Origin of the sequence: Novosphingobium sp. PhB57, from assembly GCF_004342985.1 — a bacterium.
Taxonomy (GTDB): Bacteria; Pseudomonadota; Alphaproteobacteria; order Sphingomonadales; family Sphingomonadaceae; genus Novosphingobium.
Map to the genome: position 1 here is coordinate 1 of NZ_SMBO01000006.1, position 445,851 is coordinate 445,851.

The window sequence follows — 445,851 nt, forward strand, 5'->3', positions numbered from 1 at the left end:
TGCTTGCGGCAAACCTCCGCCGTCGGAAGTCCAGCCTCCTGTTCCTTGATCATCCCGATGATCTGCGCCTCGGTGAAACGGCTTTTCCTCATGCGTGTGCTCCTTCATCGTGGACAGACTCTACATCAGAATGAGGGACCTTTCGGGGGGGCAGGTCAACCGGCGTGGCAACTGCCATGACAACGCGGTGGCCGAGAGTTTCTTTTCCTCGCTCAAACGTCAGTGCATTCGGCGCCGGACCTACAAAACATGCGATGAAGCCCGGCAGGACGTGTTCGATTACATCGAGATGTTCTAAAACCCGGTGCGCAAGCAGATCAGGAACGGGACGTTGTCACCCGCACAGTTCGAACGACAGCAGATTTTGAAGCAGAAGGCGTCTAGAAAACTAGGGGCTACTCAAAAGCGTTCATCGCATCAGTTCAGAGGGCCGTTGCCCCGCAGCTCAACGAACGACCAAGGAAAACGCTCGAATGCAAACGCCCGCCAAGCGCTTGAAAGCTTGGGTTGCGACCACTTGTTGATTCCACCGGAGATCAAAGACTTTCGTCTGCGACTACGATCTTGTCTACAATGATAACGCCAGAAATGGGCAGAAGTTTAATTTCAAAAGGACCAGGAATATTGGGCAGTGGTAGCGTTAGGGAGTTTGGATAGTCAGAGGCGATTTTAAGCTCTCTGCAAATTTCGTAACCGGTAATACTTACTATGCCATCACCGTGAGTGGCAAGGAAATGAATTTCTAACTTGCGGTTGGGAAGCCCTGACCAATAAAATCGGATAGTGGCATCATCACCGTCGATTCGGCATCCCTTGAGACCCGGCAGCATCCAAGCAAAACCATGGCGAAGTGCTTCAGCATTTTTTGGAGGTGTCTTACGATCGAAGCTGTCTGTTTGCTGTGGGAGAGCAAAGCTCCATGTGGCTGAGCCAGCAAGGCGGACAAGCGTGTCTTTTTCACGAGACCCGACGTTCCTTGCCTTGGCAATCGCGTCCGCCGCGATCTGTTGCCAAGATCGCGGCAGGTAAGAGTCGCGGATCTTCGATTCAATGTCGAGGCGGGTGTCGCTGTCTAGGAGCGCAAGGACCGTTGAAGCTATGTCCGTTGCATTAGTTGGATCGAAATAGCAGGCGTAAGGGCCTCCGGCTTCCGGAAGTGATGAAACTGTAGATACCGCAGGAACTTTTCCATAAGAAAGCGCCTCAGAAACAGGAAGTCCCCAACCTTCATAAAAGCTTGGATAAATAACGAATAAGCAGTACTCGTATAACGCGGCTAGTACATCATCAGGGATGCCGTGTAGTATAACGACCATACGCCGCAGGGATGGGTGCTTACGCAACATTTGATGCAGTTCTTCATTAAGCCAACCGCGGCCGCCGACACAAACAAGGCGCGGCATAGCCGCTTCGCCGAGTTTTTCTGCGAGCATCAGCCAAGCGTTAAAGGCGCCTCGATGGTTCTTCCGAGGTTCAAGTGTTGATACAAACAGAACATAGCGTTCAGGAGAAAGGCTGTAGTTGCTCAAACAATCTTTGCCCGCCGAGGGTTGGCGGAAATCTCCATTGAGTCGCACAACTGGAACAGACAGCATTTGCATGGGCGCATTCCATTCAGTTGATTTCAGCAGGAGGTCGTTACGGGTCGCCTCCGAAATTGCTAAGCATCCATCAGCGGAATGGAGTAACGAACCAAACCAGGCGCAATAATCATGCACCAGCGATTGGATGAACCATTGCGGTGAAATCGTTGGAATAAGGTCGAATACTAGAGGCACGTAAATCACGCCCTTCTGTATGCGAATCGTGCGTACATCCAGTAGAAAATTTCGATCTGACCACGAAGTTCCTAGGTTTATAAGTAAAGTGTTACGGCGAAAATCAACGTTTTTAGAAAGAGCAATTTCTCGATAAGTCTCTTTCAATTGGCTTATCCAGCTCGATTCCTTGTTATCATCGCTTATCTTAGAGAGTCGGCAAAGCTTCTCAAAGCCGTCGTGTGAGAGTTTGATCCAACCGCGCCGTCCGCTAGCATAAACGCAGAAAGTCGTTAGAGATCTATCGCTCTGTTCAAGGCACGCTAGAGCAATTTCGATTTGAACGCGTTGAATTCCGGTGGGTAACCGACGTTGCCCAAAAAATGATATCAGGTCAGTGACATCAAAAACTATCGCTCCGGATTTTAAAAATCTTGATCCTTGTGAAGAAGATTCGGCTGAATCGAAGCCAAGTACTGTAATGGCTTTGTTCCAAAGTCCAGATTTCGCTTTATCACGGTCAGGTAATAGGCGTACGAGCTCGGAAATTGCCTGTATATTTTCTGGGGCACGTTGCAGTGCTGCCACGAAATGCTCTGCAGCTGTCGTCGAATCACTCCATGTTTTCGCCATGTGTCCCAGCTGCAGAAACGGTTCCGCGTCATCTGATAGGCGAGCAGCTTCTTGATAAGCAGATGTCGCACGATCAATTTCGCCCGCTTCTTTTTCCATGTGGCCGAGTTGGATCCAAATGTGCTGCAGCGACGGCTCACGGGCTAGCGCTTCGCGGTAAGCATTAGCTGCGCTGTGCCAATCTTGATTGCCGCGAGCAATATTGCCGGCACGGACATGGGCGGCTGTGAGCCGGCGAATGGGCACGCCGTTCGAACGGGGGCTGAGCGGCAACTGCGCAAATAAATTTTTCCAAAAGCCATTAATTGATCTCATACTCCCGCTCCTAATGCCCCCGGCCGTTCACTTGCAACGATTTTGCGGCGCGGATTGCCAACCTGCAGCCCGTGGGCGTCGAAACTGAGTAGCCTCTAGATTTCTGGACGCCTTCCATCCTAATTTTGAGGACAGGAGGCGACGATGAGAAAGCCTAATTTCAGCGATGATTTCAAGCGTGATGCGGTGGCGCAGATCACGGAGCGCAGGTATCCGGTGGCAGAGGTTTCGCAGCGGCTCGGCGTCAGTCAGCACTCGTTGTACGTTTGGAAGCGGCAACTGACGAAGGTGGTGTCAGGCGATGCCAACAAGGATGCCGAGATCCGCCAGTTAAAGCGCGAGCTGGCAAGGGTGACCGAGGAGCGCGACATTTTAAAATAAAGCCACCGCGTATTTCGCCAGGGATGCAAAGTGAGATGCGCATTTGTCGCCGAGCATCGTGACCAGTTCCGGGTTCGGTCGATGTGTCGGTGTCTGCGCATCCAGCCCAGTGGCTACTATGCATGGCAGAGGAGCCCACTGAGCCCGCGGTCCCGGGAGGATGCTCGGCAGACTGAGTTGCTTCGGCAAGCATGGAAAGACAGCGGCAAGGTCTATGGCTACCGAAAGCTACACGATGACCTGCTGGATCAGGGCGAGACCTGCTGCCCGAACCGCGTTGCCCGGTTGACCAGACTGGCAGGTATGAAGGCTGGCAGGTATCAAGGCGCAGATCGGCTACAAGCGCTGGCTGGGGAGCTATGGCGGCAAGCCGTCCCTGGCGGTCGATAACACTCTGGATCGCCAGTTCGATGTTGCTGCCCCAGGCCGGGCCTGGGTGACGGACATCACCTACATCCGCACCCTGGAGGGCCTTGCCTATCTGGCTGTCGTAATCGACCTCTATTCCCGTCGTGTGGTGGGTTGGTCGATGCAGAGCAGGCAAACCACCGTTGCGGTGCTGCAGGCGCTGTACATGGCAGTATGGCGGCGCAAACCGAAGCAGCGGGTGCTGATACAGTCGGATCAGGGCTCGCAATTCACAAGCATGGATTGGGCGGCCTTCATCCGAGCTCACAATCTTGAGCACTCGATGAGCCGGCGTGGCAACTGCCATGACAACGCGGTGGCCGAGAGCTTCTTTTCCTCGCTCAAACGTCAGTGCATTCGGCGCCGGATCCAAAAAAACGCGATGAAGCCCGGCAGGACGTGTTCGATTACATCGAGATGTTCTACAACCCGGTGCGCAAGCAGATCAGGAACGGGATGTTGTCACCCGCACAGTTTGAACGACAGCAGATTTTGAAGCAGAAGGCGTCTAGAAAACTAGGGGCTACTCAAAAGCAAATTTTGCGGGCATGTTCCCAAGGCCACAAATTGAGTAAGAGCAGGGGCATAAAAACGAAAATCAAAAGCGCTTACAGGGGCAAGCGGCAACGGTTAAAACGTTATTTATTACCCGAGGTTTGCGATTTGAACGTAGAGGCTATTTGGAAAACCGGTGCCGGAGCTGTCGAGAGACACTGCGTCTGATTCAGCCCCTGCATGTGGACCCGGCGGGGCCGAGGACGAATGGCCAAGGTTGCCGAGAAGACGAATCTCCATCCTAGTGATCTCACCGATGAGGAATGGGGCGCGTCCTTGGTGCCGAGGTCGGCGCGCCTGGGCCGTCCACGCGAGGTGGATTTCCGAGAGGTGATAAACGCTGTGCGCTGCCTTGTTCTTTCGGGCTGTGGCTGGCGGATGCTGCCGATTCATTTCGAAGTATAGCAGTCAATTTATGGCTGGCTCCGGGAATTGGCTCGCAGGTTTTTGTTCCAGACAATCCACGACATCGAAATGATGCTCGATCGCGTGCGTCAAGGGTGGGAGGCTCGGTCCGAGCACAGCAATGATCGACGGCCAGTCGGTCAAAGGCACCATCGCCAGACAAGCGTGGGTTCGACGGAGGCTGGAAGGCTGTCGGGCGCAAACGACACATAGCCGTCGATATCGATGAACGGCTCCTGATGGCCAATCTGACCACGGCGAACATTTCGGACAGCGCGGGCGCCCAGACTATTCACGATGGATGCCGCAAACGTTGGCCTTGAATCAAACATCGCTTCGCGGATGGCGGCGGCGACCGCCCAGAGCCCATGGACAGGGCCAGTTATCTGGATTCGTTGAGGTCATCCGACGGAGCGATCAGTAGTAGAGCTTCAAGGTTCTGTCCCGAAGATAGGTCGTCGAGCGGACCTTTGGCTAGATGATCCGATGGCGCCGATTTGACCGTGATTACGGGAAGCGCATCGACGTCTCGCAGGCTATGATCCTCATCGCCATAGGCGGCATTCTTCTAGGCCACAACGCTCACCCCCTGATTCTCCGAAGAGACCCTTGGTTCATTCGATAAACCAAGGGTCTACCCGGATCAGCTTCGAATTGTTTGCGAGGTTAGGCGCGGGTTACGCCAACCCTGAACGCCGTCAACGCGCGTAACTGGCGCATCTGTTACGTCCATAATAGCTGGACGCTCAACTTCAAGCTGCCACCCTGCGTCGAGCAATTCTTGACATAGCCGGCCCTCGATTACCCGAGAATGAGTCCCTATCATCATATATGCGACATGTTCATTTAGAAAATCTAATGAACTCGATACAAGATTTGCTTCACCTCCCTGAATATCGATGTGCAGTAAGTCGACCCGGTTAATCCCCTCTATAAGATCTGAAAAGCCAACGGCGGGTATTTCATGATAAAGGCCGCTGTTGGCTGCTTGTATTTGTTCTTCCGCCGTCCCATTGATAATCGGATCTAGCCCGCTTCCTTCTGGTGGGAAGAAAGCAGTTCCTGATTGAGGAGCTACGACGCCGTGGTGAATCCGCACTTCATCCAGTTTGAAGCCATTTGTGGCGGTGGATTCGAGCGCAAAGGCTGCGTGATTTGGCTCCCCCTCGATTCCGATTGCCCTAACTTTTTTTCCAGAACGACGTGCCGCAACACCGGTAATATTAATCCAACATCCCCAGTGGCACCCCAGCTCTACTACAGTGAAGGTATCTCCCGATAAGTCGATTGCGCGTAACGCCGCGCCAAACTCAGCCATATCGGCATGCCAATTAGCTGGAATAACATCAACTTCTACTGTACCGGCTAATTTTTGAAGCTGCTCTGGGAAGAATTTTGGATCGATCACTACGCCAAAGTAATTTAGTGCATAGTTCTCCTTGGCTTCTTGCGGGCCTGCCGCATACCGTCGGATTATACCTGGAACATCAAACCGAGCTTGATAATGCCAAAAAGGACTGTCCACCGTTACCTCTCCTTAAGTGCCGGTATTTGAGGATTGGCGGGAGATCAACGTTTCGTCAATGATTGTGTAGATAAATATATAAATCAGCCACAAAAAAATTATGAAAAATTAAAAATTTTTTGCTATGGCAGAATTTTTTCATTTAGATAAATGAATAAGATTATTGCGATAATAAATCATATATAAATAAAATTCCTTTGAGCAATTGATCGATTTTTAACGCGAGATAATTTTCTTTTCTACTTGTGGTATAGTTTGATGAAATATTGTGGTGTCATATTTTTGAAAATTTCTTACTTCCATTTTCTATTCTGAAATATCGATATCTGTTGTCCGTTGGCGGTGGCGTTCGGTCGCGTGATAACGCTTCTTAGCGCGTGTGAGCGTGCGATTTAACCGTGGCATCGGTTGATGCCCCACAGGTGATAACTTTACCGTGGCGGGCAAATCTGTAACTGATGGCCCCATGACAGGCCAATTGGACGACATCAGGCGCGAGAGCGCTATCCTGCCGCTCCAGATTGGCGATCAGGCGCCGCGGTTTCTGGCGCGGAGTACTTTGGGGTCTTTCGATCTCGACGACTATCGGGGGGGCTGGTTGGTCCTGTTTTCCCATCCGGCGGATTTCACGCCGGTCTGCACGAGCGAGGTCATTGCTCTGGCGCGGGCGGCGGATGAGTTTGCGGGGTTGGGGTGCCGGCTGGTCGGGCTCTCGGTGGACAGTCTCTATTCGCATCTCGCGTGGATAAGGCTGATTCGCGATGCGACCGGGGTGACCGTTTCCTTTCCCATCATCGAGGACCCGACGATGGAGATCGCGCGGGGCTATGGCATGGTCGGCAGCGATGCGCGGGATAGCGGCACGGTGCGGATGACCTATTTCATCGATCCCGAGGGCGTGATCCAGGCGACCAGCGCTTATCCGCTCACGGTCGGGCGCTCGATCCCCGAGATGTTGAGGGTGCTGAAAGCGCTTCAGGCGGTGCGGGCGCAGGCCGGACTGGCGCCGGCGGACTGGCAGCCGGGCGCGCCGCTGCTGCGGCTGCCGGGCGAAACGGCCGAGGCGGCGCTGGGGTCGGAAGATGCGGCTGGATGGTTCCATGCGCCGCTGGGCGACGGAGCCTGAGATGATGGACCCGGATATCGCCGCCGAACTCGATGGGACCGCGGAATTGCTGCGTGCGCTTGCCCATCCGGTGCGGCTGCAGATCCTCCATGCCGTGAGGGCCGGGCCATTGGCAGTCGGCGAGATCGAGGAGGCGACCGGCATCGGCCAGCCGGGTCTGTCGCAGCAGCTCTCGATCCTCCGCAAGGCGGAGCTGGTGCGTTCGGAGCGGAGCGGGAAGCAGGTTTTCTATCAGGTCGATGGCGAGCGGATGGCCGAAGTGGCCGAGGCGCTCGCGGCCTTGAGCGGTACGGGTGCGGGGGAGGCCGCGTCTCGGCACGCCTCCACGGCAGCAGCCGCGCTGGGCGCAGCAGGCGGCACGAGGGGCGCCGGCCCGACGCCGCCGGGCGGCGCGGCCCGGTTCGCACGCGTGTTTCGCTGAGCGGATCAGGCCAGGTCGGTCACGTCGATCGTTTCGCCGCATAGCGTCAGCGGCGCCTTGCGGTGAGAGACCAGCACCAGGCCGGTGCCGGTGCGATCCAGCCAGCGGCGCAAGCTTTCCACCAGGGCCGCTTCGGTGGCTGCGTCCAGACCTTCGCTCGGCTCATCCAGGAGCAGCCAGGGTCGCTCGGCCAGCAAAGCACGGGCCAGCGAGAGGCGCTTGCGTTCGCCGCCCGACAGCACGCCGCCGCCCTCGGAGACGGGCGTGTCGAGCCCCGCTTCGCTGCGCGCGATTCGCTGGTCGAGCTGGGCGACCTTCAGGGCCTCCCACATTTGCGCCTCGGTCACGCCGGATCGGGCAAGCCGCAAGTTGTCCGCGACGGTGCCGATCAGCATGGGCGCGTCCTGGGGAGACAGCGCGAACTGGCTGTTCAGGCGCCATGCCGGAAGCGAGGCGAGCGGCGTCGCGTCCATGCTCAGATCCGCGACAGGTTGCTGCATGCCGGCAAGGGCCAGCAGCACGCGGGTCTTGCCCGAGCCCGAGGGGCCCGTGATCGCAAGACGGGCGCCGGTCGGGACGTGGTGAGTGCCGAATGCCAGGGGCGCGGCTGCGGCGGAGACGGGCTCCTGAAGAGCGGCGTCCAGGGCATTGAGCGAGGCGATGCGGCGCAGCCCGGCCTCCAGCGCGGCGCGGCGCAGCAAGCTGCGCGAAAGGCCGCCCATGGCTTCGACCGCCGATGCCGTCGCCAGCATGGCCAGGGCGACCATCGGCGCCGATTCGCGGGCGAGCAGCAGGACTCCGGCGACACAAAGGCCGCCGTAGATGGAGAGCAGGGCGCCTTGCAGCGCCTCGGCACGGAACAGGTCGGCGCGGGCCTTGTCGAAGGCGCTGGCGGACGGCTCCAGTTGGGCGATGGCTTGGTCGGCCAGGCTGTAGGCGGCGATTTCCGCGCGCGCGCTGGCCAGTTCGACATAGCCCTTGCGCAAATCCCCCAGCGCGGCGGCGGCGGCTTCGGCCGGCGTGCGGGTAAGGCGCTCGGAAATGCGGCGGAACAGGAAGGGCAGGCCGGCCATCATCGCGGCCAGGAAGAGCAGCGCGCGCCATCCGCCGAAAGCGACGAGCACCAGGCTCACCAATGCCGAGACCGCCGCGGCGTGGCGTGCGGGTTGGCGGATGACGAGGTCTTCCAGCGCCTCGACATCGTCGATCAGCCGGTTGCTGGCCTCTCCGGGCGAGGTATCGGGTGCGGTGCGGCTGTCCTGCGCCGCCAGCTTGTCGAACAGCGAGCCGCGCAAGTCCGCCATGCCTTCCAGCGCGACTTTGTGGGAAAGCAGGCGTTCGCCATAGCGGGACAAGGTGCGGACGATGGCGAGCAGGCGGATGGCCGCGCTCGGGATCAGGTAGTTGAAGCCCATGGCGGTGGCGACACCGGCCGAGCCTGCCAGCGCGGCAGCCGTGAGGAACCAGCCGGAGAGCGCCAGCAGCCCGATTGCGGCGATGGCGGCAAGGCCAGCGCAGAGGCTGGCGTAGGCCAGGCGGCGGCGGGCGAGGCCGGCCGTGGCGAGAAGCGCGGGCCGGGCGGTGGTGGGGAGCGTGGCGGCGTGGGTCGGAATCACAGCGCGATCTCCTGGCGGGCGGCGCGAATCAGCGCAGGGTCGTGGGTGGCGACGAGGATGCAGCGCTCGGACGCGAGTTCGCGCAGCAGGGCGATGATGCCGGTGGCGGAGTCTTCGTCGAGGTCCGCGGTGGGCTCGTCGCAGAGGATGAGCGGGCGCGCGGAGAGAATCGCGCGGGCCAGGCTGATGCGCCGACGTTCGCCGCCGGAAAGGCCGGAACCCGCATGGTCGATGGGCATGGCGAGCCCGCCGCGCCGCGCGAGCACGGGGCCGAGGCCGACTCGCTGCGCGACGGCGAGAATCTCGGCTTCGGTGGCCTGGGGTGCGGCGAGCGCCAGATTGTGGCCGAGGGTGCCCGTCATCAACAGTGGGCGCTGCGCCGCCCAGGCGGCGGCGTCTCCGGCGAGCGGTGTGCCCGCGCGGCTGGAGATGCTGCCGGAAGAGGGGGCAAGCTGTCCGGCAATGGCGGCCAGGGTGCTCGTCTTGCCGATGCCGGTGGGGCCGGACAGGGCGGCCAGGTCGCTGGATTCGAGATCGAAATCGAGCGGGCCCACGGCGAGGCCGGGGAAGGCGAGCACGAGGCGCTCGACATGGAGGCCGTCGAATGGCGCAGGGCCGGCGTTGTCGCTGACGGCGCTGCCACCGGCGGCGCCATCGGGGTCGCCATCTTGGCCATAGGTTTCAGGCTCCGCTGCGAAGGGGGCAAGGGCCTGCTCTGCCGCTTCGCCCAGCTGCTTCTCGTGATAGGCCGCGGCCAGGCGGCGCATCGGCAGGTAGAATTCCGGGGCCATCGCAAGAACGAAGAAGGCGGGGACCAGCGTCAGCTTCTCGGGCGCCGGGAAGGGCAGGAGGCCGAGCAGCGAGAAGCCGCAATAGACCGCGACCAGCGCGATCGACAGGGCCGAGAAGAACTCCAGCACAGCGTTCGAAAGGAAGGCCGTGCGCAGGACCGCGACCGTGCGGTGGGCCACTTCGCCGGTGGCGGCGCGGACTTGCCGGCCGATCCGGGTTTCCGCGCCGAAATGGCGGATCAGCGGCAGGTGAGTCACGCGGTCCACGAAAAGGCCCGAGAGCGCTCCCAGCGCCGCGAGCTGGCGCTCCGCGGCGCGGCGCGATGCGGTGCCTGCCAGGATCATGCCGAGCGTGAAGGGTACCAGGGTGCCCAGCATGATTGCCGCCGCCACCCAGCTTGCGGGGGCGACGACCAAGGCGACCACGAGGGGGCCGACTACGGCGTTGATCCTTATAGGGGAAAACCGCTGGTCCCGATTCTCGATCGCGGTGCTATGATCGAGGGCAAGGTTTGCGCTTTCGCCTGAGGAGATCAGTCTCGCCAGTCGTCCGCCCAGAAGTCTGTGCCACAGGTCGGCCCGCCTTGTGCGGCTTGCGGCCTGTGCCGACGCCACTGCGATCCGGTCGACCGTGCAGGTCGCCACCGCGCGCAACATCACCCCGCACAGGATCCATGCCGCAGGCAGCGCGAGCGCCGCATGGCTGGCAACCGCGCCCACACCGCTCGCTACGCCCCACGCAAAGAGCACGGCGCCCGCAATATCGACAAGCCAGGCTCCGGGTATCAAGGCCCGGGCAAATTTGACATAGATCAAATTAAGTAAACCATGTAAGTAAAGTTTGACAGCTTTCAGATGCAAGCCTAACGCGACCCTACGAAACCAACCAGCTTGAGGCAATTGCTTTCTCTCCGCCTCAAGCCGCTAAAAACAGCGGGATTCGACATGATCGACATGGCAGTGGTGGAACTATCGCGGCTGCAGTTCGCCTTGACGGCGCTGTACCATTTTCTCTTCGTGCCCCTGACGTTGGGGCTTTCTTTCATTCTAGTAATTACCGAAAGTGTATATGTCATAACCGACCGTCCCATCTGGCGGGACGTCACGCGGTTCTGGGGCAAGCTGTTCGGCATCAACTTCGTGCTGGGCGTGGCCACCGGCCTCACCATGGAGTTCGAGTTCGGCACCAACTGGGCCTATTACTCGCACTACGTGGGGGACATTTTCGGCGCCCCGCTGGCGATCGAGGGCCTGATGGCCTTCTTCCTCGAAGCGACGTTCGTGGGCCTGATGTTCTTCGGCTGGGACCGGCTGTCCAAGCGCGGCCACTTGCTGACGACGATCATGGTCGCGGTCGGCTCGAACCTTTCGGCGCTGTGGATTCTCATCGCCAACGGCTGGATGCAGCACCCCACGGGCGCGGTATTCAATCCCGAGACGATGCGCATGGAAGTCTCGAACTTCAAGGACGTGATCTTCAACCCGGTGGCGCAGGCGAAGTTCGTCCACACCGTCAGCGCCGGCTATGTCTGCGCCAGCGTCTTCGTGCTGGGCGTGTCCTGCTACTACCTGTTGCGCGGTCGCCATATCGAACTGGCCAAGCGCAGCTTCACGGTGGCGGCGGCCTTCGGCCTGGCGTCCTCGCTCTCGGTCGTCGTGCTGGGTGACGAGAGCGGTTACGCGCTTACCGACAACCAGCAAATGAAGCTGGCGGCGATGGAAGCCATGTGGGAAACCGACAAGGCGCCCGCCGGGCTGGCCCTGTTCGGCATCCCTTCCAATTCGGCGCACGAGACCGCTTACGAGATCAAGATCCCCTACGTTCTGGGCCTGATCGCGACGCGCAGCCTTTCGGGCGAAGTCACCGGCATCATCCCGCTGGTGGAACGGGCGGACCATCGCATCCGCACCGGCATCCTGGCCTATGACGCGGTGGAAAAGCTCAAGGTGAACCCGCGGGACCTGGTCGCGCGCGAAGCCTGGGAGCGGAACAAGAACGACCTCGGCTATGCCCTGCTGCTCAAGCGCTTCGTGGCCGATCCGCGCCTGGCGGACGATGCGACCATCGACAAGGCCGCCTGGAGCACCGTGCCCAACGTACCGGCGCTGTTCTTCATGTTCCGCATCATGGCGGGGCTGGGCTTCTTCCTGATCGTGTTCTTCGCCACCGCCTTCGCCTTTTCGGTCCGCCGCCGGTTCGACCGCAAGTGGTTCCTGCGCCTGGCCGTGATCGCCATGCCCGCGCCGTGGATCGCTATCGAAGTGGGTTGGGCCGTGGCGGAGTTCGGCCGCCAGCCCTGGGCGGTGGAAGGGGTTCTGCCCACGTTCCTGGGCGCATCCAGCCTGACGACCACCCAGATCTGGGCGACGATCTTCGGCTTCACCGCGCTCTACAGCATCATGGCGGTGATCGAAGTGAAGCTCATGTTCTCGGCGATCCGCCACGGCCCCGACCGTTACGAGCCCTACGAAGGCGGGCCTGCGCTCGAACACGCAAGCCGGCAATCTTCGTCCAGCACTTTCACCGCCATCCCGGCCGAGTAAGACGGAGGCAACAATGTCCATTCCCTTCGACTACGAAACGATGCGGCTGATCTGGTGGGCGCTCATGGGCGTCCTGCTCATCGGCTTCGCCCTGACCGACGGTTTCGACCTCGGCTCGGCCGCCCTCCTGCCCTTCGTCGGTCGCACCGACGCCGAGCGCCGCATGGTCATCAACGCCATCGGCCCGACCTGGGAAGGCAACCAGGTGTGGTTCATCCTGGGCGGCGGCGCGATCTTCGCGGCCTGGCCTTTCGTCTACGCCGTGAGCTTCTCGGGCTTCTACCTCGCGATGTTCCTGGTGCTCTGCGCCTTCATCCTGCGCCCGGTCGGCTTCAAGTACCGGTCCAAGCGCCCCGATCCCGCCTGGCGCGCGCGCTGGGACTGGGCGCTCTTCGTCGGCGGCTTCGTGCCGGCGCTGGTCTTCGGCGTGGCGGTGGGCAATGTCCTCCAGGGCGTTCCCTTCCGGCTCGATAGCGACTTGCGCAGTTTCTACGAAGGTTCGCTGCTCGGCCTGTTCAGCCCCTTCGCGCTCCTGGCGGGCCTCGTCTCCGTGGCGATGCTGGTCCTGCACGGTGCGGGCTGGCTGACGCTCAAGCTGGAAGACGGCCCGGTTCGCGACCGCGCCCAGCGCTATGGGCAAGTGGCGGCACTGGCGGCTTTCGTGCTCTATGCCCTCGGCGGCGTCTGGCTGGCGATGGGAGATATCGGCTACCGGGTGGCCGGCGTGGCCGAGGCGGGCGGTCCTTCCAACCCGCGCATGACCGAGACGGTCCATGCCGCCGGTGCCTGGCTGGCCAACTACGGCGCGCATCCCTGGATGATCCTGGCCCCGCTGCTTGGCCTGGCCGGTCCGCTGGTGGCGCTCGTGGGCATTCGCGGGCGCAAGGACGCGGTGGTTTTCGCGGGATCCTCGATGGCGAACCTGGGCATCATCGCCTCGGTAGGCCTGTCGATGTTCCCCTTCATCCTGCCCAGCTCGATCGATGCCCGCTCCAGCCTGCTGGCCTGGAACGCCTCGTCCAGCCACACCACGCTCTTCATCATGCTGCTGGTGACCGCGGTGCTGCTGCCGATCGTCCTTGCCTACACCGCCTGGGCCTACAAGGTCATGTTCGGCCGGATCACCGAGCGGGAAGTGAACCTCAACCCCGATTTCTACTGAGGAAACGACGATGTGGTATTTTTCCTGGGTCCTCGGCGTCGGCCTGGCTGTCGGCTTCGGCATCATCAACGGCGTGTGGCATGAGTTCCACACAGACCCGTCGGATGAGAAGACGGTGCTCGACTGACCGAACGGACCGAGCATGAAAAAGGGCAGGGGGCCGATGGCCTCCTGCCCTTTTCGTTGTTTCAGTCTGCGTCTCAGGCCGGCTTGATGCCCATGCAGAGGTACTTCACCTCCATGTAGTCATCGAGGCCGTAGTGCGAGCCTTCGCGGCCCAGGCCGGACTGCTTCACACCGCCGAACGGCGCCACTTCGGTGGAGATCAGCCCGGTGTTGATGCCCACCATGCCGGCCTCCAGCGCCTCGGCCACGCGCCAGACGCGGCTGATGTCCGATGCGTAGAAATAGCTGGCGAGGCCGAACTCGGTGTCGTTGGCCATGCGGATCGCCTCGGCCTCGTCGGTGAAGCGGATCACGCCGGCCAGCGGCCCGAAGGTCTCCTCCTTCGCCAGTTTCATGCCGGGCTTCACCCCGGCGACGACGGTGGGGTTGAAGAACGAACCGCCGCGTTCGTTGCGCTGCCCGCCGGCGAGGACTTTCGCGCCGCCGTCCACCGCATCCTTGAGGTGTTCCTCGACCTTCTCGACCGCCTTCTCGTCTATCAGCGGGCCGACTTCGGTGCCGGCATCCATGCCGTAGCCCACTTTCATCCCCGAGACGCGCTTGGCCAGCTTCTCGACGAATTCGTCATAGACGCCGTCCTGCACGTAGAACCTGTTGGTGCAGACGCAGGTTTGCCCGCCGTTGCGGAACTTGGAGATCATCGCGCCGTCGATCGCGGCATCGACATCGGCATCGTCGAACACCAGGAACGGCGCATTGCCGCCCAGTTCCATCGAGGTTTTCTTGATCGTCTCGGCACATTCGCGCAGCAGGTCGCGGCCGATCTCGGTGGAGCCGGTGAAGGTCAGCTTGGCGACCTTGGGGCTGGCGGTCAGCGTGCCGCCGATCTGCCCGGCGCTGCCGGTGACGACATTGACCACCCCCGCCGGAATGCCCGCCATCTCGCAAAGCTGCGCGATGGCCAGCGCCGAGAACGGGGTGGCCGAGGCCGGCTTGATGACCACGGTGCAGCCGGCTGCCAGCGCCGGGCCGAGCTTGCGGGTGATCATCGCATTGGGGAAGTTCCAGGGCGTGATCGCCGCAACCACGCCCACGCCCTGCTTGATGCAGACGATGCGGCGATCCGGTGCATGGCCGGGGATCACGTCGCCATAGGCGCGCTTGCCCTCTTCGGCGAACCACTCGATGAAGCTGGCGCCATAGGCGATCTCGCCGCGCCCCTCGGCCAGCGGCTTGCCCTGTTCACGGGTGAGCAGCTCGCCCAGGTCGTCCTGGTGCTGAAGCATCAGTTCGAACAGCTTGCGCATCAGCTTCGCGCGCTCGCCCGCCGTCTTGGCGCGCCAGGCGGGGAGGGCCTTGTCGGCAGCATCGATGGCGCGCGAAGTCTCGTCGGCGCCCATCTTCGGCACGGTGCCCAGGGTTTCGCCGGTGCCTGGGTCGGTCACGTCCAGCGTGGCGCCGCTGTCGGCGTCGCACCATTTGCCATCGATGTAACACTGCTGCCGGAGGAAGTCGGTGAAAGCCATTTCGTGCTGATCCTCGCTCGTTGCGGCCATGCCGTGCGCATCGCCTCGCTTTGCGGGCATGAAATAGGGTCAGCCCGAAGGAGAGGCAACTGTGACAGGTGATCGGAGAGCGGGCACCGCGCCTGCGATTGACGGGAGCAGATTGCTTCGATAGTCTCATTTGCGAACATAAGTTCACAATAACGAATTAATCGGGAGAGAGTCGCTGGATCAGGCTGGCTATGTCGATGGCGCTTTCGTGGCCGGGGCGGGCGCTTCATTCACGGTGCTCGATCCCTCGGACGAGAGCGTGGTGGCGCAGCTTTCCGGGCTGTCGGGCGCGCAAGTGGAGGCGGCGATTGCGGCGGCGCGGCGGTCTTTCGACACCGGTATGTGGCCCGGCCTTTCCATGCACGAGCGCGGCGCGGCGATGCTGCGCTTCGCCGATGCCATGGCTGCCCGTGCGGACCGGCTGAAGGACCTGGCCGTGCGCGAGGCAGGCTGTCCGGTTTCCTCCACGGTCATGGGCGCGCAAGTCGCCTCGCCGCTGCGCATGGCGCGCGAGATCGTCGAGATGTTCCTGCGCCTCCCGGAAATTGAGGACAACGCGCTGCCTCTGCACGAAAGGGTCAACGCTCATTTCGCAGTGCAGAGCGTCAAGCGCTGGTCGCCGATCGGGGTGGTGACGGCGATCTCCGCCTACAACGTGCCTTTCTACACCGCGCTCTGGAAAGTCGTGCCGGCGCTGATGGCGGGCAATACGGTGATCCTGCGGCCCAATCCGCTGACGCCGCTGTCTTCGCTGGTCTTCGCCGAAGCGGCCGAGGAAGCAGGGCTGCCCAAGGGCGTGTTCAACCTCGTGATCGAGGCGGGCGTCGAGGGCGCGCAGGCGCTGACCAGCGACCGCCGTGTGGACATGGTGAGCTTCACCGGATCCTCCTCCGTGGGCGTGGAAGTTGCGAAGCAGGCCGCGCCCACGCTCAAACGGCTGGTGCTCGAACTCGGCGGCAAGTCGGCGCAGATCTATCTGCCGGACTCGGTGGAGCGCGCGGCCATGGCGGCGCTGTCGGTCTGCACGTCGCACGCGGGGCAGGGCTGCGTGCTCGGCACCCGCGTCTTCGTGCCGCAGGAAAGCAAGGCCGAGGTGCTGGAGGCGATGGCGAAGCTGCTGGCCGGCGTGAAGATCGGCCTCGCGCGCGATCCGGCAACGCAGCTTGGTCCCGTGGTCAGCGCCGCCCAGCGCGCGCGTTGCGAGCATTTCGTTGCCGCCGCCGTGGAAGCAGGCGGCCGCGTCGTCTGCGGGGGCAAGCGGCCCGACAGCCTCGACAAGGGCTACTTCTTCGAACCCACCGTGCTCGACCTGCCCGACAATGCGAACCCTGCCGCGCAGGAGGAGATCTTCGGCCCGGTCGTTTCGGTAATCGGCTACCGCGATCTCGATCACGCGGTGGACATGGCCAATGACAGCCGCTTCGGCCTCTCCGGCTGGGTGCACGGCAAGGACAAGGTCAAGGCGCTGGAAGTGGGCCTGAAAATCCGCAGCGGCGCGGTGAACGTCAACGGCGCGCTGGCCTCCAGCCACGCCAGCGGCGGCGGCATCAAGATGAGCGGCCTCGGCCGCGAGCGCGGCGTCGAAGGCCTGCGCGAATTCCAGATCATGACCACGCTCAATATCGGCGGGTAGGGGGAGGACCGGGATGAAAGGACTGCTCGAAGGCAAAGTCGCATTGATAACTGGGGCCGGATCGGGAGTCGGCCGCGCGGCCTGCCTGCTCTTTGCCGAACACGGCGCGAAAGTGATCGCGGCGGATGTGAATGGTGACAATGCGGCGGAAACGGCGGAGTTGGTCCGCGCCCAGAACGGTGAGGCCATCGCCGCCGCGTGCGACGTTGCCGATCCGGCCTCCGTCGATGCTGCCGTGGCGGCGGGCGTCGAAGCCTACGGCCGGCTCGACTGCATCTACAACAACGCCGGCGTGACCATCAGCCCGATCCCCGGCAAGGGCTTGCGCACCCTCACCGAATGCGATGGGGAGGACATGCGCCGCGTGGCCGACGTCAACGTGATGGGCGTCGTCCACGGCTGCCAGTCGGCGATCCGGCAGTTCGAGAAGCAAGGCGGCGGCGGCGCCATCGTCTCCACCGCCTCGGTTGCCGGGCTGATCGGCTATGGCGGCGTGTTCTACGGCGCCACCAAGGGCGCGGTGGTCCAACTTACCCGCGCACTCGCCATCGAGGTGGCAGACAAGGGCATCCGCGTGAACGCGGTCTGCCCGGCGGGCATGCTCACCCATTATGCCGGGATGGACCCCGACAGCGAACACCGGGGCCGCATCCTCGAAGGCATGGGCCGCGTCCACCCGCTCGGCCGGGCGATCGATCCGCGCGACACCGCTTCGGCGGCGCTGTTCCTCTGTTCCGATCTCGCAAGCAACGTGACCGGCGTGAACCTTCCCGTGGACGGGGGGCTTTCGGCCGGACGAAAGGTAGGAGGCTGACCATGGCGACTTGTCCCTATTCCGGAAGCGATTCGCGCTCGAACGCGCTGGCATCGCTGCTCTCGGACAATCCGCGCTATGCCGAGATGTTCGATGTCGACAAAGTGGACGCCAATTCCGGCGTCGATCCCAGCCGCGATTATACCGAGGACATGAATGCCTTGCGCGATGCGGGCGCGGTCCACAAAGGCACCTTGCGCGAACTGCTGGGCGTGCCCGAGATGGTCCCGATGCTGGGCGCGCCGCGAGAGAACATGACGTTCTTCTCCTACCGCGCCTGCGAGATCGGCTTTCGCGAGAACCAGCTCTATTCCTCGGAAGGCTATAACGAGAGCGCGGGTGTGCGGACGCTGGGCACCACGATCCTCTCGATGGTCGGCAAGCCGCATAAGCGCCTCCGCTCCGCCGCGCAGCCGCTGTTCAAGCGGCCCAAGGTGCTGGACTGGTGGAACAAGCGCTGGATCGAGGAGACGGTGGACGTTCTGCTAGATCAGCTGCTCGACCGTGAGACCGCCGATCTCAATACCGAACTTTGCGCCCGCCTGCCGATGGCCACCGTCACCCGCGCCATCGGGCTGGAGGGCGAGGACGTGATCGAGTTCCGCTACCAGCTCAACCGCGCAACCTTCGGCGCCCGATACTTGAGACCGGAGGAAGCCGCCGAGGCGCGCGCCTGGGTGGACGGCACGCTGCGCCGCTTGATCGCGGAGAACCAGCGCGAGCCGGGCGACAACCTGATCGCCGGGCTGATCGGCTGCGAGATCACCCACGAGGACGGCTCCAAGCGGCCGCTGACCGAGGACGAGCTGTTCGGCTACTGCAAGCTTGCGATCTTCGCGGGCGGCGGCACCACATGGCGGCAGCTGGGCATCACCATCGACGCGCTGATGAACCACCGCCACTTCTGGGAAGCCTGTCGCGCCGACCGCAGCGTGATCGACCTCGCCGTGGAAGAGGGTCTGCGCTGGCGCGCGACCGACCCGGTGTTCATGCGCCTCTGCATGGAGGACACCGAGATGGAGGGCGTGAAAGTCCCCGCCGGAACCCGCATCCACTTGTGCCTCGGCGCCGCCAACCACGATCCAGACGTGTTCGACAAGCCGGAGGAATACGACATCTTCCGCCGCAAGGAGCATCACATGGGCTTCGGCTTCGGACCGCATCGGTGCCTTGGCATGGATGTCGCCCGGCAGGAGATGGTGGTGGCGATCAATGGCTTGCTCGACCGCTTCCCGAACATGACGCTCGATCCGGGCAAGCCGAAGCCGGAATATCGGGGCCTCGACCATCGCGGCATGTCGGCGGTGACGGTGAAACTGCGGTGAGCGACACGATGAAGCAGGTCGTGCTGGCCAGCTACGCCAGCGGCAATCCGAAGCCCTCGGACTTCCGCGTGGAAGATGCGCCGATCCCGCAGCCGGGCGAGGGCGAGGTGCTGCTGCGAACGCTGTGGCTCGGGCTGGACCCGCTGATCCGCTTCGCCATCGACGAGAAGCGGCTCTCCGGTGTCACCCAGGTCCATCCGGGCGAGGTCATGTACGGGCCGACCGTCAGCGCGGTGGTCGCCTCCAACCACCCCGGTTACGCGGTGGGCGACGTGGTGGAGGACCGCACCGGCTGGCGCGAATATGCCGTGGTCGCGCCGGACAAGGCCGACTGGCGCGGGCCGCCGAGAAAGCTCGACCCCGCGCTGGCACCGGTTTCCACTGCGCTGGGCGCGTTGGGCATGCCGGGGCAGACCGCGCACGCCTGCGTGATCGGCATCGGCCGCGTGGCGGCGGGCGAGACGGTGGTGATCTCGGCCGCGGCAGGCGCCGTGGGCAGCCTTGCCGGGCAGATCGCCCGGATTCGCGGTGCGCGCGTCGTCGGCATCGCCGGTGGTCCGGACAAGTGCCGGGGCCTGCTCGGTCTCGGCTTCGATGCCGCTGCCGACTACAAGGCCCCCGACTTCGCCGAACAACTCGCCAAGGCGCTGCCCGAGGGTGCGGACGTCTTCATCGACAATGTCGGCGGCGAGGTGATGCTCGCCGTCCTGCCGCACCTGAAGCGCGGCGCGCGCATGCCGGTCTGCGGATTCATTGCCTATTACGGCATGGGCATGGAGGGTCCGGGCCCCGACAAGCTGCCCGGTTTCTTCCGCGCGATCATGTCCAAGGGGCTGGAAATCAAAGGCTTCGGCGGCTTCCTTGTCGGCGGCCAGCAGGCGCTCGACGACATCGCCGGCTGGATCGCCGAGGGGCGGATCCGCTGCCCTGAATCGGTGGTCGAGGGATTGGAAGCCGCACCCGAAGCCTTCGCCGGGGTGTTTTCTGGCAACAGCCATCTAGGCAAGTTGCTGGTGAAGGTGTCAGGCTGACTCGCGATAACGATAAAATCGCAGGATGCCGCCATGACCATGCATACCCCTTCCGCGTCCTACCCGCCGCCGCCGCGCAAAACGGCGAACCCGGCGCCGCAGCGCCCGGCGAATTCGCTGCGCCGCACGTCCAGTATCGACGTGGCCTGGCCCGAGGGTGTCGATGGCGAGCGCCTCTTCGTTGGCCGCGCGCGCGATTTCCTCACCGGCGCGGACGGACAGGGCCGCACGCTTGCCGAGGGCGAATTCACCCTGCGGATGAGCGAGGACAAGACGATCACCCGGATCGCCGCCGATCCCGCCCCCGCGGAAATCGGCCGGCTTGTCGGCGCCCGCGCGGGCGGCCACTTGCGCATGCTGCTGCGCGAGGTCGTGCCCGAACTGATCGCGCGCGCGGACCCGCTCTATCTCGTGCTCGACGACTTGTCCGGCACCGCGCTGGTCTCCGCTTTTGCGTGGGGGCAGTGGTTTCCAGAGCGCATGGAGGTGCTGCGCAAACGGCTGAGCGGCGGGAACGAGGACGGCTCGGTGCTGGCCCAGCGCGCCAACGTCTGCTGGGGCCTGCAGGACGGCAACAGCGGCGTTACCGGCGGCGCCGCGCTGGAGAACGTCGCCGATGCCGATGCAGGCCACTTGCGCAATCCGGCGGACCCGGCGGGCTGGCACGCGTTCCTCGATCACGATGGCCCGGGCTTCCGCCGTGCTCGCCGGATCGACGTGACGTACGGCGCCGATCGCGGGACCATCCATATCGATTCCGCGTTCCAGGACAGCGCCAGGCTGCGCGAGGGCGGACGTGTCGCCATTCACGAATATAGCCTGGGCGCGACGGTGGACGCTGGCACGCTCGAAGTGATCGCCCTCGAACCGAAGGCGCACATCCTGCCGTTTCGCGAGTGTCCGGGGGCCGTGCACAATGTGACGCGGCTGGTCGGTCGCAATCTGGGCCAGGTGCGGGAGGACGTGCTGGAGATGCTGCGCGGGCCGGAAGGCTGCACCCATCTCAACGATGCGCTGCGCGCGCTGGCCGATGTGCCGCGGCTGGTCGAGCAATTGCGTCAGCCGGCGTGAGTGGGACAAGGTGACCGGGCGCAGCGGCCGGTTCGCAGGCAGACCGCCCCGGCGGTATCTCCCGCGGCGGATTTGCGGCGGACAACCGATTGGCGCACCACCCGGGCAGGTTTGCCGCAGGGGAGTGAGGCCGTGAACAATATCCGCATCAATGTCTCGTTCGACATGCGCTCGCCGGATTGGGCGACGCCGACGCCGCAGCTCTACCGGGCAGCGATCGAGATGGCGGCTTTCGTGGACGGTATCGGCGCCGACCAGATCGGGCTGATGCAGCACCACGGGTCGGACGACGGCTATCTGCCGCAGCCTTTCACCCTGGCCGGGGGTATGGCCGCGGTCACCAGCCGGATCCGGTTCATGCTGGGCGCGGTGGTGCTGCCGCTGCACGATCCGGTGGAACTGGCCGAGCAGATCGCCATCGTGGACCAGATGTCCAACGGGCGGCTCAACGTCATTTTCGGCGCCGGCTACGTCCCGTTCGAATTCGCCATGTTCCGCAAATCGCTCAAGGACCGTGCGCGGCTGATGGACGAGGGGCTGGAGATCATCCTGCGCGCGCTGAAGGGTGAGAAGTTCGAGTTCGACGGCCGCCCGATCTTCGTGCGCCCGCTGCCGGTCCAGGCAGCCGAGGACATCGTCATGGTCGGCGGCGGCGTACCTGCCTCGGCGCGGCGCGCGGCCAAATTCGGCGTGGGCTTCGGGCCGATGAAGCCGGAGCTGATCGATCTCTACCTGTCCGAATGCGAGCGGCTCGGCCATGCGCCCCGGACCTATTTCCGCCCGGTTCCGGGCATGCCGCTGGCCGTGCATCTATGCGAGGATCCGGAGGCGGGCTGGGAAGCCATCGCGCCTCACGCCGTCCACGTCATCACCGAATATGCCAAATGGGCCGAGCAGGAGGGCGATGGCTCTAACTCGCCTTTCAAGGGCCTGACCGATCCTGCCGCGCTGCGCCATGCCGGCATGTTCGCGGCCTGGACGCCGGACCAGCTGGTGGAAAGAGTGCGGGCGCTGGGGCCGGGCGGGCAAGTCGGCTTCCAGCCTCTGCTCGGCGGATTGTCGCCGGAAGAAGGCTGGAAGAGCCTCAGGTTGCTGGAGCGGACGATGCCGCGTCTGAAGGAAGCGGTGGCGGCCTGAGCCGCCTCTGCAAAATTCGTCTACCGCGAGTTTTCAGCGGGCTTTCAGGCGTCCTTCTTTTTCAACAGCACCGAACGCAGGCAGGACAGCGCCACTTCGCCGCGCTGGTTGGTCAGCTCGTGCTTGAACACGACGATGCCCTGCGTGGGCCGCGACTTGCTTTCGCGCATCTCCATGACTTCGCTCGTGCAGGTCAGCGTATCGCCGATGAAGGTCGGCTTGGGCGTCACCACTTTGTCGAAGCCGAGATTGGCGACGAGCGTGCCCACGGTGGTATCCGCGATCGACAGACCTACCGCCAGGCTGAAGGTGAAAGTCGAATTGACGAGAATCTGGCCGAATTCGCTTTTCTTTGCGAATTCCGCATCGAGGTGCAGCGGCTGCATATTGTGCGTCATGGCCGAGAACATCAGGTTGTCGGTCTCGGTGACCGTACGGCTCGGCTGGTGAGTGATCCGGTCACCCACGGTCCATTCGTCGAAAAAGCGCCCCGGCACGATCCTCTCTCCTTTTCATGATGTCCGGCCGGACCGCGGCAGCGCTCCGGCCGGAAACAGTGTTCAGCGTCCGACCACCCGGATTTGCGGAGCGCGTGTACCGCGCGGGATCGGTTGGTAGGCCAGGTCCACGCGGTCGATCCGGCGCGGGGGATTGGTCAGGTTGATGGCCCGGCTGCAGCCGCCGGTGTTGATGCGGGAATTCACGCGCACGCTCTGCTGGCGGCCGTTGTCGAAACGGAAGGTGTAGTTCGACAGGCGGATCGGGGCATTGCGCGTGCAGAGCTGGATCTGCCGATAGCGATTGCTGCCGGGAATGCGGATAGTGGTGCGGCTGCTGCCGGTGGCCACGGTCTGCGAGGCCAGCACCCGCCAGTTCGAGGGCGGCGCGGCATCGGCAGGGGCGAGGGAAAAGGCAAAGGTGCCAACAAGCGCGGCTGCGAAACAGGCAAATGAGCAGGCAGGAAGATACGAAAATTTCACGGGAAGTCTCCTCGTATCGAGTCCGCGCGAAGGTGCGGATGCAAGAGGGCTAGGCCGATCCGGAGGAACTGAAAATGCGGATTCTTCGGCCCAGCCCGTAACCTGCCTCAAGCCTCCGTCGGTTCGACCCGCGCGAGAAGCGCATCCACCTGGATCTGTGCGCCCGTTACGGCATTCAGCTCCGCCACCACGCCATCGAACGGCGCGGTGAGCGTGTGCTCCATCTTCATCGCTTCCAGGGTCAGCAGCTTCTGTCCCTTGGTGACGGCCTGCCCTTCGGCAACGGCTACTGCGATCACCTTGCCCGGCATCGGCGCCAGGATCGCGCCGGAGCCATCGGCCCCGCCATGCACGCCGTCGCGCCGCCAGGGGGTAAGCAGCCAGGCCTGCCCCTGCTCGGTCACCAGAACGGCGTCGTCCGGCTCCTCGCTGCCTTCTCCGGTCAGCGCGATCTCGACTTTCTCGCCGTCGAGCGAGAACCATGCCGACTGCGCAGGCGCGGCATTGAGGCGGAAGCCGGGAAGCGCGCGCACCGGAACCAGCGAATTGGCGGCCGCCTCCAGCACTTCGTCCGAAGGCCGGGGCGCCTCTGCCATGGCCTCGCCGTCGCGGCCGATCAGGCCGGTGTCGACCTTGCCCGCCGCGAAGTCGGGATGCTGCAGCGCTTTCACGAGGAAGGAGGCATTGGTGCGCACCGGCCAGACGGCGCTGTCTTCCAGCATTTCGCCCAGTCGCTCGCGCGCCTCTTCGCGGTCCTCGCCCCAGGCGATGACCTTGGCGATCATCGGGTCGTAGAACGGGGAGACTTCGGCGCCCTGATAGACGCCGGTATCGATACGGCCCCCTTCAGCCTCGCCGAATTCCAGCAGTTCCAGCTTGCCGATGCTGGGGAGGAAGCCCTTCGCCGGGTCTTCGGCATAGAGGCGCGCTTCCATCGCCCAGCCGTCGATAGTGAGATCTTCCTGCGACATCGGCAGCGCTTCGCCGCTGGCAACGCGAAGCTGCCATTCGACCAGATCGACACCGGTGATTTCCTCGGTCACCGGATGCTCGACCTGCAGGCGCGTGTTCATTTCCATGAACCAGATGCGATCGGCGGAAAGCTTGCCCGAACCGTCGGCAATGAACTCGATGGTGCCGGCGCCGACATAGTCGACCGCCCTGGCCGCACGCACCGCCGCCGCGCAGAGCGCCTCGCGCGTTGCCGAATCCATGCCCGGCGCGGGGGCTTCCTCGATCACCTTCTGGTGACGGCGCTGGAGCGAGCAATCGCGCTCGAACAAGTGGACGACGTTGCCGTGGCTGTCACCGAACACTTGTACTTCGATATGGCGCGGGCTGGCGATGTACTTCTCGATCAGCACATGGTCGTTGCCGAACGAGGACGCCGCCTCGCGCTTGCACGATGCCAGGGCGTCGACGAAATCCGCTGGCGCCTCGACCAGCCGCATGCCCTTGCCGCCGCCGCCGGCGACGGCCTTGATGAGCACCGGATAGCCGATCTTGGCGGCCTCTTCGGCCAGGAAAGCCGGCTCCTGGTTGGCGCCCATGTAGCCGGGCGTCACCGGCACTCCGGCCGCGGCCATCAGCGTCTTGGCTGCATCCTTGAGGCCCATCGCAGTGATCGAGGACGGGTTCGGGCCGACCCAGATCAGCCCCGCGTCCTTCACCGCCTGTGCGAACGCGGCGTTCTCCGAGAGGAAGCCGTAGCCGGGGTGGATCGCCTCGGCCCCGGTCTGCTTCGCGGCGGCGATGATCTTCTCACCGACAAGGTAGGATTCGCGCACGGCCGAGGGGCCGATATGCACTGCCTCGTCCGCCTCGCGCACATGCAGCGCATCGGCATCGGCGTCGGAATAGACCGCGACGGTTCGGATGCCGAGTTCCCGCGCGGTGCGGATGACGCGGCAGGCGATTTCGCCGCGATTGGCGATCAGCAGCGACTGGATCATGGGTGACGCTCCGGGAAACCGTGACGGGTGTGCAGCGCCGCAAGGACGCCCTCGATATCGTTGGCGAAGCCGCCCTCGGCAAAGGCCAGCGCTGGAAGGTTCTGGTTTTCCTCACCCAGCGCCGCGACCACCGCCGCACGCGGGCGCGGCCAGCCGACGCGGACGACCTCGATATTGCCCGCGCGATCGGGGAACAGCGCCAGCAGGCCTTCCACCGTCACGCAATCCTTGCAGTAGAAGCGCCGCTCGCCGCCGAACGCCGGATCGGCGTAGTCGGTGTCGAGGACGAAGAGAGTATCCTTGCCCATCGCCATCACATCCTGAACACGCCGAACTGCGGCTTTTCGGGGATCGGCGCTTCAAGGCAGGCGGCCAGCGCCAGCCCCAGCACATCGCGGGTCTGTGCCGGATCGATCACGCCATCATCCCACAGGCGCGCGGTCGCGTAGTAGGGATTGCCCTCATCCTCGTACTTCTGGCGGATCGGGGCCTTGAACGCCTCGGCCTCCTCGGGCGACCACTTGGCCGCGTCGCGGTGGACGGTGGCCAGCACCGAAGCAGCCTGCTCGCCGCCCATCACCGAGATGCGGGCATTGGGCCAGGTGAACAGGAAGCGCGGATCGTAAGCGCGCCCGCACATGCCGTAGTTGCCCGCACCGAACGAGCCACCGATCAGCACCGTGATCTTCGGCACCGTAGCGGTGGCGACGGCGGTGACCAGCTTGGCGCCGTGCTTGGCGATGCCCTCGGCCTCGTACTTGCCGCCGACCATGAAGCCCGAGATGTTCTGCAGGAACAGCAGCGGAATGCGGCGCTGGCAGGCGAGTTCGATGAAGTGCGCGCCCTTCTGCGCGGATTCGGAGAACAGCACGCCGTTGTTGGCGAGGATGGCCACCGGCTGGCCATGGATATGCGCGAAACCGCAGACCAGCGTGCTGCCGTAGAGCGCCTTGAACTCGTGGAATTCGCTGCCGTCGACAATGCGGGCGATCACTTCGTGCACGTCATAGGGCGCGCGCACGTCTTCCGGCACGATCGCGTAGAGTTCCTCGGGGTCGTACTTGGGCGGGCGCGGGGCACGCAGCGGCTGGTCGTGGTGATGCAGCGGGCCAAGGTGGCTGACGATATCGCGCACGATGGTCAGCGCATGTTCGTCGCTGTCGGCCAAATGATCGGTCACACCCGACTTGCGGCTGTGCAGATCGCCGCCGCCAAGGTCTTCGGCAGAAATCACCTCGCCCGTCGCCGCCTGCACCAGCGGCGGACCGGCCAGGAAGATCGTGCCCTGCTCCTTCACGATCACCGATTCGTCGCTCATCGCCGGCACATAGGCACCGCCGGCAGTGCAGCTGCCCATCACGCAGGCGACTTGCGGAATGCCCTTTGCGGACATCTGCGCCTGGTTGAAGAAGATGCGGCCGAAATGGTCGCGGTCCGGGAAGACTTCCGCCTGGTGCGGCAGGTTGGCGCCGCCGCTGTCGACCAGGTAGATGCACGGCAGGTTGTTTTCCTGGGCGATCTCCTGCGCGCGGACGTGCTTCTTCACGGTGATCGGGTAATAGGTGCCGCCTTTCACGGTGGCATCGTTGCACACGATCATGCACTGGCGCCCGGAAACGGTGCCGATGGCGGTAATCAGCCCCGCGCCGGGAATATCGTCCTCGTAGAGACCCTCGGCCGCGAGCTGGCCCAGCTCCAGCAGCGGAGAGCCGGGGTCGAGCAAGCGCTCCACCCGTTCGCGCGGCAGCAGCTTGCCGCGCGCGACATGGCGTTCCCGCGATTTTGCGTTTCCGCCCAGCGCTGCCGCGGCGACCTTGGCTCGCAATTCGTCAACCAGCGCGCGGTTGTGGGAATCGCGCGCCTGCGCCTCGGGACTGTCGAGATTCAGGCTTGTCTGGAGCACCGGTGCGCTCATGCTTGTTTCTCCGGTCCGGCCATTTCAGCCTCTTCCCAAGTTCGGATGATTTGTCTCACCTATGTAGACAAGGCAAAGCCCCAGCGGAAATTGAAAGTTTCCGTGCTTCGTAATAGATCGTGTCTATGATCGACCAATATCTCCTGCGCTATTTCCTCGCTGTGGCGGAAACCGGCAATTTCAGCCGCGCGGCGCGGGCGGTCAGCGTTACCCAGCCGACGCTTTCGGCGGGAATCGCCAAGCTGGAACGCGAACTGGGCGCGCGCCTGTTCGACAGGGATCGCCAGCGCGTTGCCCTGACCCCGGCGGGCAGCCGCTTCCTCATCCGCGCGCGCCGCATCGCCGCCGAATACGAGCACGCCCTGGTCGAACTGGCCGAGCCTGCCGAGCCCAGCCTGCTGCGCGTGGGCGTGCTGAACACCATCCCCACCCCCCTGATCGGCCGTGCCCTGGCCGCGCATCACGCGCGTTCGGGCGAAGCGCTGGAACTGCTCGACGGCAGTGAGCGCGATCTTGCCGAGCGCCTCGAACGCGGCCGGATCGACGTGGCGCTGACCGCCGTGCGGCCGCACCACGCCCGTTACCAGCCCGAAGTCCTGTCCCGCGAACGCTACATGATGGTGCTTCCGCCCGATCATCCCCTGGCCGGTGAGCGCGAGGTGCTTGCCGAACAACTCGCGCAGGATCGCATGGCCCTGCGCCGCCACTGCGAGGCGCTGCCCGAGATCAACCGCTTCTTCACCCAGCGCGGCGTGCGCCCGCGCTTCGTGCTCAAGACCATCAGCGACGAACGCGTCCTCTCGGTAATTCGCAGCGGTGCCGGGATCGGAATGATGCCGGAAGGTTTCGCCGATGGTTCGCTGCGCTTCGTTCCGGTGCGCGATTTCGAATTGGTGCGCGAAGTGGGGTTGCTCCATGCCGCGGCTCCGCGGGAAAGCGCATTCCTGGACAGCCTGCGCCGGCAACTTGGCCGGGCGACGGAGCGAGCAGAGACAGCCTAGGTTGCGAGTTGCTCGCTCAGCGATCGGGCGGAAGTGGCGAGCGCGGTTTTCAGGCTTGTCAGATCGCTGCGCAGGGCCGCGCCGATGCCGATGGCGACGAGGGCGTGGCTGGGCGCGACTCGCCGTTCTTGCCCCGTCTTCCAGACCGGGGCGGCGATGACCGTGACCCCGGCGATATAGTGCCCGGCATCGACGGCCACGCCGCTCTCCCGCGCCTCGGCCACCTGGGCGCACCAGTCCTCCCATGACGGCGCCTCATCCCAGCGCAGGGCCTCGAAACGGGGCTTGAGGTCTGCAATCTCATGATCGCCGAAAGCGGCGATGCAGCGCCCCGTGGCGGAAACCAGCGCGGGGAAGCGGCTGCCGACTTGCGTCGAGAGCTGAAAGTTCTGGCCGGACTGCGACATCGCGGTGACGATGATGTGGTCCAGCCCGAAGATCTGGACGCCGAGCGTGGTCAGCCCGAATTCGCGCGCCACCCGGTCGAGAACCGGCTGGGCAAGGTCGTTGAACTGGTCCCGCCGCAGCCAGGCACGGGCGAGCGTCAGCACGCCGGCATCGAGAGCATAGCGCTTGGTATCGGCATCGAAAGCCACGAGATCCTCGGTCACGAGCGCCCGCAAGACATAGAGGCAGGTGCTGGGCACGAGGTTCAGCTCGCGGGCGATGGCCTGCACCCCCATCGGCGTGCCGCGCTTGCCGAGCAGACGCAGTACCGCTGCCGCCCGGGCGATGGCAGGGGCCTTGCTGGCGCGCACGGCGTCTTCGAGAGGGTCTGGTCTGCTCATCGTTCAATATACAGAATAACATTCAATATTTACAAAACAAGCCTGCTTCCTCACATTTGTTGAACACAAGGACAAATGACCGGCCGCTGAGTCGTGTCGGTGCGGAGTGGGATGAGCGATGGTTAGGCTGACCGAACTGACAAGCTATGCCGATGCGCAGGCGCAGGCCTCGTCGGCCGCGCTGTGGGACCTGTTCGACGGCGACCGCGACGTGCTCAACATCGCTCACGAATGCATCACCCGTCATGCCGATGGTTCGGGCCGTCCCGCGGTGCGCATCGCGCATGCAGATGGTCGTGACGAGATCCTGAGTTTCGACAAGATCGCTGCCGGTGCCGCGCGGTTCGCGCATTGGCTGGACGCGGAGGGCGTGAAGCCGGGCGAGCGCATCGCCTTTATGCTCGAACCCTCGCTGCCGTTCTACGTCTGCCTGTTCGGCGCGATGCAGACCGGCGCGATCTCGGTGCCGCTGTTCACACTGTTCGGGCCGGACGCGCTGAAGCTGCGCATCGACGACTGCAAGCCCGCCATCCTCATCACCAATGCCGAGAAAGCCGACCTCGCGCGCGGCGCGGTGACGGCCGAGAATGGGCTGCGCGTGATCGTCGCCGACGATGGCCTGCTGGACGAGATCGCGAAGTTCCCGGCGACTTACGAGCCGAAGACCAAGGCCGGCGACCTCGCCGTGTTCCAATATACCAGCGGCACCACGCGTGAGCTTCCGGAGGCGGTGAAGCATACGCACAAGGCGCTCGTCACCCTCATGTTCGCGGCGCTCTACGGCACGGGAATCCGTCCGGGGGACGAGTTCTTCTGCCCGTCCTCGCCCGCATGGGGACACGGCCTGTGGCACGGCACGCTGGCGCCGCTGGGGCTTGGCGTCACCACCGGGACGTTCGCCGGGCGCTTCGATCCGGTGCGGCTGATGCAGGCGCTGGACGATTACGGCATTACCAATATGTCGGCGGCGGCAACGCACTACCGGATGATGAAGAACAGCGGCGCGGCGGGGAACTTCGCGTTCCACTTCCGCAAGCTGTCCTACACCGGCGAGCCGATTGACCCGGCGACGCTGGAATTCATCGACGAGGCTTTCAAGGTGCCCGTCTGCTCGATGTATGGCACCACCGAGATCGGTGTGGTGCTGGTGAACTATCCCGGTGCGAACGACTTTACGGTGAAGCCCGGCTCGCTGGGCAAGGCGGTTCCCGGGCAGAAGCTGGAAGTGCAGCGCCCCGATGGTACGCCCACCGCGCCCGGTGAGATCGGTGAGCTGATGCTCTGGCGGGGCGGCTCCTGGATGACCACCAAGGACCGCGCGAAGATCGACGAGGACGGCTACTTCTACCACTGCGGCCGCGCCGATGACGTGATCATCTCGGCGGGCTGGACGATGTCTGCCGTCGAGATCGAGAACACCATGCTGCGGCATGAGAACGTCCTCGAATGCGGCGTGATCGGCGTGCCGGACGAACAGCGCGGGCAAGTGGTGAAGGCCTTCGTCGTCGCCAATCGTGCCGGCGACGATGTCTTCGTCAAGGAGCTTCAGGACTTCACCCGCGAGCGTCTGGCCCAGCACGAATTCCCGCGCGTGGTGGAGTTCGTGGATGAGCTTCCCAAGAACCCGGCCGGCAAGGTCCACCGCAAGATGCTGCGCGATCGGGAGGCGGCGAAGGCCGCTGAAGCGGTCGGCTGAAGACCAATCTCGAGAATTTAGGAGAGTACCGAAATGGCAACCACAGCAGAGCCCCAATCCAAGTTCCCCAAGATCACCGAGGCCGGCCTCGACGATCTGCGTGCCCGCATCGGCGTGAAGATCGAGAACACCGTCGAGCCGTGGAACTATGAAGCCACCCGCGACGCGATCCGCCACTATGCCCACGGCATTGGCGACGACAATCCGCTGTGGTGCGATCCGGAATATGCCGCGAAGACCAAGTACGGCTCGATCGTTGCGCTGCCTTCGTTCCTGTTCACCACCAGCCGCATCGTCTCGGGCTACTGCGGCGGTCTTTCGGGCGTGCACGCCATGTGGGCGGGTGCGGACTGGACCTGGCACAAGCCGGTGCTGCGCAACGACACGATCACCACGGTCGCCTATCTGAAGGATCTGGTCGAGCATCAGACCAAGTTCGCGGGCCGCTCTTTCCAGCAGATCTACCACGTAGACTTCTTCAACCAGAACGGCGAGCAGGTTGCCGGCGCGGACAGCTGGGTGTTCCGCACCGACCGTGACGAGGCGCGCGAGCGTGGCACCAAGTACACCGAAGCACGCGGCCGCGTGGAGCCGTTCACGCAGGAACAGCTGGACGAATTCTACGACATCTACGACCAGGAAGAGATCCGCGGTGCCACCCCGCGTTACTTCGAGGATGTGAACGTCGGCGACAAGCTGCCGCCGATGATGAAGGGGCCGATGACGGTCACCGGCTTCATCTGCTACGCGCAGGGCTGGGGCGGCCTTTACATCCGCGCCAACAAGCTGGCCTACAAGATGCAGAAGGCGCACCCGGGCCTGGGCATCCGCAACCGCTTCAACGTGCCGGACTGCCCCGAGCGCGTGCACTGGGACGAAGCTTTCGCCCTCGAAGTGGGCGCGCCGGGCGCATACGATTACGGCCCGGAGCGCTGCTCGTGGCTGACGCACCACATGACCAACTGGATCGGCGACGACGGCTTCCTCACCAAGTCCGACTGCCAGATCCGCCGCCACAACCCGGACGGCGATGCCATCATCATCACCGGCGAAGTGACGCGCAAGTTCGAGGAAGGCGGCAAGAAGTTCGTCGAAGTGGCGCAGAAGGCCACCACCCATCGCGGTGAGCTTTCGGCCTTCGGCACCGCCGTCGCGGAACTGCCCAGCAAGGCATGATCGCCGCATAACGGGGGAGCGATTTCGGCCCGGACCTTTGCGAAAGGTTCGGGCCGTGTCGTATGCTGGCCTGAATAATAACGGAGAGCTTATGGGACAGGATCAGGCCGCGCCGCAGTTCGAAGCCAGTGGCGATGTGCGGGTGCCTGCCTTCGTCCTACCGGTTTCCGACCTGCTGAGTGAGGAAGCGGCGGCCTTCCAGCGAGCCAGGGCGACCACACCGGCGTTCGATGCGGCGGGCGAACAGGAAGCGGACGTCGCGGTGCGGCGTGAGCAGATCAACGCTTATGCCGCCGCCGGCGTGGCGCGGCTGCGAGAGAACTTCGCGGTCGAAATCGTGCCCAAGGTGATCGGCGGCGTCGAAGTGCTCGACGTCACCCCCGCCGATGGCAGCCACGATCCGCAGCGCGTGCTTATCAACCTGCACGGCGGGGCCTTCACCGTGGGGTGGGATGGAATCGCGCTGATGGAGGCGATCCCTATCGCCGCGCTCGGCAAGTTCCGCGTCGTCAGCGTCAACTATCGCATGGCGCCCGAGCATCGCCATCCGGCAGGGGTGGAGGATGTCGCGGCGGTCTATGCCGCGTTGCTGACGGACTATGCCCCGGGCCGGATCGGCATCTACGGCGGATCGGCAGGCGGCGCTCTTACCGCGCAGGCGGCGGCTTGGCTTCCGGCACATGGACTGCCGCAGGCGGGCGCGGTCGGCATTTTCGGCGCGGGCGGCGTGCCGTTCGGGGCCGGAGAGTCGGCCTACGTCGCAGGCTATATCGACGGCTCGTTCCCACCGCCGCCCGCTGACGGCAGCACGGCCATCGACATAACCCGCGGCTATTTCGACGGCTGCGACCCGCGCGATCCCAGCGCCTGGCCGGGCTATCATCTCGATGTGCTGGCCACGTTCCCGCCCACGCTCGTCATCACCGGCACGCGCGCCATGGACCTCAGCCCGGCGATCTTCACCAACTCGCAATTGCTCAAGGCAGGCGTGCGCTCGACGCTGATCGTGGGTGAGGGAATGGGCCACTGCTACCACTACAATATCGGCATTCCCGAGGGGCGTGATGCCGTGGCGGCGATCCTCTCTTTCTTTCGCGAGAACCTGGCCTGATGTCTGCAAAAGAACCTTGGGCCGGCCCGCTCGCCGGGGTGCGGGTGATCGATTTCACCCGCGTGCTCGCAGGCCCCGCCGCCTCGCTGGCGCTGGCCGACATGGGCGCCGAAGTGTTCAAGATCGAACCGCCCGGCACTGGCGATGAGACGCGCACTTTCCCGCCGGTCCGCGATGGCGAGAGCCACTATTACCTCGCGGTCAATCGCGGGAAGAAGTCCATCGTCGTCGACCTCAAGAGTGAGGAAGGGCTGGCGCTCGTCCGCGATCTGGCGGCCAAGTGCGACGTGCTGGTGGAGAACTACCGCCCCGGTGTGATGGACCGACTGGGCCTTGGCTACGAAGCCATGAAGGCGATCAATCCGCGCCTGATCTATTGCTCGATCTCCGGCTATGGCCAGACCGGGCCGCTGAAGGACCGGCCGAGTTTCGATATCGTACTCCAGGCCATGTCCGGCGCGCTGTCGATGAACGGCGAGCCGGACGGACTGCCGACCAAGCTGGGCATTCCGCTGGGCGATCTGGTCGGCGGGATCAACGGCCCGATCGGCATCCTCTCGGCGCTCTACGAGCGTGAGCGGACGGGCGTGGGGCGGCATATCGACGTCAGCCTGATGGACGGGCTGATCGGCATGCTCGGCTACATCGCGCAGCTTGCCTTCTTCAACGGCACCGATCCGAGCCGGGTGGGGTCGCAGCATCCCAACCTCGTGCCCTACGGGATCTTCCCGGCGCGGGAGGGTTCGATCGTCGTCGCCTGCCTGACTCCGGGGTTCTGGAGCCGCATCTGCCGCTCCATCGAGCGGCCCGAACTGATCGAGGATCGGCGCTACGACACGCTGGAAAAGCGCCGCGATGCAAGGGCGGAAGTGAACGCCATCGTTAGCGCCTTTACCGAGCGGTACAGCGTGGACGAACTGGTCGCGATTTTCACCGCGCACGAAGTGCCGCATGCGCCGATCCTGGGCGTCTCGGAAGCGTTGGCGCAGCCGCAGGCGGTTGAGCGCGAAATGGTGGTGGAAACGCAGCACAAGACCTTGGGACCGATCCCCATCGTGGGCCGCCCGATCCGCTTTACTGACGCGCCGCAGCCGGTGCCCACCGCGCCGCCGGTGCTGGGCGAGCACACCGATTTCATTCTGGAAGACGTGCTCGATCTATCGCCCGAGCGGATCGCGGCGCTCAGGGCGTCGGGCATCGTTGCGTGAGGCCCGAACCTTCGTCATTGCGAACGCAGTGAAGCAATCCAGGGCGGTTGGGGCGGCCCTGGATTGCCGCGCGGCTTTGCCGCTCGCAATGACGATGAGTGGAGATGACTATGCCAGACCTGCGCTTCGACAATAGAGTCGCCGTGATCACCGGCGGCGGGCGCGGGCTGGGCCGGGCCCATGCGCTGCTGCTGGCAAGCCGGGGCTGCAAGATCGTGGTCAACGACCCCGGCGTGTCGATGGCGGGCGACGCCACCGAAGAAGGCCCCGCCGAAGCGCTCGCCGCCGAGATTCGCGCCTTGGGCGGAGAGGCCGTGGCAAACACCGACAGCGTCGCCACGCCGGAGGGCGGGAAGGCGATCGTCCAGTCGGCGCTCGATGCTTTCGGGCGGATCGATATTCTGATCCACTCGGCCGGCAATGTGCGGCGCGGCAGCCTCAGCGAACTTGGCTACGAGGATTTCACCGCCGTCCTCGATGTCCACCTGAAGGGGGCTTATCATGTGGTGCGCGAGGCTTTCCCACATATGATGGCGCAGGGCTACGGCCGCATCGTGCTGACCAGTTCGATCAACGGCCTCTACGGCAAGTCGGACAATGTGACTTACGCGATGTGCAAGGCCGGTTTCATGGGCCTGTCCAACACCGCGGCGATCGAGGGGCAGCACGCCAATGTGAAGTCCAACCTGATCGTCCCGGCCGCCGTCACCCGCATGTCGGAAGGGATCGACACCAGCCAGTTCCCGCCGATGGAGCCTGAGCAGGTGGCGCCGATGGTCGGCTACCTTTGCCATGAGGACTGCGAGGCTTCAGGCGAGATGTTCGTCGCCATGGGCGGCCGTCTGGCGCGCGCCAAGATCGTCGAGAACGAGGGCGCCTTCCGCAAGGACTGGAGCCTGGAACAAGTCGCCGCCGAGATCGGCGCGATCCGCGACGGCGGCGAGACGCTGGCATTTCCGCCAGTGCCGGACGGGCAGCTCGAACATCTGCTCTATGGCTTCGGCATGATCCGCGCCGCCACGGCCTGACCGCCAGAACGGAAAAGCCCGCCCGGTCTCGCGACCGGACGGGCTTTCCTGAAAAACGACCCCCGGGTGGGTGGAAGGGGTCGCTGTTCCTCCTGGATCAGAAGTTGGCCGTGAAGCCGACGAAGATCGTACGGCCCAAGGCGTCGTAGACACCGGGGTAGGTATTGCCGTTGCCGAAGTTCTGCAGCAGGCCCGAGTCGAGAGCCGGCGGATCCTTGTCGAACATGTTGTTCACGCCTGCGCGCAGGGTGAAGCGCTTGTCGATCGCCTGGGTCAGCGACAGGTCGAAGTAGTTGTAGGCGCTGATCTTGCGGTTCACGACGGTCTTGTCTGCCGAAAGCAGCGGATTGTCGGTCAGGCTCGACAGCTTGGTGCCGCCGATGTGGCGCCAGGACAGCGAGACGGTCGTGTCGGTGGGCGTCATCCACGAAAGACGCGCGACATGGCGCCATTCGGGGGTGGGCTGGCCGCAAGTATAGCCGAACAGGCCCTTGCAGTCGTAGGAGCCACCATCGGGCACCGGCTGCGAAACCTGCTCGATGAGGTAGGTGCCCACGAGACCCAGATTTACGCTGCCCAGATTGCCGACGTCGAAGGTGTAATCCGCATTCACGTCGAGACCGGAGGTCTTGAGGTAGCCCGTGTTCATCGTGGTGGAGATGATGTAGCCCGAATTCTGGCCGAAGACCTGGCCCGAGCGCGGATCGCGAACGAACAGGCCGCAGAAGTACGGATCACCCGTGGCGGCGCACTGACCCATGATCAGCGACGGCGCGATCGAACCGATGTAGTCCTTCACCTTGATGTTGTAGTAGTCGATCGACAGCGAGAAGCGGCGCAGCGCCTGCGGTGTGATGACGACGCCAAGGGTATAGGTGTCCGCGGTTTCGGGCTTGAGTGCGACGTTGCCGCCGCCAAGACCGGAGCACTGGTCGGACGGGCATCCGGGGATGCTGCCGTACATGGCCTGGGTCACGCCGGTAGCCTGGCAGATTTCGAACGAGGCGCTCGGATTGGCACCGGCGCAAGGGTCGGTGCCGTTGACGTTGCCAACCGCCTGCGAGGCGAAGAGTTCAGCCACGTTCGGCGCGCGGATGGCGCGGTTGTAGCTGGCGCGCACGCGCAAGTCGTCGACCGGCGCCCACGAGATTTCGCCCTTGTAGGTCCAGACGTTGTAACCCGACTTGATGCCGGTCGAGTTCTGCTTGTTGTCGTAAGACGAGTAACGCAGGCCGCCGTTGATCGTGAGCGAGCGGAAGAACGGCTTGTTCTCGATCAGCGGGATTTCGATTTCGCCGAAGGCCTCGGTCACGGCGATGATACCGTCGGAGGGCAATACGCCGTTCTGCTGCGCCACTTCGTCGGCCGTGAAGTTCAGCGTTTCGCGGCGGCGTTCGACGCCAAGCGCAATGCCGACGCCCGATTCCGCCCAGGGCAGGGTCACGCCCATCTGGCCGAGGTCGCCGCTCAGCGATCCGGAGATCACACCCAGCGAATTGCGCGAGGCGGTGTTGCTTTCGCCGAAGATGTAGGCCGCCTGGTCTGCCGTCACGCCGCTGGGCGTGAAGACGTTGATCGGGATGCAGTTCGGGTCGGTACCGTCGATGACCGAGCGGCAGGTCGGTACGCCATTGACGCTGACGGCGTTGAGGGCGAGGCCCGCCTTCGCCTGGTTCACGTCGTTCAGGTACGTTTCCTTGAACTTCACCAGCGAGTACATGTAGTTGACGTCGTAGCTGAAGCCGCTGCCGATGTCGCCGCGCAGGCCCGCCGAATAGCGGTAGTCGTTGAAGCGCAGGTTGTCGCGGCGCGGCTGGCCGACGACGCGGTAGCCCACGTTGGTCGGAGCGGTCGCGTCGGTGCCGGCAGCCGAACCGCAGATGGCGGCAAGCTGGGATGCGTTGGCGTAAGGGTTGTTGCAGGATACGTCGAACGCCGTCCCGAACCAGACCGCCGAAGGCGCGACCTGAGAGAACGTCTGGTCGTTCATGTACATGAAGCTGCCGTAGACTTCGGCCGCCTTGCTGAATTCGTACCGTGCGAAGCCGCCCGCCGTGATGCGCTCGTCAGAGCGCTGGAAGTAGTTGTCCGGCGAGGTGTTGTAGGCATACGAAGGATCGTAGGGCACCAGCGTGCCGCTGCCGTCGCGGTTGTTGATGAGGGTCTGGCCCTTGTACGGGCTCAGGTCCGAGAGTGGAATGAACGAGCCGTAAGGCGTGTTGCTGGAACCGCCGCAGAACAGCTGGTCGAAGCTGCCGGAGCCGGCAACAGATTCACGGTCCTGCAGGGCGCAGGCGGAGACGTCGCGGCTCGACTGGCGGACCGGGCTGAACTTGCGGTAGCCGCCATAGACGGTGATGTTGCCGCGGCCATCGGCGAAGTTCTTGCCCGCCGCGATGGTGACATCCTGCTTGCCGCCATCGATGACCGAGGACGGGGCCGTGTCGTAGCCCGAGCCGCTCTGCAGCGCGCGGAGCGAACTGTTGTTGTTATTGTGCTGCGAGAAGCCCGTCTGCGCGTCGATGCGAACGCCGTCGAGGTCCTTCTTGAGGACGAAGTTGACCACGCCCGACAGCGCGTCCGAACCGTAGACCGCCGAGGCGCCGCCCGACATCACGTCGACGCGCTCGACGAGGGCGCTGGGGATGAAGGAGAGGTTGATGGCCTGCGAAGGCATCAGGCGCTGACCGTCGAGCAGCGTAAGCACGCGGTTCGAGCCGAGGTTGCGCAAGTTGATCTTGGAAGTGCCGTCCGAACCGTTCGAGACGTTCTCGTTGGCGTCGGCGGTGAACTGCGGCAGGCGGTTCAGCACCTGCTCTACCGTGGTTGCGCCCTGGTAGCGGAACTCGTCGGCGCCCACGACGGTCTGCGGGCTGTTGCTCTCAAGGTCGGCGCGCTTGATGCGGGTGCCGGTGACGACGATGTCGTTGGCAACGCCGGCATCGGCCGGTGCCGCTTCCTGGGCCTGGGCCGTGCCAGCGATAATCGCTGTCAGTGCGGCCGCGCAATAAAGTTTCCTTCTGTGACCCCTCATGGTCGTAACTCCCTTTTGATTGCGCCAACCTTGCGTCACAAATCCGACATTGTCAAATATCGTATACGAAATATCGTATCGCGGTGAAATTGGGTTAATTCATGCGCAACAAGCGGGTGAACGTGCCTGCGGGACGCCCGAATCGAGGCCGCGCCGAAACGACGATGCAGGGAGCTTGGAAGGGGAAGGGTGCGCTTGCCGAATCGATGGCAGAGCGGTCAGCGTGCCAACGCGATGCGCCGCATCGGACCGGAAATCCGGTCTGAGACGCATTGCCAGCGATGTGGAATGGTGGGCGGTGAGGGGCTCGAACCCCCGACCCTCTCGGTGTAAACGAGATGCTCTACCAACTGAGCTAACCGCCCGAAGCGACCCGCGTGGGGTGGCTCGATGGAGGCCGCTTTACGAGAAATCCTCACCGGGTCAACTGGGAGCTGGGCAGTTTTCGTCGTTTCCGCAGGTTTCCGGGGAAGGACTGTCCCACAGGGTGTGATCGCGCGGGCGCACGCGCCGCGGAAAAACGCGGTTTTCGATGGTTTCAGGCAGAGGATCGCCTTCCCGTCCCACCAGATGAGCGGGACGGGAATGCGATTCGGTCTTCGTGGAGCGGCTTACCAGTCGAACCAGCGGCGATGGCGGGCGCGGACTTCGGGGATGCCGTCGTGGTTGTAGTCGGTCACGACGGTGCGCGGGGTGGTTTCCACGTAAGTCGGTGCGGTCTGGTTTTCGGCGATGGCGTCGGCGCGGGCTTCGGCGCGGGCGGCGCGCAGCTCGGCGTCGCGAATGCGATCCTCGGCGCTGCGGGCCGCCAGTTCACCGTGACGCTCGCGGGCGATGGCGTAGTAGTGGCTCCACATCTGGCTATGTGCGAAGGCCAGGGCGAGGCCGCCGATGATGGCCACGTTCTTCAAGGCCATGACCTGCTGCATGGGGTCGGTGAACTTGTTGTGGAAGAACAGGATCGTCGCGGCGACGAACACCGCCAGCAGGACGGATACCAGGCGCACCATGAACCCCGCGGCAAGGCACAGCCCGGCCAGAAGTTCGAACAGGCCGACCGGAACGGCGAGCCCTCCCGGCAGGCCGGCGGCAACGATCATGGTCTCGGTAGAGCTGATGTCCATCAGCTTGGAGGCACCGGAAATCACGAAGATCAGGGCGATCAGGAAGCGCCCGATTATGGCAGCGATCTTGGACATGTCTTCTCTCCCGACATGGCGTTCATGCCGGGAGAAGCGGACGTATCGGGGGATTGTTCCCTGGCGCCCGGGCCTAGAGCTTGGGAAGGGTTACGCCGAGCTGGCCCATGTACTTGCCGGCGCGGTCGGCATAGCTCGTCTCGCAGGGTTCGTTGCCCTTGAGGAAGAGGAACTGGCAGGCGCCTTCGTTGGCATAGATCTTCGCGGGCAGCGGTGTCGTGTTCGAGAATTCCAGCGTGACGTGGCCTTCCCAGCCCGGTTCCAGCGGGGTGACGTTCACGATGATGCCGCAGCGGGCATAAGTGCTCTTGCCCAGGCAGATGACCAGGACGTCACGCGGTACGCGGAAATATTCGACCGTGCGGGCCAGCGCGAAGGAATTCGGCGGGATCACGCAGACGTCGGTTTCGCGGTTCACGAAGGAATTGTTGTCGAAGTTCTTGGGATCGACCACCGCCGAATCGACATTGGTGAAGATCTTGAACTCCGGCGCGACGCGGGCGTCGTAGCCGTAGGAGGACAAGCCGTAGGAGATGCAGCCGTCGCGGCGCTGGGCCTCGACGAAAGGCTCGATCATGCCGTTTTCCAGCGCTTGGCTGCGGATCCATTTGTCGCTCAGGATAGACATGGCAGAGTGATTGCCGATGGGCGGGGCCGGGGCAAGCCCCCCGGCCACCTTGTCCACGCCCGGAAATGGAGCGGCGTTCGGTCTTTTAACTTCACCCTTACCCCTCCGCTGCTATGTCCGCCGCATGACCGCCCAGACCCGCATGACCCCGGCCCGTATCCTCGTCGTCTTCGGCACGCGCCCGGAAGCGATCAAGCTGTTTCCCGTGATCCACGCGCTCAAGGCCGATCCGCGTTTCGAATGCGTAGTCTGCGTCTCGGCGCAGCATCGCCAGATGCTGGACCAGGTGCTGGAGATTGCCGGGATCGTACCCGATCACGATCTCGACGTGATGCAGCCGGACCAGACGCTGGATGCGCTCACGGCGAACCTGCTGACGGGGCTGGGCAAAGTGATGGACGCGGCCAGGCCGGACCGCGTCATCGTGCAGGGCGATACGGCCACGGCGATGGCGGGGGCGCTGGCGGCCTATTACCGCAAGCTGCCGGTCGACCATGTCGAGGCGGGGCTGCGCTCGGGCAATATCTACCATCCCTGGCCCGAGGAGGTGAACCGCAAGATCATCGGCGGCATGGCCAGCCTGCACTTCGCGCCCACGGAAACGTCGCGGAACGCCCTGGTCAACGAGAACGTCGATCCCTCGCGCGTCCATGTCACGGGCAATACCGTGATCGATGCGCTGGAATGGGTGACAGCCGAAATCGCGCGCGAACCGGCGCTGGCCGCGGGGCTGGCCGATCTTGAGACGCGCTTTGCGGGCAAACGGATCATCGGCGTCACCAGCCATCGGCGCGAGAATTTCGGAGAGGGCATGGAGCAGATCGCCCAGGCCATTCGCCGCATCGCCGAGCGGAGCGATACGGCCGTGATCTTCCCGGTCCACCTCAACCCCAATGTGCGCAAGGTCATGAACGAGCGGCTTTCCGGGCTGGACAACGTCGCCCTGATCGAGCCGCTGGACTATCCGCACTTTGCACGGCTGCTGGCGATCTCCGAGATCATGCTGACCGATTCGGGCGGCGTGCAGGAAGAAGCGCCGGCGCTGGGCAAGCCGGTGCTGGTCATGCGCGAAACCACCGAACGGCCGGAAGGCGTCGCGGCCGGCACCGCGAAGCTGGTGGGAACCTCGGCCGAGACGATCGTTACCGAAATATCAACCTTGTTGGATGATAGGGGAGCCTACGAGACCATGGCGCGCGCTCACAATCCCTTCGGAGATGGGCAGACTTCGCGCCGAATCGTGGAGCTGCTTGCGCATGAAATCGGATTCGAAGCCTGACGTCTGTGTCGTGGGTCTTGGCTATATCGGCCTTCCCACCGCTGCCGTGATCGCCCGCGCCGGGTGCAAGGTGCTTGGCCTCGACGTCTCGCAGAACGTCGTGGACACCATCAACCGCGGCGAGATTCATATCGAGGAAGTCGATCTCGACGGCCTTGTGCAAGGCGTCGTGTCGCGCGGGCTGCTTTCGGCCGCCACCGAGATCGCGCCTGCCGATGTCTTCGTGATTGCGGTGCCCACGCCGTTCGACAAGGACCACGCGCCGGACATCTCCTATGTCCTCGCCGCCGGTCGCTCGGTCGCCGCGGTGCTCAAGGCGGGGGACGTGGTGATTCTCGAATCGACGTCGCCGGTCGGCACGACCGATCAGCTGCGCGATCTGATCGCCGAGCTGCGGCCGGACCTGAAGATCCCCGGCAAGACGCGCGACATCCCGGATGTCTCGATCGCCTATTGCCCCGAGCGGGTGCTGCCCGGCCGCATCCTTGAGGAACTGACCAACAACGATCGCTCGATCGGCGGCATCACCCCGCGCTGCGCGCGCAAGGCGCTGGCGTTCTACAAGCGCTTCGTGCGCGGCGAGTGCGTGACCACCGATGCCCGATCGGCCGAGATGACCAAGCTGGTCGAGAACGCCTATCGCGACGTCAACATTGCTTTCGCCAACGAGCTGTCGATGGTGGCGGACCGCATGGGGCTGGACGTGTGGGAAGTCATCCGCCTCGCCAACCGCCATCCGCGCGTCAACATCCTGACGCCGGGACCGGGCGTGGGCGGGCACTGCATCGCCGTCGATCCCTGGTTCATCGTCCACGGTGCGCCCGAGGAAACGCCGCTGATCCGCACTGCGCGCGGCGTCAACGACCACAAGATGAGCCATGTCATCGCCAAGGCCGAAGCCCTGGTAGAGGCCAATCCCGAGGCGAAGGTCGCCTGCCTGGGGCTCGCCTTCAAGGCCAATATCGACGATTTCCGCGAGAGCCCGGCTCGCTTCGTCACGAGCCGTCTGGCCCGCAAGTTCGGCAGCCGCATCCATGTGGTGGAACCTTACGCGGCGCAGTTGCCCATCGAGTTCACCGATACGGGCGCTGTCCAGATCGACATCGACGATGCGCTGGAGACTTGCGAAATCCTGATCGTCCTGGTCGACCATGACGTGTTCCGCGTGGTGCCGCTGGCCGAGCGTGCGGAAAAGCTAGTCTACGATACGCGCGGCATCTGGCCGGACCAGCCCCGCGTCGTGCGCGAGGAAGAGGCGCGGCTGGCGCTGACGGCCTGAGGCCAGCGCCCTTCCATCACGTCCGGCCCCCGCGGGAACGAGGGCCGGGAAGGCGTCAGCGGCAGACCTTTACCTTGCGGCCGTGCTGCACGACGTAGCGGCAGGTGACCTTCTTGTGCACGGGCTTGCGGACGGCGGTTTTCTTCACCGTCGTCTTCTTCACCACGGTCTGGTGATGCGGCGTGGGATGACGCTCAGGCTGGGCCATGGCGGCACCGGCAGGAACGAGCGCGCCCAGTGCGAGGGCGGCAAGGAGAGTGGCGCCGGTCTTCGTCATTGTTGGTATCCTTCTGAAATTCAAACGTTCGCCTGACTTTTCTGGCGATCGCAGCGTCGCACCCGCCGCGCGGGAGGTGCAAAGCACGAGAGTGCCTGAAGTTGCGGTGAACATCGGAAAGGATGGGGCGTGGGAACGGGCCGGCTCGCCCCTGATGCGCGGCCCCGTGCGAGGTCCTGAGTGAAGCCGCGCGCGAGGCTTGCCGTCAGCAGGCCACCACGTTGATCGCCAGCCCGCCCTGGCTGGTTTCCTTGTACTTGCTGGACATGTCGAGCCCGGTCTGGCGCATCGTCTCGATCACCTGGTCAAGCGACACCCGCGGGGTCTCGCCCGCATGAAGCGCGAGCTTGGCAGCATTGACCGCCTTGACCGAGGCGATCGCATTGCGTTCGATGCAGGGGATCTGCACCAGACCGCCGACGGGATCGCAGGTGAGGCCGAGGTTGTGCTCCATGCCGATCTCGGCCGCCGCACAGACCTGTTCGGGCGTGCCGCCCCAGACCGCCGCCAGCCCCGCTGCCGCCATAGAGCAGGCGACGCCCACTTCGCCCTGGCAACCCATTTCGGCCCCCGAGATCGAGGCGCGCTGCTTGTAGAGCAGGCCGATCCCGGCAGCGGTGAGCAGGTAGCGGCGCGCCTTGCCGGGCACGGCCTTGCGTCCTTCGCTGCAATATTGCCGCAGAAGCGAGGGGATGATGCCGGCCGCGCCGTTGGTGGGGGCTGTGACGACCCGGCCGCCGCTGGCATTTTCCTCGTTCACCGCCATGGCATAGAGGTTCAGCCAGTCCATCAGCGTCTCGGCCTGGTTGTCCTGTGGGCGCGAGATCAGGTTCTGGTGGATCGCGCGGGCGCGGCGGCGGACCTTGAGCGCGCCGGGCAGCAGGCCCTCGCGTTCGAGGCCGCGGTCTATGCAGGCATTCATGGCATCGGCGATGGCATCCAGCCCGGCGAGGGTCTCCGCCTCGTCACGGCGCGCGGCCTCGTTGGCCAGCATGACGCCCGCGATGTCGAGCCCGCTGGTCTCGCAGACTTCCAGAAGCTGCGCGCCCGAGCCGAAGGGCCAGGCGACCGGCGGGCCGTGCGTCACCTGATCGTCCGGCGCGGGTTGTTCCAGCTGGTGGCGGCTGGAAAAGAAGCCGCCGCCCGTCGAGAAATAATCGTGCCGGGCGAGTTCCGCGCCGGTTTCGTCGAAGGCGGTCAGCACCATGCCATTGGGATGAAGGTCGGGAATGTGCTCGAAATCGAGCACGAGATCGGTGGCAGGATCGAAGGCGATCTCGCGCCGGCCGAGCAGCGCGATCCGGTGTGTCTCGCGCACGGCGGCGGCGGCGGCCTGGGCTTCCTCGGGTTCGGCGGTCTCGGGCTGGAAGCCGATCAGCCCCATCAGGCAGGCGTCCGGCGTGCCGTGGCCTTCGCCCGTCAGCGCCAGCGAGCCCTGCAATTCCACCAGCACCCGCGCGATCGCGGCGAATTGTCCGGCGTCATCCAGCGTCTGGAGGAACCGGGCGGCGATTCGCATCGGGCCGACCGTGTGCGAACTGGAAGGGCCAAGACCGATGCGGAAAAGGTCGAGTGCCGAGATCAAGAGAGAGACTCATGCAGGAAAAGGGGGAAGAACACGGCACAGTCTCCGAAATCCAGGTAGCCAGCGTGGATAGGCATCGCGGGGGCGGATGCAAGAGCCGCGAGCGCGATCCGGGCGGAACAGTCCGCCCGGCCGCCGGGAGGGGGCATGGATCAGGTTCCGATCAGGTGCAGCGCCAGTTCCCGCCGATGCGGCCTGCGTCGATGCTCGGCGAGGTAGATCCCCTGCCAGGTGCCCAGCGCCAGCCGGCCGCCGATCACCGGAACCGCGAGATTCACGCCGGTGAGCACGGCCTTGAGGTGCGCGGGCATGTCGTCCGGTCCCTCGTCGTCATGGGCGTAGTGCCCGCCTTCGGGCGCGACCCGGTCGAGCCATGCCATCAGGTCACCGCGCACTTCCGGCGCCGCGTTCTCCTGGATCAGCAGCGAGGCCGAGGTGTGGCGGCAGAGCATGGTCAGCAGCCCTTCGCCGATGCCGCTCTCCTGCTGCCATCGGGCTATCGTGCGGGTGATATCGGTGAGGCCCCGGCCGGGTGTCTCGAACGCGAGGATCTTGGTCGCCTGTTTCATCGCGCGCCACCCTGAACCGCTCCGCGCGCAGCATCAATCGCGTGCTGCCCGGCCGGCGCGGGGAGGGGGCGAAATGGCCAAGCCGTGTTCGAAAGGTCACGCATTTGCCGCTTGACCTATTGGTAAAGGGGTGAAAAAACCCTGTTCTCGCCGTTTCCATGGATCTTTTGAGGGGGTGCCCGATGGCCTGCCGGATTCGCGGATTTCTGCGCCTTTCACCCTCCCTTCGGCAGGGCGTGCGGCACTTTTTGCGCATACCGACGCGTTCTGGCGATTGATCAACCCATTGTCCCCGCGTATTGCCGCGCTCGGCGGCGGGCCCGACAGGCCAGCGCGGAGCACGTCGCACATAGAGATCGTTCGGTCGCAAGGGGCGCAGGAATACCAGCCCCAGGCATTGCGCCCGGTCGATCCAGCAGGCGAGCCCGGACTCACCGGGCCGCATGAGATTCACGCAAGGGTTCGTCATGAGTTGGCTTAGCAAGGTACGCAATTCCCTCGGGAGCCTGAAGAAGCGGGATACGCCCGACAACCTGTGGACCAAGTGTCGCGGGTGTGGCGAGATGCTCTTCACCAAGGAGTTCGAGGACAATCTGTCGGTCTGCCCGCGTTGCCAGTTCCATGGCCGCATCGGTGCGCAGACCCGCTTCGACCAGCTGCTCGATGCCGGTTATTCCGTGCTGCCCGCGGCCCGGGTCCCCGAGAACCCGCTGAACTTCCGCGACAGCAAGAAGTATTCCGACCGTCTCAAGGCCGCTCGCGCCGCCAATCCGTTCCCCGATGCGCTCACCAATGCGCTCGGCGCGATCGATGGGCGCAAGGTCGTGCTCGGCGTGCAGGACTTCGCCTTCATGGGCGGGTCGATGGGCATGGCCGTGGGCGAGGCCTTCGTCGAGGCCGTCGAACGCGCCATTGCCGAAGATTGCGGCTACGTGATCTGCACGGCAGCGGGCGGCGCCCGCATGCAGGAGGGCATCCTCTCGCTCATGCAGATGCCCAAGGCCACCGTGGCCATCCGCCGCCTGGCGCGGGCCGGGCTTCCCTATATCGTCGTCCTGACGGATCCCACCACCGGCGGCGTCACTGCCAGCTACGCGATGCTGGGCGACGTCCAGATCGCCGAGCCGGGCGCGCTCATCGGCTTTGCCGGCCAGCGCGTGATCCAGGACACCATCCGCGAAAAACTCCCCGACGGCTTCCAGCGCGCCGAGTACCTCCATGCCCACGGCATGGTGGACATGGTGGTCCAACGCAAGGACCTCAAAGACACGCTGGCCTCGCTGCTCGAATATCTTGAACGAAAGGAAGTTGCGTGAACATCGACAGCGCGCTGGTACGCGAGCTCGCCGAGCTCCTTGCTGAAACCGGCCTGACCGAAATCGAGGTCGAGGACGGCGAACGCAAGATCAAGGTCGTGCGTCAGGTCGCACAGCAGATCGTTGCCGCTGCCGCCCCGGCCCTGGCCGCCGCGCCGGTTGCCGCTGCTGCCGCGCCGGTCGCCGAAGCGGCTCCGGCCGCTCCGGTCGATGCGGTCAAGTCGCCCATGGTCGGCACCGTCTACCTCGCGCCCGAGCCCAGCGCGCCGAACTTCATCAGCGTCGGCCAGCAGGTCAAGGCGGGTGACGTGCTGCTGATCGTCGAGGCCATGAAGGTCATGAACCAGATCAACGCTCCCAAGAGCGGCACGATCCAGGCCATCCTCGTCGACAACCAGCAGCCGGTCGAATTCGACCAGCCGCTCGTCGTTATCGCCTGAGGACCGGACGCTTCATGAGTATCAAGCGCCTCCTGATTGCCAACCGCGGCGAGATCGCGCTGCGCATCCACCGCGCGGCGCGCGAGATGGGCATCGAGACCGTGGCGGTCCACTCGACCGCCGACGCTGACGCCATGCATGTGCGGCTGGCCGACCATGCCGTCTGCATCGGCCCGCCGGCGGCCAAGGACTCGTATCTGAACGTCGCGGCGATCATCGCCGCGGCCGAGATCACCCAGGCCGACGCGATCCACCCCGGCTATGGCTTCCTTTCCGAGAACGCCCAGTTCGCGGAGATCGTCGAGGCGCATGGTCTGGTCTGGGTCGGCCCCAAGCCCGAGCACATCCGCACGATGGGCGACAAGGTGGAAGCCAAGCGCACCGCCGGGGCGCTCGGCCTGCCGCTGGTTCCGGGCTCCGATGGTGCGATCGAGGACTTCGACGAGGCGCGCGCACTGGCCGAGACCATCGGCTATCCGGTCATCATCAAGGCCGCTTCCGGCGGCGGTGGCCGCGGCATGAAGGTCGTGAATTCGGCCGAGGAACTGGAAAGCCAGATGGGCCAGGCCCGCTCGGAGGCCAAGGCGGCCTTCGGCGACGCCACGGTCTACATGGAAAAGTACCTTGGCAACCCGCGCCACATCGAGTTTCAGGTGTTCGGCGACGGCAACGGTGCGGCCGTACACCTTGGCGAGCGTGACTGCTCGCTCCAGCGCCGCCACCAGAAGGTGCTGGAAGAAGCGCCTTCGCCGGTCATCACCCCCGAAGAGCGCGACCGCATGGGCGGCATCGTCTCCAAGGCGATGGCCGACATGGCCTATCGCGGCGCCGGCACCATCGAGTTCCTCTGGGAAAACGGTGAGTTCTACTTCATCGAGATGAACACCCGCCTGCAGGTGGAGCATCCGGTGACCGAGGCCATCACCGGCGTCGATCTCGTGCGCGAACAGATCCGCGTTGCCGACGGCAAGCCGCTGACCTTCACGCAGGACGCCATCGAGTTCAAGGGCCACGCCATCGAGTGCCGCATCAATGCGGAAGACCCGTGGAACTTCACGCCCTCGCCCGGCCAGGTCACCAACTACCACGCGGCCGGCGGCATGAACGTGCGCGTCGATTCGGGGCTTTATTCGGGCTACCGGATTCCGCCGTACTACGATTCGATGATCGGCAAGCTGATCGTCTCCGGCCGTACCCGCCAGGGTGCGATCATGCGCCTGAAGCGCGCGCTGGAGGAAATGGTGATCGACGGGGTGAAGACCTCGATCCCGATGCACCAGGCCCTGCTCGAGGACCCCGAGTTCCAGAGCGGCGAATATACGATCAAGTGGCTGGAAGAATGGCTGGCCAAGCGCGCCGGTTGAGGCGCGCTGGACCAGGCAGGTAGACGGAAAAGAGCATGATCTCGTTCCTTGAATTCGAAAAGCCGATCGCCGCGCTCGAGGCGCGCATCGCGGAGCTGCGCACGACCGCCAGCGACAGCGACCTCGACATCGCGGGCGAGATCGCCCGGCTGGAGAAGAAGAGCGCCGGCATGCTGGCGGCGACTTACGGCAAGCTGACGCCCTGGCAGAAGACGCAAGTGGCCCGCCATCCGCAGCGGCCCCACTTCCTCGACTACCTGCGCCTCGGCTTCACCGACTTCGTTCCGCTCGCGGGCGACCGCGTCTATGGCGAGGATGCGGCGATCATCGGCGGCCTGGCCCGGCTCAATGGCCGCAAGGTCATGGTGCTCGGCCATGAAAAGGGCCACGACACGCCCAGCCGCATCAAGCACAACTTCGGCTCCGCCAAGCCCGAGGGCTATCGCAAGGCGATCCGCCTGATGGAAATGGCGGGCAAGTTCGGCCTGCCGGTCGTCACGCTGGTCGATACGGCCGGTGCATTCCCGGGCATCGAAGCCGAGGAGCGCGGCCAGGCCGAAGCGATCGCACGTTCGATCGAAGCCTGCCTTGCCGTGCCGGTGCCGATCGTCTCGGCAATCGTGGGCGAGGGCGGTTCGGGCGGCGCCGTGGCGCTGGCCGCGGCCGACCGCGTGCTCATGCTGGAACACTCGATCTACTCGGTGATCTCGCCGGAAGGTGCCTCCTCGATCCTGTGGCGCACGCCCGACAAGGCTCCCGACGCAGCGGAGGCCATGAAAGTCACCGCCCAGGATCTGCTGTCGCTGAACGTGATCGAGCGCGTCGTTTCCGAACCCGTCGGCGGCGCTCACCGCGATGCCCCGGCCACCGCCCGGTCGCTGTTCGCCGCGATCGAAGAGGAACTGGACACGCTGGACGCACTTCCGGCCAGCGACTTGCTCGCCCGCCGCGAGGAACGCTTCCTGGCCATCGGCCGCGCGTGATTTCCAGGAAGAGGCGCCGGCCGGTGGGTCGGTGCCTCTTCCGGTCGCTCTTCCTGCAGGAAAAGGGCGGCGCCATCCCCATTGACCGTCCCGGCCCGCTGTGTCAGAGCGCGGGCTTACCGATCGCCGATGCGCTGCATCGCCGCCGATCCGCGGGTGTAGCTCAATGGTAGAGCAGCAGCTTCCCAAGCTGAATACGAGGGTTCGATTCCCTTCACCCGCTCCAAACTTCTCATTAGATTCGATCTCGCTGCCGGATTCTGGCGTCCCGGCTGGACAAATCCGGGCGCATGGTGTGTCTGGACGGGCCTTGGGGCTATGAGGGATGCGAAATGACGCCTGTCGAACGGGGAATGCGGGCTCTGGCGGAGACGCTGGGCTACGGCGATTGGGATGCAGTGGACGCGCTTTCGCGCGACAAGCTGAAGGCCGCAGCGCGGGCGGTGCTCGAGGCGATCCGCGAGCCGGACCTGTACATGACGGAATCGGGCGCGGAAATCGTGCGTCATGTCGGCAGCAACGAGAGCGAGGAGGCCTATCGTAACGACGCTGCGAACACCTGGCGCTTCATGATCGCGGGCGCCCTGGGACAGGATTGAGCGCCGGGGGCCGGGCATGAAAAAAGGGGCCGCAGCGACGCGGCCCCTTTTTTCGTTTCCTTGGGACTCCGTGCTTAGCTGGCGCCGCCGAACAGGTCGGCCAGCTTGACCCGGGCGCCCAGGAACACATAGCGGCCCACCGCGCTGATCGGCGTGTTCAGGCTGCCGAGGTCGGGCTTCTGGTTGAACAGGTTGGTCACGCCGCCATAGAGCGTGAACTGATCGCCCACATCGTAAGTCAGGCTCAGGTCGTGCGAGAAGCGCGCCTTGAACTTGAGATATTCGGGCGCGACGATGTCCGGATTGGCGGCGATCGTCTGGCGGTCGTAGCGATAGACGGCCGAAGCGTAGTTGATCTGCCAGTCGAGGCCGAAGGCGCCGCTCTGCCAGGTGAGGTCGGCCGTGACCTGGTACTTCGGTGCGCCGGCCACATAGGCGTTGTTCACCGTGGCCGCGCCGGGGATCGGCACCGAATCCAGGCGGTGCAGGTAATTGGCCATGACCCGCGCGCCGAAGGTGCCGGCGCGCGCCGTCGGGATCGCATAGGCGAGCGCCAAGTCGAGCCCGGAAGTGCGGATCTGCGCCACGTTGAACGGGGTCAGCTGGAAGCCGGTGATGTTGCCCGCGCCGGTGCCGCCGTTCTGCCGCGTGACCACGCCGCAATAGGGATTGTCGAGGCTGGCCTGATCCACGCAGAGATCGGCCAGGTTCTGGGCGGTGGTGACATTGATCGCATTGCGGATGCGGATGTCGTACCAGTCGGCCGAGAGCGTCAGGCGCGGCAGGAAGGTGGGCTGGAGCACCACTCCTGCGGTCCAGGTCTTCGCGGTTTCCTCCTTCAGGTCGGGATTGCCGGCGCCGTAGCCGGGAATGACCTGCCCGGTTACGCCGTTGAAGCCGGAAGGGTCGGCGCCCAGCGAGGTGAGCAGGGCGCTGCAGTTCGCTGCACGGTACTGCGTACCGTTCTGCAGATAGGCGGAGCCGCAGGGATCGTTGATCGCCTGATAGGTCTGCGTGGCGCCGGTGTAGAGTTCGCTGATGTTCGGCGCGCGGACCGACTTCGAGTAGGAGCCGCGGAACGTCACGTCCTGCACCGGGGCCCACTCGCCGCCCAGCTTCCAGGCGCCGGTCGAACCGACGGTGGAATAGTCCGAATAGCGGACGGCGCCGTTGGCGGACAGGCGATGGGCGAAGGGCATGTCCGCCAGGATCGGCAGGTTCACTTCGCCGAAGACCTCCCACACGTCGAACGCGCCGCGGGTGTCGCCCAGGGCGCTGGTTAAGGTCAGGCCCTGCGAGACGAGTTCGTCGGCCACGAACCGGCTGGTTTCCTTGCGATATTCGCCGCCCAGCGCGAAGGAGATCGGTCCGCCGGGAAGCTCCAGCATGCCCTGGCTGTCGCCGGTCAGGGTGCCGCTGACGACATGCTGGGTCATCGTCGTGCGGTCGGTCGTATCGGCCATGATCCAGTCCCGCGCGGCCTGGTTCGCGGCGTTGTTCTCACCGAAGAGGTTGAGCGGCAGGCAGTCGCCCGGCGCGAAAGTCACGGGCGGGATCGGCGCGCGGTTGCGGTTGTAGGGCTGGAACGGCGTCCATCCGGCCTGGGTGTTGACGCGGCAGGTCACGCCGCCGTTACCGTCGCTCACCGCGTCGATCGCGGCGAGGTAGCGGTCGGTCAGCATGTTGTTGACGTAGCGCGATTTCACCTTGGTCTGGCCGAAGACGTAGGACAAATCGTAGCGCAAGTTGGGGCTGATCTGCCCGCGCGCGCCGACGACGCTGCGGATCGTCTCGCGCGTCACGTCCTCGCCTCGGCGGCCGAAATCGAAGTTGTCGCGGTTGACGAGCACGCCGCCCATCGCCGGATCGATATAGGGCTGGACGGCCGCGGGGATGTACGGATTGTCCTGGGGGATGAAGAGGTAATAGTCGAAAGTCGGCTGCCCCAGCGAGAAGGAGCGGCTGCTGGCATACTTGCCCTCGGCGTAGAGCGTCAGCGCACTGCTGACGTCGAAATGGGCCGAGGCGCTCACCACGTCGCGCTTGATCTGCGGCAGAAGGTCGTTTCCATAGTCGGAAACGAGCGTGCCCGAGCCGCCTTGCTGGTAGGCCGGGGCCACGAGGGTACCGTGATCGAAGGGCTGGCCGTCGGCGCCGACGAAATCGGGCACACCGTCGAAATTGACGTCGATTCCGCCCGCGCGCGAGGTGTCGAAATAGCGGATATTCCGCATCGGCACGTAGTCGGGGATACCGTCGTCATTGGTCAGCCCGGCCTCGGTATCGGCAGGGTTGAGGTAGAAGTCGACCTTGTTCTCGCCGTCGAGATAGCGGCGCGAATGGGCGCTGAGGCGGTCTTCCTCGCCGTGCTCCCAGGCCAGGGCGAAGTTGCCGCGGCCGCCGGCGAAATTGTGACCTGCGGTGAGGGCGATCAGGCGCTGGCCCGCATCGCCGTGGCCGGAAATGCCCGTCTGGACACGGGCGGTCAGGCCTTCGAAGTCCTGCTTCTGGATGAAGTTGACGACGCCGGATACCCCGTCCGCACCGTAGACCGCCGATGCGCCGCCGGTGAGCACTTCGACGCGCTCGACCAGATCGAGCGGGATGGTGTTGATATCCACCGACTGCACGCCGGGGACCGAGGCGACCTGGCGGCGGCCGTCGATCAGCACCAGAGTGCGCTGGGTGCCGAGATTGCGCAAGTTCAGCAGGTTGAGCCCGGTGAAGCCGATGCCCGCGCGGCTCCCGCTGGTGTCATAGGACCCGACGGAGTTCTGCAAGGCCGGAATGGTCTTGAGAAAGTCGGTCAGGTTGGTCGTGCCTGATTCGAGCACGTCCTTCGCCGTTACCACGGTCACCGGATTGGGCGCCTCGGACGAGGCCTGCGCGATCCGCGATCCGGTGACGACGATCGCTTCGCCTGCGGCATCACCGGCTTCCTGCGCCAGAATGGGCTGCGGGAAGAGCAAGGCGAGGGTCGGCACAAGCGTTCCGCCGAGAAGGACCTTGTCCTTGCGGGTCATCATTTTTCGCGTTCCTTAGACAGTCGCATCGGCCCGTCGGACCGAGAAGTGGTCAGAAGGGAACACGGCGGCGGTACGCGAAGAGATTTACGTAGCGATTAACAAGAAATGTAACGACGCATTGGCGGAATTATCACGGATGTCCGTTGTAGGATTGCAACAGTTTAATGCGGGGGCGAGTCGGAGGGCACTGCCAGGTGCCGCTCAGATCCCCCGCCGCAATCAGGCCTGGTTCCAGCCAACTACCGATTTTGTTTCGAGATATTCGGCAAATCCGTGCTCGCCCCATTCGCGTCCGTTGCCGGAACGCTTGTAGCCCCCGAAGGGCGCGTGGAAGTCGAACCCGCCGTTGACCCAGATCGCCCCGGTGCGCATCCGGCGCGAAACCGCCCGCGCCGCATCGAGATCCTCGCCCGAAACGTAGCCGCCCAGGCCGAAGTTGGAATCGTTGGCGATTTCCACCGCGTGATCGACGTCGTCGTAGCCGATGATGACCAGCACCGGGCCGAAGATTTCCTCGCGCGCGATCACCATGTGATTGGTGCCGACGAATACGGTGGGCTTCACATAGTAGCCCTTGTCGAGCCCATCGGGCTTGCCGAGACCGCCGGCGATCAGCTTGGCGCCTTCCTCCAGGCCCTTCTCGATATAGCCCTGGATGATCTCGTACTGGCTCTTGGAGACGACCGGGCCCATCGCGAAGTTGCCCTTGGGGTCGCCCACGGTGACGCCGTTCGCGGCTTCGGTAGCGGCGGCGATAGCATCGTCCATGCGCGCGTTCGGCACCAGCAGGCGCGAACCGGCCGAGCAGGTTTGGCCGGAATTGCCCATCATCCCGCCGGTGGCGGCGGCGACATTGGTGGCGAGCGAAGCGTCGTCGAGCACTATCCACGCAGACTTGCCGCCGAGTTCGAGGCCGACGCGCTTCACGGTATCGGCCGCGTCCTTCTGGATCTGCACGCCCACCGGCTCCGATCCGGTGAAGGAGATCATGTCCACGTCCTCATGCGTGGACAGCGCGGTGCCGATCTCGCTGCCCTTGCCCTGCACCATGTTGAACACGCCCGCCGGAACGCCCGCATCATGCAGGATTTCGGCGAGGATCTGGGCCGAGTACGGCGCCAGTTGCGGGGGCTTCAGGATCATCGTGCAGCCGGCGGCGAGAGCCGGGAAGATCTTCACGCAGGTCTGGTTCATCGGCCAGTTCCATGGCGTGATGAGGCCGCAAACGCCGATCGGCTCCTTGCGGATCATGGTGACGCCGCGCTGTTCCTCGAACTTGAAGTCCTTCAGCACTTCGATCGCGGTGGAGAGGTGGCCCTTGCCCAGCAGCGTATGGAACCCGCAGGCGAGCGACATCGGCGCGCCCATTTCCTCGCTGACGGCCTCGCCCAGTTCGGTTTCGCGCTTCAGGTATTCGGCCAGGATCGCTTCGAGCAGATCGAGGCGCTCCTTCGCGCTCGTCTCGCCGAAGGTGGCGAAGGCGCGGCGGGCGGCGGCCACAGCCTTGTCGACATCGACAGCCGAACCCAGCGAGATCGTGCCGGAGACTTCCTCGGTGGCCGGATTGACGACTTGTGCGGTGCGCGGCGCGATGGGATCGACCCACTGCCCGTCGATGTAGAACTGGGTGTAATTGCGCATCGTTCTCTCCCGTTCCTAAAGCAAAACCGCCCCGCACTCGGATCGAGAGGGAGCGGCTTCGCTTCAGGTCTGCATTGGTTTTCCGGTGTCCGGCTTACTGGGTGCCCTCGGCATACCAGGTGCGGAATTCCGAATAGTTCGGCATTTCTTCCGAGTTCGCGGCCGGGTCGATCGGGACGTGGATCACGGTGCAGCCGCCACGCTCATAAGCGCGCTGGATGGCCGGGCCGATGTCTTCCGCCTTCTCGACGTATTCGCCTGCCGCGCCGAAGCCTTCGGCGATCTTGTCGAAGCGGACCTTGTCGGACCAGTGCACGCCGGTTTCCTTGGTGCCCTTGCCGAAGGTGCGCTTGTAGACGCCCACTTCGAGGCCCCACTGGAAGTCGACGCCGACGATCACCACCAGCGGCAGGTTCTTGCGCACCGCCACTTCCAGTTCGCCCACGTGGAACAGGAACGAGGAGTCGGACGTGAGCAGCATGCCCGGACGGACTTTGCCCGTCTCTGCCTGATCAGCCAGCATGGCGCCGGTGGCATAGGGCAGGCCGGTGCCGATGTGGCCGTAGTTCTGGTTCCAGATCACGTCGTGCGGCTTGGCCTGCGAGTAGGTCCACTGGAAGATCACCGTGGCGCCGCCGTCGCGGATCAGGATGCCGTCCTTCGGGAAGGCCTTTGTCGCTTCGGTGACGAACTGGCTGGTGTGCATCTTCGCGGTGGAGCCATCGGGCTTGGTCGCGGCTTCCTCTGCCAGTTCGACCAGCTGGTCTGCATCGCGCTGGATATATTCGGCCAGCGACGATGCAGCCTTGCGCGGCGTGTCCTTGAGAGCGCGGACAAGCTGCGGCACCACGGCGCGCACATCGCCCACCAGCGGCACGTCGATCGGGCGGTTGACGCCGATCGCAGTGGGGTCCTGCTGGACGTAGATCCACTTGCGATTGGCTTCGTTGTCCACCCAGTGGCGCCAGCGGCCATAGTGGCTGGGCTCGCCCAGTTCGGTGGCGAGTGCAACGCAGCAATCGCTTTCGACCACGGCGTCGATCGACGCTTCCGAGAAGCCATAGGGGAAGGTGCGGTCCTCAAGCCCCTCGATGAACGAGGTTCCGCCCGAGGTCTGGATGACCGGGCACTGCATCAGCTCGGCCAGTTCCTTCACCGAGGCGCCGGCCTTGGCGGTGTAGACGCCGTGGCCCACCAGCAGCACCGGGTTCTTGGCGTTGCGGATGATCTCGGCCGCTTCGGCAATGCGGTCGCCGTCGGCGCCCTGCATGGTCAGGCGATAGCGGTGCGGCGGCAGCACCGGCGGCAGGTCCAGCTCTTCCAGAATGACGTGCGCGGGATACTCGATATAGGCCGGCCCCGGCGTGCCCGACATGGCGACGCGGATGGCTTCGCGCACGATCTCGTCGGTCTGGTCGGCATATTCGATCGAGCTGGAGAACTTCACCGAATCCTCGATCATCGGCTCCTGGCGGACGAACTGGATGCGACCGCGGCGCACGCGGCGCTCGGTGATGCGGGCGCGCTGGCCGCCCATGAAGATCACCGGATCGTTCTCAACCTTGGCGCACTGAATCGCGGGCATCATGTTCGCCATGCCCGGCCCGAGGGTGCCGATGCAGAGTGCGGGCTTGCCGGTGATGCGGGCGGCGGCGGCGGCCATGTGGCCGGCAGATGCTTCGTGGTGCGGCGAAACGACGGTCCAGCCGCGCGATTCGGCTTCGAGGAACAAGTGGACGAAGTTGGGATCGGGTATGCCGAACAGGGTCTTGATGCCCTCAGCCTCGAACAGGTCGAGAATGCGCTTGAAAACCGGGGTGCCCTTGCGTGCCGAAACAGGCGCTTCGGCCTGGGGTTGATCGTCGTACATCGTCTTGCCTTCCTCTCGATCCGTTTTCTGCCCGCGATGCGGGGGGAATCAGGTTGCCGTTCTTTTTCCCAAGGCACGGCTTGAACATGTGGTTAGCCCAAGCCTCGGGACACTGTCAGGTGAAATCAACAGTACTGTTCACTTGGAATCGACTGCTATCGCCGGGGCGACGCTGGGGGCCTCTTCGGCCAGTTCTGCGAGCACCGCTTCGTTGTCCTGCCCGAGCGTCGGCGCTGGCCCGCGTACCCGGCCCGGCGTGGCGGAAAACCACGTGGGCACGCCGGGGAATCGCACCGGGCCCTGCTCGGTCTCGACCTCTTCGAAGAAGCCGATGGCGTTCAGGTGCGCGTTGTCGAACAATTCGTCGGTGGAGCGCAGCGGCGCGCAGGGGATGTGCAGGCCGCGCAAGGTATCGAGCCATTCCTGCGTGGTGCGCGTCAGGAACGTCTCCCCCAGCAGACCATAGACCCGGCCGATCTGGCGGGCGCGCTTTTCCAGCGTGGAGAACTCGTCAGTTGCCCATTCCGGCTGCACCGATTCGACGAAGGCGTTCCAGTGCTTATCGTTGTAGACCAGCGCCGCGACGTAGCCGTCCTGCGTCTTGTATGGCCGCCGGTTCGGCTCGACCGCGCGGTGATAATGCGCGGGGCTCGTCGGCGGCGTGAACATCGCGCCGTTGGCGTGCTCCACCAGCATGAACGAGGTCATCGCCTCGAACATGGTGACTTCGACTTCCTGGCCCTCTCCCGTGCGCTCGCGGTGATAGAGCGCCATCATCGTCGCGTAGAGCGCGTGGAGGCCGGCCACCTTGTCCGCCATGATCGTGGCGACATAGCCGGGCTCGCCGTTCATCAGGCCCTGCACATGCGGGATGCCGCATTCGGCCTGGATCGTATCGTCATAGGCGGGCTTGTCGCCCTCCGGCCCGCGCCGCGAATAGCCGTAGCAATTGGTGTAGACGATGTCCGGCCGGATCGCGCGCACCGCCTCGTAATCGAAGCCCAGCTTGCGGATCGCGCTGCCGCGCATCGAATGGATGAAGACGTCCGCCGTGGCGATCAGCGCGCGCAGGCTCTCGCGGTCCTGCTCGGCGCGCAAGTCCAGCACGATCCCGCGCTTGCCGCGATTCACGTTGACGTAGATGCCGCCCATGCCCGGCACCGGGCCCTGGGTGATCCAGCGCGTGTTGTCGCCCTCCGGCGGCTCCACCTTGATAACTTCCGCGCCCATGTCCGCCATGATCTGCGTGGCATAGGGGCCGAAGACCACGCTGGTGAGGTCCACCACGCGCAGGCCTTTCAATGGTCCATCTTGGGGTCCGCCACCTTTCGAATCCTTGCTCGCGGTCAAGGCCCTCTCCTTCTCGTTGGCCTATGGGTAACGCAACGCCCGAGCGAAAACCATTCGTATTTGCGTTTGATGGACGCATATCGGCACGATGATGGTTGTGAGGCAAAAGGCCGGCTGCTAGTTCGGGGAGCGGGAAGACAAGAGGAACGCCATGGATTTCGCCCTGACCGACGACCAGCAGAACATCCGCGAGGCCGTTCTCAAGCACTGTTCGCAGTTCTCTGACGAGTACTGGCTGGAAAAGGATCGCAGCGGCGAATTCCCGTGCGAGTTCCACAAGTCGATGGCCGACGCCGGCTGGCTGGGCGTGGCCATGCCCGAAAGCGTGGGCGGCGCAGGTCTGGGCATTACCGAGGCGGCCGTGATGATGCAGGCCGTGGCCGAAAGCGGCGGCGGCATGACGGCGGCATCCTCCATCCACTTGCCCGTCTTCGGGCTGGAGCCGGTGATGCTTTTCGGCACCGAGGAACAGCAGCAGCGGATGATCCCGCCGATCCTGTCGGGCGAGGAGAAGATGTGTTTCGCCGTGACCGAGCCGAACACCGGGCTGGACACCACCAGCCTCAAGACCCGCGCTGAGAAGGTGCCGGGCGGCTACCGCGTCAATGGCGAGAAGGTGTGGATCACGCAGGCGCACATCGCCGACCGGATGCTGATCATCGCCCGTACCACGCCGCTGGAACAGGTGAAGAAGAAGACCGACGGCCTCAGTCTTTTCTATACGAAGCTCGACCGCGAACACATCGAGACGCGGATCATCCCGAAGATGGGCCGCCACGCCGTCGGCTCCAACATGATGTTCATCACCGACCTGTTCATCCCAGACGAGGATCTGATCGGTGAGGAAGGCCAGGGTTTTCGCATCCTGCTCAAGGGCCTCAATCCCGAACGTGTGCTGCTGGGCGCGGAGGCGACCGGGTTGGGCCGCGTCGCGATCCAGCGGGCCTCGCGCTATGCGCGGGAACGCGTGGTGTTCGGGCGGCCGATCGGCCAGAATCAGGGCATCCAGCACCCGCTCGCCAAGGCATGGATGCAGGTGGAGGCAGCCAGCCTGATGGTCTTCAAGGCCGCGACCCTGTTCGACAAGGGGCTGGACTGCGGCGTGGAGGCGAACTCCGCCAAGTACCTGGCCGCCGAAGCCGGGTTCGAGGCGTGCCAGACCGCCGTGATGTCGATGGGCGGCATGGGCTATGCGCAGGAATACCACGTCGAGCGCTACCTGCGCGAAGTGATGATCCCGCGCATCGCGCCGGTTAGCCCGCACCAGATCATGAACTTCATCGCCGAGAGGGTTTTGGAACTGCCCAAGAGTTATTGAGGCGGCTCCCCTTGAGAAAGCCCGTCATCCCGGCGAAAGCTGGGGCCGTAATCGGAAGCGCGGGGTCTGGCTGCCCGCGATCCCGGCTTCCGCTGGGATGACGACTGGAGAGAACATGCCCAAGCACGAAGCAATCGCCGCCCGCTCCTGGCTTTTCGCGCCGGGCGACAGCGAGAAGAAGATGACCAAGGCGATGGAGGGCGAGGCCGACATCGTGCTGATCGACCTGGAAGACGCCGTCGCGCCCGATTCCAAGGCCGCCGCGCGCCCGATGGTGCATGACTTCATTGCCGCCAACCCCGATCAGCGCGGCCGCCTCTGGGTGCGGATCAACCCGCTCGACGGCCCGCACACGCTGGACGACCTCGTAGCGATCATGCCCGCGCGTCCCGGCGGGATCATGCTGCCCAAGGTCTATGGCCGGCAGGACGTGGAAACGCTGGACCGCTACCTCGAAGCGCTGGAAGTGGCGAACGGCATCGAGCAGGGATCGACCCCGGTGATCGTGCTGATCACCGAGACGGCCGAAGCGATGTTCCACACCGGCAACTACAAGGGCGCACCGCGCGTGGTGGCGCTGACCTGGGGCGCGGAAGACCTGGCCGACTCCATCGGCGCTTCGTCCAACAAGAATGCGGACGGCTCGTATTCCTTCACCTACGAACTGGCGCGCAGCTTGACCGTGCTGGGCGCGGCGACGGCGGGCGTGACCGCGATCGAGACGATCAGCGCCGACTTCAAGGACCTCGAAGCGCTCAAGGCCCGCGCCGAGAAGGTGCGCCGTGACGGCTATCGCGGGATGATGGCGATCCACCCGGCGCAAATCCCGGTGATCAACGAAGCCTTCACCCCCACCGAGGCCGAAATCGCCGAAGCGCAGGAGATCGTCGACGTGTTCGCCGCCAACCCCGGCGTCGGCGCCATCGGCTGGAAGGGCGGCATGCTCGACCGTCCGTACCTCGCCCGTGCCGAACGTCTGCTGCGGCAGGCCGGCAAGCTGTGACCACCAAGCTCGCCGCATCCGAACTCGATCTCTCCCGGTTCTTGAAACCGGGCGACCGTGTGGTCTTCGGTCAGGCCTGCGGCGAGCCGACTACTTTGGTGGAAGCCTTGATCGAACAGGGGGAGGCCATCGGCGGCCTCCACGCCTTCATCGCCACCAGCTTCTCCGGCCTGTTCACGCCCGAAAGCGCGCGATCCTTCCGCCTCTCCAGCATGGGCGCGATCGGCGCGCTGCGCAGCATGACGAAGGCGAATGCGCTGGACGTCATCCCCGTCCACGTCAGCCAGGTCGCCTGCCTGATCGAAGCGGGCATCATGCCCTGCGACGTGGCGATGATTCAGGTCAGCCAGGCCGACGCGCAAGGCAACCACAGCTGCGGCCTGATCTCCGACTACGTGCGCGCGGCGTTGGACAAGGCCCGCCTCGTTATCGCCGAAGTCAACGAGCAAGTGCCCTACGTTCCCGGCGAGACGATCCCCGGCGCGTTGATCGACGTCGCCGTCCACGTCAGCCGCGCGCCGGTGGAAGTGGCCCCGGCCAAGATCGGGCCTACGGACGAGGCCATCGCCCGCCACTGCGCCGAATTCATCGGGAACGGCGCCGTGCTGCAAACCGGCGTCGGCGCGGTGCCGGACGCGATCTTGCGCCTGCTGCATGACCGCAAGGACCTGGGCGTCCATTCCGGGATGCTGGGCGACGGTCTGGTCGACCTTGCCGAAGCCGGTGTGCTGACCAATGCCCGCAAGGAGATCGACAAGGGCGTCTCGATCAACGGCGCGCTGATCGGCACGCGGCGGCTTTACGACTGGGCCGCGAACAATCCGGCGATCCGCATGACGCCCACCAGCTACACCCACGACGCGGGCACGCTTTCGCGGTTATCCCGCCTCGTCACGATCAATTCGGCGCTGGAAGTGGACCTCACCGGGCAGGTCAATGCCGAACAGTCCGGTGCCAGCTACCTGGGGGGCACCGGAGGGCAGGTCGATTTCGTGCGCGCCGGCGCGCGCTCGCCGGGCGGGGCTTCGCTGATGGTGCTGGGCTCGACCGCCAAGGGCGGCAGCCTTTCCAAGATCGTGACCGCACTCTCCGGCCCGGTCACCACCGCGAGGACCGAGGTGGACGTGATCGTCACCGAATACGGCGCGGCCCGGCTCAAGGGGCAGTCGCTGGCCGAACGCGCGAAGCGGCTGGTCGCCATCGCCCATCCCGACTTCCGCGAAGACCTGTCGCGCACCGCCCATGAGATCGAAAAAAGGGGCTTCTGAAGTGTCGAGTTCGCAAGAAAGTCGGGCCGTCCTCTACGATGCCCATGACGACGGCATCGCGGTCATCACCATCAACCGCCCCGAACAGCGCAATTGCCTGAGCCGCGAAGTGCGCGAGGGGCTGCGCGAGGCCTGGGCGACTTTCGAGAACGACGCCTCCGCCCGCATCGCCATCCTCACCGGCAGCGGCGACAAGGCCTTCTGCGCCGGCGGCGACCTGAAGGAGATGGTGGAAACCGGCATGGCCGTGCCGCCGCGCGACCTTTACGCGCTGCCCTACGACACCATCGAACTGACCAAGCCCACCATCGCCGCCGTCAACGGCCATGCCTTCGCGGGCGGCTGGATGATCGCGCAGGCCTGCGATCTCTGCGTCGCCAGTACCCATGCGAAGTTCGCCATTACCGAGGTGAAAGTTGGGCGCGGCAGCCCTTGGGCCTCGCCGCTGATCCACATGATCCCGCAGCGGATCATGATGGAGATCATGCTCACCGGAAAGCCGATCACCGCCCAGCGCGCTTACGAGATCGGCCTCGTCAACCGCCTAGCCGAGCCCGGTGCGGTGCTGGACGCGGCGATCGAACTGGCGCTGGAAGTGCTGGAAGGCGCGCCCCTATCGGTAAAGGCCGCGCGCGAGACCGTGATGCTCTCGACCGAGATGGGCCGCTCCGCCGCGCTACAGGCGGCGCGGGCGGCGCATGAGGCCACCTACAACAGCGCGGATGCACAGGAAGGCCCGCGCGCCTTTGCCGAGAAGCGCAAGCCGGAGTGGAAGGGGCGCTAGGCGAACTTACCTCTCCCGGCCGACATGCCGGGAGAGGTTTGGTCCACCGTGTGACGCCTCAGCGCTCTTCCACCAGGCTTTCCGCGGTTGCTCTCGCCTCGTCGGGTGAAGCGTCCTCGAACTTCACGCCAGGATGCCCGTCGCTCTTGCGCCAGTCGCCCAGCATGTCGCGGAAGGCGTCCCAACCGGGCAGATAGCCGCGGAACAGCGCCCACTTCAGTTCCTTGTCGCCCTCGTTATTGAAGTAGCTGGGCGTGCAATCGTTCTGGAAGCCGGACATGTCGACTTCGTTTTCCTTGCAGTGCGCGCAGTAGCCTTCGACGCCTTCCGTGGTGGCGGAAACCGTGCTGGCGCCCCGACGCTTGGTCTCGCCGATCATGAAGGCGATGTGCTCCGCCTGGCGCCCGAACTGCTCGGTGGTGGAGGAGTTCGTCGCGCCCTGGATGTAGCCCATGTAGAACATCGCCGGGAACTCGTCGGTGATCACGCCGTGGAACGTGCTCGCGCCATTGGTCCAGTGGTCGTAGATCGACTTGCCGCCGCGCCCTTCCACGGTGTCGATGCCCCAGCGGCGCTTGAGGTCGCTGGTCACTTCGAAACCGCTGGCGAAGATCACCAGGTCGACTTCATGCTCCACACCGTCGGCCACGAAGCCCTTCTCGGTCATCCGCTCCACGCCCTGCGTCGTCGAAACGTCGATCAGCGTGACGTTGGGCTGGTTGAACGCGGGGTAGTAGTCGTTGTTGGACAGCGGCCGCTTGCACATGAAGCGGAAGTAGGGCTTCAGCTTTTCCGCCGTGGCCTTGTCCTCGACGATCGAATCCACGCGGCGGCGCAGGCGTTCCATCACCTGGAAGTCCACCACTTCGCGGCGGTCCATGAACTCCAGCGGTTCCAGCGCGGGCCAGCCCTCTTCGCCCAGTTCGATGGCAAGGTTGCGGCTGATCTCGGTCCAGATATCGCAGATCAGATCGGGCTCGCCGGGGATGAAGAACTGCTGCGCGGCGCGGTGGAAATTCGCCATGCGCTCCTGCTGCCAGCCGGGCTGTAGCGAGGCGGCCCATTCGGGATTCGTCGGCGGATTGGGCCGCTCGTCGATGTTCGAAGGCGTGCGCTGCAGCACGTAGAGGTGCTTGGCATACTTGGCGAGGTGCGGCACCGCCTGGACCGAGGTTGCCCCGGTGCCGATGATGGCGACGCGCTTGTCGCGCAGCTTTTCCAGTTCCGGCGCGGTCCACGAACCGCCGGTGTAGTCATGCTCCCACCGGCTGGTGTGGAACATCTTGCCCTTGAAATCGTGGATGCCGGGGATGCCGGGCAGCTTGGGCATGTTCATCACGCCGCCCGCCATGACCACGAAACGCGCGCGGATGTCGTCGCCGCGATTGGTGGTCACATGCCAGCGCTTGATGCTTTCGTCCCAGCGGATGCCGGTGACCAGCGTGTGGAACAGCGCCTTGTCGGCCAGGTCGAAGCGCTCGGCCATGTCCTGGCAGTACTGCTGGATTTCCCAGCCGTCGGAGAACTTCTTGCTGGGCATGAAGCCCGTTTCTTCGAGTAGCGGCAGGTAGCAGTAGGCGTCGTTGTCACATTGCACGCCGGGATAGCGGTTCCAGTACCAGACGCCGCCGAAACCGCCGGCATGGTCGATGTTGCGAACGTTGGAAACGCCCTGCTTGTGCAGGTGGTAGCCGGCCAGGATGCCCGAGAATCCGGCGCCCAGGATGGCAACGTCGATATCCTCCACCAGCGCTTCGCGCTCAGCCACTGGCGTGAACGGATCGTGGGCGTAGTTGTCGGAAAAGTCGTCGGTCGGCCGCACGTACTGCTCGCCGCCCTCACGGCGCAGGCGCTTGTCACGCTCCTGAAGATACTTGGCCTTGAGCGCCGGGATATCGAGTTCCTCGGGCGAAGGCACGTCGGACTTGAGGCAGGTCATTTCCATCGCGTGGCATCCTCTTCGCGGCGACTCTGCTTAGGCCGCCCTTTGATTCCAGAGTTGCGAATTGCAGTGCTAGTTGTCAACACTGTTGTTTATTAAGCGTGTCAGGCATCCGCACCCGCCGTGGCCATCCTGAACGAATAGCCGATATGATCGACGTGCCCGTGCAGGCCGAAATCGAGCACTTCGGCCTTGTCATGGAACGCATCCGAAGCCGCGGCGACATCCTCGATCGTCCATTCCGGCAGATAGACTCCGCGCGTTTCCGCCACGAACATCCGCGCCACGCGGCCCGCCATGGAGGCGAACATTTCGCCGGTGACGGGGCAGCTCTCATGCGCCAGCCAGCCGACCACCGGGGCGACCAGTTCGGGCTCCATCGGCGGATATTGCGAGATGTCGATGCCTTCGGCCATGCGCGTCACCGCGCCGGGCACGATGACGTTGCACTTCACGTCGTGCGCCTCACCCTCCAGCGCGGCGATATTGTTCAGGCCCAGCATGGCCGACTTCGACATGCCGTAGTTCACGCAGTTGAGATTGCCGTAGAGCCCGCCGACCGAGCTGGTCAGCACGATGCGGCCATATCCCGCGTCGCACATCGGCCCGAATGCGGCCTGCACCACATGGAACGCGCCCAGCAGATGCACGTCGAGCACGGAATGGAGGTCGGCACCGGAAAGATCGCGGATCGATCCGTAGCGGACGTTGCCGGCGTTGTGGACAAGCACGTCGATCCGGCCCCATTGGTCGAGCGCGGCCTGGATGATCGCCTTGCCGCCTTCGGGCGTGCCGACGGAATCGGTGTTGGCGATCGCCTCGCCGCCGGCCGCGACGATCTCGTCGACGACCTGCTGGGCGACGCTGACGTCCGCGCCCGGCGCATCGAGATCGCCCCGGATCGCGCCGCCGAGATCGTTGACCACCACTTTGGCGCCGCGTTCGGCCAGCAGCAGGGCATAAGCCCGTCCCAGTCCGCGGCCGGCCCCGGTAATCACGGCCACCCGGCCGTCAAAGCGCAACGGGGCAAAGCGCAAGGGGGCAAAGCGCATCTCTTCCATGGTAAGCTCTCCGGGTTGCCCGTTCTCGGCCGGGCAGTCTCTTTTCCGTCTGACGGTCGAATATGCGCACGGGGCGAGCGGGGGCAATCGAACAAAGCCCTGCGAACGTCGCCGGGGCGATAGTGCGTCGCGGCAAGGTCTTCGTCCCGGTCCTCACGTTGCCTGCCCCCGACACGCTGGATAGGCTCGGCGGGAAAAGAACGGCCGCAAGAGCGCCGGACGAGAGGACAATTTCACCGATGCTCGAACCCGCAGGACGTAATCACGGCGTCGTTTCCGCCCGCGCTTCCGAAGGCTGGATGCTGCACCGGCTGACCCCGCCCACGCGCCTTTACAGCGCCAACGGCCTGCGCACCGGCGCGGACGGGCGCATCTATGTGGCGCAAGTGGGCGGCAGCCAGATCAGCGCGGTCGATCCCGATACCGGCGCGGTGGAGATCATCAGTCCGATGGGCGGCGCGATCACTGCGCCGGACGATCTGGCCTTTGACGAGGCAGGCAACCTCTACGCCACCGAGATTACCGAAGGCCGCGTTACCATGCTGCGCCCGGACGGCAGCAGCGAAGTGGTCTGCGGCGACCTGCCGGTGGCCAACCCGATCACGTATTCGCAAGGCCGCCTGATCGCGGCGGGTTGCCACATGGGGTCGCAGATCCTCGAACTGGACCGCCACGGCGGTGCGCCGCGTGTGATCGCGGGCGACGTGCCGATGCCGAACGCCTTCGAAGTCGGCCCAGACGGCAAACTCTACATCCCGGTGATGGGCGCCAACGCGATCTGGCGCATCGATCTGGACGGCAGCGGTGAACCCGAAGTGGTCTGCGGCGACCTTGGCGTGCCGGACTCGGTGAAGTTCGATAGCGAGGGGATGATCGTCTCCACGCAGGTCGCCAGCGGGCAAGTGCTGCGCATTGATCCGCGCACCGGCGCGAAGACGGTGCTGGCCGACATCGGCGCCGGCCTCGACAACTGCACCTTCGTGGGTGACCGCCTGTTCATCTCGCACATCCTCGGTTCGATTCACGAGATCACCACGCCCAAGGCGGCGGGCGGTGTGGTGAAGCCGCTGATCGAGAAGGGCCTGCAATGGCCGCTGGACGTCGCCATGGGCGAGGACGGGGTGCTGTGGATCGCCGATGGCGGCTTCGTGTTTTCGCTTCGCGCCGGGGAGGCGGTGAAGCTGGAAGGCATGTTGTTCAGTCCCAGCTTCCCCGGTTACTCGCGCGGCGTCGCGGCGGCGGGTGCGGGGACGATGATCGTCACGACGGCCAACGGCGAAGTCGCGAAATTCCATCCTGCCGGGCCTTCCAGTGAGGTGTTGGCGAGCGGCTACGACCAGTTGATGGGCGTGGCGCTGGCTCCCTCCGGTGCGGTGGTCTTCGCGGAATATGGCACCGGCAAGGTTCACTCGGTGCACAATGGCAAAGTAGAGGAACTGGCCTCCGGGCTGGACCGGCCCAAGGGCGTGGCGGTGGCCGGGGACGGCACCGTCTACGTGGCCGAAAGCGGCGCGGGCCGGGTGGTGAAGCTGGTCGGCGGGCGTACCGAGACGGTGCTGGACGATCTCGTCCGCCCCGAAGGTCTCGCGATCCGCAATGGCACCGTGACCGTGCTCGACGTGAAGCGCCGCGAAGCGATCCAGTGCGACTTGTCCGGCGGCGCGCGCGAAGTGATCGCGGCTGGCCTGCCGGTCGGCGCGCCCGAGGGCACCGATCCCAAGCCGCTGGGCGGCGTGGGCGACATGTGCGGGCCGATGGGCAACATGACCGGGCTCGACGTGGGGCCGGACGGCACGGTCTGGATCTGCGGTGACCTGGAAGGCACCGTTCTCGCACTCAGGAAGGCGTAACATGCTCAAGCAGATATGTTTTTTCCGGAAGCGCCCGGATATGACCATGGACGAGTTCATGGACTATTACGAGAACCAGCACTCGCAGCTGTCCAAGAAGATGGGCGCGCAGCCGGCGATCCCGGGGGCGGTGCGGTACGTCCGGCGCTATCTGGTGCCGGAAAAGAACCCGATCACCGGCGAAGTCCACGATCCCGGCTTCGATTGCGTGATGGAAATCTGGTGGAACAGCCGCGCCGACTTCGAACGCTCGCAGGCGATCATCAGCGATCCCGCGCGCCTGCCGATGACGCGGGCGGATGAGGAAAAGCTGTTCGCCAGCCACGCCAACCCGGTCTGCACCTGCATCGAATACGATTCGCCGATGGGGCCCAATGGCGAAGCGACGCAAGTTGAGCTGCGCTACGGTGACTGAACTGACGGCCCGGCCAAACGCCCGGGAAGAATGGCGGCAGTTCGGGCTGGTGCCCGTGGCGGCGGGCCTCGGCTATGCCACCAGCGTGATCCATATCTACGGCATCGGCCCCTATATCGGCCCGGTGGCCGAAGCCATGGGCTGGAGCCGCACCGAAGTGACCTTCGGCCTCACCATCGCGACTCTCGTACAGGCCATCGGCGGCGTGTTCATCGGCCTTGCGGTCGACCGCTTCGGCCCGCGCCGGTTCGGGGTGATCGGCATCGTATTGCTGACCTTGGCCTTCGCGCTGCTCGGCACGACCGGGGCCAGCCTGTCGCAATGGTACTTGCTCTGGGGGCTGATCGCGATGGTTTCGCTGCCGGTGCAGGCCTCGGTCTGGACGAGCGCGGTGGCGTCCCGGTTCGAGCTTTCGCGGGGGATGGCGCTGGCGGTTACGCTCTGCGGCGCCTCGATCGCGGCGGGGCTGTTCCCGATCATGGGCACCTGGGCGATCAAGACCTTCGGCTGGCGGCTGGCTTTCGCGGTGCACGGCGGGCTGTGGTTCGTGATCGCGGCGCCGGTGATCTTCCTGTTCTTTCGCGGCGCGCATGACCGGGGTCGGGTGAAAGCGGAAGCCCCGGTGCGGCGCGACCTGCCTGGTGTTTCACTGGGGGAAGGGCTGCGCTCCAGCGTCTACCACCGGCTTTTCGCGGCGAGCCTGCTGTTCACTTTCACGATCATCGCCGTGGTCGTTCACTTCGTCTCGATCCTCGGCGACCGCGGCGCGGATCCGATGACGGCGGCGGCGATCGCCTCGTTCGTCGGTTGGTTCTCGCTCGCCGGGCGGCTGGGGACGGGCGTGCTGCTGGACCGATTCCCGGCTTCGCTGGTCGGCGCGGCGGTGTTCATGCTGCCGGTGATGGGCTGCCTGCTGCTGCTGGGATCGGGCACGTCGCTCGCCGCGCTGGCGCTCGCCTCGGGGCTGATCGGGCTGACCCTTGGGGCGGAGATCGATGTGGTGGTCTACCTGATCACCCGGCATTTCGGCCTCAGGAACTTCGGCGGGCTCTACGGCGGCGTGCTGGCGGCGCTGTCGATCGGCACGGCGGTCGGCCCGCTGGTCGCCGCGCTGATTCACGACCGGACGGGCAGCTACGAAATGTTCCTCTATCTGGCGATTGGCACGATGGCGGCCAGCAGCCTCGCGATCGGCTCGCTACCGCGTGGCCGCCTCAAATTTGCGCCGGCGTAACCGATGTAGCGCCTCAGCGATTGGCCTCGCGTGCGAATAATGGGATAACGGCCGCAAATCGGCGCGATACGAAATTGGGAAGAGAGCAATGGGTGAGCAGGGCAAGATCGTACAGGCTCCCGAGGATCTGACCGTCCCGGTCCGCGTCCCGGCGGAAGCCTACATCTCCCCGGAATACGCCAAGGCAGAGCGCGACAAGCTCTGGCGCAAGGTCTGGCTCCAGGCCGGGCGGCTGGAAGACATTCCGGAAGTGGGCGATTTCATCACGTTCGACATCATCGACGATTCGGTGATCGTGGTCCGCGCCTCCGAAACCGAGATTCACGCTTTCCACAACGTCTGCCCCCATCGCGGCCGCAAGCTGGTCGATACCCCGGCCGGAAAACGCAATGCGCGCGGCACACGTCGCAGCTTCATCTGCGGCTATCACGGCTGGACCTTCGGACTGGACGGCGCGAACACCTATCTGGAGCATCCGGAGGACTGGCAGGGCCATCTCTGTGCCGGCAAGGCCGACCTGGGTGTCGTCAAGGTCGATACTTGGGGCGGCTGGATTTGGGTCAATCTGGACCCCGAAGCAATGCCGCTGGCGGACTATCTGCACCCGGCGGCGGGCATGCTCGATCCCTATGGCCTCCAGAACATGCGCCCGCGCTGGCGCAAGTGGGTGGTGTTCGAATGCAACTGGAAGGTCGCGATGGAGGCTTTCTGCGAGACTTACCACGTCTCCACCACGCACCCGGAATTCATGGAATTCGGCCAGTTTCGCGGATGGGCGCGCAACCAGGGTCTCCACTCCAACATCGGCTACGACGCGCCGAAGGGGCAGGAGGAAGACTCGGGCAAGCTGCGCCTCGGCGCCGGTGAAGACCCGCGCCTGACCACGGCGGACATGCAGAACTTCACCTGGGCCAACGCCAATACCAACACGACGATGACACTGGTCGGCGTGGCCAACCGCCTGAAGGACGAACTCCCCGAAGGCACCCCGGCGGCGGAAGTCTCGGCCTACTGGATCGGCACCGCGCGCAAGGAAGATGCGGAACGCGGCGTGGTCTGGGCGCAAGTCGATCCGCAGCACACCGCGCAGGCGGGCACGGCCTGGCAGATCTTCCCGAACTTCCAGATCGGCCACGCTGTCAACAACATGCTCTGCTACCAGGCGCGGCCTTACGGCACCGATCCGGACAAGTGCATTTTCGAAGCCGCCGTCTACGAACTCTGGCCCGAGGGTGAGGCGCCGGAGACGGAGTGGGAATATACCGCCCCCACTGACTGGCCGCCGGTGCTCCAGCAGGACTTCGCCAATATGGCCGCCGTCCAGCAGGGCATGAAGAACGTCGGCTTCCGGGGCGCCCAGCCCAATCCCTACATGGAGCGCTCGGTAGCGTCGTTGCACATGAACCTCGCCCGGTTCATGGGCTCGGGCGCGCCCGAAACCTACTGAGGTCTCCGCCTTGGATCCGATGCCCCTGGTGCATGTCAGCTGGGCGCTGGCCGACAACGCCGCGCGCCCGGCGTGCGATGCCTTCTTTCGCGAGGTGTTCGGCGCGCGAACCGCGCACGAGATCCTGATTACGCCGGAAACCGAGAAGCTGGGGCTCGACCGCGAGGAAAGTCTGCTCATGATCGGCGACACCATGGTGATCCCGATCGCTCCGGCCGGTTGCGGTGCGCAGGAGGGCAATGCGCTGGGCGACATGCTGCGCCGCTCGGCGGCACCAAATCGCTGGATCGGCATTGCCCTCAAGGTCGGCGATCTGACCGTGGCCGACGCCTGGTTCGGCCAGCGCGGGTTCAAACGACACTACGATCCCGGCATGGAAGCCTTCTACTTCCTCGTTCCACGCGGACAGGCGATGGGGCTGCGGCTGGAAATCGTGAAGCAGGACATGCCGGGCGATCCGCGCCGCGATTCGGCCTGGCGCCCGGACTGCGAGGATCCGCTGGGCATCGAGGGCCTTCAGGCCATCGGCATTTCCGCGCCGTCGTTGGCAGAGGCGCGCGAATTGTTCCACGGGAAACTTGACTGGCCCGAACTCGGCACCCGCGCCTTGCCGGAGGCCGACTGCGCCGCCTTCGCGATGGCCGACACCGTGCTGGAAGCGCTGGAGGGTAGAGAACAGGGCGATGCCGTTGCCGTCCACGCGCGCGAGGTGAAGGGCATCTTCCACCTCGTCTTCAAGGTTCGCGATGCCGACCGCGCGGCGCAATATCTTCGCGGCAGGGGCCTGCCGCTGATCGGCCAGGTCGCGGACCGCTTCGCCATCGCCCCGGAAGCGGCGCAGGGTCGGTTGATCTGGCTGACCGAAGCGACGCCGCAGGGCTACCCCGTGCCGGGATCGCGGCTCCATCGAACCACGGTTCCCGGCTGAACGAGCAGCCCGGCATGCATGGCGAAAGCCTTCGGGGGAGAGGCGCCAGGCCCCTGCCCCCTGAGGATTACTTCGCTTCCGCCAGCAGCTTGGCGGCTTCCGGCGAGGACCAGTCGTTGCCGCCGGTATAGCGCCAGACTTCGCGGCCCTGGCTGTCGAACAGGACGGTGACCGGCAGGTTGCCGCCGTACTGGAAGCCCAGGTCGCCGTTCTCGTCGACCCAGGGCTGGATGTTGTCGAGCTTGCGGCGGCGAAGGATCTCCACGACCTTGTAGGTATCGCCGGTGTCCTCGGAGATCGGCAGGATCTGCACGCGTCCGTTGGGATCCTTGGCCAGGGCCTCCAGGGTGGGCATCTCGGCGATGCAGGGCGCGCACCAGGTGGCCCAGAGATTGATCAGCAGCGGCTTGCCCTTGAGCGACATGAGATCGAGGCTCTCGCCGGTGTTGTCGACCAGCGTCACGTCGGGCAGCGGATCGCCCTTGTGCGAACGGTCGACCTTGCCGGTCGCGGCGGGCTGGGCCGTCGGTGCGGGGCTTTGCGAAGCCTCTTGTTGCGCGTCCTTCTTGCTTTGCCTATCGCAGCCCGCGGCCAGGAGGGCGCCGGCCCCCGCGATGGAACACAGGACGAGCGACTTGAGCGATTTCGAAGACAGCAAGGGTGGAAGCTCCAACCAGATGTGGGGTGGACGGTTCGAAGGTGGACCGTCTGCGATCATGCGCGAGATAAATGCCTCGATCCCCTTCGACAAGGCGCTGTGGAGACAGGATATCGCGGCCAGCAAGGCGCACGTCGCTATGCTGGGTGCCTGCGGGGTCGTTTCGGGCGAGGACGCGATCACCATTCGCGACGGCCTGGACCAGGTCGCGGCCGAGTACGAAGTCTCGGGAGTCCCGGAAAACTGGGACCTTGAGGACATTCACATGACCACCGAGGGCCGCCTTGCCGAACTGATCGGCCCCGTCGCCGGCCGTCTGCACACCGCGCGTTCGCGCAACGATCAGGTCGCGACCGATTTTCGTCTCTGGGTGCGCGATGCCGTCGATCAGGCCGACGCCGGCCTTGAAGCGCTGCAGAAGGCGCTCGTTTCCCGCGCCGGCGAGCATGCCGATTCGATCATGCCCGGCTTCACCCATCTCCAGACCGCGCAGCCGGTGACGCTGGGCCATCACCTGATGGCCTATTACGAGATGATCGGCCGCGACCGTTCGCGTTTCGCCGACGCCCGCAAGCGCATGAACCGCAGCCCGCTGGGCGCGGCGGCGCTGGCCGGCACCGGCTTCCCGATCGATCGCAAGATGACGGCGCAGGCGCTCGGTTTCGATGCGCCGACCGACAACAGCCTCGATTCGGTGTCGGACCGCGACTTCGCGCTCGATTACCTGATGGCCGCCGCGCAGTGCTCGCTGCACCTTTCGCGGCTGGCGGAAGAATTCATCATCTGGGCCAGCCAGCCCTTCGGCTTCGTGGCGCTGCCCGATTCGCTGTCCACAGGCAGCTCGATCATGCCGCAGAAGAAGAACCCCGACGCGGCCGAGCTGGTGCGCGGCCATTCGGGCCGGATCGTCGGCTGCCTCACCAGCCTGATGATCACGATGAAGGGCCTGCCGCTGGCCTATTCGAAGGACATGCAGGACGACAAGCCGCCGGTGTTTGAGGCCGCCAGCCTGCTGGCGCTGTCGATCGCGGCGATGACCGGCATGGTCGCCGAAACCCGCTTCCGCACCGATCGCATGCGCGGCGCGGCCGAACTGGGCTTCGCCACCGCCACCGATCTGGCCGACTGGCTGGTGCGCGAAGGCAACATTCCCTTCCGCGAGGCGCACCACATCACCGGTTCTGCGGTGAAGCTGGCCGAGCAGCGCGGCGTCGCGCTCGATCAATTGCCGCTGGAAGACCTCAAGGCCATCGACAGCCGCATCGACGAGCGCGTATTCAAGGCGCTCTCGGTCGAGGCATCGGTCGCCGCGCGTCGGTCGCACGGCGGCACCGCGCCTGAGCAAGTACGCCTGCGCGTGGCCGAAGCCCGGCTCGCGCTCGGTCTGGAGTGAGCCTGATGCGCAAGACTGCCGCCCTGATCCTGCTTCTCGCGCTCTCGGCCTGCGGCCAGAGGGCGGCGCTGGCATTGAAACCGGGGCAGCAGCTTCCGCCCGCACCATACGGCCGCGAGCAGAAACCGGGCAGCGCCGAGCTGCTCCAGACGCCGACGCTGGCGATCCCCGAACGCAGCGTCGAACTGCGCACCCGCTCGGAACCACGGGACGACGATCCCTTCGATCTCCCGCCGCCCGAGTAGTTTTCAGGCAAATCGCTTTAGGCCGGATACACTTCCAGGCCGATCAGGCCTTCCAGATACCGAGACATCCATGGACCATTTTGCCCTGACCAACGGCGAGCTTTTCGCCGAAGACGTGCCGCTGGCCGTCATCGCCCGCGAAGTCGGCACGCCCGTCTACGTCTATTCCCGCGCGACCCTGAGCCGCCACGCCCGCGTGTTCCGCGAGGCGCTGGCCGAATTGCCCAGCGTCCACATCGCCTTTGCCGTGAAGTCCAACCCCAACCTTGCCGTGCTGCGCTTGCTGGCGAGCGAGGGCTACGGTGCCGACGTCGTCTCGGAAGGCGAGATGAACCGCGCGCTGGCCGCCGGTATCCCGGCCGGTGACATCGTCTTCTCGGGCGTCGGCAAGACCCGCCGCGAACTGACCGCGGCCGTCAAGGCAGGGATCGGCCAGTTCAACCTCGAAAGCGAGGAAGAGGGCGTCGAACTGGCGGAAATCGCCGCTGAACTCGGCTTGCGCGCCGCTTGCGCGCTTCGCGTCAATCCCGACGTGGACGCCCGCACCCATGCGAAGATCTCCACTGGCAAGGCGGACAACAAGTTCGGCGTCGCCTACGACCGCGCGGGCGGGATCTACGCCCGTCTCTCGGCTCTGCCCGGGCTGGAGATGAAGGGCCTTGCCGTCCATATCGGCAGCCAGATTTCCGACCTCGAACCCTCGCGCCTCGCCTTCCTCAAGATGGGCGAGCTGATGGAGGCGATTCGCGCCGAAGGTCATTCGGTGACTCACATGGATCTCGGCGGCGGCCTTGGCGTGCCTTACAAGGCCAGCGATTCGCTGCCGACCCCGCAGGACTACGGCGCGATGGTCGCCTCGGTGGCGAAGGACTGGGGCGTTACCCTGATGTTCGAACCGGGCCGCGTGATTACCGGCAATTCCGGCGTGCTCGTCACCGAAGTGGTGCGCGTGAAGGAGGGCGTGGTGAATCCCTTCGTCGTCGTCGATGCGGCGATGAACGACCTTGCCCGCCCGGCCATGTACGACGCCTGGCACGACTTTGCGGCCGTGAAGCCCAACGGCGCCACGATGACCGCGAACATCGTCGGCCCGATCTGCGAAAGCTCGGACACCTTCGCCATGGGCCGCGAGATCGACGAAGTCGCCGCGGGCGATCTGGCGATCTTCCGCACGGCCGGTGCTTATGGCGCGACGATGGCGAACACCTACAACAGCCGCGCGCTGGTGCCGGAAGTCATGGTGGACGGCGAAAAGTGGGCGGTGGTGGCCGCCCGGATCGAGCCGGAGACGATCCTGGCGGCCGAAACCGTGCCCGACTGGCTCACCTGAGCGCCGGCTTCGACAAGCGCCGATCGAACGGATAGGAACGGCACGGTTTGCCGTTCCTTTTCGTTTCGAGGCCCTGTTTCCATGATCGAAAGCCTGCCCCTGTTTCACCGCCTTTCGGGGCGTCCGGTTGTGGTCACCGGGGATGGCGAGGCGGCCGATGCCAAGCGGCGCCTGGTGGAGCGCGCGGGCGGCCGGGTGGTTCGTGACCTGGCCGAGGGTATGGCGGCGGGCGCCCGCATCGCCTTCATCGCCCAGGAGGACGAGGCGGCCGCCCAGGCCGATGTCGGGCGCGCGCGCGAGGCCGGGATGCTGGTCAACGCCCCGGATCGCCCCGCGCTCTGCGATTTCACCGTCCCCTCGATTCTCGACCGCACGCCGGTGCTGCTGGCGATCGGCACGGGCGGGGCTTCCGCGGGGCTGGCCAAGCAGCTGCGCCTGCGGCTTGAGGCGCTGTTGCCGCAGTCACTGGGCGTTCTGGCCAGCGCCTTGCTGGCGGCGCGTCCGGCGCTGCGCGCACGCTTTCCCGACGCAGGGGAGCGCCGGCGGGCGCTGGATGCGGCGCTGGGGCAGGGCGGCGCGCTGGACCCTCTGGAGGACGCGGACGCGGAGCGGGTGGCCGAGTGGCTGGCCCATGCCCCGCAGGCGCCGCGCGCGCCGGTGGAAATCACCCTGCGCAGCGCCGATCCCGAAGACCTGACCTTGCGGGAAGCGCGCCTGCTCGGTTCGGCCGATCTGATCGTGCACGAGGCGGAAGTGCCCCCGGCCATTCTAGACCGCGCGCGCGCCGATGCCGCCCGGCAGCTGGCCGGGGCCGGCCAGCAATCTTTCGAAATGCATCGCGGGCTGGTCGTAACCCTCCGCTTCCCCGCTGCGAACCGGGATTGATCGCGGTGACAGCTCTTGTTCGACAATAGTGTCGAACAATTTGCGCGGTTAAAAACAAGTTTACAATTTCAAGGAATTAACTCATTCAAAGGCGCGGTGTGCGGCAGACTTTGCCCAGTGTGACTTGAGACTACTGCGGCGCAGGAATGGCCGAAGGAACCGGTTTTGCAAATATCCGATGTGACGACTATCAAATTGCCGCAGATCGACTTTGCCAGCCTTCCCGATCTCGCCAGTTTTTCCGACTGCGATCGTCCCACCGCGCTGCACGGCGCGCTGACGGACCGACCCCGCCTGCAAAGCCTGGACGACAACCGCGCCCTGCTGCTCCCCTGCCTGTACGAACTGCATCCGGGAACGTGAACCGGGATGCAGGTGCATGACGACCTGAAGGCGCTTTCGCGCGACGCTGCCGCTTGGGAACAGGGCCAACGGACGCTCGCCCGGACGACCGCGGCGTGGCGGACTGCGCCGGAGGCCGCGTCGGTACTGGCCGCCCTCGACAGGTTCGGGCGGAAGGAACCGCTCGATTCCTGCGCTGCGCTGGCGGCACTCTTCGCGAAAATCGGCGACGTTGCCCCCGATTCGGCCCCCGATACGCCCTCCGATCCTGCACGCGAGCTGGTGAGTGGGCTGATGCGCCGGGGATTGGCGGCGCTGGCGGTCCATCCGCTTGGCCAGATGCCGTTTCGCCATGCGCACAGGCAGACGGCCGATACGCTGCTCCTGGCCCATTCGGGCACTGCCACGCTGGGGCTCGCGGTGTTCGACGGTGCGGCGCTCGCGCGGCAGCCCGCGCCCAGAACAGCGGAATTCGCGCCTGTCGAGACGTGGTTTCGCGTGCTGGCGGGAAGCGGGCGGGGCGACCTCACCACGCGCGATCCGGAAAGCGCCGCCTTGCGCACCGAAGCGCTCGATCTGGTGCCCGGCATGACATTCCACCGGCATGGCGCGCGGCAGGCCCTGCAATTGCGGGAGGTTTCAGGCAGTCTCGTCGTCTTGCGGCTGCAACGGTTCACTTCGCTCCACGATCCCGTGCGCGAGGTGGCACTGGGAGACGGCGACTTGCGGTCGCAAGCGGCGCTGACGGCGGAATATAGCCGAATGGATATGGCCATGGCCGCTCTGGCGGCGCTCGGGCGGCAGGACGCGGTTCCGGCGCTCTCGCGCCTGGTCCATGGGCAGGGCCCAGCCGCCCTGCGCTGGCAGGCGCTGCGGGCGATCCTGGCGCTCGATACCCGCGCCGGGCTGGTGCTCCTGAGAACGGTTGCGTCAAGCGATGATCCGGTCTTGTCCGGGCCCGCGCGCGACTTGCACCGCACTTTGGTCGCCCAATGGCCGGAGCTGGAGAAAGTGGCGCAATGGCGCGGATGATGACCATGCGCGACCCGACGAGCGCCTCGCTCGCGGAGTTCGTCGATGCACTGTCGAGCTGGGGCTTCGATCCGCGCGATGACGTGAGCCTGTCCCACGCGGCGAACTGGTTGCAGCGGCTCGGCAATGACCGGACGTTCCTGGGCGACATGCTGATCGACCTGATCTCCGGTCTGGCACCTGTGCCGGACGGGGCGGACGCGCTGGAAGGGATCGGCGCGCATTCGATCATGCTGGTGACGCCGGGCCAGGGCAATTTCTTCCTCAACGCCCGCATCTGGCCGGCCGAGCAGGACGCGCTCTACCGCGCCAGCGGCCCCGAGGCGCTAGGCTACGGTCAGGCGCACGACCACAACTTCGACATGCTGGCGCTGGGCTATTTCGGGCCGGGCTACGCGGCGGACGAGTTCGAATACGACTATGGGGCGGTGGTGGGATACGAAGGCGAGCCGGTGGCGCTGCGCCCGGCCGGCCGGTTCGTGCTGGCACCGGGCAGCATGGTCCATTACCGCGCGCACCGCGACGTTCATGTCCAGCATCCCCCGGCCTCGCTGTCGGTGGCGCTGAACCTCGTGCATACGCAGGCCGTGCAAGGCTGGATGGACAGCTACGATTTCGATGCGGCGCGCGGCACCGTCACGCGGCTCCATGGCCATGGGCCGAGCGAGAGCTTCCTGCGGATCGCCGTCGCGCTCGGCGGCGGGGAGGCGCAGGATCTTGCGAGCCGGTTCGGCCAGTCCCATCCCAGCGACCGCATGCGCTTGGCCGCTTGGGAAGCGCTGGCTGGCGCAGCCGCGGGCGCCGAGGCGCGCGACGCCGTCTGGCGAGAGGCGGAAGGCTGCGGAAGCCGCCTAGTTGCCGCCGAGGCGCTGCGGCGACGGGGAGACGACGGCTAGGGCGACGCCTGTCGCGGACCGTCGGCAGGCCCCGCCCTGGCGCCGGCTGTCGTCAGGCGCCGACGTTCCGGAATGGCGGCCTTGTCAGAACATCCCGCCGACCAGGGCGTCGACGGCGCCTTGCAGGATCACTGCGGCGGCCGCGGAATCGATCCGCGTGGCGCGCTTGGCGCGGCTCATGTCCTGGTCGATCAGGCCGCGCTCGGCGCTGGTGGTGGACCAGCGCTCGTCCCAGAGCAGGATCGGCAGGCCCACCACCGAGAGATTGCGGGCATAGGCGCGGCTCGATTGCGCGCGGGGGCCTTCGGAGCCGTCCATGTTGAGCGGCAGGCCGATGACGATTCCCTTGATGCCGCGTTCGCGGATCAGTTCCTCCATCAGGGCCTTGTCCGCGCCGAACTTGCTGCGCTTCAGCGTCTTGCCGGGGGAGGCGATGCGCCAGCCGGCATCGCAGAAGGCCGTGCCGATGGTCTGGGTGCCCAGGTCGAGGCCCATCAGCGCGCCCCGGTTTTCCGCCAGTACGGCGCGGTAGTCCAGCGCGTTGGTGGTGATCAATGTGCCTTCTGCCATGCCGCGACGCGTCCTTCGAAATCCGCGCGAAGGTTCGCCCAGAACAGCGTCACGTCATAGAGGTGGTAGTTGTTTCCGGGAAGCACGTAAGGCCCCAGATCCAGCGCCGGCGGCGGTCCGATGTGGAGAAAATGGTCGGATCCGCAGCTGGCCGGGACGGTCGCCTTGGCCAGAGTGCCGGTCCCGGTGCGGAAATCGGGCACCAGCGTGCCGAGATTGGCGGCAGCATCGGCGCTTCCGCCTTCGGTGCCGGTCAGCGGATTGGTGCAGAGGAATGGGCTGGCGGCCACGCTCTGCCCGTCGAGGCCGGTGCGGCGGGCGTAGGCGTTTGTCAGCATCTGCGTCTCGGCGGGATCGGCCACCGAAAGCCAGCTTATCACGCAGCCGGTCTGGTCGGAGCGCAGGCACGCGGGCAGGCCCATCCGGGGCAGGTCATGCGCCAGCGAGACCGGCCAGCCGATCACGTAGGCGGCGACGATGCGCTTGCCGAGCGGCTTCCCGGCTGCCCGGTCGCGCAGCACGCGGCGCAGCAGGAAGGCACCCTGGCTATGTCCGGCCACGACGATCGGGCGGCCCGCAGGTACGCTCTTCACGAACTGGTCGAAGGCGGCGAGCACGTCGGAATAGGCCAGGTCGATGGCGCGGTTGGCCTGGGGCGCGGCGGTAAGGAAGGCGCCGATGGCCGCCTGGCGGTAGCGCGGCGCCCAGATCTCGGCGCGATTGAAGGGGCTCGCCATGCCTTTCACGAAAAGCTCTGCGCGGCCCTGCGAGAAGTCATCCGCGAGATCGCCGTTCCAGGCGCTGCGCACGACGAGGCTGGTGGGGTGCACGAAGAACACCGCGACCGGCAGGGGGCTGGCTGGCTTCTCCACGCCCGGCGGCAGCCAGCGCGCGGGATCGTCCTTCATGTCGGGCCGGGCGATCCACATCTTCGGATCGCGCCAGGCTTCCGGCCCGAGGGCGTCCTTGGGAGCGTAATCCACCGTGGGCACGAAGGCGATTTCGGTCAGGTCTTCCGACCAGAGCCGCATGGCCGCCAGCAGGCCGATGGCGAGGATGACCAGAATGGCGATGACGTAGAGGAACTTGCGGGCCATGGTTCAGGATCTCGCCCGAGTGTGGCGGCGGGTCAAGCCGAAGCCTCCAGGCCGGCGGCAGTCTTGCCCCCGCCGTTGCGATCGGCCTCCCGTTCGAGCCAGATCTTGATCATCGCCACCAGCGGATCGGCCAGTGCCAGCCCGAGCAGGCCGAACAGGACGCCCATGATGAGCTGGGTCGCCAAGACCAGCGCGGGCGGCAGGTCCACGGTCTTGCGGGCGATCATCGGCACGATCAGGTAACCGTCGATCAGGTGGATCAGCAAGTAGACGACGATGGTGTAGAGCCCCATCTCGTACCCGCCCGAGAAGCCGACCAATATCATGATCATGCCGGAAATCGGCGCACCGATATTGGGCAGGAAGGCGAGCATGCCGGTGATGAGCCCAAGCAGGACCGCCATCGGCACGCCGTAGAATTGCAGCATCGCCCAGGTGAACAGGCCCTCCACGGTCATGCCAATCAGACGGCCGAACATCAGGCGGCGCAGGGCCTGGCCCATCATCTCCACCGTCGTTTCGAAATGATCGCGCCTGTCTATGGGCAGCATCCAGCCGACGCCGCGCTGGTAGAGCCGGGGCTCCAGGGCAAAGTAGATGCCCAGCACCAGGATCAGGAACAGGGTCGTGACCACCCCGATCAGCCCGCCGACCACGCGCGTCACTTGCCCGATCCCGCCAAGCGCCTCTTGTGCCATGCCGCGCAGTTCGGTGATGCGCGGCTGGATGCCATGGGCGTGAAGCCAGGTGAGGCCGTGGCGGAACTGGCTTTCGATCGTTGCCGGCAGCTCGGCCGCCTGCATGGCGATCTGACTGCCGGCAAAGCGCCCGACCCAGAGCAGGAACAGCAGGGCCAGGAGCAGAACCATGCCCACGCGCAGTCCGCGCGGGATCTTCAGCACTTTGCCGATCAGGCGGGCGCCGCCGTCGATGAGGGCGCCGAAGACGATGCCGCCGAAGATGACGAGCAGCGATTGCGCCAGAAATACGGTGAGCGCCAGAAGCGCTGCCATCCCGATCCACACGAAGGCCTTGCGGGCTTCGGTGCGGATCAGCGGATCGGAAATGTCGGTCGGACCGGCACGCTCGGCAAGATCGGCTCCTGCCTCCCGTTCCGGCCCCGTCGCCATCAGTTCGCGGCTCCGGAGGCCATGCGCGGCTGGTCGGCGCCGGACGGCCAGGTCTTGGAGGGATCCACGGGCGGACGCAGGCTGGTGAAGGCGCGGCCGGGGCGCAGCGCGCTCCACCAGGTCAGCGGGTTCCAGCTCTGGGTGCCGTCGAGAGAGAACGTGATGAATTCGGCCCTTCCGCCCACGTCGGACAGCGGCACGGGACCGCCGAGGCCGCCGCCGGGCTGGCCGAACATGTCGGTTTCGAACGGCGCCCGGCTGTCGGCCGAACGGTCGCGATCGTCGCCCATCAGGAAGACGTGACCTTCAGGCACCCTGACCTCCCCGTAATTGTCCAGTTCCTGGTTCAGATAGTCGATCACCTGATAACTGGCACCGTTGGGCAATGTTTCACGGTAGGTCGGCATTTCGTAGACGCTCCGGCCGCTCGGCAGGCGGGTGCGGAACTGTTCGAAGCCCTCGTAGCAATGGCCGGGCTCGGCATCGCCCTCGCAGGTCAGCGAATCGTCGGCGGCGATGCGGACGGGCGGCACCATTTCACGCGGCACGAAGCGGCCGTTGAGGCGGATGCGGCCGTCGATCACGGCGATGCGGTCTCCCGGCAGGGCGACCACACGCTTGATCAGATCGGCCTTGCGGTTGCCGGGCACGACGATGACGATGTCCCCGTATTCCGGCGTCCGGCCCAGCAGGCGCCAGGTGCTGCGCGGCAGCAGGTGGAAGCTGATCGAGGACCAGTTCCAGCCATAGGGATATTTGGAAACGACCAGCCGGTCGCCCACCAAGAGCCCGGGCATCATCGAGATCGAAGGGATGTAGAACGGCTTGGCGATGAAGGAATGGAATGCCAGCACGCCCAGCAGCATGAGCACGAGGCCGCGCAGCTCCTGGAACCAATTGACCTTCTCCGCGACCGGCGGGGCCTGAAGGGGCGCCGGGTTCACGGTCGGCTTGGGCTGTTGGATCATGTCCCGGGGATACTCGGCGTCAGGATTGGGGGAGGGGGCGTGCTTCGATGACCACGAAGGCCTGTGCCCATGGATGATCGTCCGTGAGCGTGAGGTGAACCACGGCCTCGTGTCCGGCCGGAGTCAGGCTGTCCAGCCGCAGTTTCGCGCCGCCGGTCAGCGCCAGCGTCGGTGCGCCCGAGGGGGCGTTGACGACGCCGATGTCCTTCATGAACACGCCTGCCTTGAAGCCAGTGCCGACGGCCTTGGAGAAGGCCTCCTTGGCGGCGAAGCGCTTGGCGAGCGTGCCGGCAACGGTGTGGGGACGGCGCGCCGCCTTGGCACGCTCCACATCGGTGAAGACGCGCTGGAGGAAACGATCGCCGAATCGGTCGAGCGAGTTCTGGATCCGCTCGATGTTGCAGAGGTCGGAGCCGAGGCCGATCATCATGAAATTCCGGTCCTTTTCACCGAACCTCGTCCATCAACTGGCGCATTTTCCGCACGCTGGTTTCCAGCCCGCAGAAGATCGCCTCGCCGATAAGGTAATGGCCGATGTTGAGTTCCGCCAGTTGCGGAATGGCGGCCACTGGCTGGACGTTGTCATAGGTGAGGCCATGGCCGGCGTGAGGCTCGATGCCGTTCTTCGCGGCCAGAGCGGCCATGTCGACGATGCGGCGCAGTTCCACCGCGACCTGCTCGCCTTCGGCATGGGCATATTCGCCGGTGTGGAACTCCACCACCGGGGCGCCCAGCTTCATCGCCGCTTCGATCTGCCGCGGCTCGGGCGCGATGAACAGGCTGACGCGGATGCCGGCGTCCGACAGGCGGGCGACGATCGGGGCGAGCCGGTTGTGCTGGCCGGCCGCATCCAGTCCGCCCTCGGTCGTGCGTTCCTCGCGGCGCTCCGGCACGATGCAGGCGGCATGCGGCCGGTGGCGCAGCGCGATCTCGAGCATCTCGTCGGTGGCGGCCATTTCCAGGTTGATCGGCAGGCCGGTGGCCTCGAACACCCGCTGAAGGTCTTCGTCGCGAATGTGGCGGCGATCCTCGCGCAGATGGACGGTAATGCCGTCACCCCCCGCCTGGGCCACGATCTGCGCGGCGCGCGCCGGATCGGGATGCTCGCCGCCGCGCGCGTTGCGGATGGTAGCGACGTGGTCGATATTGACACCGAGACGCAGACGGGAAGGGGTGAGGACGTTCATTCGCTCATCCTGAACGGGATAGGGGGCGGGCGGAAGATCGGCGGGGATCAGGGCTGGGCGCGGCTACCCGGCTTGATCGCGGGGGTTGCGGCCAGTTCGGCCGGCAGCTCGTCCGCGGCGTACGTCGGGAAGTTCAGCGCCACCAGCGGGAAGAAGGGCACGCCGAGGTCCACCGCGCCCGCCGAACGGTCGATCAGCGATGCGGCCGCAACCACTTCGCCGCCGGCTTCCTCGATGGCCTTGATCGCCTCGCGGCTGGAAAGACCGGTGGTGACCACGTCCTCCACCATCAGCACTTTGTCACCCGCTTCCAGCGAAAAGCCGCGGCGCAGTTCGAAAGTGCCGGTCGGGCGTTCCACGAACATGGCGTCGACCTGGAGGGCGCGGCCCATTTCCTGGCCGATGATGACCCCGCCCATGGCCGGCGAGACGACCTTGGTGATGGACTTGCGAATATCGTGGGGGAGTTTTGCAGCCAGGGCGACGGCGAGTCTCCCGGCGCGGTCCGGGTTCATCAGAACGCGGGCGCACTGGAGGTAGAAAGCGCTGTGTCGACCCGAGGAAAGCAGGAAATGCCCCTCAAGCAAGGCCTTGCTGGCGCGGAACTCGGCGAGGACTTCTTCTTCCTGCATCGACGGGTAATCCTTTGGTGCAATTTGCAATGTTCTGGCAGGGCGTCATGGACGCTTGCGTCAAAAATCCCCTAGAGGCGCTTGAGACAGGCGGCAAGGCCGCGTATAGCCCCCGGTGAAGGGGGGCACCAAGCCTCCGCAATAGGGGTGCGCGCTTGGGAGGCGACTCACTTGGGCGTTCATAAAGAAAACGGAAGCGCTATAACCATGATATTGGGCAAAACCGTTCGTACTTTGGGCGAGGCTGCAAGAGCTCTCGGTCTATATTCCGTCGCGGCCATGGCGTTCTCGTCGACTTTGGCAGTTTCTTCCGCAATCGCGGCGCCGGCTGCTTCGGCTGTCGTTCCGGCACCCGTCGCCAGCTATACGCCGCTGAAGCCGACCCCCGGCATCGGCATGCCGGTAGAGGGCGGAATCGGCCTCCAGCAGCAGTTTTCCAAGCTCGGCGAATATGGCGAGTGGATCCACGACGGCGTGCTGATGCCGATCATCACGGTCATCACGCTCTTCGTGCTGCTGCTCATCGTCATCATCGCGGTGCGCTACAACCGCCGCGCCAATCCGGTGGCCTCCAAGACCAGCCACAACACCATCCTCGAAGTGGTGTGGACGCTGGTTCCGGTGCTGGTCCTGATCGGCATCGCGGTTCCTTCGATCGACCTCATCGCCAAGCAGTACAAGCCGGCTCCCAAGGGCGCGCTGACCATCAAGGTCACGGGCAACCAGTGGTTCTGGACTTACGGCTACCCCGACAATGGCGACTTCGAGGTCGTCTCCAACATGCTCAACCTGCCCGGCCAGCCGATCATCAACAACGGCGTGCGCGAAGTGGGCTCCAAGCCCTGGGACGGCCCCTCGCATCTTGAGGTGGACAACCGCATGGTCGTGCCGGTGGGCGAACCGATCCGTCTGCAGATCACCGCGGCGGACGTGATTCACTCGTTTGCCGTGCCTTCGCTCTGGTTCAAGCTCGACGCCGTGCCCGGCCGCATCAACGAAAAGGTGCTGCTGGTCGAAAAGCCCGGCGTCTATTACGGCCAGTGCTCGGAACTGTGCGGCGCCAAGCACGGCTACATGCCGATCGCGGTCGAGGCGCTGCCGCGCGCCCAGTACGATGCCTGGGTCCTGACGCACGCCGGCGGCGTGATCGACGGACAGGCCAAGCCCGCCGCTGCCGCAGCAGCAGCGGCACCCGCAATGAGCCCTGGCGCCGTCGCCACGGCCGAAGCGACGGAGGCCTCGGCCTCCGAAGCCACCGCCGCAGCAGAATAAGCGCGAATCGAAGGACAGGGCTCCACCATGGCAACCACCGTTCCAGAACATTTCCAAGGGCATGCCGATCATCACGGCCATGCCGACCACGACCACAAGCCGAGCTTCTTCGCGCGCTGGTTCATGTCCACCAACCACAAGGACATCGGCACGATGTACCTGATCTTCGCGATCTTCGCGGGGATCATCGGCGGTGCCTTCTCCGGCATGATGCGCATCGAGCTGGCCGAACCAGGCATCCAGTACCTCGATATCTTCGCGCGCTGGTTCGGCGCGACGAACCCTGATTTCAACTCGACGCTGCATGTCTGGAACGTGCTCATCACCGCCCACGGCCTGATCATGGTGTTCTTCATGGTCATGCCGGCGATGATCGGCGGCTTCGGCAACTGGTTCGTGCCGCTCATGATCGGCGCGCCGGACATGGCCTTCCCGCGCATGAACAACATCTCGTTCTGGCTGACCGTGGCGGGCTTCATCTCGCTGCTGTGCTCCGCCTTCGTGCCCGGCGGCACGGGTCTCGGCGCGGGTACCGGCTGGACGGTCTATGCGCCGCTCTCGACCACCGGCTCGCCCGGTCCCGCGGTCGATTTCGGCATCTTCGCGCTGCACCTTGCCGGTGCCGGCTCGATCATGGGCGCGATCAACTTCATCACCACGATCTTCAACATGCGTGCTCCCGGCATGACCATGCACAAGATGCCGCTGTTCGTGTGGTCGGTGCTGGTCACCGCCTTCCTGCTGCTGCTCTCGCTGCCGGTCCTGGCCGCCGCGATCACCATGCTGCTGACCGACCGCAACTTCGGCACCACCTTCTTCGATCCTTCGGGCGGCGGCGATCCGGTGCTTTACCAGCACCTGTTCTGGTTCTTCGGCCACCCCGAAGTCTACATCATGATCCTGCCCGGCTTCGGCATCATCTCGCAGATCGTCTCGACCTTCTCGAAGAAGCCGGTGTTCGGCTACCTCGGCATGGCCTACGCCATGGTCGCCATCGGCGTGGTCGGCTTCATCGTCTGGGCGCACCACATGTACGCCACCGGCATGTCGGTGAACACCAAGATGTACTTCACCGCCGCCACCATGGTCATCGCGGTGCCCACGGGCATCAAGATCTTCTCGTGGATCGCGACGATGTGGGGCGGTTCGGTCGAGTTCAAGAGCCCGATGGTCTGGGCCATCGGCTTCATCTTCCTCTTCACCGTCGGCGGCGTGACCGGCGTGGTGCTGGCGAACGGCGGCGTCGACGACGTGCTGCACGACACCTACTATGTCGTGGCGCACTTCCACTACGTGCTGTCGCTGGGTGCCGTCACCGCGCTCTTCGCCGGGTTCTACTACTGGTTCCCGAAGATGAGCGGCCGGATGCATTCCGAGTTCCTCGCCCACGTCCACTTCTGGATCTTCTTCATCGGCGTGAACATGATCTTCTTCCCGATGCACTTCCTCGGGCTGCAGGGCATGCCGCGTCGCTATCCGGACTATGCCGAGGCGTACCAGCACTGGAACCACGTCGCGACGATCGGCTACATGGTCATGGCGACCAGCCTGGTGGTCTGGCTGATCAACATGCTCTACGCCTTCACGGCCGGTCGCAAGGCCGAGGACAGCTACTGGGGCGAAGGCGCCACCACGCTGGAATGGACGCTGACCAGCCCGCCGCCGTTCCACCAGTTCGAGACGCTTCCCGTGATCGAGGAAGCTGCTCACCACTGATCGAAGCGTCGTCCCGGGGCTGACCCGGGACGACGCCCGATTCGCAAGGAACTCGCTTTTCGCGACTTTGCGGGTGTATGGGGCCAACCACCATGACGACAACGAGTCCCTCTCCCGCCGCAACGCTCCCCGCCGATTGGCGCGACCTTTTCGCGCTGACCAAGCCGCGGGTGATGAGCCTGGTGATCTTCACCGGCCTCTGCGGCCTGCTTGCCGCGCCGGAACGGATCCATCCGGTCCTCGCCTTCACCGCTATCCTCTGCATCGCCATGGGCGCCGGCGGTGCCGCCGCGCTGAACCAGTGGTGGGAGGCCGATCTCGACGCCGGGATGAAGCGCACGGCGAAGCGCCCCCTGCCGCAAGGCCGGCTGGACCGCACGACCGCGCGCGACTTCGCGGGCGTGCTCTGCGCCGTCTCGGTCTTCCTGATGGGCTTTGCAGTCGGCTGGTTGCCCGCCGCGATCCTGGCGATCTCGATCGTCTACTATGCCGTCATCTACACGATCTGGCTCAAGCCGCGCACACCGCAGAACATCGTGATCGGCGGCGGCGCCGGGGCCTTCCCGCCGCTGATCGGCTGGGTGGCCGTCACCGGCGAGATCACGCTGATGCCGGTGCTGCTCTTCGCCATCATCTTCTTCTGGACCCCGCCGCACTTCTGGGCGCTCGCGCTTTTCGTGAAGAGCGACTACGCCAAAGTCGGCATCCCGATGATGCCGGTGGTCGCGGGCGAGAAGGCGACGCGGCACCAGATCCTGCTCTACGCCGTCCTCCTGCTGCCACTTTCGGCGCTGCCCTGGTGGTTCGGCGCCCATGCGATCTACGGCGTTTCCGCCCTGGTCCTCTCCACGCTGTTCCTGGCGCTTTCCATCCGTGTCGGCCTGCGCGAACGCAGCGGGCCGGACGATGACATGAAGCCGGAAAAGCAGCTTTTCGCCTATTCGGTGCTCTACCTCTTCGCCCTGTTCGCGGCGCTGGTGGTGGATCGCTTCATCGTCCTTTGAAAGATCGAAGCATGAACGACGTCCAGCAGCCCGATCCCCGCACGCCGCAGCAGATTCGCCGGAGCCGCAACCGCGTGCTGGCGCTCAGCCTGGCGGGCTTCGTGGTACTGGTGTTCTTCATCTCGATCGCGAAGATGAGCTGATGGCAGGCGCAGCCGCTCCTTCCACCGACGGCAAGACGCGCAGCAACCGGCGTGTCGCTTTCATCGCCCTGTCGATGGCTCTCGGCATGCTGGGGCTGGGCTATGCCTCGGTCCCGCTCTACCGGATCTTCTGCCAGGTGACCGGCTATAACGGCACCACCCGCCGGGCGGACGAGGCGCAGGCGGCAGCCGTGCAGGTGACCGACAAGACCGTGTCGATTCGCTTCGACGCCAATGTCGAGCGCGGCATGCCCTGGCAGTTCAAACCGCTCCAGCGCACTGACACGGTGACCATCGGCGAGCGCGACATGGCGCTTTTCTGGGCCAAAAACGATTCGGACAAAGTGATCACCGGCACGGCGAGCTTCAATGTGGAGCCCGAGCAGGCAGCGCGCTACTTCAACAAGATCCAGTGTTTCTGCTTCACCGAACAGACGCTCCAGCCGGGCGAAGCGGTGAAGATGCCGGTGATCTACTACGTCGATCCGGCGTTCCTGAACGACCCGGATAACAAGGACGTGGAGCAGATCACGCTGAGCTATACCTTCCATGTCACCAGCACCTCGGATGCAAAGACACTGGACCACAGCCAAACGGGCGGTTAAGTCCCGGTACGGGAAACAAATCACGGGGGGAGCATTACCCCACCGGAAGAATCGAACACTGAAGTTTCGAGAACGGGGACGAAGGCACCATGGCCGGTACCAAGAATCACGATTACCATATTCTGCCGCCGGACATTGCGCCGCTGGCGACCACCATCGGTGCGCTCACGTTCACTTCGGGCATGGTCCTGTTCATGCACGACATGGCGGGCGGCAAGTTCGTGCCCTGGCTGGGCCTCGCGATCCTGCTGGCCTCGATGTTCATGTGGTTCTCCAAGATCGTCAATGAAGCTCATGCCGGCGATCACACGCCGGTCGTGCAGCTTCACCAGCGCTATGGCATGATCCTGTTCATCGCTTCGGAAGTGATGTTCTTCGTCGGCTGGTTCTGGGCCTTCTTCGACTTCTCGCTGTTCCCTTCGACGCTTGCCGAAGTGGTCGGTGGCCAGTGGCCGCCCAAGGCGATCGAAGCCGTCATGGACCCGTTCGACCTGCCGCTGCTCAACACGCTGATCCTGCTCTGCTCGGGCACGACCGTCACCTGGGCGCACCATTCGCTGATCCACGGTGACCGCGAAGGGCTGAAGAAGGGGCTCTGGGCCACGATCCTGCTCGGCCTGCTGTTCTCCAGCATCCAGGCTTACGAATATATCCATGCGCCCTTCCCCTTCGGGAAGAACACCTATGGCTCGGCCTTCTACATGGCCACGGGCTTCCACGGCTTCCACGTCATCGTCGGCACCATCATGCTGATCGTTTGCCTGAAGCGCACCTACAACGGCGATTTCACGCCGCGCCAGCACTTCGGCTTCGAAGCCGCGGCCTGGTACTGGCACTTCGTGGACGTGGTCTGGCTGTTCCTTTTCATCGCCATCTACGTCTGGGGCGGCTGGGGCTATCCCACGCACTGACCGGCCGGCCTGCCGGTCAACGGCAGTCCCATCGTTCGAACAGGAGGGCAGCCGCGCACCGCGTCTGCCCTCTTTCGGTTGAATGACCCAAGGAACGTCCATGCGCCCGATCCCCCTGATCCCCACGTTCCTGGTGCTGGTGGCGGTGGCCGTCATGGTCTCGCTCGGCTTCTGGCAGTTGCGCCGCCTTCACGAGAAGGAGGCTTTGCTGGCGCACTACGCCAGCGCCAGAGGCGCAGCGCAGGAAGTGGCATGGCCGCGCGATCGGGCCGGGCAGGAAGACCTGCTGTACCGCCGCGCCCGGCTCGACTGCGCGACCGTGACCGGCCATTCGAGCATCGCCGGCCGCAACGACAAGGACGAATCGGGCGCGGCGCAAACGGCGGATTGCACCCTCGCGGATGGAACCCGTGCCCTGGTCGTGCTTGGATGGTCGCGCTTGCCGATGGCGGCGGGCGGGTGGGAAGGCGGCCCGGTTCACGGCATCGTGGCGCCGGGCCCTCGGCTCGTGGCGACTCCTCCGCTTGCAGGGCTGGAGGCGAACGCCATTCCCGATCCCTCGGAGATTCCCAACAACCACTTCGCTTATGCGATCCAGTGGTTCCTCTTCGCGGCGACCGCGCTGGTGATCTACACGCTGGCGTTGATGAAGCGGTGGCAGAAGTAAGCTCGCACGCCATTCGCAGGCGGCCGGCGCGGCGCGCCGCGAGACGATGATGCGCGGCGTCGAGAGTGGCCGTGAGCTGCCCGCACTCTGGCCGCGCCTTAGTTACCCGCCTCGATCGGTCCCGATCTACGCCCCCTTTAGGAATTGTTCGCGCGCCAGCCCAACGACAGGCTTTTCATTTCGCGCCCCTGCGGCTAACCGCGCCACCATGGATTACATCAGCACCCGCGGCAGCGCACCGGCGCTCGATTTCGAAGGCGCCACGCTCGCCGGCCTCGCATCGGACGGCGGCCTTTATGTGCCGCGTGAGTGGCCGCGCTTCTCCGGCGAAGAGATCGCCGCGATGGCGGGCCTGCCTTATGCCGAGCTGGCGGCGAAAATCATGTTCCCCTTCGTTGAGGGCAGCCTGACCTACGACCGTCTGCTGGAACTGACCACCCAGGCCTATGGCCGCTTCGCGCACAAGGCGGTGACGCCGCTGAAGCAGCTCGACGAGCAGCAGTGGGTGCTGGAACTGTTCCACGGCCCGACGCTGGCTTTCAAGGACGTGGCCTTGCAATTGCTCGGCTTGCTGTTCGAGGAATTCCTCGGCCGTTCGGAGCGTAACCTGACGATCGTCGGCGCCACTTCGGGCGATACCGGATCGGCCGCGATCGACGCGGTGGCCGGCCGCGCCAAGGTCGACATCTTCATGCTGCACCCCAAGGGCCGCGTGTCCGACGTGCAGCGCCGCCAGATGACGACGGTGCTGGCGCCCAACGTCCACAATATCGCCATCGACGGCTCGTTCGACGACGCGCAGGCGACCGTGAAGCGCATGTTCAACGACAAGGCGATGACCGATCGCTTCGCCATCGGCGCGGTGAACTCGATCAACTGGGCGCGCCTGATGGCCCAGGTGGTCTACTACTTCGCGGCCGGTCTCCAGCTGGGCGCGCCGCACCGCAAGGTCGCGTTCTCGGTGCCGACCGGCAACTTCGGCGACGTGTTCGCCGGCTATGTCGCCGCGCAGATGGGTCTTCCGGTCGAGAAGCTGATCGTCGCCACCAATGTGAACGACATTCTCCACCGCGCGCTGGCAGACGGCGACTATTCGCAAGGCACCGTCACGCCCACCGCCGCCCCGTCGATGGACATCCAGGTCTCGTCGAACTTCGAACGCCTGCTGTTCGACCTCGGCGGCCGCGACGGCCAAGCACTGGCCGCGCAGATGGCCGGGTTCGAATCGACCAAGGCCATGCAGCTCACCAATGCGCAGCGCGAAGGCGCCGCCGCACTGTTCACGTCCGCGCGGACCGATGCCGACGAGATGGCCTCCACCATCCGCTGGGCCTGGGAAAACTGCGGCGAACTCATCGATCCGCACACCGCCTGCGGCCTGTTCGCCGCCCGCAATGCTGGCATTGACGCCAGCGTCCCGGTCGTCACGCTGGCGACCGCGCATCCCGCCAAGTTCCCGGACGCCGTCGAGCGTGCCACCGGCCAGCGCTCGGGCCTGCCCGCGCGCGTCGGCGACTTGTTCGAGCGCGAGGAAAAGTGCGTCGAACTCACCGGCGACTACGATTCGATCGCCGATTTCGTGGCCGAGCACGCGAGCCCGAAGGTCTGATGGCACGCCTCGAAACCCAACCCGTCATCCTCGCCGGAGAGGGCTGGGACGATTACGGCCTTGTCGATTCGGGCCACGGCCGCAAGCTGGAGCGCTATGGCGACTACCGCTTCGTGCGCCCCGAACCGCAGGCGATGTGGACTCCGCGCCTTGAAAACTGGGATGCGCACGGCGAATTCGTGCCCGGTTCGGACGAGGACGGCGGCGGCCGCTGGCAGTTCGACAAGGCCGTGCCGCGCGACGGATGGCCGCTTGCCTGGAACGAAGTCAGCTTCACCGCGCAGTGCACGCCGTTCCGCCATCTCGGCTTCTTCCCGGACATGGCGCCGGTGTGGGACTGGATGCGCGAGATGCTGGCCGGTCGCGACGATGCCAATACGCTGAACCTGTTCGGCTACACGGGCGTCGGCACCCTGGCGCTTTCGCCGCACGGCCCCGTCACCCATGTCGATGCGTCGAAGAAGTCGGTCGGCCAGGCGCGCGAGAATGCGGCGCTGGCCGGGCTTCAGGATCGTCCGGTTCGCTGGATGATCGACGATGCCGCCAAATTTGCCGCGCGCGAAGTGCGCCGGGGCAAGCGGTACGACGGCATCATTCTCGATCCGCCGAAGTTCGGCCGCGGCCCGACCGGCGAGACGTGGCGCCTGGAAGAGAACCTCCCCGGCCTGCTCGCCGATTGCCGCCAATTGCTCGACGCGGACAGCAAGTTCCTGTTCCTCACCGTCTATGCCGTGCGCATGTCCTCGCTGGCGCTGGCCGGGCTGATGGAAGAACTGTTCCGCGACCTGCCGGGCACCATCGAGCACGGCGACCTTTCCGTTCGCGAGGACGGCGTCTCTGAAAAGGACGGGGGCCGCCTGCTGCCGACGGCAATCTTCGCGCGCTGGCGCAATAACGGCTAAAGGCCCCCGCCATGCACCTCACCGCCATACCCGATTCGCTCATTCTGGAAGTCGCCGATTTCGAACACGATGTCCTTACCGGCATCTATTCGGAAGAGACCGGCAAGCCGCAGCCGCTGCGCTTCACGATCTCCGTGCAGCTGAAGCCCATCGATCGCTACGCGCCCGATACCCCGCTCACGGCCAGCAAGAACTACATGGACCTCAAGTTCGCGGCCAGCGAAGCGCTGCCGCAGGGCGTCCACTTCAAGCTGATCGAAGCCGTGGCCGATCACGTCTGCGAAACGCTGTTCCTCCAGGACGAGCGGGTCGAGGCCGTGACGGTGAAGATCGTCAAGCTCGCCATCGCCGAAGCGGGCGAGAAGATCGGCATGACGCTCACCCGGCATCGCCGCTGAGCCGTGATCCTGCGCGTCGGACCTCTGGCGGAAGACCCGCTCGATGCCGCCGCGCAGTTCCATGCCGATATCCTGCCGCAGGTCCGCGCCGCGCTGGTGGCGGAGGCTGACCTCACGCTGGTCTTCGCCCCGGCCGGGCACGAGCATCGCGGCTGGCGGCTGTCCGTGATCCAGGCGCTGGCCCGCAGCCACGCGCCGCGGCGCGTAAACGCCCTGACCGGAGACGGCGAGGCGGCCATTGCCGCCGCCGCTGCCTGGCTGGCCGAGGCTCCGGGCGTGACCGGGCAATACCTCCCCCTCGACGGCTCCCATTCTTTCGCTTGATGGGAATGGCGCACGGGGCCTACTATATGGGCTTCCATGAGCACTGCTGCGCCTCTCATTGACCAGTTCCAGCGCCGAATCACCTATCTGCGGCTTTCGGTGACGGATCGGTGCGACTTGCGCTGCGCCTATTGCATGCCGGAACGCATGACCTTCCTGCCCAGGAAGGACGTGCTCACGCTGGACGAACTGCACGAGCTGTCGCTGGGGTTCATTGCGCGCGGCGTGACCAAGCTGCGGCTAACCGGCGGTGAGCCGCTGGTGCGGCGGGACATGATCGAACTGGTCCGCGCGCTCGGCCGCAAGCTGGGCCACGGCCTTGAAGAGCTGACGCTCACCACCAACGGCACGCGCCTGCCCGAATTCGCGGACGACCTGTTCGCGGCGGGTGTGCGGCGAATCAACGTCTCGCTCGACACGCTGGACCGCGCGGCGTTCGAGAAGCTGACCCGGCGCGATTCGCTGCCGCAAGTGCTGGAAGGCCTGAAAGCCGCCAAGGCGGCTGGCTTGCGGGTGAAGATCAACACGGTCGCGCTCAAGGACGTGAACGAGCGGGAAATTCCCCGGATCGTCGCTTGGGCTCACGGCCAGGGATTCGAATCCACGCTGATCGAGGTCATGCCGCTGGGCGAAGTGGAGGAAGACCGCTTCGACCACTACCTGCCTTTGTCTGAAGTTCGCGCCGATCTCGAGAGGCGCTGGACGCTGCATCCCAGTCTCCACCGCACCGGCGGCCCCGCCCGCTACTTCGACGTGGCGGAAACCGGCGGCCGCTTGGGCCTCATCACGCCGCTTACCCAGAATTTCTGCGAGGGCTGCAACCGCCTGCGCGTCACGGCGACCGGGCAGCTATATGCCTGCCTCGGTGGTAACGAGCAGGTGGACTTGCGCGCGGCGCTGCGCAGCGCCGATCCGCAGGCAGGACTGGACGCCGCTCTCGACACGGCGATGCGGATCAAGCCGGAGCGTCACCACTTCGCCATCGACCGGCGCGGCGCGGCGCCGGCGCTGGCACGGCACATGTCGATGACCGGCGGCTGACATGGCGCTTGAACTCGTGTTTCTCGGCCGGCTGGAAGATCTGGCCGGCAGTTCAGGCCGCGCGGTACCCTTCGCGCCTTCGTTGGCGGCGGTGATCGCAGCCTTGGAGCCGGACCTCTCCGCCGCCGTCAAGGAACCGCGCATCCGCTACGCCGTGAACGGCACGCTCGTGCAGGGCGACGTGGAACTGCGCGAGGGGGACGAAGTGGCTTTTCTTCCCCCGGTTTCCGGCGGCTGAGGTGAGCAGCACCGTTCGCCTGTCCACCGATCCCTTCGATCCCGCCGAAGCGCTGCGCCAGTTCGCCGCGGGGGTGCCGCAGGCGGGCGGTATCGTCAGCTTCCTGGGGCAGGTTCGGGAGGGCGGCGGCGTGGAAGCGCTCGAACTGCGGCACTATGCGCCGCTGACCCTGCCCGCGATGGAAGCGCTTGCCGCGCGAGTGCGTGAGCGCTGGTCGCTGGACGGCCTGCTGGTCATCCATCGCAGCGGTACCATGCAGCCGGGTGAACCGATCGTCCTGGTCGCCGCTGCCGCGCGCCACCGCCGCGATGCTTTCGCTGCGGCCGATTTCGCGATGGACCATCTCAAGAGCGAATCGTGGTTCTGGAAGCGCGAAAAAGTCGCGGGCGAATGGCGCTGGATCGAACCGCGCCCGCAGGACATCGAAGACCTTGCGCGCTGGGCCTGATCGCGGGGCGTCCGATAGCCTGAGGCGGATCCCGTTTCGTAACTTTTCCGCGGTTTGACCGGCATCAATTCCTCCGGCGCGTAAACGGCCCATGGTGCTCCACAAGGAGATCACGCCATGACGCAACGTCTCGACAAGCAACAACTTCGCGAACTGGCCATCGCGGTCAGCTTACCCGCAGGCGCCAACCCGTCGCCTGCGACCGTCGATCGCGGTTTCGGCCTGCCGACGGGCCTCTACCTCGCGACCGTCGCGCTCTATCTCGGCTTCATCGGCGTCATGGCCGCCTCGTTCCTCAATCCGGAACTGGCGATCCCGATGGTGATCTTTGCGGGCTTCGTCGTCTTCGCCTTCGCCCTGGCCGGCTACTGGCCGCGCATGAAGCCCGCAAACGATACCGCGCCGCCCGATTGGGCGCAGTTCCGCGCGCGCGGCATCGAAACTTCGAGCGGAAGGCTGACTGCGGGCGAGGCGACCGTTCAGGTCCTCCTGCTTCCCGTGCTGATCCTGGGCTGGGGACTGGCCGTCGCGGTCATAGTCGCCCTGAGGTGATCCTGCCTCCCGTTTCCCGACCTGAGCCGGGGGGCTTCCGGTCGGGAGCGGTCCGTTCGGACGACCCCTCCCTCGCAAGGGGGAGGGGTTTTTCGTGTCTCGACGCCTTGGGAAGCGGGGCGAGGTTCAGGTCTTGAGGCGGGCGTCGAGGCCGGTGATGACGTCGTTCTGCGTGTTCACGAGGCCCTGGACCTGGCTGCGCGCGGTATCGATGGCGAGGGCGCTGGGCGATTCGTCCACCGGCTCGGCCTGCCGGGCATCGGCATAAAGCGAATCGAGATCCGCCAGGGCGGCAACGGCACTGTCGCGGCTGGACTGAAGGGCCGCCACGGCCACTTGCGCCGAAATCCACGCATCGCTCGTGCGAGAGGACCGGGCCGCGGCCGCCACGGCGCGATCGGCGGCGGGGCGCTTGGCCGCGAACTGCTTGTCCGCGTCGCGCGCGGCGGCAACCAGTCCGTCGATTCGGGTGGTGAGGTCGGCCGTGGGCGGGGGCAACTGCACGGGCGGCGGCGTGGGCTCGGCCGCGGCGGGCATGGCGGAGCGTTCCACCGCGCGATAGGACAGGGAGGGATAGCTCCCCGCCGTCGAGCAGGCGCTCAGGCCAAGGGCCAGCATGCCGAGGGCCAGCGCCCCCAGGGGCTGCATGGGCGCCAGCGTTCGCGCGGCTATGGGGGAAGCCTTCCGATTCGCGGGGCAGGGCGGGATCAGCGGCTGGAAACGGGCTGGTACGCGGGTCATGGTGCTGCCATAGCATGGTCATGGCCGATCGCGAGGGCCAATCCATGGCCAACCAAGCGGATGTCCGGGTTGAATCGCGTTTCGCGGCCTGTGCCGGGCGACTCCTTGGTTGACACGAATCGGGTGGTGGACTAACGGCACCCTTCTTTCCGGTACCCCATGCAAATGGGGACGCCGGTGCGTCGCCCGCAAGGCTCCACGGTTCCTTCCTGGACCAGAGCGGCCGGGGCAGAGTTGTTTCGGCCTGTTTAGGGCTCATTGATATTAGGTAAGGGCACCATGTTCGCAGTTGTGCGCACGGGCGGCAAGCAGTATCGGGTTGCCGCCGGAGACAAGATCGCGGTTGAAAAGCTGGCTGGTGAAGCCGGTGAGACCATCACGCTGGGCGACGTTCTGCTCGCCGGCAACGACGGCGAAGTCGCTGACGCCTCGAAGATCACGGTTTCGGCCGAGATCATCGCTCAGGCCAAGAGCGAAAAGGTCGTGGTGTTCAAGAAGCGCCGCCGCCACAACTATCGTCGCAAGAACGGCCACCGCCAGCAGATGACCCTGCTGCGCATCGTGTCCGTCGCCTGAGCCAAAGATCGGAAGGACTGAGCAATGGCACATAAGAAAGCAGGCGGTTCGTCGCGCAACGGTCGCGACTCTGCGGGCCGCCGCCTTGGCGTTAAGAAGTTCGGCGGTCAGGAAGTGATCGGCGGCAACATCATCATCCGTCAGCGCGGCACCCGCGTGTACCCGGGCGTGAACGTCGGCATGGGCAAGGATCACACCCTGTTCGCACTCGCCGAAGGTCGCGTGCGTTTCCACGACGGTAAACTCGGCCGTAAGTACGTCTCGGTAGACGCTATGGCAGAAGCCGCCGAATAATCGGATGGTCGATCAAAGGGCCATCCTGACGGGATGGCCCCGCCGATCTTCTTGAGATCGGCTGAACGAGGGAGAGGGGCCTGCCCGTCTCCCTCTTTTCGTGTCTCCCTCTCGCACGGCGCAACTGTCTTACAGAGCGACTAAGTCGTACATTTTCTTACGAATTTGCACGGATATTTCAGGCTCTCCGGACGTTGTGCGTAATCGCAATGTCACGCGCAAACCTTAGGAAAGGCGCGGGGCGGATGAGTGGAGATACTCTATGTTCGTTCGCAGCGAACGGCTGTTTCTGCGGCCCGGCTGGCCCGAGGACCAGGACGAATTCCTGGCCTTGATCGACGACGAAAGCGTCGTGCGCAATCTGACGCGCGCGCCCTGGCCCTATACCGGCGAAGACGCCCGGCGTTTTCTGGATGCCGCGCCGGACATGCTGCTGCCGCGTTTCCTGATCACCCAGCCCGGCTCGCACGGCACGCGCATCATCGGCTGCATCGGCTTGTCCCTGCTCGATGGCGAAGCGAACCTGGGCTATTGGATCGCCCGCGACCATTGGGGGCAGGGATTTGCGAGCGAAGCCGCGCGCGCCGTGCTCTCGCTGGCCCATGCCATCGGCCACAAGCGTATCGTCGGCAGCCACTTCGTCGACAACCCGGCCTCGGGCCGCGTGCTTGAAAAGGTCGGATTCCGGCCCACCGGGCGCGTGCTCGAACGCTACAGCGAAGGGCGCGCTGCAAGCTGCCTCTCGCGCGAATATGCCGTCGAGTTCGATTCGCCCAGCGATTGCGGCGACGATTGCGACAATTCCGGCCTCGGCAGCGCCCAGGCCATGGCGCCCAAGCGCGCCGCCTGACCTTTGTCGCGTCCCCGGCCCTGCCCGGCCGGGGACGACGATTCTTCCAAATCCCTGAAAAGAAAGGACTGCCGGATCGCGGCTCACCGGCGCGCGATCGCCGGTCGACTTCTCGCGTCCGGCCGCAGCAAAAGCCGTGCATTGCAACTGGCTTTGTGCATAGTGTGTCCTGCGGACAAAATAGAAAAACGGAGAACCGTCACATGTTCATCCGCACGGAGAGATTGTTCCTGAGGCCCGGCTGGCCGGAAGACTTCGACGAACTGGTGAACGCCATTTCGGAGGAGACGGCCCAGCGCAACCCCGGCGTAGGCGAATTGCCGCGCTCGACGCGCGCCATGCGCGACTATCTGGCCAAGCCGCGAGATCCGCGCCTGCCTCACCTCGTCATGTATCTGCGCGCGCCCGGCGGCCCCAAGCTGGTGGGCGGCATCGGTCTCGGCCGGATCGAGAACGAAGTGGAACTGGGCTACTGGATTGCACCGGCCCATCGCGGGCGGGGCTTCGCGCGGGAAGCCGTGCGCGCCGTGCTCGCCCAGGCGCGAACGCTGGGGCATCGGCGCGTGGTCGCCAGCCATTTTGCAGACAATCCGGCCACGCTGGATGTGCTGCAGGAGGCCGGTTTCGCGGATTCCGGGCAGGAGCGGGAGCGTTTCGCCCAAGGCAGGGCCATGCCGATCCGCGCGCGGATCTATGTTGCCAACCTTGGGGAGCGGCCGTTCCTGCGGGCGCCGATGCCGACGAACGTGCTTTCGGCCTGATCGATCCGGTCAGGCCGCAGCCTCAAGCCCCGAAATTCAGACCTGCAGTTCGAGCCACTTCGGCGCGATCAGCGGATCGATGTCCTCCACGCGCAAGTGGTCCACCGCCAGCCCCAGTTCGGGATAGGCGGCGCGGCGGCGCTTCTCGTCCGAGCGGGCCAGCGGAACCACGATCAGCCGGCGATTGACCTTCTGCCGCCAGTTCATGCGTGCGGTGTTCTCCTGGCCCACGTAGCAGCCCTTGGTGAAGCTGACGCCGTGCAGTTCGACTGCGTTGCATTCCAGCCAGAGCGTCTCACCGTCGCCGAGTTCGGCGCGGCCTTCGGGTACGCCCATGGCGAGCCGGTGCGCGCGCCATGCCGCATCGGCGCCTTCGAATTCCGAGGGATCGGTGGGGTCGACCGGAGCGATCCAGCGTTCGCCCAGGCCATGGTGGCGGGGGTCCGGGGCGGCGCCGTCGCCCGTATGCGGGCGCCAGTGGACGGCAAGGGTATCGTCGCGGGCGATGTCGATGGCCCGGCGCAGGCGGTACATCGACAAGCGCTTGACCAGAGCCTCGGCCGCTTCCGCCTCGCAATCGATCAGCAGGCCGTGCCCGCCCGGCCAGACCAGGAAGTCGAACAGCGCCTTGCCTTGCGGGGAGAGCAGCGCGGCCCAGGTGGGCAGCACGCCCTTCACGTCAGCGGTGACGAGCCCTTGCAGGAACTCGGCAACGTCTTCGTTCGAATCGGGGCGGGGGGAGAGCCGGATAACGGCGCGGTCGAACAGGCGGCTGGCGGTCATGGCCGATAAGTGGGGCAGGGCGGCGGACTGCGCAAGTGTCCGAATGACAGGCCGGAAAAGCTTGGGTGACGGCGTGGCCGGGAGGTGTGGTCAGGGACAGCCGGCAAGGCGTTCGCGGATTTCATCGAGAACCCAGACGGCGGCGGGGCCCGGCGGGCTGTCCTTGCGCCAGAGCGCGACAAGAGCATAGTCCATCGTCGGCCGCTCGGGCAGGTGAAGCTCGACCAGCTCGCCGCTCGCCAGGTCCGCGGCGATGCGGTGGCGCGGCATGGAGCCCCAGCCGATTCCCTCCTTGAGCAGCGCATGCTTGGCGCCGAGATCGGCCAGCCGCCACGAACGCGGGCTGAATACCGAGAAATCGCGGCCCTCCGTCAGCGGGGAGCGGTCGGTCAGCACCAGCTGGAGGTGCTTGCGCGCCGCGCCGGGCGGAATCGGGCCCGGGTTCGCCAGGGGGTGACCGGGCGCGGCGACCGGCACCATTTCCACGGCGCCCACCGTCTCGCGCTGGATTTCCGGCAGGTCGAGAATATCGGGCCCGGCGATGGCCAGGGTGGCGCGCCGATCCATCACCAGCGCGGCGACGGCGCCCAGAGCCTCGACATGAAGGCGCAGTGGCACGCTGGGGAACATCACCTGAAAGTCGCGCAGCAGCTTGGCGAGGACATTGCCGGGCACCATCACGTCCACCGCCAGCGAGAGTTCGGCCTCCAGCCCCTGTCGCAGGCTGCGGACTTTGGCGAGCAGGGCATCGACGTCGTCGGCAATGGCATGGGCCTCGCTCAGCAGCGCCCGGCCCGATTCGGTGAGCCGGGGCTTCCGCGACCCCTCTCGCTCGAACAGGCGGACATCGAGCTGGGCCTCAAGCTGGGCGATGGCATAGCTCACCACCGAGATCGCCCGGCCCAGCTTGCGGGCCGCACCGCCGAAGCTGCCCTCCTCGACGACGAGCAGGAATGTGCGCAAGTGATCCAGACTGGGCGGGGCAATGTCGACCACGATGCGAAGCCTTCAGCTTAGTTGAACATCTCGATCGATTTTATCCCAATTATCCGATGACCCTGCAAGGGCTACCTGATGAGCAGGCAGACCGCATATCCGCGGCAGACTAACCCCCTTCAGGAGGGCCACATGATCGAAGTCCGTCCCTTCGCAAGCCTCGGCGCCGCCGACCACGGCTGGCTCGATGCCCATCACCACTTCTCCTTCGCCGACTATCACGATCCTGCGCGCACCAATTGGGGCCGTCTGCGGGTCTGGAACGACGACACCATCGGTCCGCGCGCCGGATTTCCGCCGCATCCACACCGCGACATGGAGATCATCACGTATGTCCGCACCGGCGCGATCACGCACAAGGACAGCCTGGGCAACGAAGGCCGCACGGGCGCCGGCGACGTCCAGGTGATGAGCGCGGGCACCGGCATCGTCCACTCCGAGTTCAATCTCGAGGATGAGGCCACCACCCTGTTCCAGATCTGGATCCTGCCCGACGAACGCGGCGAGTCTCCGGGCTGGGGCGCGCGTCCTTTCCCCCGCGGCGATCGTGCCGGCCACTTCGTCACGCTCGCCAGCGGCATCGCCGGAGACGGGGATGCCCTGCCGATCCGCGCCGATGCCCGGGTTCTGGGCGCCACCGTCAAGGCGGGCGACAGCGTGACTTACCCGACCGAACCGGGCCGCCATCTCTATCTCGTTTCTGCAAGAGGCCGGATCCTGGTGGACGACGTCGAAGCGCAGCCGCGCGACGGCGTGGCGATCACCGGTCTCGACTCCATCACCGTGACCGCGATCGAGGACGCCGAACTCGTCCTTGTCGACGCGGCCTGAACTCTCTCCCGACACTCTCAACACCAAGGAAATCGACATGACCGGACGTATTGCCCATCCCAAGGTTGAAAAGCTGATCGTCAATCGCTGGTCGCCCCGCGCGTTCGATGGCAGCGAGATCCCGCAGGAAGACCTCGACGTGATCTTCGAAGCCGCCGGCTGGGCGCCTTCGGCCTATAACGTGCAGCCCTGGACCTTTCTCTATGCCCGCAAGGGCGACGCCAACTGGGACCTGCTGCTCTCGCAGCTGATCGAGTTCAACCAGGGCTGGGCCAAGGACGCTTCGGCGATCGTCTACGTCGTGTCCGACAGCCAGATGCGTTCGGACAAGGGCAATTCGGACAACCACAGCCACAGCTTCGATGCCGGTGCGGCCTGGGCGCTGGCTGCCCTTCAGGCGCAGGCCCTGGGCTATCACACGCATGGCATGACCGGCCTGAAGTTCGGTGAGGCCGAAAAGGCGCTTGGCATTCCCGCCGACCACCGCCTCGAAGCCGCTTTCGCCATCGGCAAGATGGGCGACAAGAGCCAGCTTCCCGAGTTTCTGCAGGAGCGCGAAGTCGCCTCGGGCCGCAAGCCGGTGGCGGAAATCGCCAAGGCCGGCACTTTCGCCTGATCCAACCGGGCGTTCCGGCGCTTTCCTCTCCCTTTAGCCGGCGCTTCCTCTGCCGGCCTCGAGGCCCGATCCGCCACTCCCTTGGGCGGATCGGGCTTTTTCGTTCAGAACTTCCGCTTCACGCCGACCATGACCCGCTGGCTCTTGCTGCCGTCCGGCATCGAGGCGGAATCGAGGTGAACGTCGATCGAGGTGCCGTCGCCGATGTCCAGTCGGGCGCGGGGCGGTCCATCGGGAATGCTGTAGTCCGTCGAGAGCGGCGGCAGCCGTTCCTGTTCGGGATCGGGCGCGCAGACGACGATCTCGCCGGGCTTGCCCTCGGGGCAGCGGGGGCGGATGACGCTGAAACCCGCGGAGGGCGGCGCGCGCATCTGCCGAAGGTCGAAAGCATCTACGGTCTGCTCGGTAACGGTGGGAGCGGAAGGTGCGGCGTCGATCGCTGGCATGGGAAGCTCCGGAGGGAACACGCAGGCAAACATTCGAAGATGGCCGATTTGCGGCAGGCCTGCGGTTTCCGGGCACCCGGCGATGACCAGACCCGTTACAATTCGTCTATCCGGGCCCCAAGCACGAGTCGCCTCGCCACGATGGTGGACATGGTTCATAGGGCGCCGCGACGGAAACCAAGTTCAGGAGAAGGGCCGGGTGGTGGCTCGAACGACAGCACGGTGGCGGGACGGATGGGGCAATAGCCGGATCGGCGGCCTGGTTGCAGGCGCGATCGGCCATCTCGGCTGGGTGCGCGGGGCCCTTGGCGGCATGCTGGGCATTGCCATTGCCGGCGGCGTGACGCTCCTGCTCGAAATGAAGGGACTGGAACAGGCGGGGCTTGCGGCGCTGCCGTTCCTTCTGGCGCCGCTCGGCGCTTCGGCGGTCCTGGTATTCTGCGTGCCTGCCAGTCCGCTGGCGCAGCCCTGGTCAGTGGTCGGCGGAAACATGGTCTCGGCCATCGTCGGGCTGACCGCGGGGCACTTGCTGGGGACGCCCTGGCTCGCGGCGTCTGTGGGCGTGGGACTGGCGATCGTGGCCATGTCGCTGACGCGCAGCCTGCATCCGCCAGGCGGCGCCTGCGCGCTGCTCTATGCGCTGGGGGCCACGGGCGACCAGTCCTGGGGCATCGGCCATCTCGTGCCGCTGGCGCTGAACCTGATATTCCTGTTCCAGTTCGGCTGGCTCTACAACAACCTGACCGGCCACCCCTGGCCGCACCGCGCGCCCAAAGTGCAGCACAAGACACCCGAGCCTTATACGCGCGCGGATATCGAAGCCTTGCTGGCGGAATGGGACGAAGTGCTCGATGTCGAAGTCGACGATCTCGACGCCTTCGTCCAGGCGCTGCTGCGCAAGGGGAAGCAGGCCTGACCTGGCAGGCCTGCGCTCAGGCGGCGGCCTTGCGCTTGCGGGACAGCAGGTCCCAGCAGAACACCGCGATGGCCGTCCAGATGAACAGGAAGCAGAAAATCTGGACCGGCCGCAGCGGCTCTCCGAACACGAAGAGGCCGAGCAGGAATATGCCCGTCGGCGTCACGAACTGGATGAAGCCCAGCACCGAGAAGTCCAGCTTGCGAGCCGCGCCGGCGAAAAGCAGCAGCGGAATCCCGGTGACGATCCCGGCGCAGGCGAGCAGGAGGCTGATGTTCAGCGACTGTCCCATGGCCAGCCCCGCCGGGCCGGAAGCCTGCCAGCCCAGCAGGCCCAGCGCGGGAATCAGCAGCACCAGCGTCTCCACCGTCAGCCCCGGCAGTGATTCGACGGGGGCCAGTTTTCGCACCAGGCCGTAGCCGGCAAAGCTGAGGGCGATGCCCATGCTGATCCACAGCGTGTCCAGCGCGCCGCCCGCCAGCATGGCCACGCCGATGGCAGCGAGGCCGACCGCGGTCCATTGCAGGCGCGATAGCCGCTCGCGCAGGAAGATGGTGCCTGCCAGCACGTTGACCAGCGGATTGATGTAGTAGCCCAGGCTCGCCGCGATGACGTGGCCTTCCATCACCGCCAGGACGTAGATCAGCCAGTTGGTGCCGATCAGCAGGCCGCTGACGGCCAGCGTGCCGAGCAGGCGCGGATTGCCGAGCGCGGCCCGAAGCTGCGCACCCTGGCGCAGCACGGCGACCATGATGAGGCAGAAGGGCAGGGTGAACAGCAGCCGCCAGGCCACGACCTCGAACGGGGAAACCGCGTGGAGCATCGCGAAATAGAGCGGGAACAGGCACCAGATCAGATAGGCGCCGAAAGCCTGCGCAAGGCCGCCGCTACGGCGAGTGGTTTGGTGCTGCATCGAAAACCCCGTGGATCGTCCGGTGCGATAAGTGCCGAAAGGTCCGTCCGCAAGCAGTTCGTCGCAAGACGTTCCTCGCCTCGTCGATATCGCCAATTCTGACAGCCGCGTTGCGGATCGTTCAGGTTCGATGCCTTAAAGCTGAATGCGTACCGCGGATCGAGCCTCGAAAGGCCCCCTCCCCGGCAATGACGAGGAGATTTTGAGATGAACGCATTTTTCAAGGCAACCGCCCTCGCTGCCGCAACGGCCAGCCTGGCGACCGCTCTTCCCGCTTCGGCTGCCGTCAGCTACGCGCCGACCCACGAATTCCAGGCCCCCGGCGAACAGGAATACGGCCACGGCCGTGAGCGCTATTCGCGCGAAGACTATCGCCGCGGCTACGGCAACCGCGACCGCTACTATCGCGGCGACCGCCATTACCGCGGCAACGACCGTCGCTACGACTGCCGCCGCTCGAGCGGCACCACCGGCCTGCTGGTCGGCGGTGCGGCGGGCGCCCTGGCCGGTCGTGCCATCGACACCCGCGGCGACCGCGCCACCGGCACCGTCCTCGGCGCCGCCGCCGGCGCCCTGCTCGGCCGCGAAGTCGACCGCGGCGGTTCGCGCTGCCGCTGATAGAACCGGGCGCGGCTTGCGCCTGACAGGAACTGGCTTCCCCGTGAGGACGGCGACTTACGGGGGAGACCTCCCGAACTCCATCTGATGGGGGCGGGTGGGAGAGGGCGCTCGTGGCTTCGGCTGCGGGCGCCCTCGACCTGTTTCGGGGCTTCGCGCGCACCGGCGCTGTATGTCGATGCTCCATTCCCTGACCGCAAACCTTTGCCTGCGGGCCTTCCCGAATTGGGACGTGCGCGGGAATTCCAGCGGAGAGGCCTTGAATTTCCGCCATTTACCGGGAAGTCTTGGCCGATGAACTGGATGTCGGGAAGACGCATGCGATCTTCCGGGGACAAGGACGCGACGAGGATGGCCATTATGACGAAGGTTCCGGCGCAGCACTCCGCCGCCCCGCACTTCATGCTCCTGGCTCTGGCCGGATCGCTGGCGCTGGCGGGCTGTAACGCCAAGACGAAGAAGCCCGATGCGGCCGGGAGCGAGGCCGCTGCGTCCGGTGCCCTGGGCGATCAGATCGTGGTCGATCCCGAAATGTCCGGAGAGAGCGGCGGAACCGCGGGCAAGGACGGCCCGGTCACGCTGAAGGCGGCCGATCGCACGCCGGCGGCTATCTCGGCTGCCCGGAAATCTGCCGCGGATGCTGCGGGCGGCAAGCTCCTGCCCGCGCCGGTTCCCCAGAAAGCCAGCGCCTCGGCGCTCGCCCAGAACGCCGCGACTGCCGCGCAAGTCAGCGACAGCGCGCGCGCGGCCAAGACCGATTGCTCCGCCAAAGTCCAGTATTCCGCCGCTTGGGCCGCCAAGCTGCCCGCCGCCATCCCCGTCTATCCGCGCGGCGCCGTGAAGGAAGCCGCGGGCACTGACGCTGACGGCTGCGCGCTTCGCGTCGTCAATTACGGCACGGCGGTCTCGCCCGAGGATGTCGTCAGCTTCTACTATTCGATGGCGCAGCGCGGCGGCTATACCGCCGAATACCGCATCGACGGCGGCGATCATGTGATCGGCGGCCGCAAGGCAGGGCAAGCCTACGTGGCTTTCGTGCGCAAACTGGAAGGCGGCGTGACCGAGGTCGATCTGGTCACCAGCGGGAAGTGACGGCCCCCGGGTTCGGAGCGACAGGGCTGACGCCCCGGGCCGTTACCGCAGTCCCACCCCGATCGCCGCGCGGGGCTGCTCCATCTCCCCGGACGCCACGGGATAGGCGCAGTAGTCCGCCGCGTAGTAGCCGGTGGGGTGGTGGTTGCCGGATAGGCCGATGCCGCCCATCGGCGCGGCATGGCTTGGCCCGGTGGTGGTGCGGTTCCAGTTGACGATGCCGGCGCGGATATTGGCCCAGAAGCGGTTGTAGTCCTGGGGACTGCCGCCCACCAGCGAGGCGGCCAGGCCGAACCGGGTATTGTTGGCCTCGGCAATCGCCTCATCGAAATCGTCGACGCGAATCACCTGCAGGATCGGGCCGAACAGTTCGACATCGGGCCGTTCCTTCATGGCTGTGGTGTCGATGATCGCCGGGCTGAGGAACGGCAGGGCGTCGTCGGTCCGCACCAGGTGCTTGATCGCCCGTCCGCCGTTGCTCAGCAGGTAGAGGAAGCTCTCGGTCAGGCCGTCGGCCGCCGGATTGTCGATCACCGGGCCCATGAAAGGTGCCGGTTCGTCGAACGGCGCGCCCACGATCACCCGGTCTGCCAGTGCCTTCACTTCCGCGATGGCCTCGTCATAGAGCGCGCTCTTCACGATCAGCCGGCGCGCCGCAGTGCAGCGCTGTCCGGCGGAGGAGAAGGCGGACTGGACGATCAGCGCTGCGGCGTCGGTCAGCTTGGGCGTGTCCCAGAGGACGATGGGGTTGTTTCCGCCCATCTCCAGCGCCACCAGCCGGTCGGGCCGGGCGGCGAGGCGGCGGTTGATCGAGATGCCGGTATTGGCCGATCCGGTGAAGAGAACGCCGTCGATCCCCTCGTGCGCCACGAAATCCTGGCCCTCCAGCGGCCCGCCCACGGCAAGCTGCATGACGGCGGCGGAAATGCCCGCGCGGTGGAAGCAGCGCGCCAGCATCTCGCCCGTGGCGGGGGCCTTCTCGCTCGGCTTGAAGATCACCGCATTGCCTGCGAGCAGGGCGGGGACAATGTGGGCGTTCGGCAAGTGCGCGGGGAAGTTGAAGGGTCCGAGCACGACCAGGACGCCGTGCGGCTTGTGGCGCACCGCCATCGTGCCCTGCAGTGCCGAATCGAACTTCCGCTGGCTGGTGCGCTCGGCATAGGCGCGGATCGAGACTTCGACCTTGGCGACCACGGTTTCGACTTCGGCGCGCGCTTCCCACAAGGGCTTGCCGACTTCGCGGGCGATGGTCGTGGCCAGGCGGTCGGCTTCCTTGCGCACTTCGTTGGCGAAGCGGCGCAGCAGTTCGATGCGCGTGGCCAGCGGCTGGGCGGCCCAGGTCGGCCAGGCGCGCCGGGCACGGCTCACCACATCGTCGACATCGCAAGGCTTGCCGCGCCAGATCTCCGCACCCGTGGCGGGTTCGTAGGAGATGATGTCCGTCACGTTCCTTGCCCGTTCCTGTCCGGCAGATCCCCGATCGCTGGCGACCGTTGCTGGCGGGGTGCTGTATGCGCTCGCTGTCGCGCCCATGAAGATTGATGGTCCGTTGGCTGGATAACTCGCTGTAGGACATGCTGTTGCACAGCGATCCCTACCGGGAAGCTAACGCGGCCTTTAATCCTTTGTATCAGGATGCCCCGGAGCCTTGGCTAGCAGCCTGCCCGGCGGGCGCCGGCGCCGCGCCGAGTTGCCGACCGAGTTCGCGGATTTCCGCGACCCGGGCATGGAGCGCCGACCAGTCGTCATGCCGGTCGATCCCATCCCAGATGCGCTCGACCTCGTCGATGAGCAGGCCGGGCGGGACGGGTTGCTGCCAGAAGGGATCGGACGTTTCCGCCGCCGGGGCGTAAGTGCCCAGGACTTCGCCGAAGCGATCGGCGCCTGCATTTCTTCCGCCGCGATGATGGAAGAAGAACTGCTCCGGCGCTTCCCCGCTTGCCAGCATGGCCTGTTCCGCAGCCTGGATCAGCGCATTGTCGCGCTCCAGGCCCTGCGGGGTCACGCCAAGGCGCCAGGCGAAGCGCCGGCTCATCGCCTGCTGGTAGAGCGGGGCGAAGCGGTCCAGCGCGGCCACCAGCGGCGTGGTTTCGGTCAACTGGCGCAAGGCAACGGCAAGCTGGCCGCAGTTCCACAGCACCGCCTCGGGCTGCCGGCCGAAGGCGTAGAGGCCCGAATGGTCGAAATAGGCGGCAGTGAAGCGCGGGTCCCACTGCGGCAGCCAGCGCCAGGGACCATAGTCGAAGCTCTCGCCCGAGATGTTCATGTTATCGGTATTGAGAACGCCGTGGACGAAGCCGGCCACCATCCAGCTCGCGGCGAGATCGGCCATGCGTTCCACCACCTGATGGAGCAGGATCACCGCAGGTTCGTCCCGGCCGGGCGCATCCTCGGGCGGGAGATTGCCGGGATACGTTGCGAGGCAATAGGCCACGAGCTGTTCCATGTGCGCGCTTTCTTCCAGCGCGAGCAGGCGCTGGAAGGTGCCGATGCGGATATGGCCGTGGCTGAGGCGGACCATGGCTGCCGAGCGCGTGGGCGAAGGCTCGTCGCCGCGCCAGAGCGCCTCGCCGGTTTCGATCACGGAGAAGGTCTTGCTGGTGTTGACGCCCAGCGCCTCCAGCATTTCCGTGGCGAGGATCTCGCGAACCGCGCCCTTCAGTGTCAGCCTGCCGTCGCCGTCGCGGCTATAGGGCGTCTGGCCGGACCCTTTCGTGCCAAGGTCGAGCACGCGGTCCTGGCCATCCAGCATCTGCGCCTGGAGGAAGCCGCGTCCGTCGCCGATGTTGGGGTTGTAAACGCGGAACTGGTGCCCGTGATAGCGCAGCGCCAGCGGCTGGGGCAGGTTGTCCGGCAGCGGCTCGAAGCGTCCGAAATGGGCGATCCAGCCGGCATCGTCGAGCCCGTCCAGCCCCACGGTGCGGGCCCAGCGGTCGTTGCGGAAGCGCAGGATATGTTTCGGAAAATCGGCAGCCGTCACCGGACTGGCGATCCAGTCGGCAATGGCCTCGATACGCGGGGCAGGACGATAGGCACTTGCTTGCGGTTCGCTTCGCATCAGGCGATAGTGGCGATCCGATGCCCGTCGATCAAGCCGGGCGGCAAGATGAGGTCGCAGCTTCGGCATGACGGTATTCGAAGATCGGTTCTGGTCGAGCCGGGATGGACTGAAGCTGCACTTTCGCGATTATCCGGGCTCGTTGCCTGATCGGGCGGGGCCGGATGGCGAGGGGCCGGAACAGGCGCAGCTTCCCCCCATCGTCTGCCTCCATGGACTGACCCGCAATGCCCGCGATTTCGACGTCCTGGCCGAGCGCCTCTCGCCGGGCTGGCGCGTCATCTGCCCCGACATGCGCGGGCGCGGAGACAGCGAATATGCGCGCGATTCGGCCAGCTACAATCCGGTCCAGTATGGCGAGGACCTGCTGGAGCTGCTGGCGCAGGAGAAGATCGATCGCTTCGTGGCCATCGGCACCTCGCTGGGCGGGCTGATGACCATGGGACTGGCGACGATGATGCCAGACCGGATCGCCGCGGCCGTCATCAACGACGTGGGCCCGTTCCTCGAGCCGGAAGGGGTGGAGCGGATCAAGGACTATGTCGGGCAGGGGCGCAGCTATCCCACCTGGGTTCACGCCGCGCGCGCGATCGAATCGTCGCAGGGCGATGCCCATCCCGGCCAGCCGCTGGACTTCTGGATCGGGCGGGCCAAGCGCCTGATGACCGTATCCAACGCCGGGCGGGTGGTCTTCGACTACGACATGAAGATCGCCGAGCCTTTCCTGGGCTATGACGTGGACGACCAGCCCGATCTCTGGCCCGCCTGGGAAGCGCTGGCCGGCCGGCCGGTGCTGGTGCTGCGCGGCGCGTTGTCCGACCTGCTGTCCGCCGCCACGCTGGAGAAGATGCTGCGCCGCCTGCCGGGCGCCGAGGCGGTGACGCTGGACAATGTCGGCCACGCTCCCACTCTGGACGAGCCCGAATCCGTTGCCGCCATCGAGCGGCTGCTGGCGCAAGTCGCCTGATCGGCCGGGCCGGAACCGCCTTGCGCATTCTCCACCTTCATTCCAGCTTCGCGGCCGGCGGCAAGGAACTGCGCGCCGTGCGGCTGATGAACCTGTTCGGGCCGGGCATCGCTCATACCGTGGTCTCGGCCCAGCCTGAGGCCTACGGCGCCGCTGCGCTGCTCGATCCGGCGGTGCCGGTGGCGTTTCCCCAGGACTTTCCCGCCCTTCAAGGCCGCCCCACCCCGCGGCGGCTCTGGCGGATCGCCCAGGTCATGGCAGACTACGACCTCGTGCTCACTTACAATTGGGGCGCGATGGACGGGGTGATGGCCCATGGCCTGTTCGGCGGCCTGCTGTCGCTGCCTCCGCTCGTCCATCATGAGGACGGCTTCAACGAGGACGAGGCTGGCGGCCTCAAGCCCGCGCGCAACCGGTTCCGGCGCTTCGCACTGCGCCGTGCCTCGGCGCTGGTGGTGCCGTCGCGGCGGCTGGAGGAGATTGCGCTCACGGCATGGCGCCAGCCGCGCGAGCGGGTGCGGCTGATCGGTAATGGCATCGATTGCGGCGCCTATCTCGACCGGCCCCGGCCCGACATGCTGCCCGGCCTGATCAAGCAACCCGGGGAGCGCTGGGTCGGCACGCTCGCGGGCCTCAGGCCGGTAAAGAATCTGCCCCGGCTGGTCCGCGCCTTCGCCGGGCTGCCCCCTTCATGGCGCCTCGTGATCCTGGGCGAAGGGCCCGAGCGCGGCGCGATCGCGGAGGCGGCGGCGCGCAGCGGCGCGGCTGACCGGGTGCACATGCCGGGCTTCGTCGCCGATCCGTCCCACGCGGTCGGTCTTTTCGATATCTTCGCGCTCTCGTCCGACAGCGAGCAGTTTCCGATCTCGGTGGTGGAAGCAATGGCCGCGGGACTGCCGGTGGCCTCGCCCGCCGTGGGGGACGTGGCGCAGATGGTATCCGGGGGAAACCGCGCCCTGATAACGCCGCCCGGAGACGAGGCCGCGCTGGCCGCCACCCTTGCGCTGCTGGCGGGTGACGATGCCCTGCGGGCCCGCCTCGGCGCCGCAAACCGCGTCCATGCCCGCAGCCACTATGATGAAGCCACCATGCTGGCCGCCTATAGCCGCACATATGGCGAAGCGCTGGGGCAAGACCGCCTGATTTGACACGCCGACATCATTCAGCAAGGCTTCACCGCGAACGGTGCAGCGATCATCACCGTTGAAAAGCCGTGGTCATTCGCTAAACAGCCCGGCAACCATCCTGATTTTTCCGCAGAAAGCGCCCGAAACTTGGCCCTGCCTCCTTCCAACAGCACCCCGACCAACCCCAAGTCTGCCGAGCGACTCGCCGCGCAGCAGGACGTTTTCCTGCGCGAGGTCGACGATGCCCTGCGGCAGGACCAGATGGAAGGCTTCTTCACCCGCTACGGAAAGCCCGTGATCGCGGCCGTGGTCCTGGCGCTCGCGGCGTTCGGCGGCTGGCTCTACTGGAACCACCGGCAGAACGAGCAGCGCGACGCCAATGCCGAGGCTTACGTCCAGGCGATCGACAGCATGAAGTCCGGCAATCTGGATGCCGCCAAGGGCAAGCTGGAGGCCATCGCCAAGGGTTCGGGCGGCAGCCCGACGTCGGCCAAGCTGATGCTTGCGGGCATCGCTGCCGAGCAGAAGCGCCTGCCCGACGCCGTGAAGCTCTATGACGAAGTGGCCGCCGATGCCAAGGCACCGCAGCCGCTGCGGGACCTTGCCGCCGTGCGCAGCGTGGCCGCCAATTTCGATGCCATGAAGCCCGAAGACGTGGTCGCCCGCCTCAAGCCTTACGCTGCCCCGGGCAATCCGTGGTTCGGCGTTGCCGGCGAGATGGTCGGCATGGCCTATATCAAGATGAACAAGCAGGACCAGGCAGGCCCGCTGTTCGCCGCCATCGCCAAGGACGAGCAGGTCGAATCCGGCCTGCGCAGCCGCGCACGCCAGCTTGCGGCCGTGCTCGGCGTCGACGCGATCGACGATGTGGTGGACGAACGCGGAGAGCCGCTGGGCAAAGCGCGAGACCAAGGGGCCAGCGCGCAGACCGCGCCTGCCGCCGGAGAATGAACATGGTTGAGATGACGCGCATGAAGGCAATGCCTTCCAAAATGGGCCGCGCGGGGGTCGTATCGCTGATCGCCCTGGCGCTCGTCGCCGGTCTGTCGGGCTGCAAGTCCAACAGCAAGGGCCCGAAGACTCCCACCGTGGGCGAACGCGTGCCGATCCTGTCGCGCATCGAAAGCGGCGCCAAGGTCGATCCCTCGATGGAAGCGATCTCGGTGATCCTGCCGCCGCAGCAGGCGAACGAGGCCTGGTCGCAGGCGGGCGGCAATGCCGCCAAGTCCTACGGGCACCTGGCCCTGGCCGACAATCCCAGCCGCGTGTGGACCGCCCAGATCGCCGGTTCCACCAACCGCGCCCGCCTGGCCGCCGCGCCTGTCGTGGCCGAGGACAAGCTCTTCGTCATGGACACCGAAGGCGTCGTCCATGCGTTCGACGCGAAGACCGGCAGCTCGCTCTGGACCAAGAACTTCTCGGTTTCGGGCAAGAACGAAAGCTCGATCTTCGGCGGCGGCGTCAGCTACGACGCGGGCAACCTCTACGTCACCACCGGCCTCGGCGAAGTGGCGGCGCTCAAGGCGGCCGACGGCAGCCAGCTCTGGACGAAGAAGCCCGGCGGCCCGCTGCGCGGCTCGCCCACGATCAGCTTCAATGCCGTCTACGTGATGACGCAGGACAACCAGATCTTCGCGCTCAACGCGGCGGACGGCAATGTCCTGTGGAACGAATCGGCCTCGCTCTCGCAAGCCGGCGTCTTCGGCGTGGCCGCTCCGGCGGCCGGCCAGGGCACCGTGATCGCGGGCTATTCCTCGGGCGAACTCGTGGCCTATCGCTATGAGAACGGCCGCCAGGTGTGGTCCGACGCGCTCGCCCGCACTTCGATCTCCACCGAAGTGGGCAGCCTCACCGACGTCGACGCCGATCCGATCATCGACCAGGGCCGCGTCTACGCGCTGGGCCAGGGCGGTCGCATGGCCGCTTACGAACTGGTGACCGGCCAGCGCATCTGGGAACTCAACCTTGCCGGCATCTCGACGCCGATGGTGGTGGGCGACTGGGTCTTCACGCTGGACGACCACGCCGAAATCCTCGCCATCGCGCGCGGCACCGGCAAAGTGCGCTGGCTGACCCAGCTGGCGCGCTACGACAACGAGAAGAAGCGCAAGGGTCCGATCTTCTGGGTCGGCCCGGTCCTGGCCGGCAACAAGCTGTGGGTGGCCAATTCCCGCGGCCAGCTCGGCACCGTGGATCCGACCACGGGCAAGCTCACGCCCTTCGTCGAGCTGGGCGATCCGATCTCGCTGGCCCCGGTCGTGGCCAACCAGACGCTCTACCTTCTCGACGATTCGGGCCGTATCACGGCTTACCGTTGATCATGTCGCCGTCGCTCCGGGCCGCGCCCGGGGCGACGCGGCTGTTCGGCATTTCGCACCTCTTAACCAATTCGCGCTAGTCCGGGCGCCATGATCAGCGCCCCGAATCCCGCGAAAAGCCCGCCCGCCAGCGACGTCTCGGCCGGCGTGGGCCTGTCCGGACTGGCGGCGCTTCTCGTCTGGCTGCTGGTCTGCCGCAACTGGGCCGTGATAGCCGACGCCCTTGCACTGCCCGGTCCCCATGCGCCGATGAGCGGCCCTTACGCCTCGGTCGCCACGCTCTTCGTCACCGGCTCCGCCATGGCGCTGTGGTCGGTGCTGGTCGACAAGGTGCACCGCCGCCCCTCCACCGGCATCGACTGGAACCTGCGCCGGCCTTTGTCCGAATCGGCGGAGCTGTCGATCACCAAGCTTGCGGGGCTCTGGGCCACATGGGCGCTGATCGGGGCGTTCTACTGCATCGGCCGGTGGTACTGGGACGGGCAATATCTCTTCGCCATGGAAGTGATCGGCGCGGCGGCGCTGCCGGTCTTCCTGCTGTCGGTCCCTTACGTGCTCTGGCTGGACCGCAAGCTGATCGAGCCGCGTGACCAGGCCTGGCATTTCGGTGCCCTGCTGATCGGCCGCGAGGCCTGGGACGTGGAGGCGGTGAAGAAGCACGGCCGCGCCTGGGCCATCAAGGCGTTCTTCGGCGCCTTCATGATCTCGATCCTGCCCGGCGGTTTCGCGCAAGTGGTGGAGGCGAACTTCGCAGCCATGGCCCATGATCCGGTGCCGCTGGCCTCCACTGTAATCGCGCTGCTCTTCCTGATCGACGTACAGATCGGCACCGTGGGCTATATCTTCACGTTCCGCCCGCTCGACGCCCATATCCGCAGCGGCAATCCCCTACTGGCCGGCTGGGTGGCCGCGCTCATGTGCTATCCGCCCTTCGTCTGGGGCACGATGGGGCGGGCCGACGTGATGGGCTATGAGGTCAACACCGGCGGCTGGTCCTACTGGCTGGCGGGACACACGGCGCTGCTCTGGCTCTGGGCGGCGCTCATGGTCACGCTCACGGCCGTCTATGCCTGGGCGACGTTCGCCTTCGGGCTGCGTTTCTCCAACCTCACTTACCGCGGTGTGCTGACGAACGGCCCTTACCGTTTCACGCGGCACCCGGCCTACCTGTCGAAGAACCTGTTCTGGTGGACGTCGACGCTGCCCTTCCTCGTCACCAGCCACGCGCTGACCGACATGGTGCGCAATACGGTGCTGCTGGGCGTCGTCAGCGGCATCTACTATTGGCGCGCGCGGACCGAGGAAGCGCATCTTCTGGCCGAGGACGCCAAGTACCGGGAATACCATGCCTGGATGGCGCAGAACGCGCCGATCACCCGCTCGCTCGCGCGGATGGGCGCCTGGTTGCGGCCGCGGAACGGCGCGCTGCAGGCCGCGGAATAGCAGAGGGTATTTCGCGGGGATGATCCCACGGCTGGCGGCCAGTGGCGCCGCTGGGCATTGGGCGCCACCTTGACGGCAGGGGAGCGATGCTCACCCTGCCTGTCATGTGTTTGCCGTCAGAAGCTCTTTACCGCGTAGACCTTCGACAGGTCGCCGCCCCATTCGCCGTTGTAGAGGTCGAGCAGGCGTTCGGCCGGAACCTTGCCGCTGGCGACGATCTGCGCGAGCGGTTCCAGGTAGCCGGTCTCGTTGTCGCCGCCTGCGTTGAGGCAATTGCGCGCCGCAAGTCCCGAGCGGGAGATGTCGATCACTTCCGCGGCGATCTTGCGCAGGGTCCCGCCGCCGGGTAGCGGCGCGTCGAGGCCCAGCTTCGGTACCGCGGTGCGCAGCGCCTCGCGGCCTTCCATGTCCCAGTCCTTGACCAGGTCCCAGGCCGCATCGAGCGCGCCCTGGTCGTAGAGCAGGCCGACCCAGAGCGCCGGCAGCGCGCAGATGCGGCTCCACGGGCCGCCGTCGGCGCCGCGCATTTCGAGGAAGGACTTGAGGCGCACTTCGGGGAAGGCGGTGGAGAGATGGTCCGTCCAGTCCGACAGGCGCGGCCGCTCGCCGGGAAGCACCGAAAGCTCGCCCTTGAGGAAGTCGCGGAAGGAATGGCCGGCCGCATCGATGTACTTGCCGTCGCGGAACACGAAATACATCGGCACGTCGAGCATGTAGTCGACATAGCGCTCGTAGCCGAAGCCGTCTTCGAACACGAAGGGCAGCATGCCGGTGCGTGCCGGGTCGGTGTCCGACCAGATGTGGCTGCGGTACGAGAGGAAGCCGTTGGGCTTGCCCTCGGTGAAGGGAGAATTGGCGAAGAGCGCCGTGGCCAGCGGTTGCAGCGCCAGTGAAGTGCGGAACTTCTTCACCATGTCCGCCTCGCTCGAATAGTCGAGGTTGACCTGGATGGTGCAGGTCCGCAGCATCATGTCGAGGCCCATAGTGCCCACGCGCGGCATGTGCCGCAGCATGATGTCGTAGCGGCCCTTGGGCATGATCGGCAGTTCGGCGCGGGTCTTGTCGGGCCACATGCCAAGGCCGAGGAAGGCCTTGCCGATGCGGTCGCCGATGGCCTTCACCTGGCTGAGGTGGCGCCCGGTCTCGGCGCAAGTCTGGTGCAGGTTTTCCAGCGGCGCGCCGGACAGTTCGAGTTGGCCGGCCGGCTCCAGGCTGACGGTGCCGTCGTCACCCTTCATGGCGATGACGTTGCCGCCCTCGATGATCGGCTCCCAGCCGAATTCGGTCAGGGCCATCAGCAAGTCGCGGATGCCGCCGGGTTCGGCATAGGACGGCGCGTGGTGATCGCCCGTGTCGTAGACGAACTTTTCGTGCTCGGTACCGATCCGCCACGCCTCGCGCGGCTTTTCGCCCGCAGCCATCGGCGCGGCGAGTTGGTCCAGGCTTTCGATCACCGGATCTTCGCGATCCGAAACCTCACGGGTGCTCATGCGGCGGGAGGTAGTGCGGCCCGCGCCCGGACGCTAGAACTTTTTGTACCGAGCGGTTTGTTTCGTTTTTTCCGGGAGGTTTTTGTCGGATTTCAGGACAAGTCAGGCGCCGCGCCAATCCCCGGAAACCGCCATCCACAGGGCCGTCGCACCGATGCTCGCGGTCTCGCCGCGCAGGATTCGCGGACCCAGGGTAATCGCCCGCGCCATCGGATGTGCGCGGATGAGGGCGCGCTCCTCTTCGTCGAAACCGCCTTCCGGCCCGACCAGCAGTGCCGCCGGCCCGTCGTGCGCGGCGAAGGTGGCCGCTGCCGGCGCTCCCCCGGTCTCGTCCGCAAAATAGAGCACTCGCCCCTCCGGCCAGTCGCGGAGCAGGGCATCCAGCTTCACCGGCTCGGCGACATCGGGAAGCGCGGTGCGCGCGCATTGTTCGGCCGCTTCGGTAACGATCGTCGCCGCCCGCTCGGCATTGAGCTTGTCGGCCACGCAGCGGCGGGTGACGAGCGGCTGGATGCGCGCGACGCCCAGCTCGGTCGCCTTTTCCAGGACGAGGTCGAAATTCGGCTTCTTGAGCAGGGCCGCGCAGAGCCAAAAATCGGGCACCTCCTCGCGCGGGCGCAGTTGCTCGCGCACTTCCAGTGCGACATCCCGCTTGCCCGCGGATGTCACGGCGCAGGCCCATTCGCCGGTCTCGTCGTCGCAGAGGATGACGGCGTCGCCCGGGGCGACTCGCATGACCTTGGAGAGGTAGTGCGCCTGCCCGCCTTCGATCACGAGGGTGCCGCCCAGGCCCAGCGGCCCGGTAACGAAAAGACGCGGCGCGCTGCGCGGCGGCCAGGCGGGGGTGGCGGCCATGATCTGGATGAATCTCCGGTGAAAGTTGCGGCCGCCTTTTCGCGCGAAGCCCGCCTGCATGCAACTGGCGTGCAGGCGGGACGTGTGCACCAGGAACCTTGGGGCATGACAGTTTCGCCATGATAGGCTACTCGTCCTGGCGTGAACGACTCTCTACTCGTCCCCGATACGCAGCATCGCGGGCTTGTCGCTGCCCTGCCGAGGACGCCGCGCGCCTATGCCATGCTGGCCCGTTTCGATCGCCCGATCGGCTGGTGGCTGCTGTTCTGGCCTTGTGCCTGGGGCGTGCTGCTGGCGGGCGGAGAAGCGCGCTGGGGCCTGATCCTCTGGCTGCTGCTCGGCTCGATCGCGATGCGCGGCGCTGGCTGCGTGCTCAACGACATCGTCGATGCCGATCTCGACCGCAAGGTGGCCCGTACGGCCTCCCGCCCCGTGGCCAGCGGCCAGGTCAGCCGCAAGGCAGCGGCGATCTGGCTGCTTTCGCTCTGCGCGGTGGGCCTCGTGGTGCTGCTCCAGCTGCGCTGGCAGGCGCAGCTCGTGGCGCTGGGCAGCGTGGCGCTGGTTGCCGCCTATCCTTTCATGAAGCGGATCACCTGGTGGCCGCAGGCCTGGCTGGGCCTGGTCTTCACCTGGGGCGTGCTGGTCGGCTGGGTCGAGATCCGGGGCGACCAGCTGGCGGTGATGGCCGCGCTCTATGCCGGCTCGATCTTCTGGTGCATCGGCTACGACACGATCTACGCCCTGCAGGACCGCGAGGACGACGCCGTCGTCGGGATCCGCTCCTCGGCGCTGCGCCTTGGCAGCCACGTCCGCGGCGGCGTGGCCGGTTTCTACGCGCTGGCGACGGCGTTCTGGGCGTTGGGGTTCTGGACGCTGCGGCATGACTGGGTGGCGTTGGTCGCGCTCGTGCCGGTGGCGCTTCATCTCGGCTTCCAGATCGTGACGCTCGATACCGAGGATGGCGAGAACGCCCTGACGCGGTTCCGTTCGAATCGCGATCTTGGCCTGGTGATGGCGCTGGCCTGCTGGGTCGTCGGCAACGCCGGGATCATCTGATCGACCGGACGGGCCATGTGCAACCTCTACCGCATGCGCAAGGCCACGGACGAGATTGCAGGACTGTTCCGGGCCTCGGCGGAACCGGCCGCGAACCTGGGCGAGGAGGTCTATCCGGGCTATCCGGGGCTGGTCGTTGCGGAACATCGGATCGAGGCCATGACCTGGGGCTTCCCGCTCGCCCAGACCGGCAAGCGCGGGCAGGCCATCAAGCCGAAACCGATCAACCAGGCGCGGGGCGACAAGCTCGGCACCGCGTTCTGGCGCTCCAGCTTCCAGACGCGCCGCTGCCTCGTGCCTTTCAGCGCCTGGGCCGAGCCGGAAGGCGACAAAGGCGCGATGACGCGCACCTGGTGTTCGCTGGAGCAGGAAGATCCCTTCGCCGTCGCGGGAATCTGGCGGCCGACGGTGGAATGGGGCAAGGCCTTCGCCGTGGTCATGGTCGACCGACCCGAACCCATCGTGGCCAACCACGGACGGGTGCCGCTCATCCTCGCCCGTGAAGACTGGGCGCTATGGGCCGGGGGCGACGCGGATGCAGCGCTTGGATTGTGCCGCCCCGACACGCATCGGCTGGTGATCGACCGCACCGATGCGCCCTGGAACGCGGGCCGGATCGCGGTCAGTCGTAGCTGACCAGTTCGAATTCGATTCCGTCCCAATCGAAGAAATAGAACCGCCGGCCCGGTTCGTAGTCGGCATGGTTGAACGGCTCCAGCCCGGCCGCCACCACGGCCCTTTCCGCAGCGTCCAGATCGCTCACCACCAGTCCGACATGGTTGAGCGGACTGCCCTTGGGAAAGCGATCGTGCTGCTTCCGGTCGGTATAGACGGCGATGTAGCTGAAATCCCCGCCGACATGGATCGTCTCCCCGCCGTTCAGCGCGGGCCCGCGCCAGCGTTCGTGCCAGCCCAGCAGGTTCTGGAGCAGGGCGGAGCTGCGATCGATGTCGCTGACGGTGATATTGGCGTGTTCGAGGCGGCCCTGGGCCATCTGGCATCTCCTGTGCGTCGCCGGGCAACTTGCCGGCTTGGCTTTGATGCATCCTCAAGTTAACTTGAGATCAAGCGCTTTTTGCAGAAGGACGGCGTGATTTGCAGAAGGACGGGAGGGTCGAGGACCGATTCATCACCATCGGCTATCTGGCGCGGCGCACGGGCGTCGCGGTTTCGGCCATTCGTTTCTACGAGGAGCGGGGCCTGCTGACCTCGCTGCGGACCGCGGGAAACCAGCGCCGCTTCCTGCGCTCCGATATCCGGCGGGTCAGCTTCGTACTGATCGCCCAGAAGCTGGGACTGGCCCTTGCCGAGATCGAGCGCGAACTTTCGGCCCTGCCGCAAGGCCGCACGCCCACCCTGGCGGACTGGGAAACGATCAGTCTGTCGATGCGGCAGGCGATCGACGCCAGGATCGCCCTGCTGGAACTGACACGGCGCAAGCTGGACGAGTGCATCGGCTGCGGCTGTCTCAGCCTGGCGAAATGCCGCCTCTACAACCGCGAAGACGAGGCCGCCGCGCTGGGACCGGGGCCGCGCTTCGTGCTCAAGTAGTCTCTGCGGTCTTGCGGATGGAAGCGAGGATGCGGCTGCGAATGAGGCCGCTCACCGGCCGGATCAGCAACCAGTAGAAGCGAAACTTTCGGCGCGAGACCGCGTCGGGGCAGAACACGCGGGTCTCGGTGGTGAGGCGGTGTGCGCCGCCCGGCTGGGATGCGACTTCGAAGCTCAGGGCGAGGCGCGGAACGCCTGGCTCCTGGAAGTCCCGAAAGGCGGAGCCGTCCGTGATCGGGCGAAGCCCATAATCGGGGCGCCAGAATTGCCCGGCGAGACCGTAGACCAAGGCCCGGTCGGTCCGCTCCAGCAGCGTGAAGTTCTGCATCCCGAACGGCTTGCTGCCACGCCGCCCAAGCAGGCGAGCCGGCATTTCGCGCAAGCCGATCATGGCGCGAAAGAAAAGACCGTCCTCGGGCTTGTAGCGCCCTGCCGCGTCCAGGATCGGCGCCGCATCGGCCGCGATCCGGCAGGAATGGGTTTCCGAGAACTGATAAAGCGGCAGGTAACTGTCAATCAGGGGCATGGGCGCAGCCGGGCTATTCCGCCGCCAGCAGTTCCTCGGCGCCGACCAGATCGACGCTGACGAGGCGGGAGATGCCCTTTTCCACCATGGTCACGCCGAACAGGCGGTGCATGCGGCTCATCGTCACGGCATTGTGCGTGACGATCAGGTAGCGCGTGTCGGTTTCCTGCGTCATCGCTTCGAGAAGATCGCAGAAACGCTCGATATTGGCATCGTCGAGCGGCGCGTCGACTTCGTCCAGCACGCAGATCGGCGCGGGATTGGTCAGGAACAGCGCGAAGATCAGGGCGACGGCGGTGAGGGCCTGCTCGCCGCCCGAAAGCAGGGTGAGCGACTGGAGGCGCTTGCCCGGTGGCTGGGCGAAGATTTCCAGCCCGGCCTCCAGCGGATCGTCCGAATCGACGAGCGCGAGATGGGCCTGCCCGCCCTGGAACAGGCGCGTGAAAAGGCGGCGGAAATGGCCGTCGACGGCCTCGAAGGCGGCGCGCAGGCGTTCGCGGCCCTCGCGGTTGAGGTTGCCGATCGAGCCGCGCAGGCGGTTGACGGCTTCGGCCAGTTCGGCCTTTTCGTTGATGCTGGTGCCGAGCTGGGCTTCGGCCTCGGCGAGTTCGGTTGCGGCGACGAGGTTGACCGGCCCGATCCGTTCGCGCTCGGAGACGAGCCGCTCCATGGCGACCACTTCGTCCTGCGCCTCGCGCACGTCGCCCGGGGCGAAAGCGAAGCGTTTGGGCAGGACCGGCGGCGGGCACTGGAAGCGTTCGCCCGAGACGCGGGTCATCTCGACGCGGCGGGCATCCTCGTTCTCGGCGCGGGCGGCGGCACCGGCGCGGTTCTCGCGGGCACTGGCCAGCGCTTCCTGCGCGGCGGCGAGCGCGGCGTCGGCCTTGCGCGCGGCATCGGTGACGAAGGCAACGGCGGCTTCGGCCTTGCCCAGTTCCTCGGCAATGCGGTTGCGCACCGTCTCGCCCTGTTCGATCTGGGCCATGAGCGACGCGGGCTTGGCGGCGACGACGGCGCGCTCTGTCTCGATTTCATCGAGCCGGCCGGCCATCTGGGCAAGGCGGTTGGCGGCATCGCCGGCGCGCGATTGCCAATTGCGGATGTCGCCGCGCTGCGAGGCGGTACGCTCGCGCGCGACGGCCAGAGCCTGGTCGTGCGAGGCGAGCGTGGCGGTGGAAATCTGAAGCGTGGCGCGCGTGGCCTCGTTCTTTTCGCGCGCGACGACGAGCCCGGCCCGGCCCTTTTCCGGATCGGGCAGGACGGACCGTTTGCCTTCGGCGCCGGCGATGTCCCGTTCCGCGACCTGGCGCTGCTCGGCCAGATCGGCCTGGGCGCGGCCTATTTCGGCGCGGCGCGTTTCGTGGCGGATGCGGGCATCCTCGGCCTGGTCCACCGCGCGCAGGGCGGCGCGTTCGGCATTGGCGGCATCGGCAATGGTCCGCTCGGCGGCGACCACGGCGGCGGCATGGGCGGAGAGTTCCTGCTGCACCGCGTTCTGGCTTGCTTCGGCGGCGGAGACGGCCGCGCGCAGCGGTGGAAGCTGGGCATCGAGCTGGGCGAAGCGGTTCTCGGCCTCAAGCCGAGCGGCTTCGGCGGCGCCTTCGCCGCGCGCGACGAAGCCGTCCCAGCGGCGCAGCGCGCCGGTGCGCGTGACCAGCCATTCGCCTTTGCCGAGCGGCCGGGCATCGTCTTCCTCGACCACATGGACGAGCGCCAGGCGGGCCGCGAGTTCCGGCGGACATTGGGTGACATGGGCGGCCAGGCTGTCGGCTACCGGAGCAGGGGCCTGGGAGCCGGTCCAGAACCGGCCGTCGGCCCTGGCGACTTCGCCCAGGGGGGCCTTGGCATCGCGGCCGAGCACGGCAGCGACGGCGCGTTCGTATCCCGGAGCGGCCCGCACGGCGTCGATCGCGACGGGCAGGCCATGCGCGGCCTTGGCGCCTTTGGCGCGGGCCTCGCGGTCGCGGGTGAGGGCAGTGTGCTCGCGCTCGACGCCGGTAAGGTCGGCGCGGGCGGCGGCGAGGGCCGAGGCCGCGGCGTCGCGCTCGGCCTGGAGTTCGGTCTTGCGGGCCTGCTGCGCCTCCAGCCCGGCGCGGGCGGCGGCCAGAGCGGCCGTACCGGCTTCGGCCCTGGCCTTGGCTTCGGTAACCGCCGCTTCGAGATCCCCGGCAGCGGCCAGCGCTTCGACCTGGGCTGCGAGGCGGGCTTCTTCGGCGGCCAGCCGGCCCAGACGGGCGCGGGCCTGCGAGAGTTCGGCTTCGGCAATGCGCCATTCGGCCTCGACCCCGGCCTGCGCGGCAGTGGCCTGCGCCAGGTCGAGTTCGGCGGCGCGAGCCGAGCGTTCCGCGCCTTCGAGGGCATTGGCCAGGCGCGGACGCTGGGCTTCGTCCTGCTCCAGCTGCTTTGCGCCTTCGGCCAGATCGCGCTCCAGACGGGCGAGGGCCTCGGCCGCGTCGCGGGTCATGCGGTCGGCATCGCCGCGGTCCTCGTCGAGGCGCGTCTTCTGGCGGTCGAGATCCTTGAGCCGCTGTTCGGCGGCTTCGAGCTGGCTGGTGAGCGTCGCCATGCGGTGACCCTGCGCGCTGGCATCGTCACGGCGGTCGGCCAGTTCGTCGCGGGCTTCCACGAGGGCCTCGGCCGCCTTGGCCTGCGCGTCCTGCGCCTGTTTCGCCGCGTCCTGCGCGGTGCTCACGCCTGCTTCGGCGCCTTGCGCTTCCTTGCGGGCGGCATCGGCGGCCTCTGCCGCGTCGCGCCAGCGGGCGAAGACCAGCCGCGCTTCGGCCAGCCTGATCTGGTCCGACAGGGCGGTATAGCGCTCGGCCGCCTTGGCCTGGCGGCGCAGGCCGGCGACCTGCTTGTCGAGCCCGGCCATGAGGTCTTCGAGGCGCGAGAGATTGGCTTCGGTGGCGCGCAGTTTCTGCTCGGCGTCCTTGCGGCGGACGTGAAGCCCGGCAATGCCGGCCGCTTCTTCCAGCATGGCGCGGCGTTCGGCCGGCTTGGCGGCGATGACGGCGGCGATGCGGCCCTGGCTGACGAGCGCGGGGCTATGCGCGCCGGTGGCGGCATCGGCAAAGACCAGCGAGACGTCCTTGGCGCGCACGTCGCGGCCATTGATGCGGTAGGCGCTGCCGGCGCCGCGCTCGATGCGGCGGACCACTTCGAGTTCCTCGCGCACCCCGTTTCCGTCAGGCGCGGCATCGGCCTGGAGCACCACTTCGGCGAAGGCGCGGGGCGGGCGCGTGGCCGTGCCCGCGAAGATCACGTCCTCCATGCCGCCGCCGCGCATCGACTTGGCCGAGCTTTCGCCCATGACCCAGCGGATCGCTTCGAGCAGGTTGGACTTGCCGCAGCCGTTAGGGCCGACCACGCCGGTCAGCCCTGGCTCGATGCGCAATTCCGCCGGCTCTACGAAACTCTTGAAACCGCTGAGCTTGAGCCGTTTTATGCGCATCTTCGTATCGTTCGATTCAGACGGGCGGGCGCATCAGCGCGCGCCGGCCTCCTGCAGCTTGGCTTCCAGTTCCTTCCAGCCCATCGAACCGACATTGCTGCCGTTGATGATGAAGGTGGGCGTGCCGTTGACGTTGAATTCGGTCGTCGCCTTCTGGGTCTGGTCGGCGAAGGCCTTGGCCTTGGCGGCATCGGCCAGGCAGACCTTGCCCTGGTCGCGCGAAATCCCGCGCGAGGCGAAGAATTCGGTCATGCCGCCGACTTCGGCGATGGCCGCCATCTGCTGGTCCTTCGGCAGGTTCTGGATTTCCTTCATGCGGGCGTCGCCGGCCGACTGAAGGTTCTGGAACATGTTGGGCTGCCAGGCCCAGAACTGCTCGCTGAGCGGCAGGACCGCCTCGGTCGCGCCGCAAGTGGCGAGCAGCGATGCCGGGATGTCGAAGGCGTTGAGCATGAAGTAGCGCAGTTCGTAGCTGACGCGGCCGCTGGCGACGTAATCCTCGCGCAGCTTGTCGTAGCTTTCATGCGCGAATTCGGCGCAGTGCGAGCACGACAGCGCGCCATATTCCACCAGCTTGATCGGGGCGTCGGGATTGCCGATGCGATAGCCGCCCTCTGCGGTCTTCACGACGTTTTCGGCCCAGGCCTTGCCGGCGGGGGCGGCGACCGTGGGCAGGGCCTGCGCCGACTTGGGCGCTTCGCCCGGCGTGCCGGCGTCCTTCTTGCCGCAGGCGGCAAGGCCGAGCGCGAGCGGCGCGGCGATCATTCCAAGGGCGATGGTGCGCAGGGCGGTCTTGCGGATCATGTCGGCGAATCCTTGTGAGAAGGCGGGGAAACTAGCCCACAGTCGGGGCGGATAACAGCGGAGGGGGGCGGAAGGACAGGCGCTTTCCCACAGGAAACCGCCCTTTTCCGGTGCTTCAGACCGAACCCTTGCGCTTCGCGGCCATCTGGTCGGTGATCTCCTTGGAGAGAGTCGGCCAATCATGCGCGTCGAGCAGCTTGCCGTTGAGAATGAAGCTGGGCGTGGAATTCACGCCGTTCTTGGCAACGGTGGCCTGCTGTTGCTTGATGGTATCGAACACCGCCTCGTTGGCGAAGCAGGCATCGGCCTGGGTACGGGTCATGCCCCAGGCGGCGACCCTGGAGTAGAAATCGAGGTCGCTGGCGATGGCCTTCATGCGTTCGGGCAGGGCGCCCTGGTACCAGCGCTTCTGCTGCTCCTCGCCGATCTTTTCCAGCTTGGCCATCCAGGTGTCCTGGCTGGCAAGGAAGGCGTTGTGGCGCACGAAGAAGCGCTTGGGATCGCCGCAAGTCGTCAGCATCGAGATCGTCAGGTCGATCGGGTTGCGCAGCAGCGTGGTCACGGTCACGCCGATCTGGCCCTTGGGCACCATGGTGAGGCGCAGCGTGGGATCCGCCTCGCGGTTGAAGTGCGCGCAGTGCGGGCACGTGTAGCTGACGAATTCCGTGAGCTGCATCTCGGCCTTGGGGTTGCCGTACATGTGGCTGCCGTCGCCCGTGACCACGATCTGGTTCGCCCAGTTCGAGGCGGGGTTGGAGCTGGGCGCCAGTGGCTTGTGAGCGGGCTTCGTGGCCGCGACGCTCAGCAGGGCCGCTGCGGCAAGGAAGACGAGACGGGGGGCGGCAAGACGCAACGTGGACTTCATCACTGCTTTTCCTGATCTTGCATGGGATCATCCTGGGCACCGAGGCTTCGGGCCAGCGATTCTAGCACCGCGCGAAGTTCGGGATCGCCGATGTCGCGCAGCGATTCGCCCAGTTCGAGCGGTACGGGCTTGAGAGAGGGCGGAGCCGCCTTGGGCCGCGTGGCAGCCGGTGCCTTAACCTCACCTTGCCGGATTTTCACTTTGGCTACAGCCTTGTAGCCGAAGAAGCGGTTCACCCGGTCCATGATCTCGGGCACGACGTGCTGAATCATCGGGGCATGGGCGGCCAGCACCACGAGCTGGAGAATGCCGTCGCACTTTTCGCCGGGCGGGAAGCGGATCGATTCGGGGGCGCAGACGCGGGCGTGGCGCAGGCCGACGATCTCGGGCCAGCGCGTCACCACGCTGGACTGGACGAAACCGAAGCGGCGGAAAGCGGTGCGGCCCACTTCGGGCATGAGGTCGGAAATCTGGCGGGCCTGGCCGCCCCGCGCGCGCTCGAACCGCTTCGGGGCGCCGGCCTTTGGCTCGCCGCCGGCCGGGGCTTTGCCCGCGGCTTTGACCACGCCTTTCGCCGCGCCTTTGGCGGACTTCGCCGCCTTTTCCGTTCCTTTGCTTGGATGCCGTTCCATTGTTGCCGCTCCAATGCCATAGGGCGCTGATGGACGCCAGCCGCGATACGATCTCCCGCAAGGTTCTCGACTGGTACGACGCTCATGCCCGCGCACTGCCGTGGCGCGCGCCGCCGGGAACGCCGGCACCCGACCCTTATCGCGTCTGGCTTTCGGAAGTCATGCTCCAGCAGACGACCGTGGCCGCGGTGAAGGACTATTTCGCGAAATTCACCGCGCGCTGGCCGACCGTGACGGACCTTTCCGCCGCAGCCGACGAGGACGTCATGGCGGCCTGGGCAGGGCTTGGCTATTATGCGCGCGCCCGCAACCTCCTGGCCTGCGCGCGCGAAGTTGCGGCGCGGGGCGGGGTCTTCCCCGAGAGCGAGGAAGGCCTGCGTGCCTTGCCGGGGCTGGGCGCCTATACGGCCGCGGCGGTGGCGGCGATCGCCTTCGGGCAGCGGGCCGTGGTGGTGGACGCCAATGTCGAGCGCGTGGTGACGCGGCTTTTCGCGCTGGAAGACCCGCTGCCGAGTGCGCGGCCCGCTATACGGGCGCTGACCGACGGGATCACCCCCGACTTGCGGGCGGGCGACTTCGCGCAGGCGCTGATGGACATGGGCGCCACCGTCTGCACCACGCGCATGCCGCGCTGCCTGCTCTGCCCGCTTGCTGCCGATTGCCGGGCAAGGACCATGGGCGAGCCGGAGCGCTTTCCGGTCAAGGCGCCGAAGAAGGCCAAGCCCGCGCGGCATGGCCTCGCCTTCTGGATCGAGCGGGACGGGAAGGTCTGGCTGGTGCGCCGCGCGGACAAAGGCATGCTCGGCGGCATGAGAGCGCTTCCCGACGACGGCTGGTCCGCCCGCGCGGACGGCCACGGCGCGCCGCCGCTGGCGGGGCGCTGGGAAAACGGCGGCCGGGTCGGCCACGTCTTCACGCATTTCTCGCTCGAACTGGGGCTTCGCATTCTGGAGCACGACCTTGACGGCGATCCCCCCGGCCCGGGGGAATGGTGGCCGGTCGACCGTATCGCCGAGGCGGGGCTGCCCACGCTCTTCGCCAAGGCGGCGGGCCTCGCCAGGGCGGAGATGGCATGAGCCCTGCGCGCGAACGGCTGGAAGCGGCGGTCGATCGCCGGATGCTGCTGCGCATGGCGGGTATCGCGGGTGTCGGCGCCGCGTTCATGCCTCGGCTCGCCTGGGCGGCGGCGCAGGCGGAGACGATGCCGCGCGTGCGTGCGTTGGTGGAGCGCTGGACGGGGAGCGGCGATGCGACGGGCACGCTGCCGGGCCTCGTCGCCTCGCTGGCGCTGCCGGGCCGCGAACCGGAATTCGTCGCCCGCGGGTCGCAGGGGTTCACTGACGGCACGCCGATCTCGCCGGACAGCCTGTTCCGCATCTATTCCATGACCAAGCCGATCACCGGCATCATGGCCATGCAGCTGGTGGCGGAGGGCCGGCTCGGCCTTGACCAGCCGGTCCATGAAATCCTGCCGCGTTTCGCGCAGATGCGGGTGCAGGACCGCTATGACGGATCGCTCACGGCCCTGCATCCGGCGCCGCGCGCGATCACCATTCGGCATCTGCTCACGCATACGTCGGGGCTGGGCTATTCGATCATCCAGACCGGCCCGATCCGCGCGCTGATGCAGTCCAGGGGCCTCGCTGCCGGGCAGATCAGCCGAATCAAGGTGCCGGGCCTCACCGATGCGCCCCCCGCGCCCAGCCTCGCGCTGTTCGCCGACCGGCTGGCCGACGTGCCGCTGGTCTACGATCCTGCCACCCACTGGAGCTATTCCCTCGGTCTGGACCTGATGGGCCGGGTGATCGAAGTGGTCGCCGGCCGGCCCTTCGACGTCTATCTGCGCGAAACACTGTTCGAACCGGCGGGGATGACCAGCACGGCCTTCCAGGTGCCCGCGGCCCAGGCGGGCCGCCTCACCACCAATTATGCCGCGCTGGGCAGCGTGCTGGTGCCGATCGACGAGCCGGGCAACTCGGTCTTCCTGGAAAAGCCGGCCTTCCCCTTCGGCGGCGCGGGCCTTGTCAGCACGCCGCGCGACTATGACCGTTTCCTGCGCCTTCTGGCCCAGCGCGGCATGATCGACGGCAAGCGCGTCCTGGCCGAAAGCGCGGTCGTCACCGGCACGTCGGACTTGCTGCCACCCGGCGTGGCGCTTTCCGCCATGCTTCCGGCGGGGAGCGGCTTCGGTGCCGGCGGGCGCGTCGGCAAGGGAGCGGAGAGCGGCCTGTTCGGCTGGTCGGGCGCGGCGGGAACGGTGGGCATGGTCGACATGGTGCGCGGCCTGCGCTCGCAGCTCTTCGCGCAGTTCATGCCGCCGAACGCCTACGAGCTTATTCCCCAGTTCCAGAATGCGCTGAAGGCCGATGTCATGGCCCTGTTGGAGACGCCCCTTTGACCACCACCCTCCTGCCGAAGCTGCTGCCCATCGCCTTTTCCGGTTCGCATCTCGACCGCGCGGACCATATCCGCAACGACCCGGCAGCGCTCCTGGCCCTGCAGAGCAGCGAGGCGCGGCTGCTGCGGCTGGACGGACTGGATGCCGTGCTGGCCGACGACGGCGCCTTGACCTGGGGCACGCTGGCGGATGCGGAGCCGGGCAGCGAGATGATCTTCCTCGGCCTCGACGGCCCCGTGCCCTGCTTCGCGGAAGTGCCCGGTGCCACGCCGCTGCAAGGCCCCCATGCCACGCCCGTCAACTGGCACGCCATGGCCGTGCTCGATTCCGCCGAACTCGCGGCCTATGGCGGCGCGCGCTCGCTGGTGAGCTGGCATTGCCGGCACCGGCACTGCGCCGTCTGCGGCCACCCCACGGTTCTTGCCAAGGGCGGCTGGCAGCGCTCCTGCACCAATATCGACTGCGGCGCCGAGCACTTCCCGCGCGTCGACCCGGTGACCATCATGCTCGTCGAGCACGAAGGCCGCGCATTGCTCGGCCGCCAGCCGCGCTTTCCCGAAGGGCGCTATTCGACGCTTGCGGGCTTCGTGGAGCCGGGCGAATCGGTGGAGGAAGCCGTCGCGCGCGAAATCCACGAGGAAGCGGGGATCTGCGTGCGCGATGTGACTTATGTCGCCAGCCAGCCCTGGCCGTTCCCGTCCTCGCTGATGATCGGCTGCCACGCCCATGCGGACGACGATGCCATCACCATCGACGAGACCGAACTGGAAGACGTGCGGTGGTTCACCCGCGACGAGGTGGTGGAGGCGCTCGAAGCCATCGGCCGGGGCGAAAACGGCAAGGCTTTCGGGGCGCCGCCGGCCCATGCGATTGCCCATGTGCTGATGCGCTGGTGGGTCGATCGGGGGTAACGGAAGGCGCCGTCCCGGATCGGTCCGGGAAAAGGCTACCGATCGGGCAGACCCGCGCCCGCCCGCGCCACGGCGGCGACGATGGCGCCGCGGGCCTGCGGGGAGTTGCGCCAGCAGGTCGACCCCATTGCCGCCGAAATTTCCGCGCAGACCGCATCGGGATCGCGCCCGGCAAGATCGGCGAAGTTCCGGATGCCCAGTTCCTCCAGCCGTGCGATCACCGTGGGGCCGACGCCTTTCACCGCAAGCAGTGCTTCGCGCTCGTCGCCGGCGAAACCGGTCACACCAACCCCAGCTTGGCCAGTTCGCGCGCCAGCTTGGGCGGCATCGCGTCGCCCGCCGTCTCGCCTTCGCCCAGATCGCGGGGGGCGTCCTTTTCGGCAAGGTAGCGCCAGCCCTGGTGCGCGCGCTTGGGGTGCGTGACCACCGGGATCAGCATCGGTTCCAGGCGAATATGCCAGCGCCCGTCCTCGCGCTGTTCGAAGCCCAGGATCGGCGAGCGGCCGACCAGGGCATGTTCGTAGATCCAGTATAGCGAGCCGCCGACCATTTCCTCGTGCCGCTTGGGCAGATAGCGCGTGGTGAGGCGGGCTTCGCCCAGGGTGTCGTGGCTTTCCAGCCAGGCGCGCAGGGCCGCCGGGCTCTCGGCGGAAAACGCGATCTTGGTCATGTGCAGCGGCATGATGACTAGATAGGAGGCGCGCCCCTAGCGCACCAGACCGGATACCGTGGCAAGGCCGAGGAAGACGAGGAAGCCCATCGAATCCGTGGTCATCGTCACGAAAATGGACGAGGCGATGGCCGGGTCCGCCTTGAGCCGTTCCAGCGTCAGCGGCACGAATACGCCCGCCATGCCAGCGATCAGGATATTGGTCATCATCGCCAGGGCTATGACCAGGCCCAGCGTGACATTCCCGAAGATCAGGCTGACGACGATGCCGATGATCACCGCGATCGTGCAGCCATTGAGCAGCGCGATGGACATTTCGCGGCGTACCGCGCGCCAGGCGTTGGAGGCGGTAAGCTGGTTGGTGGCAAGCGCGCGGACGGTCACGGCCAGGGTCTGCGTGCCGGCATTGCCGCCAAGCCCGGCGACGATCGGCATCAGCGTGGCCAGCGCCACCATCTTCGCGATCGTGCCTTCGAACAGGGCGATGACCGAGGAAGCGAGCGTGGCGGTGAGCAGGTTGGCGATCAGCCAGCGCACGCGGGCCGAATAGGCGTCGCGAATCGGCTCGTTGATGTCGCCGTCACCCGCGCCGGACAGCAGCAGGGTATCTTCGCCCGCTTCTTCCTGAATGATGTGGACGATGTCGTCGACAGTGACCTGGCCGATCAGCCGGCCGGCATCGTCGACCACGGCCGCCGAAATCAGCGCGTACTTCTGGAAGCGCAGCGCGACTTCCTCCTGGTCCATGTCGACCGGGATCAGCGTCTGGTCGCGCGCCATGACGTCGTAGAGCGGGATGTTGCGCGGGGTGCGCAGGATCCACGAGAGCGCGCAGGTGCCGATCGGGCGGTGCATCGGATCGACGATGAACACTTCCCAGAACTCGGTCGGCAGCTCGCGATGTTCGCGCAGGAAATCGATCAGGTCGCCGACGGTCATCGATTCGTGGACGGCCACGAAATCGCGGCTCATCAGGCGGCCGGCGGATTCCTCGGGGTAGGACAGCGCCGATTCGATGGCCGCGCGGTCTTCCGGCTCCATCTCGGCGAGGACGGCCTGCTGGTCTTCCTCGTCGAGGTCTTCCAGCATGGCGACGGCATCGTCGGTGTCGAGCTGCTCGGCGATCTCGGCGACGACTTCGGCGGGCAGCGCCTCCATCAGCGCCTCGCGCACCCAGTCGTTCATCTCGGCGATGACTTCCACGCCCATCAGGTCGCGGATGGCGCGGGCCAGGCCGAGGCGCTCGTTCTCGTTCATGAGTTCGAACAAGTCGGCGATGTCGGCGGGGTGGAGCGGCTCCACCAGGTCGTAGACGCGCTCGAAGTCTTCCTCGTCCAGCGCATCCTTCACGCTGCGGACGAATTCGGCCTTCAGGCGGTTGTCGTCGTCGAGGGATTCGGATTCGGGCATATCGAGACGCGCGGTGTCTTCCGCGTTTTCCATGCGCTCGTCCTGAAGGTCCGTTTCGCTCATCCGGGCCGGTCTACGCAGCTATTTCGCGATTGCAACAGGGGGGCGGCGGCATTCGGGAAGTTTCCTCGGCCGGTGGCTGCAGAGCCACGGGACGATGCACCGAATGGACCCCGAATCGGCCTCGCGGCGGCGAGAGGAGCGTGACGGGCAGGGGATGACCGGGACGGAGGCACGAACGAGCGCTCCCCTCGTGACATTGCCGCGCCAGTGCCTATATCGGGCGCCGATGCCCCACCGGCGCGGACCTGCGCCGGCAGAAGGAGACTGCAATGGCTGACGAATACCTGACGCTCACGCTCGACACCGGCAATGGTGAAGGCGGCGACGTGAAGATCAAGCTGCGTTCCGACCTGGCCCCCGGTCACGTCGAGCGTATCAAGGAACTGACCGGCGAAGGCTTCTACGACGGCATCAAGTTCCACCGCGTGATCCCCGGCTTCATGGCGCAGGGCGGTTGCCCCAACGGCACCGGCATGGGCGGTTCGGACAAGCCCGACCTCCAGGCCGAATTCAACGCCGAGCCGCATGTCCGCGGCGTCTGCTCGATGGCGCGCACCAGCTATCCGCACTCGGCCAACAGCCAGTTCTTCATCTGCTTCGACGATGCACGCTTCCTCGACAAGCAGTACACCGTCTGGGGCCAGGTGGTCGAAGGCATGGAACTCGTCGATGCGCTGCCCAAGGGCGAGCCGCCGCGCGAGCCGGGCAAGATCGTCAAGGCGACCATCTCGGAAGGCTGATCCTTCCGTCGGTCTACCGATAGAGAAAAGGGCGGCTCCGCGAGGGGCCGCCCTTTTTCGTTGCGTACTGGGCCAGACGAAGCTGTACCCATCGCGGCGCAAGTTCCCGGCGCTTCCAGCCCCGGTCGATCAGCTCAATGTGCCTTGGCCTTCTCGTCCTTTTCGAGCTGGGCCTCGGAAACGCCGAGCAGCTTGGCGAGACGAGCCTTCTCGTCCTTCGAAAGATCTCCATAGGCGCGCGGCTCGGGAAGGCTCGCGCTGGCGGTCTTCACCTTTTCCACGATGGCGGGCATCTGCTCCATCAGCTTGGGGACGAAGCCCTGCATCTTCGCCATGACTTCCGGCGACATCATGACGAGATAGGAATCGGCCGCGTAGGCCTTGCCGGTCGGCGTCGCGAAGAAGGCATTCAGTTCGCCCAGCTGCGTCGTCGTATACCTGCCGGCATAGGCCTGCGTCAGCCCGTCGCGAATGTCGGGCTCGACCTGGGTCATCAGCGGGATCATCTCGTTCATCATCGTGCGCGTGGAGATCTGCATGCGCTGCTTGAAGGCCGGGTCATAGATCTGCATGATTTCTGCCATCGAGGCCTCGCCCAGGTCCTCGGTGTTGACGCCGCTGAGCCCGGCAAGCTGCTTGAGCGGCAGCTTCATCGTGGAATCCATGATGGAATCCATCATCTTGTCGAGGGTGCCGTTCATCAGGCGCGCGTAAGTCCCAAGGGGAAAAACGTGATCCACCGTGACGCGCGCCGCGGCGATGCGCGCGGGGTCGGTGATGGGCGCTGCCGCCGCCGCCGCCGCTGTCGCAGCCGGCGCCGCCTGTGCGGGCTCGGCGGCGAAGCTCGGCGCGGCCGAAGCGAAGGAAGCCGCAGCAACGGCGGTGAACACAGTGAAACGCATGACGGAGCCCCCGGACAGTCGAAAAGTCCCGGGGATCATAACCGTGAAGTGCCGCGCAGGGGAATGAAATCGCCCGTCATGTCGCAAAAACGCCGGCCCCGTCTCTACCGGGGACGGCGCTTGCAGGGCGTTACAGTCCGGCTTGCAGCAGCCACTCGTGGAAGATGCGCACGGGGCGGGATTCCAGGGCCTTGGGCTTGCAGACGAACCAGTAGCGATAGGGGCTTTCGACGTCGATGTCGAAGAGCCGCGCCAGGCGGTTGTCGTGGCTGCGGCGGAAGTGGTCGTCGTGCATGATCGCGATGCCGAGGCCCTGGGCCGCGGCTTCGAGCACGAGCTGACCGGAATCGAAACGGTCGACCGAGGCCGGTTCCAGCTTTTCAAGTCCGATGGCGGACTTCCACGCGTCCAGGCTCTGCGGCAGGTCCTGATGGATCAGGAAGGTCTGCTTGGACAGGATGGCTTCGTCGGGGACGGTGCCGATCTCCTGCGCCATTTCCTTGGAGGTGATGGCGTAGACCTTGTTGTGGTCGAGCTGGATACGATAATAGGCCGGGTCCGGTTCGGGCGAGAGGATGATCGCCGCGTCCAGCGTGTCGCCCACCCGGTCTTCCAGGTGTGCGCCGGTGTCGATGTCGATGTGCAGGCGCGGGTGCAGCTTGCGCAGCTCCGGCAGGCGCGGGAACAGGCGCTGGCCGCCGAACAGCGAAGGCACGCCGAGGTGCAGGCGCAGCACCTGGCCGCGGTCGATCTGCGATTCCACCGCTTCGGCCAGTTCTTCCAGCTTGGGGCCGACCACGTTGTAGAAGGCCTGGCCCTCGTCGGTCAGCTTCATCGACTGGTGCTGGCGGGTGAAGAGGCGCTTGCCGGTGAAGTCTTCCAGCGCGGCGACCCGGCGCGAGAGCGCCGAGGGGCTGAGCGCCAGTTCGTTGGCGGCCGCCTTGGCCGAACCGAGGCGGACGACGCGAACGAAGGCTTCAAGCGCGCGCAGGGGGGGTAGTCGGCGTACTGGCAATGTCTCGTCTTTTCACTCGGAGTATCGATGCCGCCTGGAAATGGCGGCAGCGAGGTTCAATCGGGCTCTGCGACCGCTTCCGTGGCCGGCGGATGAAGGCGAAGCCGCGTGACGCGGCGCTCGTCGCCATCGGTAACTTCGATGCGCCAGCCGCTGTCATGCTCCAGCACGGTGCCGACGGCCGGGACCTGGCCGGCCAGTACGAAGGCGAGGCCGCCCAGGGTATCCACCGCTTCCTCGACTTCGGCGAGGCGCGGGTCGATCCGTTCCGCCACATCGTCAAGCTCGACACGGGCGTCTGCGTCCCAGATACCGTTCTCTTGCGAAATTAGCAACTCTTCGGGGGCGTCGTCGTGCTCGTCCTCGATGTTGCCCACGATTTCCTCGACGAGGTCCTCGATGGTGATGATGCCATCGGTGCCGCTGTATTCGTCGATCACCACGGCCAGATGGGTGCGCTGGGCGCGCATGTCGGCCAGCACGTCCAGCGCGCCGCGCGCCTGGGGCACGTAGAGCGGCTGGCGCAGCAGGGTGGACCAGTCCTCCGGCGGCTGTTCGCCGCGCGCGAGGATGGGGAACACGTCCTTGATATGGATCATGCCCTTGATCGCGTCGAGCGAGTCTCCGTAGACGGGCATGCGGCTGTGGCCGTGCTCGGCGAAGGCCTCGACCACTTCGGCCCAGCTTGCAGAGGCCGGAATCGCCACGATCTCGCTGCGCGGCACGGCGATATCGTCGGCATCGTGCTCGCTGAAATGGAGAAGGTTGCGCAGCATCTGCCGCTCGATCGAGGAAAGGTCTCCGCGGGCGCGGGCCTCGTCTTCGGCATCGCCTTCATGTTCGTTGATGACGCCTTCGATCTGCGCGCGAAGCGACTGATCGCCGTCGTTCTGGAAAAGTCGCCGGAAAACACGCCAGAGCGTGCCGGTACTGTCCCCATCTCCCGAGCCGGACTCGGTGTGGCGGCCATTGTCGGCCATCGTTTTAAATTACCCCTACAGCTTAAGATCTGTCGCCATATGGGTCGGCAATGCCGATGAGGGCAAGAGCCTTTGTTTCAAGGGCCTCCATTGCCTCGGCATCGGCGTCCGAAATCTCGTGGTCGAGGCCGGCCAGGTGGAGCAGGCCGTGGACGATGAGGTGGCTGGCGTGGTGCTCCACCGGCACGCCCTTTTCCGCGGCCTCGCGGGCGCAGGTCTCGAAGGCGAGGGCAAGATCGCCCAGCATTTCCGGCGGTCCGTCCGGCGCGAGGGCGAGCAGGTCGGCGCGTTCCAGCATCGGGAAGGACAGGACGTTGGTGGGCTTGTCCTTGGCCCGCCATTCGCGGTTGAGGACGTGCACTTCCTCGTCCGTGGTGAACAGCAGGCTGGCCAGGAGGCGGGGATTGTCGAGTTCCGGTGCGACCTGCACCAGCGCTTCGAGCGCCGCTTCGGCCAGGTCGGCCCAGTCCGTCTCGGCGGGCCAGGGGGCTTCGATATCGATTTCGAGATCCATGCGGGGGCTTTACGCGCAGTCACGCGCGCGGTCGAGCGGTAGCGTGAAGAGATCGAGCGATAGCGTGAAGAGGTCGAGCGGAAGCGTGAAGAGAAGGTGCGGGGTGGCCTGCTCGGACAGGAACCGGCGGGAAATCGAGGACGGCGAACCGCCGTCCTCGATGCTCAAGCGCTTGCTGCGCCAGACCTGGTCATTCCCCGGGGGAAAGTCACTCCGCCCGGAGCTGCTCGGCCGCCGGTTGTTCCGTCTTCGGTGCCGAGGGATCGACGTAAGGGCCTTCGTAAGCCTCGACGATGCGACCCACGATCGGGTGGCGCACGACGTCCTGCACGGTGAAGCGAGTGACATCGATGCCGTCCACACCTTCCAGCCGGTTCACCGCATCGGCCAGGCCGCTCATGCGGTCGCCGCCCGGGATGTCGACCTGCCGGGGGTCGCCGCAGACGACCATGCGGCTGTTCTGGCCGAAGCGGGTAAGGAACATCTTCATCTGCTCGCGCGTGGTGTTCTGCGCTTCGTCGAGGATGACGAAGGCATCGGCCAGCGTGCGGCCGCGCATGAAGGCGATCGGCGCGATCTCGATTTCTCCCGAGGCGAGGCGGCGCTCCACCTGTTCGGGCGGCATGCAGTCATAGAGTGCGTCGTAGAGCGGGCGCAGGTAGGGATCGACCTTGTCCTTCATGTCGCCGGGCAGGAAGCCCAGCTTCTCGCCCGCTTCCACGGCGGGGCGCGAAAGGATCAGGCGCTGGACCGATCCGGTCATCAGCTGCGAAACCGCCTGGGCCACCGCGAGGTAGGTCTTGCCCGTGCCTGCCGGGCCGAGCGCGAAGATCACGTCGGAGCGGGCGAGCGCGCGCATATATTCGATCTGCATCGCCGAGCGCGGCACGATCGTCTTGCGGCGGGTGCGAATCATGATCGGCGGCGCGCCGGTATCGCCCGAGATGATGCCTTCCAGCGTCGGTTCGGCCGACATCGCGATCAGCGATTCCACCGCGCCGGCGTCAAGAGCCTGGCCCTGCTCCAGCCGGTGGTACATGCCTTTGAGCGTGTCGCGGGCGCGGGCAACGGCGTCTTCCGGCCCTTCGATCTGGATCTTGTTGCCGCGCGCGGCAATGTAGACCCCGAGCCGGTTCTCCACTTGCACGAGATTTGAATCGAACTGGCCGAACAGGGCCCCCAGCAAAGTCTGTTCGTCGAACTCGACTTCGACACGTGCCCGGCGGTGCGCTTCGGGCCTGAACTGCGCCGTTTCACCGGCGCGTGCTGCTTTGCGGGCCATGTGCTCCTTTCAGGTGAGGATGCCTTCGTTCCATCCCGAAGATGGCTCTGCGCATCGCGTCCCGCAAGCCGCCTCTATCGAAAAATTGCTCGCTTCACCGGGGATAACATGGCGTTTCGGCGCGCTTCCCGAATTTTGTCGCAACCTTGCGACACTCCTGAAATTTCACTGCAACCTGCATTTCAAGTTCGTTCAGCTTGAGGGGTTCAAACATGAACTCACAGACCAGATCGAACGGATAATCGTTTCGGGTCAAGGAGAAGAAAACATGCGCAAGATCATTATGGCCGCCCTTGCCGCCAGCGTCATCGTTCCGACCGTCGCCGTGCCCACCATGGCTTCCGCGCAGAGTGCCCGCGAAGTGCGCGAGAGCGCCCGCGACGTTCGCCAGAGCCAGCGCGAGGTCGATCGCAACGTCCGCCGCGGCGACTACCGCGCCGCCGACCGTTCGCAGCGCCAGCTCAACCACGACCGCCGCGAACTGCGCGAAGATTGGCGCGACTATCGCCAGTCCCACCGCGGCGAGTTCCGCCGCCCCGCCTATGCCGGTCCGCGCGGCTATCGCTATCGCCCGGTCGCCGTGGGCTACCGCTTCCAGCCGGCCTATTACGGCAGCCGCTACTGGGTGAACGACTATGGCCGCTATCGCCTGCCTGCGCCGCGCGCCGGCCACCGCTGGGTTCGCTACGGCAATGACGTGGCCATGGTGAACATGCGTTCGGGCCGCGTCGTCACCGTCCACAACAGCTTCTTCTTCTAATAAAACCGCCACCGGCGCCGGGAAGGGCGCCGGACGAGTCCCAGGCGGGTCGCGAGGGCCCTCGGTGCGAACCGGGGGCCCTTTCTCGTGCTTCCCGTGCGGCAGACCGATCTTGCCGGGGCGGCGGTCGAGCGGCTAGCCTTCGGTCATGACAAGGACGACCTCCGCCGCCAGGATCCTGGCGCTCGCCCCCCTGTTCGCGCTGGGACTTTCGCTCGCAGGCTGCAAGAAGGATGCGGCCCAGCCCGAAGCCACCGCCACGGCCAGCGCCGAAGCGAGCGAGGAGGCGACCGAGGCCGCGCCCATGCGTGCCGAGGACTGGATTCGCGCGAATCACAGGGATGCGCTCACCAGCGATCTCGGCAAGTTGCAATATGCCACGGCGGAGACCGACCTTGACGGTGACGGCACGCCTGAAGTGCTGGTCTATCTGGGCGGCCCGATGTTCTGCGGCACCGGCGGGTGCAATCTCGCAGTGCTGAAGCGGCAGGATGGCGATCTGGTCCAAGTGAGCGAGACGAGCGTGGTGCAACTTCCGGTCGGCGTGCTGGACAGCAAGTCGCACGGCTGGCGCGATCTGGCCGTCACCGTGTCGGGCGGCGGCATGGCGGAAGGCATCTCTCGCCTGCGCTTCAGCGGCAGGGGCTATCCCACCAACGCCAGTGTGGAAGTGAGCGCGGGCGCGGCGGCGATCAGCAAGCCGCTCATTGCGGAAGACGCGCTCAAACCGCTCGACTAGAGCCGCCTCATGGTTCTGTAAGACGCCGGGATCAGCGTGTCAGCCATCGGCGGAAGGCGGCATTGACCGCGTCGGGCTGCTCCATCGGCGCCATGTGCCCGGCATCGGCGATGACCTCGTAGGCCGCGCCCGAATCGGACCCAACATCGGCTGAGGCCATGGCCTGCGCCATTTCCTCAGCAAGGTGGGGCGGGGTGAGGGCGTCGGCCGCGCCGACCATGACCATGGCCGGGACGGTGATCGTGCCTAGCGTCGCCAGCGAATCGGCGCGGTCGATGATCGCGGCCTGCTGGTCCATGTATGTCCCGAAACCGACGCGCAGGGCCATCTGCACGACTTCCTCGAACAGCGCCTCGGGGCAGTCCGGCGCCACGAGTTGGCGCAGCGATCCGCGCAGGACATGTTCGAAGCCGCGCGCCTGGGCGGTGCGGATCGCCGCGCGGCGCAGTTCCGCCTGGGCCTGGGTATCGGCCCGCGCATTGGTGTCCACCAGGGCAAGCCGTGTCACCCGCTCCGGGGCGCGGCGCCAGATTTCCATGGCAACGTAGCCGCCCATCGAGAATCCCGCGATTGCGAACCGCTCCGGCGCGGCATCGAGCACGCGGCTGGCCATGAGGGGAATCGAATCGTCTTTCAGCGTATCGCCGATGGAGATGTCGGCCATGTCCGAAAGCCCCGCGATCTGCGCCTGCCAGACGTGACGGTCGCAGGAAAGCCCGGGAACGAGGACCAGCGCTTGCCTTTCGCTCACGCGGGGACCGGGCTCAGCAGCCTGGCGGAAACGGCATTGTAGCCGCCTTCGGTCAGTTCCACCGTGACCATGTCGCCCACGGCGACGTCGCCGTCGAAATAGACCGATTGCAGCCAGGGCGACTTGCCGAGCCACTGCCCGGGCAGCTTGCCCTTGCGTTCGACCAGCACCTGGCAGGTTTTGCCGACCGAGGCCACGTTGAAGGCGGTCTGGTCGCGGCCGAGCGCGGCCTGGAGGCGGACGATACGCTCGGTCATCACTTCGGCGGGGATCTGGTCTTCCATCGTCGCGGCGGGCGTGCCGGCACGGGGCGAATACTTGAAGCTGAAGCACTGCGCATAGCCGACCGCATCGACCAGCCTGAGCGTATCCTCGAAATCGGCGTCGGTCTCGCCGGGGAAACCGACGATGAAGTCGCCCGAAAGTGCGATGTCGGGCCGGACGGCGCGCACGCGGTCGAGGACCTTGAGATAGCTTTCGGCCGTGTGGCTGCGATTCATCGCTCTCAGCACCCGGTCGCTGCCGGCCTGCACCGGCAAGTGGAGGAACGGCATCAACTTCTCGACATCGCCATGGGCGGCGATCAGCGCCTCGGTCATGTCGTTGGGGTGGCTGGTGGTGTAGCGGATGCGGGCAAGCTCGGGAATGTCCGCCAGCTCGCGAATCAGCCCGTCGAGGCCGATGCGCCGTCCGCGTGCATCCTCGCCGTACCAGGCGTTCACGTTCTGGCCGAGCAGCATGATCTCGCGCGCACCGGCGTCGATCAGGCGGCGCGCCTCGTCCATCAAGGCGGCGTGGGGGCGGGAGACCTCGGCGCCGCGCGTATAGGGCACGACGCAATACGTGCAGAACTTGTCGCAGCCTTCCTGAACGGTGAGGAATGCCGTCGGGCCGGACCGCCTGCGGCCACCCTGATTTCGGGCGGGCAGGGCGTCGAACTTGGTTTCGGCCGGCATGTCGGTATCGGTCACGCGGCGGCCGGCGGTGGCCTCGCGGATCATGTCGGGCAGGCGGTGATAGGCTTGCGGGCCGACCACCATCTTCACCGCGGGAGAGCGCCGCATGATCTCGTCGCCCTCGGCCTGGGCCACGCAGCCGGCCACCGCGATGAGGGGCGATGAGCCATCCTCGCGGCGCAGGCGGCCGATGTCGGAATAGACCTTTTCCGCCGCCTTTTCACGGATATGGCAGGTGTTGAACACGACCAGGTCGGCCTCTTCGCCTTCCGGCGCGGCCGCGATGCCCTGGTCCGTGAGCAATTCGGCCATGCGCTCGCCGTCGTAGACGTTCATCTGACAGCCGAAGCTCTTGACCCGGTAGGTCCTGGGATTCTGGGTTGATGGCATGCGCGGGCCGATACACGCGTTTCGGGCGATTTTGAAGCGGCTGCGTTCGGGGTGCTCCGCGCGAGACCGGCATCGCCGGCCGGCACCAAGGCCTCGCAGCCTGTTCCCCTTTCGCTGCACTTGGGGTATTCGCGCGCGCCATGACCATTACAAACAGCGATCACCAGACCCTTTACGCCGCCTTTGCGGGCCACCTCAACGCCGCGCTCGATGCGCTCGAAGCGGCCGGTACGCTGCCCGGCGGTCTGAAGCGAAGCGCGATCACGGTCGAGCCGCCGCGCGACACCTCGCATGGCGACCTCTCGACCAATGCCGCGATGGTCCTGTCCAAGCCCGCCGGCATGAAGCCGCGCGACCTGGCCGATGCGCTGGTGGCGGAGCTGTCGAAGCTCGACGCGGTCACTTCGGCGGAAATCGCCGGCCCCGGCTTCATCAACTTGCGCCTCTCGGACGCCACCTGGATCGCCGAGCTGCGCGCGATCGCCGCGCTCGGCGCGGACTACGGCCGTTCGGCCATGGGCGGCGGCACCACCGTCAATATCGAATATGTCTCCGCCAACCCCACCGGCCCGATGCACATGGGCCACTGCCGCGGCGCAGTGGTGGGCGATGCATTGGCGACGCTGCTCGAATATGCCGGCCACAAGGTCATCAAGGAATATTACGTCAACGATGCCGGCGCCCAGGTGCAGGTGCTCGCCCGCTCGGCCCATGTCCGCTACCGCGAGGCGCTGGGCCATGAAGTGGGCGCCATTCCCGAGGGCCTCTATCCGGGTGAATACCTCATTCCCGTGGGCCAGCAGCTCGCCGCCGAATTCGGCGACAAGTTTGCCGAGGCGCCCGAATCGGAATGGCTGACGCTGTTCCGGGAAAAGGCCGTTGCCGCGATGCTGGTGATGATCAAGCAGGACCTCGCGCTGCTGGGCATCCATCACGACCTGTTCTCCTCGGAAGCCGAGCTTCAGGCTTCGGGCAAGCCGGACGAGGCGGAAGCGTGGCTGCGCGCCAAGGGCCTCGTCTACGACGGCGTGCTCGAAGCGCCCAAGGGCAAGACGCTGGAGGACTGGGAAGCCGTGGAGCTGCCGCTGTTCCGCTCGACCCAGTTCGGCGACGATCAGGACCGCCCGATCAAGAAGTCCGACGGCACCTGGACCTACTTCGGCGCGGACCTGGCCTACCACTTCCAGAAGGCCCAGACCGCCGACGCGCTGGTCGACATCTGGGGCGCCGACCACGCGGGCACCGTCAAGCGCATCAAGGCGGCCGTTGCCGCCATGACCGGCGCCGATGGAGAGCCGACGCCGTTCGAGATCAAGCTGGTGCAGATGGTCCAGCTGCTGCGCGATGGCGAGCCGGTGAAGATGTCCAAGCGTTCGGGCAACTTCGTCACGCTGGCCGAAGTCGTCACCGAAGTGGGCAAGGACGTGGTGCGCTTCACCATGCTCACCCGCAAGCCGGAAGCGCAGATGGACTTCGACTTCGCCAAAGTGGTGGAAGCCTCGAAGGACAACCCGGTGTTCTACGTGCAATACGCCAATGCCCGCGTCCACTCGACGCTGCGCAAGGGCGAGGCCGAAGGCGGGTTCAAGCCCTCGGGCGAAAACCTCGAACTGCTGGGCGCGGAAGAACTGGAACTGGTCAAGCTGGCCGCGCAGTTCCCCCGCATCGTCGAGGCCGCTGCGGCCGCGCGCGAGCCGCACCGCATCGCCTTCTTCCTTGGCGACGTTGCCGCGGCCTTCCATGGCTACTGGAATCTCGGCAATGACCGCGTCGAAAAGCGCTTTGTTAACGCTGCCGACGGTAACCTGACCGGCGCACGGCTGTTCCTTGCTGCGCAGATCGGGCAGCTTGTCCGCAATGGCCTCGCGCTCCTGGGCGTCGAGGCGGTGGAGGAAATGTAAGTCATGGCAAACTGGGGCCAGAATCGGGACGAAGGCAATCGGGACGAAGGCGATCGGGGTGTCGACCAGGGCGGCGAAAGCCGTCGGGGGACCTTCCATGACGACCTGAACGCGGGCCGTTCCGCCGGAGCCCCGGCTTTCGAGGATGCCGCTCATTCGAATTCGGGCCGGCCTGAGGCCGAATCCGGCAAGCTGGAACTCGGCGACGACGACGTGCGCCTGCCCTGGCTGGAAGGCGAGGACGAGGAGTTCGAGGACCAGCAGGGCGGTGCCTCGGGGCAGACCTTGCTGCTCGTCGTCCTGGCCGTCATCGCCATACTGGTCATCGTCGGCGGAATCTGGTGGGCCACGCGCCAGAAGTCGGAACAGCCGCTTGTCGCCAGCGGCGGCGTGATCGAGGCGCCGAAGGAGCCTTACAAGACGCGGCCGGAAAATCCGGGCGGAGACGTCGTGGCGGGCACCGGAGACACCAGCTATGCGGTTGCCGAAGGGCAGAGCCGCCTGCCGCAGATCGGACGGGGCGAAGCGCCGGGTCCGGGCTTCGGCGGACAGTCCGCCGGTCCGGCCGCCCCGCCTGCGCCTTCCGGCAAGCCTGCTGCCGGGCCCAGCGCGCCCGCCAGTGCCGCTTCTGCCGCTAGTGCCCCGGGCAAGCCGGAACCGGTTGTCGGCGGCGTGGGCGTGCAAGTGGGCGCCTATACCTCGAAGCCGACCGCCGAGGCAGGCTGGAACGCGCTCAAAGTGCAGTATCCGGGACTTTCCGGGGTGAACCACCGCATCGTCGAGGGGCAGGCCGATATCGGCAAGGTCTACCGCCTCCAGGCCGTCCCCGGAGACCTTGCTGCAGCGCGCGCGCTCTGCAGCGGGATGCGTTCCGCCGGATTGAGCTGCCAGGTGAAGCAGTAACGGACCGGCGCGGCCAGGAGATGCCGGCCCGGGCTTTTCTCGGACTGGCATCAGGGACGAATCGAAACTTCGGAAGGCCCTTTGGGCCGCGCCGAAGTTTCGTTCTTTCCGCATGACGTGACCGCGCCGCCCGCGCCCTTGCTTTCCACATCTGCAAACCGGGGCTTCCTTGCGAAAGCCGCGGAATTCTGCGACCAAGCGCGATTATGACACCCGCCATCTTCGGCCTTTCCGGGCTGACTCTCAGCGCCGACGAGCGCGCGTTCTTTCGCGATGCCGACCCTGCCGGCTACATCCTGTTCGGCCGCAATGTGCAGGACCGCGAACAGGTGCGGGCACTCACCGAGGATCTGCGCGCCATCCACGGCCGCGACCGGCTCTACATCACCATCGACCAGGAAGGCGGCCGTGTCGCGCGGATGAAGCCGCCCGTCTGGGGCGCCTATCCGCCGGGTGAGGCGTTCGACAGGCTCTATGATCTCGCGCCCGCCAGCGCCATCGAGGCGGCGCGCGACAATGCCGAGGCTCTGGGCCTCGACCTTGCCGAAGTGGGCTTGACGGCCGACTGCCATCCCCCGCTCGACGTGCGCCACCCCGGCGCGCACGACATCGTCGGCGACCGTTCCTTCGGCGCGGACCCGATGCGTGTGGCCGCGCTGGGCCGCGCGACGCTGCAGGGGCTGGCGCGTGCCGGCATCGTCGGCTGCGTCAAGCATATCCCCGGCCACGGCCGTGCCATGGCGGACAGTCACAAGGAACTGCCCACGGTGGAGGTTGGCGAAGAGGAACTGGAGCATGACATCGAGCCGTTCCGAACACTTCGCGATGCCCCTTTCGGCATGACCGCCCATGTCCGCTACACCGCCTGGGACGCGGAGAATCCGGCCACGCTCTCACCCTTCGTGATCCGCGAGATCATCCGCGAGCGCATCGGTTTCACGGGGCTGCTGATGAGCGACGACCTCGACATGCAGGCGCTCTCGGGCAGCGTGCCCGAACTTGCGGCGCAGGCGATCGCGGCGGGCTGCGACCTGGCGCTCAACTGCTGGGCGAAGATGGACGACATGACCGGCATCGCCGCGCGGTTGCCGTCCATGCCGCCCGAGACCGCGGAAAAGCTGGCGCGGGCACTGGCGTCGGTGGAGGGCATCGCCGCAACCGGCACTCATGCCGAGCTGATCGCCCGGCGCGACGCCCTGCTGGCGCTGGCGGCCTGACGATGAACGCGCCTGCCGAGCTTCCTTTCGGCCTGCCCGGCGCCGATGCCGGCTGGGACGGCGAGGACCGGGCCGAGGCCCGCAAGGAAGCGCTCTATCTGGAAATCGACGGCTGGGAAGGCCCGCTGGACCTCCTGCTGGACCTCGCGCGGCGGCAGAAGGTGGACCTTCGGCGGATTTCCATCCTGGAGCTGGTCGCGGCCTATCTCGATTATATCGAGCAGGCCGAGGCGCTGCGTCTCGAACTCGCGGCGGACTACCTGGTGATGGCGGCCTGGCTCGCCTACCTGAAGTCCGCTTTGCTGCTGCCGAAGGACGAGCAGGCCGACCCCAGCCCCGAAGAACTCGCCTTGCGCCTGCAACTGCGCCTGCAGCGCCTTGGTGCCATGCGTGAGGCAGCGGCGCGGCTGATGGGCCGAAACCGGCTGGGCCGCGACGTGTTCCTGCGCGGCGCGCCCGAGGGCCTGCGGGTCGAGCGCAAGTCGGCCTGGCAGTGCTCCTGGTACGATCTCGTGCGCGCTTATGGGGACGTGAAAGTCCGCAGCCAGCCGGTGGTCCACATGGTCCGCGAACGCATGGTCATGACGCTCGACAGTGCCATCGCCCGGGTCTCCTCGATGCTCGGCGTCTCGCTGGACTGGATGGACTTGCGCGATTTCCTGCCGCCCGCCAGCGACACCTGGGCCAATCCGCAATTGCGCCGCTCCGCCCTGGCATCCAGCTTCGTCGCCGCGCTGGAACTGGCGCGCACCGGCCGGGCCGAGATCGCGCAGGAGCAGACTTTCGGGCCGCTTCGCCTCAAGGCATGCAAATGATGACCGAACCGACCGACGACTTCGTCCGCGCCGTGGAGGCGACGCTTTTCGCTGCCGAGCAGCCGATGACGGTCGAGCAGATCTCGAACCACCTCGGACAGGCCGACGTGCGCCCGGCGCTTGCCGAGCTGGAGCGGCACTACCGCGCGCGCGGGGTGCTGCTGGTGGAGCGCGGCAAGCGCTGGCACTTCGAGACGGCGCCCGACCTTGCGCATCTGCTGCGCCGCGAGAAGGAGGACTTGCGCCGCCTCTCGCGCGCGGCCACCGAAGTCCTGGCGATCGTTGCGTATCACGAGCCGGTCAGCCGCGCCGAGATCGAGGCGATCCGCGGGGTGCAGACCGCCAAGGGCACACTCGACGTTCTGATGGAGGCGGGCTGGGTGCGTGTCGCGGGCCGCCGCGAGGTACCCGGGCGCCCGGTGATCTACGCCACCACGCCCGATTTCCTGGCGCATTTCGGGCTCGGCTCCCTGAAGGAATTGCCGGGACTGGAAGAACTTCGCGCCGCCGGCCTGCTCGATCCTGTGGATGACGACATGATCCAGACCGGCCTGCGCCCCGGCAAGGTTCCCGGCGAAGACGAGGAAACGGCCGAGGACACGGCGGAAGACCTCGACGAGCGCGACCTTTTCGAAGAAGATGACGGTTAGGCTACCGGCGCCGGTCAGAATAATGACAGGCTGGCAACTTGGCGGGAAAGTGCCTAGATGGGCTCTATGCGGTCGGAATCGATCGCACGGTTTTTGGAGTTGAGGTTATGGGTAGCTTCTCGATCTGGCACTGGATGATCGTCCTGGTGATCGTGCTCGTGCTGTTCGGACGCGGCCGCGTGTCGGAAATCATGGGTGACTTCGGCAAGGGCATCAAGAGCTTCAAGCAGGGCATGAACGAGGAGGAGAACAAGTCCACTCCCGCGCCCGCCCCGCAGATCACCGCCCAGCAGGGCGATGCCCCGGTAGCCCCCTCGGTCACTCCGGCCAAGGCCGAGAACAAGACCGAGCAGTCCTAAGCGCCTGACGGATCCGCGCGCGCTATGTTCGACGTAGGTGCTTCCGAACTGTTGATGATCGTCATCGTGGCGGTCGTCGTCATCGGTCCCAAGGACATGCCGATGGCGATGCGCACGGCTGGGCGATGGATCGGCAAGATGCGCAAGATCTCCGGTCATTTCCGCTCGGGCATCGACGCCATGGTGCGCGAAGCCGAGCTGGAGGAGATGGAGCGCAAATGGCGGGAGCAGAACGAGGCCATCATGAAGGCCAATCCCGTACTGCCGGACATGAACCAGATGCAGGCCCCCACCGGCACGTCTCCCTCGATCCCGCAGCTGGCCGAAGACGCGCCGGTCGCGGGCGGAGAGGCGGGCGCTGAAACGGGGCAGGCGACCGGTAATGCCACGGCCCAAAGTCCCGGCAAGCCGGACAACGCGGGCAAGCCCGAGGCAGCCGCTCCCGGCGGGCAGGCCGAATTCCACCTCCCCCCGCCGCCCCCCTGATAGAAGCGCGCCATGCAGCCATTCCGCATATCCGATATCGACGATTCGCAGGCCCCGCTGCTCGAACACCTTGTCGAGCTGCGCGCCCGCCTGCTTCGGGCCTTCCTGGCCTTTGCGGTGGCATTTGGCATCTGCTTCTACTTCTCGGGCGACATCTTTTCGTTTCTGGTCCGCCCGCTGACCGAGGCTTTCCCGCCCGGCCAGGGCCGGTTGATCTATACCAAGCTCTATGAAGCCTTCTTCGTGGAAGTGAAGATCGCGCTGTTCGCGGCGTTCTTCGTCAGTTTCCCGGTGATCGCCAACCAGATCTGGGCTTTCGTGGCGCCGGGCCTCTACGCCAAGGAAAAGAAGGCGTTCCTGCCGTTCCTCGTGGCGACGCCGATCCTCTTCACCATGGGCGCGGCCCTGGCCTACTACGTCGTCATGCCTACGGCGTTCCACTTCTTCCTCGGTTTCGAGGGTCAGAAGGGCGGGCTCAAGCTGGAAGCTCTGCCCGGCACCGGCGACTATCTCGCGCTGGTCATGCAGTTCATCCTGGCTTTCGGCATCAGCTTCCTGCTGCCGGTGCTGCTGATGCTGCTCAACCGCGCCGGCATCATCACCCGCGCGCAGTGCGTTGGCGCGCGTCGCTATGCCATCGTCGGCATCTTCATCATCGCTGCCGTTGCCACCCCGCCCGACGTCGTTTCGCAGCTCCTTCTCGCCGTGCCGCTGCTGGCGCTCTACGAAGGAACGCTGGTGTTCATGTGGTTCACCGAGAAGCGCGACGCGCGCGACAAGGCTGCAGAGGATGATGTTCCTGCCCCGGTCGAAGGCAGCACGCCCGCCGTCTGAGCGGGCGGGTGCTTCGGGCGCCCTGACATCTGGGATAGCGCGCCAAAGTCGAGATAAGGCTGTGAGATGGGCTTAGGTGTGCCGAGGGACGAGCCGGCTCGCGCCGGTCTCGCCCCCCAAAACTCCAACTCTCAAACCTCCAGCGGCCGACTTCTCAGCGGCCGGGCGTGTCCTTGGCCGGAATCACCCGGTCCTTTGCCGCGGACCACGCCATCTGGCCCCCGATCCAGGTCTCCATGACCTTGGTGGCGCGCAGTTGCTCCGGCGTTGCCAGCATGGGATCGGCATCCACGAAGAGGAAGTCCGCCCGGTAGCCCTTGGCGATCCGCCCGAGACGGTCTTCCGCGAACATCGCATAGGCGGCGCCCGTGGTGTAGGCATTGAGCGCGAGTTCGCGGCTCACGGCCTCCTGCGGCTGCCATCCGTTGAACGGCTGGCCGTCCGCACCCTGGCGGGAGATGGCGACCGCAAGGCCGACGAAAGGCTGGGACGGTTCGACGGGAGTGTCCGACCCGAAGGCGAGCGTCGCGCCGGTGGCCGCGATCGACTTCCAGGCATAGGCGCCGGCCAGACGCGCCGGGCCCAGCCGCGCTTCGGCCATGGTGCGGTCCGACGCTTCGTGCTGCGGCTGCATCGAGGCGATCGTGCCGAACTTGCCGAAGCGGGGGATGTCTGCCGGATCCACGATCTGGGCATGCTCGACGCGCCAGCGCCGATCGCCCTTGTAAGTGGCCGAAAGGTCCTCGATCGAGGCAAGCACGGCGGCATTGGCCTGATCGCCGATGGCGTGGACGGCGACCTGGAAATTATCCATTGCCGCGCGGCTCATCAGGTTGCCCAGCTGCGTCTCGTTCATGCGCGGCAGGCCCTTGCTCTCCGGGGCATCGGCGTAAGGCGCCTTGAGCCAGGCGCCGCGCGATCCAAGCGCGCCGTCGAGATAGAGCTTCACGCCGTTCATCTTGAGATGATCGTCATAGAGCCACGGCGTGGGGCGAGGGCCACCGATCAGCGCCATGTTGTCCACGCCGTCGGCATACGTGACGATGCGGATACGCAGGCGGCTGGCGTCGGCGGCGCGGCGCATGGCCTGCCAGTCGTCGATCGAGGTGCCCATGTCGGCAATGGCGGTGACGCCTTGCGCCAGCAGCGCGAGCTGCGCTTCGCCGAGCGCGGTGTCGCGATCTTCCGGACGGGGCCTGGGCATCTTCGATTCGATCAGCGCCATGGCGCCGTCCACGAAGACGCCGGCGGGCTGCTTGCTGCCGCTCAGGCGCAGAATCTCGCCGCCTTGCGGCACGGCGGTGGCGGCAGTGATCCCGGCAGCGGAGATGGCGGCCGAATTCGCCCAGCCGGCATGGCCATCGACGCGGACCAGCCAGGTGGGCTTGCCGCCCGTCGCCCGGTCCAGTTCGGCGGCGGTGGGCATGCGGTCGAGCCCCCACTGCGCCTGGTTCCAGCCGCTGCCCAGGATCCAGGGCGCGTCGGGATGGGCGGCAGCCCAGGCCGTGATGCGCGCGAGGGCCTCGTCAAGCGACTTGGCCATCGTCAGGTCCAGCGTCATCTTCGCGAAGCCGGTGGCCATGACATGCCCATGCGCGTCGATCATGCCGGGCACGACGTGGCGGCCCTTGCCGTCCACCTGGTAGTCGACCTTCTTCGGGCGCTTGTCCCCATGGCGATAGACTTCGGCGATCCGGCCGTCCCGGTCGATCAGGAATCCTTCGAAGCGTTCGACGCCGCCCTTGCCGTCACCCGTCACGCCCTCGACATTGTCGACCAGCACATCGGCCAGAGCGGCGGGCGCCAGCGCGGGACTTGCCGCGATGGCGGTGGAAGCAAGCAGCAGCGCCAGGGCTGCGCCGGTTTTGGAATTCACTTGATACCCTTCTTGGGGAGGCGCTTGATGATGGCGCTGGTGTCGAGGCGGCCGCCGCCTTGCGCCTGGATGTCCGCGAAGAACTGGTCGATCAGCGCGGCCACGGGCAGCGAGACGCCAAGGCCGCGCCCTTCGTCCAGGCTGAGGCCCAGATCCTTGCGCATCCAGTCGATCGCGAAGCCGAAGTCGAACTTGTCCTCGTTCATCGTCTGCCAGCGGTTGTCCATCTGCCAGGACTGGGCAGCGCCGCCCGAGATCGCCTCGTAGACTTTGTCCATGTCGAGGTGCGAGGCCTGGGCGAAGCGCACCGCTTCCGCCAGCGCGGCAACATTGCCGGCGATGCAGATCTGGTTGGCCATCTTGGCGATCTGGCCGGAGCCGGCCTTGCCGACATGGACGATGCGGGTGGAATAGGCCTCCATCACCGGATGAGCCGCCTCTATCGCCTCATCGCGGCCGCCGCACATCAGGGTGAGCGTGCCTTTCTCGGCACCGATCTGCGATCCCGTCATCGGCGCATCGACGCAGTGGATGCGAAGGTCCCGCGCCTCGACCGAAATCTGGCGGGCGATACGGGCGGAAACGGTGGTGTGGTCGATGAAGACGCCGCCCTTCTTCAGCATGCGGAACACGCCGTTGGGGCCGAGCACGACTTCGGAAAGATCGTCGTCATTGCCGACGCAGGTGATGACCACATCGGCATCCTGCGCGGCGTGGGCCGGGTTGGCGGCGATGCGATGGGCAAGGCCGGGGTTGTCCTGCGACCACTTGTGTGCCCGCTCGGGAGAGCGGTTGAAGATGGTGAGTTCGTGACCGGCCAAGGCGATATGCCGCGCGATTGCGCCGCCCATGACACCCAGGCCGATGAAGGAAACCTTGCGTTTTTCGCTCATGGCAAGCGTTCTAGCGCTTTTTGCACGAAAGCAAACCGCAAGCGGCAGGGAAATCTGTTCGTTCCGGCGCAGTCTTCGGGCAGCGCGGCGGGGGAAGGCTTCGGCGGCAAAGGGATTTTGGACAACAATATTACAGCGTCCATCGAAAGCGAGAATTTTTCCTATCGCGCGGCTTTCCATTCGGCACGCTTTCCTTTACCCGCGGCCACCATGGAACAGCCATTGCTCAAGATCGCTGCGGAGCCCGAAGTGGCCACGCTGACTGCCGAAGACATTCGTGCGGCCGCGGAGCGCATTATGGGCAAGATCGTCCGCACGCCGACGCTCTATTCCACGACGCTCAGCGCGATCACGGGCGCCGAGATCTGGCTCAAGTTCGAAAACCTCCAGTTCACTGCCGCCTACAAGGAACGCGGCGCTCTCAATGCCCTTCTCCTCCTGGATGAGGCGCGCAAGTCGCGCGGCGTGATCGCCGCTTCGGCCGGCAACCATGCGCAGGGCCTGTCGTATCACGGCACCCGGCTCGGCGTGCCCGTCACCATCGTCATGCCGCGCACGACGCCGACCGTGAAAGTCATGCAGACGGAGAGCGTGGGCGGCAAGGTCGTGCTGGAAGGCGAAAGCTTCGACGAGGCCTATGCTCATGCCCGCAAGCTGGAAACGGAACTGGGCCTGACCTTCATCCACCCCTTTGACCATCCGCACGTCGCGGCGGGGCAGGGCACCGTGGCGCTGGAGATGCTGGAGGACGTGCCGGACCTGGACACGCTTGTCCTGCCGATCGGGGGCGGCGGGCTGGCCACCGGCATGGGCACGGCAGCGCGGGCGATCAACCCGGACATCCGCCTCGTCGGCGTGGAAGCGCAGCTCTATCCCTCGATGTACAACCTGCTGAAGGGCACCAGCCTGCCCATCGGCGGGGATACGCTGGCAGAGGGTATCGCCGTATTCTCGCCGGGGCAGTTCACGTCCTCGGTCCTGCGCGACTTGCTGGACGAGTTCCTGCTCGTCAGCGAATCGGGCATCGAAAGCGCGCTCGCGCTGCTGCTGCAGATCGAAAAGACCCTTGTCGAGGGCGCGGGCGCCACCGGCCTGGCCGCGGTCATGGCGAATCGCGAGCTGTTCGCGGGCCGCAAGGTCGGCATCGTGCTTTCGGGCGGCAATATCGACACGCGTCTGCTGGCTAACGTGCTCTTGCGCGATCTGGCCCGTTCCGGCCGCCTTGCCCGCCTGCGCATCGGCCTGCAGGACCGCGCCGGCGCGCTGTTCAAGGTCGCCAAGGTGTTCCACGAGCACAACGTGAACATCATCGAAGTCTTCCACCAGCGCATCTTCACGCACTTGCCGGCCAAGGGCCTGGTCACCGAGATCGAGTGCGAGGCGCGCGACAAGGACCAACTCGATGCCCTCGTGGCCGCGCTGCGGCGCGAAGGCTACGAAGTGAAGCAGGTCGAAACCGAATAGACCGTACTCTGCCGCCGGGGCGACTCGGCAGGAATGCAGATCGGTAGGGAAGCGGACCGGCAGCGGGCGGGCGGTTTCGACCGGCCTTCCGCTCGGGCCGGATTCGGGGGCCGATTCGGGTCTGCACCGCAAGGCTTCCCGTTCCTCTATAAGGGAATAAGGCGCGGCCTTGCGTGCAGGGCTGAAAGGAGTAGGGGGCACACGCCTGAATCGCCGCAGGTCAGGCGTTAACGGCGCGCGTCAAATCTGCTAACCTTCATCCGGAAGAAAGAACCAATCCGGGACAACCGGACGAAATCGCCACCCAGTTGGTCCCGATTCCGATACGGGTCGGGCTCCTTTCGTGGTTAAAACGCTTTCAACCGGCGCAAGCCCTATGCATATTCAAGGCTAACACGGAAACTTCGCCGGCGTCGCGGTGGGCTTCCAGCAGGCTAGAGGATAAGTTTCGTCCGTGACGGCACCCGTTCGTTTTCCCCGGTTCTTCGTGACCAGCCCGGCGCCATGCCCCTATCTGCCGGGTCGCAGCGAGCGGAAGGTCTTTACCGAACTCAAGGGGCCGCACGCCGATTCCCTCAACGATGCGCTGGGCCGCATCGGGTTCCGGCGCAGCCAGACCGTGGCCTATCGCCCCTCCTGCCTGGATTGCAACGCATGCGTCTCGGTGCGTGTCGTGGCAGAGGAATTTGCGCCGTCCGGCACGCAGAAGCGCCTGGTCAAGCGCAATGCAGACCTTGTCGCCACCGTGTGCCGCCCTTGGTCCACCAGCGAGCAGTTCGACCTGCTTCAGCGCTATCTCGCCGTCCGCCATCCGGAAGGCGGCATGACGGCGATGGATGAAGTCGATTTCGCGGACATGGTGGAGCATACCCCGGTCACCAGCTACGTGATCGAATATCGCGAGCCCTCGGATGACGGCGTCACACCCGGCCGATTGGTGGGCGCCTGCCTGACGGACCGCCAGTGCGACGGTCTTTCGATGATCTACAGCTTCTACGATCCGCATCACGAAGGACGTCAGGGGCTGGGCACTTACATCATCCTCGACCACATCCAGCGCGCGACGGAGATGGGGCTGGCCTATGTCTACCTAGGCTACTGGGTCGAAGGCGCGCCGCGCATGCAGTACAAGGTCCGCTTCCGTCCCATGGAGAAATTGGGCCGCGCGGGGTGGGAGCGTATCGCGCCGGTGGAGCACGATCGCCTGATCGCCGCCGCCGTCGCCAATCCCCGCAGCCGCGACGCTGTGAACGAAGGCGCGCGCAAGGACGGCGTGCCCTCCATCACACGGTAAGCCGCCGGTTTCGTACACCGCGCCAGCCGAATCGACGGCCGGTGCCGGGGCCGGCCGTCTTCCCGTCACGGCGTCAGATAAAGCGCCGCTTCTTCGGCGCGCCGCCGCTTCAGGCCTTCCAGCACTTTGCCGTCATTGTAGATCCATTTCCCGAACTGCGCCGCCGCTTCGGCAAAGCGGCCCTCACGGTGCAGCTTCGTCAGCGTGGCATCGGCGATGGCGCCGGTGTTGTAGTGAAAGGACGTCAGGGCATCGAACTGATGCGGCGAAGTTGCCGCATCGCCGATGGCGGCGACGACCTCCTGGACGTATCGGGTGATTTCGCGGTCGAAGCGGGCATCGCACTGGGCCTGGGTCCAGACCGTGTCCGGCCCGATGTCCGCGCCGGTGGAGTCCCAGCCGATCGTCCAGGGCCTGCCGTCTTGGCTGCCGGGATCGGGATAGGCTTCGAACAGGCCGTCGGCGCGGCGTTTCGCGCAGCCTTCCCAGTTTTGGATCAAGGTTCGACCGGCAGACCCGAGCGTGTGGCCGGCCGGCAGGGGCTCGCCGTCCTGGACCAGTGCATTGTCGATGGCGCGATCGAGCGCGGCGACTTCGCCGGAGGTGAATCCGCGCCCGAGCAGAAGGCGAACTTCGTCGAAAATCGGCTTGCGATGAAACATCGGCCTCTCCTTGTTTGAGGGAAAGGCCGATCAAGTAAGGCGGATGCAGGGCTGTAGGAAAACGGTTTTTTTCCGAGAACCGTTTCCCTACTCGATGCCCCTGATTTCAGGCCCGTTTTTCGGCCCGCTCAAACGTCGAGGTTGGCAACGTTCAGCGCGTTTTCCTGAATGAAGTCGCGGCGCGGTTCCACCACGTCGCCCATCAGGCGGGTGAAGATTTCGTCGGTGACGTCGGCGTCTTCGACCTTCACCTGCAGCAGGGCGCGGTTTTCCGGATCCAGCGTGGTTTCCCAAAGCTGATCGGCGTTCATCTCGCCAAGGCCCTTGTAGCGCTGGATGGACAGGCCCTTGCGGCCGGTGGCCAGCACGGCGTCAAGCAGCTGCGAAGGACGGCTGATCGTATCGCCGCCTGCGACCGGGCGAGTCGCGGGTGCGTCCTCGTCGCCTTCGACGGCTTCGACTTCCACCGTCTCGGTGCCCGCGCGCACGAGGCGCGCGGTGGCCGCGTAGACTTCGGCATTTTCAGCGGCGATGCGGGCGAGCTTGCGGGCTTCGGCACTGGCGATGAAGCCGGCCTCGATCTTGTGATGATCGGTGACGCCGCGCCAGAGACGCTCGATCTCGAGGTTGCCGGCTTCGGTGAGGCGCGCGGTCCAGCGCGCTTCCGGGTCGCCGCGATCGAGCCAGCCGGCGGCACGGCTCAATGCGGCCGTGCGATCGGGCGCCGAAAGATCGGGTGCGAGCGCACCGGCGATCGCCAGGGCCTCGATGATGACCGGATCGAAGCGGCGGGGAACGAAGGCCATGATGTTGCGCATGCGGATCGCATGTTCGACCAGAGCTTCGAGGTCCGAACCCATGCGCGCGCCGCCGCTGCTTTCCAGCACGCGGCCGGCCAGCCCGGCTTCGACCAGATAGCGGTCGAGCGCGGCGTTGTCCTTCAGGTAGACTTCGCTGCGGCCCTTGGCGACCTTGTAGAGCGGCGGCTGGGCGATGAAGAGGTGACCGGCGCGGATGATGTCGGGCATCTGGCGGTGGAAGAACGTCAGCAGCAGAGTACGGATATGCGCGCCGTCGACGTCGGCGTCGGTCATGATGACGATCTTGTGGTAGCGCAGCTTTTCCAGGTTGAAGTCGTCGCGGATGCCCGTGCCCATGGCCTGGATCAGCGTGCCGACTTCCTTCGAGGAAATGATGCGGTCGAACCGTGCGCGCTCGACGTTGAGGATCTTGCCCTTCAGCGGCAGGATCGCCTGGATCTTGCGGTCGCGCCCCTGCTTTGCGGAGCCGCCTGCGGAGTCACCCTCGACCAGGAACAGTTCGCACTTGCTGGGATCGCGCTCCTGGCAGTCGGCCAGCTTGCCCGGCAAGGAGGCGATGTCCATCGCGCCCTTGCGGCGCGTGAGTTCGCGGGCGCGCTTGGCGGCTTCGCGCGCGGCGGCGGCGTCTACCACCTTCTGGATGATGGTCTTGGCGTGGCCTGGGTTTTCCTCCAGCCATTCGCTCATCTTGTCGGCCATGAGCGCTTCGAGCGGCTGGCGCACTTCCGAGCTGACCAGCTTGTCCTTGGTCTGCGACGAGAACTTGGGATCGGGCAGCTTGACCGAAACGATCGCGGTCAGGCCTTCGCGCATATCCTCGCCCGATAGCGAGACCTTTTCCTTCTTGAGCAGGCCCGAACGCTCTGCGTAGCCGTTGAGCGTGCGCGTCAGTGCGGCGCGGAACGCGGCAAGGTGGGTGCCGCCGTCACGCTGCGGGATGTTGTTGGTGAAGCAGAGCACGTTCTCGTAGTAGGAATCGTTCCATTCCAGAGCGACTTCCATGCCGATGCCGTCCTTGTCCGCGCCGATGGCAATCGGTTCGGGCATCAGCGCCTGCTTGTTGCGATCGAGATACTTCACGAAAGCGCCGATGCCGCCCTCGTAATAGAGGTCGTGCTCGATCGCTTCCTCATGGCGGTTGTCGCGCAGCTTGATGCGCACGCCGGAATTGAGGAAGGCCAGCTCGCGGTAGCGGTGCTCCAGCTTGTCGAAATCGAATTCGGTGACGTTCTTGAACGTGTCGGTCGAGGCCAGGAAGGTCACGCGCGTGCCCTTCTTGAAGCCGTTGTCGTCCGGATTGTCGCTGACCTTGGGGGCCACGCCGCGCACTTCCAGCGGGGCCACGGCGTCGCCATGGGCGAACTTCATCCAATGTTCCTGGCCCTCGCGCCAGATCGTGAGTTCCAGCCATTCGGACAGGGCGTTGACCACCGAGACGCCGACGCCGTGCAGGCCGCCGGAGACCTTGTAGGCGTTGTCGTCGGAGGTGTTCTCGAATTTACCGCCCGCGTGAAGCTGGGTCATGATGACTTCGGCAGCCGAGACGCCTTCCTCGGCATGAATGCCGGTGGGAATGCCACGGCCGTTATCTTCCACCGACACCGATCCGTCGGCGTTGAGTTCGATCAGCACGAGGTCGCAATGACCTGCCAGTGCCTCGTCGATGGCATTGTCCGAAACTTCGAAGACCATGTGGTGCAGGCCCGAGCCATCGTCGGTATCGCCGATGTACATGCCCGGACGCTTGCGGACCGCGTCGAGTCCCTTGAGGACCTTGATCGAATCCGCGCCGTAGCTGTTCTGGTTCTTGCCGCTGTCGGAAACGTTGGCATCGGCGGCTGCGGTCGCGGGCGTGTTATCTTCGGTGCTTGCCATGGCGAGCATATAGGGTTTGACGGGCGCAAACCCAAGCAAAACCGGGTCCGCCTCGGGGCTTTTCCACAAGAGACGGAGCCGCTTGCGCCGCTCCGCCGCCAGACAGCGCTGAGTTGCGAAAAGTTGCACCCCGCTCACGAGAGACGGAAGGCGCCCCTGCTGGGCAGGCAACAAAAAAGGCGGCCACATGGGCCGCCCTTCTGTCTTGTCGGAAATGCCGGCCTCAGATGAGGGTGACGGCAAATGCCAGAGCGCTCACACCCAGCGCTGCAGCGAAACCGAACGTCTTTTCGACGATGGTCATGGAATTGCTCCTGCAAACTTCTTGTTCTGTTTTTTGTCGCATGCATGGCGCTTCTCGTCGTCATGCTGCAGGTGCGAGATAGGCGTTCTTGGAATTTTCACAACGTCGAAAGAAACAATATTGCTTGCATGTTTTGCAATTGCGTGCGGCGGCGAGCGGATGGGTCAAAATGGCGCGGGGGCGCCCGCGGATACTGGACACCTGCACTGTCCCGCTATAGTGGCCGCCCATGACTAATCAGACTTCTGGCCAGACTTCACAGCCGTCCGATTCCATCCTGATCGTCGACTTCGGCAGTCAGGTGACCCAGCTTATCGCCCGCCGCGTGCGCGAAGCCGGCGTCTATTCCGAGATCGCCCCTTTCAATGCCGCGAAGGAAGCTTTCGCCCGCATGAAACCGGCAGGCGTCATTCTCTCGGGCTCGCCGGCCTCGGTGCTCGATGACAACGGACCGCGCATTCCGGACGAGATTCTCGAAAGCGGCCTGCCGATGCTGGGCATCTGCTACGGCCAGCAGTCGCTGATGCACCAGCTTGGCGGCGAAGTGCTTTCCGGCGATTCGGGCGAATTCGGCCGCGCCTTCATCGAGATCGGTGACGACTGCGCGCTGTTCGATGGGCTGTGGTCCAAGGGCGAAAAGCACCAGGTGTGGATGAGCCACGGCGACAAGGTGACCAGCCTGGCCCCCGGCTTCCGCCCGGTCGCCTCGAGCGAAGGCGCGCCTTTCGCGGTGATCGCCAACGACGAGAAGCGCATCTACGCGATGCAGTTCCACCCCGAAGTCGTGCACACGCCCGACGGCGGCAAGCTGCTGAAGAACTTCGTGCGCCACGTCTGCGGCCTTGCCGGCGACTGGACCATGGCGGAATTCCGCAAGACCAAGATCGACGAAATCCGCGCCCAGGTCGGTGACAAGCGCGTGATCTGCGGCCTTTCGGGCGGCGTCGATTCGGCGGTTGCGGCGCTGCTGATCCATGAGGCGATCGGCGACCAGCTGACCTGCGTCTTCGTTGACGGCGGCATCCTGCGCATGGGTGAGGCCGAGCAGGTCGTCAGCCTGTTCCGCGGCCACTACAATATCCCGCTGGTCCACGTCGATGCCTCGACGTTGTTCCTGAACGGCCTGGCCGGCGTGACCGACCCCGAGGCCAAGCGCAAGTTCATCGGCAAGACCTTCATCGACGTCTTCGAGGACGAAGCGAAGAAGATCGGCGGCGCCGAGTTCCTGGCGCAGGGCACGCTCTATCCGGACGTGATCGAATCGGTCTCGTTCACCGGCGGCCCTTCGGTGACGATCAAGAGCCACCACAACGTCGGCGGCCTGCCCGAGCGCATGAACATGAAGCTCGTCGAGCCGCTGCGCGAACTGTTCAAGGACGAAGTCCGCGTGCTGGGCCGCGAACTGGGCCTGCCCGACATCTTCGTCGGTCGCCATCCGTTCCCCGGGCCGGGCCTGGCGATCCGCATTCCCGGCGAAGTGACGCGCGAACGCTGCGACATCCTGCGCAAGGCCGATGCGATCTACCTTGAGGAAATCCGCAACGCGGGTCTCTACGACGCGATCTGGCAGGCCTTCGCGGTGCTGCTGCCGGTCAAGACCGTGGGTGTAATGGGTGACGGCCGCACGTACGACAACGTCTGCGCCCTGCGCGCGGTCACCTCGACCGACGGCATGACCGCGGACATCTACCCGTTCGACTCCGCCTTCCTCTCGCGCGTGGCCACCCGCATAATCAACGAGGTGAAGGGCATCAACCGCGTCGTCTACGACTACACCTCGAAGCCGCCCGGCACGATCGAGTGGGAATGATCGCGCGAAAGCGCTGAGGTTCGAAGGGCCGGTATCCTGCAGGGTGCCGGCCCTTTTCGTTTCAGAGCAGGGTGCGGGGGCCTTCCAGTCTCAGCAGGAAGGCTTTGGCCTCAAGGCCGCCGGCGAAACCGGTGAGGGTGCCGTTGGCGCCGACGACGCGGTGGCACGGGGCGATGATCGAGATCGGGTTGCGGCCGTTCGCCGCGCCTACCGCCCGGCTGCCTCCCGGATTTCCAAGCGCGGATGCGATCTGGCCGTAACTGCGCGTCTCGCCGAATGGTATCGCGAGCAGTTGGGCCCAGACGCTTTTCTGGAAATCCGTGCCGCGGAAATCGAGCGGGAGGTCGAACACTTCCCGTTCGCCCGCAAAATAGTCGCCGAGTTGGGCCTTGGCCGCCGTGATGACGGGATGGTCGTGGGCATCCTCGGTCGCTTCCAGGCGGACGCGGGCCGGGTTGTCGTTCTCCCAGAGCACGGCGACGAGGCCGGCGTCGCTGGCGATCAGGGTGAGTTCGCCGATGGGCGAGGGCATTGTGCTTCGGGCGAGCGCCATGAAGCGAGTCTCCTGGGATGGGCGCGGCAAGGCGGGAGCGGAAGATTAGGTCAGCGCCGCCGCCAGGGCCAGTCCGTCACGCCCCCGGCCCACAGTGGCCACCAGATCAGCACCGGCTGCAGGGCAAGGCGCGGGACATGGTAAGCGAGGGGCAGGCCGCGACCGGGGTGGGCGAGGTCGATCAGCATATGCTGCAAGTTGGCGGGCCAGACGCAGAGGGCATAGGCGGCAAGGCCCCAGCCAGCAGCCTGGCGCAGCGCGGGCGAAACCGGTTGCAGCATGCCGATTGCACCCAGGATCTCGGCAATTCCGGTGAGGACGACTACCAGGGCCGGGGCGGGCACCCAAGGCGGAACGATGGCGACGAACGGTCCGGGCAGCGCGAGGTGCAGAATTCCCGCCGCGCCATAGAGCAGGCCGAGAATCCAGATCGAGATGGTCCGGCGCGTCAGGTGCCCGCTCCAAGACGCATCAGGCGGCCACGGACGTTTCCGCAGCCGCCCATTTCGCGGAACTTCTCTTTTCGGTTACTTGGCAGACGTGGTTTTCGGCTTCGTATAAGGCACGAAGTCCTGAAGGCCGACGAAACCGTTCCACATGCTGGGCGTGGTCCGATCGCGCAATTGCACTGTGTCGAGACGGCAGAGCTGGCTCGAATAGAGCTTCGTCACCAGGATATTGTCCGAATCGAGCCGATCGGCGTTGGTGGGGCGATTCACGTAATAGGTGCTGCCCACGCGGTAGACGATCGCGGTCTTGTCGATGATCTGCGTGCTTTGCGCCTGGTTCAGCGGGATGCACGTCACCGGTTTTCCGGCGACACGGCCATCGAGGATCTTGGCGAGTTGCTGTTCGCCGGTCAGTTTTTCTCGTGCGAACACGGTGGGCGCGGCCAGCAGGCTGGCCGCGATCAGCGTGGCGCCGACGACATGCTTCAGTGACATGGTCTCTACCTCACTTTCCCAACCCTAGATCGCGCTTATGCCACGTTTCGTCTGAACATGGGCTGAAGCCTGGCAGGCGTAAACCCGGGGATTTCCTTAGGACGACAGGTATGTACGGCGGTTACGCCGTACCGCCCACGGTGATGCCCTCGATGAGCAGGGTGGGCTGGCCGACGCCCGCCGGCACGCTCTGGCCGCCCTTGCCGCAGACGCCGACGCCGCGGTCGAGTTCGAGGTCATTGCCGATGCCGGTGACACGGGTCAGCACCGAGGGGCCGTCGCCGATCAGCGTGGCGCCCTTGATCGGCGCGCCGAGCTTGCCGTTCTCCACTTTGTAGGCCTCGTTGCACGAGAACACGAACTTGCCCGAAACGATGTCGACCTGGCCGCCGCCCATCGATTTCACGAAGATGCCGTTCTTCATGCGCGACAGCAGTTCGGCGGGATCGTCGTTGCCGGCCTTCATGAAAGTATTGGTCATGCGGACTTGCGGGGCGTGGGCGTAGTTCTCGCGGCGGCCGTTGCCGGTGGGATCGACGCCCATCAGGCGCGCGTTCATGCGGTCCTGCATGTAGCCCTTGAGAATGCCGTCCTCGATCAGCACCGTCTCCTGCGTGGGCGTGCCTTCGTCGTCGATCGAGAGCGAACCACGGCGGTCGGCGATCGAACCGTCATCGACGATGGTGACGCCGGGTGCGGCCACGCGCTCGCCGATGCGGCCCGCGAAGGCCGAGGTGCCCTTGCGGTTGAAGTCGCCCTCCAGGCCGTGGCCGACGGCTTCGTGGAGGATCACGCCGGGCCAGCCGGGTGCGAGCAGCACGGTCATCTCGCCCGCCGGGGCGTCGACGCTTTCAAGGTTGACCAGCGCCTGGTTCAGCGCGGTATCGATGGCGCGGTTCCAGTTGGCCGGGTCGAACAGCGCGTCGTAGAGATGGCGGCCGCCCATGCCGAAGGAGCCGGTTTCGCGGCGGCCGTTGCTTTCCGCGACGATCGAGACGCTGAGGCGCACCAGCGGGCGCACGTCGGTGGCGATGAAGCCGTCGGGACGGACGATTTCGATGACCGACCACTGGCCGGTGAGACTGGCACTGACTTGCGAAACGCGGGGATCGCGTGCGCGCGCGGCGGCGTCGATGGTCTCCAGCAGCTTCACCTTTTCCTCGAACGGCACAAGGTCGAGCGGCGAGACATGGGTATAGAGGTGGCGGTTGCTCTTCTGCGGCGGCGCGGCGCGCACGGCGCCTGCCGGGTCCAGCAATTGCAGCGTCTCGCCTGCGCGGCGGATGGCGGCGGGGGAAATCTCGTTGGCGTGGGCGAAGCCGGTCATCTCGCCTGTGACGCCGCGCAGGCCGAAGCCCGCATCGCGCGAATAGTCGGCGGTTTTCAGGCGGCCGTCATCGAAGCCGAAGGCCTCGGTGGCCATGAACTGCATGTAGAGTTCGCCGTCTTCGCAATTGCGCAAGGTCTCGGCGGCGAGGGCCTGGGCGTCCTCGGGCGAAAGCTGGCGATAGAGGAGCGAGCGCGGATCGGTCATGGTCATGCCCCCCGATATAGGCGCCGCGCGGCTGGAGGCAATTGTTTGGTACGCCATTCGCCTCCGCGAATGGCTCGCGGCACCGGCCCACGCCCCCACCCGACCTCCCACTCGTATATCCTGATGGGAGGTCGGGTGGGGGCGTGGGCCGGTGCCGCTTCCGGGCGTGAGCCCGGACAAAAACTCTCAGCTCAGGCCGAGGAACAGGCCGGCCAGTGCCGCGCTCATCAGGTTCGAGAGGCTGCCTGCGCAGAGCGCGCGCACGCCGAGCCGGGCGATGATCGGGCGCTGATTGGGGGCGAGGCTGCCGGTGACGGCCATCTGGATGGCGATAGAGGAGAAGTTCGCGAAGCCGCAAAGCGCGAAGGTGACGACGGCCACGGTGCGCGGGCTGAGCGCCGTCATCTGGCCGAGGTCGATGAAGGCGACGAATTCGTTGAGTACGATCTTGCTGCCGAACAGGCTGCCGGCCTGCATGGCCTCGTTCCAGTCCGGCACGGCGAGCAGGTAGAATACCGGCGCGAAGATGTAGCCGAGCAGGCCCTGGAAGGTCACGCCGCTGAAGCCGAACAGCCCGCCGATCCAGCCGACAAGGCCGTTGGCCAGCGCGATCAGCGCCACGAAGGCCAGCACCATGGCGCCGACGGCCACGGCCAGCTTCACGCCGGTCTGGGCGCCTTGCGAGGCGGCCATGATGATGTTGGCGGGCTTTTCTTCCTCGTGCTCGAGCGCTTCCGGCTCATCGACGTGGACGCCGGGCAAGTGGGTCACGTCGGCGCGGTTGAGCGCGGCGGCAGCGGCACCGGCGGGGGGCAGGGTGCTCTCGTGAACGGCAAGCTCTTCGCCCGCGATGGTCTGGACCTGTCCGGGGCGGGGATCGGGCATGATCATCTTGGCCATGAAGATGCCGCCCGGCGCCGACATGAAGGCGGCGGCGACCAGGTAGTCGATACGGATGCCCATCGAGGCATAGGCGGCCAGGATCGTGCCGGCCACGCCGGCCAGGCCGACGCTCATCACGCAGAACAGCTGCGAGGGATTGAGATTGGCCAGGTAGGGGCGGATCACCAAGGGAGCTTCGCTCTGCCCGACGAAGATGTTCGAGGCCGCGCAGAGGCTCTCCACCTTGCTGATGCCGGTCAGCTTCTCCAGCCCGCCGCCGATCCAGCGCACCACCAGCGGCATGATCTTGAGATAATAGAGGATCGAGATCAGCGAGGCGAAGAAGATGATTACCGGCAGGGCCGAGATGGCGAAGCTGTGGCCGCCGATCTCGGGGCTGGCGAGCGGGCCGAACAGGAAGTCGACGCCCGCGTGGGCATAGCCGAGCAGGCTTTCGACGCCGGCCGCCGCGCCGCCAAGCAGGTCCTTGCCGAAAGGAACGTAGAGCACGAGCGCCGCCAGGCCCGCCTGCAGCGCGAAGGCCGCGCCCACCACGCGCAGACGGATCGCCCGGCGGTTGGTGGAGAGCAGAAAGGCGACGGCCATGATGAGAACGATGCCGAGCAGACTGTAGGCGACGTGCATCGTCCCCGTTTCTCCGAAAATACGTGCTGAATCTGTGCGCAAACCTAGAGGCGCGCATCCATGACGGCTAGTGCAATTGTTCCGCGCCCGTTAGAGCATCGTCATGGAACCGCAAGCCCCTGCAAGCGCGCAATCCCGCGCCATCGCCATTCCCCGCTCGATGTTCGTGTTCTCCACGCTCTATGGCGGACTGGTCGTCCTGGCGGGCGTTCTGGGCATCAAGATCGCCTATCTCGGACATTGGCCGGTCTTCGGCGACCTGGCCGTCGAATCGGGGATTTTCGCGTTTCTGCTGCTGGTGGTGCTGTCGAGTGCGGTGGCCGAATTGCACGGCACGGCAGTCGCCAACCGGCTGGTCCGGTTCGGCTTCATCCCGCTGATCGTGTCGATGACGCTGCTTACGCTGGTGATCCACGTCGTCCCGGCTGCCCCGTTCTGGGACGATCAGGAAGCCTATGCCCGCCTCCTGGGGCAGGGCGCGCGCATGCAGTTTGCCGGGCTGGTGTCCTACGGCGTGTCGCAGACGCTGAACGTCACCGTGTTCTCGCGCCTTTCGGCCGGTCGCGAAGGGCGTATGCTGATGATGCGCGCCTGGATCGCGAGCTTGCTGTCGCAAGTGGTGGACACGCTGATCTTCATCACGATCTCCTTCGCCGGGGTCCTGCCGATCTGGGACATCATGGGCGGGCAGATCATCGCCAAGCTGGTGCTCTCGACGATCATGGTGCCCCCGTTCATCTGGCTCTTCGTGAAGCTGGGCCGCAAGCTGGACGGCGTCTGACCTGAAATCCGCTTCGGGCGCATTCTGTCAGCAGCGGCGCAAGTCGTTGTTGGGGGAACGAGGCGGGCGAGAGCCCGTTTTGCACGGCCGTAAGGTCGGACAGGCAACCGACGGGGCGGGAGCGAAATAATCGGTCGTTTTTCCCCGAAATTGGGGTTTAATTCCTGACGCAGGGGTCTAATAGCGGCCCATGCCGATTCCGCACGATCCCGCCATGCTCTCGAAAGCCGAGACGCTCGTCGATGCGCTGCCCTACCTGCAGCGTTATGCCGGTCGCACGTTCGTCGTGAAGTACGGCGGCCATGCCATGGGCGACCCCGAACTGGCGCGCGATTTCGCGGAAGACGTGGTCCTGCTCAAGGCGGTGGGGATCAACCCGGTGGTCGTCCACGGCGGCGGCCCGCAGATCGGCGCCATGCTCAAGACCATGGGCGTGGAATCGCGCTTCGTCGACGGGCTTCGCGTCACGGACAAGCAGACCGCGCAAGTGGCCGAAATGGTCCTCTCGGGCGTGATCAACAAGGAAATCGTCGGCTGGATCGCGCAGGCCGGCGGCAAGGCCATGGGCATTTCCGGCAAGGACGGCGGCCTCGTCACCGCCAGCAAGGTGCAGCGCACCGCCAAGGACCCCGACAGCAATATCGAGCGTGTCGTCGACCTCGGCTTCGTGGGCGAACCGGCCCATATCGACATCAGCGTGATCGAGACGATTTCCTCGGCCGGCATGATCCCGGTGATCGCGCCGATCGCCCCGGGCGAAGACGGGCAGACCTACAATATCAATGCCGACACCATGGCCGGTGCCGTGGCTGCAGCGCTGGGGGCCTCGCGCCTGTTCCTGCTCACCGACGTGCGCGGCGTGCTCGACAAGCAGGGCGAGCTGCTGACCGACCTGACCCCGGCCGACATTGTCCACCTGCAGCGCAACGGCACCATTTCCGGCGGCATGATCCCCAAGCTGGAAACCTGCATCCACGCGGTCGAGGCCGGCTGCGAGGCGGCTGTCGTGCTTGACGGGCGGGTTTCGCATGCCATGCTGCTGGAAATATTCACGCAGGAAGGCGCCGGAACGCTGATCCGCGCAGGCTGATTTCGCTCCGGCTCAAATCTGTTCAGGCCCAAAACTGTTCAGGTTCGGTCTGTTCAGGTTGGGCCAGAACTGCAAAGAGGAACTATCGGGCTGAAAGGCACTTCGAGCCACATGCGTAATACCCTCGTCATCGCCGGCGCCGTTTCGGCCATCACCCTCCTGCTTGCGGCCTGCAATGGCGAGCCGGTGGCCGAATCCAGCAGCGATCCGACCAGCGCTGCGAGCGAGGCGATCGCTGCCAGCGAAGAACCTTCCGGCGATGCCACCGCAGCGGCCACCAATGGCCTTGCAGCCCAGCTCGACCAGACCGCGCTGGGCGAACGCCGCGATCCCGAACGTCTCCTGCGCTACTACGTCAATGCCCTGCGCATCGGCGACTGGGACGATGCCGCCAAGGCCTGGACGCTCGATGCGCAGATGACGCCCAGCCGCCTGGCCGAGGAATTCGGCGGCGATGCCGGCCCGCGCATCGCGCTGGGCCGCGGCGACAGCAGCAATGCCGCCGGTACGCTCTATTACGAGGCGCCGGTGGTGCTGGACTTCGCAGATGGCCGCCCCTCGCGCCGCGGCAGCATCGTGCTGCGCCGTATCAACGACTTGCCGGGTGCCAGCGAGCAACAGCTCAACTGGCGCATCGAACGGATGTCGACCGTCACCCGGTAATCTCTCGCAGCAAATCCCGCAGGCGCCCGGCCGAGAGGCCGCGGCAGGCGGGGTTCGCCGGGCTTTCGGCCCCTTGCTCTGTAACCGAGCATTGCTCGGACCTTCCGGTCCTCTCCTGCGCTTGCTCCCCGCCCCCCGCCTCGGCTATCAGGCGGACGCTCCATTCCTCAGAAAGGCCCCACGCCCATGCTCGGCGGTGTGATCAACGCCCTTATCTACCTCGTCCAGATCCTGACGACCCTCGTGCTCGTGCAGTTCGTGCTGGGCCTGCTGATCGCCTTCAACGTGGTCAACCTGCACAATCGGTTCGTCGAGGCGATCTGGCGCGCGCTCAATGCGCTGCTCGATCCGATCCTCAGCCCGATCCGGCGCATCATGCCCAATACCGGCGGGATCGACTTTTCGCCGATGGTGCTGATCATCGGTCTCAACGTCCTCATCATGATCCTCCAGCCGATGGCGTACGCCTGATATGAGCGCAGACACCAGAATCATCGACGGCAAGGCTTTCGCCGAGGGCCTGCGCACCCGCATCGCCGCCGTCGCGGCCGATTTCGAGGCTAAGGCCGGCCGCAAGGCGGGCCTCGCGGTCGTGCTGGTGGGCGAAGACCCGGCCAGCCAGGTCTATGTCCGCAACAAGGGCAAGCAGACCGTGGCGGCGGGCATGGAAAGCTTCGAGCACAAGCTGCCTGCAGACGCGTCCGAGGCCGACCTGCTGGCCGTGGTCGAGCAGCTCAATGCCGATCCGGCGGTGGACGGCATCCTCGTCCAGCTGCCGCTGCCCGCGCACATGAACGAGCAAAAGGTCATTGCCACGATCAATCCCGACAAGGACGTGGACGGTTTCCACGTCGTCAATGTCGGGCGTCTCGCCACCGGGCTGCCGGGCTTCGTGCCTTGCACGCCGCTGGGCTGCGTGATGCTGCTGAAGGACCGGCTCGGCTCGCTTTCGGGCCTGGATGCCGTGGTGATCGGTCGCTCCAACATCGTCGGCAAGCCGATGGCGCAGTTGCTGATCGCGGAAAGCTGCACCGTCACCGTGGCGCATAGCCGCACGAAGGATCTGGCCGATGTGGTGCGCCGGGCCGACATCGTGGTGGCGGCGGTCGGCCGTCCCGAGATGGTCAAGGGCGACTGGATCAAGCCCGGCGCCACCGTGATCGACGTGGGTATCAACCGCGTTCCCCGTACCGACCAGGGTGCCGAGGAAGGCAAGACCCGGCTGGTGGGCGATGTGGACTTCGCTTCGGCGGCCGAGGTTGCTGGAGCGATCACCCCGGTTCCCGGCGGGGTCGGTCCGATGACCATTGCCGTCCTGCTGCGCAACACGATCGTCGCCGCGCACCGCAGCGCGGGCCTGGCGCTGGACGAGAGCGCCCTTTGAACCGGCCGCCGGCCCGGGTCCTGGCCGCTGTCGCCGGCGGGCTGGCGCTCTTCGCGCTGGCCGCCGGCCCGGCCGATGCCCGGCGCCGACCGGAATATGCGCCGGGTAACGGCACGGCCAATCCCAGCGCCCTTGTCGCCGCCGAAATCGCTTTCGCGCGAACGGCGCGCGAGAAGGGCCAATGGAAGGCCTTCGACGAATTCGCCGACGATGAAGCGGTGATGTTCGTGCCGGAACCGGTCCGCGCCAAGGAATGGCTCAGCGGCCGCAAGGAGCCGGCGGCGCCGGTGCAGTGGCAGGCCCATCAGGTCTGGATGAGCTGCGACGGCACCATGGGCGTGACCAAGGGCGCCTGGCAGCAGCCCGATGGCACGGTGGGCTATTTCACGACGATCTGGCAGCAGCGCAAGAAAGGCGACTATCGCTGGGTTCTCGACCAGGGGGATGCGCTTGCGCAGCCGCTCAAGGAACCGGAAATGCTCTCGGCATCCGTTGCCGATTGTGCCGGCGGACCGGGCGACGAGCTGCTGGTCGAGCGGGACCGCGAAAAGACCGCGCCCGGCATGGACGGCCGGGGGCGCTCGAAGGACGGCACCTTGACGTGGCGTTACCATGTCGAAGCCGATCACTCGCGCTGGCTGGCCGTATCGATGAAGAAGAACGGGGCGATGACCGAAGTGCTGCGCAGCGAAGTGGCCGCGCCGAAAGACCGGAACTAGGGGCAACGAACGGCATGTATGAAGTCTTCCTCAGTGCCTTCGTCACGCTCTTCGTGGTGATCGATCCCCCCGGCTGCGCGCCGATCTATGCGGGACTTTCGGCCGACGCCAGCCGTTCGCAGGCGATCTCCATGGCGGCACGCGCCTGCATGATCGCCAGCGCCATCCTGGTGGTCTTCGCGCTGTTCGGCGCCCGCCTGCTCGGCGCGCTCCACATCGAGCTGAACGCTTTCCGCATCGCCGGCGGCATCATGCTGTTCATGATCGCCATCGACATGGTCTTCGAAAAGCGCACCCAGCGCCGCGAGGAGCGGGCCGAGAAGATCATCGCTCACAATGCCGAGACGCCTGAGATCGACGACGTCTCGGTCTTCCCGATGGCCATGCCGATGCTGGCCGGGCCGGGATCGATCGCGACGATCATGCTGCTCACGTCCCGCGCGCACGGGGCGGAGCAGACCATGGCGATCCTGGCCGCCATGGTGGCGGTCATGCTGCTGAGCTTCGCCGCCCTGGCCGCTGCCGGACCGCTCATGCGGGTGCTGGGAGACAAAGTCGAAGCCGTCATCACGCGGCTGCTGGGCGTGCTGCTGGCGGCGCTGGCGGCGCAATATGTGATCGACGGGGTGAAGACGGTCCTACTGCAATAAGGCGAATTCATCGCGGGTTCAGCGCCTGAGGGCAGTCTTGCCCTTCTCTGCCGCAAAAGGAGGGTGCGATGCTCCGCTTGCTGTCTGCCGGTTTCGCTGGAGCGCTGCTTCTGGCCGCGTCCATTGCCGAGGCGCAGATCGTCGGTCCCCCGGCGCCGAGGCCCGGCACCGCCTCCCCTGACGCGGCCCGGCAGACCGCCGACGAGGCTAGTTACCGCATAGACTTGCGCAAGGCGGACCAGGCCATTCGCGAGGGGCGGGAGTCGGGTCGTCTCTCGAAGCAGGAAGCCAAGGGTCTGCGCAAGGAACAGCGGCAGATCGGCTCCCTGGCGGAACGCTACGGCAGCGACGGTATGTCGCCGCGCGAAGCGGACGAACTCTACATGCGCTCCCGCGTGCTGGAGAGTCAGGCCAGGTTACCCGGTAAAGACAAGCGCTAGGGCACGCTTTCGAGCGGGGCCGATCGCCGGGGGCAGGCAGAACCGGGACGCGTGGGCGCTGCTTTAACCCCTACTGCAGGGTCACGGCGTCATCGTCGTCCGAGTGGCGGCCGAAGAACTGCATCAGTTGCACCAGCAGTTCGCAGCGGAGCGGCAGGGTTTCCGCCTCCAGCAGGGCCTGCTTGGCCGCGGCATCGAAAGGCGCGATCTGCGAGACGCCGTTGATCAGCGACTGATCGTCGAGCCGCCCGACCTGGTCCCAGTCCACCGCATAGCCCTGGGCATCTGCGAAGCGCTTGGCTTCCCGCTCGAAGCTGGCGCGCTCGATCGGGGCGAGCACTTCGTCGTCGCGTTCCGCAAGGAGTTCGGCTTCGACCTGGCGGAACGGGGTCGGCACATCCAGTTCGCGCAGCAGGCGAAAACGCGATTCGCCGGTGAGCACGATATTGAAGCGGCCGTCTTCCAGTGCCTCGACATCGCCGATGCGGCCAAGGCAGCCCACTGAAAACAGCGGGGCGCCTTCGGCCGGGCGCTGCGGCTGGATCATGCCGATGCGGCGATCTCGCGCCAGGGCGTCGCTCACCATCGCCCGGTAGCGGGGCTCGAAGATATGGAGCGGCAATTGCAGCCCCGGATAGAGCACCGCTCCCGGGAGCGGAAAGATGGTGATTCGCGCCACCGTCAGCCGAACAGCACGGTGGAGAGCTTGCGGCGGGTGGCGGAAACCCAGGGATCTTCGAGGCCGGTGACATCGAAGATCTGGAGCAGCTTGGCGCGCGCGGCACCTTCGTTCCATTCGCGGTCGGCAGCGACCATGCGCAGCAGCGTATCGGCGGCCGCGTCGCGCTCACCCGCGGCGAAGGCGGCGTTGGCGAACGCAAGCTGCGCTTCCATGTCGGCCGGGCGCTCGGCGGCGGCAGCGCGCAGGGCGGCGAGTTCGCTGTCCTCGGGCTTGTCCTTGGCAAGGGCAAGCGCAGTGCGGGCGCGTTCGACTTGCGGGTCGGCCGCCAGTTCCGGTTCGAGGCTGGCGAGAACCTGCTCGGCCTCGTCAAGGCGACCGGCGAGCACCAGTGCCCGCACGAACCCGGCGAGCACTTCGCCATTGTCCGGTGCCATTTCGAGGATCTGCATGAAGATGGCGGCAGCGCGTTCGCCGTCGCCTCCGGCCAGGGCTTCCTCGCCCATGGCGATCAGCGGCGCGAGATCCTGCTGCGGCTCCGCGCCGTCCGGCTGGATGGGAAGCTGGGTCAGAAGCTGGTCCAGCGTCTGCTTGAGCTGCGATTCGGTGCGGGCATTGGTGAGGTCTGCCACCGGCTGCCCCTGGAAAATCGCATAGACCGTGGGGATCGAGCGCACCTGGAACTGCGAGGCGATGAACTGCTCTTCATCGACGTTCACTTTGGCAAGGATCACGCCCTTGTCGGCATATTCCGCGGCGACCTTCTCCAGCACCGGCGTCAGCGCCTTGCAGGGGCCGCACCATTCGGCCCAGAAATCGAGGATCACCAACTGCGTCATCGACGGTTCGGCTACCGTCTTGCGGAACCGGTCGACCGCTTTCTGTTCGTCGAGGTTGAGACCCATGCTGGCCAAGATACGTGCTCCCGTGAAAAACGAATGGCACCCTAGATCGTCCTTCGGGACGGATTTGTGAAGGGTTCATGTCCAGTTAGGTGTGGTTCTGCGGGGCTTCTGAAAATTCTTTCGATTTTCCTCTTGCGGCCCTCAAAAGGCACTGCTAGTGGCGCGCCTCCACCCCGGACCTGCCGGTTACTCCAGCAGGTCTTGAACGTCAGAGCGGGCGTAGCTCAGGGGTAGAGCACAACCTTGCCAAGGTTGGGGTCGAGGGTTCGAATCCCTTCGCCCGCTCCAGTTCACATAGGGATTTCCGGTTAGCCGGAAGTCTCCAAACGCCAGAGCGGGCGTAGCTCAGGGGTAGAGCACAACCTTGCCAAGGTTGGGGTCGAGGGTTCGAATCCCTTCGCCCGCTCCAGTTTTCCTTCGGTGGAAATCCAGACATTCCAGATCGCGACCATCCACACCAGGTGGATGTCCCTAATCGCGCGCTTATCCGGCGTGAACCCTGTTCGCCTAACCCCGTCCGCTGCAATCGGCGGAGGGAAACGTGGGCGGATTGGAAGCACTGCTGATCAAGGCCAAAGGCGCGGCCAGGCGGGGCGAGACCGAGACCGCCCGCGCGCTCTACCGCGAGGCGCTGGATCGGTTTCCACGCAACGGTCGGGCACGCGCGGCGCTTCACGCGCTGGATGCGGCGCAAGCTGACCCGGCCCCCTGCGAACTCGCGGCGATGGTCTCCGCCTATCGTTCCGACCGCATGGACGAAGCCGCCAGGGAGGGCGCCCGACTGGCAGGCGTCTTTCCGCAGAGCTTCACCGTCCACAACCTGCAAGGCGCGGCGCTGCTGGCGCTGGGTATCCTGCCCGAGGCCGAAGCCGCTTTTCGGCGCGCCATAGCACTGGACCCGGATGCCGCCGCCTGCCGCAACAACCTGGCCGTGACGCTGCGCCGCCAGAATCGGTCGGCCGAGGCGGAAGAAATCTACCGCGCGGTGATCGCGCGCCACCCGGACTATGCCGATGCGCGCTTCAACCTGGCGAATCTGTTCGACGCGCAGGCGCGGTGGGACGAGGCCGAAGAGGAACTGGCGCGGACGGTGGCGCTCGATCCCGGCTATACCGAGGCACACTACAATCTGGGCAACCTGCTTGCGAAGCGCGGGGCGCGGGAAGAGGCGGTCGCCGCCTATCGCCGTGCGGTCGCGCTGCGGCCGGGTCATGCCCTGGCCTGGAACAACATGGGCGGGGAACTGCTGCTGATGGACCGCCTGGACGAGGCTCTCGCTGCCTACGACCGTGCCTTGGAGGCCGAGCCTGCCGGTACGCAGGCGATGGTCAATCGCGGCAAGGCGCTGGTGCTGAAGGGCGCGTTGCCGGACGCCATCGCGGCTTTCCGCAAGGCCTGGACGCTCGTTCCCGACGACCGCTCAGCGCTTCTGCAGGCCCTGTTCGAGGAAGCGCACATCTGCGACTGGCGCCGCCGGGCCGAGTTCGCCCTGACGGACAGTCCTTCGGCCGCGGCGGTGCAGCCTTTCGCGGCGCTGCCTTTCGTGGACGACCCCGGCTACCAGTATCGCCGCTCGCTGGCCTGCGCGGCGGTGAAATTCACGGAGGGGCCGCAGAGCTTTCCCGATCCGCCGCCTTCCTGCGATGGACGCATCCGTATCGGATACTTCTCGGCGGACTTTCACGATCACGCGACGATGTACCTGATGAGCGGCTTGTTTCGCGAGCACGATCGCAGCCGCTTCGATATTCGCCTCTACAGCTATGGCCCGCGCCGCGAAGGCGATGCGGCGCGCACATCCTTGCGGGGGCAGGTCGATGCCTTCATCGAGATCGGGCACCTGGCCGATGCCGCTGTCGTCGACAGGGCGAGGGCGGACGGGCTGGATATCGCGGTCGATCTCAAGGGCTATACGCGCGGCACGCGCACGGCGCTGTTCGGCCGCAGGCTGGCGCCGGTGCAGGTGAGCTACATGGGCTATCCGGGTACCCTGGGCCATCCCTGCATGGACTACTTCATCGCCGACGCCGTTTCGCTGCGGCCCGGGCAGGAGGTCTGGTTCACCGAGAAGATCGTGCGGCTGCCGCATAGCTATCAGGCGAACGACGATCGCCGCATCATCGTGCCGGACCGGCGCGGGCGCAGGGCCTGGGGACTGCCCGAAAACGGGTTCGTGTTCTGCTGCTTCAACCATACCTACAAGATCGGGCCGGACGCATTCTCGATCTGGATGCGGCTGCTCGGCGCCGTGGAGGGCAGCGTGCTCTGGTTGCTGCGCTCCAATCCCTGGGCGGAGCAGAACCTGCGCCGAGAGGCGGCGGCGCGCGGCATCGATCCGGCGCGGCTGGTCTTTGCCGAAAGCGTTCCGCATGGCGAGCACCTCGGGCGCCTGGCGCTGGCCGATCTGTTTCTCGATACTTTCGCGGTCAATGCCCATACAACGGCCAGTGACGCGCTTTGGGGCGGCCTGCCCGTCCTCACCATGGCCGGACGCCAGTTCGCCGCGCGGGTGGCGGCCAGCCTCGTCCATGCCGTCGGCCTTTCGGAACTGGCGGTGCCGGACCGGGACGCCTACGAGGCGGCGGCGCTGGTCCTTGCGCGAGACCCGGACGCGCTTGGATCATTGCGTGATCGCCTCGCCGCCAACCGGCTGACGGCGCCGCTGTTTCGCACCGCGGTCTATACACGCCGGGTGGAGGCGGCTTTCGAGGAAATGCACCGGCGGCGCCTGGCCGGACTTTTGCCGGATCACTTCGACGTCGACGAGTAGAGGAAAAGCCCCGGGGATGCTTCCCCGGACCCTTGGAATATCGTCCCTATGCCCGCTCTTAAAGCGTGGCCGGTGCTTAGAACGAAATCACCGCTTCGCCGATGGCATCCCACACTTGCGCAAGCTGATCGTCGGTGATGCAGTAGGGCGGCATGACATAGACAGTGTTCCCGAGCGGCCTCAGCAGCACGTCGCGTTCGCGGAAGAAGGCCATGAGGCGCGGGGCAAGGTCGCTCATGTAGCCGCTGGCGCCGCTGGTCCTGAGGTCCAGCGCGGTGATAGTGCCCAGGCTGCGGGGATTGTCGAAGTGGCAGAACTGGCCGAGCTTTTCGATCCAGCCCGCCTGCTTGGCGGCCAGCGCGGCAATCCGTTCGAGAACCGGCTCCTCGCGCCAGATCTCCAGATTGGCGGCGGCGGCGGCGCAGGCGATCGGGTTCGCGGTATAGCTGGAGGAATGGAAGAACATCCGCGCGCGGTCGGTGGAATAGTGCGCTTCGTAGATGGCCTCGCTCGCCATGGTGACGGCCAGCGGCACCGCCCCGCCGGTCAGGCCCTTGGATAGGCAGAGAATGTCGGGGACGATCCCCGCCTGCTCGCACGCGAGAAGAGTGCCGGTGCGGCCCCAGGCGGTCATCACTTCGTCGGCGATGAACAGTACGCCGTGGCGGGCGCAGATTTCGTGCATCGCCGCGAGGACCGCCGGCGAATAGACCAGCATGCCGCCCGCGCCGAGGATCAGCGGCTCCACGATCAGCGCGGCGGTATCCGGCTGGCGGCAGAGCGCTTCGAGCGCGTCGAGCGTCGCCTGTTCCGCGCCGGCAGCGGGGAAGGGGATGCGGCCGACGTCGAACAGCAGCGGGGCGTAAGGCTGGTTGAACACCCCGCGTTCGCCCACCGACATCGCGCCGATCGTGTCGCCGTGGTAGGAATTCTCCATCACGACGATGCGGTGGCGCCCCTCGCCGCGCCAGTGCCAGTAACCGAGCGCCATTTTCAGCGCCACTTCCACGCTGGTCGATCCCGAATCGGAGAAGAACACCCGCGTCAGGCTCTCGGGCATGATGGCGCGCAGTCCCGCCGCGACCTGTTCGGCCGGCTCGTGAGTCCATCCGGCGAAGATGATCTGGTCGAGCTTCTGCGCCTGCTCCGCGATGGCGGCCTTGATGCGCGGATGGGAATGACCGTGCGTCGTCACCCACCACGAGGACACGGCATCCACCACCGCCCGGCCATCCGCCGTGTGGAGCAGCGCTCCCGCGGCATGGGTGACCAGCGGAACCGGCTCCTGAAGGCCGTGCTGAGTGAAGGGATGCCAGACCGATGACGTCATGCGGTGAAATCCTCGATGTTGAAGTTTTCAGCGAAGGCGCGGGCGAGGGCCTCCGGCGTCAGCGGGTCGAGCCGAGGCAGGCGGCCCAGACGGCGGACCCGGCCCATGGCGCAGATGGTGGCCTCGCTGTCTTCCACGGCATCGCCGACGAAGGCCACGCCGAGCACTTCGACACCGCGGCTGCGCAGCGCCTCGATAGAGAGCAGCGAATGGTTGATCGTGCCCAGCACCGTGCGCGCCACCAGCACGACAGGCGCATTCCAGCGGGCGAACTGGTCGGCATATGTCGTCGAACGGGTGAGGGGGACCATCACCCCGCCTGCACCCTCGACCACCAGCGGGCCTTCCACTTGCGGCAGGGCGAGACGTTCGGGGGCGATGTCCACCCCGTCGATCTCGGCGGCGAGATGGGGCGAGCAGGGCGTGGCAAGGCGATAGGCCTCGGGCAGGATGCGATCGGCGGGCAGGCCGGAAAGCCGCCCGACACGGTCTCCATCGCCGCCGTCTTCCTCAAGCCCGGCCTGCACCGGCTTCCAGTAGTGGGCGCTGAGCGCACCCGCCAGAGCCGCGGCGAAGACGGTCTTGCCGATCTCCGTATCAGTGCCGGTCACGATCAGGGGGCGGGAAGTGAGGGGGCGGGAAATCAGGGGCTCTACGATCATGAAGTGCTCAATTCCGGGACTTTAGGTGGCAGGTCACGACTTCGTAAGTCACGTTGCATCCATTCTGGGCGAAACGCGCCATGACGCGGCGGAGCTGGCCCGGCGACAGCGGCCGGTGATCTTCCTCGGCCGTCTGCGCGCCGATGGCCTTGAGGGCGTGGAGGAAGGCGAGCGGGCTATCGTGATGTTCGGCGCGGCGTTCCACGGCCGCAACGCCGGCGCCGAAATCCGCGATGGGCGCGAAGCGCGGTGTTCCTGGCGCCAGCCCCTCGGGATCGTGCGCCGTGCGCCACTCGGCGAAGCTGCCGGGGCCGAGCGTGGAGACCATGAGGTGCCCGCCGGGCGCCAGCCAGCCCGCGATGCGGGAAAGGGCAGCCGGGGCATCGTCGAACCATTGCACGGCCAGGCTGGAGCAGATCAGGTCGAAGGGGCCGCCCTCCGGAGTTCCGTATTCGCCGTCGAGCACGGCGAAGCGGTGGCGGACGGCCTCGCCCAGCCGCGCGCGGCAGCGTTGCAGCATTTCAGGGGCGAGATCGGTGACGAGCCAGTCGCCGCCAAGCCCGGCGAGAGCCTGGGTCAGGAAGCCGGTGCCGCAGCCGATTTCCAGGATGCGGGGGCGTTCGGGCAGGTCCAGCGCGGTGATGCGGGCGGCCAGGTCCTGCGCCACATCGCGCTGCACGCGGGCATGGCCGTCGTAGTCGGGCGCGGCGGCAAAGGCGCGGCCGACGCGTTCGCGCGGCGCGGTCATGCCGGCATTCCGATCATGTCGCGAAGGACCGCCGCGCAGAATTCCGGCGCCTCGCGCGGGAGCAGATGGCCGCCGTCCGCACAGTCCACCCGGCGCACCGCCGCGCCCTCGAACACTTGCGCGCGCATCGCCTCGGGCAGGAGGGGGTCGCGGGTGCCTTGCAGCGAGACCACCGGAACCGGCGGCAATGGCGCTTCGTCGTGGCGCAGGCGGGAGAGGTCTTCGTGCAGCAGGGCGGCATCGATCTCGCCGAAGTCGGCATCCCCGCCGCACTGGCGGCGGAATTCGGAGAGCACCGCGCGGGGGGCCTCGTCGAAGCGGCGCAGCATGCGGTCGATCACGCGCGGGGGCACGCCGGGATAGTCCGGGCTGGCGGCAAAGCGGGCGAATCCGTTGATCGCCAGCACGCCGACGAGGCCCGCAGGCGGCGCGGCGAGCACGCGCATGGTGCCGAAGGAATGAGTCACGGCGATGCAAGGCCCGCCTGAGGAGACGGCCTCGGGCGTTCCGAAATAGCCGCGATCGTCGATCGCCTGCGGCAGGTCCGCCAGAAGCGCGGCAAGCGGTTGCCAGAAGCTGCGGTCGAAGCCCCAGCCATGAACGAAGAGCAGGTTCACCGGCAGCCCTCGATCAGGTTGAGCAGGGTGTCGACGTCGCTTTCCGCATGAGTCGCCCGCAGCGCCAGGCGCAGGCGGCTGGTGCCGGGGGGCACCGTGGGCGGGCGGATCGCGGAAGCCAGAACCCCGCGCTCTTCCAACGCGCGGGACAGGTCGAGAGCAGCCTGTTCGCCGCCGATCATGGCCGGCACGATCTGCGTGCTGGACGCGCCATGGTCGATGCCGAGCGCGGCGAGACCGCTGCGCAGCCGCTCGCCCAGCGCCGCGAGATGGGCCCGCTCTGCGTTCATGCCGGGCCCCAGGTCGAGCGCGGCGTCGATGGCGCCGAGCACGGCCGGCGGCGGCGCCGTCGTGAAGATGAAGCCGCTCGCCGCATTGACGAGGTAGTCGATCATCACGCGCGATCCGGCGACATAAGCGCCGAAGCCGCCCAGGGCCTTGCTGAAAGTGCCCATGATCAGGTCGATCCCGCCGGGCGCCTCGGCCGAGAGACCGGCCCCGCCCGGTCCGAGCACGCCGGTGGCATGGGCCTCGTCCAAGAAGAGGAAGGCGTCGTGCCGGGCGGCGATGGCGGCAAGGCGGGCGATGTCGGCGCGGTCTCCGTCCATCGAGAAGACGCTCTCGGTGAGGATCAGCCGCGCCGGCGCGTCGGCGCCTTTGCCTGCCAGCAGCTCTTCCAGGTGATCGAGGTCGTTGTGGCGGAAACGGTGCTGGCGCGTGCCGGATATGGCGAGGCCGGCGTGCATGCTGGCGTGAATCAGGCGGTCGGTGAAGACCGCCGCGCCCGGGACGGCGGCCAGCAGCGCGGGGATCACGGCGGCATTGGCCTGCCAGCCGCTGGCGAACAGCAGGGCGGCTTCGGCATGCTTGAAGCCGGCGATCCGCCTTTCGAGCGCGAGGTGCGCCTCGCTGGTGCCGGTGACCAGCCGCGAGGCTCCCGAGCCGGTGCCATGGGCCTGCGTCCATTCCCGTGCCCGCTCGACGAGGCGGGGGTGCCTGGCGAGGCCGAGGTAGTCGTTGCTGGAAAAGTCGAGCAACGCCCGCCCGTCGCGCATGACGCGGCCGCCGTTTTCGAGTGACGCGGCGCGCAGGATGCGGCGCTGGCCGGCGCTCTCGATGCGGCCGAGCGCCGCCGCGAAGAAGGAATCGAGCCTGCTCATGGCGCCAGCCGGTATGGCAAGCGGGCCTTCGGCACAATGGGCGGCGGTTGCGGAAAGAGATCGCCGCCGTGCCCTTGCTGCATCGGGCGAGGGCAGGCCGGGCGGCATGGCGCATGAAATCGCGCGGCGCAGGAAGCCGCAAGGCCCCTCGCGCGTTAAGCAGGGAAACGAAAAATCGAAGGATGCCCGCTTGATGCGATCCCTGCCGCTGACGTTCGCCGCCGTTCTCCTGCTCTCCGCCTGCCATTCGGGCGACCGCAACGCGGGAGGCGATGGCGGTAATGGCGACAACAAGAGTACCGCGCAGTCCGGCGATCCCATGGCCTTCGCCTCGGCCCCCGGCGGCGGCGCGACCGAGGCGGCCGACAGCCTCGTCATGCGCGCCCAGGTGGCGCTTGATCGGAAGGGCTTCTCTTCGGGCGTGATCGATGGCCGCGAAGGCGGGTCCTACGGCCTGGCCTTGCGCGGGTTCCAGGAAGCGCAGGGCCTGCCGGTAAGCGGCAAGCTCGATCCCGCGACGCAGCAGGCGCTCATTTCCGACAGGCAGGGCGCCACGCGCAATGTCGTCATTCCCAAGGCCTTCGCGCGTGGGCCGTTCTTCCCGGACCTTCCGCAGAACATGGCCGGACAGGCCGAGTTCGACCATCTCGGCTATCGCAGCATGTCCGAGGCGCTGGCCGAACGCTTCCACACCACGCCCGAGACGCTGCTGGCCCTGAATGGGCCGGGCACGGTGCTGGGTGCGGGACGCACGATCCGGGTGCCGGACATCCCCGACGCCGCGCTGGCGGACATTCCCGATGACAAGACCGGCTGGGCCAGGACCCTGCAGAGCCTGGGCGTTCCTGCCGAGCAGCCCAAGGCCGATCACATCGTGGTCGACAAGTCGGACGGGGCGCTTCGGGTCTACGATCAGGGCAACAAGCTGATCGCGCAGTTCCCGGTGACCACCGGCAGCGGCCACGATCCGCTGCCGCTCGGCACCTGGAAGATCGTGGGCGAGGCCCGCAATCCGGACTATCATTTCAACCCGGACCTGTTCTGGGATGCCAAGAAGAATGCCAAGGACAAGCTGCTCCCGCCGGGTCCGAACGGGCCGGTCGGCGTCGTCTGGCTGGACTTGTCCAAGGAGCACTACGGCATCCACGGCACGCCCGAACCGAAGAACATCGGCAAGACCGAAAGCCATGGCTGCGTGCGCCTGACCAACTGGGACGCAGCGCGCCTGGCGCAGATGGTTTCGGCGGGCACCAAGGTCGTATTCCAGGCCTGATGCCGGCGCCGAGGATCGGGCCGGCGCCAAGGTTGCGGGTCAGTCGGGCAGTTCGACCTCGTAGCCGGCCTCGATCCAGGCCTTCATGCCGCCATCCAGAGCCGCAGCGCGCGGAAAGCCGAGTTCCCGCAAGGTCGCGGCGGCCAGGGTGGAGATCTTGCCGAATTCGCAGCAGGTGACCAGCCGGGCCGTCGGATCGGTGAGCATGGCATTGACCCTCAGTTCCAGTTGCCCGCGCGGCAGATGGATGGCGCCGGGAACATGGCCGGCTTCGAAGGCGTCCCTTTCGCGCACGTCGAGCACGATCAGGCCGTCCTGCCGGCCGATCCGCGCGCGCAGTTCCGCCAGCGAGACGAACGGCACCCGCGTGGCGGCATCGGCCAGGAGCTGGGCCACGGTCCTGCCGCCGTTCATGTTGGTGCGCAGGGCCTCGGTCAGGTGCGTCGGCGCGGCAAGATCCAGGTGCTGCATCATCGCCACGAATTCCCCGCGCTCGCTGTTCTTGAGGCGCGGATTTTCAGCGATCTCGGCGCCGATGGTCGAATGGCTGCGGCCCTTGTAGTCGTGGGCGGGATAGACCCGGGTTTCGAGCGGCAGGGCCAGCAACTTGCCGAAGAGGCTGCCGTGAAGCGCCTCGGGATCGCCGGTGGGCAGGTCGGTTCGCCCGGTGCCGCCGATCAGCAGGGTGTCGCCGGTGAAGACCCGGTCCTCCATGACCATGCACATCGAATCGTGGGTGTGGCCCGGCGTATGCATGGCCCGAAGCCGCAGGTTGCCCACGATCAGCATGTCCCCGTCGTCCAGCCGCATCTCGGCATAGGGCGCCGGGCTCAGGCGGTTCATCACCACCGGCGCCTGGAACGCCTTGCCCAGTTCGCGGCTGGCGGAGAAATGATCGGCGTGAGTATGGGTGTCCAGCACGTAGCGAACATGGACCCCGAGCTGGCCGGCAAGGCCGAGATAGCGATCAACTTGCGATTGTTCGGGGTCGATGAGGATTGCCGAACGGCTGCTTTCGCAGCCCACCAGATAGGATTGACAGCCGCCCGTCGCGATCTGCTCGAAGATCATGCCTGCCTCCCGCGGGTGTAGCGGGCTGCGGTTTTGCGCCCTGGAGCCTCGGCGGACAAGAGCGCCGATCCGTTTCGGGCGCGTCTCTTTTGGATAGTGCGGCGTGCGGCCGGCGATGGATTGGTAAACGCGCCGTAGAGGCTGGCGGGACGGACAGAGCCTGGGCCGGGATGGACCGAATCCGGCCGTCTTGCGTTTCGACCCGCTGGAATCCTAGGCCTCTGGGATCAGAAGCAGATGTCTCAAATCAAGGACCTACCATGAAATTCCGTCCCTCCGTCCCCGGTGCCGCCAGCAAGGCTGTCCTTTCCGCCGCACTGGCGATCGGCGCCGTCGTCGCCGCCACGCCTGCCGCTGCGCAAGTGACGGCCGAGGCCAATGTGGCGCGCTCGGAAGGGGACTGGGGCGGCGAACTGGCGCTCGGCGTGCCGGTGATCTCGGACGGCGGATTCAGCATTACCCCTGCCGCCGGCGTGTTCTTCCACCACCGCGACCACCCCGGCTACGTCAACCAGGATTCGCAGTGCTTCAACAAGGACAGCGGCAACCAGGTCTCCGACGGCAAGTGTGACAATTCCGGCACCAAGATCTTCGGCAAGGTCGAGGCGATGTACCGCCTGCCGATGTCGCTGGGCTTCGGCGTCGGGGCGCGCCTGATCGGTGACGATTTGCGGGCCTATGGCACCGTGGCCATGCCGATCCTCCCGCGCATCGACGTGAAGGGCAATTTCGGCGACCACTATCTTGCGGCCGGCCTGCAAGCGCGGTTCTGAGGACGTTTGCCAGGGTTTGCTGAAAGGCAGCCCTGAACGAAAAACGGCCCCGGGCTCCAGGAGGAGGCCGGGGCCGTTTTTGTTTTCGACGGCGTCCCTACCAGTCTTCCACAAGGTCGAGGTAAGCCACCACGTCATTGTCCGTGGCGATGAAGAGGCCGTCCTGCACGTCCTCGCTCTGGAGCGCGGCGACGTTCATCGCCTCGGACAGCGGGCCGTAGAACAGGGTGTTGGCCGCGCCGCCTTCGGAGCCGCCGTCGAGATGATAGAGGCGCACGCTGGCTTCGAGATAAGTGCTGCGCATCAGTCCGTTCCCTTTTCGCCCGCTTCTTCGCTGCGCTCCCGCTTGGCGCCGTCCACCACCCGGACCAGGCGCGCGGCTTCCGCTTCGGCGGCGCCGCGCTCGGCCCGGGTTCTGCCATGGCGCGCGCGGCTGGCGTCGGCCTCATGCCTTGCGGCGTCGCGCGCCTTGGCCTTGCGGGCCATGCGGAGATTGATGATGTCGGCCATGGCCGCCTTCTACCGCGCGGATCCGCGCGGCGAAAGAGCGGCGATGTGCGCGGGCTTTTTCAGGCGGTTCGGGCCGGGCTCAGAACGAGATGCCCAGCAGGCGGCCCAGGAAGATCAGCACCACGGCGCCGACGATCGAGGCGAGGCAGCCGGCGCGCTGGAAGTCCGCCTGGCCGCGGGTGGTCACGAGACCCGCCACGAGCGAGCCGCCGATGCCGAGCAGGATCGTCGCGATCCAGCCCATGTCGACCGAGCCGGGATAGAAGAATCGCGCCAGCACCCCGATGATGAGGCCGCTGATGATGGCGCCGATGATATTGATCATGACCTGGAAAACCCTCGTTATAAATCCGGGACCTGCCGCCCCGGGGATCATGCCCTAGAAGCCGCGAACGACAGGACGGTTTCAATCGCGGTTCTGCAGGATGCAGACCCGGTCCGTCGAGGCGCTCGGTGGGATTCGCGGCGTGGTTCGTTCCCGGCCTCCCTCCAATGAGATGGGGAAATGCCGGGGCAAGTGTCTCGACAGAGGCGAAATGTCCGGAAAACGGCGACTCGTTTCGTCGCAAAACAGATTCGCTTCACCGCCGTTTTATGTGGAAAAATTTTTAGTACGACCTTCGAAATAGGCACTTGCGCATGGGGCCGGTGAAGGAGTTCCCACGCGTCGCGAGACCCCCTCGGCTGTAAAGGGGCAAGACTTGCCGGGGCCGCGGGGAAGGGCAGCCCCCTTGCGTCAAAATCCAGAACAGGCACTATGGGTTGTGGCGCGTCGATCGCGGGGCATCTAAACCTAGAGAAATCGTCCTTGGGCCGTCAGGTGTCCCTAAAGGCGGTTTTCCGGTGTCCGGTGCTTCTTGCGAAGGGCTCGCGCCAGGGTCGGTCAGAGATTTCGTTCTCTTTTTGTGCCTGTCAGTGGTATGTCGGTCGGTTCTTCGCTCCGACGAATCGCGGACAGGCAAAGGATGTTCGGGCCGGTCCGGGTGCAATGCTGAACGCGCTTTTTGGCGCTTCGATGACGTGGCTCGGAAAATGGGAAACCAGGGACCGGGCGGCCGAGCGCCAAGTGGCCGGATCAGGGTGGCCTGATCGGGGTGGGCCACAGGTTGAACGGCCAGAGTTTGAACAGTTGAGCTAACGGGGGCGAAAATTGGATTTCAGAAACGGAAGCGACGCTGACGTGAACAGCTCCGACGCTATGCAGGCAGATATGAATCAGAATGATGGCCAGGTGGAAATGCCCGGTTTCGAGCTTTCGCCCCGGGCCCCGGCCCCCAAGGTGGAAGAAGTGCAGGCCGCGCCGGTGAAGCTGGAACGGATCAAGTCCGAATTGGCCAAGCCCGTGAAAAAGCCGGCGAAAACGGAAAAGGAGGCGGGCGAGAGCCCGGCAATAGCGATGGACAAGACCGATACCGCTACGGCCGCTCTTGTGGCCGACGCCCTGCTGGCGGCCGCTGCCGCCGCTCCGGAAGCCCCGAAGGCGCGTCCCGATTCGAAGACGATCAATGCACGCCGCTTCACCGTCGTCACCGACGATTCGCGTGACGCGCTGCTGACCGATTTCGGCAAGGAAACGCTGGACGATCGCTACCTGCTGCCGGGCGAGAAGTACCAGGACCTCTTCGCCCGCGTGGCCGACGCCTATGCGGACGATCAGGACCACGCGCAGCGGCTCTATGACTACATCTCGAAGCTGTGGTTCATGCCCGCCACCCCCGTTCTCTCGAACGGCGGCACCGGCCGCGGCCTGCCCATCTCGTGCTACCTCAACTCGGTGGACGACAGCCTGGAAGGCATCGTTTCAACCTGGAACGAGAATGTCTGGCTCGCCTCGCGCGGTGGCGGCATCGGCACTTACTGGGGCAACGTGCGCGGCATCGGTGAGCCGGTGGGCCTGAACGGCAAGACCAGCGGCATCATCCCCTTCGTGCGCGTGATGGATTCGCTGACCCTGGCGATTTCGCAGGGTTCGCTGCGCCGCGGTTCGGCCGCCTGCTACCTCGACGTCTCGCACCCCGAGATCGAGGAGTTCCTGGAGATCCGCAAGACCTCCGGCGACTTCAACCGCAAGGCGCTGAACCTGCACCACGGCGTGCTGCTGACCGACGAGTTCATGGAAGCCGTGCGCGATGGCACCGACTTCGCGCTGCGCAGCCCCAAGGACGGTTCGGTGCGGAGCACCGTCCACGCCCGCTCGCTGTTCCAGAAGCTGGTCGAAGTGCGTCTCGCCACCGGTGAGCCCTACCTGGTGTTCTCCGACACCGTGAACCGCATGATGCCCAAGCATCACCGCGATCTGGGCCTCAAGGTCTCGACCTCGAACCTCTGCTCGGAAATCACGCTGCCCACCGGCCGCGACCACCTGGGCAACGACCGTACGGCCGTGTGCTGCCTCTCCTCGCTCAACCTGGAAACCTGGGAAGAGTGGAAGGGCGAGAAGAGCTTCGTGGAAGACGTTCTGCGCTTCCTCGACAACGTGCTGCAGGACTACATCGACCGCGCGCCGGACGAGATGGCCCGCGCGCGCTACTCCGCCGCGCGCGAGCGTTCGGTGGGCATGGGCGTCATGGGCTACCACTCGTACCTCCAGAAGCGCGGCATCGCCTTCGAAAGCGCGATGGCCAAGGCGCTGAACATGCAGATGTTCCAGCACATCGCCGCCAAGGCGGACGAGGCCTCGCTGCTGCTCGCCAACGAGCGCGGCCCGTGCCCGGACGCGGCCGAAATGGGCGTGATGCAGCGCTTCAGCTGCAAGATGGCGATCGCGCCCACCGCGTCGATCTCGATCATCTGCGGCGGCACTTCGGCCTGCATCGAGCCGATCCCGGCCAACATCTACACGCACAAGACGCTCTCGGGCTCGTTCGTGGTGAAGAACCCGTACCTCCAGAAGCTGCTCGCTTCGAAGAGCAAGGATTCCAACAATGTGTGGAATTCGATCCTCGAACACGGCGGTTCGGTCCAGCACCTCGATTTCCTGACGCCGGACGAGAAGGGGGTCTACAAGACCAGCTTCGAGATCGACCAGCGCTGGCTGCTCGAATTCGCGGCCGACCGTACGCCCTATATCGACCAGGCCCAGTCGCTGAACCTGTTCATCCCGGCCGACGTCGACAAGTGGGACCTGATGATGCTGCACTTCCAGGCCTGGGAGAAGGGCATCAAGTCGCTCTATTACCTGCGCTCGAAGTCGTTGCAGCGCGCGGGCTTCGCCGGTGCGGGCGGCGGCGTCGAGGCGGACAATACGCCCGAGGCGCCCAAGTTCCAGATCGGCGAGACGACCGATTACGACGAATGCCTGGCTTGCCAGTAAGCGCAGGTCGGGCTCGATAACGGCCTGACGACGCGCACGAAATTCGAGACGCCCCGGGCAGCCAGGCTGCCTGGGGCGTCTTGCTGTGCGCGCGGCATTCATTTCCTCGCGATTCCGCGCTAAGGGCCGCGTCATGCAAGATGGCTGTGCCCAGATGAACGATTCCGCCGAGGCGGTCGGCCGCGCGCCCGTGTGCGTTGCGGCGCTCTACCAGTTTACCCGCTTCGCGGATCACGCGGCGCTGCGCGAACCGTTGCTGCGCCTTTGCGAGGAGCAGGGCATCAAGGGAACGCTGCTCCTGGCGGCGGAAGGCATCAACGGCACGATCGCCGGTCCTCACGATGGCATCGCGCGCGTGCTCGATCATGTCCGGGCGCTGCCGGGCTGCGAAGGCGTGGACGTGAAGCTCTCGGGCGCGCAGGACATGCCGTTTCACCGCATGAAAGTGCGCCTCAAGCGCGAGATCGTGACGATGGGGCAGCCCGACATCGATCCGCTGGCCATCGTCGGCACGTATGTCGAGCCGCAGGACTGGAACGCGCTGATCGCCGACCCGGACACGATCGTGATCGATACCCGCAACGACTATGAAGTCGCGGTGGGCACGTTCCAGGGTGCCATCGATCCCCAGACGGCGACCTTCCGCGATTTTCCCGAATGGTTCCGCGCCGAGCGCGAAAAGCTGATGGCGGCGACCGGCGCCGGGGGCAAACCTCCGAAAGTCGCGATGTTCTGTACGGGCGGCATCCGCTGCGAGAAGTCGACAGCTTTCCTCAAGCAGGAAGGGGTGGAGGACGTGTTCCACCTCAAGGGCGGTATCCTCAAGTATCTGGAGACCGTTCCCGAAGAGGAGAGCCTCTGGCAGGGCGAATGCTTCGTGTTCGATCAGCGCGTCACCATCGGCCACGGACTGGTCCAGGGCAGCCATGCGCTGTGCCATGCCTGCCGCCGCCCGGTGAACGCGGCGGACCAGGCCTCGCCGCTCTTCGAAGAAGGGGTCAGCTGCCCCGCCTGCCACCATGAGCGCAGCGACGAACAGCGCGCATCCTATCGCGAGCGCCACCGCCAGGAAGCGCTGGCGGCCGAGCGCGGGGCGCTTCACGTCGGCGCCATGCGTCAGGACCCGCGCGCAGACGCGGCGAGGGCGGGAGAGAGCGAAACGGAGCGGGACGCTGGCTGATCCGATCCTCTACAGCTTCCGCCGCTGCCCTTACGCGATGAGGGCGCGCCTGGCGCTGCTGGTGAGCGGCACCGCCTGCGAACTGCGCGAAGTGAAGCTGTCGGCAAAGCCCGCCGAAATGCTGGAGACCTCCCCCAAGGGAACGGTGCCGGTGATGGTGCTGCCCGGCGGCACGGTGATCGACCAGAGCCTGGACATCATGCGCTGGGCGCTGTCCCGGCACGATCCCGAAGGCTGGCTCACCCGGGACGATAACGCGCTGATCGCCGCCAATGACGGCGGCTTCAAGCACGACCTCGACCGTTACAAATACCCTCACCGCCACGACAGCGACGCGCTCGCACACCGCGAAAGCGGGATGGCGTTCCTGCGCCAACTCGACGCCCGGCTGGCAGGAAGCCGCCATCTCTGCGGCCCGGCGCGCGGGATCGCCGATGCCGCCATCATGCCCTTCGTCCGCCAGTTCGCCGCCGTCGATCCGGACTGGTTCGAAGCGCAGCCGCTGAAGCACCTTCAAGCCTGGCTGGCCGACCACCTGCACTCGCCCCTGTTCACGGCGGCGATGCTCCGCCTGTCACCGTGGCAAACAGGCGACGATCCCATACGCTTCGCCAGCGCGGGCTGAAATTTCGGAAATATCAGGAGAGTGGTGCCGCTTACAGGATTCGAACCTGTGACCCCATCATTACGAATGATGTGCTCTACCAACTGAGCTAAAGCGGCTTGCCTTGGTCGGTTCGGGTTGAAAGCCGTACCGGGGCAGGGGGCGCCTTTACCGAGCGGCGCAAGATCGCGCAAGGGGCTTTGCGGCCAAAGGCGATCAACTTTTTCGATTTCTTTCCGGTCACAGGCCGTAGCGCAGCTTGATGGCTCGATATCGCTCCAGCAGCATGACGGCGCGGGCTGCGGGATCGGCTTTTGCGGTGGATTTCGGCAGGTGGTTCGCAAGCTCCGCGGCCTTTACCAGATGCGTGCGGAAGGTGGCGGGCTGCTGGCTCATCAGGTTGCGGTAAGTGAGGTTGCCGTCCGAAAACCCCTGGGTGTCGAGCCAGTTGTGGAGGCCGGGGTCCCGATGCGCGAGAATCAGGCGGACGACGCCGTCTTCGTCGACTTTCGTGCGCGCCGGGGTGTAGCTGACCGGGCGGTGGAGGAAGTCCATGGAGCCCATCAGCGCGCCGCCCATGCCGAACAGCCAGAAGCCCTGATGCCAGTCCATCTCGACGATCAGCGCCTCATCGGGTTCGAGGTGCCAGACCATGTGCGCGGCCATGCGCCCGCGCTTGGCGTCGCTGGCGTCGTTGGCGGCCTTGTCCGCCGGGAACATGTTGAGGCTGGCCGGGTCGCAGACTCCGCGTGAGGTGAGCCAGGCGTGTTCGGGCCAGTCGCGCATCAGGCCGGTGACGAACTGGCCTGCCCAGTCCATCGCTTCGGTCATCTGCGGGGGAGTGGGCAGGGGGCGGGGGGAGTCCATGCCGATCCGTTCGATGGATAGCGTGGTCGGCGTTTCGCCCCAGGCGTCGAAGGCTTCGCGGATGAACAGCTTGCGCGTGCCGGGCGTGGTGGGGAGCCAGTTCCTGTCTTGCTGCGGGCCGCCGATGGTCACTTCGAAGCGGCCATCGGTGTCGGTTTCGATCTGATGGCCGAACAGGTTCGCTTCGGGAATGTCGCCGAAAGGTTCGTGCAGGCTGGGCCAGTCGGTGCCGGGGATCTTGTCCGGGCGGGCGCCTTGCACCGTGACGTTGAGCCAGCGGGCGGTGCCGCGCTTGCCGCTGAGGCGGTAGACGTGATTGCCGGAAATCCATGCCTGGCGGTAGGTGAAGTCCGCCAGGTCGCCGCCCAGCTTCATCGTTGGCGTGGTGAACGGGTGGATCTGCGGGAAGGCCGGATCGCGCGTTTCCAGCGCAAGGTCGAAGGCCTGGCCGAGGTTCTGGGTGAGGAAGCGGAAGGCATCGGCGCGTTGGAGCGGGTTTGCCGGGTTGGCGTCCTTGAACGCGGATAGGCCCGCCTGTTTCAGCTGCTCGCAGAAGGTTTCCCACGCGGTCTTGAGGGCTGCGTCGTCGGTTCCGTCGCCATAGGCCATCGTGTCAGGCTCCCAGCTTGGTGAGGAGGTCGGAAAGGGTGTTTGCCGCGCGGGCGCAGGCCTTGGCGGGGCCTTCCGCCTCGATACGTGGGCCGAGCAGTTCGAGGTCGAACAGGCCGGTGTAGCCAAGGTCCAGCACGTCGCGCAGGATCGCTTCCAGTGGCACCGCGCCGTCTCCGGGCACGGCGCGGCAGGGGGTGGTGCGGTCGCCGGGGACATGGTCGCTGACTTGCAGGAGGCCGGTGAGGGGCAGGGCTTCGGCCAGCTTCTCACGCAAGTCCGCCTCGAACCAGCAGGCGTGGAGGTCGACACAGAGGCCGATCTGCGCGAGCCGGGCGAGGCGCAGGGCATCGGGCAGGGTGTGGGCGATGTGGATGTCCACCGTCAGCGGTGAGGCGTTTTCGACCAGGAGCGCGACGCCCTGCTTTGCGGCGTGTTCGCGGCAGGGGGCGAGCAGATCGGCGAAGCGCTCGGCCGCCTGCTCCCACGACAGCGCGCCGCGTCCGCCGGTGATGAGGTAGATCGATGGCGCGCCGAGTTCGGCGGCCATGTCTATCACTTTGATTAGCCCATCAGCAGCGTTTTCGGTGTGACGTTCCAGATCCGGCTTGAGCGCGAAGGGGTGGTTGATGCAGCCGACCCGGATCGTGCCATGCTGCACTGCTTCGCGCGCAGCACGAAGCTCGCTTGCTTGCATCAGTCGCGGGGATACGAGCGTGGCATGCTGCACCCCGATATCGCAGCAGAAGTCGAGGAACGGGCCGGTCTCCCGGTCCATCATCGCCACTTGGTGCAGGCTGACGCGGGGGTGCATCAGCGCTGCTCGATCTCTACGCCGAAGCGGGCGCGGAAGGGGGCGAACTCTGCGTTCAGCGCGTCGATGTCATAGCCGGCATCGACCAGGACTTGCGTCGAGTAGTGGAACTTGCCGTGGCGATCGCCCTTGTTCTCGGCGAGGTAGCGCCGCATCGCGCTTTCGGCTTCGGGCGTGAAGGGGCGGCTGGCGAAGGCGTAGTAATCGCGGATGGTCCCGATCGGATCGGCCACGAAATCGCGATAGCGCACGTGATGGATGCGCGGATCGTTCGCCAGCGGATGGGCCATCGTATTGCCGATCGACCAGCGCACGCGCTCCAGATGGGCGCGGGCTTCCTTCACCAGATCGATCTTGCCGACGATCCCATCCATGATGTCCGCCATCATCATCGTCGAACTGGCGGCGACCATCACCGGGTCGCGGTGCAGCCAGACCAGCGAGGCATCGGGGTAGGTGTCGAAGAAGGCGTCCAGCCGCGTGGTGTGGAAGCCCTTCAGCACCCAGTGGCGCGGCGGGCGCCGGTATTGCAGCGCTTGCAGCATGGCCTTGTGGATGCGGTATTGCGCGGGCGGATCGGTGGGCAGGCCGAAGGAGAGGTTCTGCATCGGCACGCGCCACCAGGCGGTGGGGGTCATCACCCGGAAGTCGAAGGCCCAGGTGCGTTCGTCCTCCGGCAGGCCCTGGCCCAGCATGTCGTTGTAGGGGTGGCAGTGCAGCCAGCGCGGCATCTTTGCGTTGATCTCGCGCCATTCGGCATCGGCCTGTGCGATGCGGGGATCGGTGCCCTCGACGGTGCCCGGCGGTGGCGAGGGGTGCATCACCTCCCAGAACCGCAGCGCCCGTGCGCCGGGATCGACTGCAAGCAGGGCGTGCATCAAGGTCGTGCCCGAACGCGGTTCGCCGCTGACGAACATGGGGCGGTCGATCACTTCCTCGGCCAGCGGGAAGCGCTTGCGGTCTTCGAAGAAGCGCAAACGGTCTGTCAGCAGCCAGAGCACGTTCTCCGCTGCTGCTGCGCGTCCTGCCGCGTCCATGGCAATGCCGTTGATGTGATCCACGGCGAGGGCGAAGCGTTCGAGAAAGCCTTCATCCGCCCAGTCCGAAAGGCCGGTGCGCTGCTGCGCTTCCCGCAGCAATTGCTGCGCGTTGAGGTCGCTCATGTCAGCCCTTCACCAGCCGCGCGATTTCGTCTTCGGTCTCGCGGACTTTGGCGGCGCTACTGGCGGAGAACTTCATGCCGCCCATCGCGCCATATTCCATCAGCTTGTAGACGCGCATCCCGGCATCCGCGAAGCCCTTGATCTTCCGTGCCACTTCCTTGGGCGTGCCGGTGGGGAGCACGTCGCGGATCGCCTGCGGGTTCATCTCCTCGCAGAATTTCACCATTTTCTCACGGCTGAGGCGCACCGGATCGAAGTCCATGATGCCGCGCCAATCCGGGCCCATCGGGTGTTCGTAGCCGAATTGCGCAAGGTCCTTCGCGGTCATCATCAGGATGATCGACTTCACCATCGGGGCGCGCAGCATTTCGTCGATTTCGTCAGGCTCGCCGATTAGGCACATCTGGGTGATCGCGGGGGTGAAGTGGCTCATGTCGCGCCCCGCCGCGTCGCCTGCGTCGAGGATGACCTTCAGCTTCGCCGCATAGTCCTCCGGCGTCCACGATCCGGCCGGCCACCAGCCATCCGCCTCGCGTCCGGTGATCGAGAGCATGCGCGGACCCGCCGCGCCCAGCCAGATCGGCGGCGCCTTGCCCTCGTAGAACTCGGTATCCATCCGCGCGTGGTGGAGATGGAAGAACTGCCCTTCGAAATCGACCGGGCCGTCCGCATGCCACAGCAGCTTGATGACCTTGATCGCTTCTTCCAGCCGCCCCACCGGCTTGTCGAAATCGAAGCCGTAGGGGACGGTGTTTTCCAACTCGCCCGAACCGAGGCCCAGGATAAAGCGGCCCTTTGACAAGTGGCTGATCGTCAGCGCCGTCTGCGCCAGCAACGAGGGGTGGCGGCGCACGGTATCGACCACGGTGGTCGCCAGCGGCGTATTCTTCGTCAGCACGGCGGTGGCAGCGGCGACGGCCAGCCCGTCGAGATGGCGGTGCGGACTGGGCGATGCTTTGGCGAGATCGGTGAACTCCGGCGTCCAGATCGAATCGGGCCAGAAGCTGACCATGTGATCGGGCAGCCAGATCGAGTGATAGCGGCCCGAATCGTAGTCCTGCGCCATGTCGATGCCCAGCGGCAGGGTGGTTCGCAGGAAGGCTGCGGGCTGCACTTTCATGATGTGATCCTCTCAGGCCGCGTCCGCCAATCGTTGGGGTGATGGTTCGGCGCCGCTCGTTGTCTCCATGGCCGCTTGTGGGTTAGCCCTCGGCTCAGGCACATTCCCATTTGGGGATCACGGACATGCTGCAAGGAGAGGACGCGGCGCTGCTGGTGCCGCTGATCGAGGGACTGGTGGAAGACCCGCCCTGGCGGCGCTTCCTCGATGCCTTGCGGGCGCGCGTTGCAGCGGACTATGCCAGCCTCGTGTTCCGGCCTCTGCCGATGGGTACGCCCGAGGCGCGGGTGATCCACCTCTACTCCGGCCAGCCTTCTCCCCCGCCGATCTCGCGGCTCTATCGCGAGAGCCTCTATCTGCGCGACCCGATGCCCTATCACGCCATGCAGGAGGGGCGGACTCATGCGCTGCACGAATTGCTGCGTTTCGGCGACCCCAAGCACGATGCCTATCTCGACCAGCTGCTCGCGCCTTCGGGCATGAACCATATGCGGATGATCCGCTTTGCGGAGGCCGGCGGGGTGAACGGCTGGATCACGATCACCCGGCGCGATGGCGAGTTCGCGCCGGATATCGACGGCCTGCTCGAAGACTTGGCCCCGCATCTGCGCGCTGCGCTCGGCAGCTTCGTGGCGCTGGAGCGTGAGCGCATGGGTGCCGAAATCGAGCGCGAGGCGGTGCGGCGGATGAACTTCGGCTGGGTGACGCTCGACGGGGAGGGGCGGGTGCTGGATGCCGATCCGCTGGGCGCGCGGATGCTGGCGGGCTCGAACGGCCTGACGCGAACGCGCGATGGGCGGCTCAGCGCGCATGATGCCAGGCTGCGGCGGCAACTCTCCGAAGCGGTCGGCGAACTGGCGCGCGATCCAGACGCCCGGCCGCGTGCGCTGGTGCTCTGCCGGGAGCCTTGGCTCGACCTGCTGCTCGTGCCCTCCGGCCGGCGCATGGGCACGACGCGGGCGGCGCCGGCAGTGCTTTGCTACCTGCACGCCGATCACTGGTCTTCGGCCGACCGTTGCGGGCAACTGGCACAATTGTTCGACCTCACCGCCAGCGAGGCGCGGCTGGCCCTGGCTTTGAGCCGGGGGCTGTCGATCGCCGAGGCCGGGCCGGAAGTGGGGCTTACGGTGGAGTCGGCGCGGACCTACTCCAAGCGTATCTACGCGAAAACCGGAGCCCGGGGGCAGGCGGATCTGGTGCGGTTCATCCATCGCAGCGTGCTGGCGATTGCTTGAAGGAAGCAGAGGGAAGCCTTGGGGCAGGGTCCCCTGCTTCTTTCCTGTCCCTTCTCAGCTTGGATACATTCACCAGACCTCGCAGCAGCGATTTGAACACTTGTTCAGCATTTTTCGTTGACTTCGCCCGGAGCCCTTGCCAGCAAATGGATACGAAGCGGCCGACAGGTGCCGCGCGAACGAGTGGAGAAGGCATGTCGGGCCAGCTTGCAGGAAAGGTCGCGCTCGTTACCGGCGCGTCGTCGGGGATCGGGGAGGCCGCGGCGCTTTGCCTGGCCGAGGCAGGGGCGACGGTCGCCGTCTGTGCGCGCCGGGTGGAGCGGCTCTCCGGGCTGGTCGCCCAGATCGAGGCGGCGGGCGGCAAGGCGCTGGCGATCCCCGGTGACATGACCGTGGAAGAAGACGCGCGCGGCGCGGTGGAGAAGACCGTCGAAGCGTTCGGGCGGATCGACATTCTCATCAACTCGGCCGGGATCATGGAAGCCGGCGGGATCGAGAACTGCGATACCGCGATCTACCGCCGGGTGATCGACATCAACCTGATGGGCACCGTCTACACCAGCGCCGCCGCCGTGCCGCACATGCTGGAGCAGGGCGTGGGCGACATCATCACCATCTCCTCGCTCGCCGGGCGCAAGGGCGGTCCGATGACCAGCGCCTATTCGGCCAGCAAGCACGCGGTGAACATGATGACCGACGGCATGCGGCAGGAACTGGGCGGCCGGAACATCCGCGTCACCACGCTGATGCCCGGCGCGACCGAGACCGAGGTAGCGGATTCGATCTCCGACCCGCAGTGGCGTACCGCGATCAAGGCCCATGTCAGCAAGGAAGGCGCCGTGAAGCCACGCGATATCGGGGAGGCGCTGGTCTTCATCCTCGCCATGCCGCGCCGGACGAACATCTCCGAAATCTCGATCCGCCCGACCATCGACACCAGCGCCTGAGGGAGAATGAATATGGCTGGAAGGCTTCAGGATAAAGTCTGCATCGTCACCGGCGCCGGTTCGGGCATGGGCAAGGCGATGGCCGAACTGTTCCACGCGGAGGGCGCGAAGCTGGTGCTCGCGGACATTTCGGGCAAGCAGGACGAAGTGGCGGCCGCGCTGGGCGGCGACACCGTGGGCGTCCAGTGCGACGTCTCCGACGAGGCGCAAGTGCAGGCGATGATCGCCGCGGCCGAGGACCGTTTCGGGCGGCTCGACGTGCTCTGCAACAATGCCGGATTCGGCGGGCCGATGGCGCCGCTGCACACCCAGTCGCTGGAGACCTGGGACCGGGTCCACGCCACCAACTTGCGCGGCGCGTTTCTGGGCATGAAGTACGGCATCACGTCCATGCTCAAGACGGGCGGCGGGGCGATCGTGAATACGACATCGGCCTCGGGCGTGGTCGGATGGAAGCATCATTCGGTCTACGGCGCGGCCAAGGCGGGCGTGAACCAGCTCACGAAAACAGCGGCGCTGGATTATTCGGACCAGGGCATCCGGATAAACGCCATAGCGCCGGGCACGATGTGGACCGGGCTGGTCGAGGCATCGCGCACCCATGCCGAGCCGCCGGCCGAGTTTCCGGTGCTCGCGGGCATTCCGATGGGGCGCTGGGGCCTGGCGAAGGACATCGCCCAGGCCGCGCTCTACCTCGCCAGCGACGAATCGGCTTACGTGACCGGCGTGGTCCTGCCGGTGGACGGCGGATATTGCATCGGGTTTTCGGGCATGGGGGCAGAGCGCCTCGGCATCGCCAGCGCCAATCCGGGCTGAGTGCGAAAACGGGGCGCCCCAGAGGCGCGGCGCCGGCCACTCGATCCGCCAGACCTCGGCGAGGAGGTCACCCCCTTGCGATAACTTCCCCCCCGGGATTATCGCTCTGGGCGAATGTGGGCCGGCGCCGCGATCCGGTCGGGGCCGGATTGGAAACCGTACAAAGCCGGCGGCAGCCGCCATGGGCTGAATTCAGCCGATAGTGGTCAGGCTGCCGCCGAGTTATGAAATTTGCCTGCCGGTAGAGCCTTGCCGTGGGGTCGCATCACGGGTCGGCCGGTTCGCGGCAGTGTCCGGGCCAGATGCGTTGCCACTTCCGATTCGAACAAGATGGTTATGGCAGCTTCTCGCAAGCCGCGCCGTGAGGCAGATCACGCTCCGTTTTCGTCCCGGCCGTAACGCCAGCCGGCAACAGGATTGCCTGCCGATGGCAAGCCGCCTAGCAACGCGGCCATGACCGTTTCAGAGATCGCCCGGGTAGACCCTTTCCACGCCATGGCCATCGGCCGCCTCGCTTACGAACTGGCGGGCGAAGGGCGGGACGTGATCCACATGGAATATGGCCAGCCTTCTACCGGAGCGCCGGCGGCCGCCATCGCCGCGGCCCACCGCGTGCTGGACAGCGACCCCGGCGGCTATTGGGAAAGCACGGCTCTGCTGGAGCGCATCGCCCGGCACTACCGCGAGGCTTATGACGTCGGGATCGACCGCGAGCAGGTGATCCTGACTTGCGGCGCCTCGCCCGCATTCGTGCTGGCGCTTTCCAGTCTCTTCGTGCCCGGCGCGCGGGTCGCCCTGGCCCGGCCCGGCTATGTTGCTTACCGCAATACGCTGAAGACGCTTTATCTCGAACCGGTGGAGATGGCCTGCGGTCCGGCCGAGCGCTATCAAGTGACGGCCGCGGCGCTGGATGCGCTGGACCCCGCGCCGGACGGGCTGATCCTGGCCAGCCCGGCCAACCCCACGGGAACCGTGATCGCGCCCGAGGAACTCGCGGCCATTGCGGAGGTCTGCCGCCGTAAGAATATCCGCGTCGTCTCGGATGAAATCTACCATGGCCTGGCCTATGGCGCGCCGGCGCAGTCGACGCTGCAGCATCTGCCCGAAGCGGTGGTGGTGAACAGTTTCTCCAAGTATTACTCGATGGCGGGCTGGCGCCTTGGCTGGCTGGTGGTGCCGCCCGAAGTCGTCGCCCCGGCGCGCGCGCGGATGAACAACCTGTTCCTCACGCCCTCGGTCCTGGCCCAGCACGCGGGCCTGATCGCCATGGACGAAACCGCCGAACTGGAAGGCCATGTCGAGGGCTATGCCCGCAATCGCGAACTGCTGCTGGCCGCGCTGCCCAGCCTCGGCCTCGACCGGATCGCCCCGCCCGACGGCGCGTTCTACATCTACGCCGACATCGGCCATCTGACCGAGGACAGCCTGGCCTTCTGCCAGCAATTGCTGCGCGACACCGGAGTCGCCACGGCTCCGGGCATCGACTTCGACCCGGTCGACGGGCACCGCTTCATCCGCTTCAGCTTCGCGGTCTCGACCGCCCTGGTGCAAGAGGCAATCGCGCGCATGGTGCCGTGGTTCGCGAGCAGGGCGGAAGCGCGTTCGGCCTGAGGCCTTTCAGGCGGGGCAATTGCCGATCCGCGCGCCCGTCACCCGCCTGCGATACCGTTGCTTGAAATTCGAACCCTCGCCCAAGATCGAGACGGCCGTGTCCATCGTATCGGCGCCTACCTTGCCGTGCACGTCGTAGCTCAGGGAATACATGCCGGCCGCGCAAGTCTTGCCGCCGGTCACTTTGCCGCTTTTGATCTTCACGGTCGAACGCGTGCACAATCCGTCTTCGGCAAGGCCGGTGGCGGCGGCCAGAAGTCGCTCCAGCGCATCGTCATGCTCGCCCGCAGCAATGCAGACGGTATAGGTCTTTCCAGGCCTCAGCTGAAATTCCCGTGAGGGCTTTTCGTTGAATGTCGCGGACTCCTTGATCTGCCACAAGCCCGGCGTGACTTGCGGCCGCCCGCCGATGACGACGATTTCCGCAGCCGGCGCTTCGCTGGGCACGGCGATCGGCGTCGATGGCGGCAGGCGCGGAACGGTCGCGGCGAGATCGGCCGGCTCGCTCTCGCCAGGGTCCCAGCGCGGCGGCCGATAGGCAACCGAGGCGATCCGCTCGGCCAGGCAGGCCTTGGCCGGGACTGCGTCACGGAAGCCGTCCTTGATGCAGGCATTGAGCACGGTGCAGACGAAGCGATCGATGTCGGCATCGCCGCTGGAGATCATGACATCGCAGCGCTTCATGTGCGCACCCCATAGCGCGTAGTTCAGTTTTACGCGGCGTATCTTCCGGCCAATCACGACGATGTCTTCGCCCGAGGGAATTGCGGCGGCGGCAGGCTCGGGCGTCTGCGCGCGCGAATGGGCGAACAGTGCCGCACATGCGAGCCCCGCAGCGGCAAGACAGGCCAGAGCGCGGCGCACGTCGATCCTCCCTCCCTTCCCGCGAGGTCATGCCCCGCTTCGGCACTCGAATTCCTTGCGCGGCGTTAGTCCCGCCGGGCGAAGATCATCGCGGTGTCCGTACCGCCGTGTCCAAGCCATTCTTGTGGAACGGGCACGGCACCGCATTGCTTAACTTTGTTCACTTTCCCTGCCAAATAGTAAGGCCTGATTTCAGAGATTTAACCTGAACAGCGCTGCGGCTCTTTGCGAGATCCGCCAGATCCGGAAGTCTTTTCGGGGCGCTGTCAGGCATCGCCCCTGCGAACGCGCTGCGATTGACCGCGGACGCGCCTCGGCGCTTCTCTTGCTGTGAAAAGAAGGGTGGAGGGGAACGATGGCCACATTCGTGCTGGTTCATGGCGGCGGCCATGGTGGGTGGTGTTACAAGCTGGTCGCCCAGCGGCTGCGGGCCATGGGGCATGAGGTGCATGCACCCTCCTTGAGCGGTCTGGCGGATCGTGCGCATGTTCTCAGCCAGGCGATCGACCTGGACACCCACATCGATGACGTGGCCGGCTTGCTGGAGTTCGAGGATCTGACGCAGGCCATTCTCGTGGGGCACAGTTATGGCGGCATGGTCATTACCGGGGCCGCGGACCGCAAGCCGGAGCGGGTCGGGCACCGGGTCTATCTCGATGCCGCTTATCCGCGCGATGGCGAATCGCTTTACGAACATGCCCATGAGCAGATCCACATGGCCCGGCAGGGTCTGCACGACGTGGGCGGCGTGCCGATGGTGATGGCGCCGATGCCGGGCTTCGCGGCGTTCTTCGGGGTGACCGATCCCGAACTCGGCGCCTGGACCGATGCCAGGCTGACGGCGCAGCCCTGGAAGTGCTTCGAGCAGAAGATCGTCTTCCGCAACGAGGCGGCCATGCGGGCGATCCCGGAAAGCCACCTGATCTGCACATCGACGATTCCCGGCCGCGACATGACTCTGATCGATGCGCGGTCTCACGGGCGCGTGTGGGATATCGACACCGGGCATGACCTCATGCTGACCGAGCCGAAATGGGTCGCAGAACGCCTTGATGCCATCGCCCAAGGCACCTGACTCGATTGCCCCTGGGCAGGCTTCCGAAAGCAAGCCCTTGAATCTGCTGGTCGCACGTGCAGAAGATTTAACCGCGATTAGCGTTTCAGGAATGGCCCCGCCCCTGTAGCAGGATGGCACGCGCCCTTGATCCGACCCGGCGCGCGGATTGACAGTCCGCGCCGGTTGGGGACTTTGGCGTACCAAGCAACAACACGGTGGCGAGTCCCTTGACCCAGCACGTATGCAGTACGGAAGTGTGGATCGCGCGCCTGCGCGACTTCCTGCACGATTGTGCGGGCAGTGCGCCCTCCGAGGAACACGACCGTATTCGCGAGGGTCTGTTGCTGTTCCTCCACGATCCTGCGCGAGGGGAGAAACGGCTTGGCGCGGGTCAGAAGCCTGGCCAGAAGCCCGAGCCGAAGTCGGCGCACAAGCTGGACCCCGCCGCGATCGAGGCCATGCTGGCTTGCGGCGCCACCGAGAGTGCAGTCCTGGCGCTGATCGGTCCCAACGATACTTTCATGCTTTCGCGCGGGCTGAACGGAACCTGCCTCGCCACCCTGGTGATGGCGGATGGCTCCGAAGAGATGATCTGCGAGGCGGCGACGCTGTCGCTGGCGCTTCTGGCGGCCTATGTCTCCAAGCTGCTGACCGGAATGGAGCGCCGCGACACGGAAGCGGCGCCCGTGACGCTGCCTTCGGGGGTACGCCTCCACTAAGCCGGGCCAAGGGCCGATTTTTCTGGAACAGGCGGCGCAGATGTGCGAACGGGGCGGCGCTCCGCACGGTCGCACGTCGAGCGGAGGCGCCGCCAGTTCGGGTTCATTCGCGTTCCCGCGAACGCTTCGGGCCGGGAGGGGAATACGGCCGGGTTTGCCGAAGCGTACGGGGCCGGCGCTGTTGGAGTGGCGTGCCGGCGCGAGCGTTGTGACACGGGATCGCTTAAGCATTGGTAGGGCGGCCCTTAGGGTCATGTCCGTGTCCGTTCGCCCGTCAGTTCACCAGCGAAGCCTCTATGGCGATGCGGATCGCGTCGGACGTGTGGTTGGCGCCCAGCTTGTTCAGCATGTTGGCGCGGTGGATTTCCACGGTGCGCGGGCTGATCGAGAGCCGTTCGCCGATCAGCCGGTTCGAAAGGCCGCTGGCGACCCCGCCCAGCACTTCGCGCTCCCGCCGGGTCAGGCGATCGATCCGGGCGCGGGCCATGACTTCGCGCAGCTTGGCATTGCCGACATGCTCGGCGCGGTCGATCGCGCGCGCCAGCGTGGCGTTGAGTTCCTCCGCGGCGATGGGCCAGGCGATATAGTCGATCGCGCCGTCGAGAACGGCCTGGACGATGCGGTTGGCGTGGGGATGTTCGCTGAAGGCGATGATCGGGAACCACTCGCCATGACGGGCCATGTTGTCGATCAGGTCGTCGATCACGCCGGGCTCGTCGTGGATGAGGATGACCCCGGAGCGGGGCCAGGCGCTGGCGATCTCGGAAATATTCTCGAAGGGTTCGACATGTATCTGCCCGGTTGAGAGGGCATGACTGATGGCGGCGCGTCTTCGCAGATCGTTATCGATCAGGATGAGATTGGAAATCCGCTCCATGCGTATTCTCCCTTTTCGGCTTGTGCCTAGGGGGATATCGCATGATCGCTTTCCTGCGCGCCGGACCTGCTCCAAAATCGACCTATGACCCGCCTCCCGGCAACGAGACGCGCGGGGCACTGCGGGTTTCGGCAACCGAAACGGCAACATTTCCCGCACCGTGAACCGTCAGCGTTGGGCGAGCAGGGCCTGTCCGATCTCGGCGAAGTCGGCGCGCAGGGCCGCAAGGCTGCGGGCATCGAAAGCGATGGCGCTGTCCAGCACGGTGCGGCGCGCGGCGTCGTAAAGCTGGTTGAGCGCAGCGGCCACCTCGCTTTCGCCCGAGACGCCGAGATGCAGGGCGGTGATCGCCGTGAGCGCGCGCGTCAGCGAACGGCTCTTCAGCCCGTTGTCGCCGTTGCGGTCGGCATGGATGGCGGTGCCCAGCGCGGCCACGAGGTGTTCGTAGCACAAGTGGACCAGTTCCGCCGGCCCGGCTCCGCTGACGCGCGCATCGAAGTCTACCCGGCGATAGGCTTCGACCGGGGAAAGCTGGCGCCGCATCTCAACTGCTCTTGTTCCACTGGGCGATCTGGTTCTGCAGCATCGTCAATGTCGATTTCGACACGCCGATCCGCGCTTCCGACACGGAGAACTGCGAGGAGAGGCGGGCGCGGAGCTTCTCCTGCTGTTCCGCCAGACTGCTCCGGTCATCGGAAATCTGCGTGAGCAACTTGGTGTAGCGCGAGATCGAGCCGCCCAGAGAGCTGGTATCGGTGCTGGACGTCGCGGCGCGATAGATCTTGTCATAGCTAGCGTAGACGCCGTGGAGGCCGTTGGTGAACATGGCCGTCACGCCTTCGGGATCGGCGGCGATGGCCGTGTTCAGCCGATCGGTATCGAGCGCGAAAGTGCCGTCGCGCTGGGTCTTGAGGCCGATGTCGGCCAGGGTCTTCGCCGTGCCGGTGGCATTCGGCATGATGGTCGATCCGGCCAGGCCCGAAAGCGCGCGCTTCAGGGCGCGCGCGCCGCCGTCGTTGGCGAGATCGCCGCCGATCGCGGTGGCCGTATTGAGCGCGGACATCACCTCGTTCAGCGCGTCGGTGAAGTCCTGCATGGCGCCCGCGATCGAGGTGGCGGGATTGGCGAAGCTCACCGTGGTCGGCGCGCCGATGTTGGTGGCGGCAAGCAGGAGCTTCACGCCCGGAATGGCGTCGCTGACGGTGTTGGATCTGGCCGTCATCGCCAGGCCGTCGACCTTGAAGGCGGCATCCTGCGCGGCAGCGAGAAGCTGGGCCTGGCCCGGAGCGGAGCCGGTGGCGGGGCTCCAGGCCAGCTTCGAGAGGCCGGGATTGGCGGGGTCTTCGCTCGCTTCCAGCATGAAGCCGTTGGCGGCGCCCTCTTGGCCCTTCAGCACGAGTTGCGCGCCGTCCACGGTCTGGGCGACATAGGCGCTGACGCCGGCGTTCGCGGCGTTGATGGCCTTGGCCACGTCGGCAAGCGAGGCGCCCGCCGCGATCGTCACATCGACCGCCGCATGGCTGCTATCCGCCGTGAACGCGCTGCCGGAGACGGTGCCGAAGCGCAAGGTGAGCGTGCCCGCGCCGACTTTGTCCGTGGCGGCCGGATAGGCCTTGCTCGCCAGTTGCTGGCCCCGGGCGAGTTGGGTGACTTCCAGCGAATAGGTGCCTTTGGGCGTCGAGGTGCCGGTGAGGCTGGCCGCGCCGACCGCGGCATTGGCAAGGCTGGGCGTGCGCGCCAGGTCTCCCGAGCGCACCAGCGTCCCTAGCGAGGTATCGAGCGAAAGCAGCATGGACTTGATGTTGGAGGCCGTGGAAATCTGGGTGCCCAGCTTGTCCGAGCGGGCTGTCAGGCGGTCGTTCCGGCTGGCGAACTGGGCATTGGCCAGATTGTTGGCCAGGGCTGCCATGTCCACGCCGCTGCCGCCGCCAAGCGCGGTCACCAGCGAGGAACTGGTCAGCGACGAAGTCGCGGCGGTCGATGCGGTGGTGGTAGCCATGGGTCGGAGAACGGCAGGGGTGGGCATTCGTTAAGGGGCGGCTCGGGAGAATTTCTCAGCCCTGGCGGGGATCGGGACGCCCTTCGGCATCGAAGCGGACGGTGACAGGCACGGAGACTTGCGGCGGGTGGCGATGCTCCCCGCGCCGAAGGGCCAGCACGAAGGCGAGGATCGCGGCAATCGCCACATAGTGGTCTTCGCGGATCATCTGCCTTTCGCGCGTGGTGAAATAGACCGAGCGGGCGAGCGCGGGGTAGGAGAGCACCGGCAGGGAGAACTCCGGCGCCATCTGCCGCATCGCCTGCGCCCGATCGCCGCGGCCCTTGGCGATGACCAGCGGGGCAGGCGCCATGGCGGGGTCGTAGGCAAGGGCGACGGCGAAATGCGCCGGATTGGTGATGATGAACTGCGCATCCTTCATCGCCGGGACCAGCCCGCCCATGGCGATCTTGCGTTGCCGCTCCTTTATGGCCGCCTTCTTTTCGGGCGAGCCTTCGCTTTCCTTCTGCTCGTCTCGCACGTCCTGAAGGGTCATCCGCAGGCGCATCATCCGGCGCACCAGCTGCACCGGCAGGTCGACGAGGGCGATCACGAACAGCCCGGCGGAGAGCCAGAAGAGAAGCTGGACCAGTGCGTCCCAGGCATAGGCCAGCTCTGCGAAAAGGTTGCCCCGCCCGAGTCGTGCGAAAGCCTCCAGCCGCCCTTCGGCCCAGGTCCAGGCGATCGTTCCAAGCAGAGCGATCTTGGCGATGCCTTTCGCCATCTCGATCAGGCCGGTCAGGCCGAACATGCGCTTGAGGCCGGACATCGGGTTGATCCGCGAGCCCTTCGGCGCCAGGTTGCCCCCGAGCCAGCGCCCTTCGCCGAACCCGAGCTGAGAGACCAGCGAGGCGAGGACGACCCCCAGGCCCAGCACCAGGATCGGCGGAAGCCCGGCCAGGAGCGCACCCATCAGCAGGCGGCCGGGGGTGAAGTCGTCCAGCGCGGACTTGTCCCAGGTGAAGCCGGCGCGCAGCACTTCCGCCAGCATGTTCAGCACCCAGGGACCCGCCAGCGACAGCCATGCCGCGCCGATCGCCACCGAGGCCGCCGTCGCCAGTTCACGCGAGCGGATCACGTCGCCGCGTTTTGCCGCCTCGCGCTTGCGCTTCTCGGAGGGCGCGAAGCTCTTTTCGCCTTCCTGTTCGCTCATGGCGCCCTGCCATCGCCGGATTGCAGGAGTTCGGCCGTCTGTTCGACGGCGTCGGCCGAAAGACGCACCACGAGGTCGGTCAGCACCGGGGCGCCCACCAGCAGCGCGGCGATACCGCCAAGCACGCCTGCCGGAAGCCCCAGCGAGAACAAGTTGAGCGAAGGCGCCGAGCGGCCGAGCACGCCGGTGACGATCTGCACGACCAGCAGTATCAGGCAGGCGGGCAGCGCGATGGTCACGCCCGTGGCGAACATGCGGCCCGCGAACCTGGCAATCGCGGCGAGGCGCTCGGCCCCGAGCCAGGTGTGCCCCGGCGGGAAAGCACGGTAGCTGTCGACGATCAGTGCGAACCATTGCAGATGGGCGCCCAGCGCCAGGAAGACCAGCGAGAGCACCACCGCGAAATACTGCCCCAGTGCGGGAGACTGCGCGCCGGAATTGGGGTCTACCGCGGTGGCGACGTTCATGCCCATCGCGCCGCCGATCAGCTCTGCCGCCAGGATCGGCGCTGCGAAGGAAAGCTGGAGCACGAAGCCCAGCGCCAGGCCGACAAGCACTTCGCCGAGGACGCAAAGCACCCCGGCGGCGGAGAACAGCGCGGCCGGTGCGGCGACGTTCGTCCAGGCGCAGACCAGCACGGCCAGCGATCCCGCGCCGATCACGCGGACTTGCGGCGGTACGCCGGCGATGCCGAAGAGCGGGGCCGCGACCAGGGCCGCGCCGATGCGCGTCATCACGAAGACCAGCCGCCAGAATTCGGCCTCCAGCGGCCCGAACCCGAAGTCCAGCTGGATCACGGCGCGGCCTGCTCGGCCAGTCCGGTGCGGGCGATCTGCGCGAAGACTTCCTGTGCGAACTCGCCGACGAGGGTCATCATCGAACCGCCGAAAACCACCAGCACCACGGCGGTGACGGCCAGTTTCGGCACGAACGTCAGCGTCTGCTCGTTCACCGAAGTCGCGGCCTGGACCACGCCGACCGCCAGCCCCACCGCCAAGGACGCCAGCAGGACCGGCGCGGCGACGAGTGCCGTCACCCAGAGCATGCGGTCGGCCAGCGAGAGCAGGGCGGTGATGTCTTCCATCGCCTAGCCGAAGCTCGCCGCCAGCGAACCCATCAGCAGGGCCCAGCCGTCGATCATCACGAAGAGCAGCAGCTTGAACGGCAGGGAGACCACCATCGGGCTCATCATCATCATGCCCAGGCTCATCAGCACCGAAGACACCACCAGGTCGATCACCAGGAACGGCAGGAACAGCATGAAGCCGATCTGGAAGGCCGTCTTGAGTTCGCTGGTGACGAAGGCGGGAAGCAGGATCGAGAAGGGCACGTCTTCGCTCCTGCCGAAGCGGGCCGGCCCGTTGCCGTTCCGGGCGGCCATGTCGGCGAACATCATGAGGTCCCGCTCGCGGGTCTGGCGGATCATGAAGGCATGGAAGGCGCGTCCCCCCGCCGCAATTCCCTGTTCGGCATTGATCCGGCCGGCGGCGTAGGGCGCAACGGCATCGGCGTTCACCCTTTCAAGCGTGGGCGCCATGACGAAGAGCGAGAGAAACAGGGCCAGTCCGATCAGCACCTGGTTGGGCGGGGACTGCTGCAGACCCAGCGCCTGCCGCAGGATGGCCAGCACCACCAGGATGCGGGTGAAGCTGGTCATCATCAGGATCAGGCTGGGCAGGATCGTCAGCAGCCCCATGACCAGCAGGAGCTGCAGGGACATGCTCAGTCCCCCCGAACTTCCGGCGCCGTCCGCTCCACTGCCTCCCAAGGAACCCAAAGCGCGGTCCAGTGCGCCGGGTATCGCCTCCTGCGCATGGGCGGCGAGCGGCACGAAAAGGGCCGCGAGCAGGCAGGTGGCGAACAGGCGCTTCATGGCTCCGCGGTCCCGGCGGCAACGATGGCGTCGAAATCCGGACGCGCGGGGGCTTCCGCCAGGCGCGTGAGACCGTGGCGTGTGGCTGCCACCAGGATTTCCCGGTCGTGGAAGGCGATCACCGCCAGGCGCTGGGTGGGCGAGAGCATCAGCGTCTCCACGATCCGCAAGGACCGGCTGCCGGCGTTCAGCCCCGCCCGCTCCTGCATCTTGCGGGCCAGGATCAGGCAGCCCCAGGCCAGCAGCCCGATGAGCGGCAGCAGGACGACCAGCTTGGCCAGATACCAGAGCATCAGGCCGCGCCTTCCTCGCCGTCGGGCAGGGCCGGGGACAGGGCATCTTCCGCCGACCCGCCCTCGGCGCCCTCCAGCCCCGCGATCTCCACGATCCTCAGGCCGAAGCGGCCGTTGTGAGACACCACTTCGCCGCGCGCGATCGGCTTGCCGTTGACCAGCACGTCGAGCAGCTCGTCGGTCAGCCGGTCCAGCACGACTAGGCTTTCGGGGCCGAGCGAGAGCACGTCCTTCAGCTTCATCTGGGTCCGGCCCAGTTCCACGGTCAGGCGCACGTCGACGTCGCGAAGAAAATCGAGGCCGCGGGGATGGATGCTCATCGTCGGTCGTTATCCCTGTTGTCTGGAAAGCGGGGTGAAGGCGTCAGAACGCGTGCGTGACCTGGACCGCGACCCGGTCGTCGATTTCCCCGATCGTGCCGCTGGCGAGCGTGCGGCCACCGATCTGGAGCGGAACGCTGCGCGCCACCGCCACCGGCAGGATCTCGCCCGGGCGCAAGTTGGACAGGCGCGCCATGCCGAGCCGCATGTCGACAAGCACCGCCGTCACTTCGAGCGGCATGGAGGCGAAGGGCTCCTCGGCCGGTTCGGGATGCACGAAGCGCCGCCGCCGCGGGGGTCCGTAGCGGGGCGTCGTGGTGGCGGCGGCCAGCGTGGTGGTCGGCAGAGCGAGGGTGAGGGACCAGGCCGACAGGCCCGGCTCCTCGATGTCCAGCGACAGTGTCAGCAGGTCGGCATGGGCGGGGAAAGGGTCGAGCTGGCGCAGGCTGACATCGCGGCGCAGCGGACGGACGCGGTGCTCCTCGCCGCCCTGGCCGTCGAGCGCGAAACTGAGCGCTTCGGCCACGCAAGTCTCGATGTGGGCGAGCAGGAGCTCGGCGGAAAGCGGGAAGCTTTCGGGCAGGGGATTGGGCACTTCACCGGGGCCGCCGTAGGCTCGGTCCACCAGCCGGAAGACCGGCGCGGCCTCGAAGATCGCCAGGAGCGGCAGGCCGGAGACGCCCATGCCCATCAGCGTATGCGCCGCCAGACCCGCGATCCCGGCCTCGACCGTCGCCAGCGTGGCAGCCACCGGCATGGCGGCGCGCACCAGCGGCGCCTCGCCGCCCGACAGCCGGGCAAGGCCCACGGCAAGCGCACGCGTCAACCTTTCCCCGATCAGGGAGAACGCCGGAACCAGATCCGCGGTCGAGGGGCCCGTTCCCAGCAGTTCGCTGCAGTGATGTGCCGGGTGATGTGCCGGGGGACGGGCCGGGGAGCGGGCTGCATGCCCGCGGGACGAGTCTGGAGCCGCCATCACCGCTGCCTTCCTGGATGATGTCTCACTGGATGATGAAAGTGCGGAAGTAGACGCCGTCGACGCCGCCGAACCCTTCCTTGCGGATCAACACGTTGTTGATCGCGGCGGTCAGCCGTTTCTCCAGCCGGTCCTTGCCCGGCATCGTGTAGACGTCGTTCTCGGGCGTATCGGCCAGGATTTCGAGCAGGGCGGAGCGGATCGCCAGTTCGTGCTTCTTCAGCCAGATCACCACTCGGCCATCCCGCCGCGTGGAGCAGGCCAGGCTCAGCTGGACGAGGGCGTCCGAGTCCTTGAGGTTGGAGGTGAAATCCTCGCTGAAGGTGAAGTAGGCCGTGCGATAGGGATCGCCGCCGTCGCCTTCGACCTCGGGCGGCGCAGCACCCTCTTCACCCTCGGCCTTGGGCATATAGGGATCGTCCTCGCCCTTGCGGACCAGCTTGGGCTGGTTGTCCTCGCGGCTGGAGGCATGGCCGCCGATCATCCCGCTCATCATGAGCGCCGCCACGCCGCCGCCGCCCACCACCAGCATGCCCGCGGCGATGAGCACGAGAGTCAACTTGCCCCTGCGCCTGGTTCCTGCCTTGCCGCTGGCCTCGGCGGTGCCGTCCTGCGCTGCCTTTTCGCTCACTGTACGCAATCCCCCCTTGGTGCCGGATCAGGCATAGATGCCGCTGCGGTCGCCATCGCGCGGCTCGGGCCGAGACGATCGATGGTGGTGTGCCTGCCGTTCGCGCGAGGAGCCCTGCTGGCCGCCCGCGCCCTGACGCTCCCCTGCACCGCCGCGATCGGCGCCGGACGCCTGCTGACGCAGATCGCCGCCACCGCCACTGGCGGCATTGCCCGAAGTTGCGGGCTGGTGTTGCCCGGCCGGTTGGCCGCTATCGCGCGGCGGGTCTCCGGCCGCTCCGTTCTGCGCGCCACCGGCAAGAGAGCCGGCAAGCGAGGCGGCCAGGGCGGCCTGAACCGAGCCGTTGAAGCCGGGCGAAGCGCTGGCCATGGTCACGGAGAGCCCTCTGTCCTCGTGGCGGAACTCCAGCGAGACCGGCCCGAACTGCGCATGGTTGAGAGCGGTGCGGACGAGATGCGGGCTGGCCGCCTCGCGCGCTTCGGACAGGCGGCCGACGAGCGTGGCAAAGTCCTGAGGCGCTTCCGCGGGTCGCGACGGACCAGGGCTGTCGATCGGGGCGGGGACGAGGGGCGATTGCAGGACGGGCGCAGGCACTTGCGACGATGGGAACGCGGTATCCTGCACCGCTGCAGCTAGCGCGGGGCGGGGGGCTTCCGGCGCGGGCTCGCTCGGACCGGATGCGATCTCGGTCGATACCGCCGGCAACACCGGTGCCTCGGTCCCGCGCGAGGGGCCGCCCGCCACTCCGGCGAAAGGCGGGAGTGTCGGCGTTCCGGGGGGCTGCGCTTCCCGGCTTGCGGAGACGGCCAGGGGCTGAGCGTGAGCGGACGGTGTCGGGCTCGTTGTCACGGGTCTCTGCCCCGGAGCAACCTCCAGCACTTCCGCTGCGACGACGGTGATCGGCGCCAGGGCAATGCTGGCGGTATCGAAGGCCGCTGGCGGCGTTGCGGCGGCCGGGGAGGGAGCCGGGGCGACAGCCGGGGGCAAGGGCATGCGGGGCTGCGGAAGCCTCGCCGCGATGATCGTCGCCTCGCCGCGCGGTGCGGCGGCGGAACCAGCGGCAGTCGAAGCCGGAACCATCGTCGGCGGCATCGGCGGCGCGACAAGCGCTGCGGTCAGTTCGGTGAGGGTTGCGGGGAGCAGCGGCGGCGCGGCCCGATCCTCGCTCTCGGCGGTGGTGCCATCCTTTGCGCCGTCCTCGGTGGCAGGGGCCTCTGCTTCGCCGTCCGGCAGGATCTTGCCGCCTGGTTTGCCGACATTGCCGCCCGGCAGGACGGTCCCGGCCACCCGCTTCACGGCCGCTTCGACCCCGGCCGCGATGCTGGCAACCATCCCAGACGCCGGTTCCACCGCAGCCACGAGGCCGCCCGCCGCGCCGAGCAGGGCGGCGAAGCCCCCCGTTTCGGCGGCCTTGGCGGAACTTGGCGCGCTTCCGGATGGGGCCGGGGCGACTGTTGGTGCCGATGCCGGGGCGCCGACTGGTGCCGGGCCAGATACCGGGCCGGAAAAATGGATCATGCCTTGCAGGTTCCTCGTGTCGAGCGTTCGAAAAGATGGCGGGAATTGCTATTCAAGAGCCGTGCCAGATGGCTTGCGGCCGCCCAGGACCGGGGTTTCGCCGGCCTTGGCGATGGTTCGTTCCTGATGGGCTGCGCGGTCCTCGATGGCGGCGCGGCGGCGCTCGGCTTCGGCCAGGAGCAACTGCTTGGCATCGGCGATCGACTGCGCCCGCAAGGCGTCGCCCTCGGTCGTGCGGCGGATGGCCTGAAGCCCGCCGACGAAGCGCCCGACCTGGTGCAGCGCCGCCCCATCGGTCATTTCACGGCGGCCGCCGTAGTCGTCCGCCATGCGGCGGGTACGCTCGGACAAGTCGCGCAGTTTCGAAAGGGTGCTTTCGGCCTGCGCCGCTTCGATGGCGGCGGTCTGCTTGGCAATGGCGCGGATCTTTTCGAGGCGGCGCAGCCGGACGAGGCGCTTGCGTTCTTCCTTCACGGTCAGCCTCCCAGCAGGGCCGCGAGCTGCGCGGCGCTGCGCCCCAGGTCGACGATGTCGCCCTGGGGCTGGCCGAGGAAGGCGGCCAGCCGCTCGTGCATGGCGATGGCGCGATCGAGCTGCGGGTCGGCGCCCGCGCGGTAGGCTCCCATCAGCACGAGGTCGCGATTGGCCTCGTAACTCGCTGTCAGTGCGCGGAACTGGCGGGCAAGCTGCTGGTGTTCGGGCGGCACGATGTCGTTCATGACCCGGCTGAGCGAGGCGGCGATGTCCACCGCGGGATATTGCCCGCGCTGCGCCAGATCGCGCGAGAGGACGATGTGCCCATCGAGGATCGAGCGGGCGGTGTCGACCACCGGGTCGTCCTGGTTGTCGCCATCCGCGAGCACGGTGTAGAGCCCCGTGACCGATCCGCCCGAAGCTGCCGAATTGCCCGCCCGCTCCACCAGCTTGGTGATCGTGGCGAGGGCGGAGGGCGGGTATCCGCGCGCCGCTCCGGGCTCGCCAAGCAGAAGGCCGATCTCGCGCGCGGCATGGGCGACGCGGGTGAGGCTGTCCATGATGAGCAGCACGCGGCGGCCGCGCGCACGGAAGTGCTCGGCCATCGACGTGGCAAGCATGGCCCCGCGCAGGCGAAGATTGGGCGCGTGATCGGCGGGCACGGCCACCACCACCGTCTTGTCCTTCTTCGCGGCGTTCATGTGCCGCTCCACGAAGTCCGACACTTCGCGCGCGCGCTCGCCGATCAGGCCGACGATGACGATATCGGCCGAGGCGCCGCGCGCGATCATGTCGATCAGCACGGATTTGCCGACGCCCGATCCGGCCATCACGCCGATGCGCTGGCCGACCCCGAAGGTGGTGAGGGCATTGAGGGCGCGCACGCCGGTGTCGAAGGGCAGGCGCACCGGGCTGCGATCGAGCGCGGATGTCCGCACCCCGCCCGAGGGCCATTCCATGCGGCTGTGGATCGCGAAGCCCCCATCGATCGGCAGGCCCTCGCCATCGACGGCGCGACCGAGGAAGGCCTCTCCGACCGGGAGCAGGCCGGGCCGTCCTTCCGCCCAGACCCGCGCGCCGGGGCGCAGCAGGATCATGTCGCCCAGAAGCATCATCATCGTCCTGCCGTTGCGGAAGCCGATCACTTCGGCTGCCAGCGACTGGCCCGGCGCATGCGACACGCGGCACATCGCGCCGACCGGCACGGAAAGCCCGCTGACTTCCAGCAGCCCGCCGTCGCAGGCGGCCACCAGCCCGAAGCGGCGCGGGCCGAGATCGAGCGGCCCGGCGGCAAGATCGGCAAGGATCGGTTCCCAGAGCTTCAGCATCGGCCGGCGGGCCCTTTCAGCAGCGGTGCAAGGCCTCGGCAATCGCGCGGCGCCAGTTGGCGGGACCGTCCTCGACCCCGCCGGTCGCCGTCTCGATGCGGACAGTACCGCGTTCGAGCGAGGTGTCGGGCTGGACCTGCCACTCGGCGGAAAGCCGCGGCGAAACCAGTTTGAGGTCTTCGGGATGGAGGCGGATCAGCCGCTCGTCCTCGGCGCGGGAAAGCATCGAGACTGCCACGCCGACGCGCCGCAGCAGCGCTTCCGGCTCGATCGCAAGGGGCGCCACGGCCGCTTCGCAGAGCGCGGCCACGGTATCGCGCAGGCGCAGGCGGAGTTCTTCCTCCAGCACTTCGTCCAGGCGCGCAAAGGCGAGCGAAAGGCCATTCCGCGCGGTATCTTCGGCCTCCGCGCGCTGCTGCGCTTCCCGGGCGGCCTGCTCGTGGCCCATGGCAAAGCCGTGGCTGAAGGCCTCTCCGACAGGATCCGCCGCCTCGACCGGGACCACCGTGGGCGGCGGCTCCGGTTCGGAAGGGCCGAGGTGCAAGGTGCCGCCGAAGCGCAAGTCGGGCTGGAAGCCGGCCGGCTGCGCAAGCGCGTCGATCAGCCGCTTGCCGGGACGGCGGACGAAGAAGCCGAGGTCAGACATAGTCGTCGTCCCCCGAACCGAAGGCTATGGCGCCGTCGGCCGCCAGGCGGCGGGCTATGGCCACGACTTCCTTCTGCGCGGCGACGACATCGGCCAGGCGGGTGCGCCCGCGCGCGACGATCTCGTCCTTCACGCCGTCGGCGGCGCGGCTGGACATGGCGCGGAAGAACAGCTCGCGCTCCTCCTCGCTCACGCCCTTGAGTGCGTCGATCAGCGTGTCGTTGGGGACGTCGCGCAGCAATGTGCCCATCGACTTGGCATCGAGCACGAAGAGGTGCTCGAACTTGAACATCTCCTCCTCGATGCGGCGGGCGAGGACCTTGTCGCGGCGGGTGAGTTCGCCCAGCACGCGCTTTTCGACGACTTTGCCGACGCCGTTGATGATTTCCGCCGCCTCGCGCGCGCCGCCGATGGCGAGCGGGCGCTGGCCGTGGCACTCGGCGATGCGGCGGGCCAGCAGTTCCTCCAGCATCAGGATCGCCTGCGGGGATACCGGTCCCAGGGTGGCGATGCGGTGGACGATCTCTGGCTGTTCCGGGGCGGGCAGCGCATGGAGCACGGCAGCGGCCACCTCGGGATCGAGCTGCACCAGCAGCACGGCGATCGCCTGCGGATGTTCGCCGCGCACCAGCGGCACCAGCGAATCCGGGGTCAGCCAGCGCGCCAGTTCGAGCGTGGAGTGCAGAGGCGCGGCGGGCAGGATGCGGCGCATCACGTTGTCCGCCTTCACTTCGCCCACCGCGCGCGTGATCATGCCCCGCACCTGGCCGACCCGGTCGTGCGCGACGAGACCGAGCGCCTCGGTCTTGGCGACGAAGCCGGCGATGGCCTCGGCGATCACCTCGGGGCCGATCTCCCCCAGCGCGCACATCTTTTCGCCCAGGCGGCGAAGTTCGTCCGGTTCGAGTTCGGAAAGGATGCGGCTCGTCTGGTCCTCGTCGAGCAGCATCATCATGATCGCTGCGCTGTCAGGCGCGCGCAGGGGGGCGGTCTCGCTCATCAGGCGGCCTTGGCCCGTGCCTTGTCGGAGGCGGCTTCCGAGGCGGGCTCGTTGATCATCTGGCGGAGCGCGGCTACGGCATTGTCCGGCCTTTCGGTGACCAGGCGCTGGGCCAGATTGACCTGTCGGGAGAGCAGGTCGGCGCGGCGCAAGTCGATATCGAGGCCGTCCGCGCCGGGAATCTCGGGGCGGAGCGGCAGGCTGCCGGCCGGTACCAGCGCTTCGAGGCTGCGTTCCGCGATGGGGCCGAGGGCGTCGGGCCCGTCCTCCGCCTCGCCGTCTTCGCCAAGCCTGCTGTTCTTGCGGCCCTTGCGCTTCTTCGGCGCCGACTTGTCGCCCCGCATGGCGCGGATCAGGGGGCGCACGCCCAGCAGCAGGACCATCAGCACCGCCAGCAAGGCCGCGCCGTTGCGCACCACCATGGCGAACCACGGCGCCTCGTAGAACGGTGTGGCGCTTTCGCCCACCGGCTCGAACTTGCGCATGACCACTTTCACCTGGTCGCCGCGCTGCGGGTCGGCGCCGACGGCGGCGCTGACCAGCGACTGGATATCCTGCACGTCCTGCGCCCGCGCGCCTTTCATGGCATCGGCCTTGATCGCCACGGCCACGGAGATGCGCTTGATGCCGCCGGGCCGGGTATTGGCCACCGAGACCTGCCGCCCCAGTTCGTATGTCCGGCTGGACGAGGTCTCGCCGTTGGTCGGTGGGGTGGCCGCAGGGCTGGGCTGGGTGCCCTGCGGCGGACCGGGGCGCGCCTGCGTGGCGGGCGGGGGGGTGTTGGAGAGCACGCCCGGAACGCCCGCGGCAGGGGCGGAGCCGGTCGATTGCGACTGTTCCTGCGTTTCGCTGCGCACGGCGCCGTCCTTGTCGTAGCTTTCGCGCGCGGAAGTCACGTCGTCCATGTCGAGCGCGACTTGCGCCTCGGTGGTGAAGTTGTCAGGGCCGAGCACTGGCGCCAGCAGGCCCGAGACCTGTTCGCGGATCTTCGATTCCAGCCGCGATTGCAGGTCGATCCGGTCCGCTTCCGCGCCGCCGCCCTGCGAGAGCAACTGTCCGTGCTGGTCCACCACTTTCACCGCGTCCGGCGAAAGCCCCGGCACCGAACTGGCGACGAGATTCACGATCGCGGAGACCTGGCTCGCGGAAAGCTGGCGGCCCGCCTTGAGCCGCACCATGACCGAGGCGGTCGGCGCCACGTTGTCGCGCACGAAAACCGACTTTTCACCCGCCGCCACATGGACGCGGACCGATTCCACCCCGTCGATCTCGCCGATGGTCAGTTGCAGGTCGTGCTCGCGGGCGGAGCGCAGGCGCTCGCCCTCCAGCGTGCGACTGGCGCCCATCGGCAGTTTGTCCAGCATCTGGTCGCCGCTTTCGGGAGCGGCCAGGGCGCCGTCCGAAGCGACCAGCATGCGGGCCTTGTAGAAATCACCCTCGCCCACGGTGAGCGCGCCGGTCTGGTTGTCGATGCGGTAGCCGATCCCGGCCTGTTCGAGCGCGGCGGCAACGCCCGCCCGGTCGGAATCGTCTAGTTGTGCATAGAGCACGCGCTGCGGCGAGGGGGCGAGAGTCGCCCAGGCCAGCAAGGCGCCGCCTATCGCGGCCAGGCCGATGAAGGCGGGCAGCATCTTCTTCACGCCCGGCTGCGCGGTGAAGGTGCCGAGGCGGGTCAGCACCGATCCACCGGACCGATCGGTGAAGGGCGCGAAGAGGGAGCCGGTCGCGGGAAGCTGCGCGGCGCCGGCATAAGCCGCGGGGGCGGGAACGAGGTCGGCCATTTCGGATCAGACTCCCATCCGCATGATGTCCTGGTACGCGGACAGCAGCTTGTTGCGGACCTGCATGGTCGCCTCGAAGGCGACGCCGGCTTCCTGCCGCGCGAGCATGACTTTCGCCACGTCGGTCACTTCGCCTTTCTGGTAGGCGTCGGTCACGCCTTCGGCGCGGGCCTGCACGGCGTTGACGCCGTCCAGCGCGGACTTGAGCGTGTCGGCAAAACCCTGTCCGGCGGGCTGGACTTGCGAGCCGCCGACGGCATTCGCCGTTCCGCTGCCTTGTGCGGCGTGGATCTGCTGGAGCAGATCGCTGCGCTGGATGATCTGCTGGCGCATCGCCATGATCTGCTGGATGCCGCCCCCGCTGCCGGGCAGCGCAGCGCCGGAAAGGCCGGGGACCGTGCTCATCGCAGGCCTCCCACCGCGCCGCGCGGGGTGTTGGGGCCAAGGTCGATCCCGGCTTCGCGCAGCGAGGCGAGGCGGTAGCGCAAGGTCCGCTCGGAAATGCCGAGTTCACGGGCGGCGCGTACCCGGTTGCCGCCGCAGGCTTCCAGCGTTTCCACGATGGCGCGGGCCTCGGAGTTCTGGACGATGCTGGCGAGCTTGCGGTTGCCGTCGATGTCGAAGGGCTCGGCACCGGGCATGGCGGAAGGCAGCAGCCGGGCGGGGCTGTCGAAAGCGATGTGTTCGGGGGCGATCATGGTCTTTCCGTGGGCAAGGAGCATCGCGCGGCGGATGACGTTTTCCAGTTCGCGCACATTGCCGGGCCAGGAGTGGAGCTTGAGCATCGCGAGCGCCGCATCGTTCAGGCAGGGCACGCGCGCCGGGTCCGGGGCGTGGCGCAGGGCCATGGCGAAGGCCAGCGGGGCGATGTCATCCGGGCGCTCCCGCAAGGGCCGCAAGGTGAGGGGGAAAACGTTGAGCCGGTAGTAGAGGTCGGCGCGGAAACGGCCCTCGGCGACTTCGGTGGGCAGGTCGCGGTTGGCGCAGGCGATCACGCGCAAGTCCACCTTGATCGGCCGGGTCGCGCCGATCGGCACGACTTCCTGCTCCTGCAGCGCGCGCAGCAGCTTGGCCTGGAGCGGCAGCGGCAGTTCGGCGATCTCGTCGAGCAGCAGCGTGCCGCCGTCGGCCGCGCGCATGAAGCCTTCGCTGGCCTGAGTGGCGCCGGTGAAGGCGCCCTTCTGGTGGCCGAACAGCATGGCCTCCAGCATGGTTTCCGGCATGGCGGCGCAGTTGACGGCGATGAAGGGGCCGTCGCGGCGCGGGCTGCGGGCATGGATGAAGCGGCTGAGCACTTCCTTGCCGGTGCCGGTCGGTCCGTTGACGAGCACGGGAATGTCGCTGTTCGCCAGGCGGTCGGCCAGGGCGAAGACCGAAAGGCTCTCGGGGTCGGCCGCGATCGGATCGTCCGGGCCGGCCATGGCCGCCAGCAGCATCGCCAGCGATGCCTCGCCGATGGGGTCGGCATAGAGGACATCGGTGAGGGCTGCGGTCTTGCGGGACAGGACCGGCTGGATACCGCGCGAGAGCCGCACCACGCGTTCGCGCGCGGGAGCGGCGACCGGGCCGGACCCGATCGTCTCGTCCGCCGCATCGCGCAGGGCGATCGCCGAACAATCGAACAGCGATCCGGCAATGGCGGCAGCGCGATGGGCAAGCGGCCCGTGGCGCCGGTTGAATTCCGTGTCGAAAACCAGTTCGACCATGTTTCTCGTCCCCGTGGGATTAATGCATTGGCGGGGATCGATATGCGTGCGTAACGGCGAATCTTTGGGAAACTTAAGGCCCCGTAGCGACCCCTAGTGAAGGTAAATTTCGGCGCAGCTCCGTGGGTTTGCAGGGACGAGCCGTGCCGGATGCGGGCTTAAATTCGCGCTCGACCTGCCGGTCTTTGTCTCGACAGCCGCGCCGGATGGGCCGGCAGAGGCTGTTTCCTCATCGGGACACTCAACGGGAGCCACAACCATGTCTGTCATCAACACCAACATCAGCGCGATTCGCGCTTCGAATGCCTCGACCTCCGCCAACAAGATGCTCGGCACCGCCATGGAGCGCCTGTCGACCGGCAAGCGCATCAATTCGGCCAAGGACGATGCCGCCGGCCTCGCCATCTCCACTTCGATGACCGCGCAGGTCCGCGGCATGAGCCAGGGCATCCGCAACGCCAACGACGGCATCTCGCTGGCGCAGACCGCCGAAGGCGCGCTGTCGGAAGTGTCGAACATGCTTCAGCGCGTGCGCGAATTGGCGATCCAGTCGTCCTCGGGCACGTACCAGGACAGCGACCGCGATGCCATGCAGTCGGAAGTGACGGCGCTGACCAGCCAGATCGGCGACATCCTTTCCGACACCACTTTCAACGGCAACACGCTGTTCTCGACCACGTCGGGCACCGATGTCACGTTCGACATCCAGACCGGCGCCAATTCGGGCGAGACGATCACGCTGACTTCTTCCGCAATCAACGGCACCAATATCAATGCCTCGGCGCTGGACGTATCGAGCGACTCGGCCGCTTCGGACACGATCGATAACGTCGACCTTGCCCTTGCGGACGTGAACAAGACGCGCGCCTCGCTCGGCGCCGGGCAGAACCGCCTCGAATCGGCGGTCAACAACCTGACCAACAACGTCACCAACCTTTCCGACGCGAAGTCGCGCATCGAGGATGCCGACTATTCGACGGAAACCACGCAGATGGCCAAGGCGCAGATCCTCAGCCAGGCCTCGACCGCAATGATCGCGCAGGCCAACCAGAGCCAGCAGAACGTGCTGTCGCTGCTGCGCTAAGCACGCAGGACAAGCCGGCGGCCCTCAGCGGGCTCGCTGCAGGGCCCGGCGCACCCCCCACGCGCCGGGCCCGTTTGCGTGCGTGAGCCATCAGCGAACATGGCAGGGAAACGGCGCGGAAACAGGCGGTTCATAAAGACCCTGGTTCCCGTTCCCGAAACCCGGACCGATCATGCGCCGCTTTCTTGCCTGCTCCCTTGCCGTCGCTGTGTTCCCGGCGCTTGCCGCCCCTGCCGCGGCTGAAACGCGCGAGGACGAACAGGTCTGGGTCAACCTTACGGCAATGGGGCCGATTGCCGGCGACGCGGTCTATTTTGCCGAAGTTCAGCCGCGCATGGGCGACGGCGCTTCACGGCTGGACCAGCTTCTCCTGCGCGGCGCGATAGGGCTGAAACTGTCCCCGGCGGTCACCCTCTACCAGGGTTATGCCCATATCGTCGTGCCGGTGGATGGCGGCCGCGACGTGAACGAGGAGCGCAGCTTCCAGCAGTTGGGCTGGTTCATGGGCAAGCCCTGGGGCGGCGAACTCTCGTCGCGCACCCGTCTCGAACAGCGCTGGCGTTCGGACGGCGGTGACACGGGCTGGCGCCTGCGCGAGATGCTGCGTTACGAAAAGCCACTGAAGCCGGGCACCAACACCGTGAACGCGCTGGTCTATGCCGAAGGCTTCCTGGCGCTAAACGACACCGACTGGGGCGCGCGCGGCGGGTTCGACCAGTTGCGCTCTTTCGTCGGCGTGGAACTCGGCGTGAAGGACGCGACGACCGTGGAGCTGGGCTATCTCAACCAGGTGATCGACCAGACTCGCGGACGGACGCGGATGAACCACGTCGCTTCGGTCTCGCTGTTCTTCCGGCACTGAGCGGGCATTCGCCGGGAAAGCGGACGGCTTGCCTATGTCCCAGCCCATCGCCCTGAGATAAGCGCATGACAAAACGGGCGGGAGTCTCGCGACTCCCGCCCGTTTTTTTGTTCTTCGCGGTGTTTCGCTCAGGCGGCCTGCGCCGCTTGCGCGATCTCTTCCGGCGCTTCGTTGCGGATCAGGTAGTCGAAGGCCGAGAGGGCCGCCTTCGAGCCTTCGCCCATGGCGATGATGATCTGCTTGTAAGGCACCGTGGTCACGTCGCCCGCCGCGAAAATGCCGGGCAGGTTGGTGGCCGCCTTGTCGTCGATCACGATCTCGCCGCGACCTGTAAGCTCCACGCCGGAGTCCTTGAGCCATTCGGTATTGGGCACCAGGCCGATCTGGACGAACACGCCTTCCAGTTCGACCTTGTGCTCTTCGCCGGTCTCGCGGTTCTTGTAGACCAGGGCGTTGACCTTGTCCCCGTCGCCTTCGACCTCGGTGGTCTGGGCGCTGGTGAGGATCACCACGTTCTTCATCGACTTCAGCTTGTCGACCAGGACCTGGTCGGCGCGCAGTTGCGAGTCGAATTCGATCAGGGTGACATGGCCGACGATATTGGCCAGGTCGATCGCGGCTTCCACGCCGGAGTTGCCGCCGCCGATCACCGCCACGCGCTTGCCCTTGAACAGCGGGCCGTCGCAGTGCGGGCAATAGGCCACGCCCTTGTTCTTGTACTCGGCTTCGCCCGGAACGCCCAGGTTGCGCCAGCGGGCACCGGTGGTCAGCACCAGGCTGCGCGCTTTTAGCGAAGCGCCGTTGGCGAAGACCACTTCGTGATAGCCGCCGAGTTCCCTGGCCGGGATCAGCTTTTCGGCGCGCTGGAGATTCATCACGTCGATGTCGTATTCAGCGACATGCGATTCCAGCGCGGCGGCCAGCTTGGGGCCTTCGGTATAGGGAACCGAGATGAAGTTCTCGATGCCCATGGTGTCCTGCACCTGGCCGCCGAAGCGTTCGGCGACCACGCCGGTCGAGAAGCCCTTGCGCGCGGTATAGATCGCGGCCGAAGCCCCGGCGGGACCGCCGCCGACCACGAGCACTTCGAAAGGCTTCTTGCCCGCCAGCATGGCGGCGGCCTTGGCATCGGCGCCGGTGTCGAGCTTGGCGAGGATTTCCTCGATGCTCATCTTGCCCGAACCCCACATCTTGCCGTTCAGGAAGACAGCGGGGACAGCCATGACGCCGCGCTCGTCGACTTCCGCCTGGAACGTGCCGCCCTCGATCAGGGTGGCGTTCACATGCGGGTTGTTGAGCGCGAGCAGGGTCAGTGCCTGCACCACGTCGGGGCAGTTGTGGCAGGAGAGCGAGAAGTACATCTCGAACTCGTGCTCGCCCTCGATGGCGCGGGCGATTTCGAGTGCCTCGTCGGAAACCTTGGGCGGATGGCCGCCGGCCCAGAGCAGGGCAAGGACCAGCGAGGTGAATTCATGGCCGAGCGGCAGACCGGCGAAGCGGACCCAGGCGCCTGCGTCGCTCGCGCGGCGGATGATGAAACTGGGGCGGCGCTTGTCGTCGCCGTCGAACGTGGCGGTGACCTTGTCCGAGAGCGAGGCGATCACGGTCAGCAGCTCGCGGGTATCGGTGGACTTTGCGTCATCGCCAAGGGAGGCGACGAGCTCGATCGGCTCGCGCAGCATGCCGAGATATTGCGAGAGCTGTTGCTTCAGGTTGGCGTCGAGCATGGTCTTTGCGTCCTTTGGAAATGCGTTGGGAAAAAGGGGCGGCCGGGGCTTCGGTTCAGCGTGGCCGCGCCGTGAGGGCGCGGCACCGGGAGAGGGAAGCCCCGGGCCGCGCACCTTCACGCGACCCTAAGGGTGTCGCGGATAGTCTTAGAGCTTGCCGACGAGGTCGAGCGAGGGAGCAAGCGTTTCAGCGCCTTCTTCCCACTTGGCCGGGCAGACCTGGCCGGGGTGCTCGCGCCAGTACTTGGCGGCCTTGATCTTGCGGACGAGTTCGACCGCGTTGCGGCCCACGCCCTCGGGGGTGATTTCGACCAGCTGGATCACGCCGTCCGGATCGACCACGAAGGTGGCGCGGTCGGCCAGGCCAACGCCTTCGCGCAGCACGCCGAAGTTGTTGGTCAGGGCGTGGTTCTGGTCACCCAGGAACGCGTACTTGATCTTGCCGATCTTGTCCGAGGTGTCGTGCCAGGCCTTGTGGCTGAAGTGCGTGTCGGTCGAAACGCCGAAGACTTCGACGCCGAGGCCCTGAAGGGTTTCGTACTGCTCGCCGAGGTCTTCCAGCTCGGTGGGGCAGACGAAGGTGAAGTCAGCGGGGTAGAAGAAGAACACGGCCCACTTGCCGGCGATGTCTGCTTCGGTGACGTCGAAGAAGTCCTTGCCTGCCTGGAAGGCGGTGTTCTTGAACGGCTTGATCTGGCTGCCGACGATACCCATGGATATGATCTCCCTCGATTGGGTGTTGAAGTTCGAGGAGGGAGATAGGGCCCTCGTGTGACGATGTGTAGGGCGTTGATCCGATTGGCTTGATCGGATTGACCGATCAGTGGCGGTGGACTGAACGTTTCTGTCGATAAAACGCGCACAGTGCCGAAATCTCGTGCGACCGGGCGGCAGATCGGGCAACGGCGGCCCATGAAAACGATACGACTTGCGCTGCTGCTGGCAGCCTGCGCGTCGCTCGCGGGATGTGACGGCTGGCCGACCTCGCTGGACAATCGCGCCTCCGGCAACCTGACGTTCCGCTATCATCACCGCCTTTACGACCAGTGGTCGGGCTGGGCGCCGGTGCTTCGGGGAAATGCCGTGCTGCTCGCCCGCGAGCACCGCATGCGCGACATTTCCGGGCTGGAGATTACTCAGGGCGGGCTGACCTATCGCTACGGCACCCGTGCCCTTGCGCCGGTGCACGGCCTCTGCGCCGGGAGTTCGAGCTGCGCGCTGGTTTATCGCGGCGCCGGCCGACTGGAGGCGCGCACCGCGCCGCTACCCGATGCGCAGATGCGCTAGGGCGCTCTGCGCTTCGGCCCTCGCTTCTGCGCTTCGCTTCGGCAGGCTCCGACCTCCATCCGGTTCCGAACCCGTCAATCCGCCAGCGTGATGGAAATGCGCCGGTTTCTGGGATCGTGCGGGTCGGCGGGGATCAGCAGTTCGGTATCGGCCACGCCCTCGATCCGTTTGAACCGCGCGCTTTCCACGCCGTCGCGGATCAGTTGCTGGCGAGTGGTCTCGGCGCGGCCGGCCGAGAGCGACCAGTTGTTGCCCGGAATGCCCTGCCTGTAGGGCAAGGCGTCAGTATGGCCCCGGATCGTCAGCGCGCCCCGATCCGGCCCGATGGCCTCGGCAATGGCCGACAGCAGCTCGCCGGCCTGGGGCGTCAGGATCGTGGTGCCCAGCCGGAACATCGAGAAATCGGCATCGTCCACCATGTCGATCCGCACGCCCTGGGTGGTGTCCACCATGCGGACCTGCCGGGCAAGGCGGCGCAGGCGCTCGGAGGAGGCGAGCTTTTTCTGCAGCGCCTCCTTCGCCCGCGCGGTGCGCTTGACCTTGGAGCCGCCTTCCTTGGGGCCGCCGGTCGCATCGCGCGGGATGGTGAGGGTCTTGGTGCCGGTCTGCCCCGACTTGAAAGGATAGTTGTCGACTTCGGTGAGCGACCCGCCGCCCAGCACCCCGCGGCCCGAACCGGCGCTGCCCTGCTTGGTCTTGACGAGCGTGGGCGTGAAATAGTCGGCAATGCCGCGCCGCTGCTTTTCGGTGGTGGCGCCCAGGATCCAGAGCAGCAGGAAGAACGCCATCATCGCCGTCACGAAATCGGCATAAGCGACCTTCCAGGCGCCGCCGTGGTGGCCGGCCGCGACCATCGTGATCTTCTTGACGATGATCGGGCGGGGCGGCTCCGGCTTCTTGGCCACGTCAGCGCCCCCTCATCGCATCGAGCAGTTCGGCAAGCCCGGGGCGGAAGGCATGGCCCAGACCGGAGCGGGCCGATTCCACCACCAGCGGCTGCGGCCAGCCGTGAAGCGAGGCGATGATCACCTGCTTCACCGCCTGGAAGATCTGCTCGTCCTGCTCCAGCACCTGCTTCAGTCGCCCGGCCAGCGGCGCGACGATGCCATAGGCCAGAAGCACGCCCATGAACGTCCCGACCAGCGCGGAACCGATCATCGCGCCCAGGATCGAGGGCGGCTTGTCGATCGAGCCCATGGTCTTCACCACGCCGAGCACGGCCGCGACGATACCCAGCGCCGGCAGTGCATCGGCAAGGCCCTGAAGCGCGTGTTGCGGCTCGTGAATCTCGTGGAAATGAGTCTTCATGGCATTGTCCATCACGTCCTCCACCGCATGCACTTCCAGTGTGCCGGATGAAACGACGATCAGTGTCAGCGTGTCGCAGATCAGGTGGACGAGCGGATCGTTTGCCACAAGGCGCGGAAATTCGGCGAAGAGGGAGGAGGCCTTGGGGTCGTTGACATGGCTTTCCAGCGCCACGGGGCCTTCGGAACGCAGGATCTTCATCAGGCGGGTGGTGAGGATGATCGCGTCGATATGGTCCTGCCGGTTATGGCGCGGGCCCTTGAACACTTTCTTCAGCCCGCCGCCGAGGCCCTTGATCTCGTGCATCGAATTGCCGGTGACGATCGCCCCGACCGCCGCGCCGCCGATGATGAGCATCTCGTGCGGAATGGCCTCCATCACCGGACCGAGCGCGCCGCCGGTGATCGCGAAGCCGCCGAAGACCATCACCAGCAGAATGACGACGCCGATGATCACGAACATCTGGATAGTCCCCCGTATGTCAGGCGGTCCCCGCAGCGCGCGGGTGACGCGGCCCGGGAACCTTGCGTGCCAGGCGTTCTCAGCCGAGCTGGTCGAAGAGGTTCAGCGACGCGAGCCGGGTGAAGCTGGCCTGGCTGGCCTCCAGCACGGTCATCGTTTCCTGCAGCTGGGCGAGGGTGGTCGCCAGGTCCGTGCCGCCCAGATCGGTCTCTTCCGAGGCGCGCAGTTCCGACAGGTTCACGCGGCGGTCGTCGGTCACTTCGATCCACGCCAGCCGGGTGCCGATCACGGTCTGGCCGGTGGAAAGGGTGTCCAGCCCGGTCTTGAGGTCTGCCAGGGCACTGCCCGCCGCACCGGCCGGATCGGTGGAGGCGCCCTGCAGTGCTTCCGCGAGCGTTTTGACCACCGCCATCAGGTCGGTGGCGCTGCCGTCGGCCGCATTGAACGACAGGAAGGCGGGGCCGGTCATCGAGCGGGTGACGCTCTGCCCGTTGCCCAGCGGCAGTTCGGCCGAGCCGGGCGTGCCGACGTAGACGGCCTTGCCCGTGGCATCGAGCGAATAGGCGTCTCCCGCGCTTTCGCCGCCGAACAGGGCATGGCCGTTCGAATCCCGTGCATTCGCCAGGGAAACGAGGTTGCCGAAGATCTGGTCCAGCTCCTGCCCGATCGAGGCGCGCTGGGTATCGGTGAGCGTGGCGTTCGATGCCTCGGTGGCCAGTTCCTGCGCGCGTATCAGGGCGTCCGCCATGTCGGTCATCGCCGAATCGGCCAGCGAGAGATCGGCGTTGGCGCGGTTGGCGTTGGTCTGGTCGATGCCCGAGAGCTTCTCCTGCCGCGCCAGGGCGCGCAGGCGGGAGGCGGCTACGGGATTGTCCGAGGAGCGCTCCAGCTTGCTGCCGCTCGACATCTGCGACTGGTAGGTCTCGGCCTGCGTGCGCAAGTCCTTCATGTCGCGGCGGGCGCGTTCGAAGAAGGCGCTGGTGCTGGTGGATACGATCGACATTGCGTGATTACCTGATGGCGAGGATGGAATCGAAGATATCGGCGGCGACCTGCATGACCCGGCCCGAAGCCTGGTAGGCCTGCTGGAAACGGGTGAGGTTGATCGCTTCCTCGTCGAGGTCGACGCCGGCCTGGGCCTGGAGCGCGACTTTGGCGGTGCCGGCGATGGATTCGAGCGCGTCGCGGGTCACGGTGCGTCCGGCCACGGCGCTGGAGATGCCGAACAGCAGGGTGTCCATCGCCCCGGCCGGATCGGCACTGTCCAGCGCGCCGCGCATGGCGACGAGATTGGCGGCGTCGCGGCTGTTGGCACCCGATCCGGCGGGAGCGGTGGCGATCTGGCTGCCGCTGGCGAGGGCGACTTTCATGTCGGCGGCGCCGCTGCCCGCGAAGATCGGCTGCCCGTTCGCGCCGGCGAGATCGGCCCCGCCGGCCTGCGCCGCATTCATCGTCGCGATCACCCCCGAGGCGATGGCGTCAAGCTGCTGGCGCACGCCCGAAAGTTCGGTGAGCGCCTGTCCCTTGCCCGCCAGCGCGCCCGAGGACAACGTCGCGGCGGCGCTGCCGAGCATGAAGGACATCGTGCCGTCGCCCGCGGTGGCCATCGTCATGGCCGCGGCGTTGCCGCCGCTCACCAGGCTGGGGCCGCCGGATCCTCCGATCCGCACTTGCACAGTGCCGTCCGAGGCGAAGCTGGTGGCGATGTCAACTTGTCCGCTCAGCGTCTCCAGCAGCGAATCGCGCTGGTCGAGCAGGCTGGTCCGGTCGCTCGACGCGTCGGACGCGCGGGCGAGCCGCAAGTTGACGCGGGCGAGTTCCCGGGCGGTGGTGTTGACCGAATCGACGCCGTCCTGCGCCTCGAAGCGAAGCCCTTCGCCCACCGCGTCCAGGCTGGAGGCGGCGGTGTTGAAGGTCTGCGCCAGCGTGCGGCCCTGCTCCAGCGCCGCGGCGCGCAGCGACCCGTCGGTGGGATCCGACAGGAGCTGCTTGAGGGAGGCTTCGAAGCCGACGATGGCATCGTAGACGCCGGTCTGCTCCACGGCGCTTTCGATGTTCTCCAGGCCCTGCACTTCGGCGCCGGCCCGCGCCGCGTCGGAACCGGTGCGGCGCACTTCCGACTGGCGGAACATGTCCGCATTGCGCACGATCCCGCTGACGCGCACGCCCGCAAGGTTGATCGCGCCGGGCGAGGAGGCGACCGAATTGACCGCCAGTTCCGACAGCGAGACGCTGCGCCGGACGTAGCCTTCGGACGAAGCATTGGCGATGTTCTGCGCCGTCACGTCCAGCGCGGCGCGGGCGGCGCGCGTGCCGGAGCGGGCAATGGTGATGAGATCGGCGGCCATGGCTTACTTTGTGTCCTTTCCGGTCCCGTCACCCCGGGGGCTATGACTGGCCGTTTGACTGGCCGCTTGACTGGTGGTCTTGCCGGTCGTTTCGGAACTCTCGCCCGTGGCCGCCCCGGTGGTTTCGGGCGGCACGAACTGCGCCATCTGCTGCTCGATGATCCTGGCCAGACCCAGCACGCCGCTTTGTGCGGTGACATCGGCGAAGTGCTCGTCCTGCATCTGGTTGAAGGTGTCGAGCGCCTGCCCGCCCAGCAACTGTTCGCCGCCGAAGTGGGTCTTGCGGGCCTCGGCCAGCATCTGCCGCACGAAGACGGCCTCGAACTGCCTGGCGGTGACGGCCAGCTTCTCGCGGTCGGTGGCGCCGGGCTTGATGGCCATGCCGGGCAGGTTGCTGAGGATCGTGCTCATATCACTACCATTTCCGCTTTGAGGGCGCCGGCCTGCTTCAGGGCCTCCAGGATCGCCACGAGGTCCGATGGCGTGACGCCGAGTATGTTGAGGGCATCGACCACCCGCGAGAGCGAGGCGCCGCCCTTGAACAGCGCGACCGAGCGTTTTTCCTCGTCCGTGCTGATCGAGGAGTGCTGCTCCACTTCGGTCCGGCCCCGACTGAAAGGCGCGGGCTGGACCACGCTGGGGTTTTCCTGGATGCGCACGGTCAGCTTGCCGTGGCTGATCGCCGCGGGCGAGAGGCGTACCGCCGAGTTGATGACCACGGTGCCGGTGCGGCTGTTGACGATGACGCGCGCCGGGGTTTCGGCCGGGTCCACGTCGATCATCTCGATCGCGGCCATCATCGAGGCGCGGGTATCCGGATCGGCCGGCAGGCGCAGCGCGACGGTGACGCCGTCTTCCACGGTCGCCGTGCCCGGAAGGCGCCCGTTGATGGCGTCGCGCACGCGGGCGGCGGTCAGGAAGTCGGAAGTGAAGAGGTTCCAGCGCAGCGTGTCGCCGCTGTCGAAGCCGGTGGCGACCGCGCGTTCGACGCTGGCTCCCTCGGCGATGCGACCCACCGTCGGGATGTTGATGGTGACGTTGGAGCCGTCGCGTGCCGAGACGCCCAGCCCGCCGACCGCCAGGTTGCCCTGCGCCATCGCATAGATCTGCCCGTCCGCCCCGTAGAGCGGGGTGAGGATCAGCGCCCCGCCGCGCAGGCTCTTGGCCTTGCCGATGGTAGAGACGGTCACGTCGATGCGCTGGCCCGGCTTGGAGAAGGCGGGCAGGTCTGCAGTGACCATGACGGCGGCGGCGTTCTTGAGCCCCGGCGAGATGCCCGGGGGCAGGGTCAGGCCCATGCGGCCGGAAACGCCCTTCATCGCCTGGGTCGTATATTCCAGATTGTCGTCGCCCGTGCCCGGCAGTCCCACGACGACGCCGTAGCCGGTCAGCTGGTTGCTGCGCACGCCCTGGAACTGGCCCAGATCGCGCACGCGCTCGGCATGGGCATGGATCGGCGCCAGGAACAGGATCAGTGCCCCCAGCGCTGCGGCGAGCAGCGTGGGCAGCCAGCGCGCGGCAGGTGAGGCCGGGGCTGAACGGGAGGCGGGCGGACGAGCCATCAGAACGGCGAGATCATGTTGAAGAACTGGCCGAGCCAGCCCTGGCGGCCGCTGCGCATGATCGCGCCCTTGCCGGTATATTCGATCCTGGCGTCGGCGACCCGGGTCGAGGCGACCTGGTTGTCCTCGTCGATGTCGGCAAGGCGCACGATGCCCGAGAACCGGACCCATTCGTCTCCCTGGCTGACGAGCATCTTCTTTTCTCCTCTTACGAGCGCCGTCCCGTTGGGGCGCAGTTCGGCAATGGTCACGGACAGGGTCGCGCTCAGGGAACTGGTCTGCGACGCGCTGCCCTGACCATTGAACGTCGAGGACGAGCTGGCATTAAGGGCATTGGGGTTGAGGAACGACAGCGGCCCCGATGCGGGCGGGGTGATCGATGCCCCGCCGCCCTTCTGGCTCTTGGAGCCGGCGGTCTTGGCGGCGCTGGTCGATTCGACGAGCAGGATCGTCAGGGGATCGCCCACGCGCGCGGCGCGGGTGCCGCCGTAGAGCGGTGCGTAACCGGCGGAAACGCTGAAGATCCCGCCGGTCGCCGGCCCCGGCAGGGCAGCGGGCGGCGCGGGCAGGGTCGGCTCGAAGCCCGAGGGCTTCGGCGGCTTCTTCGCCAGCGCTGCCGGCGCGGCGAGAGCCATGAGCGCCGTTCCGGCCAGGAGGATCTTGCGGATCATGGCCGTCAGAGCGTCTGGTTCGCGTTGCGCAGCATCTCGTCGACGGCGGAGACCATCTTCGAATTGATCTCGTAGGCGCGCTGGGTCTCGATCATGTCGACCAGCTCCTCGACGATATTGACGTTCGAGCCTTCGAGCATGCCTTGCCGGATATGCCCGCGGCCTTCCTCACCCGCGATGCCGAGCTGGACCGGACCGCTGGCGGCGGTTTCCTTGAGGAAGTTGTCCGAAGTGGCCTGGAGCGCGGTGGGGTTGGTGAAGCTGGCGATCGTGAGCTGGCCGAGCTGGCTGGGGTCCGACTGGCCGGGCACTTGCGCCGAAACGGTGCCGTCCTCCGAGACGGTGATGGTCGTCGCGCCTTCGGGTACCGTGATCGAGGGCTGCACGGGATAGCCCTGCGACGTCACCAGTTCGCCCTGCGGCGAGCGCGTGAAGTTGCCTGCGCGGGTATAGGCCAGCTCGCCGCCGGGCAGGGAAACCTGGAAGTAGCCGTCGCCGTCCAGCGCAAGGTCGAAGCTGTTGCCGGTGGCCTGGAGCGAGCCCTGCGTCTCCATCCGGGTGGTGGACTGCACGGCCACGCCGGTGCCGAGGTTGAGCCCGGTGGCGTACGTGGTCTCGCTGGAGGACTGGGCGCCGGCCACGCGCGCGTCCTGGTAGGCGAGCGTCGCGAAGTTGGCGCGGTCCTTCTTGAAGGCGGTGGTGCTGACGTTGGCCAGGTTGTTGGCGATCACGCGCATGCGCGTGTCCTGCGCCTCCAGCCCGGTACGGGCGACCTGCAAAGCGGAAGTGGGCATTGTCGGGGTTTCCTCAGCTATCGATGCGCATCAGGCGCACGCTGCCCTCGTCGAGCTGGCGGGCGGTCTCGACGAGCTTGGTTCGCATGTCGAAAAGGCGCTGGGCCGAGATCATCTCGGTCAGCACTTCCGACGGACTGACGTTCGATCCCTCCAGCGCGCCGGGGATCACTTGCGCATTCTCGTCGTCCGGCAGCACGCCGCCGGGCTGCGCGCCGGTTCCCGTCACGCGGAACAGGCCGGTGAGATCCTTGGCGATCCGCGATCCGGTGGGATCGACCAGCTTGAGCCGGTCCACCCGCTGCGGCGGTTCGCCCGGCGCGGCGGGATCGGTGACGAGAATGCCGCCGTCCTGCGCGATGGTGACGGCAGCGCCCGGCGGCAGCGTGATCGGGCCGTTCTCGCCCAGCACCGGCCGGCCTTCTCCGTTCTGAAGCAGGCCCGTCACCGTCACCGACAAGTCGCCGCGCCGGGTATAGGCCTCCGCGCCATCGTCCGCCTGGACCGCCAGCATGGCATCGCCCTGCATGGCGACATCGAGCGGCTGGCCGGTGCGGGTCACCGTCCCGGCCTTCATCGAGGCGCCGCTCACTTCGGTGCCCGAAAGCGCGCGTACTTCGAGCTGCGGCCCTTCCAGCGTGTTCGGCGTGGCCTGCAGGATCTCGGCGCGGAAGCCGATGGTCTGGGAATTGGCCATGTTGCTGGCGATGACGCGCTCGCGGTTGAGCGAGGCGTTCATCCCCGAGACGGCGGTGTAGATCAGACGGTCCATGGCGGCTGCGATCAGGTCCGCAGGTTGATGATGGTCTGCGAGATCTGCGAGGCGGTATCCACGGCCTTGGCATTGGCCTGGAAATTGCGCTGGGCGGTGATCAGGCTGACCAGCTCCTCGGAAATATCGACGTTGGACCGTTCTATCGAACCCGAGAGCAGGCTGCCGTAGAGACCGGCGCCCGGCTGGCCGTACGTCGCGTCGCCCGAGCGGCCGGTGGCCGACCACGAGGCGTCGCCCAGCTGCTTGAGCCCGGTCGGGGCCATGAAGGAGGCGAGGGCGACCACGCCGACCACGCCGTTAGAGCCATCGGCATAAGTCGCGACGACCTGGCCCGTGCTTTCGATGGTGACGCCGGCGAATTCCGAACCGGCCGCGTTGGTCGGCGGGATCTGGGCCGACTGCGGCGTGGTGCCGGAGATCGTGCCGCCGGCATCGACCGCGAAGATCTGCAGCCGCGCACCCTGCGCGTTATGGATGAAGCCGTCTCCATCCACCGCGAAGGACCCCGCGCGGGTATACTGGACCGCGCCCGAAACCGGCGAAGTGACGGTGAAGAACCCCTCGCCATTGATCGCCACGTCGAGCGCCGAGCCGGTCTGCTCCATCGCGCCCAGGCCGAAGTCCTGCTTGATCGAGGCGACGCGCGCGCCGATCCCGGTGGTCAGCGAAGGGTCGGTCAGGATCGACGACGAGACGATGTCGGCGAAGGCGGTGTTGCTCTTCTTGAAGCCCGAGGTCTCGGCATTGGCGATATTGTTCGAGATGACGTTGAGGTCGGTCTGGGCGTTCTTGAGCCCGGTAAGCGAAGTGTAGAAGGACATCGTATTCTCCTGGAAAGGGGGATCAGGCGGCGTTCTGGCCGGTGCCTGTGGGGGTTTCGGTATCCGTGGTGCCTGCGGCGGCGGTCCTGGTCGTGCCGCCGGTTCCCAGGGCCGCGATCGCCTCTTGCGTGGCGGTCTGCGCGCTCACGAGCGTGTCGAGCTTCGACGAGATGGTCTTGAGCGTGTCCGCCATCTCGGTCGTCCCGGCGAGCGACGAGAACTGCGCCATTTGCGCAAGCATCTGCGTCTGGTCGACCGGGCTGAAGGGGTCCTGCTGCTTCATCTGGGCCATCATCAGCTTCAGGAAATCGCCCTGATCGAGTTCGCCCAGCGAGGTCTTGCCGCTGCCGCCGGTGGTCTTGTTGGCCGAAGTGGCGGCCGCGGTGTTGATAAAGGTCATTTCAGCCTCATCGTATCGAGCATCAGCTGCTTCGCGGTGGAGAGGGCCTCGACCAGGTTCTGGTACTGGCGCGAGGCTTCGAGCATTTCGACCATCTCCGCGTTCTCATCGACGGGAGCGGTCCAGACATCGCCGTTGGCATCGGCCAGCGGATGATCGGGTTCATGCCGGCGCACGGCGGCGCCCTGCTCGCGCATCACCCCCTGGACCGAAACCGAGGCCAGGCCGCTGGCCTGGTCGAGGTCTTCGGCGAAGACGGTGCGGATCGGCTTGTAGGCCCCGTCCTCGCTGCCCGAGACGGAGCCTGCATTGGCCAGGTTGGAGGCCGCCGCGTTCATCCGTACGAGCTGCGCGGACATCCCGCGCTGGGCGAGGGTGAACATGGTCATCGGTTCGTGGGCGCCGGGCATCGTCACTCGCCCTTCAGCGCGCGGGTGACGGTATCGACCCGGCCGCGGATGAATTGCAGCGTGGCCGAATAGCCCACCGCGTTCTCGGAAAAGGCTAGCTGCTCGTTCTGCAGCTCCACCGTATTGCCGTCGAGCGAGGGCATCACCGGCACGCGGTAGAGCATGGCGCCATTGGCGGCCTCTTCCACGCCGGTGCCATGCTCGCCGCCGTTCCGGGCAGCGTTGCGCAGGGCGGCGGTGAAGTCGATGTCGCGGGCCTTGTATCCGGGCGTCGCGGCATTGGCGATGTTCGAGGCGATCAGGCCCATGCGCTGCGAGCGTAGCTCCAGCGCCGCGGCGTGAATCCCGAACAGGTCTTGTGACATGGTGATCTGGCTCCGGCGAGTGGTTCGCCGCCTTCATCGCAAGGGGTGTGCCAATCGATGTAACCGGCGGATTTCTCTCGTTTCGAGCATCCGGGCCGCTCCCACCGCAGCCAGATGGGCGGCAAATGCTTGCCGTTTGGGCGGCAAACCGGGTCCGGGGCTGAAACTTGCCGCCGGCTGCCGTTCTCCGGGTGCAAAGGAGAAGCGCCCGTCATGCAGCCCGAACATCTACTGGACCCCGCCAGCGCGCTCATCGTGCTCGGCGGGACCTGTCTTGCCACTGTCCTGCGCTGCGGCAGCGGCGATTGCCTCACGGCCTTGACGGCGGTGGGTGCGTTGCTGCTCCACCGCCCCTTCGACCCGGAGCACGCCCGTGCGGAACTGGCCGTGCAAGTGCAGGAAATCCGGCAGGACGGCGTGATCCGCTCCCGCCCCGCGCCCACCGGCGATGCCGAATTCGACGAGGCCACCGCGTTGCTGATCGGCAGCCGCTCGCTCGGCGCGCTCCAGCTGGCCCATGCCGCGCACAAGCGCCGCCGCGTGGAGCGCAGCCAGTCCGCGGTCCGGACGTTCATCCAGGCAGGCGACCTCGCGCCGGTCTTCGGCCTTGCGGGAACGCTGGTCGCGCTCAACCAGCTGCCGCCGCTCGACCAGCCGGGCGGAGACTTTTCCGTGGCCATCTCCATGGCGGTGCTGACGACGCTTTACGGGTTGCTGCTGGGGAACCTGTTCTTCACGCCCCTGGCACGCGTGGTGGCGCGGCGCGCCGCCGATGAGGAGAGGGACCGGCAGACGGTGATCGACTGGCTGGAGGCGCAAGTGGCCGATGCCATGCCGCGCATGGAGCACCCCGTGCGCGAGACGTCGGGCGCCAGGTCTTGAGCGCGCGGGTTGCGGCAAGCTGGCAGACCTCGCTGGCGGACCTTTCGCTGATCCTGTTCATGATCGCGGCTGCGGCGCTCAGCCGTCAGGAGAACGACCGCCGGCAGGCCATTGATCGCAGGCAGGACAGTGACCGCAGGCAGGAACTGGCCCAGCCAGTCGACGCACCTGCTCCGGCCGCGCCGCTTGCCGTCTATCTGGCGACGCCCGATGCCCCGCCGTTGGGCGCGTGGCTGGCCCGGCAGGCGGCGGACCCCCGCCAGCGGCTGACCGTGACGACATTCTACGGCCCCACGCCCACCGCGCTTCCTGCCGCGCTGGCCGAAGCCGCGCGCCTTGCGCGGGCAGCGGGCGCCATGGGCCTGCGGGCAAGGGTGGTGGCGGAGCCGGGGCGGGGACCGGCGCGGGTGGCGCTCGCTTTTGACGATCCGGCCCTGCCCGAGCCGGTGGCACGGAGCTTGCTGGAGGGCAGGCCTGTATCTTCCGAAGGAATCTCCGTGCCATGAATCCGACCCCAGCGTTGTCCGGTCTCCTGTTGATGGCCGCCGCTGCCGCTGTCTGTGCCAGTGCCGCTGTCAGTGCCGCCGCAGATCCCGGCGCGGCGGGCGCCTTTGCCGATCTCGATGCGATCGACCGCCAGGTGGCCGCTTTCACCGGCGCTGCCGCGGGCGAGGAAGGCGGCGCGGCGACGCCGGTCGATCGGCGTCTGCGTCTCCAGCCCTGCCGGTCGGTCGTCTCTCTGGCCTGGCGCACGGCCACGCAGGACAGCGTGGTGGTCCATTGCGGCGATGCCGGAGGCTGGCGTCTCTTCGTGCCGGTGCGGCGCGCCGGGCCGGTGGCTTCCGTTCCGTCGAGCTGGGCGGTGCGGCGCGGGGATGCCGTGGCGATCTCGGTCGAGGGTGAGGGCTTCTCGGTCTCCCAGCCCGGAGAGGCGCTGGAAGGCGGTGCGGTCGGCGCCTGGATAAGGGTGCGCACCGCGGCGGTCGGCAAGGGTTTCGGCGGGGCGCGGGGGGAGGAGATGCGCGCCCTGATCGTGCGGCCTGGCCTCGTTTCCCTACCGCTGCCTTAACCGAACCGCCCGGCCTTTCAGCCGGGCTTTCGGTAAAATCCCGCCCGAGACCCTTAACGCTTTCCGGTCGGCGCCGTCCTTGAGGGAAAGGACATCGCAAGGAGCCAGACCATGCCCCCCATCGAAATGGGATCCACCAGCGCCCTGGGCGCCATCAACGCCCGGCTCGCGCGCGCCGTCGGCAAGCCGGAAAGCGCTGCGAATGCCGGGGTGACGAGCCTTTCGGCCTGGGCGGAGAGCCCGACCGTGGAAGCGTCTGCGGCGCTCGACCCCGGCACCGCCCCCGTCGATGCCGAGCGCGTCGCCATGATCCGCAAGGCGGTGGAGAACGGCACTTATCCGGTAATCCCCACCCAGATCGCCGATGCCATGATCGCGGCCGGCGTCCTGCTGCGGAGCCACGGCGAATGACCCCCCGGATGACAGCGGAAACGGTACCGGGATCGGGGCCGGGAACGGGCGGCGCCGAAGAAGTCGACCTGCACGACAGCTTGCGGCAGATGCTTGCCGTTCTCGAAGCGGAGCGGCAAGCGCTTGCCGGGCTCGACCTCGACGCCATCGTCGGTACCACGCGCGACAAGGACCGGCTCTGCGCCGCGCTCGATGTGGCCGGCCAGATCGATTCGCTTGGCGATCTCGACGAGGAATGCCGGGGCATGCTGGAAACGGCACGGCGCCTCAACGAAGTGAACCGGCAGGTCCGCAACATCATCGCGGCCAATGTCGCGCGCCGTCTCAATACCTTGACCGGAGCGCCGCAGCTCTACCGCGCGGGGGGCAACTATGCGCTGGTCGCCCGCACCGGCGGCGGCCGGAGAGCCGAAAGCGCTGTCGGCCGGGTCTGAGCCGTCTGCTCGCGTCTGTCCGGTCGGGGCGGATCGGAGCCATCTGGCACGGTGCTTGCTGAACATGCTCCCGAACCAACCGGATCGGGAGCATCAGTTTGAGCGAGGCACGGAGTACGGATATCGGCGCGGGCGTCCATGTCGGCGGCCAGGGTAATGGAGCCGGGGTGCGTGCTGCGATCGCGCGCGCCGCGCAGGCCACGGGTGTCGATTTCCAGTACCTCATGGCGCAGGCCCGGCTGGAATCGAGCCTCGATCCCGGCGCCCATGCCTCCACCTCCAGCGCGGCGGGGCTGTTTCAGTTCACCAACGGCACCTGGCTGAACACGCTGGGCCGCCATGCGGCGGACCACGGCATGGCCTGGGTCCAGCAGGCGATCAGCGGCGGCGGTCTCTCCAACCCCGGCACGCGCGCCCAGATCATGGGCCTGCGCTACGATGCCGACGCTTCCGCGCTCATGGCGGCCGAACTGGCCAATGACAACAAGGCCGACCTGACGGCGCGGCTCGGCCGCGAGCCGGACTCCACCGAGCTTTACCTGGCGCACTTCCTTGGTTCGGCAGGGGCCGGGCAGTTCCTCAGCGCGCTTGCGGCCGATCCTTCGCAGAGCGCGGCGGCGATCCTGCCCAGTGCGGCGGCGGCGAACCGCGGGATCTTCTACCAGGGCGGCGCAGCCCGCAGCCTGGGCGGGGTGATGGACCTCATGCGCGGCAAGATGGCCGGCGCGATGGAGGGGGCATTGGAGAACCGCTACGATGCCGGGAGCGCCGGCTGGCCGACTTCGCCGCAGATCGCTTACGAAGCCGTAGCCGAGGACATGCCGATGGGCCCGATCGCCCGCGAATTTCGCGCGGCGGCAGCGGAAGCCCCTGCCGCGCATGGAGGCCGCGCCCCCGCCATCCCGCCATCCCCGCCGCGCACGTCGATGGCCGACACGCTGCAAGGCATGTTCGGCGCGGCGGGCACCAGCGCGCCCGCTCATGTCCGCGCGGCCTATGCCCGGCTGGCGGGGCTGGGCCTGTGAACCAGCTTCTGCGCCGCTTCGGCGATCTCGGCACGATGGCGCTGCCGGCGGGCATACTCACGCTCATCGTGCTGATGATCGTGCCGGTTCCGGCTTTCGTGCTCGACGTGTCCTTCGTGCTCAACATCGCGCTTTCGCTGGCGATCCTCATGGCGGCGATGAATGCGGAAAAGCCGCTCGACTTCTCGTCCTTCCCCTCGGTCCTGCTCTTCGCCACGCTGCTGCGCCTCGCGCTCAACGTCGCCTCGACCCGCGTGGTGCTGGTCCACGGCCACGAAGGCGAGGCTGCGGCGGGCGTGGTCATCGAATCCTTCGGCAAGTTCCTGATCGGCGGCAACTTCGCCGTGGGCATCTTCGTGTTCCTGATCCTGATGATCATCAACCTGGTGGTCGTGACCAAGGGCGCGGGACGCGTTTCGGAAGTGTCCGCGCGCTTCACGCTCGATGCGCTGCCGGGCAAGCAGATGGCGATCGATGCCGACCTCGCGGCCGGGCTGATGACCGCTGACGAAGCCAAGGCCCGGCGCCGCGAAGTGGCCACCGAGGCGGACTTCTACGGTTCGATGGATGGCTCCAGCAAGTTCGTGAAAGGCGATGCCATCGCCGCGTTGCTGATTCTGGGCGTCAATATCGTCGCGGGCTTCTGCCTCGGCATGATCAGCCACGGCCTGTCCGCCACCGAGGCCGCGCAGACCTACATCACCCTGGCCATCGGCGATGCGCTGGTGGCGCAAGTGCCCTCGCTGCTGCTGTCGATCGCCGCCGCCGTCATCGTCACCCGCGTCTCCGACAGCAGGGACCTGGCCGGGCAGATCGGCGGCCAGTTCGCCAATCCGCGCACATGGCTGCCGGTCGGCGTGGTGCTGGCGGCGATCGGCCTGATCCCCGCCATGCCGCAGACCGTCTTCCTCCCGGCGGCGGCGCTGGCCTTCTGGCTGTGGCACGCGCTGCGCAAGCGGCAGGCCATGCCCGAGCCGGTCCTCGAAGCCCCGCCCATGGCGGACCCCTCGCGGATCGCCCTGGAGGACGTTTCCGACCATACCCTCGTCACTATCGAGCTGGGCTACGGCTTGGTCCAGCTGGTGGACGAACGCCGCGGCGCGCCGCTGGTCAGCCGTGTCACCGGCGTGCGCAAGCAGCTCAGCCAGTCGTTCGGCTTCATCGTCCCGCAGTTCCGCGTGCGGGACGCGCTGGACATGCCGCCGCACGACTATCGTATCGCCCTTGGCGGGGTGACGCTGGGCAGCGCCACGATCCGCGCCGACCGGGTGCTGGCCATCGACGCGGGCGAGGCGCGCGCCAACCATGGCCTGCGCGGAGAAGCGACGCGCGATCCCAGCTTCGGCTGCCCGGCGCTCTGGATCGACCCCGCCGCGCGCGACCATGCCACGGCCGAAGGCTTCCTGACCGTCGATGCCGGTACGGTGATCGCCACTCACCTCAACCAGCTCCTGTCCGAGCGGGCGCACGACCTGCTCGGCCCGGACCAAGTGAAGGCGCTGCTCGAAGGCATCAGGGCGCATTCGGCGGGGCTGGTCGAGACTATCCATCCCCAGCCGCTCTCGCTCGCCGCGATCACCCGGCTCCTGCGCGCGCTGCTGGAAGACGGCATCCCCATCGCCCATCCCCTGCCGATCCTCGCCAGCCTGAGCCGCGCGGTGCAGCAGACGGTCGATCACGAACGGCTGGTGGAACTGATGCGCGCCGATCTGGGAGCGCTGATCGTCGGCCGCGTGTGCCCGCCGCATGAGCGCCTGCCGGTAATCACGCTCGATGCCGGACTGGAGGCGGCAATCGTGCAGGGCATGATCGATCCCGTCACCGGCCAGCCGGTGATCGAGCCGGACCTTGCCCGCATGATCGGCGAGCGGATCGCCATGCTCTGCGAGGAACGCGGGCCGGGCGAAGTGCCGCTGGCGCTGGTGGTCCAGCCCCGCGCCCGCCGTGCGCTCTCCGCGCTGCTGCGCCTGCGCGCGCCGACCTGCCTGGTGCTCTCCATCGCCGAACTGCCCCAGACCCAACCCATAGAAGTGGTGGACGTGGTCGGCGCCGCCCAGCCCGAGCGCACGGTCCCCGGCCTTCCCCACCCCGATTCCCATCACGATCAAGCTGAAAGCATGGCCGCATGAAGCAGGACCAGATTTCCTTCCACAAGACATCCAGCCGTATCGCCGGGGCCTACCAGGGCGACGTTGGCGACCGCGTCCGCCGGTTCCTGCCGATGGTCCGCCGCCTTGCCTGGCATGTCCATGGCAGCGGGCACGGCGCCGGGCGGCCGGGCATCGAGCTGGAGGACCTGATACAGGCCGGCCTCGTGGCGCTCACCGAATGCGCGCAGAAGCATCAGGGACCGACCGAGGACGGCTTCGCGGCTTATGCCAAGATGCGGGTGCGGGGGGCCATGGTGGACCTGATCCGCCGCGCCGTGCCGATGTCGCGCGGGGCGAGCGAGCGGCGGCGCCAGCTTGCCGCCAAGGAAACCGAGCTGCGCGGCACGCTGGGCCGCGATCCCCGCCCGCACGAGCTGGCCGCGGCCATGGGTATCGACGAGGGCGACCTTGCCGTCCTGCGTGGATCCAGCCAACCGCTTCGCTTTGAGGCCATCGACGAGGTCTATTCGGACCAGAACATGGCCTTCGCCGACGAGCGGCCCGACAGTCACGCGCTCCTGGCCGATGAGGAACTGCGCGGCGCGGTGGTGGAAGCGCTCACCGACCTGCCGGACCGGCTGAAACTGGTGGTGCAGCTCTACTTCGTGGAGGAGCTGAACCTGGCCGAGATCGCGCAAGTGCTGCAAGTCTCGATCCCGCGCGTACACCAGCTGAAGGCGCAGGCGCTGGCGAAGCTGCGCGAAAGCCTGAAGGGCGTGGCGGATATCGTGTGACGAGGCGCCGGATGCGCTGGTTCCGCTCCAGGCATGCTCTTTCCGTTCGTCGCCCGCGAGGAGGCGAAACTTCCCTCTGTTCGCCGCCCGTGAGGAGGCGAACCTCCTTCCCTTCGTCATTGCGAGGAGGCGAAGCCGCCGAAGCAATCCAGAGCGGCTCTGCGCGGCTCTGGATTGCTTTGCTGCGCTCGCAATGACGAACGTATGGGGGCAATCCGCCCCCGTCGGTTATCCGAGATAGATGCCCGAGGGATTGCCGGTAACGCCGGATTCCACCTCGAACAGCGCCCCGTCGAATTCGGATTCCGGCAGGCCCTTGGATGCCGAAGTCACGAACATGCGGTCCAGCTTCTCGCCCGCGAAAGCGATGTTGGTGATACGCTTTGCGGGCAGTTCGATCGAGCGCTCGCGGGTGCCGTCGGGGGCGAAGCGGCTGATCTTGCCGCCGTCCCAATGGGCGGTCCAGAGATAGCCCTCGGCGTCGGTGGTCATGCCGTCGGGATAGCCGTCTTCCTCGGAAAAGCGGATGAATTCCTCGCGCGAGTGAGCGCCGGTTTCATCCAGGGCGAAGCGGTAGATCACGCGCAGCGCCGAGTCCGCGTGGTAGAGCCACTGGCCGCAGGGCGAGAAGGCCGGACCGTTGGGCACGGTGTAGTCGCTGTCGATCACCTGCCATTCGCCCGCGGGCGAAAGGCGGTAGAGCGAGCCGGAGACATTCTCCTCGGCCATGTCCATCGTGCCGCACCAGATCGCGCCGTGGCGGTCGGCCTTGCCGTCGTTCATGCGGTTGCCGGGCAGGTGCGGTTCGGGGTCGTTGCGCTCCGAGATGGTCAGCGGGTCGAGCGTGATATTGGCGACGCCGTCCTGGAAGCCGCCGATCAGGCCGCCTTCGGCACGCGGGGCGACCCAGCCGAGACGGGCAGGCATGTCCCAGCGAGTCACGGTGTTATCGTCCAGGCTGAGACGGTTGAGGGCAGGGGCGAGGATGTCGACCCAGTAGAAGGCATTGTCGCGCGCGCACCAGAGCGCGCCTTCGCCGAGGGTATCGCGCACGTCGCGATCGATCTTGCGCCAAAGCGTCATGAAACTCTCCCTAACAGTAAATCGGCCCCCGCCCCGTCCTTTCCCTTGGGGGGACAGGCAGGGACGAGGGCCGAAAGGTCATCCGACGGCTAGATCGGACAGGATGTCGATCTTAGTGGCTATCGCCCTTAGTGGTTGTCCCTGGGCAGGCCCATGGTCTGGGCAATGCGCTGGTACTTCTCGGCGCCTTCGAGGATCGCGCCGGTGTCCATCTGGCCGACGACCGAGCGCTGGATTTCCTGCCAAGGCGTCTGCGAGGCCGGGAAGGGGTATCCGCCCTTGGCTTCCAGAGCGGCACGGCGCGCGGCCAGTTCCTCGTCGGAGATCAGCACGTCCACGCGGCCCTTCTTGAGGTCCATGCGCACGCGGTCACCCGATTCCAGCAGGGCGAGGCCGCCCATGGCTGCGGCTTCAGGCGAAGCGTTGAGGATCGAGGGGCTGCCCGAGGTGCCCGACTGGCGGCCGTCGCCGATGCACGGCAGCGAGTGCACGCCTTCGGTGATGAGGTACGAAGGCGGACGCATGTTCACCACTTCGGCTGCACCCGGGTAGCCGATCGGGCCGGCGCCGCGCATGAACAGCAGGGTCTGGGGGGTGATGCCGGTGGCCGGATCGTCGATGCGGTGATGGTAGTCTTCCGGACCGTCGAACACCACGGCCTGGCCTTCGAAGGCGTCCAGGTCGTCGGGGTTCGAGAGATAGCGGTCGCGGAATTCCTTGGAGATCACGCTGGTCTTCATGATCGCGGCGTCGAACAGGTTGCCCGACAGGACCAGGAAGCCGGCTTCTTCCACCAGCGGCTGGTCGAAGGGCTTGATGACCTTCTCGTCCTCGATCGTGGCGTCGCGGCAGTTGTCGCCCATGGTCTGGCCGTTCACCGTCATCGCGCCCTCGTGAATGAGGCCCTGCTTGATGAGCTGCGCGACCACGGCGGGGACGCCGCCGGCACGGTAGTAGTCTTCGCCCAGGTATTCGCCTGCGGGCTGGAGGTTCACCAGCAGCGGGATCTTGTGGCCGATGCGCTCCCAGTCCTTCAGCGGCAGATCGACGCCGATGTGGCGGGCGATCGCGGCAAGGTGGATCGGGGCGTTGGTCGAACCGCCGATGGCGGCGTTGACGGCGATGGCGTTATGGAAGGCGTCCAGCGTCATGATGTCCGAGGGCTTGAGGTCCTCGTGCACCATGTCGACGATGCGCTTGCCGGTGCGCCATGCGCATTCCTGGCGGTCGCGGTAAGGCGCGGGGATCGCGGCCGAGCCGGGCAGCATCATGCCCAGGGCTTCGGCGAGCGAGTTCATCGTCGTCGCCGTGCCCATGGTGTTGCAGTAGCCGGTGGACGGGGCCGACGAGGCGACGAGCTTGATGAAGCCGTCGGCGTCGAGTTCGCCGGCAGCCATCATCTCGCGGCCCTTCCACACGATCGTGCCCGAGCCGGTGCGCTCGCCCTTGTGCCAGCCGTTGAGCATCGGGCCGACCGAAAGCGCGATCGCCGGGATGTTCACGGTTGCGGCGGCCATCAGCAGCGCCGGGGTGGTCTTGTCGCAGCCGGTGGTCAGCACCACGCCGTCGAGCGGGTAGCCGTAGATCGCTTCGACCAGGCCGAGGTAGGCCAGGTTGCGGTCGAGACCGGCGGTCGGGCGCTTGCCGGTTTCCTGGATCGGGTGGACCGGGAATTCCAGCGCGATGCCGCCGGCTTCGCGAATGCCTTCGCGAATGCGCTCGGCCAGCACGATGTGGTGGCGGTTGCAGGGCGACAGGTCGCTGCCGGTCTGGGCGATACCGATGATCGGCTTGCCCGAGCGAAGCTCTTCAAGGCTGATGCCGAAGTTCAGGTAGCGCTCCAGGTAGAGCGAGGTCATGTCGATGTTGTCGGGATTGTCGAACCAGGCGCGCGAGCGCAGCTTCGGTGCAGTCTTGTTGTCGGTCATGGGCGATCGTTTCTTTTCGAGGTCAGCGCGAAGAAGTGGAAACGCGGTAGATCATGACATGCTTGTAGGGCTTGCCGGGATCGACGCGGGTGGACGGGAAGTTCGCGTGGTTCGGCGAGTCCGGGAACTTCTGCGGTTCCAGTGCGATGCCGTCGCCCATGCGGTAGAGGTGGCCGTTCTTGCCGATGAACGTACCGTCGAGGAAGTTGCCCGCATAGAACTGCACGCCGGGTTCGGTCGTCAGCAGTTCCAGCACGCGGCCGGACGCCGGGTCTTCCAGGCGCGCGGCCAGTTCGGGGGTCTTGGTCACGCCCTTGTCGAGCGCGAAGTTGTGGTCGTAGCCGCGGCCCATGACGATCTGCTCGTCCTTGCCGTCGCGAATGCCTTCACCGACCAGGCGGCCCTTGCGGAAGTCGAACACGGTGCCGGAAACGTCGCGCAGTTCGCCGGTGGGGATCAGCTTGTCGTTGACCGGGGTGTAGTGACCGGCCGGGATCGTCAGCACTTCCTGCATGGCGTCGCGCGGGCTGCCTTCACCGGCCATGTTGAAGATGGCGTGGTTGGTCATGTTGAGCACGGTCGGCTTGTCGGTCGTCGCTTCGAACACGATCTGCAGGTTGCCCTTCTCGTCCAGCGAGTAAGTGACCTTGGTCTTCACCGTGCCGGGGTAGCCCGAATCGCCGTCGGGGCTGACGAGCGAGAACACCGCCGTCGCCACGGCGCCCGACTTGACCGATTCGACCTTCCAGTTCTGGACGTCGAAGCCCTTGCCGCCGCCGTGCAGCGACTGGCCGTGGTCGTTCTGGGGGAGCTGGTAGCTCTTGCCGTCGAGCGTGAACTTGCCGTCCGCGATGCGGTTGCCGTAGCGGCCGATGGTGGCGCCCCAGTAGTTCGGGCGCTTCTCGTAGCTGGCAACGTCGTCATAGCCGAGCAGGATGTCGGCCAGCTTGCCGTCCCGGTCGGGGGCCATCATCTTCCACAGCGTGGCGCCGTAGGTCAGGATCGTGGCGGAGACGCCATTGGCGGCCTTCAGCGTCACGGCCGAGACTTGCGTGCCGTCCGCCAGCGCACCGGCCGGAGCCTGCGAGGCATCGGCGGCCAGCGCCGGATTGGCCGAAAGGGCAAAGGATGAGGCGGATACCGCCATCGCTACAAACGCCTTGCGCAGTTTCCTCATTGCCCTAGCTCCCATTTCTTAGTGTAAGTCGATTCTGCATATTGGTTTCCGACGCGGCCCATTGACGACGCCGTGTCGCGCATATAGTCCGACAAATAGAAAGAGCGCAAGCCGGTTTGCCGCAGGGCACGGCGCGGTTCTCTGGTAAAGAGAGGATAGTCATGCCCCCAGTGGTTTCATCTGGAGATGCCCCAGTGCTTCACGCGCAGCCAGCGGGCGTCCGCTACGGCCCTGCGCTGACGCTGCTTGCCAGCCTGTTTTTCATGTGGGGCTTCATCACCGTCATCAACAACACGCTGCTGCCGCATCTGCGCAGTGTGTTCGATCTTAGCTACACCCAGACGACACTGATCGAATCGGTGTGGTTCATCGCCTATTTCGTGGCTTCGATCCCCTCGGCCAAGCTGATCGAGCGCGTCGGCTACCAGAAGTCGCTCGTCGTCGGCCTGCTGATCATGGCGGCCGGCGCGCTGGGCATGATGCTGGCCGCCAGCATCCCGTCCTACGGCGTGACGCTGGTCATGCTCTTCGTCATCGCCAGCGGCATCACCCTGCTGCAGGTTGCGGCCAACCCCTATGTCGCTGTCGTCGGCAAGCCCGAGACCGCGTCCTCGCGCCTCAACCTGGTGCAGGCGCTCAACTCGGCCGGTACCATGCTGGCCCCGCTCTTCGGCGCCTACCTGATCCTCGGCCGTTCCAAGAGCGGCACTTCTGCCGCCGGTACCGTGCTGACCGATGCCGAACGCCTGGCGGACGCGCACTCGGTGATCTTGCCTTACGCGCTCGTCGCGGTGGTGCTGGTGATCCTGGCCGTGGTGATCGCCAAGTTCCCGCTGCCCTCGATGGGTTCGGCGAACTCGCGCCTTGCCAAGGACCAGCGCAAGCACTTGTCCTTGTGGAACCACCGCAACCTCGTGTTCGGCATTCCCGCGATCTTCATCTACCTGATCGCCGAGATCGGCGTGGCGAACCTCTTCGTGAACTTCGTCAGCCAGCCGGACATCGCCAACCTGACGCATGAGCAGGCAGGCAAGTACCTGACCTTCCTCTGGGGCGGCATGATGGTCGGCCGCTTCGCCGGTTCCGCGATCATGCAGCGCTTCGATGCGGGCAAGGTCCTGGCGTTCTTCTCGGTTGGCGCCTTCGCGGTGATGGTCGTGACGATCTTCGCGCATGGCCCCGTCGCCATGTGGTCGCTGATCCTCGTCGGCCTGTTCCACTCGATCATGTTCCCGACCATCTTCACGCTCGGCATCAAGGGCCTCGGCCCGCTGACCGAAGAAGGCTCGGGCCTGCTCGTCATGGCGATCGCCGGCGGTGCGCTGGTGATCGTGCAGGGCTGGCTGGCCGACAACTTCGGCCTCCAGAACTCCTTCATCCTGACGGCTGTTTGTGAACTCTACGTGCTGTTCTACGCGCTGTGGGGCAGCAAGGTGACCAACGCGGAGCCGGACCTCGTGCCGGAACCCGCCGAGTAACCGGACGATTCAGCATCAATGAAAAAGGCCCCGGCGAGCAATCGCCGGGGCCTTTTTCTTTTGGAGCGGTAAGGAAAGCCGTCGTCCCGGATCAAGTCCGGGGCGACGGCTTTCCTTATTTTTTCTCCATCGCGCTGCGGGTATCCTCCAGCGCCAGGTCCACCAGCACGTTCATCGCCTCGGCCGCCGCTGCGGCATCGCCTGCGGCGATGGCGTCGTAGACGCGGACATGGTCGGGGATCGGGTTGCGGGGCAGGGCACGGGCGCGCTGCTTGAACTGGGTGGTCCAGTTCACTGCCGCGCCGATCGAGGCGCTGAGCACCAGCAAGGCGTCATTGCGCGTCGCCTGGAGAATCGCATTGTGGAAATCGCGGTCCGCCGCGCGGCCGGCCTCGGTGGTGAGCGTATGCCGACGCATTGCCGTCAGCGCGTCCTTCATCGCCTTGAGATCGTGCTTCTCCCGGCGTTGCGCGGCCAGGCGCGCGGCGGCTGGCTCGACGATGGCGCGCAGTTCGAACAGGCTGCGCACGAATTCGATGTCCGGCTCTCCGGCAAAGGCCCAGCCCAGCACTTCGGGATCGAGCAGGTTCCAGCGATCGCGAGGAAGAACCCGCGTTCCCGCCTTGGGGCGGCTGGCGACCAGGCCCTTCGCACTCAGGACCTGGATGGCTTCCCGATAGGCGCTGCGCGAGACCTGGAGTTCCTCGGCAAAGGCGACTTCACCAGAAAGTATGTCTCCCGGTGCATATTTGCCGGACAAGATGGCCGTTCCCAGTTTATGGGCGATAGCGCCGTGCAGGCGGCGGCCCGGACCACGGGCTTCGTCGGCCGGCCTTGCACTTTCTTCATCGTTCACGAAATTGGCTTCTGACACTGTTATTGGCACCTCTCCGATGGAACCTAACAGTCCTTCTCACGCGAAGGAACGACAAACATTGCGTTTCTGATGCGCTGGGAATATGTCGGAGTAAATAGGGAGATCCCAAATGACCGAATTCCGTTCCATCGTGGCCGAAACCGGCGAGCCCCAGGGCGAACCGCTGGCCGTGAACGGCCCTGCCGATGTCGCCGCCGCCTGCGCCGCAGCGGCTGCCGCATTCGATACCTACCGTGCCACCGACCGTGAAACCCGCGCTGCGTTCCTTGAGCGAATCGCAGACGAGATCCTGGCCATCGGCGATTCGCTGATCGACGCCTATGTTGCCGAGAGCGGCCTGCCGCGCGGCCGCGGCGAAGGTGAGCGTGGCCGTACCATGGGCCAGCTGCGCATGTTCGCCGATGTCGTCCGCAAGGGCCAGTGGCAGCAGCTGCGCATCGATCCGGCCCTGCCGGACCGCGCTCCTCTGCCCCGCCCCGACCTGCGCCTGCGCATGATCCCGGTCGGCCCGGTCGCCGTGTTCGGCGCCTCGAACTTCCCGCTCGCCTTCTCGACCGCCGGTGGTGACACCGCTTCGGCGCTGGCCGCCGGTTGCCCGGTCGTGGTCAAGGGCCACCCGGCCCACCCGATCACCGGCGGGCTGATTGCCGCCGCGATCACCAAGGCCGTCAAGGACGCCGGTCTTCCCGAAGGCGTGTTCCAGCACCTGGTCGGCCCGTCGAACGAACTCGGCGCCGCGCTCGTGCAGGATCCGCGCATCATGGCGGTCGGCTTCACCGGTTCGCGCGGTGGCGGTCTCGCCCTCGCCAAGCTGGCCCAGGCCCGCGAAGTGCCGATCCCGGTCTATGCCGAAATGTCGAGCATCAACCCGGTCCTGCTGCTTCCCGAAGCGCTCAAGGCCCGTGGCGAAGCTCTCGGCACCGCTTTCGTCGGTTCGCTGACGATGGGCGCCGGCCAGTTCTGCACCAACCCCGGCCTGATCCTGGCCGTGGACGGTGAAGGCCTGGACGCTTTCGTTGCCGCCGCCACCGGCGGTGTGTCGGAAGCCAAGCCGCAGACCATGCTGACCACCGGCATCGCCGCCGCTTATGCCAAGGGCGTCGAAGCGCTTGAAGGCAATGCCGGCGTCGAGACCATCGCCAAGGGCGAAGAAGGCAGCAAGACCACCGGCGGTGCGATCCTGTTCCAGACCACGGCCGAGCAGTTCCTCGCCGACAAGGCGATCGGCCACGAAGTGTTCGGCGCCGCGTCGATCGTCGTGCGCTGCAAGGACGAAGCCGAACTCGCCAGCCTGCTCGAAGGCCTGGAAGGCCAGCTGACCGCCACCCTGCACATGGACGCCGCCGACGAAGCCGCTGCTTCGCGCCTGCTGCCCGTGCTGGAGCGCAAGGTCGGCCGCATCCTCGCCAACGGCTGGCCCACCGGCGTCGAAGTGTGCCACGCGATGGTGCACGGCGGCCCGTTCCCCTCGACCTCCGACCCGCGCACCACGTCGGTCGGCAGCATGGCGATCGACCGCTTCCTGCGTCCGGTCAGCTACCAGAACCTCGCTCAGGACGTGCTTCCGGCCGAACTGCGCGACGCAGCCTTCGGTGACGGCGCGCCCCGCCTGATCGACGGCACGCTTACCCTCAACTAACCCCACTCAATCCCCGCAGCGCGCCCCCTCAAGAAGGCGCGCTGCGGACCTGGGAGAGACCTCCATGACCTACCTTCGCCTGCTCCAGCATCGCGCGCCCGACGGCGTGCGCTCCGTCATCCTGGCCGAGGGCGATGCCGCCCACTTCCTTCAGGGCGTCACCACCACGCGCGAACTCGCGTCGCGCGCCATCGCCGAAGGCGTGACGCTGGCCGACGCCGCCAAGGCTGCCGGACAGGGCGAAGCGGTCGACATCAAGGCCGAATTCGCGGCGGGCAACCTGCTCACCCCGATCGACCACGACGATTCCGCCCACCTGCTGATGACCGGCACGGGCCTGACGCACCTCGGTTCGGCCGAAGGCCGCAACAAGATGCACCAGGCTGCAGCCTCGGGTGAGCACGTCACCGATTCCATGCGCATGTTCCTGGAAGGCCTCGAAGGCGGCAAGCCCGCCGCCGGCACCGAAGGCCAGCAGCCGGAATGGTTCTACAAGGGCGACGGCCAGCTGCTCGTCGGCCCCGGCGAAGCGCTGACCATGCCTGCTTTCGCCAAGGACGGCGGCGAAGAGCCCGAACTGGCCGGCATCTACCTGGTCGGTGAAGACGGCAATGTCTACCGCCTCGGCCTCGCGCTTGCCAACGAGTTCTCGGACCACGTCACCGAGCGTCACAACTACCTGTGGCTCGCCCACTCGAAGCTGCGCCAGGCCGCCCTCGGCCCGGAACTGCTGCTCGGCACCCCGCCGGAGAAGATCGAAGGCACCAGCAAGATCGTGCGCGGCGGCGAAACGATCTGGGAAAAGCCCTTCCTCTCGGGCGAAGGCAACATGTCGCACACGTTTGCGAACCTTGAGCACCACCACTTCAAGTACGACCTGTTCCGCCGCGCCGGCGACGTGCACGTCCACTTCTTCGGCACCGCTACCCTGTCGTTCGCGGACGGCGTGACCACGCAGGAAGGCGATGTGTTCGAGATCGACGCCGCGCCCTTCACCCTGCCGGTTTCGAACCCGCTCGCCCGCGCCGCCGCTTCGGCCGAAGCGACCACGACCGTGAAGGCGCTCTGAGCCATGGATCCGATCCGCATCGCCATCGTCGGCGTGGGCAAGATCGCGCGGGACCAGCACATCCCCGCGATTGAGGGCAACCCGAACTTCAGCCTCGGCGCCACCGTCAGCCCGCACCATCGCGGTCCTGAAGGCATCCCGCACTTCTCCAGCCTCGACGACCTGATCGAGAACGGCCCGGCGATCGACGCCGTGGCGCTCTGCACCCCGCCGCAGGTCCGCTACGACCTGGCCGCGCAGGCGCTGGCCAAGGGCATGCACGTCTTCCTCGAAAAGCCGCCGGGCGCGACCCTGGCCGAAGTCGCCGCGCTGGAAAGCCGCGCCGACAAGGTGGGCGTGACGCTCTTCGCATCGTGGCACTCCCGCTACGCCGCGGGCGTCGCCCCGGCTCGGGCCTGGCTGGCCGAGCGCAAGATTCTGAGCGCAAAGATCATCTGGCGCGAGGACGTGCGCGTCTGGCATCCGGGCCAGGCCTGGATCTGGGAGCCGGGCGGCCTCGGCGTGTTCGATCCGGGCATCAATGCCCTTTCGATCGCCACGCACATCCTGCCGCGTCCGTTCTTCCTGAAGGAAGCGACACTCAGCCTGCCCGCCAACCGCGCCGCGCCGATCGCCGCCGACATCGAGTTCCGCGACACGGCCGGGGCCGAGATCCACATGGACCTGGACTGGCGCCAGACCGGCCCGCAGTCCTGGGACATCATCGTCGAGACCGATGCGGGAACGCTGAAGCTCTCGCACGGCGGTGCCGTGCTCACGCTGCCCAGCGGCACCGAGCACAATGAAGACCTCGAATATCCGGGTCTCTATTCGCGCTTCGCGAACCTGATCCGCGGCGGTCGCAGCGATGTGGACATCGCGCCGCTGCGCCTCGTCGCCGACGCTTTCCTGCGCGGCAAGCGCGATATCGTCGAAGAATTCCACGACTGAATTTCCCAGGGAGGGGACTGACAATGCTGAAGGCGCTTCGCCTTACCACTGCTGCCGTCCTGCTGAGCGCCACCGCGCTCGCAGGCACGGCTCACGCCGATACCGACGGACAGGCCACCACCGCGACGATCGACGCCGCCAAGCCCGGCCCGGTCTATCACAAGGAAGTCTTCACCCAGTTCGCCGAGCACCTTGGCAACGGGATCTACGGCGGCCTGTGGGTCGGCAAGAACAGCAAGATTCCCAACACCAACGGCTTCCGCAACGACGTCGTCAGCGCGCTCAAGGACCTTTCGGTCCCGGTGATCCGCTGGCCCGGCGGCTGCTTCGCCGACGAATACAACTGGCGTGAAGGCATCGGCCCGCAGAACAAGCGCCCGGTCAAGATCAACACCCATTGGGGCGGCGTGACCGAACCCAACACCGTGGGCACGCACGAGTTCTTCGAACTGATCCGCCAGGTCGGCGCAGAGGCCTACATCGCCGGCAACGTCGGTGACGGCACCCCGCGCGAAATGGCCGAGTGGGTCGAATACATGACCTCTCCCGCAGGTTCGCTGGCGGACGAACGCGCCAGGAACGGCCACAAGGAACCCTGGAAGGTCGCCTACTTCGGCGTCGGCAATGAACTTTGGGGCTGCGGCGGCAACATGCGGCCCGAATTCGCGGCCGACGAGACCCGTCGCTACGCCACTTTCGTGAAGGCCCCGGCCGGCACCAAGATCCTCAAGGTTGCCGCCGGCGCCAATGTCGACGACTACAACTGGACCGAGACGATGATGCGCGTCGCGGCCCCGCAGCTCGACGGCGTTTCGCTGCACTACTACGTCCACCCGGCCGGTGGCTGGCCGCCGCGTGCGCCTGCCGTCGACTTCGACGAGCATGGCTGGGCCGATGCGCTGAACGGCGCGCGCCACATGGACGAGCTGATCACCAAGCACTCGGCGATCATGGACAAGTACGACCCCGAAAAGCGGGTCTTCCTGGCCGTGGACGAATGGGGTTCGTGGTACGCCCAGGATCCGGGCACGCATCCGGGCTTCCTGCGCCAGCAGAACACCCTGCGTGACGCGCTGATCGCCTCCGTCCATCTGGATATCTTCGCCAAGCATGCCGACCGCGTGCGCATGACCGCCATCGCCCAGATGGTGAACGTGCTCCAGGCGATGATCTTCACTGACGGCAACAAGATGGTGCTCACGCCCACCTACCACGTCTTCGAGATGTACAAGCCGTGGCAGGACGCCACCGTGCTGCCGATCCAGATCAAGTCGCCCTGGTATCACAAGGACGAGTTCTCGATGCCGGCCGTCAGCGGTTCGGCCGTGAAGGCGAAGGACGGCAAGATCCATGTCGGCCTGTCGAACCTCGATCCGAACCAGTCGAACACGGTGACGATCAAGCTCGACGGTGTGAGCGCCTCGGCGGTCACCGGCCGTATCCTGACGGCACCGGCGATCAACTCGCACAACACCTTCGACACCCCGAATGCCGTCAAGCCCGAGGCCTTCTCCGGCGCGACCGTGCAGGGCGGCAACCTTGTCGTCACCCTGCCGGCCAAGTCGGTCGTGGTGCTCGAACTGCAATGAGCGTGAACTACGTCCTCGGCGATTGGGGTACGACCCGCCTGCGGCTGTTCCGCCTTGACGGCGAGGACGTAGTTGCCCGGCTCGATGGGCCGGGCGCGCTCGAAGGCAATGCGCAAGAGGCGCTGGCCGAGAGGCTGGAACTCTGGAAGGCTGCCAATGAGCAGTCCGGTGTCGTGCAGTCTGGTGCCGTGCTGGCCGAAGTCGTGCTTTGCGGCATGGCCGGGGCACCCGGCGCGCTCGTCGCGGCAGGCTATGCGGCCTGCCCGGCGGACGCCGCCAAGTGGCTGTCCTCGCGCACGGAGCTTGAGGTGGCAGGCGTTCCGGTTTCGGTGCTGCCCGGGCTGAGCTGCCATGCGGATGGCGTGCCGGAAGTCATGCGGGGCGAGGAAGCGCAAGTCTTCGGCGCCCTCGCGCTTCACCCGGAACTGGCCGAGGGCGAGCACCTGATCGCGCTGCCGGGCACCCACTGCAAATGGGTCACGGTCAAGGACGGCACGATCACCGGCTTCCGCACGCACCCCACCGGAGAGCTGTTCGCCCTGCTGGCGGGCAAGTCGACGCTGACCGGGCCGGATACTCCGGGCGAGGGCACTGTCGACGAAGGCTTCGCGCGCGGTCTGGAACGCTGCGGAGAGCCGCTGACCGGCGCGCTGTTCGAAGCACGCGGCGCGAGGATGCTCGACGGCCGCTCGAAAGACTGGTCGCGCGGGTACATTTCCGGCCTGCTGATCGGCGGCGAAGTTGCAGCGCGTGTGCAGCCGGGCACTTCGGTGATCTTGATAGGCGACCCGGCGCTGTCGGCGCTCTATGACCGTGCGCTGGAAGGGATCGGCTGCACCGCCCGCCGCATCGACGGCGACGCGGCGGTTCTCGCCGGCCTGCGTATCGCAAAGGAATTGAGAGCATGAAGATCGAACAGGTTCTGGCAGAAGGCGCTGCCCCGGTCGTCGCGATCCTGCGCGGCATCCAGACTCACGAAGCGGTCGAGATCGGCACCGCGCTGGTCGAAGCCGGCGTGCGCATCATCGAAGTGCCGTTCAACTCGCCCGACCCGGCCGGTTCGATCGGCGCCATGGCCGAGGCTCTGGGAGACCGCGCCGCGATCGGCGGCGGCACCGTGATCGGCACCGATCTGGCCGAGACGCTCGCGGGCGTCGGCGGCACTTTCATGGTTTCGCCCAATGTCGATCCCGCCGTCATCAAGCGCGCGATCGAACTCGGCATGGACGTGCTCCCCGGCTTCCTGACCCCGACCGAGGCTTTCGCCGCTGTCGCGGCCGGCGCCAGCGATCTCAAGCTGTTCCCCGGCTCGGTGCTGGGCAGCGGCTACATCAAGGCGATCCGCGAAGTACTGCCCAAGACCAGCCGCGTCTGGGCCGTGGGCGGCGTGGGCGCTGCCAATGTCGCGGAATACCGCGCGGCCGGCGTGTTCGGCATCGGCGTGGGCGGCAGCCTCTACAAGCCCGGCTTCGATGCCGCGACCGTCGGGGCCAAGGCCGCCGAGATCGTCGCCGCATGGAACGCCTGCGCAGCATAAGACAGATTTGGAGAGTTAACGTGTTCAGGAAATTCCTCGCTGCCGCCAGTCTTGCCGTGCTGGCCGCCTCCGGTGCGGCCGATGCGCAAGTGCAGGTCGGCGAGAAGGGAGCGGGCACGCTCAATTCCCAGCTTACCGGCGACCTCACGGTGCACGATCCGGTCATCATCCGGGAAGGCGATACTTACTACGTCTTCAGCACCGTGGGCCGCTACGTCGGCATCAAGACCTCGAAGGATCTCAAGACCTGGAAGGACGCCGGTTCGGTCTTCGCCGAGATCCCGGCCTGGGCGAAGCAGGCGATCCCCGGCACCGAAGGCATCTGGGCGCCGGACATCTCCTATGTGAACGGCGAATACCGGCTCTACTATTCGGTCTCGACCTTCGGTTCCAACCGCTCCGCCATCGGCCTCGCCACGAGCAAGACGCTCGACCCCAAGGCCAAGGGCTACGGCTGGAAGGACCAGGGCCTCGTCGTCATGTCCACGCATGAGGACGACTTCAACGCCATCGACCCCAACTTCGTCGAGGATGCGCAGGGCCGTCAGTGGCTCTCGCTGGGTAGCTTCTGGACCGGGCTGAAGCTCTTCCCGCTCGATCCGAAGACCGGCAAGGTCGCTTCCGGCACCGAGCCTTATTCGATCGCCCGCCGCCTTGCCCCGGCAGGCGGCCCGGCGCCGGTGGAAGCGCCGTTCATCATCCCGCACGGCGGCTTCTACTACCTGCTCGCCAGCTACGATTACTGCTGCAAGGGCGTGAACAGCACCTATTACACCGTGGTCGGCCGCTCGAAGAAGATCACCGGGCCTTACCTCGGCAAGGACGGCAGTTCGATGATGGAAGGCCGCGGCACCATCTTCCTGCGCGCCGACCTGGAAGAACAGCAGCGCTTCCGCGGCCCCGGCCATGCCGGCGCCTTCACTGACAAGGACGGCACCACTTACGTCGTATACCACGCCTACGACAAGCAGGCGAACGGGGCTCCCACCTTGCGCATCGCGCCGCTCCGCTGGGATGCGGACGGCTGGCCCGTCGCCCAATACTGAACCCACCTGACGGCACCCCGGTCCCCCGACCGGGGTGCCCTTTTTTCCTATCGCCGGACAATCTGACCGGCGCCACGAATCAAGAATCTCGGAGAGGATGACATGAACTTTTCCCTTTCGCGCCGCACCTTCGCGGCCAGCGCCGCCCTTCTGCCCATCGCCTGTTCCAAGGCTGGCGACAGCGCCATCGGCGGTGACGACAAGACGGCCGTGACCGATCCGCTCAAGGGCCCGATCAACCCGCTGGTGAAGAACCGCGCGGATTCGCAGGTCTTCCGCCACGAGGACGGCAACTACTACCTCACCGGCTCGGTCCCCGAGTACGACCGCCTGATCCTGCGCCGCTCGAAGACGCTGGCGGGCCTCGCCACTGCCGAGGAGCGCGTGCTCTGGCGCCATGAAAAGACCGGCCCGATGTCTGGCTTCCTCTGGGCGCCCGAACTGCACCTCGTCGACGGCAAGTGGGTGATGTACTTCGCGGCCGGCCCCAGCGGCGGCGGCGAGGACGTGTTCCGCATCCGCACTTACGCCATCGTCTGTGACGGTGCCGACCCGATGACCGGCAAGTGGTCGGTCCTGGGCGAATTCAAGATGCCGTGGGACAGCTTCAACCTCGATTCCACCAGCTTCGTGCACAAGGGCCAGCGCTACTTCGCATGGGCCCAGCGCGAAGAGGGCATCGACACCAATTCGAACCTCTACCTCGCGCCGATGAAGGACGCGCTGACCCTCTCGGCCGAGCCCGTGCGCCTCACCGTGCCGACGCTCGACTGGGAAACCCGCGCCTACAAGGTGGCAGAGGCCCCGGCGGTGCTGGTCAAGAACGGCCGCCTGTTCATGACCTACTCGGCCAGCGGCACCGGCGCCGTCTATTGCCTCGGCATGCTGACGATCGACGAGAACGCGAACCTCATGGACCCCAAGGCTTGGACCAAGTCGCAGAAGCCGGTCTTCGCGACCAACGTGGAAACCTCGGTCTACGGCCCCGGCCACAACAGCTTCACGGTGGACGAGCACGGCAACGACATCCTCGTCTACCACGGCCGCGACTACGAGAAGATCGAGGGCGACCCGCTGCTCAACCCCGATCGCCACACCCGCGTCCAGCGTATCTACTACGATGCCAAGGGCGCGCCGGACTTCGGCGTCCCGGTCGGCAACGGCGCTCTGCCCGAACGCTTCACGCCAGCGGTGCGCCGCGACGTGATGCTCAGCCATGACGGAACGAAGCTGGCCCTCGCCGCCAATGCGCCGCTGCCGCAGACCCAGTTCCGCGAGATTGCCGGTGCCGACGGCGCCGTCCAGCTCTCGCCCATCCTCCTGCGCGACCACGGCTTCAAGGCCGGCCAGGACGGCACCGTTACCCTGGCCCCGCTCGGCAGCGCGGACCTGTTCCTGCGCGAGGCGGGCGAAGCGAAGGGCACCGTTCGCTTCGTGTCCAAGTCCGATTCGTCAAAAGCGCTCGCCTTCGCCGGCGACACCGTGAAGCTGACCGACAAGAAAGACCCGGCAACGAGCTGGATTGCCGGTTAATCAGACAAGAAAACACACAATCCCGCCCGGAAACAGCAGGTTCCGGGCGGGTCTGCGACCATTCTGCCACACCTCTCCGAGCTTTTTGACGGCCCTCCCGCATTTCCGCTTGCAACGCATTAGTCAGACTAATAATTAGTCCGAGTAATTTGAAGGGGCATGGTATGGGCCAGCCCCCATGGGAGGGTTGATCCATGGCACTCAAGCCATTCGCATTCTGCACCGCATCCGTCTTCGCACTGAGCCTTGCCACCGTCGCACAGGCCCAGGACACGGTTGCCGCCCAATCCGACGATCAGCCTGCGCAGACCGAAGAGATCATCGTCACCGGCGTTCGCGCGTCGCTGGCGAGTGCGCAGCGCATCAAGGAAAACTCGATCCAGATCGTCGACTCGATCGTCGCTCAGGATATCGGCAAGCTGCCCGACAACACCGTGTCCGACGCGCTTCAGCGCGTGACCGGCGTTCAGGTGACCCGCGGCGCGGGCGAAGCCGGCACCGTGCTCATTCGCGGTCTGCCGAACACCGCCACGCTGCTTAACGGCCGCGAAGCCTTCACTGGCGTCAACCGCGGCGTTTCGCTGCAGGACATCCCGGCCGAACTGCTTGCCGGTGTCGACGTTTACAAGACCAGCACCCCCGATCTCGTCGAAGGCGGCGTTGCCGGCGTCATCGACGTGCGTCTGCGCCGTCCGTTCGACTTCAACGGCCTGGAGATTGCTGGCGGCGGCCGTGCGGTCTATTCCGACCAGTCCGACAAGTGGGGCTACCTCGGTAGCGCGCTCGTCAGCGATCGTTGGGATACCCCGATCGGCGAAATGGGCCTGATGCTTTCGGCCTCGTACAATCGTCGCCGCTTCGAGGACAACACCGCGTTCGACTTCGTCTCGAACCCGATCGCCGATCCCGCCACCGGCAACATGGTTGGCGTGCCCGACACCGTGGGCGGCCTCTACACCAATGGCGACCGCAAGCGCATGGCGTACAACGGTTCGTTCCAGTGGCGTCCCGCGCCGAACCTCGAAGTCTATGTCGACGGTCTCTACACCCAGTACAAGAACCGCTACGACACCGACTTCTTCGTCGGTCTGCCGAAGGCCGGCAACGTCACCTCCGTCACCCCCAATCCTGACTACCCGGCGCTGGCCGATGGCGTGACGGTCAATGACGCCTACACGATCACCAGCAACCAGGCGTACAAGGACAAGACCACCACCTACCAGATCAACGGTGGCCTCAAGTTCGATGCCGACGACTTCACGACGATCACGACCGAGCTGACGTACAACCGCAGCAAGATCAAGAATCGCAACATGATCGTCGACACGTCGTTCAACGCGCCGACGGCCGTCTACCAGTTCGACGTCGGCGGTACGCCGAACATCGACATCCAGGGCGTCGACCTTACCGATCCCGCCAACTTCACGCTGCGCACGCTGTTCGACAACCACAGCGTCGCAATCAGCAAGCAGTGGGCCTGGCGCGCGGATCTCGAGCACCGCTTCGACGACGGTTTCCTGTCGGCGATCAAGGTCGGCGCTCGCTACACCAACCGCCACGTCAGCTCGCAGGCAACCGCTTCGGTCGGCCTTGCCGCCACGAACCCGGTGCTCGTCAGCACGCTTCCCGAAGATTTCTGGGATCTCTCGCCCAGCGGTCTCGTCAAGGGCAAGGCTGGCATCGGCTCGTTCCTCGATGCCAACGGCGACTATCTGCTGAACAACAGCGACACCGTGCGTAGCTGGTTCGGTCAGCCGGCCGGCGATCGTCCCTACACGCCCGAACTCGCGTTCTTCGACGTTGAAAAGACCTACGCCTTCTACGGTCAGGCTGCCTATCGTTTCGACATCGGTTCGATGCCGGTTGACGGCGTGGTCGGCGCCCGCGTGGTCAACACCGTGCAGAACCTTGCCGGTAATGGCGTCGACAGCAAGCAGAACTACCTGAACGTCCTGCCGAGCATCAACATCCGCTTCGGTCTGGCCGATAACCTGAAGCTGCGCCTGGCAGCAGGCAAGACCATCACGCGTCCGAACTTCGGCGATCTCAATCCGCTCGTGACGTACGTTCCCAGCGGCACGACCGGCAACCAGGGCTATGCCGGCACGGGCAGCGGCGGTAACCCCAACCTCGCGCCGATCAAGTCGGACGCCTATGACGCGACGCTGGAATACTACATCAGCAACAATGCGTCGGTTACGGCAGCGGCATTCTACCGCAAGTTCGACAATTACATTCAGACCTACTCGGCTCCTGAACTCTACCAGGGCCAGGACTGGCTGGTTACCCGTCCGCGCGGCGTGGAAGGTACGCTCAAGGGCATCGAACTGGCCTACCAGCAGTTCTTCGACTTCCTGCCGGGGCCGCTCGGTGGCTTGGGTGCGCAGATCAACGGCACCTACATCGAAGGCAAGAACGACGATCCGATCAACGGCGGCACGCAGCGCCTCGTCAACGTGTCGAAGTATTCGTACAACCTCGTGGCGATCTACGAGAAGTACGGCGTCTCGGCGCGCCTGGCCTACAACTGGCGTTCGAGCTTCGTCGACAGCTACAACTCGGGCGGCACCCAGGCGAGCACCATCGTCGCCGACCCGACCGGCCAGCTCGACTTCTCGATGAGCTACGATGTCACGCCGGCCCTGACGGTCACCTTCGATGCGACCAACATCACCGACCGTACCTACCAGGATCGCTTCAAGGGTCTGAACTCGCTCACGGGCGTTTACACCAGCACCCCGCGCGACACGCGTACTTACGACCGCACTTTCGAAGTGGGTGCGCGCTTCAAGTTCTAACCTGACAAGGCAGGCCGCGGCGCACGCCATTCCGCGTCGCGGTCCGCCATGGGCGGCCGTTCCTCCGGGCTCCTCTCCCAACCAGGCCCGGAGGACGGCCGCATTATTATTTTCGGCACCTGCTGACGCTCGCCAGACCATGAAGGGGTAACGATGCGCGGAAACTTCCGGACGATCCTCGCCACCGCGGCATTTCTTGCGTGCGGGGCCAGCCCGCCGCCCGCCGCATCTTCCCAGGCTTCTGCTGCTGCCGGTAATTCCCGTCTCGGCGCTTCCGTTGCTCCGGCGGCTTCCCCGAAGCTCGACGCCGCCGCCATCGCCAAGGCCCGCTTCGGCAACGATGCCGCCTGGTACGAGCAGCGCATTCCCTTCTTCGAAAGCGCCGATCCCAAGATCGACGCTGTCTATTACTATCGCTGGGGCCTGTTCCGGGCCCACCAGCGCGACCTGGGCGCGCAGGGCTACGTCACCACCGAATTTGCCGATGACGTGGATTGGCAGCGCGAGCCCTATGCCAGCCTCAACGATGCCAGCGGCTTCCACATCGCCGAGGGACGCTGGCTGAACGACCGCCGGTTCACCGACGACTACGTCAATTTCATGTACGAAGGCGGCAACGACCGCCACTTTACCGACCACATGGCGGACTCGGTCTGGGGCCGCTATCTCGTCGACGGTGACCGCGCGGCGGTGTTGGCCCACCTCAAGACGATGCGCCACATCTACCGCCTGTGGGACGAGAAGTTCGACTTTACCAAAGGCCTCTATTTCGTCGAGCCGCTGCTCGATGCCACCGAGTACACCGTCTCCTCGATCGACGCCTCGGGCGGCAAGGACGGCTTCCGGGGCGGCGATTCCTTCCGGCCCTCGGTCAACAGTTACATGTTCGCCAATGCCCGCGCCTTGTCGCGCATGGCGGAAATGGCGGGCGACACGGCCATGGCCAGGGAATATGCCGACCGCGCCCAGGCCCTGCGCACGCGCGTGCTGGCAGACTTGTGGAGCCCGAAGCTGGGCCACTTCGTCGATCGCTATCAGGTCGATAACGAGCATGTGAAGTACTGGGACCAGATCCGCAATCGCGAGCTGGTGGGCTATCTGCCCTGGATGTTCGATCTGGTGCCGGACGATGCGAAGTATTCCCAGGCCTGGGCGCATCTGCTCGATCCCGCGTCCCTGGGGGGCAAGGCCGGGATGCGGACCGTCGAACAGAATTACGAATACTACATGCGGCAGTACCGCTATCTCGGCACCGCGCCCGAGTGCCAGTGGAACGGCCCGATCTGGCCCTACCAGACGACGCAAGTGCTGACCGGCATGGCCAACCTCCTCGATCACTACGACGAGCATGGCCCGGTGACGCGCAGCGATTACATGCGCCTGCTGCGCCAATATACGCAGATGCACTATCAGGGAGAGGGCCGGAGCGCGCGTCTCGACCTCGAAGAGGACTATCACCCCGAGACCGGCAAGCCGATCGTCGGGCTGGACCGCAGCCATCATTACTTCCATTCCGGCTATCTCGATCTGGTGATGACCGGCCTGGTCGGCATCCGTCCGCGCGCGGACGACGTGCTGGAAGTGAACCCGCTCCTTCCGGCGGCGAACGACGCCCAGGCGCTGGGCTGGTTCCACATCGAGCGCGTGCCCTATCACGGGCACGAGGTCTCGGTGACCTGGGACGCGGATGGCAGGCGTTATGGCCGCAAGGGGCTGACTATCGCCGTGGACGGCGCCGAAGTCGCGCATCGCGGCGACCTCGGCCGGATCGAGGTGCCGCTCGCGCGCAAGGCCAACGCGCCGGTCCTGCGTGAGACGAACCTGGCGGTGCAGCTTGTGCGGGGCAACTTCCCCAAGGCCAGCGCGTCTTCCGGAACCGAGGCGGAGAAGCTCCACGACGGCATCGACGGCCGCGCCTGGTTCTATCCCGAACTGCCCAATGGCTGGGATTCCGCCGCCGGCGCGAGCGAGCAGTGGTATGCCGTGGACTTCGGCAAGTCGGTCACGCTGGGTGCCACCGAACTGGCGTTCTTTGCGGACGGCGGAAAGTTCGCGGCGCCGCGCAAGGTCCGGATCGAAGCGTGGCGCGATGGGCGCTGGCAGATCGTGGCGGCGCCCTCTGCCGCGCCGCTGGCGAACGGCGTGACGCGGCTGAGCTGGACGCCCGTGACGGCAGAGCGGATTCGCGTGGCCATGACGCCGGCGGGCGGGAAAGCGATCCGGCTTGCGGAACTCAAGGCTTTCGCGCGCTGATTTCGTTTCCGGCGGGGTTTCCGGCGAGGACGGCAAGTCCCGGAAAGCCCGCCGGAAATTTCTTTCGTTAACCCGGAAGAAACTGCCCTGCGCAAGCCGGAATTAACCGTCGGAGCGTCCCTTTGGGGCATGTCTCACGGCTATCCCTTCGCTTCGTTCGTCGCCGCCGCTTCGTGCTTCGTCGACTTTTCCCTGATGATGCCGGGCTGGCTCGCCGGGATCGCCGCCGCGCACATTGCCTGCGCGGTGCTGTTCATGGGCCTGTTCAAGCACGAGACCGGCTGAAGGCCGTTCCCGTGCCGGTAATCAGGCTCCGGCCTTGCCCGCCAGGAGTTCGGGCGTGAGCACTTGCGGCAGTTGCTCGGCCTTTCCGGCGCCGCCCGCATACCAGACGTAAAGCGGAACCCCGGCTGCGCCTTGCGCCGTCAGGTAGCGCGTGATCTCCGGATCGCGCCGGGTCCAGTCACCGCGCAGCACCACCACGCCCGCTTTCTCGAATGCGGCGCGGGTGTCTTCACGCTCGATGGCGACCTGCTCGTTGACCTTGCAGGTGAGGCACCAGTCGGCGGTCATCCACACGAACACCGGTTTGCCGGCGGCGCGTGCTTCGGCAAGGGCTTTTTCGCTGAAGGGCTTGGCTGCGAGCAGCGAGTCCGACGTCGCCGCGGGCGGGGCAGGGCGCGGCAGCACGACGAGAGCCAGCACCGCGAGGGCCGCGGCGATCAGGGCGGCGGCCCTGGCGGACTTGCCGCGGTGCTGCGCCCGGCCGGCAACGAAGAGCGCCGCCAGGACGAAGAGCAGGCCGGCCAGTGCGGCCAGAGCAAAGCCGGTTCCGCCGACTTTCCATGTCAGCCAGGCCAGCGCCAAGGCGGTCAGGCCCATGGGCAGCGCCATCCAGTAGCGGAATGTCACCATCCAGCGGCCCGGCCTGGGCATGCGCCTGCGCAGCGCCGGAATGAAGGCGACCGCCAGGAAGGGCAGGGCGATGCCGAGGCCGAGCGCGGCGAACAGGGTCATCGCGGGCAGCACCGGCAGCAGCAGCGCTGCGCCCATGGCGCTGGCCATGAAGGGGCCGGTGCAGGGCGTCGCGACGAAGGCTGCCAGAAGTCCGGTCGCGAAAGCGCCCCTGAAATGGCCGGGGCGCGCGGAGCCGGAGGAGGAACCGCTGGAAGACGGGCCGCCCGAGGCGAAGCCGGGCACGGTGAACTCGAACAGGCCCAGCAGATTGGCCGTGATGACGGCGGAGAGAAACAGCAGGCCGACGACGACCAGCGGCTCCTGCAGCTGGAAGGCCCAGCCGACCTGTTCGCCCCCTGCGCGCAAGGCCAGCAGCACGGCGCCGAGACCCAGGCAGGCAAGGATGACGCCCGCGGCATAGGCAAGCCCTTCGATCCGGGCATGCTGTTCGCTCTCGCCGGCACGGGCAAGGCTGAGCGCCTTCAGGCTGAGAATCGGGAAGACGCAGGGCATGACGTTCAGCAGCAGCCCGCCCGCCAGCGCGGCCAGCAGCAGCAGCGGCAGGGACGGCAGCTCAGGTGCCGCGTCGTCGCTGGCCAGCGGCACGCCGCCGACAGGAACCGTGCCCGGGGCGGCGGAGAAGGCGATGCCGTCGCCGGCTGCATTGAGGCGCAGCACCCCGGTCAGCCGGTCCGTTCCGCGCGCGTCGAGCTTGGCGCGGGGCAGGGTGACGATCAGCATGTCGCCCTTCCAGGCGAATTGCTGCGCGCCGGCATAATCGATCAGCTTGTCCTCGCCCACGAAGACATGCGGCCCTTCCAGCGGAGTCGCGGCGGGCAGCGGAATGGCCAGGCGCACCGCGCGGTCATCGAGGCTGAAGGTTCCGGCAGCATCGAGCGGCGCGGGAAGGCGGCGCTGCCATTCGGCGAAGCGCGGGTCGGCCGGGGCGGAAGGGCCTGTCGCAACCGGCACTTCCACGGCGAGATCGGCTTGTTCGGGCACGCAGATCTGCTCGGTGCAGGCCAGCCACTGCGCGCGCACATGCACGGGAATCCGGCTTCCCGGCGCTGCCCCGGCCGGCACCGTGAACGGCACCAGGACCGCATAGTCGCTTTCATAGACATGGTTCATCAGGCCGGAGACCACCAGCGTCTGCGGCACCGGATAGCGCGGCGCGCCCGTCCGGGCGCCGTCCGGCAATGTCCAGTCGAGCTGCATGCCCAGCCCCGCGTCGCCCGGGTTGGACCAGTAGCCGTGCCAACCTTTCTCGGGCGTCATGTGAATGGCGATGGTCGTTTCGCCGCCGGGCGCGGCGGCAGGACCCGCCACCAGTTCGGCGGCGATGTGCGGTGCAGCGGCCCGCGCGGCGAGCGGCATGAGTACGAGCGCCAGCATCTGACACATGAGTGCCACAAACAGGCTATAGCGGCGCTTTTCCATGAAACTCCCGTGCGTTGGGCGGCGCTTGCGTCATTCGCGCATTCCAGACATCGCTGCATCTGCGCCGATTGTGCCGACATTTCAAGGAAGACCCCCGATGCGCCTGCTCTCCTCGTCGCTTGCCCCGCTGGCCCTGATCGCGGCTCTGGCCGTTTCGGCCCCCGCCACGGCGCAGGAAGCACCGGCCGCTCCCGCGCCTGCCGCCGCCACTTCGGCCGTCTCGCCGCAGGGGCAGCCGAAGCTGATCGTCGCGGTTTCGGTGGACCAGTTCTCGGCAGACCTCTTCGCCCAGTACCGCGAGCACTTCACCAAGGGCTTCACCCGGCTGCTGCAAGGCGCTGTCTTCGCCTCGGGCTTCCAGTCGCATGCCGCCACCGAGACCTGCCCCGGCCACTCCACACTGCTGACCGGCGTGCACCCCTCGCGCACGGGCATCACTGCGAATTCCTGGTTCATGCCGGGCATCGGCCGCGCCGAGAAGGAAGTCTACTGCGTCGAGGACGAGACCAACCCGAAATCGACGCCGGACAAGCCGGTGGTCAGCGCCGCGCACCTCAAGGCGCCGACGCTGGGCGACCTCATGAAGAAGCGCAACCCGAAGACCATCAACGCCGCCGTTTCCGCCAAGGACCGTGCCGCCGTGATGATGAGCGGGCATGATACCGATGCCGTCTACTGGATCGGCCCCAAGGGTTTCACCACGTTCGAGAATCGCAAGATCACCAAGGCTGTCGAAGCCGAGAACGCGGTCATGGCCAGGCGCGTTGCCGCAGGTGACGGCGCTCTGCCGGTGCCGGGCTGGTGCGGCAATGTAGACCGCGCGACGCCGATCAAGGACTTCACCATCGGCACCTATCGCTTCCCGCTGGCCGCGGGCGACTTCAATGCCTATTCCAACGGCCCGCGCATCGATACCGCCACTGCCGAAATGGCCGTTCGGATGGTCGACGAACTGGGCATGGGCAAGGATGCCGTGCCCGACGTGCTGTCGGTCAGCTTCTCGGCCACTGACAAGGTCGGCCATGCCTTCGGTACCGAGGGCGTGGAAATGTGCATCCAGATGAACGTGCTGGACGAAGCGCTGGCCACCCTGTTCGACGCCCTCGACGCGCGCGGGATCGACTACGAAGTCGTGCTCAGCGCCGACCATGGCGGCTTCGATGCGCCCGAGCGGCAGAAGCTGCGCGGCAATCCCGATGCCGCCCGCATCGATCCGGCGCTCTCGGCAAAGGAACTGGCCGCTGCCGTTTCGCAGGAAACCGGCATTACCGTGAAGAACGGACCGCTGTTCTACGGTGCGGGCGAGGCGGGCAGCGTCTGGTTCTCGGCCGAACTGACGCCCGATCAGAAGCAGAAGGTCATGGCCGCGCTCGTCGCACGCCTGAAGACCAACCCGCAGATCGCCGCGGTCTACACGCAGGACCAGATCATGCAGTGGCCCGAGCCCAAGGGTAACCCGCAGGACTGGACCATGGAGCAGAAAGTCCGCGCCTCCTTCGTGCCCGGCCGCTCGGGCGAAGTGCAGATGCTGACCGTGCGCGGCGTGGTGCCGGGCAAGCCCGCGCCCTTCAAGGTCGCCTCGCACGGCAGCCCCTGGGATTACGACCGCCGGGTGCCGATGCTGTTCTGGCGCAAGGGCATGGTCGGCTTCGAACAGCCCACCCCGGTCGAGACCGTGGACATCGCGCCGACCCTGGCCGCAACCGTGGGTCTGACCGCGCCCGCCGGCACTTGGGACGGAAGGTGTCTCGACATCGACGCCGGAGAGGCCGATAGCTGCCGTCGATGAACGACTCTGCAGCGACGCAAGACCAAAAGGCGGAATACCGCGACCTGATCATCCTGGGCGGCGGCCTCGTCGGCATGACGCTGGCGCTTGCCGCGGCCCGGGCGGGTATCACCAGCCACGTCATCGACCGGGCTGACCCGGCCGACCTGACCGCCGAGGGCGCGGATGGCCGCGCCTCGGCCATCTCGACGGCGAGCTGGAACCTCTTCACGAATATCGGCCTAGCGCCCGCGCTGAAGAATCTCGGCTGCCCGATCGATTCGATCGCGGTCACCGATTCGATGAAGCCTGGCCGGATCGACTTCACGCCCAAGCCCGAGGAAGGCTCGCTGGGCCGCATGTTCGCCAACCGCGACTTGCGCCTCGCCCTCTTCGCCGCCGCGCGCGAGGAAAAGAACATCGCCTGGCACGTCCGCACCGAAGCGGTACGCCGGGATCGCGGCCCGCACGGGGTGGAAGTGGAACTGTCAGACGGCCGCGTGCTGAAGTCCAGCCTGCTGGTCGCCGCCGAGGGCCGCCAGTCGCCCACCCGCGACGAGGCCCGCTTCGCCCTTGCCAAGTGGGACTACAAGCACCGCGCCATGGTGACCGGGCTGTTCCACGAAAAGTCCCACGCCAACACGGCCTGGGAAATCTTCTATCCGGCCGGGCCTTTCGCCCTGCTGCCGCTACTTGACGACGACCAGGGCCGTCACCGCAGCGCGCTCGTCTGGACGGTCGCGGAGAAGGATGCCGCGGGGATCATCGCGATGCCCGATGCCATGTTCCTCAACGAAGTGGAAAGCCGCATGCACGGCGTGCTCGGCAAGATCACCTTGTCCGCGCCGCGCATGAGCTATCCCTTGCGTTTCCATCACGCCGGTCACGTCATCGACGAGCGGCTTGCGGTGATCGGCGACGCGGCCCACGGCATGCACCCGATCGCCGGGCAGGGCCTCAACCTCGGCCTGCGCGATGTGGGCGCCCTGGTGGAAGTGCTCACCGAGGGCATGCGCCTCGGGTTGGAGCCGGGCGACGCCCAGCTGCTGGCGCGCTATGAGAAGTGGCGCAGCCTCGATACCTTCATGGTCATGTCGGTCACCGATGGGCTGACCCGCCTGTTCGGCATTCCCGGCCGCCTGCCCAGCGCCGCGCGCCGTCTCGGCATGGGCGCGGTACAACGCCTGCCCAGCCTCAAGCGCTTCTTCATGGACGAGGCGCGGGGCATGTCGGGCAAGCTGCCCGAGCTTCTGCAGGCATAGAAAGCGGACCTCCGCTTGCACTGTCGCTTGGACGAAGGGTGCAGCGAGAGGTTCGAGGCCGAAAAAACCACGTCATCCTGAAACAGGTTCGGGATGACGGGCGTGCAGAGGCGTTAGCCGTCCTTGCCGTGCGGGTCTTGCCGGCGCCGGATGCACGAGAGCTTTCGCCCTCGCATCCAGACCTTATTCCGAAGGAACCGCTTCCGAGGCATCTGCCGAGGGCAGGTCGGTGGGCAGAACGCCCGGCGTCGCCAGCGGGCTGGGCTGGTCGACGGCCTGGCCTTCCGCGTCGGTGAGGCGGCGCGGTTCGAGCATGGCGGTGGTTTCCAGCAGGTTGAGCGCGTCCTGCACGTCCTGATAGCGGCGGGCGTCGGCGGTCCAGGTCTGCGCGGCCTGGGCATTGGGCAGGCGCTCGACTTCGCTGATGGCATTGGCGATGCGGCGGGCCGAGAGCATCAGGCGGGCTCGGTCGATGCGGGCCGTGGGCGTCAGCAGGGTCGAGGATTCGCGGCGCACCACGAAGAGGCTGGACAGTTCGCGGCGGGCCTTCTGCCACAGGCTTTCGTCGCTCTGGCTTTCGCTCAATTCGGGCGAGAGCGCTTCGAGGCGAGCGGAAAGCTCATCGATGGTGACCGGATTCTTCGAAAACTCGATCACCGTCTGTACGGCGCGGGGCTGGGCATTGGTGAAGCGCAGGCGGAGCTGGTCAGCCACGTAGCTGAGCGGTTCCCCGCGATCGACCATGCGGCGCGCGGCGAAAGCGATCAGCAGCCCTTCGGCGCGGGCGGCATTGCCGGAAGCGGCGTCGGTCTGGAAATCGATCCGCGAAATGCGGTCCTCGATCAGCGCAAGGCGGCCTTCCACCGAGCTGAGCGAAGAAAGCTGCTCAGGCGAAGCGGGCGCGGTGGCGGCCGGCAGGGCAGGCACCGGGGCTGCCGTCGGCTGCGTCTCGGGCTGCGGCGCGGCCGGGTCTGCGGCGCGCTGCGGCAGGATCTTGTCCAGCAGCCCGTCCTGCGCGGCCCAGACGACGAGCGCCCCGCCCAGCAGGAAGGCGATGAATGCCACGAAGAACAGGCCCCCGCGCGAACGCGGACGCGAGATTGGAGAAGGCTGCGGCGAGGTGAAGTCCTGCATCAAGTGTGGTTCTGTCAGTTTACGATCCCGAGGGGAAGCCTTGGCACATCTCTTCGGCCAAGGCCAGCAGCGCGGCGTCATTGGCGGCGGCGGCGCAGCGCACGGCAGCCCAGCCCTCGCCGGTCCGCGCGATGAGGCGCGGACCTATGATGGCAAGCGCGATCCGCGTCCGCGGGAGTGAAAGCCGGCGGCATTCGGAGGCGAAATGCGCGGCGGCTTCGCCCGAATGCAGCAGGACGAGCGCCGGGTCCTGCAGCAGGCGGGCCAGTTCGGCGGGCATGGACAGTGCCTCGCTGGCGTAGACCTCGCGCGTGGCCATGGTGCAGGGCGCGGGAAGCGCGATGTCCACCCGCTCGCGCCCGGCCAGGCGCAGCAACCTGCGGTGACCGGGATCCAGCTGCGCCATGACCGACTGCAATCCGCCGCGCGCGACCCGCACCACGTCCAATCCGGCCTGCCGCGCGGCTGCGGCCGTCGTTTCGCCCACGGCATAGGCGGGCAGGCCGCGATAGTCCGCCAGCGCCGGTCCGGCCTGCCGCATGGCATTGGCGCTGCCGATCAGTATCGCATCGACCTCTTCGCGCGGGACCGGATGCCACGTCAGCGGGACGATCTCGAACAGCGGAAATCCGCGGGCATCCAGACCCTGCCGGGCTGCCGCCGCGACCGTCGCCGCCCCGCCCGGCTCGGGGCGGATGACGATGACGGGCAGGCGCGGGGCGCTCATGAGGGAGTCAGGCCGGTCCGGCGAAGTGGACGGCGATGGCGGGAACCGCGCGGGCCAGCAGGTCTGCCGCCAGGCGTGCGGGGCCTTCGGGGTCGTCCATGGCAAAGCGGGCCGCACCCTCCACCCGTTCCGCGCCGTCGGGGCTGTAGAGCGCCGCCCGCATCGCCAGCCCATCGCCGTCAAGCCGGGTGAGCACGGCGATGGGGCTGTGGCAATTGCCACCGAGACCGGCCAGCAAGGCGCGTTCGGCCAGGACGGAGGCGCGGCTCTCGCCGTGGTCGACGGCCGCAAGAAAGCCGAGCGTGCGCGCATCGTCTGCGCGGCATTCGATCATGATCGCGGCCTGCGCGGGGGCAGGGAGCCAGTCTTCCTCGTCAAGGGGATGGCCGGTGCCGGTTTCGCCCAGGCGCTTGAGCCCGGCGGCGGCCAGGAAGGTGGCATCGGCCTCTCCCGCCGCCAGCTTGGCCAGCCGGGTGGCGACATTGCCGCGGAACGTCACCACCGTGCAGTCGGGCCGGGCGTGGAGCAGCTGGGCGGCGCGGCGCGGCGCGCTCGTACCCACCACCGCGCCTTGCGGCAGCGCGCGGATGCTCTCGGCGCCCACCAGCACGTCGCGTACATCCTCCCGCGGGAGGATGGCGCCGATGGTGAAGGCTGCGGGGCGAATCGTCTCGACATCCTTGGCCGAATGGACCGCGAAATCGATCTCTCCGGCGGCGAGCCAGGCGTCCAGCTCCTTCGTCCACAGGGCCTTGCCGCCTATTTCCGCCAAAGCGCGGTCCTGGATGCGATCCCCGCTGGCGGTGACGGCAACGATCTCTATATGCGCAGGATCGATTCCGTGTGCCGCGGCCAACCGGTCGCGCGCTTCCTCAGCCTGAGCCATCGCCAGCGGCGACCGACGGGTACCGAGGCGGAAGCCATGTTTTTGCGTGTCTGTTTGCGTCGTCATCGGCGGGTTGTGCTACCCGTCAATGTCGTCCAGTGGAAGGGTCGTTCAGGGAAAGTTGAAATGCGTACGGTACTGGGCATCGAAAGCTCGTGCGACGAGACGGCGGCGGCACTGGTAACCAGCGACCGCACGATCCTCGCCCAGCGCATCGCCTCGCAGGATGAGGCACACCGGCCTTATGGCGGCGTCGTGCCCGAAATCGCCGCGCGCGCACACTCGGAGCGGATCGCGCCCTTGATCGAGGCGACCCTGGCCGATGCCGGCATGACGCTTGACGACGTGGACGCGATCGCCGCCACCGCAGGCCCCGGCCTGATCGGCGGGGTGATGGTCGGGCTCGTCACGGCCAAGGCCCTGGCGATGGCCACCGGCAAGCCGCTGATCGCGGTCAACCACCTGGAAGGCCACGCCCTTTCGCCGCGCCTGGGCGACGGCGCGCTCGAATATCCCTACCTCCTGCTGCTGGTGTCCGGCGGGCACTGCCAGATCCTGCTGGTCGAAGGCGTGGGCAGGTTCCGCCGCCTCGCCACCACCATCGATGACGCGCTGGGCGAGGCTTTCGACAAGTCTGCCAAGTTGCTCGGCCTCGGTTATCCGGGCGGTCCGGCCATGGAACGGCTGGCGCTGGAGGGAGACGCGAAGAAGGTGCCGCTGCCGCGTCCGCTCAAGGGGTCGGAGGAACCGCACTTCTCCTTCGCCGGGCTCAAGAGCGCGGTGATGCGCGCCAAGCAGTCCGGCCAATATGCCGATGCCGATATCGCCGCTTCCTTCCAGCAGGCGGCCATCGATTGCCTGATCGACCGGACGCGCCGGGCGCTGGCCTCGGTCGGCCCGCTCAACGCGCTGGTCGTTGCCGGCGGCGTCGCGGCGAACAAGGCGATTCGCGGCGCGCTCGAAGCGCTGGCGGCCGAGCACGATCTCGATTTCGTGGCCCCGCCGCTCGGCCTCTGCACTGACAATGCGGCGATGATCGCCTGGGCGGGCGTCGAGCGCTTCGCCATGGGCCAGTCCGACCCGCTCGATGTTGCCGCGCGCCCGCGCTGGCCGCTCGACCCGGATGCGGAAACCGTGCGCGGCGCCGGAGTGAAGGCATGAGCGGCTTCGAAAAGACGCGCGTCGGCGTGATCGGCGCGGGCGCCTGGGGTACCGCGCTGGCGCAGTCGCTGGCCGGGGACGGCAGCGACGTGCTGCTCTGGGCGCGCGAGCCGGAACTGACCGCGCGCATCAATGCGGAGCGGCTCAACGACCTCTATCTGCCGGGCGCGGCATTGGCCGACAGCGTCCGGGCCACTTCGGACCTTGCCGAACTGGCGGCGCTGCCGGTGCTGCTGGCGGTCGTGCCGGCGCAGTTTCTGGGCGGCGTGCTCTCGCAGCTTCCCGCCCTGGGCTTTTCCGGTGATCTCGTGCTTTGTGCCAAGGGCATCGAGGCAGGCAGCGGCCGCCTCATGGCCGAGGTGGCCGCGCAGGCAGTGCCCGGCTCCCCCATCGCCGTGCTGTCCGGCCCGACTTTCGCGCATGAAGTGGCGGCCGGCCTGCCCACCGCGGTGACGCTCGCCTGTTCGGGCGGGCAGGCGCAGTGGCAGCGCCTTTCGTCCGTCATCGCGCGGCCGGCGCTGCGTCCTTACTATTCCGACGATGTCATCGGCGCCGAAATCGGCGGCGCGGTGAAGAACGTGCTGGCGATTGCCTGCGGCGTCGTCGAAGGCCTGAAGCTCGGCCAGAACGCCCGTGCCGCGCTGATCGCGCGCGGCTACGCGGAAATGCTGCGCTTCGGTCTTGCGCGCGGGGCCCGGGCGGAAACGCTGTCGGGTCTCTGCGGCCTTGGAGATCTCGTGCTGACCTGTTCCTCTACCTCCAGTCGCAATTTCTCGCTGGGCCTTGCGCTCGGACAGGGGCTGACCGCGGCCGAGGCGCTTTCCGGCAAGAATTCGGTGGCCGAAGGCGCCGCGACTGCCCCCGTGCTGGCCGACATCGCCCGGCGCGACGGTATCGAGATGCCGATCGCCGAAGCCGTGTGCCGCCTGCTGGAAGGCAAGGCCCCGGCCAGTGACGTGGTGGTGCAGATCCTCGCCCGTCCGCTTCGCGCCGAGCAGGAGCCGCTTTCTTGACCGACGGTATCGTGACCCGCACCGCGGCGGAACAGGCAAGCAAGGAACACGACGATATTGCCGCGCTCGCCAAGGGCGGCCGGACCAATCTCTTCGGGTTCTTCCTGCGCCTTGCCGCGCGCATCCCCTTCCTGTTCATCGCCGGTCGCGCCTCGGTCTACGGTCCGGCGGCGCTGGGACGTTTCGCCTCGGCGCTGGTGGTGATCGAGCTGACCTCGATGATCTGCACCATGGGCGAGAAGCGCGGCCTGGCGCAGCGCCTTTCCGATACCGAGGGGCAGGTCCATCCGGCCAACGTGATCGCGGACGGCATGATCATCGCGGTGATCGCCTCTTGCGCGGCATCGCTGTTCTTCTGGCTGGTGCCGGCGCCGATGTTCCCGGGCGGGCACTATACCCAGATCGACCGGCTGATGGTGATCGCCATCCTGCCGCTGACCATGACCGAGATCTGGCTGGCGGCGCTGGCCTACCGCCTGCGAGTGACGCCCACCGTGTGGTCGCGCGCCATCGTCGAGCCCTGGGTCATCTCGATCCTGGCAGGAGCGATGATCTGGATCGCGCCGGAAAGCGGCCTGTCCATCGCCTATATCGGCTCGATCTTCGCGGCAGCGGTGATGGCCTTCATTCCCTTCTTCCGCGAATATGGCCTGCCGCAGGGCTGGCGCCCGCGCCCGCGCCAGATGCAGAAGCTGGCCGTGCGATCGCTGCCGATCGCGCTTGCCGACACGATCGAATGGGGCACGCGCCGCGTGGACCTCTTCCTGCTCGGCTTCCTGGCTCCCGCCGCGGCGGTGGGCGTCTATTATGCCGCGCAGCAGGTCGCCAGCCTGCCGCAAAAGCTCAAGACCAGCTTCGAGCCGGTGCTGGGACCGGTCATCACCCGCAACCTGAAGGAAAAGGACTACGCCGCGATCGCGCGGCAGGTCTGCCAGGTCGGCTTCTGGATCACGGCGGCACAGGCGGGCATTGCCCTGGCGCTGGGCATACCGGGAGAGGGCGTGATGGGCCTGGTCGGCCGCGAATTCGTGGGCGGCACGGGCGCGCTGGTGTTCCTGCTGGCTGCCGAAGTGGTGGCGGCGACCGCAGTGGTGAGCGAGGCCGCGCTCGTCTACGTCGCCCGCATGCGCAACCTCGTCGTCTCGGTCCTGACCATCGCCCTGCAGGCGGTGCTGACCCTGGGCGGCATTCTGGCCATGCAGAAGCTGGGCTACAACTCGCTGTTCCAGGCGGCCACGGCCGCGGCGGCACTGATGCTGGCGCTGGGCTTCGCGTCGCTGGTCAAGTCGAAGATGCTGGCGGATTTCCTGAAGGAACCGATCAACAACTGGCGCTGGGCGCTGGTGTGGGCGGCGGCGCCGGCGGTGGTGCTGGGCTATCTGGCCACGCAGTTCCTGCCGGAGTGGGCGGAACTGGCCTTCGGCATTCCGGCCATCCTGGGCTCCTACTTCCTGGTGATCTGGAAGAAGGCGTTCGGCCCGGAAGACCGAAAGCTGTTCCAGAAAACCAAGACGGCGTGACGGTCTGCGGCATTTTCCTGGATTTTCGTGTCTTTTCGGCCCGAGAGGCGTTTCCGCCGCGTTCGAAATTGCTCTAGGCTAAGGCCATGAATCCCCGTCGCGCCTCCATCGTTGCCGCCGGTGCCGTCTTTTGTCTGGCGCTGTCCTTTGTCGCTACCCGGGTGCGGGGGCCGGTCTTCATCGGCCAGCTCGAACGCGAGGCGGAAGCCGTGCGCGACCAGGCCGGCGGTCCCGGCGTCGATCTCGCCTTTCGCGACCGCTATGGCTGGCTGACCCGGCACCCGGTGCTGTCGGGCGGCGAAAGCCTCAATTCCGAAACCCGCAAGCGCGTGGCCGCGGCCGTGGCCGGCGTGCCCGGGATCGGCGGCATATCCTGGTCGAGCGAGGGCGACGGCGATGCCACCAAGCTGCGCTGCCAGGACGATGTCGAGGCGATCCTGGCCAGTCGCTCCATCCGCTTCACCGAAGCCAGCGCGCGGATCGACCCGGTCAGTGAGCGTCTGCTGGACGAAGTGGCGAAAGCCCTGCGCCCCTGCGTGGGCAGCATCATCGCCGTGACCGGCCATACCGACGCTTCCGGCAATCCCGCGGCGAACCGGGCGCTCTCGCTGGCGCGGGCGGAATCGGTGCGCTGGGGGCTGGTCGGCCGGGGCATTCCCGCCGATGGTTTGCGCGCCTCGGGCGTGGGATCGAAGACCCCGATCGAGGGGCTGGATCCGCTCGACCCCGCCAATCGCCGCATCGAGTTCTCGGTCATCGCTTCCGCGCCGGTCAAGCCGACGCCGATCGACACGCCAGGACCGGAATGAGGACGCCCGGAATGAGGACGCCCGGAATGATGAGGTCCGGAATGAATGGCATCGCCACCGGCGCAGGCCGGGCCGCCGTCAGGGTGCAAATTACGATGAAAGGAGCCGCCGATGCCGCTATGGCTTGAAATGGCCGTTTCGGTGCTGCTGACCTACATGGCAGGTTTCGGCATCGGCTGGCTGGTGTGGAACCGGAAGGGATAAGTTGTGGTGGAAATGATTTCGGCCAATTGGCTGATATTCGTCGTCGCGTTGCTGGTCGGCATCGCGATTGCCTACTGGCTGTTTGCGCGCGCCTCCAAGCCCGCGCCGCGCCAGCATCGGCCCGACGTGCTGGACGAAGGCGCTGCGCCCGCCCAGCGTAACCAGGCCCTGATAGACGATGCGCCGCCCGCCGCGCAGTTCACCGCGCCTGTCCACATCGATCCGCCCGCCATGGCCGGAACGATGGCCGGCATCGGCGAAGTGATCGCCGTGGCCGCGCAAGAGGAAGTGGATGCGGTGAAAACGCCGCCGCAGACGATCGCGGCCGAGCCGGAGGCGGTCCCTGCTCCCGCAGCTCCCGCTCCTGTTGCCGCCCAGGACGCTCCTGCCGAAGGCGATGACTTGCGCAAGATCAAGGGTCTCGGACCCAAGATGCTCACGCTGCTCCATGCCCTGGGCATCACCCGCTTCGCGCAGATCGCCGCCTGGACCGATGCCGACCTGGACGAGCTGGACGGCAAGCTGGGCGCTTTTGCCGGCCGCCCCCGCCGCGACAGCTGGGTGGAACAGGCCCGCATGCTCTCGGCCGGCGATACCGGCGCCTACGAGGAGAAGTTCGGCAAGCTCTGAGCTTGTCGAACGCCACGAAAAAGGGGGCGGGAAGTCAGACTTCCCGCCCCCTTTTTTCTGTCCGGCCGGCGTGTGCCGTTCGGCCTTTGGCCGATCAGGCGGCCTTGACGCCGAAGCGGCCGTGGTTGCGGAACGGCATCATCCAGCGATCGAGGAACAGCTCCAGCGGGCGCGGCGTGATGCCGAGCTGGGCGAAGCCGGGGAGGGTGCCGCTTGCGACATTGCCCGCCTTGAGCAGCTTGAGCTGGTCGCCGCTGATCGGGGTGCCCGGCAGGGCGGCGATCAGGCCGGAAACGCCGTCGGGCAGCTCCGCGAAGCTGCGGTTGCGGCAGGCGGCCTGGGCGATGCGCTTGTTGAGGTCGATCATCGAGATCACTTCGGGGCCGGCGATCTCGAAGGTCTTGCCGCCGTGCACTTGGGGCGCACCCAGCGTTTCCGCGACGGCCAGGGCGACGTCGTCCACGAAGACCGGCTGGAGCTGGGCCTGCGGTGCGAAGACCGGCAGGACTGGCAGGCGCGAGACGAGGTTGCCGAACATCATGACGAAATTGTCGTCCGGGCCGAACATGACCGAGGGACGCAGGATCGTGGCGGCGGGGAAGGCGGCGAGCACGGCCTTTTCGCCCTCGGCCTTGGTGCGGGCATAAGCGACGCTCGAAGAAGCGTCGGCGCCAATGGCCGAGATGTGAACGAAGGCAGCGGCGCCGGCGGCCTTGGCGGCGGCGGCGATGCGGCCTGCGCCTTCACCCTGGACGGCGTCGAGATTGCCGGTGAAGGCGCCCACCAGGTTCACCACCGCGTCCGATCCGGCCAGGACGGCGGCCAGCGATTCGGGCTTGGTCACGTCGACACCCGCGAACTGCACCTGGCCAAGGTTGCCAAGCAGCTTGAGGGCGTAGGACTTCTTGGGGCTGCGGCTGGCGATACGCAGGCGCGCACCGCGTGCGAGCAGTTCCTGGGCGACATGCTTGCCGACGAAGCCGCTGCCGCCCAGCAGCGTGACGATCTTGCCGTAAAGAGGGTCGGTAGCTTGGCTCATGATAAGAACGGGTCCTTCAGCGTGGCGCAGGCGCGGCTGAAGGAAGAGTAAGCCGCCTGCGCCGGTTTCGCGCACGATAAGCGCCCTTGGCACAAGGCCGGTTCCCGAGCAACCGGGCGGAGGCTCCGGAAGGAGATTTCGCCTTTTTTCACGCGATTTGAAAAAAGTTCGAGAACGAGCGTTGACAACAATCCGGCCGCCGCTTAGAGGCGCCCTCCTACCCGGCGAGGACGGCAGATCAGCCCCCTCGCTTCCGTGCCCAGATGGCGGAATTGGTAGACGCACCAGCTTCAGGTGCTGGCGCTCGCAAGGGCGTGGAGGTTCGAGTCCTCTTCTGGGCACCATTTCTCAAGCAATTGAGAAGCGTCGGGGGCCGTCGAAAGACGGCCCCTAGTCGTATCTGCCTCCCCCAAATTCCATGGCCCGCAATCGACCGCCTGCCAGCATCCGGGTTCCGGACGGGTTGGCTGGCGTAGCGGCACTATTACCGCTTTCGGCGTAATCCATGCGGACAATTCCCGGTTCTTTGGAAGGGCTGCGGGAACCAAGATCGTTTCAACCAATCGAAGCCATAGCCTGAATCCGGACCTTTCGGGTGATGGTGCCGGCCCGGCGGCGGGATTAGTCTGTGAACGGCGGCAGTGCTGCCGCAACCACTGCAGCTTCGAAAGGTCGCAGGCTTGAAGGCGCCGGCACAGCAGTCGATCCCTGCCGTTATCATCGCCGTCACCATCGGCGTCCTCACCGTCTCCGCGGCCTAGGTCATGGCGAAAACCGACGAGATCGGGCGCAGGGCGACGCGGGGCATGGCCGCGACGGGGGTGGCGCAGATCGTGAAGGTCTTCACCACCACGGCGACCACGATCGTCGTCGCCCGCACCCTGTCTCCGTCCGACTACGGCGTATCGGCCATGGTCGCGCCGCTGATGGGGCTGATCATGACGTTCCAGAACCTGGGCTTCACCCAGGCCGTGGTGCAGGCGCGCGAGCTGGATCAGGAGCATTCGAATGCGCTGTTCTGGCTGAGCGTCCTCATTTCCATCTTCGCCGCCCTGGTCATGGCCGCCCTGGCCCCGCTGGTGAGCAGTTTCTACGGGGATGTGCGCGCCGGTTATGTCACTGCCGCGACCGGGCTGACCATTCTCGTCACCGGTCTCAAGCTCCAGCACCAGGCCCTGCTCAACCGCGAGATGCGTTTCCATGCCCTCAGCATCAACGACATCGTCGTCGCCGTCGCGACTTTCGTGCTCACCGCGCTCGCGGCACTGATCCTGAAGAACTACTGGGCGATCTGGCTGGGCATCTTCCTGAACGCAGTGGTGAGCACGGTGATGATGTGGCGCGCCTGCCCCTGGCGGCCGCGTCTCGGCGCCTCGTTCCGGGGCGTGCGCAAGCTGGTGGTCTTCGGCGCGAACCTGACCGGCTTCAACCTCATCAACTTCTTCGCCCGCAATCTCGACAACGTGATCGTCGCCAAGGCCGAGGGCGCCGAGGCAGTGGGCCTCTACGACCGCAGCTACAAGCTGATGCTGTTCCCGCTGCAGAACTTCAACCAGCCGCTGAGCCGCGTCATGCTGCCCGTGCTGGGCCGGGTACGCGACGATCCGGCGCGATATCGGCGAGTCTACGAACTGGTGCTGAGGGCGCTGGCGCTCGTGTCCATGCCGGGCATCCTGGCGGCGGCGATGTGCAGCGAGCAGCTCGTGCCCTTCCTGCTGGGCGAGCGCTGGGCGGCGGCGAGCCCGATCTTCTTCTGGCTCAGCCTCACCGCGATCGTGCAATGCGTGCCCAGCACCACGGGCTGGCTCTATATCAGCACCGGCAACACCCGGAACATGATGTACTGGGGCATGTTTTCCAGCACGATCAGTATCATCAGCTTCTTCATCGGCGTCCGGTGGGGCGCGGTGGGGGTGGCCTGCGCCTATTTCACCGGCCAGCTGGCGACCCTGCCGCTGCAATATCACTATGCGACGAGGCGCACGCCGGTGTCCCAGCGGTTCATGTACCTCGTCCAGCTTCCCTCGCTGGCGGGCGGGCTGTTCGCCTGGGGGATCGTGGCGATGGCGCGCGAGGCTCTGGTCGCGCGGGGACTGCCAACGGTGCTGCTGCTGGCCCTGGCGGTTGTCGCCAGCTACTTCGGCGCGGTGGCGGCGCAGGCCTGCACGCCGGGCGGGCGGCAGGCGATGGCGGAAATGCTGCGGCTGGCCGGGAACCTCCTGCCGGATCGCTTCCGGCGCGGCAAGGGCCAGCTCGGCTAGGCCAGCCCCGCCCCGCCCCGCCCCGCGAGGCCAGCCCCGCCAGGACAAACCTGTCCGCCAGGGCAAACCCGCGGCGAAGCGAGCGATCCCCGCCGCCGGCACCCTGTTCCTCCGCGACATCGTCGTCTATGCCAAGGTCTTGAAAGGAACCTGGGTCATGGCCGAAACGCACGCCGCGGACGACAATCTCGAAGGCATCAGCGACTACAAGGGCCCCGCCGGCGGCTGGGGTGCGCTGGGTGCGGTGGCGCGGACGGTGCGCGAGCAGATGAAGGCGAGCCCGGACACGCGCGCGCTGCTGCAGATGAACCAGCCGGACGGTTTCGATTGCCCCGGCTGCGCCTGGCCCGACCCGAAGCATACTTCCTCCTTCGAATTCTGCGAGAACGGCGCCAAGGCGGTGACCTGGGAAGCGACCGTCAAGCGCGTCGATCCCGATTTCTTCGCGCAGCACAGCGTCAGCGAACTGTGGACCTGGAGCGACCACCGGCTGGAGGACGCCGGGCGCCTCACCGAACCGCTGCGCTATGACCCCGAAGCCGATCATTTCGTGCCGATCAGCTGGGACGAGGCCTTCGCGCGCGCCGGCGCGGTGCTTCGCGCGCTGGACGATCCTCATGCCTGCGAATTCTATTGCTCGGGCCGCGCCTCGAACGAGGCGGCGTTCCTCTACCAGCTTTTCGCGCGCGAGTTCGGGACCAACAATTTCCCCGACTGCTCCAACATGTGCCACGAAGCGACGAGCGTGGGGCTGCCCAAGTCGATCGGCATCGGCAAGGGCACGGTGACGCTGGAAGACTTCGACCATGCCGATGCGATCTTCTGCATCGGTCACAATCCCGGCACCAACCACCCGCGCATGCTCTCGACCCTGGCCGCCGCTTCCAAGCGGGGCGTGCCGATCGTGGTCGCCAACCCCATGCGCGAACGCGGCCTGGAGCGCTTCAAGTCGCCCCAGCATCCCACCGAGATGCTCTCCACTCACGCCACGCCGCTGGCCTCGGCCTATCATCAGGTTCGGATCGGCGGCGACATGGCGATGCTCAAGGGCATGATGAAGCTGGTGATCGCGGCCGATGCGCTCGATCACGCCTTCATCGCCGAGCACACCGAAGGTATCGCGGCGCTCAAGGCCGATCTCGACGCGACCTCGTGGGACTGGATCGAGACCGAGTCCGGCCTGACCCGCGATGCCATCGAGACGATGGCCAAAGTCTATATCGATGCCGAGCGGGTGATCGTCTGCTACGGCATGGGCATCACCCAGCACCGCCACGGCACCCAGAACGTGCAGTCCATCGCCAACCTGCTGCTGCTGCGCGGCAACTTCGGCAAGGAAGGCGCGGGGATCTGCCCGCTGCGGGGCCACAGCAACGTGCAGGGCGACCGCACCGTCGGCATTACCGAGATCCCGACCGAGGACATGCTGGAACGGCTCGACGCCGCTTACGGCATCGCCTCTCCCCGCGCGCATGGGCACAATGCCGTGGAAGCGCTGGAGGCCATGCGCGAGGGCCGCTCCCGGGCACTGATCGGGCTGGGCGGCAACCTGGCGGTGGCCATGCCGGACCCCGAAGCCTGCTTCGCCGCCGTGCGGGGGCTGGATCTTTCGGTCAACGTGCTCACCAAGTTCAACCGCACCTGCCTGCTCACCGCGGGCGAGACGCTGGTGCTCCCCTGCCTCGGCCGTACCGAGCTGGACGAGCAGGAAGCCGGCGCGCAGTTCGTCACGGTCGAGGACAGCATGTCCATGGTCCATGCCTCACGCGGGAAGCTGAAGGCGCCGGGGCCGCATGTCCGCTCCGAGCCGGCGATCGTCGCGGGCCTGGCCAAGGCCGCCATGCCGCACACCCGAGTGGACTGGGACGGTCTGGTTGCCGACTACGACCGCATTCGCGAAGGGATCGAGCAGGTCTATCCCGATTTCCACGCCTTCAACCGGCGCGTTCGCGAGCCGGGCGGTTTCCGCCTGACGATCCCGCCCAGCGACCGGATCTGGAAGACGCCCAGCGGCAAGGCGCAGTTCATCGCCCACCCTTCCGCGCGCGAAGACGGCGCAAGGTCGATGCTGCTCACCACCATCCGCAGCCACGACCAGTACAACACCACGATCTACAGCCTCGACGATCGCTATCGCGGCGTGACGGGGCGCCGTGACGTGATCTTCGCCAACGAAGTCGATCTGGACATGCTGGGGCTGGCCCATGGCGACATCGTCGATGTCACCACGCCGGCCGGGCGCGCGCTCAAGGGCTTCACGGTGGTCAAGCACGCCATCGCGCGCGGCTCGCTGGCGGCCTATTACCCCGAGGCGAATTGCCTGGTGCCGCTGGACGACTACGATCCGGTAAGCGGCACGCCGGCCTACAAATCGATCCCGGTGGAGATCGTCCGCGCTGCCTGAAAGCCGCTAACCGGGCCGGATCAGAAGGACTGGCGCAGCGAGATGCCGCCGGCGGTGGTGTTCCCCGCAAGCGCGTCGAAGCTGCGCGAGGCGTAGAGGTCCAGGTGGAGGCGGTCGGTCAGCTTCATGTTGGCGCTGACGCCCAGCTCCCACCACCCGTCCGCGGTGTGCTGCGAATCGAGCAGGCCGGAGCGGGGGACGTTCTCAAGCCCTTCGAACTGGCCGCGCGTCACTTCGGACACGGCATTGCTAGTCCAGTTCCGCGAGACGGAAGCGCCGATGTAATGGTCCGCGTTCTTGCCGAAGGCATAGTCGATGCGCACGGTGCTGCCAAGCGTCCAGGTCGGTTCGCGGGTTTCGAGATCGACGAGATCGGCGAATTCCGGCGCGGGGCGCAGCAGGCGGCCTTCAGCATAGGAGCCGACGACCGTGGGGGTCACGAACCAGCGCGGCGAGAGGGGGAAGATGCGCCCGAAATCGCCGCCCAGCGCGTAGTAGCCGCTGCTTTTCGCGCCGGTGCTCTCGCGGCTGCCGCGTTCGGTGGTGATCCGGCCGTAGTCCTGCCGGCCGTAGCTGGCCCAGCCATCGACCACCCAGTTGTCGAAGTTGCCGCCGGCGCCGAGAGTGGCAACGTAATAGTCCGAGGGCAGCGCCGTATAGGCCTGGATCAGCGTGCCGTGATAGCGCATCAGCCCGCCCCGCACATAGCCCCGGCCGACCTGCCGGGTCAGCGAAAGCGATTGCCAGGACCCATCCGGGCCATCGTCGCGGTTGCTGACCCCGGCAGAGGCGGTAACCGTCCAAGGCGCGGCGCGGAGCGGGGGCTGATCGGCATTCGCCGGATCTTCGGCACTTGAGTCGGTAGCGGCCGGAGCAGCCTCGGTCGAAAGGGTTGCGCCTTCCGGCGTGGCGCTCGCTTCGGGTAGCGGCGCCGTATCTTGCGCCAGTGCCGGAGACGACAGAACGGCCGCGCCTGCCAGCAGCAGGCAGGCCGGCAAGGAATGCAGCATCAGGCGGCCTTTCGCAGGGTCGGATCGAAGGCCGCGGCCGGCACGGTCACGCGGGCGGCGAAGCCGTCGCCGCCGTGCACGAAATGGACATCGCCGCCATGGGCGCGGGCGATCGAGCGGCACACCGCCAGGCCCAGGCCAGTGCCGTTCTGGCCCGACTTGCGGGCGGTTTCCGAGCGGTAGAACGGCTCGAAGGCGCGGTCGAACTCGTCCTCGGGGATACCCGGCCCGGCATCGACGATCTCCGCCACGGCCTCGCCGTCGAGGAGGCTGACGCGGACCTTCGCGCTGTCTCCGTACTTGATGGCGTTTTCCAGCAGGTTGCCGAGCAGGCGGCGAATGCCCACCGGATCGACTTCGACGGGAATATGGAGATTGTGCTCGATCGTCACCTTGCCGCCCACCAATTGCGCATCGGCGACGCTGCCGGCGATGAGATCGGCAAAATCGACGCGCTTGCGCGGGCCGGGGGTGGAGGCATCGCGAATGAAGGCGATGACCTGGCTGATCATCGCTTCCATCTCGGTCACTTCCTTGAGCAGCCCCTCGCGCTGGTCGTCCGGCACGTCCTCGATGCGGAAGCGCAGGCGGGTGAGCGGGGTGCGCAAGTCGTGGCTGATGGCGCCGACCATCGCCGTGCGGTCGTCCACGAAGGCGCGCAGCCGATAGCGCATCTGGTTGAAGGCATTGGCCGCGCGGCCGATCTCGGCCGGGCCGGAGAGCGGCAGGATCGTGGCCGAAGGATCGCGGCCGAGTTGCTCGGCGGCCTGCGCGAAGTCCTTGAGCGGCACGACGATGCGGCGCGCGAACAGCCAGGCCAGCGGGCTGATGATCGCCAGGGACAGCGCGAACCACAGCATCACGCGCTTCTGCCAGGCATTCGGGAAGGGCTCGGCGCGGGGGGCGACGGCCAGCCACTGGCCGTCCGGCTGACGGGTGGCGGCTACGAAGTCACCCTCGATGAATGGAGGCGAGGTGAGGGCGAAGAAGCTGCCTTCCGCGTGGCGGAACGGGATCGGCTGCGGCGCCCCGGGCACTGCGGGCAGCGGCGTGGCAGTCTCGGCCGCGGACGTTGCCAGCGGCGTGGGCAGGGCGGAGGCGCTGGCCGAGGGCGAAGCCAGCGTGACCGGCGGCAGCGGGATCGAGACCGCGACCGGGCGGCTGGCCAGCGTGGGACTGGCGATCGGATCGGGTGTGGCGATAGGCAGGGTGGCCCGCGGGATGTCGTTCATGCTCGGCATGACTGGGGCCGGAAGCCCCCCGCCGATCGCGCCATTGCCCATGGGGCCGGCCATGGGTCCGGCCATGCCGCCCGGACGCGCGCCGGGGGAGACGAACTGGCCGGGATGACCGTCCTGGTTCGCCACGCCGCCTGAGGGATTTCCGGGCGCCGCGGTCGGGCCGCCCGTGCCGGCGCCGGGCGCGGCATTGCCGGGGTTTTGGCCGCCGGATGGTGCACCGGGCTGGCCTCCGCCCGGGCGCTGGCCGCCCGGCGCGGCGCCGGGAACCTTGCCGCCGGGAACCTTGCCACCGGGCATGGCGCCGCCCGGAACGTGGCCGCCCGGCCTCGCGCCGCCGCCCGGCATCGCGGGGCGGGGCATGGACGGAACGTGCGGCATCGATCCGCCCGGAGGCATGCCGCCGGGGAAGTGCCCGCCGGGCATGCCGCTGGGACCGGGAGCGCCGCCCGGCGGGGGGCCGCCGGGGATCGACTGGGCATCGGCCGATCCCACCAGCAGCGCGGAAACCCTGGCGCCGGGGCTGATCGCCGCGCTCTTGCTTTCCACCATCGCCAGCGGGGACCGGGCATTGCTCGGCACCGCGACGCCGCCGACTGGCAGCTGGGTGTAGAAGGCCAGGACCACGTCCTTGCGGTGCCGCCCGAGTCGCTGGGCCAGGGCATCGCGCGAGGATTCCGACACCAGCCAGCCCTGTCCGCTCACATCGGGCGGGCCGACCATGGGCTTGCGCTCCAGCCGATCGGACAGATCGCCGGTGGTCAGCGCGCTGGCGACTTCGTCGATGTTCCACCGGGCCGTCGGGCTGGGAGGCAGGATCACCGTGAGGCCGAGCGTCACCAGCTGCGCACCGATCAGCGCGCAGACGAGGATGACGATCATCTGCATCGCCAGGGGCAGTCCGAGTCGGTTGGTCAGGCGGGGCGGGGTCATGGCTGCGCCATTGCCACGAATCGCCCGCTATTTCGAGCCGTGGTATTGCGAGCGGCGGCGTCAGCGCCGAACCTGCGGATTGTCGCCAAGGCCGGGGCGAAGGATGGGCCGGAGGATGTGGGGCTTGCCGGCGGATATTGCGGCGCGGGCTCGGAAGAGAGGGACACCGCTCTTCCGAACCCGCTCCGCGCCCCCATCATGCAGCGGGACGCTGCCTGGCGGGGACGGTCACCTCGTGGCCTGTCCGGCGATCGTGCCGGAGGGCAATCTCTCTGTTGGCCAGCCCGGCTGGAGCCGCTGGCACGAAGCGCCGGGTACCACCGATTTGTGTCACTATCGGGTAGGGTTTCCGGCCATCCTCGGAGCGATATAATTCCGGGGCCGTCGCAGGACAGGGCGGGTGCGACTACGTGACCTGTCGCTGCGACGGACCCGGCGCCGTCCGGCGCCTTGGCGGTGGCTAACCGGGCGGCGGTTCCGGCCGTTCCGGAGGAATGCAGCATCGCCGCGAAGGCAACGGGGGATGTCGCCGAAGACGCGCTGCAGTCCATCCAGGACGGAACCTGACGAACTCGAATGTTCATGTCGCTGGATTTTGCGGTTCGAGTTTGCCTGCGGATTTCACGCAGATTGCAATGGCGTTACCGGGCTGTCGCAAGCTGTATCGCCGCTGAAATCCGCGTGGAACACGGGGTTCCTATCGGCGCACAATGATCCTAGAACGTGCCCCGATGGACCTCGAAACCCGCATCCTCATCGTCGACGACGATGACGGCATCCGCTCGCTCATCAGCGAGTTCCTGGGAAAACACGGTTACGCCACCGAGACGGCCGCCGACCCCAGCGCCATGCGCGAGCATCTGGCGCGGGAGCACTTCGATCTCATCGTGCTGGACGTGATGATGCCGCGCGAGGACGGGCTGACGGCGCTGCGCGGGCTTGGCCCCGATGCGCCGCCGGTCATCATGCTTTCCGCCGTGGGCAGCGATGTCGACCGCATCGTCGGGCTGGAAATGGGCGCCGACGACTACCTGGCGAAGCCCTGCAATCCCCGCGAGCTGCTGGCCCGCATCCGCACCGTGCTGCGCCGGCGCGCCGGGGCTGGCGGCAGCGCCGCGGTGGACCGCGTCGTCGCGGCCGCCACCGCCCGTTCCGGCGCCCCGGAACCGCGGCCGGTCAACGACATCCATTCGGGCGAATGTCTCTATTTCTCCGGCTGGCGCATGGACGTGGGCCTGCGCCTGCTGTTCGACCCGGCCAATCGCCTGATCTCGCTTTCGGATGGCGAATTCCGGTTGCTCCGCGCCTTTGCCGAGCATCCGCGCCGCGTGCTCACCCGTGACCAGCTTCTCGACTGGTCGCGCGGGGAGGACAGCGATCACTACGACCGCGCCATCGACGTTCAGCTTTCGCGCCTGCGCCGCAAGCTGGCGGAAGGCGAGGGCGGCGGCGACATCATCCGCACCGTGCGCAACGAGGGCTATCTTTTCGTGCCCTCCGTGTCCGGAGACATTTCACCTGCATGACAGCCCGGCCGCTGCGGCAGGGCGTTTCGCCATGGAGGTGAAATGCACCTGAAATCCGATCGCAAACGCCGGCTTTCAATCCTCGTCGTGACCTGATCCGCGACGCCGGTCTCCCGGCCCCGTCGCGCGACTTGCGACACGCGGGGAGATTGCAATGGAAGACTACCATCAAGACCACCATTCGGGCGGGGACCTGGACTGCGACCAGGGGCATCACGGCGGCCTGCTTCACGACCTGAAGACGATCGGTGAGAATATCATGGGTCGGCGCCGCGCGCTGGCCATCCTGGCCAGTGCGGGGGGCTTCACTGCCGTTACCGCCTGCGGGGGTGACGACGGTTCCACGTCGACCAGCAGCGGATCGACCGCCACGACGAGTTCCACCAGCACGTCGAGCACGAGTTCGACCAGCACATCGTCGACCAGCACTTCTTCCACCAGCTCCGGCGGCACCTCCTCCAGCAGCTGCATCGCCGATCCCACCGAGACCAACGGGCCTTACCCCGCGGACGGCACCAACAGCGCGAGCGGTTCGACCTCCAACGTGCTGACCGTCAGCGGCGTGGTGCGTTCGGACATCCGCTCCAGCTTCATCAATTCCACGACCACGGCAGACGGGGTCAAGCTGGAGCTGACCTTGCAACTGGTGGACGTGAACAACGGCTGCGGCGCCATCGAGGGCGCGGCGATCTACGTCTGGCACTGCGATGCCGCGGGCAAGTACTCGCTCTATTCCAGCGGGGTCACCACGGAGAGCTACTTGCGCGGCGTGCAGGTGACCGATGCCGAGGGCAAGGTGACTTTCACCACGATCTATCCGGCCTGCTATTCCGGGCGCTGGCCGCATATCCACTTCGAGATCTTCACGGGCGGCCTGACTTCGGCCAGCACGGGCCGCACGGCCAGCCTGATCTCGCAGCTGGCCATGCCGGCGGCCACCAACACCGCGGTCTTCACCGGCGACACGCGCTACACCGCCAGCATCGCCAACTACAACGCGATCTCGATCTCTTCGGACAATGTGTTCGGCGACAACAGTTCGGCACAGATCGCCCAGATGACCCCCACGCTGAGTGGCAGCGCCACGGCCGGATATACCGGCACCGCGCTCATCGGCATCGCCACCTGACCGGCGCTCCATCGTAATCGCCGCCCCGAAAGGGGCGGCTCATCGAGAATCCTCGCCGCCTGGCGAGCGACAACCTGCCTGAGGGCGATGGCGATGCGGCGCAGGATCGTTCCTGCGCCGCGCCGGCAGCCTTACGCTCACGAAGAGATCCGAACATCATGACCTCGCTGCACACGTCTTCCAGCATCGGCGCGCTCGTTCTCGCACTTTGCGCCGCGCCTTCGCTCGCCGCCACGACCGTTTCCACCTCCACCACCAAGGCGCTCGTCACCTCCAGCGCGGGTGACGTGACCGTGACCGAGGACGGCACCATCACCCTGCCCAGCGGCAGCGCGATCACGGTGGACAGCAACAATGCCGTCGATCTCGAAGGCGCTCTGGTTCTCGACGATGCCGACGGCGCCAGCGGCATCACCGTCAATGCCGGCACCACCGCGACGATCACCGTGGGCGAGGATGCCACCCTCACCGTCACCGAGGACTTCGTGCCGGCGGACACCGATTCGAACGGCATTGCCGATGGCTCGATCGCTTCGGCCAGCAATCGCTACGGCATCCACGTCCTGTCCGGCGCCACCACCAGCGGATCGATCCTCAACGAAGGCACGATCAAGGTGGAGGGCCTGAACTCCGGCGGCATCGTCGTCGATTCGGACTATGTCGGCAGCGTGACTAATACCGGCACCATCAACGTGATCGGCGACAACTCGGTCGGCATCTCCACCAGGAGCGTGGACGGGGACGTGACGGTGGAAGGCACTGTCTACGCCACCGGCGCGGGCGCCCAGGCCCTGGTGGTGGACGGCGACGTCAGCGGCACCGTGACCATCCAGGGCACCGTCTCGCAGCGCGCCTCCTACACGGACGACGACAGCGACACGATCGTGCTTTCGCGTGCCGCCCTCCGCTCGGGCGCGGCGGCGGTGGAGATCACCGGCAATGTCGCTGGCGGCATCTACGTGGCGGCGCCCCCGGTCGACAACGACAGTTCGAACGATGACGAGGACGGCGACGGTGTCGACGATGACGATGAAGGCACCGGAGCGGTCATCGCCTACGGCAACGGCCCGGCGATCCAGGTCGGCGGCACCAGCGACATCACCGTGGGCGGCGTGTCGAGCAATTCCGGCACGTACTCGATTGCCATCGACGGCTCGGTCAGCGCCAACGCCTATTACAGCAATACCGATGCCTATGGCCTGGTGATCGGCGGGCAGGGCGGCAACGTCACGCTGACCGACGGGATCGGGGTGACCGGCTCGCTGAACGCCACGACTTACGATTCGGCCGCGACGGCGCTGCTCATCAATGCCGGGAGTACAGTGACCAGCCTCTATAACAGCGGCTCGATCACGGCCTCCATCACTTCGCAGGGCGAAGGCTCCACAACGGCGATCCGGGATCTCTCGGGCACCCTGACCACGATCGACAACACCGGCTTCATCGCGGCCAGCGGATCGAGCACCGACACCCGCACCGCGATCGACCTCTCCGCCAACACCACCGGCGTCACGATCAACCAGTACCTCAACGCCGCCGATATCGAGACCAGCGCCGACTACCTGGACGACAACGATACGGACACCGATCCCACCATCTACACCGCGATCACCGGCAATATCCTGCTGGGATCGGGCGATGACACCATCAATGCCTCGTCAGGCACGATCACCGGCAACACCACTTTCGGCGATGGCGACGATACGCTGAACCTGTCCGGCAACACGGTCTACACCGGCGACGTCTATTTCGGCAGCGGCACCGGCACGGCCACCATGGCCGGAACCTCCAGCTTCGTCGGCACGATGGATTTCGACGGTGAGAGCGGCACCCTCACTTTGTCCGACAGCGCGGTCTATTCGGGCAACTTCAGCAATGCCGACAACCTGACGGTCACCGTGGGCAGCGGGGCAAAGCTGACCGCCAGCGATTCGGACACCATCGGCTTCGGCAGCCTGATCGTGAAATCGGGCGGCTCGCTGGGTGTCTATATCGACACTTCGGAAGGCAGCAGTTCGCTTTACACCGTGGCCAATGCCACGCTGGAGGACGGGGCCAAGATCACGGCGACAGTCACCGATCTTGGCGATGCGGAAGGGACCTACACGGTGCTCACCGCCAGCAGCCTCGACGTGCAGGGCACGCTCAATTCGACCGACACCGACCTGCCCTTCATCTACAACGGCGATGTCACGACCGACGCGAACAGCATCTATCTCACCATCGCGCGCAAGACGACCGACGAACTGGGCCTCACCCGCAGCGAGGCTTCGGCCTGGGATGCGATCTACGCCACTGCCCAGAACGACGACAGCCTGACCTCCAGCCTGCTCCAGGTCGAGGATTCGGCCACGCTCCAGAGCCAGGTCGCCGGGCTTCTGCCCGACCATTCGGGCGGCGTCTTCGATGCCGTGACTCACGGCGACCGCATGGCTTCGCGCCACCTTTCGGACGAAACCTCGCTCTTCACGATCTCCGATGTCGGCGGCTGGTTCGAACCCGTCTACTGGCGCACCGCCAAGGATGCCGGTTCGACAGCGGGCTACAAGGCGAGCGGCTGGGGCCTCTCCGCCGGTGCCGAGCGCCGGACGAACCTGGGCTACTTCGGCGTTTCCTATGCCTGGCTCCACGGCACGGTGAAGGATAATGGCGGCACGGGCGATCTCGGCGTGGGCCAGCACGACTTCGGCCTGTTCTGGCGCACCGGGAAGGGGCCGTTCATGGCCTGGGCGCGCATCGGGGCCTCGAAGATCTCGGTGGATTCCACCCGCACCTTCACCGGCACCATCGACGATACCGACTTCACGTATTCCGCCGATGGCAAGTGGAACGGCTGGCTGATCTCGGGCCTGGCCGGTGCGTCCTATCGCTTCCAGATGTCGCGCCGCTTCAACCTCAAGCCCAAGCTGGAGCTGGAGCAGTTCTGGCTGAAGGAGAACGGCTACAGCGAAACGGCCGACAGCGATGCGGTGGCGCTGACCGTGGCAGACCGCACCAGCAAGATGACCACGGTGACGCCGACAGTGACGGCGTCCTATTCGCTCGGGACCATTTCGCCCGACTGGCGCCCGCTGACGTTCCAGTTCGAAGGCGGTCGCCGCGAAGTGGTGTCGGGCAAGCTCGGCAGCACCACGGCCTATTTCAACGGCGGAGACACGTACGACGCCGGGGAGGCCTTCACCATCACGCCCGAAAGCCTGAAGGGTGCCTGGGTCAGCGAAGTCTCGATGCTGGCCGGTGGTTACGACTTCACCTGGAAGCTGTCCGCCCGCGCCGAACGGACCCAGGACGCCACCGATCTCTCCGCCCGCGCTTCACTAAGCGTAGCGTTTTAAGGCGCAGCGACCCGCTAAAGGCCGGTGCGTAGCGTTTTAACGCGTAGCGACGCGTTAAAGGCCGATGCGTAGCGTTCTAACGCGCAGCGACGCGCTTAAGGCCGGGGATCGTGGATCCTCGGCCGCACGTCGTCCCGGACTTGCTCCGGGACGACGCCGTTCTGCCGGCGGCTCTACGCTCCGCGCAGCTCGGTCAGGCGGCGCTCCCAGGCGAGTGCGTGTTCGACGATCGTGCCCAGGTCGGCATATTTCGGCTGCCAGGGCAGGGTGGCCTTGATCCGACGGTTGTCCGAGATGAGCGAATCGGGATCGCCCGCGCGCCGGCCCTGCATGCGGCGGTCGATCGTGCGGTTGGTGACGCGGTCGACCGCGTCGAGCACTTCCAGCACCGAGAAGCCCTGGCCGTAACCGCAGTTCATCGTCAGCGATTCTCCCGGCGCCGCGATCAGCTGTTCGAGCGCGAGGACGTGCGCATTGGCGAGGTCGGAGACATGGATGTAGTCGCGCACGCCGGTGCCGTCCGGCGTGTCGAAATCCGTGCCGAACACGGCGACATGCTCCCGCTTGCCCAAGGCCGCTTCCACCGCGACCTTGATGAGATGGGTGGCACCCGCCGTAGACTGTCCGGTGCGGGCCTGCGGATCGGCACCGGCGACATTGAAGTAGCGCAGCGCGCAGTAATTGAAGTCATGCGCGCGGGAGACGTCGGCCAGCATGGTCTCCGTCATCAGCTTCGACATGCCGTAAGGGTTGATCGGCAGCTTCGGGCTGTCCTCGGTGACCGGGGAGACTTCCGGGATGCCGTAAGTGGCGGCCGTGGAGCTGAAGATGAAGTGCGGCACGCCCGCCTTCACCGCCGCGTCGATCAGGGCGCGGCTCTTGGCGGTGTTGTTGTGGTAGTACTTCAGCGGGTTCTCGACCGATTCCGGCACGATGATCGAGCCGGCGAAGTGCATCACCGCCTGGATACCCTCTTCCCGGAAGATCCGGGCGAGCAGTGCGGCATCCTCGATGTCGCCTTCGTAGAGCGGGACGCCTTCCGGCAGGGCGAAGCGAAAGCCCGTGGTGAGGTTGTCGATCACGACCACCGGCCAACCGGCGTCCTTGAGGGCGAGAACGGCGTGGCTGCCGATATAGCCGGCGCCGCCGGTGACAAGAACGGGGATCTTGGAGGTCATGGTCTCGCTCTGATGGTCGGCAGGAAGTGGGATGGAGAAATCGATTGGAACGGGTTGCTACGGCGGCTTTGTTGAACGGCCCATTCGCGCTGCGCAAGTGGGCATGAAAGCAGCGCGCGCGAACCGGGTTCAAGGACGACCCCAGGATTATGCGCTGCGCTGCGGTGCGTCAAAGCCAACTGCGTCCAAAGCCGCACCATCCTTGCACCTCCGGTAACCAATCCGGAGCAGTCTGCAGGTCCCGGCGAATACTGTACCTGAACTGAACACGCACTATAAAGTGCAGTTCAGGGCGATTCCGACATCTGTCATGCCGATTGCTATCCATTGCATAGTTATCCCGGATTCGCTGCCGGATCGGTTCGAACGCAGGTCTGCCGGCCGTTTGATTTCGCACTTGCGGAAGAGATTTGCGACGTGCCGTTTTAGGAGTGGGCTTTGCCGTTTTCGAGCGCCTCCCAGGCACTTGCACCCCAATGCGCTCCTGATTACCCGAATAGGCACCCGGTCACCCCATCGGGGGCATTGACTTAAGCCTTATGGAGAAAACCGTAAGTGCGCTGCACAAAGACGCTTCTTGTTGGGCTCGCTGTCCTATTTTCAGGTACCATCCTGACAGGATGTACCTCCACCATGACGTCGAACCCGGATGTTCCGGTCGGCGAAGCTGCCTATCAGACGATTCCCGCCACGGTTCCGGCGCCCACTGTCTATGCGATCTCGCCGAAGGACGTCCTTCAGGTGCGGGTCTTCGGAGAGCCCGATCTCTCCGTGGAGAAGGCGCGCGTGGACGAGGCGGGCTTCATCCAGCTTCCCCTGGCCGGGCAGATCAAGGCCGCCGGCCGCAGCGCGCCCGAAGTGTCGAGCGACGTGACGGCCGTGCTTGGGCGCAAGTATCTGAAAAACCCGCAAGTCGCCATCTCGGTAGACGAAGCCGCGCCGCGCTTCGTATCGGTGGAAGGCGAAGTGAAGGTTCCCGGCGTCTATGAACTGACCAGCAATACCACCCTCCTGGGCGCGCTGGCGCGGGCGCAGAGCCCGCTGGTCACCGCCAAGCTGGACCAGGTGGTGATCTTCCGCACGATCAACGGACAGCGCATGGCCGCGCGCTTCGACCTGAAGGACATTCGCGGCGGCGTCAGCCCCGATCCGATCGTCATGGACGGCGATGTGGTGGTGGTTGGTTTCTCGAAAATTAAGGGGCTTTGGCAGGACTTCCTGAGAACCGCGCCGATATTCAATGCCTTCGCAGTCTTCGCCCGCTGACCGTTCGGGCAGCGGGCCGTGGCGCCAAGGACAGTGACTTCGAGCGCAGGGCCGGTCCGACGGCCCTCGCAGAGCCTTTTGAATGCGATTCTCCTGCCATCCTCGCAGCGACCATTGCGCCGGTGCGAGCCAGACAGGCCGGGCCGCGGCTGCGGCTTGTCGGGCTGGAAGGTCGCTCCGACCTGAATTCAGTGCCTCCGGTACTGCGAACACAACGCCCAGTGAAAGGATAAGCTATGTTGAATCCTGAAAGCGGCGGGACCGATCCTATGAATTATCGCGTGGCCTTCTTGTCCCCCGTCTCCTTTTTTAAAGGAGGAGCGGAGCGATCGCTGTTCGACCTGATGGCGAACCCGCATGTCGACCCGCTGCTAGTGGTGCCTGCCGAAGGGCCGGTGTCCGAGCAAGCGGCGAGCCGGGGCATCCCCGTGGAAGTCGTCGATTTCGGCCAGGTCGCCGCGATCCGCCGCCCGGTGCGCCCCTCCAGCGTGGGTGCGGCCTTCGGGGACTGGTTCGGCGCCGCGCGCAAGCTCATGGCCGTGACGAAGCGCCACGGTGCCGACATCGTCCATAGCAACGGGCTGAAGGCCCACTGCATTGCCGGCCTGGCGCGCAAGCTGGGCGGAGAAGCCTGCGTGTTCCACGTTCGCGACATCGCCGTGCGCGGTTCGGAGCGCCTGATCTGGAAGGGGCTCGCCCGCAGTTCCGACCATACCGTGCTCGTCAGCCGCGCCTGCTGGCCGGGCGAGATGCTGCCGGGCAATGTCTCGGTGGTGTTCAACGGCGTGAAGCAGGACGGGGCAGCCCAACCGCTCCAGTCCGTCCAGGCTCCGTCTGCCGCCGCGCTCCAGGCGCCGCGCGCCCATGCCCCGCTGGTCGTGGGCATCTGCGGGCGCATCCATCCCTTCAAGGGGCACCACGTCGCCATCGACTGGCTGGGCGCCGCCCGTCGCCGCGGGATCGACATCACCCTGCTGGTGCGCGGTGAAGCGGAAGCGGAAGATCGTCCCTACCTCGAAAGCCTGAAGCGCCAGGCCGAAGCCCTGGGCCTCGCCGATTCGGTCCGCTTCGAAGGCCGCTTCGAAGGGCTGGCGGCGATCTACAACGGCCTCGATGCCGTGCTCGTGCCTTCCGAGACGCCCGATCCGCTGCCGCGTTCGGTGATGGAGGCGATGTCGATGGGGCTGCCCGTGGTCGGCTATCCGGCCGGCGGCATCGTCGAAATGATCGATCACCGCGAGAACGGCTGGCTGGCCGGCGATGCGGAAGCCTTCTGCGCGGCCATGGAGGAGATCTCCAGCCTCGGTCCCATGCTCGTCGAATTGCAGAAATCCGCCGCGCGAACGGTGGCGGAACGGTTCGGCATGGAGCGCATGCACCGGCAGGTGAACCAGGTCTATTCGACGGTGCTCGGCCGGTGATCCGCTGGGGCCAGGGCCCGAACCGGCCCGGAGAAGGGCTGGGGCGCGCACTTGGTGCGGGACGCCGCCGTGCGCGGCGCGCCCGCCTGCGCACCGGTCTGTTCGGCGCCGCGCTCCTGCTTTGCCCGGGGGCGCTGCTGGCAGCGGCTTTGTTGCTGCAGCCCGGCACCGTCCGGTCCGACCGGCACGTCTCCGCGCCCGTGGCGCAAGTGGTGGGCATTGCCGGCAACGACCTGACCCCCGCCGATCTCGACCGCGTTTCCGGGCTGGGGCTCCATTTCGTGCGCAGCGATTTCAGCTGGGCCCGCACCGAGCGCAAGCCGGGCGTCTACGACTTCGGCCCCTACCTGGAGTTTGCGCGCGAAGTTCATGCGCGCGGCATGCGCCCGCTGTTCATCCTGGACTACGGCAACCCGGTCCATACGCCTTTCACCAGGATCCAGTGGCGTGGCCGCGACGAGCGGCGCACTTCGCCGCCGGTCGCGCCAGACCAGATCGCGGCCTATAGCAAGTGGGCCGCCGCCGCCGCCAAGGCCTTCGCGGCCTACGACCCGATCTGGGAAGTCTGGAACGAGCCCGATCACCCGCGCTTCTGGCCGCCCAAGCCCGATGCCGCCGCTTATGGCCGCATGGCACTGGCGGCCTGCCAGGCCATCCATTCGGCGGGCCGGGCCGAAGTCTACGGTCCCGCCGCCTCCAAGTGGGTGGACGGTCCGTTCCTGACGGCGCTGGCAGGGTCCAAGGCCATCACCTGCTTCGACCGGATCAGCGTCCATCCCTATCAGATGACCGGCGATGCCGCGCGCGATGGCGCATTGTGGGACGGACTGTGGCACCGCATCGCCGCGGGGGGGCAGGTGAAAACGCCCCGGATCGCCAATTCCGAATGGGGCCGCCCCGTCGTCGGCCGCGTCGACGATCAGGCCCAGGCGCGCTACCTGGTCCGCACGCTGGTTTCGGCGCTGGCGGCGGGCGTAGCGCCCAACATCTGGTATTCCTGGAAGGACGCCGGCACCGATCCGTCCAACGACCAACATCATTTCGGCCTGCTCCTGCCCGACGGTTCGCCCAAGCCGGCGTTCCTGGCGCTGCAGACCATGCTCCGGCAGGTCGGTACCCTGCGCTATGCCTGCCCGGTCCAGCGTGCCGGCGTGGAAGGTGCGATCTTCGCGGCCGACCCGCAAGCCGGCGGCAGCAGCGTGAAGGCGCTGGTCTGGGCTAAGACCGGCGTGGCGCGGCTGGAGCCCGGCAAGATCGCGCCGACCGGCTGGAAGGTCTCCGGCCTGGCCGACATGACCGGAAAGCCCCTCGAAGGCGGCGAGCAGAAGCTTGGCAATGCGCCCGTCTACTTGCGGCTCGTGCCGGAAAAGACCGGCGCGCAACCCACCCTGAACTGCCCCGAACGCACATGAGCGCGAGCGATATGAACATGACTGGCCGCAACGGAGACAGTACGTCCATGACGTCCCGACGAATTCTCTTCATCATCCGCTCCTACCGGCCCGACCAGGTCGGCGGCGGCGCCAAGTCCGTGCAGACCCTGGCCGAGGGCCTGGTCGAGCGGGGGCACGACGTGCACATCCTGCGCCTGGCCCCGCGCGGGGAGGAAGCCGCCACCTTGCGCGCCGGCATGGAGGCCGGAGTGACCGGGCCGGGCAAGCCGACGCTGCACGTCCTGCCGATCCGCAACATCTACTGGCCTTACGACAAGCGCCGCCGCTCCCCGGCGATGAAGGCGGTGTGGCACGCGCTGGACCTCTGGAACTTCCGCGCCGCGCGGGACGTGCGCCAGATGCTGGACATCATCCGCCCCGACGTGGTCAACACCAGCATCATCGACGGCTTCTCCACCGCGATCCTGCGCGAGGCCAAGCGCAGCGGTGCGCGGCTGATCCACACCATGCGCGACTACTATCTGATCTGCAGCCGCTCGGGCATGTACCGCGCGGGCGAGAACTGCACGTCGCTCTGTTCGGGCTGCAAGGTGGTGCGGGGGGTCAACCGCCGCCAGACCCGCAATGTCGACATGTTCCTGTCCAACAGCGCCTTCGTGGCGGATACCCACCGCCGCCACGGCGCCTTCGGGGAAGACAAGCCCTGTGCGGTGCAGTGGAACGTCAACGACCGCCCGCTGGTGCCCGAGGCGAAACAGCTGGCCGACGGCGCGCCGATGGTCTTCGGCTATATCGGCCGGCTCGCTCCCACCAAGGGCGTGGAGAAGCTGATCGAGGCCGTGCGCCGCCTGCCGCAGGGCGGCCGGCCGTGGTCGCTGGTGATCGCCGGTGACGGGGAGCCCGAATATGTGGCCGGGCTGAAGGCGCAGGCTGCGGGCGATCCGCGCGTGCAGTTCCTCGGCTGGCAGGCCGCGGAAGACTTCTATGGCGCGGTCGACGTGGTGGTCTGTCCCTCGGTCTACAACGAGCCGCTGCCCCGCGTGATCTACGAGGCTTACGGCTTCGCGCTGCCGGTCGTCGCCTCACGCGTGGGCGGCAATCCGGAAGTCGTCACTCCCGCCGAGACCGGCGAGCTTTACGACGGCGAGGATGCCGGCGAGCTGGCCGATAAGATCCAGCATTTCCGCACGCTCTCCGCCGACAGCTATGCCCGCTACAGTGCCGGCGCGCTCGACATGGGTGCGGTGTTCACATCGGGTGCGGTGATCGATCGTTACGAGAGCCATCTGGACCGGCTGTTCGATGCGGCCTGAGCGCGAAATGGCTGTGACCGACGGCACTTTCGCCCCGGCCGACCTCCACGCCGCCCCTGGCACTCTGCCGGCGCGCGGCCTGCCGGTGGGACGGTTCAGCCCGAGCAGCGGCATCCTGCGCGCCTGGCAGCGCATGAGCGGGCTCTGGGCCTCGGGACCGGCGGGGCGGGTGCTTGCGCGGGTGATCCGGGGGCACATCCGCCGCGCCTATGGCTGCTACATCGCGCCGACCACTCATGTCGGCGAGGCCGTCTACCTGCCGCATCCAGTGGGCGTGGTGATCGGTGACAATGCCGTGATCGGAGACGGGGTGACGATCTACCAGCACGTCACCATCGGCCAGGACGGCGCCGCCGGGCGCTGCCCGCGCATCGGCGCCGGGGCCACGATCTTCGCGGGCGCGACGGTGATCGGCGGCATCGAGATCGGCGCGGGCGCAGTGATCGGCGCCAATGCCGTGGTCAAGACATCGGTTCCTGCGGGGCACATCGCCGTCGGCGTACCGGCGCGGATCCTGCCGCCGCGTCCGTTTGCCCATGAAGCGGCGCTGCAAACGGAGGCTCGGCGATGAGCGGGGCGCGGGCCATGGAAGGCGCGGGCCTCGTCTCGCTCTGGCGGCGCATGTGCCGGCTCTACCCGCGCGGACGCATGGGGCGCGCCATGGCGACGGTGATCCGGCGCTACATCCACTGGCGCTATGCCTGCCACATCTCCCCGCTCTCACGCCCGGCGGGGTGGATCAACCTGCCGCATCCGGTGGGCATCGTGGTGGGCCACGATGTCGAGATCGGCGAAAACGCCACGATCTACCAGCACGTCACCATCGGCCAGTCGGGCCGGGAGGAAGGCTATCCGGTCGTGGGACCGGGTGCGGTGATCTACGCCGGCGCGGTCGTCGTCGGCCCGGTCCGCATCGGCCGCGAGGCGCGGATCGGCGCGAATTCCGTGGTCCTCCAGGACGTGCCGGACGGCGCCACCTCGGTCGGCGCCCCGGCCCGGATCGTCACGCAGAAGCGCAAGGACCTCCTGGCCGTATGAAGCTCGGGCGCATGAAACTCTCCAAGGGCGCGATCACCACCGCGGCACTGGGCATATCGAGCGGACTCAACTTCCTCTCGCTGATCGTCTGGACTCACCTGCTCAGCCCGGCCGAGTTCGGCACTTATGCGCTCGTCTCGGCGACGGTGCTGTTCCTCAACGCCACGATCTTCGAGTGGCTGCGCCTTACCGCCTCGCGCCTGCTCTACGACCCCGCGGCCGAGCATCAGCTCAACCCGGACATCGCCAATGCGCTTGCCACCGTCGGACTGGGCCTGATCCTGCTGCTGCTTCCAGTGGCGCTGTCGCTGCGCGGCTTCCAGGTCCACTTCATGGGTGTCGCGCCCGACTGGTGGCCGGCGATGTGGCTCTGGCTCTTTTCAGAAATGCTCTTTGCGATCAGCACCGTCGGCGCGCGCCTTCGCCTGCTCAGCTGGCGCTTCTTCACGATGATGACGCTGCGCTCCTCGCTCTCCCTGGCGGTGGGTGCGGTGCTGGTCTGGTTCTTCGACATGGGCGCGCTGGGCGTGGCCATCGGCATTCTCGGCGCCCAGATCGGCTGCGCGGTGCTTGCCAACGTCACGGACGCGGCCTGGCGCAATTTGCGGCCGCTGCAGGCGCGGGCGGCGGACCTGAAGGAAATCCTGCGCTACGGCGCGCCGCTGATCGTCAGTTCGGGGCTCGGCTATGCCAGTGCCGTGGCGGATCGCTACATCGTTTCCTCCACGCTGGGGAAGGCGGCGGTCGGCCAGTATTCGGTCTCCGTGGACCTCATGCAGAAGACCGTGATCTTCCTGATGCTGGCGGTCAACCTCTCGGCCTATCCGGCCATCGTCCGCGCGTTCGAGAACGAGGGACGCGAGGCGGGCGAGAAGATCCTGGCGGAGAACTTCATCGTCTACCTGATGATCGGCGCGCCGGCCGCGGCCGTGTTGGCGGCGCTTTCGCCGGGGGTGGCGCATCTCTTCGTCGGTCCCTCGTTCCGCGACACCGTGGCCATGTTGCTGCCTTATGTGGCGATCGCCGCCATCCTCAAGGCGCTGACCACGTTCCACCTCTCGGTGGCGCTGCAACTGGTCAAGAAGACGCGGCTGCTGATCATCTCGCCGGCGGTCAACCTGGCATTGCTGGTTCCCAGCGGCATCATAGGGGTGAAGCTGGCGGGCCTCACCGGCATGGCGATCGGCATAGCGGTCTCGCAGATCGGCAGTTTCGCGCTGTTCTACGCGGTGGTGAGCCGCCATGTTCGCACACCCCTGCTGACGCGCGCCTCCGCCTTCGTGGTGGTGCTCTCGCTGGCACTCGGCGCTGCGCTGGTGCCGCTGCGCGGCTTCAGCGAGCCGGTCGCCTGCCTGGCCCTGCTCGGCGCGGCGGGTGCCTTCTATTGCCTGGTGGTCTGGCGCGGGCACGGCTGGATCATGCGCAACAGCCAGGGCTGGAGCGCGGCATGAGTGCCGGCGCGCTCCCTTACGGCCCGCGCCCCGCAAGAAAGCGGAGCCAGAACTTCGCCGCCCTGCTGACCACGCTGACCGGCACGGCGGTGCTGCTCATCATGGCGCGCGAAGTCTTCGGCGGCGCGGCGCGCTATTATTTCGACCGCTTCGGCCTGGGGCCGCTCTGGTTCATTCCCGACCTTGCCGTGATCGCGGTGGTGCTGGCACGCCTGCTGCTGGCCGCCGTGACGCTGCGGCTGCCGACGCCGCTGATCTGGCTTTTCGCGGCGACTGCGGTGCAGATGGCTGTCGGCATCGTGGTCTACCAGAATGCCGTGGCCGTGTTCTCCGGCTTCAAACTGCTCTGCCCGCTGATCGCGGTGCTCATGCTGCCCCCCACGTATCTCAACGCCAAAGTCTGGCGCTGGGCCTGCCTGGCGCTGTTGGTGGTGGGGATCGCCGGCGTGGCGATAGACACCCGCGCGACGATGCCCTGGACCGGCTACTCGGTCTCGCAATTCGGCGTCGAGCGCGAGGCCGGGCGCGAATGGTGGATCCACGGGCAGGAGCGCATCGCCGGGCTGGGTGCGGCGAGCAGTGCCTCGGCCAGCATCCTGCTGCTGCTGGCGCTGATCGTGCTGCGGCAGGCCCGCACCTGGCATGTGCGTCTGCTGATCTACGTGGCGACGCTCTGGGCGCTCAACGTCACGACCTCGCGCACCAACCTGATCGCGCTGGCCGTGGCCATGGTGATCGACTTCTGGCCCTGGCGCTGGTTCCAGGGGCTTGGGCCGGGCCGCATGGCGCTGGGCGCCCTGCTTTCGGTCTGCTTCTTCCTGCCGGCTCTGGCCGGGCTCTGGTTCCTTGCCATCGACGGCGTGGGAGAGATATCGGTGGGCATGAGCAGCATGGTCGTGCGCGTTCACGTCACCTGGCCGGGGATCTGGGACATGATCGTCGATGGCGGCCCGGCGACGGCCCTGCTGGGCCACGGTTTCGGATCGGTGGGGCCATCGGCGTTCTACACGGGCGTCTATGTCTCGCCGTTCAGCGCGGTGGACAATCTGTTCCTCTACATCTTCTACCAGTTCGGCTTGTTCGGCGTGCTGATGGGCGTGGAACTGATCCGCCGCCTGGTACGGGTGCCGCGGCCGGACCGGCACATCGGCTTCGTGATCGCCATCCTCTCGGCCACGATCAACTGCCAGGGTGCGGCGCCGCTCGTGCTGATCGGCCTTGCCGCCTCGCTCGGCGCCTATCCGGCGCTGGCGAGCGGCGCGCGCGGCCGGATTCAGAAAGCGATCCGCGCGCTGCCCCGCCCCGCTCCCAACCCTTACCGCAACCCCCGCCGAGACCCCGAAACCCGCCACTGGGCGCGGGGGGGCTGGACGCCGGGAACGTCATGACCATGCACCGAGGACCCCATGCGCATTAAGGGCCTGGACGCCGCACGCGGCGTCGCCATCCTCTTCGTCGTGTTCGGCCATGTCTGGCGCGGACTGGACGGGCAGGGTCTGGTCGATCCACACCTGTTCCAGACCATCGACCGCGCCGTCTACTTGTTCCACATGCCGGTGTTCTTCCTGATTTCCGGCATGCTGTTCAAGGCGCCGGAGAGGCTGGGCGGAGGCGCGCTGCGGAACGGGCTGTCGCGGATCTCGATCAACCTGCTCTGGCCGATGTGCCTCTGGGCCTGGGTGGAAGGCTGCGTCCATCTGGTCACCGGAGCGGGCAACAAGGGGCGCATCTCGCCCTTCGAAGTGCTGACTTATCCGTTCCCGCCCAAGAGCGTGTTCTGGTTCCTGCTCGCGCTGTTCCTGTTCCAGGCGGTGGCCATGGTGCTGCGGGGAAGAGCCGCGGCGGCCGCGATCGCGGCGGCCTGCCTGGCCGCCGTCGTGGTGCTGCAGCCGCAGGGCCTGACCGGGCAGATCCTCCAGCACGCCCCCTTCTTCTTCGTGGGCCTGCTGGCGGGCACGCGCTGGCTGGAGAGGGGCCTGCCGCTCGTGCCCTGCCTCGCAGCCTTCCTCGCGGCCGAGGCGGCGGCCTTCATGCTCGCCGTCTCGCCCTTCAACACGGTGCCCGCCTATCTGTGCGGCGGCGCGGCCTGCGCCGCTTTCCTCGGCCTCTGCCTGAACGGCGGGGCGCTGCTGGACAAGCTGGGCGCCCGGAAGCTCGGCGAGCGCACCATGCCGATCTACCTCACGCACATCATCTTCGCTGCCGGCATGCGCGTGGTGCTGACGCGGCTGGGGCTCGGCAACGTCGCCCTGGTCGTGCTGGTATCGACGGCGGCGGGCGTGCTGCTGCCGCTGGTCCTGTTCGACCTGTCGCGCCGCTGCGGCCTAGCCGGCGTGCTGGGCTTCGAGCCGCTGCGAAAACGCCGGGGCCGGGAAGAACCTTGCGTCCAAGCGTCTGCCCGGCCCGAGTTCGCCGATGGCCCTTCCGTTGGCAGCGGGGCCTGATACCGGACGAGCAGGCCCGGTTTCGGCAAAGGCGGCCATGAAAAAAGGGGCCGCGTCAGTGACGCAGCCCCCGTTTCCTGCAAGGATCGGCCGCTCAGACCTGGTAGTAGTCCCGGTACCAATCCACGAACTTCGCCACGCCTTCGGTAACCGAAGTGGTGGGGCGGTAGCCCGTCAATTCCTGCAGCAGCGAGGCGTCGGCCCAGGTTGCGGGCACGTCGCCCGGCTGCATCGGCATCATGTTGATCTCGGCCTTCACGCCCGTCGCCGTTTCGATGGCGCGCACGAAGTCCATGAGCTGCACCGAATCCGAATTGCCGATGTTCACGGCACGCCAGGGCGCGACCGGCGAAAGACTGTCGTGCCCGGCGATGTCCTCTGCGCTTTCCGGGCGTACCGGCGCGCTGTCGATGAGGAGACGGATGCCCTGGACGAGATCTTCGACATACGTGAAGTCCCGCTTCATGTCGCCATGGTTGTAGACGTCGATCGGCTTGCCGGCGAGGATGTTCTTGGTGAACTTGAACAGCGCCATGTCCGGGCGGCCCCACGGCCCGTAGACCGTGAAGAAGCGGAACATCGTGATCGGCAGATCGTAGAGATGCGCATAGGAATGCGCCATCGCTTCATTGGCCTTCTTCGTCGCCGCGTAGAACGACATCTGCGTATCTACCTTGTGAGTCTCCGCATAAGGCATCTCGGTATTGGCGCCGTAGACCGAGGAGGTCGATGCCATCAGCATGTGCTGCGGCGGATAGGCCCGCGCGGCTTCCAGCATCTCGAACACGCCGATCAGGTTCGCCTCCACATAGGCGCGCGGATTGTCGATCGAATAGCGCACGCCGGCCTGGGCCGCGAGATTGACGACGATCTCGGGCCGTTCATCGGCGAAGATCTGCATCAGCCGCTCGGGGTCTTCGAGCTTGCCCTTGATGAAGTGGAAATGCTCGGACTGGCTGAGCATCGCCACCCGCCGCTCCTTCAGCGCGACTTCGTAATAATCGTTCAGGCTGTCCAGGCCGATCACCCGGAAACCGTCATCCAGCAGTCTGCGGCAAAGGTAGTACCCAATAAAACCCGCGGCACCCGTAATCAAAGCCGTACGGGGGGCAGCCTTGCCGACGACGTCATCAGTCATGCTAAAGTCCAGATTTTGTGGAGATGTCCGTACTTTCTGAAGGCCCGAGACGCACTTGGCAAGTCGCCCGAAAGGGCAGGCGTCCGACTGAGGGAACGGGTGGCCGACAGTTTTACGAGCGGTTGTTCTCAGTCGAGCGGATTTGGGCAACGAGGCGCGTTCGGCGATCCCATCCTACAAATTCGATTGCAGGAGGTGGGCGCGGAACGACAATCGATTTTGCAGCGCGGCAAAGCGCGCAGTCGATGCGCCATTCAGAAGCCGAGGTTGCCCTGCACCGGGGGCCTCGTGTCCCGCATCGGTACCGGAAATTGGTAAATCGTGCTGAAACTATTATTCTTCTTCAACAAGATGACTGCAAGATGAACAAGCCCGGTGGCAAGGCTAAGGCGCCGTCATCGCCGCGAATCGATTCGCTTGTCGAGACGCGGAACAGTGCCTGGCGTTGCGTGCGACATGTCTCGTCGGGCTTCTTTTAGGTGCGTCGCAGCATGGCGGTTGGATGTCTCTCATCGTCAATTTGCGGACAAGAATGGATTCCGTCGCGTTACTGCACCCGATTATCCCATATTCTGCGCAGGCGCTTGAACAGGCTCGCGATCCTCGGCAGAGCACTCGTGCCCATCGGTAGCAGTTTCACCTACCGGGAGTTTCCGATATTCCCCGCATCGGAAGCCCCGGTTCAAGCGGCCGGGGCGCACTTGCCGAACCTGCCCCGTCCGGGGCGGTCAGAGGAGCAGAAATGAAGATCGCTGTTGCAGGCGTTGGCTATGTCGGTCTGTCGAATGCGCTGTTGCTGGCGCAGAACCACGAAGTCGTGGCCAAGGATGTCGTGGCCGCCAAGGTGGACATGATCAATGCCGGTCGCTCGCCGATCGTCGATGCCGAGTGCGAGGCTTTCCTCCGCCGCGACGACCTGAATCTGCGCGCCACGCTGGATGCCGCGGAAGCCTATCGCGGCGCCGACTACGTGATCATCGCCGCGCCCACCAATTATGACGAAGTGACCAACCGCTTCGACACCAGCCTGGTCGAAGCCGTCATCCGCGAGGTCATGGACCATGCGCCCGATGCGGTCATGGTGATCAAGTCCACCATCCCCGTGGGCTTCACCACCGCGACTTCCGAGGCGATGGGCACGCGCAACCTGATCTTCAGCCCCGAGTTCCTGCGCGAGGGCAGGGCGCTTCACGACAATCTCCATCCCAGTCGAATCGTGGTGGGGGAGCAGTCGGAGCGGGCAAAGGTCTTTGCGGAACTGCTGCTGGAAGGCGCGATCAAGAAGGATGTGCCGGTCCTGTTCACGGACCCGTCCGAAGCCGAAGCCATCAAGCTATTTGCGAATACATACCTCGCGATGCGTGTGGCCTATTTCAACGAGCTGGACAGCTATGCGCTTTCGCGCGGGCTGGAGGCGCGCCAGATCATCGAAGGCATCGGCCTCGATCCGCGCATCGGCTCGCACTACAACAACCCTTCGTTCGGTTACGGCGGATACTGCCTGCCGAAGGACACAAAGCAGTTGCTGGCCAATTACCATGATGTTCCGCAGACCATCATCGGTGCGATCGTGGAGGCGAACCGGACGCGCAAGGACTTCATTTCCGACATGGTCCTGTCGCGCAGGCCCAGGGTGGTGGGTTTCTACCGCCTGGTCATGAAAGCCGGTTCCGACAATTTCCGCCAAAGCTCGATCCAGGGGATCATGAAGCGCATCAAGGCCAAGGGCATCGAGACGGTGCTCTACGAGCCGAGCTATCCCGATGACAGCTTCTTCAACACCCCGGTCGAAGCCGATCTGGAGACGTTCAAGCGGCGCGCCGACGTGATCGTCACCAACCGGATACTGCCCGAACTCGACGACGTGAGGGACAAGGTCTTCTCGCGCGATCTGTTCGGGTCCGACTAGCGCAAGGCCGGGCTTCGCCCGGCGGCGTCCCGCCCCATCCTCGAAGGACCACTTACGCCCATGAAACATAGTGTTCCTGTCGCCGAAGCACCCCTGACAGGGGGCCCGGCGCTGATCCGCGGCGAGCGCATCGCGCTCGTCCATGACTGGATTCCCCTGATTGCCGGGGCGGAGCGCGTGCTTCAGCAAATGGCGCACTGCACGCCGGGCAGCGACATCTTCACGCTGTTCAACTTCCTTCCCGAGGAAGTAACGCGGGAGTTCTTCGGCGCCGATCACAGGATACAGACGTCCGGTCTCAACGATCTGCCGCTGGTGGAGCAGTATTACCGCTTCCTCCTGCTGCAATCGACACGTGCGATCGAGGCGTTCGACCTGACCGAGCACGATGTCGTGCTCAGTTCCTCCGCGGCCCTGGCCAAGGGCGTGATAACCGGGCCAGGTCAGTTGCACGTCAGTTACGTCCACAGTCCTGCCCGTTATGCCTGGGATCTTACTCACGAGTATATCGCCACGGTCGGCGGCACGCTCGGCGGGCTGAAGCGGGCGGTTGCGCGCGAGATGATGCATCGGTTCCGGCTCTGGGACATGCGCACCGCGCAGAGCGTTGACCATTACCTGGCAAATTCACAGTTCATTGCCCGGCGGATCTGGAAGATCTACCGCCGCGAGGCGCAAGTGATCTATCCGCCCGTCAATACCGGCAACTTCGTGCCCGGTACGGCATCGCGCGGCGATCATTTCGTCACCGCTTCGCGCCTGGTGCCCTACAAGCGCGTCGAGATGATCGTGGAGGCCTTCAATCGCCGCCCGGACCTGCGCCTGAGAGTGATCGGCGACGGGCCGGACATGAAGAAGATCCGCCAGATCGCCGGTTCCAATATCGAGATCCTGGGGCACGTCCCATTCGAGCAGTTGATCGCCGAATTCCAGACGGCGCGGGCCTTGGTCTTTGCGGCGCTGGAGGATTTCGGGATCGTTCCGGTCGAGGCACAGGCCTGCGGAACCCCGGTCGTGTGCCTGGGCAAGGGCGGCACGGCCGAGACCGTGCGGCCCCTGGGCAGCAGCGGGGCGACGGGCGTGTGGTTCGAGGATCAGACGGTGGAAAGCCTGGTCGGCGCAATCGACATGTTCGTCGAGGGCGAGGGCGATATCCGCGCCGAAGATTGTATCGCCAATGCCGCCAGCTTCGGTGAGGAACGGTTCCGCCAGCAGTATTCGGACTGCGTCAATAGTCTCATTAGCTGATCGACTTTACAGGATCTGTCTTCGCCACCAGTCGACAGGTTCCGGGCGCGCGCAAATTTGAACCGGGAGCGACCTTCTTGGCCGCTCCCGGTTTTTCGCATCTGCGCAGGCGGTCGGCGTTAAGGCGCTGAAAAGCGTCGGCGAGAGGTCGGACCTTGCGCTGCGAATCCACCGGATCGACAGAGAGCGAGGGGCTGCAATCGGTTTTACTGTCGACGCGATCCGGCGTCTTTCCGGCTACTGCGATGGAAAGGCTTGAAAGTGCGACGAGAGGGGCCGGATCGAGGGCAAATTCCCGGTTCGCAATTTGCCCTCCATTGTGCAGCGCGGTATGGTCGAAGAAGACGATTGACCTGTATAGCGCAGTTCCAGGAGGACTCATGACGCAGAGAGACGTGCAGCCCTTCGCCATCGCTAGCCGATTGCTGGCCGCTACTTCGCGTGGGAGCTGCAGTTAAGGAACGGTCTCTTTCAGGACTGCATGTGATGCGGTTATTCTGAAATATCTCAGTATAAGTTCTGTCATTGTAATTCTTACCAGTCGAGTTGTTGATAGTAACGTCAGCCGGGTCGCAGACCGATGCCGACGGAATGCTCCATGGAAGCCCTTTCGATTGGGCGAGACTTGCGAAAGCAGACATTTTCGCATCCCGATCTGCAATCATAAGGAAGAAGCTCTGTCTGGGTCGTTAGCTGAGAAACGCACGGTCTTCGTGCCGAAAGCCCGTCCGGGAAGCCGCACGGTGCAGGCCGGAATCCTCGTTCTTGTCGGACTGCTGTTCGGCGGCGGCGGGTCCGGCGCGGGCCTGGCCAACCTGGTCGTCCAGCTTGCAGGCCTGGCGATCCTGGCCATCAACGGTCCGGCCGTGGCCGCTTTCTTCCGCACTGCTCCGCGCGGGCTTGTCGTGCTGGTGGCGCTGACGCTGCTTCTGCCGCTGCTTCAGCTGGTGCCGCTGCCGCCCGCGATCTGGCAGGCGCTGCCGGGCCGGGAATTCGTGGGGCAATCGCTCGACCTCACCGGCGGCAGCGATGTCTGGATGCCGTTCTCGCTCGACCCCAATCGCACGGCCATCGCCTTCTTCGCGCTCTTGCCGGCGCTCGCGGTCCTCGTCCTCGCCTGGCAGCTGGGGCGCGAAGACAAGCGCCAGTTGCTCATGCTGGTGGTCGCTTGCGGGCTGATCGTCGTGCTGCTCGGCGCCCAGCAACTGGCGACCGGCAATCGCCACCTCGTCTTCTACGCCGAGACCATCGGCTCACTCGATCTCCAGGGCACTTTCGCCAACCGCAACACCGGCGGGCTCATGCTCGACATCGCATTGGTGGCGCTGGTGGCGGTGTTCCCGCTGCGGCAGATCCGCGCGATCTGGACGCTGGGCGGCATGGCGACCGCCGTGCTGCTGATCGTGGGCGTCGTGCTCACCCGCTCGCGCACGAGCATGCTGCTTCTGCTGGTGCCCGCCGCGCTGGCCGCCTGGCGCTGGGTGCGCTGGCGCCGGCCGACCCTGACCCGCCGAACCGCGATCGCCGCGGGCGCCGTGGTGCTGGTCCTGGCAGGCGCAGCCAGCCTGCTGGCGAATAACCAGCGCGTGCAGAGCGCGTTCGGACGCTTCGACGCGGTGGAGGACGAGCAGCGCCCGCTGATTTGGAAGGACACCGTGGCCGCATCGCGTCGGTACTGGCCGGTCGGCAGCGGGATCGGCTCCTTCGACGATGTGTTCCAGGCCGACGAGGCCCTGGAAAACCTCAGCTATGGCCGCGCCCAGCGTGCGCATGACGACTTCCTGGAGGCCACGCTGGAATCCGGCCTGGTGGGCATTGCGCTGGTGCTGGGCTGGGCCTTTGTGCTCGGACGGCTTGGCGTGGCGGCGCTGCGCCGCGGCGGCATCGGACTGGCAGGCGTGGGCACGTTCGCGCTGGTCGCGCTTCAGTCGATCACCGACTACCCGCTGCGCAGCCAGACCCTGCTCTGCCTTTTCGCGCTCATGGCCGCGCTGCTGATCGGCGCGGAGCGGGACGAGGCCGAAAGTCGCCGCGGCGCGCCTGAACAGGGGGGTAAGAAGGGCGCCAGAAGCCGGCCGGCCGGCAGGTCTGGAAGCAGGGGCACAGGCGGGCGTGGGGGCCGGTCCGGGCAGGAGGACGGCTTGACCGCCTTCGCCCCTTCAGAACGGGTTTCCTGAACCTATGAACGAACTTCGGGTCAATAACCGCTCGCGTGGAAACAATAGGATGGCGGGACATATCTTGAACGATGCTTTTCTCGATCGGGTCGGTCTCGAAGGCCCCTCTCACGGATTTCCCCAAGGGGCTTCCCATGGCGAGCTTTACGGCGAGGAATCCGGGCCGGACCTGACCGCGCTGCTCAAGACCATCATGGGGATGGTCCGCCGCAACATCGCGCTGATCGCGGCCATCGTGGCGGCAACGCTGGTGCTGGGCGTGATCGTCACGCTGCTGATCGCGCCGCGCTACAGCGCAGGCGTGCGCGTGCTGATCGAGGACCAGGCCGACCAGATCATCGAGGGCAGCGAGCTTCAGAAGGTCACCAACGTCCAGGACGCCGAGCGCTTCCTGCAGACCCAGCTCGGCATCATCCAGAGCCGCTCGCTGGCCGAAAGCGTGGTCGAAAGCGGCCGGCTCGACCGTGATCCCGCCTTCTACGAAGCGATGGGCACCGACATGCCGACGCAGGAAGACGTGCTGAAATCGGGCGGGACCAAGAAGCTGGACCAGCTTCGCAAGGAAAGCGCCATCGATTCGCTGCTCGGCAGCCTGACCGTGACGCTGCCGCCCGACAGCCGGATCGTCAGCATCAGCGTCAGCAGCCGCAGCCCCGGTTATTCCGCCAAGCTGGCGCAGCTCTATGGCGAGCGCTACATGGAGCGGAACCTCAACCAGAAGTACGACAGTTCCTCCTACGCCCGGCGTTTCCTGGCCGACCAGCTGGACGAGGCGCGCGCCAAGGTCACTCAGTCCGAACGCGATCTCAACCAGTATGCCAGCGCCGCGGGCCTGATCCGCGTGACCAGCCAGGGGCAGGACGGCAACCAGGAATCGGTGCTTTCCGTCACCAACAACACGCTGGTCCAGCTCAACGATGCGGCGGCCAAGGCCACGGCGGACCGCATCGCTGCGCAGGATCGCTGGCTGACGCTGGCCAAGGCCGCGCCGCTGGCCATTCCCGAAGTCAACGCCAATCCGGCCGTCTCCACGCTCCTGGCCGAGAAGGCCAAGGTCGAGGCGGACCTTGCCGAGGAACGCACCCGCCACCTCGACGATTTCACCACGGTGAAGTCGAAGCAGGCGGAAATCGCCGAATACGAGAGCCGCATCGGCGCCATCTCGGATTCCATCAAGAAGTCGGCCTATCTCGAATACAAGTCGTCGCAGGAGCGTGAGAAGTCGTTCTCGGGCCAGGTCGAATCGCTGCGCGGCGAAGCGCTCAAGGAGCAGGACCGCGGCGTTCAGCTGGCCGTGCTGAAGCGCATCGCCGATACCAACAAGACGCTCTACGACACCCTGCTCTCGCGCTACAATCAGCTCAACGCCACGGCCGGGGCCTCGTCCAACAACCTGACGCTGGTCGACGGCGCGGAAGTGCCGGGCAAGCCCTACTCGCCGCGTCTGCTGGTCAATATCGTCGCCTCGCTGGTGCTGGGCCTGGTGCTGGCCGCCGGTGCGGTGCTGCTGCGCGAGATCTTCGACGATGCGATCCGCTCGCCCGAGGATGTCGAGCGCAAGCTGGGCATGCCGCTGCTGGGCCTGATCCCGCTGGAGAAGGGGGGCGATGTCGCCAGCCACTTCGACGACCGCCGCTCGCGGGTGAGCGAGGCCTATCGCTCGCTGGTCACCAACTTGCGCTATTCCACCGCGACCGGCCTGCCGGAAGTGCTCATGGTCACCAGTTCGCGCGAATCCGAGGGCAAGTCCACGACCGCCCGCGCGGTGGCGCACGACATTGCCGTGCTCGGCAAGCGGGTGCTGCTGGTGGACGCCGACTTGCGGCGCCCGACGCTGCACAACTTCATGAGCGACCGGAAGGCCACGGGCCTGACTGACGTGCTGACCGGCGAAAAGACCTTCGATGCGGCCCTGCAGCCCACCGAGGTCGCCAGCCTCAGCTACATGTCGGCACTGCCCGCGCCGCCGGATCCCGCGCTGATCCTCTCGGGCGAGGGGCTGCCGCACTTCATGGAGGAAGCGCGCCGCAAGTTCGACGTGGTGGTGATCGACTCCCCGCCGCTGCTGGGCCTTTCCGATGCGGCGCTGCTGGCCAACCATGCGGACGGCGTGCTGTTCATGGTCGATGCCTCCAGTTTCCATCGCGGCGCGGTGAAGTCCGCGCTGCGCCGCCTGGCCCTGATCAAGGCCAACATGCTGGGCGTGGTGCTCAACCGCTTCGACCCCAAGGTGGGCGGAGAGGACTACAACTACTATGCCGCGAGCTACTACAGCTACGGCGAAAAGGACTGACGCGGGATGACCTCGCTGATCGGTCGCACGGCGTGGATCGCCATCCTGGCCCTGGCCGCCATCGTGGCGGTGGGCGTGGAGATGGACCGGGAAGGGCGGCGCAATTTCGCCGTGGCCCAGCTTGTAGCCCGCTTCGTGCCGGCCTCGCTCCAGTCTTCCTCGCTGGAATCGCTGGCTCACGAGGCTTACGATAGCGGCGATGCGGCAAGGGGCGTGGCACTGTCGCAAGCCTTCGTGCGCCGCCGTCCGGTTCCTTCGGAAGGGCTGGCGCTGCTCGCTTACGGGCAGCTTCAAAAGGGTGAGCAGGACGCCGCGCTGCGTTCGGTGGTCCTGGCGGGCGATCGGGGCTGGCGCGACCGCTTCACGCAGGAGACGCTGGTCATGCTGGCGCTCCAGGCCGAGGAATGGAGCATCGCCGCCCAGCGCACCGTGGCGCTCTGGCGGATCGGGCTCAACGACGATCGCCTCAAGGACATGACCGCCGACCTGCTTTCGCGCCCTCAGGGGGTGGATGCCTTCGCCGCGCAAGTGGGCCAGGAGAAGTACTGGGCCAACGCCTTCCTGCCCTGGGCCGGTACCGCGATCAGGCCCGAGGCGCTGAAAACGGTGGCCTCCACCATGGCCCGCAAGGGCGCCAGGGTGGACTGCGCCGCGCTTTCCCCGCGCACGCTGATGCTGGTACGCTCCGGCCGCGCCGAAGCGGCGTCGATCCTGTGGCAGAACCTCTGCGCGAATGGACACTTCACACGGGCCGCCGATTTCGCCTTCCGCGAAGACCTGGGAGACGGCGCGCCGATCGGACCGTTCGACTGGCAATATCCCGAGGAATCCGGGCTGGATCGCAGTTTCACCGGCAGCAAGGCGGGCACCGTCCTGCATTACCGCAACCGCGAGCCGCTGCGCAGCGTGATCGCCAAGCGCAATGCGCTGCTGGCACCGGGCAACTACCGCGCCCGGATGGATGGGGCTGCTCATGCGGAAGCGGGCTTCCGGCCCATCGTCCTCCAGATCGTCTGCTATGCCGAGGATGGCACGGCGCGGCGTCTCGGCGATGCGGAAATGACCTCAGGCTCTACCGATTTCTTCATTCCGGACACGTTCTGCGCGAGCCAGGAACTCGTGATCCTCTCCGGCCGGGGCGAAGGCGAGATCGGCAGGCTGGAGATCGATCCGGCCTAGAGCGCCTTTTCGATGCGGCCCTTTCGATGCGAACGTCCCGGCCCGGCGTCTTGCCAGGTTTTCCGCTTCGGAAAGGAACGACCCTGATGGGGCGAAACCGCCAAGTCGAGAGAGAATTCGGTTAAGTACCTGCCCGAATGGCTGACTTGCCGACCGGGCGGGGGACAAGGATAACTTCCCCAAAGTTCATAAGGAAATGGAAGCGCCATGAAGATTGCGATGGTAGGTTCGGGCTACGTCGGCCTTGTCTCGGGTGCCTGTTTTGCCGATTTCGGCCATGAAGTGGTCTGCATCGACAAGGACGAGACCAAGATCCAGCGGCTGCTCCACGGCATGATGCCGATCTACGAGCCGGGCCTTGCCGAGCTGGTGGAATCCAATGTGGCCGCCAAGCGCCTTTCGTTCACCACCGACCTGGCTGAAGGCATTGCCGGCGCGCAGGCGATCTTCATCGCCGTGGGCACGCCTTCGCGGCGCGGCGACGGCCATGCCGACCTCTCCTACGTCTACGCCGTGGCGCAGGAAGTGGGCGAGCACCTTTCCGGCGATGCCGTGATCGTCACCAAGTCGACCGTGCCGGTGGGCACTGGCGACGAAGTGGAACGCATCATCCGCGCATGCAATCCGCCGCACCGCGTTGCCGTGGTCTCCAACCCCGAATTCCTGCGCGAAGGCGCTGCCATCGGCGACTTCAAGCGGCCCGACCGCATCGTCATCGGCGCCGAGGATGATTTCGGCCGCGATGTCATGCGCGAGGTCTACCGCCCGCTGTTCCTCAACGAATCGCCGATCCTGTTCGTCAGCCGCCGCTCGTCGGAACTGACCAAATATGCCGCCAACGCCTTCCTGGCCGTGAAGATCACTTTCATCAACGAGATGGCCGATCTTTGCGAGAAAGTGGGCGGCAACGTGCAGGACGTGGCGCGGGGCATCGGCCTCGACAACCGCATCGGCGGCAAGTTCCTCCATGCCGGACCTGGCTATGGCGGCTCCTGCTTCCCCAAGGATACCCTGGCCCTGCTCAAGACGGCGGAGGACTACGACAGCCCGGTCCGCATCGTCGAGGCGGTGGTTAAGGTCAACGATGCCCGCAAGCGCGCCATGGGCCGCAAGGTGGTGGATGCCCTGGGCGGCGTGGACGAAGCGCGCGGGAAGCGCGTGGCCATGCTCGGCCTGACCTTCAAGCCCAATACCGACGACATGCGCGATTCGCCGTCGATCGCCATTGCCCAGACGCTGGCCGATGCCGGGGTGACCGTGGCCGCCTACGATCCCGAAGGCATGGAGCAGGCCCGCCCGCTGATGCCCGAAGTGGAGATGAAGGAAGATCCCTACGCTGCAATCGAGGGCGCTGACGCCGTCGTCCTGGTGACCGAATGGGACGCTTTCCGCGCGCTCGACCTTGTCCGCATCAAGGCCATCGCCAAGGCGCCGGTGCTGGTCGACTTGCGCAATGTCTACAAGCCCGAGCATGTCCAGGAAGCGGGCTTCACTTACCTCTCGGTAGGACGCGGCACGCGTCCCAAGGAAAAGATCCGGAACGACGGGGAACAGGCACCCAGCCCCGTGCCGGCCTGATGCGTTTCGCCTGAGTTGCCACCGGCCGAACCCGGATCCGAGCCAGTCTCGGGTCCGGGCCAGGTTCGGGCCCGATGTCTGTCATCCGGGCCGGCATTCTTTCGGCAGAACACATCCCTTGCCATTGGACACCCTCCGGGGCGGGCCATGGACCATGTTCTTCAAGGCGTCGTGATGCCTTGCACCATGCGGAATCTGTCGTCGTTCGAAGGGGAGCCTGTCCGATGTCGCTCGTCAGGATATCCATGCCCATGCTGGCGCTGGTGCTTGCCCTTTCGGCGCAAGCGGCCGGGGCGCAGGCGCCGCAAGGCCTTGCCGACCTCGTCGGTGCCCGCGCCGCGGGCGGCGAAACAGAGCTGCGCGCCCGCGGCTACGAACGCGTCAAGGCCGAGAAAAGCGACGACCGCAGCTACACTTACTGGTGGAGCGCTTCCCGGTCGCAATGCCTTTCGGTCGCGACGAAGGAGGGGCGTTACGATTCGATCGTCGCCACCCCGGCCCCCGACTGCGGACACAGCGCCGGCAGCGGGAATGACCGCGACCGCTCGGCCTATCACCCCGATATCGGCTACAACGCCGCCGCCCCCTCATCGCAGCGCCAATCGCCCAGCTACGTCCAGGACCGCGACCGCTATCAGGTGGAGGGCCAGAACGTGGACCTCGGGCTGGTCTGCTTCGGGGACGGCACCCGCCCCGGCATGGCCACGAGCTACGGCTGGACGTGGAACAGCCGCACCGAGCGATACGACTACGGCAATCGCACGGAGATGACGGGGCAGCAGTTCGACGCATCGCTGATGGTGCAGCTCTGGTCCGGCGGTGGGCGCATCCGCCTGCCGAAGAAGCTGGTCCCGCCGATCAACAGCCGGGGGCAGGACGGCTGGTGGGACCTTTACGATGTGGAGCAGGGGCCGGACATGATCCGTGCCAGGTATCGGCTCAACGGGCTGAACAAGCCGCAGGTCACCATCGACCGCCGCAGCGGCCGGATCAGCGTGCAGGGCACCGCGCCTTATGCTTTCAGCGGTATCTGCGATCTGGTGGATGGCAGCGATCACCGCCGCTTCTGAAGCCCTGCGGTAATTCCGGGAGGGTTTGGCGCGGCGATGAACCGCGCCGATCCTGGCGTCTCTCAGTCTTGCGGGCGTCTCGTCCGCCCCATCAGATCAGGGCGAAGTGCTGCACGATCTGCCGGTCCAGCGGCTCGGCGAAGCGGACGGAAAGGCTGCGCGAATCGCGCCGCGTGGCCGTGGCCGCGAACGGGCCTATGGCGCCGATCCAGAGCGTGAGATCGCCCTCGATGCTGGCGGCCGGGGCATCGGTCTCCACGGCGCAGCCAAGGCTGGCGAGATCGGAAATGCGCACCGCGGTGGAACCGCCAGCGCTGACGCACTCGCCATAGAGAGTCGTATTCATATTCATTCTAGTGCCTGTTCTTCTTGGGTCCGGTTTCCCGGATCCCTTTCTGGTCATCCTGCAGCCCGCGGCTTTGCCGCGTGACCTTGCGGAGTCGCCTCCGCATTTCCCTTTCTAGCGAGTTTAGAGGTCAGATTGGTGGCAGGCGAGTTACGTTTCGCAAATGACAGGCGATTTCATGATGGACGACCGTTCTTCCGGGTCGAACTGAAACGTCAGGCCACTTCGTCCTGCCTGGTCGTGCTGGTCCGCTGCGGGGGCTTGCCTTCCAGCGCTTTCACGAAGTCCTCGCGCCAGCGCTGGACGTCATTGTCGCGCACGGAAGCGAGCAGCTTGGCGTGGCGTTTGCGGCGTTCGGCCAGCGGCATGTCGAGTGCCTTGCGAATTGTTTCCGCAACGTGCTCGATCGAGTGGGGATTGACCTGGAGTGCGTCCTTCAGCTGATGCGCGGCGCCCGCGAACTGCGAAAGGATGAGCACGCCGGGGTTCTCGGGATCCTGCGCCGCGATATATTCCTTGGCGACGAGGTTCATCCCGTCGCGCAGGGGCGTGACGAGGCCGATGTCCGCCGCGCGGTAGAACCCGGCGAGCTGGTCGCGCGGATAGCCGCGGTTGACGTAGCGGATCGGCACGAAGGCGACATCGGCATAAGCGCCGTTGATGTGCCCGGTCTTGCGCTCCAGGTCCTCGCGGATCTGCTGATAGCTGGCGACGTCCCCGCGCGAGGGGGGCGCGATCTGGAGCAGCACGGCCTTGCCCGCATCGTCGGGATTGTCGGCCAGGAAGCGACCGAAAGCCTCGAAGCGTTCGCCAAGGCCCTTCGAATAGTCAAGTCGGTCGACGCCGATCAGGATCTTGCGGCCGCGCACGCTGGACTTGAGCCGGTCGTGTGCTTCCTTGGCGCCCGGGCCGGCGGCGGATTCGGTGAATTCCGCGAAGTCGATGCCGATCGGGAAGGCGCGGGCGATGATCTTGCGGCCCTGGTACTCGACGGAATTGTCGAGATTGACCTTCAGGCCCATTTCCTTCTGCACATAGTGCAGGAAGCTTTCCAGCCATTCGGTGTTCTGGAAACCGATCACGTCGTATTCCAGCATCGAGGCCACGAGGCGTTCGTGGAACGGCAGCGAAACCAGCAGGCGCGTGGGCGGCCAGGGCGTGTGGAGGAACAGGCCCATGCGGTTCTTCACGCCCTTTTCGCGCAGCTGCGAGCCGAGCGGGAGGAGGTGATAGTCGTGGACCCAGACCAGGTCCTCGTTCTCGATCAGCGGCAGCACCGAATCGGCGAAGCGGGCATTTACCCGTTCATAGCCTTCGCCGAAATTGCGGTCGTATTCGGTCAGGTCGATGCGGTAGTGGAACAAGGGCCAGAGCGTGCGATTGGCATAACCGTTGTAGTATTCCTCGATATCCTGCGGTTCGAGGTCGATCGTGGCGGTGGTGATGCCGTCGTTGCGCTGCATGTCGAGGTGGCCGGTGAAGTCCTCGGTCTCCTGCCCGGACCAGCCGAACCATATGCCGCCATGTTCGCGAAGTGCGGAGTTGAGCGCCACCGCGAGCCCTCCCTGCGCCCCGGCGGCCCCAGCCGCCTTGGGAACCGAGACCCGGTTCGAGATGACGATCAGTCTACCCATTTACATTCCCCTGTGACGCGTCCGCGAGCACAGAGCGGACGCGTTTTGCGGGACCGGCGAGCATTCCGCGAAATTCGCCTGAGGCAAATCTCGAAACGGACTCAGCGCCAGTCCCGCCAAGACCGGGACAGTTGCCCGGCACAATTGATGATACCTACTAGCGAATAGGTCTGCGGAAAGTTCCCCCACAGCTCGCCGGTCTCGAAATCCATGTCCTCGGAAAGCAGGCCGGAGCGGGTGCGGTGGTTGAGCATGGCCTCGAACAGGCGGCGCGCCTCTTCGTCCTGGCCGCTGCGGTGCAGCGCCTCGATCAGCCAGAAGGTGCAGATGTTGAAGGCGGTTTCGGGCAGGCCGAAATCGTCCTCGCTATCGTAGCGCAGCATGTGTTCGCCGCGGCGCAGGGCCTTCTGCACCGCCTGGAGCGTGGCCTGGAACCGCGGATCGTCGGCATCGACGTAGCGCAGCTCGACCATCTGCAGCAGGCTGGCGTCGAGCTGGGATCCGCCGAAGCTGGCGGCATAGTGGCCCCCGGCACCGCCATCGTCGAAGTCGGCGCCCTCGACCGCGTGCCAGGCATGTTCGTCGATGTTCTTGCGCACGGTGGCCGCACGCTCGCGCCAGATCGCGGCGCGGTCGTGCAGTTCCAGGAACTCGGCGGCATTGGCCAGGCGGTCGCAGGCGGCCCAGCTCATGACGCTGCTATACGTATGCACGGCCGTGCGGGTGCGCAGTTCCCAAAGTCCCGCGTCGGGCTGGTCGTGAGTCTTCCAGGCCATTTCGCCCACCTGTTCCAGGCTGGCGAAATCCTCGTGCGTGGCGATGCGCAGCAGGCGCTGATCGGAAAACGCCTGGATCGCGGGCAGGACGATCTGCCCATAGCAGTCGTTCTGGACCTGGTAATATGCCGCATTGCCGATGCGCACCGGACCCATGCCGCGGTAGCCTGCCAGGTCCGGCGCTTCCCATTCGATGATCTCGCGTCCGCCGCTCACCGCATAGAGCGGCTGGATCGCGCCGCCCTCGGCATCGTCGATGATGTTGCGCAAGTAGGAGAGGTATTTCTCCAGCACGTCCAGCGCGCCCAGGTGGTTGAGGGCCTGGACCGTGTAATAGGCGTCGCGGATCCAGCAATAGCGGTAGTCCCAATTGCGCTGGCTGCCCGGCGCTTCGGGAATCGAGGTGGTGAGCGCGGCGACGATCGCGCCGGTCTCCTCGTGCTGGCAGAGCTTGAGCGTGATCGCGGCGCGGATCACCGCGTCCTGCCAGTCCAGCGGGGTGGCCAGCCCGCGCACCCAGAGCCGCCAGTAGTCGCCGGTGTGGCGGAGCATCGATTCCAGTTCGTGCTCGATATCGCCGGTGAAGGGCTCGTCCGGCCCGAGGAAGAAGTGCTGGGTGGTTTCGAGCCGGTAGTAGCGCTCGTCCAATACGTAGCCCACCGGGGCATTGGTGGTGAGCCGCAGGGTGTTGCGCTCCACCAGGTAGCGGATGTGGTTGGAGCCGCGCGTGACGGGCGCGAGCTGCGCGCCGTAGCCGCTCATCGGCGTCAGCACCGTGCGGATGCGCGGCGAACCGCTGACCGGGCGAACGATGCGCGCATAGGCGACAGGGCGATAGGTCCGGCTCGAGCGTTCGAACCGAGGGCAGAAGTCGATGACTTCCACCACCCCGCCGCCCGCGTCTTCCAGCCGGGTGATCAGGATCGGTGTGTTGCGCGAATAGCGCTGGGTGACCGAGACCTGGTTTTCCAGCTCGAAGCGCCAGGTGCCGGCGTCCTGCCCTTCCGCGCCGCGGAGCAAGGCGCAGAACGTGGGGTCTCCATCGACCCGGGGAACGCAGCCCCAGACGAGGGCGCCGCTGGTGTCGATCAGGCCGGAGACCTGACAATTGCCGATGGGCCAGAGTTCGAGCGAGCTCATGCCGGGCTGTTCTCCCTATTCGAATGTGAAGCGTGGTCTGGCGTGGCGCCCGCGAGCCAGTCGTGCACGGCGGGTACGCCGTCCAGCCGCCAGCGGGCGAGGGTCCGGCGCATCGGCCCGACAAGAATTCCCGCGCCGCCGAGCCGGGTCACGGCCGCGAAAGCGTCTTCGTCGGTCACGTCATCGCCTGCGAAGAGCGGCCTGGCACCGGCGAACGGCGCCATTTGCATGAAACGAGCGACGGCGCTGCCCTTGTCGGAACCGGGCATCGACAGTTCGATCACCTGCTTGCCGTGCTTCAGTTTCAGGCCGAACGCCTCGCCGGTCTCGGCCGCGCAGGCGAGCAGGGCGGGCATGGCTTCGGGCCGGCGGCGGTAATGGACGGCGATGCTGAACGGCTTCGGCTCCACCAGCAGGTCGCCGTTGGCCCGGGCAAAGTCCGAAAGGCGCTGCGCGACCACCGGGGGCAGGGGCTGGGCGAGCGGGACGACATCGCGGGTGCCCGCGGCCCGAAACTCGCCGCCATGCGATCCGGCGACCGCCACGTCGAGCGGCCCGAGCATGGCTTCCAGCGCATCGAGCGAACGCCCGGTCACGATCGCGAAGCGTCCGTCCAGGCGCTGCGACAGGCGCGCGATCCTTTTCGGCAGGTCGGGGGGGACGATCACCCCGTCAGGATGGTCGGCAATCTCGACGAGCGTGCCGTCGAAGTCGAGGAACAGCGCAATCGGTTCATCCGCGTCGAGGAGAGCGGGGACGACCTTGGCTTCCGTGTCGAAGGCTTCCGTGTCGAATTCCGGGCGAAATCCGGGGGTCAGAGGAGGAGGAGGCGGCAGATCGCGCGGAATTGCGCCATGTTCCGCCAGCGATGGACTTTCGCGTGGATCGGTCATTACGTTCAGTCTTGCACCTTCGAAGGAGGATGGCCACCCCTCTTGCGGCGAAACTTGCGCCGGATCGGCCGGATGTCGCAGTGCAACGAACGGTCGTCTCCAGGGTTCCAAACCGGCCCGAGAGCGCGTCCCGAAGACGGGCGAAAACAGGTGCATTTTGGCGCCAAGAGGCTGCGGTTCATGGAATTTTCCGCACAAGTCGCAGAAATTGTCATCGTATTGGCGCAGGAACACGATTTCCTTCTCCCGCCGTTGATGGCAGGGCGCTCTCACACGCAAATGCGAAAAGGCATGGAATGAAGCAGATCATCGCATTCGATCTCGACGGAACCCTGGCGCTGAGCAAGCAGCCGCTGACCGAAGAGATGGCACAGCTCATGGCCGGACTGCTGGAAGTGGCGCAAGTCGCCGTGATTTCCGGTGGCGACTGGCCCCAGTTCGACAAGCAGGTGGCCAGCCGCCTGCCCGCCCATGCCGACCGTTCGCGGCTCTGGCTGATGCCGACCAGCGGCGCCAAGCTCTACGTCCACAAGGATGAGGCCTGGACCCCGGTCTACGCCGAACTGTTCACCGACGAACAGAAGCGCGAGATTCTGGAGGCTTTCGACGCCTCGCTCGCCGCCACCGGCTTCACCCCGGAAGAAACCTGGGGCGAACGGATCGAGGATCGCGGCAGCCAGATCACCTTCTCGGCGCTTGGCCAGCAGGCCCCGCTCGAAGCCAAGGAAGTCTGGGATCCCGACTTCGCCAAGCGCAAGGTGATCCAGGCCGACCTGGTGAAGCGCCTGCCCGGCGTTTCGGTGAATCTCGGCGGCGCCACGTCGGTGGACGTCACCCAGCCCGGTGTCGACAAGGCCTGGGGCCTCAAGCGCCTGGCCGAGCACAGCGGCGTGGCCGAGGCCGACATGCTGTTCATCGGTGATGCCATCTTCCCCGGCGGCAACGACTATCCGGCGAAGGCCATGGGCCTCGACACGATCTGCGTGCGCGATGCCGGTGATACCGCCAATGTGATCGCGGCGATCATCGCCTGCCAGAAGGCGGGCTGACGGCAACGCCTCCCGCGCGAACCGGCGGGTGCCTGCCTTCTACCTGACGCTGATCGCGGTCCTGCTCGCCGGTTTCGGCGCGCGGGACCAGGTCACGATCGCCGGTCTTGCCGCGCGGCAGGGGCGGCGGCCGGGTGTCCTGCTGGTCGCCCTGCTGAGCGCGGCGCTCACCGCCGCCTTCGCTGCCTGGCTGGCGGGGCTGATGCTGGCGGAACTGCCGCCACCGGCGCGGGCCATATTCGCCGGCATGGCGCTCGGGCTGGCGGGACTGGAATCGCTGGTCCTCGTGCCGCGCCGCCGCCCGGCCGAGCCGACCAATTCGCTGGGCGCGCTGCTGCTGGTGCTGCTCGCCAACCAGGCGACCGACGCGGCCCGCTTCCTGATCTTCGGCATGGGCGTGGGCATGGCGGCGCCGCTGGCTTCCGGTGCGGCCGGTGCCGTGGGCGGGGCCGTGCTGGCCGCAGCGGCCTGGGCTGGCCCTCATCTTCTCGATCTTGCCGCCTTGCGCTGGGTCCGGCGGATCGTCGGGCTTGGCCTGCTTGCGGCGGCGCTGGTTCTGTTCCTGCGGGAATTTTCGATACTCTGATCGGAAATTGATCGTGAACCGGGGGTTCAATTCCGCGTTCACAAATCTACATAAGACATCGAGGGCCGGGGCCAGATCGCCAAGGCCGGCATGCAACGTCACACAGCAATTGGGGAACCACGGCATGACATCCAAGGACAATTCCAGGGCCGCTCTGATCGACAGCCTGAACGGGCTGCTGGCCGACACCTTCGCGCTCTACATCAAGACGAAGAACTTCCACTGGCACGTCCGCGGCCCGCAGTTCCATGACCTGCACTTGCTGTTCGACACCCAGGCCGGTGAGATCTTTGGCCTGACCGACCTCATTGCCGAGCGCGTTCGCAAGCTGGGCGGCACCACCATGACCTCGATCGGCTCGATCGCCGCGAAAACCTCGGTCGCGAACCAGGACGATACCGGCCTGGATGCCATGGGCATGGTCAAGGAACTGTTCGAAGACAACAGCGCTTATGTCGCGGCGCTCAAGTCCACCAAGGAACTGGCCGGCGAAGCGGGCGACAACGCCACCGACGGCATTATCGACGACTGGACCGACCAGGCCGAGCAGCGCGCCTGGTTCCTGCGCGAAATTCTCGCCTGACAGGAATGAGGGGCCACCCGCCTGCGGGCTGGCCCTTTCCGGCGCGGAAACGCCGTCCCTTTGCGGGTCCGTTCCGGAAGCAGGATGGCGTCGCTCCCCACCGGGGGCGGCGCCGTTCGCGTTTACAGGTTCGGCCGCCGGGGGCTGGACGCAAGCTCCCTCTCGCGCAATCGGCAAAACCGGCTTAAGCAACGCGGATGCCGAAACTCGAAATCATCGAAGGCGCCGACGATGGCGCCATCGCCGCCTGGTTTGCCGAGCGCCTCAGGGCCGCGCTGGCGACCAGCCCGGACGACATCGCGATCACCGTCCCCGGCGGCTCCACCCCGTTCCCGATCTTCGACCGGCTGGCGGCGATGGACCTGCCCTGGCACCGCATCGCGGTCTGGCCGGGAGACGACCGCATCGTCGACGAGGATCATGCCGCCAGCAATGTCGGCAAGATCCGCGCCCGCCTGGAGCCGGTCGGCGCAAGGATCGTGCCGCTGGCCGAAGAGGCTCAGCCGCCGCACTTTGCCATCGCCTGGCTGGGCATGGGCGGGGACGGGCACATCGCTTCGCTCTTTCCCAACACGGACCCGCAGGTCGACGATCCCCACGCGGTCCGCCGGATCACCCCCGACCCGCTGCCGCCCGAAGCACCGTTCGACCGCCTGAGCCTGACGATCCCGGCGCTGACCGACAGCGACGAGATCGTCTTCGTGATCCGCGGTGCCGACAAGCGCGCCGTGTTCGACGCCGCGATCCAGGGCGAGCATGACCTGCCCGTCGCCCGGCTGCTGCGCGCGGCCCGGCACAAGGTGACCTGCTTCTGCTGAACGGCCTGCTGAACCTGCTCCCGGCGCCGCTGCACCGGACGCTCTACCGCCTGGCCCACTGGGGCCGCAGGCAGGTGTGGCGGGTGCGGCGCCCGCGTCTCGACGGGGTGCGGGTGCTCGCGCTCGATGCCCGGGGACAGGTGCTGCTGGTGCGACATTCCTACGGTTCGGGCAAATGGATGCCGCCGGGCGGCGGTCTCAACCGGGGCGAGGAGGCGGTCACGGCGGCGCGGCGCGAATTGCTGGAGGAAACCGGCTGCACGCTGGCCGATGCGCGGCTGCTCATGGTCGCCACCGAGGACCTCGTGGGCGCGAGCAATCACGTCCACATCGTCGCGGGCCGGACGCAGGACAGCCCGCATGTCGATGGCCGCGAGATCGTCGAGGCCCGTTTCTTCGCCCTCGATGCCTTGCCGTCACGGATGGCGGCGCGGCTTCCGGGCGAATTGCAGTTGTGGGTGTCCGAATATGCGCGATGACCGGGTGGAGGGCGCCGAGGCTGCGCCGATCGGCCTCGAAACGGAGCGCCTCCTGCTGAGACGCCCGATCCGCTCCGATTTCGAGCCGATGCGCCAGATGTTCTGCGATCCGCAGGTCGTTACCCATATCGGCGGATCTCCGCTTTGCCGTGCCGAGGCCTGGGCGCGGTTCCAGCGCGATGTCGGGCACTGGACGCTCGAAGGCTTCGGCCAGTTCACGGTGCTGGAGAAGGCGTCGGGCCGTTATGTCGGCAAGCTCGGCCATGCCCGCTTCATGCGCGACTTGGGCGCGCGGGCGGAAACCGAGGTGGAAATGACATGGACCCTGGCCTCCGGGTTCCACGGGCAGGGCTATGCCGCCGAGGCCGGCCGCGCGGCGCTTGAATGGTTCGATGCGCACGGGGCGCGGCGCACGGCTTGCATCGTCGCGGAAGCGAATCTGGCGTCGCTGAAGCTGGCGGAAAAGCTGGGCTACCGCGAGGTCGACCGGCTGACGGGCGCCAGTGGCGCGCGGGTCGTGCTGGTGCGCGAGGGGTGACGGGGGGCGGGTTGATGGGGGAGGGGGTGACGGGGGGCCGGGACGACCGTCCGGCCGGATCGCCTCTTCTGCTAGAGTAGCGGCAATTGCCCATCCTTGGGCGGCCGGCTGTCTTCCTCGCCGCGTTCCAGCGCCGAAAGCGTCAGGCCCATTAGCCGGATCGGCTGGGGCAGGGGCAGCAGCTCCTCCAGCAGCGCATGGCCGAGGGCGGAGAATTCCGCCTTGTCCGCCACGAAATGGTGCAGCGAACGCGCGCGGGTGAGCGTCTGGAAATCGGCGTAGCGTAGCTTCAGCGTGACCGTGCGCCCGCGGGCTTCGGCGCGCTGCACCCGCTCCCAGACGATGTCGACGATATTGCCGAGCGTCTCGCGCAGGGCTTCGGTGCCCTGGATGTTGTCGAAGAACGTGCGCTCGCCCCCTACCGACTTGCGCGGGCGATTGGCGCGCACTTGCCGCAGGTCCACCCCGCGCGCGGCCTGGTAGAGGTATTCCGCGAAGCTGCCGAACTGCGCGCGCAGGAAGCCGATGTCCCGGGCGCGCAGGTCCGCGCCGGTCTCTATGCCGAGCCGCGCCATCTTCTCGGCCCCGCGCGGGCCCACGCCGTGGAAACGGCGCACCGGCAGGACGGCCACGAACTGGGCGCCCTTGCCGGGGCGGATCACGCAGAGCCCGTCGGGCTTGTTCTGGTCGCTGGCGAGCTTGGCCAGGAACTTGTTGTAGGAAACCCCGGCGCTGGCGGTCAGGCCGGTTTCCGCCTTGATGCGCCGGCGGATCTCCTCGGCGATGCGGGTGGCGGAGCCGATGCCCTTGAGATCGGCGGTGACGTCGAGATAGGCTTCGTCCAGCGAGAGCGGTTCGACATGCGGGGTATAGTCGTGGAAGATCGCGCGGATCTGCTGGCTCACCTCGCGGTAGACCTCGAAGCGGGGCTTGCGGAAGATCAGGTCCGGGCAGAGCCGCGCCGCCCGGGCCGAGGGCATGGCTGAACGGACGCCGAAAGTGCGCGCCTCGTAGCTGGCCGCGGCCACCACCCCGCGCAGCGAGGAGCCGCCCACCGCCACCGGCTTGCCGCGCAGGGCGGGATCGTCGCGCTGTTCCACGCTGGCGTAGAAGGCGTCCATGTCGACATGGATGACCTTGCGCAGGCCGTCCGCTTCGTCCCCGGCGGCCGATTCGGTTTCGTGCGCTGCCATCATGGTCCTATAGGCCGCGGCGATATAGGCCGTATACGTCCAAGAGCAGGGACCGGCAAAAGCACGGGCCGGTAAAAGCATGAGCCCGGGCGCGAAAAAGCTGGCCAGTCCGGTCCAAGTGCTGCATGCGCCGGGGATGACCTCCGACACAGCGAATCCCGCGCCGTTTCCGATGCGGGGGGTCGAGTTCGTCGTCCTCATGGCCGCGCTGCAGGCTCTCCAGGCGCTCTCGATCGATATCATGTTGCCCGCTCTGGGCGAGATCAGCCGCGACCTTTCGGTCGTCGATCCCAATCAGCGACAGCTGATCGTGGGGGTGTTCCTGATCTGCACGGGCCTCGGCTCGCTGTTTCCCGGCGCCATCGCCGACCGTTACGGACGCCGGCCGGTGCTGCTCTTCGCAATTGCCGCCTATGTCCTGAGCGCGCTGGCCTGCGCGGTGGTGACCACGTTCCCGATGATGCTGGCCGCGCGCGCCGTGGCGGGGCTGTGCACTTCGGCGCTGATGGTCATGCCGATGACGGTCATTCGCGATCGCTTCGAGGGCGACCGGATGGCGAGCATGCAATCGCTGGTGTCGATGACGTTCATGGTCGTGCCGATGATCGCGCCGATGGTGGGGCAGGGCGTCATGCTGGTGGCGGGATGGCGCTGGATATTCGGCCTGATCAGCGTGCTGGGCACGTGCGTCTGCATCTGGACGGCGCTGCGCCTGCCCGAGACGCTCCACCCCGATTACCGCCAGGAAATCCGGCCCAGGGTGATCGCCACCAACATGGCGCTCACGCTGCGCACGCGTGAGGCCGTGGGCTATCTCTTCGGCGTGGGCTTCGTGCAGGGCGCGATGTTCGGCTATATCAACAGCGCGCAGCAGCTGGTGGCCGAGCACTTCGGCGCCGGCTTCTTCTTCCCCGCGGTGTTCGGCGGCATGGCACTGGTCATGGCCTCCACCAACTTCGTCAATTCGCGGATCGTGCAGCGCTACGGCGCGCGGCGCGTCTCGCAGACGGCGCTGTTCGGCTATATCGCCAGCTCCGTGCTGCACTTCTTCCTCGCTCTAGAGGGCGAGACGCTGTGGGTCTTCATTCCGCTGATGACCTTCTCGATGTGCATGATGAGCTTCATCGGCTCGAACTTCCAGTCGATCGCGATCCAGCCTTTCGCGCGCACGGCGGGGGCGGCGGCCTCGATCATGTCGTTCGTGCGGATGGTGATGGGCGCCGTGCTGGGCGCGCTGATCGGGCAGGCCTATGACGGCACGCCCCGGCCGATCCTGGCATCGATGGTGGCAGCAGGGCTGACGGCGCTGATCTTCGTGCTCTATTCCGAGCGCGGCAGGCTGTTCCGCCGTCTCAACTATCCTCCCGGCTACTACGCGCCCGGCAAGCGTCCCTGAGACGCGGCCGCTGCGCGCTTTCGGCGGCGCCGGACATGAAAAAGCGATCCAGGGCGCGTGGCCCCGGGTCGCTTTTTCGTGCCGTCCGCCTCACCTGTGGCAAGGCGGAGCGATCACCGTGTCGGTGCTAGACCGCTCGGCCGCCGCGGAAGAGCTGGACGAGGCCGACGACGATCGCGATGACCAGCAGGACGTGGATCAGCGCGCTCGATACGTGGAATACCACGAAGCCGAGGAGCCAGAGGACCAGCAGAATGGCGGCAATGGTGAAGAGCATGGCGGTTCTCCCTAATTGTTACAAATTGTGAAACGCACCGGGGGGCGGGAGGCTCCCACCGGTTCGCCGTGGTTTTCATATGTTTCATGGCGCTTGGCGCGAATCCGGGCAGGATCGGGCCGCGTAACGGTTCGTCTCAGGCGCGGCGCGGGCGGCAGATTGGCAGGGGCGCTCCGGTTGTCCGCCGGGGCAAGTCGCGGCATGGTCTCCCTGCGACCGCGAATCGCCCTTGGGCGCATCTCGCCGCGAGTTCCTCGGGTCCACCGCATATCGTTTCGCAGAGCCGCAAGGTCGGCCGCGACGTCCAGCAAGCCGGAGCCTTCGGGCTTTCGTTTTCCCGGATCGCCTGTGGTCCTGCCCCGCGCAAGGCAGGCGTGGCCCCGGCTTTCTCAGTGGATGGCCGTGTGGCGCATCCCCCCGTTCATCAAGTCTTGGCCAGGGCTCTCAATTGCCGCCGCGAGAGAGCGGGGCGGGGCGCGTCCCCTGCCGCGTCGGACAGCCTGCGCGCTTCTTCGAGCGCCGACCAGACATGAGTCAGCTTCTCGCCGCGCGAGGTGCTGACGCGGTGATCCCAGGCATGGGCGCCGAGGCGTTCGACTTCGCGGGCGATGCCGCCGTAGATATTGGCTGCCGAGAGCACGGCCCAGCGCTGGCGGAAAGCCAGGCGCGTCGCGCCCACTCTGGCGGAGCTTTCGTAGTCCCGCGCGAGGGCGCAGGCGCGGGCCACCATCGGCACCAGTACCGCCCGGTAGTGCGGCTTGGTCACTTCGCCGGGCGGAATGTCCGCCTCCACCAGCCATTCGATCGGCAGGTAGCAGCGCCCCTGTGCGTCGTCTTCCCAGAGGTCGCGGACGATATTGGCGATCTGGAAGGCGATGCCGAGGTCGCAGGCGCGGTCCAGCGTATCGTCGTCATCGGGCGCGACGCCCATGACCGCGGCCATCATCACGCCCACCGCGCCGGCGACGTGATAGCAATAGCGCAGCATGTCCGCCTGTGTCCGCGGGCGCCAGTCGGCCGCGTCGAGGGCGAAACCGGCCAGGACATCCTCGACCATGGCGTCCGTCAGCGGCACTTCGCGCGCCAGTTGGCCAAGTGCGTCGAAGGCAGGCGTTCCGGTGGTTTCGCCCGCCATCGCCAGTTCGGTGAGGGTGCGGATCGTCGCCAGCCGGTCCTCGGGCGAGAGTCGGGTGCCGAGCCGCACCGGGCCGGTGGCGCGGCCATGATCCTGCTCGTCGGCAATGTCGTCGCAGGCGCGGCACCAGGCGTAGAGCAGCCAGACGCGCTCACGCGTCTCGCGGTCGAACAGGCGGCTGGCGGCGGAGAAACTCTTCGATCCCTTGCGGATGGAGCGGTGGGCCTCCTTGACGAGGCGGGCGCGATCGAGCGCCACCCCGCCCTGGAGCATGCCGTTTCGGGCCGCGGTTTCGAGGAGGTTGTCAGTCGCCACCCGCAAGCCTCACAGCGTGTCCGGGTCCATCCTGACGATCGGGACGATCGGCTCGTGGGCCTCCATGCGTTCGAGCAGGAGGTCGAGTTCGGTCTCGGCCAGGATGATGCCCTGGTGGGCCGGGCGCACGAAGCCGACTTCGGCCATGTGGCGGTTGAAAGCCAGCAGCCCGTCGTAGAAGCCGAAGGAATTGAGCACGCCCACCGGCTTGTCGTGATAGCCGAGCTGGGCCCAGCTTACCGCTTCCCACAGCTCGTCCATGGTGCCCACGCCGCCGGGCAGCACCAGGAACGCGTCGGACAGGCGCGTGAACTCGGCCTTGCGCTCATGCATGGTCTTGACGACGTGAAGCTCGGTGCAGTCGTGGTTGGCCACTTCGCCGCCCTTGCCGCCGGCGCCGGTGAGGGCCTCGGGGATCACGCCGATCACTTCGCCGCCCTGTTCGAGCGCGCCGGCAGCCACGGCGCCCATCAGGCCCAGGCGGCCGCCGCCGTAGACGACGCCGATGCCGCGGGCGGCAAGGGCCGAGCCCACGTCGCGGGCAAGCTGGACGTAGCGGGGATCGGCGGGGGTGGCGGAGCCGCAGTAGACGGCGATGCGTTTCATGACTCAGGTAGCCTTCAGTTGTACCCGCGCGCCGTCCGGCAGATCGCGGGTCTGCCGGGCGAGGTCGCCGGTCAGGTAGATCAGGTCGACGAGGTCGATCCGGACCAGGTTTTCATGCCCATAGTCGCCGGACAGGATCGCGGAAAGCGTCCGGCTATAGACTTCCCCCAGGACCGTCAGGCCAAGCCGCTGCGTGGCCGCATCGACCAGCGCATCGGCGCGCCAGATGGCCTTGGTTTCGGGCAGCGCCATGTGGCGCCGCGCCGCGGATTCGTCTCCCAGAGGAGTCACGGCCAGTATATCGGGATCGACGTAGTGGAACGTTCCCTTGCGGTCGATCGCCAGCAGGTGCCCCATCAGGCTCTGGCCGGCGATCTCGGCGAAGTCCACCCCGGTCCAGCCCCAGGCCAGGTTCAGGGCGTGGAGCGCCCTGGCTGGCTCGGCTACCGTCATTTTAACCCTTCCAGCATCAGCTTCGCAGTCGCCTTGGCCGAACCGACGACGCCGGGAATGCCCGCGCCGGGATGGCAGCCGGCACCCACCAAGTAGAAGTTCTTCAGCTTGTCGTCGCGATTGTGGCCGCGGAAATAGGCGCTCTGGGTCAGCAGCGGTTCGAGGCTGAAGCCGTTGCCGTTATAGGCGCCAAGGTCGCTTTCGAAGTCCGGCGGGGCGTAGCGGAAGCTGGTGACGATGCGGTCGTCGATGTCCGGGATCAGCCTGCGGCCGACTTCGGCCAGGATCCGCTTTTCCAGGATCGGGCCCACTTCCGCCCAGTCGATCGGCAGCTTGCCCATGTTGGCCACGGGGACCAGCGCGTAGAACGTGCTCTTGCCCGCCGGGGCCATCGACGGGTCGGTGACCGTCGGGTGATGGAGGTAGATCGAGAAGTCGCGCGGCAGCACGCCGTGTTCGAAGATGTCGTCGAGCAGGCCCTTGTAGCGTGGGCCGAACAGGATCGTATGGTGCGGGATGCCGGGCCAGGTGCCTTCCAGGCCGAAATGGACCACGAAGAGGCTGGGGGAGAAGCGCTTCTTCTTCAGCTTGTGCGCCATGTCCTGCCCGCGCTGGTTGCCCGAGAGCAGCTCGCGGTAGGTATGCATGATGTCGCCATTGCTGGCGATCGCGTCGAAGCGCTGCTTCCAGCCGCTTTCGGTCTCGACCTCGGTGACCTGATCGCCCAGCGTGTGGATCTGCACCACCTTTTCGCCGAGGCGCAGCGTTCCGCCCAGCCGCTCGAACAGGCGCGCCATGCCTTGCGCCAGCTTGTTGGTGCCGCCCCGCGCCCACCAGACCCCGCCGTCCTTTTCCAGCTTGTGGATCAGGGCGTAGATCGCGCTGGTGGTCATCGGGTTGCCGCCCACCAGCAGGGTGTGGAACGAGAGCGCCTGGCGCAAGTGCTCGTCCTTCACATAGTGGCTGACCATCGAATAGACCGAGCGCCACGCCTGATAGCGGGCCAGCGCCGGGGCGGCCTTCACCATGCTGGAGAAATCGAGGAAGGCCTCGTGCCCCAGCTTGACGTAGCCTTCCTGGTAGACCCCGGCGGCGTAGCGCACGAATTCGTCGTAGCCCGCCGCATCCCGCGGGGCGACGCGGGCGATCTCGCGGCGCAAGGCCACTTCGTCGTTCGAATAGTCGAAGGTGACGCCGTCGGTCCAGTTGAGCCGGTAGAACGGCATGACCGGCATCAGGTCGACGTCGTCCGCCATGTCCTGCGAGGAGAGCGTCCACAGTTCGCGCAGGGCATCGGGATCGGTGATGACGGTGGGGCCGGCGTCGAAGGTGAAGCCATCGCGCTCCCAGACGTAGGCGCGGCCGCCCACTTTGTCGCGCGCTTCCACCAGCGTGGTTTCGATGCCGGACGTCTGCAGCCGGATGGCAAGGGAGAGACCGCCGAAGCCGGCGCCGATGACACAGGCCTTCTTCATCGGTTACGGCTTTCGGTTGCGGGCGCTAGGTCCGCCAGCGGATAGCCGCGTCCAGCAAGGCTGGCCATCGCCGCGCCCAGCGGTACCGGCGGCTTGCCCGCCAGCACGCGCGCCATGTCGGCCAGGGCGGGACGGCCCGCGTAGAAGCGCTCGATCAGCGTTTCGGGAAGGGTGTAGAACCGCGCGAGCACGGCCCGGCGTTCCTCCGGGCGCGCGGCCCCGAACAGCATGCGCGTCAACATCCGGTAAAAGCGCCCCCCGCGCCAGTGATTTGCGGCCCATGCATGACTCGTCCTTCCTAGGCTGTCGCCGGAGAGGTTGTCGAGAGTGGTCAGGTGCATGGCAAATCTTACAGCATCGGGAAAGGAATAGGATGTCATCGGGTTAAGCAGTGCGGCGCGCGTTCCGGCCCGGGCAACGGAGGGATCCGGCGCGCAGTTCCAGAACTTCTCGAAATCGCCGCCCGCGATGACCGGCAGCACGCCCGTCTCCTCATAGGTGACGGAATCGACATGCCAACCCATGCCCTGGGCGTAATCCCCCACGCGCTGGCGCAAGGCGGCGGCATCGAGCCGGTGGTCGCTGGAATAATAGGTGTCCTCGACGAAGACCTCGCGCGCGCCGAAAGGCAGGCAATAGACGAAACGATAGCCGTCGAGCTGGTCGACGCGGGCATCCATCACCACCGGCCGTTCCAGGCCGTGCGGCACCGAAAGATGCAGCATCTGGCCAAGGAACTTCTGCCAGCCCCCTGCCATATGGGGCAAGCCGTGAGTGCCGCGCGCGTCGATCACCGCCCGGGCATTCAGGCGCCGGCCATCGCCCAGCACGACGTGCTGCGGGCCGGCTTCGGCCACGGCAACGCCAGTGAGCAGGGCTTCGGCGGGCAGGGCGGCGCGGACCATCATGTCCAGCCGCTGGCTGGTCACGCTGGCATAAGGCGTGGCCAGCATCCGCGAGTAGCCGGGAAAGTGGACGTCGTAGCCGCTCCAGCGCCGGGCGATCAGCGGTTCCACCAGGTCGCGGTGCGCGGGCGTCACGTCGGTCTCGAAGAAGGACCAGACATGGTCCCCGCCCAGCCGGTCTTCCCGCTCCACGAGGAGGACGCGCAAGTCCGGCCTGTGCCGCGCCATGGCGAGCGCGATCAGCGATCCGGCGAGGCCGCCGCCCAAAATTGCCAGATCGGAGGAAAAAGTGGCCATCGGAGTACCGTTTAAGGACAGGTTATGCCTGCCGCAACTTGGCAGGGCACGGGCTTTGCGGCATTGTGATGACAATGACCGAGGAATTGACCGTCTGCAGCGCTTCTATCGAGGATGCCGCAGCCATTACCGAGATCTATGCACACTATGTGCTCGAAAGTACCGCAACTTTCGAGACGGAGCCGCCTGACCTTGCGGAAAGCGAGCGCCGGATCCGCGATATCGTCGATGCCGGCTATCCATTCCTCGTCGTGCGCGAAGGCGGCGCGGCAGGCGAGCAGGGCCGCGTGATCGGCTTCGGCTTCGCCCATCGCTACGGCCCGCGTGCCGGTTATCGCTACAGTGTGGAGACGACGATCTACGTCGCACCGGCCTGCATCGGGCGGGGCATCGGCGGACGCCTGCTCGCCACCTTGCTCGAAGAGTGCGAAACGCGCGGTTTCCGGCAAGCCTTCGCGGTCATTGCCGAGAGCGAACCGGCCTCTGTCGTGCTTCATGCCCGCGCGGGTTTCCGCCCGGTTGCGACGCTGGACGGGGCGGGGTGGAAGCACGGCAAGTGGCTCGACGTCTTCCTCATGCAGCGCCAGCTCGGCGAGGGCGACCAGAGCCTTCCGCAACAGGCTGCATGATCCGGGTCGGATAAAGTTCCCGAATATTTTGCCATTTTTTCAATCCATTCCGGAGGTACTCCGGGGCAACCCTTAGGGGTGTGCAGGCGTTGCGCGGGGAAACCTGACAAGGATTCCCATGCGCATACCCCTGATCGCCGCTCTCGTTTCCGGCGCCTGCATCTCCGCTTTTTCGGCAACGGCTGCCTTTGCGCAGGAGGCTGACGCTTCCGACAACGTCTATGAGCGCGATCACCTGACGATCGGCGTCGGTGCCCTCTACGGCCCGAGCTACGAAGGTTCGGACGATGAGACTTTCTCGCCCATCCCGGTGGTGCAGGGGCGGTACAAGGGCATCGAGGTCAATCCCCGTACCCGCGGCCTTGCCTTCAACCTCATCCCCTCGACCCGCGGCTCCAAGATCGACTTCTCGGCCGGTCCGGTGTTCGGCGTGTCGTTCAACCGCAACCGCCGCATCAAGGACGATGTCGTGCGCGCCGCCGGCAAGCTCGATGCCGCCATCGAGGTGGGCGGAACGGCGGGCGTGACGGTCAATCGCCTGCTCAATCCCTACGACTCCCTCACCGTTTCCGCGGATGTGAAGTGGGACGTCAACGGCGCTTACGGCGGCATGGTCTGGCAGCCGCAGGTGACCTACATGACCCCGGTCAGCAAGGCGATGGTCGTGGCGGTGAACGCCCGCGCGCACCATGCCGACGGCGACTACGCCCGCTATTACTACTCGGTGACGCCCGAGCAGTCCGCCGCGTCCGGCCTGCCGGTCTACGAAGCGAAAAGCGGCTGGGACACGGTAGGTCTGGGCGCCCTGGTCGGCTACGACCTCTCGGGCGACTTGCGCGATGGCGGTTTCGCACTGTTCGGAGCGCTCAATTACTCGGCCATGCTGAAGGACGGCAAGAACACGCCCTATACGTCGCTTCGCGGCAGTTCCGACCAGTGGACCGTCGGCGCGGGCATCGCCTACACCTTCTGAGGCGGTCCGGCCGCCCTTCAGCCGCGCAGTGCGTGCCGGACGCGTTCGCGCAGGTCCGGCAGCACTTCGGCCTCGAACCAGGGGTTGCGCGCCATCCACATGCGGCTGCGCCAGGCAGGATGCGGCAGGGGGAACAGTCCCTCCGGCGCATCCCGCCATCGGTGCACGGCCTCTGTCAGGTTCGGCGCGAAACCACGCGGCAGGTAGCGCTTCTGCGCGTATTGGCCCACCAGCAGGGTGAGCCGAAGTCCCGGCAGCGCCGCGAGCAGGCGGGCGTGCCAGAGCGGCGCGCAGGCCGGCTGCGGCGGCAGGTCGCCGCCTTTACCCTTGCCCGGATAGCAGAATCCCGTCGGCATATGGGCGATGAGCGCGGGATCGTAGAATGTCGCGCTGTCGATCCCGGTCCAGTCGCGCAGACGGTCGCCGCTGTCGTCATCGAAGGCGTGACCGCTGGCGTGGACCTTGCTGCCCGGCGCCTGCCCGATGATGAGCAGCCGCGCGCTGGGCGCGGCCTGCACCACCGGCCGCGGAGCGTGGGGAAGACGATCCTCGCAGAGGCGGCAGGCACGAATGGCCGTCAGCAGGTCGGGAAGATCGGTGGCAAGCGACATTGTCCTCGTTCAGATGGCGCGCCCCTGGCCTCTCCGCAAGCGGGACCGGAGTGAAAGGGCGAAATGCGGGGACCGGACGGCTCGTCGATCCTCCGGGCCGGGATGTCACATTCTCAACCAATTAAGTTGATAATACCCGCCAGCTGTCGCTAGACAGGCACATTGCATACCCAACGGAGCTTGCCCTTGAATACTCAGAACGGAACCGGCGCGCTTCCTGTCGCGATCGTGGGTGCGGGGTTCAGTGGAACCCTGCTGGCGATCAATCTCCTGCGCAACGGCGTCCGCGTCGTCCTGATCGAGCGCAAGGACGCCCAGCTCGCCAAGGGCCTGGCCTTCGGCACCCGCTGGCCCGAGCATTTGCTCAACGTCCGCGCCGCCAACATGAGCGCTTTCCCCGACGACCAGGCCAATTTCCTGCGCTGGATCGGCCATGCCGGAGACGAGCAGGCCAACCGCTTCGTGCCGCGCCTCTCCTACGGGCTTTATTTGCGCGAATTGCTGATCCGGGCGCTGGCCGATGCCGGGCAGGACGCCCTGATCGTCAACGGGGAAGCCTGTTCGACCCGGTTCGAGGACGGCCGCGTCGTCGTCGAGATGGCGGATGGGGATTCCATCGAGGCCCGGGCGCTCGTGCTGGCGCTGGGAAATTTCCCGCCTTCGCCGCACCCCGTCCTCTCCCTCATCCCCGAGGATCGCCGCTTCACCGACCCCTGGCAGCCCGGCACGCTGGAGAAGATCGACGAGATCGACCACGTCCTGCTGATCGGCACCGGGCTGACCGCGGCGGACATGGTGCTCTCGCTTGACAAGGCGGGCTTCCGGGGCCGGATCACCGCACTTTCGCGCCGCGGGCTCAAGCCGCAGGCCCATTCCGAAAGGGGGCCCTCGGTCGATTACGTGCCAGCGCCCGAAGAGCGCGGATCGCACCTGATCGCCCGCGTTCGCGGGCGCGCGGCGGACATCGGCTGGCGTGCCGCCGTGGACGAGCTGCGTCCGCATACCCAGAATCTCTGGCGCCGCCACGATGAGGCCGGGCAGCGCCGTTTCCTGCGCCACTTGCGCCCTTACTGGGATGTCCACCGCCACCGCCTTGCCCCGGACGTCGCGCGGCGCATTGCCGAGATCGAGGCCGAAGGGCGGCTGGAATTCGTCGCGGGCAAGCTGGTCGGCGCGGAGCCTACGGAAAGCGGGGTCGCCGTGACGTACCGCCCGCGCGGGGAGGACCGGCTGGTGCGGCTGGAGGTATCGCGCACTATCAACTGCACCGGACCGGAGGGCGACCTTCTGCGCAGCGGCGCGCCGCTGGTGAAGGACCTGCTGGCCCAGGGCAAAGTGCGCTCGGACGCGCACCGGCTGGGGCTGGACGTCGATCATCTCGGCCGGGTTCGGGATGGCGACGGCGAGCCGCAGGACACGCTCTTTGCGGTCGGCCCGGTCACCAAGGGTGAGGCCTGGGAGATCGTCGCGGTGCCGGATATCCGGCGGCAGGTGTGGAACCTTGCGCGCTATCTGGCGGATGCGCACTGGGTTGGGGGCGAGGGGCTTTAAGGCAGGGAGAAGACCCGGGGGATGATCCCCCGGACCCTCGGAATGTCACCATTGCGCGCACCCTATCCGTCGTGCGCTCCCTGCGGCGCAGCCAATACGTCTCCCGACGCAGCCATGGGCGCACCAGGCTGTTGGTCCGCGTGACCTGGACAGTGTTGGGGGTGCAGGGGGTGTTGACCCCCTGCTTCTCCCTTTTCCTCAGAACTCCTTGCGCAGCATGATCCCGCCATAGCGCTTGTCGTCACGCGGGACGTAGCGGACGATCCCGGCCAGCGTGCCGTTGGCAAGGAAGTTCGAGTAGCTCTGGTTGGTGATGTTCTTCACGAACCCGCGCAGCTGCCAGCCGTCGTTCGCGCCGATCAGCGCCACGCTGCCGTTCCAGATGTAATAGCCCGGCTGGATCGTGCCCGGCGTCTCGGTCAGCTGGTACTGGGTGCGGCTCTTGAGCGTGATGTCGGTCTGCACTTCGAGGTCGATCGCGTCCGACAGGGCGAAGCGGTAGGCGGCGTTGCTGTAGAGCTTCCACTTCGGCGCGAACGGCAGGACTTCGCCGTTGATGTTGCAGCTGGACGGCGCGCCTTCGGGGCAGATGAAGTTCAGCACCTTGGCGTCGGTATAGGCCACCGAGGTGTCCAGCGAGAGACCCGGGATCGGACGCAGGCCGAAGTCGAGTTCCACGCCCTTGGTCTGCACGGTTCCGGCGTTGATCAGGCGGGTGACTTGCGCGCCGCCGACCACGTCGTTGTAGTTGGCCTGGTAGTTGTGGAACTTGGTCGAGTAGACTGCCAGCGCATACGTGATCTGGTGGCCCAGCGCCGAGCCCTTGATGCCGCCCTCGAACGAGTCCGAAGTTTCAGGCTTCAGCGCGATCTCGTCCAGCGGCGTGGTCGCGTTGAGCGAGCGCATGTTGAAATAGGCGTTGTAGGCCGGGCCCTTGTAGCCGCGCGAATAAGTGAAGTAGGCCTGGTTGTTCGGCAGGAAGTCCGCCTGGAGGCCGCCGCGATAGGAATCGCCGCGGGTCGAGGTGGAGCCGGCCGAATTGTGGTAGGCACGGATGCCCGCCACGTCGAGCGCGGTCGATCCCGAATTGGTCGGGTCGTTGCTCGACGTGCGGACGTGATAGTAGCTGAGGTCGTCCCAGGTCGAACGATAGCCGGCGATGGCACGCAGCCAGGGGGTGAAGTTGAAATTGGCCTCACCGAACAGGGCGTAGTTGTCGCTGGTCACCCCGTAGTTCGCCACGCCCGACACCACGTTCTCGGCACCGGAAATCAGGCGGGTGAGCGTCCGTGAATAGACTTCGTCGGTCTTGGCGTGGAGGTAGTAGGCGCCCACGACGTAGTCGATGAACTTGCCCTTGGGCGAGGTCAGCCGCAGTTCCTGCGAGAACTGCTTGTTGTCCACGATGCCGCGGTCGTCGCCTTCGGGGAAAGTGGCCGAAAGCTCCGAAAGGGCGTCGTAGTCCTGGTGCTGGCGGTTCTTCCATTCGCGGTAGGCCGTGATCGAGGTGACGGTGTAGTCGCCCAGGCCCCACTCCGCGGTCAGCGAGCCGCCGTAGTTCTTGTCGCGCACGTCGGTGTCGAAGTTGGTGCTGACTTCGCGGTTCTCGGCGCCGGGGGTGATGCCCTGGCCGGCGAGGAACGAGGCGAGCGCCGGGGAATTGGTCACCGCGCCGGTGGGATAGGCGATCTGGCTGGTGCGCAGGTAGACGCCGCTCGGGGTGGTGTCGTGCGAGTAGAGGTAGTCGCCCGAAAGGGTGAGCTTCAGGGTGTCGGTGGGCGTGGCTTCGATCTTGGCGCGGGCGCCGTAACGCTCGTAGCCGTTGACCTCGTTGCCGGTGGTGACGTTGCGAACGTTGCCGTCGTAATTGGCGTATAGGCCGTCGATCCGCGCGGAGACGTTCGGGGCAAGGCCGCCGGTGACGCCCGCCTTGATGCGGTATTCCTCATCGGTCGTGGCCGAACCTTCGGCGTAGGCGTGGAATTCCTGCGACGGGGCCGCGGTGACGACGCTGATGACGCCGGCCGAGGCGTTCTTGCCGAACAGCGTGCCCTGCGGGCCGCGCAGCACTTCGATGCGCGAGACTTCGCCCACGTCCAGCGTGGCCTGGCCCGGGCGGGTCAGCACGACGCCGTCGAGCACGGTGGAGACCGAGGATTCCACACCCGGCGAGGTGCTGATGGTGCCGACGCCGCGGATGAAGACCGTGCGGTCCTTGTTGGATGCGCCGTTGCGGAAGTCGACCGAAGGCACCGTGGCGCTCAGGTCCTGGAGGTTGTGGATCGCGCGGTCATTCAGCGATGCGCCGCTGACGGCGGTAATGGCGATCGGCACCTGCTGCAGCGATTCGTCGCGGTAGCGCGCGGTCACGACGATCTCGCCGGACGCGGTGTCCGGTGCATCGTCGGCATAAGCGGCGGCCGGGAACAGTACCGCGGAGGCCAGCAGCAGGGTGCGGGCGGCGCGGAGCGAGGTCATGGTCATTCGGATCTCCCTTGGTCGCGCGGATCTATAGTCAACCGTTTTGGTTGAGAAAGATAGTTTTCCTTTAGTCGCCCTATGCGTGGGACGAGGTGGTGTCCTCTGCCGGGACAATCCGGGGCATGGTGAGCTGAATCCAGCCGAGTGCAAGCAGGTAGGAAACCGCAGCAAAACCGAAGAGCGGACCGTAGCCCAGCCCCGCCGCCAGCACGAGACCGGCGATCTTGCTGATCGCCGTGCCGCCGAGGTTGCCGCAGAACGCGCCGAAGCCGGTCACGCGGCCGACTTTGTGGCGCGGGGTCACGTCGGCGATCAGGCCGAACAGGTTGGTCGAGAAGCCCTGGTGCCCGGCCAGGGTCAGCGCCATCAGGCCGACGGCGGGCCAGTAGCCATCGACGTAAAGCGCCAGCGGCACCGGCACCACGCAGAGCGCGGAAATCAGCATCAGCGTCTTGCGCGTGCGGTTGGCGCTCCAGCCGCTGGAAAGCAGGCGGTTGGCCGCGAAGCCCGAGATCAGCGAGCCCGCTGCCGAGCCGCAATAGGCCAGGGCCAGCGGCGGCCCCAGCTCGGTGCCGGAGAGGCCGAACTGCCGGTTGAAGTAGTCCGGCATCCAGAACAGCATCAGCCACCAGGTTGCGTCCGACAGCACTTTGGCCAGCGCGATGGTCCAGGTACGCCCTTCCTTCAGGAACAGCTTGTCGCCTGAAATCAGGTTGCCCGTGGCGGAAGGCTGGCGGTCGCCGAAGTCCACCCCGCGCGACGCCAGGAGCCAGGCCGCGACCCAGAACAGGCCGACCACGCCCGCCAGCACGAAGGCGGCGCGCCAGCCCCAGACCGCCGCCACCACCGGGATCGCCAGCGGCGCCAGGATCGCGCCAAGGCTGTTCATCGCATTCGAAAGCCCGAAGCCCAGAGAGCGCAGGTTCGGCGGGAAGATCGTGGCGATGGTCTTCACACCGGCGGGTGTGCCCATCGATTCCGTGGCGCCCAGCCCGACGCGGCAGAGCACGAACTGGCTGAAACTGTGCGCCCAGCCATGAGTCATCGCCGCCAGCGACCATGCCGCCACGCCCGCCGCATTGGCCCATTTCGCGCCCAGCCGGTCCACCAGCCACCCCGCCGCGAGGAAGCCGAACGCCGCGCCGGCCTGGAACCAGGCGGCCAGGGTGCCGTAGTCGTCGTCGCTCCAGCCGAGATCGGCGGCGATCGTCGGCTTCAGTACCGAGATAATCTGGCGATCCACGAGATTGAGCACGCCCGCCGTCAGCGCGAGAGCGAACAGCAGCCAGCGGCGGCGCGGGGACAGGGTCATGCGCGGCACGTCCGGGCTTTGGGGAAAATCTGCATCCCGGATCGTCTAGCGATGGGGGAGAGCAGGGGCGAACAAGAAATTCTAGGGCGGAGAGGGAAGAGAAGTCCTGGGGGATGATCCCCCAGACCCTCGGCCAGACCCTCGGAATGTCGATGCTGTGCGCCGCCTATGCGTCGTGCGCTCCTTGCGGCGCAGCTTGTACGTTGCCGACGCAGTCAATGTTCCGTCCCGGCCTCTTTTGCTCTCCCAACACTCGTCATTGCGAGGAGGCGAAGCCGACGCGGCAATCCAGAGCGGCGCGGAACCGCTCTGGATTGCTTCGCTGCGCTCGCAATGACGAAGGTTGGCTGGGGTATTGAGGTTAAAAAACCAGCGGCCCGTGATCGATCCGGGGCAGCACATGCCGCGCGAACAGGTCCGCCTCGCGCGCATGGGGGTAGCCGGAGAGGATGAAGGCATCGATCCCCGCCTCGCGATAGGCTTGGAGTTTCGCCAGCACCTGATCCGGATCGCCGACGATCGCCGCGCCGCAGCCCGAGCGGGCGCGGCCGATGCCGGTCCAGAGGTTGTCCTCGGCATAGCCGTCGTCGCTGGCGGTCTCGCGCAGCGCGGCCTGTGCCTGTACGCCGACCGACTGGGAGTCGAGCGAACGCGCGCGGATCGCCGCGCCCTCTGCCGCATCGAGGCGGGAGAGCAGGCGGTCGGCCGCGCCGCGGGCTTCCACTTCGGTCTCGCGCACGATGACGTGGACGCGGTAGCCGAAGCGCATGGCGCGGCCGTATTTCGCGGCGCGGGCGCGCATGTCGGCGATGGTTTCCTTCACCGCTTCCATGCGGTCCGGCCACATCAGGTAGACGTCACAGCCCTTGGCGGCCACTTCTCGGGCGGGTTCGGAAAGGCCGCCGAAGTAGAGCGGCGGGCACTTCGAACCAGGTGCGATCATGCGCGGCGCATCCAGCTTCAGGTTCCAGAACCGGCCCTGATGGTCGAGCGACCGGCCCGAGAGCAGGGTGCGCAGGATCTCGATGGCCTCGGTGGTGCGTTCGTAGCGGGCGGGGCCGTCGAGCGTTTCGCCGGGCATCTCGCTGGAGATGATATTGATGTTCAGGCGGCCGCCGCCCTCGCGGCCACCCAGGATCTGGTCGATGGTGGCGATCTGTCGGGCAAGTTGCGCGGGCCACATCTCACCGATGCGCACGGCCATCAGCAGCTTGATGCGGCGGACTTCGGCGGCGATGGCGGCGGCAAAGGCGGTGGTGTCGATGCCGAGCGCATAGCCGGAGGGCAGCAGCACATTGTCGAAACCGCCTTCCTCGGCGGCCATCACGATGTTGCGGCAATGCTCCCAGCTGGAGCGTAGCATCGGGTCCGGCTGGCCGAGGAATTCATAGTCATCGTCGCAGAGCGCCGAAAACCAGCTGATTTCGCAAGGGGACAGCGCGCTCACGGCAGGCGCGCTCCCATCGAGGCTTCCAGCACGGCATACCATTCCGGCGCGGTCCATTCGACCTTCAGCGCATCACGCGAGGCGAGGATGCGCTCGGGGGTCTGCGAGCCGACGATGGGAATCGCGCGCGAGGGGTGGGCCATGATCCACGACAGTGCGGCGGCGGCAGCATCGGTGCCGTAACGCGCGCCTTGCGCGGCGATCAGCTTCGCGACGGGGTCTTGCGAACCGGCGGCAAGGCGTCCGCCGCCCAGCGGCGACCATGCCAGCACCGCCACGTCGCGGGCCATCGCCTGGTCGAGCGTGCCGTCATAGAGCGGCGCATAGCGCGCGGCCGAGAACTCGGGCTGGGTCGAGACGATGGGGAAGGGCAGGTAGGCCTGGAGCGCGTCGAATTCGGCCGGGCTGTAGTTGGAAACGCCGATGGCCTTGACCTTGCCGCTCTCGACCATGGCGGCGAGGGTTTCGGCCACGTCGCGCGGGTGGGCCAGGAAGTCGCGGCGGTGGATCTGGTAGAGTTCGACCGACGGCAGGCCGAGGCGTTCGAGCGAGGCTGCAAGCGCCTTGTTCAGGTAGTCCGGGCTCGAATCGTAGGGCACGCCCAGGACGATGCCGCCCTTGGTGGCGATGGTCATCCGGTCGCGCAGGTCCGGGCGGGCGGCCAGCGCCTTGCCGAGCAGCAGTTCCGCGCCGCCGAAGCCGAGCGCGGCGTCGCAGCCGTAGATGTCGGCAGTGTCGAACAGGGTCACGCCTGCCTCAAGCGCCGCCTCGATGCGGGCGCCGATGGCGCCGATGTCGTCGTTACCGTCGGGTCGGGCGAGCCGCCACATGCCCCAGGCAATCGGGAAAACGGAAATTCCGCTCTTGCCGAGCGGGACGGGTTGGGCCGATAGGCGCATCGTCGATGGGGAGGTCATGGATCGCCACATGGCACACGGAGTTGCGAAATGGTAGATACGCTGCGTTACGGAATTGTCGGAACCGGGATGATGGGTGTCGAGCACATCCACAATCTCAAGATCCTCGAAGGCGCCGAAGTGGTCGCCATCGCCGATCCCGAGCCGACCTCGCTCGGCTGGGCCAGGGATGCCCTGGGCGAGAAGGCCGAGGGCGTGGCCGAATATGCCGACAGCGCCAGCATGATCGCCAATGCCGGGCTCGATGCCGTGGTGGTCGTCTCGCCCAATTTCACGCACCGTGCGGTGCTGGAGCCGCTGCTGGACAGCGACGCGGCGATCCTCTGCGAAAAGCCGCTCTGCACGACGATGGAAGACGCCCGCTGGGTGATGGAGCGCGCCGAGGCCCGCAAAGCGCCGTTCTGGACGGGCATGGAATACCGCTTCAGTCCGCCCGCCAAGGCCTTCATCGACGAGATTCATGGCGGCAAGGTCGGCCGCCTGCAGATGCTCTCCATCCGCGAGCATCGCTTCCCGTTCCTGGTGAAAGTGCGCGACTGGAACCGTTTCTCGGTCAACACCGGCGGCACCATGGTGGAGAAGTGCTGCCACTTCTTCGACCTCATGCGCCTGATCACCCGTTCGGAGCCGGTGCGCGTCTACTGCTCGGGCGCGATGGACGTGAACCACGTGGATGAGCGCTATCAGGGCCGCCAGCCCGACATCATCGACAACAGCTTCACCACGGTCGATTTCGCGGACGGCAGCCGCGCGCTGCTCGACCTCTGCATGTTCGCCGAGGGCGCCGAGCATCAGGAAGAGATGAGCGCGACGGGCGACAAGGGCCGCCTCGACGTCCTGATCCCGCCGGGCGATCTCGTCTGGTCGCCGCGCGTGCCCTGGCCCGGTCCGAAGGCGGTCGAGCGCTGGCACGTCGCGGTGGACGAGGCGGCGATGGATGCCGGCTCGCACCACGGCGCGACCTTCTACCAGCACGAGGCCTTCGCCCGCGCGGTTCGCGGCGAGGGCGAAGTGCAGGTGACCGCGCGCGACGGCCTGATGGCCGTGGCCATCGGCGCGGCGGCGGAACTCAGCGCCCGCGAGAAGCGCGTGGTAGAGATGGCCGAACTGCTGGGCTGAAGCACAGGCGCTGAATGCTGATTTGAAGAAGGCGTTGAAGAAGGCGTCGTCCCGGATCAAGTCCGGGACGACGTGTTTCTCTCCCCAACCTTTCGTCATTGCGAGCGTAGCGAAGCAATCCAGAGTCGCGCAGAGCCGCTCTGGATTGCTTCGCTACGCTCGCAATGACGAAGGGGGAGGGGGGAGGGGCGCGCTTTTTCCTGCATCCTCACCCCACCTCCAACGCCCGAACACACGGGCGCCGGACGGAGAGACCGGTTCCCGGCCAAGGCAAAATAAGTTCGGCGACCATTTGGCGCGAAACCGCGATCCCGACGATCAATGGGCTCCAGACCCGCGGAAATGCAGGCAACCGGCCGGAAAATGTCCGGAATTCCGCTTTGTGGAACTGTTGCGCAGCCGTCACATATCGACCCACTTGCGCCCGGGATATACCCCTAATGGGCAACTTTGACCGTAGGATCGCCGTTTCCCGGTGACCCCCGACCTACTTCAAGGACCTATTATGAATATCAAAGCCACCACGATCGCCGCGCTTTTCGCGGCGGGGATCGCCGCGCAGCCTGCGTTCGCGCAGGAAGGTTCGGAAGTCGCTTCGAACGGCACGAGTTTCCGCGGTATCCGCGTAGAAGCCAATGCCGGCGGCGATCGCTTCCAGTCCGAAGGCAATCATAACGACAAGTTCGGTTACGGCGGCACCGTCGGCTTCGACGGCACCCTGGGCGACCGCTTCGTGATCGGCGCCGAAGGCAGCTACTGGCGCCCCGGCAACGGCAATGAGAACTGCACCGGCCTGGCCGACGGCAACAGCATCTGCCACAAGGGCTTCGAGGAATGGGGCGCCGCCGTGCGCGCCGGCTACCTCGCCACCCCGCAGCTGCTGGTCTTCGCCAAGGGCGGCTACGTCAACGGCGAACAGCGCCGCCGCATCGACGGCCCGACCGGCGACACCCTCGTCTACGATCACTACAAGGCGGACGGCTATCAGGTCGGCGGCGGCGTGGAATACACGCTCACCCAGGGACGCCTGCCGGTCTACGTCAATGCGCAGTACGTCTATTCGGACTACCACGGCCACTCGGCACGCCAGCGCGTGATGGGCGGCGTCGGTATCCGGTTCAAGTAATCCTGTAATCCGCGATTCTTCGCAGGGAGTGACCCGGGCCGTCTTTGCGGTGGCCCGGGTTTTTCTTGTCCAGCCTTTTTTCTGGGCCCGTTCTCAGGCGCCCGCCACGCGCAGTGTCGTGAGCGAGGATGAATAGGGCACCACCAGCGCCGCCGCGCGCTTCCAGTCCCCCCGCAGCCAGAGATCTTGCGCTTCGGGCGGGAGGATCACCGGCATCGCGTCCCGGCCCTCGGCCCGCAGCGCAGCATTGGCCTCGCACGAGAGCAGGGCGAAGCTGGGCACTTCGCTGTCCTTCCACACAGCGGCCATCGCGAAGATCGGCTGGTCGGCAGCGCCGAACCAGTTCTGGCGGCGCTTGCCGTCGCGCGGGTCCACCTTGCCCCATTCCATGAACGCAGTGGCGGGCACCAGGCAGCGGAACTCGCTGTTGCGCAAGTTGCCGATCCAGAACGGGCTTTCCAGATTGCGCACGGTGAGGATGCCGTGGCGACGCTCGCCAAAGGCGGCGGGCGGGGGCGGCACACCCCAGAGGCGCGGCACCATGCGGCGCGGCTGGCGTTGCTCCGGCCGGGGTCCGGCCACGAATTCGCGCCCCATCGTCACCACCGGCGCGAACCCGCCGCCCGAAACCGGGCCGCCGCGCCACGGGTCCTCCCCGGCTGCGGCGCCCATGGCACGGGCGACATCGCGGGCGGGTGCGTCGAGGCGATAGATGATCGGCATGTCGCCGGTCGGCCTAGACGGACGGGATCGCCCCGTCTATCGTCCGCCCATCCCCGGGGAGCTTGTGCCCAAGGTTTTCGTTTTGCGAAAGCCGGAAGGAAACAAATGGCTGAGAGGGGCAGGTCACGCTGCCCGACCCGTTGAACCTGAACCCGTTAACACGGGCGGAGGGAAGGGCGGGCCACAGGACTCATCTGTCGCGACCTTTCTTTCGTCCATAAGCCCTAGGAAAATCGCTTATGGCCGACATCAATTCCACACTGGAAATCCCCCTCCCGGGAGGGCACTTTGATGTTACCACCGGGCCCATTCGCGGGTCTAAGAAGATCCATGTTGCGCCGCTTGGCGTTGCCATGCGGGAAATTCATCTGGAGCCGGGATCGGGCGAGGCGCCGGTGCGTGTCTACGACACCTCCGGTCCCTACACCGATCCAGAGGTGAACATCGACATCGCAGCGGGTCTCGCTGCCAAACGCCGCGAGTGGATACTCGCCCGCGGCGATGTGGAGGACTACGCAGCCCGCGCGGTAAAGCCGGAGGACAACGGCCAGCTCGGCCCGGACCGCTCGGGCGGCGTCCCGGCCTTCCCCAACGTGGTCAAGCGCCCGCTGCGCGCCAAGCCGGGCAAGAACGTCAGCCAGATGCACTACGCCAGGGCCGGGATCATCACGCCGGAGATGGAATACGTGGCCGAGCGCGAGAACCTCGGCCGCGCGATGCTGAAGGAATATGCGCGCGACGGGCAGGACTGGGGTGCCGCTATCCCGGATTACGTGACGCCGGAGTTCGTGCGTGAGGAAGTGGCGCGCGGCCGGGCGATCATCCCCTCCAACATCAACCATCCCGAGAGCGAGCCGATGGCGATCGGCCGCAATTTCCTGGTTAAGATCAACGCCAATATCGGCAACTCCGCCGTGGCCTCCGACGTGGCGAGCGAGGTGGACAAGATGGTCTGGTCGATCCGCTGGGGCGCGGACACGGTGATGGACCTTTCCACCGGCCGCAACATCCACGACACCCGCGAATGGATCATCCGCAACTCCCCCGTGCCGATCGGCACCGTACCGATCTATCAGGCGCTGGAGAAAGTCGGCGGCATTGCCGAGGATCTGACCTGGGAGGTCTTCCGCGACACCCTGATCGAACAGGCCGAGCAGGGCGTGGACTACTTCACCATCCACGCCGGCGTGCGCCTGCCCTTCGTGCCGCTCGCCGCCAAGCGCGTGACCGGCATCGTCAGCCGGGGCGGCTCGATCATGGCCAAGTGGTGCCTCGCCCATCACCGCGAATCGTTCCTCTACGAACGCTTCGACGAAATCACCGAGATCATGAAGGCCTACGACGTCGCCTATTCGCTGGGTGATGGCCTACGCCCCGGCTCCATCGCCGACGCCAATGACGAGGCGCAGTTCGCCGAACTCTATACCCTGGGCGAACTGACGAAGCGGGCGTGGGCGCAGGACGTGCAGGTGATGATCGAGGGGCCGGGCCATGTGCCGATGCACAAGGTGAAGGAGAACATGGACAAGCAGCTTGAGGCTTGCGGCGAAGCGCCGTTCTACACCCTCGGGCCGCTCGTCACCGATATCGCGCCGGGCTACGACCACATCACCAGCGGCATCGGCGCGGCCATGATCGGCTGGTACGGCACGGCGATGCTTTGCTACGTCACGCCCAAGGAGCATCTCGGCCTGCCGGACCGCGATGACGTGAAAGTCGGCGTCGTCACCTACAAGCTGGCAGCCCACGCCGCCGATCTCGCGAAAGGCCACCCCGCCGCCAAGGTCCGCGACGATGCCCTCAGCCGCGCCCGGTTCGAGTTCCGCTGGCGCGACCAGTTCAACCTCAGCCTCGATCCCGACACGGCGGAGCAGTACCACGACCAGACGCTTCCGGCCGAAGGCGCCAAGTCCGCGCATTTCTGCTCGATGTGCGGGCCGAAGTTCTGCTCGATGAAGATCAGCCAGGAGGTGCGCGATTTCGCGGCGAAGCAGAACCAGCCCTCGACCGGCTTCATCGCGGCGGAAGAAGGCGGCAAGCTCGCCATTTCCGAGGCCGAGGCGGGCATGGCCGAAATGAGCAAGGTGTTCCGGGAAACCGGCAGCGAACTCTACATGGGGGCGGGAGACCGCGAACACGACTGAGCGATATCGAAGCCGGTTGGAGATAACGCCGTCCCGGGCCCGGCCCGGGACGACGGCCCATTTCGGCCTCAGCAATTCCCCTTCGCAGGAATCGATTGCGCTGCTACCATCGATTTCCATCTCGAAGGGTTCCCGAATGCCCCGCAATTCCAATGGCGACTGGATGAAGCTCGCCCATGACAGCTACTGGCTCTGGGCCGAATCCATGATGGTCATGGGAATGCGTACCACCGACATGATGACCGGGCGGGGCAGCAACCGCGAAAACATGCTGATGGTCACTGAAAAGCTCCAGGCCAATGCCGAACTGGCGATGAAGTTGGCGACCGGCGGTCTGGCCTCTCCGGAACAGACCGCGCACAAGGCCGTGCGCCACTATCGCAAGCGCGTTACCGCCAATCGCCGCCGCCTTTCGCGAAAGAAGGCCTGATGAGCGCCAGGGGGCCGGGCGAAGTGCACGTCGGCATCGGCGGCTGGAGCTACGACCCCTGGCGGGAAACCTTCTATCCCAAAGGCGTGTCCAAGGCCCGCGAGCTGGAATATGTCGGCCAGCACCTCACCGGCACCGAGATCAACGCCACCTTCTACGGCCGCCAGAAGCCGGCCAGCTTCGCCAAGTGGCGCGATACCGTGCCGGACGGGTTCAAATTCGCGCTCAAGGGCTCGCGCTACTGCACCAACCGCAAGAACCTGGCTGAAGCAGGCGAAAGCGTCACCAACTTCGTCGAGCAGGGCCTGGTCGAGCTTGGCGACAGGCTGGGGCCGATCAACTGGCAACTCGCCGCGACCAAGCAGTTCGACCCCGACGAGATCGCCGCCTTCTTCGCCCTGCTGCCGGCAAAGCAGGAAGGGCTGGTCCTGCGCCACGCCATCGAGCCCCGGCACGAGAGTTTCAGCGATCCGGCTTTCCTGGACCTCGCCCGCAAGGCCGGCGTCGCGGTCATTCTCGCCGACAGCGCCAAATACCCCGCCTTCGAAGACGCGGCCGAGAACAGCCCCTTCATCTACGCCCGCCTCCAGAACGCGCAGTCGGACCTTGAGCAGGGCTACCCCTCCGCCCAACTCACGCAATGGGCAAAGCGCGCGCAGGATTGGTCGAAATCCGGCAAGGACGTCTTCCTGTTCTTCATCAACGGCGCCAAAGAACGAGCGCCCGCCGCGGCAATGGCGCTGATCGAGAAGTTGGGAACGGACTGACGGCGTTATCCATGAAATTCCGATCATCCTGAACCGGGATCACGCTGACCCAGCCCGGCGCGGTGAAGGAACCTCGCATCGGCATTATCTGCGAGAAATCCGGTTAGGTGAAGCGACGGAGAAGCGCTCCAGATCCTGTCCTTCGGAACTTCCCCTGCCGCTTTTCGTTTTTGCTGCCATGAAGAATCTCCTCACTGCATCGATCCTGGCCCTTGCACTTGCGGCCTGTTCGTCCGAGCCTGCGAAGGCGCCCGATCAGGCTGGCGAGGCTGCGACGTCCTCGGCCATGCCGGAAGAGGCCATGTCCGGGTCCGAGGGAGCCGCGCCGGCGTCCGAGGTCCCGGCTACGGAGATGCCATCGGGGACTGCCGGGCCGGCTGCCAACCCCAAGGTGCTGGCGCTGGAAGGGCTGGGTGATTTGCGGCTGGGGCAGGCGGTGCCCTCAGGCTCATCGTGGGCGGAGCGCGGTGCGCAGGCATCGGATGCTTGCCGTACGGTCACTTCACCGGACTACCCGGGCGTTTACGCCATAGTCGAGAAAGGCAAAGTGCAGCGGATCACGCTTGGGCAGCGGTCGCAGGTCAAGCTCGTGGAGGGGGTCGGCGTCGGCTCCACCGAGGCGGACGTGAAGAAGTGGTTCGCCGGCTTCCGTGAGGAACCGCACAAATACGAGGCCGCGCCGGCCAAATACCTCACCGCACCCAATGCCAGGAGCGGGGATCCGGCCCTTCGCTTCGAGATCGGGCAGGACGGCAAGGTCAAGATGGTCCACGTCGGCATGATGCCGGTGCTGGGCTATGTCGAGGGATGTTCCTGATAGAAGAAGATGGCTGGACATGATCTTCTGACGACGATGATCGTGCTTGGCATAACCTTCGTTTTTGCAGTTGTTTCTGCCTGGCTGTCGGTACGGGCCAATGCCCGCTTTCGGCATCACGAGCGGTTGCCGATGCAATGGTCGCTTGCCGGAACCGTAAATTGGACCGCCCCTCGCGTGCTCGCGCTCTGCCTCGTTCCGGCTTTGGGGATCGGTGTGTTGGCGGTCATCACGGTGCTGACTTTCCTGGACGTCAGGCCAAGGCCCGGGCAGGAAAGCATGCTCCTGCCGGTGACAATGCTGATGGCTGCCACTTTCGTCGCGATTCAAATCCTGCACTACGGATTGATCGATAGGACCCTGAACCGGAACCGCCGCTAGAACGGGCCGCGAATGCCCCCCTTTCCGCTTCACGGCCTGGTGCGCTGAAGTGTGCGAATGCGGGCGAGGCGACACATCCGGCGCATTTCGTGTAATGCGGATGGTCACACTTCGAAGCACGAGAGCCTCGCGATGAACCACTACCTTCTGACCTATCACCTCGCGCCCGATTATCTGGAGCGGCGCCCGGCGTTTCGTGACGCGCATCTCGCACTGGCCTGGGATGCGGCGGAGAGCGGCGGACTGGTTCTGGGCGGGGCGGTGGAGGATCCCGTCGACACGGCTCTCCTGCTTTTCGCGGGCGAGGGGCCGGAGGGCGCAGAGGCCTTCGCCCGGGCGGACCCTTACGTCACGTCCGGGATCGTCCAGCGCTGGACGGTACGGCGCTGGAACACCGTTGTCGGTGCGCGGGCTGTGAACCCGGTGCGGCCCGAGGGGCAGGCATGAGCGGGGCGGAACTGTCCATCCGCGCGCGCCGGGCGGCTTTCAACCGCGCGATTGCCGAAGGCGACGCTGCGGCCATCGCCCCGATTCTCGCGCGCGACTGCGTCATGGTCACCGGGACCGATAGCGCGCTGATTCAGGGGCGCATGGGCCAGGTGAAAGTGTGGCGGCGCGAATTTTCCGGTCCGGCGCGGCTGATCTACACCCGCACGACCCGTGAGGTCGTGCTCTCCCCGGTCGAGCCGATCGCGATGGAGCACGGGCGCTGGGAAGGGATAGACAGCACCTCGGACGTGCTTACTGCTTCGGGCACTTACTTTGCCAAGTGGCGCGAACTGGGCGGGCAGTGGGTGATCGAGGCGGAAGTCTTCCTCACCCTGGCCTGACCGTTCAGGCGCCCTCGCGCTCGGCAGCCAGGACGTCCGCCGCGGCGCCAGCGGCGCGGGCTGCGGAATCGGCGGCTGAATCCCGTGGCGCCGGGCCTGAAGTCCGGGTCTGAGGCGCGGCGGGCTGCGGCGCATAGCTGCGCGGTCCCGCTTGGTAGAGGCGCTGTTCGGAGGGCGGATAGGCACGGGGCGGGGCCATGTACGGGCGTTCGCCGCGCTCCGGGAATGGGGCGCCGCGCTCGTCCCGGTTGCCGTAGCGATCGCTGCCGCGGTCGTCGCGCCACGGGCGGGCGTAACCGGGGCTGTCGTCGTCAGCCCAGCCCGGGCCGTCCAGGATCACCATGCGCCCGCGTGGCGGTCCATAGCCGGGCCGGTTTCCGCCAGAGGCGTCGTCCGCATAGCCTTCGTCCGCATAGCCCTCATCTGGCAGGGCATAGTCCTCCTGCTCCCGATCGGCATAGCCGGATCGCCGGTCTTCACGGGCGGCAGGCCGATGCTCGCCCGACAGCGCGTAACGATCGGGATACTTCGTGATCTTGCCCGTGGTCATGCCCGCCACGACCACGCCGGCGCCGATTCCACCGGCAGCCAGCACCACGAACCACTTTGCGAAACCCATTTCAACTCCACATCACGCCAGCCCACCTACCTCATATAGGACTAACCGAGGTCCCATGTCGGCGAGGTGAATGCTTCGGGGAATATACCCATGCCTCTGGCAAGCAACCGTTCACGACCGGATGAGATGGTGAACGCATGTTTACGAAACGGTCAGACGCCTATTCGCTCACGCCCTGCTGGTTCACGCGCGTGCACGAGCCGGATGGTCGGCGTGAGCGGGACGATGACGGCACGCTGGTCTGCACTTGCCGCTATTGCCGCAAGCGTATCCGTTCGCGGGAGGGTAAGACCTGGAACCTTGCCGATGGCCTCGATCTCGATGCCCTGGCCGCCTCGTGCATCGCCAGCCACTTCAGCGTGGTGGACGTGGAAGAGGGCATGGTGCTGGCGCGCTACCAGGTACCGCCGGGCACCGACGCCGGGGCCATTGCCGACATGCGTGCGGCCATCGTCGAAAAACACGGCTTTGTCCCGGGCGGCGATCTGGAGATACGGTTCGTGCGGCACGAAGACGTACTTCAGAAGCGGCACTGAACCGGCGCCTGACGAAACACCCTGCGACATACCACGCGGGCAACAAAAAGGGCGCCGTTCCGATTGGAACGGCGCCCTTTTCTGTCTCAGGGACGAACCCTTACTGCGCAGCGGCGCCGGCCAGAGCGCCCTTGGCGTCGGCGAGGCGGAAGTTCACGTTGCGCGAGTTGTAGGTGCCGGTGACGCGGTTGCCAGCGACGTAAAGGCGGAAGGGAACCTGGCCCGAAGCGGTACCTTCGATCACGGTAACCTTGCCCTTCTGCTCGGTGGTGTAGTTGTAGTGCACGCCGTCGTGCGAGAAATCGCGCGAATCTTCAGCGTGAGCGGCAGTGGTGGCAACGGCGACGAGAGCGGCGCCAACAGCGAAAACGGTCTTCAGCATGGCAAAATCCTTAGTCTGAACGATAGGAGATTGCCTTGGGCACCCCTTATCTTGTTGCAGTGCAACATGGTTTTTTGACACCGCTGTCGCAATGGAATTACTTGCCACTGGTGTTGCAGAAACCGCAATTGTCCGGAAATCTGCGGCAAACGAGCATGTTAGCGGTAACGGAACTCCCGGAAAAACTTTCGCACATGCAAAATTTCACCGTCAGCGGAGAGACCGGCGTTCTCTTTCAGGCGAATCGCCCGAGCGCGGCGATGAGCAGAGGGGCGGCCTCATCTGGCGATTGCGCGTTTTGCGCGCGCGGACTAGGCCATGGTCATGGAACTGCGATCCGACGCTCCGCTGAGCCGTGCCGCCCTGGCGCTTGCCGCCGTCATGGTGCTTTCGGCCTGCCACAGCGGCGCCAAAAACGTGCCCGGCGATGCCCAGGACCATGCCCCGTTTCACGAGATCGGTTCAGGCGAGCGCATCCGCTTCGTGGGTACCGAGCCGTTCTGGGGCGGGGATGTCGTGGGAGAGCGCCTGACTTATACTACGCCTGAAAATGCGAAGGGTGAGGCGATCGCCGTAAGCCGGTTCGCCGGGCGGGGCGGCCTGTCCTTCAGCGGCGAGCGCAAGGGCGCTTTGCTGACGCTCGCGATCGGGCCGGGCACATGCACCGATGGCATGTCGGATCAGACATATCCTTACACCGCGATGCTGAAACTGGGCGACGAAACCAGGCAGGGTTGTGCCTGGACGGACCGTCAGCGGCCCAGCGGGCCTGAGGTGTCGGCAACGGAAAGCCGCTGAGGCTCTTGCGGCCGGGTCGCGGCGAGGTGCTGCTTCCGCTTGGCCGTATAGGCGTTCTCTGCCTTCGTATCGCCTTCCGAACCCGCCGGCAGGCATGCTCCGGCCAAGGCTCCGAAAGCGATGGCGCCGGCAACGGCGCCCATGACATTGATCTTCATCGGCAATGCGGATCTCCGCTCGCCCCCGTCCGATGAGCTAAACGTCGGGGCCTTGCTGCCGTTCCCTTGACGGTCAGCGCTTGCGGACGAATTCCGCGCGCAGGACCAGGCCCTTGATGCCGGGATACTTGCAGTCGATCTCCTGCGGGTCGCCGGTCAGGCGGATCGACTTGATGAGCGTGCCCTGCTTGAGCGTCTGCCCGGCGCCTTTGACCTCAAGGTCCTTGATAAGGGTAACCTGGTCACCATCGGCCAGCACATTGCCCACGGCATCGCGCACTTCGACGCTGCTCTCGGCGGCGCGCTTGTTCGCCAGTTCGGACGCGGGCATCCATTCGCCGCTGTCCTCGTCATAGACGTAGTCTTCGTTGTCGCCTGCCATGGTCGTCCTTTCCATCAGGACGGGCCCGCCATCCTCAAGGCAAGCGCCATGGCAGGCGCCACGCGGCTTTCCTAGCCCTCCAGCGACTTTTCGAGCGTGATCTCGCAATTGAGCAGCTTGGAGATGGGGCAACCGGCCTTGGCTTCGTCGGCCAGCTTCTCGAAGTCCTCGGCGCTGATGCCCGGCACGCTGGCCTTCAGGGTAAGCGCGGACTTGGTGACGGCGAAGCCGCCGTCAGCGCTGTCCAGCGTCACGGTGCACTGGGTGTCCAGCGTGCCGTCCGAGAAGCCCGCCTTGGCCAGCGCGAAGCTGGTGGCCATGGTGAAGCAGGCGGCATGGGCGGCGGCGATCAGTTCTTCCGGATTGGTACCGGGCTGGCCTTCGAAGCGCGTGCCGAAGCCGTAGGGCTGGTCGCTCAACACCCCGGAACGGGTGCTGATGGCGCCTTTGCCTTCCTTGCCGAGGCCAGAATAGCGTGCGGAGGCGGAATTGGTCGTCATGCCGGATTTCCTTTCATGAGGATCGTGCGTGCTTGGGGATGGAATCTTTCAGCCTGAACTTGGTCGAATGGGGTTCGGGCGCGACGGGCAAACGCAAGGGCGGCGCGCCCTGTTCCCGATTCGCTGGATGGGGGCCCGGTTCGGTGTGCAGGAACGGCCGAGACGCCGCGCCGGTGCGCTGGACCGCATCCGCGCGGAGGAAATCGACGTTAGCGGGTGCAGCATCGAATCGCCTCCAGGCCGGGCCGTGGGGCGGAAGCTATCGCGCCGAGGCAGGCCTTCACAAGCGCGATCCTGTCCGTGATCGACGAGGAACCGGCCGCCGGGGCGGGGGCAGGGCATGTCGGGCCTGCGCGGGGCGGCACAGGGCGGGTTCCAGCGCGGTGTTCGCGGGTGCCATATCTTTCTGTCGCAGCGCAAAATAACGGATTTCTGCGGGTTTGCGCCAATGACCGCTTCCGATTCTCCGGGGCGGATGTTATGTCTCCAGGACAAGAGAGGCGGCCCGCGATGATGGAGCCGCCAGGGAAGAGGATGGTGTCATGAAGCGATTCCTGACAGCATTGCAGGTGGGACTTGTCCTGTGCGCTGCGGCTTCGGCCGGCGCGGGCTGGGCAAGCGATTCCGGATCGGAGCCCACCGCGATGTCGCCGAACATGATCGGCGCCTACTTCATGAGAGAGAGTCTGGTTCCCCGAGCGGACGATCTCGCCCTCATCCAGCGCAAGCCGGCGCTCTACCTTGCCAGTTTCAACGACGGCATGGCGACGGTGGCCTATTCGCTGGATGATGGGCGGATCGTCTATCGGGTGGTTTCGGGTACAGTCAACGATACGGCGCGCGACGCGATCGACCGCGCCCTGGTGAGGCTGCAGCGCAAGCTGGCCTGACCGCAGGGAGAATAGGCGGCGCAAGCCGCAACGGCCGAGGGAAGGGAGAAGGTCAGGGCGCGGCGGACCAGAGTCCACGCGCCCTGATACCGCATTTGGCCGGATACCCTATCTGGTTTGCCGGCATTGATGTATTGCCGCCACGATCTCCGGAATTTCCACCGTATCCGAGCCTGTCGAGGCTGGACCGTCCTGGTGCGCCGCAGCATAAGGCGGCATGGAATTCGTCCACCATTACGAGCGCGCGATCACCTGGATCGTTGCGCAGTGCCCGGCCCCCGACAAGTTCGCGCATACTTATGCGGGCCTCACGATCTGGCTGCTGACGGCCATCGTGATGAAGAAGAAGCTCAGCTCCGCCTGGCCGCTGGCGATGGTGGTGATCCTGGAGGCGGGCAACGAATATATCGATCGCCTGGCCCATGGCTCCTGGAGCTGGCACGACACCATTCGCGACGTGATCGCCACACTGTTCTGGCCTTTCGTCATCTCCTTCGCGATGCGCCTGCGCCCCGCCATTCGCGGCTGATTTTTGGTCCCCGTCGAAGCGGGGCGGCATCAGGATTTGCAGCGCAGGCGGGAACCGGCGATGCTCGGGCGCGATTCGAAGAGACTTTCGAACGCGAAGGAGGAAGCCCGATGCAGCATCCGGACCCGCGCCCCTGGCTGGCCGGCGCCACTCTAGTCCTTGTCATGGCCGGTCTGGCCGGGTGCAAGGGCGGTTCCGAGCCAAGCCCCGCAGCCTCTCCCACGATCGCGGAACAATCCGCCGCGGCCGAAGTGGAGCCATCAGAAGCCAGCGAGACGCCTTCGGGCGCGGTCGACAGCCTCTCGGTCTATGTCGGCAAGTATCCGCTGGACAAAGTGGGGGACTACACCTTCTTCCAGCATCCACGGGTGCAGGAAGGCGTTTCCCGCGCCGTGACCGATCCCAAGGTGCTCGATGCCATTGCCGCGATGAAGGGGCCGGTGGGCCCGGTCATGCGCAAGGACAACGATATCGGTGCCTCGCAGTGCGAACTGCACAATTGCGGCGCGCATAACTATGCCGTCCACGTCGATGCGACCACGAATGCGGTCTCTTCGGTCTGCTACTACGACGAAAAGGCCGGCCCGATCGCGACCTGGTACCGCCCCGACGGGTCCAAGACCAGCGAGGGCGGCGGCTGCTCGATCGGCTAGAGCCGGCCCAGCCACGCCTCGACAAGCGCCATGTGCCCCGCCCAGTCGGGCGCGCGGTAGTCCTGCAGCAAGCGGCTCTGGCGCGCGGCCTCGGTGCTGTCGCCCAGGCAGGCGATCACGGCATCCTGCCAGGCCTGTTCGTCGTCGGCGGCCAGGAACAGCGGAATGCCGGGCGCCAGTTCGCGATAGACCGCAAGGTCGGTGGCGATCACCGGCGTGCCGCGCGACAGTGCCTCCAGCACGGGCAGGCCATAGCCCTCGACATGGCTCGGCATGAGCAGGGCCTCGGCATCGTCGAGCCAGGCGGCCAGTTCGCTGTCGGTGCAGCGGGCGAGTTCGACGATCCGGCCATGATCGTGGCTTTCGGAGTCGAGCAGGTCGAACGTGTCCTGCGCCTCCCACCCGCGCTGGCCGATCAGCACGAGATCGGGCGTGTTCGCGCCCAGTGTGCGGCGAAGGCCCTTCCAGGCGCGCAGCAGCAGGATGTGGTTCTTGCGCGCCTCGATGGTGCCCAGGCACAGGAAATAGGGCCGGTCCGTCGGCGCCGCTTTCGCACTCTCCGTAAAGGCGACGGCAGGGGCCGGCGCAGCGAGCGGCTCGATTCCCAGATGAGCGACGAGCGTGGGGGCAGGTTCCAGTCCCAGGCTGCGGGCGAAGCCGGTGAGGGCCCTGCCGGTATCGGCCGAATTGACGATGAACCCGTCCGCCGCAGCCAGGGCGTTACGCATCCTGGCAGCATGGCGCTCTGCCTCGCCGGCGCGGCAATATTGCGGGTGAGTGATCGGGATCAGGTCGTGGATGAGGAAGACCGGCCTCAGCGCCCGTGCGGCCAGCCAGTCCACCAGACCTGCTGCGTTCAGCCCGGTGTGGCCGACGTTGAGGTAGATCTTGCCCGCGACTTTCGGGGGGCGAACCAGAGCGGCGGGAATCGCCGAAGCCAGCTGCGCGACCAGCGCCCCCCGGATCGGCTTGCCGACCCCGGCGCTCAGCACCGCGAAGAGGCGATCGCTGGCACGCGGGCCGAGCACGATCCGGTGCTCGCGCCATTGCAACATGGCCAGGGACCGGTCCGCGAACTCTTCGAGATAGGCCAGGCACACCCGGTCGATCCCGGTAGGCAGGCGCCCGGCCCAGAGGCGCCAGATCAGGCGGCTGACGTCGAGCACGAAAGGACGCGGATCGGCGCCGGTTCCAGTGCGGGATGTGGCGGTAGCGGGCGCCCGAGAAGACATGGCGGGCGCGTAGCAGCGGTCAGGATCGATTGGCAAGCGGCGCGCGAAGGGTTACTGGCGAGGGCATGTCCTTAGTGCAGCGTATTCTTCTCTGGGCCTTCCTGGCCTCGCTGGCCGGCAGCATGGTGCTGGCGTTCGCGGATCCGAGCTGGCTTGCCATCCCCGCGATGCTGGTCGCCTGGTATCTGGCGGATCTGCTGTCCGGCGTGATTCACATGTACATGGACTATCGGCCGTGCCGCCCTGGCATGGGGCTGGACACGATCTTCTTTTACGAAGGTTCGCGTGAGAGCGAGGAGTACCAAGGGCTGTTCCGCGAGCGGATGCGGCGGCTCAACCCGTTCGAGCGCATTTCCTACGATTTCAAGAACCACCACCCGCGCCCGGATGCGCTGGGGCGGCGGCAGCTGTGGCGGCTGATCGGCTCCACCGTGATCGCCGGCGCCCTGCCGATCTCGCTTCTGGGCAATGTGGCCGCGCTGATCTGGCCGATTCCCGGCTGGTTCATGGCCGGATTCGCCGCATTTCTCGTGGGCGGGGCCTTCGCCCAGTATTTCCACGGGACGCTGCACCGGCGAGACAACCCCTGGTTCATCCGCGCCATGCGCAAGCTGGGCCTGCTGATGTCGCCGGAGGCACACCAGATCCACCACGACACGCTGAAGCGCGACTTCGCCACGAATTCGGGCTGGTCGAACCCGCTGGTCAACCGCCTGTTCCGCTTCCTGCGTTCGCAAGGGCAGTTGCCCGACGCGAACCTGGAGCCGTCTTCCTGAAGGTTCAGGGCAAGTTGAACGCCGGCGGATAGCGACGGCGCACGGCGGGGCCTTCGGGGGCCTCCACGGGGACCAGCAGCCGCTCGACACTGTTTTCCACCAGGATGCGCGTGGCCGATTGGCTCGCGAGGCCGCCGCGCACCAGGCACTTGGCATGGAGCACTTTCTTGAAGGCTTCGTAGAGCTTGCTGTCGGGCAGTTCGGGGCTGCGCCAGAAGCGGTCGAGCGAGGCCTGGTGCGTGATGCCCGGCACGTCGTAGACGGCATCCCCCAGCACGATGACCGGCGTTCCCGAGGCCAGCGCCAGGGTGCCCGAGGTGCTGTTCACGCATACCATGCCGATCGAATTCTCGCAGAGCGGCTGAAGATCGCCGCCGTCGATATGCATGACCCGGCCGGCCAGCCCGAAATGGGCGGCGCGGCGGCGGATCGCCGAGCGCCAGTTGCGGAATCCGACGTCGAGCGGATGCTCCTTGATCACCAGCAGCGCATCCTTGGGCGCATGGCGCGCGAAGCTGGCCAGCACGTAGTCCAGCGCCATGGCCATCGACAGGAATGGCGAGTGCGACCGGATCTGGAAGTCGCCCGAAAGCTGGAGCGGGAACAGGAAATAGCGCTTGCCGTCGATCTCGCGCAGGGTGTCCTGCGCCTGCCGCGCGCGGCGGCCCCGGAGCGAGAAGCGGCGGATCCATCCGAAGCCCTCGAGCACGATCGATCCCTGGCGATGGGTGCGATAGAACGGGAAGCGCAGCAGCAGCCGTCCGGTCACGACATTGTGGTAATGCCAGTAGCTGTCGTGCGCGCGCCGGTTGAACGAGGCGGTGATCGACGGGAGATCGGGAATATCGGGAAGCCTGGCCGCCGCGGAGAGCAGGTTCTGCGGATCGCGGTCGAACGAGGAATTGCCGTTCACGCCGTCACGCTCCAGCGTCATCCAGTCGGGCCGGATATAGCCTTCCTCGAAAACGTGGAAGTGGATGCCGCGCAGACGTGCCAGGCGCATCGCCCGCATGTGCATGGGGCGGCAGTCCCCGAACAGCACCACGTCGGTGATGCCATTTTCCTGCACGTAGCGGTCGAAAAACAGCGGCCAGTCGCGCATCAGGCCGCGATAGTCGGTCGAACCGTCCGGCCAGTCGCGCCGGTCGCCTCCGGACAGGTTGATGCGATGGACCGCCGCGCCGCGGCGGCGCAGTTCTTCGCCCAGGGCGCGGAAAAACGGGCCGGGTGGTCCCTGAAGGAACAGGAACCGGCGATCCCCAGTCGTCAGCAGCAGATGCTTCATCGCCGGGTCATCCATCCAAGCACGCGGTTCATCCTCCCTTGAACTTCCCGCAGGCGAATAAGTGCTGATCGCACGTTGGCCTGCCCGCTTGCAATCCTGTCCACCAGCGTTTCCGGCCCGCACGGCAAACGCGTGACGGGATCGAGGTAGCGGGGATAGAGGATCAGCGTGGCCGCGACCAGTTCGTCCAGCGTCCGGCGGCGGGTGCGGCGCGCGGGTACTGCCCCGAGGTCGCGCGTCAGCCCCCAGCCCGCGTAGAACGGCACCCCGTGCGTGACGACCTCGCGCCCGCGCATCAGCGCCTCGAACCCCGCCAGCGAGGTCAGAACGTGGACGGCATCGACTTGATCCAGCAGCGCCGCAATCGAGGATGTCCGGTCGATCGTGTCGGCGAATTCTAGCGCGCGCGCGTCGGGAACATGGCCCTTGCGATGGCCGGCCTCCACGTCGGGATGCGGCTTGAAGATGATATGTGCGCCAGGTTCTTCGGCGCGGGCGCGGCGCAGCAGTTCCAGATTGTCCAGCCCGCCGCCGCCGTGCAGCACCGAGCGGTCGTCTTCGACCTGCCCGGTCACGAGCACGCGCTTGCGGCCGCCGATCCGGGCACTGCCTTCGTCGTCTGCCCGCGGCGCGCGCTCCGCGTCGAGGCCGTACTTGCTGATCCCGCCCGAAACGAGCCGTTCGCGCAAGGCACCGGCCCGTTCGATGACGGCCCGGGGGATTGCCGCGGTTTCGAGAATGATTTCGAGTTCGCTGGCCTGTGCCGGGTCGAAATGGGGGCCATTGGCATCGACGACGATCGAGAGCGGCGGCACGCAATTGGCTCCGAGGCCGGTCGAGCGGATCATGCCGTCCTCGATTTCACCGATGCGGATGCCGCGCGCTTCGAGATCCGCGAGGGCCTGTGCATCGCTGCGCGCGATCCAGGCCAGCGCCAGGGAGCTTTCGGCAGGCACTTGCGCGCCCTCGGCATGGCGCACCGGGCCGCTGCCGTCCCACAGCAGGTTGTCGGCGGTGATCCGCTTCCAGCGGGCGATGCCGTAGACGCCGGCGACCTTGCGGTTGGCGTCGATCAGGGTGCGCCAGCCTGCCAGCAGTCCAATGGCTTGCGCAGGTTCCAGCCTGCCTTCGCCGAAGGGATCGCGATAGGTCCAGCGGCCGATTTCGCGGGCTGCGACGGCGTCCAGCTCCGCGGGATCCGAAAGCGCGGCGAAGCGCCCGGTCCCCAGCGGCGCGACCTTGCACCCGCAGAGGGCGGCGACCAGCAGCAGCTCGTCTTCGGCATCGGCTATAACCAGCGAGGCCGATGCGCAGGCGGTCCAGGGGTCGCCGTCCGACGGGAGGGAAGGGAGGTTTTCAAGGCCGACAATCGCGCCGCGCGCGGCTGCGCGTTCCGTCAGCCCAAGGTCGCCCAGATGTCTCGCGACTTCGCCGGCTGCCGCGGTGCCGGATGCGGAGGCCAGAACGTCGCGGCCTTCGGGCAGCGCAGCGGAGGCTCCCCAGAACGTACTGCCGACTCGGGCCTGGCGCAGAAGCGAGGACAGGTCCGTCGCGGCGGGGGCCTCTCCGGGAGCGGGCTGGGCCAGGGGTGGTGCGCGGTGGCCCGGGAAGGGCGGGATGCGCAGGAACGGGGTTGCCGTCATGCCGCCTCGACCGTCAGTGCCAAGGTTTCGCCCAGGCTTTCCAGCTGGCGCGCCGTACGGTCCCAGATGACCGGATCGACGGCGGCGATCAGGCCCTCGCGCCGGTCGTCGCAGCGATAGGGGGTGCCGTCGGGCCGGGCGGCGCGGCCGCCTGCTTCATTGAGGAACAGTACGCCTGCGGCATGGTCCCAGGGGAGCGTGCGGGTGAACAGCGTGATGTCGTTCTCGCCCCCGGCGATGCGGGGGTACTGGTCGGCAGCGCAGCGCGGGCTGTCGATCACTTCGGCGCCTTCGGCCAATTCGGCCAGCAGTCGGGCGCGCCGGTCAGAATCGGGAAAGAGGCGCGTCACGGCCATTACCGGGCGCGCGCGCGCTGCAGGAGCGGTGCGAAAAGCCAGGCCGTCGATGGTGGCGCCCTGGCCGGACAGGGCGGCACAGAACCGGCCGGACAAGGGATCGAGTATCCAGCCGCCGACCGGAATGCCGTTGTCCGCCAGCGCCACCAGCAGCCCGAAGGGCCCGGTGCCCGCCGCGAAATTGGCAGTGCCGTCGAGCGGATCGACGATCCAGCACGTTCCGGCGCTGAGCCTGTCGAGCAGATCCGGCCGGTGATGCACGGCCTCTTCACCCACGACATGAGCGCCGGGGATCAGGCCGGCGAGGCGTTCGCTCAGGATCGCCTCGCATTCGCGGTCTGCGGCGGTAACCGGTTCGCTGCCACCATTGCCTTCGCGCTTGTCGGCCACGAGCGCGGCGCCCGCCGTGCCGAAGCGCGGCATGACGGCGAGGCGCGCTGCGTCGCGCATCACCTGCTCGACGGCAGGCGTAAGGCTTTGGTTCATGATCAGCGTGCCTCGATGGCGTGTGATCGCCCAGTTACCAATGGCCGAACTCTCCATGCGTATCGACACGAACCGAGGTGTAGGGAAGCTGAACGTGATCGAGCACGGAGTAGGCGGCCTTGCCGAAGCGCGACTGCGAATTGCCCCAGAACAGCTCGCCCAGGTTCAGGCCGACGCCGAAGAACAGGTGCCGCTTGGGCTCGATGCCCTTTTCGCGGTCGCTGTTGAGGAAGTCGGTGGCGTAATAGCCGACCTGGAGGTCCAGGAATCGCAGCGGCGTCTTCTGCAGGCCTTCGAAGCCCGCGCCCTTGAGCGAGAGCATGAAGCGCTGCTGGGCGTAGTGTTCCTTGCCGACGTGGCTGTAGATCTGGTCGTTCGGCATGATCTCGATCTTGAAGGCGATCTTTTCCTTCAGGCCGGGAATCGTGTTGCGCAGCACCGAGAGCGTCGCGCCGGTCAGGTTCATCGCGATGTCCTGCATCGAGTAGCCGCTGTCGGGCTCGATGGCGTCGGACACTTCGTTGAGCGCCATCAGGCCCGCGGCCAGCACGCCGGCCGTGACGGCGTCGCCTTCCGAGGCATTGGTGTTCTTGTGAAGGCGGGCATGAAGAATGTCCGCGATCAGGTAAGTATTGAAGGCATGGGTCAGCTTGTCCATGCCGATGCTGGTCGTATCCTTGCCGAACCAGCCTTCGTCCTTGAAGTGGAACGGGGCGGTTTTCTTCGTCAGCTTGGGGATCGTCTGCACGCCCATGTAGACGGCCAGGACCGCCAGTTCGGTCGTGATCGTGCCCGCCTGCTTGAAGAAGCCGCGGTACTGGGCATATTCGCGTGGAACGTGGCCGGTGCCGTTGAGGCTGACGCCGGGGGGCAGCGATGCGGCCGGGCCGGAAACCACCTGGTTCGTGGGGCCGTAGACATCGGCCGGCGCGGCCGGCTCGGGCTCCAGGGCGGCAGGCGGCAGGATCGTCAGGTCTGGCACCGCGCGGGGTGAGGAGATGTCGGCCAGGTTCCACCGCGAGACGGCGACGAGCTGCGGATCATTTCCGTCGCAAGGCGCGGCACTGCCGATGCAGCTGGACGCCGTGATCGGGCCGGCGGCAAGCGCCTGATCCTCGATCCGACCCGTCGGAGCCGAAAAACCGGCCTCCGGAAGGGCTGCCGTGCCGCCGAACGCATCTGCCCAGGCGGGAGTGGCCGGCAGGCAGGCGGCCAGCGCCAGAACCGCCCGGCCGCGGGAACCCATCCTCATGTATCGTCTTACCCTGAAAAGTTATGCCATTTACCAGCCAAGGACATTCGACGATCCGAGGACCACGAAATCAGTTGCCAGCGACCTGTCAAAGGGGCCATTGCGAAGCCCCCCGAAATCGGTAGCCCTCTTCATATGATTGTTCTCAAGCCGGTCAAGTCGTTACTCATGCTACCCGTCTGGATCTTCCAGCTCGGCACCACTGCAAAGAGTTTTCTCGACAATCCGCTTCTGGGTTCGCGGCGATTGAACGGTTGGGGCCTGCACCGGGCGCGGGTGAAAGTGGCCGGGGCGCTGTGCAGCTGGCGACGGGCGCGCCTTGCGGGGAAAGTTCGGAAGGACTGGCGCGAGGCTTTCGACCGCGACGGTTTCGTCGCCATCGAGAATGTCATTCCGGCCGAAGAGTTTGCGGCGCTGCGCCAGGCGATCCTGACATACGAGGGTGAAGCGCGCGAAATGCGGCAGGGCGATGCGATCACTCGCCGCCTCGCCGTCGATCCCGCGATGCTCCGGGTCATTCCCGCGCTGCGCCGCCTGCTCGGCCGCGACGACCTCAAGGCGCTGTTCCACTATGTCGCCGGTTTCCGGATCGCACCGCTGCATTATATCCAGACCATCGTGACGCACGACGCCAGCAACGAGGCGGACCCGCAGGAATCGCTTCATGCCGATGCCTTCCACTCATCGCTGAAGTCCTGGCTGTTCCTGAATGCGGTCACGGCCGACGAGGCGCCTTTCACCTTCGTTCCGGGATCGCACCGGTTGACCGCGGCGCGGCTGGACTGGGAATATCGCCGGAGTCTTGCCGATCCGCGCGCGATCGACCGGCTGTCCGCGCGCGGTTCGCCGCGGGTGCGGGCGGGGGACCTTGCCGAGATGGGCCTGCCCGCGCCGCGGCCGCTGGCCGTTCCCGCCAATACCTTGGTGGTGGCCGATACCCTGGGCTTCCACGCGCGCGGCGATTCGGTTCGGGCGATCGAGCGTGTCGAGATCTGGTCCTATTGCCGCCGCAATCCCTTTTTGCCCTGGCTGGGAGGCGACCTTCTCAGCCTTCCGGGCCTTGCCGAGCGCCGCATCGGCTGGCTCTGGTCCTTGCGCGATCGGTTCGAGAAAGTTGCTGGGCAGCCCTGGCGCAGTGTCGGAATAAGGCGCGCGGTAGATTCGTTAGACTGATCCGCCTGCACTTCCTTGCCTCGAAACTGTCACGATTAAATTTCGTCAACTATATGTGACTTCTACCTGTCGGCGCTTGTGCGGAATTTGCGGCAGATCGAGCAATTCAGGGATTATGTGGGGTTTACATAGGGTGGTGTGCTGCGTAGCACAAATTCGCGGACTATGCCGGCGTCTAACAGTACATGTCAGGACTGTGGCGTTGTGCAGTGCGGCCAGCAAGGTGTAGGCGATGCGCAGCAATCGAAAGCACGCGAGCAGGGGGGTAAAGTTGTCGAATTCGGTCGTCCCGATAACAGTCGGGGCCAGCAATCTCATTATATCCAGAGCACGCGAAGTCATCGACATCGAAGCACGCACTCTGGATAGCCTGGCCGCATCGCTGGGCGCGAGTTTCACCAAAGCCTGCCAGCTTCTCGCCAGCGCCACTGGACGGATCGTCGTGGCCGGCGTCGGCAAGTCCGGGCATATCGGCCGCAAGATCGCCGCCACCCTCTCGGCAACCGGCTCGCCCGCCATGTACCTTCACCCCGGTGAGGCCGCCCACGGCGATCTCGGCATGGTGGTGGAGGGTGACGTGATCCTCGCCATTTCCAATTCCGGCAACACTGCCGAGCTGCAGGTCCTGTTCGACCATGCGGAGCGCTGCGAAATTCCGGTGGTCGGCATGACGTCTCATGCCGATTCGCTGGTGGAACGCCGCTCGGACATCTGCGTGTTGCTGCCGGTCGCGACCGAGGCCTGTCCCTCGAATATCGCGCCCACCAGCTCGACCACGCAGCAGCTGGCACTGGGCGACGCCATCGCCATGGTGCTGATGGACATGCAGGGCGTCTCGAAGGAGAGCCTCAAGGCGCTTCATCCGGGTGGTTCGATCGGCCTGCGTCTCGCTTCGGTCAGCCAGCTCATGCACGGCACCGACAAGCTTCCGCTCGTCGACCTCGACCTGCCGATGGACGGCGTCATCACGTGCATGACGTCCATGGGCTTCGGCATTGCCGGCGTCGTCGATCCGGCCGGACGCCTTGCCGGGATCATCACCGACGGCGACTTGCGCCGCCACTTCAAGGTGCTCGACCAGGTCTGCGCGCGCGACGTCATGACGCCGCGCCCCAAGATGCTGCGGGCGGACATGGCGGCGGAGGATGCCCTGCGTTTCCTCAACGATGCGCAGATCACATGCGCTTTCGTGGTCGGCGAAGACGGCCCGCGCTGCGCGGTGGTAGAGGACGAGATGGTGGCCACGATCAACCAGATCCCGGTCGGCATCATCCACCTGCACGATTTCCTTCGCACCGGGCTCAGCTGAACCTCCGTGACATCCCCGAATAGCGGCAACAGTTTTGCCATCATCATCCCTGCGCGCTTCGCGTCGAGCCGGTACCCGGGCAAGCCTCTGGTTCGCCTGGCCGGCGCCACCGGCGAGGAACGCAGCCTGATCCGCCGCAGCTGGGATTGCGCCATGGGCGTTCCCGGCGCGGCCGGCGTCTGGGTCGCCACTGACGACGACCGGATCGCCGCCGAAGTGGAGAGCTTCGGCGGGCAGGTCGTCATGACATCGCCCGATTGCGCTAACGGCACCGAACGCTGCGCGGAAGCCATTGCGACGCTTGGGCCAGTCGCCGATGTCGTCGTGAACCTTCAGGGCGATGCGCCGCTTTCTCCCGCAGGCGTGGTCCCGGCGCTGGTCGAGCGCCTTTCGGCAGATCCGGAGGCCATCATGGCCACCCCCGCCGTGCGCGCCTCACGTACCGTTTACGAACATCTGGTCCAGGACCAGGCCGAGGGCCGGGTCGGCGGCACCACCGCCGTGATCGACGGCCGCGGCCGGGCGCTTTACTTCTCCAAGCGCGTGCTGCCCTATCTTCCGGCAGAGGCCGCCGCGCGGGAATTCCCGCCGGTCCACCTGCACCTCGGTCTCTATGCCTATCGCCGCGCGGCGCTGGAGCGCTACGTCGCCGCGCCGCCTTGCGAGCTGGAACTGCTGGAAGGCCTGGAACAACTGCGTTTCCTCGACCTTGGCCTGCCGGTCTCGGTCGTCACGCTCGATCCGCTGTCCTGGGATGCGATCGAGCTGAACAATCCGGGCGACAAGCCGGTGATCGAACGCATCCTTAAGGCACGCGGCATCGCCTGAAGGCGATTGCCGAAGGGGGCGGCGCCGCGAAGCAGCCGCCCTGTTTTCCTCAATCCCGGTTTCGCTTAGCCCCGGTTTCGTTCAATCCCGGTTTCGCTTAATCAATGTCGAGGGGCGGGAAGGCCTTGACCAGGCGGTCGATGGCCTGGACCTGTTCGAGATAGGCGCGCAACCGGCCGAGCGGCAAGGCGCAGGGGCCATCGCAGAGCGCCTTGTCCGGATCGGGGTGTGCTTCCAGAAACAGCCCGGCAATACCGAGGGCCATGCCCGAACGGGTGAGGGCGGCAGCCTGCGTACGGCGACCGTCGGCGCTGTCGACCCGGCCGCCCGGGCGTTGCAGCGCATGAGTCGCATCGAACACCACCGGTGCCATGGCCTTCATCTCGTCCATTCCCAGCATGTCGACGACGAGGTTGTTGTAGCCGAAGGAGGAACCGCGCTCGCACAGCAGCACGCGGCCATTGCCGGCCTCTTCGCATTTGCGGATGATGTGGCGCATCTCCTGCGGGGCGAGGAACTGCGGCTTTTTCACGTTGATGACCTTGCCGGTGCGGGCCAGGGCGACGACGAGGTCGGTCTGGCGGGCGAGGAAGGCCGGGAGCTGGAGAATATCGGCGACTTCCGCCACGGCCTCCGCCTGGAACGGTTCGTGGACGTCGGTCAGCACGGGCACGCCGAAGCGGTCCTTCACTTCGGCGAGGATCTTCATTCCTTCGTCCAGCCCCGGACCCCGGAAGGACGAGATGGACGAGCGGTTCGCCTTGTCGAAGCTGGCCTTGAACACATAGGGAATGCCCAGCTCGCCGGTGACCCGTACGAATTCGGCGGCAACGTCCATCACCGCCTCGCGGCTTTCCATGACGTTCATGCCCCCGATCAGCACGAATGGCCGGTCGTTGGCGAAAGTCAGGTCGGGAAGCAGGGTAACGGAGGGAATCATGGCGTGGCTCGGTCCTCGTCGATCGGGAGAGAGGCCGTCGCCGGGCAGGCCGCCGCCGTCAAGGCGTTTCCGGCTTTCAGGCCCCATAACCGGCGCGATACGCCATCGCCGCACTCTCCGGCGCGCCTGTCCTGACGGCCGTTTGGGCGCGCCGCCGTGTCATCTGGGGCTATCGCGTGATGAAGGCTTCGCGGCGGCTGAAATGACGGCTATTCAGGGCGGCGTAACAGTCGCACCCGCCGTCACGAGGATAATACCATGCCCCACCCCTTAGGCATCGACAGCCGCACGGTCGCGGGGATGGGACCGCTCGAACATGTCCGCCTGGCGGGCGAAATGGGCTGCAAGGCGGTGTCGATGGGCCTGCAGCAGGAGGCCGGGCGGAGCGAGGGCTACGCAGCCTGGTCGCTGCGCGAGGATGCGGCCCTGCGGCGCGAAGCCCAGGCCGCGCTGGCGGACGCCGGCCTGCGCATCGGCCTGGGCGAGGGCATCAATGGATCGGCAACGCGCCCGCCCGAGGACCATGCCGCGGACATGGACATCTTCGCCCGGCTCGGCACCCGCCGCATCGGCGCCCGCGATAACGGGCTCGAACGGGAACATGCCTTCGACTACATGGCCCGCCTGGCCGAAATGGCGCGTGAGCGCGACATGGACTTCGGCTTCGAATTCTCTCCTGTCATGACCATTCGCACGCTTCGCGAAGCCCTGGCTCTCGTGGCGCATATCGGCGAGGATCGGGTGAGCGTGACGGTCGACGCATTGCATTTCTTCCGCGCGGGCGGGGTGGCGCGTGAACTGGCGGAACTCGACGCCGCGCTGATCGGCCATGTCCGCCTTTGCGACGCCGCCCTCAAGGCCCTCGGCGATCATGCCGAGGAAGCCGAGCGGGGCCGCCTGATTCCGGGCGAGGGCGAACTGCCCCTTCGCGAATTCGTGGATGCCCTCCCGCGCGGCAAGACGCTGGGCCTGGACCTTTCGCTTCCGCAGGCGGCGCTGGGGGTGGAAGCCGCGCGGGACTATCTCGTGGAAGTGGTCGCCCGCACGAGGGCGCTGCTGGCCTGAACGGCGCGCCGGACCGGTTCTCGACGGATCACCGGCTGTCGGCCAGGATCATTTCCGCGCCTTTTTCCGCGATCATCATGGTCGGCGCATTGGTGTTGCCGGACGTGATGGTGGGCATCACCGAGGCATCGATCACGCGCAGGCCCTCCACCTGGAGAACGCGCAAGCGGGCATCGACCACGCTGCCCATCGCCGCGGTACCGACCGGGTGGAAGATGGTGGTGCCGATCGCGCCGGCTGCGCTGCGCAAGTCTTCCTCGCTCGCGCGTTCGGGGCCGGGCCGCAGTTCTTCCGGGGCATAGCGGGCGAGGGCGGGCCGGGCGACGATCTCGCGCGTGAGGCGGATCGACTGGGCCGCGACGGCACGGTCCTCTTCGGCCGAGAGATAGTTCGGGCGAATGCTCGGCGCGGCGGCGGGATCGCGGCCGGTCACATGCGTGCTGCCGCGACTTTCCGGCCGCAAGTTGCAGACGCTGGCAGTGAAGGCCGGGAAGGGATCGAGCGCGCCGCCGAAGGCTTCAAGGCTGAGCGGCTGTACGTGGTATTCCAGGTTCGGCGTGGCATAGCGGGCGTGGCTGCGGGTGAAGACGCCAAGCTGGCTCGGCGCCATGGCCATCGGACCGCTGCGGCTGAGCGCATATTCCAGGCCGATCAGCGCCTTGCCCATCAGATTGGCAGCGCGCTGGTTGAGCGTGGACACCCCCGTCACCCGCCAGGCGCAGCGCAGTTGCAGGTGGTCCTGCAGGTTCTCCCCCACTTGCGGCAAGTGGCGCAGGGTGGGGATGCCGTGGCCGGAAAGCCGGTCTCCATCGCCGATGCCGCTGCGTTCGAGAATCGCCGGCGAACCGATGGCGCCTGCCGAAAGCACGACTTCGCCGCGCGCGCGGGCGGTTCTGGACTGGCCGCTCACCATATAGGCGACGCCGACGGCGCGGCCGTCCTCGATCAATACGCGCTCGACGCTGGCACTGGTCTCCACCTTGAGGTTGGCGCGGCTTCTTACCGGCTTGAGAAAGGCATCCGATGCGCTCCAGCGCCAACCCCGGCGCTGCGTGACCTGGAAGAAGCTGGACCCTTCGTTGTCGCCCCGGTTGAAATCGGGCACCGCGGGGATGCCCTGCTGGCTGCAGGCCTCGCGAAAGGCTTCGAGGATGTCCCAGCGCAGCCGCTGCTTCTCCACGCGGATTTCGCCGCCGCTGCCGTGAAACGCGCTGGGGCCTTCGTAATGATCTTCGGCGCGGGTGAAGTAGGGGAGGACCTCGTCCCAGCTCCAGCCTTCGTGACCCGCCTGCCGCCACTGGTCGTAGTCGGCGGCCTGGCCGCGCATGTAGATCATGCCGTTGATCGAGGAACTGCCGCCCAGCACCCGGCCGCGCGGATACTTGAGACTGCGGCCGCCCAGCCCGGCTTCGGCCTCGGTGGACAGGCACCAGTCGGTACGGGGATTGCCGATGCAATAGAGATAGCCGACGGGGACGCGAATCCAGAGGTAGTCGTCCTTGCCGCCCGCTTCCAGCAGCAGCACCCGGCTGCGCGGGTCCGCGCTCAGCCGATTGGCAAGGACACAGCCCGCGCTTCCACCGCCGACGACGATGTAATCGAATTCTCCCATCACCAAGGGCTAGGCCGCGATTTCCCCGCGATCAAGCATTCCGCGAATCGCGCCGTAAACCCGCTCCGGCGATGCTGGAAAGGAAGCGCCCGGCAGGGTTTCCGAAGCGTGTCGTTAAATTTCTGCAACGGACTGTCTTCCGTTCGGGACATGGCGAATACACCCGCCACCGAGACGGAGTATTCGGACGAGTAGAGGATGACGCGAAGGCGCCGTCCATACGAGGGCCGTCGGTGCAAGGGATCGATTGTTCGTCGGGGGGCGAGAGATCGATCCGGGGCGGGAGCGCAGCATGAACCCATGCCGCGCTCGGGACACGCTTCCATCGGCGGCTCATTTTTTCACGCACATCTTCGGCCATGTCCGGTCGCGGGTCGATTTTTCGGGCGAGTTCTTTCGGCCGAATTCCAGAGGCCGCGGCGGGGTTCAGGGCGCCTCCAGATGGAAGCGCCCCACGTCACGCTTCAGGGTGAAGATTGCGCCGGGGCTTCCTGCTTGGCGCCTGCGGGCGCGAGGTGATCGGGGTTGGGGCGGCTCCAGACGCCGATCGACAGCCAGAGAATGACGATAGCGATGGCGAACACGCCGAAGATTGCTGCCAGGATATGCGGAAGAATCGGCAAGGCGGCATCGCCGCCGCGCCGCAGGTCGCCTTCCTGAGCATGTATCGTCGTGGAATGCGTCGTAGTGGAAAGGCCCGTCCGCGCGGGATGGGATTCGGCCTTGTCGGCCCCTGCCGCAAAAGCTGTGTCCTGCATTCCTGTCTTCCTCTCCATGAGGATCCTGCGCCGCCACAAGGCAACGTCGGTCCTTCTCGTTTCTCCCGAGCACAGATCAGGACAAGTCGGCCCGTCAGGCAAGCAAATTCGGCAGGGTCAGTTGCCGAGCGCGTGCTCCTCGGCGGTCACGGGATGTCCCTGGGACGGCGGCTGGTCCCACCAGGCGCGCGATATCCAGATCGCGGACATCGCCAGAATCGCCAGAACGAGGCTGGCCAGCAATACATAGCGGACGATGTGCGGTGTGCTGCCCGAACGGGCTTCGTCTTCGTCCAGATGAACTTCATCACCGACGCGTTGCATCTCGGCTCTCCCGTGGCCCGACAGCTTTGGGAGCGGCTCTGCGGCCGCCGTGCAATAAGGGCCAACAGAGGAAACGCTCTGGCGGTGCTTCGGGTTCCCGAACGAGCGAAGCGCTAGGGATCCGGCGCGGTGCCGAGGAGCTGGAGTGTCCGTTCGTCCCGCTCGCCCTCGAAGAACCCTTCGAGCGCGCGGCCGAAACGCGCTTCGCCGCCGGCCGCTTCGAACAGCGTCATGGCGCTGCGAAACTTCATGGCATCGAGAGCGCCCAGGATCTCGGCCGCGCTGTGTTTGCCGAGCCATTCCAGCATGATCTCGGTGCATTCATCGAGACGGGCGCCGAGAATCGGATGGGCCAGATAGGCGCGGGCCTCGCTCAGGTCTGAAATGGCGTAGAACTGCGAGGTTTGGCTTTGTCCCAGGCCGGCCACTTGCGGGAAGATGTACCAGATCCAGTGGCTGCGCTTGCTGCCGTGTTCCAGCTCCGCGACCACGCGGGCATAGTCGCGGGACTGGGCATCGACGAAGCGCGCCAGCCCCGCCACGGGTCAGCTTCCGGTCTTGCCTGCGGCCGGCTCGGGGCTCTGGACGCCGGGTTGGGACTGGGTATCGACATCGCCCCGCTGCACGGCCTCACGGGTGTCGGCGGCGCCGCCGGTATCGTCCGGGGCCTTGACCGCGCCGAAGATCCAGATCGCGGACATGGCGGCAATGGCCAGGACCAGGCTGACAAGCAGGATGTAACGGACGACATTGGGCGTCGCGCCGGCACGGGCTTCGGTCTTTTCGACGTGAACTTCCTCGCCGCGGGTATCCATGGGCATCTCCCGGTTTCCGGCCCGATCTTCGATCGCTTCAGGCCGATGTTCCAGGGATCAACGCCCCATCTCCCCGGCCGTTCCGAGGGAGCCGGATGCAGGAAGGGCCGGACGCGCTGGCATCCGGCCCCTTCCAGACAGGATCGGTGCGGCGATCAGTCGCGCAGCAGCTCGTTGATGCCGGTCTTCGAGCGGGTCTGCGCGTCCACGGTCTTGACGATCACGGCGCAGTAGAGCGACGGGCCGGGGGTGCCGTCGGGCAGCGGCTTGCCGGGCAGCGAGCCGGGGACCACCACCGAGTAGGGCGGAACCTTGCCGATGTGGACTTCGCCGGTCGCGCGGTCGACGATCTTGGTCGACGCGCCCAGGAACACGCCCATCGAGATCACCGCGCCTTCGCCGACGACGACGCCTTCGGCCACTTCCGAACGGGCGCCGATGAAGCAGTTGTCCTCGATGATGACCGGGCCGGCCTGCAGCGGCTCAAGCACGCCGCCGATGCCGACGCCGCCCGAGATGTGCACGTTCTTGCCGATCTGCGCGCAGGAGCCGACGGTCGCCCAGGTGTCGACCATGGTGCCTTCGCCCACATAGGCGCCGATGTTCACGAAGCTGGGCATCAGCACCACGTTCTTCGAGATGAAGGTGCCGCGACGGGCGACGGCGCCCGGGACGACGCGGAAGCCGGCCTTGCGGAAGTCTTCGTCGGCCCAGCCTTCGAACTTCACCGGCACCTTGTCGAATGCAGGCGCGCCGCCGGCGCCGTGGGCGACGGGGGCGTTGTCGTTCAGGCGGAACGAGAGCAGCACGGCCTTCTTCAGCCACTGGTTGACCTTCCAGCCACCATTGCCGTCCGGTTCGGCGACGCGGGCAGCGCCCGATTCGATCAGGCCGAGTGCTTCGTCGACCAGCTTGCGCACGTCGGCGCTGGCGGGGGTGACGGTGTCGCGCGCATCCCAGGCGGCTTCGATCGCGGTTTCGAGTTCGGACATGTTCGCGTCTCCGGAAAGGTCGTTCAGATTTTCTGTTCCGGGCGCGCGTAGAGCCTGCGGTGGGCGAGGACAAGTAAGAAGGGAGCGCGGGACATAAGGCCGGCGCTCTCCGGGCAGGCGGGCGGCGGGGTCGGGGTCCGCCTCAGCGGACCGGCGAAAGCTGGGCGGAATCGATGTGCCAGCGCAGTTGTCCGGGCGTGGCCCCGTCCACACCGTTGACGCGGCGCAGGACGTACTTGCCGCGGAACCGCTGGCTCGATCCGTCGTCCAGCGTTGCGTCCACCGTGACAGGCACCGTCTGGTAGACCGAGCCGGCCCCGGCGTCGCCGGGCTCCATCGCGCCGATGGCCACATGGGTGGCGCGGGTATGGGCGAAGCCGGCCGTGAACTGCGCCATCGTCTGGCGCGGCGGGCCGTCGTCGCCCCACTGCTGCCAGGCCGTCCCGAAGTCGCGGGCATTGAGCGCGGAGTAATAGCGTTCCACCACCGCGGCGGCGGCTTCCTTGCTCTTGGGCGCGGGGCGGCATCCCGGCATGGGATCCCCCTTCGAATCGAACAAGGCGCAGCTGCGGGCGATCTCGTCCTCGATCATCGCGCAGCTGTTGGCGACGTTGCAGGGAGGGCGTGTGGCCGGGGAGACGTTGCGGCATAGGTCCGCGCGGCGCTGGGCGGCGGTGGCGCCCAGTTCCTCTGCGCAGGAGAGCGGGCCGGAGCGCTGGGCCGCGCCGTTCTCCGCCAGCGCGGTCGGCGATCCAGCAGGCGAGGCCGATGGGGATGCCGAGGTCGTGGCCGAGCTGCTTGCGGGGCCTTGCGGGTCCGAAGCAACGGCTTGCGAGTGCGTCTTCGAAGCCGGCTGCCGATCGGGCGCGGCGTTGCAGGCACCCAGCATGAGCAGGCCCGCCAGGGGCAGGCCCGACAGGCTGAGCGACCGGATCGCGGACTTTCGTGGCGGCATCATCGCTCTCTCCCGTGGCGCGCCCGAGCAGGGCCAGTCCCACATCTACGCGCCAGACGGCCGCAGGTGCCCGAACGAACGGGAAAAAATGCCGGACCGCCTGCTGGGCAGGGCGTGGAGAGGCAGCGGCGCGACGCGCGGCTGCCCGTCACCCTCGCTGCTTTCCCGATACCGCGATCAGGGCGTCATCAGTTCGCGGACGAAGCCGATCAGGCCGGTCTGTCGCGCGCGGCGCATGCGTTCCGCGGCGAGGATCTTCTTCACTTTCTCGAAGCAGGCTTCGATATCGTCGTTGACGACGACATAGTCGTAGCCGTCCCAGTGGCTGATTTCCGAGCGTGCGCGTTCCATGCGGGCGGCGATCACGTCCATCGAATCGGTGCCCCGGCCGGTAAGGCGGCGGCGCAGTTCGTCGATGCTCGGTGGCAGCAGGAACACGCGCACGACGTCGCGCTCCAGCTTCTGGTAGAGCTGCTGCGTGCCCTGCCAGTCGATGTCGAACAGATAGTCCTGCCCGTCCTTCAGCCCGGCCTTCACCTGGGCCTTGGGCGTGCCGTAGCTGTGGCCGAAGACATGCGCCCATTCGAGGAACTCGCCTTCGTCCACCATGCGGTCGAACTCGGCCTGGCTGACGAAGAAGTAGTCCTTGCCGTCCACCTCACCCGGGCGGGGCTTGCGGGTGGTGCAGGACACCGAGTTGCAGATGTGCGAATCGTGCTCAAGCAGCATGCGCGAGATCGTCGTCTTGCCGGCGCCGGAAGGCGAGGACATGATGAGCATGAGGCCGCGCCGGGCGAGCGTGTCGGCGGGATTGTCCGGAGAATTGACCATGTGCCCCGATGCCGCCGCCGGGCGCGCAAATCAAGGGGTGAGGTGAAGGCAGCGGATCGCGGAGCGAGCGGAGAGCCCTTCGCCCCGGATCGGGTCACTCCAGAAAGTCGGGCACCAGGCCGGTTTCGTCTTCGCCGTCCTCGGCCATGTCCTGGATCTCGGCTTCGCCCTTGACGCTGGCCTTGCGGGCGCGGCTGCGGTCGTAGAGCGTCTTGGCCGCCAGTCCGCCGATCACCAGCGCCGCGCCGGGCGCGGAGCCCAGGGCCACGCGGGCAATGGCGGTATGGAGCATGGACTGGGTGAAGGAACGGCCGCGCAGGATCTGCTTGGCCTTTTCCGGGGTGTAGCGCTTGCCCAGCAATGCGTGCTCGACCGCCCGGCGCGCGAAGAACGTGCCGCTGCGCAGGGCGATGTCGGCAATGGCCAGGTTGGTGGCCGTGCTGGGGCTGGGCCCCCGCAAGGTGTTGGCGCGGGCGCGGGCCTTGGCGGCCGTGTTCTTGACCGCCGCTCCGGCCTTGCTCACGCCGCTGCCGACGCTTTTGCCGACTTTCTTCGGAACCGAGGTGACGCCCATGGACCTTGCTTTCCCGGGCCTTCTCCTGCCCGCCTTACTTCTTCTTGCCGAAATCGACCGAAACGACGTTCGATCCATCCTCGCTGGGAGTAATGCGCGAAGCAACGTCGCGTTCCGAATCGTTCTCGGGCGCGGAAAGCTCGTCTTCCTCGTCGTCGTCGGACATGGCCTGGAACTGCAGGCCGAAATCGACGGCCGGATCCACGAAAGCGGTGATCGCGGCGAAAGGGATCACCAGCTTGGACGGGAGCTGGTTGAAGCTCAGGCTGACGGTGAAGCCGTCTTCGCGCACCGCCAGGTCCCAGAACTTGTTCTGGAGGACGATAGTCATTTCGTCCGGGAACCGCGCCCGCAGCTCGGCAGGGATCGAGACCCCCGGCGCTCCGGTCTTGAAGGTGATATAGAAGTGGTGCGTACCCGGCAGCATGCCATTGCTGGCTTCCACCTGGCCTAGCACCCGGCCCACAACGGCGCGCAGGGCCTCCTGCACGATCTCGTCGTAGGGGATCAGGCTGTCTTGTGGCGTATCGTTCATCGCGCCCTTGGTGCTCATGCTTCCGGTGCCGGTCAAGCGTGTTCAAGCGTAAAATAACACGTTCCGACGGGTTTTCCCTAGGTCGTTTGTGCCGGGCGTGAAAATTCGCCGCGACCAAAGATTACCTGGGAAACGCTTTTCGCGCACACTTGGTGCCGGGCGGAATTGATTCCCTGACATAGCGGGCTATAGGCCCTTGGCATGCGCACTGCCTCGATCACCCGCAAGACTCACGAGACCGACATCGCCGTGGAGGTCAACCTCGACGGCACCGGGGCCTATCAGGTTTCCACCGGAATCGGCTTCCTCGACCATATGATCGAGCAGTTCAGCCGCCATTCGCTGATCGACATCGCCTGCCGCATCAAGGGCGATCTCCATGTGGACCAGCACCACACCACCGAAGACAGCGCCATCGCCATCGGCCAGGCCATCAGCCAGGCCCTGGGCGACCGCGCAGGCATCGGCCGCTATGGTGACGTTCATTCGCCCATGGATGAGGCCCTGAGCCGCGTTTCTCTGGATATTTCGGGCCGCCCCTACCTGGTCTGGAAGGCCGGCTTCACGCAGGACAAGCTGGGCGAGTTCGATACCGAGATGGTCGAGCACTGGTTCCACTCGATCGCGCAGGCCGTGGGCATCACCCTGCACATCGAACTTCTCTACGGTTCCAACAACCACCACATCTGCGAAGGCATCTTCAAGGGCTTCGCGCGCGCGATGCGCACCGCGGTGGAACTTGACCCGCGCAAGGGCGGGGCGATTCCTTCCACCAAGGGCATTCTCGGACAGGACACGCTCTGATGGCCAGCTTCATCATCTCGCTTCGCTACACCGCCCCCGTCGAGGAAGTGGACGGCCTGCTGGCCGATCATGTCGCCTGGCTGCGCGCGAATCATGCGGCGGGCCATTTCCTCGGCTGGGGCCGCAAGGTTCCGCGTGACGGCGGGCTCATCCTGGCGAAGGGCAGCAATCGCAACGAGGTGGAAATCCTCGCCGCCGCCGATCCTTTCGTGGCGGGCGGCGTGGCCGAGTTCGAAGTGATCGAATGGGCGCACGGCTTCCTTGACGACAGCGTCGCCGGGCTCGCCGGATGACGGCAGGCCGCCCGATCCTGGCGCTGATCGACTACGGCGCGGGCAATCTGCACTCGGTGGCCAATGCCCTGCGCGCGGCCGGGGCCGAAGACGTCGCGATCACGGCCAATCCGGACGTGGTGCGCGCGGCGGACCGTATCGTCCTGCCCGGTGTCGGCTCCTTCCGCGCCTGTGCCGAGGGTCTCTGGGGCATTCGCGGCATGGTGGAGGCGATGACCGAGCGCGTCCATGTCGGCGGGGCGCCGTTCCTTGGCATATGCGTGGGCATGCAGCTGCTGGCCACGCGCGGGCTGGAACACGGGGTGACGCGCGGGCTCGACTGGATCGGCGGCCAGGTCCAGCGCATCGAGCGTACCGACCCTGCGATCAAGATCCCGCACATGGGCTGGAACGACGTTTCACTCGGCCGCAAGGACCCGGCACAGGGCCTGATCGAGCTGGGCGAGGCCTATTTCCTGCATTCCTACCACTTCCAGCCCGACGACGGCGCGCATGTGGCGGCCATGACCGACCATGGCGGCGGCCTGGTCGCGGCCGTGGCGAAGGACAATATCGTGGGCGTGCAGTTCCACCCCGAAAAGAGCCAGGCCTACGGCCTCGCGCTGCTTTCCCGTTTCCTCGAATGGAAGCCCTGAGATGAATTTTGATGCATGGACCGGATCGGCTTTCGCCGATCCTTGCGCGGCACCGGCCCACGCCCCCACCCGACCTCCCATTCAGGGTACACTCGTGGGAGGTCGGGTGGGGGCGTGGGCCGGTGCCGCCTCCGGCCGGGAGGCCGGACAATGATCGTTTTTCCCGCCATCGACCTCAAGCAGGGCCAGGTCGTGCGCCTTGCCGAAGGCGACATGGACCGCGCCACCGTCTATGGCGACAACCCTGCGGCGCAGGCCATGCTCTTCGCCGAAGCGGGTTCGCAATATCTCCATGTCGTCGATCTCGACGGCTCCTTCGCGGGCCGGGCGGAGAACCGCGAGGCGGTGGAAGCGATCCTCGAAGCGTTCCCCGGCCATGTCCAGCTCGGCGGCGGCATTCGCACGCGCGAGGCGGTGGCCGGCTGGTTCGACCTGGGCGTTTCGCGCATCGTCATGGGCACGGCCGCGCTGAAGGACCCGCAGTTCGTCAAGGACATGGCGCGCGAATATCCCGGCGGCATCGTCGTGGCGGTGGACGCGCGCGACGGCATGGTCGCGACCGAGGGCTGGGCGGAAGTGTCCGACGTCTCGATCGTCGACATGGCCCGCCGCTTCGAGGATGCGGGCGTCGCCAGCCTGCTCTTCACCGACATCGGCCGAGACGGCCTGCTCAAGGGCTGCAACATCGACGCCACCGTCGATCTCGCCCGCCGCACCGACATGCCGGTGATCGCCAGCGGCGGCGTGAAGGGCCTCGACGACATTCGCCTGCTGGCGCTCCATGCCGGTGACGGCATCGAAGGCGTGATAACCGGCCGCGCGCTCTACGACGGGCGCCTGGACCTGGCCGCCGCGATCGCCATGGCGGAGAAGGCGTGAACGAAAACCGCCTCGTCGCGGTCCTGGCGCTGGCCATCTTCGTGCCGGGCGCGCTCTATGCCTTGCGCGATTATCGCGAAGGCCGCGCGCGCCTGATGCTGTTCAGCCGGGCGCGGTCGAAAGTGGAAACCTCGCTTCAGGAGAATCCGCGCAAGTTCTGGGGCTACACTGCGTTCAACCTCGCCGTGTGCCTGACCGTGGGCGTGTTCTGCGTGCTGCTGTTCTTCAAGCCGGTGGAGTGATCCCATGACCGTCCGCATCCGCGTCATTCCCTGCCTCGACGTTGCCAACGGGCGCGTGGTCAAGGGCGTGAACTTCGTCGATCTCGTCGATGCCGGCGATCCCGTGGAACAGGCGCGCGCCTATGACGCCGCCGGGGCCGACGAATTGTGCTTCCTCGATATTTCCGCCAGCCACGAAGGGCGCGGCACCCTGCTCGACGTGGTCCAGCGCACGGCCGAAGTCTGCTTCATGCCGCTCACCGTCGGCGGGGGCGTGCGCACGGCCGAAGATGCCCGCGCCCTGTTGCTGGCCGGTGCGGACAAGGTGGCGGTCAACTCCGCCGCCGTCTCGCGGCCGGAAGTGGTGGCGGACATTGCCGAGAAGTTTGGATCGCAGTGCATCGTCGCCTCGGTGGATGCGCGCAGGGTTGCGCCCGGAAAGTGGGAGATATTCACTCACGGCGGCCGCAAGGCGACCGGGATCGACGCGCTCGAACACGCGGTGAAGCTTGCGGACTACGGCGCGGGCGAGCTGCTCGTCACCTCGATGGACGGCGATGGCACGCAGGGCGGCTACGACCTCGACCTCACCCGGCTGATCGCAGACAGCGTCTCGGTGCCGGTGATCGCCAGCGGCGGGGTGGGCAATCTCGACCATCTCGTGGCGGGCGTGACCGAGGGCAAGGCCAGTGCCGTGCTGGCGGCCTCGATCTTCCATTTCGGCAAGCACTCGATCGCGGAGGCCCATGCGGCGCTGCGCGCGGCGGGATTGCCCGCGCGCGGGTGAGGGCGGATGCCTGGGCGTGTTCCGGGACGAGGGGACGGAAATGACCCATCCGATCATGCCCCGGATCGGGACAGGCCCCGATCATCCCTTGCCGTTCCCGGCAGGCCTGCCATGGGTCCTGTCAACAGTCCCCCGCAGGAGCCCCCCGTGCCTCGCTACCGCTGCCTGCCCGCTTTTGCGGCGATGGTCCTCGTTCCCCTGCCGGCTTTCGCCGCCGACGCCACACGCCTGCCGGAGCCGAGCGGACTTTTCCTCCTGGCCCTGGGCGTCACCGGCGTGGCGATCGGCCGCCGCTTTTCCTCCAAGCGCCCGGACTGATCGCCGGCCCGCGCATGTCGGGCCGGCCTTGACCCTGCCGCCCGCGCGTCGCATGGGCATGGCATGAGCAGCCCCGACACTCTCGCCCGCCTCGAAACAACGATCGCCGCGCGCCGCGCCGCCGATCCCGACAGCAGCTATGTCGCCAAACTGCATGCCAAAGGGCTGGGCAAGATCGCGCAGAAGCTGGGCGAAGAGGCCACCGAAACGGTGATCGCCGCCCTGACCGAGGACGACAAGGCGCTGGTGGGCGAAGCCTCGGACCTGATTTTCCACCTCATGGTCCTGCTGGGCGCGCGCGACGTGCCTTTCGCGGCCGTGCTGGCCGAACTCGACCGCCGCGAAGGCATCTCCGGCATTGCCGAGAAGGCTGCTCGCGCCGCGGACTGAATGCTCGCCCGTATTCGCATCTCCGGGAGAACCCCATGCCGATCGACCCCAAGCTGCCCTACGACGATAACAATATCTTCGCGAAGATCCTGCGCGGCGAGCTGCCTTGCGACAAAGTCTACGAAGACGAATTCGCGCTTGCTTTCAACGACATACGCCCGCAGGCGCCAGTCCATGTGCTGGTGATCCCCAAGGCCGCTCATGTGTCCTGGGACGATTTCACCGCCAATGCCGACGATGCGGAAATCGCCGGCTTCATGCGCGCGGTCGGCCATGTGACGCGCCAGCTCGAACTCGACGAGCCGGGCTACCGCCTGATGGTGAACATGGGCACCAACGGCCACCAGGAAGTGCCGCATCTTCACGTCCACATCTTCGGCGGCCGCCAGTTCTTCCAGATGATCGCGGAGTAAGGCGCGGATCGGGAAGTCTGCACATGGTCCCGGACCCGATCCGGGACCATGCCGACGCCAGGCAACGACAAATCCGACAATTACGACGCAATTAACCGTCCATCCGCCCGCACGCGCGGGATAAGTGCGACGAACGGATTGCGCTGCCGGTCTCGCCCGCTACACATTCCGGTGGCATGAGCAGCGACCCTCTTCCCCCCAGCGGCGTCCTCGATGGACCCACCCACCGCTATGCGCTCCGCGTGTTCTACGAGGACACCGACGCCGGCGGCGTGGTCTATCACGCCAACTATATCCGCTGGATGGAACGGGCCCGCTCCGATCTGCTCGACCTGCTCGGCATAGACCAGCGCGCCGCGCTGGAGGCCGGGGAGGGGCTCTACACCGTGGCGGAAGTGAATATCCGCTACCTCTCGCCCGCGCGCCTCGGCGACGCGGTCGTGATCGACACTCATGCGCTTCAGGTCGGAAGGGTGAGTTGCACCCTTCGGCAAGTCGTGCGGCGCGGAGAAATTCGCCTTGCTGAAGCCACGGTAAAGGTCGGGTTCATCAGTCCTGAAGGACGACCGCGCAAACAGCCCGCCGCCTGGCAACATGCTTTCGCCTCGCTCATGCAAGAGCATCCGAGAGGACTAGAATGACGTTCGAACTGCTCGCCTCTGCCGTGACCATCGGCAGTGATTCCGATCACCTCAATCCGGTAAAACTGTTCCTTCACGCCGATATCGTCGTGCAGGCGATCATGGCCGGGCTGATCCTGGCGAGCGTCTGGGTCTGGGCCATCATCATCAGCTTCATGCTGCGCATCGGCAGCCTCAACCGCAAATGCGCGGATTACGAGGAAGGCTTCTGGGAAGCCCAGAACTTCGAGGCCTACCAGAAGGAACGCCGCCGCGGCGACGTGCCGATGGGCAAAGTCGCCGGCGCGGGCCTGGCCGAATGGCGCCGCAATGCCGCCATGCCCAAGTTCGACCCCGAAGGCGCGCGCGAGCGCATCGGCCTGGCCATGACCTCCTCGGTCGGCGAGGAGAGCGACCGCATCTCCAACCGCCTGAACTTCCTGGCGACCGTGGGCTCGGTGGCGCCTTTCGTGGGCCTGTTCGGGACCGTCTGGGGCATCATGAACAGCTTCTTCCAGATCGGCCAGCAGCAGAACTCCTCGCTCGCCGTGGTTGCCCCCGGCATTTCCGAGGCCCTGTTCGCCACCGCCATCGGCCTGTTCGCGGCCATCCCGGCGGTCATCGCCTACAACCGCTTCTCGCACCGCGTGAACCTGTTCGAATCGCGCCTGCAGCGCTTCGCCGATCGCCTGCACTCCGCGCTCACGCGTGAGCTGGAGCAGCGCTGATGGGGATGGGCCTATCCGGCGGCGGCAGGCGCGGGCGCCGTAGCGGCGGCGGACGCACGCCGATGGCCGAAATCAACGTGACGCCGCTGGTCGACGTCATGCTGGTGCTGCTGATCATCTTCATGGTCACTGCGCCGCTGCTCAAGGCGGCGGTGCCGATCGAGCTGCCCGACAGCCGCGCCAAGGCCATGAACGAGGAGCAGGACCAGATCACGATCTCGGTCCAGCGCGACGGCACGATCTATTACGAGACCGAGGCACTGGCGCCCGGCGAACTGGCGGAGCGTCTCGCTTCGGTTCCGGACGGTGCCGATGGCCGCAAGCCGCAAGTCACCCTGCGCGCCGACAAGGCGCTCGACTATGGCCGGGTGATCGACGTGATGGGGGAACTCAACCACGCCGGATTCACGTCGATCTCGCTGGTGACGGGTGTCAGCAGCGGTTCAGGCGGCTGAGTTAGGCTGGCACGATGGCAATGCTGGGATTGCGCAAGGACGAAGGGCTGGGCCTTACGCTGGCTGTCGCACTGCATGTGGCGGTGCTGGCGGTGATGGTGCTGCGTCCGGCGCAGAACGAGGTGGTGAAGCCGCCTCAGCGCATCGAAGTGACACTGAGCGACCAGGTGGGCATGACGTCCACCTCGCCCGACCCCTATAGCCAGGCCGCGCCGGACATGGCGCCGGAACTGGGCGAAGCGGCCCCGCCGCCGGCTCCCGCTCCAGCCCCCGAGCCTCAGCCTCAGCCCCGTCCGGAGCCGCAGCCCGCGCCGGTGCCGCCGGCGCCCGCGCTGCGCCCGCAGCCGCCCCAACCTCGGCCTGCGCCGCGTCCCGCTCCGAAGCCTGCTCCGAAGCCCGCGCCCCCCAAGCCGGCGCCGCCGAAGCCCGCCGAAAAGCCCGCGCCGCCAAAGAAGGCGCCGGCCAAGCCCGCACCCAAGGCGCCCGCCAGCCGTGACAGCGCGATCGACCGGATCGTCGGCAAGCCCGGTTCGTCCGCGAGCAAGGCCACCACGCCGCCCAAGAAGGCAGGCGGCAGCCGCGTTGGCGCCGACTTCCTGTCGGGCGTTTCGGGTGCCACCTCGACGCAGGGCAAGGGCCAGCCGGCCGCGGCGCTCGGCCCGGCAGCGGTTTCCGCGCTCAACGGCGCGATCAGCCGCCAGCTCAAGCCGCACTGGGCGGCCCCGCAAGGCGCCGATGCGGAACTTCTGGTAACGACCGTGCGCTTCCGCCTCAACAAGGATGGCAGCCTCGACGGGGAGCCGCAGGTCCTGCGCACGACCGGCCAGAACGCGGCCAACTCGGCGCAAGTCCAGCGGCACCAGGAACAGGCGATCCGCGCCGTGAAACTTGCCGCCCCGTTCAATCTGCCGGAAGACCTCTACAACGGTTGGAAGGTCATCACGACCAACTTCGACAGAAGGCTATCGCAATGAAAAAGATCATCCACCTTGCTGCATTTGGCCTGCTGCTTTCCGGTTCCGTGGCAGCTCTCGCGCAGAGCGCCCCGCCGGCAACGCCCGTCCAGCCCGCTCCCGCGGCGCCCGGCGCGCCTGCCGCGCCTGCCGACGAGGATGGCGGCCTTCAGGTGACCGTCTCGGACGATAGCGACTGGCAGGACCTCGGCATCGCCATCACCACCTTCGCTACCGATGCCGACGTGCCCACCGGCACCAATGCCGGCTCCACCGCCGCACTCGGCCGGGCGCTGTCGCAAGTGGTCGCCGCGGATCTCAAGAACAACGGCCTGTTCAAGCCCTCGGGCCCGGACGGTCTGCCGCAGCCGGTCTATGCCCAGATCCAGACCCCGGACTTTCCGGTATGGTCGGCCCGCAGCGCCGACATGCTGGTGCAGGGCTATGTCCGCGCGGGCGCCGGCGGCCAGCTCACGGTGGGCTGCTATCTCTACGACGTGGCGCTGAAGCAGCAGCTCGTGAAGGGCGGCTGGCAGGTTCCGCCTTCGGACTGGCGCCGCGCCGCGCACAAGTGCGCCGACATGGTCTACTCGCGCCTGTCGGGCGAGAGCCCGTTCTTCGATTCCAAGATCGCCTATATCGCCGAGACCGGTCCCAAGGACCACCGCATGAAGCGCCTGGCGATCATGGATTCGGACGGCGCGAACCACCGCTACCTGACCAGCGGCCAGTCCACCGCGCTGACCCCGCGCTATTCGCCGGACTATTCGAAGATCCTCTATCTGTCCTACCTCAACGGGCAGCCGAGCATCTATGTCTACGACCTGGGCAGCAACACCCAGAAGCTGATCGCCCGGACCGGCAACCCCACGATGGCGCCGCGCTGGTCGCCTGACGGCAAGTGGGTGCTCTATTCGATGGCTTCGGGCGGCAATACCGACATCTATCGCATCTCGTCGGCCGGCGGCGGCACGCCGCAGCGCCTGACCAACACGCCGGGCATCTCGATCGGCGGGTCCTATTCGCCCGACGGCAGCCAGATCGTGTTCGAGAGCGACCGCTCGGGCAACCAGCAGATCTATGTGATGGGCGCGGATGGCTCCAACCAGCGCCGCATCAGCTTCTTCGGCGGCCGCTCGGCCACGCCCGAATGGAGCCCGCGCGGCGACCAGATCGCTTTCACCCATGTTGCCGGCAACTTGCGCATCGCCGTCATGAACCCGAACGGCGGCGGCATGCGCCACCTCACGGATTCGTGGCAGGACGAAGCGCCGACCTGGTCGCCCAACGGCCGCATCATCCAGTTCTTCCGTACCGCGAAGACGGCGGGAACGGCCTCCATCTGGCAGGTCGATCTCACCGGCCGCAACGAGCGCAGGCTGCCGACCCCGGTGGGTGCCTCGGACCCGGCATGGGGCCCCGTTCGCCCCTGATTACCCTCTGAGACCAGCGCCCTGTCAGATATGCCTGGACGACGTGCCCAAGACGGGGCGTTCGTTCAGGTTGACAGGGTAATAAATTAATCGGAACTTCAAACTACGCAGGCCATTCATAATTGGCTGCGCACGATAGGAGATTGCCTCATGCCTGCCCTCATGTACCCCCGTCATGTGAAGACCGGATCGACAATGCTCCTCCTCGCCGGGGCTCTTGCCATGTCGGCTTGCGCGTCCAAGGCGCCCAAGGAACTGCCGCCCGAGCCGGGCCCGGCCACCACCACCCAGACCACGCCGCCGCCCAGCGGCCCGCAGCCGGGCAGCCAGGCCGATTTCGTGGCCCGCATGATGGGTTCGGACACCATCTACTTCCAGCTGAACGAAGATACCGTCGATTCGGCTGACCAGGCGGCGCTGTCGAAGCAGGCCCAGTGGCTGCAGCAGTACCCGAACAAGCGCGCCACGATCGAAGGCCATGCCGACGAACGCGGCACCCGCGAATACAACCTCGCCCTGGGCGAGCGCCGCGCCAATGCGGCCAAGAACTACCTCATCAGCCTGGGCATCGACGCCTCGCGCCTGAACACCGTGAGCTACGGCAAGGAACGCCCGATCGCCCTGGGTTCGGACGAAGCCTCCTGGGCCCAGAACCGCCGCGCGGTTACCGTCACGGTAGACTGATCGCTCGGTCGCAAGATTTGAAGAAGGCCCGGTTCGCGATGGCGAGCCGGGCCTTTTGCATGAGGGATCCCCGCGATTCCCGGCTGCCGGGCCGGCTGGAACCGGAATTCCCGCATGGACTTTGAGCCTTACGCACTTGCATTGGCTTCGGGTCGGCAGGTATCGCCCTTCGAATGAGTCGCGCAGGTCGATCGATGGATTGGGGTTTCCCGCGCTGGCGCAGCTACGGCAGCTCGCGCGAGGCTGCGCAAGTGCGCCTGTGCGATCGGCATGGTTGCACCGAGCCCGGCAATTGCCCCGCGCCCAAGAGCCCGAACAGCCCGGATCGCTGGTACTTCTGTCAGAAGCATGCCGCGGAATACAACGCGGGGTGGGACTATTTCGCCGGGCTCGATGCCGAAGAGGCAGCGCGCCGGGAATCGGACGAGCGCACCGAGAGCGCGGGATTCAAGGAATCGGCGCACTATGGCTGGGGAGGCTCCGGCGACGGTTCGCGCAGCCGCGACGAATTGCGCGCGCTGGAAGCGCTGGGTCTCGACCCCGATGCGGAGTTCGATGCGGTGCGCAGGGCCTGGCGGACGAAGGCCAAGGAAGTGCACCCCGATGTGAAGCCCAACGATCCCGAGGCGGCCAAGGCGTTCCAGACCTACCAGCTAGCCTATGAAGTCCTGCGCGCAGCGGAAGAGCGCCGGGAGTGGAAGGGCTGAGAACCGGGAAGCCGGGCGTGGTTCACGGCTGATCCCGGTCATTCGTCATCAGGACGGCCATGACCATGCGGCCCAGAAACAACATGCGGCCCATAGACAAAGAGCGCGCCTTGCGGCGCGCTCTTCGTGTTTTTGCCGTGAATGACGGGCCGAATGCTTACTTGGGCGAAAGCACCATCAGCATCTGGCGGCCTTCCATGCGCGGATAGGCTTCAACCTTGGCAATATCCGCGACGTCTTCCTGCACCTTGCGCAGCAGGTTCATGCCCAGCTGCTGGTGCGAAAGCTCACGACCGCGGAAGCGCAGGGTGACCTTCACCTTGTCGCCATCGAGAATGAACCGATGGACGTTGCGCATCTTCGTGTCGTAGTCGTGATCGTCAATGTTCGGACGCATCTTGATCTCTTTGATCTCCTGCGTCTTCTGGGTCTTGCGCGCGGCATTGGCCTTTTTCTGGGCCTCGTACCGGAACTTGCCGACATCCAGGAACTTGCACACCGGCGGATCCGCGTTGGGCGAGACCTCAACCAGGTCGAGGCCAACTTCGGCCGCCTGTTCGATCGCCTGACGCGTATACATGACGCCGATGTTCTCGCCGTCCTGGTCGATAACCCGGACCTTGTCCGACTGGATCATGTTATTGTAGCGCGGGCCACTCTTGACCGGTGGCGTCATCATGCGCCGGGGTGGGGGTGCTATAAGCGTTCTCCTGAATCGTTTCTGTCGCTAGGCGAGTGGAGGCGTCATTAATGCGAATCGCGTCGACACGCAAAGCACGATTTCAAGGAAATCTATAGGACGCCTAAAGTGTCTTGTCCGGGCTCACGCCCGATAGTGGGCCGGTGCCGCAAACAACGACCGGATGGCCGTTTCTGTTCGGCCCTCGGATCGACCGAAAGTGCATATAGGTACTCAGGCGGCCGCGCGCCAGAGGGGGTAGCGCAGCAGCTGGTCCTTTGCCGAGAGAATCGCGTCGATCTCGCGCGCGGGTTGCAGGGCCTTGAGGATCGCCGGATCGGCGGCGTCCATGCCGCCCGTCAGGGCGCCGAAAGCAGGCAGGATCAATCGATTGCCGCTGTGGACCACGCAAGGCCGCGCGATTCGTCGGCCGCGGGCGTTGATGATGAGGCGCGGGTGGAAATGGCCCGACAGTTCGGGGCCGGTGGTACCCGGCCGCGCCTCGTGTCGCAGGGCGATACCGGCGACCTCGATTTCCTCTACCCGCGTGCCGCCAGCCTCGCTGCCGAGATGGGGGTCATGGTTTCCGGTGATCCACACCCAGTCGAGCGCGCGGGTGAGAGCGCCCAGCATTCCGGCGGCATGGGGATCGAGCCGCTCGGTCCCCCTGCTATCGTGAAAGTTGTCCCCCAGCGCGAAAACCCGGCGCGCGCCGGTCTGCCGTACCGCCAGCGCGATACGTTCCAGCGTCTCGCGGCTGTCGTAGGGAGGGAGCATCTGCCCGCCCCGGGCAAAATAGCTGGCCTTTTCCAGGTGCAGGTCCGCCACCAGCAGCGCCTGTTCACGCGGCCAGTAGAGCGCGGCGCCCCTTGCGGCCCCGGAACCGGCCGGAGACCCGGCGGGCGGCGGGACCAGTTGCAACTCCTGTGAAAGGAACGAAAAGGGAACCATGGCTTTCCCTTGCCGCAGGCCGTGCGATTTGGCAAGCGCCCGGCGGAAGAGGAAATGCGATGACCGACAGGATTGCCCAAGACTGGAATGACCAAACCGGCCGAGCCCGCGCGTGGTTCGAAACCCTGCGCGACCGTATCTGCGCCGAGTTCGAGGCGATCGAGCGGGAGGCGGGGTCTTCGGCGGTTTTCGAATATACCCCCTGGCAGCGCGCTGCAGTGGAGGGCCGCGGGGAAGGCGAGGCCGGGGCCGAGACGGGCGGTGGCACGCGCGGGCTGATGAAGGGCAAGGTCTTCGAGAAAGTCGGCGTGAACGTCTCCACCGTCGTGGGGGCACTGTCGAAGGACTTTGCCGGCACGATCAACGGCGCCTCGGCCGAGCAGAACGCCTTTTCGGCCACGGGCATCAGCCTGGTCGCGCACATGGCCAATCCTCACGTCCCGGCCGTGCACATGAACACGCGCTTCCTCACGACGACCAAGGCCTGGTTCGGCGGCGGCGCCGATCTCAACCCGCCGATCCCCTATGCGCAGGATACGGACGAATTCCACGCCGAGCTAAAGGCGGCCTGCGATGCGCACGGGGCGGGCTACTATGACCGCTACAAGGCCTGGGCGGACGATTATTTCTACATCCCGCACCGCAAGGTCCATCGCGGTGTCGGCGGCATCTTCTACGATCACCTCGAATGCGCCGACGCGGCGGGATGGGAGGCGAACTTCGCCTTCACCCGCGCCGTGGGAGAGGCTTTCCTGGCGGTGTTCCCGCGCCTGGTGCGCAGGCGCATGGGCCTGGACTTCACCGCCGGCGACAAGGCCGTGCAGCTGGAATGGCGCGGTCGCTATGCCGAATTCAATCTGGTATACGACAGGGGCACGCTGTTCGGCCTGAAGACCGGCGGCAATATCGACGCGATCCTCATGAGCCTGCCGCCCGAAGCCACCTGGTCCTGACCGCATCTGTGCGCCGCAAGCAAAACTGACCGGCTTGAAGCGGTCCTAATCGGCTTTCATTCTTTCCCCTATCTAGCGCCCCGACACCGCAAGTTTGCAAGAAGGATAGCTTCATGGATCTCAAGATCGCCGGAAAGACTGCGCTCGTAACCGGATCGACCGCCGGCATCGGCCTTGCCATCGCCGCGAAGCTGGCGGCGGAAGGCGCCGAAGTCATCGTCACCGGCCGCAACCAGGCCAAGCTCGATGCCGCTGCCCATACCGTGGGCCAGCTGGGCAAAGTGCGTGCCGTGCTGGCCGACCCGGCGACGGCCGAAGGGGCCAGGGCGCTGACGGAGGCGGTTCCCCAGGTGGACATCCTGGTCAACAACCTGGGCATCTACGAGGCGCGCCCCTTCGTGGAAATCACCGACGAGGAATGGCGCGAGATCTTCGACGTCAACGTCCTCAGCGGCATCCGGCTTTCGCGCCACTATTTCCCGGGCATGCTGGAGCGCGATTGGGGGCGGGTGATCTTCATCTCCAGCGAGAGCGGCCTGATGACGCCGGGTGAGATGGTCCACTACGGCATGACCAAGACGGCGCAACTGGCCGTGGCGCGCGGCATGGCGGACGCCACGCGCGGCACGCAGGTTACCGTGAACTCGGTGCTGCCGGGGCCCACGCGGTCGGAAGGGATCGTCGAGTTCATCCGCTCGGTGGTGGAGAACAAGGACGCCTCCGAAGCGGAGCGCGAAGAGGAATTCTTCACCAAGCTGCGCCCGCTCTCGCTGATTCGCCGCCTGATCGAGGCGGACGAGGTTGCCGCCATGGTCGCCTTCCTGGCCAGCCCGCTGGCGGCCGTCACCAACGGTGCGGCGATCCGGGCCGAGGGCGGCATCCTGCCGACCATTGCCTGATCGGCCTGGGCGCCTGATCGGCCCGAGTGCTTGACCGGCTCAGGCGCCTGATTCGTTCGGGCGCCTGGTCCACCCCGGCCGATAGGGGGCTCGGCCGGTGGCCGGCGATAGGGGAAGGCATCAGGCCGTCTCGGTATTTGCCCCGATAGGGTAGCCGCCATCCTGCGCGCATGATCCTCCCTCATTGCCGCTGTGGCAGCGAGAGGGAGAGGCTCATGCAGGATCAGTCTTGGAAAGTCTTCAGCGGCGCCAGCTTCCTCCTGCTGGCCTGTGCCATCGTACCGCGTGCCTGGAGCCAGGATCCGACGCCGCCTGCGGCGCCGGCAGCCCCTGCAGTCCCCTCCGAAGCCGATGCGCGCGACCGGGCCGTGGCCGCCTGCATGACCGAGGCCAAGGCCCGGGGCGCAAAGCTGGGCGCTGTGGACGTGGAAATGCGCCAGGTGGAAGACACCGACAAGAAGAGCGACGACCGCGCCTCGGTGCGGGCGCTCGTCGATGTCGTGCTGCGCAAGAAGGACGGAACCACCAAGACGGTTAAGAAGACCTTCAAGTGCGACACCCGCGGCGGGGTGATCACCGCCTTCAAGTACTACTGATCCCGGACGGGCCCATCGCCCATCGCCGTCGCGGCACCGTCCGGCTCCAGCATATGCAGGAAGTGGACATTGCGCCGCCGATTGGCAGCGCCAAGCGCTTCGACATCCAGCGTGCAGAACAGCTCTACCCCGAAGGCATGGCCTTCCACCCAGCGGACCTGGGCAAGATGCTCGACATTCTCGGGCAGGCGGATGCAGACGATCTCGTCGCCGAGCGGCAGGGCCTTGTAGCCGCCGTTCCCGGAATCGCCCTTGCAGGCAAGGCACATGCCGCGTTCGGAGACGTTGCGGACGATGATGGTCTGCGCGGGCAGCGTGTCGCGCAGCAGCGTGGCACTGATCAGGGTGCGCAGGCGCGGCGCGCGCGGCAGGTGATCGGGGGCGTAAGGACGCGGCGGCAGCAGGGCGGCCTCCACCAGCTCCGAATCGGTCATGCCCAGCAGGGCCGCATAGATCGCCGTTTCCATTTCGCTCGCCATGGCTGCCTCTCGTGCTTTCGAATCGGAGGGACGGCGGCTCCGGCGCTTCCAGACGACGGAAAATCTCTTTCCAGGGTTCGGCGCAGTCCCGGCGCGATGGTGCCGCATGTCATGTTCCCCGCGGCTTAACCGCAGACACCGGGGAATTCCGATGGAATCGATTGCTCGCCCGCCGGCGTCATACTTGCCGTCGTGGGCTCGAAAACGAGGTGGTGCCAATGTCACAGTTTCGTTGCATAATCTGCATGTGAAGACTCGGCCTCTTGCCGCGCCGCGAAAAATCCTGACATGAAGTCCGGGAATGCTGCGCCAGTACGAACTTGTCGAACGCGTGAAGGAATACGCGCCCCAGGCCGATGAGGCCCTGCTCAACCGTGCCTACGTCTATACCGTACAGAAGCACGGCACCCAGAAGCGCGCCTCGGGCGACCCCTACTTCAGCCATCCGGTGGAAGTGGCGGGCCTGATGACCGAGCTGAAGCTCGATCAGCAGACGATCATCACCGCGTTGCTCCACGATACCGTGGAAGACACGCTGGCGACGATCGAGGAGATCGAGAAGCTGTTCGGCCCGGACGTGGCCCGGCTGGTGGACGGCGTCACCAAGCTCTCCAAGATCGACGTGATGACCGAGAACGAGCGCGCGGCCGAGAACCTGCGCAAGTTCCTGCTCGCGATGAGCGAGGACTTGCGCGTCCTCCTCGTCAAGCTGGCCGACCGGCTGCACAACATGCGGACCCTCCACTACATCAAGAAGGAGGACAAGCGCCGCCGCATCGCCCGCGAGACCATGGATATCTATGCCCCGCTGGCCGAGCGCGTGGGCATGTACGAATATATGCGCGAGATGCAGATGCTCGCTTTCGAGCAGCTGGAGCCGGAGGGCTATGCCACGATCACCGGCCGTCTCGCGCAGATCCGCAGCGAGGAAGGCGGGCAGGTCGACGCCATCGCGCTGTCGATCAAGCAGGCGCTGGCGGAAGCAGGCCTGAATGTCGAGGTTTCGGGACGCGAGAAGCACCCCTACTCGATCTGGCGCAAGATGGCCGAGCGACATGTGACCTTCGAGCAGATCACCGACATCATGGCCTTCCGCGTCCTGACGGACAATGTAGACGAATGCTACAAGGCGCTCGGCGTGCTGCACCAGACCTGGCAGATGATCCCCGGGCGGTTCAAGGACTACATCTCCACGCCGAAGTCGAACGGCTACCAGTCGCTGCACACGGCGCTGATCTTCGAGCGGTCGATGCGGATGGAAGTGCAGATCCGCACGCGCGACATGCACCGCCTCAACGAGTTCGGCCTGGCGGCGCACTGGGCCTACAAGCAGGGCGGTTCCCGTCCCGACGGGCAGGTCGGCTGGCTGCGCGACCTCATCGAGATTGTCGATGCCAGCCACGATGCCGAGGAACTGCTCGAAAATACCAAGATGGCGATCTACCAGGATCGCATCTTCGCCTTCACGCCCAAGGGCGCGCTGTTCCAGTTGCCCAAGGGTTCGACGGCGGTGGACTTCGCCTATGCCGTCCACACCAATCTCGGCAATGCCACGGTGGGTGCCAAGATCAACGGTCGCCACATGCCGCTGCGCACCCAGCTCGCCAATGGCGACGTGGTGGAGATCATCAAGAGCCCCACGTCCGAGCCGCAGCTCTCGTGGCTGGGCTTCGTCGTCACCGGCAAGGCACGCGCCTCGATCCGCCGCGCGGTTCGCGCGAAGGAGCGGCAGGAAGTCTCGGAGATCGGCGCCAAGCTGCTGGACGAAATCGTCGGCCGCCTGCCGGGCCGCATCGGCAAGAAGGCCATCGACGGCGCCATCCAGCGCCTGGAAATGCGCGACGAGGAAGACCTGATGTTTGCCATCGGTTCCGCCCGCCTGACCGACCGACAAGTGATGGAGGCGCTGGTGCCGGGCAGTACCGCCGAACTCCCCGACGATGGCGAATGGGCTCATACCGAGCGTGCGATCTCGATCCGCGGCCTCACCCCCGGCGTCGGCTTCGAGCTGGGCGAATGCTGCCATCCCGTCCCCGGAGACCGCATCGTCGGCATCCGCCGTCCCGATCACAAGGTGGAAGTCCATGCGATCGACTGCCTCACCCTGGCCAATGGCGCCGATGTGGACTGGCTGGACCTCTCCTGGGGGGAACGCACCACGGGCGCCGTCGGCCGCCTGAGCCTGGTGCTTTACAACCGTCCGGGCACGCTGGCGGAAGTGACGCAGATCCTGGCGACCAACCGCGCCAACGTCACCAACCTGCAGATGGTCCACCGCGACGAGCCTTTCGGCACCTACGAAGTGGACCTGGAAGTCAGCGACCTGGCCCACCTTACCCGCATCGTCAGCGCCTTGCGCGCCAGCGAGGCGGTAGCGGAAGCCTCCCGCATCTGACGGCTGCGAGGGAGGTCAGTATTCCAGGCTGACCTCCACCTCGTCGCCTTCCGCCAGCCCTTCGGCGCGGCGCACGCTGGCTTTCACCGGCAGCAGCCAGCCTCCGTCCGACTTGCTGGGGAAAACGGAGGTGGCGAAATGCGTCTCGCCGATCCGCGCCCTGACCTTCAGCGAGCCGAAGCCGCGGGCCGTGCCTTCCAGCTTGCGCATCACCGCCGTGCCCGAAAGGGCCTCGCCTGCCGCCCCGTCGATGGTGAGGAAGTGCCAGGTGCCGCTGTTGGCGCCGCCGGTCCAGCGCCAGAGCGGGCCGGTGTGGTCGAGCTGCTCGGTCGGGATCACTGTGCTGCCTCGCGGATCGGCACCGGCACGTTGCAGGCGTCTACCCCGCCGGCGGGATGAACGTAGAAATCGTCCTGCCGATTCGCGCGCTTGTCCACATAGGCGGCGAAGCTGTCGCTGTCGGTCGAAAGATACTGGTACCCCGGAAGCCCTGTGACTTCGTTGCCCATGCGGACCGAGCGAATCGCCACGCGCTCTTGCGGAGACTTGTAGAAGCCGATGTCCCCCATGCCGCGCGGCAGGGCCGAAAGGTTCTCCATGCCGGAAATCACCCGTCCGACGATCGCCACGTTGCGATCCAGTTGGCGCGGGGCATGGCCGATCACCGCATAGAGTTCGGCCCCGGTGCCGGTATCGGGCGAATTGTTGCGGCCGACGCCGACCATGCCGTAGCAGTGGGTGGGCCAGGCATTCTGCACCGAATAGCGCTGCGCTCCGCTGCCTGCCGGCGTGCCGAGTTGCACCGCCACGGGTATTCCGTCTGCGAAAGCATAGAGCTGCGCATAGGGATCGCTGAATATCATTGACGGACGGAAACTGTCGGGTCTGGTGACCCCCACGTCGCCCTCGGCCGGCTTGCGGCCGCTGCCGCCCCATACGTACTTCCCGATATCGAGGGCACCGCTTGCGACGTAATCGCGTTCGTCTACGGCGACCAATCCCTTGGGAAGCGGCTTGGCCTTCGTCGGGTTTTCTCCCTCGGGATCGCCCCACTGCACGACGTAGTTGTCCTGGACCCGCACCACGGCGATACCATCGTACCAGCGCGCGGCGACCAGCTTGCGGATGTTCCCCACCCAGCCTTGCGAGAACGGCGCCGGGATCAGCTGGATGACCACCCGCCGAGGCTTGCCGTCGGCGCTGGGAGCAAGGTCCATCACCAGGAGATCGGAAGGCGCGATCTGCTTCCAGTCCGCCGCCGGCGCCGCCGCGACGATATCGTTCGGAGTGCGCGCCGCAGGTGCGTCCTCGGCCATGAGAGGGGGTGCCAAAAGGGCGGAAACCACGAGGGCTGAAAAGAATTTTCGCATCGAGAGCGTGATGGCATGCCGAGACGGCTTGCGAAACCCTGCAACGCAGGCTAGGGCGCCCGCCTTACCAGTGCATGCGGAGCGGTGGCCGAGTGGTCGAAGGCGCTCGCCTGGAAAGTGAGTATACGCCAAAAGCGTATCGAGGGTTCGAATCCCTCCCGCTCCGCCATCTGTTCTCGATCCCACCTGCGAATGTGAAACGGGCCTTCGGGTCAAGCAGGCGGATCGCCGGGACATGTCCCGGATCGGCGCACCGAAAAATCTCCATCTCTGCGTTATTCGGTCGAAATCGTTCGAGCGGACGGCTATCTCCGGAATGTGGGTAGCAGTAATCTCCGTAGGACGATTCTGGTCGCGGTCTTGGCGGGCCTCTTCTATTTCGTCCTCGCCGCCATAGCTCTTCAGTTGACGAGGGGGGCCGACGGTATCGCCACCGTCTGGCCTGCCAGCGGCGTGGCCGTGGCCGCGCTCCTGCTGGCGCAGCCCGGCGAGAGGCGATGGGTGCTGCTGTCGCTGACCGCGGCCAGCTTCCTCGCCAACTTCACCTGGAGCGGACTGCCCTTGCTCGCGCTGGGACAGACGGCCGCCAACGTGATCGAGGCACTGGTCGCCTTCTGGATCATGCGCGACATCGAGCGGCGCAACGATTCCTTCTTCCACATCGCCGCCATCCTGCGTTTCTGCTTTGCCGCGATCCTGGCTGCCTCGGTCAGCGCGGCGATTGCCGCCCTGCTGATCGGGAATGGCTTCGGGCACATGTTCGTCTCCTGGCTGACGACGGCCGCGCTGGGCATCATGATCGTGGTGCCGCTGATCATGAACTTCGCTCACCCCGGCCCCGGCGGACCGACGAAGACGAGCAGCCATGCCGGCAGCACGGCGATCGTGCTCGTGCTGGTCACGTTCCTGGCGGCGGCGGTCTTCACGCAATCGAGCTATCCGCTGCTGTTCCTGCCCCTGCTCGGCGTGCTGTTCGCGACCTATTTCCTGGGCGCGACCGGGGCCACCTGCAGCATCCTGATCATTGCGGCGATCGGTTCCGTGGCGATCTGGCAGGGTCGCGGGTCGATCAGCCTTCTGAGCGCGCATAGGGACACGGAACTGGAAGTGCTGTTCTTCCAGTTCTACCTCTTCACCCTGCTGGTGTCGGCACTGCCCCTGGCCGCGCTGATGGCCATGCGCGACCGCAGCTTCGCGGAAGTGGAGCGCGGCAAGCGCTGGCTCGAGATGTCGGAAGGCATTGCCAAAGTGGGGCACTGGCGGCTCGAACTGGCCGAGCAGCGGCTGTTCTGGTCGGGAGAGGTGTTTCGCATCCACGGCCTTGAAGCCAGCACGCATCCGGCGCTGGACACGGCGATGAACTTCTACCACCCCGAAGACCGGTTGCTGGTGCAGGACAAGCTGGCCCAGAGCCTGGAATCGCTGGAGCCGCTCGATTTCGAAGCGCGAATTGTGCGCTCGGACGGGGAAATCCGCTACGTCTACAGCTGCAGCGAAGTGGAACTGCGCGAGGATGGCAAGCCCGGCGCGATCTTCGGCATCTTCCAGGATGTGACCAACCGCGTGCTTGCGGCAATGGAACTTGCGAGCGCGCGGGCCCGCGCCGAAGCCCGAGCGGACGAGGCGATCCATCTGGCCGAAACCGATTCGCTGACCGAGATCGCCAATCGCCGCAAGGTTCTGTCCTTCCTCGATACCGAGATCGCCAAGGCTGCCGTCCTGGGCGGGCCGCTGTCCATCGCCGTGCTGGACATCGACCGCTTCAAGCAGATCAACGACCGTTTCGGCCATGCCGTGGGCGATCAGGTGATCCGCCGCGTGGCGCAAGTCTGCGCCCTGGCGATCCGGGGATCCGACCTCGTAGGCCGGATCGGCGGCGAGGAATTCCTGATCGTCCTGCCGGCCACTGACGCGGAAATGGCCTTTGCCGTGGCCGAGCGCGTGCGCCGCACCGTCGAGGCCATCGATTGGGAGCCGCTCGACCTTCAGCAGGTGACGGTGAGCATCGGCCTCACGCCGCTCAAGGGCAATATCGACCGCGAGGAACTCATGGGCCGCGCCGATCGCGCGCTCTACCAGGCCAAGGACGAGGGACGGAACCTGCTGCGCCAGACCGGCTGACGGCTATCCCGGTGCCTCGCCGTGAGGATCCGGCCCTTTACCCAAGGCCGGCCCTTTACCTTGTCCAGATCGAGCGAGGCGAGACGGCGGTGGGTTGCGGTGCATACTGCGGAGACTATTGTTAACCATTGCATGGCATTGGGCTGTTCTCGATCCAAGCGAGTCCGATGACCTTTCCCGACGTCGATACCCTCCGCCTGTGCAGCATGCTGTCGTCGAGCGCCTTCGGGTTCGTGTTCGGCGTGCTCTGGCTGCGGGACCGATCCGCGCGGCATTTCGTCCATTGGGCGCTCTCGTCGTTTCTCTACACCGCCGTGCTCTTTGCCTTCACCGCCGCTCCGCGCGATTCGCTGGCGGCGGGCATGGCGATCTATGCCATGCTGGGACTGACCCAGGCGCTTCCGGTCGCCGGTGTCTATGCGCTGGAAGGCGGGCGGCCCTGGCGCTGGTGGATGATCGTGCCGGTGGCCAGCGCGGTCCTTGGGCACGTTCTGCCGGGCATGCTCGATGCGCTGGGCTGGATGGCGCGAACCGAGCGCGGGCAGAGCGTCTGCGATGCGGCGGGGCTGGCGATTTCCATGGGGCTGGCCGGATTCATACTGGCCTTCGGTCACGGCGCGCGGCGCTCGGTGGGCCGGCGCCTCGCCGGTCTGGCGATGTTGGGATATCTTCCCGGATATGCGCTCTCGATCTGCGGCATGTTCTTCGAGCTTCCGGGCAAGAACCTCGTGGCGCTCCTGGCGCTGCTTTCCGACCAGGTGCTGCTGGGCGTGCTCAATCTGGCGCTGCTGGCGATTCCCGTCGAGCAGGTCCAGCGGGCCCTGCGAGCCGCTGCTTTGCGCGATCCGCTGACGGGTTGCTGGAACCGGGCGGGGCTGGAGCAAGTGGCGCTGCGCTTCCTGCGCCCCGGCGCGGCGGTCATCGCCATCGACGTCGACCATTTCAAGGCCATCAACGACCGCCACGGCCACGGCGCGGGGGACCAGGTGCTCATAAGCCTGGGCCGCGAGGCCGCTGCGCTGGCCGGTGAACACGCGGGCCAGGCCGCGCGACTGGGCGGCGACGAGTTCCTGGTGCTGCTGCCGGTGGAGTGCCGCGATCCCGAGGGCTTCATGACGCGCCTGCGCCAACGTCTCGAAATGAGCGGGGCGCTCACCGACCGCTGGAGCGTGAGCATGGGGCTCGCCGCCGTGGAAGCGGACGACCGGCGGATCGACGACGTGATCGTCCGCGCGGATCGCTCGCTCTATCGGGCTAAGGCGTGCCGCGACCTCGAGGTCAGGGAACTCTGCTGATCGCCGCGTTCAGGGGCGCAGCACCCAGCCGCCATCGACATGGATGGTCTGGCCGGAAATCCACGCGCCTGCGTCCGAACACAGCAGCAAGGCGGTGCCGACCAGTTCGTCCGGCGCGCCGCGAGCCCTGAGCGCGCAAGTCATGTTGAGGAACTGGATGAACGGCGAATCGTCCGGCACCAGCATCTTGCCCGCGTCCGAGGTGACATTGCCCGGCGCGATGGCGTTGCAGGTGATGCCGTCCTTGCCGAACTGTTTGGCCAGCGAAGTGGTCAGGCCAACGAGGGCAAGTTTGGTGATGCCGTAAAGCCCGGTTGCCGGGAAGGCACCGCCCGAAGTCTGATTGACGATCCGCCCACCGCCGCGCTCGCGCATCGAGGGGATTACCGCGCGGGCGCAAAGCAGTGCGCCGTTGAGGTTCACCGCGAAAGCCTTGTTCCAGGCGTCGAGGCCGATGGTCTCGCAATTGTCGTAGCTGACGTCGACCATCAGCGCGGCATTGTTGATCAGGATGTCGACGCCGCCGAAGGCTTCCTTGGCAGCGGCGCCCATGGCGAGGGTGGAGGCTTCGTCGGCAACGTCCACCTGCACGCCCACGGCCTTGCCGCCGGCCGCGACGATCTCGTCCGCCACGGCCTTGGCGCCGTCGCCGTTAAGGTCGGCCACAACGATCGACGCGCCTGCGTTGGCAAGGCCAAGCGCATAGGCGCGGCCGATGGAATTGCCGCGTCCGCCCGCGCCGGTGACGACCGCCACTTTGCCGTCGAGGCGGAACTGGTCGAGTGAGAATGTCATTGCAATCGTCTCCTGTCAGCCTGCCGTGATGCCCGCATCGAGCGAGAGGCAGGCGCCGTGAAAGCCGCGACCGGCGGGTGAGGCGAGCAGCACGACAAGGTCGGCCACGTCCTCCACGTCCACTTGTCCGCGCAGCCCCGAAAAGCGCTTGAGCAGTTCGAAGTCGCAGCCTTCCGGCGGGGTGAAGTTGGTCGCGATATTGGTGATCATGCCGCCGGGCGCGACGGCGTTGATGCGGATGGGTTTCTTCTGGAATTCCATCGCCATGGCCTTGGTCATGCCCACGAGGCCCCACTTGCTGGCGCAATAGGCGGCGGCATAGGCCTCCCCGATGTAGGACGCGCAGGAGGCGACGTTGACCACTGCGCCGTTCGCTTCCAGCAAGTGCGGGATCGCCGCTTGCGAGAGGAAGAACGGGGCGTTGAGATTGACGTCGATGGTGCGTTCGTACTGCGCCTGCGGCATCTGCGGTGTGTTGGCGAGGTAGATCAGCCCGGCGACGTTGCAGAGCGCGTCGAGCCGGCCGAACAACTCCACCGCGTGGGCGATCACGGCGTGGCAGGCGGCGGCATCGGACAAGTCCGCCACTTCGCTGCCGACCTTGCGGTCATGCGGGGCGAGCAGCTCGGTGGTTTCGGCTAGCCCGGCTTCGTTCACGTCCACCAGCCAGAGGTCGCAGCCCGCCTCCGCCAGTTTCAGCGCGGTCATGCGGCCAAGGCCCGATGCGGCGCCGGTGACGACGGCGGCCTTGCCGGTCATGTCCAGGGTCTTGAAGATCACGCTCATGAGGCGGCTTGCTCCATTGGGGCCAGCGCCGCGTCGAGGAAGGGATCGGCGGCGTGGGCCAGCGCATTGTCAGGCGTGGTGATCGTGCCGAGCAGGTCCACGTCCTTGCGCAGCAGCTTGCCGCCATGCGCAAAGGCGGTGGGTGAGGGCAGGCGGGCGTAGACTTCGAAACCGAAGCTGCGACCGCTGGAGTGCTTGACCAGATCGGCCAGCGCCGCGCGGTCGATGCCCAGTTCTTCGCCCAGCGAGAGCGCCGCGTGGGCAAGGCCCATGTTGGCCGCCATCAGCGCGTTGTTGACGATCTTGGCGCGCTGGCCGGAGCCGACCGGGCCGAGCAGCACGATCTTACCCGCGAAGCTCTCGATCACGGGAAGGGCCTTGGCGAAGGCCCCTTCGCTGCCGCCGCACATGACGGTGAGCGTGCCCGCCGCCGCACCCGCGCCGCCGCCGCTGACCGGGGCATCGAGCACGGCGATGCCGCGTGCTTCGGCTTCCGCTGCCAGTCGCTCGCAGGTCTGCGGCAGGATCGTTGAGTGGATGACGAGCACGCTGCCCGGCTTCATCACGGGAAGAAGCTCGGCGCAGATTTGCTCGACACCGGCATCGTCCACCACGCAGACGCCTACGTGTGGGCAACGCTCGCCAAGTTCGGCAACCGAGGCTGCACGATGCGCGCCTTTGGCGACGAGGTCATCGGTCGCCTCCGGCCGCCGCGCCCAGACGGTCAGTTCGTATCCGGCCGCCAGCATCCGCTCGGCCATCGGCCCGCCTTGTGAGCCGAGGCCGATGAAGCCGGTCGCGATCTTGTCATTTGGCATGCCAGGGGAGCCCCTTTGCTACCTTGTCGATCATCTCCAACACCACGCTCTGAATGCGCGAGGCTTTGGGCCAGCCGGCGTGCGTGCCGTACTGAAGGCAGAATTCGAGCATCTCGGCAGGCTGGCAGTTGCCGCTCGATATGGCCGCATGGATATGGCTGCGGATCGGGATTTCCGCGCCGGATTCGCAGACGCCGACCAGTGTGATCCAGCGGCGCGAAGGCTCGTCCAAGCCGCGGCGGCACCACATCTCTCCGAACACGAAGTTGTTGATGCCTTCCAGATAGGGCGTTGCCGGAGGGCCGGGGGCGAAGGTCATGACCTTCGCGAATTCGTCATGCCCGCGCTGGCTGCGGACGTCCGGGTCCCATGGGTCGGGGCAGATCGCGGGGACTTCGGCAGGTGGCAGGCCGAGTTCTTCGGCCACGCGCGTGACCGCGCGGTCCAGCGTGCCGCCATTGCCCCAGCCTGCGTAGACGGCGAGGTGCAGTGCCGCTTCGCGCAGTTCGGCCAAGGTCAGTGCCTCGGTCTTCAGCGCGCCGCGCACGAAATCGTCGATCTGGCTGTCCTGCAATCCGCAGGTCACCGCGCTGGCGATCGCCACCAGGAAGCGCGGGCGGCGCGGCAGTCCGGGGCGGGTCCATACTTCGGCGAAGACGAAATCCCGCCACGATTGTTCGAACAGCGTCGCCGGTTCGTGGGCGGTGCGGCCGGCAACTTCGGCCTCGGTCTCAAGGCCGCGCTGGCCGCGTTCGATGGGGTCTAGCAGTGCCATGACCGTCTCCTCAGTCCTGAAGGTTGACCCAGACGTTGCGGACCTGCTGGAATTCGCGCAGGCCCTCGATCCCGCCCAGGCGTCCGTGTCCGGAGTGCTTCATGCCGCCGAAGGGCACGCAGGGCGTCATCGCCTCGCCCGATCCGTTGACCTGCACTTGCCCTGCCATCATCCGCCCGGCGACGCGGTGCGCGCGGGTGAGATTGGTGGTGTGGACATAGGCACCGAGCCCGTAGTCGCTGTCGTTGGCCAGCGCGATCGCCTCTTCCTCGCTGTCGAACGGGGTGACGACGAGGACCGGGCCGAACACTTCGTTGCGGGCGATCTCGCTGGCGGGGGCGACACCGGCAAGCACGGTGATCGGATAGAAGTAACCTTCGCCGTGATCGCCTTCCATCCGCGCACCGCCGCAGAGCACTTCGCCGCCTTGCTCGACCCCGCGCCGGACCATGCTGTCGATACGGTCGAGCGCGGTCTCGGAGATCACCGGGCCCATGAAAGTGTCCATCGCGAAGGGATCACCCACCTTCACATGCGCGGCCATGGCCTTCAGCATCTGGAGGTAAGGTTCGTAGACGGAGCGCTCCACCAAGAGGCGCGTGCCGTTGACGCAGCCTTGTCCATTGGCGCTGACGGCCCCGGAAAGCCCCCGCTTGGCCGCTGCCTGAAGGTTGGCATCGCCGAACACGATTACTGCCGACTTGCCGCCGAGTTCGAGGCCGACAGGCTTCAACGTCTGCGCGGCGCTGGCGAGGATCTTCTTCGCCGTCGCGCCGCTGCCGATGAATTCGATCTTGTCGATGCCGGGGTGATCGACCATCGCCGCGCCTACGTCCGGCCCGCCGGTGACGAGGTTGACGACGCCTGCCGGGAAGCCGGCTTCGTGGATCGCCTCCATCAGTTTCATCAGCGACCACGGCGCCAGCTCGGGCGCCTTCAGCACCACGCAGTTGCCGGCGGCAAGGGCGGGCGCCATCACCATCGTGGCGGCGAACAGCGGGCCGTTCCAGGGAACAATCACGCCTAGTGTGCCGTAAGGCTCGTACATCACGTAATCGTGAGCCGGGCCGCCCCAGGTGGAGATGGTACGCCCGTCGATCTTGTCCGCCCAGCCGCCGTAATAGCGGAACTTCTGCGCAGCATCGAGGCTCATGTGCCCGCCCGCAATCAGGATCGAGCCGTTCTCCGCCGTAAGCAGAGGGCTCATTTCCGCCGCCTTGCTCTCGATCACCGAGGCCAGGCGGAACATCAGGTCGCGCCGCTTGTCGCCGGGCAGGGCGCGCCATGCCGGCTGCGCGGCCCTGGCGGCGGCGACGGCGCGGTCGACATCGGCCGGGCTGGCCAGACGGACCTCACGCGTGACGCGGCCGGTGCCGGGGTAGACATGGCCCCAGTCGGCGCCGCTGCCGGAGCGTGCGCGTTCGTCGCCAATGACCAGCGAAATCTCGGGGAATGCCGAGATGTCGGGATGTTGGAAGCCCATCCTCTTACGATCCTCTCCAGTGGCGGCGCTTGATGCCGCTCGGTTTCAGGCGAAAGGTATGAAGGCAAATATACGCGGTCAATTGACTTGAATTTACCAAAATTGGGCCGAGAATGGCGATGAACGCCAAATAATAGGCACATTATGGAGAGTGTATGGATCTGGCGCCCGGACGCCGCAGGGGAACCAACCTGGTGGCACGCACGACCGAAACCTTGCGGGAACGCATTTTCGCCTGCGAAGACGGCGCCTTGCTCGGCTCGCTTCACCAGCTGGCCCGCGCGTTGGAAGTGGGCATCGTCACGCTGCAGCAGGCCGCGCGGGTGCTGGAACATGAGGGCCTGCTGGAAGTGCGGCGCGGCCCGGGTGGGGGGTATTACGGCACGCGGCCCGACGATGCGGCGCTGGAGCGCGCCATGGTTTCCTACATGCGGATGAACCCGGCGGGTTACGAGGAGGCGCTCGACATGACCTCCCTGCTGTTCACCGAACTGGCGACGGCGGCCGCGCGATGCACCGACCAGGCCCTGCGGGACCGGCTGGCGGGGCTGGGCGAACGCGCGGTCGCCTTCCGCTCGATGGCGGAATTCGGGGCATTCGAGCTGGAGTTCCAGGAGTTGCTGTTCCAGATGGTCCGCAGGCCCTTGTTCGAAATGCTGACGCGCGTGACCCTGCACTATGCCTCGACCCGGGCCTCCCCGGTGGTCGAATCGTTCGGCGCGGGTGTCGGGCTCTGGCGGGCGGGGCGGCTGCGGATCATCGCGGCTATCCTGGACAACGACCCCGATCTCACCCGCTTCGAGGCAAACCGCCAGAACCGGGAAGTGGTGATGGCCAGTCTCCGCATCTGAGCGGGCGGGGGCCGAAGCAGGAAGGACACGCCATCGGATTTAAGGTCACGGCTATTGAGAATGCGATTGACTCGCAATATCGAGGAAATCTATGTCGCCGCCTGAGGAAACAGGGGGTTTCATGTTCAGATTTTCCGTATTGCTTACGGGCGTTGCCGCCGCTGCGCTCGCCGTTCCCGTCCAGGCGCAGCAGGGCGTGCCCGGCGATCCCGCGGCGGGGACTACCACCAGCCCGGACGATATCATCGTCACCGGCGAGAAAAGCGCCCGCACGCTTCAGGAAACGCCGACCAGCATCGCGGTCATCACGCCCGAGCGGATCGAACGGGAAAACCTGATCACCATCCAGGACGTCTACAACCGCACCGCCAATCTGGCCGAGACTTACGGTTCGTCCGGCTTCACCATTCGCGGCATCAGCAATACCGGCGTGGGCGCGGGCGGGCAGGCCGATACGGCCAGCGTCTATGTCGACGGCGCGCCGATTCCCAAGTGGGCGCTCTATGGCGGCCCGACCGACATGTGGGACGTGCAGCAAGTGGAAGTGCTGCGCGGGCCGCAATCGACCATCCAGGGCCTCAACGCCCTGGCCGGCGGTATCGTCATCACCAGCAAGGACCCGTCGCTGGACCGCTGGACCGGCGATGCGCGCGTGCTCTGGAGCGAGCATGACGACCGCACCTTCTCGGCGGCCGTGGGCGGGCCGATCGTCCGCGACGAACTGGGCCTGCGCCTCTCGGCCGAGCGCCGCGCCGATCGCGGACTGATCCGCAACGTCACCCGCGGCGGTTATGACGATGAACTCAAGTCGCTGAACCTGCGTGGCAAGCTCAAGTGGACGCCGAGCGCCATTCCCGGTCTCGAAGCGGTGGCCAGCTACAACCGCGTGCGGCGCGACGGCGGCTATCTCTACGAATATGCCCGGACCGACGTGCCGGACTATTACGACCACCGCATCTCCACGGGCGACCAGCCCAGCCGCGGCAAGATCGACAGCGATCTGGCGGTCTTCAACATCAGCTATCCGTTGACCGACAGTCTCAAGCTGTCGAGCGTGACCTCGTGGAATCGTTCGAAGGTCCATTCGGTGATCGATACCGACGGCACGCCCGAGGACATCCAGGCGATCGACAATCGCTATCTCTACAAGACGCTGACGCAGGAGTTGCGCCTCAACTACGAGAGCGACTGGCTGAGCGGCCTGCTCGGCGCCTGGTATTATCGCCGCACCGGCGCAATCGACCAGAACAGCCGCGTCAACATCGCCACCCCCACTGCAACGATCGCGGGCCTGCTGCAATCGCGCGGCTTCAACGCCGCGACCTCGCAGTTCATCGCCAATGCCTACAGTGCCCAGCTTCCCGTGATCCCGGTGGCCTACAGCGCCGAGCAGCCCGAGAAGGTCGAGACCATGGCCCTGTTCGGCGATGCCCGCTTCAAGCTGGCGGACCGGCTGACGCTGATCGGCGGTTTCCGTTTCGATCACGAGCGCAACCGCTATGCGGCCGAGACCGTCGCCGCCTTCAACGGCACGCTGCCGGACGTGAACTTCATGGGCACGGCCTACGCGCCGGTCATCTCGGTCATCAACCAGGGCGTGCTCGGCCTCGTGTCCGACGCGTCTTCGCCGCTGGCGTCGAACAGCCGCACGTTCAATGCCTTCCTGCCCAAGGCGGGGATCAGCATGGACTGGACGCCGGACCTCACCACCGCCTTCACCGTGCAGCGGGCCTATCGCTCGGGTGGGTCGAGCCAGAACCCGGCCCGCGCCGAACTGATCCCCTACGATCCCGAATATAGCTGGAACTACGAGGCCTCGCTGCGCTCCAAGTGGCTGGACGGGCGGCTGACCCTCAACGCCAATCTGTTCTACATGGAGTGGAAGGACCAGCAGGTCACCGCCTACTTCGGGCTCAACGCCTACGACTACAACACGGTCAACGCCGCCGGATCGCACCTCTACGGCTTCGAGGTGGAGGCGAATGCAAACGTGGCGAAGGGCGTCGACCTCTATGCCTCGATCGGCCACGTTCGCACCAGGTTCGACGATTTCACCCTGCCTACGGGCGCGACGAGCACGGTGGACCTTCAGGGCACGCAGTTCCCCTATGCGCCGCGCTGGACGCTCTCGGGCGGTGCCAATGCGCAGTTCGGCGGCGGGTTCACCGCCAACGTCAATGCCAATTACCGCACTTCGGTCTATACCGGCGTCGGCCAGGACCAGTCGCAATACAAGGTCTCGGCCCGCACCCTGGTGAACGGCAAGCTCGGCTACGAGACGGAGAACTGGTCGCTGTTCCTCTTCGCCCGCAACATCTTCGACGAGAAGTACAAGCAGTACGAATATGCGGCGATCCATCAGGCGATCCTCGGCGAGCCGCAGACCTTCGGGCTGGGCGCGGGAGTGCATTGGTGATCTGGCCGGCCAGCCTCCTGCTGCTTGCGGGAGGTGCGCTCGGCGCCTTCCTGCTGCGGCGCTCGTGGCTGCGGCGTGACGGTTCGGCCCTCGGCATGATTGCCGGGGGCTGGGTCGTTCTGCTGGGGCTGCTGCTGGCCGCGGCGTTCCTGGTCGGGCCGGTGAAGGGTCTCGCGCTCGGGCTGGTCATGGAGGGCATCGGCGCGCTGGCGGTGGTCTGGCTGGGCCGTGTGCGGCGCAAGGCCGCGCGCCTGCGGGAGATGGAAGCGGCGCCCGAGCCGCTGGACGAGCCCGGGCGCTTGTGGCGCGGCGTGCTGCGGACCCTGCTGGCCGGCCCTCTGGGGATGACCGCCGCGATGGCGGTCGCCTTCTGCGTCACCGTCTACCTGCCGGGAGACCCGCGCACCCGCATCGTGATCGGCGGATTGCTGATGCCGGTGCTCTGGGGCCTCGCCATGACCTGGACCCTGGCCGACCGCCGCATCCTGCGCGCGACCGCCGTGCTGGTCGCCACCAGCGTAGTCGGCTTCGGCCTGGCCCATCTGGGAGCGTCGGCATGAGCAATACCCGCAAGAAACAATGGCGCTGGCCGCTCTCGCCCGAAACGGTGCGTTCGGTGCTCAGCAGCCATTCGATCCTGGGCCTCGCCTTCGCGGCGGTGATCTACCTCGTCTGCGTGACCGGCACGGTGGCCGTTTTCGCGCCCGATCTCGAACGCTGGGAAGTGCCCGCCACCCCGGTCGCGCGCAGCCTGAGCGATGCTGCCGCCGCGCGCGCCATTGCCGAAGGCGCGCAGCACGCGCCCGCCGATACCGCCCTTTACCTCGCCCTGCCCACACCTGCGAAGGAGGGCGCGTCGCTGGTTGCTTTCAGCCCGGCTTTCGAGCGCAAGTGGGCCGTGGCCGAGGACGGCTCGCTGTCGGATCTCGAAGCCGGCTGGACCGATTTCCTGATCCACCTCCACGTCAACCTGCACTTGCCGCGTAGCTGGGGCGAATTCATCGTCGGGCTGACCGGGGTGGCCCTGCTGTCCTCGCTGGTTTCCGGGATCCTCGCCCATCCGCGCGTGCTGCGCGATGCCTTCCACTTGCGGCTCGGCGGTTCGCGCCGGTTGCAGGAGGCGGACTTGCACAACCGCCTGGGGATCTGGGCGCTGCCGTTCCACTTCACGCTGGCGCTGACCGGGGCGCTGCTTGGCCTCAGCACCATCATCGTCGCGGTGCTGGCCCTGCTGCTCTATCCGGAGGGCGGGATGAAGAAGGTCTACGAACTCTTCCTGGATGCGCCGCCGCCGGTCGATACGCGGGCGGTGCCGATGCCCGATATCGCGGCTCTCATCGCGCAGGCCCGCGCCCGTGCGCCGCAAGCCGCGCCGCAGAACGTCATGGTCGAGCGTGCGGGCCGCGCCGACATGCGTGTCACCGTGCTCAGCGGCCGCGCGAAGCTGCTGGTCCAGCAGGACGAGACCCGGTTCGACGCGGCGGGCAAGGTGGTGGCCGACGAACACCCCGAAGACTTCGTGCCCGGCACCCGCGTGCTCGGCGGCATCGGCCAGGTCCATTTCGGCTGGTATGGCGGACTGGCCGTGCGGCTTGCCTATGGATTGCTGGGCATCGCGCTGTGCGTGGTGACTTCCAGCGGCGTGACCATCTGGCTCGCCCGTCGCCGCGACCGTGGCCGCCCCGCACCGCAGTGGGAGCGGATCTGGGCGGCGGTGTGCTGGGGGCAGCCGGTCGTGCTCTGCCTCACCGCGCTGCTGGCACGGTTTGCGCCCGAAGCGTCCCTGCCCGCCGCCTGGCTCGCCTTCACCGTGCTTTCGATCCTGGCTTCGGCGCTGGCGAAGACGGTTCCCGGCCCCCGGCTGGCGCGTGCCTGGCGCTGGGCCCTGACGGCGTTGCTGGCGATCCTGGCCTTCATCCACGGAGCGGCGGCGCTGCCGCAAGGGGGTGCGGTGCTGATCGACGCCGTGTTGCTGGCCGGCAGCGCGGGCCTGCTCGCCTCGCTCCTGCGGGGAAGGACCAGGACCGCCGCCTGAGAAATCCATCGTCCCGGTCCTGATCCGGGAACGCTCTTTGATGAGCCTCGTTCATGACGGCATGTGATTTCACACAGTGCCGGAATCCGTCGCCGTGCGTTATCGTACCCGATGGACGGAAACTGCCGTCCTGGTGCGACAAGGACGGGCAATGAGCGAAACGGCGGATTTCGAGGTATCGCGGCGCGCGGTCCTGGCAGGCAGCGCGGCGAGCGTGGGGCTGACCGTGGTGCCCACGATGGCGGAAGGACAGGCTCCCATGGCGCGCAAGCCCCCGACGATGGCCGTTTCGTTCAAGGTCAACGAAAAGGCGCAGGCCTTGATGGTCGATACGCGCACCACGCTGCTGGACGCCTTGCGCGATCACCTGGGCCTGATGGGCACCAAGAAGGGCTGCGATCACGGTCAGTGCGGGGCCTGCACGGTGATTGTGAACGGCACGCGGATCAATTCCTGCCTCAGCCTGGCGGTCATGCACGAAGGCGATGCCGTCACCACGATCGAGGGTCTCGGTACTCCGGAAGACCTGCATCCGATGCAGGCGGCCTTCGTGAAGCATGACGGCTTCCAGTGCGGCTATTGCACGCCGGGCCAGATCTGCTCGGCCGTCGCGGTGCTGGAAGAGATCAGGGCGGGTATTCCCAGCCATGTGCAGGAGGACGTCGGCGGCGCTCCCGAGATGACGGTTCTGGAAATGCGCGAGCGGATGAGCGGCAATATCTGCCGCTGCGGCGCCTATTCGAACATTGCCGAAGCGATGGCGGAAGTGGCGGGCGTCAAGCTTGCCGAGACTCACGGCGCGGAGATCGAGGCATGAAGGCTTTCACATACGAGCGTGCCAGGACGCCGGCCGCTGCCGCCGCCGCGGTCGCAGGGCACAAGGGCGCCAAGTTCATCGCCGGGGGCACCAACCTGCTCGACCTGATGAAGCTGGAGATCGAGACGCCGACGCATCTTGTGGACGTGCAGGATCTCGGCCTCGATCGCATCGAGGAGACGACGGAAGGCGGGCTGCGCATCGGTACGCTGGTCAGCAACACCGCGCTGGCCGCAGACAAGCGCGTGCGGCGCGATTACGGTGTGCTCACGCGCGCCATCGTCGCAGGCGCCTCGGGCCAGCTGCGCAACAAGGCGACGACCGGCGGCAACCTGCTGCAGCGCACCCGCTGCCCCTATTTCTACGATACCAACCAGGCCTGCAACAAGCGCAAGCCCGGCTCCGGCTGTGCGGCGATCGGTGGTTTCAGCCGCCAGCTCGGCGTGGTCGGCACGAGCGAGGCCTGCATCGCCACGCACCCCAGCGACATGGCAGTCGCCTTGCGCGTGCTGGATGCCGCGGTGGAGACGGTCGATGCCCAGGGCAAGACGCGCAGCGTGCCGGTGGGCGAATTCCACCGCCTGCCGGGTGATACGCCGCACCTGGAGAACGTGCTCCAGCCGGGCGAACTGATCACGGCCGTCACTCTGCCCAAGCCGCCGGGCGGACGGCATGTCTATCACAAGGTGCGCGACCGGGCCTCCTATGCCTTCGCGCTCGTTTCCGTGGCGGCGGTGCTGAACGAGGACGGCAGCGGACGAGTGGCTTTCGGCGGCGTCGCGCCGCGGCCCTGGCGGGTCGAAGCCGCCGACGCGCAGCTGCGCAACGGCGCGGGCGCCGTGACGCGCACGGCTTTCGCAGACGCGCGGCCGACCCATGAGAATGCCTTCAAGGTCACTCTGGCGGAGCGCACGCTGGCGGCGATCATCCAGGAGAACCGGGCATGAAGTTCGATACGCCTGCGGGCTCCAATCCCATCGACGCCATGAAAGTGATCGGCCAGGCGGTCGACCGCGTGGACGGCAAGCTCAAGACCACGGGGCAGGCCCCCTATGCTTACGAGCACAAGGACGTACCGGCCAGGCCGGCCTACGGGTATGTGATCGGTGCCGGGATCGCCAAGGGGCGGGTCACGGCGATGAACACGGCCGAAGCCAAGCGCATGCCCGGCGTGCTCGCGGTGGTCAGCGCCGAAAATGCGCAGCCGCTGGGCAAGGGCAGCATGAACACCGCCAAGCTGCTGGGCGGTCCCGCTGTCGACCATTACCATCAGGCGCTGGCGGTGGTCGTGGCCGAAAGCTTCGAGCAGGCGCGCAATGCCGCCAATGCCGTGCGGATCGAATACGAGCGCGGTAACGGCCGTTTCGATCTCGCCAAGGCGAAGCCCGGCGCGCAGCCGCTGACGGGCAGCGATGCCGACACCCATACCGGCGATTTCGAGGGCGCCTTCGCCTCGGCCGCGGTGCAGCTCGACCAGACTTACACCACGCCCGACCAGAACCACGCGATGATGGAGCCTTTCGCCACCATCGCCTGGTGGGAAGACGATGCGCTCTCGGTCTGGACGTCCAACCAGATGATCGCCTGGAACAAGAAGGAGCTGGCCGCCACTTTCAAGCTGCCGCCCGAGAAAGTCCATGTCCGCTCGCCCTTCATCGGCGGCGGTTTCGGGGGCAAGCTGTTCCTGCGCGCCGATGCGGTGATGGCGGCGCTGGGCGCGAAGGCCTGCGGCAGGCCGGTGAAGATCGCGATGCCGCGGCCGCTGATGCTCAACAACGCCACGCACCGCCCGGCCACGATCCAGCGCATCCGCATCGGCACCGGCAAGGACGGGCGCATCACCGCGATCGGCCATGAAAGCTGGTCCGGCGACCTTCCCGGCGGCGGCCCGGAATCGGCGACGCAGCAGACCAAGTTGCTCTATGCCGGCGCCAATCGCCTCACCGCCCTGCGGCTGGCCGAACTGGACCTGCCCGAAGCCAATGCCATGCGCGCACCCGGCGAAGCGCCCGGGCTCATGGCGCTGGAGATCGCCATCGACGAAGTGGCCGAGAAGCTGGGCATGGACCCGGTGCGGTTCCGCGTGCTCAACGATACGCAAGTCGATCCCGAGCATCCCGAGCGGCCCTTCTCGCAGCGCAACCTCGTGCGATGCCTGGAGGACGGTGCCAAGCGCTTCGGCTGGGAACGCCGCCAGACGCGTCCGGGCAAGATGCGCGACGGGCGCTGGCTGATCGGCATGGGCGTGGCGGCGGCCTTCCGCAACAACATCAACATGACATCGGCCGCGCGCGTGCGGCTGTCGAGCGACGGCGTGGTCACGGTGGAGACCGACATGACCGACATCGGCACCGGCTCCTACACCATCATCGCCCAGACCGCGGCAGAGATGATGGGCCTGCCGGTGGAGAAAGTGCGCGTGAAGCTGGGCGATTCCTCGTTCCCGGCCTCGGCAGGCTCCGGCGGGCAATGGGGCGCCAACAGCTCCACGTCGGGCGTCTATGCGGCCTGTGTGAAGCTGCGCGAAGCTGCGGCCCAGCGGCTCGGCATGGATCCGGCCACCGCGGAATTCGCCGATGGCGAAGTGCGCGCGGGCAATCGCTCCGCGGCCCTCGCCGACGCGGCGAAGTCTGGCGAGATCGTTGCCGAAGAGACGATGCAGTGGGGCGATCTGGGCAAGAAGTTCCAGCAGTCGACCTTCGGTGCGCACTTCGTGGAAGCAGCCGTGGACGCCTATACCGGCGAGACGCGGGTGCGACGCATGCTGGCGGTCTGCGCGGCCGGACGCATCCTCAATCCCAAGACGGCGCGCAGCCAGGTGATCGGCGCCATGACGATGGGCGTGGGCGGCGCGCTGATGGAGGAACTGGCGGTCGACAAGCGCTTCGGGTTCTTCGTCAATCACGACCTTGCCGGGTACGAAGTGCCGGTCCACGCGGACATTCCGCACCAGGGCGTGGTTTTCCTCGACGAGGCGGACGACAAGGTCTCGCCGATGAAGGCCAAGGGCGTGGGCGAACTCGGGCTCTGCGGCGTCGGCGCGGCTGTGGCCAACGCGGTCTACAACGCCACGGGGGTGCGCGTGCGGGACTATCCGCTCACGCTGGACAAGCACCTTGCGAAGCTGCCGGCTATCGCCTGAATCCCAGGTCGGCGGTTTGGCAGGTCAGCAGGTCGGCGATCAATTCCGGCGCCGAGGGGAAGTAGAAGTGCATGTAGCTGGCCGTGAGCGGTCCGTGGCGGAACAGGCGTTCGCCCGGCCGCCCGTCCGGCGTGACGGCGCTGACGGTGGGCAAAAGGGACGTTTCCAGCCGCGAATAGTGGAACGTGTGGCCCCGCGCGACATGACCGCCCAGTTCCATCTCCTGCATGCCCAGCGCTGCCAGCCGCCCTTGCATCACGGCCCGCGCAGGCAGCAGGCCGAGCAGGGCGGCACTGGCGCCGTCGGTGCTTTCGAGCCTCTCGGAGGCGTAAAGCATGCCGCCACATTCGGCCAGGATCGGCCGCCCCGCCTGGAAGTGGGTGCGGATCGCCGCGATCATCGGGCGATTGGCGGAAAGAGCGTCCAGGTGCAGCTCGGGATAGCCCCCGGGTAGCCACAAGCCGTCGCAAGGGGGCAGCACGGCATCGCGCAGCGGCGAGAAGAAGGCGAGCCGCGCCCCGGCCCGTTCCAGAAACGCGAGGTTGGCGGGATAGATGAAGCCGAAGGCCTCGTCGCGGGCAATGGCGATGCGGCGGCCTGACAGCGCGGAAGGCGGCGCTTCGGCGGCTTCCGGGGCGGGGAAGGGCACCGGCTCGGGCAGCCAGAGCGCGGTTTCCGGCAGACTGTCGGCGGCGCGGTCTATGCGCGCCTCGATATCCGCCACCTCCCCGGCCTGCACCAGTCCTAGGTGCCGTTCGGGCAGGCCGAGCCCGGCATCGCGCCGCAGGGTGCCAAGCCATTCCACCCCGCCCGGCATGCCGCGCTCCAGCAGTTCGGCATGGCGCGCGCTGCCGACGCGGTTGGCCAGCACGGCGGCCAGGGTCACGTCCGCGCGGTAGGTGGAAAGGCCGTGGACCAGCGCACCGAACGTCTGCGCCATCGATGCCCCGTCGATCACCGCCATGACCGGCAGACCGAACAGGCGGGCGATGTCGGCGGAGGAGGGGGTGCCGTCGAACAGGCCCATCGCCCCTTCGACAAGGATCAGGTCGGCGTCCCGCGCGGCCTCGTGCAGCAGGGCGCGGCATTCCCGCTCTCCGCACATGAACAGGTCGAGCTGATGAACGGGCGCGCCGCTGGCCCTTTCGAGCACCATCGGGTCCAGGAAGTCCGGCCCGCACTTGAACACCCGCACTTTGCGCCCGGCGCGGCGGTGGCGGCGGGCCAGCGCGGCGGTGACGAGGGTCTTGCCTTGTCCCGACGAGGGCGCGGTGACCAGCAGGGCGGGGCAGGCCGTCATGCGGGCAGGCACGAATATCGTCCGGACGGAGCGGTATCCGAAAGGCGGAAGGGGCAGGGCGGCATGACGGTTCGATCCTCCTGGGCGCAAGTACGGCTTGTCGTCTCGCGAAAGACCGGGTCCGCGGGGAGCAGCGCTCCGCATCGGGCATGGCCCCCGTCCGCCCGGTACATCCCGCCCGCGCGAAGGATCGACGGCTGGGGGCCGGTTTCCTGACTTCCTGGGCCCGATTTCTTGGAATCGGCGCGCCTTCCGCCGCCTTCTCGGCACCGCGCGGTGCCAATGGCGTGCTGGCGGGGCGCATCCCCGGTTACAGTTGCGGGAGCAGTGCCGGATTCCAGCGGGATTACCCCTCTGGCCCGGACTTCCCGATTAAGCCCTTGCGGGCACCCCTGGCCCGGCGGGCCTATGGCACTTCGCCAGAGAGCGCAAGCGCAGGACAGGACCAGCGCAAGCGTCGGACAAGGCAAGCGCAAGCGCCGGGCTCTTGCACGCGGCACCCCACCGGGATAGGGGCGCTCCAGCGACAGGTTCCCCGCAAGGGGATCAAAAGGGAACGCGGGTGAATGCCCGGGCTGCCCCTGCAACTGTAAGCGGCGAGCCGTGCGGCCAATTCGCCATTGGGGATGCAAGTCCCTGAGAAGGCGGCCGAAATGGCACTGACCCGTGAGCCAGGAGACCTGCCTGACGCCGTCGTTCTTCGACCGGACAGGGTGAGCCGGGCGAACGGGGCCATTCCTCGCGCAACGACAGCCATTGCCGTGCCGGCACGCGCCGCGCGGGAGGGGGCGTCGTCCGCTGCATGGGCGGCAGAGGCCCTGCCTTTCGCATGCGTGCCGACCCGGCCGGGTCGATGCTCGTGCGAAGGACATGCCGTGAACTGCCGAATTCCCGCCGCCAGCCCCCTGGCTCTCGCGCTCACCCTTGCAGGGGCACTGCACCCGCTGGCGGCCCTGGCCGAGGAGGCCGATGCGGTGCCCCTGGACGAGCGCATCGTGGTCACCGCCCTGCGCACGCCCGTCGCGGCCGACCGGGTGGCCGATACCGTCACCGTGCTTGACGAGGCGCAGATCGTTGCGGCCCAGCCGATCGCGCTGACCGATGTGCTGCTGCGCACGCCCGGCATCAGCATGTCGCGCAACGGCGGTTATGGCACCACCACGTCGCTGCGCATTCGCGGTGCCGATGCCGGGCAGACGGTGATGGTGATCGACGGGATGCGCCTGTCGGACGCCTCATCGACGGCGGGAGGCTATGGCTTTGCCAATTTCCTGATCGACGATGCCGATCGCATCGAGATCCTGCGCGGTCCGCAATCGATCCTCTGGGGCAGCGATGCCATCGGCGGTGTCGTCAACGTCCGCACCCGCCGCGCGGCCGCGCCGCTGGAAGGCAGCTTCGCGGTGGAAGCAGGAACCCATGACACCGTCTCGGCCCGCGCGGGTCTTGGCGGCACCTCCGAGGCCGTCGACTGGCGCATTGCCGCCTCGCGCTTCGCCACGGACGGCATCTCCGCGCGCGCGAACGGCACGGAGGACGACGGCTACCGGCGCAGCGCGGCCAGCGGCACGATGACTTACCGCGTCGCGCCCGGCATCTCGCTGGATCTGCGCGGCTACTGGTCGGATTCGCGGAACGCGTTCGACGGTACCTCCGGCGACTCCCTGGCCTATGGGCGGACGCGCGAATGGTCGGGCTATGCCGGGGTGAACTTCGCGCTGCTGGACGGCCGGCTGGCGAACCGCGTGGCCGTGCTCCAGACCGAGACCGACCGCGAGAACTTCGACCCCGCGCGGCAGGTCCGCCAGCTCACGTTCGACGCCCATGGCCGCGTGCGCCGTTTCGAGTACCAGGGCACCTACACGTTCAGCGAGGCCATCCAGGCCGTGTTCGGCGCCGAGCGCGAGGAACAGCGGATGACCACCGCCTCGCCCGCGAACAGCACCGCGGCCTATGCCCTCGTGCCCAGCCGGGCGAATACCGACAGCGTCTACGGCGAACTGCGCGTGACCCCGCTCACCGGGCTGACGCTCAATGGCGGCGCGCGCTACGACCACCAATCGCGCTTCGGCGGCAACACGGTGGTCAGCGCGGGCGCGGTCTACACCCCCAATGGCGGCGCCACGATACTGCGCGCCAGTTATGACGAGGGTTTCAAGGCGCCCTCGCTCTACCAGCTCTTTAGCATGTACGGCGTGGCCGATCTCAAGCCGGAGAAGGCGAAAGGCTGGGAACTGGGCGCCGAGCAAGGCTTCGGCGAAGCCCTCCGCCTGTCGGCGACCTGGTTCGAGCGCGATACCGACAACCTGATCGACTTTGCCTACTGCCCCACCAGCGGTACCCTGCCGGACATCTGCTACGTTCCCGGCACGGGCACGTCGCGCTTCGGCTACTATGCCAACGTCAAGGCCAGCCATGCCCGCGGGCTGGAACTCGCCGCGTCGGCCAAGTGGGGCGTTCTCTTCGCCCAGGGCAACTACAGCTGGATCGCGGCAGAGGATCGCACGCAAGGTAGCAGCACTTACGGCCGCCAGCTCCAGCGCGTGCCGCGTCATCTCGCCAATGCCGAGCTGGGCGTGGCGCTGCCGCAGGGCCTGCGCGCCAGTCTGGCCGCGCGCTATTCGGGTGAAAGCTTCAATGCGGCGACCGGCACCGCCACGCTGGACGACTACTGGCTAGTGGATGTGCGCGCGCAGTGGCAGGTCATGGAAGGCCTGATTCTTCAAGGACGTATCGAAAACGTGGGCGATCAGAAGTACGAAACCGTGAGCGGCTACGGCACGCTTGGCCGCACCGTCTATTTCGGACTGAGGAGCCGGTTCTGATGCTGCTTCCAGTCGAACCCGGCCCGTCCGTGGTCGTGTGCAACACCTGCCGCCATTCCGCCGAAGTCCGTGAGGACGAGGACGGTCGGCGCGGCGGTGCGGTCCTGGCAGAGGCCATGCGCGCGGCGCAGGCCGCCGATCCCGCGCTCCAGGGCGTGGCGGTGCAGGAAATGCCCTGCCTCTTCGCCTGCCAGCGCCATTGCACCGTGGCGATCCGGGCGCCGGGCAAGCTGGGCTATGTGCTCGGCGATTTCGCACCCGATGCGGAGGCGGCCCGCGCGATCCTTGAATATGCGGTGCGCCATGCCGCCAGCGAGGAGGGGCAGGTGCCCTATCGCGAGTGGCCACAGGGCGTGAAGGGCCACTTCATCACCCGCACCCCGCCGGAAGGGTACCTGGGCACATGATCCGCTTCGAGAACCGCGCCGCTTTCGCCGCGGCCCTGGCCGACCTGCCCGGACCGGACGAGCCTGCGCTGGCCGCCGCGCGTGCGCGCCAGGCGTCGCTCACCAAGCCTGCGGGCTCGCTCGGGCGGCTGGAGGACATCGCCGTGTTCATGGCTGGTTGGCAGGGGCGCATCCGGCCACGGGCCGAGCGGATCCGCGCCGTGGTCTTCGCGGGCAATCACGGGGTCGCGGCGCGCGGGGTGAGCGCCTATCCGAGCGAAGTCACGGCGCAGATGGTCGCCAATTTCGAGGCCGGCGGCGCGGCGATCAATGCGCTGACGGCCGCCTGCGGGGCGACGCTCTCGGTCGTCCCGCTCGATCTCGACCGCCCGACCGGAGACATTACGCGAGAGCCCGCCCTCAGCGAGGCCGAGTGCCTCGAAGCTCTCGACCGCGGCGCTGCCGCGGTGTCGGCGGACAGCGATCTGTTCTTCGTGGGCGAAATGGGGATCGGCAATACCACCCCGGCGGCCGCGCTGGCGGCGCAGGTCTTCGGCGGGGCTGCGGCCGACTGGGTAGGGCGCGGCACCGGGCTCGACGATGCCGGCGTGGCGCGCAAGGCCGAGGCGGTGACGGCGGCGCTCGCCCTGCACGGCGCGGCCTGCGAGGATGCTTTCGAGACCCTGCGCCGCCTTGGCGGGCGTGAGATCGCGGCCATGGCCGGCGCCGTGCTGGCAGCGCGGCACTTGCGGGTGCCGGTCCTGCTTGACGGGTTCATCACTTGCGCGGCCATGGCGCCGCTGTTCGCCGGCAATCGCGATGCCCTGGCCCACTGCCTTGCCGCGCACTGCTCGGCCGAAGCAGGCCATGCGCGCCTGCTCGATCGCTTCGGGCTGGACCCGCTGCTCCACCTCGGCATGCGGCTGGGCGAGGGGTCCGGCGCGGCGGTGGCGGCGCAGATCGTGCGTTCGGCCCTGGCGGCGCATGACGGCATGGCGACTTTTGCCGAGGCGGCAGTGGCATCCTCCGTGTCCGGGGCATCATGAGCGGCATCCTCGTCCACCTGATGCGCCACGGGGCGCCTTACGAGCCGGGCTTGCTGCTGGGCCACCGGGACGATGCGCCGACCCCGGTAGGCATCGCTCGCTGCGTGTCGCGCAGCGCGGCCCTGGCGTTCGAGCGGGTGATTTCCTCGGACTTGCGCCGCTCCAGCATTCCGGCCGCGCAGATCGCGGCCATGCGCCGCCTGCCGCACAGCCTCGACCCGCGGTGGCGGGAGATCGATTTCGGCGCCTGGGACGGCATGGCGCCGCATCAGCTCGATCCGGCCGTGCAGGCGCGGTTCTGGGACGATCCCGAGGCTTTCGCCCCGCCGGGAGGCGAGCGCTGGTCGCAGCTCTGCGCCCGCGTGGGAGAGGCCGTGGCGGGTATCGACAGGGCCAGTCTCATCCTCACGCACGGGGGAGCGATGCGCGCTGCGCTCTCGGTCCTGTTCGGGTTCGACCACCGCCAGGTCTGGGCTTTCGAACTGCCTTATGGCGCGCTGGTGAGCCTGCGCATCTGGCCGGGCGAGGGCCTGCCTGCCGCGCAGATCCTCTCGCTCGACAGTAGCAAGGCAGGATGAGGGGCAAGGTAGGATGAAGGGTAAGGCAGGATGAAGCAGCTCGTTCTCGCCCTCCAGTTCCTGACGCGGCTGCCGCTACCGGCGGTTCGCGCCGATGCGGACGACTTCGCCCGGTCGATGCGCTGGTTCCCGGCGGCGGGGCTGGCCGTTGGCGGCTCGGTGGCGCTGGCCTGGTGGCTGGCCCGCTCCGTGGCTCCGTTCATGGCCCCGTCCATGGGCGGCGGCAGCGGCGACGGTTGGATCGCGGCGCTGTGCGGCCTTGGCGCCTGGGTGGCGGTGACGGGCGCGCTGCATCTCGACGGGCTTGGCGACGTGGCCGATGGCGCGGGCGCGGCGCACAAGGATCCGGCGCGGCTCTCGGCGGTCATGGCCGATCCCCATGTCGGCAGCTTTGCGGTGGTGGCGATCGGCATGCAATTGCTGGCGAAGCTGGTGTTGCTCCATGCACTGGCGCCCGGGCAGGTCTGGGCCCTGCTGCTCGTCGCTCCGCTGGCGCGCGCGGCGCCGCTGGCCTGGACGCTGGCGCTGCCGCCGCTGCACGAAGGGCTGGGCAGCCGCTTTCGCAGCGCGGTGACCTGGCGGCACCTGGCCTTGTGGAGTGTCATCGGGGCTGTCGCGGCGCTGCTCGTGGCACCCGCCCTGCTGGCGGTGTTCCTGGTGGTTCCGGCCTGGGGCTGGTGGCTTCGGCGCCGTATCGGCGGTATTTCCGGGGACGGGCATGGCGCCGGGATCGAGGTCGTCGAAACCCTGCTGCTGCTGGCGCTGGCGGTCGTGCGATGAGTGCGGCCTTCCTGTTTCATGGCGGCCGCGTAAGCGAGGCGGCGCGAGCTTTCGGCGGTGCGCCGGAAGACTGGCTGGACCTCTCGACCGGCCTCAACCCACTGGCATGGCTCGCTGCGGGCGTCGGGCCGGTCGACTGGACGGCCTTGCCCGATCCCGATGCGCTGCTTCGCCTCGAAGCCGCGGCCGCGCGCCATTTCGGCGTGGCGCCGGAACTCTGCTGTGCGGTGCCGGGCAGCGAGACCGCGCTGCGCCTGCTGGCCAGGGCGCTGGACCTGCCCGGCCGCGCGCTGGTGCCCGCCTATCGCACTCATCGGGAGGCTTTCGCCCCCTCGCGCCCGGCGCTGTTCGGCGAGCAGCCGAAAGCCCGGGAAGTCTTCGTCTTCGCCAATCCCAACAATCCCGACGGCGTGCTGCGCGACCCCGAGGATGTGGTGGCCTGGGCGGAGCGCATCGATGCCACGGGCGGCTTTCTCATCGTCGACGAGGCTTTCGCGGACTGTCATCCCGGCGCCAGTGTCGCCCGCGCCGTAGCGCCGGGGTTCCGGTTGATCGTGCTGCGCTCGTTCGGGAAGTTCTTCGGACTGGCGGGTCTGCGCCTGGGTTTCGTGCTCGGCCCGCCGGCGCTCATGATGCTGCTGCGGCAATTGCTGGGGAGCTGGCCGGTTCATGCCGGGGCGCTGGCCATCGGCGCGGCGGCCTATGCCGATGGCGACTGGATCGCACGCACCCGCAGCGCGTTGCCCGTGCGCGCTGCCGCGCTCGATGCCGTGCTGCACCGCCATGGGCTGGAGCCGCAGGGGGACTGCCCGCTGTTCCGCCTGGTGACCGGCTGCGCGGGCGGCGCGCTGTTCGATCGCCTGGCCCGCGCGCGCATTCTGGTGCGCCCTTTCGCGGATCGCCCCGACTGGCTGCGCTTCGGCGTGCCCGGCGATGCGGACGCGCTGGCGCGTTTGGACGCGGCATTGGCAGGCCGCGCGGCGTGATCGAGCCGATCGCTTTCGCCGCCATGGCGCTGGAGGGCGCGCTGGGCTGGCCGGGGCGGCTCCACGGGCTGATCGGTCATCCGGTCGGCCTCTTCGCCCGCGTGATCTCTGGCTGCGAGCGCAAGCTGAACCGTGCGGAGTGGTCGGACATGGCGCGGCGCATCGCCGGCCTGGGCGCCATGCTCGGCCTGATCGCGGCGGTGGTGCTGGCGACGATGCTGGTGGTCTGGCTGGTGCGCGGTGCGGCAGGGGACGGGGCCTGGCTCCTGCTGGCGGTGCTGGCATGGCCGGCCCTGGCGGCGCGCAGTCTCGACGACCACGTCCGGCCGGTGCTGGCCGCGCTCGAAGCGGACGACCTCGCGCAGGCGCGCCGCGCCGTCGGCATGATCGTCGGGCGGGACACGGCCGGGCTCGATGCCGCCGGGGTGGTCCGCGCGGCGATCGAGAGCCTTGCCGAAAGCTTCTGCGACGGGGTGGCGGCGCCGCTGTTCTGGCTTCTGCTGGGCGGCCTGCCGGGCGCCTGGGCCTACAAGGCGATCAACACGGCCGACAGCCTGATCGGCCACCCGGAAGAACCGCTGCGGGCCTATGGCTGGGCCGCCGCGCGGATCGACGATCTGGCCAATCTGCTCCCGGCCCGGCTGGCGGGCGCGGTGCTTTGCCTCGCCGCCGGAGCGGGCGGGCGGGCTGGCTGGCGGGTCATGCTGCGCGACCACGGCCGCCATGCCTCGCCGAATGCCGGCTGGCCCGAAGCGGCCATGGCGGGCGCGCTCGGCGTCAGGCTCGCCGGGCCGATCCTTTACGACGGCGTTCTTGCCCCGAAGCCCTGGATCGGGGAGGAGGGCCGGATTGCCGGCGCGGCGGACTTGCGACGGGCGCTGGCGATCTACCGCCGGGCCTGCGTCCTGCTGGCCCTTGGCGCATTCGCCGCGGCGTGGGGAGCAGTATGGCTGGCTTGATGTTGCAGGGGACGGGGTCGGATGTCGGCAAGTCCGTGCTCGTGGCGGGGCTATGCCGCGCGCTCACCCACCGCGGATTGAAGGTCCTGCCGTTCAAGCCGCAGAACATGTCGAACAATGCCGCCGTCACCCCGGAGGGCGGCGAGATCGGCCGCGCCCAGGCGCTCCAGGCCCTGGCGGCGCGGGCACCGCTTCATGTCGACATGAACCCGGTCCTGCTGAAACCCCAGGCCGACCGGACCTCGCAGCTCGTCGTCCACGGCGAAGTGCGCGGCACCCTGGGCAGCGCCAATTTCCGCGAGGCGCGCCGCACGCTCCTGCCGGAAGTCATGGCGAGCTACCGCCGGCTGGAGGCGCGCTGCGATCTGGTGGTGGTGGAAGGGGCGGGCTCCCCGGCCGAAATCAACTTGCGCGCCGGGGACATCGCCAACATGGGCTTCGCGCGCGAGGCCGGGGTTCCGGTCGTGCTGGTCGGGGATATCGACCGGGGCGGCGTGATCGCGGCCGTGGCGGGCACCCGCGCGGTGATCGACGCCGATGACGCGGCGATGATCCGGGGCTTCCTCATCAACAAGTTCCGCGGCGATCCGGCGCTGTTCGCCGATGGCTATGCCGCCATCGCGCAGCTTTCCGGATGGCCCGGCTATGGCGTGATGCCGTGGTCCCGCGCCGTCTCGCGCCTGCCCAGCGAGGATGCCGTCGTGCTCGAAAGAGGGCTGGGCGGCGGCAACGGCAAGCTGCTCGTCGCTTGTCCGATACTGCCCCGCATCGCCAATTTCGACGATCTCGATCCGCTGCGGCAGGAATCCGGCGTGGACGTGGCGATGATCCCGCCCGGCACGCCGATCCCGGCCGAAGCCGCGCTGGTCGTGCTGCCCGGCTCCAAGGCCACTATGGCAGACATGGCTTTCCTCCGCACCGAGGGCTGGGACATCGATGTGCTGGCGCATCGGCGGCGCGGCGGGCTGATCCTGGGCATCTGCGGCGGGTACCAGATGCTCGGCCACACGATCGCCGATCCGCGCGGCATCGAGGGGCCGCCGGGCGAGATTGCCGGGCTGGGCCTGCTCGACGTGACCACCGTGCTGGGAGACCGCAAGGCCCTGCGCGAGGTTTCGGGCACGGCGCTCGGCGCAAGGATGACCGGCTACGAGATGCACATGGGCGTCACCCGGCGCGGCGGGGCGGCGCCTTTCGCCTTGCTCGGCGATGACCGGCCGGACGGCGCGGTCGATGCCTCGGGCCGGATCATGGGGACATATTGCCACGGGTTGCTCGCCTCGACCGGACTGCGCGCCGCCTTGCTGGCGCGACTGGGGGCGCAGAGCGACGGGCTCGACCACGGCGCTGCCGTCGATGCCGCGCTCGACGAACTGGCGGCGGACATGGAACGACATCTCGACATCGACGGCCTGCTGGCCCTCACGGAGTATCGCGCATGACGAGCACGCTGGTTCTGGGTGGCGCGCGGTCGGGCAAGAGCCGCCATGCGCAGGCGCTCGTCGAGGCGGGGCCGGGACGGTTGATCTATATCGCCACCGCCCAGCCGCTTGATGACGAGATGGAGGCGCGGATCGCTCGCCACCGAGAGGATCGCGGGCCGCGCTGGTCCACTCTGGAAGCGCCGATGGACCTGAGCGAGGCCATCGCGCGGGCCGCTAACGAGGCGGACGGGGTCCTGGTCGACTGCCTCACCCTGTGGCTGTCGAACCTGATGCTGGCGGAGGCGGCGTTGCAGCCGCAGTTCGATGGTCTGTGCCGGGCGATCTCGGCATGCCCGAAGCCGCTGGTGCTGGTGGCGAACGAAGTCGGACTGGGAATCGTGCCGGACACACCTCTCGGGCGGCGGTTTCGCGATGAGGCCGGGCGACTCAACCAGCGTGTTGCCGCCACGGTGGAGCGGGCGGTCTTCGTCGCCGCCGGTCTGCCGCTGGTGTTGAAATAGGGCGAAGAAAAAGCCGCCCGGGACAGGGCGGCTTTTCCGTTTTCAGCTTTCGGTGAACGCTTAGAAGTCCATCCAGTCGTCCGCCGTGGCGAGCGCTTTCATAGGCTTGCGGATCGCTGCCGGCTGCATCGGCTGAGCAGGGGCGAACGAGGCCGCTGCAACCGTGCGGACCGGCGCGCGCATGCCTTCGTGTCCGGTGCGGAACATGGAGGCACGATCCGAAAGCGAGGTGACCTCGCTGTTGAGGTTGCGTGCCGCGGCCGAGGTTTCCTCGACCATCGCCGCGTTCTGCTGCGTGGCCTGGTCCATCGTGCCGATCGTCGCGCTGATCTCGGTGATCGTCGAGGACTGCGCCTGGTTGTCGCTGGCGATGTCGCTCAGCAGCGAGTGCACTTCGGTGACGTCGCCCGAGATGTTCTGCAGGGCGCCGTCGACGCGCTGCACCGCTTCCACGGCAGTGCCGATGTCGGTCTGGGTGGCGGTGAGCTGTTCGCGGGCGCGCTTGGCTTCCTCTTCCGAGCGCATGGCGAGCGCCGAGACCAGATCGGCCACGACTGCGAAGCCGCGACCGGCATCGCCGGCACGCCCTGCTTCGACGGCGGCGTTCATGGCCAGCACGCGGGTCTGGAAGGCGATCTTGTCGAGACCTTCGATCACCGAGTCGATGCCCTTGGCGCTTTCGCTGACGCGGCCCATGGCCTGCACGGCCTCGTCGGCGATCTCACGGCCCGAACCGACCACGTTCATCGCGCCATCGGCGCGCTGGACGGTGCGACCGGCGGCGGCGGCGGTGGCGCGCAGGCGTTCGTCCATCTGGGTGATGGCGGCGGAGGTTTCCTCAAGGCTGGCGGCGTTGCTCTCGGTGCGGCGGGCCAGGTCTTCCGAAGCCTGGGCGATTTCGCTGGAGCCGGTGCGGATGGCCACGGCGCTTTCGGCCACGGCGCCGATCAGGTCGCGCAAGGCGCCGACGGCGGAGTTGAAGTTGCTCTTCAGTTCGCCATAGGCGGGCGGGAAGTCGGCGTTGATGGTCTGGGTCAGGTCGCCTTCGCTGATCGCCTGGAGGCTGGAGCGCAAGGTGGACGTGACCAGTTCCTGTTCGCGGGCACCCTTGGCGTCCACTTCGGCGCGGCTTTCGGCGGCGGCGCGGAACTGTTCGACAGCCTCGGCGATCTCACCGATTTCATCGCCGCGCTCGCGGTAGGGGACTTCGGCCTTGCCGCCTTCGGCGAGCGTCGAGGTGACCTGGGCGATGCGGCTCATCGGTGCGGCGACCGAGCGGTTGATGAGCAGCCAGATGAAGACGATGAGCGCCATCGCGCCGAGCGCCAGCGTCACGCAGAGAATCATGGCGGTCTGGGCGGTCTGGGCACCGTCTTCGGCCTTGGCGGCAACGCGTTCGCGGGTCAGTTCGATCAGCTTGTCGGTCTGCTCGATCATGTCGTGCGAGGCTTTCTTGCCGTCGCCCTTGATGAGCGCCATGGCGCCGTCGTTGTCGCCGGCGGTGCGCAGGGCGAAGATCCGGTCGTTGACCTGGGTGAGCGCCAGGGCGCGCGTGCGCAGGTCGGCGGTTTCGGCAGCGAAGGCTTCGTCGCCGATGACCTTGTAGGCTTCGACCGACTTCAGCAGGTCCTCATCCCCGGACTTCAGGCGGTCGCGCAGGTTCTGGGCGTCGGCGGCGGAAGCGGCGTTATAGTAGCTGTAGACGATGATCCGCAGCTCCTTGACGTTGCTGATCACGTCGGTGAGCCCCGACATGCCGGCCATCCCGCGCGAGACATGCGCCTCGGCCACGGACTTCAGCTCGCGGGTCGAAAGGAAGCCGTTGATGCCGACAATGGCGATCATGATGTTGATGATCGAAAAGGCAGCCCACAATTTCTTGGGCAAACGCCAATTGTTCAGAAATTCAAGCATTTGTAGTCCAGTTCCTGCTTGGGGGGTCGGTCCCGCCGTGGGCGCGCCATTTTTATTATAGATCGACGGGCAAATCGCGGGCGTGGGAGGCGTGGAATTCCTTGCGAAACCGCCGTGAAGACGGCCTGCGTGGCTGCGGCGCTCGATGAATTTTGGCGGCAATCTCAGGAAGGCTTCCGGTGCGTCTTCGGCCTCACCCCGCTTCATGGTTCCCGAAACGACAGAAGGCCGGGATGGCGAACCATCCCGGCCTTCCAGACGACCTGCCTCCCGGCGAACCGGGAGACCATCGAACTTCCGATTAACGGAAGAGCGACAGGATCGTCTGCGGCGCCTGGTTGGCGATCGACAGAGCCTGCGTGCCCAGCTGCTGCTGGACCTGAAGGGCCTGAAGGGTCGCCGATTCCTTGGCCAGGTCAGCGTCGACGAGGTTGCCCACGCCGGCAGTGACCACGTCGGTCAGCTTGCTGTTGAACGACAGCTGACCATCGATCTGACGCGAAGCCGCGCCCATCTCGCTCAGGCTGTCCTTGACCTGACCGAAGAAGGTGTCCAGCTTGCCGGTGAAGGCATCAGCCGCCGTCTTTGCCGCATCACCGTCAGTAGCAGTGCTGATGGCGTCGATGTCGGTGTTGTCAGCCGTGCCGCTCCAGGCACCGAAAGCAGCGGTCGCCTTGGTGGTGAAGCCCTGGTTGTCCACGGTCAGGGTCTCGGCGCCCGAGATCGACTGAAGTGCACTGACCTTGCCGTCGGTAGCTACTGCGACGCCGGTGTCCTTCAGCAGGTTCGTACCGTTGAAGTCCGAACCGTCGATGATCGTGCCGATCTGCTTCTTCAGAGCGACCAGATCCTTGGCGATCGCCTTGCGGCTTTCTGCGTCCAGACCTGCGTCCGACGTTTCGAGAGTCTTCGACTTCATCTCGTTGACGAGGTCGGAGATCTGCTCGGCACCGGCAACAGCAACGTCCGTGACGCTCTTGGCGTTGTTGAGCGAGGTGGTGACCGCGCTCAGCTTGCCGAGGTCGCCGCGAAGCGTCTGGGCAACCGTGTACTTTGCCGAATCGTCCTTGGTCGAAGCGACATTGAAGCCGGTGTTGATGCGGCTCTGCACGGTGTTCATGCCCTTGTTGGTCGCGTTGAGGCTCTGGAGAGCGGCCATTGCGCCAGCATTGGTGTTAACCGAAAACGCCATTGTATCTTCCTTCTAGAATACAGGCCAAGTTCTGCGGCCAGATAGCGGAAGCGCCGCCATGCGCGCAGCTGGTTCTTCCGGCTGCATGTTCATTTTAGGAAGACGGAAGAAGCCTTCGGATTTTCTGGAAGAAAAATTTTCTCGTTTCGATCCGGTGTATCGTTACCCCTCGTCATTGCGAGCGTAGCGAAGCAATCCAGGGCGGCTTGAGACCGACTCTGGATTGCTTCGCTACGCTCGCAATGACGAAATGGGGGATGAACGACGCGTGGGTTTCGGTTAGCGCGGTTTAAGGACTTTGCAAATACGCAGAAGACCCCTCCGGCTGCTGCCGGAGAGGTGCAATTCACATCGCAATAGTACGCCTCGTCAGAACGGGAAGAGGGCGTCGTAGATCTGTTGTCCCCAGCGCGCCTGCTGCGCGTCGGTGAGCTGGCCGCGGCCGCCGTAGCTGATGCGGGCCTCCGCGATCTGGGAGTGCTTGATCGAATTGTCGCGGGCGATGTCCTCGGGCCGGATCACGCCGGTGACGACCAGCTCGCGCAGCTCGTAGTTGACGCGGACTTCCTGCTTGCCGCGGATCTGGAGGTTGCCGTTGGGCAGCACGCCGATGACGGTGGCGGCCACGGTCATGTTGATCTGCTCGCTGCGGGTGGTGTTGCCGACCCCGGTGGCGCTGGACTTCGAATCCGTGCTGACCAGTTTCGAGGGGTCTGGGTTGCCGGGCAGGATCTTGGGGATCACCGTTTCCAGACCGAGCAGGGCGGCGATGCCGCTGTTCTCGCTGCCGTTGCGGGTGCGCGTGGTCGAGTTCGCGACTTGCGCATTGTCGGCGATGTTGATGCGGATCGTCACGATGTCGCCCACGCGCGAGGCGCGCTGGTCGCGGAAGAAGGCACCGCCGCCGGTACGGAACAGGGAAGCGCCGCGCGCCGCGTCGGCCTGCTGACCGCCCGCCGCCAGTGCCCGGTCGTCCACCGAGTGGTTGCCGATCGAGGGTTCGAGGCGCGGGGCGACCGGGTCCTCGGCTTCCGACATCTTCGGCGCCTTGCCGACGTTCTTGAGCCGGCCCACCGAGCCGCAGCCCGAAACCAGGCTGGCGGCGAGGATCACGGAAGCGACGGTTGCGAAGCGGTTGTTCACGGCCAGTCTCCCTACTGCGCGGTGATGCGCACGTCGCCCGAGCCTTCGGCCACGGCGTCGAGCGTGCGGTTGGTGGCAAGGTTGAGCACGCGCACCTGCTCGCCCTTGGTACCGTCGCTGAGCGCGCGCCCGGGCGAGGAAATCTTCAGGTTGCCGGACACGAGCGAGATGGTCACCGCTTCCCCGCGGCGCACGAGACGCGGCGGGGTGAGGTCGGTGGAGCGCACGGGCGCGCCCGCGTTGAGGCGGCGCACCGCCTCCTGCCCCGCCGCTTCGGCCGGGCTCAGCGCATTGCGCGCAATGGCCGGGAAGACCGGGGCGGTGACGAAGTCCGCCTTCGACAGCACTTCGCCGCGTTCGACGGTGCGGGCGAGGACGGGCGCCGCTTCCCCGGCGGGAATCGCCGGGGCGGCGGCCAGTGCCGGGGCGAGAAGGAGTGCGGTGAGCATGGCTTCAGCTGATCTGCGTGGAGGTCTGGAGCATCTCGTCCGCGGTCTTGAGCACGCGGCTGTTCATCTCGTAGGCGCGCTGCGCGGTGATGAGCGAGGTGATTTCCGAGACCGGATTGACGTTCGAGGCTTCGATGAAGCCCTGGCTCAGCGTGCCGAACGAAGGCTGGCCCGGCGTCGAGACGGTGGGCTGGCCGGATGCGCCGGTTTCCAGGAACAGGTTCGAGCCGATCGCTTCCAGGCCGGCCTCGTTGACGAAAGTGGCCAGTTCGAGCTGGCCGACGGTCTGGAGTTCGGCCTGGCCGGCGATCTTCACTTGCACTTCGCCGGACTTCGAGACGGTCACGTCGAGCGCGCCCTGCGGGATCGTGATGTTCGGCTGGACGAGGTAGCCGTCGGTGGTGACGAGTTCGCCCTGGTCCGAAAGCTGGAAAGAACCGGCGCGGGTATAGCCGACGTCGCCCGAGGGCATGGTGATCTGGAAATAGCCGGGGCCGTCGATCGCCATGTCATACGTGTTGCCGGTATTGGTCAGCGCGCCCTGTTCGGTGATGCGGTAGACGCCGCCCGTGCGGACGCCCGCGCCGATCTGGATGCCGGTCGGCACTTTGGTGCCGCTGTCGCTGGTATTGGCGCCGGGGCGCGAGACCTGCTGGTAGAGCAGGTCCTGAAACTCCGCGCGCTGACGCTTGAACGCGGTGGTGTTCATGTTGGCGATGTTGTTCGAGATGACGTCGACGTTGGTCTGTTGGGCAAGCATGCCCGTCGAAGCGATGGAGAGCGAACGCATGATGGCTCCTCGTTAGAAAGGGATAGGCGTGAAAATGCTGTAAGGACGCAGGCCGTCAGCTGACCCGGCTCAGCCGGTCGATCGCCCGCTTGCGCATGTCGTTGAGATCGGCGGAGAGGCGCTGGCTGGTCTGGTAGGAGCGCAGGATCTCGACCATGTGCGTGGTCTCGGTGATCGGCTCGACATTGGAGGCTTCCACCCCGCCGGTCTTGAGCTTGGTCTGCGCCGCCGTGAGCATGCGGCCGTTAGTGCCGGTCATCATGCCGTCGCCGCGCGGCTCCAGCATGTTCTCGTCGGCAAAGTTGGTCACGGCAAGGCGGCCGACCGGGCCGTCTCCCACCATGACCGAGCCGTCCTCGGTGATCGTCACCTGGTTGAGCTGGTCGGTGGGCACGGCGATCGGCTGGCCGTTTTCGTCCAGCAGCCGCTGGCCGCCCGACGTCGCCAGTTCGCCCGTGCTCAGGATCTTCACGAAGCCCGCGCGCGTATAAGCGACGCCGCCTTCGGGAGTCTCGACATTGAGGTAGCCGGGGCCGTCGATCATGACGTCCAGCGCATTGCCGGTCGACTGGAACGCGCCTTGCGACGTGTCGTGTACCGCGCCGAAATCCAGGACGAAGGAGGTCTTGCGCGCATCCTCCACCGGAGCGTCCTTCACCGTCTCGACATATTCGTGGAACAGCGCCTGCTCGCGCTTGTACCCCACGGTACTGGTGTTCGCCATGTTGTTGGCGGTGATGTCGAGCTGACGGCGCAGGGCCTGCTCGTGGCTCAGCAGAACGAAGGAAGAGACGTCCATTCAAGCACCTTGCGAAAAAGTTCCAGATATTCGGCGCTAGGCAGATTTTGCCGTGTAGCTTTCCTATAATAGAGGCGAAATCGCGAAAGCGGATGCGCCGACACCATTTCGGTGAAGCGCGCATCCCGACAGCCAAGGGGATGAAAGTTGTCCAGCGACGACGTGATCGACATTACGGCGGTCGATGTGCCGGAGCCCAAGAAGTCCGGCCGGAAAATGCTGGTGATCGGCGGGGCCGCGGTCCTGGCGCTGCTTGCGGGCGGCGGCGGGGCCTGGTGGTTCATGCGCGGCGGCGACAGCGCCGAGGCAAGCGGCGAGCACGAGGCCGCGGCGGAAGCGCCGGAGGGTGAAGCCGGGTCTTCATCCTATATCGAAGTGCCGCCGATGATCGTAAACTTGCGCGGCAGTGACAGCCAGGCGCGCTTCCTGAAGCTGCGTTTCATCATCGTTGCGGCAGACGGCAAGACCGACAAGGTCAAGGACAAGCTGCCGGCGGTGCTCGATGCGCTGCAGCCCTTCCTGCGCGAGCTGCGCCCGGACGATCTCAACGGGTCGGCCGCGGTGTTCCGCATCAAGGAAGAGATGATGACGCGCGCCACCCAGGCGCTCGGCGCGGGCATGGTCAAGGACGTGCTGATCCAGGACCTCGTCCAGCAATGAGCGACGACTTCGACGACTTCGTCCTCCCCGATCCGCCCAAGATGGGCGCGATCAACGACGACATGTTCGACCAGGCCGGTATCGATGCCCTGTTCGGGTTCGACAGCGACATGCCCACCCAGCCCAAGAGCGGGTTGAAGGCCATGATCGAGTCCAACGTGATCAGCCACGAGCGCCTGCCCATGCTGGAAGTGGTGTGCGAGCGCATGGTGCGCTCTTTCGCCACGAGCATGCGCAACCTCACCTCGGACGCGATCGACGTCAGCCTGGAGGAAATCACCTCCACCCGCTTCGGCGAATTCATGAACCATGTGGCGCTCCCGGCGATGTTCGGCGTGTTCCAGGTGACCGAGTGGGAGAACTACGGCGTCGTCACGGTCGATTCCGGGCTGATCTACGCCGTCGTCGATGCGCTGCTCGGCGGCCGCAAGGGTTCGCGCCCGATGCGGGTCGAGGGGCGTGCCTTCACCACGATCGAGACGATGCTGGTCGCCAAGATGGTCCAGCTTGCTCTCGACGACCTGTCGCAGGCCTTCGAAGCGATCGAGCCGGTGACCATGGTGGTCGAGCGCATGGAATCGAGCCCGCGCTTCGCCGCCATCGCCGGACCCAGCAATATTGCTGCCGTCGCCACTTTCCGTGTCGACATGGAAGGGCGCGGGGGCAAGTTCTCGGTGCTGCTGCCCTATGCCACGATGGAGCCGGTGCGCGACAAGCTGCTGCAGCGCTTCATGGGCGAAAAGCTCGGCCGCGATCGCATGTGGGCGGCGCACATGGCCAGTGAACTCTACAATACCGAAGTCACCGTGGACGTCGTGCTCGGCGAAAAGCAGATGAGCCTGCGCGACGTCATGACTCTCAAGGTGGGGCAGACCATCGCCCTCAGCCACAGCCCGAACGATGCGCTTCAGGTCCAGTGCGGCGGTGTACCGCTGGGCCGCGCGCATATCGGCCAGCGTTCGAGCAATATCGCCATTCGCATGGCCACCGACATTTCCAAGGGGTATCCGAAATGACTTTCGCCACCATGATCAATGTCGTGCTGATCCTGCTTTGCGTATCCGTGCTGGTGCAGAGCGCCCGCATGGGGCGCCGCATGAAGCAGCTGCGCGACACCCAGATTTCCGAAAGCGTGACCCAGATCGACCGCGCCACCAGCCAGGCCCGCGTCGTGCTGGGCGATCTCAAGCGCGTCCTGTCCACCGACGGCGCCGCCCAGGCCAGCGCCATTGCCGCGGCCGAGGAAATCCGCGATGAGCTGACCCTGATGGTGGGTATCGGCAATGCCGTGGCCGACCGTATCATGGATGCGGCCGCGCAGACCCCCAAGGTCGAGGAAGCGGCGCCGAAGAAGCGCGCCGTCCGCAAGCCCCGCGCCGCCAAGCCCAAGACGGCCGCCAAGACCGCTCCCAAGGCTGCTGCAGCCAAGTCCAGCGACGCGGAAAAGGTCGTTGCCGGCATTCTCGAAGCCGAGAAGGTAGTCGCTCCTGCCCGCACCCGTTCGCGCCGCAAGGTTGCCGTTCCGGCCGCCATCAACGACGTGACCCGCGGCGACACCACCGGCGTCGTGCGCGACATCGCTGCCGCCCGCGCATCGCGTGAAAGCGCGGTTGCATGACACGCCCTGAGGCTTCGGGACTGATGGCCGGCGTGCTCGCTCCGCTGCGCGCGCTGGTGACGCCCTCCCGGTTGATCTTCGGCGTGGCCGGCGTGGCGGCGGTGGCCAATGCCATTGCCCTCGCGGCGCCTGCGGTGGACAGCGGCAAGGGAGATTCGGGGCGTCTCGGCGCCTCGCTCCAGGACGCTTCGGTCCGGCGCGACCGCGTGCTGGCCGCCGAGCGGCGCAAGCTGGAAATGCGCGAGCAGGCGGTCAAGGCCGGCGAATCGCGCCTTGCCGGTCAGGCCCAGCAGAACCAGGCCGCGGCGGCGCCCACGGGCGGCAAGAACGGTGCGCCCGAGCCGGAAGTGCCCTATGACAATCTGGCGCGCATCTACCAGACCATGAAGCCCCAGCGCGCCGCGCCGATTTTCGAGAAGCTCGACATCGAAGTGCAGGCGCAGGTCGCCCGCCGCATGCGCGAGCGTGCGACCGCGCAGATCATGGCTTACATGACGCCGAGTTCGGCCGTGGAACTGTCCATGGCGCTGGCTGGCCGCAAGGTCATCAAGGCGCCGCCGGCTCCTCTGCCGCAAGCGAAGCGCGGCAAGGCCCAGGCGCTGGCGGCCACGGCCAAGCCGGCTGCAGGCAAGCCGGCCGCAGCGCCCGCCGCGACACCGGCGCAGTAAGGACGCCCCAGGCAGGAACGAAAAAGCCCCCGTCCAGTCCGGACGGGGGCTTTTTTGCTGGACGACCTGGTTTGCTGCACGCCTGGCAGGGAAAGCCGTCAGCCTTCGTCGGCGGAGACCTTCACGATCAGCACTTTCTCGATGCCCTTGTCGAGCCGCTTGATCGGCGGCGCCATCATGGCGGAGAGCCGGGCGACGTTGACGGGCGTATAAGGGGAGGCGTGGAGGCGGGCGAACTCGATGGCGGCGGCCAGCGAGGCGGCCCGAAGTTCGGGCATGCGCTTCGCCAGTTCCGCGGCGTTCGCAGCGGATTTCGTCTTCACCGTGATCGAGACGTGGAGCACGCCGTCCAGACGGCCGCTGTCCACGATCGGGGCGTCGATCGGCTCCATCACCACGAAAGAGGGATCGGGCGGGGGCAGGGGGTCCGGCTTCTTGGCTTCGGCCAGGGCCGGCGTCGTCACCGCCGTGGCCGCGAGGCTCGCGGCCAGCAGCGCTGCAAGCCGGGCGGCAAGCTTAGCGGCTCTGGGGGAACGGGCGGAACGCGGCATCGAAGACTCCAGATCGGGCCGACCAGGACGGACCGCCCGGCGGCTTGTTCCTCTATAATAGAACGAAACCCCAGGAGTCAGGTTAAGATGAGTGACGATCGGCGCCCGGCGAAAGTCAGGGTCTTCTCTTCCGGAACGCCGGACGGGAACGCCTCCTCCTCGCCGCAGGCCGGTGGAGCAGCCGGTAATGGTGTGCCCAACCCGGGACGCCGCCGCACCGATGCACCGCAGATAAGTGCAGGTGAGGCGCTCCCCACGGCGACCGGCAAAAGCGGCGGTGCGCTCTGGGTGGCTCTGGCGGTCCTGTTGTTCCTGATCGGCAGCGCGCTGGGCGGCGTGCTCTTTGCGACCTCGGTCCTGTTTCCCGGAGCCCTGCTGTGATCCTTACCCGTCTGCTGGCCACGGCCGCACTCGTCCCCGGCGCGGCGCTGCTCGCTGCCCCGGCGGCGTCGCCGCCTGCCACCCCGCTGGCCTCATTGCCTGCTTCTGCGGCCGCTTCTTCCCCTGCTCCTGCCCCTGCTCCTGCCACGCAGGCGTCGCTGACGCCGCCGGGCGCTGCTGCGCCGAAGGCGGCCTTGCTGCCGCCCGCACCGCGCCTGCCCGGCTTCGCCGCCGATCTCGCGCAGCAGCCCGCGATCGTGGGACCGGCCGCCTGGACCCGGCTTTCCGACGCCGACGCCTGGACCCGACTGGCGCGCGTGCCGCGCCCCGAACGGCAGCAGGCGCGCTGGAACTACGCGCGCAGCCTGATCGGGCAGGAGCGCGGGGGCGAGGCCTTCGGCGTGCTCGAAGTGATGCGGCAGGACGATCCGGACCTGGTCATGGTCGATACCTTCCGCCTGGCGCAAGGCGCGACGTTGACGCTCCTGGGCCGCTATCCCGAAGCACTGTCCGCGCTGGGCGCGCCCGGGCTCGGTACCAATCCCGAGGCCTGTGCCTGGCGTCTGCGGGCGCTGGCCCAGAGCGCGCTGGGGGAACAGGCGCTGCAGCAGCTCGATTGCGCAAGGTCCGCGCTCAAGACGCCGCGGCCCAAGGCCTTCGTGCTCGCGGCGGCCCGCGCCGGCGTGGAAGGCGGGGCGCCGGACAAGGCGCTGCAATGGCTGGCGCCGCTGCCTGACCGCGATCCGGCGGCCAATCTCTATCGCGGCCGCGCCGAGCTGGCACAGGGCCATGCCGACCAGGCCCGCCTGCGCTTCGCCCGCGTCGAGCGCTCGGGCACGATGGAGCAGCGCATGGACGCGCGCCTCAGCGAGATCGAATCCGAAGTCGCTCACAAGACGGTCGGCCCCGAAGCGGCGCTCAAGCGGCTCGACGCGATCCGCTATGCCTGGCGGGGCGATGCCATCGAGGAGCGTGCCCTGCGCCTCACTTACCGGCTCTACGATGCGCGGGGCGACTTGTCCGGCGCGCTGGCGGCGGGGGCGGCCCTGTTCCGCTACCACGATGCGACGCGGCAGGGGGCGGACTTCCTGCCCGGCCTCCGGACCAAGCTGACGACCGCGCTGGACCCTGCGCGCAAGCTGCCGCTGGACAAGGCGGCCGGGCTCTATTGGGATTACCGCGACATCGCACCGGGCGGCGCCGAGGGAGACCTCATGGCCAGCCATCTTGCCGAGCGGCTCCAGCAGGCTGGGCTCTACGAACGTGCAGGCGACCTGCTCACCTACCAGCTTTTCGTGCGGGCGGGCGATCTTGCCCGCGGGCCGCTCTCGGCGCGGGTGGCGACGCTGTTCATTCTGGCGGGCCGCCCGGACCGCGCGCTGGAAACCTTGCGCAAGTCGGACGATCCCTCGTTCCCCGATGCCATGATCGCCGCGCGCAAGCGCGTGGAGGCCGCCGCGCTCAGCCAGATCGGCCGTATCGACGAGGCCATGGCCGTGCTTCAGGACGTGCCCGATGCGGATACCCTGCGCGCCGAGATCCTGTGGAAGCAGCGCGACTGGTCCCGCTATGCCGAGGCTTCGGCCGGTGGACTGCCCAAGGGCCGGGCGCTGGACGAAGTGGCGCAGGCCGTCGTGCTGCGCCATGCCATCTCCCTGGCCATGCTGGGCCGCGAGGAAGGCCTTGCCGGCCTCCATGCACGCTATGCCGCGGCCTTCCAGGGGCTGCCTTCCGCGCCCGTCTTCGAGATGCTGACCGGGCGTCCGGCAGAAAGCAATGGGCCGCAACTGGCGCGGGCCATGGCGGCCATGCCCTCGGCCAGCCCGGCGGGCGACTTTGCCGACCTGCTGGAGCGCGCACCCGGAAGCGCCGCGCCCAAGGGCTGACCGGCGCCGGGGGCGCGCTGCAAGCCGGCCCCGGCCTTGTCGAACGGAGCTTCGTCGAACGGAGCTTTGCCGAACGGAAAAGGGCGCCGGGATCGAGATCCCGGCGCCCTTTCTCATGCGCTGCGCTGCCGCCCGGTGCTTATTTGAGGAACTGGGCCAGCGACATCGAATTGAGCTGGGCGAAGACCGAATAGCTCGCTTCCAGGATGGTCTGTCGCTGCGTGATGTCGATCGCGACCTGGCCGAGATCGGCGTCTTCCACCGAACCGATCACTTCCTTGAACAAGTTGATCCGGTCGTCCGCGCGGTCGGTCAGATTGTCGATCTTGTTCTGGTTGCGGCCATTGGTGGCGTTGACGTTGCGCAAGTCGGTGACGCCGGTGTCCAGCTGCGCCAGCGCATCGGTGATGGCCTGCTTCTGCGTATCCGTCAGCTTCTCGCCGAAGGGGCCGGCCTCGGCCAGGGTGCGGAACGCGGGGATCAGGTTGGTGGCGACGTCGCTGGCGCCGATGCCGTATTCAAGCTCGATGTTCTCGCCCACGCGGGTCGACTGGCGCACGTCGTCGTTGGCGAAAGCGTCCGCGGCGTCGAGGCCGACGGTGTCCTGCAGCGTCTTGGGCAGGAACGGGGAGCCCGAGGTCTGCGAGCCGGCGAAGAGGGGAATGCCGCCTTCGTTGGCGTTGAGCGCGGTGCGCAAGTCACCAAAGGCGCTTTCGATGGCGGCCTGAAGCCCGGGCGAATCCCCGGTGCCGATTGCGCTCAGAAGCTGGGTGCTGAGATCCGACAGCGAGGAATCGACCTGGTTGAGGTTGGCATCGTAGAGCGACAGCGTGGTCGAGACCCGGCCGGCATTGTCCTTGTACGATTCCTGCTGCGCCAGCATCGACCTGGCCGAAAGCGTACGCACGGCATCGAGGCCGAGGCCGGCATAGTCGGTGGCCTTCTTGCCCGACGTCAACTGCAGCTGGCTGGTGGCAAGGTTCTCCTGCGAGCGCGTGATGGCGCTGGCAAGCGTGCGCTGCAGGGGGATGGTGGCTACGCGGGTCATCTTCGTATCCTCTCTCTAACTCAGCGGAGCATGCCGATCAGGGTGTCGTACATGTCCGAGGCCGTGGTCATCACGCGTGCCGCGGCCGAATAGCTGTTTTGCAGGATCACCATCTGCGCGAGTTCCTCGTCGACATTGACGCCGGAGAAGGAATCGCGGCGGTCGAGCGCGTCGCTCAGCCGCGAGGAGGCGTCGTTGTAATTGGTCAGCGCCAGCGAGGCCTGCGAACCGGCGCTGCCGAGCAGGCGGTTGGCGAAAGTGCCGATGGTGAGGCTGCCGTCCTTGCCGAAATCGACCGCGCCGGAAAGCGCGTCGACGAAGCCGGAGACATTGCGGATGTCGCCTGAGCCGATGGCCTTTTCGCCCACCGCGGCCGTCAGCTGGAGCTGGGCCAGTGGCAGCCGCGTGGTATCCGCCAGCAGGCTGGCGGGCACTTCGGCCGAAGCGAGGCCGCTCGCCGCGCCGGTCAGACCCGAAAGCGAGGAGAAGGACAGGCCGGTGCCGTTCCGGTCGGTCGAATCCGAAGGGATCGAGATCGTCGAGCCCGAGCTTGCCGCATTGGTGTTGAACTGGATGCGGCCGCGGTCGTCGAGTTCGAAGCTGCCATAGGCGGAAAGCGGGCTGGCGTTGAGTTCGCCCACCAGGTCGCCCCAGGTCGATCCGGTGGAACCGGTGAGGGTATATTGGGTCAGGACCTTGCCGGTGGGATCGCGCAGGACGATCTGTGCGGTCTCGCCGGTGCCGAAGCCGTGGGGATCGCTGGCGGTGAAGCCTGAAGGCGCCAATGCGCTCGTGTCCGAGCGGATCAGGTTGTTGAGGCCGAAGAACTGCGAGAAGCCCACGCCGGCGCGGTCGCTCGGGCTGTCGGGGTCCTGGGCGATGGCGATGCCGTTCGCGCTCGATGCGGCGCCGATCGACAGGACGCCGTTGGTGAAGCTGGCGGTGCCGTTAGGCGAGAGGCCGGCGTTGATCGCGGCGATGGCGTCATCGACGGTGGCCGTGGGGCCCAGCGCATCGAAGTCGACAGTCGTCTTGGAAACCAGCGTGCCGTCCTTGCCGACGACCGCGAACGTGGCCTTCCCGGTGAAGCCCAGGCGGTCCGTGCCGATCAGGCCGTTCGGCTCGCCGGTCATCGTGTTCGGCGGGGGCAGGGTGGTGCCCGCGTTGGAAACCTTGTTCAGCGTCTCGGCAAGCCCGCTGAACAGCTGGCCCAGCTGTTCCGAGAAATTGGGCAGCGCGCGGTCGCGGATGTCCAGCAGTCCGCCCAGCTTGCCGCCGACGGCGGTGGAATCGATCTTCTCGCCGGTGGAGGCGCCCATCACGCCGCTGTCGGACGCGAAGCGGATGTCGATCGCCGGATAGGTCGCCTGGGAGGACGCGGCGCCGGAGGGGTAGCTGAGCTGGCGCAGGCGCTTGTCGAGCAGGACCTGGCCCGAGGCGGTGTCGATGGTCACGCGGCCGTCGCTCTGTTCGCGCACGGTCACGTCGACGAGGCCGCTGAGTTCCTCCAGCGCGGACATGCGCTCGTCGGCCGGGCCGGACACGCTCTTGCCCAGACCCTGGAGCCGGGCGACTTCGCTGTTGAGGTCGTGGATCTTCTTGAGGAGCACGTTCGTGCGCTCGACCGTGTCGGAGACTTCGCTCTCGACATCGGCCTGAAGGTTGGAGACGTCGCCCCGGAGCTGGTTCAGGCTGTCGATGGTGTCGGACACGTTGCCGGTGAACAGCGCGATCGACTGCGCCGAGCCCTGGAGGCTGGCGATCTGCGACACCGACGTGGAAAGGGCGGTCAGCCTCGACGCGATGCCGGACTTGGAATCGGTGGCGCCGAGCAGCGACTGGAGACGGTCGAGGTAAGTGGCAGCCGCCTCGCTGCGCCCGGCGTTGCCCGCGCGCTGGTAGACGGCGTTCTCCAGGAACTTGTCCGCCACGCGCGAGGGTTCGCCGACCACGACCCCGTTGACCTTCCCTCCGGCCACTGCCGTGGAGAGCGTCGGCTTCTGGCGGGCGTAGCCCACCGTGCTGACGTTGGCGATATTGTTGGAGACCGTCTGCATTCCGGCTTGCGAGGCCGAAAGGCCGGACATGGCGGAATTGAGTATCTGGTTGAGGGACACGGTGCTGGTCTTCCTGAAAATATCGCCGGGAGAGGGAAGGTCTTGAGGGTAAGGGCCGAGATCAGCGCTTCAGGTTGCTGACTTCCTGAAGCATGTCGTCGACCGTGGTGATGATCTTCGACGAGGCGCTGTAGGCGCGCTGGAAGAGGATCATGTTCGAGAACTCGGCCGCCAGATCGACGTTCGAGGCTTCCAGCGTACCGGCCGAGATCGAGCCGCCGCCAAGGGCGCCGGGCTGGTTGATCGCGACGTTGCCCGAAGTGGCCGAGGCGACGTAGGCATTGCCGCTGATGCGGGTCAGGCCGTCCGGGTTCTGGAAGGTGGCGATCGGCAGCTGGTAGATCGCGCGGGTCGTGCCGTCGTCGAAGACGGCGCTGACGATGCCCGTGTCCGAGATTTCCACCGAGGACACGGTGCCCAGCACGCCGCCGTTGACGCTCGACGAAAGCAGGGCGGAATCGCTGCCGAACTGGGTCAGGCCGTCAAGGCCGCCGTTGGTGCCGAGGCCGAGGGTGATCGGCGTCGATCCGGCGCCATTGGCCCAGCCGATGTCCAGGTTGGCAAAGAGCGAGGGGTCCGAACCGGCCAGGTCGAGGCTGCCGTCGGGGTTGAACTTCACCACGCCGCTGGCGAGGACGCCATCGGTGATGCCGGTGCCGTTCGAGCTGGTGATTTCGCCGGGCGTGCCGGAGATTTCCGCAACCCACTCGTTGGGGCCGGTCTTGACGAAGTTGAAGGTCAGGCTGTGCGAGGTGCCCTGCGCGTCATAGACTTCCATCGGGCGGGAGAACTGCTCCGCGACCGCGCCCGATGCCATCGAGCCGCGCACGTAGCCTGCACTGCCGCCCGCCAGTTCGGCGGCCGTCGAGTCCAGGTTGGTGCGCATGGAAATCTTGGTGGTGGGCTGGGCGGCGCCGGTCAGCGAATTCGGCTTGATCGGCTCCAGCGAGTTCATGCTGCCGTTGTTGGTATAGCTGCCGTTGGCGTCGAGCGGCCAGCCGGTCAGGTAATAGCCGGCCGTGTTGCGCAGATAGCCGTCGGCATCGGGCGTGAAGGAGCCGGCGCGGGTATAGGAAATCTGGCCGCTGGTATCCGAGCTGGAGCGCACGACGAAGAAGCCGGCGCCGTCGACGCCGATGTCGGTCAGGCTGCTCGAAGCCTGGAGCAGGCCCTGCTTCGAGATGAGCGCCTTGGGCGCGGCGGTGACGCCGCCGGCCGAATAGCTGCTCTTCATCTTGCCATCGGTGACGAGCGTCTGGAACTGGGCGGAAACGCCCTTGTAGCCGATGGTGTTGACGTTGGTAATGTTGTCCGCGACGGTGGCCATGGCGCTCGCCTGCGCGCCGAGGCCGGAAACGCCGGCGTAAAGAGCTGAATAAAGGCTCATTTCATTCTCCTGTGCGTGTCGGCCGGGAAAAGTGGCGTACCGGCCACCGAACAGAGGCATTGTAGGAAGAATGGCGCGGCCCGCGTTCGCAGGCGCACGAAAATTTATGACGCTTCGCCACGGACCTGTCTCAGTCATCCTATAACTGATGCAGATGTCTTGGGGGCAATTGACATGACACTTCGTATTTCGCTTCGCAACGGAGAGCCGGTGATCGTGAACGGCGCGGTTCTGCGCGCCGTCGGCCGCACCGATCTCGTCGTGGAGAACGAGGCCACCATCCTGCGCGGACGCGACGTCATGAAGCCGGAGGAAGCGACTTCTCCGGCTCGGCAGCTCTATTTCGCCTGCATGATGGCCTATATAGACCCGGCCGACCTTTCGCGGCACCAGCAGGTGCTGCTGGCCCGGCTGGAAGCGCTGATGCTGGCGCTGGAGACCGCGGAGGCCAAGGCCGTCTGCATCCGCTTCGCCCAGAAGGTGGCGACCGGCCAGTTCTATAATGCCCTGGCCGACTGCCGGTGGCTGATCGGCTACGAATCCGACGCGCTTTCGCGCATCGTGGTGGCGCCGAAGCCGGCACCCGCGGAACCTGCACCGGCGGTGGAAGCCGCGCCCGTCGTGGAGGTGGCCTCGGCCATCGCGGCCACGCCGGCCGCCTGACGCGAAGAAGCGCTCCTCCGATGGCCAGTCTCGCCGCCGCCGCTGCAGGTCTTCGCCTGCTTACCCCCGACCAGCGCTATGGCCGGGTCGTGGCCGTGCGCGGCGCCCTGATCGAGGTCGAGGGCCTTTCGGGCGCGGCGCAGATCGGCTCCCGCGTGACGCTGAATTCGCCGACCGGACAAGTCGAGGCGGAAGTCACCGGACTGGACCGGGGCATTGCACACTGCATGCCGTTCAGCGAGCCGCAGGGCATCGCCTCCGGATCGCGCGCAGACCTTTCCGCCAGCCAGTTCGCCTTGCGCCCATCGAGCGCCTGGCTCGGTCGCATGGTGGACGGCCTCGGCCGCCCGGTCGACGGCAAGGGGCCGCTTGAACAGGGCGCCCTGCTGCGCAAGATCAAGGCATCACCGCCGCCCGCTTCGGCGCGTGCGCGCGTGGGCTCGCGGCTTTCCACGGGCGTTCGCGCGCTCGATCTGTTCGCGCCGCTGTGCCGCGGCCAGCGGCTCGGCCTGTTTGCAGGCTCGGGCGTGGGCAAGTCGGTGTTGCTGTCGATGCTGGCGCGCTGGACCGAGTGCGATGTCGCCGTGATCGGTTTGATCGGCGAGCGCGGGCGCGAGGTTCAGGAATTCGTGCAGGACGACCTCGGCGAGGAAGGCCTGGCCCGCAGCGTCGTGGTGGTCGCCACTTCCGACGAGCCCGCCCTGATGCGCCGCCAGGCGGCATGGACCACCTTGACCGTGGCCGAACATTTTCGCGACCAGGGGCTCAATGTCCTGTGCCTGATGGACTCGGTCACCCGCTTCGCCATGGCGCAGCGCGAGATCGGCCTGGCCAGTGGCGAGCCGCCAGCGACCAAGGGCTACACGCCCACCGTTTTCGCCGAACTGCCGCGCCTGCTGGAACGCGCCGGGCCCGGGCTTCCGGGGCAGGGCGCGATCACCGGCCTGTTCACCGTGCTTGTCGACGGCGACGATCATAACGAGCCGGTGGCGGACGCCGTCCGCGGCATTCTCGATGGTCACATCGTCATTACCCGCCAGATTGCGGAACGCGGGCGCTATCCCGCGATCGACGTGCTCAAGTCCGTCTCGCGAACCCTGCCGCACTGTTTGGGCGAGGAGGAAAACCATATCCGCCTGGCCGCCCGTCGCGAGATGGCGACGTACAAGGACATGGAAGAAATGGTCCGCCTCGGTGCCTATCGCGCCGGGTCGAGCGCGGAAGTGGATCGCGCCGTGGCGCTGGCGCCGCGCATCGAAGACCTGCTCAAGCAGGGCAAGCAGGATCGCGGTTTCGCGCAGGAGAGTTTCGACGCACTGGCGGCGCTGATGGAGGTCCCGGATGAAGACACCCTATGACGCCGCGCTGCGCGTGCAGCAGCGTGAGATCGACGAAATGAGCGCAGCGATCAGCAACCAGTCCGGTGTGCTGGGCGAAGTGGAAAAGGCGCGGGACCGCGTGGCCGTGTCGATGAGCCGCGAGGCCGATCTGGCGGCCGGCGATCTGGCGGTCTGCTCGCACGCCTATCTCCAGCGCATGCGCGGCGAGCGCCGGCTGCTGACGGTCCGCCAGGTGCAGCTCAAGGCCCGGCTCGACGAGCTGCGCGATCAGGCGGTCGATGCTTATGGCACGTTCCGCGCCATCGAGACGGCCGCGGACGGCTACCGGCAGGACGCCGAGCGGGTGCTCGCCAATGCCGAGCAGGCCGGGATCGACGACTTCGCCGCCATGTCCTTCATCAAGGCCCGCCGCGCCGTTCGGCGCGAGACCTCGTGATGATCGAGGGCGCAACCGCTCATGGCGCTCAGGCCGGCAGCCTCCAGGGCATGACACCGGCGCAGAAGGCGCAGCTGATCTACAGCCAGGCCCGCAGCGAACTGTCGGGCCGGCTCTGGCGTGCGGCGCTGGGCGGAGAAGACGACACGCAGTCGAGAGGACTGGCCGACAAGCGTTCCGACCCGCTGGGACTGGATGGTTTGCTCACCCTGCTGGATGAACGCACCAGAGCGGCGAGCGGACAGGCCTCCGTGGCCGATCCGGCCATGCCCAAGGCTCCGGTGGAGGATCCGTCCTGCGGATCGGCTGCCGGCGGCTGGGACCGCGAGGCGCGGCGCGACAGCGGCGAGGGCAGGGGCGGCCGCAACGATGACGCAAGCCGCGCCCTGGCCATGCAGGAAGGGCCCAATGCCCGCTACGCCGGTACGCTCGGCACGGCGGCTTCGCGCACCGGCATTCCGGCGGCGGCACTCGCCACGATCGTGAATGCCGAGGCGGCGAAAGGCTCCGACGGCCGTTGGCTCCCTTATTCGCGCAACCCGCGATCCAGCGCCGCCGGGCTCGGCCAGTTTCTCAACCGGACCTGGGAAGGGCAGGCAGAGCGCCAGGGTACCTGGCTTCATGCCATGGCCCAGCAGAACGGCTGGCTCAACGAGCGCGGGCACGTTCGCGGCGAGAGCCGCGGTGCCTTGCTGGCGCTGCGCTACGATCCCCAGGCCGCGATCGAGACGATTGCGGACTATGCCCGCACCAACCTGGACGCCTTGCGCGGGTCGGGCGTGCGGATCGGCGGAGACGTGGTCGAAGTCGCGCAGGCAGCTTATCTCGGCCACCATCTCGGCCTGGGCGATGCGGTGCGTTTCCTGAAGGGCGGGCTCTCTCCAGACCGTGCGCGCACCCTGCTCAATGCGCAGGTGGGCACCGCCAGTGCGAATCGCCGCATCGAAATGGCGGGCAGCGCAACCGCTGCGCACCGTTCTTGGCTGCTCGATTATGTCGGCCGCAACATCCGTCCGGACCGTTTCGCCGGCTGATATTACGGCAAAATGCACTTGGTTCCCGACGAAGTGAAAAAATTTATAGGAAATATAGGAAACAAGTTTATAGGATTAACCTCGCGTTCAGAAATTCACGAGACAACAGGTCTTGTTGAAGTGGAGCAGCGGCGATGGGCGCCCGAGGCTCCTCTCTAACCGGGGGTTCAACATGTCGAAGATCACAATCGCTCTGGAAGCCGCGGTCGCCGCCGTCAGAGCGAACATGCCGGCCGATGGCCAGCCGCAGTCCGCACGTCAGCGCGTGCTCGTGGACCGCGCCTTCGCGCAGATCATCAAGCTGATCGCGCCGCGCATCCGCCACTTCATCCGCCAGTACGGTCTGGTCGCCCATTGGGACGACGCCGAGCAGGTATGCGCCATCGCGGTGCACCGCGGCATCCAGGCCTACGATCCCGAAAAGGCGCAGTTCACCACTTTCGTGAACTGGCAGATCCGCGGCGAGCTGCAGAGCCTGCGCTTCCGCCTGATGACTGACCAGCGTCCTTCCGCCAAGAAGGTCGAGGCGGTCACTGTATCGCTCGACGCGATCGCCGGGGGCGAGGACGGCGAGGGTCAGTCGATCGTGGCCTCCATCGAGGACGAGGATGCCCTGGGCCGCACGGAATCGGGCGCTTCGGACTATCTTGCCCGTCAGGCCATGGCCTCGCTGACCGACAGCTATGTCGATCACTTGCGCAACATCGGCGTGGAGCGCATCCGCCGCAAGGCTCAGCCCAAGAAGGCGCCCCGTGCCGAGGCCGGCACGCGCCGCTCGGTCTGGCGCACCGGAAAGTCCATGCTCGATCCCACCGAACTGGCGGAACTGGAAGAGCGCCTGGAGCACAACCGCAAGGTCGTGGAAGGCCGTCTCTTCGAGATGACCGCGCTCGAGACGGCGGACGATGAAAACAGCGTGGCCAAGGAGCGCGTGCGCCAGATCGCCAAGCGCGCCGCCAAGACCATGAGCGACCTGGCCGTGGCCGATCCGCGTTTCACGATGATGGCGGAATACCGCCAGTCGATGCTGGCGCCGGCCGCCGCGCACTGAGCGCGCCGGCGCGACCTGGGGCGCCGCCGCCGGGAAATGCGCGTACCGCGCGTGTCCCGGCCTGATCCAGAGACTTCGCAGCGGCCTTGTAATGCGGGGCCGCTGCACCCCCCGCTCCACCCGGCGCAAGGGGCTTTTTCATCGTTGCCGGGTGTGCTTTGAAGCTGCCAGGAAAATTGGACAGGGCTGAGGGCGAAAACCGGGATCCGGTCGCCTGCGGTTGCGGTCATTATCCTATAATGGACCGCTACTTCGGGAGATCGTGATGAGTGCCTGCCTGTTCGACCCGGTCCGCAAGGACTGGAATTTCGGTCCGCAATCCTGGCGCGCCCGCGCGCTGCTGGGCATGATGGGCGGCGGTCTGCTGCTCGTCGGACATACCGGCACTGCCCATGCCGACGGCATGCTGGAAACCGCGGTCGGCGCGCCGGAAGGGCTGACCATCAAGGGCGAAGTCCGCGCCCGCGTCGAAGGGATCGACGGACAGTTCCGTCCCACCGCGGCCGAGGACGACGCCATGTTCTCCCTCAAGACCTCGCTCCTGGTCGAATACGATGGCGGGCCCTGGCGGGTCGGCGGCGAACTCTGGGACGCCCGCGCCTATGGCGAGAAGTCCAATTCCTCCGCGGGCACCGGCGAAGTCGATGCACTGGAAATGGTCCAAGCCTATGTCGGGCTGGACTTCGGCATGGGCGGCGGTTCCAAGGCGCAGCTCACGGCGGGTCGTTTCACGATGAACCTGGGATCGCGCCGCCTGGTGGCGCGCCAGTCGTTCCGCAACAGCACCAATGCCTTCACCGGCGTCAATTTCCAGTGGAAGGGCCGCGGCGGAGACCAACTGACCCTGCTCTGGACGATGCCGCAGCTGCGCCTGCCGGATGATTCCGAAGGCATCCACGACAATTCGGTGAAGCGTGACGAAGAGACCACGGACCTCCAGTTCTATGGCGGCTCGCTGACCAAGGCCGGCGTGTTCGGCGGCTCTCTGGAAGTCTACGGCTATGGTCTGGCGGAACGCGACAGCGCCGACCGGCCGACCCGCAACCGCCACATCTTCACGCCGGGCCTGCGTGCCTATCGCGCGCCGAAGGCTGGCCATCTGGACTACGATGTCGAGGGTGCCTACCAGTTCGGCCGCACCCGGGCGACGACCGCGCCCACCGACCGGGCCGACCTGGACGTCTCGGCCTACTTCATCCACGCCGAAGCGGGCAACACCTTCGCCGGCGGATGGAAGCCGCGCGTCTCGCTCGACTTCGACATCGCCAGCGGCGACCGTTCCAAGGCGGGGACCTACAACCGCTTCGACACGCTGTTCGGCGCCCGGCGGTTCGATTTCGGCCCGACCGGGCTCTACGGCGCGGTTGGCCGCTTCAACACGATTTCGGGCGGCGCGCGGCTTGAAGTGAAGCCGGACAAGAAGTCCGACGTGATGGTGATGTACCGCGCGCTCTGGCTGGATTCCAAGACCGATGCCTTTTCCAACACCGGCGTGAAGGACGTGTCCGGGCGGAGCGGCAGCTTTGCCGGCAACCAGGTGGAAGCCCGCTATCGGCGCACCCTGATCCCGGACGTGCTGCGGGTCGACACGGGCGTGGCCTATCTCGCCAAGGGCGGCTTCCTCAAGAACGCGCCCAATGCCCCGCAGACCGGCGACACCCGATACGGCTACGTGGATCTCTATTTCGACTTCTGAAGAATAACCGGCGTACCCTGTGGACCTGCCCCGTCCGGCCTCTCTCCTGAGCCGGGCGGGGCATCCCTGGTATCGCGAAAGCCGCCGCCCGGGCATCCGAGATGCGCGGCGGACTTTCGAAAGGCCCGGTCAATCCATCGGCACGAGGCCCGCCGCAAAGGCGATGCGCAGCACTTCGGAAAGGCTGCGCACCTGCAGCTTTTCCATCAGCTTGGCGCGGTAGATTTCCACCGTGCGCGGGCTGATGTCGAGCGCATGGGCAATGATCTTGTTCGATTGCCCGTCGATCAGGCCCTTGAGCACGTCCAGCTCCCGCGGCGAAAGCTGCTCCAGCAGCGAGATCGCCTTTTCCTTGCGCCGCTCTTCCGCGGTCGAGACGGCCTGCTGGGTGAAAGCGGATTCCACCGCGTTCATCAGCTTGAGATGGTCGCAGGGCTTTTCGATGAAGTCGATCGCACCGAGCTTCATCGCCTGCACCGCCACGGAGACGTCGCCTTCCCCCGTGAGCACGATCGGCACGAAACGGGTCGGCCGCCCGCCCACCGTGCTGAGCACTTGCAGCCCTGACGCCCCCGGCATCTGCAAATCCAGCAGCAGGCAGCCCGGCTCCAGCAAGGGCGCCGCTTCCAGGAAGCTGTCCCCGGAATCGAAGCAGCTGATCCGGCTCTCCCCGATCATCGACAGCAGATATTCGAGCGAAGTGCGTACGGCCAGGTCGTCGTCGACGATATAGATGCGCCGCGACGTCATCCTGCCCTGAGCTCCAGCTCGCTGTAGCTGGGCAGCGTGAATTCGACCGCCGCGCCCCCATCGGGGACGTTCCGCAAGGAGAAGCGCCCGCCATGCGCTTCCACGATGCGGCGGCAGATCGACAGACCAAGCCCCATGCCCGTCGTCTTGGTAGACGAAAAGGCCTCGAAGGGGCGGTTTATGATGGCTTCGGGCAAGCCCGGGCCGTTGTCGATAACACTGATCATGATGTGGCCATCGTTCAGTTGGCGGGTTGAAAGAGTGATTTCCGGCAGCCTGTCGTTGAGGCCCGCGAGCGCGTCGAAGGCGTTGTTGAGGACGTTCACCAGCACCTGCTGCATTTGGATGCGATCGGCAAGGATGGATGGAGCCACGACACTGGGGCGATAGCTGAGACGGACCCCCGGTACCCGGCTGCGCGAGCGCGCAAGCTGCAGGGTTTCGGCGATCACTTCGTCCAGCGGCTCGGCGCGAATTTCCAGCTCGCCCTTGGAAACGAAGGCGCGCATGCGGCGGATGATGGAGCCGGCGCGCAGCACTTCCTGGCGCGCCAGTTCCAGCATGCAGCGCACCTGCTCGGGATCGCCGCCGCGCGCCATCGCCAGGTCGATGGCGCCCAGCAGATTGGAAGTGGCGGTCAGCGGCTGGTTCAGCTCATGCGCCAGGCCGGCGCCCATCTCGCCCATGGCGCTGACCCGCGAGGCGTGGAGCACCTGCTCGCGCAGTTCATTGAGGCGGGCCTGGGTGGCCATCTGCTCGCGCAAGTTGCGGATGAAGGCGATGGCGATCCGCTCGTTGCCCACATTGGCCGCGCCCACCGCGATTTCGATCGGCAGTTCGTTGCCGTTGCGGTCGAGGCCGGCGGTGATGCTGGTGATGGCGGGATTGCCCTGGCCGGGCAGCGCCGGGTCGGTGGACGGCCGGACATAGCGCGGCAGCAGCAGGCGCACGTCCTTGCCCAGGACTTCGGCCGCGGCATAGCCGAACAGCGTTTCGGCCGTGGTCGAGAACGAGCGGATCTGCCCGCCCCCGTCGATGGTGATCATCGCCTCCGGCACGGTTTCCAGGATCGAGCGCAGTTCGGATTCGCGCGATTTCAGCATTTCGGCATGCTGTTCGCGCTGGGTCGCATCCATGACGATGCCGATCATCGACACATCGTTCTCGCCTGGGCCGCGGTGGATATGCGCGGTTCCCTCGACGACTTTGACGACGCCTGCCTCCACCGCGACCAGGCGGAAGCCGTAGCGGCCCGCGCTCCAGGCTTCGGGCGGGCCGGGCATGCGGAAGGAGGTTCCGAACGTCTGGCGCAGATGGCGTTTCCAGGCGTCGATCCCGCCGTCGAACAGGCCGGGCTCCAGCCCGAACAGGCGCTCGGCATGGCCGTGAAAGACGAAGCGGTCCGTGGCAAGCGACCATTCGAAGATGCCGAGTTCGTGGAGGTCCACCGCCAGCGAGAGGCGCGCGTCGCTGGCGAGCATGGCGTGTTCGGCGCGGGTGCGGGCGGTGATGTCGGTCATGGCGTGAACCACCATGGGCGCGATGTCGGAGCGCGGCTGCACGGCCTGGCTGCTGTGCAGGACGCGCAGCATGGTGCCGTCCTTGCGATAGGCGGTCACTTCGCGCTCCTGCCGGGCGCCGGCGAGCAGCGCCTCGATGTCGCTGGTGGCGATCGGCGGGGTGCCGGTGAGCTTCTGCTGGAAGCGGCCGAGCGCCTGCTCCGAGGTCCAGCCGTAAAGGCGCTCGCAGCCGGCCGACCAGCGCAGGATCCTGCCGTCGACATCGGTGATGGCGACGGGGGCGGAATCGAGGGCGAGGTTCACGGCCCAGCGGGCGCCGCTCTCGCGGGCGATGCGCATCCAGGCCCAGGCGATCAGGCCGCAGGACAGGGCCACCTGGGCCACGGCCTGGACGATCTCGATCATCTCGGTAGAGACCGCTCCCGAGCGCTCGACCCAGAAATGCGCCAGGGCCGAGACGACCGGCAGGGAGACGCAGAGCAGCAGGCAGGCCTGGAGAGTGGCGGAGCCGAACCCGCAATCGGGTTGCCGCGGCCAGGCGCTCTGGCGGCGCAGTGCGATGAGGCCCACCGCGAGCAGGCAGATGGTCACGGCCGTCGGCACGGACATGAGCGCGTGGCGGGTCTCCGGGCCCGGCGTGCTGATGCCCAGCGGCAGGAGCATGCCCGAAATCGCGGCGACGGCGATGGCGATGCAGGCGAAGACCACGGTGAGACGGCGCAGGGCGCGGCGCGAGGAACCGAGGGAGAGGGCGGAAAGAGCCAGCAGCACGAGGCCGAGCGCGGGCAGCACGCCGGGGCGGCCGGGGTAGGGCCGGGTCTGGTGAAGGACGCTGTCCGCAAACAGCAGGCGGTCCATGCCGAGCGAGACGCCTGCCCATTCCTGGATGAGCGAGGAACATCCTATGACGAGGGGTACGGCCATGGCCCATCGTGCGGCGCTGCGCCGGGAGGCGGCGCCGAGCAGGATACCGATGCCGGTGGCGCTGCAGCCCACGGCCGTCAGCGGCTGCATGAGGAAGCCGTCCGTGCCGATTCCGGCAAGGCCCGGCATGCCGAAAGCCCAGCCGCAAAGGACGATGGCGCAGACAAGTTGGGCCGCGAGGACGAGGGCGGGAATGGCCGGTGCCATCCCGACAGGAAGCGACCCGCCCAAGCGCTGCGGCGGTGGATTCAATTCCTGCATTCCGACCCGCTTATTGCGCCTTGCACTTTGGCTTCAAGGCGAACGGGCAAATAGAGCTTTACGCATCTTTGTAAATAGACGGTCGAGATGGCAATCCGGTGCTTTCCGGTGGCAGACGAATAAGCGCTTGATTATCTTTTCTAAAAAAGATGAAGGAAATCGTTAAGTGATTTTCCTTAGTTGCCAGTACCGTTCTCGTTTGCAAGTCCTTCTATGATCGCGCGATTTACCACGATCAAATCGTCGATGGTGTCATGGCCTGTAATGACTTCCGACGTATACTTGTCCACCCACAGACCGATCGAGATGATCCGCGCGCGCAAGTCGTCCGGTAGTTGATTGCCCTGGCCCGCGCACATCGAAGAGAAGGTGGACCAGGCCTGGCGATTGCGGTGAAGCGCAGGCGCAAGCTGTGCGCCGCGCAGGCCGGCATCGCGTGCGGCGATCATTTCGCCGGTGATCTGGCTCATCAGCCGGTATTCGTTCCGGCGAGGCGTCGCGGCGATCTGTTGCACGCGTTGGTAGGCATTGAGTGACATGATGGCTCCAGCAAGGACGTCCGCCTCCCTCATATAGGACAAAGACGCACCGAGCGGTCGCAGGGCGGTCCGTTTTGCGATGCGCCGTCGCGGCGTTCCCGATCCGGGACCGCCGAGGAGCCTAAGTCCGTCTTCCTCGCGGCGCCTGGCGATGGCGAGCGGGGACGGGGCCACTGCCGGATACGCAAGGACGCCGCCGGGCATCGCTGCGCCTAATTTCCATCGCCCCGCACCGCCCCCGGCCCGAGCATCCTATAACTAACGCAGGGCTTCGGCCCCGTAACCTTTTGCGGCCATCAATCGCGGATCTTCTTCATGCTCAACGCCATCGGCCTCGTCGTCATCCTGCTGTGCGTCTTCGGCAGCTTCCTGATGTCGGGCGGTAACATAATGGTCATCGCTCACGCCCTGCCGCACGAAATGCTGGCCATTGCCGGCGCGGCGGTGGGTGCGTTCATCCTCGGCAACTCGATGACCACGGTCAAGAAGACCTGGGCGGGGATCCAGCGCGTCTTCAAGGGCGGACGCTGGACCGAGGTCGACTTCCGCGATCTCCTGGCGCTGCTCTTCACGCTGCTCGCCACTTTCCGCAAGGAAGGCGCGAACTCGATCGAGAAGCATCTCGACGCGCCCGAGGAAAGCAGCATCTTCATGCGCTATCCCCGCCTGCTGGGGGACGAGGGGCTGATCGAGTTCATCTGCGACTACTTGCGCATGATGACCGTCAACTTCGAGGACCCGCACCAGCTGGCCGAGGCGATGGAAGGTGACATCGAGCGCCACCATGCCGAGGAACTGGCCCCGCAGCACGCGCTGCAGATGATGGCCGACGGCCTGCCTGCCCTCGGCATCGTCGCCGCCGTTCTGGGCGTCATCAAGACCATGAGTTCGATCGACCAGCCCACCGAGATCCTCGGCGCGATGATCGGCGGCGCTCTGGTCGGTACGTTCCTGGGCGTGCTGCTGGCCTACTGCCTGGTCGGGCCGATCGCGCAGAAGCTGCAGCAGATCATCGATTCCGATTTCAAGCCCTACCTCATCGTCAAGACCGCGATCGTCGGACACGCGCAGGGCCAGCCGACCGAAGTGGCCATCGAGCTTGCGCGCCGCATGACGCCGTCTCCCTATGCCCCTTCGTTCACGCAGCTCGAGACCGCGCTCGACGAAGTGAAGGATCAGCTCAATGCCAAACCTGCCTGAACCCGTGCCGTTCGAAGAGTTCGGACTGGACGCCGCTGCCGCGGATTTCGCCGGAGAGGACCGCGCGCTGCAACTGCCGGTCCATGGCTCCACCGTGACGGCCGAAGACTTGCGCGTCCGCATGGTCCTGGCCTGCGACTTCGAAGGTGCGATGAACATCGACGCCAGCCGGGTCGAGACGGTGGGCCAGGCCGTGCTGCAACTCCTGGTCGCCGCGCGCACCGAGGCGCTGGACGCCGGCCACGAATTCGAAATCGTCAATCCCAGCACGGCCTTCGTCGAGCGCGTGCAGGCCTGCGGACTGGCAGAAGCCGTCGGCCTATCTGAAGAGGAATTCCCGTCGTGAGCAAACTCATCCTGACCGTCGACGATTCCGCCTCGATGCGGATGCTTCTCAAGGCCTCGCTGGCCGCGCAGGGCTTCCGCGTAGAAGCGGCCGATGACGGCGAGCACGGCCTCGAGCGCATGCACGAGGTGAAGCCCGACCTGCTCATCACCGATATCAACATGCCCAAGATGGACGGCTTCGAACTGATCGAGGCGGTCCGTTCGGTGCCCGAATTCCGCGGCACGCCGATCCTGGTGCTCTCCACCGAGTTCTCGGACGAGAAGAAGACCCGCGCCCGCGAAGCCGGGGCCACGGGCTGGATCACCAAGCCGTTCGAAGCCGCCAAGCTGGGAGCGGCTGTCCGCCGCGTCTGCCCGTGAGCGACGAACTCGACGAAATCCAGGGCATCTTCTTCGAGGAGTGCGCCGAAGGTCTCGCCGTGGCCGAACAGGGTCTTTCGGCGATGGCCGAAGGCGATGTCTCGTCCGAGACGATCGCCGGCGTGTTCCGCGCCGTCCACTCGATCAAGGGCGGTTCGGGCGCTTTCGGCCATGCCGCGCTGCTCGCCTTCTCGCACCGTTTCGAGAACGTGCTCGACGAAGTGCGCGCCGGCCGCATTCCCGCCAGCGGCGAAGTGACCCAGACCATGCTGGGCGCCTTCGACATCCTCTCGGATCATGTCACGGCGGCACAGGGCGGCACCGAGCCGCCGGCCGACGCGGTCATGCTGGAACAGCTCGACGCGATCCTGGAAAGCAAGGGCGCCGCCTCGCAGG

The 445,851-nt window shown here is 66.6% G+C and carries 435 protein-coding genes, 7 tRNA genes, 3 pseudogenes and 3 riboswitches (1 of these 448 only partly in view); of the genes and pseudogenes, 251 read left to right on the forward strand and 194 right to left on the reverse strand.

Annotated elements, in window-relative coordinates; translation table 11 throughout:
- A partial coding sequence (locus EDF58_RS17515) for a transposase (RefSeq protein WP_132267949.1) occupies positions 1–92 on the reverse strand: 92 nt, incomplete at its 3' end.
- Between the two features lie 62 nt (positions 93–154).
- On the opposite strand from EDF58_RS17515, the pseudogene EDF58_RS17520 reads away from it, so the two are divergent.
- A pseudogene (locus tag EDF58_RS17520) lies at positions 155–358 on the forward strand (IS3 family transposase); the annotation flags it as partial.
- A 178-nt stretch (positions 359–536) separates the two neighbouring features.
- Here the strand turns inward: EDF58_RS17520 and EDF58_RS17525 are convergent.
- Positions 537–2,705 (reverse strand): glycosyltransferase family 1 protein, encoded by a 2,169-nt coding sequence (locus tag EDF58_RS17525; protein WP_132267950.1) that lies wholly within the window; start codon positions 2,703–2,705, stop codon positions 537–539.
- Between the two features lie 144 nt (positions 2,706–2,849).
- On the opposite strand from EDF58_RS17525, the pseudogene EDF58_RS17530 reads away from it, so the two are divergent.
- Together EDF58_RS17530 and EDF58_RS17535 are read left to right on the forward strand one after the other, a co-directional pair.
- Positions 2,850–3,980, forward strand: a pseudogene (locus EDF58_RS17530) (IS3 family transposase); the annotation flags it as partial.
- A 249-nt stretch (positions 3,981–4,229) separates the two neighbouring features.
- Positions 4,230–5,079 (forward strand): annotated as a pseudogene (locus EDF58_RS17535) (IS5 family transposase).
- An 18-nt stretch (positions 5,080–5,097) separates the two neighbouring features.
- Here the strand turns inward: EDF58_RS17535 and EDF58_RS17540 are convergent.
- The gene (locus tag EDF58_RS17540; protein WP_132267952.1) at positions 5,098–5,979 is read right to left on the reverse strand and encodes an FkbM family methyltransferase; all 882 of its coding nucleotides are present in this window, start codon (positions 5,977–5,979) and stop codon (positions 5,098–5,100) included.
- Between the two features lie 436 nt (positions 5,980–6,415).
- Between EDF58_RS17540 and EDF58_RS17545 the strand changes: the two genes are divergently transcribed.
- Positions 6,416–7,105, forward strand: a complete 690-nt coding sequence (locus tag EDF58_RS17545; protein ID WP_347812897.1) for a redoxin domain-containing protein — start codon at positions 6,416–6,418, stop codon at positions 7,103–7,105.
- Position 7,106: 1 nt separating this feature from the next.
- Positions 7,107–7,526 carry a metalloregulator ArsR/SmtB family transcription factor gene (locus EDF58_RS17550; RefSeq protein ID WP_165921475.1) on the forward strand — a complete coding sequence of 140 codons (420 nt, stop codon included), beginning with the start codon at positions 7,107–7,109 and terminating at the stop codon, positions 7,524–7,526.
- A gap of 5 nt (positions 7,527–7,531) precedes the next feature.
- On the opposite strand, the gene EDF58_RS17555 is transcribed toward EDF58_RS17550, so the two are convergent.
- Both EDF58_RS17555 and EDF58_RS17560 read right to left on the reverse strand, forming a co-directional pair.
- Positions 7,532–9,142, reverse strand: a complete 1,611-nt coding sequence (locus EDF58_RS17555; RefSeq protein WP_243654343.1) for an ATP-binding cassette domain-containing protein — start codon at positions 9,140–9,142, stop codon at positions 7,532–7,534.
- The gene (locus EDF58_RS17560) at positions 9,139–10,749 is read right to left on the reverse strand and encodes an ATP-binding cassette domain-containing protein (protein ID WP_243654344.1); all 1,611 of its coding nucleotides are present in this window, start codon (positions 10,747–10,749) and stop codon (positions 9,139–9,141) included. Before EDF58_RS17560 ends, EDF58_RS17555 begins: the two co-directional genes overlap by 4 nt.
- 132 nt (positions 10,750–10,881) lie before the next feature.
- On the opposite strand from EDF58_RS17560, the gene EDF58_RS17565 reads away from it, so the two are divergent.
- From EDF58_RS17565 to cydX, 3 genes are read left to right on the forward strand one after another with little or no spacing between them, the layout of a single operon-like run.
- Positions 10,882–12,477: a cytochrome ubiquinol oxidase subunit I gene (locus EDF58_RS17565; RefSeq protein WP_207913055.1), complete on the forward strand. Its 1,596-nt coding sequence runs from the start codon at positions 10,882–10,884 to the stop codon at positions 12,475–12,477.
- Positions 12,478–12,490: 13 nt separating this feature from the next.
- Positions 12,491–13,639, forward strand: a complete 1,149-nt coding sequence (gene cydB, locus EDF58_RS17570) for a cytochrome d ubiquinol oxidase subunit II (RefSeq protein ID WP_132267957.1) — start codon at positions 12,491–12,493, stop codon at positions 13,637–13,639.
- 10 nt (positions 13,640–13,649) lie between these two features.
- Positions 13,650–13,766 (forward strand): cytochrome bd-I oxidase subunit CydX, encoded by a 117-nt coding sequence (cydX, locus tag EDF58_RS17575; protein ID WP_132267958.1) that lies wholly within the window; start codon positions 13,650–13,652, stop codon positions 13,764–13,766.
- 73 nt (positions 13,767–13,839) lie between these two features.
- On the opposite strand, the gene EDF58_RS17580 is transcribed toward cydX, so the two are convergent.
- Positions 13,840–15,291 carry an NAD-dependent succinate-semialdehyde dehydrogenase gene (locus EDF58_RS17580; RefSeq protein WP_132268701.1) on the reverse strand — a complete coding sequence of 484 codons (1,452 nt, stop codon included), beginning with the start codon at positions 15,289–15,291 and terminating at the stop codon, positions 13,840–13,842.
- Positions 15,292–15,529: 238 nt separating this feature from the next.
- Here EDF58_RS17580 and EDF58_RS17585 point away from each other — a divergent pair, with 238 nt between their 5' ends.
- The 6 genes from EDF58_RS17585 (at position 15,530) to EDF58_RS17610 (ending at position 22,332) form a co-directional block, all read left to right on the forward strand.
- Positions 15,530–16,954 carry an aldehyde dehydrogenase family protein gene (locus EDF58_RS17585; RefSeq protein ID WP_243654345.1) on the forward strand — a complete coding sequence of 475 codons (1,425 nt, stop codon included), beginning with the start codon at positions 15,530–15,532 and terminating at the stop codon, positions 16,952–16,954.
- 13 nt (positions 16,955–16,967) lie between these two features.
- Complete coding sequence (locus tag EDF58_RS17590) at positions 16,968–17,768, forward strand: SDR family oxidoreductase (protein ID WP_132267962.1); 801 nt, start codon at positions 16,968–16,970, stop codon at positions 17,766–17,768.
- A gap of 2 nt (positions 17,769–17,770) precedes the next feature.
- Positions 17,771–19,093, forward strand: a complete 1,323-nt coding sequence (locus EDF58_RS17595; RefSeq protein WP_132267963.1) for a cytochrome P450 — start codon at positions 17,771–17,773, stop codon at positions 19,091–19,093.
- A complete protein-coding gene (locus tag EDF58_RS17600; RefSeq protein WP_132267965.1) occupies positions 19,090–20,124 on the forward strand; it encodes an NADP-dependent oxidoreductase in 1,035 nt (344 codons plus the stop codon). The genes EDF58_RS17595 and EDF58_RS17600 overlap by 4 nt, the downstream gene beginning before the upstream one ends.
- 33 nt (positions 20,125–20,157) lie before the next feature.
- The gene (locus EDF58_RS17605) at positions 20,158–21,195 is read left to right on the forward strand and encodes a DUF2889 domain-containing protein (RefSeq protein WP_243654346.1); all 1,038 of its coding nucleotides are present in this window, start codon (positions 20,158–20,160) and stop codon (positions 21,193–21,195) included.
- Positions 21,196–21,327: 132 nt separating this feature from the next.
- Complete coding sequence (locus EDF58_RS17610) at positions 21,328–22,332, forward strand: LLM class flavin-dependent oxidoreductase (RefSeq protein ID WP_132267967.1); 1,005 nt, start codon at positions 21,328–21,330, stop codon at positions 22,330–22,332.
- 44 nt (positions 22,333–22,376) lie between these two features.
- On the opposite strand, the gene EDF58_RS17615 is transcribed toward EDF58_RS17610, so the two are convergent.
- The 5 genes from EDF58_RS17615 to EDF58_RS17635 all read right to left on the reverse strand — a co-directional run bounded on the left by EDF58_RS17615 (position 22,377) and on the right by EDF58_RS17635 (position 27,179).
- Positions 22,377–22,829, reverse strand: coding sequence for a MaoC family dehydratase (locus EDF58_RS17615; protein WP_132267969.1), 453 nt, complete (start codon positions 22,827–22,829; stop codon positions 22,377–22,379).
- A 63-nt stretch (positions 22,830–22,892) separates the two neighbouring features.
- Positions 22,893–23,312: a hypothetical protein gene (locus EDF58_RS17620; RefSeq protein ID WP_132267970.1), complete on the reverse strand. Its 420-nt coding sequence runs from the start codon at positions 23,310–23,312 to the stop codon at positions 22,893–22,895.
- Between the two features lie 107 nt (positions 23,313–23,419).
- The gene (locus EDF58_RS17625) at positions 23,420–25,264 is read right to left on the reverse strand and encodes an acetyl/propionyl/methylcrotonyl-CoA carboxylase subunit alpha (protein ID WP_132267972.1); all 1,845 of its coding nucleotides are present in this window, start codon (positions 25,262–25,264) and stop codon (positions 23,420–23,422) included.
- Positions 25,261–25,572, reverse strand: coding sequence for a DUF3088 family protein (locus tag EDF58_RS17630; RefSeq protein ID WP_132267974.1), 312 nt, complete (start codon positions 25,570–25,572; stop codon positions 25,261–25,263). The genes EDF58_RS17625 and EDF58_RS17630 overlap by 4 nt, the downstream gene beginning before the upstream one ends.
- Positions 25,573–25,577: 5 nt before the next feature.
- Positions 25,578–27,179, reverse strand: a complete 1,602-nt coding sequence (locus EDF58_RS17635) for a carboxyl transferase domain-containing protein (protein ID WP_132267976.1) — start codon at positions 27,177–27,179, stop codon at positions 25,578–25,580.
- 125 nt (positions 27,180–27,304) lie between these two features.
- On the opposite strand from EDF58_RS17635, the gene EDF58_RS17640 reads away from it, so the two are divergent.
- The gene (locus EDF58_RS17640) at positions 27,305–28,180 is read left to right on the forward strand and encodes a LysR family transcriptional regulator (RefSeq protein WP_132267977.1); all 876 of its coding nucleotides are present in this window, start codon (positions 27,305–27,307) and stop codon (positions 28,178–28,180) included.
- Here EDF58_RS17640 and EDF58_RS17645 read toward each other — a convergent pair.
- The gene (locus EDF58_RS17645) at positions 28,177–28,968 is read right to left on the reverse strand and encodes an IclR family transcriptional regulator C-terminal domain-containing protein (RefSeq protein WP_132267979.1); all 792 of its coding nucleotides are present in this window, start codon (positions 28,966–28,968) and stop codon (positions 28,177–28,179) included. The two genes, EDF58_RS17640 and EDF58_RS17645, sit on opposite strands and share 4 nt — an antisense overlap.
- Before the next feature lie 118 nt (positions 28,969–29,086).
- On the opposite strand from EDF58_RS17645, the gene EDF58_RS17650 reads away from it, so the two are divergent.
- From EDF58_RS17650 to EDF58_RS17670, 5 genes are all read left to right on the forward strand, one after another.
- The gene (locus tag EDF58_RS17650) at positions 29,087–30,664 is read left to right on the forward strand and encodes an AMP-binding protein (RefSeq protein ID WP_132267980.1); all 1,578 of its coding nucleotides are present in this window, start codon (positions 29,087–29,089) and stop codon (positions 30,662–30,664) included.
- 33 nt (positions 30,665–30,697) lie between these two features.
- The gene (locus EDF58_RS17655; protein ID WP_132267982.1) at positions 30,698–31,840 is read left to right on the forward strand and encodes a MaoC family dehydratase N-terminal domain-containing protein; all 1,143 of its coding nucleotides are present in this window, start codon (positions 30,698–30,700) and stop codon (positions 31,838–31,840) included.
- Between the two features lie 91 nt (positions 31,841–31,931).
- Complete coding sequence (locus EDF58_RS17660) at positions 31,932–32,951, forward strand: alpha/beta hydrolase (RefSeq protein ID WP_132267984.1); 1,020 nt, start codon at positions 31,932–31,934, stop codon at positions 32,949–32,951.
- Entirely contained in the window at positions 32,951–34,159 is a 1,209-nt protein-coding gene (locus tag EDF58_RS17665; protein ID WP_132267986.1) for a CoA transferase, read from the forward strand. Before EDF58_RS17660 ends, EDF58_RS17665 begins: the two co-directional genes overlap by 1 nt.
- Positions 34,160–34,269: 110 nt before the next feature.
- Positions 34,270–35,187, forward strand: a complete 918-nt coding sequence (locus EDF58_RS17670) for an SDR family NAD(P)-dependent oxidoreductase (RefSeq protein WP_132268705.1) — start codon at positions 34,270–34,272, stop codon at positions 35,185–35,187.
- Between the two features lie 97 nt (positions 35,188–35,284).
- Here the strand turns inward: EDF58_RS17670 and EDF58_RS17675 are convergent, their stop codons facing one another.
- The 4 genes from EDF58_RS17675 to dcd all read right to left on the reverse strand — a co-directional run bounded on the left by EDF58_RS17675 (position 35,285) and on the right by dcd (position 40,048).
- The gene (locus EDF58_RS17675; RefSeq protein WP_132267987.1) at positions 35,285–38,221 is read right to left on the reverse strand and encodes a TonB-dependent receptor; all 2,937 of its coding nucleotides are present in this window, start codon (positions 38,219–38,221) and stop codon (positions 35,285–35,287) included.
- A 289-nt stretch (positions 38,222–38,510) separates the two neighbouring features.
- Positions 38,511–38,586, reverse strand: a tRNA-Val gene (locus tag EDF58_RS17680).
- Positions 38,587–38,832: 246 nt separating this feature from the next.
- Positions 38,833–39,420, reverse strand: coding sequence for a DoxX family protein (locus tag EDF58_RS17685; RefSeq protein ID WP_132267989.1), 588 nt, complete (start codon positions 39,418–39,420; stop codon positions 38,833–38,835).
- Positions 39,421–39,493: 73 nt separating this feature from the next.
- A complete protein-coding gene (gene dcd, locus EDF58_RS17690; protein ID WP_132267991.1) occupies positions 39,494–40,048 on the reverse strand; it encodes a dCTP deaminase in 555 nt (184 codons plus the stop codon).
- Positions 40,049–40,190: 142 nt separating this feature from the next.
- Here dcd and wecB point away from each other — a divergent pair, with 142 nt between their 5' ends.
- Positions 40,191–41,327: a UDP-N-acetylglucosamine 2-epimerase (non-hydrolyzing) gene (wecB, locus tag EDF58_RS17695; RefSeq protein WP_132268707.1), complete on the forward strand. Its 1,137-nt coding sequence runs from the start codon at positions 40,191–40,193 to the stop codon at positions 41,325–41,327.
- The gene (gene wecC / locus EDF58_RS17700; protein ID WP_132267993.1) at positions 41,305–42,606 is read left to right on the forward strand and encodes a UDP-N-acetyl-D-mannosamine dehydrogenase; all 1,302 of its coding nucleotides are present in this window, start codon (positions 41,305–41,307) and stop codon (positions 42,604–42,606) included. The genes wecB and wecC overlap by 23 nt, the downstream gene beginning before the upstream one ends.
- A gap of 55 nt (positions 42,607–42,661) precedes the next feature.
- On the opposite strand, the gene EDF58_RS17705 is transcribed toward wecC, so the two are convergent.
- From EDF58_RS17705 to EDF58_RS17715, 3 genes are all read right to left on the reverse strand, one after another.
- The gene (locus EDF58_RS17705) at positions 42,662–42,883 is read right to left on the reverse strand and encodes a hypothetical protein (protein WP_132267994.1); all 222 of its coding nucleotides are present in this window, start codon (positions 42,881–42,883) and stop codon (positions 42,662–42,664) included.
- 205 nt (positions 42,884–43,088) lie between these two features.
- The gene (locus EDF58_RS17710) at positions 43,089–44,468 is read right to left on the reverse strand and encodes an L-serine ammonia-lyase (RefSeq protein ID WP_132267996.1); all 1,380 of its coding nucleotides are present in this window, start codon (positions 44,466–44,468) and stop codon (positions 43,089–43,091) included.
- A 152-nt stretch (positions 44,469–44,620) separates the two neighbouring features.
- Positions 44,621–45,037 carry a secondary thiamine-phosphate synthase enzyme YjbQ gene (locus EDF58_RS17715; RefSeq protein ID WP_132267998.1) on the reverse strand — a complete coding sequence of 139 codons (417 nt, stop codon included), beginning with the start codon at positions 45,035–45,037 and terminating at the stop codon, positions 44,621–44,623.
- A 467-nt stretch (positions 45,038–45,504) separates the two neighbouring features.
- Here EDF58_RS17715 and accD point away from each other — a divergent pair, with 467 nt between their 5' ends.
- The 6 genes from accD to EDF58_RS17745 all read left to right on the forward strand — a co-directional run bounded on the left by accD (position 45,505) and on the right by EDF58_RS17745 (position 49,739).
- Positions 45,505–46,353: an acetyl-CoA carboxylase, carboxyltransferase subunit beta gene (gene accD / locus EDF58_RS17720; RefSeq protein ID WP_132268000.1), complete on the forward strand. Its 849-nt coding sequence runs from the start codon at positions 45,505–45,507 to the stop codon at positions 46,351–46,353.
- Positions 46,350–46,793 carry an acetyl-CoA carboxylase biotin carboxyl carrier protein gene (accB, locus tag EDF58_RS17725; RefSeq protein ID WP_132268001.1) on the forward strand — a complete coding sequence of 148 codons (444 nt, stop codon included), beginning with the start codon at positions 46,350–46,352 and terminating at the stop codon, positions 46,791–46,793. Before accD ends, accB begins: the two co-directional genes overlap by 4 nt.
- Positions 46,794–46,807: 14 nt before the next feature.
- The gene (accC, locus tag EDF58_RS17730; RefSeq protein WP_132268003.1) at positions 46,808–48,157 is read left to right on the forward strand and encodes an acetyl-CoA carboxylase biotin carboxylase subunit; all 1,350 of its coding nucleotides are present in this window, start codon (positions 46,808–46,810) and stop codon (positions 48,155–48,157) included.
- Positions 48,158–48,192: 35 nt separating this feature from the next.
- On the forward strand, positions 48,193–49,140 hold the full coding sequence (locus EDF58_RS17735; RefSeq protein WP_132268005.1) for an acetyl-CoA carboxylase carboxyltransferase subunit alpha: 948 nt from the start codon (positions 48,193–48,195) through the stop codon (positions 49,138–49,140).
- Between the two features lie 152 nt (positions 49,141–49,292).
- Positions 49,293–49,366: transfer RNA gene (locus EDF58_RS17740), tRNA-Gly, on the forward strand.
- Positions 49,367–49,472: 106 nt separating this feature from the next.
- Positions 49,473–49,739 carry a hypothetical protein gene (locus EDF58_RS17745; protein ID WP_132268007.1) on the forward strand — a complete coding sequence of 89 codons (267 nt, stop codon included), beginning with the start codon at positions 49,473–49,475 and terminating at the stop codon, positions 49,737–49,739.
- 74 nt (positions 49,740–49,813) lie between these two features.
- Here the strand turns inward: EDF58_RS17745 and EDF58_RS17750 are convergent, their stop codons facing one another.
- The 4 genes from EDF58_RS17750 to EDF58_RS17765 all read right to left on the reverse strand — a co-directional run bounded on the left by EDF58_RS17750 (position 49,814) and on the right by EDF58_RS17765 (position 57,626).
- Positions 49,814–52,765 (reverse strand): TonB-dependent receptor, encoded by a 2,952-nt coding sequence (locus tag EDF58_RS17750; protein WP_132268009.1) that lies wholly within the window; start codon positions 52,763–52,765, stop codon positions 49,814–49,816.
- A 219-nt stretch (positions 52,766–52,984) separates the two neighbouring features.
- Complete coding sequence (locus EDF58_RS17755; protein ID WP_132268011.1) at positions 52,985–54,406, reverse strand: aldehyde dehydrogenase family protein; 1,422 nt, start codon at positions 54,404–54,406, stop codon at positions 52,985–52,987.
- Between the two features lie 94 nt (positions 54,407–54,500).
- Positions 54,501–56,276 (reverse strand): thiamine pyrophosphate-binding protein, encoded by a 1,776-nt coding sequence (locus EDF58_RS17760; RefSeq protein WP_132268012.1) that lies wholly within the window; start codon positions 56,274–56,276, stop codon positions 54,501–54,503.
- Positions 56,277–56,414: 138 nt separating this feature from the next.
- A complete protein-coding gene (locus EDF58_RS17765; protein WP_132268014.1) occupies positions 56,415–57,626 on the reverse strand; it encodes a CoA transferase in 1,212 nt (403 codons plus the stop codon).
- 151 nt (positions 57,627–57,777) lie between these two features.
- Here EDF58_RS17765 and EDF58_RS17770 point away from each other — a divergent pair, with 151 nt between their 5' ends.
- The 4 genes from EDF58_RS17770 (at position 57,778) to EDF58_RS17785 (ending at position 61,999) form a co-directional block, all read left to right on the forward strand.
- The gene (locus EDF58_RS17770; protein WP_132268015.1) at positions 57,778–58,944 is read left to right on the forward strand and encodes an acyl-CoA dehydrogenase family protein; all 1,167 of its coding nucleotides are present in this window, start codon (positions 57,778–57,780) and stop codon (positions 58,942–58,944) included.
- Positions 58,945–59,059: 115 nt separating this feature from the next.
- Positions 59,060–59,947, forward strand: a complete 888-nt coding sequence (locus EDF58_RS17775; RefSeq protein WP_132268017.1) for a CoA ester lyase — start codon at positions 59,060–59,062, stop codon at positions 59,945–59,947.
- On the forward strand, positions 59,944–61,215 hold the full coding sequence (locus EDF58_RS17780) for an acetyl-CoA hydrolase/transferase C-terminal domain-containing protein (RefSeq protein ID WP_132268019.1): 1,272 nt from the start codon (positions 59,944–59,946) through the stop codon (positions 61,213–61,215). Before EDF58_RS17775 ends, EDF58_RS17780 begins: the two co-directional genes overlap by 4 nt.
- Before the next feature lies 1 nt (position 61,216).
- Positions 61,217–61,999 (forward strand): enoyl-CoA hydratase-related protein, encoded by a 783-nt coding sequence (locus EDF58_RS17785; RefSeq protein ID WP_243654347.1) that lies wholly within the window; start codon positions 61,217–61,219, stop codon positions 61,997–61,999.
- Between the two features lie 58 nt (positions 62,000–62,057).
- Here the strand turns inward: EDF58_RS17785 and EDF58_RS17790 are convergent, their stop codons facing one another.
- Both EDF58_RS17790 and EDF58_RS17795 read right to left on the reverse strand, forming a co-directional pair.
- Positions 62,058–63,944, reverse strand: coding sequence for an NAD(P)/FAD-dependent oxidoreductase (locus tag EDF58_RS17790; RefSeq protein ID WP_243654348.1), 1,887 nt, complete (start codon positions 63,942–63,944; stop codon positions 62,058–62,060).
- 101 nt (positions 63,945–64,045) lie between these two features.
- On the reverse strand, positions 64,046–65,002 hold the full coding sequence (locus EDF58_RS17795) for an SDR family NAD(P)-dependent oxidoreductase (protein ID WP_243654349.1): 957 nt from the start codon (positions 65,000–65,002) through the stop codon (positions 64,046–64,048).
- Positions 65,003–65,241: 239 nt separating this feature from the next.
- On the opposite strand from EDF58_RS17795, the gene EDF58_RS17800 reads away from it, so the two are divergent.
- The 5 genes from EDF58_RS17800 (at position 65,242) to EDF58_RS17820 (ending at position 70,876) form a co-directional block, all read left to right on the forward strand.
- A complete protein-coding gene (locus EDF58_RS17800; RefSeq protein ID WP_132268022.1) occupies positions 65,242–66,852 on the forward strand; it encodes an SMP-30/gluconolactonase/LRE family protein in 1,611 nt (536 codons plus the stop codon).
- Between the two features lies 1 nt (position 66,853).
- Complete coding sequence (locus EDF58_RS17805; protein ID WP_132268024.1) at positions 66,854–67,267, forward strand: EthD domain-containing protein; 414 nt, start codon at positions 66,854–66,856, stop codon at positions 67,265–67,267.
- Complete coding sequence (locus EDF58_RS17810; RefSeq protein WP_243654351.1) at positions 67,260–68,501, forward strand: MFS transporter; 1,242 nt, start codon at positions 67,260–67,262, stop codon at positions 68,499–68,501. Before EDF58_RS17805 ends, EDF58_RS17810 begins: the two co-directional genes overlap by 8 nt.
- 88 nt (positions 68,502–68,589) lie before the next feature.
- A complete protein-coding gene (locus tag EDF58_RS17815) occupies positions 68,590–69,948 on the forward strand; it encodes an aromatic ring-hydroxylating dioxygenase subunit alpha (RefSeq protein ID WP_132268028.1) in 1,359 nt (452 codons plus the stop codon).
- A 19-nt stretch (positions 69,949–69,967) separates the two neighbouring features.
- The gene (locus EDF58_RS17820; RefSeq protein WP_132268712.1) at positions 69,968–70,876 is read left to right on the forward strand and encodes a glyoxalase; all 909 of its coding nucleotides are present in this window, start codon (positions 69,968–69,970) and stop codon (positions 70,874–70,876) included.
- A 67-nt stretch (positions 70,877–70,943) separates the two neighbouring features.
- Here EDF58_RS17820 and EDF58_RS17825 read toward each other — a convergent pair whose 3' ends face one another.
- Complete coding sequence (locus EDF58_RS17825; protein WP_132268029.1) at positions 70,944–71,534, reverse strand: TlpA disulfide reductase family protein; 591 nt, start codon at positions 71,532–71,534, stop codon at positions 70,944–70,946.
- Positions 71,535–71,553: 19 nt separating this feature from the next.
- On the opposite strand from EDF58_RS17825, the gene argH reads away from it, so the two are divergent.
- The 7 genes from argH to EDF58_RS17860 all read left to right on the forward strand — a co-directional run bounded on the left by argH (position 71,554) and on the right by EDF58_RS17860 (position 77,657).
- On the forward strand, positions 71,554–72,927 hold the full coding sequence (gene argH, locus EDF58_RS17830; protein ID WP_132268714.1) for an argininosuccinate lyase: 1,374 nt from the start codon (positions 71,554–71,556) through the stop codon (positions 72,925–72,927).
- A gap of 5 nt (positions 72,928–72,932) precedes the next feature.
- On the forward strand, positions 72,933–73,172 hold the full coding sequence (locus EDF58_RS17835; RefSeq protein WP_132268031.1) for a hypothetical protein: 240 nt from the start codon (positions 72,933–72,935) through the stop codon (positions 73,170–73,172).
- A gap of 70 nt (positions 73,173–73,242) precedes the next feature.
- Positions 73,243–74,502, forward strand: a complete 1,260-nt coding sequence (gene lysA / locus EDF58_RS17840; protein ID WP_132268033.1) for a diaminopimelate decarboxylase — start codon at positions 73,243–73,245, stop codon at positions 74,500–74,502.
- Positions 74,503–74,583: 81 nt separating this feature from the next.
- Positions 74,584–75,387, forward strand: a complete 804-nt coding sequence (locus EDF58_RS17845) for a bifunctional precorrin-2 dehydrogenase/sirohydrochlorin ferrochelatase (RefSeq protein WP_132268035.1) — start codon at positions 74,584–74,586, stop codon at positions 75,385–75,387.
- A gap of 180 nt (positions 75,388–75,567) precedes the next feature.
- Positions 75,568–75,750 (forward strand): hypothetical protein, encoded by a 183-nt coding sequence (locus EDF58_RS17850; RefSeq protein WP_132268037.1) that lies wholly within the window; start codon positions 75,568–75,570, stop codon positions 75,748–75,750.
- A gap of 6 nt (positions 75,751–75,756) precedes the next feature.
- Positions 75,757–76,761: a hypothetical protein gene (locus tag EDF58_RS17855; protein ID WP_132268039.1), complete on the forward strand. Its 1,005-nt coding sequence runs from the start codon at positions 75,757–75,759 to the stop codon at positions 76,759–76,761.
- On the forward strand, positions 76,761–77,657 hold the full coding sequence (locus tag EDF58_RS17860; RefSeq protein WP_243654352.1) for a transposase: 897 nt from the start codon (positions 76,761–76,763) through the stop codon (positions 77,655–77,657). Before EDF58_RS17855 ends, EDF58_RS17860 begins: the two co-directional genes overlap by 1 nt.
- 84 nt (positions 77,658–77,741) lie before the next feature.
- Here the strand turns inward: EDF58_RS17860 and ruvX are convergent, their stop codons facing one another.
- From ruvX to pyrE, 7 genes are read right to left on the reverse strand one after another with little or no spacing between them, the layout of a single operon-like run.
- Positions 77,742–78,227 (reverse strand): Holliday junction resolvase RuvX, encoded by a 486-nt coding sequence (ruvX, locus tag EDF58_RS17865; protein WP_132268043.1) that lies wholly within the window; start codon positions 78,225–78,227, stop codon positions 77,742–77,744.
- Positions 78,209–79,324, reverse strand: a complete 1,116-nt coding sequence (locus EDF58_RS17870; RefSeq protein WP_132268044.1) for a DUF3089 domain-containing protein — start codon at positions 79,322–79,324, stop codon at positions 78,209–78,211. Before EDF58_RS17870 ends, ruvX begins: the two co-directional genes overlap by 19 nt.
- A gap of 32 nt (positions 79,325–79,356) precedes the next feature.
- On the reverse strand, positions 79,357–80,454 hold the full coding sequence (locus EDF58_RS17875) for an AI-2E family transporter (RefSeq protein WP_132268046.1): 1,098 nt from the start codon (positions 80,452–80,454) through the stop codon (positions 79,357–79,359).
- Positions 80,454–81,422, reverse strand: a complete 969-nt coding sequence (lepB, locus tag EDF58_RS17880) for a signal peptidase I (protein WP_132268048.1) — start codon at positions 81,420–81,422, stop codon at positions 80,454–80,456. The genes EDF58_RS17875 and lepB overlap by 1 nt, the downstream gene beginning before the upstream one ends.
- Before the next feature lie 19 nt (positions 81,423–81,441).
- Positions 81,442–81,852, reverse strand: a complete 411-nt coding sequence (gene acpS / locus EDF58_RS17885) for a holo-ACP synthase (RefSeq protein WP_132268050.1) — start codon at positions 81,850–81,852, stop codon at positions 81,442–81,444.
- A 16-nt stretch (positions 81,853–81,868) separates the two neighbouring features.
- Entirely contained in the window at positions 81,869–82,609 is a 741-nt protein-coding gene (locus EDF58_RS17890; protein ID WP_132268051.1) for a pyridoxine 5'-phosphate synthase, read from the reverse strand.
- 47 nt (positions 82,610–82,656) lie between these two features.
- The gene (gene pyrE / locus EDF58_RS17895) at positions 82,657–83,241 is read right to left on the reverse strand and encodes an orotate phosphoribosyltransferase (protein ID WP_132268053.1); all 585 of its coding nucleotides are present in this window, start codon (positions 83,239–83,241) and stop codon (positions 82,657–82,659) included.
- 279 nt (positions 83,242–83,520) lie between these two features.
- On the opposite strand from pyrE, the gene coxB reads away from it, so the two are divergent.
- The 15 genes from coxB to EDF58_RS17965 all read left to right on the forward strand — a co-directional run bounded on the left by coxB (position 83,521) and on the right by EDF58_RS17965 (position 95,071).
- Positions 83,521–84,513, forward strand: a complete 993-nt coding sequence (gene coxB / locus EDF58_RS17900; protein ID WP_314468302.1) for a cytochrome c oxidase subunit II — start codon at positions 83,521–83,523, stop codon at positions 84,511–84,513.
- A 27-nt stretch (positions 84,514–84,540) separates the two neighbouring features.
- A complete protein-coding gene (gene ctaD / locus EDF58_RS17905; protein ID WP_132268057.1) occupies positions 84,541–86,229 on the forward strand; it encodes a cytochrome c oxidase subunit I in 1,689 nt (562 codons plus the stop codon).
- 92 nt (positions 86,230–86,321) lie between these two features.
- Positions 86,322–87,233 (forward strand): heme o synthase, encoded by a 912-nt coding sequence (locus EDF58_RS17910; RefSeq protein ID WP_132268059.1) that lies wholly within the window; start codon positions 86,322–86,324, stop codon positions 87,231–87,233.
- 11 nt (positions 87,234–87,244) lie between these two features.
- Complete coding sequence (locus EDF58_RS26655; RefSeq protein ID WP_279388332.1) at positions 87,245–87,376, forward strand: hypothetical protein; 132 nt, start codon at positions 87,245–87,247, stop codon at positions 87,374–87,376.
- Positions 87,376–87,981, forward strand: coding sequence for a cytochrome c oxidase assembly protein (locus EDF58_RS17915; protein WP_132268061.1), 606 nt, complete (start codon positions 87,376–87,378; stop codon positions 87,979–87,981). Before EDF58_RS26655 ends, EDF58_RS17915 begins: the two co-directional genes overlap by 1 nt.
- Before the next feature lie 89 nt (positions 87,982–88,070).
- On the forward strand, positions 88,071–88,892 hold the full coding sequence (locus tag EDF58_RS17920; protein WP_132268062.1) for a cytochrome c oxidase subunit 3: 822 nt from the start codon (positions 88,071–88,073) through the stop codon (positions 88,890–88,892).
- 100 nt (positions 88,893–88,992) lie between these two features.
- Complete coding sequence (locus EDF58_RS17925; RefSeq protein ID WP_132268064.1) at positions 88,993–89,559, forward strand: SURF1 family protein; 567 nt, start codon at positions 88,993–88,995, stop codon at positions 89,557–89,559.
- A 208-nt stretch (positions 89,560–89,767) separates the two neighbouring features.
- A complete protein-coding gene (gene thrC, locus EDF58_RS17930) occupies positions 89,768–91,168 on the forward strand; it encodes a threonine synthase (protein WP_132268066.1) in 1,401 nt (466 codons plus the stop codon).
- Positions 91,168–92,070: a class I SAM-dependent methyltransferase gene (locus tag EDF58_RS17935; RefSeq protein ID WP_132268067.1), complete on the forward strand. Its 903-nt coding sequence runs from the start codon at positions 91,168–91,170 to the stop codon at positions 92,068–92,070. The genes thrC and EDF58_RS17935 overlap by 1 nt, the downstream gene beginning before the upstream one ends.
- 26 nt (positions 92,071–92,096) lie before the next feature.
- Entirely contained in the window at positions 92,097–92,468 is a 372-nt protein-coding gene (locus EDF58_RS17940) for a dihydroneopterin aldolase (protein ID WP_132268716.1), read from the forward strand.
- A 3-nt stretch (positions 92,469–92,471) separates the two neighbouring features.
- On the forward strand, positions 92,472–92,792 hold the full coding sequence (locus EDF58_RS17945) for a Rossmann fold domain-containing protein (RefSeq protein ID WP_132268069.1): 321 nt from the start codon (positions 92,472–92,474) through the stop codon (positions 92,790–92,792).
- A 36-nt stretch (positions 92,793–92,828) separates the two neighbouring features.
- Positions 92,829–93,833, forward strand: coding sequence for a GTP 3',8-cyclase MoaA (gene moaA / locus EDF58_RS17950; RefSeq protein WP_132268071.1), 1,005 nt, complete (start codon positions 92,829–92,831; stop codon positions 93,831–93,833).
- A 1-nt stretch (position 93,834) separates the two neighbouring features.
- Complete coding sequence (locus EDF58_RS17955; protein WP_132268072.1) at positions 93,835–94,071, forward strand: MoaD/ThiS family protein; 237 nt, start codon at positions 93,835–93,837, stop codon at positions 94,069–94,071.
- Between the two features lies 1 nt (position 94,072).
- A complete protein-coding gene (locus EDF58_RS17960; protein WP_132268074.1) occupies positions 94,073–94,519 on the forward strand; it encodes a molybdenum cofactor biosynthesis protein MoaE in 447 nt (148 codons plus the stop codon).
- Between the two features lie 117 nt (positions 94,520–94,636).
- Positions 94,637–95,071: a hypothetical protein gene (locus tag EDF58_RS17965; protein WP_132268076.1), complete on the forward strand. Its 435-nt coding sequence runs from the start codon at positions 94,637–94,639 to the stop codon at positions 95,069–95,071.
- Between the two features lie 126 nt (positions 95,072–95,197).
- On the opposite strand, the gene EDF58_RS17970 is transcribed toward EDF58_RS17965, so the two are convergent.
- Positions 95,198–95,812 (reverse strand): hypothetical protein, encoded by a 615-nt coding sequence (locus tag EDF58_RS17970; protein WP_243654353.1) that lies wholly within the window; start codon positions 95,810–95,812, stop codon positions 95,198–95,200.
- A gap of 279 nt (positions 95,813–96,091) precedes the next feature.
- On the opposite strand from EDF58_RS17970, the gene rplU reads away from it, so the two are divergent.
- The 4 genes from rplU to EDF58_RS17990 all read left to right on the forward strand — a co-directional run bounded on the left by rplU (position 96,092) and on the right by EDF58_RS17990 (position 98,293).
- Complete coding sequence (gene rplU / locus EDF58_RS17975; RefSeq protein ID WP_132268078.1) at positions 96,092–96,388, forward strand: 50S ribosomal protein L21; 297 nt, start codon at positions 96,092–96,094, stop codon at positions 96,386–96,388.
- Between the two features lie 24 nt (positions 96,389–96,412).
- Positions 96,413–96,682: a 50S ribosomal protein L27 gene (gene rpmA / locus EDF58_RS17980; protein ID WP_021233962.1), complete on the forward strand. Its 270-nt coding sequence runs from the start codon at positions 96,413–96,415 to the stop codon at positions 96,680–96,682.
- 262 nt (positions 96,683–96,944) lie between these two features.
- The gene (locus EDF58_RS17985; protein ID WP_132268079.1) at positions 96,945–97,532 is read left to right on the forward strand and encodes a GNAT family N-acetyltransferase; all 588 of its coding nucleotides are present in this window, start codon (positions 96,945–96,947) and stop codon (positions 97,530–97,532) included.
- A gap of 203 nt (positions 97,533–97,735) precedes the next feature.
- Positions 97,736–98,293 carry a GNAT family N-acetyltransferase gene (locus tag EDF58_RS17990; protein WP_132268081.1) on the forward strand — a complete coding sequence of 186 codons (558 nt, stop codon included), beginning with the start codon at positions 97,736–97,738 and terminating at the stop codon, positions 98,291–98,293.
- Positions 98,294–98,329: 36 nt separating this feature from the next.
- Here EDF58_RS17990 and EDF58_RS17995 read toward each other — a convergent pair whose 3' ends face one another.
- The gene (locus EDF58_RS17995; RefSeq protein ID WP_132268083.1) at positions 98,330–99,076 is read right to left on the reverse strand and encodes a folate-binding protein YgfZ; all 747 of its coding nucleotides are present in this window, start codon (positions 99,074–99,076) and stop codon (positions 98,330–98,332) included.
- A 90-nt stretch (positions 99,077–99,166) separates the two neighbouring features.
- Positions 99,167–100,072: a LysR family transcriptional regulator gene (locus tag EDF58_RS18000; protein WP_132268084.1), complete on the reverse strand. Its 906-nt coding sequence runs from the start codon at positions 100,070–100,072 to the stop codon at positions 99,167–99,169.
- Positions 100,073–100,204: 132 nt separating this feature from the next.
- Here EDF58_RS18000 and EDF58_RS18005 point away from each other — a divergent pair, with 132 nt between their 5' ends.
- Both EDF58_RS18005 and EDF58_RS18010 read left to right on the forward strand, forming a co-directional pair.
- Positions 100,205–100,903: a pirin family protein gene (locus EDF58_RS18005; protein ID WP_132268086.1), complete on the forward strand. Its 699-nt coding sequence runs from the start codon at positions 100,205–100,207 to the stop codon at positions 100,901–100,903.
- A gap of 37 nt (positions 100,904–100,940) precedes the next feature.
- Positions 100,941–101,519 carry a nitroreductase family protein gene (locus EDF58_RS18010; protein ID WP_132268088.1) on the forward strand — a complete coding sequence of 193 codons (579 nt, stop codon included), beginning with the start codon at positions 100,941–100,943 and terminating at the stop codon, positions 101,517–101,519.
- A gap of 104 nt (positions 101,520–101,623) precedes the next feature.
- On the opposite strand, the gene EDF58_RS18015 is transcribed toward EDF58_RS18010, so the two are convergent.
- Positions 101,624–101,965 carry a hypothetical protein gene (locus EDF58_RS18015; RefSeq protein WP_132268090.1) on the reverse strand — a complete coding sequence of 114 codons (342 nt, stop codon included), beginning with the start codon at positions 101,963–101,965 and terminating at the stop codon, positions 101,624–101,626.
- A gap of 202 nt (positions 101,966–102,167) precedes the next feature.
- Between EDF58_RS18015 and EDF58_RS18020 the strand changes: the two genes are divergently transcribed.
- A complete protein-coding gene (locus tag EDF58_RS18020) occupies positions 102,168–102,881 on the forward strand; it encodes an HPP family protein (protein WP_243654354.1) in 714 nt (237 codons plus the stop codon).
- 16 nt (positions 102,882–102,897) lie between these two features.
- Here EDF58_RS18020 and rarD read toward each other — a convergent pair whose 3' ends face one another.
- Positions 102,898–103,794: an EamA family transporter RarD gene (gene rarD, locus EDF58_RS18025; protein ID WP_132268092.1), complete on the reverse strand. Its 897-nt coding sequence runs from the start codon at positions 103,792–103,794 to the stop codon at positions 102,898–102,900.
- A 207-nt stretch (positions 103,795–104,001) separates the two neighbouring features.
- On the opposite strand from rarD, the gene EDF58_RS18030 reads away from it, so the two are divergent.
- On the forward strand, positions 104,002–104,412 hold the full coding sequence (locus EDF58_RS18030) for a glycine zipper 2TM domain-containing protein (RefSeq protein ID WP_132268093.1): 411 nt from the start codon (positions 104,002–104,004) through the stop codon (positions 104,410–104,412).
- Between the two features lie 360 nt (positions 104,413–104,772).
- The gene (locus EDF58_RS18035) at positions 104,773–105,504 is read left to right on the forward strand and encodes a hypothetical protein (RefSeq protein ID WP_243654355.1); all 732 of its coding nucleotides are present in this window, start codon (positions 104,773–104,775) and stop codon (positions 105,502–105,504) included.
- A 42-nt stretch (positions 105,505–105,546) separates the two neighbouring features.
- Here the strand turns inward: EDF58_RS18035 and EDF58_RS18040 are convergent, their stop codons facing one another.
- On the reverse strand, positions 105,547–107,037 hold the full coding sequence (locus EDF58_RS18040) for a succinylglutamate-semialdehyde dehydrogenase (protein ID WP_132268095.1): 1,491 nt from the start codon (positions 107,035–107,037) through the stop codon (positions 105,547–105,549).
- Positions 107,038–107,134: 97 nt separating this feature from the next.
- Positions 107,135–108,562 carry a protein adenylyltransferase SelO family protein gene (locus tag EDF58_RS18045; protein ID WP_132268097.1) on the reverse strand — a complete coding sequence of 476 codons (1,428 nt, stop codon included), beginning with the start codon at positions 108,560–108,562 and terminating at the stop codon, positions 107,135–107,137.
- A 67-nt stretch (positions 108,563–108,629) separates the two neighbouring features.
- Between EDF58_RS18045 and EDF58_RS18050 the strand changes: the two genes are divergently transcribed.
- The 5 genes from EDF58_RS18050 (at position 108,630) to EDF58_RS18070 (ending at position 114,417) form a co-directional block, all read left to right on the forward strand.
- Positions 108,630–109,529, forward strand: a complete 900-nt coding sequence (locus EDF58_RS18050; protein WP_132268098.1) for an alpha/beta hydrolase — start codon at positions 108,630–108,632, stop codon at positions 109,527–109,529.
- A gap of 20 nt (positions 109,530–109,549) precedes the next feature.
- The gene (locus EDF58_RS18055) at positions 109,550–110,677 is read left to right on the forward strand and encodes a glycosyltransferase family 4 protein (RefSeq protein ID WP_243654356.1); all 1,128 of its coding nucleotides are present in this window, start codon (positions 109,550–109,552) and stop codon (positions 110,675–110,677) included.
- A 126-nt stretch (positions 110,678–110,803) separates the two neighbouring features.
- Entirely contained in the window at positions 110,804–111,607 is an 804-nt protein-coding gene (locus EDF58_RS18060) for a tetratricopeptide repeat protein (RefSeq protein ID WP_132268100.1), read from the forward strand.
- A 2-nt stretch (positions 111,608–111,609) separates the two neighbouring features.
- A complete protein-coding gene (locus EDF58_RS18065; RefSeq protein ID WP_243654357.1) occupies positions 111,610–112,974 on the forward strand; it encodes a PQQ-like beta-propeller repeat protein in 1,365 nt (454 codons plus the stop codon).
- A gap of 90 nt (positions 112,975–113,064) precedes the next feature.
- Positions 113,065–114,417 carry a DUF1295 domain-containing protein gene (locus tag EDF58_RS18070; RefSeq protein ID WP_132268102.1) on the forward strand — a complete coding sequence of 451 codons (1,353 nt, stop codon included), beginning with the start codon at positions 113,065–113,067 and terminating at the stop codon, positions 114,415–114,417.
- A 116-nt stretch (positions 114,418–114,533) separates the two neighbouring features.
- Here the strand turns inward: EDF58_RS18070 and EDF58_RS18075 are convergent, their stop codons facing one another.
- Complete coding sequence (locus EDF58_RS18075) at positions 114,534–115,907, reverse strand: glutamate--cysteine ligase (protein WP_132268104.1); 1,374 nt, start codon at positions 115,905–115,907, stop codon at positions 114,534–114,536.
- 102 nt (positions 115,908–116,009) lie between these two features.
- Entirely contained in the window at positions 116,010–116,762 is a 753-nt protein-coding gene (locus EDF58_RS18080) for a 16S rRNA (uracil(1498)-N(3))-methyltransferase (RefSeq protein WP_132268106.1), read from the reverse strand.
- Positions 116,763–116,903: 141 nt separating this feature from the next.
- On the opposite strand from EDF58_RS18080, the gene ubiA reads away from it, so the two are divergent.
- Both ubiA and EDF58_RS18090 read left to right on the forward strand, forming a co-directional pair.
- A complete protein-coding gene (gene ubiA / locus EDF58_RS18085) occupies positions 116,904–117,818 on the forward strand; it encodes a 4-hydroxybenzoate octaprenyltransferase (protein WP_132268107.1) in 915 nt (304 codons plus the stop codon).
- Between the two features lie 15 nt (positions 117,819–117,833).
- The gene (locus tag EDF58_RS18090) at positions 117,834–118,454 is read left to right on the forward strand and encodes an SOS response-associated peptidase family protein (protein ID WP_132268109.1); all 621 of its coding nucleotides are present in this window, start codon (positions 117,834–117,836) and stop codon (positions 118,452–118,454) included.
- On the opposite strand, the gene EDF58_RS18095 is transcribed toward EDF58_RS18090, so the two are convergent.
- Positions 118,441–118,812, reverse strand: coding sequence for a VOC family protein (locus EDF58_RS18095; protein ID WP_132268111.1), 372 nt, complete (start codon positions 118,810–118,812; stop codon positions 118,441–118,443). The two genes, EDF58_RS18090 and EDF58_RS18095, sit on opposite strands and share 14 nt — an antisense overlap.
- 101 nt (positions 118,813–118,913) lie before the next feature.
- Between EDF58_RS18095 and soxR the strand changes: the two genes are divergently transcribed.
- Positions 118,914–119,369 (forward strand): redox-sensitive transcriptional activator SoxR, encoded by a 456-nt coding sequence (gene soxR / locus EDF58_RS18100; RefSeq protein WP_132268112.1) that lies wholly within the window; start codon positions 118,914–118,916, stop codon positions 119,367–119,369.
- On the opposite strand, the gene EDF58_RS18105 is transcribed toward soxR, so the two are convergent.
- From EDF58_RS18105 to EDF58_RS18125, 5 genes are all read right to left on the reverse strand, one after another.
- Positions 119,362–119,895 carry a hypothetical protein gene (locus EDF58_RS18105; protein ID WP_132268114.1) on the reverse strand — a complete coding sequence of 178 codons (534 nt, stop codon included), beginning with the start codon at positions 119,893–119,895 and terminating at the stop codon, positions 119,362–119,364. The two genes, soxR and EDF58_RS18105, sit on opposite strands and share 8 nt — an antisense overlap.
- Positions 119,896–119,908: 13 nt before the next feature.
- On the reverse strand, positions 119,909–123,346 hold the full coding sequence (smc, locus tag EDF58_RS18110; protein WP_132268115.1) for a chromosome segregation protein SMC: 3,438 nt from the start codon (positions 123,344–123,346) through the stop codon (positions 119,909–119,911).
- A 33-nt stretch (positions 123,347–123,379) separates the two neighbouring features.
- Positions 123,380–124,150, reverse strand: a complete 771-nt coding sequence (locus tag EDF58_RS18115) for a thioredoxin domain-containing protein (RefSeq protein WP_132268117.1) — start codon at positions 124,148–124,150, stop codon at positions 123,380–123,382.
- Positions 124,151–124,265: 115 nt separating this feature from the next.
- Positions 124,266–125,015, reverse strand: a complete 750-nt coding sequence (locus tag EDF58_RS18120; protein WP_132268118.1) for a thioredoxin domain-containing protein — start codon at positions 125,013–125,015, stop codon at positions 124,266–124,268.
- Complete coding sequence (locus EDF58_RS18125; protein ID WP_132268120.1) at positions 125,015–125,647, reverse strand: DciA family protein; 633 nt, start codon at positions 125,645–125,647, stop codon at positions 125,015–125,017. Before EDF58_RS18125 ends, EDF58_RS18120 begins: the two co-directional genes overlap by 1 nt.
- Before the next feature lie 29 nt (positions 125,648–125,676).
- Between EDF58_RS18125 and EDF58_RS18130 the strand changes: the two genes are divergently transcribed.
- The 3 genes from EDF58_RS18130 to nudC are packed head-to-tail and all read left to right on the forward strand — an operon-like array spanning position 125,677 to position 128,956.
- Complete coding sequence (locus EDF58_RS18130; RefSeq protein ID WP_132268122.1) at positions 125,677–126,723, forward strand: A/G-specific adenine glycosylase; 1,047 nt, start codon at positions 125,677–125,679, stop codon at positions 126,721–126,723.
- Positions 126,720–128,045 carry a serine hydrolase domain-containing protein gene (locus EDF58_RS18135; protein WP_132268123.1) on the forward strand — a complete coding sequence of 442 codons (1,326 nt, stop codon included), beginning with the start codon at positions 126,720–126,722 and terminating at the stop codon, positions 128,043–128,045. Before EDF58_RS18130 ends, EDF58_RS18135 begins: the two co-directional genes overlap by 4 nt.
- A complete protein-coding gene (gene nudC / locus EDF58_RS18140) occupies positions 128,042–128,956 on the forward strand; it encodes an NAD(+) diphosphatase (RefSeq protein WP_243654358.1) in 915 nt (304 codons plus the stop codon). The genes EDF58_RS18135 and nudC overlap by 4 nt, the downstream gene beginning before the upstream one ends.
- A 35-nt stretch (positions 128,957–128,991) precedes the next feature.
- Here nudC and EDF58_RS18145 read toward each other — a convergent pair whose 3' ends face one another.
- From EDF58_RS18145 to mgtE, 3 genes are read right to left on the reverse strand one after another with little or no spacing between them, the layout of a single operon-like run.
- Positions 128,992–129,240: a helix-hairpin-helix domain-containing protein gene (locus EDF58_RS18145; protein WP_132268125.1), complete on the reverse strand. Its 249-nt coding sequence runs from the start codon at positions 129,238–129,240 to the stop codon at positions 128,992–128,994.
- Positions 129,237–129,638, reverse strand: a complete 402-nt coding sequence (locus EDF58_RS18150) for a DUF1489 domain-containing protein (protein ID WP_132268127.1) — start codon at positions 129,636–129,638, stop codon at positions 129,237–129,239. The genes EDF58_RS18145 and EDF58_RS18150 overlap by 4 nt, the downstream gene beginning before the upstream one ends.
- A gap of 24 nt (positions 129,639–129,662) precedes the next feature.
- Positions 129,663–131,099: a magnesium transporter gene (gene mgtE / locus EDF58_RS18155; RefSeq protein WP_132268128.1), complete on the reverse strand. Its 1,437-nt coding sequence runs from the start codon at positions 131,097–131,099 to the stop codon at positions 129,663–129,665.
- A gap of 269 nt (positions 131,100–131,368) precedes the next feature.
- On the opposite strand from mgtE, the gene EDF58_RS18160 reads away from it, so the two are divergent.
- Positions 131,369–131,839, forward strand: coding sequence for a peptidylprolyl isomerase (locus tag EDF58_RS18160; RefSeq protein WP_132268130.1), 471 nt, complete (start codon positions 131,369–131,371; stop codon positions 131,837–131,839).
- 134 nt (positions 131,840–131,973) lie between these two features.
- On the opposite strand, the gene EDF58_RS18165 is transcribed toward EDF58_RS18160, so the two are convergent.
- From EDF58_RS18165 to EDF58_RS18185, 6 genes are all read right to left on the reverse strand, one after another.
- Complete coding sequence (locus EDF58_RS18165; protein WP_132268132.1) at positions 131,974–132,741, reverse strand: DUF2059 domain-containing protein; 768 nt, start codon at positions 132,739–132,741, stop codon at positions 131,974–131,976.
- A gap of 130 nt (positions 132,742–132,871) precedes the next feature.
- On the reverse strand, positions 132,872–133,756 hold the full coding sequence (locus EDF58_RS18170; RefSeq protein WP_132268133.1) for a LysR substrate-binding domain-containing protein: 885 nt from the start codon (positions 133,754–133,756) through the stop codon (positions 132,872–132,874).
- Positions 133,757–133,812: 56 nt separating this feature from the next.
- Positions 133,813–134,736, reverse strand: a complete 924-nt coding sequence (locus EDF58_RS18175; protein WP_132268135.1) for a hemolysin family protein — start codon at positions 134,734–134,736, stop codon at positions 133,813–133,815.
- A gap of 22 nt (positions 134,737–134,758) precedes the next feature.
- The gene (ybeY, locus tag EDF58_RS18180) at positions 134,759–135,250 is read right to left on the reverse strand and encodes an rRNA maturation RNase YbeY (RefSeq protein WP_132268137.1); all 492 of its coding nucleotides are present in this window, start codon (positions 135,248–135,250) and stop codon (positions 134,759–134,761) included.
- Between the two features lie 9 nt (positions 135,251–135,259).
- The gene (locus EDF58_RS25935) at positions 135,260–135,418 is read right to left on the reverse strand and encodes a hypothetical protein (protein WP_165921476.1); all 159 of its coding nucleotides are present in this window, start codon (positions 135,416–135,418) and stop codon (positions 135,260–135,262) included.
- A gap of 40 nt (positions 135,419–135,458) precedes the next feature.
- Entirely contained in the window at positions 135,459–136,532 is a 1,074-nt protein-coding gene (locus tag EDF58_RS18185; RefSeq protein ID WP_243654359.1) for a PhoH family protein, read from the reverse strand.
- Positions 136,533–136,800: 268 nt separating this feature from the next.
- Between EDF58_RS18185 and EDF58_RS18190 the strand changes: the two genes are divergently transcribed.
- Entirely contained in the window at positions 136,801–137,292 is a 492-nt protein-coding gene (locus EDF58_RS18190) for an RcnB family protein (protein WP_132268139.1), read from the forward strand.
- A gap of 148 nt (positions 137,293–137,440) precedes the next feature.
- Positions 137,441–138,031, forward strand: a complete 591-nt coding sequence (locus EDF58_RS18195) for a hypothetical protein (RefSeq protein WP_132268140.1) — start codon at positions 137,441–137,443, stop codon at positions 138,029–138,031.
- A 31-nt stretch (positions 138,032–138,062) separates the two neighbouring features.
- On the opposite strand, the gene EDF58_RS18200 is transcribed toward EDF58_RS18195, so the two are convergent.
- Together EDF58_RS18200 and miaB are read right to left on the reverse strand one after the other, a co-directional pair.
- Complete coding sequence (locus EDF58_RS18200) at positions 138,063–138,782, reverse strand: alpha/beta fold hydrolase (protein ID WP_132268142.1); 720 nt, start codon at positions 138,780–138,782, stop codon at positions 138,063–138,065.
- Complete coding sequence (miaB, locus tag EDF58_RS18205) at positions 138,779–140,128, reverse strand: tRNA (N6-isopentenyl adenosine(37)-C2)-methylthiotransferase MiaB (protein ID WP_132268144.1); 1,350 nt, start codon at positions 140,126–140,128, stop codon at positions 138,779–138,781. The genes EDF58_RS18200 and miaB overlap by 4 nt, the downstream gene beginning before the upstream one ends.
- A gap of 140 nt (positions 140,129–140,268) precedes the next feature.
- Here miaB and argS point away from each other — a divergent pair, with 140 nt between their 5' ends.
- The 8 genes from argS to tatC all read left to right on the forward strand — a co-directional run bounded on the left by argS (position 140,269) and on the right by tatC (position 147,293).
- Positions 140,269–142,029, forward strand: a complete 1,761-nt coding sequence (gene argS / locus EDF58_RS18210; RefSeq protein WP_132268145.1) for an arginine--tRNA ligase — start codon at positions 140,269–140,271, stop codon at positions 142,027–142,029.
- Between the two features lie 3 nt (positions 142,030–142,032).
- Entirely contained in the window at positions 142,033–142,932 is a 900-nt protein-coding gene (locus EDF58_RS18215) for an SPOR domain-containing protein (protein ID WP_132268147.1), read from the forward strand.
- Positions 142,933–143,138: 206 nt separating this feature from the next.
- Positions 143,139–144,149, forward strand: coding sequence for a beta-N-acetylhexosaminidase (gene nagZ, locus EDF58_RS18220; RefSeq protein ID WP_132268149.1), 1,011 nt, complete (start codon positions 143,139–143,141; stop codon positions 144,147–144,149).
- A gap of 2 nt (positions 144,150–144,151) precedes the next feature.
- Entirely contained in the window at positions 144,152–144,964 is an 813-nt protein-coding gene (locus EDF58_RS18225) for a ScpA family protein (RefSeq protein ID WP_132268151.1), read from the forward strand.
- On the forward strand, positions 144,964–145,614 hold the full coding sequence (scpB, locus tag EDF58_RS18230) for an SMC-Scp complex subunit ScpB (protein WP_132268152.1): 651 nt from the start codon (positions 144,964–144,966) through the stop codon (positions 145,612–145,614). The genes EDF58_RS18225 and scpB overlap by 1 nt, the downstream gene beginning before the upstream one ends.
- A gap of 107 nt (positions 145,615–145,721) precedes the next feature.
- Positions 145,722–145,973, forward strand: coding sequence for a twin-arginine translocase TatA/TatE family subunit (locus tag EDF58_RS18235; RefSeq protein ID WP_132268154.1), 252 nt, complete (start codon positions 145,722–145,724; stop codon positions 145,971–145,973).
- Between the two features lie 24 nt (positions 145,974–145,997).
- The gene (tatB, locus tag EDF58_RS18240) at positions 145,998–146,459 is read left to right on the forward strand and encodes a Sec-independent protein translocase protein TatB (RefSeq protein WP_132268156.1); all 462 of its coding nucleotides are present in this window, start codon (positions 145,998–146,000) and stop codon (positions 146,457–146,459) included.
- Positions 146,460–146,471: 12 nt separating this feature from the next.
- Complete coding sequence (gene tatC / locus EDF58_RS18245; protein ID WP_132268158.1) at positions 146,472–147,293, forward strand: twin-arginine translocase subunit TatC; 822 nt, start codon at positions 146,472–146,474, stop codon at positions 147,291–147,293.
- Positions 147,294–147,447: 154 nt separating this feature from the next.
- Here tatC and EDF58_RS18250 read toward each other — a convergent pair whose 3' ends face one another.
- Both EDF58_RS18250 and EDF58_RS18255 read right to left on the reverse strand, forming a co-directional pair.
- On the reverse strand, positions 147,448–149,136 hold the full coding sequence (locus EDF58_RS18250) for an amidohydrolase (protein WP_132268729.1): 1,689 nt from the start codon (positions 149,134–149,136) through the stop codon (positions 147,448–147,450).
- Positions 149,137–149,165: 29 nt separating this feature from the next.
- Positions 149,166–150,062, reverse strand: coding sequence for an NAD(P)-dependent oxidoreductase (locus EDF58_RS18255; RefSeq protein ID WP_132268160.1), 897 nt, complete (start codon positions 150,060–150,062; stop codon positions 149,166–149,168).
- A 210-nt stretch (positions 150,063–150,272) separates the two neighbouring features.
- Between EDF58_RS18255 and EDF58_RS18260 the strand changes: the two genes are divergently transcribed.
- Together EDF58_RS18260 and EDF58_RS18265 are read left to right on the forward strand one after the other, a co-directional pair.
- Positions 150,273–151,526: a threonine ammonia-lyase gene (locus tag EDF58_RS18260; RefSeq protein WP_132268162.1), complete on the forward strand. Its 1,254-nt coding sequence runs from the start codon at positions 150,273–150,275 to the stop codon at positions 151,524–151,526.
- Between the two features lie 454 nt (positions 151,527–151,980).
- Positions 151,981–152,820 (forward strand): arginyltransferase, encoded by an 840-nt coding sequence (locus EDF58_RS18265; protein WP_132268164.1) that lies wholly within the window; start codon positions 151,981–151,983, stop codon positions 152,818–152,820.
- A gap of 65 nt (positions 152,821–152,885) precedes the next feature.
- On the opposite strand, the gene EDF58_RS18270 is transcribed toward EDF58_RS18265, so the two are convergent.
- Both EDF58_RS18270 and gyrB read right to left on the reverse strand, forming a co-directional pair.
- The gene (locus EDF58_RS18270; RefSeq protein WP_132268166.1) at positions 152,886–153,482 is read right to left on the reverse strand and encodes a lysozyme; all 597 of its coding nucleotides are present in this window, start codon (positions 153,480–153,482) and stop codon (positions 152,886–152,888) included.
- A gap of 128 nt (positions 153,483–153,610) precedes the next feature.
- Positions 153,611–156,178 carry a DNA topoisomerase (ATP-hydrolyzing) subunit B gene (gene gyrB / locus EDF58_RS18275; protein ID WP_132268168.1) on the reverse strand — a complete coding sequence of 856 codons (2,568 nt, stop codon included), beginning with the start codon at positions 156,176–156,178 and terminating at the stop codon, positions 153,611–153,613.
- 533 nt (positions 156,179–156,711) lie between these two features.
- Here gyrB and guaA point away from each other — a divergent pair.
- Positions 156,712–158,292, forward strand: coding sequence for a glutamine-hydrolyzing GMP synthase (gene guaA, locus EDF58_RS18280; RefSeq protein WP_132268170.1), 1,581 nt, complete (start codon positions 156,712–156,714; stop codon positions 158,290–158,292).
- A gap of 61 nt (positions 158,293–158,353) precedes the next feature.
- On the opposite strand, the gene EDF58_RS18285 is transcribed toward guaA, so the two are convergent.
- The 5 genes from EDF58_RS18285 to EDF58_RS18305 form a co-directional block, all read right to left on the reverse strand.
- The gene (locus EDF58_RS18285) at positions 158,354–158,845 is read right to left on the reverse strand and encodes a methylated-DNA--[protein]-cysteine S-methyltransferase (protein WP_132268171.1); all 492 of its coding nucleotides are present in this window, start codon (positions 158,843–158,845) and stop codon (positions 158,354–158,356) included.
- Between the two features lie 50 nt (positions 158,846–158,895).
- Positions 158,896–159,297, reverse strand: a complete 402-nt coding sequence (locus tag EDF58_RS18290; protein ID WP_132268173.1) for a DoxX family protein — start codon at positions 159,295–159,297, stop codon at positions 158,896–158,898.
- A gap of 75 nt (positions 159,298–159,372) precedes the next feature.
- Positions 159,373–159,783: a hypothetical protein gene (locus EDF58_RS18295; RefSeq protein ID WP_132268730.1), complete on the reverse strand. Its 411-nt coding sequence runs from the start codon at positions 159,781–159,783 to the stop codon at positions 159,373–159,375.
- A gap of 127 nt (positions 159,784–159,910) precedes the next feature.
- Entirely contained in the window at positions 159,911–161,329 is a 1,419-nt protein-coding gene (gene tldD, locus EDF58_RS18300; RefSeq protein ID WP_132268175.1) for a metalloprotease TldD, read from the reverse strand.
- A 180-nt stretch (positions 161,330–161,509) separates the two neighbouring features.
- Positions 161,510–162,850, reverse strand: a complete 1,341-nt coding sequence (locus EDF58_RS18305) for a NupC/NupG family nucleoside CNT transporter (RefSeq protein WP_132268177.1) — start codon at positions 162,848–162,850, stop codon at positions 161,510–161,512.
- 103 nt (positions 162,851–162,953) lie between these two features.
- Between EDF58_RS18305 and EDF58_RS18310 the strand changes: the two genes are divergently transcribed.
- The 8 genes from EDF58_RS18310 to EDF58_RS18345 all read left to right on the forward strand — a co-directional run bounded on the left by EDF58_RS18310 (position 162,954) and on the right by EDF58_RS18345 (position 168,577).
- Complete coding sequence (locus EDF58_RS18310; RefSeq protein ID WP_132268179.1) at positions 162,954–163,631, forward strand: queuosine precursor transporter; 678 nt, start codon at positions 162,954–162,956, stop codon at positions 163,629–163,631.
- 190 nt (positions 163,632–163,821) lie between these two features.
- Entirely contained in the window at positions 163,822–164,721 is a 900-nt protein-coding gene (argB, locus tag EDF58_RS18315) for an acetylglutamate kinase (RefSeq protein ID WP_132268181.1), read from the forward strand.
- Positions 164,722–164,832: 111 nt separating this feature from the next.
- Positions 164,833–165,384 carry a hypothetical protein gene (locus EDF58_RS18320; protein WP_132268182.1) on the forward strand — a complete coding sequence of 184 codons (552 nt, stop codon included), beginning with the start codon at positions 164,833–164,835 and terminating at the stop codon, positions 165,382–165,384.
- Positions 165,385–165,570: 186 nt separating this feature from the next.
- Positions 165,571–165,855: a YggT family protein gene (locus EDF58_RS18325; RefSeq protein WP_132268184.1), complete on the forward strand. Its 285-nt coding sequence runs from the start codon at positions 165,571–165,573 to the stop codon at positions 165,853–165,855.
- A 1-nt stretch (position 165,856) separates the two neighbouring features.
- Positions 165,857–166,768, forward strand: a complete 912-nt coding sequence (gene folD, locus EDF58_RS18330; RefSeq protein ID WP_132268186.1) for a bifunctional methylenetetrahydrofolate dehydrogenase/methenyltetrahydrofolate cyclohydrolase FolD — start codon at positions 165,857–165,859, stop codon at positions 166,766–166,768.
- Positions 166,765–167,487 carry a hypothetical protein gene (locus EDF58_RS18335; protein WP_243654360.1) on the forward strand — a complete coding sequence of 241 codons (723 nt, stop codon included), beginning with the start codon at positions 166,765–166,767 and terminating at the stop codon, positions 167,485–167,487. Before folD ends, EDF58_RS18335 begins: the two co-directional genes overlap by 4 nt.
- Positions 167,488–167,501: 14 nt before the next feature.
- Positions 167,502–168,137: a MarC family protein gene (locus tag EDF58_RS18340; RefSeq protein WP_132268188.1), complete on the forward strand. Its 636-nt coding sequence runs from the start codon at positions 167,502–167,504 to the stop codon at positions 168,135–168,137.
- 68 nt (positions 168,138–168,205) lie between these two features.
- Entirely contained in the window at positions 168,206–168,577 is a 372-nt protein-coding gene (locus tag EDF58_RS18345) for a hypothetical protein (RefSeq protein WP_132268190.1), read from the forward strand.
- Positions 168,578–168,647: 70 nt separating this feature from the next.
- On the opposite strand, the gene EDF58_RS18350 is transcribed toward EDF58_RS18345, so the two are convergent.
- Positions 168,648–169,256: an LON peptidase substrate-binding domain-containing protein gene (locus EDF58_RS18350; protein ID WP_132268192.1), complete on the reverse strand. Its 609-nt coding sequence runs from the start codon at positions 169,254–169,256 to the stop codon at positions 168,648–168,650.
- A gap of 2 nt (positions 169,257–169,258) precedes the next feature.
- Positions 169,259–170,161, reverse strand: a complete 903-nt coding sequence (locus EDF58_RS18355; protein ID WP_132268733.1) for a tetratricopeptide repeat protein — start codon at positions 170,159–170,161, stop codon at positions 169,259–169,261.
- Positions 170,162–170,374: 213 nt separating this feature from the next.
- Here EDF58_RS18355 and EDF58_RS18360 point away from each other — a divergent pair.
- The 3 genes from EDF58_RS18360 (at position 170,375) to EDF58_RS18370 (ending at position 172,931) form a co-directional block, all read left to right on the forward strand.
- A tRNA-Gly gene (locus EDF58_RS18360) sits at positions 170,375–170,449 on the forward strand.
- Between the two features lie 46 nt (positions 170,450–170,495).
- Positions 170,496–170,570: transfer RNA gene (locus EDF58_RS18365), tRNA-Gly, on the forward strand.
- Between the two features lie 132 nt (positions 170,571–170,702).
- The gene (locus EDF58_RS18370) at positions 170,703–172,931 is read left to right on the forward strand and encodes a tetratricopeptide repeat protein (RefSeq protein ID WP_165921478.1); all 2,229 of its coding nucleotides are present in this window, start codon (positions 170,703–170,705) and stop codon (positions 172,929–172,931) included.
- A gap of 76 nt (positions 172,932–173,007) precedes the next feature.
- On the opposite strand, the gene EDF58_RS18375 is transcribed toward EDF58_RS18370, so the two are convergent.
- Genes EDF58_RS18375 through EDF58_RS18395 form a run of 5 tightly spaced genes read right to left on the reverse strand, consistent with a single transcriptional unit; the run spans position 173,008 to position 177,448 of the window.
- Entirely contained in the window at positions 173,008–174,261 is a 1,254-nt protein-coding gene (locus tag EDF58_RS18375; protein WP_132268195.1) for an adenosylmethionine--8-amino-7-oxononanoate transaminase, read from the reverse strand.
- Positions 174,258–174,923, reverse strand: coding sequence for a dethiobiotin synthase (gene bioD, locus EDF58_RS18380; protein WP_132268197.1), 666 nt, complete (start codon positions 174,921–174,923; stop codon positions 174,258–174,260). Before bioD ends, EDF58_RS18375 begins: the two co-directional genes overlap by 4 nt.
- Before the next feature lie 7 nt (positions 174,924–174,930).
- Entirely contained in the window at positions 174,931–175,671 is a 741-nt protein-coding gene (locus EDF58_RS18385; protein WP_132268199.1) for a methyltransferase domain-containing protein, read from the reverse strand.
- Positions 175,668–176,288 carry an alpha/beta hydrolase gene (locus EDF58_RS18390; RefSeq protein WP_132268201.1) on the reverse strand — a complete coding sequence of 207 codons (621 nt, stop codon included), beginning with the start codon at positions 176,286–176,288 and terminating at the stop codon, positions 175,668–175,670. The genes EDF58_RS18385 and EDF58_RS18390 overlap by 4 nt, the downstream gene beginning before the upstream one ends.
- The gene (locus EDF58_RS18395) at positions 176,285–177,448 is read right to left on the reverse strand and encodes an 8-amino-7-oxononanoate synthase (RefSeq protein WP_132268203.1); all 1,164 of its coding nucleotides are present in this window, start codon (positions 177,446–177,448) and stop codon (positions 176,285–176,287) included. The genes EDF58_RS18390 and EDF58_RS18395 overlap by 4 nt, the downstream gene beginning before the upstream one ends.
- Before the next feature lie 193 nt (positions 177,449–177,641).
- Between EDF58_RS18395 and EDF58_RS18400 the strand changes: the two genes are divergently transcribed.
- Complete coding sequence (locus EDF58_RS18400) at positions 177,642–178,721, forward strand: L,D-transpeptidase family protein (protein ID WP_132268735.1); 1,080 nt, start codon at positions 177,642–177,644, stop codon at positions 178,719–178,721.
- Between the two features lie 39 nt (positions 178,722–178,760).
- On the opposite strand, the gene EDF58_RS18405 is transcribed toward EDF58_RS18400, so the two are convergent.
- On the reverse strand, positions 178,761–179,792 hold the full coding sequence (locus EDF58_RS18405) for an MBL fold metallo-hydrolase (protein ID WP_132268205.1): 1,032 nt from the start codon (positions 179,790–179,792) through the stop codon (positions 178,761–178,763).
- A 260-nt stretch (positions 179,793–180,052) separates the two neighbouring features.
- On the opposite strand from EDF58_RS18405, the gene EDF58_RS18410 reads away from it, so the two are divergent.
- Positions 180,053–180,565 (forward strand): hypothetical protein, encoded by a 513-nt coding sequence (locus EDF58_RS18410; protein ID WP_243654361.1) that lies wholly within the window; start codon positions 180,053–180,055, stop codon positions 180,563–180,565.
- A 97-nt stretch (positions 180,566–180,662) separates the two neighbouring features.
- Here the strand turns inward: EDF58_RS18410 and EDF58_RS18415 are convergent, their stop codons facing one another.
- The 3 genes from EDF58_RS18415 to EDF58_RS18425 all read right to left on the reverse strand — a co-directional run bounded on the left by EDF58_RS18415 (position 180,663) and on the right by EDF58_RS18425 (position 181,400).
- A complete protein-coding gene (locus EDF58_RS18415) occupies positions 180,663–180,869 on the reverse strand; it encodes a hypothetical protein (protein ID WP_132268206.1) in 207 nt (68 codons plus the stop codon).
- Complete coding sequence (locus EDF58_RS18420) at positions 180,869–181,075, reverse strand: DUF4169 family protein (protein ID WP_132268208.1); 207 nt, start codon at positions 181,073–181,075, stop codon at positions 180,869–180,871. The genes EDF58_RS18415 and EDF58_RS18420 overlap by 1 nt, the downstream gene beginning before the upstream one ends.
- A 79-nt stretch (positions 181,076–181,154) precedes the next feature.
- Positions 181,155–181,400: a GlsB/YeaQ/YmgE family stress response membrane protein gene (locus tag EDF58_RS18425; RefSeq protein WP_132268210.1), complete on the reverse strand. Its 246-nt coding sequence runs from the start codon at positions 181,398–181,400 to the stop codon at positions 181,155–181,157.
- 1,071 nt (positions 181,401–182,471) lie between these two features.
- On the opposite strand from EDF58_RS18425, the gene EDF58_RS18430 reads away from it, so the two are divergent.
- The 3 genes from EDF58_RS18430 (at position 182,472) to EDF58_RS18440 (ending at position 186,193) form a co-directional block, all read left to right on the forward strand.
- Positions 182,472–184,388: a ribonucleoside-diphosphate reductase subunit alpha gene (locus EDF58_RS18430; protein WP_243654389.1), complete on the forward strand. Its 1,917-nt coding sequence runs from the start codon at positions 182,472–182,474 to the stop codon at positions 184,386–184,388.
- A gap of 154 nt (positions 184,389–184,542) precedes the next feature.
- On the forward strand, positions 184,543–185,568 hold the full coding sequence (locus EDF58_RS18435) for a rhodanese-related sulfurtransferase (protein ID WP_132268213.1): 1,026 nt from the start codon (positions 184,543–184,545) through the stop codon (positions 185,566–185,568).
- Positions 185,561–186,193 (forward strand): glutathione S-transferase, encoded by a 633-nt coding sequence (locus tag EDF58_RS18440; protein WP_165921492.1) that lies wholly within the window; start codon positions 185,561–185,563, stop codon positions 186,191–186,193. The genes EDF58_RS18435 and EDF58_RS18440 overlap by 8 nt, the downstream gene beginning before the upstream one ends.
- 22 nt (positions 186,194–186,215) lie before the next feature.
- Here the strand turns inward: EDF58_RS18440 and EDF58_RS18445 are convergent.
- From EDF58_RS18445 to EDF58_RS18465, 5 genes are all read right to left on the reverse strand, one after another.
- Positions 186,216–186,291 (reverse strand) — tRNA-Thr (locus EDF58_RS18445).
- 121 nt (positions 186,292–186,412) lie between these two features.
- The gene (locus EDF58_RS18450) at positions 186,413–187,648 is read right to left on the reverse strand and encodes a DUF1214 domain-containing protein (RefSeq protein WP_132268217.1); all 1,236 of its coding nucleotides are present in this window, start codon (positions 187,646–187,648) and stop codon (positions 186,413–186,415) included.
- Between the two features lie 4 nt (positions 187,649–187,652).
- Positions 187,653–188,462 carry a sugar phosphate isomerase/epimerase gene (locus EDF58_RS18455; protein ID WP_132268219.1) on the reverse strand — a complete coding sequence of 270 codons (810 nt, stop codon included), beginning with the start codon at positions 188,460–188,462 and terminating at the stop codon, positions 187,653–187,655.
- Positions 188,462–189,625, reverse strand: coding sequence for a sulfotransferase (locus tag EDF58_RS18460; RefSeq protein WP_132268221.1), 1,164 nt, complete (start codon positions 189,623–189,625; stop codon positions 188,462–188,464). Before EDF58_RS18460 ends, EDF58_RS18455 begins: the two co-directional genes overlap by 1 nt.
- A 1-nt stretch (position 189,626) precedes the next feature.
- Complete coding sequence (locus EDF58_RS18465; RefSeq protein WP_132268223.1) at positions 189,627–190,745, reverse strand: LLM class flavin-dependent oxidoreductase; 1,119 nt, start codon at positions 190,743–190,745, stop codon at positions 189,627–189,629.
- A gap of 125 nt (positions 190,746–190,870) precedes the next feature.
- Between EDF58_RS18465 and EDF58_RS18470 the strand changes: the two genes are divergently transcribed.
- The 4 genes from EDF58_RS18470 (at position 190,871) to EDF58_RS18485 (ending at position 195,354) form a co-directional block, all read left to right on the forward strand.
- Entirely contained in the window at positions 190,871–191,980 is a 1,110-nt protein-coding gene (locus EDF58_RS18470) for a helix-turn-helix transcriptional regulator (RefSeq protein ID WP_132268225.1), read from the forward strand.
- A gap of 194 nt (positions 191,981–192,174) precedes the next feature.
- The gene (locus tag EDF58_RS18475; RefSeq protein WP_132268227.1) at positions 192,175–192,927 is read left to right on the forward strand and encodes an SDR family NAD(P)-dependent oxidoreductase; all 753 of its coding nucleotides are present in this window, start codon (positions 192,175–192,177) and stop codon (positions 192,925–192,927) included.
- A gap of 12 nt (positions 192,928–192,939) precedes the next feature.
- Positions 192,940–193,743 carry an SDR family oxidoreductase gene (locus EDF58_RS18480; protein ID WP_132268229.1) on the forward strand — a complete coding sequence of 268 codons (804 nt, stop codon included), beginning with the start codon at positions 192,940–192,942 and terminating at the stop codon, positions 193,741–193,743.
- A 453-nt stretch (positions 193,744–194,196) separates the two neighbouring features.
- The gene (locus EDF58_RS18485) at positions 194,197–195,354 is read left to right on the forward strand and encodes an aminotransferase class I/II-fold pyridoxal phosphate-dependent enzyme (RefSeq protein WP_132268231.1); all 1,158 of its coding nucleotides are present in this window, start codon (positions 194,197–194,199) and stop codon (positions 195,352–195,354) included.
- Positions 195,355–195,360: 6 nt separating this feature from the next.
- Here the strand turns inward: EDF58_RS18485 and EDF58_RS18490 are convergent, their stop codons facing one another.
- Entirely contained in the window at positions 195,361–196,218 is an 858-nt protein-coding gene (locus EDF58_RS18490) for a DUF3617 family protein (protein ID WP_132268232.1), read from the reverse strand.
- Between the two features lie 355 nt (positions 196,219–196,573).
- Between EDF58_RS18490 and EDF58_RS18495 the strand changes: the two genes are divergently transcribed.
- A complete protein-coding gene (locus EDF58_RS18495) occupies positions 196,574–197,293 on the forward strand; it encodes an alpha/beta hydrolase (protein ID WP_132268234.1) in 720 nt (239 codons plus the stop codon).
- A 209-nt stretch (positions 197,294–197,502) separates the two neighbouring features.
- Positions 197,503–197,994, forward strand: coding sequence for a hypothetical protein (locus EDF58_RS18500; RefSeq protein ID WP_132268236.1), 492 nt, complete (start codon positions 197,503–197,505; stop codon positions 197,992–197,994).
- 274 nt (positions 197,995–198,268) lie between these two features.
- On the opposite strand, the gene EDF58_RS18505 is transcribed toward EDF58_RS18500, so the two are convergent.
- From EDF58_RS18505 to EDF58_RS18595, 19 genes are all read right to left on the reverse strand, one after another.
- Positions 198,269–198,871 carry a LuxR C-terminal-related transcriptional regulator gene (locus tag EDF58_RS18505; protein WP_132268237.1) on the reverse strand — a complete coding sequence of 201 codons (603 nt, stop codon included), beginning with the start codon at positions 198,869–198,871 and terminating at the stop codon, positions 198,269–198,271.
- A 168-nt stretch (positions 198,872–199,039) separates the two neighbouring features.
- Positions 199,040–199,414: a flagellar protein FliS gene (locus tag EDF58_RS18510; protein WP_132268239.1), complete on the reverse strand. Its 375-nt coding sequence runs from the start codon at positions 199,412–199,414 to the stop codon at positions 199,040–199,042.
- Between the two features lies 1 nt (position 199,415).
- Positions 199,416–200,870 (reverse strand): flagellar filament capping protein FliD, encoded by a 1,455-nt coding sequence (gene fliD, locus EDF58_RS18515; protein WP_132268241.1) that lies wholly within the window; start codon positions 200,868–200,870, stop codon positions 199,416–199,418.
- A 55-nt stretch (positions 200,871–200,925) separates the two neighbouring features.
- Complete coding sequence (locus tag EDF58_RS18520) at positions 200,926–202,062, reverse strand: EscU/YscU/HrcU family type III secretion system export apparatus switch protein (protein ID WP_132268243.1); 1,137 nt, start codon at positions 202,060–202,062, stop codon at positions 200,926–200,928.
- Positions 202,059–202,859 carry a flagellar biosynthetic protein FliR gene (gene fliR / locus EDF58_RS18525; protein ID WP_132268245.1) on the reverse strand — a complete coding sequence of 267 codons (801 nt, stop codon included), beginning with the start codon at positions 202,857–202,859 and terminating at the stop codon, positions 202,059–202,061. Before fliR ends, EDF58_RS18520 begins: the two co-directional genes overlap by 4 nt.
- Positions 202,856–203,146, reverse strand: coding sequence for a flagellar biosynthetic protein FliQ (locus EDF58_RS18530; protein WP_132268246.1), 291 nt, complete (start codon positions 203,144–203,146; stop codon positions 202,856–202,858). The genes fliR and EDF58_RS18530 overlap by 4 nt, the downstream gene beginning before the upstream one ends.
- Positions 203,147–203,149: 3 nt before the next feature.
- Positions 203,150–203,935: a flagellar type III secretion system pore protein FliP gene (fliP, locus tag EDF58_RS18535; protein WP_132268248.1), complete on the reverse strand. Its 786-nt coding sequence runs from the start codon at positions 203,933–203,935 to the stop codon at positions 203,150–203,152.
- Positions 203,932–204,228 carry a flagellar biosynthetic protein FliO gene (locus EDF58_RS18540; RefSeq protein ID WP_132268250.1) on the reverse strand — a complete coding sequence of 99 codons (297 nt, stop codon included), beginning with the start codon at positions 204,226–204,228 and terminating at the stop codon, positions 203,932–203,934. The genes fliP and EDF58_RS18540 overlap by 4 nt, the downstream gene beginning before the upstream one ends.
- On the reverse strand, positions 204,228–204,548 hold the full coding sequence (gene fliN / locus EDF58_RS18545; RefSeq protein WP_132268252.1) for a flagellar motor switch protein FliN: 321 nt from the start codon (positions 204,546–204,548) through the stop codon (positions 204,228–204,230). Before fliN ends, EDF58_RS18540 begins: the two co-directional genes overlap by 1 nt.
- 43 nt (positions 204,549–204,591) lie before the next feature.
- Positions 204,592–205,374: a FliM/FliN family flagellar motor C-terminal domain-containing protein gene (locus EDF58_RS18550; protein ID WP_243654362.1), complete on the reverse strand. Its 783-nt coding sequence runs from the start codon at positions 205,372–205,374 to the stop codon at positions 204,592–204,594.
- A gap of 175 nt (positions 205,375–205,549) precedes the next feature.
- Positions 205,550–206,155, reverse strand: a complete 606-nt coding sequence (locus EDF58_RS18555) for a flagellar basal body-associated FliL family protein (protein ID WP_132268255.1) — start codon at positions 206,153–206,155, stop codon at positions 205,550–205,552.
- A gap of 27 nt (positions 206,156–206,182) precedes the next feature.
- A complete protein-coding gene (locus EDF58_RS18560) occupies positions 206,183–207,673 on the reverse strand; it encodes a hypothetical protein (protein ID WP_132268256.1) in 1,491 nt (496 codons plus the stop codon).
- Between the two features lie 48 nt (positions 207,674–207,721).
- On the reverse strand, positions 207,722–208,147 hold the full coding sequence (locus EDF58_RS18565; protein ID WP_132268258.1) for a hypothetical protein: 426 nt from the start codon (positions 208,145–208,147) through the stop codon (positions 207,722–207,724).
- Between the two features lie 2 nt (positions 208,148–208,149).
- On the reverse strand, positions 208,150–209,475 hold the full coding sequence (locus tag EDF58_RS18570) for a FliI/YscN family ATPase (RefSeq protein ID WP_132268259.1): 1,326 nt from the start codon (positions 209,473–209,475) through the stop codon (positions 208,150–208,152).
- A 16-nt stretch (positions 209,476–209,491) separates the two neighbouring features.
- On the reverse strand, positions 209,492–210,121 hold the full coding sequence (locus EDF58_RS18575) for a FliH/SctL family protein (RefSeq protein WP_132268261.1): 630 nt from the start codon (positions 210,119–210,121) through the stop codon (positions 209,492–209,494).
- On the reverse strand, positions 210,114–211,121 hold the full coding sequence (gene fliG, locus EDF58_RS18580) for a flagellar motor switch protein FliG (protein WP_132268263.1): 1,008 nt from the start codon (positions 211,119–211,121) through the stop codon (positions 210,114–210,116). Before fliG ends, EDF58_RS18575 begins: the two co-directional genes overlap by 8 nt.
- On the reverse strand, positions 211,121–212,902 hold the full coding sequence (fliF, locus tag EDF58_RS18585; RefSeq protein WP_132268265.1) for a flagellar basal-body MS-ring/collar protein FliF: 1,782 nt from the start codon (positions 212,900–212,902) through the stop codon (positions 211,121–211,123). The genes fliG and fliF overlap by 1 nt, the downstream gene beginning before the upstream one ends.
- A gap of 6 nt (positions 212,903–212,908) precedes the next feature.
- Complete coding sequence (gene fliE, locus EDF58_RS18590; RefSeq protein WP_132268267.1) at positions 212,909–213,307, reverse strand: flagellar hook-basal body complex protein FliE; 399 nt, start codon at positions 213,305–213,307, stop codon at positions 212,909–212,911.
- Positions 213,304–214,608, reverse strand: a complete 1,305-nt coding sequence (locus EDF58_RS18595) for a sigma 54-interacting transcriptional regulator (protein WP_132268268.1) — start codon at positions 214,606–214,608, stop codon at positions 213,304–213,306. The genes fliE and EDF58_RS18595 overlap by 4 nt, the downstream gene beginning before the upstream one ends.
- Positions 214,609–214,867: 259 nt before the next feature.
- Here EDF58_RS18595 and EDF58_RS18600 point away from each other — a divergent pair, with 259 nt between their 5' ends.
- The gene (locus tag EDF58_RS18600; protein ID WP_132268270.1) at positions 214,868–215,692 is read left to right on the forward strand and encodes a flagellin; all 825 of its coding nucleotides are present in this window, start codon (positions 214,868–214,870) and stop codon (positions 215,690–215,692) included.
- A gap of 172 nt (positions 215,693–215,864) precedes the next feature.
- On the forward strand, positions 215,865–216,554 hold the full coding sequence (locus EDF58_RS18605; RefSeq protein WP_132268271.1) for a DUF2490 domain-containing protein: 690 nt from the start codon (positions 215,865–215,867) through the stop codon (positions 216,552–216,554).
- Positions 216,555–216,682: 128 nt separating this feature from the next.
- On the opposite strand, the gene ahpF is transcribed toward EDF58_RS18605, so the two are convergent.
- Positions 216,683–218,281 carry an alkyl hydroperoxide reductase subunit F gene (gene ahpF / locus EDF58_RS18610; protein WP_132268273.1) on the reverse strand — a complete coding sequence of 533 codons (1,599 nt, stop codon included), beginning with the start codon at positions 218,279–218,281 and terminating at the stop codon, positions 216,683–216,685.
- 147 nt (positions 218,282–218,428) lie between these two features.
- Positions 218,429–218,995: an alkyl hydroperoxide reductase subunit C gene (gene ahpC, locus EDF58_RS18615; RefSeq protein ID WP_132268275.1), complete on the reverse strand. Its 567-nt coding sequence runs from the start codon at positions 218,993–218,995 to the stop codon at positions 218,429–218,431.
- Positions 218,996–219,193: 198 nt separating this feature from the next.
- Here ahpC and EDF58_RS18620 point away from each other — a divergent pair, with 198 nt between their 5' ends.
- Positions 219,194–219,568: a hypothetical protein gene (locus EDF58_RS18620; protein ID WP_132268277.1), complete on the forward strand. Its 375-nt coding sequence runs from the start codon at positions 219,194–219,196 to the stop codon at positions 219,566–219,568.
- Between the two features lie 74 nt (positions 219,569–219,642).
- Here the strand turns inward: EDF58_RS18620 and EDF58_RS18625 are convergent, their stop codons facing one another.
- From EDF58_RS18625 to flgB, 13 genes are all read right to left on the reverse strand, one after another.
- Entirely contained in the window at positions 219,643–220,422 is a 780-nt protein-coding gene (locus tag EDF58_RS18625; RefSeq protein WP_132268739.1) for a flagellar motor protein MotB, read from the reverse strand.
- A 52-nt stretch (positions 220,423–220,474) separates the two neighbouring features.
- Positions 220,475–221,338, reverse strand: coding sequence for a flagellar motor stator protein MotA (gene motA, locus EDF58_RS18630; protein ID WP_132268279.1), 864 nt, complete (start codon positions 221,336–221,338; stop codon positions 220,475–220,477).
- Positions 221,339–221,417: 79 nt separating this feature from the next.
- The gene (locus EDF58_RS18635; protein ID WP_132268281.1) at positions 221,418–222,341 is read right to left on the reverse strand and encodes a flagellar biosynthesis protein FlgL; all 924 of its coding nucleotides are present in this window, start codon (positions 222,339–222,341) and stop codon (positions 221,418–221,420) included.
- 7 nt (positions 222,342–222,348) lie between these two features.
- On the reverse strand, positions 222,349–223,686 hold the full coding sequence (gene flgK, locus EDF58_RS18640; protein WP_132268283.1) for a flagellar hook-associated protein FlgK: 1,338 nt from the start codon (positions 223,684–223,686) through the stop codon (positions 222,349–222,351).
- A 3-nt stretch (positions 223,687–223,689) separates the two neighbouring features.
- Complete coding sequence (locus EDF58_RS18645; protein WP_132268285.1) at positions 223,690–224,097, reverse strand: rod-binding protein; 408 nt, start codon at positions 224,095–224,097, stop codon at positions 223,690–223,692.
- The gene (locus tag EDF58_RS18650) at positions 224,094–225,248 is read right to left on the reverse strand and encodes a flagellar basal body P-ring protein FlgI (protein ID WP_132268287.1); all 1,155 of its coding nucleotides are present in this window, start codon (positions 225,246–225,248) and stop codon (positions 224,094–224,096) included. Before EDF58_RS18650 ends, EDF58_RS18645 begins: the two co-directional genes overlap by 4 nt.
- Positions 225,248–225,919 (reverse strand): flagellar basal body L-ring protein FlgH, encoded by a 672-nt coding sequence (locus tag EDF58_RS18655; RefSeq protein ID WP_132268289.1) that lies wholly within the window; start codon positions 225,917–225,919, stop codon positions 225,248–225,250. The genes EDF58_RS18650 and EDF58_RS18655 overlap by 1 nt, the downstream gene beginning before the upstream one ends.
- A 5-nt stretch (positions 225,920–225,924) precedes the next feature.
- Entirely contained in the window at positions 225,925–226,713 is a 789-nt protein-coding gene (gene flgG / locus EDF58_RS18660) for a flagellar basal-body rod protein FlgG (protein ID WP_132268291.1), read from the reverse strand.
- A gap of 13 nt (positions 226,714–226,726) precedes the next feature.
- Positions 226,727–227,485: a flagellar basal body rod protein FlgF gene (flgF, locus tag EDF58_RS18665; protein WP_132268292.1), complete on the reverse strand. Its 759-nt coding sequence runs from the start codon at positions 227,483–227,485 to the stop codon at positions 226,727–226,729.
- Between the two features lie 11 nt (positions 227,486–227,496).
- Entirely contained in the window at positions 227,497–228,309 is an 813-nt protein-coding gene (locus EDF58_RS18670; protein WP_132268294.1) for a flagellar hook-basal body complex protein, read from the reverse strand.
- A 22-nt stretch (positions 228,310–228,331) separates the two neighbouring features.
- Positions 228,332–228,709 (reverse strand): flagellar hook capping FlgD N-terminal domain-containing protein, encoded by a 378-nt coding sequence (locus EDF58_RS18675; protein ID WP_132268296.1) that lies wholly within the window; start codon positions 228,707–228,709, stop codon positions 228,332–228,334.
- Positions 228,706–229,119: a flagellar basal body rod protein FlgC gene (gene flgC / locus EDF58_RS18680; protein WP_132268297.1), complete on the reverse strand. Its 414-nt coding sequence runs from the start codon at positions 229,117–229,119 to the stop codon at positions 228,706–228,708. The genes EDF58_RS18675 and flgC overlap by 4 nt, the downstream gene beginning before the upstream one ends.
- A gap of 2 nt (positions 229,120–229,121) precedes the next feature.
- On the reverse strand, positions 229,122–229,484 hold the full coding sequence (gene flgB / locus EDF58_RS18685; RefSeq protein WP_132268299.1) for a flagellar basal body rod protein FlgB: 363 nt from the start codon (positions 229,482–229,484) through the stop codon (positions 229,122–229,124).
- 213 nt (positions 229,485–229,697) lie between these two features.
- Between flgB and EDF58_RS18690 the strand changes: the two genes are divergently transcribed.
- From EDF58_RS18690 to EDF58_RS18725, 8 genes are all read left to right on the forward strand, one after another.
- On the forward strand, positions 229,698–230,366 hold the full coding sequence (locus tag EDF58_RS18690) for a MotA/TolQ/ExbB proton channel family protein (protein ID WP_132268301.1): 669 nt from the start codon (positions 229,698–229,700) through the stop codon (positions 230,364–230,366).
- Positions 230,363–230,872 (forward strand): hypothetical protein, encoded by a 510-nt coding sequence (locus EDF58_RS18695; protein WP_132268303.1) that lies wholly within the window; start codon positions 230,363–230,365, stop codon positions 230,870–230,872. Before EDF58_RS18690 ends, EDF58_RS18695 begins: the two co-directional genes overlap by 4 nt.
- Positions 230,869–231,435, forward strand: a complete 567-nt coding sequence (locus EDF58_RS18700) for a flagella basal body P-ring formation protein FlgA (RefSeq protein ID WP_243654363.1) — start codon at positions 230,869–230,871, stop codon at positions 231,433–231,435. The genes EDF58_RS18695 and EDF58_RS18700 overlap by 4 nt, the downstream gene beginning before the upstream one ends.
- 111 nt (positions 231,436–231,546) lie before the next feature.
- Positions 231,547–231,846, forward strand: coding sequence for a flagellar biosynthesis anti-sigma factor FlgM (locus tag EDF58_RS18705; protein ID WP_132268304.1), 300 nt, complete (start codon positions 231,547–231,549; stop codon positions 231,844–231,846).
- 8 nt (positions 231,847–231,854) lie between these two features.
- Positions 231,855–232,280 carry a flagellar protein FlgN gene (locus EDF58_RS18710; RefSeq protein WP_347812898.1) on the forward strand — a complete coding sequence of 142 codons (426 nt, stop codon included), beginning with the start codon at positions 231,855–231,857 and terminating at the stop codon, positions 232,278–232,280.
- Positions 232,281–232,378: 98 nt separating this feature from the next.
- A complete protein-coding gene (locus EDF58_RS18715; RefSeq protein WP_243654364.1) occupies positions 232,379–233,305 on the forward strand; it encodes a transglycosylase SLT domain-containing protein in 927 nt (308 codons plus the stop codon).
- Positions 233,306–233,340: 35 nt separating this feature from the next.
- On the forward strand, positions 233,341–235,434 hold the full coding sequence (locus tag EDF58_RS18720) for a flagellar biosynthesis protein FlhA (protein WP_132268746.1): 2,094 nt from the start codon (positions 233,341–233,343) through the stop codon (positions 235,432–235,434).
- Positions 235,431–236,189 carry a sigma-70 family RNA polymerase sigma factor gene (locus tag EDF58_RS18725; protein WP_132268306.1) on the forward strand — a complete coding sequence of 253 codons (759 nt, stop codon included), beginning with the start codon at positions 235,431–235,433 and terminating at the stop codon, positions 236,187–236,189. The genes EDF58_RS18720 and EDF58_RS18725 overlap by 4 nt, the downstream gene beginning before the upstream one ends.
- A 228-nt stretch (positions 236,190–236,417) precedes the next feature.
- On the opposite strand, the gene EDF58_RS18730 is transcribed toward EDF58_RS18725, so the two are convergent.
- The 3 genes from EDF58_RS18730 to EDF58_RS18740 all read right to left on the reverse strand — a co-directional run bounded on the left by EDF58_RS18730 (position 236,418) and on the right by EDF58_RS18740 (position 240,377).
- A complete protein-coding gene (locus EDF58_RS18730; RefSeq protein ID WP_132268308.1) occupies positions 236,418–237,272 on the reverse strand; it encodes an SMP-30/gluconolactonase/LRE family protein in 855 nt (284 codons plus the stop codon).
- A gap of 128 nt (positions 237,273–237,400) precedes the next feature.
- Positions 237,401–239,200 carry an IlvD/Edd family dehydratase gene (locus EDF58_RS18735; RefSeq protein ID WP_132268310.1) on the reverse strand — a complete coding sequence of 600 codons (1,800 nt, stop codon included), beginning with the start codon at positions 239,198–239,200 and terminating at the stop codon, positions 237,401–237,403.
- A 22-nt stretch (positions 239,201–239,222) separates the two neighbouring features.
- Positions 239,223–240,377 (reverse strand): aldose epimerase family protein, encoded by a 1,155-nt coding sequence (locus EDF58_RS18740; protein ID WP_132268312.1) that lies wholly within the window; start codon positions 240,375–240,377, stop codon positions 239,223–239,225.
- Between the two features lie 161 nt (positions 240,378–240,538).
- On the opposite strand from EDF58_RS18740, the gene EDF58_RS18745 reads away from it, so the two are divergent.
- The gene (locus tag EDF58_RS18745; RefSeq protein ID WP_132268314.1) at positions 240,539–241,855 is read left to right on the forward strand and encodes a sugar MFS transporter; all 1,317 of its coding nucleotides are present in this window, start codon (positions 240,539–240,541) and stop codon (positions 241,853–241,855) included.
- 115 nt (positions 241,856–241,970) lie between these two features.
- On the opposite strand, the gene EDF58_RS18750 is transcribed toward EDF58_RS18745, so the two are convergent.
- On the reverse strand, positions 241,971–242,711 hold the full coding sequence (locus EDF58_RS18750) for a FadR/GntR family transcriptional regulator (RefSeq protein WP_132268316.1): 741 nt from the start codon (positions 242,709–242,711) through the stop codon (positions 241,971–241,973).
- Between the two features lie 130 nt (positions 242,712–242,841).
- Here EDF58_RS18750 and EDF58_RS18755 point away from each other — a divergent pair, with 130 nt between their 5' ends.
- The 11 genes from EDF58_RS18755 (at position 242,842) to EDF58_RS25940 (ending at position 257,411) form a co-directional block, all read left to right on the forward strand.
- Entirely contained in the window at positions 242,842–244,371 is a 1,530-nt protein-coding gene (locus tag EDF58_RS18755; RefSeq protein ID WP_132268318.1) for an aldehyde dehydrogenase (NADP(+)), read from the forward strand.
- A 64-nt stretch (positions 244,372–244,435) separates the two neighbouring features.
- Positions 244,436–245,440: an AraD1 family protein gene (gene araD1 / locus EDF58_RS18760; protein ID WP_132268320.1), complete on the forward strand. Its 1,005-nt coding sequence runs from the start codon at positions 244,436–244,438 to the stop codon at positions 245,438–245,440.
- A gap of 3 nt (positions 245,441–245,443) precedes the next feature.
- A complete protein-coding gene (locus EDF58_RS18765; protein WP_132268321.1) occupies positions 245,444–246,370 on the forward strand; it encodes a Gfo/Idh/MocA family oxidoreductase in 927 nt (308 codons plus the stop codon).
- 23 nt (positions 246,371–246,393) lie between these two features.
- Positions 246,394–247,959, forward strand: coding sequence for an alpha-L-arabinofuranosidase C-terminal domain-containing protein (locus EDF58_RS18770; protein ID WP_132268323.1), 1,566 nt, complete (start codon positions 246,394–246,396; stop codon positions 247,957–247,959).
- The gene (locus EDF58_RS18775; protein WP_132268325.1) at positions 247,956–248,867 is read left to right on the forward strand and encodes a 2-dehydro-3-deoxygalactonokinase; all 912 of its coding nucleotides are present in this window, start codon (positions 247,956–247,958) and stop codon (positions 248,865–248,867) included. The genes EDF58_RS18770 and EDF58_RS18775 overlap by 4 nt, the downstream gene beginning before the upstream one ends.
- The gene (locus EDF58_RS18780) at positions 248,864–249,496 is read left to right on the forward strand and encodes a 2-dehydro-3-deoxy-6-phosphogalactonate aldolase (protein ID WP_132268327.1); all 633 of its coding nucleotides are present in this window, start codon (positions 248,864–248,866) and stop codon (positions 249,494–249,496) included. Before EDF58_RS18775 ends, EDF58_RS18780 begins: the two co-directional genes overlap by 4 nt.
- Before the next feature lie 20 nt (positions 249,497–249,516).
- Positions 249,517–250,542 carry an arabinan endo-1,5-alpha-L-arabinosidase gene (locus EDF58_RS18785; protein ID WP_243654365.1) on the forward strand — a complete coding sequence of 342 codons (1,026 nt, stop codon included), beginning with the start codon at positions 249,517–249,519 and terminating at the stop codon, positions 250,540–250,542.
- A gap of 102 nt (positions 250,543–250,644) precedes the next feature.
- Entirely contained in the window at positions 250,645–252,075 is a 1,431-nt protein-coding gene (locus EDF58_RS18790; protein WP_132268331.1) for a glycoside hydrolase family 43 protein, read from the forward strand.
- 194 nt (positions 252,076–252,269) lie between these two features.
- The gene (locus tag EDF58_RS18795) at positions 252,270–254,873 is read left to right on the forward strand and encodes a TonB-dependent receptor (RefSeq protein ID WP_132268333.1); all 2,604 of its coding nucleotides are present in this window, start codon (positions 252,270–252,272) and stop codon (positions 254,871–254,873) included.
- A 153-nt stretch (positions 254,874–255,026) separates the two neighbouring features.
- On the forward strand, positions 255,027–257,126 hold the full coding sequence (locus EDF58_RS18800) for a discoidin domain-containing protein (RefSeq protein ID WP_132268335.1): 2,100 nt from the start codon (positions 255,027–255,029) through the stop codon (positions 257,124–257,126).
- A gap of 129 nt (positions 257,127–257,255) precedes the next feature.
- Positions 257,256–257,411, forward strand: a complete 156-nt coding sequence (locus tag EDF58_RS25940) for a hypothetical protein (protein ID WP_165921479.1) — start codon at positions 257,256–257,258, stop codon at positions 257,409–257,411.
- A 21-nt stretch (positions 257,412–257,432) separates the two neighbouring features.
- On the opposite strand, the gene EDF58_RS18805 is transcribed toward EDF58_RS25940, so the two are convergent.
- The gene (locus EDF58_RS18805; protein ID WP_132268337.1) at positions 257,433–259,523 is read right to left on the reverse strand and encodes a protein-disulfide reductase DsbD domain-containing protein; all 2,091 of its coding nucleotides are present in this window, start codon (positions 259,521–259,523) and stop codon (positions 257,433–257,435) included.
- A gap of 97 nt (positions 259,524–259,620) precedes the next feature.
- On the opposite strand from EDF58_RS18805, the gene EDF58_RS18810 reads away from it, so the two are divergent.
- Both EDF58_RS18810 and EDF58_RS18815 read left to right on the forward strand, forming a co-directional pair.
- Positions 259,621–261,312, forward strand: coding sequence for an alkaline phosphatase family protein (locus tag EDF58_RS18810; protein ID WP_132268339.1), 1,692 nt, complete (start codon positions 259,621–259,623; stop codon positions 261,310–261,312).
- On the forward strand, positions 261,309–262,553 hold the full coding sequence (locus EDF58_RS18815) for an FAD-dependent monooxygenase (RefSeq protein ID WP_132268341.1): 1,245 nt from the start codon (positions 261,309–261,311) through the stop codon (positions 262,551–262,553). Before EDF58_RS18810 ends, EDF58_RS18815 begins: the two co-directional genes overlap by 4 nt.
- A 183-nt stretch (positions 262,554–262,736) precedes the next feature.
- Here the strand turns inward: EDF58_RS18815 and EDF58_RS18820 are convergent, their stop codons facing one another.
- The 3 genes from EDF58_RS18820 to hemC are packed head-to-tail and all read right to left on the reverse strand — an operon-like array spanning position 262,737 to position 265,366.
- Positions 262,737–263,687, reverse strand: coding sequence for a hypothetical protein (locus EDF58_RS18820; RefSeq protein ID WP_132268343.1), 951 nt, complete (start codon positions 263,685–263,687; stop codon positions 262,737–262,739).
- 19 nt (positions 263,688–263,706) lie between these two features.
- Positions 263,707–264,414, reverse strand: coding sequence for a uroporphyrinogen-III synthase (locus EDF58_RS18825; protein ID WP_132268344.1), 708 nt, complete (start codon positions 264,412–264,414; stop codon positions 263,707–263,709).
- A 7-nt stretch (positions 264,415–264,421) separates the two neighbouring features.
- Positions 264,422–265,366: a hydroxymethylbilane synthase gene (gene hemC, locus EDF58_RS18830; protein WP_132268346.1), complete on the reverse strand. Its 945-nt coding sequence runs from the start codon at positions 265,364–265,366 to the stop codon at positions 264,422–264,424.
- A 60-nt stretch (positions 265,367–265,426) separates the two neighbouring features.
- On the opposite strand from hemC, the gene tsaD reads away from it, so the two are divergent.
- From tsaD to EDF58_RS18855, 5 genes are all read left to right on the forward strand, one after another.
- Positions 265,427–266,461, forward strand: a complete 1,035-nt coding sequence (gene tsaD / locus EDF58_RS18835) for a tRNA (adenosine(37)-N6)-threonylcarbamoyltransferase complex transferase subunit TsaD (protein WP_132268347.1) — start codon at positions 265,427–265,429, stop codon at positions 266,459–266,461.
- On the forward strand, positions 266,458–267,474 hold the full coding sequence (locus EDF58_RS18840; protein ID WP_132268349.1) for an NAD(P)H-dependent glycerol-3-phosphate dehydrogenase: 1,017 nt from the start codon (positions 266,458–266,460) through the stop codon (positions 267,472–267,474). The genes tsaD and EDF58_RS18840 overlap by 4 nt, the downstream gene beginning before the upstream one ends.
- On the forward strand, positions 267,471–268,994 hold the full coding sequence (locus tag EDF58_RS18845; RefSeq protein ID WP_243654366.1) for an oligosaccharide flippase family protein: 1,524 nt from the start codon (positions 267,471–267,473) through the stop codon (positions 268,992–268,994). Before EDF58_RS18840 ends, EDF58_RS18845 begins: the two co-directional genes overlap by 4 nt.
- Before the next feature lie 86 nt (positions 268,995–269,080).
- Positions 269,081–269,803, forward strand: a complete 723-nt coding sequence (locus EDF58_RS18850; RefSeq protein WP_132268351.1) for an OmpA family protein — start codon at positions 269,081–269,083, stop codon at positions 269,801–269,803.
- A gap of 216 nt (positions 269,804–270,019) precedes the next feature.
- A complete protein-coding gene (locus EDF58_RS18855) occupies positions 270,020–270,637 on the forward strand; it encodes a hypothetical protein (protein ID WP_132268750.1) in 618 nt (205 codons plus the stop codon).
- Positions 270,638–270,731: 94 nt separating this feature from the next.
- On the opposite strand, the gene EDF58_RS18860 is transcribed toward EDF58_RS18855, so the two are convergent.
- Positions 270,732–271,676 carry a complex I NDUFA9 subunit family protein gene (locus EDF58_RS18860; protein WP_132268353.1) on the reverse strand — a complete coding sequence of 315 codons (945 nt, stop codon included), beginning with the start codon at positions 271,674–271,676 and terminating at the stop codon, positions 270,732–270,734.
- Between the two features lie 257 nt (positions 271,677–271,933).
- Here EDF58_RS18860 and EDF58_RS18865 point away from each other — a divergent pair.
- The 3 genes from EDF58_RS18865 to EDF58_RS18875 all read left to right on the forward strand — a co-directional run bounded on the left by EDF58_RS18865 (position 271,934) and on the right by EDF58_RS18875 (position 276,341).
- Positions 271,934–272,020, forward strand: a tRNA-Leu gene (locus tag EDF58_RS18865).
- 420 nt (positions 272,021–272,440) lie between these two features.
- Positions 272,441–273,937: a lipopolysaccharide biosynthesis protein gene (locus EDF58_RS18870; protein WP_132268355.1), complete on the forward strand. Its 1,497-nt coding sequence runs from the start codon at positions 272,441–272,443 to the stop codon at positions 273,935–273,937.
- Positions 273,938–274,094: 157 nt separating this feature from the next.
- The gene (locus EDF58_RS18875) at positions 274,095–276,341 is read left to right on the forward strand and encodes an FdhF/YdeP family oxidoreductase (RefSeq protein ID WP_132268357.1); all 2,247 of its coding nucleotides are present in this window, start codon (positions 274,095–274,097) and stop codon (positions 276,339–276,341) included.
- A gap of 20 nt (positions 276,342–276,361) precedes the next feature.
- On the opposite strand, the gene EDF58_RS18880 is transcribed toward EDF58_RS18875, so the two are convergent.
- Both EDF58_RS18880 and EDF58_RS18885 read right to left on the reverse strand, forming a co-directional pair.
- Complete coding sequence (locus tag EDF58_RS18880) at positions 276,362–277,351, reverse strand: autotransporter outer membrane beta-barrel domain-containing protein (RefSeq protein ID WP_132268359.1); 990 nt, start codon at positions 277,349–277,351, stop codon at positions 276,362–276,364.
- Positions 277,351–279,522 (reverse strand): ATP-binding protein, encoded by a 2,172-nt coding sequence (locus EDF58_RS18885; protein ID WP_132268360.1) that lies wholly within the window; start codon positions 279,520–279,522, stop codon positions 277,351–277,353. The genes EDF58_RS18880 and EDF58_RS18885 overlap by 1 nt, the downstream gene beginning before the upstream one ends.
- Before the next feature lie 731 nt (positions 279,523–280,253).
- Here EDF58_RS18885 and EDF58_RS18890 point away from each other — a divergent pair.
- The 3 genes from EDF58_RS18890 (at position 280,254) to EDF58_RS18900 (ending at position 285,512) form a co-directional block, all read left to right on the forward strand.
- The gene (locus tag EDF58_RS18890; protein ID WP_132268752.1) at positions 280,254–281,048 is read left to right on the forward strand and encodes a response regulator; all 795 of its coding nucleotides are present in this window, start codon (positions 280,254–280,256) and stop codon (positions 281,046–281,048) included.
- Positions 281,049–281,202: 154 nt separating this feature from the next.
- The gene (locus EDF58_RS18895; protein WP_132268362.1) at positions 281,203–282,177 is read left to right on the forward strand and encodes an intradiol ring-cleavage dioxygenase; all 975 of its coding nucleotides are present in this window, start codon (positions 281,203–281,205) and stop codon (positions 282,175–282,177) included.
- A gap of 158 nt (positions 282,178–282,335) precedes the next feature.
- Positions 282,336–285,512: an autotransporter outer membrane beta-barrel domain-containing protein gene (locus EDF58_RS18900; protein ID WP_132268364.1), complete on the forward strand. Its 3,177-nt coding sequence runs from the start codon at positions 282,336–282,338 to the stop codon at positions 285,510–285,512.
- Between the two features lie 173 nt (positions 285,513–285,685).
- On the opposite strand, the gene galE is transcribed toward EDF58_RS18900, so the two are convergent.
- The gene (gene galE, locus EDF58_RS18905) at positions 285,686–286,690 is read right to left on the reverse strand and encodes a UDP-glucose 4-epimerase GalE (RefSeq protein ID WP_132268365.1); all 1,005 of its coding nucleotides are present in this window, start codon (positions 286,688–286,690) and stop codon (positions 285,686–285,688) included.
- Between the two features lie 633 nt (positions 286,691–287,323).
- On the opposite strand from galE, the gene EDF58_RS18910 reads away from it, so the two are divergent.
- From EDF58_RS18910 to EDF58_RS18950, 9 genes are all read left to right on the forward strand, one after another.
- Positions 287,324–287,956 (forward strand): polysaccharide biosynthesis/export family protein, encoded by a 633-nt coding sequence (locus EDF58_RS18910; RefSeq protein WP_132268367.1) that lies wholly within the window; start codon positions 287,324–287,326, stop codon positions 287,954–287,956.
- A gap of 269 nt (positions 287,957–288,225) precedes the next feature.
- The gene (locus tag EDF58_RS18915) at positions 288,226–289,377 is read left to right on the forward strand and encodes a glycosyltransferase family 4 protein (RefSeq protein ID WP_165921480.1); all 1,152 of its coding nucleotides are present in this window, start codon (positions 288,226–288,228) and stop codon (positions 289,375–289,377) included.
- Positions 289,374–290,789 (forward strand): hypothetical protein, encoded by a 1,416-nt coding sequence (locus tag EDF58_RS18920; protein ID WP_132268371.1) that lies wholly within the window; start codon positions 289,374–289,376, stop codon positions 290,787–290,789. Before EDF58_RS18915 ends, EDF58_RS18920 begins: the two co-directional genes overlap by 4 nt.
- Before the next feature lie 47 nt (positions 290,790–290,836).
- Positions 290,837–292,084 (forward strand): glycosyltransferase family 4 protein, encoded by a 1,248-nt coding sequence (locus EDF58_RS18925; protein ID WP_165921481.1) that lies wholly within the window; start codon positions 290,837–290,839, stop codon positions 292,082–292,084.
- Between the two features lie 7 nt (positions 292,085–292,091).
- Complete coding sequence (locus EDF58_RS18930) at positions 292,092–292,655, forward strand: DapH/DapD/GlmU-related protein (RefSeq protein ID WP_165921482.1); 564 nt, start codon at positions 292,092–292,094, stop codon at positions 292,653–292,655.
- A complete protein-coding gene (locus EDF58_RS18935; RefSeq protein ID WP_132268377.1) occupies positions 292,652–293,122 on the forward strand; it encodes a hypothetical protein in 471 nt (156 codons plus the stop codon). The genes EDF58_RS18930 and EDF58_RS18935 overlap by 4 nt, the downstream gene beginning before the upstream one ends.
- A complete protein-coding gene (locus EDF58_RS18940) occupies positions 293,119–294,573 on the forward strand; it encodes a lipopolysaccharide biosynthesis protein (RefSeq protein WP_132268378.1) in 1,455 nt (484 codons plus the stop codon). The genes EDF58_RS18935 and EDF58_RS18940 overlap by 4 nt, the downstream gene beginning before the upstream one ends.
- Entirely contained in the window at positions 294,570–295,961 is a 1,392-nt protein-coding gene (locus EDF58_RS18945; RefSeq protein WP_132268380.1) for an O-antigen ligase domain-containing protein, read from the forward strand. The genes EDF58_RS18940 and EDF58_RS18945 overlap by 4 nt, the downstream gene beginning before the upstream one ends.
- An 18-nt stretch (positions 295,962–295,979) precedes the next feature.
- Positions 295,980–297,017 (forward strand): acyltransferase, encoded by a 1,038-nt coding sequence (locus EDF58_RS18950; protein WP_132268382.1) that lies wholly within the window; start codon positions 295,980–295,982, stop codon positions 297,015–297,017.
- Between the two features lie 94 nt (positions 297,018–297,111).
- On the opposite strand, the gene EDF58_RS18955 is transcribed toward EDF58_RS18950, so the two are convergent.
- Positions 297,112–298,155 carry an SDR family NAD(P)-dependent oxidoreductase gene (locus tag EDF58_RS18955; protein WP_132268384.1) on the reverse strand — a complete coding sequence of 348 codons (1,044 nt, stop codon included), beginning with the start codon at positions 298,153–298,155 and terminating at the stop codon, positions 297,112–297,114.
- A 742-nt stretch (positions 298,156–298,897) separates the two neighbouring features.
- Here EDF58_RS18955 and EDF58_RS18960 point away from each other — a divergent pair.
- Positions 298,898–300,064: a nucleotide sugar dehydrogenase gene (locus EDF58_RS18960; protein WP_132268386.1), complete on the forward strand. Its 1,167-nt coding sequence runs from the start codon at positions 298,898–298,900 to the stop codon at positions 300,062–300,064.
- Between the two features lie 60 nt (positions 300,065–300,124).
- Entirely contained in the window at positions 300,125–301,312 is a 1,188-nt protein-coding gene (locus EDF58_RS18965; RefSeq protein ID WP_132268388.1) for a glycosyltransferase, read from the forward strand.
- Here the strand turns inward: EDF58_RS18965 and EDF58_RS18970 are convergent.
- Positions 301,305–301,724 carry a hypothetical protein gene (locus EDF58_RS18970; RefSeq protein WP_132268390.1) on the reverse strand — a complete coding sequence of 140 codons (420 nt, stop codon included), beginning with the start codon at positions 301,722–301,724 and terminating at the stop codon, positions 301,305–301,307. The two genes, EDF58_RS18965 and EDF58_RS18970, sit on opposite strands and share 8 nt — an antisense overlap.
- A gap of 331 nt (positions 301,725–302,055) precedes the next feature.
- Here EDF58_RS18970 and EDF58_RS18975 point away from each other — a divergent pair, with 331 nt between their 5' ends.
- The 5 genes from EDF58_RS18975 to EDF58_RS18995 all read left to right on the forward strand — a co-directional run bounded on the left by EDF58_RS18975 (position 302,056) and on the right by EDF58_RS18995 (position 309,609).
- Positions 302,056–303,489 carry an O-antigen ligase family protein gene (locus tag EDF58_RS18975; RefSeq protein WP_165921483.1) on the forward strand — a complete coding sequence of 478 codons (1,434 nt, stop codon included), beginning with the start codon at positions 302,056–302,058 and terminating at the stop codon, positions 303,487–303,489.
- Between the two features lie 64 nt (positions 303,490–303,553).
- Entirely contained in the window at positions 303,554–305,782 is a 2,229-nt protein-coding gene (locus EDF58_RS18980) for a polysaccharide biosynthesis tyrosine autokinase (RefSeq protein WP_165921484.1), read from the forward strand.
- Between the two features lie 6 nt (positions 305,783–305,788).
- The gene (locus EDF58_RS18985; RefSeq protein ID WP_132268396.1) at positions 305,789–306,961 is read left to right on the forward strand and encodes a hypothetical protein; all 1,173 of its coding nucleotides are present in this window, start codon (positions 305,789–305,791) and stop codon (positions 306,959–306,961) included.
- Positions 306,962–307,168: 207 nt separating this feature from the next.
- A complete protein-coding gene (locus tag EDF58_RS18990; RefSeq protein ID WP_132268398.1) occupies positions 307,169–308,539 on the forward strand; it encodes a UDP-glucose/GDP-mannose dehydrogenase family protein in 1,371 nt (456 codons plus the stop codon).
- Between the two features lie 224 nt (positions 308,540–308,763).
- The gene (locus EDF58_RS18995; RefSeq protein WP_165921485.1) at positions 308,764–309,609 is read left to right on the forward strand and encodes a hypothetical protein; all 846 of its coding nucleotides are present in this window, start codon (positions 308,764–308,766) and stop codon (positions 309,607–309,609) included.
- Positions 309,610–309,700: 91 nt separating this feature from the next.
- On the opposite strand, the gene EDF58_RS19000 is transcribed toward EDF58_RS18995, so the two are convergent.
- The 4 genes from EDF58_RS19000 to otsB form a co-directional block, all read right to left on the reverse strand.
- Positions 309,701–309,961 (reverse strand): hypothetical protein, encoded by a 261-nt coding sequence (locus EDF58_RS19000; RefSeq protein WP_243654367.1) that lies wholly within the window; start codon positions 309,959–309,961, stop codon positions 309,701–309,703.
- Between the two features lie 209 nt (positions 309,962–310,170).
- Positions 310,171–311,589: an alpha,alpha-trehalose-phosphate synthase (UDP-forming) gene (gene otsA, locus EDF58_RS19005; RefSeq protein ID WP_132268399.1), complete on the reverse strand. Its 1,419-nt coding sequence runs from the start codon at positions 311,587–311,589 to the stop codon at positions 310,171–310,173.
- 101 nt (positions 311,590–311,690) lie between these two features.
- Positions 311,691–313,505, reverse strand: a complete 1,815-nt coding sequence (locus EDF58_RS19010; RefSeq protein WP_132268401.1) for a glycoside hydrolase family 15 protein — start codon at positions 313,503–313,505, stop codon at positions 311,691–311,693.
- Positions 313,502–314,398 carry a trehalose-phosphatase gene (otsB, locus tag EDF58_RS19015; RefSeq protein WP_132268403.1) on the reverse strand — a complete coding sequence of 299 codons (897 nt, stop codon included), beginning with the start codon at positions 314,396–314,398 and terminating at the stop codon, positions 313,502–313,504. Before otsB ends, EDF58_RS19010 begins: the two co-directional genes overlap by 4 nt.
- Before the next feature lie 296 nt (positions 314,399–314,694).
- Here otsB and EDF58_RS19020 point away from each other — a divergent pair, with 296 nt between their 5' ends.
- The 6 genes from EDF58_RS19020 to EDF58_RS19045 all read left to right on the forward strand — a co-directional run bounded on the left by EDF58_RS19020 (position 314,695) and on the right by EDF58_RS19045 (position 318,451).
- Complete coding sequence (locus EDF58_RS19020; RefSeq protein ID WP_132268405.1) at positions 314,695–315,447, forward strand: HAD-IIB family hydrolase; 753 nt, start codon at positions 314,695–314,697, stop codon at positions 315,445–315,447.
- A 28-nt stretch (positions 315,448–315,475) separates the two neighbouring features.
- Positions 315,476–316,033, forward strand: coding sequence for a hypothetical protein (locus tag EDF58_RS19025; RefSeq protein ID WP_132268407.1), 558 nt, complete (start codon positions 315,476–315,478; stop codon positions 316,031–316,033).
- Between the two features lie 124 nt (positions 316,034–316,157).
- A complete protein-coding gene (locus tag EDF58_RS19030; protein ID WP_132268409.1) occupies positions 316,158–316,616 on the forward strand; it encodes a DNA starvation/stationary phase protection protein in 459 nt (152 codons plus the stop codon).
- 197 nt (positions 316,617–316,813) lie between these two features.
- Positions 316,814–317,434: a 6-phosphogluconolactonase gene (locus tag EDF58_RS19035; protein ID WP_132268411.1), complete on the forward strand. Its 621-nt coding sequence runs from the start codon at positions 316,814–316,816 to the stop codon at positions 317,432–317,434.
- An 83-nt stretch (positions 317,435–317,517) separates the two neighbouring features.
- The gene (locus EDF58_RS19040; protein WP_243654368.1) at positions 317,518–317,913 is read left to right on the forward strand and encodes an NUDIX domain-containing protein; all 396 of its coding nucleotides are present in this window, start codon (positions 317,518–317,520) and stop codon (positions 317,911–317,913) included.
- Entirely contained in the window at positions 317,903–318,451 is a 549-nt protein-coding gene (locus EDF58_RS19045) for a GNAT family N-acetyltransferase (protein WP_165921486.1), read from the forward strand. Before EDF58_RS19040 ends, EDF58_RS19045 begins: the two co-directional genes overlap by 11 nt.
- 71 nt (positions 318,452–318,522) lie before the next feature.
- Here EDF58_RS19045 and dinB read toward each other — a convergent pair whose 3' ends face one another.
- Positions 318,523–319,644 carry a DNA polymerase IV gene (gene dinB, locus EDF58_RS19050; protein WP_132268757.1) on the reverse strand — a complete coding sequence of 374 codons (1,122 nt, stop codon included), beginning with the start codon at positions 319,642–319,644 and terminating at the stop codon, positions 318,523–318,525.
- Positions 319,645–319,780: 136 nt separating this feature from the next.
- Here dinB and EDF58_RS19055 point away from each other — a divergent pair, with 136 nt between their 5' ends.
- A complete protein-coding gene (locus EDF58_RS19055; RefSeq protein WP_132268415.1) occupies positions 319,781–321,040 on the forward strand; it encodes a multidrug effflux MFS transporter in 1,260 nt (419 codons plus the stop codon).
- Positions 321,041–321,167: 127 nt separating this feature from the next.
- Here EDF58_RS19055 and EDF58_RS19060 read toward each other — a convergent pair whose 3' ends face one another.
- From EDF58_RS19060 to crtY, 6 genes are all read right to left on the reverse strand, one after another.
- Entirely contained in the window at positions 321,168–321,317 is a 150-nt protein-coding gene (locus EDF58_RS19060; RefSeq protein ID WP_132268417.1) for a lmo0937 family membrane protein, read from the reverse strand.
- A gap of 424 nt (positions 321,318–321,741) precedes the next feature.
- Positions 321,742–322,725: a phytoene/squalene synthase family protein gene (locus tag EDF58_RS19065; RefSeq protein ID WP_132268759.1), complete on the reverse strand. Its 984-nt coding sequence runs from the start codon at positions 322,723–322,725 to the stop codon at positions 321,742–321,744.
- 51 nt (positions 322,726–322,776) lie between these two features.
- Positions 322,777–323,373, reverse strand: a complete 597-nt coding sequence (locus EDF58_RS19070; protein WP_132268419.1) for a TIGR00730 family Rossman fold protein — start codon at positions 323,371–323,373, stop codon at positions 322,777–322,779.
- 3 nt (positions 323,374–323,376) lie between these two features.
- Positions 323,377–323,826: a hypothetical protein gene (locus EDF58_RS19075; protein WP_132268421.1), complete on the reverse strand. Its 450-nt coding sequence runs from the start codon at positions 323,824–323,826 to the stop codon at positions 323,377–323,379.
- Positions 323,823–325,301, reverse strand: a complete 1,479-nt coding sequence (locus EDF58_RS19080) for a phytoene desaturase (RefSeq protein WP_132268423.1) — start codon at positions 325,299–325,301, stop codon at positions 323,823–323,825. Before EDF58_RS19080 ends, EDF58_RS19075 begins: the two co-directional genes overlap by 4 nt.
- Positions 325,298–326,503, reverse strand: a complete 1,206-nt coding sequence (gene crtY / locus EDF58_RS19085) for a lycopene beta-cyclase CrtY (RefSeq protein WP_132268425.1) — start codon at positions 326,501–326,503, stop codon at positions 325,298–325,300. Before crtY ends, EDF58_RS19080 begins: the two co-directional genes overlap by 4 nt.
- 68 nt (positions 326,504–326,571) lie before the next feature.
- On the opposite strand from crtY, the gene EDF58_RS19090 reads away from it, so the two are divergent.
- Positions 326,572–327,132, forward strand: coding sequence for a GNAT family N-acetyltransferase (locus EDF58_RS19090; protein ID WP_243654369.1), 561 nt, complete (start codon positions 326,572–326,574; stop codon positions 327,130–327,132).
- 118 nt (positions 327,133–327,250) lie between these two features.
- A complete protein-coding gene (locus EDF58_RS19095) occupies positions 327,251–328,105 on the forward strand; it encodes a MipA/OmpV family protein (RefSeq protein WP_132268428.1) in 855 nt (284 codons plus the stop codon).
- A 17-nt stretch (positions 328,106–328,122) separates the two neighbouring features.
- Here the strand turns inward: EDF58_RS19095 and EDF58_RS19100 are convergent, their stop codons facing one another.
- Positions 328,123–328,716 carry a uracil-DNA glycosylase family protein gene (locus EDF58_RS19100; RefSeq protein WP_132268430.1) on the reverse strand — a complete coding sequence of 198 codons (594 nt, stop codon included), beginning with the start codon at positions 328,714–328,716 and terminating at the stop codon, positions 328,123–328,125.
- Between the two features lie 186 nt (positions 328,717–328,902).
- Here EDF58_RS19100 and EDF58_RS19105 point away from each other — a divergent pair, with 186 nt between their 5' ends.
- Positions 328,903–330,267, forward strand: coding sequence for an FAD/NAD(P)-binding protein (locus EDF58_RS19105; protein ID WP_132268432.1), 1,365 nt, complete (start codon positions 328,903–328,905; stop codon positions 330,265–330,267).
- A 198-nt stretch (positions 330,268–330,465) separates the two neighbouring features.
- Here EDF58_RS19105 and EDF58_RS19110 read toward each other — a convergent pair whose 3' ends face one another.
- The 4 genes from EDF58_RS19110 to EDF58_RS19125 all read right to left on the reverse strand — a co-directional run bounded on the left by EDF58_RS19110 (position 330,466) and on the right by EDF58_RS19125 (position 336,424).
- The gene (locus EDF58_RS19110; RefSeq protein WP_132268433.1) at positions 330,466–332,751 is read right to left on the reverse strand and encodes a TonB-dependent receptor; all 2,286 of its coding nucleotides are present in this window, start codon (positions 332,749–332,751) and stop codon (positions 330,466–330,468) included.
- Positions 332,752–332,824: 73 nt separating this feature from the next.
- Positions 332,825–334,060 (reverse strand): MFS transporter, encoded by a 1,236-nt coding sequence (locus tag EDF58_RS19115; protein ID WP_132268435.1) that lies wholly within the window; start codon positions 334,058–334,060, stop codon positions 332,825–332,827.
- Between the two features lie 361 nt (positions 334,061–334,421).
- Positions 334,422–335,507, reverse strand: a complete 1,086-nt coding sequence (locus EDF58_RS19120; RefSeq protein WP_132268436.1) for an LLM class flavin-dependent oxidoreductase — start codon at positions 335,505–335,507, stop codon at positions 334,422–334,424.
- The gene (locus tag EDF58_RS19125; protein ID WP_243654370.1) at positions 335,504–336,424 is read right to left on the reverse strand and encodes an aldo/keto reductase; all 921 of its coding nucleotides are present in this window, start codon (positions 336,422–336,424) and stop codon (positions 335,504–335,506) included. Before EDF58_RS19125 ends, EDF58_RS19120 begins: the two co-directional genes overlap by 4 nt.
- A 30-nt stretch (positions 336,425–336,454) precedes the next feature.
- Here EDF58_RS19125 and EDF58_RS19130 point away from each other — a divergent pair, with 30 nt between their 5' ends.
- Together EDF58_RS19130 and EDF58_RS19135 are read left to right on the forward strand one after the other, a co-directional pair.
- On the forward strand, positions 336,455–337,543 hold the full coding sequence (locus EDF58_RS19130) for a Gfo/Idh/MocA family oxidoreductase (protein WP_207913047.1): 1,089 nt from the start codon (positions 336,455–336,457) through the stop codon (positions 337,541–337,543).
- 505 nt (positions 337,544–338,048) lie between these two features.
- Positions 338,049–338,669 (forward strand): outer membrane beta-barrel protein, encoded by a 621-nt coding sequence (locus EDF58_RS19135; protein WP_132268439.1) that lies wholly within the window; start codon positions 338,049–338,051, stop codon positions 338,667–338,669.
- A gap of 93 nt (positions 338,670–338,762) precedes the next feature.
- On the opposite strand, the gene EDF58_RS19140 is transcribed toward EDF58_RS19135, so the two are convergent.
- Entirely contained in the window at positions 338,763–339,392 is a 630-nt protein-coding gene (locus EDF58_RS19140) for an SOS response-associated peptidase family protein (protein ID WP_132268441.1), read from the reverse strand.
- A 44-nt stretch (positions 339,393–339,436) separates the two neighbouring features.
- Positions 339,437–339,582: riboswitch (TPP riboswitch) on the forward strand.
- Positions 339,583–339,631: 49 nt separating this feature from the next.
- On the opposite strand from EDF58_RS19140, the gene thiC reads away from it, so the two are divergent.
- The 7 genes from thiC (at position 339,632) to EDF58_RS19175 (ending at position 344,761) form a co-directional block, all read left to right on the forward strand.
- Positions 339,632–341,536: a phosphomethylpyrimidine synthase ThiC gene (gene thiC, locus EDF58_RS19145; protein WP_132268442.1), complete on the forward strand. Its 1,905-nt coding sequence runs from the start codon at positions 339,632–339,634 to the stop codon at positions 341,534–341,536.
- A gap of 136 nt (positions 341,537–341,672) precedes the next feature.
- Positions 341,673–341,966, forward strand: coding sequence for a hypothetical protein (locus EDF58_RS19150; RefSeq protein WP_132268444.1), 294 nt, complete (start codon positions 341,673–341,675; stop codon positions 341,964–341,966).
- A complete protein-coding gene (locus EDF58_RS19155; protein WP_132268446.1) occupies positions 341,966–342,733 on the forward strand; it encodes a DUF72 domain-containing protein in 768 nt (255 codons plus the stop codon). Before EDF58_RS19150 ends, EDF58_RS19155 begins: the two co-directional genes overlap by 1 nt.
- Positions 342,734–342,911: 178 nt before the next feature.
- Positions 342,912–343,550 carry a hypothetical protein gene (locus tag EDF58_RS19160; RefSeq protein ID WP_132268447.1) on the forward strand — a complete coding sequence of 213 codons (639 nt, stop codon included), beginning with the start codon at positions 342,912–342,914 and terminating at the stop codon, positions 343,548–343,550.
- A gap of 9 nt (positions 343,551–343,559) precedes the next feature.
- Positions 343,560–343,931 (forward strand): hypothetical protein, encoded by a 372-nt coding sequence (locus EDF58_RS19165; RefSeq protein ID WP_243654371.1) that lies wholly within the window; start codon positions 343,560–343,562, stop codon positions 343,929–343,931.
- A gap of 132 nt (positions 343,932–344,063) precedes the next feature.
- Complete coding sequence (locus EDF58_RS19170; protein ID WP_132268451.1) at positions 344,064–344,378, forward strand: YciI-like protein; 315 nt, start codon at positions 344,064–344,066, stop codon at positions 344,376–344,378.
- Positions 344,375–344,761 carry a DUF4440 domain-containing protein gene (locus EDF58_RS19175; RefSeq protein ID WP_132268453.1) on the forward strand — a complete coding sequence of 129 codons (387 nt, stop codon included), beginning with the start codon at positions 344,375–344,377 and terminating at the stop codon, positions 344,759–344,761. Before EDF58_RS19170 ends, EDF58_RS19175 begins: the two co-directional genes overlap by 4 nt.
- Before the next feature lie 4 nt (positions 344,762–344,765).
- Here EDF58_RS19175 and EDF58_RS19180 read toward each other — a convergent pair whose 3' ends face one another.
- Entirely contained in the window at positions 344,766–345,380 is a 615-nt protein-coding gene (locus tag EDF58_RS19180; RefSeq protein WP_132268454.1) for a hypothetical protein, read from the reverse strand.
- A gap of 137 nt (positions 345,381–345,517) precedes the next feature.
- Between EDF58_RS19180 and EDF58_RS19185 the strand changes: the two genes are divergently transcribed.
- Positions 345,518–345,916, forward strand: coding sequence for a hypothetical protein (locus EDF58_RS19185; protein WP_132268456.1), 399 nt, complete (start codon positions 345,518–345,520; stop codon positions 345,914–345,916).
- 100 nt (positions 345,917–346,016) lie between these two features.
- Here EDF58_RS19185 and EDF58_RS19190 read toward each other — a convergent pair whose 3' ends face one another.
- On the reverse strand, positions 346,017–346,298 hold the full coding sequence (locus tag EDF58_RS19190; RefSeq protein WP_132268458.1) for a hypothetical protein: 282 nt from the start codon (positions 346,296–346,298) through the stop codon (positions 346,017–346,019).
- Between the two features lie 324 nt (positions 346,299–346,622).
- On the opposite strand from EDF58_RS19190, the gene EDF58_RS19195 reads away from it, so the two are divergent.
- Complete coding sequence (locus tag EDF58_RS19195; RefSeq protein WP_132268459.1) at positions 346,623–347,096, forward strand: hypothetical protein; 474 nt, start codon at positions 346,623–346,625, stop codon at positions 347,094–347,096.
- 231 nt (positions 347,097–347,327) lie between these two features.
- Here EDF58_RS19195 and EDF58_RS19200 read toward each other — a convergent pair whose 3' ends face one another.
- Together EDF58_RS19200 and EDF58_RS19205 are read right to left on the reverse strand one after the other, a co-directional pair.
- A complete protein-coding gene (locus EDF58_RS19200; RefSeq protein ID WP_132268763.1) occupies positions 347,328–347,636 on the reverse strand; it encodes an alkylphosphonate utilization protein in 309 nt (102 codons plus the stop codon).
- 71 nt (positions 347,637–347,707) lie between these two features.
- Positions 347,708–348,136, reverse strand: a complete 429-nt coding sequence (locus tag EDF58_RS19205) for an OsmC family protein (RefSeq protein ID WP_132268461.1) — start codon at positions 348,134–348,136, stop codon at positions 347,708–347,710.
- 542 nt (positions 348,137–348,678) lie between these two features.
- Here EDF58_RS19205 and EDF58_RS19210 point away from each other — a divergent pair.
- From EDF58_RS19210 to EDF58_RS19220, 3 genes are all read left to right on the forward strand, one after another.
- Entirely contained in the window at positions 348,679–349,026 is a 348-nt protein-coding gene (locus tag EDF58_RS19210; protein WP_132268462.1) for a hypothetical protein, read from the forward strand.
- A 217-nt stretch (positions 349,027–349,243) separates the two neighbouring features.
- Entirely contained in the window at positions 349,244–349,555 is a 312-nt protein-coding gene (locus EDF58_RS19215; RefSeq protein WP_132268464.1) for a hypothetical protein, read from the forward strand.
- 110 nt (positions 349,556–349,665) lie between these two features.
- Complete coding sequence (locus EDF58_RS19220) at positions 349,666–350,208, forward strand: hypothetical protein (protein WP_132268466.1); 543 nt, start codon at positions 349,666–349,668, stop codon at positions 350,206–350,208.
- Here EDF58_RS19220 and EDF58_RS19225 read toward each other — a convergent pair.
- Entirely contained in the window at positions 350,205–351,440 is a 1,236-nt protein-coding gene (locus EDF58_RS19225; RefSeq protein ID WP_132268467.1) for a glycosyltransferase family 1 protein, read from the reverse strand. The genes EDF58_RS19220 and EDF58_RS19225 overlap by 4 nt on opposite strands.
- 65 nt (positions 351,441–351,505) lie before the next feature.
- Here EDF58_RS19225 and EDF58_RS19230 point away from each other — a divergent pair, with 65 nt between their 5' ends.
- A complete protein-coding gene (locus tag EDF58_RS19230) occupies positions 351,506–352,216 on the forward strand; it encodes a fatty acid desaturase CarF family protein (RefSeq protein ID WP_132268469.1) in 711 nt (236 codons plus the stop codon).
- Positions 352,217–352,220: 4 nt separating this feature from the next.
- On the opposite strand, the gene EDF58_RS19235 is transcribed toward EDF58_RS19230, so the two are convergent.
- The 4 genes from EDF58_RS19235 to EDF58_RS26400 are packed head-to-tail and all read right to left on the reverse strand — an operon-like array spanning position 352,221 to position 357,238.
- Positions 352,221–353,501 (reverse strand): capsular biosynthesis protein, encoded by a 1,281-nt coding sequence (locus EDF58_RS19235; RefSeq protein ID WP_132268471.1) that lies wholly within the window; start codon positions 353,499–353,501, stop codon positions 352,221–352,223.
- A complete protein-coding gene (locus EDF58_RS19240) occupies positions 353,498–355,144 on the reverse strand; it encodes a beta-3-deoxy-D-manno-oct-2-ulosonic acid transferase (protein WP_132268473.1) in 1,647 nt (548 codons plus the stop codon). Before EDF58_RS19240 ends, EDF58_RS19235 begins: the two co-directional genes overlap by 4 nt.
- Positions 355,141–355,986 (reverse strand): inositol monophosphatase family protein, encoded by an 846-nt coding sequence (locus EDF58_RS19245; RefSeq protein WP_243654372.1) that lies wholly within the window; start codon positions 355,984–355,986, stop codon positions 355,141–355,143. The genes EDF58_RS19240 and EDF58_RS19245 overlap by 4 nt, the downstream gene beginning before the upstream one ends.
- A gap of 34 nt (positions 355,987–356,020) precedes the next feature.
- Positions 356,021–357,238 carry a DUF2279 domain-containing protein gene (locus EDF58_RS26400; protein WP_243654373.1) on the reverse strand — a complete coding sequence of 406 codons (1,218 nt, stop codon included), beginning with the start codon at positions 357,236–357,238 and terminating at the stop codon, positions 356,021–356,023.
- A 135-nt stretch (positions 357,239–357,373) separates the two neighbouring features.
- Between EDF58_RS26400 and EDF58_RS19255 the strand changes: the two genes are divergently transcribed.
- From EDF58_RS19255 to EDF58_RS19265, 3 genes are all read left to right on the forward strand, one after another.
- On the forward strand, positions 357,374–358,411 hold the full coding sequence (locus EDF58_RS19255; protein ID WP_243654374.1) for a phytanoyl-CoA dioxygenase family protein: 1,038 nt from the start codon (positions 357,374–357,376) through the stop codon (positions 358,409–358,411).
- 271 nt (positions 358,412–358,682) lie between these two features.
- Complete coding sequence (locus EDF58_RS19260; protein ID WP_243654375.1) at positions 358,683–359,720, forward strand: KpsF/GutQ family sugar-phosphate isomerase; 1,038 nt, start codon at positions 358,683–358,685, stop codon at positions 359,718–359,720.
- Between the two features lie 6 nt (positions 359,721–359,726).
- The gene (locus EDF58_RS19265) at positions 359,727–360,548 is read left to right on the forward strand and encodes a manno-octulosonate cytidylyltransferase (protein WP_132268476.1); all 822 of its coding nucleotides are present in this window, start codon (positions 359,727–359,729) and stop codon (positions 360,546–360,548) included.
- Between the two features lie 97 nt (positions 360,549–360,645).
- Here EDF58_RS19265 and kdsA read toward each other — a convergent pair whose 3' ends face one another.
- Complete coding sequence (kdsA, locus tag EDF58_RS19270; RefSeq protein ID WP_132268478.1) at positions 360,646–361,488, reverse strand: 3-deoxy-8-phosphooctulonate synthase; 843 nt, start codon at positions 361,486–361,488, stop codon at positions 360,646–360,648.
- A 258-nt stretch (positions 361,489–361,746) separates the two neighbouring features.
- Between kdsA and EDF58_RS19275 the strand changes: the two genes are divergently transcribed.
- Positions 361,747–362,553: a sugar phosphate isomerase/epimerase gene (locus EDF58_RS19275; RefSeq protein WP_132268480.1), complete on the forward strand. Its 807-nt coding sequence runs from the start codon at positions 361,747–361,749 to the stop codon at positions 362,551–362,553.
- A 28-nt stretch (positions 362,554–362,581) separates the two neighbouring features.
- Here EDF58_RS19275 and EDF58_RS19280 read toward each other — a convergent pair whose 3' ends face one another.
- From EDF58_RS19280 to EDF58_RS19325, 10 genes are all read right to left on the reverse strand, one after another.
- On the reverse strand, positions 362,582–364,165 hold the full coding sequence (locus tag EDF58_RS19280) for a GMC family oxidoreductase N-terminal domain-containing protein (RefSeq protein ID WP_132268481.1): 1,584 nt from the start codon (positions 364,163–364,165) through the stop codon (positions 362,582–362,584).
- 464 nt (positions 364,166–364,629) lie between these two features.
- Positions 364,630–364,923, reverse strand: coding sequence for a hypothetical protein (locus EDF58_RS19285; RefSeq protein WP_132268483.1), 294 nt, complete (start codon positions 364,921–364,923; stop codon positions 364,630–364,632).
- A gap of 117 nt (positions 364,924–365,040) precedes the next feature.
- Complete coding sequence (locus EDF58_RS19290) at positions 365,041–365,247, reverse strand: hypothetical protein (protein WP_132268485.1); 207 nt, start codon at positions 365,245–365,247, stop codon at positions 365,041–365,043.
- Between the two features lie 113 nt (positions 365,248–365,360).
- A complete protein-coding gene (locus EDF58_RS19295) occupies positions 365,361–365,789 on the reverse strand; it encodes a DUF1810 domain-containing protein (protein ID WP_132268487.1) in 429 nt (142 codons plus the stop codon).
- Between the two features lie 3 nt (positions 365,790–365,792).
- Positions 365,793–366,062 (reverse strand): hypothetical protein, encoded by a 270-nt coding sequence (locus tag EDF58_RS19300; RefSeq protein ID WP_132268489.1) that lies wholly within the window; start codon positions 366,060–366,062, stop codon positions 365,793–365,795.
- 155 nt (positions 366,063–366,217) lie between these two features.
- Complete coding sequence (gene dapD, locus EDF58_RS19305; protein WP_132268491.1) at positions 366,218–367,054, reverse strand: 2,3,4,5-tetrahydropyridine-2,6-dicarboxylate N-succinyltransferase; 837 nt, start codon at positions 367,052–367,054, stop codon at positions 366,218–366,220.
- A gap of 142 nt (positions 367,055–367,196) precedes the next feature.
- Positions 367,197–368,012: a hypothetical protein gene (locus tag EDF58_RS19310; RefSeq protein ID WP_243654376.1), complete on the reverse strand. Its 816-nt coding sequence runs from the start codon at positions 368,010–368,012 to the stop codon at positions 367,197–367,199.
- 174 nt (positions 368,013–368,186) lie between these two features.
- Positions 368,187–368,840 (reverse strand): guanylate kinase, encoded by a 654-nt coding sequence (gmk, locus tag EDF58_RS19315; protein ID WP_132268493.1) that lies wholly within the window; start codon positions 368,838–368,840, stop codon positions 368,187–368,189.
- 94 nt (positions 368,841–368,934) lie between these two features.
- Positions 368,935–369,414, reverse strand: a complete 480-nt coding sequence (locus tag EDF58_RS19320; protein WP_132268495.1) for a hypothetical protein — start codon at positions 369,412–369,414, stop codon at positions 368,935–368,937.
- Positions 369,415–369,448: 34 nt separating this feature from the next.
- Positions 369,449–369,949 carry a ClpXP protease specificity-enhancing factor SspB gene (locus EDF58_RS19325; protein ID WP_132268771.1) on the reverse strand — a complete coding sequence of 167 codons (501 nt, stop codon included), beginning with the start codon at positions 369,947–369,949 and terminating at the stop codon, positions 369,449–369,451.
- 201 nt (positions 369,950–370,150) lie between these two features.
- On the opposite strand from EDF58_RS19325, the gene hisB reads away from it, so the two are divergent.
- From hisB to EDF58_RS19405, 16 genes are all read left to right on the forward strand, one after another.
- The gene (gene hisB, locus EDF58_RS19330) at positions 370,151–370,753 is read left to right on the forward strand and encodes an imidazoleglycerol-phosphate dehydratase HisB (RefSeq protein WP_132268497.1); all 603 of its coding nucleotides are present in this window, start codon (positions 370,151–370,153) and stop codon (positions 370,751–370,753) included.
- Positions 370,753–371,046 carry a YciI family protein gene (locus EDF58_RS19335; RefSeq protein WP_132268499.1) on the forward strand — a complete coding sequence of 98 codons (294 nt, stop codon included), beginning with the start codon at positions 370,753–370,755 and terminating at the stop codon, positions 371,044–371,046. Before hisB ends, EDF58_RS19335 begins: the two co-directional genes overlap by 1 nt.
- Positions 371,043–371,681 carry an imidazole glycerol phosphate synthase subunit HisH gene (gene hisH / locus EDF58_RS19340; protein WP_132268501.1) on the forward strand — a complete coding sequence of 213 codons (639 nt, stop codon included), beginning with the start codon at positions 371,043–371,045 and terminating at the stop codon, positions 371,679–371,681. The genes EDF58_RS19335 and hisH overlap by 4 nt, the downstream gene beginning before the upstream one ends.
- A gap of 150 nt (positions 371,682–371,831) precedes the next feature.
- Complete coding sequence (hisA, locus tag EDF58_RS19345; protein ID WP_132268503.1) at positions 371,832–372,560, forward strand: 1-(5-phosphoribosyl)-5-[(5-phosphoribosylamino)methylideneamino]imidazole-4-carboxamide isomerase; 729 nt, start codon at positions 371,832–371,834, stop codon at positions 372,558–372,560.
- Complete coding sequence (locus tag EDF58_RS19350; RefSeq protein ID WP_132268505.1) at positions 372,557–372,802, forward strand: hypothetical protein; 246 nt, start codon at positions 372,557–372,559, stop codon at positions 372,800–372,802. Before hisA ends, EDF58_RS19350 begins: the two co-directional genes overlap by 4 nt.
- A gap of 4 nt (positions 372,803–372,806) precedes the next feature.
- Positions 372,807–373,568 carry an imidazole glycerol phosphate synthase subunit HisF gene (hisF, locus tag EDF58_RS19355; RefSeq protein ID WP_132268507.1) on the forward strand — a complete coding sequence of 254 codons (762 nt, stop codon included), beginning with the start codon at positions 372,807–372,809 and terminating at the stop codon, positions 373,566–373,568.
- 147 nt (positions 373,569–373,715) lie between these two features.
- Positions 373,716–373,886 (forward strand): PEP-CTERM sorting domain-containing protein, encoded by a 171-nt coding sequence (locus EDF58_RS19360; protein ID WP_166675222.1) that lies wholly within the window; start codon positions 373,716–373,718, stop codon positions 373,884–373,886.
- 63 nt (positions 373,887–373,949) lie between these two features.
- Positions 373,950–374,276 (forward strand): phosphoribosyl-ATP diphosphatase, encoded by a 327-nt coding sequence (locus EDF58_RS19365; RefSeq protein ID WP_132268509.1) that lies wholly within the window; start codon positions 373,950–373,952, stop codon positions 374,274–374,276.
- Positions 374,277–374,311: 35 nt separating this feature from the next.
- On the forward strand, positions 374,312–374,689 hold the full coding sequence (locus tag EDF58_RS19370) for a histidine triad nucleotide-binding protein (RefSeq protein ID WP_132268511.1): 378 nt from the start codon (positions 374,312–374,314) through the stop codon (positions 374,687–374,689).
- A gap of 176 nt (positions 374,690–374,865) precedes the next feature.
- Positions 374,866–375,330 (forward strand): YbgC/FadM family acyl-CoA thioesterase, encoded by a 465-nt coding sequence (locus tag EDF58_RS19375; protein ID WP_132268513.1) that lies wholly within the window; start codon positions 374,866–374,868, stop codon positions 375,328–375,330.
- A complete protein-coding gene (tolQ, locus tag EDF58_RS19380) occupies positions 375,327–376,037 on the forward strand; it encodes a protein TolQ (RefSeq protein ID WP_132268514.1) in 711 nt (236 codons plus the stop codon). The genes EDF58_RS19375 and tolQ overlap by 4 nt, the downstream gene beginning before the upstream one ends.
- Positions 376,037–376,492, forward strand: a complete 456-nt coding sequence (locus EDF58_RS19385) for an ExbD/TolR family protein (protein WP_132268516.1) — start codon at positions 376,037–376,039, stop codon at positions 376,490–376,492. Before tolQ ends, EDF58_RS19385 begins: the two co-directional genes overlap by 1 nt.
- A gap of 14 nt (positions 376,493–376,506) precedes the next feature.
- Complete coding sequence (locus EDF58_RS19390; RefSeq protein ID WP_132268518.1) at positions 376,507–377,466, forward strand: hypothetical protein; 960 nt, start codon at positions 376,507–376,509, stop codon at positions 377,464–377,466.
- Positions 377,463–378,878, forward strand: a complete 1,416-nt coding sequence (gene tolB, locus EDF58_RS19395) for a Tol-Pal system beta propeller repeat protein TolB (protein ID WP_132268520.1) — start codon at positions 377,463–377,465, stop codon at positions 378,876–378,878. Before EDF58_RS19390 ends, tolB begins: the two co-directional genes overlap by 4 nt.
- A 195-nt stretch (positions 378,879–379,073) precedes the next feature.
- Positions 379,074–379,562, forward strand: coding sequence for a peptidoglycan-associated lipoprotein Pal (pal, locus tag EDF58_RS19400; protein ID WP_132268775.1), 489 nt, complete (start codon positions 379,074–379,076; stop codon positions 379,560–379,562).
- A 173-nt stretch (positions 379,563–379,735) separates the two neighbouring features.
- Positions 379,736–380,269, forward strand: coding sequence for a J domain-containing protein (locus tag EDF58_RS19405; RefSeq protein ID WP_132268522.1), 534 nt, complete (start codon positions 379,736–379,738; stop codon positions 380,267–380,269).
- A gap of 157 nt (positions 380,270–380,426) precedes the next feature.
- Here EDF58_RS19405 and infC read toward each other — a convergent pair whose 3' ends face one another.
- Both infC and pdeM read right to left on the reverse strand, forming a co-directional pair.
- A complete protein-coding gene (gene infC, locus EDF58_RS19410) occupies positions 380,427–380,948 on the reverse strand; it encodes a translation initiation factor IF-3 (RefSeq protein WP_132268524.1) in 522 nt (173 codons plus the stop codon).
- 234 nt (positions 380,949–381,182) lie between these two features.
- Positions 381,183–381,899 (reverse strand): ligase-associated DNA damage response endonuclease PdeM, encoded by a 717-nt coding sequence (gene pdeM / locus EDF58_RS19415; protein ID WP_132268526.1) that lies wholly within the window; start codon positions 381,897–381,899, stop codon positions 381,183–381,185.
- A gap of 59 nt (positions 381,900–381,958) precedes the next feature.
- On the opposite strand from pdeM, the gene hemF reads away from it, so the two are divergent.
- The 3 genes from hemF (at position 381,959) to EDF58_RS19430 (ending at position 384,347) form a co-directional block, all read left to right on the forward strand.
- On the forward strand, positions 381,959–382,852 hold the full coding sequence (gene hemF, locus EDF58_RS19420) for an oxygen-dependent coproporphyrinogen oxidase (protein WP_132268527.1): 894 nt from the start codon (positions 381,959–381,961) through the stop codon (positions 382,850–382,852).
- 113 nt (positions 382,853–382,965) lie between these two features.
- Entirely contained in the window at positions 382,966–383,751 is a 786-nt protein-coding gene (locus EDF58_RS19425; protein ID WP_132268529.1) for an SDR family oxidoreductase, read from the forward strand.
- 215 nt (positions 383,752–383,966) lie between these two features.
- A complete protein-coding gene (locus tag EDF58_RS19430) occupies positions 383,967–384,347 on the forward strand; it encodes a hypothetical protein (protein ID WP_132268531.1) in 381 nt (126 codons plus the stop codon).
- On the opposite strand, the gene EDF58_RS19435 is transcribed toward EDF58_RS19430, so the two are convergent.
- Positions 384,341–384,826 (reverse strand): hypothetical protein, encoded by a 486-nt coding sequence (locus EDF58_RS19435; RefSeq protein ID WP_132268533.1) that lies wholly within the window; start codon positions 384,824–384,826, stop codon positions 384,341–384,343. The two genes, EDF58_RS19430 and EDF58_RS19435, sit on opposite strands and share 7 nt — an antisense overlap.
- Positions 384,827–385,127: 301 nt before the next feature.
- Between EDF58_RS19435 and EDF58_RS19440 the strand changes: the two genes are divergently transcribed.
- A complete protein-coding gene (locus tag EDF58_RS19440) occupies positions 385,128–387,221 on the forward strand; it encodes a bifunctional (p)ppGpp synthetase/guanosine-3',5'-bis(diphosphate) 3'-pyrophosphohydrolase (RefSeq protein ID WP_132268535.1) in 2,094 nt (697 codons plus the stop codon).
- Positions 387,222–387,236: 15 nt separating this feature from the next.
- Here the strand turns inward: EDF58_RS19440 and EDF58_RS19445 are convergent, their stop codons facing one another.
- Entirely contained in the window at positions 387,237–387,560 is a 324-nt protein-coding gene (locus tag EDF58_RS19445) for a DUF1905 domain-containing protein (protein WP_132268537.1), read from the reverse strand.
- A complete protein-coding gene (locus tag EDF58_RS19450; protein ID WP_243654377.1) occupies positions 387,557–388,537 on the reverse strand; it encodes a peptidylprolyl isomerase in 981 nt (326 codons plus the stop codon). The genes EDF58_RS19445 and EDF58_RS19450 overlap by 4 nt, the downstream gene beginning before the upstream one ends.
- A gap of 132 nt (positions 388,538–388,669) precedes the next feature.
- On the opposite strand from EDF58_RS19450, the gene EDF58_RS19455 reads away from it, so the two are divergent.
- The 3 genes from EDF58_RS19455 (at position 388,670) to EDF58_RS19465 (ending at position 392,007) form a co-directional block, all read left to right on the forward strand.
- Positions 388,670–388,760: transfer RNA gene (locus tag EDF58_RS19455), tRNA-Ser, on the forward strand.
- Positions 388,761–388,909: 149 nt separating this feature from the next.
- Positions 388,910–390,712: a diguanylate cyclase gene (locus EDF58_RS19460; RefSeq protein ID WP_279388334.1), complete on the forward strand. Its 1,803-nt coding sequence runs from the start codon at positions 388,910–388,912 to the stop codon at positions 390,710–390,712.
- Positions 390,713–390,879: 167 nt separating this feature from the next.
- Positions 390,880–392,007, forward strand: a complete 1,128-nt coding sequence (locus tag EDF58_RS19465; RefSeq protein ID WP_132268541.1) for a GGDEF domain-containing protein — start codon at positions 390,880–390,882, stop codon at positions 392,005–392,007.
- A 9-nt stretch (positions 392,008–392,016) separates the two neighbouring features.
- On the opposite strand, the gene EDF58_RS19470 is transcribed toward EDF58_RS19465, so the two are convergent.
- Genes EDF58_RS19470 through EDF58_RS19490 form a run of 5 tightly spaced genes read right to left on the reverse strand, consistent with a single transcriptional unit; the run spans position 392,017 to position 396,664 of the window.
- Complete coding sequence (locus EDF58_RS19470; RefSeq protein ID WP_132268543.1) at positions 392,017–392,802, reverse strand: SDR family oxidoreductase; 786 nt, start codon at positions 392,800–392,802, stop codon at positions 392,017–392,019.
- A gap of 15 nt (positions 392,803–392,817) precedes the next feature.
- Positions 392,818–393,588, reverse strand: coding sequence for an SDR family oxidoreductase (locus EDF58_RS19475; RefSeq protein ID WP_132268545.1), 771 nt, complete (start codon positions 393,586–393,588; stop codon positions 392,818–392,820).
- Positions 393,585–394,406: an NAD(P)-dependent oxidoreductase gene (locus EDF58_RS19480; RefSeq protein ID WP_132268547.1), complete on the reverse strand. Its 822-nt coding sequence runs from the start codon at positions 394,404–394,406 to the stop codon at positions 393,585–393,587. Before EDF58_RS19480 ends, EDF58_RS19475 begins: the two co-directional genes overlap by 4 nt.
- Positions 394,396–395,181 carry a carboxymuconolactone decarboxylase family protein gene (locus EDF58_RS19485; RefSeq protein WP_132268549.1) on the reverse strand — a complete coding sequence of 262 codons (786 nt, stop codon included), beginning with the start codon at positions 395,179–395,181 and terminating at the stop codon, positions 394,396–394,398. Before EDF58_RS19485 ends, EDF58_RS19480 begins: the two co-directional genes overlap by 11 nt.
- 10 nt (positions 395,182–395,191) lie before the next feature.
- Complete coding sequence (locus tag EDF58_RS19490) at positions 395,192–396,664, reverse strand: aldehyde dehydrogenase family protein (protein WP_132268551.1); 1,473 nt, start codon at positions 396,662–396,664, stop codon at positions 395,192–395,194.
- A gap of 194 nt (positions 396,665–396,858) precedes the next feature.
- Between EDF58_RS19490 and EDF58_RS19495 the strand changes: the two genes are divergently transcribed.
- From EDF58_RS19495 to paoC, 7 genes are all read left to right on the forward strand, one after another.
- Entirely contained in the window at positions 396,859–397,515 is a 657-nt protein-coding gene (locus tag EDF58_RS19495) for a GntR family transcriptional regulator (protein ID WP_243654378.1), read from the forward strand.
- Positions 397,516–397,636: 121 nt separating this feature from the next.
- Positions 397,637–399,931, forward strand: a complete 2,295-nt coding sequence (locus tag EDF58_RS19500; RefSeq protein WP_132268554.1) for a TonB-dependent receptor — start codon at positions 397,637–397,639, stop codon at positions 399,929–399,931.
- On the forward strand, positions 399,925–400,491 hold the full coding sequence (locus tag EDF58_RS19505) for a hypothetical protein (RefSeq protein WP_132268556.1): 567 nt from the start codon (positions 399,925–399,927) through the stop codon (positions 400,489–400,491). The genes EDF58_RS19500 and EDF58_RS19505 overlap by 7 nt, the downstream gene beginning before the upstream one ends.
- Complete coding sequence (locus tag EDF58_RS19510) at positions 400,488–401,966, forward strand: PepSY-associated TM helix domain-containing protein (protein WP_132268558.1); 1,479 nt, start codon at positions 400,488–400,490, stop codon at positions 401,964–401,966. The genes EDF58_RS19505 and EDF58_RS19510 overlap by 4 nt, the downstream gene beginning before the upstream one ends.
- 151 nt (positions 401,967–402,117) lie before the next feature.
- Positions 402,118–402,783, forward strand: a complete 666-nt coding sequence (paoA, locus tag EDF58_RS19515; protein ID WP_132268559.1) for an aldehyde dehydrogenase iron-sulfur subunit PaoA — start codon at positions 402,118–402,120, stop codon at positions 402,781–402,783.
- Positions 402,780–403,730 (forward strand): xanthine dehydrogenase family protein subunit M, encoded by a 951-nt coding sequence (locus tag EDF58_RS19520; protein ID WP_132268561.1) that lies wholly within the window; start codon positions 402,780–402,782, stop codon positions 403,728–403,730. The genes paoA and EDF58_RS19520 overlap by 4 nt, the downstream gene beginning before the upstream one ends.
- Positions 403,727–405,925, forward strand: coding sequence for an aldehyde oxidoreductase molybdenum-binding subunit PaoC (gene paoC / locus EDF58_RS19525; protein ID WP_132268563.1), 2,199 nt, complete (start codon positions 403,727–403,729; stop codon positions 405,923–405,925). Before EDF58_RS19520 ends, paoC begins: the two co-directional genes overlap by 4 nt.
- Here paoC and EDF58_RS19530 read toward each other — a convergent pair.
- The gene (locus EDF58_RS19530) at positions 405,915–407,237 is read right to left on the reverse strand and encodes a cobyrinate a,c-diamide synthase (protein WP_243654379.1); all 1,323 of its coding nucleotides are present in this window, start codon (positions 407,235–407,237) and stop codon (positions 405,915–405,917) included. The genes paoC and EDF58_RS19530 overlap by 11 nt on opposite strands.
- A 172-nt stretch (positions 407,238–407,409) precedes the next feature.
- Positions 407,410–407,634, reverse strand: a riboswitch (cobalamin riboswitch).
- Positions 407,635–407,736: 102 nt separating this feature from the next.
- Positions 407,737–407,928: riboswitch (cobalamin riboswitch) on the forward strand.
- Between the two features lie 172 nt (positions 407,929–408,100).
- On the opposite strand from EDF58_RS19530, the gene EDF58_RS19535 reads away from it, so the two are divergent.
- Genes EDF58_RS19535 through cobU form a run of 9 tightly spaced genes read left to right on the forward strand, consistent with a single transcriptional unit; the run spans position 408,101 to position 416,730 of the window.
- Positions 408,101–410,050, forward strand: coding sequence for a TonB-dependent receptor (locus tag EDF58_RS19535; RefSeq protein WP_132268564.1), 1,950 nt, complete (start codon positions 408,101–408,103; stop codon positions 410,048–410,050).
- Positions 410,050–410,457, forward strand: a complete 408-nt coding sequence (locus tag EDF58_RS19540; protein WP_132268566.1) for a DUF1636 domain-containing protein — start codon at positions 410,050–410,052, stop codon at positions 410,455–410,457. Before EDF58_RS19535 ends, EDF58_RS19540 begins: the two co-directional genes overlap by 1 nt.
- Positions 410,454–411,482 carry a nicotinate-nucleotide--dimethylbenzimidazole phosphoribosyltransferase gene (cobT, locus tag EDF58_RS19545; protein WP_132268568.1) on the forward strand — a complete coding sequence of 343 codons (1,029 nt, stop codon included), beginning with the start codon at positions 410,454–410,456 and terminating at the stop codon, positions 411,480–411,482. Before EDF58_RS19540 ends, cobT begins: the two co-directional genes overlap by 4 nt.
- Entirely contained in the window at positions 411,479–412,060 is a 582-nt protein-coding gene (locus EDF58_RS19550; protein ID WP_132268570.1) for a histidine phosphatase family protein, read from the forward strand. Before cobT ends, EDF58_RS19550 begins: the two co-directional genes overlap by 4 nt.
- A 30-nt stretch (positions 412,061–412,090) precedes the next feature.
- Positions 412,091–412,840: an adenosylcobinamide-GDP ribazoletransferase gene (locus EDF58_RS19555; RefSeq protein ID WP_132268572.1), complete on the forward strand. Its 750-nt coding sequence runs from the start codon at positions 412,091–412,093 to the stop codon at positions 412,838–412,840.
- Positions 412,837–413,826 carry an aminotransferase class I/II-fold pyridoxal phosphate-dependent enzyme gene (locus tag EDF58_RS19560; protein WP_132268573.1) on the forward strand — a complete coding sequence of 330 codons (990 nt, stop codon included), beginning with the start codon at positions 412,837–412,839 and terminating at the stop codon, positions 413,824–413,826. Before EDF58_RS19555 ends, EDF58_RS19560 begins: the two co-directional genes overlap by 4 nt.
- Positions 413,823–414,785, forward strand: a complete 963-nt coding sequence (cbiB, locus tag EDF58_RS19565; RefSeq protein WP_132268575.1) for an adenosylcobinamide-phosphate synthase CbiB — start codon at positions 413,823–413,825, stop codon at positions 414,783–414,785. The genes EDF58_RS19560 and cbiB overlap by 4 nt, the downstream gene beginning before the upstream one ends.
- Positions 414,773–416,227: a cobyric acid synthase gene (locus EDF58_RS19570; RefSeq protein ID WP_132268577.1), complete on the forward strand. Its 1,455-nt coding sequence runs from the start codon at positions 414,773–414,775 to the stop codon at positions 416,225–416,227. The genes cbiB and EDF58_RS19570 overlap by 13 nt, the downstream gene beginning before the upstream one ends.
- Positions 416,224–416,730 carry a bifunctional adenosylcobinamide kinase/adenosylcobinamide-phosphate guanylyltransferase gene (gene cobU / locus EDF58_RS19575; RefSeq protein WP_132268579.1) on the forward strand — a complete coding sequence of 169 codons (507 nt, stop codon included), beginning with the start codon at positions 416,224–416,226 and terminating at the stop codon, positions 416,728–416,730. Before EDF58_RS19570 ends, cobU begins: the two co-directional genes overlap by 4 nt.
- A gap of 60 nt (positions 416,731–416,790) precedes the next feature.
- Here the strand turns inward: cobU and EDF58_RS19580 are convergent, their stop codons facing one another.
- The 6 genes from EDF58_RS19580 to EDF58_RS19605 form a co-directional block, all read right to left on the reverse strand.
- A complete protein-coding gene (locus EDF58_RS19580) occupies positions 416,791–418,644 on the reverse strand; it encodes a methyl-accepting chemotaxis protein (protein WP_132268580.1) in 1,854 nt (617 codons plus the stop codon).
- 301 nt (positions 418,645–418,945) lie between these two features.
- Entirely contained in the window at positions 418,946–419,836 is an 891-nt protein-coding gene (locus tag EDF58_RS19585; protein WP_132268582.1) for a flagellin, read from the reverse strand.
- 369 nt (positions 419,837–420,205) lie between these two features.
- A complete protein-coding gene (flgH, locus tag EDF58_RS19590; protein WP_132268584.1) occupies positions 420,206–420,979 on the reverse strand; it encodes a flagellar basal body L-ring protein FlgH in 774 nt (257 codons plus the stop codon).
- A gap of 11 nt (positions 420,980–420,990) precedes the next feature.
- Positions 420,991–421,428, reverse strand: coding sequence for a flagellar basal body P-ring formation chaperone FlgA (flgA, locus tag EDF58_RS19595; protein WP_132268586.1), 438 nt, complete (start codon positions 421,426–421,428; stop codon positions 420,991–420,993).
- 4 nt (positions 421,429–421,432) lie between these two features.
- Positions 421,433–422,218, reverse strand: coding sequence for a flagellar basal-body rod protein FlgG (gene flgG / locus EDF58_RS19600; RefSeq protein ID WP_132268587.1), 786 nt, complete (start codon positions 422,216–422,218; stop codon positions 421,433–421,435).
- Positions 422,219–422,273: 55 nt separating this feature from the next.
- A complete protein-coding gene (locus EDF58_RS19605) occupies positions 422,274–423,017 on the reverse strand; it encodes a flagellar hook-basal body complex protein (protein WP_132268589.1) in 744 nt (247 codons plus the stop codon).
- A gap of 147 nt (positions 423,018–423,164) precedes the next feature.
- Between EDF58_RS19605 and EDF58_RS19610 the strand changes: the two genes are divergently transcribed.
- Genes EDF58_RS19610 through EDF58_RS19625 form a run of 4 tightly spaced genes read left to right on the forward strand, consistent with a single transcriptional unit; the run spans position 423,165 to position 425,963 of the window.
- Entirely contained in the window at positions 423,165–423,677 is a 513-nt protein-coding gene (locus EDF58_RS19610) for a flagellar basal body-associated FliL family protein (RefSeq protein ID WP_243654380.1), read from the forward strand.
- Positions 423,674–424,693 carry a flagellar motor switch protein FliM gene (gene fliM, locus EDF58_RS19615; protein WP_132268591.1) on the forward strand — a complete coding sequence of 340 codons (1,020 nt, stop codon included), beginning with the start codon at positions 423,674–423,676 and terminating at the stop codon, positions 424,691–424,693. The genes EDF58_RS19610 and fliM overlap by 4 nt, the downstream gene beginning before the upstream one ends.
- Entirely contained in the window at positions 424,690–425,295 is a 606-nt protein-coding gene (locus EDF58_RS19620) for a hypothetical protein (RefSeq protein ID WP_132268592.1), read from the forward strand. The genes fliM and EDF58_RS19620 overlap by 4 nt, the downstream gene beginning before the upstream one ends.
- The gene (locus EDF58_RS19625; RefSeq protein WP_243654381.1) at positions 425,292–425,963 is read left to right on the forward strand and encodes a magnesium transporter; all 672 of its coding nucleotides are present in this window, start codon (positions 425,292–425,294) and stop codon (positions 425,961–425,963) included. Before EDF58_RS19620 ends, EDF58_RS19625 begins: the two co-directional genes overlap by 4 nt.
- Positions 425,964–426,061: 98 nt before the next feature.
- On the opposite strand, the gene EDF58_RS19630 is transcribed toward EDF58_RS19625, so the two are convergent.
- Entirely contained in the window at positions 426,062–426,514 is a 453-nt protein-coding gene (locus EDF58_RS19630; protein WP_132268594.1) for a hypothetical protein, read from the reverse strand.
- A gap of 87 nt (positions 426,515–426,601) precedes the next feature.
- On the opposite strand from EDF58_RS19630, the gene EDF58_RS19635 reads away from it, so the two are divergent.
- A complete protein-coding gene (locus EDF58_RS19635; protein WP_132268596.1) occupies positions 426,602–426,895 on the forward strand; it encodes a hypothetical protein in 294 nt (97 codons plus the stop codon).
- Positions 426,892–428,781: a hypothetical protein gene (locus EDF58_RS19640; RefSeq protein ID WP_243654382.1), complete on the forward strand. Its 1,890-nt coding sequence runs from the start codon at positions 426,892–426,894 to the stop codon at positions 428,779–428,781. Before EDF58_RS19635 ends, EDF58_RS19640 begins: the two co-directional genes overlap by 4 nt.
- A gap of 139 nt (positions 428,782–428,920) precedes the next feature.
- Here the strand turns inward: EDF58_RS19640 and EDF58_RS19645 are convergent, their stop codons facing one another.
- The 3 genes from EDF58_RS19645 to flgE all read right to left on the reverse strand — a co-directional run bounded on the left by EDF58_RS19645 (position 428,921) and on the right by flgE (position 433,333).
- Complete coding sequence (locus EDF58_RS19645; RefSeq protein WP_132268598.1) at positions 428,921–429,829, reverse strand: flagellin; 909 nt, start codon at positions 429,827–429,829, stop codon at positions 428,921–428,923.
- 20 nt (positions 429,830–429,849) lie between these two features.
- Positions 429,850–431,946: a flagellar hook-associated protein FlgK gene (flgK, locus tag EDF58_RS19650; protein WP_165921488.1), complete on the reverse strand. Its 2,097-nt coding sequence runs from the start codon at positions 431,944–431,946 to the stop codon at positions 429,850–429,852.
- A 61-nt stretch (positions 431,947–432,007) separates the two neighbouring features.
- Positions 432,008–433,333 carry a flagellar hook protein FlgE gene (gene flgE, locus EDF58_RS19655; RefSeq protein WP_132268599.1) on the reverse strand — a complete coding sequence of 442 codons (1,326 nt, stop codon included), beginning with the start codon at positions 433,331–433,333 and terminating at the stop codon, positions 432,008–432,010.
- A gap of 174 nt (positions 433,334–433,507) precedes the next feature.
- Here flgE and EDF58_RS19660 point away from each other — a divergent pair, with 174 nt between their 5' ends.
- The 6 genes from EDF58_RS19660 (at position 433,508) to EDF58_RS19685 (ending at position 439,553) form a co-directional block, all read left to right on the forward strand.
- The gene (locus tag EDF58_RS19660; RefSeq protein ID WP_132268601.1) at positions 433,508–433,996 is read left to right on the forward strand and encodes a flagellar biosynthesis repressor FlbT; all 489 of its coding nucleotides are present in this window, start codon (positions 433,508–433,510) and stop codon (positions 433,994–433,996) included.
- 20 nt (positions 433,997–434,016) lie between these two features.
- Complete coding sequence (fliI, locus tag EDF58_RS19665; protein WP_132268602.1) at positions 434,017–435,354, forward strand: flagellar protein export ATPase FliI; 1,338 nt, start codon at positions 434,017–434,019, stop codon at positions 435,352–435,354.
- A complete protein-coding gene (locus tag EDF58_RS19670; RefSeq protein WP_132268604.1) occupies positions 435,338–435,772 on the forward strand; it encodes a hypothetical protein in 435 nt (144 codons plus the stop codon). The genes fliI and EDF58_RS19670 overlap by 17 nt, the downstream gene beginning before the upstream one ends.
- Complete coding sequence (locus EDF58_RS19675) at positions 435,772–436,806, forward strand: peptidoglycan-binding protein (protein WP_132268784.1); 1,035 nt, start codon at positions 435,772–435,774, stop codon at positions 436,804–436,806. Before EDF58_RS19670 ends, EDF58_RS19675 begins: the two co-directional genes overlap by 1 nt.
- Before the next feature lie 172 nt (positions 436,807–436,978).
- The gene (locus EDF58_RS19680; RefSeq protein WP_132268605.1) at positions 436,979–437,857 is read left to right on the forward strand and encodes a sigma-70 family RNA polymerase sigma factor; all 879 of its coding nucleotides are present in this window, start codon (positions 436,979–436,981) and stop codon (positions 437,855–437,857) included.
- 265 nt (positions 437,858–438,122) lie between these two features.
- Positions 438,123–439,553, forward strand: a complete 1,431-nt coding sequence (locus tag EDF58_RS19685; protein ID WP_132268607.1) for an alginate export family protein — start codon at positions 438,123–438,125, stop codon at positions 439,551–439,553.
- A gap of 129 nt (positions 439,554–439,682) precedes the next feature.
- On the opposite strand, the gene EDF58_RS19690 is transcribed toward EDF58_RS19685, so the two are convergent.
- The 3 genes from EDF58_RS19690 to flaF all read right to left on the reverse strand — a co-directional run bounded on the left by EDF58_RS19690 (position 439,683) and on the right by flaF (position 443,547).
- Positions 439,683–440,303 (reverse strand): response regulator, encoded by a 621-nt coding sequence (locus tag EDF58_RS19690; protein ID WP_132268609.1) that lies wholly within the window; start codon positions 440,301–440,303, stop codon positions 439,683–439,685.
- Entirely contained in the window at positions 440,300–442,999 is a 2,700-nt protein-coding gene (locus EDF58_RS19695) for a PAS domain S-box protein (RefSeq protein WP_165921489.1), read from the reverse strand. The genes EDF58_RS19690 and EDF58_RS19695 overlap by 4 nt, the downstream gene beginning before the upstream one ends.
- 185 nt (positions 443,000–443,184) lie before the next feature.
- Complete coding sequence (gene flaF, locus EDF58_RS19700) at positions 443,185–443,547, reverse strand: flagellar biosynthesis regulator FlaF (protein ID WP_132268612.1); 363 nt, start codon at positions 443,545–443,547, stop codon at positions 443,185–443,187.
- 315 nt (positions 443,548–443,862) lie between these two features.
- Here flaF and motA (EDF58_RS19705) point away from each other — a divergent pair, with 315 nt between their 5' ends.
- The 4 genes in view from motA (EDF58_RS19705) to EDF58_RS19720 are tightly spaced (each overlapping or abutting the next) and all read left to right on the forward strand, a layout consistent with a single transcriptional unit that may run on beyond the window.
- Positions 443,863–444,747 (forward strand): flagellar motor stator protein MotA, encoded by an 885-nt coding sequence (gene motA, locus EDF58_RS19705; RefSeq protein WP_021233049.1) that lies wholly within the window; start codon positions 443,863–443,865, stop codon positions 444,745–444,747.
- A complete protein-coding gene (locus tag EDF58_RS19710) occupies positions 444,731–445,093 on the forward strand; it encodes an STAS domain-containing protein (protein WP_132268614.1) in 363 nt (120 codons plus the stop codon). The genes motA (EDF58_RS19705) and EDF58_RS19710 overlap by 17 nt, the downstream gene beginning before the upstream one ends.
- The gene (locus tag EDF58_RS19715; RefSeq protein WP_132268615.1) at positions 445,090–445,455 is read left to right on the forward strand and encodes a response regulator; all 366 of its coding nucleotides are present in this window, start codon (positions 445,090–445,092) and stop codon (positions 445,453–445,455) included. The genes EDF58_RS19710 and EDF58_RS19715 overlap by 4 nt, the downstream gene beginning before the upstream one ends.
- Positions 445,452–445,851, forward strand: the 5' end (the start) of a protein-coding gene (locus tag EDF58_RS19720; RefSeq protein WP_132268617.1) for a chemotaxis protein CheA. It continues 1,850 nt past the right edge of the window; 400 of the gene's 2,250 nt are visible here — the first part of the coding sequence; it begins with the start codon at positions 445,452–445,454; its stop codon lies off the right edge, out of view. Before EDF58_RS19715 ends, EDF58_RS19720 begins: the two co-directional genes overlap by 4 nt.

Coding starts and splice junctions, on each gene's coding strand:
- EDF58_RS17525 (WP_132267950.1), bottom strand. CDS start 2,705: ATGAGATCAATTAATGGCTTTTGGAAAAATTTATTTGCGCAGTTGCCG.
- EDF58_RS17550 (WP_165921475.1), top strand. CDS start 7,107: ATGATGGACCCGGATATCGCCGCCGAACTCGATGGGACCGCGGAATTG.
- cydB (WP_132267957.1), top strand. CDS start 12,491: ATGTCCATTCCCTTCGACTACGAAACGATGCGGCTGATCTGGTGGGCG.
- cydX (WP_132267958.1), top strand. CDS start 13,650: ATGTGGTATTTTTCCTGGGTCCTCGGCGTCGGCCTGGCTGTCGGCTTC.
- EDF58_RS17580 (WP_132268701.1), bottom strand. CDS start 15,291: ATGGCTTTCACCGACTTCCTCCGGCAGCAGTGTTACATCGATGGCAAA.
- EDF58_RS17590 (WP_132267962.1), top strand. CDS start 16,968: ATGAAAGGACTGCTCGAAGGCAAAGTCGCATTGATAACTGGGGCCGGA.
- EDF58_RS17595 (WP_132267963.1), top strand. CDS start 17,771: ATGGCGACTTGTCCCTATTCCGGAAGCGATTCGCGCTCGAACGCGCTG.
- EDF58_RS17605 (WP_243654346.1), top strand. CDS start 20,158: ATGACCATGCATACCCCTTCCGCGTCCTACCCGCCGCCGCCGCGCAAA.
- EDF58_RS17625 (WP_132267972.1), bottom strand. CDS start 25,264: ATGATCCAGTCGCTGCTGATCGCCAATCGCGGCGAAATCGCCTGCCGC.
- EDF58_RS17630 (WP_132267974.1), bottom strand. CDS start 25,572: ATGGGCAAGGATACTCTCTTCGTCCTCGACACCGACTACGCCGATCCG.
- EDF58_RS17635 (WP_132267976.1), bottom strand. CDS start 27,179: ATGAGCGCACCGGTGCTCCAGACAAGCCTGAATCTCGACAGTCCCGAG.
- EDF58_RS17640 (WP_132267977.1), top strand. CDS start 27,305: ATGATCGACCAATATCTCCTGCGCTATTTCCTCGCTGTGGCGGAAACC.
- EDF58_RS17645 (WP_132267979.1), bottom strand. CDS start 28,968: ATGAGCAGACCAGACCCTCTCGAAGACGCCGTGCGCGCCAGCAAGGCC.
- EDF58_RS17650 (WP_132267980.1), top strand. CDS start 29,087: ATGGTTAGGCTGACCGAACTGACAAGCTATGCCGATGCGCAGGCGCAG.
- EDF58_RS17655 (WP_132267982.1), top strand. CDS start 30,698: ATGGCAACCACAGCAGAGCCCCAATCCAAGTTCCCCAAGATCACCGAG.
- EDF58_RS17660 (WP_132267984.1), top strand. CDS start 31,932: ATGGGACAGGATCAGGCCGCGCCGCAGTTCGAAGCCAGTGGCGATGTG.
- EDF58_RS17665 (WP_132267986.1), top strand. CDS start 32,951: ATGTCTGCAAAAGAACCTTGGGCCGGCCCGCTCGCCGGGGTGCGGGTG.
- EDF58_RS17670 (WP_132268705.1), top strand. CDS start 34,270: ATGCCAGACCTGCGCTTCGACAATAGAGTCGCCGTGATCACCGGCGGC.
- EDF58_RS17675 (WP_132267987.1), bottom strand. CDS start 38,221: ATGAGGGGTCACAGAAGGAAACTTTATTGCGCGGCCGCACTGACAGCG.
- EDF58_RS17685 (WP_132267989.1), bottom strand. CDS start 39,420: ATGTCCAAGATCGCTGCCATAATCGGGCGCTTCCTGATCGCCCTGATC.
- dcd (WP_132267991.1), bottom strand. CDS start 40,048: ATGTCTATCCTGAGCGACAAATGGATCCGCAGCCAAGCGCTGGAAAAC.
- wecB (WP_132268707.1), top strand. CDS start 40,191: ATGACCCCGGCCCGTATCCTCGTCGTCTTCGGCACGCGCCCGGAAGCG.
- wecC (WP_132267993.1), top strand. CDS start 41,305: ATGAAATCGGATTCGAAGCCTGACGTCTGTGTCGTGGGTCTTGGCTAT.
- EDF58_RS17705 (WP_132267994.1), bottom strand. CDS start 42,883: ATGACGAAGACCGGCGCCACTCTCCTTGCCGCCCTCGCACTGGGCGCG.
- EDF58_RS17715 (WP_132267998.1), bottom strand. CDS start 45,037: ATGAAACAGGCGACCAAGATCCTCGCGTTCGAGACACCCGGCCGGGGC.
- accD (WP_132268000.1), top strand. CDS start 45,505: ATGAGTTGGCTTAGCAAGGTACGCAATTCCCTCGGGAGCCTGAAGAAG.
- accC (WP_132268003.1), top strand. CDS start 46,808: ATGAGTATCAAGCGCCTCCTGATTGCCAACCGCGGCGAGATCGCGCTG.
- EDF58_RS17735 (WP_132268005.1), top strand. CDS start 48,193: ATGATCTCGTTCCTTGAATTCGAAAAGCCGATCGCCGCGCTCGAGGCG.
- EDF58_RS17745 (WP_132268007.1), top strand. CDS start 49,473: ATGACGCCTGTCGAACGGGGAATGCGGGCTCTGGCGGAGACGCTGGGC.
- EDF58_RS17750 (WP_132268009.1), bottom strand. CDS start 52,765: ATGATGACCCGCAAGGACAAGGTCCTTCTCGGCGGAACGCTTGTGCCG.
- EDF58_RS17755 (WP_132268011.1), bottom strand. CDS start 54,406: ATGCGCAATTACACCCAGTTCTACATCGACGGGCAGTGGGTCGATCCC.
- EDF58_RS17760 (WP_132268012.1), bottom strand. CDS start 56,276: ATGTACGACGATCAACCCCAGGCCGAAGCGCCTGTTTCGGCACGCAAG.
- EDF58_RS17770 (WP_132268015.1), top strand. CDS start 57,778: ATGGATTTCGCCCTGACCGACGACCAGCAGAACATCCGCGAGGCCGTT.
- EDF58_RS17775 (WP_132268017.1), top strand. CDS start 59,060: ATGCCCAAGCACGAAGCAATCGCCGCCCGCTCCTGGCTTTTCGCGCCG.
- EDF58_RS17790 (WP_243654348.1), bottom strand. CDS start 63,944: ATGGAAATGACCTGCCTCAAGTCCGACGTGCCTTCGCCCGAGGAACTC.
- EDF58_RS17795 (WP_243654349.1), bottom strand. CDS start 65,002: ATGGAAGAGATGCGCTTTGCCCCCTTGCGCTTTGCCCCGTTGCGCTTT.
- EDF58_RS17800 (WP_132268022.1), top strand. CDS start 65,242: ATGCTCGAACCCGCAGGACGTAATCACGGCGTCGTTTCCGCCCGCGCT.
- EDF58_RS17805 (WP_132268024.1), top strand. CDS start 66,854: ATGCTCAAGCAGATATGTTTTTTCCGGAAGCGCCCGGATATGACCATG.
- EDF58_RS17815 (WP_132268028.1), top strand. CDS start 68,590: ATGGGTGAGCAGGGCAAGATCGTACAGGCTCCCGAGGATCTGACCGTC.
- EDF58_RS17820 (WP_132268712.1), top strand. CDS start 69,968: ATGCCCCTGGTGCATGTCAGCTGGGCGCTGGCCGACAACGCCGCGCGC.
- argH (WP_132268714.1), top strand. CDS start 71,554: ATGTGGGGTGGACGGTTCGAAGGTGGACCGTCTGCGATCATGCGCGAG.
- EDF58_RS17835 (WP_132268031.1), top strand. CDS start 72,933: ATGCGCAAGACTGCCGCCCTGATCCTGCTTCTCGCGCTCTCGGCCTGC.
- lysA (WP_132268033.1), top strand. CDS start 73,243: ATGGACCATTTTGCCCTGACCAACGGCGAGCTTTTCGCCGAAGACGTG.
- EDF58_RS17845 (WP_132268035.1), top strand. CDS start 74,584: ATGATCGAAAGCCTGCCCCTGTTTCACCGCCTTTCGGGGCGTCCGGTT.
- EDF58_RS17855 (WP_132268039.1), top strand. CDS start 75,757: ATGCAGGTGCATGACGACCTGAAGGCGCTTTCGCGCGACGCTGCCGCT.
- EDF58_RS17860 (WP_243654352.1), top strand. CDS start 76,761: ATGACCATGCGCGACCCGACGAGCGCCTCGCTCGCGGAGTTCGTCGAT.
- ruvX (WP_132268043.1), bottom strand. CDS start 78,227: ATGGCAGAAGGCACATTGATCACCACCAACGCGCTGGACTACCGCGCC.
- EDF58_RS17870 (WP_132268044.1), bottom strand. CDS start 79,324: ATGGCCCGCAAGTTCCTCTACGTCATCGCCATTCTGGTCATCCTCGCC.
- EDF58_RS17875 (WP_132268046.1), bottom strand. CDS start 80,454: ATGGCGACGGGGCCGGAACGGGAGGCAGGAGCCGATCTTGCCGAGCGT.
- lepB (WP_132268048.1), bottom strand. CDS start 81,422: ATGATCCAACAGCCCAAGCCGACCGTGAACCCGGCGCCCCTTCAGGCC.
- acpS (WP_132268050.1), bottom strand. CDS start 81,852: ATGATGATCGGCCTCGGCTCCGACCTCTGCAACATCGAGCGGATCCAG.
- EDF58_RS17890 (WP_132268051.1), bottom strand. CDS start 82,609: ATGAACGTCCTCACCCCTTCCCGTCTGCGTCTCGGTGTCAATATCGAC.
- pyrE (WP_132268053.1), bottom strand. CDS start 83,241: ATGCAGGAAGAAGAAGTCCTCGCCGAGTTCCGCGCCAGCAAGGCCTTG.
- coxB (WP_314468302.1), top strand. CDS start 83,521: ATGGCGTTCTCGTCGACTTTGGCAGTTTCTTCCGCAATCGCGGCGCCG.
- ctaD (WP_132268057.1), top strand. CDS start 84,541: ATGGCAACCACCGTTCCAGAACATTTCCAAGGGCATGCCGATCATCAC.
- EDF58_RS17910 (WP_132268059.1), top strand. CDS start 86,322: ATGACGACAACGAGTCCCTCTCCCGCCGCAACGCTCCCCGCCGATTGG.
- EDF58_RS26655 (WP_279388332.1), top strand. CDS start 87,245: ATGAACGACGTCCAGCAGCCCGATCCCCGCACGCCGCAGCAGATTCGC.
- EDF58_RS17915 (WP_132268061.1), top strand. CDS start 87,376: ATGGCAGGCGCAGCCGCTCCTTCCACCGACGGCAAGACGCGCAGCAAC.
- EDF58_RS17920 (WP_132268062.1), top strand. CDS start 88,071: ATGGCCGGTACCAAGAATCACGATTACCATATTCTGCCGCCGGACATT.
- EDF58_RS17925 (WP_132268064.1), top strand. CDS start 88,993: ATGCGCCCGATCCCCCTGATCCCCACGTTCCTGGTGCTGGTGGCGGTG.
- thrC (WP_132268066.1), top strand. CDS start 89,768: ATGGATTACATCAGCACCCGCGGCAGCGCACCGGCGCTCGATTTCGAA.
- EDF58_RS17935 (WP_132268067.1), top strand. CDS start 91,168: ATGGCACGCCTCGAAACCCAACCCGTCATCCTCGCCGGAGAGGGCTGG.
- moaA (WP_132268071.1), top strand. CDS start 92,829: ATGAGCACTGCTGCGCCTCTCATTGACCAGTTCCAGCGCCGAATCACC.
- EDF58_RS17955 (WP_132268072.1), top strand. CDS start 93,835: ATGGCGCTTGAACTCGTGTTTCTCGGCCGGCTGGAAGATCTGGCCGGC.
- EDF58_RS17965 (WP_132268076.1), top strand. CDS start 94,637: ATGACGCAACGTCTCGACAAGCAACAACTTCGCGAACTGGCCATCGCG.
- EDF58_RS17970 (WP_243654353.1), bottom strand. CDS start 95,812: ATGACCCGCGTACCAGCCCGTTTCCAGCCGCTGATCCCGCCCTGCCCC.
- rplU (WP_132268078.1), top strand. CDS start 96,092: ATGTTCGCAGTTGTGCGCACGGGCGGCAAGCAGTATCGGGTTGCCGCC.
- rpmA (WP_021233962.1), top strand. CDS start 96,413: ATGGCACATAAGAAAGCAGGCGGTTCGTCGCGCAACGGTCGCGACTCT.
- EDF58_RS17985 (WP_132268079.1), top strand. CDS start 96,945: ATGTTCGTTCGCAGCGAACGGCTGTTTCTGCGGCCCGGCTGGCCCGAG.
- EDF58_RS17990 (WP_132268081.1), top strand. CDS start 97,736: ATGTTCATCCGCACGGAGAGATTGTTCCTGAGGCCCGGCTGGCCGGAA.
- EDF58_RS17995 (WP_132268083.1), bottom strand. CDS start 99,076: ATGACCGCCAGCCGCCTGTTCGACCGCGCCGTTATCCGGCTCTCCCCC.
- EDF58_RS18005 (WP_132268086.1), top strand. CDS start 100,205: ATGATCGAAGTCCGTCCCTTCGCAAGCCTCGGCGCCGCCGACCACGGC.
- EDF58_RS18010 (WP_132268088.1), top strand. CDS start 100,941: ATGACCGGACGTATTGCCCATCCCAAGGTTGAAAAGCTGATCGTCAAT.
- EDF58_RS18015 (WP_132268090.1), bottom strand. CDS start 101,965: ATGCCAGCGATCGACGCCGCACCTTCCGCTCCCACCGTTACCGAGCAG.
- rarD (WP_132268092.1), bottom strand. CDS start 103,794: ATGCAGCACCAAACCACTCGCCGTAGCGGCGGCCTTGCGCAGGCTTTC.
- EDF58_RS18030 (WP_132268093.1), top strand. CDS start 104,002: ATGAACGCATTTTTCAAGGCAACCGCCCTCGCTGCCGCAACGGCCAGC.
- EDF58_RS18035 (WP_243654355.1), top strand. CDS start 104,773: ATGACGAAGGTTCCGGCGCAGCACTCCGCCGCCCCGCACTTCATGCTC.
- EDF58_RS18040 (WP_132268095.1), bottom strand. CDS start 107,037: ATGGGCGCGACAGCGAGCGCATACAGCACCCCGCCAGCAACGGTCGCC.
- EDF58_RS18045 (WP_132268097.1), bottom strand. CDS start 108,562: ATGCGAAGCGAACCGCAAGCAAGTGCCTATCGTCCTGCCCCGCGTATC.
- EDF58_RS18050 (WP_132268098.1), top strand. CDS start 108,630: ATGACGGTATTCGAAGATCGGTTCTGGTCGAGCCGGGATGGACTGAAG.
- EDF58_RS18065 (WP_243654357.1), top strand. CDS start 111,610: ATGGTTGAGATGACGCGCATGAAGGCAATGCCTTCCAAAATGGGCCGC.
- EDF58_RS18070 (WP_132268102.1), top strand. CDS start 113,065: ATGATCAGCGCCCCGAATCCCGCGAAAAGCCCGCCCGCCAGCGACGTC.
- EDF58_RS18075 (WP_132268104.1), bottom strand. CDS start 115,907: ATGAGCACCCGTGAGGTTTCGGATCGCGAAGATCCGGTGATCGAAAGC.
- EDF58_RS18080 (WP_132268106.1), bottom strand. CDS start 116,762: ATGGCCGCCACCCCCGCCTGGCCGCCGCGCAGCGCGCCGCGTCTTTTC.
- EDF58_RS18090 (WP_132268109.1), top strand. CDS start 117,834: ATGTGCAACCTCTACCGCATGCGCAAGGCCACGGACGAGATTGCAGGA.
- EDF58_RS18095 (WP_132268111.1), bottom strand. CDS start 118,812: ATGGCCCAGGGCCGCCTCGAACACGCCAATATCACCGTCAGCGACATC.
- EDF58_RS18105 (WP_132268114.1), bottom strand. CDS start 119,895: ATGCCCCTGATTGACAGTTACCTGCCGCTTTATCAGTTCTCGGAAACC.
- smc (WP_132268115.1), bottom strand. CDS start 123,346: ATGCGCATAAAACGGCTCAAGCTCAGCGGTTTCAAGAGTTTCGTAGAG.
- EDF58_RS18115 (WP_132268117.1), bottom strand. CDS start 124,150: ATGATCCGCAAGACCGCCCTGCGCACCATCGCCCTTGGAATGATCGCC.
- EDF58_RS18120 (WP_132268118.1), bottom strand. CDS start 125,015: ATGAAGTCCACGTTGCGTCTTGCCGCCCCCCGTCTCGTCTTCCTTGCC.
- EDF58_RS18125 (WP_132268120.1), bottom strand. CDS start 125,647: ATGGAACGGCATCCAAGCAAAGGAACGGAAAAGGCGGCGAAGTCCGCC.
- EDF58_RS18130 (WP_132268122.1), top strand. CDS start 125,677: ATGGACGCCAGCCGCGATACGATCTCCCGCAAGGTTCTCGACTGGTAC.
- EDF58_RS18135 (WP_132268123.1), top strand. CDS start 126,720: ATGAGCCCTGCGCGCGAACGGCTGGAAGCGGCGGTCGATCGCCGGATG.
- EDF58_RS18150 (WP_132268127.1), bottom strand. CDS start 129,638: ATGCCGCTGCACATGACCAAGATCGCGTTTTCCGCCGAGAGCCCGGCG.
- mgtE (WP_132268128.1), bottom strand. CDS start 131,099: ATGAGCGAAACGGACCTTCAGGACGAGCGCATGGAAAACGCGGAAGAC.
- EDF58_RS18160 (WP_132268130.1), top strand. CDS start 131,369: ATGGCTGACGAATACCTGACGCTCACGCTCGACACCGGCAATGGTGAA.
- EDF58_RS18165 (WP_132268132.1), bottom strand. CDS start 132,741: ATGCGTTTCACTGTGTTCACCGCCGTTGCTGCGGCTTCCTTCGCTTCG.
- EDF58_RS18175 (WP_132268135.1), bottom strand. CDS start 134,736: ATGGCCGACAATGGCCGCCACACCGAGTCCGGCTCGGGAGATGGGGAC.
- ybeY (WP_132268137.1), bottom strand. CDS start 135,250: ATGGATCTCGAAATCGATATCGAAGCCCCCTGGCCCGCCGAGACGGAC.
- EDF58_RS18185 (WP_243654359.1), bottom strand. CDS start 136,532: ATGGCCCGCAAAGCAGCACGCGCCGGTGAAACGGCGCAGTTCAGGCCC.
- EDF58_RS18190 (WP_132268139.1), top strand. CDS start 136,801: ATGCGCAAGATCATTATGGCCGCCCTTGCCGCCAGCGTCATCGTTCCG.
- EDF58_RS18195 (WP_132268140.1), top strand. CDS start 137,441: ATGACAAGGACGACCTCCGCCGCCAGGATCCTGGCGCTCGCCCCCCTG.
- miaB (WP_132268144.1), bottom strand. CDS start 140,128: ATGCCATCAACCCAGAATCCCAGGACCTACCGGGTCAAGAGCTTCGGC.
- argS (WP_132268145.1), top strand. CDS start 140,269: ATGACCATTACAAACAGCGATCACCAGACCCTTTACGCCGCCTTTGCG.
- EDF58_RS18215 (WP_132268147.1), top strand. CDS start 142,033: ATGGCAAACTGGGGCCAGAATCGGGACGAAGGCAATCGGGACGAAGGC.
- nagZ (WP_132268149.1), top strand. CDS start 143,139: ATGACACCCGCCATCTTCGGCCTTTCCGGGCTGACTCTCAGCGCCGAC.
- EDF58_RS18225 (WP_132268151.1), top strand. CDS start 144,152: ATGAACGCGCCTGCCGAGCTTCCTTTCGGCCTGCCCGGCGCCGATGCC.
- scpB (WP_132268152.1), top strand. CDS start 144,964: ATGACCGAACCGACCGACGACTTCGTCCGCGCCGTGGAGGCGACGCTT.
- EDF58_RS18235 (WP_132268154.1), top strand. CDS start 145,722: ATGGGTAGCTTCTCGATCTGGCACTGGATGATCGTCCTGGTGATCGTG.
- tatB (WP_132268156.1), top strand. CDS start 145,998: ATGTTCGACGTAGGTGCTTCCGAACTGTTGATGATCGTCATCGTGGCG.
- tatC (WP_132268158.1), top strand. CDS start 146,472: ATGCAGCCATTCCGCATATCCGATATCGACGATTCGCAGGCCCCGCTG.
- EDF58_RS18255 (WP_132268160.1), bottom strand. CDS start 150,062: ATGAGCGAAAAACGCAAGGTTTCCTTCATCGGCCTGGGTGTCATGGGC.
- EDF58_RS18260 (WP_132268162.1), top strand. CDS start 150,273: ATGGAACAGCCATTGCTCAAGATCGCTGCGGAGCCCGAAGTGGCCACG.
- EDF58_RS18270 (WP_132268166.1), bottom strand. CDS start 153,482: ATGTTTCATCGCAAGCCGATTTTCGACGAAGTTCGCCTTCTGCTCGGG.
- gyrB (WP_132268168.1), bottom strand. CDS start 156,178: ATGGCAAGCACCGAAGATAACACGCCCGCGACCGCAGCCGCCGATGCC.
- guaA (WP_132268170.1), top strand. CDS start 156,712: ATGACTAATCAGACTTCTGGCCAGACTTCACAGCCGTCCGATTCCATC.
- EDF58_RS18285 (WP_132268171.1), bottom strand. CDS start 158,845: ATGGCGCTCGCCCGAAGCACAATGCCCTCGCCCATCGGCGAACTCACC.
- tldD (WP_132268175.1), bottom strand. CDS start 161,329: ATGACCATGACCGATCCGCGCTCGCTCCTCTATCGCCAGCTTTCGCCC.
- EDF58_RS18305 (WP_132268177.1), bottom strand. CDS start 162,850: ATGCACGTCGCCTACAGTCTGCTCGGCATCGTTCTCATCATGGCCGTC.
- EDF58_RS18310 (WP_132268179.1), top strand. CDS start 162,954: ATGGAACCGCAAGCCCCTGCAAGCGCGCAATCCCGCGCCATCGCCATT.
- argB (WP_132268181.1), top strand. CDS start 163,822: ATGCCGATTCCGCACGATCCCGCCATGCTCTCGAAAGCCGAGACGCTC.
- EDF58_RS18320 (WP_132268182.1), top strand. CDS start 164,833: ATGCGTAATACCCTCGTCATCGCCGGCGCCGTTTCGGCCATCACCCTC.
- EDF58_RS18325 (WP_132268184.1), top strand. CDS start 165,571: ATGCTCGGCGGTGTGATCAACGCCCTTATCTACCTCGTCCAGATCCTG.
- folD (WP_132268186.1), top strand. CDS start 165,857: ATGAGCGCAGACACCAGAATCATCGACGGCAAGGCTTTCGCCGAGGGC.
- EDF58_RS18340 (WP_132268188.1), top strand. CDS start 167,502: ATGTATGAAGTCTTCCTCAGTGCCTTCGTCACGCTCTTCGTGGTGATC.
- EDF58_RS18345 (WP_132268190.1), top strand. CDS start 168,206: ATGCTCCGCTTGCTGTCTGCCGGTTTCGCTGGAGCGCTGCTTCTGGCC.
- EDF58_RS18355 (WP_132268733.1), bottom strand. CDS start 170,161: ATGGGTCTCAACCTCGACGAACAGAAAGCGGTCGACCGGTTCCGCAAG.
- EDF58_RS18375 (WP_132268195.1), bottom strand. CDS start 174,261: ATGACGTCATCGGTCTGGCATCCCTTCACTCAGCACGGCCTTCAGGAG.
- bioD (WP_132268197.1), bottom strand. CDS start 174,923: ATGATCGTAGAGCCCCTGATTTCCCGCCCCCTCACTTCCCGCCCCCTG.
- EDF58_RS18385 (WP_132268199.1), bottom strand. CDS start 175,671: ATGACCGCGCCGCGCGAACGCGTCGGCCGCGCCTTTGCCGCCGCGCCC.
- EDF58_RS18395 (WP_132268203.1), bottom strand. CDS start 177,448: ATGAGCAGGCTCGATTCCTTCTTCGCGGCGGCGCTCGGCCGCATCGAG.
- EDF58_RS18400 (WP_132268735.1), top strand. CDS start 177,642: ATGCGATCCCTGCCGCTGACGTTCGCCGCCGTTCTCCTGCTCTCCGCC.
- EDF58_RS18405 (WP_132268205.1), bottom strand. CDS start 179,792: ATGATCTTCGAGCAGATCGCGACGGGCGGCTGTCAATCCTATCTGGTG.
- EDF58_RS18410 (WP_243654361.1), top strand. CDS start 180,053: ATGAAATTCCGTCCCTCCGTCCCCGGTGCCGCCAGCAAGGCTGTCCTT.
- EDF58_RS18415 (WP_132268206.1), bottom strand. CDS start 180,869: ATGCGCAGCACTTATCTCGAAGCCAGCGTGCGCCTCTATCATCTCGAC.
- EDF58_RS18420 (WP_132268208.1), bottom strand. CDS start 181,075: ATGGCCGACATCATCAATCTCCGCATGGCCCGCAAGGCCAAGGCGCGC.
- EDF58_RS18425 (WP_132268210.1), bottom strand. CDS start 181,400: ATGATCAATATCATCGGCGCCATCATCAGCGGCCTCATCATCGGGGTG.
- EDF58_RS18430 (WP_243654389.1), top strand. CDS start 182,472: ATGGACAAGACCGATACCGCTACGGCCGCTCTTGTGGCCGACGCCCTG.
- EDF58_RS18435 (WP_132268213.1), top strand. CDS start 184,543: ATGAACGATTCCGCCGAGGCGGTCGGCCGCGCGCCCGTGTGCGTTGCG.
- EDF58_RS18450 (WP_132268217.1), bottom strand. CDS start 187,648: ATGGCCTATGGCGACGGAACCGACGACGCAGCCCTCAAGACCGCGTGG.
- EDF58_RS18455 (WP_132268219.1), bottom strand. CDS start 188,462: ATGCACCCCCGCGTCAGCCTGCACCAAGTGGCGATGATGGACCGGGAG.
- EDF58_RS18460 (WP_132268221.1), bottom strand. CDS start 189,625: ATGAGCGACCTCAACGCGCAGCAATTGCTGCGGGAAGCGCAGCAGCGC.
- EDF58_RS18465 (WP_132268223.1), bottom strand. CDS start 190,745: ATGAAAGTGCAGCCCGCAGCCTTCCTGCGAACCACCCTGCCGCTGGGC.
- EDF58_RS18470 (WP_132268225.1), top strand. CDS start 190,871: ATGCTGCAAGGAGAGGACGCGGCGCTGCTGGTGCCGCTGATCGAGGGA.
- EDF58_RS18475 (WP_132268227.1), top strand. CDS start 192,175: ATGTCGGGCCAGCTTGCAGGAAAGGTCGCGCTCGTTACCGGCGCGTCG.
- EDF58_RS18480 (WP_132268229.1), top strand. CDS start 192,940: ATGGCTGGAAGGCTTCAGGATAAAGTCTGCATCGTCACCGGCGCCGGT.
- EDF58_RS18485 (WP_132268231.1), top strand. CDS start 194,197: ATGACCGTTTCAGAGATCGCCCGGGTAGACCCTTTCCACGCCATGGCC.
- EDF58_RS18495 (WP_132268234.1), top strand. CDS start 196,574: ATGGCCACATTCGTGCTGGTTCATGGCGGCGGCCATGGTGGGTGGTGT.
- EDF58_RS18505 (WP_132268237.1), bottom strand. CDS start 198,871: ATGGAGCGGATTTCCAATCTCATCCTGATCGATAACGATCTGCGAAGA.
- EDF58_RS18510 (WP_132268239.1), bottom strand. CDS start 199,414: ATGCGGCGCCAGCTTTCCCCGGTCGAAGCCTATCGCCGGGTAGACTTC.
- fliD (WP_132268241.1), bottom strand. CDS start 200,870: ATGGCTACCACCACCGCATCGACCGCCGCGACTTCGTCGCTGACCAGT.
- EDF58_RS18520 (WP_132268243.1), bottom strand. CDS start 202,062: ATGAGCGAACAGGAAGGCGAAAAGAGCTTCGCGCCCTCCGAGAAGCGC.
- EDF58_RS18530 (WP_132268246.1), bottom strand. CDS start 203,146: ATGGAAGACATCACCGCCCTGCTCTCGCTGGCCGACCGCATGCTCTGG.
- fliP (WP_132268248.1), bottom strand. CDS start 203,935: ATGAAGCGCCTGTTCGCCACCTGCCTGCTCGCGGCCCTTTTCGTGCCG.
- EDF58_RS18540 (WP_132268250.1), bottom strand. CDS start 204,228: ATGCTCTGGTATCTGGCCAAGCTGGTCGTCCTGCTGCCGCTCATCGGG.
- fliN (WP_132268252.1), bottom strand. CDS start 204,548: ATGAGCATCCATCCCCGCGGCCTCGATTTTCTTCGCGACGTCGACGTG.
- EDF58_RS18560 (WP_132268256.1), bottom strand. CDS start 207,673: ATGATCCATTTTTCCGGCCCGGTATCTGGCCCGGCACCAGTCGGCGCC.
- EDF58_RS18570 (WP_132268259.1), bottom strand. CDS start 209,475: ATGCTGAAGCTCTGGGAACCGATCCTTGCCGATCTTGCCGCCGGGCCG.
- EDF58_RS18575 (WP_132268261.1), bottom strand. CDS start 210,121: ATGTCTGACCTCGGCTTCTTCGTCCGCCGTCCCGGCAAGCGGCTGATC.
- fliG (WP_132268263.1), bottom strand. CDS start 211,121: ATGAGCGAGACCGCCCCCCTGCGCGCGCCTGACAGCGCAGCGATCATG.
- fliF (WP_132268265.1), bottom strand. CDS start 212,902: ATGGCCGACCTCGTTCCCGCCCCCGCGGCTTATGCCGGCGCCGCGCAG.
- fliE (WP_132268267.1), bottom strand. CDS start 213,307: ATGAGCACGGTCCCCGGCCTTTCCGGCGCTGCGCTGCCCGGCAGCGGG.
- EDF58_RS18595 (WP_132268268.1), bottom strand. CDS start 214,608: ATGGTCGAACTGGTTTTCGACACGGAATTCAACCGGCGCCACGGGCCG.
- EDF58_RS18600 (WP_132268270.1), top strand. CDS start 214,868: ATGTCTGTCATCAACACCAACATCAGCGCGATTCGCGCTTCGAATGCC.
- EDF58_RS18605 (WP_132268271.1), top strand. CDS start 215,865: ATGCGCCGCTTTCTTGCCTGCTCCCTTGCCGTCGCTGTGTTCCCGGCG.
- ahpF (WP_132268273.1), bottom strand. CDS start 218,281: ATGCTCGACGCCAACCTGAAGCAACAGCTCTCGCAATATCTCGGCATG.
- ahpC (WP_132268275.1), bottom strand. CDS start 218,995: ATGGGTATCGTCGGCAGCCAGATCAAGCCGTTCAAGAACACCGCCTTC.
- EDF58_RS18620 (WP_132268277.1), top strand. CDS start 219,194: ATGAAAACGATACGACTTGCGCTGCTGCTGGCAGCCTGCGCGTCGCTC.
- EDF58_RS18625 (WP_132268739.1), bottom strand. CDS start 220,422: ATGGTCGCGGCCGGCCACCACGGCGGCGCCTGGAAGGTCGCTTATGCC.
- motA (WP_132268279.1), bottom strand. CDS start 221,338: ATGTTCGTGATCATCGGCGTCGTCATTCTGCTGGTGATGGTCTTCGGC.
- EDF58_RS18635 (WP_132268281.1), bottom strand. CDS start 222,341: ATGTCGATCGTATCCACCAGCACCAGCGCCTTCTTCGAACGCGCCCGC.
- flgK (WP_132268283.1), bottom strand. CDS start 223,686: ATGGCCGCCGATCTCATCACCATTGCCCGCTCCGGCACGCGCGCCGCC.
- EDF58_RS18645 (WP_132268285.1), bottom strand. CDS start 224,097: ATGAGCACGATCCTCAGCAACCTGCCCGGCATGGCCATCAAGCCCGGC.
- EDF58_RS18650 (WP_132268287.1), bottom strand. CDS start 225,248: ATGGCTCGTCCGCCCGCCTCCCGTTCAGCCCCGGCCTCACCTGCCGCG.
- EDF58_RS18655 (WP_132268289.1), bottom strand. CDS start 225,919: ATGATCCGCAAGATCCTCCTGGCCGGAACGGCGCTCATGGCTCTCGCC.
- flgG (WP_132268291.1), bottom strand. CDS start 226,713: ATGCCCACTTCCGCTTTGCAGGTCGCCCGTACCGGGCTGGAGGCGCAG.
- flgF (WP_132268292.1), bottom strand. CDS start 227,485: ATGGACCGTCTGATCTACACCGCCGTCTCGGGGATGAACGCCTCGCTC.
- EDF58_RS18670 (WP_132268294.1), bottom strand. CDS start 228,309: ATGTCCTTCTACACTTCGCTTACCGGGCTCAAGAACGCCCAGACCGAC.
- EDF58_RS18675 (WP_132268296.1), bottom strand. CDS start 228,709: ATGACCTTTATCAACACCGCGGCCGCCACTTCGGCCAACAAGACCACC.
- flgC (WP_132268297.1), bottom strand. CDS start 229,119: ATGCCCGGCGCCCACGAACCGATGACCATGTTCACCCTCGCCCAGCGC.
- flgB (WP_132268299.1), bottom strand. CDS start 229,484: ATGTCACAAGACCTGTTCGGGATTCACGCCGCGGCGCTGGAGCTACGC.
- EDF58_RS18690 (WP_132268301.1), top strand. CDS start 229,698: ATGCAGCCCGAACATCTACTGGACCCCGCCAGCGCGCTCATCGTGCTC.
- EDF58_RS18700 (WP_243654363.1), top strand. CDS start 230,869: ATGAATCCGACCCCAGCGTTGTCCGGTCTCCTGTTGATGGCCGCCGCT.
- EDF58_RS18705 (WP_132268304.1), top strand. CDS start 231,547: ATGCCCCCCATCGAAATGGGATCCACCAGCGCCCTGGGCGCCATCAAC.
- EDF58_RS18710 (WP_347812898.1), top strand. CDS start 231,855: ATGACAGCGGAAACGGTACCGGGATCGGGGCCGGGAACGGGCGGCGCC.
- EDF58_RS18720 (WP_132268746.1), top strand. CDS start 233,341: ATGGCGCTGCCGGCGGGCATACTCACGCTCATCGTGCTGATGATCGTG.
- EDF58_RS18725 (WP_132268306.1), top strand. CDS start 235,431: ATGAAGCAGGACCAGATTTCCTTCCACAAGACATCCAGCCGTATCGCC.
- EDF58_RS18730 (WP_132268308.1), bottom strand. CDS start 237,272: ATGACGCTTTGGCGCAAGATCGATCGCGACGTGCGCGATACCCTCGGC.
- EDF58_RS18735 (WP_132268310.1), bottom strand. CDS start 239,200: ATGACCGACAACAAGACTGCACCGAAGCTGCGCTCGCGCGCCTGGTTC.
- EDF58_RS18740 (WP_132268312.1), bottom strand. CDS start 240,377: ATGAGGAAACTGCGCAAGGCGTTTGTAGCGATGGCGGTATCCGCCTCA.
- EDF58_RS18745 (WP_132268314.1), top strand. CDS start 240,539: ATGCCCCCAGTGGTTTCATCTGGAGATGCCCCAGTGCTTCACGCGCAG.
- EDF58_RS18755 (WP_132268318.1), top strand. CDS start 242,842: ATGACCGAATTCCGTTCCATCGTGGCCGAAACCGGCGAGCCCCAGGGC.
- araD1 (WP_132268320.1), top strand. CDS start 244,436: ATGACCTACCTTCGCCTGCTCCAGCATCGCGCGCCCGACGGCGTGCGC.
- EDF58_RS18765 (WP_132268321.1), top strand. CDS start 245,444: ATGGATCCGATCCGCATCGCCATCGTCGGCGTGGGCAAGATCGCGCGG.
- EDF58_RS18770 (WP_132268323.1), top strand. CDS start 246,394: ATGCTGAAGGCGCTTCGCCTTACCACTGCTGCCGTCCTGCTGAGCGCC.
- EDF58_RS18775 (WP_132268325.1), top strand. CDS start 247,956: ATGAGCGTGAACTACGTCCTCGGCGATTGGGGTACGACCCGCCTGCGG.
- EDF58_RS18780 (WP_132268327.1), top strand. CDS start 248,864: ATGAAGATCGAACAGGTTCTGGCAGAAGGCGCTGCCCCGGTCGTCGCG.
- EDF58_RS18790 (WP_132268331.1), top strand. CDS start 250,645: ATGAACTTTTCCCTTTCGCGCCGCACCTTCGCGGCCAGCGCCGCCCTT.
- EDF58_RS18795 (WP_132268333.1), top strand. CDS start 252,270: ATGGCACTCAAGCCATTCGCATTCTGCACCGCATCCGTCTTCGCACTG.
- EDF58_RS18800 (WP_132268335.1), top strand. CDS start 255,027: ATGCGCGGAAACTTCCGGACGATCCTCGCCACCGCGGCATTTCTTGCG.
- EDF58_RS25940 (WP_165921479.1), top strand. CDS start 257,256: ATGTCTCACGGCTATCCCTTCGCTTCGTTCGTCGCCGCCGCTTCGTGC.
- EDF58_RS18805 (WP_132268337.1), bottom strand. CDS start 259,523: ATGGAAAAGCGCCGCTATAGCCTGTTTGTGGCACTCATGTGTCAGATG.
- EDF58_RS18810 (WP_132268339.1), top strand. CDS start 259,621: ATGCGCCTGCTCTCCTCGTCGCTTGCCCCGCTGGCCCTGATCGCGGCT.
- EDF58_RS18815 (WP_132268341.1), top strand. CDS start 261,309: ATGAACGACTCTGCAGCGACGCAAGACCAAAAGGCGGAATACCGCGAC.
- EDF58_RS18820 (WP_132268343.1), bottom strand. CDS start 263,687: ATGCAGGACTTCACCTCGCCGCAGCCTTCTCCAATCTCGCGTCCGCGT.
- EDF58_RS18825 (WP_132268344.1), bottom strand. CDS start 264,414: ATGAGCGCCCCGCGCCTGCCCGTCATCGTCATCCGCCCCGAGCCGGGC.
- hemC (WP_132268346.1), bottom strand. CDS start 265,366: ATGACGACGCAAACAGACACGCAAAAACATGGCTTCCGCCTCGGTACC.
- tsaD (WP_132268347.1), top strand. CDS start 265,427: ATGCGTACGGTACTGGGCATCGAAAGCTCGTGCGACGAGACGGCGGCG.
- EDF58_RS18840 (WP_132268349.1), top strand. CDS start 266,458: ATGAGCGGCTTCGAAAAGACGCGCGTCGGCGTGATCGGCGCGGGCGCC.
- EDF58_RS18850 (WP_132268351.1), top strand. CDS start 269,081: ATGAATCCCCGTCGCGCCTCCATCGTTGCCGCCGGTGCCGTCTTTTGT.
- EDF58_RS18855 (WP_132268750.1), top strand. CDS start 270,020: ATGATTTCGGCCAATTGGCTGATATTCGTCGTCGCGTTGCTGGTCGGC.
- EDF58_RS18860 (WP_132268353.1), bottom strand. CDS start 271,676: ATGAGCCAAGCTACCGACCCTCTTTACGGCAAGATCGTCACGCTGCTG.
- EDF58_RS18870 (WP_132268355.1), top strand. CDS start 272,441: ATGGCGAAAACCGACGAGATCGGGCGCAGGGCGACGCGGGGCATGGCC.
- EDF58_RS18875 (WP_132268357.1), top strand. CDS start 274,095: ATGGCCGAAACGCACGCCGCGGACGACAATCTCGAAGGCATCAGCGAC.
- EDF58_RS18880 (WP_132268359.1), bottom strand. CDS start 277,351: ATGCTGCATTCCTTGCCGGCCTGCCTGCTGCTGGCAGGCGCGGCCGTT.
- EDF58_RS18885 (WP_132268360.1), bottom strand. CDS start 279,522: ATGACCCCGCCCCGCCTGACCAACCGACTCGGACTGCCCCTGGCGATG.
- EDF58_RS18890 (WP_132268752.1), top strand. CDS start 280,254: ATGGACCTCGAAACCCGCATCCTCATCGTCGACGACGATGACGGCATC.
- EDF58_RS18895 (WP_132268362.1), top strand. CDS start 281,203: ATGGAAGACTACCATCAAGACCACCATTCGGGCGGGGACCTGGACTGC.
- EDF58_RS18900 (WP_132268364.1), top strand. CDS start 282,336: ATGACCTCGCTGCACACGTCTTCCAGCATCGGCGCGCTCGTTCTCGCA.
- galE (WP_132268365.1), bottom strand. CDS start 286,690: ATGACCTCCAAGATCCCCGTTCTTGTCACCGGCGGCGCCGGCTATATC.
- EDF58_RS18910 (WP_132268367.1), top strand. CDS start 287,324: ATGACGTCGAACCCGGATGTTCCGGTCGGCGAAGCTGCCTATCAGACG.
- EDF58_RS18915 (WP_165921480.1), top strand. CDS start 288,226: ATGAATTATCGCGTGGCCTTCTTGTCCCCCGTCTCCTTTTTTAAAGGA.
- EDF58_RS18925 (WP_165921481.1), top strand. CDS start 290,837: ATGACGTCCCGACGAATTCTCTTCATCATCCGCTCCTACCGGCCCGAC.
- EDF58_RS18930 (WP_165921482.1), top strand. CDS start 292,092: ATGGCTGTGACCGACGGCACTTTCGCCCCGGCCGACCTCCACGCCGCC.
- EDF58_RS18935 (WP_132268377.1), top strand. CDS start 292,652: ATGAGCGGGGCGCGGGCCATGGAAGGCGCGGGCCTCGTCTCGCTCTGG.
- EDF58_RS18940 (WP_132268378.1), top strand. CDS start 293,119: ATGAAGCTCGGGCGCATGAAACTCTCCAAGGGCGCGATCACCACCGCG.
- EDF58_RS18945 (WP_132268380.1), top strand. CDS start 294,570: ATGAGTGCCGGCGCGCTCCCTTACGGCCCGCGCCCCGCAAGAAAGCGG.
- EDF58_RS18950 (WP_132268382.1), top strand. CDS start 295,980: ATGCGCATTAAGGGCCTGGACGCCGCACGCGGCGTCGCCATCCTCTTC.
- EDF58_RS18955 (WP_132268384.1), bottom strand. CDS start 298,155: ATGACTGATGACGTCGTCGGCAAGGCTGCCCCCCGTACGGCTTTGATT.
- EDF58_RS18960 (WP_132268386.1), top strand. CDS start 298,898: ATGAAGATCGCTGTTGCAGGCGTTGGCTATGTCGGTCTGTCGAATGCG.
- EDF58_RS18965 (WP_132268388.1), top strand. CDS start 300,125: ATGAAACATAGTGTTCCTGTCGCCGAAGCACCCCTGACAGGGGGCCCG.
- EDF58_RS18970 (WP_132268390.1), bottom strand. CDS start 301,724: ATGGCGAAGGGCTGCACGTCTCTCTGCGTCATGAGTCCTCCTGGAACT.
- EDF58_RS18985 (WP_132268396.1), top strand. CDS start 305,789: ATGACCTCGCTGATCGGTCGCACGGCGTGGATCGCCATCCTGGCCCTG.
- EDF58_RS18990 (WP_132268398.1), top strand. CDS start 307,169: ATGAAGATTGCGATGGTAGGTTCGGGCTACGTCGGCCTTGTCTCGGGT.
- EDF58_RS18995 (WP_165921485.1), top strand. CDS start 308,764: ATGTCGCTCGTCAGGATATCCATGCCCATGCTGGCGCTGGTGCTTGCC.
- EDF58_RS19000 (WP_243654367.1), bottom strand. CDS start 309,961: ATGAATATGAATACGACTCTCTATGGCGAGTGCGTCAGCGCTGGCGGT.
- otsA (WP_132268399.1), bottom strand. CDS start 311,589: ATGGGTAGACTGATCGTCATCTCGAACCGGGTCTCGGTTCCCAAGGCG.
- EDF58_RS19010 (WP_132268401.1), bottom strand. CDS start 313,505: ATGAGCTCGCTCGAACTCTGGCCCATCGGCAATTGTCAGGTCTCCGGC.
- otsB (WP_132268403.1), bottom strand. CDS start 314,398: ATGACCGATCCACGCGAAAGTCCATCGCTGGCGGAACATGGCGCAATT.
- EDF58_RS19020 (WP_132268405.1), top strand. CDS start 314,695: ATGAAGCAGATCATCGCATTCGATCTCGACGGAACCCTGGCGCTGAGC.
- EDF58_RS19030 (WP_132268409.1), top strand. CDS start 316,158: ATGACATCCAAGGACAATTCCAGGGCCGCTCTGATCGACAGCCTGAAC.
- EDF58_RS19035 (WP_132268411.1), top strand. CDS start 316,814: ATGCCGAAACTCGAAATCATCGAAGGCGCCGACGATGGCGCCATCGCC.
- EDF58_RS19045 (WP_165921486.1), top strand. CDS start 317,903: ATGCGCGATGACCGGGTGGAGGGCGCCGAGGCTGCGCCGATCGGCCTC.
- dinB (WP_132268757.1), bottom strand. CDS start 319,644: ATGGCAGCGCACGAAACCGAATCGGCCGCCGGGGACGAAGCGGACGGC.
- EDF58_RS19055 (WP_132268415.1), top strand. CDS start 319,781: ATGACCTCCGACACAGCGAATCCCGCGCCGTTTCCGATGCGGGGGGTC.
- EDF58_RS19060 (WP_132268417.1), bottom strand. CDS start 321,317: ATGCTCTTCACCATTGCCGCCATTCTGCTGGTCCTCTGGCTCCTCGGC.
- EDF58_RS19065 (WP_132268759.1), bottom strand. CDS start 322,725: ATGCTCCAGGGCGGGGTGGCGCTCGATCGCGCCCGCCTCGTCAAGGAG.
- EDF58_RS19070 (WP_132268419.1), bottom strand. CDS start 323,373: ATGAAACGCATCGCCGTCTACTGCGGCTCCGCCACCCCCGCCGATCCC.
- EDF58_RS19075 (WP_132268421.1), bottom strand. CDS start 323,826: ATGACGGTAGCCGAGCCAGCCAGGGCGCTCCACGCCCTGAACCTGGCC.
- EDF58_RS19080 (WP_132268423.1), bottom strand. CDS start 325,301: ATGAAGAAGGCCTGTGTCATCGGCGCCGGCTTCGGCGGTCTCTCCCTT.
- crtY (WP_132268425.1), bottom strand. CDS start 326,503: ATGGCCACTTTTTCCTCCGATCTGGCAATTTTGGGCGGCGGCCTCGCC.
- EDF58_RS19090 (WP_243654369.1), top strand. CDS start 326,572: ATGACAATGACCGAGGAATTGACCGTCTGCAGCGCTTCTATCGAGGAT.
- EDF58_RS19095 (WP_132268428.1), top strand. CDS start 327,251: ATGCGCATACCCCTGATCGCCGCTCTCGTTTCCGGCGCCTGCATCTCC.
- EDF58_RS19100 (WP_132268430.1), bottom strand. CDS start 328,716: ATGTCGCTTGCCACCGATCTTCCCGACCTGCTGACGGCCATTCGTGCC.
- EDF58_RS19110 (WP_132268433.1), bottom strand. CDS start 332,751: ATGACCATGACCTCGCTCCGCGCCGCCCGCACCCTGCTGCTGGCCTCC.
- EDF58_RS19115 (WP_132268435.1), bottom strand. CDS start 334,060: ATGACCCTGTCCCCGCGCCGCCGCTGGCTGCTGTTCGCTCTCGCGCTG.
- EDF58_RS19125 (WP_243654370.1), bottom strand. CDS start 336,424: ATGACCTCCCCATCGACGATGCGCCTATCGGCCCAACCCGTCCCGCTC.
- EDF58_RS19130 (WP_207913047.1), top strand. CDS start 336,455: ATGGTAGATACGCTGCGTTACGGAATTGTCGGAACCGGGATGATGGGT.
- EDF58_RS19135 (WP_132268439.1), top strand. CDS start 338,049: ATGAATATCAAAGCCACCACGATCGCCGCGCTTTTCGCGGCGGGGATC.
- EDF58_RS19140 (WP_132268441.1), bottom strand. CDS start 339,392: ATGCCGATCATCTATCGCCTCGACGCACCCGCCCGCGATGTCGCCCGT.
- thiC (WP_132268442.1), top strand. CDS start 339,632: ATGGCCGACATCAATTCCACACTGGAAATCCCCCTCCCGGGAGGGCAC.
- EDF58_RS19150 (WP_132268444.1), top strand. CDS start 341,673: ATGCCCCGCAATTCCAATGGCGACTGGATGAAGCTCGCCCATGACAGC.
- EDF58_RS19155 (WP_132268446.1), top strand. CDS start 341,966: ATGAGCGCCAGGGGGCCGGGCGAAGTGCACGTCGGCATCGGCGGCTGG.
- EDF58_RS19160 (WP_132268447.1), top strand. CDS start 342,912: ATGAAGAATCTCCTCACTGCATCGATCCTGGCCCTTGCACTTGCGGCC.
- EDF58_RS19165 (WP_243654371.1), top strand. CDS start 343,560: ATGGCTGGACATGATCTTCTGACGACGATGATCGTGCTTGGCATAACC.
- EDF58_RS19170 (WP_132268451.1), top strand. CDS start 344,064: ATGAACCACTACCTTCTGACCTATCACCTCGCGCCCGATTATCTGGAG.
- EDF58_RS19175 (WP_132268453.1), top strand. CDS start 344,375: ATGAGCGGGGCGGAACTGTCCATCCGCGCGCGCCGGGCGGCTTTCAAC.
- EDF58_RS19180 (WP_132268454.1), bottom strand. CDS start 345,380: ATGGGTTTCGCAAAGTGGTTCGTGGTGCTGGCTGCCGGTGGAATCGGC.
- EDF58_RS19185 (WP_132268456.1), top strand. CDS start 345,518: ATGTTTACGAAACGGTCAGACGCCTATTCGCTCACGCCCTGCTGGTTC.
- EDF58_RS19190 (WP_132268458.1), bottom strand. CDS start 346,298: ATGCTGAAGACCGTTTTCGCTGTTGGCGCCGCTCTCGTCGCCGTTGCC.
- EDF58_RS19195 (WP_132268459.1), top strand. CDS start 346,623: ATGGAACTGCGATCCGACGCTCCGCTGAGCCGTGCCGCCCTGGCGCTT.
- EDF58_RS19200 (WP_132268763.1), bottom strand. CDS start 347,636: ATGGCAGGCGACAACGAAGACTACGTCTATGACGAGGACAGCGGCGAA.
- EDF58_RS19205 (WP_132268461.1), bottom strand. CDS start 348,136: ATGACGACCAATTCCGCCTCCGCACGCTATTCTGGCCTCGGCAAGGAA.
- EDF58_RS19210 (WP_132268462.1), top strand. CDS start 348,679: ATGAAGCGATTCCTGACAGCATTGCAGGTGGGACTTGTCCTGTGCGCT.
- EDF58_RS19215 (WP_132268464.1), top strand. CDS start 349,244: ATGGAATTCGTCCACCATTACGAGCGCGCGATCACCTGGATCGTTGCG.
- EDF58_RS19220 (WP_132268466.1), top strand. CDS start 349,666: ATGCAGCATCCGGACCCGCGCCCCTGGCTGGCCGGCGCCACTCTAGTC.
- EDF58_RS19225 (WP_132268467.1), bottom strand. CDS start 351,440: ATGTCTTCTCGGGCGCCCGCTACCGCCACATCCCGCACTGGAACCGGC.
- EDF58_RS19230 (WP_132268469.1), top strand. CDS start 351,506: ATGTCCTTAGTGCAGCGTATTCTTCTCTGGGCCTTCCTGGCCTCGCTG.
- EDF58_RS19235 (WP_132268471.1), bottom strand. CDS start 353,501: ATGAAGCATCTGCTGCTGACGACTGGGGATCGCCGGTTCCTGTTCCTT.
- EDF58_RS19240 (WP_132268473.1), bottom strand. CDS start 355,144: ATGACGGCAACCCCGTTCCTGCGCATCCCGCCCTTCCCGGGCCACCGC.
- EDF58_RS19245 (WP_243654372.1), bottom strand. CDS start 355,986: ATGAACCAAAGCCTTACGCCTGCCGTCGAGCAGGTGATGCGCGACGCA.
- EDF58_RS26400 (WP_243654373.1), bottom strand. CDS start 357,238: ATGAGGATGGGTTCCCGCGGCCGGGCGGTTCTGGCGCTGGCCGCCTGC.
- EDF58_RS19255 (WP_243654374.1), top strand. CDS start 357,374: ATGATTGTTCTCAAGCCGGTCAAGTCGTTACTCATGCTACCCGTCTGG.
- kdsA (WP_132268478.1), bottom strand. CDS start 361,488: ATGATTCCCTCCGTTACCCTGCTTCCCGACCTGACTTTCGCCAACGAC.
- EDF58_RS19275 (WP_132268480.1), top strand. CDS start 361,747: ATGCCCCACCCCTTAGGCATCGACAGCCGCACGGTCGCGGGGATGGGA.
- EDF58_RS19280 (WP_132268481.1), bottom strand. CDS start 364,165: ATGGGAGAATTCGATTACATCGTCGTCGGCGGTGGAAGCGCGGGCTGT.
- EDF58_RS19285 (WP_132268483.1), bottom strand. CDS start 364,923: ATGCAGGACACAGCTTTTGCGGCAGGGGCCGACAAGGCCGAATCCCAT.
- EDF58_RS19290 (WP_132268485.1), bottom strand. CDS start 365,247: ATGCAACGCGTCGGTGATGAAGTTCATCTGGACGAAGACGAAGCCCGT.
- EDF58_RS19300 (WP_132268489.1), bottom strand. CDS start 366,062: ATGGATACCCGCGGCGAGGAAGTTCACGTCGAAAAGACCGAAGCCCGT.
- dapD (WP_132268491.1), bottom strand. CDS start 367,054: ATGTCCGAACTCGAAACCGCGATCGAAGCCGCCTGGGATGCGCGCGAC.
- EDF58_RS19310 (WP_243654376.1), bottom strand. CDS start 368,012: ATGATGCCGCCACGAAAGTCCGCGATCCGGTCGCTCAGCCTGTCGGGC.
- gmk (WP_132268493.1), bottom strand. CDS start 368,840: ATGGTCAATTCTCCGGACAATCCCGCCGACACGCTCGCCCGGCGCGGC.
- EDF58_RS19320 (WP_132268495.1), bottom strand. CDS start 369,414: ATGGGCGTCACCTCGGTTCCGAAGAAAGTCGGCAAAAGCGTCGGCAGC.
- EDF58_RS19325 (WP_132268771.1), bottom strand. CDS start 369,949: ATGAACGATACGCCACAAGACAGCCTGATCCCCTACGACGAGATCGTG.
- hisB (WP_132268497.1), top strand. CDS start 370,151: ATGCGCACTGCCTCGATCACCCGCAAGACTCACGAGACCGACATCGCC.
- EDF58_RS19335 (WP_132268499.1), top strand. CDS start 370,753: ATGGCCAGCTTCATCATCTCGCTTCGCTACACCGCCCCCGTCGAGGAA.
- hisH (WP_132268501.1), top strand. CDS start 371,043: ATGACGGCAGGCCGCCCGATCCTGGCGCTGATCGACTACGGCGCGGGC.
- hisA (WP_132268503.1), top strand. CDS start 371,832: ATGATCGTTTTTCCCGCCATCGACCTCAAGCAGGGCCAGGTCGTGCGC.
- hisF (WP_132268507.1), top strand. CDS start 372,807: ATGACCGTCCGCATCCGCGTCATTCCCTGCCTCGACGTTGCCAACGGG.
- EDF58_RS19365 (WP_132268509.1), top strand. CDS start 373,950: ATGAGCAGCCCCGACACTCTCGCCCGCCTCGAAACAACGATCGCCGCG.
- EDF58_RS19370 (WP_132268511.1), top strand. CDS start 374,312: ATGCCGATCGACCCCAAGCTGCCCTACGACGATAACAATATCTTCGCG.
- EDF58_RS19375 (WP_132268513.1), top strand. CDS start 374,866: ATGAGCAGCGACCCTCTTCCCCCCAGCGGCGTCCTCGATGGACCCACC.
- tolQ (WP_132268514.1), top strand. CDS start 375,327: ATGACGTTCGAACTGCTCGCCTCTGCCGTGACCATCGGCAGTGATTCC.
- EDF58_RS19385 (WP_132268516.1), top strand. CDS start 376,037: ATGGGGATGGGCCTATCCGGCGGCGGCAGGCGCGGGCGCCGTAGCGGC.
- EDF58_RS19390 (WP_132268518.1), top strand. CDS start 376,507: ATGGCAATGCTGGGATTGCGCAAGGACGAAGGGCTGGGCCTTACGCTG.
- tolB (WP_132268520.1), top strand. CDS start 377,463: ATGAAAAAGATCATCCACCTTGCTGCATTTGGCCTGCTGCTTTCCGGT.
- pal (WP_132268775.1), top strand. CDS start 379,074: ATGCTCCTCCTCGCCGGGGCTCTTGCCATGTCGGCTTGCGCGTCCAAG.
- EDF58_RS19405 (WP_132268522.1), top strand. CDS start 379,736: ATGAGTCGCGCAGGTCGATCGATGGATTGGGGTTTCCCGCGCTGGCGC.
- infC (WP_132268524.1), bottom strand. CDS start 380,948: ATGATGACGCCACCGGTCAAGAGTGGCCCGCGCTACAATAACATGATC.
- pdeM (WP_132268526.1), bottom strand. CDS start 381,899: ATGGTTCCCTTTTCGTTCCTTTCACAGGAGTTGCAACTGGTCCCGCCG.
- hemF (WP_132268527.1), top strand. CDS start 381,959: ATGACCGACAGGATTGCCCAAGACTGGAATGACCAAACCGGCCGAGCC.
- EDF58_RS19425 (WP_132268529.1), top strand. CDS start 382,966: ATGGATCTCAAGATCGCCGGAAAGACTGCGCTCGTAACCGGATCGACC.
- EDF58_RS19430 (WP_132268531.1), top strand. CDS start 383,967: ATGCAGGATCAGTCTTGGAAAGTCTTCAGCGGCGCCAGCTTCCTCCTG.
- EDF58_RS19435 (WP_132268533.1), bottom strand. CDS start 384,826: ATGGCGAGCGAAATGGAAACGGCGATCTATGCGGCCCTGCTGGGCATG.
- EDF58_RS19440 (WP_132268535.1), top strand. CDS start 385,128: ATGCTGCGCCAGTACGAACTTGTCGAACGCGTGAAGGAATACGCGCCC.
- EDF58_RS19450 (WP_243654377.1), bottom strand. CDS start 388,537: ATGGCCGAGGACGCACCTGCGGCGCGCACTCCGAACGATATCGTCGCG.
- EDF58_RS19465 (WP_132268541.1), top strand. CDS start 390,880: ATGACCTTTCCCGACGTCGATACCCTCCGCCTGTGCAGCATGCTGTCG.
- EDF58_RS19470 (WP_132268543.1), bottom strand. CDS start 392,802: ATGACATTCTCACTCGACCAGTTCCGCCTCGACGGCAAAGTGGCGGTC.
- EDF58_RS19475 (WP_132268545.1), bottom strand. CDS start 393,588: ATGAGCGTGATCTTCAAGACCCTGGACATGACCGGCAAGGCCGCCGTC.
- EDF58_RS19480 (WP_132268547.1), bottom strand. CDS start 394,406: ATGCCAAATGACAAGATCGCGACCGGCTTCATCGGCCTCGGCTCACAA.
- EDF58_RS19485 (WP_132268549.1), bottom strand. CDS start 395,181: ATGGCACTGCTAGACCCCATCGAACGCGGCCAGCGCGGCCTTGAGACC.
- EDF58_RS19490 (WP_132268551.1), bottom strand. CDS start 396,664: ATGGGCTTCCAACATCCCGACATCTCGGCATTCCCCGAGATTTCGCTG.
- EDF58_RS19500 (WP_132268554.1), top strand. CDS start 397,637: ATGTTCAGATTTTCCGTATTGCTTACGGGCGTTGCCGCCGCTGCGCTC.
- EDF58_RS19510 (WP_132268558.1), top strand. CDS start 400,488: ATGAGCAATACCCGCAAGAAACAATGGCGCTGGCCGCTCTCGCCCGAA.
- paoA (WP_132268559.1), top strand. CDS start 402,118: ATGAGCGAAACGGCGGATTTCGAGGTATCGCGGCGCGCGGTCCTGGCA.
- EDF58_RS19520 (WP_132268561.1), top strand. CDS start 402,780: ATGAAGGCTTTCACATACGAGCGTGCCAGGACGCCGGCCGCTGCCGCC.
- paoC (WP_132268563.1), top strand. CDS start 403,727: ATGAAGTTCGATACGCCTGCGGGCTCCAATCCCATCGACGCCATGAAA.
- EDF58_RS19540 (WP_132268566.1), top strand. CDS start 410,050: ATGCTGCTTCCAGTCGAACCCGGCCCGTCCGTGGTCGTGTGCAACACC.
- cobT (WP_132268568.1), top strand. CDS start 410,454: ATGATCCGCTTCGAGAACCGCGCCGCTTTCGCCGCGGCCCTGGCCGAC.
- EDF58_RS19550 (WP_132268570.1), top strand. CDS start 411,479: ATGAGCGGCATCCTCGTCCACCTGATGCGCCACGGGGCGCCTTACGAG.
- EDF58_RS19555 (WP_132268572.1), top strand. CDS start 412,091: ATGAAGCAGCTCGTTCTCGCCCTCCAGTTCCTGACGCGGCTGCCGCTA.
- EDF58_RS19560 (WP_132268573.1), top strand. CDS start 412,837: ATGAGTGCGGCCTTCCTGTTTCATGGCGGCCGCGTAAGCGAGGCGGCG.
- EDF58_RS19570 (WP_132268577.1), top strand. CDS start 414,773: ATGGCTGGCTTGATGTTGCAGGGGACGGGGTCGGATGTCGGCAAGTCC.
- cobU (WP_132268579.1), top strand. CDS start 416,224: ATGACGAGCACGCTGGTTCTGGGTGGCGCGCGGTCGGGCAAGAGCCGC.
- EDF58_RS19580 (WP_132268580.1), bottom strand. CDS start 418,644: ATGCTTGAATTTCTGAACAATTGGCGTTTGCCCAAGAAATTGTGGGCT.
- EDF58_RS19585 (WP_132268582.1), bottom strand. CDS start 419,836: ATGGCGTTTTCGGTTAACACCAATGCTGGCGCAATGGCCGCTCTCCAG.
- flgA (WP_132268586.1), bottom strand. CDS start 421,428: ATGCTCACCGCACTCCTTCTCGCCCCGGCACTGGCCGCCGCCCCGGCG.
- flgG (WP_132268587.1), bottom strand. CDS start 422,218: ATGCGTTCGCTCTCCATCGCTTCGACGGGCATGCTTGCCCAACAGACC.
- EDF58_RS19605 (WP_132268589.1), bottom strand. CDS start 423,017: ATGGACGTCTCTTCCTTCGTTCTGCTGAGCCACGAGCAGGCCCTGCGC.
- fliM (WP_132268591.1), top strand. CDS start 423,674: ATGAGCGACGACTTCGACGACTTCGTCCTCCCCGATCCGCCCAAGATG.
- EDF58_RS19620 (WP_132268592.1), top strand. CDS start 424,690: ATGACTTTCGCCACCATGATCAATGTCGTGCTGATCCTGCTTTGCGTA.
- EDF58_RS19625 (WP_243654381.1), top strand. CDS start 425,292: ATGACACGCCCTGAGGCTTCGGGACTGATGGCCGGCGTGCTCGCTCCG.
- EDF58_RS19630 (WP_132268594.1), bottom strand. CDS start 426,514: ATGCCGCGTTCCGCCCGTTCCCCCAGAGCCGCTAAGCTTGCCGCCCGG.
- EDF58_RS19635 (WP_132268596.1), top strand. CDS start 426,602: ATGAGTGACGATCGGCGCCCGGCGAAAGTCAGGGTCTTCTCTTCCGGA.
- EDF58_RS19645 (WP_132268598.1), bottom strand. CDS start 429,829: ATGACCCGCGTAGCCACCATCCCCCTGCAGCGCACGCTTGCCAGCGCC.
- flgE (WP_132268599.1), bottom strand. CDS start 433,333: ATGAGCCTTTATTCAGCTCTTTACGCCGGCGTTTCCGGCCTCGGCGCG.
- EDF58_RS19660 (WP_132268601.1), top strand. CDS start 433,508: ATGACACTTCGTATTTCGCTTCGCAACGGAGAGCCGGTGATCGTGAAC.
- fliI (WP_132268602.1), top strand. CDS start 434,017: ATGGCCAGTCTCGCCGCCGCCGCTGCAGGTCTTCGCCTGCTTACCCCC.
- EDF58_RS19670 (WP_132268604.1), top strand. CDS start 435,338: ATGAAGACACCCTATGACGCCGCGCTGCGCGTGCAGCAGCGTGAGATC.
- EDF58_RS19675 (WP_132268784.1), top strand. CDS start 435,772: ATGATCGAGGGCGCAACCGCTCATGGCGCTCAGGCCGGCAGCCTCCAG.
- EDF58_RS19680 (WP_132268605.1), top strand. CDS start 436,979: ATGTCGAAGATCACAATCGCTCTGGAAGCCGCGGTCGCCGCCGTCAGA.
- EDF58_RS19685 (WP_132268607.1), top strand. CDS start 438,123: ATGAGTGCCTGCCTGTTCGACCCGGTCCGCAAGGACTGGAATTTCGGT.
- EDF58_RS19690 (WP_132268609.1), bottom strand. CDS start 440,303: ATGACGTCGCGGCGCATCTATATCGTCGACGACGACCTGGCCGTACGC.
- flaF (WP_132268612.1), bottom strand. CDS start 443,547: ATGTCACTCAATGCCTACCAACGCGTGCAACAGATCGCCGCGACGCCT.
- motA (WP_021233049.1), top strand. CDS start 443,863: ATGCTCAACGCCATCGGCCTCGTCGTCATCCTGCTGTGCGTCTTCGGC.
- EDF58_RS19710 (WP_132268614.1), top strand. CDS start 444,731: ATGCCAAACCTGCCTGAACCCGTGCCGTTCGAAGAGTTCGGACTGGAC.